This is a genomic window from Actinomyces israelii, from assembly GCF_030253495.1.
Lineage (GTDB): Bacteria > Actinomycetota > Actinomycetes > Actinomycetales > Actinomycetaceae > Actinomyces > Actinomyces israelii.
The window spans coordinates 3,145,180-3,606,552 of sequence record NZ_CP124548.1; the positions used below are offsets into that span (position 1 = coordinate 3,145,180).

The 461,373-nt window shown below is 71.3% G+C and carries 358 protein-coding genes, 7 tRNA genes, 6 pseudogenes and 2 riboswitches (2 of these 373 cut by a window edge); of the genes and pseudogenes, 146 read left to right on the forward strand and 225 right to left on the reverse strand.

Annotation, left to right across the window (positions count from 1 at the left end; all coding sequences use genetic code 11):
* The 4 genes from AIF0345_RS13180 to disA form a co-directional block, all read left to right on the forward strand.
* Positions 1-757, forward strand: the 3' portion of a protein-coding gene (locus AIF0345_RS13180; protein WP_052374519.1) for a sugar-binding transcriptional regulator. Its footprint begins 200 nt before the window's first position; only the last 757 of its 957 coding nucleotides appear in the window; its start codon lies beyond the left edge, outside the window; it ends in the stop codon at positions 755-757.
* A 283-nt stretch (positions 758-1,040) separates the two neighbouring features.
* Complete coding sequence (locus AIF0345_RS13185; protein WP_268916485.1) at positions 1,041-1,361, forward strand: hypothetical protein; 321 nt, start codon at positions 1,041-1,043, stop codon at positions 1,359-1,361.
* A gap of 545 nt (positions 1,362-1,906) precedes the next feature.
* Entirely contained in the window at positions 1,907-3,331 is a 1,425-nt protein-coding gene (radA, locus tag AIF0345_RS13190; protein WP_268916486.1) for a DNA repair protein RadA, read from the forward strand.
* Between the two features lie 181 nt (positions 3,332-3,512).
* Positions 3,513-4,592, forward strand: coding sequence for a DNA integrity scanning diadenylate cyclase DisA (gene disA, locus AIF0345_RS13195; protein ID WP_043558906.1), 1,080 nt, complete (start codon positions 3,513-3,515; stop codon positions 4,590-4,592).
* 67 nt (positions 4,593-4,659) lie between these two features.
* Here disA and AIF0345_RS13200 read toward each other — a convergent pair whose 3' ends face one another.
* Complete coding sequence (locus AIF0345_RS13200) at positions 4,660-5,850, reverse strand: hypothetical protein (protein WP_285296402.1); 1,191 nt, start codon at positions 5,848-5,850, stop codon at positions 4,660-4,662.
* 234 nt (positions 5,851-6,084) lie between these two features.
* Here AIF0345_RS13200 and AIF0345_RS13205 point away from each other — a divergent pair, with 234 nt between their 5' ends.
* Positions 6,085-6,477: a hypothetical protein gene (locus tag AIF0345_RS13205; RefSeq protein ID WP_285296403.1), complete on the forward strand. Its 393-nt coding sequence runs from the start codon at positions 6,085-6,087 to the stop codon at positions 6,475-6,477.
* A gap of 320 nt (positions 6,478-6,797) precedes the next feature.
* Here AIF0345_RS13205 and AIF0345_RS13210 read toward each other — a convergent pair whose 3' ends face one another.
* Positions 6,798-7,073 carry a hypothetical protein gene (locus AIF0345_RS13210; protein WP_285296404.1) on the reverse strand — a complete coding sequence of 92 codons (276 nt, stop codon included), beginning with the start codon at positions 7,071-7,073 and terminating at the stop codon, positions 6,798-6,800.
* 1,275 nt (positions 7,074-8,348) lie between these two features.
* On the opposite strand from AIF0345_RS13210, the gene AIF0345_RS13215 reads away from it, so the two are divergent.
* The gene (locus AIF0345_RS13215) at positions 8,349-8,807 is read left to right on the forward strand and encodes a hypothetical protein (RefSeq protein WP_285296405.1); all 459 of its coding nucleotides are present in this window, start codon (positions 8,349-8,351) and stop codon (positions 8,805-8,807) included.
* A 1,814-nt stretch (positions 8,808-10,621) separates the two neighbouring features.
* Here the strand turns inward: AIF0345_RS13215 and AIF0345_RS13220 are convergent.
* From AIF0345_RS13220 to AIF0345_RS13260, 10 genes and pseudogenes are all read right to left on the reverse strand, one after another.
* Positions 10,622-11,308, reverse strand: a complete 687-nt coding sequence (locus tag AIF0345_RS13220; protein WP_285296406.1) for a hypothetical protein — start codon at positions 11,306-11,308, stop codon at positions 10,622-10,624.
* 1,029 nt (positions 11,309-12,337) lie between these two features.
* Positions 12,338-12,466: a hypothetical protein gene (locus tag AIF0345_RS13225; RefSeq protein WP_285296407.1), complete on the reverse strand. Its 129-nt coding sequence runs from the start codon at positions 12,464-12,466 to the stop codon at positions 12,338-12,340.
* A gap of 604 nt (positions 12,467-13,070) precedes the next feature.
* Positions 13,071-13,241, reverse strand: coding sequence for a hypothetical protein (locus AIF0345_RS13230; protein WP_285296408.1), 171 nt, complete (start codon positions 13,239-13,241; stop codon positions 13,071-13,073).
* Positions 13,242-13,299: 58 nt separating this feature from the next.
* Positions 13,300-13,404: pseudogene (locus AIF0345_RS16740) on the reverse strand (hypothetical protein); the annotation flags it as partial.
* Positions 13,382-14,140 (reverse strand): IS630 family transposase, encoded by a 759-nt coding sequence (locus AIF0345_RS13235; protein WP_285296409.1) that lies wholly within the window; start codon positions 14,138-14,140, stop codon positions 13,382-13,384. The gene AIF0345_RS13235 and the pseudogene AIF0345_RS16740, both read right to left, overlap by 23 nt.
* Positions 14,141-14,216: 76 nt before the next feature.
* A complete protein-coding gene (locus AIF0345_RS13240; protein ID WP_285296410.1) occupies positions 14,217-15,611 on the reverse strand; it encodes a C2 family cysteine protease in 1,395 nt (464 codons plus the stop codon).
* A gap of 799 nt (positions 15,612-16,410) precedes the next feature.
* The gene (locus AIF0345_RS13245; RefSeq protein ID WP_285296411.1) at positions 16,411-18,381 is read right to left on the reverse strand and encodes a hypothetical protein; all 1,971 of its coding nucleotides are present in this window, start codon (positions 18,379-18,381) and stop codon (positions 16,411-16,413) included.
* Positions 18,382-19,634: 1,253 nt separating this feature from the next.
* Entirely contained in the window at positions 19,635-20,585 is a 951-nt protein-coding gene (locus AIF0345_RS13250; protein ID WP_268918070.1) for an HhH-GPD family protein, read from the reverse strand.
* Positions 20,586-20,608: 23 nt separating this feature from the next.
* On the reverse strand, positions 20,609-21,223 hold the full coding sequence (locus AIF0345_RS13255; RefSeq protein ID WP_043562760.1) for an amino-acid N-acetyltransferase: 615 nt from the start codon (positions 21,221-21,223) through the stop codon (positions 20,609-20,611).
* Positions 21,224-21,300: 77 nt separating this feature from the next.
* Positions 21,301-22,488, reverse strand: coding sequence for a sugar-binding transcriptional regulator (locus AIF0345_RS13260; RefSeq protein ID WP_084682538.1), 1,188 nt, complete (start codon positions 22,486-22,488; stop codon positions 21,301-21,303).
* Between the two features lie 120 nt (positions 22,489-22,608).
* Here AIF0345_RS13260 and AIF0345_RS13265 point away from each other — a divergent pair, with 120 nt between their 5' ends.
* From AIF0345_RS13265 to AIF0345_RS13285, 5 genes are all read left to right on the forward strand, one after another.
* Positions 22,609-24,348: a glycerol-3-phosphate dehydrogenase/oxidase gene (locus tag AIF0345_RS13265; RefSeq protein WP_268918069.1), complete on the forward strand. Its 1,740-nt coding sequence runs from the start codon at positions 22,609-22,611 to the stop codon at positions 24,346-24,348.
* Between the two features lie 58 nt (positions 24,349-24,406).
* Positions 24,407-25,147 carry an MIP/aquaporin family protein gene (locus tag AIF0345_RS13270; protein WP_043562749.1) on the forward strand — a complete coding sequence of 247 codons (741 nt, stop codon included), beginning with the start codon at positions 24,407-24,409 and terminating at the stop codon, positions 25,145-25,147.
* Between the two features lie 72 nt (positions 25,148-25,219).
* A complete protein-coding gene (gene glpK / locus AIF0345_RS13275) occupies positions 25,220-26,785 on the forward strand; it encodes a glycerol kinase GlpK (protein WP_268918068.1) in 1,566 nt (521 codons plus the stop codon).
* Positions 26,786-26,887: 102 nt separating this feature from the next.
* Positions 26,888-27,775, forward strand: coding sequence for a YveK family protein (locus AIF0345_RS13280; protein WP_285296412.1), 888 nt, complete (start codon positions 26,888-26,890; stop codon positions 27,773-27,775).
* Complete coding sequence (locus AIF0345_RS13285; protein ID WP_285296413.1) at positions 27,772-29,154, forward strand: hypothetical protein; 1,383 nt, start codon at positions 27,772-27,774, stop codon at positions 29,152-29,154. The genes AIF0345_RS13280 and AIF0345_RS13285 overlap by 4 nt, the downstream gene beginning before the upstream one ends.
* A 75-nt stretch (positions 29,155-29,229) precedes the next feature.
* On the opposite strand, the gene AIF0345_RS13290 is transcribed toward AIF0345_RS13285, so the two are convergent.
* Together AIF0345_RS13290 and AIF0345_RS13295 are read right to left on the reverse strand one after the other, a co-directional pair.
* Positions 29,230-30,195: a glycosyltransferase family 2 protein gene (locus AIF0345_RS13290; protein WP_285296414.1), complete on the reverse strand. Its 966-nt coding sequence runs from the start codon at positions 30,193-30,195 to the stop codon at positions 29,230-29,232.
* Positions 30,192-31,124 carry a glycosyltransferase family 2 protein gene (locus tag AIF0345_RS13295; RefSeq protein WP_404975939.1) on the reverse strand — a complete coding sequence of 311 codons (933 nt, stop codon included), beginning with the start codon at positions 31,122-31,124 and terminating at the stop codon, positions 30,192-30,194. Before AIF0345_RS13295 ends, AIF0345_RS13290 begins: the two co-directional genes overlap by 4 nt.
* 197 nt (positions 31,125-31,321) lie before the next feature.
* Here AIF0345_RS13295 and AIF0345_RS13300 point away from each other — a divergent pair, with 197 nt between their 5' ends.
* Complete coding sequence (locus AIF0345_RS13300) at positions 31,322-32,326, forward strand: glycosyltransferase family 2 protein (RefSeq protein ID WP_285297947.1); 1,005 nt, start codon at positions 31,322-31,324, stop codon at positions 32,324-32,326.
* 80 nt (positions 32,327-32,406) lie between these two features.
* Here AIF0345_RS13300 and AIF0345_RS13305 read toward each other — a convergent pair whose 3' ends face one another.
* Positions 32,407-34,893: an ICP22 family protein gene (locus AIF0345_RS13305; RefSeq protein WP_285296415.1), complete on the reverse strand. Its 2,487-nt coding sequence runs from the start codon at positions 34,891-34,893 to the stop codon at positions 32,407-32,409.
* 214 nt (positions 34,894-35,107) lie between these two features.
* Complete coding sequence (locus tag AIF0345_RS13310; protein WP_268918063.1) at positions 35,108-35,749, reverse strand: hypothetical protein; 642 nt, start codon at positions 35,747-35,749, stop codon at positions 35,108-35,110.
* A 107-nt stretch (positions 35,750-35,856) separates the two neighbouring features.
* On the opposite strand from AIF0345_RS13310, the gene AIF0345_RS13315 reads away from it, so the two are divergent.
* Both AIF0345_RS13315 and AIF0345_RS13320 read left to right on the forward strand, forming a co-directional pair.
* Complete coding sequence (locus AIF0345_RS13315) at positions 35,857-37,023, forward strand: DUF1972 domain-containing protein (protein WP_268918062.1); 1,167 nt, start codon at positions 35,857-35,859, stop codon at positions 37,021-37,023.
* On the forward strand, positions 37,020-38,177 hold the full coding sequence (locus AIF0345_RS13320; protein WP_043562731.1) for a glycosyltransferase family 4 protein: 1,158 nt from the start codon (positions 37,020-37,022) through the stop codon (positions 38,175-38,177). Before AIF0345_RS13315 ends, AIF0345_RS13320 begins: the two co-directional genes overlap by 4 nt.
* Before the next feature lie 51 nt (positions 38,178-38,228).
* On the opposite strand, the gene AIF0345_RS13325 is transcribed toward AIF0345_RS13320, so the two are convergent.
* On the reverse strand, positions 38,229-38,975 hold the full coding sequence (locus AIF0345_RS13325) for a CDP-alcohol phosphatidyltransferase family protein (protein WP_268918076.1): 747 nt from the start codon (positions 38,973-38,975) through the stop codon (positions 38,229-38,231).
* Positions 38,975-40,435, reverse strand: coding sequence for an oligosaccharide flippase family protein (locus AIF0345_RS13330; protein WP_043562728.1), 1,461 nt, complete (start codon positions 40,433-40,435; stop codon positions 38,975-38,977). Before AIF0345_RS13330 ends, AIF0345_RS13325 begins: the two co-directional genes overlap by 1 nt.
* 210 nt (positions 40,436-40,645) lie before the next feature.
* On the opposite strand from AIF0345_RS13330, the gene AIF0345_RS13335 reads away from it, so the two are divergent.
* The 7 genes from AIF0345_RS13335 (at position 40,646) to AIF0345_RS13365 (ending at position 55,206) form a co-directional block, all read left to right on the forward strand.
* Positions 40,646-42,112, forward strand: coding sequence for an exopolysaccharide biosynthesis polyprenyl glycosylphosphotransferase (locus tag AIF0345_RS13335; protein WP_311136090.1), 1,467 nt, complete (start codon positions 40,646-40,648; stop codon positions 42,110-42,112).
* Positions 42,112-42,555 carry an adenylyltransferase/cytidyltransferase family protein gene (locus tag AIF0345_RS13340; RefSeq protein WP_043562724.1) on the forward strand — a complete coding sequence of 148 codons (444 nt, stop codon included), beginning with the start codon at positions 42,112-42,114 and terminating at the stop codon, positions 42,553-42,555. Before AIF0345_RS13335 ends, AIF0345_RS13340 begins: the two co-directional genes overlap by 1 nt.
* 60 nt (positions 42,556-42,615) lie before the next feature.
* The gene (locus AIF0345_RS13345; RefSeq protein ID WP_404976014.1) at positions 42,616-48,510 is read left to right on the forward strand and encodes an Ig-like domain-containing protein; all 5,895 of its coding nucleotides are present in this window, start codon (positions 42,616-42,618) and stop codon (positions 48,508-48,510) included.
* A 61-nt stretch (positions 48,511-48,571) separates the two neighbouring features.
* Complete coding sequence (locus AIF0345_RS13350; protein ID WP_043562718.1) at positions 48,572-49,537, forward strand: AAA family ATPase; 966 nt, start codon at positions 48,572-48,574, stop codon at positions 49,535-49,537.
* A 253-nt stretch (positions 49,538-49,790) separates the two neighbouring features.
* Positions 49,791-50,918, forward strand: coding sequence for a DUF58 domain-containing protein (locus AIF0345_RS13355; RefSeq protein ID WP_268918059.1), 1,128 nt, complete (start codon positions 49,791-49,793; stop codon positions 50,916-50,918).
* A complete protein-coding gene (locus tag AIF0345_RS13360; RefSeq protein WP_268918058.1) occupies positions 50,915-53,242 on the forward strand; it encodes a transglutaminase-like domain-containing protein in 2,328 nt (775 codons plus the stop codon). Before AIF0345_RS13355 ends, AIF0345_RS13360 begins: the two co-directional genes overlap by 4 nt.
* 5 nt (positions 53,243-53,247) lie before the next feature.
* Complete coding sequence (locus AIF0345_RS13365) at positions 53,248-55,206, forward strand: RDD family protein (RefSeq protein ID WP_285297948.1); 1,959 nt, start codon at positions 53,248-53,250, stop codon at positions 55,204-55,206.
* Between the two features lie 34 nt (positions 55,207-55,240).
* Here the strand turns inward: AIF0345_RS13365 and AIF0345_RS13370 are convergent, their stop codons facing one another.
* From AIF0345_RS13370 to AIF0345_RS13380, 3 genes are all read right to left on the reverse strand, one after another.
* Complete coding sequence (locus AIF0345_RS13370; protein ID WP_268918057.1) at positions 55,241-56,683, reverse strand: serine/threonine-protein kinase; 1,443 nt, start codon at positions 56,681-56,683, stop codon at positions 55,241-55,243.
* On the reverse strand, positions 56,680-58,362 hold the full coding sequence (locus AIF0345_RS13375; protein WP_268918056.1) for an FHA domain-containing protein: 1,683 nt from the start codon (positions 58,360-58,362) through the stop codon (positions 56,680-56,682). The genes AIF0345_RS13370 and AIF0345_RS13375 overlap by 4 nt, the downstream gene beginning before the upstream one ends.
* A gap of 210 nt (positions 58,363-58,572) precedes the next feature.
* On the reverse strand, positions 58,573-59,292 hold the full coding sequence (locus AIF0345_RS13380; RefSeq protein WP_043562704.1) for an FHA domain-containing protein: 720 nt from the start codon (positions 59,290-59,292) through the stop codon (positions 58,573-58,575).
* Positions 59,293-59,368: 76 nt separating this feature from the next.
* Between AIF0345_RS13380 and AIF0345_RS13385 the strand changes: the two genes are divergently transcribed.
* Positions 59,369-60,004, forward strand: coding sequence for a hypothetical protein (locus AIF0345_RS13385; protein WP_043562702.1), 636 nt, complete (start codon positions 59,369-59,371; stop codon positions 60,002-60,004).
* A 12-nt stretch (positions 60,005-60,016) separates the two neighbouring features.
* Here AIF0345_RS13385 and AIF0345_RS13390 read toward each other — a convergent pair whose 3' ends face one another.
* Genes AIF0345_RS13390 through AIF0345_RS13400 form a run of 3 tightly spaced genes read right to left on the reverse strand, consistent with a single transcriptional unit; the run spans position 60,017 to position 62,214 of the window.
* On the reverse strand, positions 60,017-60,286 hold the full coding sequence (locus AIF0345_RS13390) for a metal-sensitive transcriptional regulator (RefSeq protein ID WP_043562699.1): 270 nt from the start codon (positions 60,284-60,286) through the stop codon (positions 60,017-60,019).
* A gap of 2 nt (positions 60,287-60,288) precedes the next feature.
* Positions 60,289-62,034, reverse strand: coding sequence for an FAD-dependent oxidoreductase (locus AIF0345_RS13395; RefSeq protein WP_268918055.1), 1,746 nt, complete (start codon positions 62,032-62,034; stop codon positions 60,289-60,291).
* A gap of 3 nt (positions 62,035-62,037) precedes the next feature.
* On the reverse strand, positions 62,038-62,214 hold the full coding sequence (locus AIF0345_RS13400) for a hypothetical protein (protein ID WP_268918054.1): 177 nt from the start codon (positions 62,212-62,214) through the stop codon (positions 62,038-62,040).
* A gap of 229 nt (positions 62,215-62,443) precedes the next feature.
* On the opposite strand from AIF0345_RS13400, the gene AIF0345_RS13405 reads away from it, so the two are divergent.
* The 16 genes from AIF0345_RS13405 (at position 62,444) to AIF0345_RS13480 (ending at position 84,531) form a co-directional block, all read left to right on the forward strand.
* A complete protein-coding gene (locus tag AIF0345_RS13405; protein WP_268918053.1) occupies positions 62,444-64,135 on the forward strand; it encodes an L-lactate permease in 1,692 nt (563 codons plus the stop codon).
* Positions 64,136-64,321: 186 nt separating this feature from the next.
* Positions 64,322-66,862, forward strand: a complete 2,541-nt coding sequence (locus AIF0345_RS13410; protein WP_285296417.1) for an HNH endonuclease signature motif containing protein — start codon at positions 64,322-64,324, stop codon at positions 66,860-66,862.
* Positions 66,863-67,156: 294 nt separating this feature from the next.
* The gene (locus AIF0345_RS13415) at positions 67,157-67,960 is read left to right on the forward strand and encodes a (Fe-S)-binding protein (protein ID WP_043563692.1); all 804 of its coding nucleotides are present in this window, start codon (positions 67,157-67,159) and stop codon (positions 67,958-67,960) included.
* Positions 67,957-69,570, forward strand: coding sequence for a LutB/LldF family L-lactate oxidation iron-sulfur protein (locus tag AIF0345_RS13420; protein WP_043563690.1), 1,614 nt, complete (start codon positions 67,957-67,959; stop codon positions 69,568-69,570). The genes AIF0345_RS13415 and AIF0345_RS13420 overlap by 4 nt, the downstream gene beginning before the upstream one ends.
* Entirely contained in the window at positions 69,570-70,217 is a 648-nt protein-coding gene (locus tag AIF0345_RS13425; protein ID WP_043563688.1) for a LutC/YkgG family protein, read from the forward strand. The genes AIF0345_RS13420 and AIF0345_RS13425 overlap by 1 nt, the downstream gene beginning before the upstream one ends.
* Positions 70,218-70,305: 88 nt before the next feature.
* Positions 70,306-71,106, forward strand: a complete 801-nt coding sequence (locus AIF0345_RS13430) for a DeoR/GlpR family DNA-binding transcription regulator (RefSeq protein ID WP_268917852.1) — start codon at positions 70,306-70,308, stop codon at positions 71,104-71,106.
* 300 nt (positions 71,107-71,406) lie between these two features.
* Positions 71,407-72,723 (forward strand): RbtT/DalT/CsbX family MFS transporter, encoded by a 1,317-nt coding sequence (locus AIF0345_RS13435; RefSeq protein WP_084682614.1) that lies wholly within the window; start codon positions 71,407-71,409, stop codon positions 72,721-72,723.
* A gap of 67 nt (positions 72,724-72,790) precedes the next feature.
* Positions 72,791-74,263, forward strand: a complete 1,473-nt coding sequence (locus tag AIF0345_RS13440) for a mannitol dehydrogenase family protein (protein WP_285296418.1) — start codon at positions 72,791-72,793, stop codon at positions 74,261-74,263.
* Between the two features lie 224 nt (positions 74,264-74,487).
* Entirely contained in the window at positions 74,488-75,126 is a 639-nt protein-coding gene (locus tag AIF0345_RS13445; RefSeq protein WP_052375151.1) for a DUF4291 domain-containing protein, read from the forward strand.
* A 276-nt stretch (positions 75,127-75,402) separates the two neighbouring features.
* Entirely contained in the window at positions 75,403-75,927 is a 525-nt protein-coding gene (locus AIF0345_RS13450) for a PadR family transcriptional regulator (RefSeq protein WP_043563683.1), read from the forward strand.
* Positions 75,924-76,625 (forward strand): ABC transporter ATP-binding protein, encoded by a 702-nt coding sequence (locus AIF0345_RS13455; protein WP_268917850.1) that lies wholly within the window; start codon positions 75,924-75,926, stop codon positions 76,623-76,625. The genes AIF0345_RS13450 and AIF0345_RS13455 overlap by 4 nt, the downstream gene beginning before the upstream one ends.
* The gene (locus AIF0345_RS13460; protein ID WP_268917849.1) at positions 76,622-78,868 is read left to right on the forward strand and encodes an FtsX-like permease family protein; all 2,247 of its coding nucleotides are present in this window, start codon (positions 76,622-76,624) and stop codon (positions 78,866-78,868) included. The genes AIF0345_RS13455 and AIF0345_RS13460 overlap by 4 nt, the downstream gene beginning before the upstream one ends.
* A 237-nt stretch (positions 78,869-79,105) precedes the next feature.
* Positions 79,106-80,374 (forward strand): alpha-hydroxy acid oxidase, encoded by a 1,269-nt coding sequence (locus tag AIF0345_RS13465; RefSeq protein ID WP_268917848.1) that lies wholly within the window; start codon positions 79,106-79,108, stop codon positions 80,372-80,374.
* 146 nt (positions 80,375-80,520) lie between these two features.
* Positions 80,521-81,201: a DivIVA domain-containing protein gene (locus tag AIF0345_RS13470; protein WP_285296419.1), complete on the forward strand. Its 681-nt coding sequence runs from the start codon at positions 80,521-80,523 to the stop codon at positions 81,199-81,201.
* A 41-nt stretch (positions 81,202-81,242) separates the two neighbouring features.
* Complete coding sequence (locus AIF0345_RS13475) at positions 81,243-82,787, forward strand: peptide MFS transporter (protein ID WP_285296420.1); 1,545 nt, start codon at positions 81,243-81,245, stop codon at positions 82,785-82,787.
* 205 nt (positions 82,788-82,992) lie between these two features.
* Entirely contained in the window at positions 82,993-84,531 is a 1,539-nt protein-coding gene (locus AIF0345_RS13480) for a peptide MFS transporter (RefSeq protein WP_285296421.1), read from the forward strand.
* Positions 84,532-84,875: 344 nt separating this feature from the next.
* Here the strand turns inward: AIF0345_RS13480 and AIF0345_RS13485 are convergent, their stop codons facing one another.
* Both AIF0345_RS13485 and AIF0345_RS13490 read right to left on the reverse strand, forming a co-directional pair.
* Positions 84,876-85,238, reverse strand: coding sequence for a cupin domain-containing protein (locus AIF0345_RS13485; RefSeq protein WP_268917845.1), 363 nt, complete (start codon positions 85,236-85,238; stop codon positions 84,876-84,878).
* 144 nt (positions 85,239-85,382) lie between these two features.
* Complete coding sequence (locus AIF0345_RS13490) at positions 85,383-87,068, reverse strand: lysine--tRNA ligase (protein WP_285296422.1); 1,686 nt, start codon at positions 87,066-87,068, stop codon at positions 85,383-85,385.
* Positions 87,069-87,237: 169 nt separating this feature from the next.
* Here AIF0345_RS13490 and AIF0345_RS13495 point away from each other — a divergent pair, with 169 nt between their 5' ends.
* Positions 87,238-88,164: a hypothetical protein gene (locus tag AIF0345_RS13495; RefSeq protein ID WP_285296423.1), complete on the forward strand. Its 927-nt coding sequence runs from the start codon at positions 87,238-87,240 to the stop codon at positions 88,162-88,164.
* Between the two features lie 259 nt (positions 88,165-88,423).
* Here AIF0345_RS13495 and AIF0345_RS13500 read toward each other — a convergent pair whose 3' ends face one another.
* The 11 genes from AIF0345_RS13500 to folP all read right to left on the reverse strand — a co-directional run bounded on the left by AIF0345_RS13500 (position 88,424) and on the right by folP (position 99,981).
* Positions 88,424-89,044: a hypothetical protein gene (locus AIF0345_RS13500; protein WP_285296424.1), complete on the reverse strand. Its 621-nt coding sequence runs from the start codon at positions 89,042-89,044 to the stop codon at positions 88,424-88,426.
* 341 nt (positions 89,045-89,385) lie between these two features.
* Positions 89,386-90,249: a hypothetical protein gene (locus AIF0345_RS13505; protein WP_285296425.1), complete on the reverse strand. Its 864-nt coding sequence runs from the start codon at positions 90,247-90,249 to the stop codon at positions 89,386-89,388.
* Between the two features lie 133 nt (positions 90,250-90,382).
* Positions 90,383-91,561 carry a hypothetical protein gene (locus tag AIF0345_RS13510; RefSeq protein WP_285297949.1) on the reverse strand — a complete coding sequence of 393 codons (1,179 nt, stop codon included), beginning with the start codon at positions 91,559-91,561 and terminating at the stop codon, positions 90,383-90,385.
* A 62-nt stretch (positions 91,562-91,623) separates the two neighbouring features.
* Positions 91,624-92,079: an aspartate 1-decarboxylase gene (gene panD, locus AIF0345_RS13515; RefSeq protein ID WP_285296426.1), complete on the reverse strand. Its 456-nt coding sequence runs from the start codon at positions 92,077-92,079 to the stop codon at positions 91,624-91,626.
* Between the two features lie 147 nt (positions 92,080-92,226).
* The gene (gene panC, locus AIF0345_RS13520) at positions 92,227-93,297 is read right to left on the reverse strand and encodes a pantoate--beta-alanine ligase (RefSeq protein ID WP_285296427.1); all 1,071 of its coding nucleotides are present in this window, start codon (positions 93,295-93,297) and stop codon (positions 92,227-92,229) included.
* Positions 93,298-93,488: 191 nt separating this feature from the next.
* Positions 93,489-94,430 carry a Rossmann-like and DUF2520 domain-containing protein gene (locus AIF0345_RS13525; RefSeq protein WP_285296428.1) on the reverse strand — a complete coding sequence of 314 codons (942 nt, stop codon included), beginning with the start codon at positions 94,428-94,430 and terminating at the stop codon, positions 93,489-93,491.
* A 13-nt stretch (positions 94,431-94,443) separates the two neighbouring features.
* Entirely contained in the window at positions 94,444-96,207 is a 1,764-nt protein-coding gene (locus AIF0345_RS13530) for a PH domain-containing protein (RefSeq protein ID WP_285296429.1), read from the reverse strand.
* The gene (locus AIF0345_RS13535) at positions 96,204-96,713 is read right to left on the reverse strand and encodes a PH domain-containing protein (RefSeq protein ID WP_285296430.1); all 510 of its coding nucleotides are present in this window, start codon (positions 96,711-96,713) and stop codon (positions 96,204-96,206) included. Before AIF0345_RS13535 ends, AIF0345_RS13530 begins: the two co-directional genes overlap by 4 nt.
* Before the next feature lie 81 nt (positions 96,714-96,794).
* Positions 96,795-97,298 carry a DUF3180 family protein gene (locus AIF0345_RS13540; protein WP_043564074.1) on the reverse strand — a complete coding sequence of 168 codons (504 nt, stop codon included), beginning with the start codon at positions 97,296-97,298 and terminating at the stop codon, positions 96,795-96,797.
* Positions 97,298-99,100 carry a 2-amino-4-hydroxy-6-hydroxymethyldihydropteridine diphosphokinase gene (gene folK, locus AIF0345_RS13545; RefSeq protein WP_268917838.1) on the reverse strand — a complete coding sequence of 601 codons (1,803 nt, stop codon included), beginning with the start codon at positions 99,098-99,100 and terminating at the stop codon, positions 97,298-97,300. The genes AIF0345_RS13540 and folK overlap by 1 nt, the downstream gene beginning before the upstream one ends.
* Positions 99,097-99,981, reverse strand: a complete 885-nt coding sequence (gene folP / locus AIF0345_RS13550; protein ID WP_285296431.1) for a dihydropteroate synthase — start codon at positions 99,979-99,981, stop codon at positions 99,097-99,099. The genes folK and folP overlap by 4 nt, the downstream gene beginning before the upstream one ends.
* Positions 99,982-100,238: 257 nt before the next feature.
* On the opposite strand from folP, the gene AIF0345_RS13555 reads away from it, so the two are divergent.
* Both AIF0345_RS13555 and AIF0345_RS13560 read left to right on the forward strand, forming a co-directional pair.
* The gene (locus AIF0345_RS13555) at positions 100,239-101,456 is read left to right on the forward strand and encodes an ATP-binding protein (protein WP_285296432.1); all 1,218 of its coding nucleotides are present in this window, start codon (positions 100,239-100,241) and stop codon (positions 101,454-101,456) included.
* A gap of 369 nt (positions 101,457-101,825) precedes the next feature.
* Entirely contained in the window at positions 101,826-103,226 is a 1,401-nt protein-coding gene (locus AIF0345_RS13560; RefSeq protein ID WP_285296433.1) for an FtsX-like permease family protein, read from the forward strand.
* A gap of 84 nt (positions 103,227-103,310) precedes the next feature.
* Here the strand turns inward: AIF0345_RS13560 and AIF0345_RS13565 are convergent, their stop codons facing one another.
* On the reverse strand, positions 103,311-103,982 hold the full coding sequence (locus AIF0345_RS13565) for a response regulator (RefSeq protein WP_268917834.1): 672 nt from the start codon (positions 103,980-103,982) through the stop codon (positions 103,311-103,313).
* Between the two features lie 6 nt (positions 103,983-103,988).
* On the opposite strand from AIF0345_RS13565, the gene AIF0345_RS13570 reads away from it, so the two are divergent.
* Together AIF0345_RS13570 and AIF0345_RS13575 are read left to right on the forward strand one after the other, a co-directional pair.
* Positions 103,989-105,365, forward strand: coding sequence for a sensor histidine kinase (locus AIF0345_RS13570; RefSeq protein WP_285296434.1), 1,377 nt, complete (start codon positions 103,989-103,991; stop codon positions 105,363-105,365).
* Positions 105,362-106,636: an ATP-binding protein gene (locus tag AIF0345_RS13575; protein ID WP_285296435.1), complete on the forward strand. Its 1,275-nt coding sequence runs from the start codon at positions 105,362-105,364 to the stop codon at positions 106,634-106,636. The genes AIF0345_RS13570 and AIF0345_RS13575 overlap by 4 nt, the downstream gene beginning before the upstream one ends.
* Before the next feature lie 131 nt (positions 106,637-106,767).
* Here AIF0345_RS13575 and folE read toward each other — a convergent pair whose 3' ends face one another.
* The 4 genes from folE to AIF0345_RS13595 form a co-directional block, all read right to left on the reverse strand.
* Positions 106,768-107,340, reverse strand: coding sequence for a GTP cyclohydrolase I FolE (folE, locus tag AIF0345_RS13580; protein ID WP_268917829.1), 573 nt, complete (start codon positions 107,338-107,340; stop codon positions 106,768-106,770).
* Positions 107,337-109,556 carry an ATP-dependent zinc metalloprotease FtsH gene (ftsH, locus tag AIF0345_RS13585; RefSeq protein ID WP_285296436.1) on the reverse strand — a complete coding sequence of 740 codons (2,220 nt, stop codon included), beginning with the start codon at positions 109,554-109,556 and terminating at the stop codon, positions 107,337-107,339. Before ftsH ends, folE begins: the two co-directional genes overlap by 4 nt.
* A 111-nt stretch (positions 109,557-109,667) precedes the next feature.
* Positions 109,668-110,933, reverse strand: a complete 1,266-nt coding sequence (locus AIF0345_RS13590) for a C40 family peptidase (RefSeq protein WP_268917827.1) — start codon at positions 110,931-110,933, stop codon at positions 109,668-109,670.
* A 158-nt stretch (positions 110,934-111,091) separates the two neighbouring features.
* Positions 111,092-111,844 (reverse strand): hypothetical protein, encoded by a 753-nt coding sequence (locus AIF0345_RS13595; protein ID WP_268917853.1) that lies wholly within the window; start codon positions 111,842-111,844, stop codon positions 111,092-111,094.
* A gap of 641 nt (positions 111,845-112,485) precedes the next feature.
* Here AIF0345_RS13595 and AIF0345_RS13600 point away from each other — a divergent pair.
* Together AIF0345_RS13600 and cas6 are read left to right on the forward strand one after the other, a co-directional pair.
* Positions 112,486-112,704 (forward strand): hypothetical protein, encoded by a 219-nt coding sequence (locus tag AIF0345_RS13600; protein WP_285296437.1) that lies wholly within the window; start codon positions 112,486-112,488, stop codon positions 112,702-112,704.
* 245 nt (positions 112,705-112,949) lie between these two features.
* Complete coding sequence (cas6, locus tag AIF0345_RS13605; protein WP_285296438.1) at positions 112,950-113,108, forward strand: CRISPR system precrRNA processing endoribonuclease RAMP protein Cas6; 159 nt, start codon at positions 112,950-112,952, stop codon at positions 113,106-113,108.
* 26 nt (positions 113,109-113,134) lie between these two features.
* Here the strand turns inward: cas6 and AIF0345_RS13610 are convergent, their stop codons facing one another.
* The 4 genes from AIF0345_RS13610 to dacB form a co-directional block, all read right to left on the reverse strand.
* Complete coding sequence (locus AIF0345_RS13610; protein ID WP_268917825.1) at positions 113,135-113,803, reverse strand: AIM24 family protein; 669 nt, start codon at positions 113,801-113,803, stop codon at positions 113,135-113,137.
* Between the two features lie 2,364 nt (positions 113,804-116,167).
* Entirely contained in the window at positions 116,168-116,722 is a 555-nt protein-coding gene (hpt, locus tag AIF0345_RS13615; RefSeq protein WP_285296439.1) for a hypoxanthine phosphoribosyltransferase, read from the reverse strand.
* Between the two features lie 82 nt (positions 116,723-116,804).
* Positions 116,805-117,992 (reverse strand): zinc-dependent metalloprotease, encoded by a 1,188-nt coding sequence (locus AIF0345_RS13620; protein WP_285296440.1) that lies wholly within the window; start codon positions 117,990-117,992, stop codon positions 116,805-116,807.
* Positions 117,993-118,038: 46 nt separating this feature from the next.
* The gene (dacB, locus tag AIF0345_RS13625; RefSeq protein WP_268917822.1) at positions 118,039-119,436 is read right to left on the reverse strand and encodes a D-alanyl-D-alanine carboxypeptidase/D-alanyl-D-alanine endopeptidase; all 1,398 of its coding nucleotides are present in this window, start codon (positions 119,434-119,436) and stop codon (positions 118,039-118,041) included.
* 185 nt (positions 119,437-119,621) lie between these two features.
* Between dacB and AIF0345_RS13630 the strand changes: the two genes are divergently transcribed.
* Positions 119,622-120,122, forward strand: a complete 501-nt coding sequence (locus AIF0345_RS13630; RefSeq protein WP_043562643.1) for an inorganic diphosphatase — start codon at positions 119,622-119,624, stop codon at positions 120,120-120,122.
* A gap of 90 nt (positions 120,123-120,212) precedes the next feature.
* Here AIF0345_RS13630 and AIF0345_RS13635 read toward each other — a convergent pair whose 3' ends face one another.
* Positions 120,213-121,793: a C40 family peptidase gene (locus tag AIF0345_RS13635; RefSeq protein ID WP_285296441.1), complete on the reverse strand. Its 1,581-nt coding sequence runs from the start codon at positions 121,791-121,793 to the stop codon at positions 120,213-120,215.
* A 267-nt stretch (positions 121,794-122,060) separates the two neighbouring features.
* Here AIF0345_RS13635 and AIF0345_RS13640 point away from each other — a divergent pair, with 267 nt between their 5' ends.
* The 4 genes from AIF0345_RS13640 (at position 122,061) to AIF0345_RS13655 (ending at position 127,418) form a co-directional block, all read left to right on the forward strand.
* Entirely contained in the window at positions 122,061-123,407 is a 1,347-nt protein-coding gene (locus AIF0345_RS13640; RefSeq protein ID WP_285296442.1) for an O-acetylhomoserine aminocarboxypropyltransferase/cysteine synthase family protein, read from the forward strand.
* A gap of 719 nt (positions 123,408-124,126) precedes the next feature.
* Positions 124,127-125,053 (forward strand): hypothetical protein, encoded by a 927-nt coding sequence (locus AIF0345_RS13645; RefSeq protein ID WP_285296443.1) that lies wholly within the window; start codon positions 124,127-124,129, stop codon positions 125,051-125,053.
* Between the two features lie 122 nt (positions 125,054-125,175).
* Complete coding sequence (gene metX / locus AIF0345_RS13650; protein ID WP_268917816.1) at positions 125,176-126,363, forward strand: homoserine O-acetyltransferase MetX; 1,188 nt, start codon at positions 125,176-125,178, stop codon at positions 126,361-126,363.
* Positions 126,360-127,418, forward strand: a complete 1,059-nt coding sequence (locus tag AIF0345_RS13655) for an alpha/beta hydrolase (RefSeq protein ID WP_043562656.1) — start codon at positions 126,360-126,362, stop codon at positions 127,416-127,418. Before metX ends, AIF0345_RS13655 begins: the two co-directional genes overlap by 4 nt.
* A 56-nt stretch (positions 127,419-127,474) precedes the next feature.
* On the opposite strand, the gene AIF0345_RS13660 is transcribed toward AIF0345_RS13655, so the two are convergent.
* The 26 genes and pseudogenes from AIF0345_RS13660 to AIF0345_RS13780 form a co-directional block, all read right to left on the reverse strand.
* Positions 127,475-128,860: an alpha/beta hydrolase gene (locus AIF0345_RS13660; protein WP_285296444.1), complete on the reverse strand. Its 1,386-nt coding sequence runs from the start codon at positions 128,858-128,860 to the stop codon at positions 127,475-127,477.
* Positions 128,853-131,318 (reverse strand): bifunctional lysylphosphatidylglycerol flippase/synthetase MprF, encoded by a 2,466-nt coding sequence (locus tag AIF0345_RS13665; protein WP_268917814.1) that lies wholly within the window; start codon positions 131,316-131,318, stop codon positions 128,853-128,855. The genes AIF0345_RS13660 and AIF0345_RS13665 overlap by 8 nt, the downstream gene beginning before the upstream one ends.
* Positions 131,319-131,467: 149 nt before the next feature.
* Positions 131,468-132,745: a restriction system modified-DNA reader domain-containing protein gene (locus AIF0345_RS13670; RefSeq protein WP_268917813.1), complete on the reverse strand. Its 1,278-nt coding sequence runs from the start codon at positions 132,743-132,745 to the stop codon at positions 131,468-131,470.
* A 73-nt stretch (positions 132,746-132,818) separates the two neighbouring features.
* Positions 132,819-135,314 carry a transglutaminase-like domain-containing protein gene (locus AIF0345_RS13675; RefSeq protein WP_285296445.1) on the reverse strand — a complete coding sequence of 832 codons (2,496 nt, stop codon included), beginning with the start codon at positions 135,312-135,314 and terminating at the stop codon, positions 132,819-132,821.
* Positions 135,311-136,474: a DUF58 domain-containing protein gene (locus AIF0345_RS13680; protein WP_285296446.1), complete on the reverse strand. Its 1,164-nt coding sequence runs from the start codon at positions 136,472-136,474 to the stop codon at positions 135,311-135,313. Before AIF0345_RS13680 ends, AIF0345_RS13675 begins: the two co-directional genes overlap by 4 nt.
* 160 nt (positions 136,475-136,634) lie before the next feature.
* Positions 136,635-137,603 carry an AAA family ATPase gene (locus AIF0345_RS13685; RefSeq protein ID WP_285296447.1) on the reverse strand — a complete coding sequence of 323 codons (969 nt, stop codon included), beginning with the start codon at positions 137,601-137,603 and terminating at the stop codon, positions 136,635-136,637.
* Positions 137,604-137,813: 210 nt separating this feature from the next.
* Positions 137,814-140,519, reverse strand: coding sequence for a pyruvate, phosphate dikinase (gene ppdK / locus AIF0345_RS13690; protein WP_043562666.1), 2,706 nt, complete (start codon positions 140,517-140,519; stop codon positions 137,814-137,816).
* A gap of 206 nt (positions 140,520-140,725) precedes the next feature.
* Entirely contained in the window at positions 140,726-142,591 is a 1,866-nt protein-coding gene (locus tag AIF0345_RS13695; protein WP_285296448.1) for an MFS transporter, read from the reverse strand.
* A 307-nt stretch (positions 142,592-142,898) separates the two neighbouring features.
* Positions 142,899-143,354, reverse strand: a complete 456-nt coding sequence (locus AIF0345_RS13700) for a universal stress protein (protein WP_268918211.1) — start codon at positions 143,352-143,354, stop codon at positions 142,899-142,901.
* A gap of 28 nt (positions 143,355-143,382) precedes the next feature.
* Positions 143,383-144,795, reverse strand: a complete 1,413-nt coding sequence (locus tag AIF0345_RS13705; protein WP_285296449.1) for an MFS transporter — start codon at positions 144,793-144,795, stop codon at positions 143,383-143,385.
* Between the two features lie 600 nt (positions 144,796-145,395).
* On the reverse strand, positions 145,396-147,663 hold the full coding sequence (locus AIF0345_RS13710) for an ABC transporter permease (RefSeq protein ID WP_285296450.1): 2,268 nt from the start codon (positions 147,661-147,663) through the stop codon (positions 145,396-145,398).
* Positions 147,660-148,358, reverse strand: a complete 699-nt coding sequence (locus AIF0345_RS13715) for an ABC transporter ATP-binding protein (RefSeq protein WP_043562671.1) — start codon at positions 148,356-148,358, stop codon at positions 147,660-147,662. Before AIF0345_RS13715 ends, AIF0345_RS13710 begins: the two co-directional genes overlap by 4 nt.
* Positions 148,330-150,027, reverse strand: a complete 1,698-nt coding sequence (locus AIF0345_RS13720) for an AMP-binding protein (RefSeq protein ID WP_285296451.1) — start codon at positions 150,025-150,027, stop codon at positions 148,330-148,332. The genes AIF0345_RS13715 and AIF0345_RS13720 overlap by 29 nt, the downstream gene beginning before the upstream one ends.
* A gap of 548 nt (positions 150,028-150,575) precedes the next feature.
* Positions 150,576-153,137 carry an ATP-dependent Clp protease ATP-binding subunit gene (locus AIF0345_RS13725; RefSeq protein ID WP_268918207.1) on the reverse strand — a complete coding sequence of 854 codons (2,562 nt, stop codon included), beginning with the start codon at positions 153,135-153,137 and terminating at the stop codon, positions 150,576-150,578.
* A gap of 514 nt (positions 153,138-153,651) precedes the next feature.
* Positions 153,652-154,083, reverse strand: a complete 432-nt coding sequence (locus tag AIF0345_RS16850) for a response regulator transcription factor (RefSeq protein WP_338072394.1) — start codon at positions 154,081-154,083, stop codon at positions 153,652-153,654.
* 189 nt (positions 154,084-154,272) lie between these two features.
* Positions 154,273-154,368 (reverse strand): annotated as a pseudogene (locus AIF0345_RS16855) (DNA-binding response regulator); the annotation flags it as partial.
* 542 nt (positions 154,369-154,910) lie between these two features.
* Positions 154,911-155,246 (reverse strand): annotated as a pseudogene (locus tag AIF0345_RS13735) (histidine kinase); the annotation flags it as partial.
* Positions 155,247-155,599: 353 nt separating this feature from the next.
* Positions 155,600-155,911, reverse strand: coding sequence for a hypothetical protein (locus AIF0345_RS13740; RefSeq protein ID WP_268918213.1), 312 nt, complete (start codon positions 155,909-155,911; stop codon positions 155,600-155,602).
* Between the two features lie 583 nt (positions 155,912-156,494).
* Positions 156,495-156,734, reverse strand: a pseudogene (locus tag AIF0345_RS13745) (ATP-binding cassette domain-containing protein); the annotation flags it as partial.
* 4 nt (positions 156,735-156,738) lie between these two features.
* Positions 156,739-156,972, reverse strand: a complete 234-nt coding sequence (locus AIF0345_RS13750) for an ATP-binding cassette domain-containing protein (protein ID WP_285296453.1) — start codon at positions 156,970-156,972, stop codon at positions 156,739-156,741.
* Positions 156,973-157,154: 182 nt separating this feature from the next.
* Complete coding sequence (locus AIF0345_RS13755) at positions 157,155-157,811, reverse strand: hypothetical protein (protein WP_285296454.1); 657 nt, start codon at positions 157,809-157,811, stop codon at positions 157,155-157,157.
* Between the two features lie 73 nt (positions 157,812-157,884).
* The gene (locus AIF0345_RS13760) at positions 157,885-158,577 is read right to left on the reverse strand and encodes an ABC transporter ATP-binding protein (protein WP_285296455.1); all 693 of its coding nucleotides are present in this window, start codon (positions 158,575-158,577) and stop codon (positions 157,885-157,887) included.
* Between the two features lie 5 nt (positions 158,578-158,582).
* Positions 158,583-159,326, reverse strand: a complete 744-nt coding sequence (locus tag AIF0345_RS13765; RefSeq protein ID WP_285296456.1) for a hypothetical protein — start codon at positions 159,324-159,326, stop codon at positions 158,583-158,585.
* Positions 159,323-160,300 carry a radical SAM protein gene (locus tag AIF0345_RS13770; protein ID WP_285296457.1) on the reverse strand — a complete coding sequence of 326 codons (978 nt, stop codon included), beginning with the start codon at positions 160,298-160,300 and terminating at the stop codon, positions 159,323-159,325. Before AIF0345_RS13770 ends, AIF0345_RS13765 begins: the two co-directional genes overlap by 4 nt.
* 112 nt (positions 160,301-160,412) lie before the next feature.
* Positions 160,413-160,535, reverse strand: a complete 123-nt coding sequence (locus AIF0345_RS13775; protein WP_285296458.1) for a hypothetical protein — start codon at positions 160,533-160,535, stop codon at positions 160,413-160,415.
* Between the two features lie 1,136 nt (positions 160,536-161,671).
* Entirely contained in the window at positions 161,672-162,598 is a 927-nt protein-coding gene (locus tag AIF0345_RS13780; RefSeq protein WP_268918199.1) for a LysR family transcriptional regulator, read from the reverse strand.
* A gap of 82 nt (positions 162,599-162,680) precedes the next feature.
* On the opposite strand from AIF0345_RS13780, the gene AIF0345_RS13785 reads away from it, so the two are divergent.
* The 11 genes from AIF0345_RS13785 (at position 162,681) to AIF0345_RS13835 (ending at position 196,992) form a co-directional block, all read left to right on the forward strand.
* A complete protein-coding gene (locus tag AIF0345_RS13785) occupies positions 162,681-163,751 on the forward strand; it encodes a threonine ammonia-lyase (RefSeq protein ID WP_285296459.1) in 1,071 nt (356 codons plus the stop codon).
* Positions 163,752-164,166: 415 nt separating this feature from the next.
* On the forward strand, positions 164,167-164,424 hold the full coding sequence (locus AIF0345_RS13790) for a hypothetical protein (protein WP_268918197.1): 258 nt from the start codon (positions 164,167-164,169) through the stop codon (positions 164,422-164,424).
* A gap of 65 nt (positions 164,425-164,489) precedes the next feature.
* Complete coding sequence (locus AIF0345_RS13795) at positions 164,490-165,854, forward strand: serine hydrolase domain-containing protein (RefSeq protein ID WP_285296460.1); 1,365 nt, start codon at positions 164,490-164,492, stop codon at positions 165,852-165,854.
* A 92-nt stretch (positions 165,855-165,946) separates the two neighbouring features.
* Positions 165,947-179,737 (forward strand): non-ribosomal peptide synthetase, encoded by a 13,791-nt coding sequence (locus AIF0345_RS13800; protein ID WP_285296461.1) that lies wholly within the window; start codon positions 165,947-165,949, stop codon positions 179,735-179,737.
* A gap of 29 nt (positions 179,738-179,766) precedes the next feature.
* Positions 179,767-187,503, forward strand: a complete 7,737-nt coding sequence (locus AIF0345_RS13805) for a non-ribosomal peptide synthetase (protein WP_285296462.1) — start codon at positions 179,767-179,769, stop codon at positions 187,501-187,503.
* 6 nt (positions 187,504-187,509) lie between these two features.
* Complete coding sequence (locus tag AIF0345_RS13810) at positions 187,510-187,725, forward strand: MbtH family protein (protein WP_285296463.1); 216 nt, start codon at positions 187,510-187,512, stop codon at positions 187,723-187,725.
* Positions 187,726-188,237: 512 nt separating this feature from the next.
* Positions 188,238-191,390: a BTAD domain-containing putative transcriptional regulator gene (locus AIF0345_RS13815; RefSeq protein ID WP_285296464.1), complete on the forward strand. Its 3,153-nt coding sequence runs from the start codon at positions 188,238-188,240 to the stop codon at positions 191,388-191,390.
* Between the two features lie 107 nt (positions 191,391-191,497).
* Positions 191,498-192,259 carry an ABC transporter ATP-binding protein gene (locus AIF0345_RS13820; protein WP_285296465.1) on the forward strand — a complete coding sequence of 254 codons (762 nt, stop codon included), beginning with the start codon at positions 191,498-191,500 and terminating at the stop codon, positions 192,257-192,259.
* Complete coding sequence (locus AIF0345_RS13825; protein WP_285296466.1) at positions 192,256-194,805, forward strand: ABC transporter permease; 2,550 nt, start codon at positions 192,256-192,258, stop codon at positions 194,803-194,805. The genes AIF0345_RS13820 and AIF0345_RS13825 overlap by 4 nt, the downstream gene beginning before the upstream one ends.
* A gap of 334 nt (positions 194,806-195,139) precedes the next feature.
* The gene (locus tag AIF0345_RS13830; RefSeq protein ID WP_285296467.1) at positions 195,140-196,132 is read left to right on the forward strand and encodes an ATP-binding cassette domain-containing protein; all 993 of its coding nucleotides are present in this window, start codon (positions 195,140-195,142) and stop codon (positions 196,130-196,132) included.
* Positions 196,129-196,992, forward strand: coding sequence for an ABC transporter permease (locus AIF0345_RS13835; RefSeq protein ID WP_268918481.1), 864 nt, complete (start codon positions 196,129-196,131; stop codon positions 196,990-196,992). Before AIF0345_RS13830 ends, AIF0345_RS13835 begins: the two co-directional genes overlap by 4 nt.
* Before the next feature lie 130 nt (positions 196,993-197,122).
* Here the strand turns inward: AIF0345_RS13835 and dtd are convergent, their stop codons facing one another.
* From dtd to AIF0345_RS13860, 5 genes are all read right to left on the reverse strand, one after another.
* Entirely contained in the window at positions 197,123-197,590 is a 468-nt protein-coding gene (dtd, locus tag AIF0345_RS13840) for a D-aminoacyl-tRNA deacylase (RefSeq protein WP_285296468.1), read from the reverse strand.
* On the reverse strand, positions 197,590-197,961 hold the full coding sequence (locus AIF0345_RS13845; protein ID WP_268918483.1) for a DUF2516 family protein: 372 nt from the start codon (positions 197,959-197,961) through the stop codon (positions 197,590-197,592). Before AIF0345_RS13845 ends, dtd begins: the two co-directional genes overlap by 1 nt.
* Before the next feature lie 62 nt (positions 197,962-198,023).
* Entirely contained in the window at positions 198,024-199,316 is a 1,293-nt protein-coding gene (gene ygfZ / locus AIF0345_RS13850; protein WP_285296469.1) for a CAF17-like 4Fe-4S cluster assembly/insertion protein YgfZ, read from the reverse strand.
* The gene (locus tag AIF0345_RS13855) at positions 199,316-200,065 is read right to left on the reverse strand and encodes an FABP family protein (RefSeq protein WP_285296470.1); all 750 of its coding nucleotides are present in this window, start codon (positions 200,063-200,065) and stop codon (positions 199,316-199,318) included. Before AIF0345_RS13855 ends, ygfZ begins: the two co-directional genes overlap by 1 nt.
* Before the next feature lie 358 nt (positions 200,066-200,423).
* Entirely contained in the window at positions 200,424-201,095 is a 672-nt protein-coding gene (locus AIF0345_RS13860) for a winged helix-turn-helix domain-containing protein (RefSeq protein WP_043562500.1), read from the reverse strand.
* A 49-nt stretch (positions 201,096-201,144) separates the two neighbouring features.
* Between AIF0345_RS13860 and AIF0345_RS13865 the strand changes: the two genes are divergently transcribed.
* Positions 201,145-202,083, forward strand: a complete 939-nt coding sequence (locus AIF0345_RS13865; RefSeq protein ID WP_043562501.1) for a hypothetical protein — start codon at positions 201,145-201,147, stop codon at positions 202,081-202,083.
* Positions 202,084-202,559: 476 nt separating this feature from the next.
* Here the strand turns inward: AIF0345_RS13865 and AIF0345_RS13870 are convergent, their stop codons facing one another.
* From AIF0345_RS13870 to AIF0345_RS13890, 5 genes are all read right to left on the reverse strand, one after another.
* Complete coding sequence (locus AIF0345_RS13870) at positions 202,560-203,579, reverse strand: NUDIX hydrolase (RefSeq protein WP_043562502.1); 1,020 nt, start codon at positions 203,577-203,579, stop codon at positions 202,560-202,562.
* A 43-nt stretch (positions 203,580-203,622) separates the two neighbouring features.
* Positions 203,623-206,433 carry an RNA degradosome polyphosphate kinase gene (locus AIF0345_RS13875; RefSeq protein ID WP_285296471.1) on the reverse strand — a complete coding sequence of 937 codons (2,811 nt, stop codon included), beginning with the start codon at positions 206,431-206,433 and terminating at the stop codon, positions 203,623-203,625.
* Between the two features lie 108 nt (positions 206,434-206,541).
* The gene (locus tag AIF0345_RS13880) at positions 206,542-207,216 is read right to left on the reverse strand and encodes a hypothetical protein (protein ID WP_043562504.1); all 675 of its coding nucleotides are present in this window, start codon (positions 207,214-207,216) and stop codon (positions 206,542-206,544) included.
* A gap of 825 nt (positions 207,217-208,041) precedes the next feature.
* Positions 208,042-208,392 carry a VOC family protein gene (locus AIF0345_RS13885; protein WP_285296472.1) on the reverse strand — a complete coding sequence of 117 codons (351 nt, stop codon included), beginning with the start codon at positions 208,390-208,392 and terminating at the stop codon, positions 208,042-208,044.
* Positions 208,385-208,654 (reverse strand): hypothetical protein, encoded by a 270-nt coding sequence (locus tag AIF0345_RS13890; RefSeq protein ID WP_156966697.1) that lies wholly within the window; start codon positions 208,652-208,654, stop codon positions 208,385-208,387. The genes AIF0345_RS13885 and AIF0345_RS13890 overlap by 8 nt, the downstream gene beginning before the upstream one ends.
* 211 nt (positions 208,655-208,865) lie before the next feature.
* Between AIF0345_RS13890 and AIF0345_RS13895 the strand changes: the two genes are divergently transcribed.
* Genes AIF0345_RS13895 through AIF0345_RS13915 form a run of 5 tightly spaced genes read left to right on the forward strand, consistent with a single transcriptional unit; the run spans position 208,866 to position 216,562 of the window.
* A complete protein-coding gene (locus AIF0345_RS13895) occupies positions 208,866-210,203 on the forward strand; it encodes an SWIM zinc finger family protein (RefSeq protein WP_285296473.1) in 1,338 nt (445 codons plus the stop codon).
* Positions 210,200-211,699 (forward strand): DUF5691 domain-containing protein, encoded by a 1,500-nt coding sequence (locus AIF0345_RS13900; RefSeq protein ID WP_285296474.1) that lies wholly within the window; start codon positions 210,200-210,202, stop codon positions 211,697-211,699. The genes AIF0345_RS13895 and AIF0345_RS13900 overlap by 4 nt, the downstream gene beginning before the upstream one ends.
* Positions 211,696-212,826 (forward strand): ATP-binding protein, encoded by a 1,131-nt coding sequence (locus AIF0345_RS13905; RefSeq protein WP_268918494.1) that lies wholly within the window; start codon positions 211,696-211,698, stop codon positions 212,824-212,826. The genes AIF0345_RS13900 and AIF0345_RS13905 overlap by 4 nt, the downstream gene beginning before the upstream one ends.
* On the forward strand, positions 212,823-215,360 hold the full coding sequence (locus AIF0345_RS13910) for a DUF5682 family protein (RefSeq protein ID WP_285296475.1): 2,538 nt from the start codon (positions 212,823-212,825) through the stop codon (positions 215,358-215,360). Before AIF0345_RS13905 ends, AIF0345_RS13910 begins: the two co-directional genes overlap by 4 nt.
* On the forward strand, positions 215,357-216,562 hold the full coding sequence (locus AIF0345_RS13915) for a VWA domain-containing protein (RefSeq protein WP_285296476.1): 1,206 nt from the start codon (positions 215,357-215,359) through the stop codon (positions 216,560-216,562). The genes AIF0345_RS13910 and AIF0345_RS13915 overlap by 4 nt, the downstream gene beginning before the upstream one ends.
* A gap of 294 nt (positions 216,563-216,856) precedes the next feature.
* Here the strand turns inward: AIF0345_RS13915 and AIF0345_RS13920 are convergent, their stop codons facing one another.
* From AIF0345_RS13920 to AIF0345_RS13930, 3 genes are all read right to left on the reverse strand, one after another.
* Positions 216,857-217,492, reverse strand: coding sequence for an MptD family putative ECF transporter S component (locus AIF0345_RS13920; protein ID WP_285296477.1), 636 nt, complete (start codon positions 217,490-217,492; stop codon positions 216,857-216,859).
* Positions 217,493-217,682: 190 nt separating this feature from the next.
* Entirely contained in the window at positions 217,683-220,037 is a 2,355-nt protein-coding gene (locus AIF0345_RS13925) for an ATP-binding cassette domain-containing protein (protein WP_285296478.1), read from the reverse strand.
* Positions 220,038-220,205: 168 nt separating this feature from the next.
* Positions 220,206-220,814 (reverse strand): TetR/AcrR family transcriptional regulator, encoded by a 609-nt coding sequence (locus tag AIF0345_RS13930; RefSeq protein WP_285296479.1) that lies wholly within the window; start codon positions 220,812-220,814, stop codon positions 220,206-220,208.
* A gap of 265 nt (positions 220,815-221,079) precedes the next feature.
* Here AIF0345_RS13930 and AIF0345_RS13935 point away from each other — a divergent pair, with 265 nt between their 5' ends.
* From AIF0345_RS13935 to AIF0345_RS13950, 4 genes are all read left to right on the forward strand, one after another.
* The gene (locus AIF0345_RS13935; RefSeq protein WP_285296480.1) at positions 221,080-223,071 is read left to right on the forward strand and encodes an ABC transporter ATP-binding protein; all 1,992 of its coding nucleotides are present in this window, start codon (positions 221,080-221,082) and stop codon (positions 223,069-223,071) included.
* Positions 223,068-224,798 (forward strand): ABC transporter ATP-binding protein, encoded by a 1,731-nt coding sequence (locus AIF0345_RS13940; protein WP_285296481.1) that lies wholly within the window; start codon positions 223,068-223,070, stop codon positions 224,796-224,798. Before AIF0345_RS13935 ends, AIF0345_RS13940 begins: the two co-directional genes overlap by 4 nt.
* Before the next feature lie 710 nt (positions 224,799-225,508).
* A tRNA-Lys gene (locus AIF0345_RS13945) sits at positions 225,509-225,585 on the forward strand.
* A 93-nt stretch (positions 225,586-225,678) separates the two neighbouring features.
* Positions 225,679-226,290, forward strand: a complete 612-nt coding sequence (locus tag AIF0345_RS13950; protein WP_285296482.1) for a hypothetical protein — start codon at positions 225,679-225,681, stop codon at positions 226,288-226,290.
* Positions 226,291-226,417: 127 nt separating this feature from the next.
* On the opposite strand, the gene AIF0345_RS13955 is transcribed toward AIF0345_RS13950, so the two are convergent.
* The 5 genes from AIF0345_RS13955 to AIF0345_RS13975 all read right to left on the reverse strand — a co-directional run bounded on the left by AIF0345_RS13955 (position 226,418) and on the right by AIF0345_RS13975 (position 230,084).
* Positions 226,418-227,239 (reverse strand): DUF1828 domain-containing protein, encoded by an 822-nt coding sequence (locus AIF0345_RS13955; RefSeq protein WP_285296483.1) that lies wholly within the window; start codon positions 227,237-227,239, stop codon positions 226,418-226,420.
* Positions 227,236-227,487, reverse strand: a complete 252-nt coding sequence (locus AIF0345_RS13960) for a hypothetical protein (RefSeq protein WP_285296484.1) — start codon at positions 227,485-227,487, stop codon at positions 227,236-227,238. Before AIF0345_RS13960 ends, AIF0345_RS13955 begins: the two co-directional genes overlap by 4 nt.
* Before the next feature lie 30 nt (positions 227,488-227,517).
* A complete protein-coding gene (locus tag AIF0345_RS13965) occupies positions 227,518-227,736 on the reverse strand; it encodes a hypothetical protein (protein ID WP_285296485.1) in 219 nt (72 codons plus the stop codon).
* A 212-nt stretch (positions 227,737-227,948) separates the two neighbouring features.
* Positions 227,949-229,172 carry a DUF4041 domain-containing protein gene (locus AIF0345_RS13970; RefSeq protein ID WP_285296486.1) on the reverse strand — a complete coding sequence of 408 codons (1,224 nt, stop codon included), beginning with the start codon at positions 229,170-229,172 and terminating at the stop codon, positions 227,949-227,951.
* Between the two features lie 108 nt (positions 229,173-229,280).
* Complete coding sequence (locus AIF0345_RS13975) at positions 229,281-230,084, reverse strand: CPBP family intramembrane glutamic endopeptidase (protein ID WP_285296487.1); 804 nt, start codon at positions 230,082-230,084, stop codon at positions 229,281-229,283.
* Positions 230,085-230,220: 136 nt separating this feature from the next.
* Here AIF0345_RS13975 and AIF0345_RS13980 point away from each other — a divergent pair, with 136 nt between their 5' ends.
* Positions 230,221-230,856, forward strand: a complete 636-nt coding sequence (locus AIF0345_RS13980; RefSeq protein WP_285296488.1) for an NAD(P)H-dependent oxidoreductase — start codon at positions 230,221-230,223, stop codon at positions 230,854-230,856.
* Between the two features lie 96 nt (positions 230,857-230,952).
* Here AIF0345_RS13980 and AIF0345_RS13985 read toward each other — a convergent pair whose 3' ends face one another.
* Positions 230,953-231,981 (reverse strand): alcohol dehydrogenase catalytic domain-containing protein, encoded by a 1,029-nt coding sequence (locus AIF0345_RS13985; protein ID WP_268917984.1) that lies wholly within the window; start codon positions 231,979-231,981, stop codon positions 230,953-230,955.
* Positions 231,982-232,191: 210 nt separating this feature from the next.
* On the opposite strand from AIF0345_RS13985, the gene AIF0345_RS13990 reads away from it, so the two are divergent.
* Complete coding sequence (locus AIF0345_RS13990) at positions 232,192-232,953, forward strand: GntR family transcriptional regulator (RefSeq protein ID WP_285296489.1); 762 nt, start codon at positions 232,192-232,194, stop codon at positions 232,951-232,953.
* Positions 232,954-233,000: 47 nt separating this feature from the next.
* Here AIF0345_RS13990 and AIF0345_RS13995 read toward each other — a convergent pair whose 3' ends face one another.
* From AIF0345_RS13995 to AIF0345_RS14040, 10 genes and pseudogenes are all read right to left on the reverse strand, one after another.
* On the reverse strand, positions 233,001-234,479 hold the full coding sequence (locus AIF0345_RS13995; protein ID WP_285296490.1) for an FGGY family carbohydrate kinase: 1,479 nt from the start codon (positions 234,477-234,479) through the stop codon (positions 233,001-233,003).
* Positions 234,476-235,930, reverse strand: a complete 1,455-nt coding sequence (locus AIF0345_RS14000) for an FGGY-family carbohydrate kinase (protein ID WP_285296491.1) — start codon at positions 235,928-235,930, stop codon at positions 234,476-234,478. Before AIF0345_RS14000 ends, AIF0345_RS13995 begins: the two co-directional genes overlap by 4 nt.
* A gap of 28 nt (positions 235,931-235,958) precedes the next feature.
* Positions 235,959-236,798: a class II fructose-bisphosphate aldolase gene (locus AIF0345_RS14005; protein ID WP_268917988.1), complete on the reverse strand. Its 840-nt coding sequence runs from the start codon at positions 236,796-236,798 to the stop codon at positions 235,959-235,961.
* A gap of 62 nt (positions 236,799-236,860) precedes the next feature.
* Entirely contained in the window at positions 236,861-238,171 is a 1,311-nt protein-coding gene (locus tag AIF0345_RS14010; RefSeq protein WP_273167598.1) for an MFS transporter, read from the reverse strand.
* A gap of 267 nt (positions 238,172-238,438) precedes the next feature.
* Positions 238,439-238,761: pseudogene (locus tag AIF0345_RS14015) on the reverse strand (Txe/YoeB family addiction module toxin).
* Positions 238,685-238,933: a type II toxin-antitoxin system Phd/YefM family antitoxin gene (locus AIF0345_RS14020; RefSeq protein WP_285296492.1), complete on the reverse strand. Its 249-nt coding sequence runs from the start codon at positions 238,931-238,933 to the stop codon at positions 238,685-238,687. Before AIF0345_RS14020 ends, AIF0345_RS14015 begins: the two are co-directional and overlap by 77 nt.
* Before the next feature lie 127 nt (positions 238,934-239,060).
* Positions 239,061-240,581: a DEAD/DEAH box helicase gene (locus AIF0345_RS14025; RefSeq protein ID WP_285296493.1), complete on the reverse strand. Its 1,521-nt coding sequence runs from the start codon at positions 240,579-240,581 to the stop codon at positions 239,061-239,063.
* Between the two features lie 606 nt (positions 240,582-241,187).
* Positions 241,188-241,556, reverse strand: coding sequence for a DUF4352 domain-containing protein (locus AIF0345_RS14030; protein WP_285296494.1), 369 nt, complete (start codon positions 241,554-241,556; stop codon positions 241,188-241,190).
* Positions 241,557-242,099: 543 nt separating this feature from the next.
* Positions 242,100-243,497 carry a GntP family permease gene (locus AIF0345_RS14035; protein ID WP_268917994.1) on the reverse strand — a complete coding sequence of 466 codons (1,398 nt, stop codon included), beginning with the start codon at positions 243,495-243,497 and terminating at the stop codon, positions 242,100-242,102.
* Between the two features lie 78 nt (positions 243,498-243,575).
* Complete coding sequence (locus AIF0345_RS14040) at positions 243,576-244,088, reverse strand: gluconokinase (RefSeq protein WP_268917995.1); 513 nt, start codon at positions 244,086-244,088, stop codon at positions 243,576-243,578.
* A 283-nt stretch (positions 244,089-244,371) separates the two neighbouring features.
* Here AIF0345_RS14040 and AIF0345_RS14045 point away from each other — a divergent pair, with 283 nt between their 5' ends.
* Positions 244,372-245,088: a FadR/GntR family transcriptional regulator gene (locus AIF0345_RS14045; RefSeq protein WP_043559834.1), complete on the forward strand. Its 717-nt coding sequence runs from the start codon at positions 244,372-244,374 to the stop codon at positions 245,086-245,088.
* 25 nt (positions 245,089-245,113) lie between these two features.
* Here AIF0345_RS14045 and AIF0345_RS14050 read toward each other — a convergent pair whose 3' ends face one another.
* From AIF0345_RS14050 to AIF0345_RS14070, 5 genes are all read right to left on the reverse strand, one after another.
* Positions 245,114-246,073: an EamA family transporter gene (locus tag AIF0345_RS14050; protein ID WP_404975941.1), complete on the reverse strand. Its 960-nt coding sequence runs from the start codon at positions 246,071-246,073 to the stop codon at positions 245,114-245,116.
* A gap of 51 nt (positions 246,074-246,124) precedes the next feature.
* Complete coding sequence (locus AIF0345_RS14055; RefSeq protein ID WP_268917996.1) at positions 246,125-247,102, reverse strand: AEC family transporter; 978 nt, start codon at positions 247,100-247,102, stop codon at positions 246,125-246,127.
* Between the two features lie 9 nt (positions 247,103-247,111).
* Positions 247,112-248,089, reverse strand: coding sequence for an endonuclease/exonuclease/phosphatase family protein (locus AIF0345_RS14060; protein WP_268917997.1), 978 nt, complete (start codon positions 248,087-248,089; stop codon positions 247,112-247,114).
* Between the two features lies 1 nt (position 248,090).
* Complete coding sequence (gene msrB / locus AIF0345_RS14065; RefSeq protein ID WP_311136091.1) at positions 248,091-248,591, reverse strand: peptide-methionine (R)-S-oxide reductase MsrB; 501 nt, start codon at positions 248,589-248,591, stop codon at positions 248,091-248,093.
* A 120-nt stretch (positions 248,592-248,711) separates the two neighbouring features.
* Positions 248,712-250,244, reverse strand: a complete 1,533-nt coding sequence (locus tag AIF0345_RS14070; protein WP_268917998.1) for a mechanosensitive ion channel family protein — start codon at positions 250,242-250,244, stop codon at positions 248,712-248,714.
* Positions 250,245-251,104: 860 nt separating this feature from the next.
* Here AIF0345_RS14070 and AIF0345_RS14075 point away from each other — a divergent pair.
* Positions 251,105-251,434, forward strand: coding sequence for a PadR family transcriptional regulator (locus AIF0345_RS14075; RefSeq protein ID WP_043559843.1), 330 nt, complete (start codon positions 251,105-251,107; stop codon positions 251,432-251,434).
* On the forward strand, positions 251,434-252,528 hold the full coding sequence (locus AIF0345_RS14080; protein ID WP_285296495.1) for a permease prefix domain 1-containing protein: 1,095 nt from the start codon (positions 251,434-251,436) through the stop codon (positions 252,526-252,528). The genes AIF0345_RS14075 and AIF0345_RS14080 overlap by 1 nt, the downstream gene beginning before the upstream one ends.
* Before the next feature lie 159 nt (positions 252,529-252,687).
* Here AIF0345_RS14080 and AIF0345_RS14085 read toward each other — a convergent pair whose 3' ends face one another.
* On the reverse strand, positions 252,688-252,939 hold the full coding sequence (locus AIF0345_RS14085) for a DUF6457 domain-containing protein (protein ID WP_043559845.1): 252 nt from the start codon (positions 252,937-252,939) through the stop codon (positions 252,688-252,690).
* 206 nt (positions 252,940-253,145) lie between these two features.
* Positions 253,146-253,922 (reverse strand): TetR/AcrR family transcriptional regulator, encoded by a 777-nt coding sequence (locus AIF0345_RS14090; RefSeq protein ID WP_268918000.1) that lies wholly within the window; start codon positions 253,920-253,922, stop codon positions 253,146-253,148.
* Positions 253,923-254,193: 271 nt separating this feature from the next.
* Between AIF0345_RS14090 and AIF0345_RS14095 the strand changes: the two genes are divergently transcribed.
* The 4 genes from AIF0345_RS14095 to AIF0345_RS14110 are packed head-to-tail and all read left to right on the forward strand — an operon-like array spanning position 254,194 to position 259,190.
* Positions 254,194-256,776, forward strand: a complete 2,583-nt coding sequence (locus AIF0345_RS14095; protein ID WP_285296496.1) for a DMSO/selenate family reductase complex A subunit — start codon at positions 254,194-254,196, stop codon at positions 256,774-256,776.
* A gap of 24 nt (positions 256,777-256,800) precedes the next feature.
* On the forward strand, positions 256,801-257,439 hold the full coding sequence (locus AIF0345_RS14100) for a DMSO/selenate family reductase complex B subunit (RefSeq protein ID WP_268918002.1): 639 nt from the start codon (positions 256,801-256,803) through the stop codon (positions 257,437-257,439).
* A complete protein-coding gene (locus tag AIF0345_RS14105; protein WP_285296497.1) occupies positions 257,439-258,440 on the forward strand; it encodes a dimethyl sulfoxide reductase anchor subunit family protein in 1,002 nt (333 codons plus the stop codon). The genes AIF0345_RS14100 and AIF0345_RS14105 overlap by 1 nt, the downstream gene beginning before the upstream one ends.
* 33 nt (positions 258,441-258,473) lie before the next feature.
* Positions 258,474-259,190 carry a TorD/DmsD family molecular chaperone gene (locus tag AIF0345_RS14110; RefSeq protein WP_285296498.1) on the forward strand — a complete coding sequence of 239 codons (717 nt, stop codon included), beginning with the start codon at positions 258,474-258,476 and terminating at the stop codon, positions 259,188-259,190.
* 390 nt (positions 259,191-259,580) lie between these two features.
* Here AIF0345_RS14110 and AIF0345_RS14115 read toward each other — a convergent pair.
* The 3 genes from AIF0345_RS14115 to AIF0345_RS14125 all read right to left on the reverse strand — a co-directional run bounded on the left by AIF0345_RS14115 (position 259,581) and on the right by AIF0345_RS14125 (position 259,899).
* Positions 259,581-259,653, reverse strand: a tRNA-Phe gene (locus AIF0345_RS14115).
* A 46-nt stretch (positions 259,654-259,699) separates the two neighbouring features.
* Positions 259,700-259,773: transfer RNA gene (locus AIF0345_RS14120), tRNA-Asp, on the reverse strand.
* A gap of 53 nt (positions 259,774-259,826) precedes the next feature.
* A tRNA-Glu gene (locus AIF0345_RS14125) sits at positions 259,827-259,899 on the reverse strand.
* 121 nt (positions 259,900-260,020) lie between these two features.
* Between AIF0345_RS14125 and AIF0345_RS14130 the strand changes: the two genes are divergently transcribed.
* Together AIF0345_RS14130 and AIF0345_RS14135 are read left to right on the forward strand one after the other, a co-directional pair.
* Positions 260,021-260,410, forward strand: coding sequence for a metallopeptidase family protein (locus AIF0345_RS14130; RefSeq protein WP_285296499.1), 390 nt, complete (start codon positions 260,021-260,023; stop codon positions 260,408-260,410).
* A 59-nt stretch (positions 260,411-260,469) separates the two neighbouring features.
* Positions 260,470-261,729, forward strand: a complete 1,260-nt coding sequence (locus AIF0345_RS14135; RefSeq protein WP_285296500.1) for a glycoside hydrolase family 3 N-terminal domain-containing protein — start codon at positions 260,470-260,472, stop codon at positions 261,727-261,729.
* A 112-nt stretch (positions 261,730-261,841) separates the two neighbouring features.
* Here the strand turns inward: AIF0345_RS14135 and AIF0345_RS14140 are convergent, their stop codons facing one another.
* A complete protein-coding gene (locus AIF0345_RS14140; RefSeq protein ID WP_285296501.1) occupies positions 261,842-264,910 on the reverse strand; it encodes a variant leucine-rich repeat-containing protein in 3,069 nt (1,022 codons plus the stop codon).
* Between the two features lie 333 nt (positions 264,911-265,243).
* Here AIF0345_RS14140 and AIF0345_RS14145 point away from each other — a divergent pair, with 333 nt between their 5' ends.
* The 7 genes from AIF0345_RS14145 to AIF0345_RS14175 all read left to right on the forward strand — a co-directional run bounded on the left by AIF0345_RS14145 (position 265,244) and on the right by AIF0345_RS14175 (position 271,728).
* A complete protein-coding gene (locus tag AIF0345_RS14145) occupies positions 265,244-267,241 on the forward strand; it encodes an ABC transporter ATP-binding protein (protein WP_285296502.1) in 1,998 nt (665 codons plus the stop codon).
* Complete coding sequence (locus tag AIF0345_RS14150) at positions 267,241-268,977, forward strand: ABC transporter ATP-binding protein (protein WP_268918009.1); 1,737 nt, start codon at positions 267,241-267,243, stop codon at positions 268,975-268,977. Before AIF0345_RS14145 ends, AIF0345_RS14150 begins: the two co-directional genes overlap by 1 nt.
* Before the next feature lie 214 nt (positions 268,978-269,191).
* Positions 269,192-269,653, forward strand: a complete 462-nt coding sequence (locus AIF0345_RS14155; protein ID WP_268918010.1) for a phage holin family protein — start codon at positions 269,192-269,194, stop codon at positions 269,651-269,653.
* The gene (locus AIF0345_RS14160; protein ID WP_285296503.1) at positions 269,650-270,123 is read left to right on the forward strand and encodes a hypothetical protein; all 474 of its coding nucleotides are present in this window, start codon (positions 269,650-269,652) and stop codon (positions 270,121-270,123) included. The genes AIF0345_RS14155 and AIF0345_RS14160 overlap by 4 nt, the downstream gene beginning before the upstream one ends.
* A complete protein-coding gene (locus AIF0345_RS14165) occupies positions 270,120-270,467 on the forward strand; it encodes a DUF3618 domain-containing protein (RefSeq protein WP_285296504.1) in 348 nt (115 codons plus the stop codon). The genes AIF0345_RS14160 and AIF0345_RS14165 overlap by 4 nt, the downstream gene beginning before the upstream one ends.
* A gap of 238 nt (positions 270,468-270,705) precedes the next feature.
* Complete coding sequence (locus tag AIF0345_RS14170) at positions 270,706-270,945, forward strand: DUF3073 domain-containing protein (RefSeq protein WP_043559862.1); 240 nt, start codon at positions 270,706-270,708, stop codon at positions 270,943-270,945.
* Positions 270,946-271,086: 141 nt separating this feature from the next.
* The gene (locus AIF0345_RS14175) at positions 271,087-271,728 is read left to right on the forward strand and encodes a TetR/AcrR family transcriptional regulator (RefSeq protein ID WP_285296505.1); all 642 of its coding nucleotides are present in this window, start codon (positions 271,087-271,089) and stop codon (positions 271,726-271,728) included.
* A 48-nt stretch (positions 271,729-271,776) separates the two neighbouring features.
* On the opposite strand, the gene purM is transcribed toward AIF0345_RS14175, so the two are convergent.
* The 12 genes from purM to gdhA form a co-directional block, all read right to left on the reverse strand.
* Positions 271,777-272,940, reverse strand: coding sequence for a phosphoribosylformylglycinamidine cyclo-ligase (gene purM, locus AIF0345_RS14180; protein WP_043559866.1), 1,164 nt, complete (start codon positions 272,938-272,940; stop codon positions 271,777-271,779).
* Positions 272,937-274,811: an amidophosphoribosyltransferase gene (gene purF, locus AIF0345_RS14185; RefSeq protein ID WP_404975942.1), complete on the reverse strand. Its 1,875-nt coding sequence runs from the start codon at positions 274,809-274,811 to the stop codon at positions 272,937-272,939. The genes purM and purF overlap by 4 nt, the downstream gene beginning before the upstream one ends.
* A gap of 1,099 nt (positions 274,812-275,910) precedes the next feature.
* Positions 275,911-277,281 (reverse strand): GntP family transporter, encoded by a 1,371-nt coding sequence (locus AIF0345_RS14190; RefSeq protein WP_043559870.1) that lies wholly within the window; start codon positions 277,279-277,281, stop codon positions 275,911-275,913.
* Between the two features lie 8 nt (positions 277,282-277,289).
* Positions 277,290-278,186: an NAD(P)-dependent oxidoreductase gene (locus AIF0345_RS14195; RefSeq protein WP_268917072.1), complete on the reverse strand. Its 897-nt coding sequence runs from the start codon at positions 278,184-278,186 to the stop codon at positions 277,290-277,292.
* An 87-nt stretch (positions 278,187-278,273) separates the two neighbouring features.
* Positions 278,274-279,692, reverse strand: coding sequence for a four-carbon acid sugar kinase family protein (locus AIF0345_RS14200; protein ID WP_285296506.1), 1,419 nt, complete (start codon positions 279,690-279,692; stop codon positions 278,274-278,276).
* Between the two features lie 135 nt (positions 279,693-279,827).
* Positions 279,828-280,520 carry a FadR/GntR family transcriptional regulator gene (locus AIF0345_RS14205; RefSeq protein ID WP_285296507.1) on the reverse strand — a complete coding sequence of 231 codons (693 nt, stop codon included), beginning with the start codon at positions 280,518-280,520 and terminating at the stop codon, positions 279,828-279,830.
* A gap of 351 nt (positions 280,521-280,871) precedes the next feature.
* Positions 280,872-282,968 (reverse strand): PTS fructose transporter subunit IIABC, encoded by a 2,097-nt coding sequence (locus AIF0345_RS14210; protein ID WP_285296508.1) that lies wholly within the window; start codon positions 282,966-282,968, stop codon positions 280,872-280,874.
* Positions 282,969-283,078: 110 nt separating this feature from the next.
* A complete protein-coding gene (locus tag AIF0345_RS14215; protein WP_268917074.1) occupies positions 283,079-284,101 on the reverse strand; it encodes a 1-phosphofructokinase family hexose kinase in 1,023 nt (340 codons plus the stop codon).
* Positions 284,098-284,868, reverse strand: a complete 771-nt coding sequence (locus AIF0345_RS14220) for a DeoR/GlpR family DNA-binding transcription regulator (protein WP_268917075.1) — start codon at positions 284,866-284,868, stop codon at positions 284,098-284,100. The genes AIF0345_RS14215 and AIF0345_RS14220 overlap by 4 nt, the downstream gene beginning before the upstream one ends.
* A gap of 109 nt (positions 284,869-284,977) precedes the next feature.
* The gene (locus tag AIF0345_RS14225; RefSeq protein ID WP_043559886.1) at positions 284,978-285,421 is read right to left on the reverse strand and encodes a sterol carrier family protein; all 444 of its coding nucleotides are present in this window, start codon (positions 285,419-285,421) and stop codon (positions 284,978-284,980) included.
* A 55-nt stretch (positions 285,422-285,476) separates the two neighbouring features.
* The gene (locus AIF0345_RS14230) at positions 285,477-286,844 is read right to left on the reverse strand and encodes a bifunctional UDP-sugar hydrolase/5'-nucleotidase (protein ID WP_285296509.1); all 1,368 of its coding nucleotides are present in this window, start codon (positions 286,842-286,844) and stop codon (positions 285,477-285,479) included.
* Between the two features lie 185 nt (positions 286,845-287,029).
* Positions 287,030-288,367: an NADP-specific glutamate dehydrogenase gene (gene gdhA / locus AIF0345_RS14235; RefSeq protein ID WP_285296510.1), complete on the reverse strand. Its 1,338-nt coding sequence runs from the start codon at positions 288,365-288,367 to the stop codon at positions 287,030-287,032.
* 176 nt (positions 288,368-288,543) lie between these two features.
* Between gdhA and AIF0345_RS14240 the strand changes: the two genes are divergently transcribed.
* Complete coding sequence (locus AIF0345_RS14240) at positions 288,544-289,368, forward strand: class I SAM-dependent methyltransferase (protein WP_404975943.1); 825 nt, start codon at positions 288,544-288,546, stop codon at positions 289,366-289,368.
* A 52-nt stretch (positions 289,369-289,420) separates the two neighbouring features.
* Here AIF0345_RS14240 and AIF0345_RS14245 read toward each other — a convergent pair whose 3' ends face one another.
* The 3 genes from AIF0345_RS14245 to AIF0345_RS14255 all read right to left on the reverse strand — a co-directional run bounded on the left by AIF0345_RS14245 (position 289,421) and on the right by AIF0345_RS14255 (position 293,375).
* Complete coding sequence (locus AIF0345_RS14245) at positions 289,421-289,858, reverse strand: cupin domain-containing protein (RefSeq protein WP_043559892.1); 438 nt, start codon at positions 289,856-289,858, stop codon at positions 289,421-289,423.
* A gap of 148 nt (positions 289,859-290,006) precedes the next feature.
* Positions 290,007-291,362, reverse strand: coding sequence for an NAD(P)-binding domain-containing protein (locus tag AIF0345_RS14250; protein WP_285296512.1), 1,356 nt, complete (start codon positions 291,360-291,362; stop codon positions 290,007-290,009).
* Between the two features lie 1,278 nt (positions 291,363-292,640).
* Positions 292,641-293,375, reverse strand: coding sequence for a CDP-alcohol phosphatidyltransferase family protein (locus AIF0345_RS14255; RefSeq protein WP_285297951.1), 735 nt, complete (start codon positions 293,373-293,375; stop codon positions 292,641-292,643).
* 360 nt (positions 293,376-293,735) lie between these two features.
* Here AIF0345_RS14255 and AIF0345_RS14260 point away from each other — a divergent pair, with 360 nt between their 5' ends.
* The gene (locus AIF0345_RS14260) at positions 293,736-293,882 is read left to right on the forward strand and encodes a hypothetical protein (protein WP_156966588.1); all 147 of its coding nucleotides are present in this window, start codon (positions 293,736-293,738) and stop codon (positions 293,880-293,882) included.
* A gap of 96 nt (positions 293,883-293,978) precedes the next feature.
* Here the strand turns inward: AIF0345_RS14260 and AIF0345_RS14265 are convergent, their stop codons facing one another.
* The 9 genes from AIF0345_RS14265 to AIF0345_RS14305 all read right to left on the reverse strand — a co-directional run bounded on the left by AIF0345_RS14265 (position 293,979) and on the right by AIF0345_RS14305 (position 302,537).
* The gene (locus AIF0345_RS14265; RefSeq protein WP_285296513.1) at positions 293,979-294,911 is read right to left on the reverse strand and encodes a DUF3152 domain-containing protein; all 933 of its coding nucleotides are present in this window, start codon (positions 294,909-294,911) and stop codon (positions 293,979-293,981) included.
* 82 nt (positions 294,912-294,993) lie between these two features.
* Positions 294,994-295,410 (reverse strand): type II toxin-antitoxin system VapC family toxin, encoded by a 417-nt coding sequence (locus tag AIF0345_RS14270; RefSeq protein ID WP_043559897.1) that lies wholly within the window; start codon positions 295,408-295,410, stop codon positions 294,994-294,996.
* Positions 295,410-295,697, reverse strand: a complete 288-nt coding sequence (locus AIF0345_RS14275) for a type II toxin-antitoxin system prevent-host-death family antitoxin (RefSeq protein ID WP_043559899.1) — start codon at positions 295,695-295,697, stop codon at positions 295,410-295,412. Before AIF0345_RS14275 ends, AIF0345_RS14270 begins: the two co-directional genes overlap by 1 nt.
* A 648-nt stretch (positions 295,698-296,345) precedes the next feature.
* Complete coding sequence (locus AIF0345_RS14280) at positions 296,346-296,708, reverse strand: hypothetical protein (protein WP_285296514.1); 363 nt, start codon at positions 296,706-296,708, stop codon at positions 296,346-296,348.
* 378 nt (positions 296,709-297,086) lie between these two features.
* Positions 297,087-297,416: a hypothetical protein gene (locus AIF0345_RS14285; RefSeq protein ID WP_285296515.1), complete on the reverse strand. Its 330-nt coding sequence runs from the start codon at positions 297,414-297,416 to the stop codon at positions 297,087-297,089.
* The gene (locus AIF0345_RS14290) at positions 297,416-298,414 is read right to left on the reverse strand and encodes a DUF2599 domain-containing protein (protein WP_285296516.1); all 999 of its coding nucleotides are present in this window, start codon (positions 298,412-298,414) and stop codon (positions 297,416-297,418) included. The genes AIF0345_RS14285 and AIF0345_RS14290 overlap by 1 nt, the downstream gene beginning before the upstream one ends.
* A gap of 494 nt (positions 298,415-298,908) precedes the next feature.
* Complete coding sequence (locus AIF0345_RS14295) at positions 298,909-299,328, reverse strand: nuclear transport factor 2 family protein (protein WP_285296517.1); 420 nt, start codon at positions 299,326-299,328, stop codon at positions 298,909-298,911.
* Positions 299,325-301,754: a phosphoribosylformylglycinamidine synthase subunit PurL gene (gene purL, locus AIF0345_RS14300; protein WP_268917088.1), complete on the reverse strand. Its 2,430-nt coding sequence runs from the start codon at positions 301,752-301,754 to the stop codon at positions 299,325-299,327. Before purL ends, AIF0345_RS14295 begins: the two co-directional genes overlap by 4 nt.
* 321 nt (positions 301,755-302,075) lie before the next feature.
* Positions 302,076-302,537, reverse strand: a complete 462-nt coding sequence (locus AIF0345_RS14305) for a TM2 domain-containing protein (protein ID WP_043559906.1) — start codon at positions 302,535-302,537, stop codon at positions 302,076-302,078.
* A 187-nt stretch (positions 302,538-302,724) separates the two neighbouring features.
* Between AIF0345_RS14305 and AIF0345_RS14310 the strand changes: the two genes are divergently transcribed.
* The gene (locus tag AIF0345_RS14310; RefSeq protein WP_285296518.1) at positions 302,725-304,155 is read left to right on the forward strand and encodes a glycosyltransferase; all 1,431 of its coding nucleotides are present in this window, start codon (positions 302,725-302,727) and stop codon (positions 304,153-304,155) included.
* A gap of 642 nt (positions 304,156-304,797) precedes the next feature.
* On the opposite strand, the gene purQ is transcribed toward AIF0345_RS14310, so the two are convergent.
* From purQ to AIF0345_RS14360, 10 genes are all read right to left on the reverse strand, one after another.
* Positions 304,798-305,493: a phosphoribosylformylglycinamidine synthase subunit PurQ gene (gene purQ, locus AIF0345_RS14315; protein WP_285296519.1), complete on the reverse strand. Its 696-nt coding sequence runs from the start codon at positions 305,491-305,493 to the stop codon at positions 304,798-304,800.
* A complete protein-coding gene (purS, locus tag AIF0345_RS14320) occupies positions 305,490-305,747 on the reverse strand; it encodes a phosphoribosylformylglycinamidine synthase subunit PurS (protein ID WP_043559911.1) in 258 nt (85 codons plus the stop codon). The genes purQ and purS overlap by 4 nt, the downstream gene beginning before the upstream one ends.
* A gap of 187 nt (positions 305,748-305,934) precedes the next feature.
* Positions 305,935-306,846, reverse strand: a complete 912-nt coding sequence (locus tag AIF0345_RS14325; protein WP_285296520.1) for a phosphoribosylaminoimidazolesuccinocarboxamide synthase — start codon at positions 306,844-306,846, stop codon at positions 305,935-305,937.
* Between the two features lie 645 nt (positions 306,847-307,491).
* The gene (locus tag AIF0345_RS14330) at positions 307,492-308,160 is read right to left on the reverse strand and encodes a hypothetical protein (protein ID WP_285296521.1); all 669 of its coding nucleotides are present in this window, start codon (positions 308,158-308,160) and stop codon (positions 307,492-307,494) included.
* A 61-nt stretch (positions 308,161-308,221) separates the two neighbouring features.
* Positions 308,222-308,824, reverse strand: coding sequence for a hypothetical protein (locus AIF0345_RS14335; protein ID WP_285296522.1), 603 nt, complete (start codon positions 308,822-308,824; stop codon positions 308,222-308,224).
* A 3-nt stretch (positions 308,825-308,827) separates the two neighbouring features.
* Entirely contained in the window at positions 308,828-310,090 is a 1,263-nt protein-coding gene (gene purD, locus AIF0345_RS14340) for a phosphoribosylamine--glycine ligase (RefSeq protein ID WP_285296523.1), read from the reverse strand.
* Positions 310,091-310,547: 457 nt separating this feature from the next.
* Entirely contained in the window at positions 310,548-311,408 is an 861-nt protein-coding gene (locus AIF0345_RS14345; protein WP_285296524.1) for a DUF559 domain-containing protein, read from the reverse strand.
* Positions 311,409-311,996: 588 nt separating this feature from the next.
* Positions 311,997-312,599, reverse strand: a complete 603-nt coding sequence (locus AIF0345_RS14350) for a transposase family protein (RefSeq protein ID WP_285296525.1) — start codon at positions 312,597-312,599, stop codon at positions 311,997-311,999.
* 376 nt (positions 312,600-312,975) lie between these two features.
* The gene (locus tag AIF0345_RS14355; protein WP_285296526.1) at positions 312,976-315,039 is read right to left on the reverse strand and encodes a hypothetical protein; all 2,064 of its coding nucleotides are present in this window, start codon (positions 315,037-315,039) and stop codon (positions 312,976-312,978) included.
* Positions 315,040-315,282: 243 nt separating this feature from the next.
* Positions 315,283-317,136, reverse strand: coding sequence for a phosphoenolpyruvate carboxykinase (GTP) (locus AIF0345_RS14360; protein ID WP_043559922.1), 1,854 nt, complete (start codon positions 317,134-317,136; stop codon positions 315,283-315,285).
* Between the two features lie 168 nt (positions 317,137-317,304).
* On the opposite strand from AIF0345_RS14360, the gene AIF0345_RS14365 reads away from it, so the two are divergent.
* The 7 genes from AIF0345_RS14365 to AIF0345_RS14395 all read left to right on the forward strand — a co-directional run bounded on the left by AIF0345_RS14365 (position 317,305) and on the right by AIF0345_RS14395 (position 323,637).
* Positions 317,305-318,108, forward strand: coding sequence for an LppM family (lipo)protein (locus AIF0345_RS14365; RefSeq protein ID WP_285296527.1), 804 nt, complete (start codon positions 317,305-317,307; stop codon positions 318,106-318,108).
* 192 nt (positions 318,109-318,300) lie between these two features.
* Positions 318,301-319,338, forward strand: a complete 1,038-nt coding sequence (locus AIF0345_RS14370) for an LppM family (lipo)protein (protein ID WP_285296528.1) — start codon at positions 318,301-318,303, stop codon at positions 319,336-319,338.
* Between the two features lie 421 nt (positions 319,339-319,759).
* The gene (locus AIF0345_RS14375) at positions 319,760-320,179 is read left to right on the forward strand and encodes a hypothetical protein (protein ID WP_285296529.1); all 420 of its coding nucleotides are present in this window, start codon (positions 319,760-319,762) and stop codon (positions 320,177-320,179) included.
* A 17-nt stretch (positions 320,180-320,196) separates the two neighbouring features.
* Positions 320,197-320,571 (forward strand): hypothetical protein, encoded by a 375-nt coding sequence (locus tag AIF0345_RS14380; RefSeq protein WP_285296530.1) that lies wholly within the window; start codon positions 320,197-320,199, stop codon positions 320,569-320,571.
* A 137-nt stretch (positions 320,572-320,708) separates the two neighbouring features.
* Complete coding sequence (locus AIF0345_RS14385) at positions 320,709-321,554, forward strand: resistance to Congo red protein (RefSeq protein ID WP_285296531.1); 846 nt, start codon at positions 320,709-320,711, stop codon at positions 321,552-321,554.
* 147 nt (positions 321,555-321,701) lie between these two features.
* Positions 321,702-322,661, forward strand: a complete 960-nt coding sequence (locus AIF0345_RS14390; protein WP_404975945.1) for an LppM family (lipo)protein — start codon at positions 321,702-321,704, stop codon at positions 322,659-322,661.
* A gap of 226 nt (positions 322,662-322,887) precedes the next feature.
* The gene (locus tag AIF0345_RS14395) at positions 322,888-323,637 is read left to right on the forward strand and encodes an LppM family (lipo)protein (RefSeq protein WP_273168839.1); all 750 of its coding nucleotides are present in this window, start codon (positions 322,888-322,890) and stop codon (positions 323,635-323,637) included.
* 174 nt (positions 323,638-323,811) lie between these two features.
* Here the strand turns inward: AIF0345_RS14395 and AIF0345_RS14400 are convergent, their stop codons facing one another.
* From AIF0345_RS14400 to fbaA, 3 genes are all read right to left on the reverse strand, one after another.
* Positions 323,812-325,098, reverse strand: a complete 1,287-nt coding sequence (locus AIF0345_RS14400; RefSeq protein WP_043559927.1) for an adenylosuccinate synthase — start codon at positions 325,096-325,098, stop codon at positions 323,812-323,814.
* A gap of 426 nt (positions 325,099-325,524) precedes the next feature.
* Complete coding sequence (locus AIF0345_RS14405; RefSeq protein WP_268917104.1) at positions 325,525-325,734, reverse strand: hypothetical protein; 210 nt, start codon at positions 325,732-325,734, stop codon at positions 325,525-325,527.
* 96 nt (positions 325,735-325,830) lie between these two features.
* Entirely contained in the window at positions 325,831-326,883 is a 1,053-nt protein-coding gene (gene fbaA, locus AIF0345_RS14410; protein WP_043559930.1) for a class II fructose-bisphosphate aldolase, read from the reverse strand.
* 242 nt (positions 326,884-327,125) lie between these two features.
* Here fbaA and AIF0345_RS14415 point away from each other — a divergent pair, with 242 nt between their 5' ends.
* Positions 327,126-327,578 (forward strand): Hsp20/alpha crystallin family protein, encoded by a 453-nt coding sequence (locus tag AIF0345_RS14415; protein WP_084682355.1) that lies wholly within the window; start codon positions 327,126-327,128, stop codon positions 327,576-327,578.
* A 251-nt stretch (positions 327,579-327,829) separates the two neighbouring features.
* Here the strand turns inward: AIF0345_RS14415 and AIF0345_RS14420 are convergent, their stop codons facing one another.
* The 5 genes from AIF0345_RS14420 to AIF0345_RS14440 all read right to left on the reverse strand — a co-directional run bounded on the left by AIF0345_RS14420 (position 327,830) and on the right by AIF0345_RS14440 (position 334,198).
* On the reverse strand, positions 327,830-328,576 hold the full coding sequence (locus AIF0345_RS14420; RefSeq protein WP_404976015.1) for a TrmH family RNA methyltransferase: 747 nt from the start codon (positions 328,574-328,576) through the stop codon (positions 327,830-327,832).
* A 414-nt stretch (positions 328,577-328,990) separates the two neighbouring features.
* A complete protein-coding gene (locus AIF0345_RS14425) occupies positions 328,991-329,812 on the reverse strand; it encodes a carbohydrate ABC transporter permease (RefSeq protein ID WP_285296534.1) in 822 nt (273 codons plus the stop codon).
* A complete protein-coding gene (locus tag AIF0345_RS14430) occupies positions 329,809-330,717 on the reverse strand; it encodes a carbohydrate ABC transporter permease (protein WP_285296535.1) in 909 nt (302 codons plus the stop codon). The genes AIF0345_RS14425 and AIF0345_RS14430 overlap by 4 nt, the downstream gene beginning before the upstream one ends.
* Positions 330,718-330,719: 2 nt before the next feature.
* A complete protein-coding gene (locus AIF0345_RS14435) occupies positions 330,720-332,069 on the reverse strand; it encodes an ABC transporter substrate-binding protein (protein WP_285296536.1) in 1,350 nt (449 codons plus the stop codon).
* 11 nt (positions 332,070-332,080) lie between these two features.
* Entirely contained in the window at positions 332,081-334,198 is a 2,118-nt protein-coding gene (locus AIF0345_RS14440; protein WP_285296537.1) for a glycoside hydrolase family 36 protein, read from the reverse strand.
* Between the two features lie 200 nt (positions 334,199-334,398).
* Between AIF0345_RS14440 and AIF0345_RS14445 the strand changes: the two genes are divergently transcribed.
* The 3 genes from AIF0345_RS14445 to AIF0345_RS14455 all read left to right on the forward strand — a co-directional run bounded on the left by AIF0345_RS14445 (position 334,399) and on the right by AIF0345_RS14455 (position 337,495).
* Positions 334,399-334,836 (forward strand): LamG domain-containing protein, encoded by a 438-nt coding sequence (locus tag AIF0345_RS14445; RefSeq protein WP_285296538.1) that lies wholly within the window; start codon positions 334,399-334,401, stop codon positions 334,834-334,836.
* A gap of 90 nt (positions 334,837-334,926) precedes the next feature.
* A complete protein-coding gene (locus tag AIF0345_RS14450; protein ID WP_285296539.1) occupies positions 334,927-335,652 on the forward strand; it encodes a LamG domain-containing protein in 726 nt (241 codons plus the stop codon).
* 862 nt (positions 335,653-336,514) lie between these two features.
* Positions 336,515-337,495, forward strand: coding sequence for a LacI family DNA-binding transcriptional regulator (locus tag AIF0345_RS14455; RefSeq protein ID WP_043559937.1), 981 nt, complete (start codon positions 336,515-336,517; stop codon positions 337,493-337,495).
* Positions 337,496-337,639: 144 nt separating this feature from the next.
* On the opposite strand, the gene pyrE is transcribed toward AIF0345_RS14455, so the two are convergent.
* The 10 genes from pyrE to AIF0345_RS14505 form a co-directional block, all read right to left on the reverse strand.
* Positions 337,640-338,209: an orotate phosphoribosyltransferase gene (gene pyrE, locus AIF0345_RS14460; RefSeq protein ID WP_285296540.1), complete on the reverse strand. Its 570-nt coding sequence runs from the start codon at positions 338,207-338,209 to the stop codon at positions 337,640-337,642.
* Positions 338,210-338,773: 564 nt separating this feature from the next.
* Entirely contained in the window at positions 338,774-339,607 is an 834-nt protein-coding gene (locus AIF0345_RS14465) for a TlpA family protein disulfide reductase (protein WP_285296541.1), read from the reverse strand.
* Entirely contained in the window at positions 339,600-340,532 is a 933-nt protein-coding gene (ccsA, locus tag AIF0345_RS14470) for a cytochrome c biogenesis protein CcsA (RefSeq protein WP_285296542.1), read from the reverse strand. The genes AIF0345_RS14465 and ccsA overlap by 8 nt, the downstream gene beginning before the upstream one ends.
* Positions 340,525-342,066 carry a cytochrome c biogenesis protein ResB gene (locus tag AIF0345_RS14475; RefSeq protein ID WP_268917114.1) on the reverse strand — a complete coding sequence of 514 codons (1,542 nt, stop codon included), beginning with the start codon at positions 342,064-342,066 and terminating at the stop codon, positions 340,525-340,527. The genes ccsA and AIF0345_RS14475 overlap by 8 nt, the downstream gene beginning before the upstream one ends.
* 13 nt (positions 342,067-342,079) lie before the next feature.
* Entirely contained in the window at positions 342,080-342,769 is a 690-nt protein-coding gene (locus tag AIF0345_RS14480) for a cytochrome c biogenesis CcdA family protein (protein ID WP_285296543.1), read from the reverse strand.
* 4 nt (positions 342,770-342,773) lie between these two features.
* Positions 342,774-343,766, reverse strand: a complete 993-nt coding sequence (locus AIF0345_RS14485; protein ID WP_268917116.1) for a tetratricopeptide repeat protein — start codon at positions 343,764-343,766, stop codon at positions 342,774-342,776.
* 46 nt (positions 343,767-343,812) lie between these two features.
* Complete coding sequence (locus AIF0345_RS14490; RefSeq protein ID WP_285296544.1) at positions 343,813-345,369, reverse strand: ammonia-forming cytochrome c nitrite reductase subunit c552; 1,557 nt, start codon at positions 345,367-345,369, stop codon at positions 343,813-343,815.
* 6 nt (positions 345,370-345,375) lie between these two features.
* Positions 345,376-345,873 (reverse strand): cytochrome c nitrite reductase small subunit, encoded by a 498-nt coding sequence (gene nrfH / locus AIF0345_RS14495; protein WP_285296545.1) that lies wholly within the window; start codon positions 345,871-345,873, stop codon positions 345,376-345,378.
* A gap of 300 nt (positions 345,874-346,173) precedes the next feature.
* The gene (gene tpx / locus AIF0345_RS14500; protein WP_285296546.1) at positions 346,174-346,671 is read right to left on the reverse strand and encodes a thiol peroxidase; all 498 of its coding nucleotides are present in this window, start codon (positions 346,669-346,671) and stop codon (positions 346,174-346,176) included.
* 52 nt (positions 346,672-346,723) lie between these two features.
* A complete protein-coding gene (locus AIF0345_RS14505; RefSeq protein WP_268917119.1) occupies positions 346,724-347,554 on the reverse strand; it encodes an SDR family NAD(P)-dependent oxidoreductase in 831 nt (276 codons plus the stop codon).
* A 156-nt stretch (positions 347,555-347,710) separates the two neighbouring features.
* Here AIF0345_RS14505 and AIF0345_RS14510 point away from each other — a divergent pair, with 156 nt between their 5' ends.
* Entirely contained in the window at positions 347,711-348,181 is a 471-nt protein-coding gene (locus AIF0345_RS14510) for a macro domain-containing protein (RefSeq protein ID WP_285296547.1), read from the forward strand.
* A 98-nt stretch (positions 348,182-348,279) separates the two neighbouring features.
* Positions 348,280-349,152: an exodeoxyribonuclease III gene (locus AIF0345_RS14515; RefSeq protein WP_285296548.1), complete on the forward strand. Its 873-nt coding sequence runs from the start codon at positions 348,280-348,282 to the stop codon at positions 349,150-349,152.
* A gap of 87 nt (positions 349,153-349,239) precedes the next feature.
* Here AIF0345_RS14515 and AIF0345_RS14520 read toward each other — a convergent pair whose 3' ends face one another.
* Positions 349,240-350,127 carry a serine hydrolase domain-containing protein gene (locus tag AIF0345_RS14520; RefSeq protein ID WP_285296549.1) on the reverse strand — a complete coding sequence of 296 codons (888 nt, stop codon included), beginning with the start codon at positions 350,125-350,127 and terminating at the stop codon, positions 349,240-349,242.
* Positions 350,128-350,134: 7 nt separating this feature from the next.
* The gene (locus AIF0345_RS14525; RefSeq protein WP_404975946.1) at positions 350,135-350,980 is read right to left on the reverse strand and encodes a nitroreductase family protein; all 846 of its coding nucleotides are present in this window, start codon (positions 350,978-350,980) and stop codon (positions 350,135-350,137) included.
* A gap of 438 nt (positions 350,981-351,418) precedes the next feature.
* On the opposite strand from AIF0345_RS14525, the gene AIF0345_RS14530 reads away from it, so the two are divergent.
* Positions 351,419-352,204 (forward strand): 3'-5' exonuclease, encoded by a 786-nt coding sequence (locus tag AIF0345_RS14530; RefSeq protein WP_285296550.1) that lies wholly within the window; start codon positions 351,419-351,421, stop codon positions 352,202-352,204.
* Between the two features lie 51 nt (positions 352,205-352,255).
* Here the strand turns inward: AIF0345_RS14530 and AIF0345_RS14535 are convergent, their stop codons facing one another.
* The 3 genes from AIF0345_RS14535 to AIF0345_RS14545 all read right to left on the reverse strand — a co-directional run bounded on the left by AIF0345_RS14535 (position 352,256) and on the right by AIF0345_RS14545 (position 355,550).
* Complete coding sequence (locus AIF0345_RS14535; RefSeq protein WP_285297953.1) at positions 352,256-353,380, reverse strand: hypothetical protein; 1,125 nt, start codon at positions 353,378-353,380, stop codon at positions 352,256-352,258.
* Positions 353,381-354,243: 863 nt separating this feature from the next.
* Positions 354,244-354,903, reverse strand: coding sequence for a dCTP deaminase (dcd, locus tag AIF0345_RS14540; RefSeq protein WP_043559965.1), 660 nt, complete (start codon positions 354,901-354,903; stop codon positions 354,244-354,246).
* A 77-nt stretch (positions 354,904-354,980) separates the two neighbouring features.
* Positions 354,981-355,550: a TM2 domain-containing protein gene (locus AIF0345_RS14545; protein ID WP_285296552.1), complete on the reverse strand. Its 570-nt coding sequence runs from the start codon at positions 355,548-355,550 to the stop codon at positions 354,981-354,983.
* Between the two features lie 205 nt (positions 355,551-355,755).
* On the opposite strand from AIF0345_RS14545, the gene AIF0345_RS14550 reads away from it, so the two are divergent.
* Positions 355,756-355,826: transfer RNA gene (locus AIF0345_RS14550), tRNA-Gly, on the forward strand.
* Positions 355,827-355,912: 86 nt separating this feature from the next.
* On the opposite strand, the gene AIF0345_RS14555 is transcribed toward AIF0345_RS14550, so the two are convergent.
* The gene (locus AIF0345_RS14555) at positions 355,913-356,305 is read right to left on the reverse strand and encodes a DoxX family protein (protein WP_043559969.1); all 393 of its coding nucleotides are present in this window, start codon (positions 356,303-356,305) and stop codon (positions 355,913-355,915) included.
* A 251-nt stretch (positions 356,306-356,556) separates the two neighbouring features.
* Complete coding sequence (locus tag AIF0345_RS14560; RefSeq protein WP_285296553.1) at positions 356,557-357,270, reverse strand: M50 family metallopeptidase; 714 nt, start codon at positions 357,268-357,270, stop codon at positions 356,557-356,559.
* Positions 357,271-357,435: 165 nt separating this feature from the next.
* Between AIF0345_RS14560 and AIF0345_RS14565 the strand changes: the two genes are divergently transcribed.
* Together AIF0345_RS14565 and AIF0345_RS14570 are read left to right on the forward strand one after the other, a co-directional pair.
* Entirely contained in the window at positions 357,436-357,972 is a 537-nt protein-coding gene (locus tag AIF0345_RS14565) for an NUDIX domain-containing protein (protein WP_268917127.1), read from the forward strand.
* 42 nt (positions 357,973-358,014) lie between these two features.
* The gene (locus AIF0345_RS14570; protein ID WP_043559973.1) at positions 358,015-358,725 is read left to right on the forward strand and encodes a TetR/AcrR family transcriptional regulator; all 711 of its coding nucleotides are present in this window, start codon (positions 358,015-358,017) and stop codon (positions 358,723-358,725) included.
* 118 nt (positions 358,726-358,843) lie between these two features.
* Here AIF0345_RS14570 and AIF0345_RS14575 read toward each other — a convergent pair whose 3' ends face one another.
* Together AIF0345_RS14575 and AIF0345_RS14580 are read right to left on the reverse strand one after the other, a co-directional pair.
* Complete coding sequence (locus tag AIF0345_RS14575; RefSeq protein ID WP_268917128.1) at positions 358,844-359,065, reverse strand: transcriptional regulator; 222 nt, start codon at positions 359,063-359,065, stop codon at positions 358,844-358,846.
* Entirely contained in the window at positions 359,062-363,576 is a 4,515-nt protein-coding gene (locus AIF0345_RS14580) for a DNA helicase (RefSeq protein ID WP_285296554.1), read from the reverse strand. Before AIF0345_RS14580 ends, AIF0345_RS14575 begins: the two co-directional genes overlap by 4 nt.
* A gap of 442 nt (positions 363,577-364,018) precedes the next feature.
* On the opposite strand from AIF0345_RS14580, the gene AIF0345_RS16745 reads away from it, so the two are divergent.
* Both AIF0345_RS16745 and AIF0345_RS14585 read left to right on the forward strand, forming a co-directional pair.
* Positions 364,019-364,618 (forward strand): ATP-binding cassette domain-containing protein, encoded by a 600-nt coding sequence (locus tag AIF0345_RS16745; RefSeq protein ID WP_353962071.1) that lies wholly within the window; start codon positions 364,019-364,021, stop codon positions 364,616-364,618.
* A 258-nt stretch (positions 364,619-364,876) separates the two neighbouring features.
* Complete coding sequence (locus AIF0345_RS14585) at positions 364,877-365,944, forward strand: IS630 family transposase (RefSeq protein WP_285296555.1); 1,068 nt, start codon at positions 364,877-364,879, stop codon at positions 365,942-365,944.
* 1,327 nt (positions 365,945-367,271) lie between these two features.
* Here the strand turns inward: AIF0345_RS14585 and AIF0345_RS14590 are convergent.
* The 7 genes from AIF0345_RS14590 to AIF0345_RS14620 form a co-directional block, all read right to left on the reverse strand.
* Positions 367,272-367,344: transfer RNA gene (locus AIF0345_RS14590), tRNA-Arg, on the reverse strand.
* Between the two features lie 69 nt (positions 367,345-367,413).
* Positions 367,414-368,355, reverse strand: a complete 942-nt coding sequence (locus AIF0345_RS14595) for a universal stress protein (protein ID WP_043559983.1) — start codon at positions 368,353-368,355, stop codon at positions 367,414-367,416.
* Positions 368,356-368,551: 196 nt separating this feature from the next.
* Positions 368,552-369,319 carry a C40 family peptidase gene (locus AIF0345_RS14600; RefSeq protein ID WP_043559985.1) on the reverse strand — a complete coding sequence of 256 codons (768 nt, stop codon included), beginning with the start codon at positions 369,317-369,319 and terminating at the stop codon, positions 368,552-368,554.
* A riboswitch (cyclic di-AMP (ydaO/yuaA leader) is annotated at positions 369,319-369,474 on the reverse strand. Its footprint overlaps the gene before it by 1 nt.
* Positions 369,475-369,684: 210 nt before the next feature.
* Positions 369,685-370,464: a C40 family peptidase gene (locus AIF0345_RS14605; RefSeq protein ID WP_043559987.1), complete on the reverse strand. Its 780-nt coding sequence runs from the start codon at positions 370,462-370,464 to the stop codon at positions 369,685-369,687.
* A gap of 1 nt (position 370,465) precedes the next feature.
* Positions 370,466-370,653, reverse strand: a riboswitch (cyclic di-AMP (ydaO/yuaA leader).
* 285 nt (positions 370,654-370,938) lie between these two features.
* Positions 370,939-371,613, reverse strand: coding sequence for a metal-dependent transcriptional regulator (locus tag AIF0345_RS14610; RefSeq protein WP_043559989.1), 675 nt, complete (start codon positions 371,611-371,613; stop codon positions 370,939-370,941).
* Between the two features lie 158 nt (positions 371,614-371,771).
* Positions 371,772-373,055 carry an MFS transporter gene (locus AIF0345_RS14615; protein WP_268917131.1) on the reverse strand — a complete coding sequence of 428 codons (1,284 nt, stop codon included), beginning with the start codon at positions 373,053-373,055 and terminating at the stop codon, positions 371,772-371,774.
* 256 nt (positions 373,056-373,311) lie between these two features.
* Complete coding sequence (locus AIF0345_RS14620; protein ID WP_268917132.1) at positions 373,312-374,769, reverse strand: NCS2 family permease; 1,458 nt, start codon at positions 374,767-374,769, stop codon at positions 373,312-373,314.
* Positions 374,770-375,018: 249 nt separating this feature from the next.
* On the opposite strand from AIF0345_RS14620, the gene AIF0345_RS14625 reads away from it, so the two are divergent.
* A complete protein-coding gene (locus AIF0345_RS14625; RefSeq protein ID WP_043559996.1) occupies positions 375,019-375,996 on the forward strand; it encodes an NAD(P)-dependent oxidoreductase in 978 nt (325 codons plus the stop codon).
* A 78-nt stretch (positions 375,997-376,074) separates the two neighbouring features.
* Here the strand turns inward: AIF0345_RS14625 and AIF0345_RS14630 are convergent, their stop codons facing one another.
* Positions 376,075-377,511 carry a DUF3027 domain-containing protein gene (locus tag AIF0345_RS14630; protein WP_285296556.1) on the reverse strand — a complete coding sequence of 479 codons (1,437 nt, stop codon included), beginning with the start codon at positions 377,509-377,511 and terminating at the stop codon, positions 376,075-376,077.
* 917 nt (positions 377,512-378,428) lie between these two features.
* Positions 378,429-380,861: a helicase-associated domain-containing protein gene (locus AIF0345_RS14635; protein ID WP_285296557.1), complete on the reverse strand. Its 2,433-nt coding sequence runs from the start codon at positions 380,859-380,861 to the stop codon at positions 378,429-378,431.
* Positions 380,862-381,138: 277 nt separating this feature from the next.
* Between AIF0345_RS14635 and AIF0345_RS14640 the strand changes: the two genes are divergently transcribed.
* A complete protein-coding gene (locus AIF0345_RS14640; protein WP_285296558.1) occupies positions 381,139-382,137 on the forward strand; it encodes an arginase family protein in 999 nt (332 codons plus the stop codon).
* 167 nt (positions 382,138-382,304) lie between these two features.
* Positions 382,305-383,984 (forward strand): DNA repair helicase XPB, encoded by a 1,680-nt coding sequence (locus AIF0345_RS14645; RefSeq protein ID WP_285296559.1) that lies wholly within the window; start codon positions 382,305-382,307, stop codon positions 383,982-383,984.
* A gap of 149 nt (positions 383,985-384,133) precedes the next feature.
* Here AIF0345_RS14645 and AIF0345_RS14650 read toward each other — a convergent pair whose 3' ends face one another.
* The 3 genes from AIF0345_RS14650 to AIF0345_RS14660 all read right to left on the reverse strand — a co-directional run bounded on the left by AIF0345_RS14650 (position 384,134) and on the right by AIF0345_RS14660 (position 386,439).
* Positions 384,134-385,117, reverse strand: coding sequence for a type 1 glutamine amidotransferase (locus AIF0345_RS14650; RefSeq protein ID WP_285296560.1), 984 nt, complete (start codon positions 385,115-385,117; stop codon positions 384,134-384,136).
* A gap of 78 nt (positions 385,118-385,195) precedes the next feature.
* Positions 385,196-385,960: a hypothetical protein gene (locus AIF0345_RS14655; RefSeq protein ID WP_285296561.1), complete on the reverse strand. Its 765-nt coding sequence runs from the start codon at positions 385,958-385,960 to the stop codon at positions 385,196-385,198.
* Entirely contained in the window at positions 385,957-386,439 is a 483-nt protein-coding gene (locus AIF0345_RS14660) for a DcrB/PsbP domain-containing protein (protein ID WP_268918695.1), read from the reverse strand. Before AIF0345_RS14660 ends, AIF0345_RS14655 begins: the two co-directional genes overlap by 4 nt.
* 1,029 nt (positions 386,440-387,468) lie before the next feature.
* Here AIF0345_RS14660 and AIF0345_RS16750 point away from each other — a divergent pair.
* Positions 387,469-387,621 (forward strand): antitoxin VbhA family protein, encoded by a 153-nt coding sequence (locus tag AIF0345_RS16750; RefSeq protein ID WP_353962051.1) that lies wholly within the window; start codon positions 387,469-387,471, stop codon positions 387,619-387,621.
* A gap of 428 nt (positions 387,622-388,049) precedes the next feature.
* Here the strand turns inward: AIF0345_RS16750 and AIF0345_RS14665 are convergent, their stop codons facing one another.
* The 8 genes from AIF0345_RS14665 to AIF0345_RS14695 form a co-directional block, all read right to left on the reverse strand.
* The gene (locus AIF0345_RS14665; protein WP_285296562.1) at positions 388,050-388,667 is read right to left on the reverse strand and encodes an Imm5 family immunity protein; all 618 of its coding nucleotides are present in this window, start codon (positions 388,665-388,667) and stop codon (positions 388,050-388,052) included.
* A 183-nt stretch (positions 388,668-388,850) separates the two neighbouring features.
* Positions 388,851-389,465: an Imm5 family immunity protein gene (locus AIF0345_RS14670; protein WP_285296563.1), complete on the reverse strand. Its 615-nt coding sequence runs from the start codon at positions 389,463-389,465 to the stop codon at positions 388,851-388,853.
* 150 nt (positions 389,466-389,615) lie between these two features.
* Entirely contained in the window at positions 389,616-390,227 is a 612-nt protein-coding gene (locus tag AIF0345_RS14675; RefSeq protein ID WP_285296564.1) for an Imm5 family immunity protein, read from the reverse strand.
* 202 nt (positions 390,228-390,429) lie between these two features.
* Positions 390,430-391,044 carry an Imm5 family immunity protein gene (locus AIF0345_RS14680; protein WP_285296565.1) on the reverse strand — a complete coding sequence of 205 codons (615 nt, stop codon included), beginning with the start codon at positions 391,042-391,044 and terminating at the stop codon, positions 390,430-390,432.
* Between the two features lie 76 nt (positions 391,045-391,120).
* Positions 391,121-392,191: a hypothetical protein gene (locus tag AIF0345_RS14685; RefSeq protein ID WP_285296566.1), complete on the reverse strand. Its 1,071-nt coding sequence runs from the start codon at positions 392,189-392,191 to the stop codon at positions 391,121-391,123.
* A gap of 228 nt (positions 392,192-392,419) precedes the next feature.
* Positions 392,420-393,136: a DDE-type integrase/transposase/recombinase gene (locus tag AIF0345_RS16755; protein WP_353962052.1), complete on the reverse strand. Its 717-nt coding sequence runs from the start codon at positions 393,134-393,136 to the stop codon at positions 392,420-392,422.
* Positions 393,137-393,635: 499 nt separating this feature from the next.
* Positions 393,636-394,136 carry a hypothetical protein gene (locus tag AIF0345_RS14690; protein WP_285296567.1) on the reverse strand — a complete coding sequence of 167 codons (501 nt, stop codon included), beginning with the start codon at positions 394,134-394,136 and terminating at the stop codon, positions 393,636-393,638.
* A 771-nt stretch (positions 394,137-394,907) separates the two neighbouring features.
* On the reverse strand, positions 394,908-396,131 hold the full coding sequence (locus AIF0345_RS14695) for a hypothetical protein (RefSeq protein ID WP_285296568.1): 1,224 nt from the start codon (positions 396,129-396,131) through the stop codon (positions 394,908-394,910).
* 121 nt (positions 396,132-396,252) lie between these two features.
* Between AIF0345_RS14695 and AIF0345_RS14700 the strand changes: the two genes are divergently transcribed.
* The 4 genes from AIF0345_RS14700 (at position 396,253) to AIF0345_RS14715 (ending at position 400,337) form a co-directional block, all read left to right on the forward strand.
* Positions 396,253-396,522 (forward strand): hypothetical protein, encoded by a 270-nt coding sequence (locus AIF0345_RS14700; RefSeq protein WP_285296569.1) that lies wholly within the window; start codon positions 396,253-396,255, stop codon positions 396,520-396,522.
* 418 nt (positions 396,523-396,940) lie between these two features.
* Positions 396,941-398,305, forward strand: coding sequence for a hypothetical protein (locus tag AIF0345_RS14705; RefSeq protein ID WP_043563741.1), 1,365 nt, complete (start codon positions 396,941-396,943; stop codon positions 398,303-398,305).
* A gap of 354 nt (positions 398,306-398,659) precedes the next feature.
* Entirely contained in the window at positions 398,660-399,511 is an 852-nt protein-coding gene (locus AIF0345_RS14710) for a PspA/IM30 family protein (protein WP_268918700.1), read from the forward strand.
* A gap of 232 nt (positions 399,512-399,743) precedes the next feature.
* Positions 399,744-400,337 (forward strand): NYN domain-containing protein, encoded by a 594-nt coding sequence (locus AIF0345_RS14715; protein ID WP_043563739.1) that lies wholly within the window; start codon positions 399,744-399,746, stop codon positions 400,335-400,337.
* Positions 400,338-400,834: 497 nt separating this feature from the next.
* Here the strand turns inward: AIF0345_RS14715 and AIF0345_RS14720 are convergent, their stop codons facing one another.
* The 6 genes from AIF0345_RS14720 to AIF0345_RS14745 form a co-directional block, all read right to left on the reverse strand.
* Positions 400,835-401,188, reverse strand: a complete 354-nt coding sequence (locus tag AIF0345_RS14720; RefSeq protein WP_285296570.1) for a hypothetical protein — start codon at positions 401,186-401,188, stop codon at positions 400,835-400,837.
* 25 nt (positions 401,189-401,213) lie between these two features.
* Complete coding sequence (locus tag AIF0345_RS14725) at positions 401,214-401,534, reverse strand: hypothetical protein (protein ID WP_273168359.1); 321 nt, start codon at positions 401,532-401,534, stop codon at positions 401,214-401,216.
* Between the two features lie 748 nt (positions 401,535-402,282).
* Positions 402,283-402,642 (reverse strand): hypothetical protein, encoded by a 360-nt coding sequence (locus AIF0345_RS14730; protein ID WP_285296571.1) that lies wholly within the window; start codon positions 402,640-402,642, stop codon positions 402,283-402,285.
* The gene (locus AIF0345_RS14735) at positions 402,636-402,929 is read right to left on the reverse strand and encodes a hypothetical protein (protein ID WP_273168897.1); all 294 of its coding nucleotides are present in this window, start codon (positions 402,927-402,929) and stop codon (positions 402,636-402,638) included. Before AIF0345_RS14735 ends, AIF0345_RS14730 begins: the two co-directional genes overlap by 7 nt.
* A gap of 478 nt (positions 402,930-403,407) precedes the next feature.
* Positions 403,408-403,599 carry a hypothetical protein gene (locus AIF0345_RS14740; RefSeq protein WP_273168898.1) on the reverse strand — a complete coding sequence of 64 codons (192 nt, stop codon included), beginning with the start codon at positions 403,597-403,599 and terminating at the stop codon, positions 403,408-403,410.
* A 280-nt stretch (positions 403,600-403,879) separates the two neighbouring features.
* Complete coding sequence (locus tag AIF0345_RS14745; RefSeq protein ID WP_285296572.1) at positions 403,880-404,527, reverse strand: response regulator transcription factor; 648 nt, start codon at positions 404,525-404,527, stop codon at positions 403,880-403,882.
* Positions 404,528-404,868: 341 nt separating this feature from the next.
* Between AIF0345_RS14745 and AIF0345_RS14750 the strand changes: the two genes are divergently transcribed.
* The 9 genes and pseudogenes from AIF0345_RS14750 (at position 404,869) to AIF0345_RS14790 (ending at position 414,552) form a co-directional block, all read left to right on the forward strand.
* Positions 404,869-405,816, forward strand: coding sequence for an ABC transporter ATP-binding protein (locus tag AIF0345_RS14750; RefSeq protein WP_285296573.1), 948 nt, complete (start codon positions 404,869-404,871; stop codon positions 405,814-405,816).
* A 62-nt stretch (positions 405,817-405,878) separates the two neighbouring features.
* Positions 405,879-406,754, forward strand: coding sequence for an ABC transporter permease (locus tag AIF0345_RS14755; protein ID WP_285296574.1), 876 nt, complete (start codon positions 405,879-405,881; stop codon positions 406,752-406,754).
* Between the two features lie 143 nt (positions 406,755-406,897).
* On the forward strand, positions 406,898-408,352 hold the full coding sequence (locus AIF0345_RS14760; RefSeq protein WP_285296575.1) for a histidine kinase: 1,455 nt from the start codon (positions 406,898-406,900) through the stop codon (positions 408,350-408,352).
* Positions 408,345-409,007 carry a response regulator transcription factor gene (locus tag AIF0345_RS14765; protein ID WP_268917280.1) on the forward strand — a complete coding sequence of 221 codons (663 nt, stop codon included), beginning with the start codon at positions 408,345-408,347 and terminating at the stop codon, positions 409,005-409,007. Before AIF0345_RS14760 ends, AIF0345_RS14765 begins: the two co-directional genes overlap by 8 nt.
* An 81-nt stretch (positions 409,008-409,088) precedes the next feature.
* Positions 409,089-409,832 carry a response regulator transcription factor gene (locus AIF0345_RS14770; RefSeq protein WP_043563718.1) on the forward strand — a complete coding sequence of 248 codons (744 nt, stop codon included), beginning with the start codon at positions 409,089-409,091 and terminating at the stop codon, positions 409,830-409,832.
* 147 nt (positions 409,833-409,979) lie between these two features.
* Positions 409,980-411,651, forward strand: a pseudogene (locus AIF0345_RS14775) (sensor histidine kinase).
* A gap of 157 nt (positions 411,652-411,808) precedes the next feature.
* Positions 411,809-413,056, forward strand: coding sequence for an HD domain-containing protein (locus AIF0345_RS14780; protein ID WP_043563714.1), 1,248 nt, complete (start codon positions 411,809-411,811; stop codon positions 413,054-413,056).
* Positions 413,057-413,515: 459 nt separating this feature from the next.
* Entirely contained in the window at positions 413,516-413,821 is a 306-nt protein-coding gene (locus AIF0345_RS14785; protein ID WP_043564216.1) for a WXG100 family type VII secretion target, read from the forward strand.
* Positions 413,822-414,183: 362 nt separating this feature from the next.
* On the forward strand, positions 414,184-414,552 hold the full coding sequence (locus tag AIF0345_RS14790; protein ID WP_285297954.1) for a YbaB/EbfC family nucleoid-associated protein: 369 nt from the start codon (positions 414,184-414,186) through the stop codon (positions 414,550-414,552).
* Between the two features lie 1,629 nt (positions 414,553-416,181).
* Here AIF0345_RS14790 and AIF0345_RS14795 read toward each other — a convergent pair.
* The 6 genes from AIF0345_RS14795 to AIF0345_RS14820 form a co-directional block, all read right to left on the reverse strand.
* Positions 416,182-417,066, reverse strand: a complete 885-nt coding sequence (locus AIF0345_RS14795; RefSeq protein ID WP_285296576.1) for a C2 family cysteine protease — start codon at positions 417,064-417,066, stop codon at positions 416,182-416,184.
* Positions 417,067-417,075: 9 nt separating this feature from the next.
* Positions 417,076-417,612, reverse strand: coding sequence for a WXG100 family type VII secretion target (locus AIF0345_RS14800; protein ID WP_285296577.1), 537 nt, complete (start codon positions 417,610-417,612; stop codon positions 417,076-417,078).
* Positions 417,609-417,929 carry a hypothetical protein gene (locus AIF0345_RS14805; protein WP_156966806.1) on the reverse strand — a complete coding sequence of 107 codons (321 nt, stop codon included), beginning with the start codon at positions 417,927-417,929 and terminating at the stop codon, positions 417,609-417,611. The genes AIF0345_RS14800 and AIF0345_RS14805 overlap by 4 nt, the downstream gene beginning before the upstream one ends.
* A 332-nt stretch (positions 417,930-418,261) precedes the next feature.
* On the reverse strand, positions 418,262-419,887 hold the full coding sequence (gene groL / locus AIF0345_RS14810) for a chaperonin GroEL (protein ID WP_043564221.1): 1,626 nt from the start codon (positions 419,885-419,887) through the stop codon (positions 418,262-418,264).
* A 663-nt stretch (positions 419,888-420,550) separates the two neighbouring features.
* Positions 420,551-421,891 carry a glycoside hydrolase family 15 gene (locus AIF0345_RS14815; RefSeq protein ID WP_268917284.1) on the reverse strand — a complete coding sequence of 447 codons (1,341 nt, stop codon included), beginning with the start codon at positions 421,889-421,891 and terminating at the stop codon, positions 420,551-420,553.
* Positions 421,888-422,505: a LytR C-terminal domain-containing protein gene (locus tag AIF0345_RS14820; protein WP_043564225.1), complete on the reverse strand. Its 618-nt coding sequence runs from the start codon at positions 422,503-422,505 to the stop codon at positions 421,888-421,890. The genes AIF0345_RS14815 and AIF0345_RS14820 overlap by 4 nt, the downstream gene beginning before the upstream one ends.
* Before the next feature lie 147 nt (positions 422,506-422,652).
* Here AIF0345_RS14820 and AIF0345_RS14825 point away from each other — a divergent pair, with 147 nt between their 5' ends.
* Complete coding sequence (locus AIF0345_RS14825; protein WP_268917285.1) at positions 422,653-423,330, forward strand: uracil-DNA glycosylase; 678 nt, start codon at positions 422,653-422,655, stop codon at positions 423,328-423,330.
* Between the two features lie 134 nt (positions 423,331-423,464).
* On the opposite strand, the gene AIF0345_RS14830 is transcribed toward AIF0345_RS14825, so the two are convergent.
* The 4 genes from AIF0345_RS14830 to AIF0345_RS14845 all read right to left on the reverse strand — a co-directional run bounded on the left by AIF0345_RS14830 (position 423,465) and on the right by AIF0345_RS14845 (position 427,844).
* Entirely contained in the window at positions 423,465-424,235 is a 771-nt protein-coding gene (locus AIF0345_RS14830; protein WP_043564227.1) for a Rossmann-like domain-containing protein, read from the reverse strand.
* Positions 424,236-424,380: 145 nt separating this feature from the next.
* A tRNA-Thr gene (locus tag AIF0345_RS14835) sits at positions 424,381-424,453 on the reverse strand.
* A 182-nt stretch (positions 424,454-424,635) separates the two neighbouring features.
* Complete coding sequence (locus AIF0345_RS14840) at positions 424,636-425,445, reverse strand: DsbA family protein (RefSeq protein WP_285296578.1); 810 nt, start codon at positions 425,443-425,445, stop codon at positions 424,636-424,638.
* A gap of 170 nt (positions 425,446-425,615) precedes the next feature.
* On the reverse strand, positions 425,616-427,844 hold the full coding sequence (locus tag AIF0345_RS14845) for a serine/threonine-protein kinase (protein ID WP_268917287.1): 2,229 nt from the start codon (positions 427,842-427,844) through the stop codon (positions 425,616-425,618).
* Between the two features lie 228 nt (positions 427,845-428,072).
* Between AIF0345_RS14845 and AIF0345_RS14850 the strand changes: the two genes are divergently transcribed.
* The 6 genes from AIF0345_RS14850 (at position 428,073) to AIF0345_RS14875 (ending at position 434,122) form a co-directional block, all read left to right on the forward strand.
* Positions 428,073-429,200, forward strand: a complete 1,128-nt coding sequence (locus AIF0345_RS14850; protein ID WP_043563065.1) for an ABC transporter ATP-binding protein — start codon at positions 428,073-428,075, stop codon at positions 429,198-429,200.
* Between the two features lie 509 nt (positions 429,201-429,709).
* On the forward strand, positions 429,710-431,092 hold the full coding sequence (locus AIF0345_RS14855) for a DUF4032 domain-containing protein (RefSeq protein WP_268917288.1): 1,383 nt from the start codon (positions 429,710-429,712) through the stop codon (positions 431,090-431,092).
* 13 nt (positions 431,093-431,105) lie between these two features.
* Positions 431,106-431,537, forward strand: a complete 432-nt coding sequence (locus AIF0345_RS14860; RefSeq protein WP_285296579.1) for a hypothetical protein — start codon at positions 431,106-431,108, stop codon at positions 431,535-431,537.
* A 389-nt stretch (positions 431,538-431,926) separates the two neighbouring features.
* A complete protein-coding gene (locus AIF0345_RS14865) occupies positions 431,927-432,481 on the forward strand; it encodes a hypothetical protein (protein ID WP_285296580.1) in 555 nt (184 codons plus the stop codon).
* A 127-nt stretch (positions 432,482-432,608) separates the two neighbouring features.
* On the forward strand, positions 432,609-433,424 hold the full coding sequence (locus AIF0345_RS14870) for a hypothetical protein (protein WP_285296581.1): 816 nt from the start codon (positions 432,609-432,611) through the stop codon (positions 433,422-433,424).
* 251 nt (positions 433,425-433,675) lie between these two features.
* Positions 433,676-434,122: a hypothetical protein gene (locus AIF0345_RS14875; protein ID WP_285296582.1), complete on the forward strand. Its 447-nt coding sequence runs from the start codon at positions 433,676-433,678 to the stop codon at positions 434,120-434,122.
* A 34-nt stretch (positions 434,123-434,156) separates the two neighbouring features.
* On the opposite strand, the gene AIF0345_RS14880 is transcribed toward AIF0345_RS14875, so the two are convergent.
* The 4 genes from AIF0345_RS14880 to ispF all read right to left on the reverse strand — a co-directional run bounded on the left by AIF0345_RS14880 (position 434,157) and on the right by ispF (position 438,783).
* On the reverse strand, positions 434,157-435,398 hold the full coding sequence (locus tag AIF0345_RS14880; RefSeq protein WP_285296583.1) for a hypothetical protein: 1,242 nt from the start codon (positions 435,396-435,398) through the stop codon (positions 434,157-434,159).
* Positions 435,399-435,495: 97 nt separating this feature from the next.
* Positions 435,496-436,527: a 23S rRNA (guanosine(2251)-2'-O)-methyltransferase RlmB gene (rlmB, locus tag AIF0345_RS14885; protein WP_285296584.1), complete on the reverse strand. Its 1,032-nt coding sequence runs from the start codon at positions 436,525-436,527 to the stop codon at positions 435,496-435,498.
* A gap of 21 nt (positions 436,528-436,548) precedes the next feature.
* On the reverse strand, positions 436,549-438,126 hold the full coding sequence (cysS, locus tag AIF0345_RS14890) for a cysteine--tRNA ligase (protein WP_285296585.1): 1,578 nt from the start codon (positions 438,124-438,126) through the stop codon (positions 436,549-436,551).
* Positions 438,127-438,207: 81 nt separating this feature from the next.
* Positions 438,208-438,783 (reverse strand): 2-C-methyl-D-erythritol 2,4-cyclodiphosphate synthase, encoded by a 576-nt coding sequence (ispF, locus tag AIF0345_RS14895; RefSeq protein WP_285296586.1) that lies wholly within the window; start codon positions 438,781-438,783, stop codon positions 438,208-438,210.
* Positions 438,784-439,201: 418 nt separating this feature from the next.
* Here ispF and AIF0345_RS14900 point away from each other — a divergent pair, with 418 nt between their 5' ends.
* Complete coding sequence (locus AIF0345_RS14900) at positions 439,202-440,485, forward strand: methyltransferase domain-containing protein (protein ID WP_285296587.1); 1,284 nt, start codon at positions 439,202-439,204, stop codon at positions 440,483-440,485.
* Between the two features lie 505 nt (positions 440,486-440,990).
* On the opposite strand, the gene AIF0345_RS14905 is transcribed toward AIF0345_RS14900, so the two are convergent.
* The 8 genes from AIF0345_RS14905 to AIF0345_RS14940 form a co-directional block, all read right to left on the reverse strand.
* The gene (locus AIF0345_RS14905) at positions 440,991-442,379 is read right to left on the reverse strand and encodes a PAS domain-containing protein (RefSeq protein ID WP_268917296.1); all 1,389 of its coding nucleotides are present in this window, start codon (positions 442,377-442,379) and stop codon (positions 440,991-440,993) included.
* A 159-nt stretch (positions 442,380-442,538) separates the two neighbouring features.
* Positions 442,539-443,258: an HAD family hydrolase gene (locus AIF0345_RS14910; protein ID WP_285296588.1), complete on the reverse strand. Its 720-nt coding sequence runs from the start codon at positions 443,256-443,258 to the stop codon at positions 442,539-442,541.
* Positions 443,255-443,794 (reverse strand): hypothetical protein, encoded by a 540-nt coding sequence (locus tag AIF0345_RS14915; protein ID WP_043560938.1) that lies wholly within the window; start codon positions 443,792-443,794, stop codon positions 443,255-443,257. The genes AIF0345_RS14910 and AIF0345_RS14915 overlap by 4 nt, the downstream gene beginning before the upstream one ends.
* 9 nt (positions 443,795-443,803) lie before the next feature.
* Positions 443,804-444,721: an HAD-IIB family hydrolase gene (locus AIF0345_RS14920; RefSeq protein WP_268917298.1), complete on the reverse strand. Its 918-nt coding sequence runs from the start codon at positions 444,719-444,721 to the stop codon at positions 443,804-443,806.
* A 207-nt stretch (positions 444,722-444,928) separates the two neighbouring features.
* The gene (locus tag AIF0345_RS14925) at positions 444,929-445,789 is read right to left on the reverse strand and encodes a PTS system mannose/fructose/sorbose family transporter subunit IID (protein ID WP_268917299.1); all 861 of its coding nucleotides are present in this window, start codon (positions 445,787-445,789) and stop codon (positions 444,929-444,931) included.
* A gap of 19 nt (positions 445,790-445,808) precedes the next feature.
* The gene (locus AIF0345_RS14930) at positions 445,809-446,654 is read right to left on the reverse strand and encodes a PTS mannose/fructose/sorbose transporter subunit IIC (RefSeq protein ID WP_043560942.1); all 846 of its coding nucleotides are present in this window, start codon (positions 446,652-446,654) and stop codon (positions 445,809-445,811) included.
* A gap of 200 nt (positions 446,655-446,854) precedes the next feature.
* The gene (locus AIF0345_RS14935) at positions 446,855-447,349 is read right to left on the reverse strand and encodes a PTS system mannose/fructose/N-acetylgalactosamine-transporter subunit IIB (protein WP_285296589.1); all 495 of its coding nucleotides are present in this window, start codon (positions 447,347-447,349) and stop codon (positions 446,855-446,857) included.
* The gene (locus AIF0345_RS14940; protein ID WP_043560948.1) at positions 447,349-447,786 is read right to left on the reverse strand and encodes a PTS sugar transporter subunit IIA; all 438 of its coding nucleotides are present in this window, start codon (positions 447,784-447,786) and stop codon (positions 447,349-447,351) included. The genes AIF0345_RS14935 and AIF0345_RS14940 overlap by 1 nt, the downstream gene beginning before the upstream one ends.
* Before the next feature lie 319 nt (positions 447,787-448,105).
* Between AIF0345_RS14940 and AIF0345_RS14945 the strand changes: the two genes are divergently transcribed.
* Positions 448,106-449,629, forward strand: a complete 1,524-nt coding sequence (locus AIF0345_RS14945) for a serpin family protein (protein WP_285296590.1) — start codon at positions 448,106-448,108, stop codon at positions 449,627-449,629.
* Between the two features lie 63 nt (positions 449,630-449,692).
* Here AIF0345_RS14945 and AIF0345_RS14950 read toward each other — a convergent pair whose 3' ends face one another.
* Positions 449,693-450,142, reverse strand: coding sequence for a GNAT family N-acetyltransferase (locus tag AIF0345_RS14950; RefSeq protein ID WP_285296591.1), 450 nt, complete (start codon positions 450,140-450,142; stop codon positions 449,693-449,695).
* A gap of 256 nt (positions 450,143-450,398) precedes the next feature.
* On the opposite strand from AIF0345_RS14950, the gene AIF0345_RS14955 reads away from it, so the two are divergent.
* Positions 450,399-451,838 (forward strand): serpin family protein, encoded by a 1,440-nt coding sequence (locus tag AIF0345_RS14955; protein ID WP_268917303.1) that lies wholly within the window; start codon positions 450,399-450,401, stop codon positions 451,836-451,838.
* Here AIF0345_RS14955 and AIF0345_RS14960 read toward each other — a convergent pair.
* On the reverse strand, positions 451,807-452,601 hold the full coding sequence (locus AIF0345_RS14960) for an HAD family hydrolase (RefSeq protein ID WP_268917304.1): 795 nt from the start codon (positions 452,599-452,601) through the stop codon (positions 451,807-451,809). The two genes, AIF0345_RS14955 and AIF0345_RS14960, sit on opposite strands and share 32 nt — an antisense overlap.
* A 235-nt stretch (positions 452,602-452,836) precedes the next feature.
* Here AIF0345_RS14960 and AIF0345_RS14965 point away from each other — a divergent pair, with 235 nt between their 5' ends.
* The 8 genes from AIF0345_RS14965 (at position 452,837) to AIF0345_RS14995 (ending at position 459,707) form a co-directional block, all read left to right on the forward strand.
* Positions 452,837-453,733, forward strand: a complete 897-nt coding sequence (locus tag AIF0345_RS14965; RefSeq protein WP_268917305.1) for an ABC transporter ATP-binding protein — start codon at positions 452,837-452,839, stop codon at positions 453,731-453,733.
* Positions 453,730-454,515 carry an ABC transporter permease gene (locus AIF0345_RS14970; protein WP_268917306.1) on the forward strand — a complete coding sequence of 262 codons (786 nt, stop codon included), beginning with the start codon at positions 453,730-453,732 and terminating at the stop codon, positions 454,513-454,515. The genes AIF0345_RS14965 and AIF0345_RS14970 overlap by 4 nt, the downstream gene beginning before the upstream one ends.
* Positions 454,516-454,652: 137 nt before the next feature.
* Entirely contained in the window at positions 454,653-455,840 is a 1,188-nt protein-coding gene (locus tag AIF0345_RS14975) for a TOMM precursor leader peptide-binding protein (RefSeq protein ID WP_268917307.1), read from the forward strand.
* Between the two features lie 13 nt (positions 455,841-455,853).
* Entirely contained in the window at positions 455,854-457,209 is a 1,356-nt protein-coding gene (locus tag AIF0345_RS14980) for a YcaO-like family protein (RefSeq protein ID WP_268917308.1), read from the forward strand.
* 16 nt (positions 457,210-457,225) lie between these two features.
* Positions 457,226-458,035, forward strand: coding sequence for a SagB/ThcOx family dehydrogenase (locus AIF0345_RS14985; RefSeq protein WP_268917309.1), 810 nt, complete (start codon positions 457,226-457,228; stop codon positions 458,033-458,035).
* Positions 458,036-458,080: 45 nt separating this feature from the next.
* Positions 458,081-458,737: a CPBP family intramembrane glutamic endopeptidase gene (locus AIF0345_RS16760; protein ID WP_353962072.1), complete on the forward strand. Its 657-nt coding sequence runs from the start codon at positions 458,081-458,083 to the stop codon at positions 458,735-458,737.
* Between the two features lie 35 nt (positions 458,738-458,772).
* Positions 458,773-459,399 carry a hypothetical protein gene (locus AIF0345_RS14990; protein ID WP_268917310.1) on the forward strand — a complete coding sequence of 209 codons (627 nt, stop codon included), beginning with the start codon at positions 458,773-458,775 and terminating at the stop codon, positions 459,397-459,399.
* Positions 459,396-459,707, forward strand: coding sequence for a transcriptional regulator (locus AIF0345_RS14995; RefSeq protein WP_268917311.1), 312 nt, complete (start codon positions 459,396-459,398; stop codon positions 459,705-459,707). Before AIF0345_RS14990 ends, AIF0345_RS14995 begins: the two co-directional genes overlap by 4 nt.
* A 101-nt stretch (positions 459,708-459,808) precedes the next feature.
* On the opposite strand, the gene AIF0345_RS15000 is transcribed toward AIF0345_RS14995, so the two are convergent.
* Positions 459,809-461,373, reverse strand: the 3' portion of a protein-coding gene (locus tag AIF0345_RS15000; RefSeq protein WP_285296592.1) for an NAD(+) synthase. 715 nt of this gene lie beyond the right edge of the window; 1,565 of the gene's 2,280 nt are visible here — the last part of the coding sequence; its start codon lies beyond the right edge, outside the window — the gene reads right to left on this strand; its stop codon occupies positions 459,809-459,811.

Consider the following 461,373-nt stretch of genomic DNA (forward strand, 5'->3'; position numbering starts at 1 on the left):
GCTGGAGGAGCAGCTCGTGACGGCCTACGGCCTCAAGACCGCGCGCGTGAGCGAGGTGACGCCCGGCAATGGAGCCGACGTCGGGCCCGACGTCGCCCGCAGCGCCGCGGACCTGCTGCTGGAGCACTGCGGGCCGCGCAGCGTGATCGCAGTGTCCAACGGGCGGGGAGTGGCCGCCGTCGTGCACCACATGCCCGAGCGCAGCTGGCCCTCATCGACCTGCGTGGCCATGCTCGGAAGCGTCGGGGAGTCCTTCAACACCGAGGACGGGCCGGACGTGTGCCGCAACCTGTCCCTGCGGCTCGGCGGACGCTTCCGGTCCCTGACCGTGCCGCTCGTCTTCGACTCCCTGGCCCTGGCCCGGGCCGTGCGCAAGGAGGACCAGGTCGCCACGACCCTCGAGCTCGCCGCCCGCAGCGACATCGCCCTGACCGGCGTGGGCACGGTCGGGACCTCTGTGAGCCCCCTGCTGCGCCGCTGGATGACCCCCGACGTCGTGCGCGAGTGCCGCGAGCACGGCGTGGTCGCGCACCTGTGCGGCCACCACCTCGACGCGAACGGACGCCACGTGCACACCGCACTGTGCGACCGCACCCTGTGCCTCGACCCGGACCGGCTCAAGGGGATCCCGCTGGTCGTCGGGGTCGCCGCGGGCCCCGACAAGGTCGTGGCCATCCGCGCTGCGCTGCGGGGCGGCTACCTGTCCGCCATGGTCACCGATGAGACCACCGCGCGCGCCGTCCTGAGCAGCGTGTGAGCCACGGGCGGCTCCACCCGCGTCGCGCCGGCGCTCGGGAGCGGACCGGGCGACTGTGAGCACACCCCTTGTCATCTGCCGGAAGGCCGTGGCGGGACTCCGCCCAGGGAGATGGTTTCGTGACCTCGCCTACTCGACCGCACGTCCCCTGCCGGCACGGCCCGCTGCCGCGCACCAGCCCTCTCTCACCCCGACACCCTACCGCCGGTCTCACGGCGAACACCGATGAAGCGAGTAGCCCATAACGACCGAGAACAAGGCCCACTCCTCCGCGTACTACCTCATGATGGTCCTCGCGGTGGTGATCGGGGTCGTGCTGGGCATCGGCATCTTCGTATGGATCATCTCCAACGTCACCGGCCGCGCGCGGATCCCCTACCTCCTGCTCGCCCTTCCCACCATCCTCCTGGTGGCGCTGGTCAGATTCATCGATGGAGCCCTTGTGAAGCGCCAGCAGGCGTCCGGCGGACTGGACAACCAGGACATGGCTCCCCTGGTGAGCCCCTACGGCCAGGCGCAGCAGCCCGGCGTCCCCGCCTACGACCAGACACCTCAGGCGGGCACGCAGCTTTCCTACAGCCAGAACGGACCGCAAGTCGGCTGAACTCGCGGCCGTCGGTCACGCACCCGCCGAGAACAGGCTCACGCCTGGCTCCTCAGCAACTGATTCCGACAGCACGCAGGTCGGGCCGGGTCGGGCGGCGGGCCCCAGCGTCAACGGAGGTACGTTCACGTTCGTTCGCGCTCCAGGCGGACACCTGGGCGCCCGGGCCCAGGACACCGGACCGGCTCGCAGCCCCCGCTGCCCCCCGGAGAATCACTCATCCGGATGAGCGAACTGCACATGGGAGAATGGGTCCCTCGCGGGGCAGGTGCGGTATTTCGTTGAGATTCTGCGGATCCTCACGGATCGTCAAGATGAGTTGACGCGCTCCCACGTGCACCCAGGGGGGTCTGCGCACATGGGAGCGTCTCATCCTTGGCGACCGGCTCTGCGACTCCGCATGATTCCGCGGTTCTTCTCGGCTCGGATCGCAGACGAATGTGCAACCCGCCGCGTCGGCAGTCGCGTCGGCAGACTCCATGACTCGCAGGCGGCCCCGCCCGCGCCGAGATCGGCCGGCCGGCGGCGCTCGCTAGCCTGAGACCATGGTTCCCACCAGAAGCACCAGAGCGCGCACGTCCTACGTCTGCACGGAGTGCGGCTGGAGCAATCCCAAGTGGCTCGGCCAGTGCCGCGAGTGCAGGGCCTGGGGCACGCTCGAGGAGTTCACCGAGGCCGCCGGGCCCGCCGGCCCGGCCGCGAGCGGACCGGCAGCGGCCCACTCGCTGACCATGCGGCCCGCCGTCGCCGCCCGCCCCATCGGCGAGGTCAGCGCCGAGGAGGCCCGAGCCCGCCCCACCGGCGTCGGCGAGCTGGACCGGGTGCTGGGCGGCGGGATCGTGCCCGGCGCCGTCGTGCTGCTGGCCGGGGAGCCCGGAGTGGGCAAGTCCACTCTCCTGCTCGACGTCGCCGCCAAGGCCGCTCGGGAGGCCCGGCAGCGGGGCGACGGTCCTGTGCTCTACGTCACCGGAGAGGAGTCCGCGAGCCAGGTGCGGCTGCGGGCCGAGCGCATTGACGCCATCGACCCGGCGCTGCTGCTGGCCGCGGAGACCGAGCTGGGGACGCTGCTCGGCCACGTGGAGGCGGCCGACCCCTCGCTGCTCGTGGTCGACTCGGTGCAGACCATTGCCTCGGCGCAGGTCGAGGGCTCGGCCGGCGGTGTGACGCAGGTGCGGGCGGTCGCCGGGTCCCTGATCGCGGTAGCCAAGGAGCGCGGCATCCCGGTGATGCTGGTCGGCCACGTCACCAAGGACGGCGGCATCGCAGGCCCGCGCGTGCTCGAGCACCTGGTCGACGTCGTCTGCCAGTTCGAGGGGGACCGCCACGCCCGCCTGCGGCTGCTGCGCGCGGTGAAGAACCGCTACGGCCCGACCGACGAGGTCGGCTGCTTCGACCTGGGCGAGCGGGGCATCGCGGGCCTGGCCGACCCCTCGGGCCTGTTCCTGTCCGCGGCGCGCTCGGAGGTGCCGGGCACCTGCGCGACGGTCACCCTGGAGGGGCGCCGGCCCATGCCGGTCGAGGTCCAGGCGCTCGTGGCCGGCAGCGCCGCCGGGTCCCCGCGGCGCACCACCTCGGGGGTGGACCACTCGCGCGTGGCCATGGCACTGGCGGTGCTGATGGCGCGCATGGGCGTGGACACCTCCGGGGCGGACGTGTACGTCTCCACGGTCGGGGGCGCCCGCGCGGTCGAGCCCGCCACGGACCTGGCGGTGGCCCTCGCCGTGGTCAGCGCGGCCCGCAACCTGCCCACCCCCGCAGGCCTGGTCGCCTTCGGGGAGGTCGGCCTGACCGGAGAGGTGCGGGCCACGGTCGGCATCCAGCGGCGCCTGGCGGAGGCGGCGCGCCTGGGGTTCGACCGGGCGATCGTGCCCCTGGCGGGCTCCCGGGAGCTGCGCCCCGTCGCCGGCGTGCAGGTGCTGCCGGTGGGCCACGTGGGCGAGGCTGTCGGAGCGGCCCTGCCCCGCTCCTGAGGCTCGACGACGGCGATCGCGGCGGCCCCAACCGCGAGCCCGGCGACTTCGGCACCGGCGGGCGGCGGGCCCGGGCGCGATGCGCCTCACAGCGACGCTATAGGTGTACCGATACGATGTGGTCACCTGGCCGCGGGGCACCGACCGGTGCTCCAGACCCATTCCCCGCCTGGAGACACGAATGACTGAGTCGACCGGCAAGCCCGGCAACCTGCTGCGCGAGACCCTGGCGCTCGTCGCGCCCGGAACCGTGCTGCGCGACGGCCTGGAGCGCATTCTGCGCGGACGCACCGGCGCGATCATCGTGCTGGGCTACGACGAGATGGTGGAGTCGATCTCCTCGGGAGGCTTCAACCTCGACGTCGAGCTGTCCGCGGCGCGGCTGCGCGAGCTGGCCAAGATGGACGGCGCCGTCGTCGTGGACCGCACCGCGGGGCGCATCCGGCGCGCCAACGTCCAGCTCCTCCCCCACGCCTCCATCGAGACCGCCGAGGCCGGTATGCGCCATCGCACCGCGGAGCGCGTCGCCCGCCAGACCGGCTACCCGGTCATCTCGGTGAGCCAGTCCATGCGGATCATCTCCCTGTACGTCGACGGCAGGCGCCACGTCATCGAGCCCAGCGAGGCGATCCTCGCCCGGGCCAACCAGGCACTGGCCACCCTGGAGCGGTACAAGGCGCGCCTCAACGAGACCTCGGCCAGTCTGGACGCCCTCGAGATCGAGGACCTCGTCACCGTCCGCGAGGTCACCTCGGTCCTCCAGCTGCTCGAGATGGTGCGCCGCATCGCCTCGGACATCGACGGCTACGTCGTCGAGCTCGGCACCGACGGGCGGCTGCTCGCCCTCCAGCTCGAGGAGCTCACGCGCGGCCTGATGGCCGAGCGGGACTTCCTCCTGACCGACTACCTGCCGCAGGGGATGGACGCGGCCACCGTCGAGGCCCGGCTCAAGTGGGTCGGCTCCCCCGCCCTGCTCGACATGGCCATGGTCGCCCGCTCCATGGGCATCGGGGGCGACGACGGCCAGGAGCTCGACGCCTCGATCTCGCCGCGGGGGATGCGGATCCTGGCGAAGATCCCGCGCCTGCCGCTGGCGACGTCGCGCACGATCGTGGCCACCTGGGGCTCGCTTCAGGCGATCCTCGGCGCGACGGTCGAGGAGCTCCAGGCCGTCGACGGCGTGGGGGCGGGCCAGGCGCGCACCCTGCGCGACGGGCTGTCGCGCCTGGCCGAGGTCTCCATTGTGGACCGCTACGCGTGAGGGGCTCGCTCCCGGGCCGCACCGGCGGGGCGGCGCAGCCCGGGGCGCCCCGCTCAGCGATTGCCGGCTACTCGATGACGAAGACCTGCTCGCCGGTGACAGTCTCGCCGCCGAGCTGGACGGAGAGCCGGTAGGTGCCCGCTCCGGCCACGTTCGGGTCCACCGGCGTGGGGCTCGCCGTCGCCTCGGCCCCGGGGCTCGCCGAGCCCTCCGGCGTCGGGCTCGGCACCGGGTCCGGGCTCGGGCTCTGGCTCGAGGCCGACGGCGAGCAGCCCGCGGCCGCAGAGTCGCCGTTCCACCACAGGGAGGCGCCGGCGGACTCGCCGACGTCGATGAGCAGAGTGCGCTCGACGGGGTCGGCCGGGCAGGACGTGGACGCCCATACGATCTGGTCTCCCGAGACGATCACCGCCCCCAGGGAGGCGCCGCCGACGTCGAGCAGGCAGGCGTCGCCGCCCTCGTTCGTGACCGTGACGTCAATGCCCATGCCGGCGCCGACGGAGGTCTCCCTCGGGGCGTCCAGGGAGATGCGCAGCTGGGCGGCGTCGCAGGCGGCGGGCGCCGGGTAGTCGGTGTGGGACTGGCTGGCGGCCACGGCGTCGTCCTGGCTGCGGATGGTGTTGCGGACCCAGGCGGCGCTGGCGATCATGGCGTAGGACACGCCGCCGACGAGCCCCAGGACGATCCCGATGACCAGGAGCCAGCGCAGCCAGTAGCGCGGCCTGGGCGGGATGCCGGTGGCTGCGCGGCGCAGCCGGGAACCGGAGGGGCGGCCGGGCCCCCAGCCGGTGGACCCGGATGCGGAGCGGGCCGTCTTGTCGCGGCTGCGGCGCGCGGTCGAGCGGCGCGCGCCGGAGCGCGACGGGTGCCCGTCCTGGGTCGTCACGGTGCGCGCGCGTCGGGCCGTCCCCCGCGCGGCCTGCCGCGGCCCGGAGGCGGGGCGGGGCCTGTCGGCGACCGCGGGAGGGCTGCCGGCCGTCGGGAGTGGGTTGTCGGCCGCGGAGCGAGTCCGATCGGCCGACCGCTGCGTCTTGTTCGTGCGGCCCGAGCGGCCGCCGGTCGTCGGGCGGGCCCCGCCGGCCGGCTTGCGGCCCTTGACGGGGTCGCCGTCTGCGGGGCGCGGGCCCCCCGAGGCGCGAGGAGTCGAGGCGGAACGGCGCGGGTGGTTGGAGCCCGCGCCGGAGGACGGGCGGGCGCCGCCCGTCCGACGCCGCCTCTTGTGCGGCGGGTTGCCGCCTCTCTTCCGTCCCTTTGCCATGCGAACGACTGTACCGGCGCGACCCGCCCCGCACCGCGGTGGCGCGCGCGGGTAGCGAGCCTCACCGTGGCGGATTCCGCACTGCCGCCCGGCCCGGACGGGGCGGAGACATGATTCGACCCTTCTGCGCCGTGACGGCTCCCCAAGAGCGCCCGCCGCAGGGCGGACGTCCCGGACAGGAAGGGACACACTATGCGCAACGGCCCTGGGAGCCGAGCCCCTTGGGAGCCATCGATGAAAAGAAGATCAATTTCGTTATACGGGCTTGAGCCAGCACGCCTCCCTTTCTTTGCCGTTGTATCCCGCTTGTCGGCAGCAGCGCCAAGCACGAAAAGCAAATCGAGCGACGAAGCCGCGCCCACGACCGTAAATAACTACCAGACCGAACTCGACGCAGAGTGGACGGATCCGGGCAGATCAAGCAGGCCGGCGCCCACTTCGGCAGAAATTTTCAACAACAAAATTCGAGACAAATTCATCACCATTGGCGAGCCAATTGTATCAGCACAGAGCACCGTAGAGTTCCTCGACACAAAGCAGGACGACGACAGCATCGCCGTCTTTGCGAGAGGCTCAACAACATTCATTTACGGAGGAAAGCACGGGAACAGCCCCCGGACACAGTGACCGACAGCCACTCGATAAATCTTTCGCCCGGCGCAGACGGCCCATACTCCGTTACTGAGGTCACTGTCGTCAACAAGGAGGAAGACGGGACTCCGAACGGCGTTCCGGACGGGTCCAACCCACGTAAATCATCAAGCGATGAGACCTCTCCAAGCGCCTCAGGAGGCGGTTAGGCGCCAACCAGCGCATCCGGCAGGCACGCGAGTCAAGGCGCCTTCACTATTTTGATGTACGGTGGACGCCTGTGCGGCTCGACCCTCCGCCCGGGGTGGAGTCGCACTCATACTCGTCTCCTGACACGGTGCACCCATGAAGGTTATTCAGGGGTTGGCGTACGTGTAAATTGCCGGTGTGGCTGTGATGGTTTTTTTGAAGGTGCGCGGTGGTTGTCGGCAGTCGTGGGCCAGGATCTTCCGGGCCTTGATGTGCGCGATGGTTCCCTCGACGACGTAACGGATTTTGCCCAGGGCTTTGTTCGTCTGCTTCTGAGCCTCGGCTGGCTCGCCGTTGGGAGATTTTTTGTAAGGGGCGGTGACTCCGGCTCCGATGCATCCCTTACCGGCGACGCAGCAGGAGGGAGCGACCCCCTCGAGCACCCCGGAGGCCGTGATGGCCCTGGAGTCGCGGTGGAGTCGTGGGCGCTTGCCGGCAGAGGCTCTGAGGCCCACACCGGGTGACCGGTGAGGCTGACCAGTACCCGCAGGTTCATGCCAGCGCGCCTGTGCCTGCCCGACCGCAGGCGGGGCCGGCCCTTCCGCCTCCAGCACGCCAAGAGGATCCCATCGATGACGTACAGGCCCCCGCGGGGGGGATCTCCTCGGCGGTTGCCGGCAGGCAGGCCCTGGCGATGACCCGGGTGACCACCGAGATCGTCCGCGAGACAGTGGGCCGGGACACGCCCATGACCTCGGCGGCCCCTTCCTGAGAGGCGCTGGTCCGCAGACACATCAAGGTCGCCCGCACGGCCGCCAGTGGGCTGAGGGCTCCTGGCGCCAGGACGATCTCGTCATCGCCCACCACCAGCTCCGCCAGCCTGCCCGTCTGCGCCCCGCCCAGGCCTGTGACACCCTTGACCATAACGACTCGTTCCTAAGAGGTTCTATGTCGCAACTTAATTCTCTCAGGTCAACGAGCCACCACCTGGTTAACACGCCGCGCCCCTCATTTCCTATACGCATTTCCTATACGCCCCTGAATAACTTCCACATTCCGGCGATCCGTCGCCGCACAGTCGAGAACGCCGGGCGGTGTCGCAGGCGCTGCCGCCGCGGCCGCATGAGGATCTCGGGTCTCTCATCTTTGGCGTCGGCGCCGCCGTCCGCTGATCAGCCGGAGTCCCGAGCAGGCCGCGGTAGGACCTGCACTTTCCCCTCGATCCCGATCTCGGAGCAGGTGCAGACCGTCACGCCGGGGCTCTCCTGCACGCAGACCTCAAAGCCCTCCCACAGCCAGCCCCCGTCGGAACGCCATCAACGCCCGGCAGTCCACGTGCGCATAAGAGTGCGGGCGCCTCGGGCAGCGCCCGGCGGGGTCGCGGCGGAAATGGAAGACGTGCCTCTCATAGTCGGCGCGGCTGATGCGGATCAGGCCGTCGCGGCCAGCCCGAGGCAGGTCGGGATCGGCACATGATCCATGCCTTTCTTAACGTCTTTTGTCTTCCGGTGTGGGTGTCTGGGGTGTTATTCTGCTGCTTGTTCCTGGTTGGCGAGTGCGCGGGGTGGGTGATGATGATGCGGCGTGGCAGCGGGGTCGATGACGGCGGGGTGGGCGAGGCCGGCGGTGTCCGGGCCGGGCGGGCCGGTCCTGCTCGGGTGTCGTCCGGTGGCTCAGTGGTGCGGCGGGCCTGGTCTCGGCGGTGGGTGCGTGTGCTGGTGGCTCTCGTGGTTGTGGTGGTGGTGGCTGCGGTGGGGGTGGGCGGCTGGTTGTGGTGGACCCGTCCCTGGACGCGCAGCGTCCCCCTGCCCGCGGGCATTGAGAGGGGCGAGTATGTTGCCCTGGGCGGCTCGCTTCCCTCTATTCATACGGCGGCAGACGGGGACCTGTCGTCCGCGGGAATGCACTCTGAGAACCATGAGTGGGTGGCGGCGGTGCGCTGGAGGCCCAGATACTACGATCCCGAGGGCGAGGAGGAGGTCTACAGGCTGCACCTGGGCGAGAGCGTCCACATCGATGGGCTGGGGACCCTCACGCTGCTGGCCGTTAACCCCGCCCCCATTACCCTGCCGGACTTGCCCTTCATCGGCCCTCCGAAGGCCAGACCCAGCACCCCTCCAAACTCGTTCTTCAACCTCGTTCTTGATCCGGGGGTTGATCTTGAGTGGTGGCGATAAGTCGGGCTGGTGGGTTCAGGGCGCCTCGCCGATGGTGGTGTGGGAGAAGTACTTCTCGTAGTCGGCGCGGCTGATGCGGATCAGGCCGTCGTGGCTGGCCGGGGGAGAGGAGTCGTCGTCGGCGTCGTGGACTGCTGGGTGGACTGCCGGGCGTGTCTCGGACAGCTCTGAAAGCGGTGTCTCGGGCTGCTTGGCTTGTTGCTCGGTGGTCCGGTGGTCCTGGTCGGCCTCGCCGGGTGTCCTGTGCCCCCGGGGGTGGGGTGGGGCTGTGTCTGACTTATGTGTGCCGGGGTCGGCCTGGGGGGGGCGGTGTCCTGGATGGTCTTGCTTCTTGTGGTGGGCTATCGGCGTGGGCTCTGTCGTTCCTTGAGGGCGGGCGCCTGCCGGCTTCCGCCCGGGCGCCCGCCCGGCGCGTCCTAGTCCTGCCCGCCCGGAGGGCGAGTGCCGTGGCTCTCCGGGTGGTCGGCGAGCTGGGCGGAGGTGGACCGGGGTGCCGCGGGTCCGGGGCGGGGTGGATCGTCGTGTCTCTCCTCGTCGGGCGCCTGCGGGCCGCTGTGTCGATGGCCTCGTACACCAGGGGCCGGTGCCGCGTGTGGTCGCCCCGATCGCGTACCCGACTGCTTTCTTCGTGCAGCAGCCCGGGGGCGGTCGCCAGGCGGATCGGGTCCCTCCCCGGGTGCGGATGCAGGTGGGTGTCGCCCGCCCACCTGCTCTCCCGGCTGGCTGGCGGCGGGAGCCCGCGCCCGGACCGGGCCGGGGCGTGAGACTCCGGGCCCGGCGGCCCAGGGGGGCGGTGGCGCTGGGTCCTTTCGGCGGGGCCGCGGCCTGGCGGGCCCCGAGCGCGCGGGCGCGCGCCGTGTCCCAGAGGTGTTGTCTCAACAGTTTCTGCGAACCCCGGCGGCACGGGATGCGGCGCCAGCCCGCAGGGTGGCGCGAGAGCTGTTGAGGACCCACTCGACCAGGGCGCTGAGTCCCTTACCTGCGTCGTGCGGACCCTGACGGCCGCCTCCCCGTCCAGGCGCAGCACCCTGACCCGGACCTGGATACTCTCAGACAGCGGCACACCGATGGTGACCGGCCAGCCTCCTGCCCACCGCGGTGGACACAGGCGCGCGCCCGGGCGCCTACCGGGACCCTCTGCGCGAAGGAAGGAAACCACTTCCCCCCAGGAGCCCACCCCCCATCCTGGTCTCCCCCAGCCAGGCGCGCAGCCACCTGCTCCCCGCCGACCGCCCCGCACCGACCTCGGAGCCCACGGACTCCAGGCAGACCCTTCCACCACCTCCCGACCCCGTTACCTTGTTTGTGGTTCTGGTCCGGAGCCGGGCCAGCTGTTGTGGGCATGATGGTTTGCCCCTGTCCGTAGACGGTCCCGGGGGGTGAAAGTCGCCCGCAGCAGCCGGGTGAGGGGACGCGCTGATGAGGGGAACGACCCGCCGCTGAGTGGTTGAGGTCTTTCGCATGCGTGGGTGCGGGACCGGCCGCCGAACGACTGGCCTCGGGTCTGGTGGGCGAGGGGGGCTCCTGGTGAGGATATCGATCAGCGGTGTCGGTGTCTTCATCGGCATCGACGTCGGTAAGAGCGGGCACTGGGCGAGGGCCCCGGGCCGGGGCGGGCGGAAGACTCCGTGACAGGGCCTTGGCAGGCGACCAGGCCCGCCTGCGCGGCCTCTACGAGCGCCTGAGCCGCAAGGGGGGCGCCTGCTGGTGGCCCGCAGACCGGCCCGCCACCATCGGGGCCCCGGGGGCGTGGCGGTCGCCCAGGGGCACCCCCCCCACCCACGACACCAAGGACCACCCGCTCCCCGAGCCCACTACTGAATCTCAGTGCTGCCATGAGTCGATTCAACCTCGCTTCTCGAACTCGTCTTCTTCTCCACCACTGCCCGAGAAACGCTGGGCACCTCACTCCATGCGGACACCATCGCCTCGACAATGTCCAGTTCGACGCGTTCGTGATAGGCCAGGCGCCGAAGGAGTTTGACGGACGTCCATTCCTCATGGCCGGTTGTCAGATTCGCCTCGGCGCCGATCGAGTCGATGGTCTGCATCGCGTAGGCGTGGGACGCCATGAGTTCCTGTTCGAGGTCGGGCAGCCGGTCGCGGTCGGGCAAGCCGCAGCGGGGAATGTAGTAGCGGGACTCGGTGTCGGCGATGTGCCAGAAGACGAGTCGGGGGGTGCGCCAGGTCGCGTAGGAGGCGATCTGCTGATCGGGGTCGTCGAAGTCCAGGGCCCGCACCGGGATTGCGCGGAGCAGCCGGATCGCCCTGTCGTGCTGGTCGGACAGGATCTTCCGCGTCCAGCGCCTCTGCGCATCAGTGGCGGGCACTCGATCACGGGCAAAGGACCTCTCATCGCCCTCAATGCGCTCCATGACGCTGCAGGGGCCGTAGAGCTCTTCGAACCTGGCCAGTGCCCGCGACTCGGTCTCGTCCTGGACGCAGCGGCCCCACAGATCGCCGTCGAACGACCACACGGTCGAACCGGCGTCGTAGCGCATGGCGACCCCATTCTCAATGAACACCTGTCGATGCATCCCAGACATCCCTTTCATATTTATCAAATTCCGATTTGCGCGAATCGCACTTCATCTACTTGAGACCCGCAGTTCGAGATCGACGATCGCTCCGACTCGGCCGCACGGGTTGTCACAAACAGTAGTTGAAGGTCGTTAAAATTTACCTCCATTCATTAATTACAACAATCGTCAAAAAATCAGCCTAGCGGTCGACTTCATGCCTGCATCTGTTGGCAGAACAGAGCGCGGATTCGACGCCGCCGGAGGGTTGGATATCGGAGAAATTATGGACATGACAGTATTTTCGCAGGAACCAAAACTTGTACAACGTGACCGGACAAATAGATCATCAAGATGGCCGTTTCAGTGGGCACCGCTCTACTACCATTGTAACTGACTAGGTGGGTTGCCTGACGCGGCTGGCGGTCAGGACAGTGTAGTGCATCGATGTGGGCTGCCGGGTGTGTCTCGGACGGCTTTGAAAGTGGTGTCTCGGGCTGGTTGTCTTGCTGCTCGGTGCTCCTGGTCGGCCTCGCCCTGTGTCCTGTACCCCGGGGCGGAGTGGAGCTGTCTCTGATCGTGTGTACCGGGGTTGACCTGGGAGGCGGTATCCCGGGTGGTCTTGGTTCTTGCGGTGGTGGACCATCTGATAGGCCCTCTCGTTCCTTGAGGGTCGCGCCCGCCGGCTTCCGCCCGGGCACCCGCCCAGCACACCCCGGCCCTGCCCACCGAGGGGCGAGTGCCGTAGCTCTCCAGGTGCCTGGCGAGCTGGGCGGAGGTGTACTGGCAGCCCCGGCCCGAGTGGAATCGAGTGGAATACCGTCTCTCCTGTCGTGTACGGGCACCTGCGGGCCGCCATATCGATCGCCTCGCACACCAGGGGCCGGTGCCGCGCGTGGTCGCCCCAGTGGCGTACCCGACCGCTTTCTGGGTGCAGCAGCCCGGGGACGGTCGCCAGACAGATCGGGTCCCTCCCCGGGTTCTGATACAGGTGGATGCCGCCCACCCACCTCACTCCCGGGCCTGCTGGCGGCGGGAGCCCCGCTTGACCAGGTCGGGACGCGAGACTCCGGGCCCGGCGGCCCGGGCGGTGGCGCCGAGTCCTTTCGGCGGGGCCGCGGCCTGACGGGCCCTGCTCACGCACGGGCGGGAGCGCACCGCCCCCTGGGGGGCCTCAACAGCCTCTGCGGGCCCCGGCGGCGTGAGTACGGCGGTACCCGCAGGGTGGCGCGGGAGCTGTTGAGGACCCACTCGATCAAGGCGCTGAGCTCTTCTGCGTCGCACGGTTCTTGATGGCTCCCGGCCCAGCCAGGCGTAACAGCCTGATCGAGACACTTTCCAACAGCGGCACACCGATAGTGATCGGGCAGCCTCCTACCTACCGCGATGGACCCAGGTACGCGCCCGGGCGCCTACCGGGACCCTCTGGGCGAAGGAAGGAAGCCGCTTCTGCTCGGGAGCCCGATCTCCATCCTGGCCTCTCGCGGCTCGGCGCGCAGCCTCCTGCTCCCCGCCGACTGCTCCGCACCGACCTCGGAGTCCACGGACTCCGGGTGGCCCCTTCCGCCATCTCCTGACCCAGCCCCCACCGCCCCAAGGAACCAGCCCGCAGGACCCCGCCACCTCCACAACGGTCCGAACCCTCCACCCACGACCTCAAGGACCACTCGCTCCTTGAGCCCACTACCGAGTCCCTGTGCCGACATGAGCCGATTCAACCTCATCTCTCAAAACATGGCTGGAATTAAACAAGGTCGGTGTGTGGTGGTGTGACTGGGAGGTGCTCGAAGTCGTAGTCGAAGGTGCGGTTGGTGATGTAGGCGGTGAAGGCCGCGAAGGTGTTCTCCGGGGCGAGCGCGCGGGGGTTGGCGGTGCTGACTTTGGCGGCGTCCCGTACGTGTTCTGTGGGACCCAAGGTCGGGGGCGTACGGGGGCATGTAGATAGGCATGATGCGCTCCAGAGCCTGACCGGGGGCATAAAGATCGTTCAAAGCCTTGGCGTGGTGGAACCTGGCGCTGTCCAGGACCACCGCGATCTTCTTCCCCTCATCGGTCTCACGCGCCAGGCGATCCATCATGAGGGCGGGTCTGCTCGGCGTCCTGGTTTCCCTGGATCGGGTAGATTCTCATCTTCCTGGTCGTCAGGCTCAGCGCCCCGAAGAACGACCGGCTCGCCTTCTTGCGGTCCACGTACAGCCTTGTTCTCTTCCCCTTGGGAAGCCACATGCGCCTCGTCTCGGCCTCGTGCTCCACGCGGACCTCGTCGACGGTGTAGACCTCCCAGCCGTCCTGGAGCAGATCGTTGACCTGGCGCCGGATCTCGGCCATCCGCCTGGCGATGGCCTTCTCGTCGCGGCGCTTGTCGAACGGGTCGGGGAGCTTGAAGCTCATGCCCAGAAAGCGCATGAGCAGCCGATAGGAGGACTCGGACCTGTACTCGACTCCGAACTTGATCTGCACGACGTCCTTAAGGGCCGGGACGTCCCAGAAACCGGCCTTGACGCCTGCCTCCGAGGGCGGTCTACTGAGAATCTCCTCCAGCTCCTTCTTCTGCGCCCGCTTGAGCTTTGCCGCGTTCCCGCCCACGGCGTGACCGGTTACCACGGAGCCCAGCCTGGTCTGCCGCCATTCCGACAGCCACTCGCGTACCGTCCCCTCGGCCCGCTCGACCATCTCCGCGATAATATCCAGGCCGACGCCACGGGCAGCGTACAGAATTGCCTCCGCCTTCATTCTCACAAGCTTGTAGGTGTCCGAGCGCTTCTTCCACCTGATGAGGATGTCCCGTTCCTCGTCCGTCATGTCGATCTGCATGAGATTATCTTATACGAGGTGCTCCGCAGACGCCAACCAGGAATCCCGCAGCAGCCGCCCTAGAATGCCATTTTGTTTAATTCCGGCCATACTTCTCGTAGTCGGCGCGGCTGATGCGGATCAGGCCGTCGTTGTCAGCCCGAGGCAGGTTGGGGTCGGCATTGTCGTTGTAGCCCCATGGGTTGCGCAGGGTGACGCCCTCGTCGTCGACGGCCACGACCGTGTACGAGTGGCCGGCCTCCGGGGTCTTAGGGTCGTGGTCGTAGTTGCCTCCCGCGATGCGGTAGGTGCCCTCCTGGTCCGGTCTCTGGGCGGAGGCGCCGTCTATCTTGCCGTTGTTGTTGGTGTCGGTCGTGGCGGTGGCCGCGTCGCCGTGGCTGAAGTCGCCCCCAGCTGTTGATGCGACCACGGGCCTGCCGTCCTGGACGGCCTGCTGGATCTCATCCCACTCGTCCTTGGCGTACTCGTGCTGGTTCCAGGGGATCACCCCGAGTATGCGCCCGCCGGTGTCCACACCGTAGGAGTCCTCCCCGGCGATGTGGTCCATCGCGTCACCCGCACGACCGCCCGACGACAGACTCTCGTTGCCGTAGTGGATGCCGTAGGCGCGCTCGTAGATGCTCAGCAGCGTCGGCCGGTTGTGGGAGTCCCTGGTGCCGTCGTTGTAATAGTCGCGGACGTCGACATCCACGGGCCTGCCGTGGTCGTAGAGGGTGACGACGAAGGCCCGTTTCTTGCCGTCCCACTTGACGTGGTCGCGCAGGTGCTGCTGGCCCTCCGGGGTCTGGGAGTAGGCCTGCAATGTGGCCAGCAGGAAGCAGTCGCCGATCAGGGTCTGGTTGGCGTCAAGGTCCCAGCCCCCGCTTCCGTCCGCCTGCTCCCTGAGAGCGTCAATGTCGGGCTGGAAGAACGGCGTCCTGTCATCGGTATGAGAACCTTCGTCGTCTTTGCCTCCGCCGCTGTTGTCCGCCCCGCCGCCCGCCTGCGGGTTGTTGTCGCCTGCTGCGGCCTGGAGGGTGGCGGCGGTGCGGAGGGCGGCGAGGCGGACCTCTGCGAGGATGTTGGTCCAGGCGCCTGCGGTGCGGGCGATCACGGCGACGGCGACGGGCGCGGTGGCGGGAGCCGCCTGGGCGGCGGCCAGGACGGGTGCCAGGGCCGCGCGCAGCTGGTCGGCGGCGACAACGGCCCGATCCAGGACCCGGGCGTAGCCCTCCAGGGCCCGGGCGCCCGCCTCGAGGCGCTCGGCACCGTCATCCAGATCACCGGTCAGGGCGGTGGCGGCGGCGGTGAAGGCCCGGGCGGCGGCCCCCTGCCAGGAGGCGGTCGCCGCCCGGGCGCCGGCCGCCAGGTCGGCGCCCTCGACCAGGGCGCGCCCCGTCAGTCTCCAGGAGTCGGCCAGGGCCCGCACCCCGCCCGGGCAGCCGGGCACCGCGCCGACCACCACGCCCGCCAGAGCGTCCCCGCCCGTCACCGCAGACCCCCCCAAGGCCCCGCGGCCCGGCCCCGGCGCTCAGGGCGGCCAGGGCGCGGGCGCCGTCGGCGGCCCGCTGGTCGGCCTCGGCCAGCAGGGCCCCCGCCCGCCGCACGCCGTCGGCCAGGCCCCGCGCCCCGGCCGCGGCCCGCCGGGCCGCAGCGGTGCGCACCGAGGCGAACGAGGCCGCGGCACCGACCAGGGCCGCCTCACCCAGGGCGCCGGCGTCGCCGGCCTCCACAACCACCCCGGCGACCTCCTGCCCGCACCCATCAGCCAGGCGCGCGGCACGAGCCAGCTCATCGAAGACCACATCCAGATCCACAGCACACACCCCCGCACCCAGTCGGCCACGGGGCCTATCGCAGAGACAACAGAAAGAACACAATGTAGCCCAGCCCACACCACCCCGAAACACCACAGAACCGAACACACCCCACCCACCAGACCCCACCCCGCCCACAACGAACCGGCACGAACATGACAGCCGGTAGCCCGTGAGCCGGTGGGACGGGCCGCCCCGCGGGGCGCAGCCCTCCGCTGGCACGACCCTCCACCCGCCCCGCGCGGCACCCGGGCCACGGTCTCCTGGCCCGCGCCAACGACAGCGCACCTGATCTCACCGCCATCTGGCACGTGCGCCTGCGAGCGCGTCCAAGGCGCCGACGGGGTGGTCTGGGCGCGGGTGGGACGGCGGCGGAACCGCGCAGGCCCGGGGCAGCACTGTCGGCACTGGCAGCCACAACCACGGGAGACGCGCTCAAGGCCCGCCAGCAGGAGGCAGGACCTCCTCCCCGGCTCAGACGGGGGCGCGCATGAGGGTGCGGACGCGCTCCAGGCCCGCCTCGGCGGCGAGTTCACGGCGCAGCTCGGGGCGGGTGGAGTACAGCTCCATCACCTGCCGGAGCTGGGTGCAGCCAGCGGTGAGGGCGTCCATGGGCAGGCGCACCAGGCCCGCACCGGGGTCGTTGAGGAGACCGACGAGCATCTGGCCCCTGGAAGCGCCGACCACACGGGGGTGACCATCCCACGCCAGCACCACCTCGCGGCCTGTGCCCGGCGCGAAGCGAGCGCCCCGCGGGTCCAGGAGGATCTCCGGCCCCCCGTGGGGTCGCCGGGTGCCCGACCAGACCATACAGGCGACGACGACGCACACAGCCCCAGCAGCCATGGACGGGACGCGCAGCTGCTCCTCGTGAGGGATGGCGGCCGCAGCGACCGAGAAGCTGAAAAGTCCGGTCAAGAGAAGCGCCGCCGCGCCCATGCGCGTGGCGAGCGGAGAGGCCCACAGCGACGGCAGCGCAACGCCGCTGTCGCTGAGGACCCACTGCTCATCCGCGTGCTCCAAAGGGGACCGGAAGACATACAGCGCGGCGGCCCGCAGCAGCATGAGGATGAAGGTGGCGGCGAGCAGGAAGATCATTGTCGTCCTCAACTCGGCGGCGAGAACGGCAATGAAAGCCGCAAGAATCCCGAGCGCCCCGACAAGGGTGCGACGCGGCGCGGCCATCCTTCGGCGATCCGCCCTCGCGCAATCAAGAGCGCCGGGCGGGATCGGAGGCTCCATGACAACGGCGGGCGAGACTTCCGCGCTCCCGCCATCATCGCCCGGCGCACATGCCTTGTTCGACGCGGCGGGTCTGTGGGCGCACGCGCTCGGAAGTGGTAGCGACTCCTCTTCCTCGATCTGCCAGACGGGAACGCTCATGAGGGTGCGGACGCGCTCAAGGCCCGCCTCGGCGGCGAGCTCGTCGCGCAGCTCGGGGTGGGTGGAGTAGAACTCGACCACACGCTGGAGCTGGACGTAGGTCAGGGGGACTGTGCCCATGCGCACGGGGACCGGCGCAGTGCTGGAATCGGGGGTGATGACGAGCGCGGAGCCGAATCTAACGGCGCCGACGACGCGGGGGCCGTCCGTCCACAGGAAGGAGGCCTCGTGGCGGGTACCCGGAGCGACGCGGAGACCTGTAGGGTCGAGGATGATCTCGGCCCCGAGTCGCGGTCGCGGGGTTCTCCGCCATGTCACGACGGCGACAACGATGCAGGCCGTCGCGGCGCAGAGAGAAGGAATGGGGAGATCCTCGGGAACGTCTCTGTCGAAAAGAACCGACCAGGCAGAGAAGAGCCCGAGGGCGGCAAGGAGCAGGGCACCCAGGTGCTTGGCTGCCGGGAAGATCCAGAATCGCGGCAGCGCAATCCCCTCAGAGCACCTGCCCCATCGCCGGGATGCTAGCGCTATGGAAATCCGCATCCCCAGAAGAAGTAGCGCATGGAGCAGGAGAATGAGAATAATTCCGGACCCCAGGAATGCGAGTACAGAGATGTTGTCCCCGGCCGCGTAGTGCGCAAGGACCACGAAGACGATGACGGCGTAGAACAGGGAGCGCAGCGGGGCGCCGTTCCGTCTGCCATCCGCCTTCTCGCAGTCGATGGCACCGGACGGCGGCTGAGGCCTGGTTGGGGCGAGCACGCGGTTCTTGCGAGCGGGCCGGCTCCTCGGCACGGGTGAGGAAGTCGGAGCGGCGCCGCCGGTGTCGGCAACCGCATCGCTCATTGCGGCCGCAGCGTCATCGACATCGTTGGTGTCGTCGATCGGCGTGAACGCCTCGTACAGCGCGGCGGGCTCCTGGCTCGGCACGGCCGGTGCGGGAGGAAGGTCCTCCTCGACCCGCCAGACGGGCGTGTACATGAGGGTGCGGACGCGCTCAAGGCCCGCCTCAGCGGCCAACTCGTCACGCAGCTCGGGGTGGGTGGAGTAGAACTCGACCACACGCTGGAGCTGGACGTAGCCCAGCGGAATGGGAAATATGGGGAAATACGCTGGAGGTCCTGCGTCCAGGGTGATGACCGCACAAACCTGCGTACCATGACGTGCACGTCCCGCAACAACAGGCTCCAGCTCCCAGGGAATGAATGCACGATAGCGGCCATCGGGCCACAGCCACATTCCCAGAGGTTCAAGAATGACCTCGGGCTTCTGAGGCGGATTCACAGGCATGGTCGCCCAGGTGATAGCAGCGCCGCAGAGCACGGCTAAAACAAGTGGCAGCACCCTGGATGTGCCAGAATGAGTAACACCTGAAGGTACTGGCATCCGTAGCACGACCACGGCACCAGCAACTACCATCGCGGGAGGCATCTGCTCCCACAGAAGAAATCCCCAGCACGGCCCGAACTCAACGGAATCGGTGCCCAGACGCCAGCGGCCGGGCGACTCACGGACCTGGCCGCGCAGCACGAACCTTCCCGCACCGTACAGAATAAGGGCGCATCCGCAAAAAAAGAAGTATGACAGTGTACGGCCCGACCGAGCGGAACACGGCGTTGAGAGTAAAAAGAACATCCAGAGTCCCGAGCGTCGAACCCGCCCACGCCTCGATTCCCCGATCGCGGTCGGCGCGGTCGCAGGAATACACTTTCTCTGTCGGCGCCTGGCGCCAGCTGCCGCCCGCACCGCCCCCGGCACGCGAACGCCCGATGTCAGCGGAAGGGGACATGGCCACAGGCTATGCGGGCAACAGCCACCTGTCCACGGCGAAGGCTTGGAAACAGACGCGTGGCCGAGCAGGCGCGGATCCGCGTCAGCCGTGCCGGCTATCAGAAGTACTTCTCGCGCGCCGGCGTCGGCAAGCTACCCACGAAGCTGTCACCACCGCGGAGGGATACGTCCACCAGTACCAGCCGCACAGGCAGGTTACCTCGCGAGGGGTTCTCTTCCCGGACAGTCCGGCAGTCGGCCCCACAGGGCAGCGCCACTCGGCCGACGCCCGCCGGACTCCTCGGACTGATCTCGACGCGGAACCGAACCGGTTTCGAGCCGGAATACGACCCTTGACGAAGAGGGACCGCCGGGGGCAGTGTGGGGCCGGGCATCCCCGGGTATCTGGTCGTTCGGGCCTCCGCCCAGGGCGCACCGGCGAACGTGAACGCACCCTTCCAGCGTGAGCGTACTTTCCGCTGGCATTGGGCGCCCAGCCCGCCCGCAGCCCCGATGGGTCCTCAGTCCCTTCCGCGCGACCGGCCTCAGGGCAGGCGGAAGGTCGCCCCGTCGTCGTCGGTGGCGATGAGACCGTCGGCCAGCAGGGAGGCCAGTGCCCGGGCCGGCTGCCCGCCATCCGCCGCCCGGCCCGCGCGGGCCCCGGCACCGGCCCCCACGGCCAGCAGCGCCCCGGCCCCCAGGGCCGTGCCCGCGTCGGCCTCGCGCAGCCGGGCCATGATCAGGCCCCGCGCCTGGCGGTCCGTCCCGTGCCAGGCCTGCCTGCGGCGCCGGCCGGCGTGCTCGTCCGCCGGCCTGCCCGCCGCCAGCCACGCGCACCTCTCGCGCCACGGGCAGCGCCCGCAGCTCGGCTCGCGGGCGGTGCACACCAGCGCCCCCAGCTCCATGACCGCCACCGACCAGGCGGCCGCCTCGGCGTCGTCCTCGGGCAGGAGAGCCTCGGCCCGCTCGCGCTCGGAGCGCACCGGCGCGGGAGGCGGCAGGGCCCGGCCGCCGGCCGCGCGGGCGAGCACGCGCCGCACATTGGTGTCCAGCGTCAGCGCCCGGCGCCCGTAGGCGAAGGCCATGACTGCCCCGGCCGTGTAGTCGCCGATCCCCGGCAGCGCCCGCAGCGCCTCGAGGTCGCAGGGCAGGCGGCCGCCGTGGCGCTCGACGACGGCGCGGGCGCACTCCATGAGCCGCAGCGCCCGCCGGGGGTAGCCCAGGCGGCCCCACACCCGCAGGACGTCCCCGGTCTCGGCCGTCGCCAGGGCGGCCGGGTCCGGCCAGCGGCTCATCCACTGCCGCCACGCGGGCACGACCCGGGCCACCGGCGTCTGCTGGCTCATGACCTCCGAGACCAGCACGCCGTAGGGGGTCGTCCCCGGCTCGCGCCACGGCAGGCGCCGGGCGTGCTCGCGGTACCAGTCGACGACCGCCCGTGCGGGCAGCGCCGCCGTCGCCCCGGCCGGGCCGCCGGCAGCGCCTGCAGCACTCACAGCCCTCCCAGCCCTCACAGCTCTCACAACTCAATGATCATGCGCGTGTTGCCCAGCGTGTTGGGCTTGACCCGCGCCAGGTCGAGGAACTCGGCGACCCCGTCGTCGTGGCTGCGCACCATCTCGGCGAAGGTGTCCATGCCCACCGGGGTGCCCCAGATGGGGTGGAAGCCGTGCGCCGTGAAGAAATCGACCTCGAAGGTCAGGCAGAAGACGCGCCGCAGCCCCAGACCGCGGGCGCGATCGAGCAGCTCGTTCAGGATGGCGCCGCCGACCCCGCGGTGCATGCGGTCCTTGCGCACGGCGAGCGTGCGCACCTCGGCGATGTCGTCCCACATGACGTGCAGGGCCCCGCAGCCGATAATGCCGCCGCTCCTCTCCGGGGAGCCGTCGAGCGACCCCGTGCCCTCGGCGACGGTGAACTCCTGGATGTCCTCGAAGTAGGTGATGAGGTCCTTGGGGATGAGGATGCGGCGATCGGAGTAGGGCCGGACGAGCTCGGCGATGGCGCGGGCGTCCGCGGGGCGGGCGGGGCGCAGGACCATGCGCCAGGGCAGCGCGGACGCCGCGGGCCCGGCCGGCGCGGTGCGCCCGGCCGCCCCGGAGCGCCCGAGCGGGCCGAGGGGCTCGGAGCGCATGGGATACACGCTCCCGGGGGCGGGGTGCTCCGCCGCACGACCGCGCACGGCGCCGTTGAGGGGGCTCGGGCTCGCGCTCATGAGGTCTCCTTCCGCTGATGCAGTGCCAGCACCGCACGGGCAGTGGCATCGTCGACGACGAGGTCGGTGGCCACGCGTGCGCGCAGGGCCGCGACGCAGGCGCGGGCCTTGCCGGTGCCGGCCACGACGCACAGTCTGCGCGGGATGCGCGCCAGTCGGACAGGGGTGGGACCGGTGGCACGGGCATTGAGTTCGATGTCACCCCAGGTGCCGTCGCCCCGCAGCAGGACGGTGCACACGTCCCCGACGACGCCCTCGCGCCGGGCGACGGCCAGGTCGGCGCGGGTGAGGTGGCCGCCCGCGTAGACCTGGCTGGGCAGGGCGCCGGAGCCGGACTCCAGGGTGCCCACGCCGAAGACGGCCAGGCGCGCGGCGGCGACCACGGCCAGGATGCGCTTGATCGAGCGCTCCGACCACATGGCGCGACGGGTTGCGGCCTGGTCGAAGAAGGCGGGCACCGGGAACCCGATCGTGCGCGCCCCCAGGGCGGCGCCCATCCGCGACAGCATCTGGCCGGCCGACGGCCCCTCCTGCATGGGGTCCGAGGCCCCGTTGAGCTGGACGATGGTCAGCCCGGGGATCCGCCTGGCCGGCAGCGCCGCCGCCACCTCGCTCATGGTTCTGCCCCAGGCGGAGCCGACGACGAGCCCGGCGCCGTCCCCGCTCCCGCCCGGGCCGCCGTCGTCCTGCCCGCCGGCGGCCCGCGCGGGCCCTGCGTCGCCGCCATGGGCGCCGGGGGCCTGCGCGAGCTCGCCGACGATATCGACGAAGCGGGAGGCGGCGACGGCGGCGACCTGCTGAAGGCGGTGGATCTCGGTGGTGCCCTCGCGCACGGGGACGATGCGCGCGCGCACGCCGAGCTCGGCCTCGAAGCGCGCCTCCAGGCCGCCGGCCCCGCCGGGCCGGACCAGCTCGATGCGCACGACGCCCTCCCGGCGCGCCCGGGCGAGCAGGCGCGAGACCGTCGAGCGAGAGCAGTGCAGGTGGCGGGCGATGACCTCCATGGTCTCGGCCTGGACGTAGTACATGGAGGCGGCCTCGAAGACCCGCTGCTCCTCGGTGCCAGCGCGCGCTCGCTGAGACTCGCGGGGCTCGGCAGTCCCGGAAGCCCCGGAAGCTCCGGAAGCCCCGTCGGCCCCGGCGCCGCCCGACGTCGGGGCCTGGTCCGGCCGCGCTGCGCCCATCGTCCTCATCCCCCTCTGCCCGGATGTGCACATTCGTGCACATGGCTTGCCCATCGTCTCATAGGGCGGCGATCCTGGATGCAGGACGCTACAGAGACGAAAGAGACGAAGGAGCCCCTCATGAACGCCCGGACCGCCCCGGAGGCCAATGACCTGACGCGCCTGACGCGTGAGCAGCGCACCGCCGCCCTGGAGGAGATGAGCGGCCCCGAGGGACTCGACGTCCTCGTCGTCGGCGGCGGCATCACCGGCGCCGGCATCGCCCTGGACGCGGCCTCCCGCGGCCTGCGCACCGGCGTGGTGGAGATGGGCGACTGGGCCTCGGGCACCTCCACCTGGTCCTCCAAGCTCGTCCACGGCGGTCTGCGCTACCTCTACCAGCTCGACTTCGCCCTGGTCCGCGAGGCCCTTTCGGAGCGCGGCCGCCTGCTCCAGACCACCGCCCCGCACCTGGTCAAGGCCCAGCCCTTCCTGTGGCCGCTCAAGCACCACTACGAGCGCTCCTACTCCGCGGTGGGCGTCGGCATGTACGACGCCCTGGCGCTGGCCGGCGCCCGCGGACACCGCACCGTCCCCATCCAGAAGCACCTGGGGCGCAAGGGCACGCGGGCGCTGGCCCCGGCGCTGGACCCCTCCGGGCTCGTCGGCGCCATCCGCTTCTACGACGCCCGCGTGGACGACGCCCGCCTCGTCATCGACCTCATCCGCACCGCCGTCGGCCTGGGGGCGCTGGCCGCCAGCCGCACGAAGGTGACCGGATTCCTCAAGAGCGCCCACGGCGCCGTCACCGGCGCGGCCGTCACCGACCTGGCCACCGGCGCCACCCACGAGATCCGCGCCAGGCGCACCATCAACGCCACCGGCGTGTGGACCGAGGCCACCCAGGACCTGGCCACCAGCACAGGGGGCCTGAAGGTGCTCACCTCCAAGGGCATCCACATCGTGGTCCCCAAGGAGGCCATCGACGCCGAGACCGGCATCTTCCTGCGCACCGAGAAGTCCGTCCTGTTCATCATCCCGTGGCCGCGCTACTGGGTCATCGGCACCACCGACACCCCGTGGACCGAGGACGTCTCCAAGCCGGTGGCCACGGCCGCGGACGTCGACTACCTCCTGGAGCACGCCAACGAGGTGCTCTCCTGGCCCCTGCGCCGCAGCGACATTATCGGCGTCTACGCGGGGCTGCGCCCCCTGCTCCAGCCCCAGCTCAAGCCCGGGGCGGAGGCGGCCAGCACGAAGGTCTCCCGCGAGCACACGGTCACGCGCGTGGCGCCGGGGCTGACGGCGATCGCAGGCGGCAAGCTGACCACCTACCGCGTCATGGCCGCCGACGCCGTCGACCACGCCCTGGGCGAGGCCCTCGCCCGCGCCCACCCCTGCGTCACGGCCGACCTGCCCCTGGTGGGCGCCGCCGGCTACCGCGCCCTGGCCGCGCAGGCCGGCGCCATCGCCCGCGAGCGCGGCTGGACCCTGGACCGGGTCACCCACCTGCTGGACCGCTACGGGGACGAGCTCCCCGCGCTGCTGGCCTCCATTGACGACGACCCCTCCCTGGCCCGGCCGCTGGGCGAGGCGCCCGCCTTCCTGCGCGCGGAGGTCGCCTGGGCCGTCACCCACGAGGGCGCAGCCCACCTCGACGACGTCCTGCTGCGGCGCGTGCGCCTGGACATCGAGCGCCGCGACCGGGGGCTGGGGGCCGCCGACGAGGTCCTGGAGGTGATGGCGCCGCTGCTGGAATGGTCCGACGACGACGTCACGGCCGAGCGGGAGGCCTACGCCGAGCGGGTCGCCCAGATCGCGGCGGCCGAGGCCGAGGCCACCGACGCCGCGGCCGTCGCCCACCTGACCCGCGCCGTCTGACCCGCCCCCTCCGAATCATCCTCTCCACCGCACAACGACGTGCAGAAAGGGCGCAACGATGACCCTCACCATGGGGCAGGTCTTCCTGTCCGAGTTCTTCGGCACATTCATCCTCATCCTCCTCGGCGCCGGCGTGTGCGCCGCCGTGACCCTGCCGAAGTCCAAGGCTCAGGCCTCGGGCTGGGTCGTGATCACCTTCGGATGGGGGCTGGCGGTGTTCATGGGCGTCTACGCCGCCTACGCCACCGGCGGCCACCTCAACCCGGCCGTCACCATCGGCCTGGCGGCGGCGGGCAGGGACCTGGCCCCCGGCGTCCCCGCCACCGCGGCCACCGTCGTCGTCTACGTCCTCGCCCAGACGCTGGGCGCCGTCCTCGGCGCCGTGGGGGCCTGGCTGGCCTACAAGAAGCACTTCGACGAGGACGCCCCGGCGGCCGCCAAGCTGGGCTGCTTCGCCACCGCCCCGGGGATCCGCTCCTACGGCTGGAACGTCGTCACCGAGCTCCTGGGCACCTTCGCCCTGGTCGCCTGGGTCCTCTACAACGGCAAGTCCCCCTCCCAGCTGGGCCCGCTCGCCGTCGCCTTCGTGATCGTGTCCATCGGCATGTCGCTGGGAGGCCCCACCGGGTACGCCATCAACCCGGCGCGCGACCTGGGGCCGCGGATCGCCCACGCCCTCCTGCCGATCAAGGGCAAGGGCGGCTCCGACTGGGCCTACTCGTGGGTCCCGGTACTCGGCCCCGTGCTCGGCGCCCTCGCCGCGGGCCTGCTCATCCCCCGCATGGCGGGCCTCTACTGACCCCGGCTCCCGACGGCGGGCGCCCCGAGGGGCCGCCCGCGCACTCACCGCAACGACGCGAAAGGACACCCCATGACCGGTAAGAAGACCGACGAGACATACGTCCTGGCCATCGACCAGGGCACGACCTCGTCACGCGCCATCCTGTTCGACCACGCCGGCAGGATCGTCGCCGTCGACCAGAAGGAGCACGCCCAGATCCTCCCGCGCGCCGGGTGGGTCGAGCACGATGCGACGGAGATCTGGCGCAATGTGCGCTCGGTCGTGGCCGGGGTCCTGTCGGCCGCCGAGGTCAACCGCCACGAGATCGCCGCCGTCGGCATCACCAACCAGCGCGAGAGCGCCGTCGTGTGGGACCGGGCCACCGGCGAGCCCGTCCACAACGTCATCGTCTGGCAGGACACCCGCACCCAGAGGATCTGCGACCGCCTGGCGGCCGCGGCCCCGGCGCCGGACGGCTCCCCCGACTACGACCGCTACAAGGACCGGGTGGGCCTGGGGCTGGCCACCTACTTCGCCGGCCCCAAGATCGCCTGGATCCTGGAGAACGTCGAGGGCGCCCGCGAGCGCGCCGAGGCCGGGGAGCTGCTGGCCGGCACCATGGACACCTGGGTGCTGTGGAACCTCACCGGCGGGACGGACGGCGGCGTGCACGCCACCGACGTCACCAACGCCTCTCGCACCATGCTCATGAACATCGACACCCTGGACTGGAACCCCGAGATCTGCGCGGACATGGGGATCCCCGCCTCCATGCTCCCCGAGATCCGCCCCTCCTCGAGCGTGTTCGGGCTCGGCCGCAAGAACGGCCTGCTCATCGACACCCCCATCGCCGGGATCCTGGGCGACCAGCAGGCGGCGACCTTCGGCCAGGCCTGCTTCGAGGTGGGCCAGGCCAAGAACACCTACGGCACCGGCTGCTTCATGCTCATGAACACCGGCACCACCCCGGTGCGCAGCCGCAACGGCCTGCTGACCACCGTGTGCTACCAGATCGAGGGCCAGGCCCCCGTCTACGCCCTGGAGGGCTCGATCGCGGTGGCCGGGTCGCTCGTGCAGTGGCTGCGCGACAACCTCGGCATTATCGCCGAGTCCCGGGACATCGAGGCGCTGGCCCGCTCGGTGGACGACAACGGCGGCGCCTACTTCGTGCCCGCCTTCTCCGGGCTCTTCGCCCCGCACTGGCGGCCCGACGCGCGCGGCGCCCTGGTAGGGCTGACCCGCTACGTCAACAAGGGGCACATCGCCCGGGCCGTGGAGGAGGCCACCGCCTTCCAGACCCGGGAGGTGCTGGAGGCCATGAACCGGGACGCCGAGGCCTCCGGCACGACTCTTCAGGAGCTCAAGGTCGACGGCGGCATGACCCGCGACGAGCTGCTCATGCAGTTCCAGGCGGACCAGATCGGCGTGCCGGTGGTGCGGCCGCAGGTGACCGAGACCACGGCGCTCGGCGCCGCCTACGCCGCCGGCATCGCGGTGGGCTTCTGGGCGGGCACGCACGACGTCGTCGCCAACTGGGCGGAGGGCCGCCGCTGGGAGCCCACGATGGAGGAGGCCGAGCGCGAGCGCCTCTTCCGCAACTGGGTCAAGGCTGTGACGCGCACCCTTGACTGGGTGGACGACGATGTCGTCGAGTAGCCTTTTATCATCCCCCTGCGACTGATCGCCATCGGGCAGCTCGGCCTGCGCTCCCGTGATGGTTCTCGGGGCGCAGGCCGCCAAGGGCTAAGGAGAACACATATGGAGCCGGATCAGATCGTGAGCGCGCTGCGCCGCCACGCGCCGCTGGCACTGGCGCACGTCGTGCTGGGCGCCGTGATCGGGCTGGGCATCGCGTTCCTCAGCCCGCCGGTCTACTCCTCCCACACGAAGGCGCTCGTGGCGGCCGACGGCGGCGACGGCACCCAGGCGGTCTCCTCCGCCTCGTCGGTGATCACCTCCATCATGCCCACGCTCGTGGAGATCGGCACGTCCCAGTCCGTCGTGGACCAGGTCGCCGCCTCCACCGGCATCGACCGGAGCAAGGTCGCCGGCGCGGTGACGCTGTCGAACCCGACGAACAGCCTCATTATCGATGTCACCGCGCGGGCCGCCTCGCCGGAGGAGGCCCAGGCCATCGCGCAGGGCGAGATCACCGTCCTGCGCGGCGAGATCGGCAATATGTCCATCCAGAAGGAGAACTCCACCACCCTGACGCTGACCGACATCGACCCCGCCTCGCTCCCGACATCACCGTCGGGCCCCTCCCGCCTCCGCTACTCCCTGATCGGCGCGGTCATCGGGGCGGTTCTCGGAGCCGGGACGGCCCTGCTCATGAGCAAGCTGAACCCGGCGCCGGCGACCGGCAGGTCGAGGGCCGCGGCCGGCGGCGACGGCGCGGACGTCGCCGGGCCGGGCGCCTACCCGGGTGACGGAGCTGCTGGCTACCCGGGTGGCGGGACGGGCGACTACCCGGATGACGAGACCGGCGTCTACGCGAGCGGGGCCGACAGCTATGCGGACGGCTACATGGGAGGCGGGCCGGCCGCCGCCAGAGTCGGCCGCCGCACACGCGCCATGCCGCCGTCGGTCCCGTTGAGCTACGGCCCAACCGGTTCGGGGACCTCGTCGTCGGCACCACTGACGTGACGGACGGCGTCCCCTTCCCTGCCGCGCCCCTCAGGGGCGCGCCAGCAGCCGCCTCGGCGATCAGCGCGGCGCCCGCCGCGGGGGCCGCCGAGGCAGCCGGGGAGCGCAGGGGCCGCCTGCGGCCGGCACCGGCCGCGGGCGCCGAAGGAGGGCGGGCCGCGGACCGCTGGGCCTGGGAGCCGCCGCTGGCCGCGGTGCTCCTCGTGCTGGTGGGCTGGCGCACCCAGATCGCCGGCGGGCTGCGCATCAGCGACTGCGCGGCCCTGGCGGCCCTGCCCGTGACCTGGTCCGCCGTGCACCGCTCGCGGCGCTTCTCCCTCCTGCTCACGATCGCCCTGCTCGCAGCGGCAGCCGGATGCGTGCTGTCCCTCTCGGTGGGCGACCGCTTCAATGTCTCCTCCTCCATCCAGCGCGACCAGCTGCTCTTCGCCATCGGCCTGCCCGCCGCCGTGGCGGCTTTCGTGTGGGGCCGCGAGCGGCTCGGGATCGAGGGCGCCGTCATCGCCTTCGGCACCGGCGTGATCCTGAGCAGCCTCCACCTCCTGCGCTCCTCGCCCAACCCGTGGAAGACCGGCCTGGGGGCCGCGGTGAGCGTGGTCGTGCTGGCGCTCGCGCACCGGTTCGGACGCGGCGGGCAGCTCCTGGCCGCCGCGGTGCTGGGCGGCATCTTCCTGTTCCGCGACTCCCGCGGCTCAACCGGCATGCTCATGCTCATCGTCGCCCTCCTGACCTGGCAGATCATCTCGGACAGGCTGCGCACCAAGACATTGACGCCCGCCAGCCTGCGCCTGCGCCAGATCCTGCTGCTGACGGGGCTGACCGCGGCGGCTGTGCTCGCCGTCGTGGCGGCCTCTCTGGCGGGATACCTGGGGGAAGACGTCCAGGAGCGCACCGCCGCCCAGTCGCGCGGCTCCACCAACCTGCTCTTCGCCGCGCGCCCCGAGCTGGGCGCCTCGTGGGCGCTGCTGACCCACAGGCCGTGGGGCTACGGGGCCGGGGTCCTGCCCCGCTACGAGGACGTCCGCACCGCCATGCAGGGAATGGCCTCCCTGCACTACAACCCCGACAACGGCTACGTCCACAAGTACATGTTCGGCCACGGCTTCGAGCTGCACTCCGGCCTGGTGGACGCCTGGATCGCCCTGTCGGTGCCCGGCGCCGCCCTCATCGCGCTCGTCGCCTGGCTGGGGCTGCTCGCCCTGTGGGACAACCTGGGGACCGCGCGGCTGCAGGCGTGGCTGCTGTTCACCGTGCTCCTGGTGCTCATGAACGCGGCGATCGGCCCCCTGCCCGTCCTGCCGCCCTACCTGGTGCTCGCCGCGGGGACGGCCCTGTGCCTTGAGCCGAGTGCGCCCCCGCCGCGTCGAGATCGGTCCTAGCCCGCGCCGGGACCGGTCGAGTTCCGGCCCGAGACCGGTTCGGCCGGCAGGCCCCGCGCAGCACGTGCCCCGGGCCTACTCCGGCCTGCCGTACTCCCGGTGCACCCCGCGCCCCACGGACGCGGCCGCCATCCCCCGCCCGCGGGCCACCAGACGCGCCCCGCGAGCCCGGTGCGCCACGGACCCGCCGACCAGACCGACGCCGACGCGCGCCGACCCGACCAGCATCCTCACCAGGCCGGCGCCCAAGGCCCTGGCACGCCCCGCAATGTGCGGCCCGGGACCCGCCAGGGCGAGCTCGACGCGCACCGCGGTCGCCGCGTGGGTGCGCTGACGCCGCAGGATCCACCCCCGGTCCAGGCGGGCGGCCGGTACGTGATCGCGCACGCGGGCGTCGTCGCACCACCGGATCAGCCCCCCGGCCGCCACGAGCCGACGGGTGAACAGCGTGTCCTCCCCGCCGGTGGCGCCGAAGGCCTCGTCGAAGCGCAGGCCGCGGTTCCGCACGAAGTCGAGGTCGAGCAGCAGGTTGTTGGTCGCGGCGACGGGCCGCACAGTGCCCGTCGGCCAGGTGCGCCGCTCGAAGAAGGCGCCCGCGCGCACCCAGGCGTCAGGGGCGCTCTCGTAGGCGGGCACGACGAGTCCGGCGACGGCGGCGGGCCCGGTATCCGCGAAGGTGGCCAGCAGCGCCGCGAGCCAGCCGGGCTCAGGCTCCTCGTCGTCGTCGATGAAGACCAGCAGCCTGCGGCCCGCGGCCTCGTCCAGGGCACGGTTGCGCACCGCGGCGACCCCGGGGCGCTCCTCGACGACGTAGCGCAGGCCCGCGCCGCCGGGCGCCGGCAGCGCGGTCACGGCCGCGCGCGCCGAGGACGCGGAGTCGTTGTCGATGACGAGCACCTCGACGACCCCGGGCGGCGCGCCCACGGCAACGGCCTGGGCCAGCGCGCCGCGCACGGCGCGCACCACGGCGCCGGGCCTGCGGTAGGTCGGGATGGCGATCGTCAGGCCCCCGGCCGGGAGGCCGCCCGCAGCGGCGCTCATGACGCCTCCCGCTTGCGGCTGTACTCCAGCACCCGCCCTCCGAAGGCGCCCACGACCATGCCCAGGCCCCCCCGGCACGACACCTCGCGGACGGCGCGGGCGGCCGCGTCCCCGCGTCCGCGGGCGACCGCGGCGCGCGCGCCGTCGAGTCCCGCCCGGGCCAGGCCCCTGGCGGCGTATCCGAGGCGCATGGGCAGGCGGGGGCCCGGGGCGGTGTCGATCCGCACGCGCGCCCACGAGGAGCCCGAGCGGAAGGAGCGCCGCAGCACCCAGGCGCGGGTGGCGCGCTCGGGCGGCACCCGCTTGTCGACGACGGCGCCGGTCGCGAAGCGGATGGTCTCCCCGGCCAGGGTCAGGCTGCGGGTGAACAGGGAGTCCTCGCCCCCGCTCAGCCCGTAGCGGGGGTCGAAGCGCAGACCCAGCCCGCGCACGACGGCCAGGTCCAGCAGCAGGTTGCCGGTGTCCGCGCTGGGCACGCGGGCGCCGTCGTCGGCCCGCCAGGAGTCGAAGGCGCCGCTGGCCGCGACCCACGCGTCCGGCGCCTCCTCGTAGACCGGCGGGGTGGGGCCGGTCACCGCCGCGCAGCCGTGCTCGCGCCAGGAGGCCACCAGGGCCCGCAGCCAGTCCTCGCGCGGCAGCTCGTCGTCGTCGATGAAGACCAGCAGGTCCTGGTCGCCGCACTCGCGCAGCGCCCGGTTGCGGCCGGCGACAATGCCGGGCACCGGCTCGTGAACGCACACGAGGCCCGGCCCCGCCCCGGCTGCGGCCCTCGCGGCCTCTGCGACGACGGCGGTCGCACCGGCCCGCGGGTCGTTGTCGACGACGAGGACGCGCGCGCCGACCTCCTGGCCGATCTGCTCGGCCTGAGCCAGCAGCAGCGGCAGGAGCTCGGCGAGGTAGGCGTTGCGCCGATACGTGAGAACTGCCACAGTCAGGCTCGGGCGCTCCGGCGCCTGACGCACCGGATGCGTGCCAGGCGCTCGATTGCGCGCGGCGTCGTCGCCTGTTGACTCTTCTCGAGCGTTCACCATGCTCTCCTCTCCGCTGCGTGAGCGGCCTCGACGGTACTATTCCAGGGCGCCGCGGCCCCGGCCACCTCAGGGGCCGCACCTGCAGGAAGGCCGCCATGGGCACCGATCACACGAGCACCACACCGACAGCGGGAGAGGAGACCTCCCGTCTGCTCGCCCGCACCGCCGTCATCGTCGTCGGCTACAACTCGTCCGAGCTCCTGAGGACCAACCTGGCCCGAGTCTGCCAGGACGTTCCCGAGGCCCGGTACGTGGTGGTGGACAACTTCTCGACCGCTGAGGCGCGCGAGTCGACGCTCGCCCTGGCGCGCAAGCACGGCTGGAGCGTCGAGACGCCCGAGACCAACACCGGGTTCGGCGGCGGCATCAACCTCGGAGTCGCGCGCGCCCGCGCCGACGGCGCCGAGATCCTCCTCCTGCTCAACCCCGACGCCGTCATCTCCAGGGAGAATCTCATCCGGCTCGTCAGCCGGGCGCAGGCCGAGCCGCTGACGCTGGTGGCCCCCGTGCTGACCAACTCCGAGGGGAGCGTCGTGGCGGACCGCACGGTGGTGTGCCTGGCCGACGGCTCCATGCGCTCGCCGCGCTCGACCAGGCCCATCCCGCCCGGCGGGACCCGGCCGTGGCTCAGCGGCGCCTGCCTGGCGCTGTCCGCGCGCCTGTTCGAGGCCGCCGGCGGCTTCGACGAGCGCTACTTCCTGTACTGGGAGGACGTGGACTTCTGCGCCCGCGTGCTCGACGTCGGCGGCGCCCTCATGCTCGTCCGGGACACGACGGCGGTCCACGACGAGGGCGGCACGCAGACCGACCCGACGGCCTCCGACCGGGGCCGCGCCAAGTCCGACCTCTACTACTACTACAACACCCGCAACCGCCTGCTCTACGCCGCTCTTCGGCTCGGCCGCGCCGAGCAGCGCCGCTGGGCGGCCACATCGGCGGCGGCGGCCCGGGAGATCGTGCTGCGCGGAGGGCGGCGCCAGCTGCTCAGCTCGCGCTCCTCGGTGCGTGCCGCGTGGGCCGGGACGCGCGACGGACTGCGGCTCCTGCGTCAGGTCCGCAAGGGCGAGCCGCCCGCCGAGGGCGTGCCGCTGACCCGCTGAGGACCCGTACGACGCCGGAGCGCGCCGGGAGCCCGAGGGGTTCCGGCGCGCTCCGACTCGCGTCATCGTGATGCGTCGCCTCAGTGCAGGCGGGTGACCTTCAGGGAGTCAACGCCGAGGTTGATCTGCCCCGAGCCGGCCGATGCCGACACGTAGGTCGACACTCCGACCGAACCGGGCGCGGCCAGGGCGGCCTCGTCGTCGGTCTTGTCCACCTGCCACTCGGCGGGCTCGGAGTCGCCGATCCAGGCGCGGGCGCGCACAGCGGTGGACTCGGCGCCGTCGAGGTCCAGACGCAGGTGGAGGGGCTGCCCGGCCGTGTACTTGCCGACCGCGGCCGTGCCGATCACCGTGCTGGTGTCGCCCACCTTCTTGCCCACGGTCATCGTCACAGTGCCGTCGGCGGCCACGCGGAACTCCGTCTGGTAGCGGCCCGCGTCCGTCTGGCGGCCGACGTAGGTGATGTAGGCGCCGTTACCGGCCGCCAGGCCGTCCAGGGACATGTCGACCTGCGCCTCCGTGGAGGTCGAGTTGACCACCGCGGAGTGGATCGCGGAGGAGGAGCGCGCGCCCTTCATGGCGACCAGGCCTTTGGAGTCCGCGGTGGAGAAGTTGCCCCGGCCCCAGTCGGCCGTCCAGTCGCCGCCCTTGTCGGCTGTGCCCCAGCCGCTGTCGGTGGTCCGGTCGAAGGAGTCCTCGAGGAAGGCCTCGCCCACGCCGACGTCGCCGCCGCCCGGGTCGGGCGCGGGCTCATCGCCGGGCTGCCCGGCGACCGTGACACTCACCCAGTCCGAAACGGTCGAGGCGCCCCACGGGTCCTCCACGGAGACGCGGTAGCGGTGCTCGGTGCCGGGCTTGACGGTGTCGGTGGCGGTGAGCTGGGGCAGGTCCCAGAAGCTCGCGGTGACCTTCTGGGTGGACACCGGCTTGGAGTTGGCGTTATCGCGGTAGACCTTGTAGGTCAGGGTGGTGTCGTCGCGGTCCCAGTTGGCCTGGAAGGACAGCGACACGACTCCGGACTCGGTCGAGCTCGCAGTCACCGGGTAGGCGCCGCCCTTGTTCTCCGGCCCCATCTTGTTGGGGGCGATCCCGCGGCGGGCGAAGCGCACCAGGCCCTGCTGCGCGGTGCCGTTGACGGCCGTGAACTCCCCGCCGTAGACGATGTAGTCCTTGTTGCCCTCAACGGTCCAGGTCGCCTGGCTCAGGCCGGTGAAGGTGCCCACGGTGAATTCCGGGTAGAAGTTGAGGTTCGTGGGGGCCGGCTGCCCCGCGTGGTCGGCGTACCCCCAGGCCGTGTTCGGCAGAACCGTGCCGGTGGCCTTGTTGGTGAAGGCGACGGCGTGGTGGTAGCTCCTGGCGTCGGGGAACCCGCTGATGTTGGAGCAGTCATGGGTGTGGCTGGAGGCGTAGACGACGTCGCCCATGGGCTGGACGTCATAGGTGTCGCCGTGGCAGTCCGCCAGGTAGGCCAGCTCGCCGCTGTTCCAGTCGGCGCGGAACAAGCCCTCGATATTGCCCTCCCTGCGCGACTGGGAGTAGCCCGAGCCGTACAGGCCCTGACTGTCGGCGCGCAGACTCATAATGGCCCCGTACGTGCCGGCGTTCCGCACGACCGAGGTGAGCGAGTTGGCGCGCACGGTGCCGTCGTTCTCCAGGATCGCCATGCCGTAGCCGGGGCTGGTGGAGCCGTTCACGGAGGTGAAGCTGCCCCCGATCGCCACGCCGTTGCCGTCAGGCGCGGCCGCGATCGCCAGGACGCTGCGGTCCGCGACCCCGGGAGCGAAGTCCTTGAGCGTGCGCGACCCCAGGTCGAAGGCGGCGGCGCGGTAGCGGCTGGAGGAGTTGACCTGGCTGAAGCCGCCGCCGAAGTAAAGGGTCTTGCCGTCGGAGGAGACCTCCACGGCCCTGACCGCGGCATTGGTCGCCACGCCCAGCTGCTGGCGGGAGCCGTCAGCGGCCGAGACCGCGCCCACGCGGTAGGTGTTGACGCCGTCGAGCTGGGTGAAGGCGCCCCCGAGGTACAGGGTGGAGCCGTCCGCGGAAGGCGTGATGGAGTACACAGGAGCGTTGGTCGTCGGGGCCCAGCCCAGCAGCTCGCCGGTGGTGATGTCGTAGGCCATGAGGTTGGCCCGGGACTGCTCGTTCTCACCGGCGGCCGAGCCCGCGGGACGCGCGGTGGAGAAGCTCCCGGCGACGTAGACGGTGTTGCCGACCACCGCCTGGTCCCACACCACGCCGTTGCCGATCTGGGCGGTGGGCAGGGCGTCGGCGGAGACGGTCTGCGAATCGGCCGCCGCCTGCTCATCGCCGGGTGCGGCCGGATCCGCGGGGTCCTGGTCGCCCTTGTCGACGGGCTGGGCCGGATCCGCCGGGTCCTGCCCGTCGCCCGGCTGGGCCGGGTCCTGCTTGTCCCCGTCGACGGGCTGAGCCGGATCCGCGGGGTCCTGCTTGTCGACGGGCTGGGCCGGGTCGACGGCGCCCTGCTGATCGGCCGGCGGACTCATCGAGTCGTCGGCACGGGCACCTGCCGCCGGCAGCACGCCGGCGGCCAGGAGAAGGGAACTCAAGATGAACGCTGGTAACGAGATACGCAAGTGACGACGCACGAGGCGGGCTCCGTCCGTACTATCGACGCCCCCCCGGGGTCAGGAAGGCGTCTCGGTGATGTGGGAAGTGTCGCCCCCGCCAGGCAGAAAGGAGCGACACGGGAATGAGGAAACGTTACCCCATTGGGACGCGAGTGGGGAACCCGCGGGGAGCGGCGCGCCGCGCCCACGGGCGTCAGGACGTCGGAGCCTCCCCCTGGAAGACGGCCGCGCGCGACTGGGAGCCCGAGTCGACAACGATGCTGATGGAGCCGCGCTCCTCAACGGGAACGACGAATCCGTACTCGATGGTCGCGGCCTGCCCGGGCGCCAGGGAGGCCGGGACCGCGTCGGACGCGCTCTCGGACGCGAGAGCGGGCACGTTCTCGGAACCATATGTGACATTAACCACAAGTCCGCTCAGGGATATCTCCGAGTCCGTGGAGTTCCCCACGGTGACCGAGACGACAATGCCCGCGCCACCGACCTCACCGGGAGCGGCCGCGATATCGGCCGCCCTGATCCCGGCGATCTGCACGTTCAGGCCGTCATCGAGCGCCGCGGCCTGGCTCAGGTCCTGGGGCGGGAGCTCGTCGGAGCTCAGGTCGCCGGAGTCCACCGCGGCCGCGGACTCCGCCGTCGTCGGCACGGGCGTCGTGTCGACGGTCGGCACGGTGGTCGGCTCGGGAGTGCCCACGACGGGGTCGTCCGTGGCGGTCTCGGCGGAGGCGCTGGCCCCGGTCGAGGAGGGGTCGGAGTGGGAGCAGCCGGCGAGCGCGGCGGCCGGGACGACGATGGGGACGAGGAGAAGGGCGGCGATGCGTAAGGGTCTGATCATCCGCGTAGAATAAGCACTTTCCGCATTGCGCGCACCGTAGCGCCGGTGCGCGATAGCCTTTCCGCATCATCCCGTACCATCCCGCCCCCACCCCACGAAAGGTCACCGTGACCGTTTTCACCCCCCAGAGCCTGAGAATCGCCATGATCGGGACGCGCGGCGTGCCCGCGCGCTACGGCGGCTTCGAGACCGCGATCGAAGAGGTCGGCCGGCGCCTGGCCGGCCGGGGCCACCGCGTGCTGGTCTACTCCCGCAACCCCGACGCCGACGCGCCCCTGCCGCCCCTCTACAGGGGCATGCGCGTGGTCGAGCTGCCCGCCATGCGGCGCCGTAGCCTGGAGACCCTCTCCCACACCGGGGTCTCGATCGCGCACCTGCTGCGGCGGGTCCACCCCGATGTCGCCTTCGTCTTCAACGCCGCCAACTCGCTCTTCCTGCCGGCGCTGCGCGCCGCCCGGATCCCCGTGGCCACCCACGTGGACGGCCTGGAGTGGAAGCGCGGCAAGTGGGGCCCGGCCGGACAGCGCTACTACCGCGCCGCGGAGGCCGCCGCCGTGCGCTTCTCCGACGCCCTGATCGCCGACGCCCAGGGCATCGCCGACTACTACGCCCAGGAGTTCTCCGCGCCCACCGAGCTCATCTCCTACGGGGCCCCGCAGGTGCCCACCCGCACCGACCGGCTGGCCGAGCTGAGCCTGGAGGCGGGCGGGTACCACCTGGTGGTGGCGCGTTTCGAGATCGAGAACCACGTCGACGTCGTCGTCGACGGCTACACCCGCTCCTCGGCCCGCCGTCCGCTCGTCGTCGTCGGCTCCGCCCCCTACTCCGACGAGTACACCCGCCGGATCGAGTCGCTGGCCGATGCGCGCGTGCGGCTCCTGGGCGGCGTGTGGGACCAGCAGCTGCTCGACCAGCTCTACACCGGCGCGCTCATCTACCACCACGGCCACTCCGTGGGCGGCACCAACCCGTCCCTGCTGCGGGCCATCGGCGCCGGGACCGCCGTCGACGCCTTCGACGTCTCCTTCAACCGGGAGGTCCTGGGCGAGGCGGGCCGCTACTGGTCCGACGCCGACGACGTCGCCGGGCTGGTCGACTCCGCCGAGGCCGACCCCGCCGCCCAGCTTGAGCGCGGCGCCCGGTCCCTGGAGCGCGCCCGGCTCTACGACTGGGACGAGGTGGCGGACCGCTACGAGGCGCTGGCCCGGCGCCTGGCCGTCCAGGGCCCCTCCCACCACCGTCCCAGCGGCAGGCGCGCGGGGGTGAGCGGATGAGCACCATCCTGGTCGCCCACCCCTCGCCCGACCTCTACGGCTCCGACCGCCAGCTGCTGGAGACGATCCGGGCCCTGACCGACGCGGGCCACCGGGTCAACGTCGCCCTGCCCGACGACGGGCCGCTCCTGCCCGAGCTCACGGCCCTCGGCGCGCGGGTGGCGGTCGTGCCCTTCACCGTGCTGCGCAAGTCCCTGCTGAGCCCGCGGGGGCTGGCCGGGCTGGCGGCGCACTCCGCCTCCGAGGTCGCCCGGCTGCGGGCCCTGATCAGGGCCGACCGTGCCGACCTGCTCCTGGTCAACACCGTGACCCTGCCATGGTGGGCCCCGGCCGGCCGCGCCGCCGGGGTGCCGGTCCTGGCGCACGTCCACGAGGCCGAGGACAGCCAGAACCTGCTGGTGCGCGCCGGGCTCAACGCCCCGCTGCTGGCCGCCTCCCGGGTGGTGGTCAACTCGCAGGCGGCGCGCGACACGCTCGTGCGCGCCCAGCCGCTGCTGGCGCGGCGCACCCGGGTGGTCCACAACGGCGTCCCCGCGCCGGAGGCGCCCCCGCCCCCGCTGCGCGAGCGCCTCCCGCAGGCGACCTTCCGCATCGCCATGGTCGCCAGGCTCTCCCCGCGCAAGGGCGTCGATGTCGCCCTGGACGCCCTGGGGCACCTGCGCGACGACGGGCTCAACGCCTCCCTGCGGGTGTGCGGGTCGGTGTTCCCCGGCTACGAGTGGTACGAGGAGGAGCTGCGCGAGCGGGCGGCGCGCCCCGACCTGGCGGGCCATGTCGAGCTGCTCGGCTACGTGCATCCGACGTGGCCGGTGCTCTACGGGGCCGACGCCGTCGTCGTGCCCTCGCGGGTCGAGCCCTTCGGCAACACGGCGGTCGAGGCCATGCACGCCGCGCGGCCCCTGGTGGCGTCCCGGGTGCAGGGGCTGGCCGAGGTCGTCGCCGACGGTGTCACCGGGCTGCTGGTCGCGCCCGGCTCGCCGCGCGCGCTCGCCGACGCGCTGCTCAGCCTGGCGGCCGACCCCGAGCGCGCCCGCGTCCTGGCGCGGAACGCGAGGCAGGAGGCCGCTGAGCGCTTCGGCGTCGAGCGCTACCGGGCGACCATGGCCCGGATCGTGGAGGACCTGCTGGCCCAGGGCGCGGACGCGCCAGCCTGAGGGCGCGGAGCCGGACCGATCACGGCGAAAGCGGGCGAAGGGGCGGGCGGGTCAGGTGCCGCGGCGCAGCTCGAGGTACCACCTGGGCAGGGCCAGGGCGACGTAGAGCGCGTAGCCGACCAGCATGAGGCCGTACACCCACACGAAGACCACGGGCGCGAAGCGCAGCATGAGCACGAAGCACATGAGCCCGTAGTCGGTCGGCGCCGAGAGCACCGCCTTGGCGAACCCCGGCCTGCCCTCGTTCTTCGCCAGCGGCGTGCCCCCGTGGTAGCGCAGCTGGTAGGTGAGGATGTAGCTGAAGAAGTGGATGTTCTGCACCGCCCCGAAGGCCAGCGGCACGAGCAGCACGGCCGGCCCTGCGAGGCCGTCCAGGCTGAAGCGGAACAGGCTGATCGCGATCGCCGCGTGGATCGTGGACAGCTTGATGACGTCGGCCACATGGTCGAGCCACTCCCCCGCCCGGGAGCCGCCGTGCCGCAGGCGCGCGAGCTGGCCGTCGGCGGAGTCGAGGGCGTAGCCCAGCATGAGCAGCAGGGAGGTGAGCACCGCGGCCGCCGCCGAGGGCCTCCAGACGGCGATCAGCACGATGCCGAGGTAGGTGCAGCAGGCCGACAGCGCCGTCACCTGGTCGGGCGTCAGGCCCACGCGGTGGGCGACGGCGGCGAGCACGCGCCCCGCCGGGCGGTTGATGACGCGCGAGTAGAGCGGGGCGCCCGCGTTGGACTTCTGCGCCGCCGACAGGGCGCGGATGGACTCCGAGACGCGGGGGCGGGCGGCGGGCGTGGTCGAGGGCATCATCTCTCCGGTCGAGTCGGGACGGACGGGTCGGGGTCTTCGGCGGGCGAGGCGTCGGAGGGCGCCAGGCGACTCTCGGAGGCCGCCGCCCCGGGATCGTACCCGTCGGACGCTGCCCCGGCGTCGTCGCGGGCGTCCCGGGCGCGTCGGCGGCGCAGGTCGCCCGACACCCACAGGGCGTAGGGCACGAGCTGGCACACGATCAACGCGATGACCGAGCCGGCGATCGGGCCGGCCGCCCCCAGGGGCGTGATGAGCACCCAGGACAGCGCCAGGTTCATGGGCACCAGGATGATGACCGGAACCATCTGGGCGCGCAGCCCTCGCGGGTCGGTCATGTACATGCCCAGCGGCTGCTTGGCGGCCTCGACGACGACGTTGGCGACATTGGCCACCAGCAGCGGCAGCGGCAGCACGATCTTCCCGCTGGACAGGACGTGGGCGGCCCACGGCGCCACCAGGGCCATGGCCAGGCCCAGCCCTCCCCCCAACGCGGCGAAGGTGGCCGCCGCGCCGAAGGGGGACTCCACCCGCCCGTCGGCGCGCGCCTTGGCGAAGTGCGGCCACATGGCCACGCCCGTGACCGCGACCGTCTGCGTGAGCAGGTTGAACAGCTGCGCGGCGAGGTTGTACTGGGCCAGCGGCTGGTCGCCCCCCAGGTGGGACAGAAGCAGGCGGTCGGTCTGGAAGGCGATGGGGATGATGAGGGACTGGACCAGGGAGGGGCCGGCGGTGTCCACGATCCTCACCCCGCGCACCCGGCGCAGCCGGGGCACGTCCCGCAGCGCGTCGGCCAGCAGGGGCCGGGTGGCCCGCCAGGCCACGACGACGCAGATGCCCGACACGAGCGTGTTGGCCACGTACGACATGACCGAGACCGCATTGCCCGCATCGAAGCGGGTGACGATGGCGACCAGCAGCATGCAGGTCAGGGCCGGGGAGACGACGCCCTGGCTCAGGACCTGGGTGGTCGAGCGCCCCATCCCCACGACGACCCGCTGCCCCAGGCTCAGCGGCAGGGCCGCGGCGTACACCACCAGGCACAGCGTGACGGTGCTCCCGCCCCCCTCCATCAGCTTGGCCCCCAGGAGGGTCGGCCACAGGCCCAACAGACCGAGCACGACGCCGGTGGTGGCGATGACCAGCGCGGAGCACAGGAGCACGCGCAGCGCCGTCGTCAGGGTCCGCCGCACGACCGCATCGTGAGGAAGATCGCTCGATCCGGCCACTGCGTTGAGAATCACTGCCCCGATGCCCAGGTCGGTGAAGGGCATGAGGTTGGGGAAGGTGGCCAGGAGCCCGTACTGGGCGTAGGCGTCGGTACCGAAGTGGCTGATGATGAGCCGGGTGTTGATCAGTCCGAAGACCCCGGCCACGCCCATGACGACGACCTTTGCCAGGGCCGTGCGGCGTATCGGCGCCCAGACGCTCCCCGAGGGTGCCGAACGGGTCGAAGTCATGGGAAGATCTCCTCACCAAAAGCTGGTCAAAAGTGGATAATGGAGGGTGTGCGCGGGGTGACTCCCCTCACGCACGTTCCCCCAGGGGTCGCGGTCACGGTAACATCATCAGACAACTCTTCAGCCGATCACCCCTGACGGCCCCTACGAGACATACAACATTCAAAGATATCTACCCCATCCCGGATCTAGCGCCCTCACGGAGAAGCCTTGCAGCCCACTATCCCGCTCCAGTCCCCACAGCGTTCCGCCTCGAGGCGCTCGCTGCGGGCGGGCACACGCGGGTACCTTCCCCCGCTGGACTCGCCCGGCTTCACATCCTGGCCGGTCATGCGTCGCGACCTGCTCACCTGGCTCCTGCTGGGAGACGTCGCCGCCATCATCACGCCCGCCCTGGCGCGCGCCCTGGTCAACCCGGTCGGCGCGCTCATGACGGCCGCCACCGGCGTCGTCATGATGGTGCTGGCCTGGTCCCTCGGGGCGATGCGGGTCGACGTCGTCGACCAGGCCCGCTCCGGCTGGGGCCGTCTGGTGACCGCGACCGCGGTGGTCGCGCCGGTCGCCGTCCTCGCCGCCCAGGCCCTGATGCCCGCCTCCTCGATCATCACCGTCCTGGTCCTGCTCGTCGCCCAGGCGATGCTGGCCATTGTCAACCGGAGCATTGAGAGCGCCTGGCTGCGCCGCTGCCGCATGGACGGCCACGGCCTGCGGCGCACGCTCATCGTCATGGGCACGGGCGCCGAGGTGATCCTGCGCCAGCTGCACCGCCACCCGGGCGACGGCTTCCTGGTCGTCGGCTACCTGTCGGCCACCACCAGCCGCTCGCCGTCGGCCGCCCCCCTGGGCGACGCCGACTCGATCCGGCACACGGTCCACTCCGAGCACATCGACGTCGTCATGACGCTGGGCGGTGTGACCCCGGACTCGCTGGTGTCCATCATGCGGGCCCTGGAGGCGACCTCCGCCCGCCTCGTGGTCGCCCCCGGCCTCCAGGACGTCGTCCCCGGGCGCATGCGCGGCCTGCCGGTCACCCACGGCTGGAGCGGGCTCATCGACGTGCGCCTGCGCCGGGTGCGGCTGGTGACCAAGGACATCGCCGACCGCGCGGCCGCGTGCCTGCTCCTCGTCATCGCCGGCCCGATCCTCCTGGCCGCCGCCGCGGCGGTCCGCCTGGACTCCCCCGGCCCCGCCTTCTACACCCAGGTCCGCGTGGGCGAGCGCGGCCGCCACTTCACCATGTTCAAGCTCCGCTCGATGTACATCGACGCGGACGCGCGCCGTGCGGCCGTCGTCGCCGCGGGCGGGGACGCCGGCAACAAGGTGCTCTTCAAGGATCGTCAGGACCCGCGTATCACGCGAGTCGGCCGTGTGCTGCGCCGCACCTCCCTGGACGAGCTCCCCCAGCTCCTCAACGTGGTGCGCGGGGACATGAGCCTGGTCGGCCCCCGGCCGGCGCTGCCCCAGGAGGTCGCCGAGTACGACGCCGAGGCCCGCCGTCGCCTCCTGGTCAAGCCCGGTCTGACCGGCCTGTGGCAGGTCTCGGGCCGCTCGGACCTGTCGTGGGACTCCACTGTCGCCCTGGACCGGCACTACGTGGAGAACCGCGGTGCGCAGCTGGACGTGGAGATCCTCGCCAGCACTCTGAAAGCCGTCGTCGGGGGACGGGGAGCCTACTGATGCTCACCGGCTACGTACCCGGTGGCTTCGATATGCTCCACATCGGGCATCTCAACATCCTCAACTCCGCAGCCGCCCGGTGCGACCGCCTCATTGTGGGCGTCGCCACCGACGACTCCCTGGAGCGCATGAAGGGCCGCCCGCCCATCGTGCCCCACACCGAGCGCATGGCGCTGGTGGGCGCCCTGCGGATGGTCGACGCCGTCGTGCCGGACCTGGACCAGGACAAGCGCCTGGCCTGGCGGCGCTGCCCCTTCGACGTCCTGTTCAAGGGCACCGACTGGAGGGGAACCGAAAAGGGCCGTGCCCTTGAGGCGCAGATCGAGGAGGTGGGCGCCCGGGTGGTCTACCTGCCCTACACCCCCACCACGTCCTCGACCATGCTGCGCCGCGTGCTCGCTCAGGAGGTTGCTGCGCGCACCCCCGTGCCGGACAGGCGGTGAGCGCCCGTGCGCCTCGCCCTCCCGCAACGCCTCCGCACCCGCCGCCTGACGCGCCGTCAGATGTCCGCCGTGCTCGCCGCGCTGGCCCTCGCCGCGCTGGCGGCCGCGGCCTGGCTGCACAAGGGCGCCTCGCAGGCCGACGTCGAGCTCAACGACGGCGGGGTGTGGGTCACCAGCACCACCCAGCACCTCGTGGCGCGGCTGAACTACCCCTCCCGCCAGGTTGACGGCGCCATCCGCACCGCCTCGGACAGCTTCGACGTCACCCAGAGCGCCGACAGCGTCCTGGTCCCCGACACGGCCGCCTCCACCGTCTCCACGGTGGACCCCACCACCGTCTCGCTGTCCACGGGGGCGCCGCTGACCAGCGGGGTCACCATCTCCCAGGGCGCGAACCGGGTCATCTCCGTCAACTCCGCCGAGGGCACCGTGCGCGCGACCACGGTCACCGCCGTCGGCTCCCTGTCCGCGGCCCCGGCGCTGATCGAGGGCGAGCCCGAGGTCGTGGCGGTCGCCGGCACCGACGGCTCGGTCCACGCGGTGTCCCCCAAGACCGGCACGGTCACGACCGTCCCGGTGCTTTCCTCCGGGTGGGACAGGCCCAGGACCGAGGCGGCCTCGCTCACGGCCGGCACGGACGTGGCGGTGACCGCCGTCGGCACGCGGACCGTCGTGCTGGAGCGCGGCACGGGCGTGCTCCACCTGCCCGGCGGCAAGACCCTCGACCTGGGCGAGGCGGGCCTGACCCTCCAGCAGCCGGGGCCCGACTCCGACACCGTCCTGGTGGCCTCCCGCACCGCGCTGCTGAGCGTGAGCATGGACGGCTCGGGGTCCACGACCCTGCCCGCCTCCGACGAGGGCGAGCCGCCCGTGGGCGTGGCCGCCGCGCCGGTGCGCCTGGGCGAGTGCGCGTACGCCGCCTGGTCCGGGTCGGGCCAGTTCGTGCGCCAGTGCTCGGGGCAGGCCGAGACCCGCCACGACGAGAAGCTCGCCTCCTCCACCACGCCCGTCTTCCGCGTCAACCGGGACGCCATCGTCCTCAACGACCTCGTCGAGGGCACCGTGTGGCTCCCCGACGAGGAGCTCGTCCTGGTCGAGAACTGGACCGACATCACCTCCCAGACCGACGAGGACGCCACCAACAAGGACGACTCGGCCCAGACCAGCGAGTCCCAGTCCCTGCCCGAGCGCACCGAGGAGAACCACCCGCCCGAGGCCGTGGACGACTCCTTCGGCGTGCGCCCGGGCCGCTCCACCATCCTGCCGGTGCTGGCCAACGACACCGACCAGGACGGCGACGTGCTCACCGCGGTCCCCGGCGAGGGGGCCGCGGGCGGCACGGTCTCCCAGGCGCAGGACGGCCTCGCGCTGCGGCTGAACACGGCCGAGGACGCCTCCGGCACCATCACCATCCCCTACACGGCCGACGACGGGCGGGGCCTGTCCGACTCGGCCGTGGCCACCGTCGAGGTGCACCCCTGGGACGTCAACGGCGCCCCCGAGCAGACCACCACCCCGAAGATCGTGGTCTCGGGCACCGCCTCGGCCTCCGCCAGCGTGCTGGGCACCTGGCGGGACCCCGACGGCGACACCCTCTACCTGGTCTCCGCCCAGGGCGAGGGCCTGGACGTGCGCACCACGAACGAGGGCACGGTCACCGTGCGCGACCTGACGGGCACCCCGGGCACCCGCCCGCTGACCGTCGTCGTCTCCGACGGCCGCGAGACGACCTCGGGCACGGTGGACGTGGACGTGCAGTCCGCCGACTCGGCGGTGCCGATCGCCAACGCGGACCACGTCCACGTCGTCGCCGGCTCCCAGGCGGTCTTCTCCCCCCTGGACAACGACTCCTCCCCCACCGGGGACCCGCTGAGCCTGGCCGGCCTGGAGGAGCCCCCCACCGGCACCACCGCCGAGATCAACCGCCAGGCGGGCACCGTCACCTTCAAGGCGGAGGCGGCGGGGACCTACTACCTCACCTACGACGTCTCGGCCGGGGCGGCGGTGGCCAAGGGCGTGGTGCGCGTCGATGTGGCGCCCGCCTCCGACTCCGCGGTGCCGCCCGTGCCCGAGAACGACACGGCGCTGCTGCGCGAGGGCGGCGCGGTCACGATCGCCCCACTGAGCAACGACTTCGACCCCTCCGGGGGGATCCTCGTGCTCCAGTCGGCCTCGGCGCCCCCGGACTCGGGGGTGACGGTCACGGTGGTCAACCACTCGCTGCTGCAGATCACCGCGGCGGGCGCCGTGCCCGAGCAGGTGGACCTGGAGTACACGGTGTCCAACGGCGCCTCGACGGCGACCGGGCACGTGACGGTCGTGCCCATCACCTCCAGCGAGGCGCAGGTCCCGGTCACCGCCTCGGACACCGCGGTGGTGCGGGTGGGCGACGTCGTCACCGTCCCGGTGCTCGACAACGACACCTCGCCGTCGGGGCTGGCACTGACACTGACCGACCGGCTCGGCACTGTGGGGGACTCGCTGGGCACCGCCTGGGTCTCCGAGGACTCGGTGCGCATGAAGGCCGGCGACCTCCCGGGACGCACCACCCTGACCTACACGGCCACCGACACGCTGGGCCAGACCGCCACCGGCCAGCTCGACATCGAGGTGCGCGACCGCGACGACGCCTCCAACACCGCCCCCAGCCCGCAGAACCTGGAGGCGAGCACGGTGGCGGGCGAGCCCGTCGACATCACCGTGCCGCTGGACAATATCGACGCCGACGGCGACTCGGTCAGCCTGGTGGGCCTCAACCAGCCGCCCACCGGCGGCACCGTCCAGGTCGACAGCTCCCGGCTGACCTACACGCCCACCGACGGCACGACGGGCACGGACACCTTCACCTACACCGTCCAGGACCGCTTCGGCGCCCAGGCGAGCGCCACGGTGCGCGTCGGCGTGGCGCCGACCTCGGCGACCAACACGGCGCCGGTGGCCACCGACGACACGGTGGTGGCCAAGCCCGGGCGCACGGTGGCTGTGGACGTGCTCACCAACGACCTGGACGCCGACGGCGACAACCTCGTCCTGGAGGGCACGCCCACCCCCGACGACGACGCCCTGGGCGTATCCGTGCGCTCCAACCGGGTAGTGCTCAACCTGCCCGCCACCGAGGGCGTGCGCACGGTGCACTACACCGTCTCCGACTCCCGCGGCGGCACCGACGTGGGCACCCTGACGGTGCAGGTGGACGCCGACGCGCCCGCGGCCAACCCGGTGGGCGTGGACGACTACGTCACCGTGGACAAGGTCGACGCCGACGGCACGGTGGTCGTGCCGGTCCTGGACAACGACTCCGACGCCGACGGCTCCCCCTGGGACCTGACCCTGACCACCGACGACCCGACCGCCCAGGTGACCGACAGCCAGGCCATCCAGGTGACCGTCGGCGAGGAGCGGCGCTTCGTGCTCTACACGATCACCGACGTCGACGGTCTGACGGGCAGGGCCGTGGTGGTCGTGCCCGCCCGCTCCGAGCTGCGGCCGCGCCTGAACTCCACGACGGTGCCGGTGCGCATCCCCGCGGGCCGCACCACGGAGGTCAGCCTGTCCACCTACATCATGTCCCGCGCCGGCACCTCGCTGACGATCACGGACTCCTCGACCCTGCGCACCGGCAACGGCCTGGACTCGGCCACGGCCGGCGGGGGCGGCACCGTGTCCCTCACGCCGACGGCGGGCTTCCTCGGGCAGACCTCGGTGACCATGACGGTGGCCGACGGCACCGGGGAGGACGCCCTGAGCTCGCCCCTGACGCTGCCGGTGCTCGTGGAGTCCACGACGAACACGGCCCCCGTGCTCACCCCCACGCAGATCGTGGTGGCCCCCGGCGAGGGCGCCACCAACGCGGACCTGGCCGCCATGACCAAGGACCCCGACGGCGACAGCCTCTCCTTCACCGCCGGCTCGGCGCCCAGCGGCTTCGAGGTGAGCCTGTCCGGCTCGACGCTGTCGGTCAGCGCGGCCGAGGGCGCCGCCGTCGGCACCACCGGGGACGTGACCGTCACCGTGAACGACGGGGCGAATCCGGGGGTGAGCGCCGAGCTGCCGCTGAAGGTGGTCGACTCCACCAAGCCTCTCATGACGGCGGCGCCGGCGACGCTGGCCTCGGACGGCTCGCCGGTGACCGTGGACGTGGCCTCCCTGGTGACCAACCCCTTCCCCGGCAAGCCGATCACACTGGCGGACGCGCCGGCGGTCACCTCCGGGCAGGGCAGCGTGTCGGCGTCGGGCACGACGCTGACCATCAGCCCCGCCTCCGGCTTCACCGGGCGCCTGGTGGTGGGCTACCGGGCGCTGGACGCCACCGGCGCCGCGTCGCGCGGCGTCAGCGGGACGGTGACCGTGACGGTCTCGGGCGTCCCGGCCCCTCCGGTCGGGGTGAGCGCGGAGCCCCGCGGCTCCTCCGCCATGACGGTGACCTGGACGCCCGGGTCGGACCACGGTTCGACCATCACCTCCTACACGCTCACCGAGGTCGGCGGCGCCGGCACCTGGCAGTGCACGGGCTCGCCCTGCGAGGCCTCCGGCCTGCAGACGGGCGGCACCTACTCCTTCCGAGTGGTGGCCACCAACGCCGCCGGCTCCTCGGAGCCCTCGGCCGCCTCGACGCCCAAGGTCCTGTCGGTCACCCCTCCGCGGCCCTCGGGCGTCACCCTCACCGGGGGCCAGGGCGAGGTCACCGCCTCCTGGTCGCCCGTCAACGCCGAGGGCTGGGGCGTCACCTACGAGGTGCAGCTCGACGACGGCCAGCGGCAGGCGACCAGCGGCACCTCGGTCACCTTCTACGTGGGCTCCGGCAGCTATGTGGCCAAGGTCCGCGCCGTCGTGGCCGGCAGCGGCACCTCGGAGTGGACGACGTCGAACGCCGCCGGCCCGTGGAGCGCTCCGGGCAAGCCCTCGGTGCAGCAGGCGGCCGGCGGGGTCAGCGTCTCCTGGAGCTCGGCCGGCGCGGGCGCGCGCGTCTCCTACACCGTCAACGTCCGGGGCGACGCCTCGACCTCGATCGACGCGGGCACCGGCACCAGCGCCTTCGTCCCGCTGTCGCCGGGCAACTACACCATCAGCATCACCGCCTCCCACGGCGGCAGCTCCGCGGAGTCGCCGTCCACGGACTTCAAGGTCACGGGCTCCCCGAACCCGCCGTCCTCACCGGTCATCGCGGCCAGCGGGGCCTCTGGCGCCCTCGACGTCGTCACCCCCGCCTACGCGAGCGCGGGCAACGGCTGGTCCGCCGGCGAGCTCCGCGTGGAGTACTCCATCGACGGCGGCGCCAGCTGGACCGGGGGCACGCACTTCACCGGCCTGTGGAACGGCCGGGGCTACACCATCACCGCCCGCGTCGTCGCCTCCGACGGCTCGGTCTCCTCATCGACGACGGGCAACACGGCCAGGCCCTACGGGCCGCCCGGGGCCCCGACGGTGTCCTGCGCGCCGTCCGGGGCCTCCGTGCGCTGCACCTTCACGCCCGGGGACACCGGCGGGCAGGCCGTCACCTATGAGCAGGCGACGTCCTCCGACGGTGCCGGGGCCGGGCCCGTCTCGGAGGGCTATGTCAAGGTGCTCGACCCCGGCGCCGGGAGGACGGCGACCTGGTGCGTGCGCGCCTCCAACGGCGCCGGCACCACCGCCTGGTCATGCGACTCGGCGACCGCGGGCGGGGCGTCGAGGTCCTTCTACATCACCACGGACACGCCGGAGGCTCAGTGCACCCAGCAGGACCTGGACGAGACCGGCTTCCGCCGCAACTTCTGCTGGAAGATCGTCGTGGACGTGTCGGGATTCAAGCCGAACAGCTCCGTGTCGTGCAGCTACGACTACCAGGACCGCGCTGACGGTCAGATCAGGCCCTACACGGGCAGCGTCACCGTGGACTCCTCGGGCGGGGGGCGCAAGGTCTTCCCGCACCGCAGCCCGACCTCCGACCTCCAGGTCACCTGCACCCAGCAGTAGGCTTCGCACGCTCGTTCTCACCACTTCCACGCATTCCACTTTCTAGGAGGCCCGTCAGCCCATGGCCCTTTCGCAGGAAAACGCCAGATGGTTCGCCGACACCTTCACGCGCATCGTCGACAATGTCGGCCAGGCCCTCCTGGGCAAGGAGGACGTGGTGCGCCTGGCGCTGACGACTATGCTCGCCGAGGGGCACCTCCTGCTGGAGGACGCCCCCGGGACTGGCAAGACCGCCCTGGCCCGCGCGCTGGCCGCCACCGTCCAGGGCACCCACTCGCGCATCCAGTTCACCCCCGACCTGCTGCCCAGCGACATCACGGGCGTGACCATCTTCGACCAGAAGACCCACGAGTGGGAGTTCCACGCGGGCCCCGTCTTCGCCTCCGTCCTCCTGGCCGACGAGATCAACCGCGCCTCGCCCAAGACCCAGTCCGCCCTGCTGGAGGTCATGGAGGAGTCCACGGTCACCGTCGACGGCGAGCGCCACGAGACCGGCCGCCCCTTCATGGTCATCGCCACTCAGAACCCCATCGAGCAGGCCGGCACCTACCGCCTGCCCGAGGCCCAGCTGGACCGTTTCCTGGTCAAGACCACCATCGGCTACCCCGACCGCAGGGCCCTGACCCAGATCCTCGCCGGCTCCGCCAAGCCGGACCGCTCCAAGTCGCTCAAGACCGTCATCACCGCTCCGGCGGTCGCCCAGATGGCAGACCTGGCGGCGGGCAACCACGTCGAGGACTCGGTCCTGGACTACATCGGCGCGCTCGTGGAGGCCACCCGGAGATCTCCCGACACGCGCCTGGGCGTGTCCACCCGCGGCGCCATCGCCATGACGCGCGCCGCCCGCGTGTGGGCCGCCTCCCGCGGGCGCGCCTACGTCCTGCCCGACGACGTCAAGGAGCTCGCCGAGGTCATCTGGGCCCACCGACTGGTCATGGACCCCGACGCCGAGTTCTCCGGCGCCACCGCCCGCGGCGTCATCACCCGCGCCCTGGAGGAGACGCCCGCGCCCACGACCCGCCTCTAGCCCCGCCCCATCGTCCCGACACAGCACCCGACAAACACCCGACAGCAAGTGACGGCGCAGCACTATGCCCACATCTCAGCCCACCCCACCGCCACGGTCCGGACGCGACGGCGCCCGCCCGCGCAGCGCTGCGCCCTCAAGACCCGCAAGACCCGCAAGGTCCCTGGGGGCCTCGGCGCCCGCATGGCACGAGTCGCTCCCGCTGCGCCGCATTATCAACGGCGCGTCCGCCCCCGGCTGGACGCTGAGCGTGGTGACCCCCACCGGCTGGGCGTGCCTGCTGCTCCTGGTCGCCACCGGTCTGGCCGCCGTCCGCCTGGGCTGGCAGGAGGCGTGGAGCGCGGCCGCGGTCCTCGCCGTCGTCGTGGGCACCTCCTGGCTGTGGCTCCTGCCGCGCGGCGCGCACCGCGTCTCCCACGAGCTGCTGGAGCCGCGCGTGACGGTCGGCGACGAGGCGATCATCCACCTGACGGTCCTCAACCCGACCGGCCGCCCGCTGCTGCCCGCGCGCATGGAGATGCCCGTGGGCCCGGGCACCGCCGTCTTCGCCGTGCCCACCCTGCGCTCCGCCGCCGTCCACGAGCGCGGCTTCGTGCTGCCGACCGCGCGGCGCGGCGTCGTCACCGTCGGGCCCGTGGTCTCGGTCTCGGCCGACCCGATCGGGCTGCTGCGCCGCGAGCGCACCCGCACCCGGGCCCAGCTCGTCCACATCCACCCGCGCACCGTTCACGTGGGCTCCTCCCTGCACGGCCTCATGCGCGACGTCGAGGGGGCCGTCACCCAGGAGCTGTCCAGTTCCGACGTCTCCTTCCACGCCCTGCGCGACTACGTGCCCGGCGACGACCGCCGCAACATCCACTGGCGCACCACCGCCCACACCGGGCGCCTCATGGTCCGCCAGTTCGAGGAGACGCACCGCTCCAGCCTCCTGATCCTCCTGGACTGCCTCATTGACGACTACGAGGTGGAGGAGGACTTCGAGACGGCCGTGTCGGTGGCCTGCTCCCTGTGCCTGAACGCCATCCGCGACGGCCGCGAGGTCACGCTGGCGACCCAGGACGACGAGCTGCCCACTACCACCGGCCTGCAGCTGCTCGACGCCTCCTGCCTGGTGACCTCGACGGCCGAGGCGGGCTGCGACGACCTGGCCCGCCAGGCCGCCGCTCGCCACCCCGAGGCCTCCGTGATCATCCTGGTCACCGGGCAGCGCTGCGAGAAGCAGACCCTGGCGCGCGTGCGCACCCTCACGCCCCTGGACGCGGTCGTCCTGGCGCTGCGCTGCGGCTCGCAGTCCATGGAGCGCCACGCCGCGGGCGGGCTGACCGCCTACGACCTGGACCGGGTCCAGTCCCTCCCCCGCATTATGAGGAGGGCCTCATGAGCGCCCCGCGCCCGGTCCCCGCGGGCGGGCGCGGCCGGGCCCGGGCCGGCCTGAGGGGCCTGCCGCCGTCGCGGTGGATCGACCTGGTGCTCGTCGTCGTCCTGGCCCTGGTCGCCGCCGTCCTGTTCGTGCCGCCCTTCGGCTCGCCCGTCGGGGCGCGGGCCGCGGCCGGCGGGATCGGGACCGGGGTGGTGGTGGCCCTGGTGTGCGCGGCCGCCCGGCTGGGGCCCGCCCCCACGCTGGCCCTGACCGCGCTGGCCCACGTGGGCCTGGCCCCGTGGGTCCTGCCGGACGTCGGCAGCGGGTGGAAGGCGGCGCGCGCGGTCCTGGCGGCCACGGTCACCGTGTGGCGCGACGCCCTGACCCTGCCGGTGCCGTTGACCGCCTTCCCCACCATGACGGTGCTGCCGTGGCTGGTGGGGCTGATCACCGGGGTCCTGGCCACGCGGGCGGTCCTGTCGGGGCGCGTGATCATCGCCGGCACGGCCGTCCTGGCCGAGGCGGGGGTGGCCATCGCCTGGGGCGTGCGCACCGCCCTGGCCCCGAGCGCCCTGGGCGCGGGCCTCATGGCGGGCGTGCTCCTGCTGTGGGCCATGACGGCGCAGCGCGGCCGGCGCGAGCGCGTCGCGGAGGTCCTGGAGACCAGTGACGCGGGCGTGGGCAGGGGCTCGCGGCTCGGACTGGCGCGGGTCCTGGCGCTGCTGACGGTCACCTCCACGGTGGTGGCGCTGGCCATCCCCGCGGCCCCGCACAGCCGCACGGTGCTGCGCGACCTGTTCGAGCCGCCCCTGGACCTGACCGAGTACGCCACGCCGCTGTCCCTGGTGCGGACCCTGGAGACGGACATGGCCTCCACGCCCCTGATGACCGCCTCGGGCGCGGACGAGTCCACCCGCATCCGCCTGGCCGCGCTGGACTCCTACGACGGGCTGTCGGCCCGCATCAGCGCCTCCGCGACCGGCGCGGCCCGCTTCCAGCGCATCGGCCGCAACACCCCGCTGACCGCCGGCGGCCTGACGCGCTCGGAGGACTCCCGCGAGGTGACCGTGAGCATCGCCGACTACAACTTCCCGTGGGTGCCCACCGTCGCCGACACCCTCAGCCTGGAGGTCTCGGGCTCCCGCGCGGACCAGGTCTCCCAGAGCCTGTACTACGACGTGTTCTCCACCACCGGCATCACCACCGCGTCCCTGAGCAGCGGCGACGTCCTGACCGAGCAGGTCCAGGCCCCTCCGACGGCCACGGACGCGCAGCTGACCGAGGCCGGCATTGACAGCGTCGCCCTGGGGCCGGTCGAGGACGTGCCCCCCTCCGTGCAGACCCTGGCCGCGACGCTGGTCGGGACGACATCCGAGCCGCTGGCCCAGATCCGCATGCTGCAGCAGGCGCTGCGGGCCGGCTACTACTCCGACGGCACCAAGAGCCCCTCCCCACCCGGGCACGGCGCCGCCCGCATCGCCTCCATGGTGGACGCCGGCTCGCTGGTCGGCGACGACGAGCAGTACTCGGTCCTCATGATGCTCATGTGCCGCTCGCTGGGGATCCCGGCGCGGGTGGTCATGGGCTTCCGACCCACCATGGACGGCAATGCCGCCAATGTCACCGGCCAGGACATCAGCGCCTGGGTGGAGGTCCCCTTCCGCTCCGTGGGATGGGTCACTATCGATGTGGTCCCCGACCGCGACCAGGTTCCCCAGCAGCAGACGACCGAGAAGGTCTCCAACCCCGAGCCGCAGGTGCTTCAGCCCCCTCTGCCCCTTCAGGACCCGGCCCACCTGCCGCCGTCCTACGAGGACGAGGAGCGCGACAGCTCCAATGACGACGATGACCGCGGCCTGGGCCGGATCGTGGCCATGGTCGCCGGCGGGCTGGGGGTCGTGCTGCTGCCGATTGCGACGATCCTGGCGGCCAAGGCCCTGCGGCGGCGACGGCGGCGACGGCGCAGCGGGGTCGAGGGGGTGCTCGGCGCATGGGACGAGGTCGTGGACCGCGCACGTGACTTCGGGCGCAGAACACCGCCGCGGGCCACTCGCCGCGAGGCCGCCTCGTCGCTCGCACCGGCCTTTCCGACCGCCGAGCTGACACGTTTCGCAGCCGCTGTCGATGGTCAGGTCTTCGGCAAGGGCGTGCCGACGTCGTACGCTGTGAGCACAATCTGGGCGTCGGCCGACGCCATGGTGCCCGCCATGGGCTCGGACCGCTCCCGGATGCGGCGCCTCGCTGCACGCCTGTCGCCGTGGTCTCTGGGGCGTCCGCACAGGCTTCGCCCTCGCACATCTCGACGATCCACCACCAGCTCAGCACCTAGGAGGAAGCGCTCGTGACCTCGATGCCGCCGTACAGCCAGGCCGCCGCTCCACCCGCCGCGGTGCGCAACCGCGTCATCGCCGGGGCGATCGACCTCATCGGCGGCGTCGCACTGGTGGCGGGGCTGGGGCTCCTCCTGGGCCTGATGATCCCCAAGGCCGCCATTGCGTGGCTCGGGGCTGCCGCGGCCGTTGCGGTGCCCCGCGAGCTGCTCCTGGCCCTGACCGGCTGGAGCCCGGGCGGCCGGCTCATGGGCGTGCGCCTGGTCGATGCGGCCACCGGCGAGGCGCCGAAGACGCGCCTGTTCATCCACGCCGACCTGCTGTGCGTGACCGTGGGCCTGGGAGCACTCATGTTCATGCGCTCGGCGGCCGCCGACCCGCACGGGCAGGGCTGGCACGATCGCATGGCTGGAATCCTGGCCGTGTCCACCCGCCCCACCGCGGCCCCCGTGCGGCAGGCGCCCAGCCGGCACGCTCCCCCCGTGCGGCAGGAGCCACGGCAGGACGTCAAGCAGCAGGTCCCCAAGCGGCAGGCCCCGAGACGCCAGTCCATCAGGCACCAGACGCAGGCGGCCGCCCCCGCCCAGCACTCGGCGGCGAGGGGCTCGGCGCGCGGGCGCGGCCGCGTCTTCCCCGACAACGCGTTCTTCCTCAACCCCGACGGCTCCTCGACGGACATCGGCTCCACGGTCGACACGACGAGCGCCGTGGCCCTGCCCCCGATCTCCGACCGTGCCATTATCGACTCCGTTCCCTGGGCTGCCGTGCCGACCCAGCTCGACACGCCGACCGGGGACCACTCGCCGCTCATGTCCGCGCCCCCGGAGGACCTCACTCCCGCCGGCCCGGGCGCAACGGACTCCTTCTCCGCCTCCTCGGCCCCGGACGATCCCCCTCCCGTGACATCGGCCCCGACGGCGGGACCCGAGTCCGCAGGCCCGGTGGGGGACCCCTTCTCCCCGCCTCCGCCAATGGTGCGCCCGCACTCCATGCCGTCGGCCGAAACCGAGGCCTTCCCGGTGGCGTCGAGCCCGACAGGAACCGCTTTCGCCGCCTCGGCCCCGTCGGGCCCAGCCGCCTCGGCCCCGTCGGGCCCAGCCGCCTCGGCCCCGTCGGGCCCAGCCGCCTCGGCCCCGTCGGGCCCAGCCGCCTCGGCCCCGTCGGGCCCAGCCGCCTCGGCCCCGACCCCGGCTCCGGGACCGCTGCCGCCGTCCCCGGAGCAGACTCCTCCCCCCGCCAGCCCACCGGTTCCGGTCGGCCCCTTCCCTGTGGCTCCGCCCACGGCGGGACCCCGTCCCGCCGCCCTGTTCACCGCCGGCGCCCCTTCCGCCCCCCCGTACACACCGGCGTCCTCCACTCCTCACGGCGTGTCGTCATCGTCACCGTACGAAGTTATGGTCCCCTCATCAGTGACAGCACCCGCGTCAGCGCCCCGTTCGCCGTCACCGGAGGAGCCCATTATCGTGCCGCCGTCGTCAGAGCCCCTGTCCCCCTCCCCCTCGACGCCGCCCGCTCGGTCCCGCATGGCGGACCGATCCGCCGCCCCGGCCGAGCCCTTGATCAGCGCGGACTCGGTCCCCGGGGCGCAGCCGGTGGTCTCGGCGTCCTCGCCTCCCACGGCCCGGGGCAGGCACCGGCAGGTCGAGGACCCGCGCGCGAGCAGGCTGGTCCCCCTGACCGGCGGGGCCCCCGTAGAGCTGTCGAGCACCACCGTCGTGGGCCGGGACCCGGACAACATCTCCGACTACCCCGGCGCCGCCTGCGTGTCCCTGAAGGACGCCAACCGCTCCATCTCCAAGACTCACGCGGCGCTCGCGCTGGCGCCAGGTGGCCTGTGGCTCACCGACCTGCACTCGACCAACGGCACCCGCGTCGAGGAGGACGGCCGCGTCACCGTGGCCAAGCCCGGAGAGTCGATCCCCGTGCCCACCGGCGCCACCATCGTGCTGGGCAGCGCCGCCTACCGCGTGGAGGACTGAAGTCCCGACGGCCCCCGGTAGCCCGTAGTCCCGGTCAGGGCGTGGGTACGCAGGCGCGGACCGCCTCGGACGTCCTGCCGTCCTGCCGTCTGCTGAAGACCGCGATGCAGGTGGTCCCCTCCTGGGCGGGCAGCGACGCGCTCGTGCTCTCGGTCCGCTGACGGGACTCGTTCTCCTTGCCCGCGACGTCGCTGCGATACAGGTAGTCGCCGGTCCACCCGTCCTCGGGCGCCTCCCAGGTGAAATCGACCTGCCCGTTGGCGCCGAGCGAGCCCTGCAGGTTGCGCGGCTCCGGCACGGTGGCGCCCAGGGGGTCCGAGCGCCCCGGGGCCAGCGTCGCGAAGGTCGGGGACGGCCGGCTGTCCTGCGCGACCCGTGAGGCGTAGATGGCGCCCGCGGCCACGGCGATCAGGACCACCGTGGCCGCACCGGCCACGAGGCGGGCCGATGCCCCGGGGCGGCGCGCCTCCTCCGGCTCGGCGGCGGGAGGCTCGGGGCCCGCGGGGACGACGACGGGCTCCTCGACGCGGGAGAACACGCCCAGGCGGGTCGCCTCGGGGTCGTCGACGTCGAGCGGCGCCCGGTCGGGGCCCTCGTCCTCGCCGTCGTCGTAGAGGTCGACGGCGGTCGTGGGCAGCCCGAGCTCGCCCTGGATCTGCTGGAGGGCCCGGGCGAAGGAGAGCATGGTGGGGTAGCGGCGGGCGGGGTCCTTCTCCAGGGCGACCGTGAGGACCCGCACGAGCGAGAGCGGGACGTCGGGGCGCCCCAGGGGCGGGACCGCGTCCTTGACGATGCGCCGGGCCAACTCGTAGACCCCCTCGGACGACCCCGGGGTCTCGAAGGGGCTGTGGCCTGTGAGCATCGCGTAGACGGTGGCGGCCAGGGAGTAGACGTCGGTGGCGGGCTCGGCGTTGCGCGACCCGACGAGCTGCTCCGGCGGGGCCCAGGGCACGCTCATGCCGCGCAGCTCGTTGGGGGTGTCCCGCGGCCCGCTCATGGCCGAGATCCCGAAGTCGGCCAGGACCGGACGGCGGTAGACGGTGAACAGGATGTTCGCGGGCTTGATGTCGCGGTGGATGATGCCCGCGCGGTGCGCGGTCTCGACGGCCCCGGCGATGCGGATGGCAGTGTCCAGGGTCTCGGGGATGGTCATGACCTTCTGCCGCAGCCGCATGCCCAGCTGCGGGGGAGGGCAGTACTCCATGACGATGAAGGGGCGCCCGTCGGAGGACACGCCCGCGCCGAAGACGGACAGGATCGCCGGGTGGGAGGAGACCTTGGCCATGAGGTTGGCCTCGGACTCGAAGCGGGAGGCCGAGCTGCCGGCGACGTCGGTGTCCATGACCTTGACCGCGACCTCGCGCCGGGGCATGTGCTGCTCGTAGAGGTAGACGCGCGAGTAGCCGCCCGCCCCCAGCTCGCGCCGGTAGGTGTACCCGGTGATCTCGGGGTGGGCGGCGTGGGGGGAACCCGTCACGGAAGGTCCTCGAGCACGAGCGACTGACCGTCGCCGAGGTCGAGGACATCGCCGTTGCGCAGGACCATGGGCTCGGTGTAGGGCAGCTTCTGCGGGGCGGCGCCCTCGCGCTTGAGCACGGTGCCGTTGCCCGCCGACAGGTTGCGCGCCAGGACCGACCACTCGTCGAGCTCGATGAGGACGTGGTTGCGGGAGACGTGCTGCCCCGGGCTGGGCACGGTCACCAGTGTCGGCGACTGGCCCTCCAGCTGGGGCACGTCGAAGGTCGAGGGCTGACGGCCGACCAGGATCGGGCGGTCGAGGGTGACGGCCTGCCCGGAGGGCAGGCGCAGGCGCCCGAGCGGCGGGCAGGTGATCAGGCGCGCCGGCTGGGACAGCTCTGCACCGCAGGCGCGGCAGCGCACGTAGTTGGTCGGGTTGGCGTGTCCCTCCGGGCAGAGCACCGACAGGGCCTGACGGCCCGCCGCCGGGAGGTCGGGCTGCCGGATGGCCACAGCCAGGGACACGGGCGTGTCGGTCGAGGGCTCCGAGGCGTAGGGGGAGGCGCCAGGCCTGCCGGAGACCAGCGGGCCCAGCTCGTCGACCAGGTCGTCGGGCAGGGACGCCAGCGTCCAGCCGTCATGGTCCCCGGCCTGCGCGGCCTCGAGATCGAGGTCCTCGGCGTCCTCGGCGCCGTGGGCGGCCGCGCCGGGGACGGAGAGCGGGCCGCCGTCAGCGGCATCGTCCGGCTCGTCCGCGGACACGGCCTCGCCCTCGGCGTCGGCCAGCTCGACCGCCTGCGAGCCGTCCACCGGAACGTCGTCGACGTCGATGTCGTAGGACCGGGCGGCGGGCGGCTCCTCCGCCTCGGTGAGCTCGACGACCTCCGAGCCGTCCACCGCGACGTCACCCTCGGCGTACGGAAGCGTCTCCGGCGAAGCGGGGGAGGAGACCGGCGACAGGGGTGAAGGAGGCTCGGGGGCGTCCGCCGGCGAGGCGGGTGACGGCGCCGCCGGCGAGGCGGGGGTAAGGGACGGGGCAGCCGGCCCGGCGTCGTCGGCGCTGCCGGCGGCCGGGGCCGGCGAGAGGCCCGCCGGCGAGAGGGGCGAGAGGACTGCTGAGGGGGCCGCCGGTGAGGCGGGTGAGGGGGCCGCCGGCGAGAAGGAAGCGGGCGCAGCGGGCGAGGGGGCCGCCGGCGAGGCGGGCGAGAGGGCTCGCGAGGTGGGCGCGTCGGCGCTGCCTGCTCGACCAGCGCCGGCGGCCGGATCCGATGCGGCGTCGGGGCGGGTGAAAAGCGACGTGGGGCCCGGGCTCGGCTCGGTGGCGGAGCCGGAGGGCTCCTCGGGGTCGGGGGCGCCCGGCATGTCCCCCGGGAACACGGCCGAGGCGGTCAGGATGGCGTCCACGACCGGGCGCAGCACGGGCCCCGTCGGCTCCGGCGCCCGCAGGATGACCTCCGGGGAGCCGGGCAGGAAGATCTCCCGCCATGTCGCCACGCCGCCGGCGTCGACGGACTCGCCGTCGATCTCCAGGCCGACCCCGCCCCGTACCGCCATGCGCACGCCGTCGGAGGCGGCGACCACCAGCGCGAAGTCCGGGATGCTCGACAGGTGCCCGCCGGCGCCCATGACCAGATGGTCCAGGATCGCCGTCAGACTGCCCCGGGAGGAGCGCAGCTCCTTCCACAGGTCGGTGACCATCTCCTCGGGCAGCTCTGGGGGGAGCAGAAGGACGCCGTGCGGTGCGACGGCGGCCGTCCAAGTCCCCTCAGCCCAACGACTCCAGCGTACGATGCCGTGTTCGGACACTGTCTCCTCCTTTGTCCCACCCAGTGGGTGAGGTGGTGAGCGGCGACGCGGTAGCGGTTGCCGAGCGCGCCCGGCCGCGCCTCCGGACTTTGACCGGACACGTCACCGAACACGGCACTCAGCTTCGCCGAAGTATATAGCCCCTCCCCTGGGCACTGTCTCGGCGAGACCGGGAGACAACTCGTGGCTGCCCTGAGAATCGACCAGATAGGTGCCATTGGTCGAGCCGAGATCGGTCACCGCGATCCCCTCCGGGGTGGGTTCGAGCAGGGCGTGGGTCTTGGAGACCGTCGCGTCGTCGGAGGGCACGGAGACCAGGCGCACGCCCTCGCGCCCGGGGCTGCGCTCCGGGGCCCGCCCCAGGAGCACCGGGGCGTCCACCAGCACGGATCGCCCATCGAGAACTAGGGTGTACATCATGTGCGAGCGCCTGGAGACCAGCATGGTCCCCGAGATCCGGTCGTACCAGGTGCGCCGCAGACCGGTCGCGTCCGCGCGCACCACCATGACCACGGGCACCGCCCCCAGACTCGCCACAGCGGCCACCGCCATGAGGCCCGCGCGCCCCACGGCCGCCAGCCCAGGGCTGTTGCCGCCGCGCGAGACCCGGTGCAGGCGCATCCCCATGACGGCTCCGCCGGGGCCGACGCCGGTGAGCGCCTGGATCACCACGAGCACCACGAGCACGAGCCCCGCGCACGCCAGCCTCCATATCAGGTGGATCGGCAGGAACGCGCAGATCCCGGTCACGAGCAGGACGTCGATCCCACCGGCGACAAGACGCTGCACGGGCGAGGCGGGCACGGGAACTGTTGCTGGCACGACTACAGCATAAGATGAGTAGCGTCCTACGAGCGCCGACCGCCGCGGCACACGCGACGCACAAGGAGTCTTCAGGATGCAGATCGCCGTCACCCCGAACGCCTCGACCTGGATCGTGGTGCCCGAATTCCCTCCGCCGGGGTGGGAGCGCGCGGAGGCGCGTCGGCGCACGTCAGGCATGACCGGCGCGGATCCTCGCCGACGGGCCAACCTCGAGGAGCTCCTGGTCACCCTGAGGCGGATCGAGCGCCGCGCCCCGCTGGCGCGGCTCCTGCACGTGGGCGACGGCCTGCAGAGGGTCTTCGCCGTCGACCTGAGCCTGGTCATCGCCTACGACGACAGCTCCAAGGAGGGCCGCCACGCCACCCAGCTGGCCCTGCTCAACGAGAACCTGCCGGGCGGCGAGCCGCGCCGCCTGCGCCCCAACCCCGGCACAGCGGGCTACTGGGCGCTCGCCAGGGGCAATGCGATGGGCTCCACCGTGCGCCCCAGCGCCGTCGTCGTGCTGCGCAAGGCCGGCCTGCCCACGGTGCCCGTGGACGTCCTCATGCGCGTGTGGGGCACGACCCCGGCCCAGGTCCAGCCGCTGATCGGCGAGGTCATCGCCCTGGCCGACCGGGTCGCCCCCGCCGACCTCCAGCGCGACCCGATCCAGCCGGTCCAGCGCGCCCCGATCCGGCCCGGCCCCGTGCCGACCGCGCCGACGCCCTGAGCCGGGCCCGGCTCAGCTCAGGGCCAGGAACATCTTCTCCAGGCGGGCGGCGTCCACGGTCTCACCGGTGGGGTCGGCCGCGAAGCAGGCGCGCATGCCCGTGGCGATGACGGCGTAGCCCGCCCGGTCGACGGCCCTGGAGACGGCGGCGATCTGGGTGACCGTCCGCTCGCAGTCCTGGCCGTCCTCGAGCATGCGGATGACGGCGTCGAGCTGGCCGCGCGCCCGCTTGAGGCGGGTGATGGCCGGGCGCAGCTCATCGGGGTCGAGGCGAACCGCCATGCTCACGCCTCCCCGGCCGCGGGCGCGGGGCCCGGCTCCGGGCCGACCGCGCCGGCGCCGTGCACCGCCGACCAGGTGCGGTAGCCGCCGTCGAGGTTGCGCACCTCGCGGCCGCGCTGGAGGAGCAGGCGGGCGGCGACGTGGCCGCGCAGGCCGACCTGGCAGGAGACGATGAGGGGGCCGTCGGGAAGCGCGTCGAGGTGTCCGCGCAGCCGGTCGACGGGGATGTTGAGGGCCCCGGGAATATGCCCGCGCGCGTACTCGGCGGGGGTGCGCACATCGACCAGGCCCGCCCCGGCGGCACGGGCGGCGTCGAGCTCGTGCCACTGGAGGGTGGGGGTCAGCCCGCTCAGGACGTTGTCGGCCACCAGGCCGAGCATGGCGACCGGGTCCTTGGCGGCGCCGAAGGGCGGGGCGTAGGCGGTCTCCAGGTCGGCGAGGTCGGGGGCCCGCAGTCCGCCGCGGATTGCGGTGGAGATCACGTCAATGCGCTTGTCGACGCCGGAGGGCCCCACGCCCTGGGCGCCGAGGATCCTCCCGGTGCCGGCCTCGGCCACGAGCTTGAGGCTCATGGCTCGGGCGCCCGGGTAGTAGGAGGCGTGGTCGTCGGGGTGGACGTGGACGCAGACGACGTCGAGGCCGGCGGCGCGGGCGCGAGCCTCGCTCCAGCCGGTCATTGCGGCCTGGAGGCCGAGGACGTCGACGATGGCGGTGCCGATGGCGGGCGCGGCGGCGGCCCGCCGTCCCATGATCGAGTCGGCGACGACGCGGCCGTGGCGGTTGGCGGTCTGGGCCAGGGCGATATGGGCGGGGGCCCCGTCAATGGCGCCGGTCTTGACGGCGGCGTCGCCGGCCGCCCAGATCGCGGGGTCGCTGGTGCGCTGGTCGGGACCCACGACAATGCCGCCGCGCTCGTCGACCTCCAGGCCGGCGGCGCGGGCCAGCGCGGTGTCGGGGCGGACCCCGACGGCGGCGACGACGAGGTCGGCGGCCACGGCGGCGCCGTCGGTGAGGAGCGCCTCGCGCAGCCCCAGCTCGGCGATGGTCACGCCGGTGCGCACCTCGACGCCGGCCTCGCGCAGGCGGGCGGCCACGGGGGCGGCCATCTCGGGGTCGAGCGGGGGCAGCACGTGGTCGGCGAGCTCGACGAGGGTGACGGCCAGGCCGCGGCGGTGGAGGTTCTCGGCGGTCTCCACCCCGATGAAGCCGGCCCCCAGGACGACGGCGCTGCGGGCCGGGCCGCCGTCGCCACCGGCGGTGGCGACGGCGCGGACCAGGGCATCGGCGTCGGCGACGTCGCGCAGGGTCAGGGCCCGCTCCATGCCGGAGATCGGCGGGAGGACGGGCCGGGCGCCCGGCGCCAGGACCAGGGCGTCGTAGGGCAGGTCCTCCTCGGCGGCGCCGCCGTCGGGACCGGTGGCGCGCACGCGGACGGTGCGGGCGGCGCGGTCGATGGCGGTGGCCTCGGTGCGCACGCGCACGTCGAGGGCGAAGCGCGCGGCCAGTGAGGCGGGGGTCTGCAGGAGGAGGTCGTCGCGCTCGGCGATGACGCCACCGACGTAGTAGGGCAGGCCGCAGTTGGCGAAGGAGACGTGCTCGCCGCGCTCGACAACGGTGATGGCGGCGCTCTCATCGAGGCGGCGCAGGCGGGTGGCGGCGCTCATGCCGGCGGCGACGCCCCCGACAATGACGACACGGCGCGACGGCGCCTCGGGCACGGAGCGGGCAGCGGGGGCGGCGGGGCTCACGGCTCAGCGCCTTCCGAGCAGGCGCGCCAGCAGGCCGCCGGCGGTCGTGGAGGCGGGGGCGTCGCGCTCGCAGGTGCACCACCGCCCCGCCGGCACGCCCGCCTTCACCTGTGCGACGTGCCGGCCGCAGCCGGCCCACGTCGTCTTGCCGCACGTCCTGCAGGTCACGGGTCGGCACATGGGTCTCTCCTCGCACGTCGAATATACCCCTAGGGGTATCTTACGACGCCCAGCCTATACCCCGGGGGGCATAGGAGGTCAAGGCGGCCCACCCGGCCCGCCGCGGGCCGTGCGCCGGACGGCGATGACATGGCATGATCGTTTTCGTCTCGTCGCGCTCCGCACGCCCGGGCACCGGTGCCCGGGCTCTCGCGACCGTCCGTCCTCCGCCACCGATCTCGGAGTCCTCATGCCTCTCGACGTCCTTCCGCTCCTCGGCGCCGCCCAGGCGTCCTTCACCCCGTCAACGACGGCGGTGGGCGGCAACGTGTTCCTCACGGCGGTCGTGGGCCTCGTGCCCCTGATCGCCTTCTTCGTCCTCATGGGCGCCTTCAAGGTCGCCACCCACTGGTGCTCGATCATTGCGCTCGCGCTGTCCGCGGTGCTGGCGGTCGTGTGCTTCCACATGCCGGCGGGCATGACGCTCCTGTCGGGCACGCAGGGCCTGGCCATGGGGTTCGTGCCGATCATCTACATCATTCTCGCCGCGGTGTGGCTCTACAACCTCACCGAGGTCTCCGGGCGCTCGAAGGACCTGCGGGCCGTGTTCAACGCCATTGGCAAGGGAGACATGCGCGCCCAGGCGCTCATCGTCGCCTTCTGCTTCTGCGGCCTGCTGGAGGGCCTGGCCGGCTTCGGGGCGCCGGTGGCGATCACCGCCGCCATGCTCGTGACCCTCGGCCTGGACAAGATCAAGGCCGCGCTCGTGACGATCGTCGGCAACGCCATCTACGTGGGCTTCGGCGCCATGGCCATTCCGGTGACCACCGCCGCGAGCCTCGGCGGCGGCCAGGACCCCACGCTCATCGGGATCATTATGACCCACTTCACCTGGGTCATCTGCGTACTCATGCCCTTCCTCCTGCTGGGGATCCTCGACGGCGTCCGCGCGGTGCGCCAGCTGTGGCCCCTGGCCCTGGTCGCCGGGCTGGCCACCGGGGGCGGGCACTTCATCGCCCCGTACATCTCCTACGAGCTCACCAGCGTCCTGGCGGCCCTCCTGGGGTTCGCCGCCTCCTACCTCTTCCTCCTGGTGTGGACGCCGACCACCCCCGAGGACTACCGCTCGGAGACCAGCGCCGACGACAAGCCCGACACCGAGCGCATCGCTCTCGCCCTGCTGCCCTACGTCCTGGTCGTCATCATGATCGGCATCACCAAGCTGTGGAAGATCGGGGTCGACCTGTCCAAGGTCCTGTCGGGCACGGACATCAAGATCCCCTGGCCCGGCGTCCACGGCCGGCTGCTCACCGAGTCCGGCGAGGCCTCGTCGTCGGCGATCTACACTCTGCAGACCCTGTCCAACCCGGGCACGTGGATCTTCCTGACGGCCCTGATCGTGACGATCGTCTACTCCCGGCGCTCCTCGGGCGGCCTGTTCCGAGTGAGCGCGGGGCGCATGCTCCGGGCGCTGCCGGAGACGATCTACACGCTACGCATGTCGATCCTCACGATCGCCACTGTCATGGCGCTGGCCTACGTGATGAACTTCTCGGGCCAGACCAGCGCCGTGGGAGCCGCGCTGGCCACCACGGGAGCGGCCTTCGCCTTCCTGTCCCCGGCCCTGGGGTGGATCGGCACGGCCGTGGCGGGCTCGGCGACGAGCGCCGGCGCCCTGTTCGCCAACCTGCAGGCCACCGCCGCGCAGACCGCGAACCTGGACCCGCGCATCCTCCTGGCGGCCAACACCATCGGAGGCGGCCTGGGCAAGATCGTCTCGCCGCAGAACCTCGCCGTCGTCACCACGGCGGTCCAGGCGCCCGGGAAGGATGCGGAGATCCTCAAGAAGGCCGCGCCGTTCTCGATCGGGCTGCTCGTGCTGCTGGGGGCGCTGGTCTTCATCGCCGCGCAGGGCTGGCTCGGGGCCTACATGCCGGCCTAAGCAGGCGCCCCCCTCCCGCCCGCCCCTTTCGTCGAGATCGGTCCGGTTCCGCGTCGAGGTCGGGCTCTGCGCGTGTGGGGGTTGTCGGGGATCCGGGTTTGTGCTGGGATTCCGGGATTCCGGGATTCCGGGATTCCGGGGTTGTGGGGGTTGTGGTGGAGGGGTGGCGGATGCTATCCTGTACACATGTTCGAAGACTGGGGCGCTGAGCCGTCCGTGCCGGGTGGTGCGGACGGTGCCGGTGACGGCGCCCCGCTCGAGGGCTTTGATGGGGTCGAGGCCGTGGTGGGGGTGCTGTCGGGGATGGTGCCGGGGGCGGTTCTGGCGGGTGTGGTGGAGCGGGCGGTGGCGCCGCTGCTGGCCCCCGCCGTCCCGGCCGACGGCGGCGCTGCTGCTGGGCCGGCCGGTGGTCCTGCCGTCCCGGCCGACGGCGGCGCTGCCGGGGACGACGGTGCTGGTGGGGGTGCTGGGCTTCTTGGGGGGCTGGTGGGCCCTGGTGAGCGGGCTCTGGCTGAGGCGGCGGGGTCGGTGGTGGTCGACGGCCGGGGTGTGGGGGCCCTGGTGGGTCTGGGTGCGGAGGTGCTCAGTGAGCTGGTGGCGGCCTGCGGTCGTCTGGCCGCCTGGGCGCAGTGGGCCCAGGCGGTGGTGGCGGCCTGCATGGCCCGCTGCCCGGAGATGGGTGGTCTGCCCTACCAGCCCGACCGGCCCGGCCGGCCCGACAGCGACGACACCCAGGACGACGGTCGGGACGGTCGGGGTGATGGTCTGTCCCGCTGTCACGCTCCGGACGGGTCGGGTGCGGTGTCTGGGGCGGTGTCTGGGGCGGGGCGGTGGAGCGCCGCCGGCGAGGTGGCGTGCCGGGCGGGGGTGTCGCGCCTGGTGGCGTCCCGGCTGGTGGACCGGGGCGCGGGTCTGCTCGACGCCCGCCTGGCGCCGGTGTGCGGCCTGCACCGGGTGGGGCTGCTGGACTCCTCCAAGACGTCCGTGGTGGTGCGCCGCCTGGCCGGCGAGCCGGTCGGTGTGGCGCGGGTGGTGCAGGACCGTGTGCTGGGCCGTGCGGTGCACCGCACTCCCGCGCAGGTGGGGCGGGAGGTGGACCGGGCGCTGACGGGCCTGGACCCGGCCGGTGCCGGCCGGCGGGCGCGGCGCGGCGCCGCCGGCCGGCACGTGACCAGGCCGAGGGAGGCGGGCGCGGGAGTGTGCCAGATGCGCGCCCTCCTGCCGCGGGCCGACGCCGTCCTGCTGGACGCCGCCCTGGACGCCGTCGCCGCCTCGGCCCGCGCCACCGGCGACAGCCGCACCCCGGGCCAGCTGCGAGCCGACGCCCTGACCGCCATGACCCTGCACACCCTGCGCACCACCCACCACACCACCACAACCACAACCGCGACAACCAAGACGGCCGAGACCGCGACAACCGAGGCGGCCGAGACCGCGACGGCCGCTGCGGGCGCCGCCGGGGCGGGTGCGGGCGGTCCGGCCGGGGCGGCCCTCGATCCCGCGGGCCCGGAGGCCCCGGCCCGCCCGGCCCGCCCGGAGGAGGGTCCGGAGGAGCTGGTGGCGGGTCCGGGCCTGGTGGGCTTCACGGGCTTCGAGGGTCCGCCGCCCGGCCCGGCGGACACCGCGGACCCCACCGGCCCTGGGGCTCTCGGGGCCGGCGCGGGTCCTGCGGGTCCTGCGGGTCCTGCGGGCGTGGTGGAGCCGCTGTACGTCGACTCGATGGGCCTGACGCCCGACGGGGTGCCCCTGGAGGGGCTGCTGACCGCGCTCAGCGGCCTGGTCTGCCACACCAGCCCCTGGTGGACGCCCTCCGGGACCGACCCCGCTCCCCTGCCACCAGGACTGACGGTCAGTATCGACGTCACCGTCCCTCTGAACCACCTCACAGACCTCCTGCCCGACGACACCGCCCCGCCCCAGGACGACCCGCCCGCCACCACCACACCCACCACCACACCCACCACCACACCCGCCTGCGGGCCCGGTACCGGGCCCGCAGGGCCGGTGGGGGCGAGCCTGGGCGGTCGCGGGCGCAGCGTGCCGGTGCCCGCTGCCGTGGCGCGGGCGCTGGCCGCCGGCGGGACCTGGCGCCGCCTGGTCACCGACCCCCTGTCCGGGGCGGTGACCGACGTCGGCCGCACCCGCTACCGGCCCCCCGCCGCCCTGGCCGACCTGGTGCGCGCCCGCGACGCCTCGTGCACCCACCCCGGCTGCGAGCGCCCCGCCCGCGGCTGCGAGATCGACCACGTCCGCCCCTGGGCCGAGGGCGGGACCACCAGCCTTGAGAACCTGACCTGCCTGTGCCGGGCCCACCACCGCCTCAAGCACACCCCCGGCTGGGCCCTGACCCGCACCCCAGACGGCGCCCTGGTCTGGCGCACCCCCACCGGAGCCCGCTACCAGCGCGACAACGACGGCACCATCACCCTCCTGCCCCGCCGCACCGGACCAGGCCAGAAGACCCGCCCCGCCACCCGCCTCCCCCAGGCCCTCGCACGCGCCATCACCCCCCAGACCCTCGACCGCCTCCACAAAGGCCTCACCAACCACACCAGCCCAGACACCACCCCCGGCGACCTCGGCCTCGGCCACCACACCAGCCCCCTCATCACCACCCACGGCCCCCACCCCAACGAGAACCCCGGCGACTACGAGACCACCCCCTACCACCCCACCCTCCACACCCTCGGCCTGACCCCACTACTCGACACCATCCCACCCTTCTAAAACACGCACACCCAGCCGACAACAGCAGCTCGACAGCCCCCGCACCCGTAGTTCCCGGCACCACCGACGACACTCCGTCATAAACCTCAGGCGACACTTGCGCAAACCTGCCCGCCAGGACGCCCCGGCGGGCGGGCGCCTCTCCGGCACCGCCGTCGGGAAACACCGATTTTCTCCAGCAATAACGCAGTTTCGCGCACCTCCGCTCCAAGCCCGCCGAGCAGGCCGTCCAAGCCCCCGCCCCGCACCCCTTACCGTGGTCCCAAGTCAATGACGTCCACGAAAGGTCCATCTGTGCGCATCGCACTCTTCGCGACCTGCATCGGAGACGCGATGTTCCCGCAGGCGCCGCAGGCGACCGTCGCAATCCTGGAAAGACTCGGGCACGAGGTCGTCTTCCCGGAGAGGCAGGTCTGCTGCGGCCAGATGCACGCGAACACCGGGTACTTCACGCAGGCGGCCTCCCTCATCCGCAACCATGTCAGGACCTTCGAGCCGGTGCTCGACGGCGAGTGGGACGCCGTCGTCGTGCCCTCCGGCTCCTGTGCCGGGGCGACCCGCCACGAGCAGGCGCTCGTGGCCGAGCACGTGGGCGACGCCGCCCTGGCGCGCCGCTCCAAGGAGGTCGCGGCCAAGACCTACGAGCTCTCCGAGCTGCTCATCGACGTCCTGGGGATCACCGACGTCGGCGCCTCCTTCCCGCACCGGGTCACCTACCACCCGACCTGCCACTCCATGCGCATCGCCAAGGTCGGCGACCGCCCCTACCGGCTGCTCAAGGCCGTCAACGGCATCGACCTGGCCCCCCTGCCCGACGCCGAGGTGTGCTGCGGCTTCGGCGGCACCTTCTCCATGAAGAACCACGAGACCTCCACGGCCATGCTCGCCGACAAGGTCTCCAACGTCATGTCCACCCGGGCCGAGGTGCTGTGCATGGGCGACTACTCCTGCCTCATGCACGTCGGCGGCGGCCTGTCGCGCCTGAACTCGGGGGTGCGGATCATGCACCTGGCCGAGATCCTCGCCTCGACCAAGGACCAGCCCTTCAGCGGCAACGTGTCCTTCGCCCCGACCGCGAAGGAGGCGACGGTCAAATGAGCCAGACCTTCCTGGGCATGCCGGCGGGACCGGGCAGCGCGAGCGCGCCGACGGCGGACGCCGCGGCCGGCGCCACCGGCGCCGCCCACACCGGCGGGTGGCGCACCACCGTCGAGATCCCCGCCAACACCCTGCGGTGGGGCGAGTCCTTCCCGACCGCGGCCCACAAGACCCTCCAGAACACCCAGCTGCGCCGCAACCTGGGCCACGCCACGCGCACCATCCGGGGCAAGCGCGCCATGCGCGTGGAGGAGATGCCGGACTGGGAGGAGCTGCGCCGGGCCGCCAGCGCCGTCAAGAACGAGGTTATGAGCCACCTGCCCGAGCTGCTGGAGCGCTTCGAGGCCAACGTCGCCGCGCGCGGCGGCATCGTCCACTGGGCGCGCGACGCCGCCGAGGCCAACCGGATCGTGACCTCGCTCATCAAGGCCAAGGGCGTCGACGACGTCGTCAAGATCAAGTCGATGGCGACCCAGGAGACCAACCTCAACGAGTACCTCAAGGGCGAGGGCATCACCGCCCACGAGACGGACCTGGCGGAGATGATCGTCCAGCTCGCCGACGACATGCCCTCCCACATCGTCGTCCCGGCCATCCACCGCAACCGCTCCGAGGTGCGCGGCATCTTCCTGGACCGCATGGGCGACGCGCCGGAGGGCCTGTCCGACGACCCGGTCGAGCTGGCCGGGGCCGCCCGCGCCCACCTGCGCAAGAAGTTCCTCCACGCGTCCGTGGCCGTCTCGGGCACCAACATGGGCGTGGCCGAGACCGGCACCGTCTCCATCTTCGAGTCCGAGGGCAACGGCCGCATGTGCCTGACCCTGCCCGACACGCTCATCACCCTCATGGGCATCGAGAAGCTCGTCCCCCGCTTCCAGGACATCGAGATCTTCTCCCAGCTGCTGCCGCGCAGCGCCACCGGGGAGCGCATGAACCCCTACACCTCCATGTGGACCGGGGTGACGCCGGGCGACGGCCCCCAGGAGTTCCACCTCATCCTCATGGACAACGGGCGCACCAGGACGCTGGCCGACCCGATCGGCCGCGAGGCCCTCCACTGCATCCGCTGCGGGGCCTGCATGAATATCTGCCCGGTCTACCAGCACGTGGGCGGGCACGCCTACGGCTCGGTCTACCCCGGCCCCATCGGCGCGATCATCACGCCCCAGCTCACCCAGGGGCTCGCCGACGACGACCCGGTGCACACGCTGCCCTTCGCCTCCTCGCTGTGCGGGGCCTGCGGCGAGGCCTGCCCGGTGGGCATCGACATCCCCACGATCCTCATCCATCTGCGGGCCCGCACCGTCGACGTCAAGCGCAAGGTGGTCCCAGACATGTGGGACGTGGCGATGAGCGCGACCCGGCCGGCCATGAGCAGCGGCCGGCTGTGGGGCCTGGCCGAGAAGGCCGCCAAGGCGACCCGGCTGGTGGGCCGCGACGGCCGGATCGGCGCGCTGCCCTTCCCGGCCTCCATGTGGACCGGAGCGCGCGACCTGCCCGAGGCGCCGTCGGAGAACTTCCGCGAGTGGTGGGCGCGCACCCACCCGACGACGACGGCCTCGGCCCGGCCTGCGGCCAGGGACCGCTCCGGCCGCAAGGAGGAGAAGTGATGGACGCGCGCACCGCCATCCTGGCCCGCGCCCGCGACGCGATCGCCCGCTCCCAGCGCGGCCCGGCCCGCCCCGTCCCGCGCGACTACATCCGCGTCGGTGAGCACGCCCCCGGCTCCGAGCCGGTCGTGGCGGACATGGTGGACAAGCTCGAGGACTACGACGCCGTGGTGCGCACCGAGCCCGACGACGCCGGGATCGCCGAGGCGATCGACGCCCTGCTGGGCGGGGCGCGGGTCGTCGTCGTGCCGGCGGGGCTGCCCGAGGAGTACAAGCGGGCCGCCGGCCGCGGGCGCGAGCTCGTCGAGGACTCCCCCGAGCGGCCCATCGCGACCCTCGACCTGGACCGCGTCGACGCCGTGGTCACCGGCTCGCGCGTGGGCATCTCCATCTCGGGCACCATTGTGCTCGACGGCGAGCCCGACCAGGGGCGCCGGGCGATCACGCTGGTGCCCGACACCCACGTGTGCGTCCTGGAGCGGAGGTCGATCGTGCCGACCGTGCCCCAGGCGGTGGACGTGCTCGGCGAGCACCCCACCCGCCCCATGACGTGGATCGCGGGCCCGAGCGCGACGGCGGACATCGAGCTCGTGCGCGTCCAGGGCGTCCACGGCCCACGCAACCTCGGCGTCATCATCGCCCACTGAGCACCCTCTTTTTCACCGAGATCGGTCCAGTGCCCGCAGCAGTCCGCAACTGCCTGCGCAGAGGCGCACACGGCGCCAGAATCGACGCATGGCCACCACTCGCCCCGATCCAGCACCGCCACCCGCCGCGGGCGCCCGAGAGCGCCGGGAGGCCCTCGTCTCCCACCTGAGGGACCGGGGCAGCACCTCGGTGGCCGAGTTGCCCGAGCTCTTCGGGGTCTCCATCGAGACCATCCGCCGCGACCTGCGCCTGCTGGAGTCAACCGGGCGGATCCGCCGCTCCTACGGACGGGTCACCGCGGCCGAGTCGGGCTCCTTCGAGTCCAGCCGCGAGTTCCGCGTCACCCACCTCACTGACGAGAAGGAGCGCATCGCCCAGGCGGCCGTGGAGCACCTCGGCACCGCCGAGACGGTCTTCCTCGACGAGGGCTTTCACCCGCTCCTGGTCGGCCGGGCCCTGCCCGCCGACCGCGACCTGACCATTGTCACCGCGTCCCTGCCCACCGCCATCGAGCTCGCGGAGCGACCGCGGACGCAGGTCGTCGTCATCGGCGGCAGGGTCCGGCCCATCACCCTGGCCTCCGTGGAGCGGTGGGCCACCCGCATGCTGCGGGAGATGGAGCCGGACCTCGCCGTCGTCGGGGCGAACGGTGTGAGCGAGGAGGGCTGGTTGACGACGCCGCACGCCTCGGTCGCTGAGGTCAAGGAGACGGTCCTGGGAACCGCTGGCCGCGCCATCTTCGTCGGCAGCCACACGAAGTTCGGCCACTCGACCTTCGCCCGCTTCGGGCACGTCCGTCAGCTCGAGCGCGTCATCACCGGCCGCGAGCTGCGGTCGTCCACGGCCAGGCGCCTGACCGGGCTCGGCGCGGTCATCGAGCGGGTCTGAGCACCGGGGCCCGCCGCCACGCCCGCGAACCGGTCACCCACGCGGGCGGAAACGGTCATCGCGGTCATCATCTCCGACGGCGCGGCCACCGGGGCCGCGCACAGGATCGGGCCCCGGATCACAACGACGGCGCGCGACGCGCCCGCTCCCACCGGCAACGACGGCGGGTGCCTTAGCGGGCGTCGACCGGTCACGCCTCAGCCGCGACCGGTCGGCCCACGGGCCGCGGCACTGCCGCAGACTTACGTCAACGGCCCCGGGGCCGTGACAACGTCGTCAGCCGCCAACGAAGGTCCTCCGATGCCCAGTTCCAACCGCTTCATCGCCGCCATACAACGCACCGGCTTCCCCACCAACCTCGCCGCCGGGTTCCTCGCCGTCATCGTCTTCGTCATCGGGGACGGCATCGAGGCCGTGTGGATCACCAACTACCTCTCCAGCGCCGACGTCGGCTTCACCGTTCCGCAGGCCTCCTCGATCGTCACCTCCTACGGCGTCGTCGTAGCGCTGGCCGCCTTCCTGTCAGGAGCGCTGTGCGACGCCCTGGGATGCCGCAGGGTCATGCTCATCGGCCTGATCTCCTTCCTGGTCTTCGACGCGCTCTTCATCGCCGTCGGCCTGCCCAGCCACAGCCTGCCCCTCCTCCTGCTCTTCTACGGGATGCGCGGCTTCGGCTACCCCATGTTCGCCTACGGGTTCCTCACCTGGACGATGATGGTGACGCCCCCGGAGCGCCAGTCCTCGGTCTCGGGCTGGTTCTGGTTCGCCTTCTCCCTGGGCATGCAGCTGCTCGGCTCCTACCTGTCCAGCCTCTTCCTGCCCGCCATCGGGCACATCCCGACCCTGTGGGTCGGCTGGCTGCTCGCCGCCGCCGGGGGCACCACCGGCATGCTCTTCCTGTACCGCCGCCCCTCCTCCGCCGCCACCCGGGGCAAGTCCGTCCTCCAATCGGTCGGCTCGGCCGTGTCCGTGCTGTGGCGCTACCCGAAGGTCTCGGTGGGCGGGGTCGTCAAGATCATCAACCTCTCCGGCCAGTACGGCATGCAGGCCTACTACGTCGTCTACCTGCACAAGGTCTTCGGCATGCCCGAGTCCCAGGCGATCCTGGAGTTCTCCATCTTCGGCTTCGTCGCCATTATCGGCGACGTGTTCTGGGGCGTCATGGGCGACCGCATCGGCTGGCGCAACACCCTGCAGTGGGCCGCCACCCCGATCACGGCGATCGCGCTGGCCTACATCTACCTCATCCCCATCGTCGCCGGCCCGAGCTTCCTCCTCATCGCGCTGGGGACCTCGGCCGTGGGCATCGGCCTGAGCGCGCACGTGCCAACCACGCCGCTGATCACCGCCCACGCCCACGGGGAGACCGGCAACGCTCTGGCCATCCTCAACCTCGGCGCCGGCCTGGGCGCCTTCGTCGGCCCCGCCATCGTCACCCTGCTGCTGGGCGACGAGGGCACGGCCCAGGGCTACGCCGCGGCCGCCATGGCGCTGGCCGGCATCTACGTCATCTCCTTCCTCCTCTGCTTCGCCCTCAGGCTCCCGGGCAACGCCCGAGTGCTGCACACTGATGCCGAGCTCTCCGACGCCGACGTCGCCGCGCCCACGACCGCCTGACCGCCCTACGCCGACCATCCGCCACCCACCATCCGATAAGAGAACCGAGAGAGACAGGACACCAGCCATGAGCACCACTCCCGACCGCAGCGACCTCGCCCCCGCCTACGACCGCTCGGCGATCACGACCGGGATCGTCCACATCGGCGTCGGCGGCTTCCATCGCGCCCACCAGGCCATGTACCTCGACCGCCTCATGCGAGACGGCTCCGGGTCCGACAATCCGCAGGACGCCTGCCTGGACTGGGGCATCTGCGGGGTCGGGCTCCTGCCGGGCGACGCCCGTATGCGAGACGCGCTCGCCTCCCAGGACCACACCTACACCCTGACCCTGAAGTACCCCGACGGCCACCACGAGTCCACCGTCATCGGCTCGATCCACGACTACCTCTTCGCCCCCGACGACCCCGAGGCCGTCCTGAGCCTCATGGCCGCGCCCACCACCCGGATCGTCTCCCTGACGGTGACCGAGGGCGGCTACAACATCGACGACGCCACCGGCGCCTTCCGCACCGAGTCCCCGGGCGCCGCCCACGACGCCGCCAACCCCCGCGAGCCCACCACCGCCTTCGGCTGCGTCGTCGAGGCGCTGCGCCGTCGCCGTGAGGCCGGCACCGCCCCCTTCACGGTCATGAGCTGCGACAACCTGCCCGGCAACGGCAGGATCGCCCGCACCGCCGTCGTCTCCCAGGCCGCCATGAGCGACCCGGAGCTGGCGGGCTGGATCGAGGAGCACGTCTCCTTCCCCAGCTGCATGGTCGACCGGATCACCCCGCAGACCACGCCGGAGGACATCGCCGAGGTCCGCTCCGAGCTGGGCATCGAGGACGCCTGGCCGGTGGTGTGCGAGCCCTTCACCCAGTGGGTGCTCGAGGACGACTTCCCCGCGGGCCGCCCGCCCTACGAGCGGGTCGGGGTGCAGATGGTCGACGACGTCGTGCCCTACGAGCTGATGAAGCTGCGCCTGCTCAACGCCTCCCACCAGGGCCTGGGGCACTGGGGGCGCCTGCTCGGCATGACCTACGGGCACGAGGCCGCCGCCGACGCCGACATCGCCGCCTGGGTGCGCGCCTTCCTGGAGCGCGAGGCCCTGCCGCGCCTGCGGCCGGTGCCCGGCATCGACCTGGCGGAGTACGTGGACACCCTCTTCGAGCGCTTCACCAACGCCGCCATTGCCGACACCCTGCTGCGCCTGGCCCAGTTCGGCCCCAGCGGCATGCCCAAGTTCGTCCTGCCCACCGTGCGCGACAACCTCGCCGCGGGCGGGCCGATCCGCCTGGGGACCGCCATGTGCGCCGCCTGGTCGCTGGGTGCCGCGGGCACCGACGAGAGCGGCAACCCGATCCCGGTGGCCGACGACCTGCGGCCCCTGGCCGAGCGGCAGGAGGCCGGCGAGGAGACCGCCTTCATCGGCAATGCGGAGATCTTCGGGGACCTCGCGGCCAACGAGCGCTTCGCCGCCACCTACGCCGAGGAGCTGGCGGCGCTGCGCGCCCAGGGGGCGCGGGCGCGCCTGCGGGCGCTCGTGGCCGAGGGCTGAGCGGCCCCTCGGGCTCCGGCGAGATCTCCCTTCTGCGCCGCGTCGGGGCGCGCAGGCTCAGGTTCTGGAAGGCGCGGGGCTTCCGGCTCCTCGGCCGCGCCCGGTGCAAGGCGACCATCGCTGAGCACATCGGCTGCACCGCGGTGCCGCGCAGCCGGCGGTCGGATCGCCTCGTATCAGTCACCGGGCGCCACGCGCGCAGGACGCCGTGGCACCCTGGGCCCATGAACCAGCCCGACGCCGACCGCCCCGACCCGCCCGTCCCCTACCGGCAGGTGCGCGCCGTCTGGGACGCGCGGTCCATCACCGTCTACCAGGCCTACGGCCCCGCCATCGCCGGCCCCGCCGTGGCGGCCGGGCGCTTCGTGCCGCCTTTCAGCCGCAGCCGCATGACGTGGGTCAAGCCCTCCTTCCTGTGGATGATGTACCGCAGCGGCTGGGCGACCAAGCCGGGCCAGGAGCGGATCCTGGCCGTCACCATGTCCAGGTCCGGCTTCGAGGAGGCCCTGGGCCGCTCGTGCCTGAGCCACATGGACCCCGCCGTCCACACCAGTCGCGAGCAGTGGGCCGCCCTCAAGGCGCGCAGCCCCGTCCGCGTCCAGTGGGACCCCGAGCGCAGCGCCTCGCTGAGCCCCCTGCCGTACCGCTCCCTCCAGGTCGGGATCGGCCCGGGCGCCGTCGACGACTACGTGGACCGCTGGGTCCTCGCCCTGCGGGACATTACCGACGACGTCGCCCGCCTGCGCTCCCTGCCCGCCCTGGCCGCCGCGGACCTGCCCCGCGAGCGCCCGTACCCGCTGCCCGACGCACTGGCCTCGCGGATCGGCGCCACCGCAACCGCGCCACCGGCAGCGGCGCCGTGACTCCCGGGGCGGACGGCCCCTCACTCGCGCGGGCCGGCCTGCGCCCGTACGGGCCGACAAAGGCGGAGGCCGGGGTCGGGGTTGGTCGTCCGGTCGTCCGGTCTTCCGGGCCCCCGGCCCGCCGGCGCCGCCCCGGAATCATCTAGGACCGGCCGCCGGCTGGGACCCGGGTCCGTCGCACGACCGGAATGACGGCCGTGAGCCGTCCCGACCTGCCTTAACCTGCCCCGGCCCCACTACACCACACGCGTATACACTGCGTATATACTGCTGGCCATGGACACCCGACTCACGCTCCTCGGCCTGCTGGGCTCCGGGCCCGGCTACGGCTACGACCTCAAGCTCAGCTGGGACCGCTGGTTCGCCCAGACCAAGCCGCTGGCCTTCGGCCAGGTCTACTCCTCCCTGGCCCGCCTCCTGCGCGACAGCCTCATCATCCAGGTCGGCGCCGAGCCCGGGGCCGGCCCCGCGCGCAAGCGCTACGAGATCACCGAGGCCGGCCGCGCCGCCGTCGAGGACTGGATCCGCCGGCCGGAGGTCCCCTCCGACTCGATCCAGGCGGACCTGTTCGCAAAGACCGTGATCGCCCTCCTCCTGGGCGACGACGCCGAGCGCCTCCTCGACCTGCAGCGCGCCGCCCACACCGCGCGCATGCGCGAGCTCACCCGCCTCAAGCAGGACGGCGACCTGCGCACCGTGCTGCTCGCCGACCACGCCCTGTTCCACCTGGAGGCCGACCTGCGCTGGATCGACCTGACGGCCGCCCGCCTGACCGAGCTGCGCGAGGAGGTGCGCGCATGAGCGCCGCGCCCCGCGTCATTATGCGCGCCCGGGGCCTGGAGCTCGCCTTCGGGACCACCCGGGCCCTGCGCGGCATCGACCTCGACGTCGTCGCCGGGGAGGTCCTGGCCGTCACCGGGCCGTCCGGGTCGGGCAAGTCCACTCTTCTGCACGTCATGGCCGGGGTCCTGGTCCCCGACGCGGGCAGCGTCGGCTACGACGGGCGCGACGTCGTCGCCCTGGGCGAGGCCGACCGCTCCCGCCTGCGCCTGGCCGAGTTCGGTTTCGTCTTCCAGTTCGGCCAGCTCCTGCCGGACCTGTCCGCCCTGGACAACGTCACCATCCCTCTGCTGCTGGCGAGGACTCCGCGCAGGCAGGCCCTGGAGAGGGCCCGCGCCCAGCTCGCCGAGCTCGGCCTGGACGGGCGCGAGGACAGGCTCCCCACCCAGCTCTCCGGCGGGCAGGCCCAGCGGGTCGCCGTCGCCCGCGCCCTGGTGGCTCGCCCACGGATCCTCTTCGCGGACGAGCCCACCGGCGCCCTGGACTCCCTGGCCGCCGAGCAGACCATGCAGGTCCTGGTCCGCGCCACCCGGGCTGCCGGCACCGCCCTGGTCATCATCACCCACGACCCGCGCACCGCCGCCTACGCCGACCGCGAGGCCATCGTCCGCGACGGGCGCCTGAGCACCGGGACCGGGCTCGTGGAGGAGGCACGATGAAGGATCTGGCACTGGCCCGCCTCGTCATCGCCGGCGACGGCCCGTCACGGCGCCGCCTCCTGGGCATCGTCGCCGGGGTCATGGTCGGGATCACCGTCTTCCTCATGCTGGCGGCGGCCTCGCAGGCGTTCGGCGAGCGCAGCCGGCGCTCCACCTGGCACCAGCCCGTCTCGACCAGCCCCACCTACCTGGAGCCGGACACGGTCCTGACCCCGGCCACGGCGGCGATCGCCTCCACCACCGACTACTACGGGGACCGGATCATCACCGTCGTGCTCGTGGCCGCCACGCCCGACACGCGCGTGCGCGTCCCCGGCTCCGACGTCGTGCCCCGGCCGGGCCAGTACGTGGCCTCTCCGGCGCTGGCCGGGCTCATCGCGTCCGCCCCCGCCGACCAGCTCGGGGACCGCTACGGCGAGCAGGCCGGCGCCCTGTCCGACGACGCCGTGGAGGGCCCGGACTCGCTCGTGGCGGTCATCGGGATGGACCAGTGGCAGATCCTGGCCCGGCAGGGCTCGGGCGCCCCGCCGCAGGTCGTCACCGAGCTCGTCGGCTACGACTACGCCTCCCAGGTCTGGCGGATCGTCGCCGCCATCGGTGCGATCGCGATCCTCGTCCCGGTGCTCCTCCTGATCGCCATCGTCACCGACCTGGGCGCCGCCCAGAGGGCCGAGCGCTTCGCGACCCTGCGCCTGATCGGGGCGACGCCCGGGCAGGTGGCCCGGATCGCCGCGACGGAGACGGCGGCCACGACCCTGCTGGGGGCGCTGCTCGGGGTCGGCGCCTACCTCGCCCTCATCCCGGTGGCGGCGCGCATTGTGATCAGCTCCTCCCGCTTCTTCCCCCGCGATCTGCTCGCCTCCCCCGCGGTCGTCGCCGCCACCGTCCTCGGCACGACGCTCGGCGCCTCCGCGGTGGCCTGGTGGCGCACCCGGCGCGCGGGCATCGGCCCGCTGGGGGCGTCCCGCGAGCGCAGCGAGCGCCCGCCCCGGTCCCTGTCCCTGCTGCCGCTGCTGGCGGGCCTGGCCGGGCTCGCGGCGGTCCGGGCGCTCTCAGGCTCCGAGACCCCGCCCATGGTCCTGGGCCGCCTCCTCGTGGGCTCGTTCTGCCTGACCATGCTGGGGCTGCTGTGGGCCGGACCGTTCCTGACCTCCTGGAGCGCCCGGCTGGCCCGGCGCGGCGCCCGCAGCGCGGCCCAGGTCATCAGCCTGGGGCGGCTGGCGCAGCACCCGCGGGCGGCCTTCCGGGCGGTGGGCGGCCTCGTCGTCGCCGTCTACGCCGTCACGCTCTTCGCAGTCGCCATCACGGCGGCGGCCGGCACCACCACCCCCGCCCAGGGGGCCGGCTACCTCTCGACGACGACGCTCTACGCCACGGCGGGACCGGCCGACCCGGCCGCGCTCGGGGCCGCGGCCGGCCGGCTAGACGACGTCGAGGGGGTGCGGACCGTCGCCGTGGCGAGCATGGAGGTGCCGCGCGGGAGCGGGTCATCCGGGTCATCCGGGTCATCCCAGGACCAGGAGGAGGACCCGGACGAGGACCAGGACGCGGCCTACACGCGGCTGGTGCTCTCCGTCGAGGACGCCCGCGCCCTGGGGGCCGCGGACGCGCAGTCGGACACGGGCTGGGTGAGCGTGTCCTCCAGATGGCTGGCCGACGCCGCCGCCGATCCGCTGCCCGCCGAGGCTCCCGGGGAGGGGCCCGCACCGGCGGTGCTGCTCGTGGGCACCGACGGCGGGGCGGGTGCGCTGGAGCGGGCGCGCACCGCCATGGAGACCTCCGACCTGGACCTGACAATGTACCCGCTCACGCGCAGCGACAGGGTCGAGGTCATGGCCATGGCCCTGGAGAACCAGTTCGCGGCGCTGGGGTACATCGGCATCCTCATCGCGGCGGGCGTGTCCACCGCCTCGCTGGCGGTGTCCGCCGTCGCCTCCCTGCTGGCGCGGCGCCGGGTGCTGTCCCTGCTGCGCCTGGTCGGCATGCCGCGCGACGTCCTGCGCCGCTCGGTGGCCTACGAGACCCTGCTGCCGGTGGCCACCGTGCTCGCCCTGAGCATCGGGGCGGCGGTGTACACGGCCTGGGTGCTCGTCACGGGCACGTCCTCGCGCTCGATCGACTGGCCGGCCGGCTCCTACTACGCCGTGGTCGGGGCGTGCCTGGCACTGACGGGAGCGGCGATCGCGGCAAGCGCACGGGCGGCGGGCCGGATGGTCTCAGGAGGCACGGTGCGCTTCGAGTAGCGGCACGGTGCGCTTCGAGTAGCGGCGCCGGCGCGACTCGTCGGTCTGCGCGAGCCGGGCACAAGGCCCCTGCCAGCCCTGACAGACGCCCTGCAGGCGGAACTTAGGTTAGGGGCGCCTTGCTCCTAGGCCATTCGTCCCTCTACTCTTGCAGCGCAGATGTCGCGTCGGCATCGTGCCGCGCGCGAACACCTGCAACGTCATAACACTCGCTCAACGACGAGGTCCACTACCGCCATGGTCAAGCGCCAGATCCCCAATCCGAACGAGATCTTCGATCTGCTCCACTTCAAGAAGCCCGACCTGAACGCCAAGCGCCGTCGGCTCCAGTCGGCTCAGACCATCTGGGACCTGCGCACGATCGCCAGGCGCCGCACTCCCGCCGCCGCCTTCGACTACACCGACGGCGCCGCCGAGGGCGAGATCTCCCTGCGCCGGGCCCGCCAGGCCTTCCGCGACGTCGAGTTCCACCCCGATATCCTGCGGCCGGCGCCCAGCGTCGACACCTCCTGCCAGATCCTGGGCGGGACCTCCGCCATGCCCTTCGGCATCGCCCCGACCGGCTTCACCCGCCTCATGCAGACCGAGGGCGAGGTCGCGGGCGCCGGGGCCGCGGGCGCGGCCGGCATCCCGTTCACCCTGTCCACCCTGGGCACGGCCTCCATCGAGGAGGTCAGGGACGCCAACCCGCACGGGCGGAACTGGTTCCAGCTCTACGTCATGCGCAAGCGGGAGATCTCCTACGGCCTGGTCGAGCGCGCCGCGCGGGCGGGCTTCGACACCCTCATGTTCACCGTCGACACCCCGGTGGCCGGGGCCCGCCTGCGCGACCGGCGCAACGGGTTCTCCATCCCGCCGCAGATCACCGCGGGGACGGTCCTCAACGCGATCCCGCGCCCGTGGTGGTGGTTCGACTTCCTGACCACCCCGAAGCTCGAGTTCGCCTCCCTGAAGAGCACCGGCGGCACCGTCGGCCAGCTGCTCGACTCCGCCATGGACCCGACGATCAGCTACGACGACCTCGAGGTCATCCGCTCCATGTGGCCGGGCCGGATCGTTATCAAGGGCGTGCAGAACATCCCGGACGCCAAGCGGCTGCTCGACCACGGCGTGGACGGCATCATCCTGTCCAACCACGGCGGGCGCCAGCTCGACCGCGCCCCGGTCCCCTTCCGGCTCCTGCCCGAGCTCGTCCGCGAGGTCGGCTCCGACGCCACCGTCATGATCGACACCGGCATTATGAACGGCGCCGACATCATCGCTTCCGTCGCCCTGGGCGCGAGGTTCACGATCATCGGCCGCGCCTACCTCTACGGCCTCATGGCGGGCGGGCGCGCCGGGGTGGACCGCGCCATCGAGATCCTGTCGGAGGAGATCGTGCGCACCATGAAGCTCCTGGGCGTCTCGAGCATCGAGGAGCTCGAGCCGCGTCACGTCACCCAGCTCACGCGCCTGGTGCCGGTGCGCGGCCAGGTCAGGGCGGCCGCCGACGCCGTCGCCCGCTGACCGGGCGGGCCCCGCCCGCCCCGCGTTAGTGCTACCGTCACGAACCAGTACGGGCAGCCGGTCAGGGCCGGAGTGTCGTCGTTCGCGGCCGTCACGCCGCCCCGCACAGCCTCAGCACCCCTCCGCACCGGATCGAGGAGCCAGCCATGACACTGACGACCGACGAGGCCTCGCATACGAGCTTTGCCCTGACGAGGCTCAAGAAGGGGTACAGCACGGAGGAGGTCGACGCCTTCATGCAGGAGGTCGTCGCAGCCCTGCGCTCGTGGGAGACAGGCACGGCCGTCGGCGCGCTCCCGCCTGCCGACGGCAGCGAGCCGGCCGAACACGACAGCCGGGCGGCCGGCGCCTCATACGGGGTGCTGACCTCCCGTGATGTGACGAGCAAGATATTCACCTCGACCAGGTTCCGCAACGGCTACGAGCCGGACCAGGTCGATGCCTTCATGCGGGAGGCCGCCGCGGCCCTGCTCGCCTGGGAGACGGGCACCGTCGTCGGCGCGCCGCAGAAGATGCTGACGGCCCAGGACGTCATGGACGCGAAGTTCCAGGCCAGCAGCAAGTTCGGCGAGGGCTACGAGCAGGACGAGGTCGACGAGTTCCTCGACGACGTCGCCGGGACCCTGCGCGCATGGGAGGCGAGCGGCGCGGATGGCGCGTCCCGGCCCGACGGCGCACCCCCGGGGGCGCTGACCTCCGAGGCCGTGGCAAACAAGATGTTCCAGGTCACCCGGTTCCGCGAGGGCTATGAGCAGGACGAGGTCGACGAGCTCCTAGACACCATCATGCGCGTGCTGCGGGACTATGAGGCCCGCAGCGGTCATTGAAAACCACTGCAGAACGACCCGGCCGCAGGAGAGAGGGAAATATGACAACCACCCAGCCGACTAGGACCAGAAGTTGGACCCCCGATACGCTCCGTACGGGTCCGTCCAAGGACGACCGGGGACTGCTCGGCCAGCCCAGGGGGCTTCCCTGGATGCTCAACGTCGAGATGTGGGAGCGCTTCTCCTACTACGGGATGCGCGCCATTCTCCTCTTCTTCATCACCGACGAGATAGCCAGTGGCGGCCTTGGGATAAGCCCGAACACCGGTGAGACCATTCTGGCGGTCTACGGTGCGGCCGTATTCCTGCTGTCGATCCCCGGCGGCGTCTTCGCCGACCGCGTCATAGGGCCTTGGCGGTCCACCTTCTACGGGGGGATCGTCATTATGGCGGGCCACATATGTCTCTCCATCCCCATCGACTCCCTGGCCTGGGCGGGCATTGTCCTGGTGGCCGTCGGAACCGGGTTCATCAAGCCGAACCTCTCCACGATCGTCGGCGGCCTGTACGACCAGGGCGACCCGCGCCGCGACACCGGTTTCCAGCTGTTCTACATGTCGATCAACGTCGGCGCCTTCGCCTCGCCGCTGGTCACCGGCTGGCTGCGAGCCCACTACGGCTATCACGCAGGATTCTCCGCGGCCGCGATCGGCATGGCCTTCGCACTCGTCGCCTTCGTCTACGGGCGCAGCAAGCTCTCCGCCTTCGCCTTCGACGTGCCCAACCCGCTCGATGCCGAGGACCGCAGCAGGCTGCTCCTGGTCTCGCTCGGCGCGGCGGCGGGGACCGTCTTCGTGGCATGGGCCCTCTACCTGCTCCTGGGGACGTGGCCCGACGCCATCGCGTACACGATCTTCGTGATCGCCCTGGGCGCGTCGATCGCCTACTTCGTCATCATGTTCCGCTCCCCCAAGGTGACCGGCCCGGAGCGCACCCACATGCGCGCCTACATCTCCCTGTGGGTCGGAGCCGTCCTGTTCTTCATGATCTTCGAGCAGGCCTCGGGCAAGATGGCGATCTTCTCCAAGTCCCACACCGACGGGACGACGCCCTTCGGATGGGTCATCAGCCCCGAGGCGTACCAGTCCGTGAATCCGGCCGTCATCGTCATCCTGGCTCCGCTGGTCGGCTGGTTCTTCTCCCGCCGCCTGGGCCGGGCCATCCCCACCGTGACCAAGTTCGCCACCGCCGTGCTCATTATCGGCCTGTCCGCACTCATGATGGGATACGGCTTCCACTCCTGGACCGGCGGGGAGGACGGGCCCCTGGCGCCCTGGTGGTTCCTGGCGGTCGTCTTCATCGTCCAGACCGTCGGCGAGCTGTTCCTCTCACCGGTCGGCCTGTCCACCACCACGGCGCTGGCCCCCAAGAGCTTCGCCTCCCAGGCCATGGTCCTGTGGCTGCTGGCCTCGGCCACCGGCCAGGGACTGGCCGCCGTCGTCATCGCCAACACCGAGAGCATCAGCGACGCGACCTACTACTACGGCCTGGGCGCGATCACCATCGTCGTCGCCATCGCCATCTTCGCCGCCGCCCCCTGGACCCAGCGCCAGATGGCTGACATCAGCGCCGTCTCCACGGAGTAAGTCCCTCTCCCCTCCCGCCGGCCCCGCCCGATCGGGCGGCGGTATGGAGTCGTCGTCGGGAGCACCTGCCGCTGGGGTGTTCCCGACGACGATCAAGATATCATTCATGTTTCCTCGCTCACTGTAGGCTGACTCGGTACCTGTGGTCAGGCACCGAACTCCCTCATAACCGATCAACCGGCTCGGCCGCAGGAGAGAGGGAAATATGACAACCACCCAGCCGACTAGGACCAGAAGTTGGACCCCCGATACGCTCCGCACAGGCCCCTCAAAAGCAGATCGAGGACTTTTAGGTCATCCCCGGGGACTTCCCTGGATGCTCAACGTCGAGATGTGGGAGCGCTTCTCCTACTACGGGATGCGCGCCATTCTCCTCTTCTTCATCACCGACGAGGTCGTCAACGGCGGCCTGGGGATAGATGACAATACCGGCGCCGTCATCCTGGCGATATACGGCGCGGCCGTCTACCTGCTGTCAATCCCCGGCGGCATCTTCGCCGACCGCGTCATAGGGCCTTGGCGGTCCGCCCTCTACGGGGGAGTCGTCATTATGGCGGGCCACCTGTGCCTGTCCACCCCCATTGTCCCCCTGGCATGGACGGGAATCGTCCTGGTTGCCACCGGAACCGGGTTCATCAAGCCGAACCTCTCCACGATCGTCGGCGGCCTGTACGACCAGGGCGACCCGCGCCGCGACACCGGCTTCCAGCTGTTCTACATGTCGATCAACGTCGGCGCCTTCGCCTCGCCGCTGGTCACCGGCTGGCTGCGAGCCCACTACGGCTATCACGCAGGATTCGCGGCCGCCGCGATCGGCATGGCCTTCGCACTCGTCGCCTTCGTCTACGGGCGCAGCAAGCTCTCCGCCTTCGCCTTCGACGTGCCCAACCCGTTCCAGGAAGACGACCGCCGCAGGCTGCTCCTGGTCTCGCTCGGCGCGGCGGCAGCCATCGCCCTGGCCGCGGGAGCTCTCTACGGGCTCCTGGGGTCTTTGTCCGATACCATCGCATACACGACATTCGTGATCGCCCTGGGCGCGTCGATCGCCTACTTCGTCATCATGTTCCGCTCCCCCAAGGTGACCGGCCCGGAGCGCACCCACATGCGCGCCTACATCTCCCTGTGGGTCGGAGCCGTCCTGTTCTGGATGATCTACGAGCAGGCCTCGGGCAAGATGGCGATCTTCTCCAAGTCCCACACCGACGGGACGACGCCCTTCGGATGGGTCATCAGCCCCGAGGCGTACCAGTCCGTCAGCCCGGCCACCATCGTCATCCTGGCTCCGCTGGTCGGCTGGTTCTTCTCCCGCCGCCTGGGCCGGGCCATCCCCACCGTGACCAAGTTCGCCACCGCCGTGCTCATTATCGGCCTGTCCGCACTCATGATGGGATACGGCTTCGGCACCTGGACCGGCGGGGAGAGCCTGGCGCCCTGGTGGTTCCTGGCGGTCGTCTTCATCGTCCAGACCGTCGGCGAGCTGTTCCTCTCACCGGTCGGCCTGTCCACCACCACAGCGCTGGCCCCCAAGAGCTTCGCCTCCCAGGCCATGGTCCTGTGGCTGCTGGCCTCGGCCACCGGCCAGGGACTGGCCGCCGTCGTCATCGCCAACACCAGGCACATAGGTGACGCGACCTACTACTACGGCCTGGGCGCGGCGACGATCGTCGTCGCCATCGCCATCTTCGCCGCCGCCCCCTGGACCCAGCGCCAGATGGCCGACGTCGATGCGCCCGGTCCGCAGTAGCCGCCGGCCCGGCCCCGCCGCCCCCCTCCAGCCCCTTTCGCCGAGATCGGTTCACTTCCGGCTCGAGATCGGTCCCCATCCCCTTCGACCTGAGTGAGCCCGCCTGCCCGCGGCTGACGGACTCCGCCTGCTTCCGTCCTCGACAGTGGAGTATCACACCGAAGGCGGCCACGACGATTCACCCGACTCCGGCGGCCTGCGGCACCCCCGCACGTCGAGCCGCGGAAGCGAATCGACGCCTGGAGGGCAGAGCCGCGAGCTCTACTCGGGGCCGGCGCGCGCAAGCCCCTGTGCGCATCGCCACCCGGAGCCCGCGCCCGCCCGTTACCCGCCCCGGGGCGCGGTCACACGTCGTCGGCGCCCTGCTTGAGCCCGACGAGGCTGAACCGTGCAGCGCTCACCGAGCGGCCGCTGTGCCTGGCGCCGGTCGCCATGTAGGCCACGTCGCCGGCGCTCAGCTCGTGCTCGACGCCGTCGATGGAGAACCTGATCGTGCCCTCGAGGACGTGCAGGACCGTCGGCATGGGCGAGGGCTCCTCCTCATGAATCAGCTGGTCGGCGCCGAGGACGAACTCGACGACGATCAGCTGCTCGTTGTTGACGACCTCGCGGACCTTCTTCTCTCCCGCGGTCATCGGGAAGTCGGCCGACAGGCCGGTATGGACGCTGGACTCGCGTGCTGAACTCGTGCTCTCGCTGATGGACATACGGCTATCCCCTCAGGTAGTGCGACTCGTCTTCCGCCGAGCGCTCCCGCCCGGCAGACAGAACATAACCCACACTTTTTCCCGGATCAAGCCTTGTTTATTTGAGCGCCGGGCGCGTGAAACCGAACCGCCCCGGGCGCCGCCTCAGGAGCGCCGCACCAGGGGGAAGGTGATGGTCTCGCGGATGCCCTGGCCGGTGAGCACCATGAGGAGCCGGTCGATGCCCATGCCCATGCCGCCGCTGGGCGGGAAGCCCTGCTCCATGGCGACCAGGAAGTCCTCGTCCAGGACCATGGCCTCGGGGTCGCCGTTGGCGGCGGCGAGCGCCTGGGCCTCGAAACGCTCGCGCTGGACCACGGGGTCGGCCAGCTCGGAGTAGGCGGTGGCCGTCTCGCAGCCGCGCACGTACAGGTCCCACTTCTCGGTCAGGCCTGGGCGCGAGCGGTGGTAGCGGGTCAGCGGGGAGGTGTCCTCGGGGAAGTCGTAGACGAAGGTGGGGGCCCACAGCTTGTTGCCCACCAGCTCCTCGAAGATGTCCTCCACGACCTTGCCGGCCACGGCGTAGTCGTCCACCTCCAGGCCGATCCGCTCGGCGTGGGCCACCAGGTGCTCTCGCGGGGTCTCCACGGTGATCTCCTCCCCCAGCGCCTGGGAGACGGAGGTGTACAGGTCGATCTTGTCCCACTCGCCCGACAGGTCGTACTCGGTGCCGTCGCCGAGCCGCACGACCTCGCCGCCCTCGGGCAGGCCGAAGGCATCGCGCGCCGCCTGCTGGACCAGGTTGCGGGTCAGCTCGGCCATACCGTTGTAGTCGGAGTAGGCCTCGTAGGCCTCCAGGGCCGTGAACTCCGGGGAGTGGGAGGAGTCGGCACCCTCGTTGCGGAAGTTGCGGTTGATCTCGAAGACGCGGTCCACGCCCCCCACCACGGCGCGCTTGAGGTAGATCTCGGTGGCGATGCGCAGGTAGAGGTCCATGTCGAAGGCGTTCATGTGGGTGATGAACGGGCGGGCGGCCGCCCCACCGTGGATGACCTGGAGCATGGGGGTCTCCAGCTCCAGGTAGTCGCGACGGTGGAAGTTCGCCCGCAGGGAGCGTACGACGGCGGCGCGGGTGCGCACCATGTCGCGGGCAGCCGGGCGGGTGAGCAGGTCGAGCTCGCGGCGGCGCGCCCGGTTCTCCTCGTTCAGGCTGACCTCCTCGCCCTCCTGGTTGGTCCAGACCTTGGGCAGCGGGCGCAGGGCCTTGGAGGCGATCCGCCAGGCGGGGACGGCGACGTCGTCGTCCCCGAGCTCGGCCGGCGCGGCGGCGTCGGCGCCCTCGCGCAGCACGGGCTCGGCCATGACCGACAGCTCACCGCGGCGCGAGGAGATGACGCGGCCGTGGACGAAGAGGTGGTCGCCCAGGTCGACGTCGGACTTGAAGGCCGCCAGGGAGGTGTGGCCCGCACCCGGCAGGGCCTTGGCCGACAGCATGGCCTGGAGGGTGGTGCCGGCGCCGTCGGCGAGGGTGACGAAGCACAGGCGGCCGGTGTTGCGCAGGAAGACCACGCGCCCGGCCACGCCGACGACGTCGTCGGTCTCCTGCCCGGCCCTCAGGTGGCCGTAGGCCTCGCGGACCGCGGCGATCGTGGTGGTGATGGGGAGCTGGACCGGGTAGGGGTCCCAGCCCTCGGAGCGCAGGCGGTCGCGCTTGGCGGCGCGGACCTCGAACTGCTCGCCCGGGCCTGGGTCCTGCTTGGGCTGAGCGGGCTGCCGGGGACCGCCGGCCTGCTCAGAGGCTTGAGTGCTGTCGGGCTCGGGGACGGCGTTCTGCCGGGTCGCATCGGTCACGCGCGCGAGTCTAATGCGGCCGAGGGGGCGCGCGCCCCGGTGCGGCCGCGAGGCATCGGCCACGCGCCCGCCGGAGCGCCGGGCTCCACAGGCGGGCGCCGCGCAGGGCCCAGGACCGGTCCTGTGGATAGTTCTCCAGAGGCATGGAGAATTGCGGCATCCTGGATATATGGACCTCGCGATCAGTACTCTTTTGAGCCGAGTCGATGCGTTGCACGGCGTCGCCCACTGGGACGAGGTCCTGCGCGAGCCGGCCGATCGTACCGCCAAGGACGCGGCCATTGCCATGGGGGAGCTGACCGAGCCTTACCGTCGGCTACTCGTCCGCCCGGGAACCGAGCGGAGTATTGTGCGAGCGCGCCACTTCCGCGGCCGCCTCACGTGCGCCAGCGCCGCGCAGGTGCTCGGCTACCCCATGTGGAGCCCGCCGAGCGATCTTCATATCGCAGTCCCGGCGAACCGCTCAGTACGCCCATCGGCGAGCAGGCCTCTCGCCGGCGTCCGTATTCACCGACCGGCGACGCTGACTCCGATGACGGTCGACGACTTCCCCCTGGTCCGTCCGGCCGAGGTCGTCGCCTGCGCCCTAGTCTGCCTGAATGAGCTCGATGCCATCTGCATCGCGGACGCGGCGCTCAACCACGGGGACACGACGAAGGAGGACATTGCCGAGCTGCTGGTCGGCCGGTACTCGAAGAACGCACGCATGCGCCTGAACAAAGCCGACGCGGCAGCGCGATCACACCTGGAGACGCGAACCCGGTTGTGTCTACGGGAGGCCGGGCTGTGGGTCGAGACCGGCGTCGTACTCGAAGGCGTCGGTGAGGTCGACACACTCGTCGAGGGCTGGCTCATCGTCGAGGAGGACGGATTCGAGTTCCACTCCTCCAAGGGGCAGTTCGTGCGCGACCGGAACCGGGACCAGAGCGCCCTCGCCGCCGGTTATGTGCCGCTGCGGCTGACCTACGACGATGTAGCTGCCGGCGAGAGGACGATTCTGAGCATTGTGAGCAGGGCTCTGCGAGGTGTTGCACATTCGTCGCGTCTGCGCATTCCAGAAAACCGCGCCATTCTGCGGAATCTGGGGTGGGCGTGAGGCAAAGCCCCGTCTCCTGTGTGCGCAGCACCCCCTCTGCGCACATGGGAGCGCGTCAACCCATCTTGACGGTTCGCAGCAAAGACCAGAATCCTGCGGAAAAGTAGGCACTGCTGCGCAACAACCCGCTTCTCCCATGTGCAACCCTCGCCGCCGGCCGCGCACAGCGCACAAGCCGGCTCTCGGTCGCGTCCCGGGAGCCGGGCCTCGCTGGCGGAAGAGCCCGGATCAAGGCGACCTGGGGCGAGCGCGGGGCATCTCATCGGTGCAGGGCCTGCTGCACCGCGAGCAGCACCTCGCCGACCACGGCCTCGGCGGCCGGGACGTTGGGATGATCCGGGTCGGCGATGACCAGGCGCATCTCGGGGGCCCGGAACACCTCCCCACCCCCGGGGCCGGGGACCATCTCGCCCAGGTACCCGCCGCTCCAGGCATTGAGAGCGGCCAGGCGCCGAGAGTCCCCCCGCAGGAGCGCCTCGGCCAGCTCCTGGCGGGGGAGTCCCAGCTCGGCGGCGACATCTTCGGCGTACGCCTCGAGCTCGGCCGGGGTGTCCGCCCAGTACCCGGTCTCGGTGGTTGCGGGTTCTCGGCGCAGGAGACTGGGGTGAGCCAGGATGATCGCGGGCGCCTCCCAGTACCGTCCCGCGTAATGGGGACCGGCGTGGCGGCTGCTCATGGGGCGGAAACGGACCCGGACGCCGTCGGTGGTGAGCAGGACCGGACTCTGAGCCCTGTTCTCGAGCGTGAGCACGCTGATCGTCTGCCGCGTCAGGGCGAGATGGACCAGAAGCAGGTCGGTCATGGGAGTGCCGTAGGGGGACAGGGGCTGCGGACCGAGGTAGAAGGCGGGGACGCTGAGGATGGCCGGCTCCTCATGCATGAGGCTGTAGGCGGGCGGGAGGGGCTCCTCGGGCCTGCGCGTGCGGAAGACGCGCCGGAGCAGTAAGACGAGCAGGACCAGCAGGACGACCCGCCGACCGCGGCGGCCGCGCCGACCACCCCCAGCCCTATGAGCCGACGGATCAGGAACCTCACGAGCTCCACGATCTGGATGACTATCCCGAGCCCGATGACAAAGACAACGACCTTCAGCTGCATCCGGCGGTAGGGGGTGTGCCAGTCGGTCATACAGGCTCCTTGAAGGAGAACGCGTTATCAGAGGACGCGTCAGCTTGCCGGACAGTTAAGAAGCCCGAAGTCTACCGGAGCAATCCGCCCCGGTCAGGCGGGCGGGACGGCCCACCCGGGCAGGGGACCCGACGAGCCTGGCCCCGGCAGAACCTGCTGCACCGCGGCCAGCACATCGCCGACCACGGCCTCGTCGGCCGGGTCGTCGGGCCGGTCCGGGTCGGCGACGACGAGGCGCATCTCAGGGGCCCGGAACACAGGCCCCCTGGAGGAGAGGACCATCTCCCCCAGGTAGCCCCCGCAGGCGGCGTTGAGAGCGGCCACGCTCTGGGGATCTCCGCGCAGGAGCGCGTCGGCCACCTCCTCGTAAAGGAGCCCCGTCTCGGCGGCGATCTCCTGGGCGTAGGCGACCAGCTCCTCCGGGCCGTCCACCCAGTACCGCTCGGCCTCCAGGCCCCCGACGGCCTGGGGGTAAAGGAGACTGGGATGGGCGATCACCAGGCCCGGCACCATCTGCCCCGGCCACTGCCCACCGGCACGGGGACAGGGCAGAAGGCGGAAGCGAACCCGGGCGCCGTCGGCATCGCACAGGACAGTGCCATCCGCCGCATAGCCGACCTCAGCCTCCGCGGGCCGCACGCTCACGGTCTGACGCGTGACTATCAGGAGTACCCTGTCGGTCATGGGAGCGCCGTCAGAGCCCACCGGCTGGGGACCCAGGTAGAAGGCCGGACACCTGAGGGTGGTCTTCTCATCGAGCTGGCTGATCATAAGACGCCGCGCCGGGGTCATAGGGCCGATCCTGACCTTCCGCACATCCCTGATGACCGGGATCATCAGGATCAGCAGGACAAGTGCGATCACGCCGAGAACGACCGCCAGGGCAAGGCCGCCCCTCCCGGCCTCATTGGCCTTGACGCCGATGTACCGCAGTCCCAGGGCAACAGCGATGATCACGATCCAGACGGCACTGGTCTTCCCTGCGGAGAGCCTCCTACTCATTCGGGCACCCCGGGAGCACGGCGGGACGGGCACAGCACGGCGGGCCGGGCACGGCGGAGGGGGCGCGCGGGCTCCATGACGCTGCCTCTCAGGACCAGTCCGGCACGGTGACGGCCCCCTGCACAATGCTCTCGTGGAACCACCGCGGCTGCACCGACATGCAGAAGTCGGCGGGGAACCAGTCGGACGGCAGGTCGTCGGCCGGGACGGGCCTCCTGCTGAGCCGCAGGGCCAGGCCGCGGGCCGTGCGCCGGCTATCCCACGGCGCCGGGGCGTCGGCCAGGAAGTCGGAGAGCAGCCGCGCATAGGCAGGGCCGAGATAGCACCACGGCACCGGGCGCATCGGCAGCCCGGCCAGGGCCGTGTCCCCCAGGCTGACCTCCTGCGGGCTCTGCGCCTGCGCCCCGGGCATCACGCTCCCGCTGTACGCACGGTCCCAGCCCTCCAGGACCTCGGCCAGCGCCAGCTCGGCCCCCAGCTCGTCGGCGACCGCGACGAGCACCTCGTGGAGCCTGTCCAGCGCGGCCTCGTCGAGCGCACCGAGCTCGACCGCGCACTCGACGTCGTACATGCCGTACGGCTCCTCCGGCACACTGGGGAGTATCTCCACCGTGTCGATCGGGCCCGGACCGGTCAGGTGCACCCCGTAGTCGCCGGTGCGTCTGATGTCGTCCGCCGCCGCGACACTCGCCCGGGTCAGTGCCAGCATTCGCGCCCTGCCGGTGTACTCGGTGGGCAGCCAGTCCGGCACCACCCGGCCGACGGCCCGCACCCAGGCGGTGACCGGGTCGGCGCACACCGCCTCGCGCACGAACCACCGCAGCTGGACCACCCGGAAGGAATTCTCCGGAATGTCGTAGAGATCGTCGTCGAAATCGGGGACCGCCGCCCCGCCGGCCGGCCACACCACGCGCCGGTAGAAGTCGGCGACGACGCCATCGCACCGGCGCGCCAGGTCCTTGGCGATCTCGAGGCCGCGGTCCCCGGCGGGGGCGGATCGCCGGCCGGCCGGCCACTCGAGCTCGTAGCAGAAGGGGAGCTCGCTGCGCCCGGAGATCTCCTTGACGTAGTCGACGAAGTCGAGGGACACGTCCAGAGAGGCCTCGTCGAGCGTCAGAATCGGACGCACGCGGTCGTTGATGCTGATGCGCGTCCCATCGCCGTCGCGTCCTTCAATAATGAAATCGGGGGCGGCCGCGCGCGCATCGGCCAGCGTCAGCTCGCGGCGCGTATACAGCTCGAGTTCAGAAATATCCTTGCCCTGCATGCTCACCACTCTATCCAGGGTGAGTGACTCGCGCAGACCGAGACTCGGATCAGGCCGAATAATCAGCCGCGGGCGGCGGCGAAGGCAATGCCGGAGGGAGCCAGTCCCTGAAGCCGGGCGACGTCGGAGTCGGCGGGAACCTGGCCGGGCTCGCGCCCCCGCTCCACGACGTGGTTGTGCTCGTCCACGAAGACGACGTGCGGCAGGTAGGTGCGGGCACGGCCCTCGTCCAGCTGGGAGTAGGCGATGAGGATGACGACATCGCCGGGGTCCACCAGGTGAGCGGCGGCGCCGTTGACGCAGATCTGCCCCGACCCGCGCTCGCCGGGGATGACATAGGTGGACAGGCGGCTGCCGTTGGTGCAGTCGCAGATGTCGACGCGCTCGCCCGGCAGGAGGTCGGCGGCGTCGAGGAGGTCGGCGTCCACGGTGATGGAGCCGACGTAGTCGAGGTCGGCCCGGGTCACCGTGGCACGGTGGATCTTGGACGTCATCATGGTCCGCAGGCGTGAGGTCATCGCGGCAAGGGTAGGTGTGGCGGCGGGTCCCGCCAAGGCCCGGAACCCGGATGGTGACTGACTCGACAGGCCGTAGGCCCGACGGCGGCGGCCGGCAGAGGCCCGACGGCGGCGGCCGGGCCGCAGGCCACTCCGGGTCGACGCGGGTCACCGCAGGTTGATCTGGGCGTTGTCAATGAGCCGGGTCGTGCCCACCCTGGCGGCCAGCGCCAGCAGGACCGGCCCGGCGGGCCGAGCGGTTCCAGCGGGCCGAACCGTCCCGGCGGCCCCGCGAGCCTCACCGGAGGCGGGCAGGCCGAGCCCCGCAGCCGGCAGGCCGAGCCCCGCGCCCGCCAGGTCCACGAAGCTGTCCGGATCGACCACGGCCGCGTAGTCCACCTCGACGCCGGGTGCGGCCGCCAGCACCCCGAGCGCCGCGGCCCTGATCCCGGCCGCGTCCTCCCCGGCCCGCGCCGCCTCCCGGCCGGCGTCCAGCGCCCGGGACAGGGCCAGGGCCCGCTCGCGCTCCTGCGCGCTCAGGTAGGCGTTGCGCGAGCTCATGGCCAGGCCGTCCGCCTCACGACGGATCTCGACCGGCACGATCTCGACCGGCACGGCGAGGTCGCGGACCATGGCGCGCACGATCGCCAGCTGCTGGGCGTCCTTGCGGCCGAACAGCGCCCACCGCGGTCGGGTCAGGTGCATGAGGGTCAGCACCACCTGGGCCACGCCCGCGAAGTGGGTGGGCCGGGTGGCGCCCTCCAGAACGGTGGCGATCGGGCCGGGGTCGATGCGCACGGCCGGCTCGCCGTACGGGTACATGACCTCGGGCGCGGGGGCGAAGACGATGAGCCGCCCGACGGCGAGCGCGCCCCCGACCGGTGCGCGCAGGACGGCGGTCAGGCCCTCGACGTCGGCCTCCAGGGTGCGCGGGTAGGTCTCCAGGTCCTCCCCCGCGGCGAACTGGAGCGGGTTGACGAAGATGGTGACGACGATGGTGCCCTCCGGCCCGACCCGGCGGGCGGCCTCGGCCACGAGGTCGAGGTGGCCCTGGTGGAGCGCCCCCATGGTCATCACCACGGCACGGGGCACACCGCCGGCCCTGTCGGCCCTGTCGTCAATGGCGAGGGCGGCGGCGAGCTCGTCGCGGCTGCGGGCCAGGGTCACCCGGTCGTGGCCGGGTGCGGAGGCGCCGGATTCGGGGGATGCGGGGGATGCGGAAGGAACGGGGAGCGTCATGGACCCCACGCTAGATGATCGGTTCCAACGGTGCGCCGGGGGCTCTTGGATGGGCGCCCTCGGCCGGCTCGGCCGGACCGCAGCGTCAGGCAGGCGCCTCGAACCGATCTCGGCGCGGAAGTGAACCGATCTCGGCGAAAGGGGGCTTGGGTACGGAGACGGGAACGGGGGCGATGCCGAGCGGGCCCGGCTCACCCGGCGTCGTCGTCCGGCGCGAGCGCCCCGCGCAGCCCGTCGGCCTGCGCCGGCGCGATCCTCCCGGTGTCCTCGGCGCGCTGCGCCGTCGCCCGCGCGAGCGCCCGGTAGGTGTCCACGACGTCCTCCAGCCGGCGCCCCTCGCCGTCGCGCAGGGCCTCCAGCGCCTCCAGGTGGGAGCGGACGGTGCCAGCGTCGCCGCGCGAGACCGGGCCGGTCAGCGCGGCGTCGGCACCTTCGGTCAGGACCCGGTCCAGCGCCGCGGTCAGCAGCGGGCCGAGGGTGGCGGCGCCGTCCTCAACGCCGGCGGCCGCCAGGACGCGCACAGCCTGACCGACGAGGGTCACCAGGTGGTTCGCACCGTGGGCCAGCGCTGCGTGGTAGGCGGGGCGGGAGGCCTCGGGCAGGACGAAGGGCTCACCGCCGAGCTCGACGGCCAGGGCCTGCGCGATGGGCAGGACGGCGTCGGGGGCGGTCACGGCCATGGGGCAGCCGGTCAGGCGGGCCACGTCGGTGGAGAACCCGCCGAAGGTCATGGCCGGGTGGAGGGCGAGCGGAATGGCGCCGAGCCGGCGGGCGGGCTCGAGGATCCCGATGCCGTAGCGCCCCGAGGTGTGGACGACCAGCTGGCCGGGCTGCCACCGGCCGAGGTCGGCCAGGCCCTTGACGAGCGCGGCCAGGGCGTCGTCGGGAACGGCGAGCAGCACAAGCTCGGCGCGCTCGACGATCTTGTCGACGCCGAGCACGGGGACGCCGGGCAGAAGAGCCTCGGCGCGCTCGCGGCTGGCCGTCGAGACGGCGTGCACGCCGATGACCTGGTGGTCGACGGCGCGCAGGGCGCTGCCCAGCACCACACCCACGCGTCCGGCGGAGATAATGCCGACGCCGAGCCGGCCGGGGCGGGGGCTGGCGGAGGAGGACGAGGAGCTCTCGGGCATGGTGCCGATCGTCTCACGCCGCGCCGGCCGGTCCGGGCGGGTCTCCGGGGCCGGCGGGGTCTCCGGGGGCCTCGTCCACGGCCCGGGCGAGCCAGCGGTCGAGCCTCTCGGCACGACGACGGCGCAGCGCCCGCTCGGAGACGACCCGCTGGATCGCGGTCGCGTCGGCGATGTCGAGGTTGCTCAGGCCCGTGGGCACCGAGTGGTCCACCATGTCAAGGTGGATCGCGGCCAGGCCGCGGCGCCGGGCGAAGGGTCCCTGGCGCACCCGCATGGACTGGATGCGCTCGTAGGGCACCACGCCGGTGCGCCGCCACCAGCGGCCGGTGCGCAGCACGACGCACGTACCGGTCAGGGCGATCGCCTCGCGGCGCCAGGCCAGCGGCGAGAAGATCTTGCCGCGCGGCGAGACGCGGACGAATCCCCGCTCCGGCGCGCCCACCGGCGCGTCCGGCCGCCCCGCGCCGTCGTCGCCCGTCCCGGACAGCGCCGCGGCGAGGAAGCCGACGGGGTCGGGGACCCCGAGGTCGGGCACCACCAGCCACAGCGCCCGCAGCGCGGTGTCCCGCTCCCCCACGGGCAGCAGCACGCTGCCGGCGCTGCCCGCGCCGCCGGCGCGCCCCTCGCTCGACCCGGAGGAGGCGTCGGACGGGCTCCTCCCCCTTCTTCCGGCCACGCTGGTCCTCACCCGCCACCAGTCCCTGCGGCGCCACAGCGGGCTCTGCTCGATGCTCACGCCGTGAACCCGTCCCGGCGGGAGCGTCGCGGAGACCTCGGCGGTGAGCCCGAACCGCATGCGGATGCCGGTCGGCGTCGCGGCCGCCTGGAAGCCCCAGCTGCGGTTGAAGCGGCCCCACACGGCTCCGACCATCGTGGCGGGGCCCGCGACCGCCGACAGCAGGACGCCGGCGCCCATGGCGCTGACGCCTCTGGCGACGATCGTGACGACGGTCGCCGCGACGACGAGGACGACGATCAGGACGACCCCCAGGGTCGTCACCGACCGGATGATCGAGCCGATGAGGATCGCGGGCTCCACGGTGTACAGCGGGTGCTCCTCGCGCCTGCCGGCGCTGCGCAGCGGCGAGGCGCCGACGGCGTCCTCGAAGCCGAGGGGAGCGGTCCGGCGGACAGGGCCGGCGGAGTCGCCACCGCCGGCGGGGTCGCCAGGGCCAGCGGGGCCGGCGGGGTGGGGGCCGGCGCCATCAGACCGGTCGCCGTCGGCACCGCCCGCACCGGCCGCCCCGTCGGCACCGCCCGCACCGGCCGCAAGGTCGAGGATACGGTCGCGCAGCTCCTCGAGCCGGTCGGTGCCCAGGTAGCCGATGACGACGCGCGAGTCCGACCCGCCCGCGACCTCCACCGTCAGCTGCCCCAGGCCGAAGACCCGCCCCAGCAGCGGGTGGACGATATCGACGGACTGGATGCGCGGCGAGCGCGCCACCCGCAGCCGCTTGACCAGGATGCCACGGCGCAGGTAGACGCCGTCGCGGTCCACGGCGTAGGTCGTGACCCACCACTGCGCGAAGAAGACGGCGACGACCGCCGCGCCCGCGAGCAGGGTCCCCGCCACGGCCCAGCGCACGACGCCGCGGGTCAGGTCGAGCCCGTGGGCAGTGGCGTACCGGTAGGCCTCGACCAGGTTGTCGGCGTTGCGGACGGTGAGGACCGCGACGACCGCGGTGACGACCTTCCACCCCTCCAGGAGCGGGGAGATCGGGTGCATGCGCCGCCAGTCGACGTCGTCGGGCACGGCGATGCGGCGCCCGGCGCTCACAGCCCGGCCATTCTCTGCTCGCCGCGGTCGGCGAGCAGGCGCCGCAGGTGCTCGGCCTCCCTGACCGGCAGCCCGTTGATGGTGGCGTCCGTGGTCGCCGCGGCCGTGTGGAGGCGGACCTCGGCGATCCCCAGCCGGGCGGCGAGCGGCCCCTGCGAGGTGTCGACGTACTGCATCCGCCCGTAGGGGACCACGCATATGCGCCGGAACATAATGCCTTTGCGCCACAGGAGGTGGTCGTCGGTCAGGGCGTACCCCATGGCGCGCACCTGGCGCGGGATGAGCCAGGCGGCCCAGGCGGCGGCGACCACCATGGTCGCGACGCCAGCCCACAGCCACGGGCTGCCCGTGAGCGCGCCGACGGCGAGAGCGGCGGCAGGCACCCCGAGGCCGGTCAGGGCGCCCATGAGGCGGACGGCGATGAGCCTGGGCGAGACGGGCCGGAAGGCGACGCCCGGCGGGCTGAAGGGGTCGCCGTCGGGGGTCGGCTCGTTGGGAACGCTCATCCGTGCTCCTTGATCAGACTGATCAGACTGTGGTGCCGTCCAGCGGCGGGGCCGCCCGCCGGCAGGCTCGAGAGAATCCTCTCAGGCGGGGGCGCCGCCGTCGGGAACGGAGGAGGACCCCGAGCCGCGTCCACCGTGATCGTCGTCGTCATCGACGTCGATGGCGCACCAGTGCTCCACGAGCAGGCCGATGCCGCACCACAGGAGGCAGGAGGCCAGGCAGGCGCCCGCGGACCACGCCAGCGCGGTCATGTCGGGCGAGGGAGGGGAGAGCAGGGCCGTGGCGAGCTCGCCGGCGTAGATCCCCCCGACGAAGGCTCCGACGATCGCCGAGGCCTGGGCGGCGACGGCGGTCGTGGCCGCGCCGGTCGGCGTGATCCAGGTGGGCTCGTGGGCGCGCAGGCGCCGCACGGCGAGCCCGGCGATGAGCACGACGACGGCGATCACCACGGCGACCGCGGCTCCCCAGGACGTCAGCAACGGCACCCACCCGCGATGGCGCAGCGAGAGGTCGCAGGCGACCCAGGTGACGACGGCGGGCGCGATCAGGCACGCGAGGACCGTGGCCCAGCGCGTGCGGAACATCAGAGGCCCTGCCCCGGCCCACCGCCCCTGCCGAGGACGTCGCCCCAGCCCGGGGGCGAGACCCAGGACTCGTCCTGCGGATCGTCCTGCGGGGCCGAGCCCACCTGCGGGGCCGAGCCCACCTGCGGCGCTGACCCGGCCTGGGGCGCGGAGCCGGCCTGGGGCGCGGAGCCGACCCCGGGCATCCGCGAGTAGCTCGGGTCCTGCGGCAGCTGCGGGTCGCCGAGCACGTCCGCGACCGGCTCGTCGGAGTAGACCCCGACCGCCCCGACGTCGGCGGGCAGGCCGCCCGCCGCGGCGCCGGGCCCGACCTCGCCGGGGCCCCCGGGCTCGGGGACGGCCGCGGCCGGCCCAGCCTGGTCGTCGCCGGACTCGGGCGGCGCGACGTACTGGCCGGTCGGCAGCGCGGGCAGGTGGTCGGACTCCAGCCAGTCGAGGGCGAGCCAGCGCACGCCGTCGCGGTCGGGGGCGGTCTCGGCGAGGGAGGCGACGTACTGGTTGCCGATCTCGGCGAAGGGGTCGGCCTGGGCCCAGGGGACCAGGACGAAGGCGCGCTGGGCCGCGCGCGGGTGCGGCAGGACCAGCTCGGGGTCGTCGGAGGTGACGCCCTCGTAGGTGATCACGTCCACGTCCAGGGTGCGCGGGCCCTGGGGCTCGGTGCGCACGCGCCCGGCGTCGTCCTCCATGTCCTGGCAGACGGCGAGGACCTCGCGGGGCGAGAGGGTCGTGGACGCCAGGACGACGGTGTTGAGGTAGTCGGGCTGCTCCGGACCGCCGGGCTCGACAATGGCGGCCGTGCGGGCCAGCGGCGCGACGCTGGAGACCTCGATGCCCTCGGTGCTCCGCAGGGTGCGCACGGCGTTGCGCAGGGCCGGGACCACCCCGCCGACGTTGCCGCCCAGCGCGAGGACCACATCGGCCGGCTGGGCCGGACGCTGATCCAGGACGTCGACCGGGGCCGCCATGGGGGCGGCGGACGCGGCCATGTTGTCGGCGGGCCCGCCCTGCCACGGCTGGGCCGGCTCGGAGACGTCGCCGATCCCGGGGATGCCGGCATCGTCCGTGACGGCGCGCTGCCACGGGCGGGCGGTCTCGTCGGAAGCGTAGGCGTCGGCTGGGGCGCTCTCCCACGGCATGCCCGCGAGCGGGTCGCCGGGAGCGGCGTCCGCCGACGATCCCGCCCACTGCTCGGCGCCTCCCGGGCTCGGGGCGCCCTCGGCCGCCCAGGTCTCGCCGGCGCCCCGGCCCGTGTTGTCCGCGGCGGCCATCCCGGCATCCATGGCGGCCCCCGCGGCGGGGGCCCCGATCGGGCCGCCGAGGGCGGCCTCGGGAGGCTGGGCGGCCCACTGGTCGCGGCCGGGGTCCGCCTCGGGGGCAGCGCTCTGAGCCGGCGAGCGGCTGGACAGCGGGTTGTGGCCCTCGCCGCCGGTGCGGTGGATCGTCACCGAGATGTCCTCGAAGGCGACGTCCAGGGGCGCCTGCGGCTTGTGGATGGTGACCTCGGCGGCGGTCACGCGTGGGAAGCCCAGCACGGCCTCGCTGACGCGGGCGGCCAGGGTCTCGATGAGGCTCACCGGCTCGCCCTCGATGACGGCGATGACCGCCCGGGCAACCTCCGAGTAGTCGATGGCGTCCTTGATCTCGTCGGTGACGGAGGCGACGGCGGTGCCGCGCTCGCCCAGGTCGAGGGTGACGTCGGCGGTGAAGAGCTGGCCCTCGGTGCGTTCGAAGGGGAGGACGCCGTGGTACCCGCGGGCGGACAGGCCCGACAACCGGATCCGGTCGGGTGTGGTGGTGCTCATCGGTGTTCCTTCCAGAGGGAGGCGGTTCGGACGGCGTCCCGGCTGGCCGGGACCTCATGGACTCTCACGGCCCAGGCGCCGGCGAGGGCGGCAAGGGCCGAGGTGGCTGCGGTGGCAGCATCGCGGGCGATCGGGTCGGCCGCGGCGGAGTCGGGCAGGCTCAGGGACAGGAAGCGCTTGCGCGAGGTCCCGATGAGGACGGGCTGCCCCAGGTCCTGGCGCAGGCGCTCGGTGGCGGCCAGGAGCCGCCATGACTGTGGGTGGGTCTTGGCGAAGCCGAGGCCGGGGTCGACGACGATCTGGGAGCGGTCGGCCCCGGCGGCCTCGAGCTCGCCCAGGCGCTCGCACAGCTCGGCCTCGACGCCATCCACGACGCCGCCGAAGGCGCTGTAGTCGGTCAGGCGATCCATGGTCTCGGGGTCGCCGCGCCAGTGCTGACAGACGTAGACGACGCCGCAGGCGGCCACCACCCGGTGCATGTCGGGGTCGGCCAGGCCGCCGGAGACGTCGTTGACGACGACGGCGCCGGCTCTGACGGCCGCCTCGGCGGTGGCGGCGTTGATGGTGTCGATGGAGACGGCCGCACCGTCGTCCGCGAGCGCCCGCACGACGGGGATGACGCGCGCCTGCTCGTCCTCGGGGGTGACGCGGGCGGCGCCGGGGCGGGTGGACTCGCCGCCGACGTCGACAATGTCGGCGCCCTGGGCGAGAAGCTGGCGGCCGTGGGCGACCGCGAGCTCGGCGGTATCCCAACGGCCGCCGTCGGAGAAGGAATCGGGGGTGACGTTGATAATGCCCATAATCAGGGTCCGTCCGGCCGCGGAGGCCTCCGCGAGAGAAGTCGGCAGAGGCGCCGGCACGGGGCGCAAAGCATCAGTCACCCTCCCAGCGTAACGGTGCACGCGAATTTCTTCGGGATCAGCGGGGCGGAATAAGTCGAGTCGTGAGTCCTTCCACTGCCGGCCGAGCACCGCGCCCGGGCTTCCCGCGCCCCTCGTCCTGCGCCGGGCCGGGGCCGGGCCGACGGCGCAGCGACCCGGACGGAGAACCGCGCCGGCGCCGTCCCGAAAGCGCCCGCCACCCGCCCCGAACTTTATTAGTTCTTGATAAACCAGGGTAAGAACTCTAATCTTGCTCCGTGGACAACGTCAGCAACCCGTACACGCCCAGTGCGGGTGCCACCCCGGAGGCCCTCATCGGCCGAGACGGCCAGACCGAGGCCTTCTCGGTGCTGCTCCAGCGGCTCGGGCGCGGCAGGACCGAGCAGTCCATGATCGTGACCGGCCTGCGGGGAGTGGGCAAGACGGTCCTGCTCACTCGCTTCGCGGAGATCGCCGAGCGCACCGGCTGGGAGGTCATCGAGCTCGAGGCGAGCAAGCATGACGAGTCCGCCTTCCGGCAGTCGATCTTCTCCAAGTTCCGCGCCGCCCTTCTGCACCTCTCCCCGCGCAGGCGCTGGGGGCGGCGGGCCCGTCATGCCGCCGAGGTCCTCAGCTCCTTCATCCTGTCCGTGGACCGGAGCGGGACCTTCTCCGTGACATGGGACGTCGCCCCCTCGGAGGGGTATGCGGACCACGGCGACCTGGGGCTGGACCTCACCGACGTCTTCCTCGCTGTCGGAGAGGTCGCCAGGGAGAAGGGCACCGGCATCGTCCTTCTGATTGACGAGATCCAATTCCTCACCCCCGTCCAGCTCGAGTCGCTGATTCAGGCGGTCCACAAGTCGGTCCAGAAGAGGCTCCCCATCACATTCGTGGGTGCGGGGCTGCCGCAGATTGCCGAGCTCCCCGGAGACGCCAAGTCCTATGTCGAGCGGCTGTTCACATTCCCGCGGATCGATTCCCTCACCTCGCAGGAGGCTCGCCGGGCGCTCGTTGAGCCCGCTCTGGCCGAGGGCGTCATCTACGACGACGACGCCGTGGACCTGGCCGTCGATCTCACGCACGGCTACCCGTACTTCATCCAGGAGCTGGGATACCAGACATGGATTGTCGCCGAGCACGACCGCGTCACTCGCAACGACATCATCAGCGCCCGCGAGGCCTACGTGAACAAGCTCGACGGCTCCTTCTTCAGAGTCCGCCTCGACCGGGCCACCCAGTTGCAGACGGCGTACATGCGGGCCATGGCCCAGCTGGGGCCCGAGCCCCAGAGGGCGGCCGACGTCGCCGCCCTCATGGGCCGCGAGTCGCCCCAGGTCGCCCCGATCCGCTCCCAGCTCATCGACATGGGCCTGCTCTACACGCCCCAGCACGGCTACGCGGCCTTCACGGCCCCCGACTTCGACACCTTCATGCTGCGCGCCGTCCCCGTGCTCGACGTCCCGGAGATCCACCGCCGCCGCCGGCGGCACTGACCGCGCACCGCACCGCCACATCGAGATCGGTTCACCTCCGGCTCGAGATCGGCCGTATTCCGCACCGAGATCGGTTCGGGCCGACGGCGCGGGGCGCCTCCTCCTTTCGGTGGAGGCCCCGCACGAATCGGCTCTTTCGACGTGTTCCGGTGTCGTAGTGCCGATTCCTAGCCTTGAATCGTCGCTCCGGGACCCGCCCGGCCGCCCCGTAAGGAGACAGCAGTGCCCCACCACCCCGGCGGCGCCCACACCGCCCCGGCGACCGCCCCGAGCCGGAGACCCGCTAATGCCCGCCCTGCTCGATACGCGCCGCACCACCGCCGCCCTCACCGCCGTCGCCATGAGCGCCGCCCTCGCCGAGCAGCAGGGGTGGGCGAGAAGGACACCATCCGCCTCAGGAGCAAGCCCGAGGACCGCCACGGCGCCGGCAGCACCGGGGGCACCAATGGCACCGACAGCACCGACGACGCCGTCCACTCCAGCCCGACCGTCGTCAGCATTATCTCCCCTGGGGCCGACACGGGCCTAGAAGGCATCTCCAAGGTCTACGCCACCGCCGACCAGCTGGCGGCCATGGGCGTGGGGACCGACTACGACAGGCTGTACGTGACCGGCCGGCCGGGGACCGGCACCAGCGCCCTGCACGAGGAGGTCGCCCGGGTCGTCCACGCCGTCCAGCCCGACGCCATCGTGCAGGACGCCGACGAGGTCATCGCCCGGCGCGCCGTCTCCTCCGTCGGGGGCGGCACCATGATCACCACGGTCCTCAACCTGCTGGCGCCGGTGTGCGCCCTGGTGGCCGGGATCGTCATCGCCACCACCTTCACCGCCCTGGTGGCCCGCCAGAACCGGGTGATCGGCCTGCTGCGCTGCGTGGGCGCCAGCAGGCGCCAGGTGCGCCTGGCCGTCCTGCGCACGGGCCTGGTCACCGGCCTGGCCGGATCCGCCGTCGGTACCGCGGCCGGGGCCGCGGGGGCAGTCGCCCTCGCCCGCTCGGGGGCCGTGCCGCACCTGGGCGCCGACAGCCTCACCGTCTCCCCCGCCTCCCTGCTCGCCGCCGTGACAGCCGGCACGCTGGTGACCCTCGTATTTGTGCTGCGACCCGCGAGCACCGTCATGGGGACCGTCGCCCACAACCTCTACCTGACGGCCGGGGGCGGCCTGCTCGTCGCCCTCGGGGTCCTGGCGGCCCTGCCCCTGCTGGTAACCGCCGTCGTGGGCCTCCTGTTCTCCTTCAGCTCCTCCTTCCAGTCCATCCTGGCCCAGAGCTCACCGGTCGATATCACGGTCCTCGGGGTGACCCCCCAGACGGACACTGCCGCACTGACCTCCACCATCCGGGGGATCGACGGCGTGCAGTCCACCGCCGTGGTGCGCTCCACCAAGGGCCTGGAGGACCTGGACGACTCCACCCTCATTGTCGGCCAGGTCTACGACGTCCCCGACGGCAGCAGGGTCACCCTTACCGGACCGGGTGGCAGCGTGGAGCTGACCGCCCGGGTGCGGGAGGGCTGGGGCGCGGCCGTCACCACCGCCACCGCCGCGCGCCTGGCCGGTGTCGGCGGCGCCCTGGGGGTGGTGACCGGGACCGCCCTGGGCGCGGCGGGCACGCTCGCGGCCCTGGTCGACGGCGGGGTCAGCATCTTCGTCCCCTACCTGCCTCTGGCCGGGGTCCTGGCCATTACGCTGGCAGTCGGCGTCCTGGCCTCTCTGCGGCCCGCCAGGCGCGCCGCCGCCGTGACCCCGGTGACCGCCCTGGCGGCGGACTGAGGCCGGGCGTGCCTCATGACGGGACTGCCGGCGCCCGCCGGGGCGTCAGAGCGCGGCTTCCCGCTCCCGGCGCCCGCCGGGGCGTCAGAGCGCGGCTTCCCGCTCCCGGTGCACGGCGACGACGAGCTTGAGGCGGGAGGCCGCCCCGTACTTCCTCATGAGGTGGGAGACATGGGTCTTGACCGTGGACTCGGCGACGACGAGGCGCTGGGCGATCTCGGCATTGGAGTAGCCCTCGCACAGCAGGGCCAGGACCTCCTGCTCGGCCCTGGTCAGGTCGGGGCGGGTGCCCGCCCGGGCGGGGCGCAGGTGGTGGGCCACGAGCCGGGAAGCGGTGGTCGGGGAGATGGTGGTGCCGCCGTCGGCCGCCGCCAGGACCGCCCGGACGATCTCCTCGGGGGCGGAGTCCTTGAGGAGGAAGCCGTTGGCGGCCTGCGACAGGGCGGCCAGCATGGCCTCGTCGTCGTCGAAGGAGGTGAGCATGACCACGGCCGTCCCGGGGTGCCGGGCGCGCACGCGCGTGAGCAGCTCCAGCCCGTCCATGCAGGGCATGCGCACGTCGGTGAGCAGGACATCGACGGGGACCCGGTGCAGGAAGGCGAGGGCGTCGGCGGCGCGAGTAAAGGCGGAGGCGACCTCGATCCGGGGGGAGGAGGCCAGGTAGGTGCGCAGGGCTGTCAGGACGAAGGCGTCGTCGTCGACGAGGGCGACCCGGACCACCGGCGGTTGGGAGGCGAGCGGGACGGCTGCGGGCATGGAAGGATGCTAGCCGTTAACAGGGCGACCGGCGGGCGGGAGGCGACCATGGGTCCCGGAGGCGGAGCGGCGGGGGCCGCAGCGGGAACCACCGGCCCCTTCGCCCGTACGCGCCTGTCCACCTGGGCGCCGCGGCGCCGCACCCACCTGCTGTGCGCGGCCTGCGCAGGCCTGCTCGCCTACTTCTCCATCGTGTCCATGTACCCGCTGAGGCCCGAGTGGACCATGTTCGAGGTGGCCGGGAGCCTGGGCGTAGCCCTGGTCTCGGTGTGGCCGCTGGGGGGAGCGGCGCTCAGCCTCCTGGCCGCGTGCACCTTTCACGTGGTCGCGCAGGAGGCGGGGGGACCGCCGCTGCCGCTCCTCGCGCCGTGGCTGTGCGCCTCGGTCCTGCTCACTCGCGGCTTCCACCGCGCGGCCGCCTACGGCACGGTGGCTTTGAGTGCCGTGGCCGGGTTCGTCACGTCCCGCCTGGGGCCGGCGGTCGGCGGTAACGATGACTCCACCGTGCCCATGACCATTCTGGGGTGCGGCTGCCTGGTGGTCGCCGAGCTCATGCGCCGCCCGCGCGAGGCCGCAGACGCCGCGGCGGAGCGCTACCAGGCCGACCTGGAGCGCCAGCGCCTCCTGGTGGTCTCCGAGCTGCACGACACGGTGGTGCGCGACCTCACCCAGGCGGTCATGACCGCCGAGCAGGCCCGGCTCGCCCGACCCGACGCGGTGCTGGCCCCCGACCTCACCGCGCTCACCGCCTCCGTGCGCACCGCCGTCGAGCAGCTGAGGACCAACCTGCGGGCCATCAGCGGTGCGGCCGGCGCCATAGCCGGCACGGCTGGAAAGGACGGTGCGGCCGGCGCCATAGCCGGCACGGCTGGAAAGGACGGTGCGGCCGGCGCCACAGCCGGCACGGCTGGAAAGGACAGTGCGGCCGGCGCGGGTGCCGTAGGGCTCGATGTGCTCGCCTCCTCCGCCCCGCGGCCGCTCGCCGAGGTCGTCGCCGAGGTGCGCGCCGTCCTGGCGGGGCGCGGCATCGCCCTGGAGACCGGGGGCCTGGAGCTGCTGGAGTCCTACGCCGTGCCGCCCGGCGTGCGCCAGCAGCTCGTGCGCGTCCTCGGCGAGCTGGCGAGCAATATGGCGAGCCACGCCGCCCCTGGCAGCGCGCGGATCGCCGTCGAGAGCGACGGGCGCGCCCTGCGGGCCCTGGCCGCCAACGCCGTGCGGTCCGTGGCGCCGGAGGCGGGCGGCGCGGGCGATCCCGCCATCGCCGGCCTGGGGCTGACGGGGGCGCGACGGCGGGTGGAGTCGCTCGGCGGCGCCTTCGAGGTCAGGCGCGCGCGGGGCCGCTGGACCGTCGTCCTGAGCGTCCCCCTCCGGGCGGCGCCATGATCTCCGCCGCGAGCCGCGCATGGGCGGTGCTGTGTAGCAGCACGTGCCTGTCCACCTGGGCGCCGCGACGCCGCACCCACCTGCTGTGCGTGATCTGCGCGGGTGCACTCACCGTGCTCCTGGCCTTCGAGGACCCCATCTGGCCCGGGTTCGAGGCGGCCGGGGGTCTGGCCATCGCCCTGGTCTCGGTACGGCCTGCGGTAGGCGGGGCGCTCAGCCTCCTGGTCGCCTACGTCTTCCTTGTGGTGGCGCGCGACAGCGCCGCCACCCTGCCCGTCATCGGGCCGTGGCTGTGCGCCTCGGTCCTGCTCACTCGCGGCTACAGCCGCGCGGCGGCCTACGGCCTGGTGGTTGCGAGCACCACGGCGCGGATCGTCTCCCTTCTCCTCTTCCCCTCGGACTACGACCTCAGCGGCTTCAACACACTTCTGATCATCATGGGGTGCGGCTGCCTGGTGGTCGCCGAGCTCATGCGCCGCCCGCGCGAGGCCGCAGACGCCGCGGCGGAGCGCTACCAGGCCGACCTGGAGCGCCAGCGCCTCCTGGTGGTCTCCGAGCTGCACGACACGGTGGTGCGCGACCTGACCCGGGCGGTCATGCTCGCCGACCGGGCCCGGCTCGCCCAGCCGCCGGACGCACCGCTCGGCCCCGAGCTCGCGGCCATGGCGGGATCGGTGCGCACCGTCGTCGAGCAGCTGAGGACCAACCTGTGGGCCATCAGCGGTGCGGCCGGCGCCATAGCCGGCACGGCTGGAAAGGACGGTGCGGCCGGCGCCATAGCCGGCACGGCCGAAAAAGACAGCACGGCCGGCGCGGGTGCCGTAGGGCTCGATGTGCTCGCCTCCTCCGCTCCGCGGCCGCTCGCCGAGGTCGTCGCCGGGGCGCGCGCCGTCCTGGCGGGGCGCGGCATCGCCCTGGAGACCGGGGGCCTGGAGCTGTTGGAGGCCGACGCCGTGCCGCCCGGCGTGCGCCGTCAGCTCGTGCGCGTCCTCGGCGAGCTGGCGAGCAATATGGCCAAGCATGCGGCCCCCGGCAGCGCGCGGATCATTGTCGACAGCGACGGGCGCAGCCTGGAGGCCATGGCCGCCAACACCGCCCCGGCCGTGGCGCCGGGCGAGGCCGACGGTGCTGCGTCCTCTATGCCCGACGTCTCCTCCGGGCTCGGTCTGGCGGGGGCACGACGGCGGGTGGAGTCGCTCGGCGGCGTCTTCGACGCGACACGCACCGTCGAGCGCTTCACCGTGATCCTGTCCGTGCCCCTGAGCAGGTGAGCTCTTCCACCCCTCCCCCGTCGAGATAGACATTTTCGGACGAGGTAGACGGTGTCACCGCCGATCTCGTACGAAAATGTCTATCTCGACGCCGGAGAGCGGCGGCCGGCAGCGGGACCAGCGGGCGCCCCTCAGGGCCGTCGCCCCAGGATGAGACTCATGGCCTCGCTGCGGGTGGCGGCGTTGCGCATCAGGCCGCGCACCGCACTGGTGACGGTGTTCGCGCCGGGCTTGTGCACCCCGCGCATAGACATGCACAGGTGCTCGGCCTCGACGACGACGAGCACGCCCCGGCAGCCCAGGCGCGCAACCATGGCGTCGGCCACCTGCGCCGTCAGCCGCTCCTGGACCTGCGGGCGCCGGCCGTAGCCGTCCACGAGGCGCGCCACCTTGCTCAGGCCCGTCACCCGCCCGTCGTCACCGGGGATGTAGGCCACGTGCGCGGCCCCGTGGAAGGGCAGCAGGTGGTGCTCGCACACGGAGTACAGGGGGATGTCCCGCACAAGCACCATCTCGGAGTGCCCGACGTCGAAGGCCCGCTCGACGTGCGCCCCAGGATCCTCGTCGAGACCGGCGAACATCTCGGCGTAGGCCCGGGCCATCCGCTCCGGCGTCTCGCGCAGGCCCTCGCGGTCGGGGTCCTCCCCCACCGCGACAAGCAGGTCGCGCACCGCCCGGCGCACGGCATCGGCGTCGTAGGTCACGACGCCGGGTCCTCAGGGCCCTCCGAGTCCTCCTCAGCGTCCTCGGGCTCCGCAAAGCCCTCCTCGTCGGAGTCCCGTTCCTCGTCGCCGACGGGCTCCCGGTCCTCCTCGGCGTCCTCGTCCTCGGCGGAGGCGGAGGCGGAGCCCTCGCCCTTCCTGCCGCGCCGGGAGAAGGACTCGGCGGCCGCGGGGAAGTCGGCGGCGGAGACGGACTCCTCCACCACGAGGGTGTCGTCGGCCCGCCACAGCGGGCGCTCGGGCTGCTTGATGACCGAGGCGAAGATGCGCTCCAGGTCCTTCTCCAGGAGAGTCTCCTTCTCCAGCAGCTGGCTGGCGAGGTCCTCCAGGACGGAGCGGTTGCGGGACAGGATCTGCCAGGCCTCGCGGTGGGCGGCGTCCATGAGGGCGCGCACCTCCGCGTCGACGGTCGCGGCGACGTCCTCGGAGAAGTCGCGGTTGGTGGCGGACAGCCCCAGGACCGTCTCGTTCTCGGTGGTGCCGAGCTTGACGGCGCCGACCGTGCGGGTCATGCCGTAGTCGGTGACCATCTTTCGGGCGGTGCCGGTGGCCTTCTCGATGTCGTTGGAGGCGCCGGTGGTGGGGTCGCGGAAGACGAGCTCCTCGGCGGCCCGCCCGCCCATGGCGTAGACGAGCTGGTCGAGCAGCTCGTTGCGGGTCGTGGAGTACTTGTCGTCGCTGGGCATGACCATGGTGTAGCCCAGGGCCTTGCCGCGCGGCAGAATGGTGACCTTGGTGACCGGGTCCGAGTAGGCGCCGGCCGCCGCGCACAGGGCGTGGCCGGCCTCGTGGTAGGCGGTGACGGCCTTCTCGTGGTCGTTCATGACGCGGGTGCGCTTCTGGGGTCCGGCAATGACGCGGTCGATGGCCTCGTCCAGGGCGCGGTTGTCGATGAGCTGGGCGTTGGAGCGGGCGGTGAGCAGGGCCGCCTCGTTGAGGACGTTGGCCAGGTCCGCCCCGGTGAAGCCGGGGGTGCGCTTGGCGACCTGGTCGAGGTCGACGTCGCGGGTCATGGGCTTGCCCTTGGCGTGCACGCGCAGGATGGCGGCGCGGCCGGCCATGTCGGGGGCCTCGACGCTGACCTGCCGGTCGAAGCGGCCGGGGCGCAGCAGGGCGGGGTCCAGGACGTCGGGGCGGTTGGTGGCGGCGATGAGAATGACGTTCGTCGTCGCGTCGAAGCCGTCCATCTCGACCAGCAGCTGGTTGAGGGTCTGCTCGCGCTCATCGTGGCCCCCGCCCATGCCGGAACCGCGGTGGCGGCCGACGGCGTCGATCTCATCGACGAAGATGATGGCGGGAGCGTTCTCCTTGGCCTGCTCGAACAGGTCGCGTACGCGCGAGGCGCCCACGCCCACGAACATCTCGACGAACTCCGAGCCGGACATGGAGAAGAAGGGCACGCCCGCCTCGCCGGCCACGGCCCGGGCCAGCAGGGTCTTGCCGGTTCCGGGAGGGCCGTAGAGCAGGACGCCCTTGGGGATCTTGGCGCCCACGGCCTGGAACTTCTCCGGCTCGGAGAGGAACTCGCGGATCTCCTCGAGCTCCTCGACGGCCTCGTCCTCGCCGGCGACGTCGTCGAAGGTGACATCGGGCATCTCCTTCTGCCCGACCTTCGCCTTGGAGCGCCCGAAGCCCATGGCCCCGCCGCGACCGCCGCTCATGCGGCCGACCAGCCACCACATGACGCCCAGGAAGAGCGCCATGGGAAGCATGAGCTGGAGCATGGAGGACCACCAGCTCGCCGTCGGGACCACGGAGTTGAAGCCGCCGGAGGGGGCGGCCGCCTGGACCAGCTCATCGACCTGCGTGGCCTGGGCCTCGGTGTAGTTGAACTGCACCTTCTTGCCCACAGGCTTGCCGGTCTCGCCAGGCTCGGAGGGGACCGTGGTGTAGCCCTCGGTCAGGTCGAGCTCGACGCGCTGGTTGCCGTCGACCACCGTGACGGACTTGACGGTGGTCGGGTTGTCCCTGAGGATCGCCAGCCCCTCGGAGGTGTCGATGGCACGGTAGCCGCCCAGCCCCGACAGCAGCGCCCAGATCAGCAGCGCGATCAGGATGACGGGGGCCACCCACAGCAGGGGGTTACCGAGCGTGCCGCGACGCTTCTTGTCCCCCTGCTTGGAGCCGCCCTTGTCGGCCTTCTTCTTCTCGGGCCGGCTGCTCGGGCGGATCTTTCCGGTCTGACCGGGTACTTTCATCGACGTTGGTCCCTTTCGCGCGTCTGACCCCCCGACGTTAGCCGACATGGGCGGTCCCCTGCCGCGAGGACGGTCACCGTTCGCGACCGGCGTGCAGGTGCGGGATCCGGGTCAGATGTCGAAGTGCTCGCCGGGGCGACGGCGCAGCCTCAGCAGCACCCCGGCCCCCAGCAGGGCGGCCGCGACCAGGACGACCATCCCCCCGGCTCCGGTGGAGGCCAGCAGGCCGTCGCGGCGGCGCGGCGGGTCCGCCACGATAATGTCGTCCTTCGGCTCGGTGGACGGGGTCTCCCCCGGAACGGCGTCCTCCACCGCGATGGTCGCGTCCTTCGGGCTCGGGGCCGACTCGGGCGTGGTGGGGGCCGCGGCCTGGGGGGTCGGGTCCGCGACGGCCGGCTCGGACGCCTGGGGGATGCTGGGCTCGGCCGCCCCGGTGGAGGGCGTCGCGGACTGGCTCGGCGCCGGTGCGCCCTGCAGGGCGGGGCGGGCGACTAGCGAGAGGTCCTGCTTGAGGGAGTCCGGCAGCGCCTCGACGACGACGCCAGCCCCGGAGTCCCCCCAGGAGTGGGCGATCATGCCGTCGCCCAGGTAGATCGCGGTGTGGTAGACGTTCGCGAAGTAGTCGCCGGTGGTTCCCGCGCCGCCCGGGGACTGCCTGGAGAAGAAGAGGATGTCGCCGCGCTGGTAGTCGTCGGCCGTGTTGAGCCACAGGTCGCCGTTGACGTAGAACCAGCGCGCGAGCTCGTTGGCCTTGGCGAGGTCGGAGCCGGAGGTCTGGCCGAAGTCCACCCAGGTGCCCACGCGCGTGTTCTCCTCGGCGACGTAGGTGGTGTGCGAGTAGTCCCAGCCCATGAGGGTCATGCCCACGAAGGAGGCGTCCGAGATCGGGTAGGGGGCGCTCTGGCCGGCGTGGACGACCCCGCTGCTGGTCAGCGGGGAGGGGCGCGCGTCGTCCCGCACGAGGCTGGTGCCCGCATCGACGAAGCTCTGCGCCCGGGCGATCTCGTCCTCGACGGAGACCGCGTCGGGCTGCGTGGAGGGGTGCTCGGGGAAACCGCTCGGGACGGCCCACTGGCCGTCGGCGGTGGGCACCGCGATGTTGCCGAGGATACCGGAGACGTTGGAGTCCCGCACGGAGTAGGTCATCCCGGCCCCGTCGTCGGGGTCGAGGTGGCCGTCCGTGGTCACCGTCTGCGCGAGCCCGGAGGCGGCCATGAGATCACGGACGGTGGCGACCTCAGAAGCGCCGGTGGGGCTGGCGACCACTGGCTGCACCACGGCGACGTCGACCTCCTGAGCCGCGGCCGGAGCGCCGAGCGTCAGCACCAGAGCCAGGGCTGTCAGCCCAGCGGCGACGGGAACATGACGAGTGATCACAGCTTCTTCTCTTTGACACAAGGACGACGGGCGCCAGGACCGGCGCCTGCCGCACGTGCGGGACGTGGGGGGTCTGCACGCAAGGCTAGTCTACCGCAGATCACGAAACGATAACGCGCGAACTGGGCAGATCGGGCCCGGCGCTCTCTCGGGGGGCTTCAGTAATCGGGTGCTCGGAAGAGCGACTGCTCCTCGACCCGGCTGCGCCACAGCATGAGCAGGCCGAGGGCCAGGAGGGTGAGCGCCGCCAGGATGAGGGCCGCGCCCGCACCGGTGAAGGCCAGCAGGCCTCCGATGGTGCGGGTGGGCGAGTCCTTGGCGGCGACGACGTCGGAGGTGGCCGACGCCGTGTGTTCAACATCATCGCCCTCCGCGTAGGGCTCGTCGGGGTCCTCTGGATACGAGTCGAAGGTCCCGCCGGAGGCGGAGGAGGTGCCGCTGAACGACGGCGTCGGGCTGAGAGACATGGGGGAGGGCGACTCGGAAGCGACCGATCCTGCCGAGGTCGGCGCGGGGGTCTGCCCCAGAGGTGATGGCTCAACTGAGGGCGTTGCCGGAACCTCGTCCGACGGCGGCTCCGCCGTCGGCGTCGGCTCGGGCTGGGGCGACGCCGGAGGCTCGGGCTCATCCGGGACGTCGGGGCTCGGCGGCTCCTGGGGAAGCGTCGAGCTGTCGGAGTTCGAGCCGCCGTCCGCGTTCGACGGGGCGATCTCGGCCACGAAGCAGGAGGTGGAGATCGCCGGGTCGTTCCCGACGGCGGTTCGTGCGGAGCCGGCGGCCCGCGCCGGCTCTGAGGCGGTCCCGGCGGGCTCGGCGGTGCGGACATCTTCTGCGGCGACGACTCGCGCGGGTGCGGCCACGAGCGCGAGGGCAACAAGCACCGCAGCGAGGGAAGCGTAATGACGAATCATAAGGCCTCTCCTTTGCGGTCGCGGTTGTTCCAGACAGTGGCGGGAAGGTCTGGGGACGGGAGCGCGGCAGCCCTATACCACACCCGGAGGGCGCCGTACGGGAGCCACATGCCATAACTACCCTACCCGACGTTGCGAGAAGATCACAGTGCAGTTGACCTCAGAATGTGCTGGCCGGACGGGCGCCGGGGCAGGCGGCTTGCCCCTCCACCGCCTCCTTTCGCCGAGATCGGTCGTATTCCGCGTCGAGATCGGTTCTAAACATCAGAAATCTCATAGACCTCTTTAGCCACACCAGTCCCGTCATGGAGTACGGGCCGTCTCAGCGCACCGCAGCCGATCGCAGCCCGGCCCCGGAACCGGGCGTCCGTCCCGGCCCGCCCTGTTGCGAAAGTCGTGTGAGCATCGGTCGGTGCCGACGCCGCGCGCGGTCGCCCGGTATTTGGACGGCGAGCAGGGCACCGCGTGCGGCCGGGCCACGGTGACACCCCATGGGTGGTTGAGAGCATGCTCGACGGCGCTTGGGGTCGCGGCAGGCGACAGAGCCCGGGGGCCGATGGGTCCTCCGCGGCGGGATCTCTTGCCACGCAAATGACCCCGCCCTCGTATTCCTGACCCGACGCGGTCTGCGCGTAGCCGCTGTGATCGGCGTCGAGGACCTGGAGCGCCTCACCGAGGCCGCCGAGGACCTGGCGGGCATCGAGGCGACCAAGGCGGCGCGCTCGGGCCGCAGGCGCCGGGAGCGGAGCAGGACCACGACAATGCGGCCCACGAGCAGGGGCCGGGGCTCCTCCACGAGGTTCAGAGACGGCCTGGGACCTTCCTGCCCGCCCCGTTCAGAGGCGAGCGCCCGCAGATGATCCCGGCGCTCCAAACCATCCGAGCCCCTGCCCCATCGGCGCCCTCAGCGGGTCCTCGACCTCCCCAAGAGCCTTTAACCCCGCCCGCCGCACGACTTGTCCGTCTCCAGGCCCTGCAGGCCGCCCGAGCGCGAGCGCCTCGACAAGGTCCTGATCACCCGGGACGACACCCGCTGCGAGCCGGTCGCGCTCGGCACGCCCCGCCGCGCCGCGACGGCCACGGCCGGCCGTCGGACCGCCGCATCATGGCCCGCACCGGCGAGCTGCGCGCGTCCGGGGCGACCGGCAGCGCCGCAACCGCCGTCTTCTCCCGCCTCATGGCGCTGGCCCGCTATGCCAATGTCGGCTCGCACGCCGCCTTCGGCATGGGCGTGATCGACGTCGTGCCCGACGACGGCGCGTAGCGGCCCCGCCGGCGCGTCCCGCGGGCTCAGGAGCCGGCGACGGCCGGCTGGCCCTCGCTCGGCTGGACGACGACGAAGCCCGGGCCGTGGAAGCCCAGCTGGAAGGACTCCCCCGAGCCGCGGCCGATGAGGGAGCCCATCTTGAAGGTGCTCTTGACCTGCGGCTGGAGGTTCGCGGACCAGCAGATCGCGGCCTGCGGGTCGACGAAGGTGGGCTGCTGGGAGCAGTCGAGGAGCATCGGCGGGCCGTCGGAGGAGATGGCCACCATGCCCTGCCCCTGGACGAGGAGGTTGAACAGGCCGCCCGCGAGCAGGCCTGCGTTGCCGATCATGCGGATGTCGTAGCCGAGGTTCGCGTCGAAGGCGAGCAGGGAGCGCGTGTTGATGGTGATGGCGTCGCCCTCGAGCTGGAGGAGGAAGACGTTCTGCGCGGCGCGGGCGAAGAAGACCTCGCCCTGGCCTGTCACGCGCATGAGGTTGCCTCCCTCCCCGGTCACGGCCTTCTTGAGCATGCCGCTCAGGTTCTTCGACCCCTGGTAGGAGAAGTCCATGGTGCCCTGGTAGGCGACCATGGAGCCCTGGGCGGCGAGGACCTCCGGGCCGAGGACGACGCGGAGCATCTTGTTGGACTGGAGCGTCCAGCGCTGGCTGGTCTCCTGCTCGCGGTGGGTCTGGTCGAATATGGGGCTGCGCATGGGACTCTCCAGTTCAAAAGCGGCGTAGGTCTGCCGCGCCCCAGGCTATCGGGCTGAGGGCGGACGTGTCTCGGGGAGTAGTTCCCACCAGAGTCCGTCGCGGCCGGGCCTGTCGCAGCGGGGCCCGGCCGGCGCTGCACGGCCCCCAGGTCGCCGAGATCGGTCGAGTTCCGCGTCGAGATCGGTTCCGGCGAGTTCGCACTGTCCGCCACCGGCCCGAAGACGACAGGACGGCTGCCAAACGGGCCGGATGCGGGCCGACCTGTCACAATCCGGGGCAAACGCGTCTCGGCGCGCCGGCGCCCCGGGGCGAGACCGCGTAATTCCAAGGATCGCTCCAAGGCCCTAAGTGCGGCTCCGACCCGTTTGCCCCGAATCGTGACGCTCGCGTCCGACACGCCTTAACACACCTGCAGGTGCACGGCGCCTCCCGACCCCGGCCCTGGAACCGGCGCCATGACGCCACTTGTGCGCCCCAGGCCGTCACTGGCTCCGCAAGCAGCCCACAGGAACGACTGGCACCGGCCCACAACCACCACGTTTCCCTGCGATCACGCCAAGCGCCGCCGACGGCCCCGCCAGCGAGCAGCTTCCGACGACGCCGCGCCGACAAGTCGAGGTCAAAGCAAGGACCTAAGTCCCGCTCGCTGCTGTGGTTGACCATGGACACGCCCACCCGCCGATGCCATAATGAGTGGGAGCCACCCGGCGGTATCCGGATGGCTCCCGAAGGGGATCAGCCCCGGAGGAGCTGAATCAAGCTGATCAGGACCCCGGCGACGGCTGCGAGTGAGCTAACGATCTCGCACCACGTCGGGGTCCTGCGCCAGTCAGCCCGCTTCGGAGCCGCGTGACGCGGACACTGCTGCGACACAGTCCCCTCACCTCCTCCCAGCAGATCGACACCCTGCTGAATCAAGCAGGTGTCAGGGGCCGTCTGCCGTGGAAGGCACTCCAACTGTGCCACACCGCCCAGCACAGGAAGCGCGTTCGGAGCAGGAAGCACGCGGTGCGCGCGAGGCGTCTGCAGCGAGCGCGTCTCGACAAGCCGCTGCCCGGGCCGGCATCGGATGCGGGCCGAGTTTTCACAGTCTGGGACAGGCGCGTCTCGGCGCGCCGGCGCCCCGGGGCGAGACCGCGTGACTCCAAGGATCGCTCCAAGGTCCTAAGTGCGGCTCCGACCCGTTTGCCCCGAATCGTGACGCTCGCGTCCGACACGCCGCACGCCTCCAGGTGCAGACAGGCGCCCAAGCACCCGGCGATCGACCTCTCGCGGCGCAGACACAGATCGCCCGCCAACGGGCCGCGCCCTCAAGGAAGCTCAGAGGCAGAATACTGCCAGACCCCAACATGCGGATGGGCCAGATACAGCCCAGCATGTCTTAAGAGACCTACAGGTGCACGGCATTTCCTAGCCCTTGAATCTGGAACCGGCGCCATGCCGACGGTTCCGGGACCCGGAGTGCCGCCGACCAGCCCCGTTCCCCTTCCAGCAAACAGCCTCCAACGGCGTTTTTGCCGAAAAGCGAAGTCGGAACAGGACCTGCACCCCCACCGTTCGCGTTCGACCATGTCGGCTGCCGCCCGACACACGGCGCAGTAGCCCCGGTTGTCCGTCAGAATGACATTAGAGTCTCGGGGCGACGCGTGACGCGAAACGATCCGCACAATCTTGCGGATCTCTAAGCCCCGACCCGAATCGCGGACGTCCAATGTCATTCTGACGGACATCCCGTCCGCATCGGAAGCTCCGAATCGAGGACCAGACTCAACGCGCGCCCCAACAAACACGCAGCCCCCACCTCGCCGCCGCGGCGGATCTCCCATGGCTCGCCTCTGACAGCTCCGACACGAATCGACCTGGGCCCTGTTGTGGAAGTCGTTGGGGCCGAGGATCGGTGCCGGCAGCGTGTGCGGCGGTCCGGCCGGAGGAGGGGGCTGCACGTGGAAGAGGAGGAGCCTGCCGGGGCGAGTGCGAGTCCTCCTCATGATTCCGCGGTTTTCGAGTGCCCGTCAAGACTGGGTGATGTGCTCCCACGTGCGCGTAGGGGGTCTGCGCACATGGGAGCACATCAACTCATCTTGGCGATCCCCGAAGATCCGCAGAGTCTCAGCGAAACACTGCACCCGCTGCGCGAAGGCCCCCTCTCCCATGTGCAACCCCGCCCGCGCACCCTCCCGGTCGGCCCCGACCGCGGCCACAGCCACCAGTACGCCCGGCCCCGCCCCTCCGCACGAACCGATCTCGACGCGGAACTGGACCGATCTCGAGCCGGAATACGACCGATCTCGACGGAGAGAGAAAAGAGGAGCGGCGCAGCGGCAGCGCACCGGCCGGCGACCTGCTCAGCCCCGTGCGCCTCCTCAGCCCCCGTACACCTCGGGGCGCAGCGTACCGATAAAGGACAGGTTGCGGTAGTGCTCGTCATAATCCAGCCCGTATCCCACGACGAACTCGGTGGGAATATCGAAGCCGACGTACTTCACGTCCACCTCGACCTTGGCGGCCTCCGGCTTGCGCAGAAGCGTCGCGATCTCGACGCTGGCAGCCCCCCGGTTCGACAGGTTCCCCACCAGCCACGACAGCGTCAGCCCGGAGTCAATAATGTCCTCCACAATGAGCACGTGGCGGCCGGTCAGATCGGTATCGAGGTCCTTCAGAATGCGCACGACGCCGCTGGACTTGGTCCCCGACCCGTAGGATGACACGGCCATCCAGTCCATGGCCGCGCTGCGGTGCAGCCGCCGCGACAGATCCGCCATCACGTAGACCGCCCCCTTGAGCACGCCCACCAGCAGCAGGTCGCGCCCCTCGTAATCGGCGTCGATCTGCGCGGCCATCTCATCGAGGCGCTGAGCGATCTGCTCTTCGGTAATAAGGACCTGCGCGAGGTCGGATCCCATGTCCGCAGCGTCCATGTGCGCTCCTTTCATATGTGCACGAACGTTTGCTGGCACGGTCAAGCCTGCCACAGCGACAGGCCCCACCGCCCCGGTCGGGTCACAGTCCGAAACGCTCGATCCACTGGTCGGGTTGAGCGATCTCATCGGGCAGCGGCAGGTTATCCGGCGCATTCCACACCGTGTTGAGCCCAGCATGCCCTACTCGTGCGACAACCGCGCGCACAAACGCCACGCCATCGGCGTACTGGGCCTCCTTGGCCTCCACGCCGATCATGTGGTGCAGCAGCGAGCCCGAGCTCGGGCCGGGCCCGACGCCGCCGGTGGCGCGACGCCTGCGGGCCAGCACGGCGCGCAGCCGATGGACCGATGGCATGCGGTTGGGGTCGACGGCGTCGAGAACCGCTTCGGCGTGCCCCTCCAGGAGCGTCAGGAGCGCGGCCAGGCGCGCCAGGCTCTCCCGCTCGGGCGCTTTCAGAAGGCTGTTGAGCAGGAGCGCGACCGGCTCCGGCGAGCGCCCGTCCGCGCTCCGCGCAAGAGCGACGGCCCGGGCGAGCCGGGCGTACAGGTCCGGGCCTCCGGCACCCGCGCTGCGGACGGCGGCAACGAGCCCGCCGACGACGGCGCGCAGCTGGTCCGCCAGGTAGCTCGCCAGCCATGGCGCGGCACTCAGCTGGATCAGGTGGGTCGCCTCGTGAAGGGTGATCCAGGCGGGCAGGTCGATGACGTCGAGCTCGAGGCGCTGCCGGATCTCCAGGACGTTGGGAGCCACGAGGAGCAGGCGCGCGCCAGGCTGCCGGCGGGCGCCGACGGCGGAGGCGGTGCGGGCCCGCAGACGGGCACCGGGCCGGGCCGCGGCGCCAGTGCCCGCGCGGCTCCCGTCGAGCGGGGGCAGGACCTGGCCGAGAAGCCGGGTGGACAGGCAGCCCAGGGCGGCGCCGACCTCGGCGGTGGCGAGCGTGCGCGCGCCGCGGCCGGCGTTGGGCGCAGGCACCCCGCCCATGAGCCCGCGCAGCCAGGCCGCCGACGCCGTCATGAGGCCGGCGCGGTCCACCACCAGGACCTCGGCGGTCTCGGCCGCGCACCGGGCGGCGTCGGTCAGGCCGGTGATGCGACCGGCCCAGGGCAGGGCGCCCGCAATGCTGCGGCGCAGCAGGGCGACGGTCGCGCGGCGGGTGGAGGTCGGCACGCGCGGGCCCGCGGGAACGACGACGCGCGACAGGCGCACGGCGGCGTCCCAGTCGACGAGGTCGGCGGCGGTCGGCGCGAAGACGGTGCTCGGACTCACGCCCCCATTGTCCCCGGGCCGCCGCGCGAGCCGCGCCGGCCACGCCCTACCCGTGGCAGCCGCAGTCGGCCAGCGGAGTCACGAAGTCGTTGTCGATGGCCGTGCGCGCCGAGGTCAGGCCGCCGTCCTCGAAGCCGTCGATGATGACCGCGAAGGCCAGCTGCCGCCCCTCCCTGGTCACGACCGTGCCCGTCAAAGAGGCGACGGTGTTGTGAGAACCGGTCTTGGCCCGCACAGTCCCCGCGCCTCCGACGCCCACGAACCGCTCCTCCAGCGTCCCGTCCAGCGCGCCCACGGGCAGGTCGGTGAGCAGCGTCCGGCCGGTGGTGCCGCCGTCGTCGCCCGCGGCTCGGGCGACGATCTGCGCGAGCAGCCGGCTGGGGACCTTGTCGCCCAGGGCCAGGCCCGAGCAGTCGACGAGGGTGACGCCCGTGGTGTCGAAGCCGTCGGCGCTCAGCTGGGCCAGCACGGCCCCGGTGGCGCCCTCGAAGCCGGCCTCCTGCTTCGCGCCGACGGCGACCAGACGCCCCTCGACCTCGGTCATAGTGTTGTCGGAGGCCTTCAGGGACACCGACAGCACATCGGCCAGGGGCGCGGACTCGACGGAAGCGAGCTCGGTGGCGTCGGAGGGGGCGGCGCCCCGCGCGACGTCGCCCGTCACGGTGATGCCTGCGGCAGTCAGCTGGCCGGAGAAGGCCTTCGCGGCCTCCATGGCGGGGTCGGTCGGGTAGTCACCGGTGTGGGAGTGCGCGGTCACGTCCAGCATGATCGGCTGGATCGGGGCGACCCACGCCTGGTTGCCGTCCTCCCAGCCGCTGTTCCAGGTGGGGCCGGCGAACAGGGTGTCGTCCAGGGCGACGCTGACGCTGGTGACACCCTTGGCCTGCAGGACCTCGGCGGCGGAGCGGGCGAGGTCCCCCAGGCCCGCGCGCCCCACGGTGGCGTCCGGGTTCCCGGCGTCGGCCGCCATCAGCACGTCCCCGCCGCCGACCAGGGTGACGGTGCTGCCCGACACGACAGCCTTGGTGGTCAGGGTGTGCTCGGGCCCGAGCGAGGACAGCGCCGCCCAGGCGGTGAGGATCTTGTTGGAGGAGGCCGGCGTCATGCCGGTGCCTCCGTTGACGTCGAGCAGGGTCTCGCCGGTGGCGACGTCGATGACGGTGACGGCGGTGGTGGCCTTGCCGACCATGGGGTCCGAGGCCAGGGTGGTGGCCATGGAGCTCAGGGCCGCGGTCGCGGGCACCGGCGCGTCGGCGTCGAGTCCCGACGGCGCACCCGGCTCCTCGTCCGGAGGCGACAGCGTCGGGTAGGGCTCCGGGCGGTAGGATGTCGAGGCCGCGCTCAGTGGACCCGGGACGAGGTCGAGGGAGTCGGCGAGCCCGTAGTAGGCGCTCGCGACGGCGAGTGTGGCGACAGTGAGCGCCGCGATCTGAGCCTTGCGCACATCTCCTCCAATGGGTCGGCCCGCGGGTTGGACGGCCCAGCGGGAGCAGTCGGGACCCCGCCGTGGGGAACCGGCCGTAGGATGTCCCGCAGGAGTGCCGTCGTAGGCCACACTAGTGCCATTGGGACGGCTGAAGCCGACTATGACGGACAACTGATGGCAATTACCAGTAAGAGGAGGGACCCGTGGAGTTCGACGTCACGATCGAGATTCCCAAGGGCAACCGCAACAAGTACGAGGTGGATCACGCCACGGGCCGCATCATGCTGGACCGCATGCTGTTCACCTCGACGCGCTACCCGGACGACTACGGCTTCGTCGAGGGCACGCTGGGTGAGGACGGGGATCCGCTCGACGCGCTCGTGCTCCTGGAGGAGCCGACCTTCCCCGGCTGCCTCATCCGCTGCCGCGCCCTGGGCATGTTCCGCATGCGCGACGAGAAGGGCGGCGACGACAAGGTCCTGTGCGTGCCGTCGGCCGACCAGCGCGCCTCCTGGCGCACCGACATCGAGGACGTCTCTGAGTTCCACCGCCTGGAGATCCAGCACTTCTTCGAGGTCTACAAGGACCTCGAGCCCGGCAAGAGCGTCGAGGGCGCCCACTGGGTCGGCCGCGAGGAGGCCGAGGAGGAGATCCGCCGCTCCTACGAGCGCGAGGCCGAGCGGGTCGCCCGCGAGAGCAGCTGAGAGCCGCTGACCGGAGACGCCGTCGCCCCCTGCCTCGGCGGAGGCCAGGGGGCGACGGCGCCGCGGTGGCGGTGGGCGCGCGGCGGCCCGTCAGGGGCGCACGGCGTAGGGCATGATCTCGGAGTAGCGCATCTCGGTGATCCGGACGGGAACGCCGAAGGTCGGCGCCTCGATCATCTGGTCGTCGCCCAGGTAGATGGCGACGTGGTAGATGCCCTCCTGGGTGCCGTCCTCCGACCAGAAGACGAGGTCGCCGGGCTGGGCGTCGGCCAGGTCGACCTGCAGCCCTTCTCCGTACTGCACGCGCGAGGAGTGCGTCAGGGAGATCCCCGCGGCCTGGTAGGCGAGCATCGTCAGACCGGAGCAGTCCACGCCGTCGTAGGACTCGCCGGCCCACACGTAGGGCACGCCGAGGTAGTCCTTGGCCGTGGCGATGGCGGTCTCGGCGCCCGCACCGTAGACGTGCTCGGGCTCCGGCGACGGCTCGGGCTCCGGCGACGGCTCTTCGGTGGGCTCGGCGGCCTCGGTCGGCTCCGGGGCGGGCTCGGCGCTCGGAGTCGCCTCGGGCGTGGGCTCGGCGCTCGGAGTCGGCTCCGGGGTGGGTGGCGCCGTCGGGGTGGGCTCGGGCGTGGGCTCGGCGCTCGGGGTGGGCTCGGCGGCCTCGGTCGGCTCCGGGGCGGGCTCGGCGCTCGGAGTCGCCTCGGGCGTGGGCTCGGCGCTCGGAGTCGGCTCCGGGGTGGGTGGCGCCGTCGGGGTGGGCTCGGCGCTCGGAGCCGGCGAGGGGGTCTCCGTCGGCTTCGGGCTCACAGGATCAGGGTCCTTGGGGGCCGACGACGCAGCCGGGGCTCCCACCGCGGCCCTTGCGGCGGCCTCCTCACGAGCCTTGCGATCGGCCTCGGCCTGCTCCTGGCGCTGGTTCTCGTCCTCGTAGCTCGTGTGACGCTGCTCCGCCAGCTCAGTGATGAGCTCGGACCGCCTGGTCTCGGTGTCGGTGACCGCGGTCTGGGCGTTCGTCGCAGCAGTGGTCGCGTCGTTCTTGGCGTCCTCGGCCTTCGTGGCCGCGGTCTGCTTGTCGGCGACCCTCTGCTCGGCCAGGGCCTGCGTGGTGTCCGCCTCGATCTGGCAGGCCTCGACGTGCCGCACCCGGGCATCGGTGCTGGTCCCGATGCTCTCCAGGACCATGGAGATGTCAGTGGCGTCCCCCAGCGACTGGCCCGTCAGGAACGGGGCCAGGGCGTCGAGGGGGCCGGTGTTGCCCTGCTCGTAGGTCTCGGCGACGACGGCGCCCAGGTCAAGGCGCGCTGCGTCGACGTCCGCGGCGGCGGCATCGGCGTTCGCCTGCGCCGTCTCGGCGTCCGAGGTGGCGGTCTGAAGGTCGTTGACCGCGACGAGGTAGTCCTCGGTGGCGATCTGGGCGTCCCGCCGAGCCGTCTCAAGATCGACGTTGAGCTGGCTGAGCTGAGCCTCGATATCGGCGACCGACGTGGTGGCGTCAGCCGGCTCGGACTGGGCGGCGGGCGCCACACCGTCGGCGAGCGCGGCGGGGCTCGCCGACGGCATAAGCGCCACGGTGAGGGTGAGGGCGGCCAGGGCCGTGCCGAAGCGCTCACCGGTCAGCCCAGTGAGGCGCACGGCACCGCGCGGCCGCCGCGTGCGATGGGTCAGGCTCACAAGTTCTCCGTCATGTCGCGGCACGCCCTCCTGACGGACGCGCTCTCTCAACGGACACAATAATCGCATACGCCCCAATGCAAAACAAGAACAACACAAATCACAGTAGTCACATGAGCCTCGTCCCGGCGTCGCGGCCCCGCAGCCACCCTCTCGCCGTCGTCGTGACATCCACCACACGGATCCGGCGCGCGGACGGCGGAGCGCTGAGGCCAGCCGCTCCCGCTACCGTGAACCCCGCACCCGGCCCAAGCGAAGGAGCGTCACATGCCCACCGGCACCACCCCTCCCACCGCCGCCAGCCCGGACGGCTGGCGCTTCGAGACCAAGCAGGTCCAGGCCGGGCACACCCCCGACGCCGTCACGGGGGCGCGGGCCATCCCGATCTACCAGTCGACCTCCTTCGTCTTCCCCGACGCCGCCGAGGCAGCAGACCGCTTCGCCCTGCGCTCGCTGGGCCCGATCTACACGCGCCTGGACAACCCCACCAACCAGATTGTCGCCGCCCGCATCGCGGCGCTCGAGGGCGGAGTGGGCGCGCACCTGGTCGCCTCCGGCATGAGTGCGGAGACCCTGACCTTCCTCACGCTCGGCGGCGCGGGCAGCTCCATCGTCGCCTCGCCGTCGCTGTACGGCGGCACCATCAACCTGCTGACTCACACCCTGCCCGGTCTCGGCATCACTACGCGCTTCGTGGACGACCCGGCCGATCCGGCCGCGTGGGCCGCGGCGGCCGACGGGACCACCATCTGCTTCTTCGGCGAGTCGATCCCCAACCCCAAGGGCGACATCCTCGACATCGAGCCCATCGCCGCGGCCGCGCACGCCCTGGGCGTCCCGCTGGTCGTCGACAACACCATGGCCTCCCCCTACCTGACCCGGCCCATCGAGTGGGGCGCCGACATCGTGGTGGAGTCGGCCACGAAGTTCCTGGGCGGGCACGGCTCGTCGGTGGCCGGCGTCGTCGTGGACTCGGGAAACTTCGACTACGCGGCCCAGCCCGAGCGCTTCCCCGACTTCAACACCCCCGACCCCTCCTACAACGGGATCGTCTACGCCCGCGACCTGGGCGAGGGCGGGACGATGGGGGCCAACATGGCCTTCATCCTCAGGGCCCACACCAGAGGGCAGCGCGACCTCGGCTTCGCCGCGTCCCCGCTCAACGCATTCCTGGTCGCCCAGGGGATCGAGACGCTGTCGCTGCGCATGGAGCGCCACGTCGACAACGCCCTGGCAGCGGCCCGGTGGCTCCAGGGGCGGCCCGAGGTGGCCGAGGTGCGCTACTCCGGCCTGGAGTCCAGCCCGTACTACGAGCTGCACCGCACCTACTGCCCGCGCGGGGCGGGCAGCGTCTTCGCCTTCGACCTGGCCGGCGGGCGCGAGGCGGGAGCGGCCTTCATCGACGCCCTGAGCCTGTTCTCGAACCTCGCCAACATCGGCGACGTCCGCTCGCTGTGCGTCCACCCCGCCACCACGACCCACTCACAGCTCGACGACGACGGCCTGGCCAGGGCGGGCATCAGCGCCGGCACGGTGCGCCTGAGCATCGGCATCGAGCACATCGACGACATTCTCGCCGACCTCGAGCGGGGCCTGGCGGCCGTCGCGCGCTGAGCGCCCGGGGCCGGCCGCCCACCCCCGCCGAGATTGGTCCAGTTCCGCGCCGAGATCGGTCCAGTTCCGGCTCGAGATCGGTTCGCGCAATGCGCAAGGGCGGGCTCAGCGAGTCCACAGGAGGGGGATGCCGCAGAATCCGAGCCGCCGCCGGGCGCGCCGCGCCTCAGCGGCCTCGCCGGCACCAGCGCACCTCTCACTGCACGATACGCAGATTCTAGCGTGTAAGAAATAATACTAAAGAATTAGGGTATTGTTCACTCCGGAGGCACAGGATAGATTAATCCTGGTTCGCCCCCGCGCCTCGATCACGAACGACGCTGTTCTCAATGGATGACGCCCTGTGACGGCGAGCGGCGACACCACATGTTTCAGCACCATTCGCGGATCTCGACGGCCCGGCAGACGAGTCCGATCCGCAAGAAGGTAACACAGTGAACGCACAAGCAGTGGCCGGCACGAGCCGGCGGTCGATGCTTCTCACAATGAGGGCGCTGACGGCGATGGGTTGCGCAGCGGGTCTCGCGGCCTGCGCGGGCAGAGGGGGCTCCGCCGGTTCGCCCGCGTCCTCCACGACGTCGCCACCAGGACCCTCTACCTCTACGACGGAGAGCAAGGCGAGCTCGCCGACAGGCGCCGACGCCACCGAGACCGCCACCGCGCCCCCGCCTGAAGCGACACCGACGGGCTCCGGCCTGCACGGCATCATCGTGGCGACCATGCCCCAGCTTGACGATCCCGCCAGCACATCGTTTCCCACTCTTGAGGCCGTAGACCCCAGCAGCGGGTCTGTCACGGGCTCCCGGGAATTCGCTCCATCAGATAAGTCGGTCGAGTTCGTCAACTGGTATGAAGCGACCCCCGACAGCCGAGGCTCCGGCAATTACATGGGACTCGTAATTCGCAGAGCTTTTTCGACCAGCTACGACAAAGCTGCCGCAACCAAATCGAACAAGGGAGGCGCGGGGAACCTCAGGACGATAGCGGGATATATCGACGAGTCCGGGTCGTTCCACGACATGACCGCCACCGCGCCGGCCGTGGGCGACTTCGATGCGAGCATGGATTTCCTGCCGTCATTCGGAACCGACAACAGCTTCTACTTCGCGCGCAAGCCCGAGAGCGGAACCGGCAGCATCACAACACTATTTCGTGTCAAGGACGGGAGCTCTACGGCAGAGACCGTGGACCTGAAGGAATCCAGCTCCACCTACGTGCTCCAGAATGACGGCACCGTCACAGGCGACACCTTGTCGGGACATAACCACTGGTTCTGGGATGACAAGCGGGGCACGGAGTGCTACGACCCCGACGACATGTCGAGCAGCAATATGTGCGTAAGAACGGATGGCAGCCACCTGACGACATACAGCGCGTCTCCGTACCAGGCCACGCCCAGCCCGAACGCTATCGAGGAACGAGACCTCCTCCCCGAGTCGAGTACACGGAAGGTCAGAACCGCGGTATTCAGTCCCGATGGCACGAAGATCGCGTTCCTGGCCGCAGACTCGACGGGCGCCAAGGACCCGGGTGGCAAAGCGCTGTTCGACCTGTACATCGTGGGAGTCGACGGCGGCGAGGCCACCAAGGTCGCGGGAGCCGAGCAACTCACCTCACGACAGATACTGGTGGAGTGGAAGGAATAGCTCTCCTCCAGCACTCAGGTCAGCACTCAAGGCGGCCCGGCACGGCCGGGATCCTCGGATTCCCGGCCGACGTCGGCCCGTGGCGCATCACCCCGCCACCCCGCCACGATACGATGGCCGCCATGACCTCGCTCCCCTCCGGCTCCGGCGTCGGCACCGCGGCGCTCAAGCTCGTGGACCGCAGGGCGGGCTCCCCCACCGGCGCGTGGCGGCCCGGCGACGAGCCCGGCCACCGCCGCTTCGTGGAGATCGGCGACCTGCCCCTGGAGTCCGGCGAGGTCCTGCCCGACACCCACCTCGCCTTCGAGACCTGGGGCACGCCGACCCCCGAGCGCGACAACGCCGTTCTGGTCCTGCACGCGCTGACCGGCGACTCCCACGTCACCGGCGAGGCGGGCCCCGGCCACCCCACGCCCGGCTGGTGGGGCGCCCTGGTCGGGCCCGGCCGCGCCATCGACACCGACCGCTACTACGTCGTCGCCGCCAATATCCTGGGCGGCTGCCAGGGTTCGACCGGCCCCTCCTCCACCGCCCCCGACGGCCGCCCCTGGGGCTCGCGCTTCCCGTGGCTGACCACCCGCGACGCCGTCGAGGCCGAGACGCGCCTGGCCGACGCCCTGGGCATCGACGCCTTCCACCTGGTCATCGGCGCCTCCCTGGGCGGGCACCGCGCCGTCGAGTGGGCCGTCAGCCACCCGCAGCGGGTGCGCAACCTGGCGCTCGTGGCCACCGGCGCCTCGACCACCGCCGACCAGCTCGCCTGGTGCCACCTCCAGGAGCTCGCCATCGTGGCGGACCCCTTCTTCTTCGACGGCGACTACTACTCCCACGCCGTCGGCCCCGTGCGCGGCCTGGGCCTGGCCCGGGCGCTGGCGCACACGACCTACCGCAGCGCCGCCGAGCTCGACACCCGCTTCGGGCGGGCCCACCAGGGCGACGAGGACCCCGCCGTCGGCGGCCGCTACCAGATCGAGTCCTACCTCGACTACCACGCGGGCAAGCTGCTGGCCCGCTTCGACGCCAACACCTACCTCATCGTCACCCACTCCATGATGGTCCACGACGTCGGCACCGGGCGCGGCGGCATCCCCGCCGCGCTGGGCACCGTGACCGCCCGCGCCCTCGTCGTCGACGTCGACTCCGACCGCCTCTTCCAGCCCGCCCAGGCCGAGGAGCTCGCCTCCGGCATCCCAGGGGCGCACCGCGAGACCATCCACTCCATGCACGGGCACGACGGCTTCCTCATCGAGGCCGACCAGATGGAGGCGGTGCTGCGACGCTTCCTCGACGGGGCGGAGGCCGGCCCATGAGCGCCCCCGCCCCGACCGGCGCCTGGGGCCCCGACCTGCTGGGGCCCGGCTTCGAGGCGCGCACGCTCGAGCTGCTGCCCGACGAGGAGGACGACGGCGCCGTCGCCACGCTGGTGCGGCACGTGCCAGCCTCGGACCCCGGCGCCCTGCCCAGCACCCCGACGACCCCGACCTTCGCCCTGCTGTACATCCACGGCTGGAACGACTACTTCTTCCAGACCGAGCTGGCGCGGCAGATCTCGCGCCTGGGCGGGGCCTTCTACGCCCTGGACCTGCGCCGCTACGGGCGCTCGCTGCGCGAGGGGCAGATGCTGGGGTGGATCGCCTCGCTGACCGACTACGACGAGGAGATCAACCTGGCCCTGGCGGCCATCCGCTCCGAGCGCGGCTGGGAGACCGACGTCGTCCTGTGCGGGCACTCCGCGGGCGGGCTCACCTCCTGCCTGTGGGCCGACCGCCACCCCGGGGCGCTGGCGGCGCTGGTGCTGAACTCGGCGTGGCTGGAGCTCCAGGGCTCCGAGCTGGTGCGCATGGTCGGCGAGCCGGTCCTCAGGACGCTCGCCCTGCGCGACCCGCGCATGTCCATTCCCACTCCCGCCTACGCGCCCGAGACCCTCTTCCGCGTCACCGACGGGTGGCTGGAGCGCGACGGCGAGCTGCCGGACCCCGCCTGGGCGGACGACCCCTACGTCACCGGGTGGCGCATCGAGCCCGGCTGGTCGTTCCTGCCCTCGGCGCCGATCCGGCCCGGCTGGCTGCTGGCCATCCTGGACGGGCAGGCGCGCGTGGCAGCCGGGCTCGACATCCGCTGCCCGGTGCTGTCCATGGGGTCGGCGCGCAGCCACCTGGGGGTGACGTGGACGGAGGACTCGCGGCGCACCGACACGATCGTCGACGCCGACGCGACGGCCCGCCGCGCCATCGGGCTGGGCAAGCTCGTCACGGTGGCCCGGTTCGACGACGGCGTGCACGACCTGGTCCTGTCGGCCCCGCCCGTGCGCGAGCAGGTCTTCTCGGCCATGCGCCGGTGGCTGGGCGGCTACGTCCTGCGCTGAGCAGCGTCCGGCGCCGAGCCGCTCCAGCCGCCGCCCGCCTCCCCCTTTCGCCGAGATCAGGGCGCGGGCGCGATCTCCAGGCGCTGGCCGAGCCAGTCCATCTGGTCGGCCAGCGCCACCGACCACAGCGCCCAGGTGTGCCGGCCGGGGTAGTCGCGCTGCGTCACGCTCATGCCCGCCCGCGTGGTGGCGTCCACCAGCACGGGCGCCACGGGACTGTAGAGGCGGTCGTCGCGCCCCACCGACACGATCCCCGCCACGCCCGCGTACTGGTCGGGCGGCGCGGCCGCCATGATCGCGAGCGGGTCGTTGGCCTCGTAGGCGACGCGGTCGCCGCCGAATCCCACCCTCACCGTCCGCTTCTCGCCGCCCAGGCTCGGGTGCTCCTCCGCGCTCAGCGCCAGGAAGGTCGGGTAGACCTGCGGGGACCGGCTGGCCACCTGCAGCGCGCAGGTCCCGCCGTTGGACAGGCCCGCCACCGCCCAGTGCGAAGCGTCGGGGTCCACCTGCAGGTTCTCCCGGATCCAGTCCGGGACGTCGCGCTCCAGGTAGGTCGCCACCTTCCCGCCCCGCTCGGTGTCCGAGCACAGGGGGTTGCGGTAGGGGCTGCCGAGCAGGTCGGCGACCACCACCACCGGCGCCAGGCCGTCATGGGCCGCCGCGTAGGCGTCCATGGTGTCCTTCAGGGCGCCGAGCTCGTACCAGTCCGAGGGGCTGCCCGGCTGCCCGGTGAGCGCGAGGACCACCGGCAGGGCCGGCCGCTGCTCGGTCAGGTAGGCCGGCGGCAGGTAGATCATGGCCTCCCGCGGCCTGAAGCCCCGCGTTCCCGACTGGTCGCCCGCGGGGATCTCCGCCGTGACCACCTCGCCGCGGGACGGCATGTCCTCGGGCGCGCTCCATGTCTCGGACAGCGCCCCCTCGCCGCGCTGCGGAGGGCTCGGGTGGGCTGCCGCCGCGGGCAGCGCGGCCAGCGGCGTCGTCGACACGTCCACGCCGAGGACCGCCGCCAGGGAGGGGAAGGCCGCGAAGAAGCCGTTGACGGCCAGCAGGCCCGCCGTCAACGCCACCACAATGCTGGCGCCCGAGCCGACCGCGTGCGCCAGCCGCTGCCTCCAGTCGTGCGCGCGGTCGCCGTCCTCCCGCGGGCCGCCTCCCAGCAGCGCCTGGACGACGACGGTGCCGGCCAGGCCCACCCACGTCCACACCACCGGGCCGAGGCCGTCGGCCACCGGGCGCCAGGCCACGTCCACCGCGCACCAGCCGGCCAGGCCCAGCGCCAGCCCCGCCAGCGGCGCCACCAGCTGGCGGCGCCGGGGCAGGTAGCGGGTGCGCGCGAGCCACAGGGAGGCGACCAGGACCGCCACCACGGCCAGGCAGGCGTCGCCCATCCACGGCTGGCGCAGCCGCACCGAGCCCAGCAGCCCGACGAGCGCCTCAGTCATGCGTCACGAGCACCTGGGCGAAGCGCGCCGTCTGGGCCGGCGTCAGGTCGGGGACGTAGGCGCGCCCGATGGCCACGCCGACCGCTGCGAGGTCCACGACGTCGGGAACGGCCAGGTACATGGGGACCTTGCGCGGCTGGAACTTGCGCTTGAAGGCGTGCAGGGACCGGAAGCCGTAGGCGGGCTCGAGCAGGGAGGCGAGCAGGTCCAGCAGCGGGTCGAAGCGCGAGGCGCCGACGTCGTCGGTCCCGTCCCCGGTCAGGTCGCCGGAGGTCCCGGAGCGGGCCAGCGGCGCCCCCGACAGCGACAGCACCTCCAGGCCCTCGGCCTGGGCGTCCTGCGCGGCGCGGGCGATGAGGAACTCGATCGCCGGACGCCACCCGCCCTCGCGGCGCCTCATGACGTCCAGGGTCAGGCCGACCACCTTGCCGCCCCGGTGCACGGGCATCCAGGAGGTCACCGCGTGGACGGTGCCGCTCTCGTCGACGGCGAGCAGCAGACGCGTGTCGTCGTCGTCGATCTCCCTCAGGCCGCCGAGCGTGAAGCCCATCTCGGGCAGGGCCTTCTCCCCGACCCACCCCTGCGAGATCGCGCGGATCTGGTCGCGGCGGCCCTCCGGGGCGGTGCGCCACGTGGTCCACTCCGCCGTGATGCCCTCGCGGCGCGAGTGGTTGAGGGCGGTGCGCACGTCCTGGAAGGCCTTGCCCCTGAAGACGAGATCGGGCAGGTCGATAACCGCCTCCTCGGCGACCTGCAGGACCGTCCACCCCTGGTCGCGGGCGGCAAGCATGGTGGGCTCGTGCACGGAGTACAGGGCGGGCACCAGCCCGGCCTCGGAGGCGAAGGTGGTGAAGCCCTCGACGGCGGCCCTGGTGTCCTCGGGGCCGGCGGCGGCCGGGTCGCCCAGGGTCAGGGCGACGCCGGAGCCGGCCCGGTAGGCGAAGCCGGTGCGCCTGTCCTCGGCGATCCACGCCTCGTTGCCGGGCCAGGTGAGCATCCAGCCCAGCGTGCCGGCGCCGCGCGCCCGCACCAGGGCAATGAGGTCCTCGTGGTTGACGCGGGGGGTGATCGCAGGGTTGGTCATGGCCGCCCAGGTGCACGCGACGGCGGCGGTCCAGGCCAGGATGGGGAAGAACCAGGCGGCGAGGCTCGCCAGGGGGCCGACCGGGGTCAGCGGGGGTATGAGCAGGCCCTCGGCGGCGGTCGGCAGGAGCCGCAGGAGGAAGTCGACCAGCAGGGCCACGGGCGTCGCGTCGGGCACGAAGTCCTGCACCACGAGCGAGCCCAGGCCCACGCTGGCAACGGCGCAGACGAGCGCGGCGACCGCCCAGGTCCCGACCGCCTTGCGCACGACCCCGGCACGGGTGTGCAGCCGCAGGTGGTCGCGGTTCCACACGACCAGCAGCACCAGGCCGAGGTTGAGCATGACGGGCACGGCGATGTGGTGCAGGCTGTCCCAGACGCTCTCCGAGCCGGAGATGATCACCGGGGCGCCGCCCTCCGGGACGAAGCTCTCATCGATCCGCAGGGTGTTGATCGACAGGATCGAGCACAGGGCCAGGAAGATCTGCAGGCCGATCGTGCCCAGGGCGGCTATGCGGCGCCCCCGGCGCAGGCCGTCGGCCAGGGCGAGCTGGAGCAGGAGCGGCATGAGGCTGAGGATGAGGGCGCCGGTGGCCAGGTGCGGGGCGCCGCCCTCGGGGACGACGCCGTAGCGGGCGCTGGCGAGCGGGCCGAGGTCCGAGCGCGTGACGGTGGCCAGGGTCAGCGTGAGCGACCAGCAGGCGACGAGCAGCGCCAGGAGGTTGCGGGACGAGCGGCGGGTGCGCGACATCCGGATGGAGGAGGCGGACCTGCGCCAGGCGACCGCCCCCAGGAGCAGGCCCGCCACGGCGGTGGCCAGGCGGGCGAGGGAGGCCGGAGTGCCGGTGACGGCGGTCTCCACCAGGAGGAAGACCAGGGTGGCCAGGCGGGTGCGACGGCTCCAGGTGTGGTTCATCAGCACCGTTGAGGCGAGCAGGGGGCCCAGGAGGAGGAGCGGGACCCCCGAGATCTGGTAGCGGGTCGTCAGGTGACCCCAGGTGGGGGCGACGGCGCTGATGAGCGGGTGGGCGACCAGGGCGATGCCGACGCCGACGGCGTGGGGGAGGAAGGCGGACAGGAGGAGGCGACGGGCGCCGATGAAGCGCTCGAGGGCGATGCCGACGGTGAGCAGGGTGACCACGCCCGTCAGGGGGCCGAGGTGGGTCGCGCCCGCCCAGGCGGTCAGGAGGCTCCACAGGCGCAGGGGGCCGTCCGGGAACAGGTCGGCCGCGAGGGGGCTGTCCGAGATGCGCAGCGGCGAGACGTGGCCGACGACGGCAAGCGCCGCCGTGCTGAGCATGAGGAGCCCGGCGAGCACGGAGCAGACGCGTCCGCTCCGCAGCCAGGCAAGAGCGGTCCGGGCGCTGGCGGTCATGCGCGGCGATATATGCATCGCGAGTCGGGAGGTGCGGGAACGGGTCGACATATACCCAATCATGGGGGATGAATCCAGTTCCCAACCTCCGCCTGGGGGAGGAGGCGCATGCGCTTATTCTCATAGGGCGGCCGCCGGCCCGCGCGGAGTCAGTCCTTGATGAAGTCGCGCAGGGCCGGCCCCTGGGCGCCGACGCGCCACACGCGCCACCCGTCGATGTCCTGCGTGTGCTGGGCGGCGTTGGCGGCGGCTGAGGGGTCGCGGAAGCGCATACCGTTGGACAGGGTGATCACGCCGTCGGCGCTGAGCACCGCCTCATGATGGATGCCGCGCCGCATGCGCTGCCACACGAGCGTCACCGGCGTATCGATCCGGGAGGCCACGGAGGCGAGCGCGGCCGCCGACTGCCCGCCGGAGGGCACGGTCGGCTGCGCCCCGAGGACAGGGGCCGCAGCGCGGTGGTTGCGGTCGACGCCTCCGGGGCTCGTGGCCGGCGACGCCGACTCCACCAGGCGCACCGTGGGCACGGTCACGTCGTTGGGGCCCGTCACCGCCTCGACAGCCTCGACGGGCTCCATCGGCTCGATGAGGGTGGTCGCGACGGCGGCCGCCGGGCCGACGGCCCTGGCGCGGGCGGCCCGGGACCGCTCGCCGCGTGCGCCCGCCGCCCGCACGCGCGCCGCCTCGACGTGCCCGGTCGCCGCCTCGACGCGCCCGCCGGGCGCCATGGGCGGGCGGTCCTTCTTGGCCGCGCGGGAGGTCCGGGTCCCCCGTCTCATGCTCGGCACCGGCATGGTGGGGGCCGTCGTCGCGGCCTCGTTCTCCTTCGGCCGCTCCAGGGCCATGCGCGAGGCCCTGGCCACGAGGACCGCGCCGGAGCCGCCCAGGACGTCGTGGCGCACGGGCTCCAGCCCGACCAGCACGCGCCCGTCGGAGGCGGTGCGGACCTGCGCCTCCTGCACCTCGATGCCCGAGCACAGCAGCATCGCCAGGGCGGTCCGCACGTCGTCGTTGACCGCCATGGCGATCATGGTCAGCCGCGGGCTCGGCCCGGCGTTGATCGGCACCGTCTCGCGGAACTCGTCCCAGTCCTCCCGGAAGGACGTGCTCCCGCCCGGGTAGCGCGCGGCGAGGTCCGTCCACCCGCTCTGCGCGGCCGCGGCGGTGCGCGCCATGGCCGCAACGAGCGCGGCCGCGTCGAGGCGCTCGAGCAGCTCGACGCACATCACCTGGCTGGCGGCGTCCAGGGCGGTGAGCACGTCGGCGTCGCCCTCGCGCTCCCACACGATGGGGAAGACCGGGCGGCGCAGGACGTCGACGAGCTGCCCGCGCACGGCCCCGAGCACGGTCTGACGCTGAGCAGCCTCGACGGGCTCTCCCAGGGCCGTCGCCTCTAGTCGGGTACCGGTGAGCTCGAACAGCGCCATGACGTGCCTTTCTGGATCATCTCGGTCCTAACGGCGGCTCCACGGCGGTGACGCCGTCCGCTCCGCCATCATCTCATGCCCGCCACCGGTGTGGCATCACGGATTTCGGGGCGAGGAGTGCTATGAGCCGACGACGGCGGGGCGCACAGGTGGCGAGCGCCACACGAACCCGTTTGAGAACGGTGACCAAATCGTTGCGATTCCTTGATTTCATCCGTCTCACGCGCCACTCGCTCCCCACCCGCCCCGGCAGTTCTGCCCTGAGCGAGAATCTCTCAGCAACGACCCGCGCGGCGAGCTCCTCGAGCTCGTGCGCCGCGGGCCCGGACTCGGGACCCGGCATGAGCCCCGACAGGTACTCGGCGATCGCCTCGGGCGTCAGGGCCCGGGGCCCCTCGCCGGGCGGCTCGCCCGGGCGCCGCCCCAGCAGGCCCAGGTCGACGGCGGTGGCCAGGACCTCCTCCCAGGCCGCGCAGGCCGGCGCATCGCCCGAGGCCGCCTCCCGACGACGGCGCCGGCGCTGCCACCACCGCAGGGCGCCGGGGCCGGCCGCGGCGAGCGCGCCCGCCAGGACGACGGCCGACAGGAGGGGGCGGGCGCCGCCGCCCTCCGCGGGGCCGGCGCCCGCCGGCCCGGCCCCTTCCGGCCAGGCCGTCGCGGTCGGGCCGGAGGGGGCCGCGCTCGTCGCCCCCGGCCGGGGCGTGTCGGCGGAGGGCGCCTCGGCCCGCGCCCCGGCGCCACCGGGCGTCGGCTCGAAGGCCACCCAGCCGACGTCGTCGATCCACACCTCGGGCCAGGCGTGCAGGTCCCGTCCGGAGACGGCCGTCATGGCGCCCTCGCCGCCGACGCGCGAGGCGTAGCCGATGGCGATGCGCGTGGGGATGCCGAGGCTGCGGGCCATGAGGGTGAAGGCGGCGCTGTAGTGGATGCAGTAGCCGTGGCGCTCGGTCAGGAAGGCCTCCACGGTCGCCGTCGGGCTCCCGGGGGCGGCGGCGACCGAGGCGCCGGACGCGGTCGCCCCTCCCGCGCCGCCGTCGAAGCCGCCCGGGGCGGACTCGTCGTAGACGAAGCCGTTGCCGTGGAACCACGCGGCCAGGGCGGCCGCCCTGGTGGCGTTGTCGGCGCCGTCCGCGCCCGCCGCGCCGAGCGCCTCCGCGGCGGTGTCCCGGACGGCCGGGCTCTCCCCGGGCAGCGCGGTGTAGGGGGCGAGCGTCTCGGCGGCGGGGGCGGCGGGGCCCACGGGCGGGTCCGCCTGGGGGCGGCCGGTCGCGTCGGCGACGGTGGACCACCCGTAGGCGGTGTAGGCGGTGCCCGGCCGGGCCGAGGCGCCGGTCGAGATCGCCGTGCTCGTCCCGGCCACCCACTGCCAGTCCTCCGGGGACAGCGTCGGGGCGGCTGCGGCGGTCGGGTCGGCCGAGGCGCCGTCGTCGCCCGCGGGCCCCACCAGGGCGGTGGACTGCAGCAGCGGCAGGCGCCGACCGGCCAGGCCCCGGACGCGCACGAGGACCCGCGGCAGCTGGTCGGAGGGAACCGGGGCGCCGGCGGCGGCCAGCGCCCCGCCGGCCGTCAGGGCGTGCGCGCCGGTCGGCGTCGTCAGGCGCGAGAGCGCGGTGACGCCCTCGGTCTCGGTCAGGGGGTCCCAGCTCTGCCCGTCGAGGTCGCGGACGACGGCGAGGGTGAAGCGCAGGCTCGCGCCCTCGGGGAAGCCGGCGCCGCCGTACTCGAAGGCGGTGGCCGTCGAGCCGCGCACGAGGTCCTGGTTCAGGGTGAGGCTGGTGTCGGGGGCGGTGGCGGGCTGGTCCGGCGCGTGGCGCCAGGGCTGGTCGGGGACGGCCGGGGCGAGGCGGAGGGCGCCCGCCGCCAGGCCGAGCGCGGCGGCCAGGACGCAGGCGCGCCCGCCGGCGCGCACGAGGGCTCGGCCCGCGCGGGTCCTCGGCGGCAGGCCCGCGTACCGGGGCGCCGCGGGAGCGGCGGAGCCCACGAGCAGGACCAGGCACACGGCGGCCACGAGGACCGACCGCGCGGGCGGGGCCTGCCCCACCACGAGGCCGGGGACGAGCAGGGTGCCGGCGGGTATGAACCCGCTGGCTCCGACGGCGTCCCCGCTGCCGGCGCTCATGAGCACGCAGGCCCAGGCGAACAGGAGGCTGACGAGCACGACGACGGAGGCCACGGCCGGGGTGGCCTCCAGCGGCGCCACGCCCTGGCGGATGGCCGCGCCCGCCTCCCCGAGCCGTTCGAAGGGGGCCGCGCGCCAGGGAGCCAGGCCCGTCGCGGACCTGATGGCCAGCACGGTCGGGACGGCGCCGGCCACGAGGCCGAGCACGACGTCGACCAGGATGCGGTTGGGCCAGATGGTGCGCGCGGCTCCGGCCGCCCCCAGGGTCAGGGCGGCGACGAGCAGACTCTGGCCGATCCAGGGGCCGGGGCTGAGGACCACGTCGAGAACCCGCAGGCCGTTGCCCCACAAGGCGGTGATGAGGACGGCGGCCAGCAGCGGCTGCCAGCGGACGGGCTCGGCGGGCGGGGTGCCGGGGGGCGCGGCGCCGATGCGGTCGGGGCGGGTCACCGATTCTCACCCCGAGCCGCACCCGCGTCCCCAGAGAGCTCGGCGCCCGCGGGGACCGTGCGCACCCGCCACTCCGCGGGCGATCCCCCAGCCGGCCCGGCGGCCAATCCCTCGGACGGCCCGGCGGCCGGCCCGACCAGGACGAGCTCGCCCGCCGCGCGCGGGGCGGCCAGCCCCCGCCCGACGTCGGCGAGCGCGGCGGTCCCGGTGATGACGACGTCGGGCGCGCCGTCCCCCTGCGCCCCGGGCTCCCGGGGCGCCGGCTCCCGGGCCCCGGGCTCCTGCGGCCCGGCCACGGCCTCCGCCAGGGCGAGGGCCTCCAGCAGGGGCGCGATCCCGCCGCGCTCGCCGGCGTCGGCCTCCACGAGCCGCCGACCGAGCACCAGACGCACATCCGCGCCGGTGGACTCCCAGGCCCGCAGCACCCCGGCGGCGAGGCTGACAGCCGTCTCGAAGGCGTCCGCCCCCGCACCGGGCCGGCCCCGCCGTTGGAGGCGGTCCGTGCCGTAGGAGCCTGCGCGGGTGTCGAGCGCCACGGTGAGCCGCGCGCGGGTGCGGCGCTCGGCGTCGACGACGACGAGGCGGTCGAGCCGGGCGGACTGGCGCCAGTGCACCGAGGACAGATGGTCGCCGCGCCGGTAGTCGCGCAGGCCCGTGAGGTCCTCGCCCCGGTCGGCGCGCAGGAGGTCGGCGGGGACGACCCCACTCACCGGCAGGCCGGGCGCCGCCAGCGGCCGCGGGAGGACGAGCACATCCAGGGCCGCCCCGAGCGGCAGGCGGACCCGCCACAGACCGAGCGGGTCGGTGAAGGTCAGGGTGCGCGCCTCCAGGCGGCACCGGCCGCGCCGAGGCAGCGTGAGCACCAGGTCGCCGCGCCCCTCGACGAGGGGCCGCAGCTCGCGATGCCCCGGGGCGCGCCACAGGACCCAGACGGGATGGCTGCGACCCGTGCGGCCGAGCACGAGGCCCCAGCGGGCCGGCTCTCCGGCCTGGACGCGCGCGGGTCCGGCCGGCCGCGGGCGCCGCCGGGCGACCGTGACGGCGCGGGCCGCCGCCGTCAGGCAGGCCGCCGCCAGGGCGGCCGCCGCGACGCAGGCCAGGAGGAGCCCGGCGCCGCGCACCAGGCCCACCCCCCAGCGGTGGCCGGCGCCGGTCAGCATCGCGGCGACGACGAGGAGCCAGGCCCCGTGCGCGGTCGGGGCGATCCACGGCCGGCGATGCGCCCGTGGTGCTCTGCATGCCCGCGGTGCCCGCCGTGCCCGCGGTGCGCCGCCCCGGGCGCGGCTGCGGGCGGCCGTCGTCGTCCTGGCCCCCACGCCGTCACCTCCTGGGCACGGGGACAGAGGCGATGTGGCGGGCCAGGGCGCTCGCCGCGGCCTCGGAGGCCTCGGCGTCGGAGGCCTGGCGACCCGCGGGCACGAGGCGGTGGGCGAGCACGCCGGGAGCGGCCAGCGCGACGTCGTCGGGCGAGACGTAGGACCGGCCCGCCATGGCCGCACCGGCCCGGGCCATGGCGAGCAGGTGCAGGCCGGCGCGCGGGCTCGCCCCCAGGGCGAGATCGGGGTCGGCGCGCGTGGCGGCGACGATGCCGACGACGTAGTCGGCGACGGCGGGGGCGACGTGCAGGCCGGCCACGGCCCGGCGCGCGCGGGCGGCGTCGGCGGCGGTGACGACCGGCGCGAGGTCGTCGGCCGGGTCGGTGCCTGCGCGCGCCAGGAGCATGGCGGACTCCGCGTCGGGGCCGGGGTAGCCGATGGCCAGGCGGGTCATGAAGCGGTCGCGCTGGGCCTCGGGCAGGCGGAAGGTGCCCTCCATGTCCAGGGGGTTCTGGGTGGCGACCACCATGAAGGGGTCGGGCAGGTCGAGGGTGCGCCCCTCCACGCTGACGCGCCCCTCCCCCATGGCCTCCAGGAGCGCGGACTGGGTGCGCGGGGTGGCGCGGTTGATCTCGTCGGCGACGACGATGCCGGCGAAGACCGGCCCGGGGTGGAAGCGGAACTCCCGGGCGGCCTGGTCGTAGACGGACAGGCCGGTGACGTCGGTGGGCATGAGGTCGGCGGTGAACTGGATACGGGAGGCGGTCAGGTCCAGGCAGCGGGCCAGGCTCAGCGCGAGGGTCGTCTTGCCGACGCCGGGCACATCCTCGACCAGGAGGTGGCCGCCGGCGAGGAAGGTGGCGATGGCGGTGCCGACCGCCTCCGGCTTGCCGACGACCACGGTCTCAATGCGCGAGCGCAGGGCGTCGACGAGTGAGCGCAGGGCGTCTGGGCCGAAGGGGGCGGGACTCATGGGCACATCCTGCCGCACGGCTCCGCCCGCCTCTCGCCGAGATCGGTTCATCTCCGGCTCGAGATCGGTCCGGTGAACCGATCTCGACGCGGAATACGACCGATCTCGGCGAATCTCGGCGAATCTCGGCGAAGGGGAGGGGAAGGCGGGGACGGGCGGGGCGCTACGACCGCGCCCCGCCCGTCCCCGCCGCCTCAGCGGCTCACGGCCTCACTCAACCGGCGAGAGCACCGCCGCGCGGCCCGCCTCCAGGCGGGCGACCGGGACGCGGAACGGCGAGCAGGACACGTAGTCCAGCCCCGTCTCGTGGAAGAAGAGGATGGAGTCCGGGTCGCCGCCGTGCTCTCCGCACACGCCCATCTTCATCTCCGGCCTGGTCGCGCGCCCGCCCTCGACGCCCAGGCGCACCATGGCGCCCACGCCGTCGGAGTCGATGGACTCGAAGGGCGAGGTGCCGAAGATGCCCTCGGTGATGTAGCGGCCCACGAAGGAGGTCTCGACGTCGTCGCGGGAGAAGCCCCACGTCGTCTGGGTCAGGTCGTTGGTGCCGAAGGAGAAGAAGTCCGCCTCCTCGGCCACGTGCGCGGCCGTCACCGCGGCGCGGGGCAGCTCGATCATGCAGCCGATCGGGAAGTCCAGCTCGTAGCCGGACTCGGCCGACACCGTGGCGAGCACCCTCTCGGCACGATCGCGGGCGATCTGCATCTCCCGGACGGAGCCGATCAGCGGGATCATGATCTCCGGGTGCGGGTCGCCCCCGGAGCGCAGCCGCTCGACGGCGGCCTCCGCGATGGCGCGCACCTGCAGCTCGATGAGACCCGGCATGGTCAGCAGGAGCCGCACGCCGCGCAACCCCAGCATCGGGTTGAACTCGTGGCTCTTGCGCACCACGGCCAGGAGGTCCTCGTCGGCGGGGTCCAGGGCGCCGCGCTCGCGGTCGACGGCCACCTTGACGCTCAGCTCGGTCAGGTCGGGGAGGAACTCGTGCAGCGGCGGGTCGATGAGGCGCACCGTCATGGGCTTGCCGTTCATCGTCTCGAACATCTGGACGAAGTCGCCCTTCTGCAGGGGCAGCAGGGCCGCCAGGGCGCTCTCGCGCTCGGCGTCGGAGGCGGCGAGGATGAGGTTCTGGACGAGCTGCTTGCGCTCGCCCAGGAACATGTGCTCGGTGCGGCACAGTCCCACGCCCTGGGCGCCGCGGTGGATGGCGTGGCGGGCGTCGGCGGGGGTGTCGGCGTTGGCGCGCACCTCCAGGCGGCGCACCGCATCGGCGTGGCGCATGAGGCGGTCCACGCTCGTGACGAGCTCGCGGGTGTCGACGTCGCCGGCGGAGTCCAGGGCGGTCTCCAGGCCGCGGCGCAGGTAGGTCATGACCGGGGAGTCGACGACGGGGACCTCGCCGAGGAAGACCTCGCCGGACTGGCCGTCGATGGCGATGGTCGAGGCGGAGGTGAGCACCTCCTCGCGGCCGGCCACGCGCACGGTCCTGGCCTCGGCGTCGATGTCGAGGGCGTCAGCCCCGCACACGCAGGTCTTGCCCATGCCGCGGGCGACGACGGCGGCGTGGCTGGTCTTGCCGCCGCGGGCGGTGAGCACGCCGGTGGCGGCGACCATGCCGGGCAGGTCGTCCGGGTTGGTCTCGCGGCGCACGAGGATGACGGACTCGCCGGCCTCGGAGCGCTCGATGGCCTCGTCGTTATCGAAGGCGATGTAGCCGACGGCGGCGCCCGGGGAGGCCGGCATGGCGCGGGTGAGCAGGTCGCGGTCGGTGGTGGAGGCGAACTGCGGGAACATGAGCTGGTTGAGCTGCTCGCCGGTGACGCGGGTGAGGGCCTCGTTCGTGGTGATGAGCTTCTCGTCGACCAGCTGGGTGGCCACGCGGAAGGCTGCCGCGGCGGTGCGCTTGCCGACGCGGGTCTGGAGGAGCCACAGCTTGCCGCGCTCAATGGTGAACTCGATGTCGCACAGGTCGCGGTAGTGGGTCTCGAGCTTGCGCATGGCGGCGCGCAGCTCGTCGTAGGAGGTCTTGTCCAGGCGCTCCAGGTCCGCCAGCGACAGGGTGTTGCGGATGCCGGAGACGACGTCCTCCCCCTGGGCGTTGACCAGGTAGTCGCCGTAGACGCCGGAGCGGCCGCTGGAGGGGTCGCGGGTGAAGCACACGCCGGTGCCGGAGGTCTGGCCCATGTTGCCGAAGACCATGGTGCACACGTTGACGGCGGTGCCCAGGTCGTGCGGGATCTTCTCGCGGCGCCGGTAGATGTGGGCGCGCTCGGTGTTCCAGGAGCGGAAGACCGCCTCGGTGGCCATGTCGAGCTGGGCGCGCGGGTCCTGTGGGAACTCGACGCCGGCGTGCTCGGCCACGATCCGCTTGTACTCGGCGACGAGCTCGGTCAGGGCGTCCACGTCCAGCTCGTAGTCGAGCGCGACGCCGCGGTCCGCCTTCTTGGCCTCCAGGGCGGCGGAGAAGTGGTCGCCGTCGATGTCCAGGACGGTCTTGCCGAACATCTGGATGAGGCGCCGGTAGGAGTCCCAGGCGAAGCGCTCGTCGCCGGAGGTCTCGGCCAGGCCGACGACGGAGGAGTCGTTGAGTCCGATGTTGAGGACGGTCTCCATCATGCCCGGCATGGAGAACTTCGCTCCGGAGCGGACGGAGACCAGCAGCGGGTCCTTCGCGGCGCCGAGCTCGCGGCCCAGCTCCTCCTCGACCTCGCGCAGCGCGGTGGTGACCTGGACGGCGAGAGCGTCGGGGACGGCCCCGTCGGCCAGGTAGGCGCGGCAGGCGTCGGTGGTGATGGTGAATCCGGGCGGGACCGGCAGGCCGAGGCGGGTCATCTCGGCGAGGTTGGCCCCCTTGCCGCCCAGGAGGTCCTTCTGGTCCTTGTCGCCCTCGCTGAAGCGGTACACGTACTTGGGCATCGATGCCTCTTTCTGTTCAGAATCTGTCTCGGGTCTGTCTCGGGTCGCCCTGATGCAGGCGTCACGCGTCGGCGCGCCATTCCGCATGGCACTCTAGTGTGACTTCAGTCCTAGACCAAACTCAAGGCGTCAGCGCGTCATCTCCCGATGACGAACGTGCGGTCCCCGGTGCGCGCCGGGGGCCGCACGCGGCGCGGCAGTGGTGCTCAGAGGCCGTCGGCGCCGGCTGCGCCGCCCGGGTCGCCGGTGCCGGACGCGGCGCCCGCCAGCACGCCGTCGTCGGCCCGGCCGGACCCGTCGCCGTCGTCGGCCCGGCCGGCCCGGGCGACGTCCTCGCGCTCGCGGGCGGCCGCGACCGCCTGCCGCGCCGCGGCCGTGGCCCGTTCGGCCCGGGCCAGCTGCTCGCGCACCTCCGCCTCGTTGGCCAGGGCGACCTCGACCTCGGCCTGGGCCTCGGCCACCGTCGGCTCGGTGTCGACCAGGTGCGCCGGGGCGGCCGCGAAGATCTCGCTCACGTCCAGGTCGGGGTTCTCCTCCTGGGTCTTGACGAGCTCGACTACCTCCTCCCGGGAGGCGACCGACGGCATGGAGCCGGGCAGCGGGCGGCGCGCGGTCTCGCGCAGGTTGAACAGCGCGATGACGGCCGCGCCGGAGGTCCCCATGAGCCAGAAGGCCGGGGCGAGCTTGCTCCCGGTGGCGGTGACGAGCGCCTGCATAATGAAGGCCGCGGTGCCGCCGAAGAGCGCCACGGCGACGTTGTAGGAGATGCCCATGCCGCCGTAGCGCGACGACGTCGGGAACAGCGCCGGCAGTGAGGACGCCAGGTTGCCGACGTAGGCGGCCGTCGGGTAGGCGAGCAGGACCAGCCCCAGCAGGGTCGACCACAGCTGCCTGTGCTCCAGGAGCAGGAAGGACGGGACGGCCAGGAGGACGGTGCTCAGCGCCGCGGAGAAGAGGACCGGCTTGCGCCCCACGTGGTCGGAGACCCAGCCCATGGTCGGCACGAGGAAGGCGACGATCACCAGGATCGGCAGGGTCAGCAGCGGGCCGTGCTCGGCGTCGTAGCCCAGGGTCTCGGTGAGGTAGGTCGGCATGTAGGCGGTCAGGGTGTAGCCGACGGTGTTGGCCCCGGCGACCAGCACAATGGCGGTGGCGAGCTCGCGCCAGAAGGTGCGCACCATGTCCACGACCCCCAGCGGCCCCTCCTCGGGCTGCATAATGTCGGTCTCGGCGGCGGCCAGGTCGGCGGGCTCCTCGTCGTCGGTCTCGGCCTGCGCGTCGCGGAAGGCCGGGGTGTCCTCGATGCGGGTCCGCAGGTAGAGGGCGATGCCGCCCATGGGCAGGGCGACGAGGAAGGGGACGCGCCAGCCCCAGGTCGCCATGATGTCGTCGGGAAGGGTCAGCATGAGCGCCGTGACGAGGCCCGCACCCAGGGCGTTGCCCATGTAGGACCCCCAGTCGAGCATGGCGGCGTAGAAGCCGCGTCGCTTGTCGGGGGCGTACTCGGTGACGAAGGTGGTGGCGCCCGCGTACTCGCCGCCGGTGGAGAAGCCCTGGAGGAGCTTGAGGCACACCAGCAGGATGGGCGCCCAGACGCCGAGCACTGAGGCCGGCGGCAGCGCGCCGATGCCGAAGGTCGCCAGCGCCATCATCATGAGGGTGAAGGCGAGGACCTCCTTGCGGCCGAGGCGGTCGCCGAGCTGGCCCAGGATCACCCCGCCCAGCGGGCGGGCGATGAAGGTGACGGCGAAGACCCCCAGGGAGAACAGGGTCTGAGCCGTGGGGCTCGCATCGGGCAGGAAGGCCCGGCCGACCAGGACGGCGACGTAGGCGTACACGCCGACGTCGTACCACTCCATGATGTTGCCGACGACGGAGCCCATAATGGCCCTGCGGAGGGCCGACTCCTCGATGACGGTGACGTCGTCGGCGCGCAGCCGGCGGCGGCGCCGCATGTAGGCCAGTCTTCTCCGTTCCCGGCGGATCCTCTCCACCTTGCGCTCTGCGCGCGCCAGCCCCATGTCGAGCTCGGCGGGGTGCTTGTCGATATGTTCATCCTGCGTTGTGGCCATATGGTCCATGGCAATCCGATCCTTGCGCGGCCCCTCGGGTCAGGACCACTCGTGATTCGGCGTCCGCCGACGCCGTGGAGCCTGGCAGCGCGCTCAGCGGGCGGCAGGGGCGGTGAGGCTCAGGGACGTCCAGCGCGCCGCCCCCGGAGCGGGTCGGCTCGCCCCCGGCGGCCCGGGCGCGAGCCGTCCCGCTGCAGGTCCAGCACGACTCCAGATCACACGAGGGTACAACAACTGGTCAAAACGTGACGGCGGGCGTCCGTCCCGTGAAAGGGAGGACGCCCGCCGGTGAGACAGGCGGTGGCGGTCAGGGCACGACGACGAGGACGTCGCACTTGGACTTGCGCAGCACCTGGACGGAGACCGCTCCGAAGATGCGGCCCAGCAGGGAGTCCACGCCCTTGGAGCCGACGACGACGAGGTCCGCCTCGGCCTCCAGGGTGACCAGGGTGACGGCGGAGACCGCCGTTCCCTCGACGACGACGCCCTGGGCGAGGCCGACGCCGCGCTCGACTGCGATGTCGCGCGCTTTCTCGACGACGGCGTAGGCCTCGTCCTCGGTGAGCTGGGTCTCGGCGACCCGCACATCGGCGACCTGCGCGGTGTCGGCGACGCGGGCCTTGTCCCGGGGCGAGACGGGGTCGTAGCCGGCTACGAGAAGGAGCGTGGCATCGCACAGACACGCCATCTCGCAGGCGCGGTCGATGACGTGCGTACTCTCCTCAAGGTTTCCGACTCCGGCGACGATAGTGGTGTAGGTCACGGATGTCATCCTTTCGTATGGCGCCCGGTCAGGCGACGGCGGTCTCGGTGGCGGCGATGGCGGCGGCGCGCACTCTCGGGTCCGCGTCCTTGTCGGTGTCGATCCACTCGATGAGCAGGCCGGCGATGACGAGGAAGACTGCGACGAAGAGCAGGGCGTTGACGGGGTGGTTGCCGAGCAGGTGCTCGAAGATGGGACCGAAGGTGAGGGTCTGAAGGAGCTGTGGGATGACGATCATCATGTTGATGACGCCCATGTAGACGCCCCGGCGCTCCTTGCGGATCATCTCGGTGGCCATAACGTAGGGTATGCCCACGATTGAGGCCCAGGCCACACCAATGCCGATCATGGGCAGGTAGAGGACCGTCGTGTTCTCGGGGCTGCCGATGTGGGTCAGCAGGTAGAGGCAGATGGCGGCCAGGAAGAGGGCCGCGGTGTGGACGTGCTTGGGCCCGACCTTGTTGGCCAGCCGCGCCAGGAAGAGCGCCACGATCGTGCAGGAGATGTAGTAGACGACCATGAGGCCGGTGGCGAAGCCCGAGGCGTCGCTGAAGGCATCGGTCTTGGCGTAGTTCGGGTCGCTCAGGTTGACGCCGAAGTAGGCGATGGCGCACATGAGCCCGAGGTACTGCCAGAAGACGTTCATGGCGTACCACTGGAAGAGGTAGACGAGGGCCATCTTCTTCAGGCCGCGGGGCATCTCGACAATGGCGACGCCGACGTCCTTGACGAAGCCGAAGGGGCCCTCCTCCCTCTTCTTGCGCTCGAGCTCGGCGCGGTCCTCCGGCGTGGGCGGCAGCTCCTTGGTGGAGAGCACCGAGATGAGCACGGAGCCGATGGAGCACACCGAGCCCACCATGAAGGCCCCGAACACCCAGTAGGGGATGCCCGCGGCGGTGGCGCCCCTGAGGATCTTCTCCAGAACCGTCAGCGTGCCGGCGGCCAGGGTCGAGCCGGCGCCGATGAACAGGGCCTGGGTGAGGAAGCCCTTGGCGAACTGCTTGGAGGGCAGGCGGTCGGCGATGAAGGCCCGGTAGGGCTCCATGGCCGTGTTGTTCGAGGCGTCCAGCAGCCACAGGCACAGCACCGCCATCCACACGGCGGTCACGAAGGGCATGAGGAACAGGAAGATGGAGCAGCCGACGGCGCCGATGAGGAAGAAGGGCTTACGGCGGCCCCACTTGTCGCTCCAGGTCCGGTCCGACAGCGCCCCGATGAGGGGCTGGATGAGCAGGCCGGTGACGGGTCCGGCCAGGTTGAGGATGGGCAGCTCGTCGGGGGAGGCCCCGAGGAACTGGTAGATGGGCGACATGACGTTCTGCTGCATGCCGAAGGAGTACTGGATGCCGAAGAAGCCGACGTTCATCAGCAGGATCTGGCCCATACTCATCATGGGCTTGTGCGCGAGATCCACCGCGCCGTTCTGGGAGGTCTGTGCCATAGGTCGTCCTTGTCCTGGGCCCTGCGGTTGTCGGCGCCATCCGAAGCGGATGCCGTGCCTCCCGTCCGAGAGAGCGCTGTGCGGGACGGCGGGGAGTCTCGGGGGGTGGCAAGGCAATGATCTACCCAACATGGCTAACGTTTGACATGCCTTTAGTCCTACATCGGGTCGATCTGGGCACGGTTCAGGCGCACGATCCGATTATTCCACGGTATGTGTCGTGGAGCACTTTCAAATCCGAAGAGCCGTCGTCGTGCCTCCGACCCCGGCTCCCGCGGGCCCGCAGAACACAGGGGTGCCGCGCCCCGACGGGACGCGGCACCCCGAGAGGATCGCGCTGCACCGGGCGCGGCGGGCCCCGGCGTCGAGCGGCGGGCCCCGGCGTCGAGCGGCGGGCCCCGGCGTCGAACCCTCAGCGCGGCGCAGCAGCGCTCACGCGCGGCGGCAGGCCACCGCACCCGCCTCGCGGCTCGCGCGGCTCACTCCCCCGCGCCGCGGGCGTCCGCACCCACGGCAGCGTCGACAATGGCCTTGGCCTCCTCCTGGGCGGCGGCCGTCGTCGCACGGGGCGGCAGCACGCTCGGAAGCCCGCCGCCTGCGCTACTCGCGGTCCTTGAGCACCTCCGTCACATCCACTCTTCGCAGCCGGCGCTCCCCCAGCAGACGGGCGACGACGTAGCAGCCCAGGACTACACCGACGATCATGACGACGGCCGTCTTCGGCAGCGTGAACTCGAAGGCCGTCGGCAGGCCGGAGATCATGCGGAGCCACACGGGCTGCATCACGAGGAAGGACAGCGGAATCCCCACGATCAGCGCCGCTGCGACGACGAGGGCGTAGCTGCTCAGATACATCCCGCCGACTTCTCGGTCGGTGTACCCCAAGGCCTTCATGAGCGAGATGCTGTAGGTCTCCTTGTCCACGACCATCCGCATGAGCAGCACGATGACGAGGACCGCCATGGAGATCGACGCCGTCAGCAGGATCGTCATCGTCGTCGTCATCGCATCGGTGAGGGTGTTGACGCTCGTCATCATGTCCGCTCGGCTCACAACCTGGGAGGAGGCAGCGTCGAGCTCGGGGCTCTGCGTGTCCGTCATGACCGCGTTCGTCGCCGTCGGCTCCTCGCCGACGAGACCGTTGGCCGTATCCAGGCGGGCCAGGACCGCCGGCTGCGGGTACTCGACAATCCCGGACACAACGACGCTGTGCTCCTCACCGCTCGCGCCCCGGAGTGTCAGGGTGTCGTTCTCCTTGAGACCTTCGTGCAGAGCGGTCGAGGAGGAGATGTAGACTCGGCCCTCCGTGAGATCGAGGTCCTGGGCGAAGTAGCGCCCGGAGTCCTCCAGCCCGAGAAGGATCGCGTCCGCGTCGGTGTCGGAGCCCGGCGGCTCCAGGGTGACGGATCGGACCGAGGCCCTCTCGGCATCCTGGGGAACGGGCGGGGGCTGAGTCCCTTTACCGCCAGCGGCGAGAACGTAGAGGTAGCCGAATGGGACCTTCTCACGGACCTGCTCGGCGTAGGCGTCCACGCTGGCGCGCATGCCGAGGCTGAACACCATGGGCAGCACCGACAGCACAACCCCGGCGAGCATGACCGCGCAGGTCCTCCACTCCCTCAGACCCTGGCGTATCCGGTAGCGTACGGAGAAGGGGAACCTGGTCAGCCTCATCCCCGGCCGGCTCCCGACGCCAAGATCGCGCCGCAGGAGCTGCAGCGGCTCCTTGGCGAGCCTGCGCTGCAGGACGAGGAGTCCGACAGCACTCACAATGAGCACCGGGACGCCGAAACCGAAGATGACCGCGGCCCCCGTCACCTCGGTGTGGACCTCCGGCAGCGAGTAGTACCCGGAGTTCGAATCCATACAGGGCGACAGGACGATGCCCGCCCCCGTGCCCACAGCAGCACACAGCGCTGTCAGGGCCACGGGCAGCGCGAGATAGTGCCTCATGAGCTCCCAGGGGGTCAGGCCCAGGGCGTAGAAAGTACCGATGACCGGGGACTCCTGCCTGATGTCCTCGGCGACCGCGACCGCCAGGAGGTAGGCGATGAGGAGGATCGCGACCGCCCCGGCGACATAGGACGCCTGCGCGGTCACTGTGACATCGTCCTCGCCCGCGATGATCCGCGAGTTATCCGCTGCGTCGAGGACCGACAGCACGCCGAGGGACGACGGCTCCCCCGCAGTGGCGATGGCGGCGGCGGCCTCCTCCACGCTCATGCCGGAGTCCCCCAGGTCCACCGCGTAGCCGGGGACCCTGGTCGGGCCGGGCGCTGGCCATGCCTCCATCGCCCCGGAGGTCACGAAGGCGGTCCCGAAGGCACGGGGATCGGCGGCCGTGTCGGTGGAGCGGGCCACGACAGTGGTGTAGTCCGGGCTGCTCCCGATCCCGATTACGCGCAGCCGGCGGCCCCCAGCCTCAATGAAGTCCCCGACGCCGATGCCGTGCGCCGTCGCGTAGTGCTTCTCGACGACCGCCTCATCATCCGACTGGGGCAGATCCCCGGTGTCCAGGTTGACCAGGTCGATGCGCGAGCGCACAGCGAAGACGCGCAGAATCGATGCATCCGGCCCCTCGACATCCGCGTAGGTCTCATCCTCGAGGGTCACGCCCTTGTCCTCGATGGCGGAGACCAGCGCGGCATCCAGCGCGCCACTTGTCGCGATGTAGCCGTCCTCGACGTTCGCGGCGGACTGGCCGTCCTTAATGCTGCTCAGAACCGACTGGCCGGCGGTGGATGTTCCCGTGGAGGCGAGAACACCGAGGATGATGAGCGCGGCGAGGAGGGCGTACCGGCCTCTTTTAGCCCTCAAGTCCCGCGGCAGCCGGCGGCGCAGGACCGAGATGGGACTCCGCAGCCTCACCACGACAGGTCCTCCGCCCGTACAGGAGCGTCATTGACCGAGGAGCTCTGCACCCGGCCGTCGCGCACCATGATCGTGCGCTGCGTCATGCGGGAGATGGCTTCGTTATGGGTGACGATGACGATCGTGGTCCCCAGGCGCTCATTGACCTGCTGCAGGAGCGCGAGCATCTCCTTGGACGTGCCGTAATCGAGGGCTCCCGTCGGCTCGTCGCACAACAGGACCTGGGGCTGCTTGACGAGGGCGCGCGCAATGGCGCAGCGCTGCTGCTGGCCGCCCGAGAGCTGGGAGGGGAACTTCAAGCGGTGCTCACTGAGCCCGAGCGTGTCCAGGAGCTCCTCCAGGGGCATCGGATCATCGGTGAGATACTCGCAGACCTCGATGTTCTCCGTGACTGTCAGATTGGGCACGAGATTGTAGAACTGGAAGACGAAGCCGACGCTCCTGCGCCTGAATCGGGTGCGGGCCCTGGGCCTCAACGAGGTGATCTCCGTGCCGTTGACGGTAATGGTGCCGCGGTCGGGACGGTCCAGTCCTCCCATACAGTTGAGCAGGGTCGACTTGCCCGAGCCACTGGCCCCCACAATGGAGCAGATCTCCGCATCCTGCACCGAGCAGGACAGATTCTTGAGGACTTCGACAGCTCCCTCTCCCCGACCGAATGACTTACTGACCGAGTCGATGACGATCGTCATGTCCAGCCTTCTTTCCCACTTCTGTCTTCATTACCCTGTCCTGATCCGCGGCGACTGCCCGGCGCCGGCCCGCCCGCCGGCTCCCGCAAAATGAGAGTCCTCGTGAGGATCTCAAGCGTCGCATCCGGATGCTCCACCACATGGAAATGACCGCCGGGGACCTCGATGGAGCGGAAAGGGCCCGTCGTCGCGGCGCGCCGTCGTGCTCACGCTGACCCACGCACAGCCTACGCGTGCGGGTCTCCTTCAGACCGCGCAGCGTACGCTCGACATCCTGGGGGTAGATGTTCTCGCCGCGCCAGATGATGAGGTCCTTAAGACAGCCGGCGAGATAGAGGCTCCCCTCGTGGAAGAAACCGAGGTCCCCGGTGCGCAGCCAGTCGGTCCTATCATCATCGCCCGCACGCCGAGCGTGAAAGATCTCCTCGGTGGCGCCGTCATTGTGCCAGTAACCGGGGGGAAGCCCCGGTCCGGCAAGCCAGACCTCGCCGACGCGTCCCTGCTCCAAGGGCTCCCGAGAGGCTGGATCAACGATGCCGACTCGCGTGTCGAGTCGATATGCTCCCAGTCCGACAAGCTCGCGACCCGCATCATCTGCCCCGACGACAACCGCTCGGCTCCGCCCCAGGGCTGCGGAATCGAAGCGGGTGACGGGCTGCGCCGCCGCCTGAGGGCCGAGCCCTGGGGCGGCGCAGACAGCGAGCGAGGCCTCTGCCAGCCCGTAGGCGGGAGTCACGGCGCGCCCATCCATGCCAAGGCCGACGGCCACACGACGGAAGAAGGCTAGACTGTCCGGGCTGATCGGATCCGAGGCATTGAGGGCGCAGTGCAGCGCGGACAGATCCACCTCCAGACCCGGGCGCTTGACAATGGCAGAGGCCGCCAAGGCACAGCCGAAGTCCGGCGACGCGGTGAAGGTGGCCCGGAAGTCGCTGAGCGCGAGTATCCAGCGCAGCGGATCGGCGATAAAGGCAGATGGCAGCATGAGCGTGGTGGTGCCCTGCGTGAGAAGAGGATCCAGACATCCGTAGATGAGGCCCATATCGTGGCTGAGCGGCAGCCAGCTCACCATCTGCGGGACCTGTCCCACCTCGAGGCCTTTGGAGATGTACTCGCTCTGGTACAGCAACGCCCGGTGGGTATTGAGCACGCCCTTGGGGGATCCCGTGGAGCCGGAGGTGTACTGGATGAAGGCCGGGTCATCGCCACGCGCCGGCCATGGCTCGTCGCTGCCTGCGGAGGCGGACAGGATGCTGTCCCGACTCACCAGATGCGGAGCCGGACCGTCCGGGCGGGCTGGGATCTCGCCCGCCAAGCGGTCAAGGATCGCAGGGGCGGCCACAATGACGGCAGGCCCGGCGTCACGCACGATAGTCTTGAAACGCTCGATCGCCGACATACCCGTCAATGGGAACGGGACGGGTACCGGAATGAGGCCCTTGTGCATTGCGCCCAGGAAGAGGGAAATAAAACGATCATCTCCGGGCACCACCAGTGCGATCCGATCGCCGGGAGACCCCGGCAATACGCAGGATATTGTCTCAACGAGATCCCACAGCTCACGGTAGGTGTACTCCCGCACCCGCCGAGACTCTCCCGATCTCGGGGAATCGGAATAGTCTAGAAATCGCAGCGCCGTCCGCCGCGGAACACTCGAGACAGTCTCCACGATTCAGGAACTAATCGTCTCGCACACATCAACTCCACACACAAGGAAGAGGTCTCGATACATCAAGGACGTCAAGAAAATCTAGAGTTCAGAGAAACGCAACTCTCCCGGCCACAACTCTCAACCGGTTAATCGCTGTTGGTAAGCCTAACCTTAACCACAAGCAACCTCAACCTTCCCTCGAAAATGTAATATTTGTCACTGGCATGTCTCCTCGGTGCCGGGCCTCCGCGAGCACGGTCGGAGCGGCGCCCGGCGCCCCGTAGGAGCGGATCCGCCGACCACCCACTGGGCAGGCTCGCACCTCGCGCCCCGGTACGGTCTTGGCGCAGAAGGAGCCGGCCAGCCAGATCCCCGCACTGGTGCCCCGATCCGGCCCCGGCGCCGGCCCGGGCCCGCAGACACGGGGGTGCCGCGCCCCCAGCGGGACGCGGCACCTCGGAAAGCGTGAGCCCCGGCGCCGCGCGCACCGGCGTCGCACCCCCGGCGCGGCGCAGCGCTCACACGCAGCCGCAGACGGCTCCCCGCCCCGCGGCTCGCGCGACGGGTCACTCCCCCGCGCCGCCGCGGGAGTCCGCCCCCACGGCATCGACAATCGCCTTGGCCTCCTCCTGGGCGGCGACCTCGGCGCTGAGCGGGTCGGAGGCGATCTTGGGGTCCCAGGGCTCGCCGCGGAAGGTGAACTCGCCCAGGATCCCCTCTCCCTCGGCGTCGACGATGACCTTCTGGCCGCGCTCGATCTCCCCGAAGAGGATCTTCTCGCTCAGGGCGTCCTCGATGTCGCGCTGGATGGCGCGGCGCAGCGGGCGCGCGCCGAGCACCGGGTCGAAGCCGCGCTCGGCCAGCAGCTCCTTGGCGGCCTCGGTGAGCTCGATCGTCATCTCCTGCTCCACCAGGCGCCCCGCCAGGCGGGCGATCATGAGGTCCACGATCTTGCGGACCTCCGCCCGGGTCAGCTGCGGGAAGACGATGAGGTCGTCCACGCGGTTGAGGAACTCGGGCCGGAACTGCTGCTTGAGCTCGCGGTTGACGTGGGCCTTCATCTCCTCGTAATCCATGGTGCCGCCCTCGGAGGACTGGAAGCCCGTGGCCACGGACTTGCCGATGTCCTTGCTGCCGAGGTTGGTGGTCATAATGATGACGGTGTTCTTGAAGTCCACCTCGCGGCCCTGGGCGTCGGACAGGTGCCCGTCCTCCAAGATCTGGAGCAGGGAGTTGAAGATGTCCGGGTGGGCCTTCTCGACCTCGTCGAACAGGACCACGGAGAAGGGCCGGCGGCGCACCTTCTCGGTGAGCTGGCCGCCCTCGTCGTAGCCGACGTAGCCGGGGGGCGCGCCGAACAGCCGCGAGACCGTGTGCTTCTCGGCGAACTCGGACATGTCGAGCTGGATGAGGGCGTCCTCGTCGTCGAAGAGGAACTCGGCCAGGGCCTTGGCCAGCTCGGTCTTGCCCACGCCGGTGGGGCCGGCGAAGATGAACGAGCCGCCGGGGCGCTTGGGGTCCTTCAGGCCCGCCCGGGTGCGGCGGATGGACTTCGACAGGGCCTCGATGGCCTTGTCCTGACCGATAATGCGCTTGTGGAGCTCGGTCTCCATGCCCAGCAGCTTGGCGGACTCGGCCTCGGTCAGCTTGACCACCGGGATGCCGGTGGACATGGCCAGGACCTCGGCGACCAGGCCCTCGTCGACCTCGGCGACCTGGTCGAGGTCGCCGGAGCGCCAGGCCTTCTCCCTGGTCTCGCGCTGCTCGACCAGACGGCGCTCGTCGTCGCGCAGGGCGGCGGCGCGCTCGAAGTCCTGGTCGTCGATCGCCGACTCCTTCTCGCGCTTGACCTCCGCAATGCGGTCGTCGATCTCGCGCAGCTCCGGCGGGGCCGTCATGCGGCGGATGCGCAGGCGCGCGCCCGCCTCGTCAATGAGGTCGATGGCCTTGTCGGGCAGGAAGCGGTCATTGATGTAGCGGTCGGCGAGCTTGGCGGCCGCCTGGATGGCGTCGTCGGTGATGACGACCCGGTGGAAGGCCTCGTAGCGGTCGCGCAGCCCGGTGAGGATGCCGATGGTCTCCTCGATGGAGGGCTGGTCCACCGTGACCGGCTGGAAGCGGCGCTCCAGGGCGGCGTCCTTCTCGATCTTGCGGTACTCCTCCAGGGTGGTGGCCCCGATGGTCTGGAGCTCGCCGCGCGCCAGCATGGGCTTGAGGATACTGGCGGCGTCCACGGCCCCCTCCGCGGCGCCCGCCCCCACCAGGGTGTGGATCTCGTCGATGAACAGGATGATGTCGCCGCGGGTGCGCACCTCCTTGAGGACCTTCTTGAGGCGCTCCTCGAAGTCGCCGCGATAGCGCGAGCCGGCCACCAGCGAGCCCATGTCCAGGGAGTAGAGCTGCTTGTCGCGCAGGGTCTCGGGCACGTCGCCGTGGACGATGGCCTGGCTCAGGCCCTCCACAACGGCGGTCTTGCCCACGCCCGGCTCCCCGATAAGGACGGGGTTGTTCTTGGTGCGCCGCGAGAGGATCTGCATGACCCTCTCCATCTCCTTGTGGCGCCCGATCACCGGGTCGAGCTTGCCCTCGCGGGCCGCGGCGGTCAGGTTGCGGCCGAACTGGTCGAGGATCGCCGAGCCGGAGGGGACACCCTCCTTGGACGAGCCGCCGGCAGTAACGGTCTCCTTGCCCTCGTAGCCGGAGAGCATCTGCATGACGGTCTGACGCACCGTAGACAGGTCCGCGCCCAGCTTGGTCAGGACCTGGGCGGCCACGCCCTCGCCCTCGCGCAGCAGGCCGAGCAGAATGTGCTCGGTGCCGATGTAGTTGTGACCGAGCTGGAGGGCCTCGCGCAACGAGAGCTCAAGGACCTTCTTGGCCCGGGGGGTGAAGGGGATGTGGCCGCTGGGAGCGGACTGGCCCTCGCCAATGATCTCCACGACCTGGGCGCGCACGGCGTCCAGGGAGACGTCCATCGACTCCAGGGCCTTGGCGGCGACCCCCTCGCCCTCGTGGATGAGGCCGAGGAGGAGGTGCTCGGTGCCGATGTAGTTGTGGTTGAGCGCCCGCGCCTCGTCCTGGGCCAGGACGACGACGCGGCGGGCGCGGTCGGTAAAGCGTTCGAACATCGCTGGTTTTCTCCTCGGCACGTGCGAATCGGTGGTGCGCCCGCCCGGGGATGGCGCATTGGGGCGCTGGCACGTGCTGACAAGGCTAACGGGGCGGGCGCGCCGTCCATGCCCCTGTTCGCAGAGGGCGTGAGCAGGGTTGAGCCCAGCCCGCTCAGGGCCGCCCGCTCAGGGCCCCCCGCCCCCCTTCACCGAGATCGGTTCGCTTCCGGCTCGAGATCGGTTCGCCGGGGCTCTGGTGGTGGGAGCGCGGGCGTTCGCCGGGAGGGCGTTCGGATGGCACGGTTCTTCTTGCGTCCTGCGAGGGCGGGCCGGAGGAGGGACGGTGTCCGGGGGTGACGGCGTCCGGGGGGGTTCTGTGTCATTCCGGCGGGCACCCGATCCCGAGCGTCGGTCGCGCACCGCCGCAGCGCGCCGGGGCCCGCGCCCCGCGACGCGTGGCGCCGTGGCCGAAGGGGCACACGAGATACCCGGCACTCAGCACCGATCTCGACGAAGGGGCCACAGCCGGCTCTCAGCCCGGGTCCAGCACCAGCAGGCCGCGGCGCAGCGCCTCGGTGACGACCGCCGCGCGCGAGTCGACGCCGAGTTTGGCGTAGGCGCGCAGCAGGTGCGTCTTGACGGTCGCCTCGGTGATGTACAGCTCGACCCCGATCCGGCTGTTGGACAGGCCCCGCGACACCGCCGCCAGCACCTGGCACTCGCGCGGCGACAGGGTCACCAGCGCCGGGGACCCCGGCCCTCCCGCGCCGCTGCGACCCGCGCCGCGCGCGGCCCCCAGAAGGCGCGTCGCCACGGTCGGGCTCATCGCGCTGCGCCCCACGGCGGCGGCACGCACGGCCGCAAGGATGTCCTCGCGCGCCAAGTCCTTCAGCAGGTAGCCGATGGCGCCGGCCTCGACGGCGCGCAGAATGTCGCCGTCGGTGTCATAGGTGGTGAGGACCACCACCCGGGGGCTGGCAGTGGCGGCGGTGCTGTGCGCCGTGCCCGCCCCAGCCCCGCTGTGCGCCGTGCCCGCCCCAGCCCCGCCGTGCGCCGTGCCCGCCCCAGCCCCGCCGTGCGCCGTGCCCGCCCCGGAGGCGATCCGGCGCGCGGCCTCCACACCGTCGACGCCGGGCATGCGCAGGTCCATGAGGACGACGTCGGGGGCGAGCTCGGCGACGAGCGCGACGGCCTGCTCCCCGTCGGCGGCCTCCCCCACCACGACGAGGTCCGCCTCGGAGGAGACCATGCCAGCGATCCCGGAGCGCACCACCGGATGGTCGTCCACCACCAGGAGGCGGACCCGACGCGGGCCGAGATCGGTCGAGGACGTCGGAGAGAGGGCAGCAGTGCGCACAGAGGCATCCTGACCTCGATCACGGTTCCGACACGACCCCGCCCGTCAGACGGGTGGAGCGGATCGACCGTGAGCGTCCCGCCCAGGGCCTCCACGCGCGAGCGCATGCCGATGATCCCCGTCCTCTCCGGGCAGGCCCAGGTGCCGACGCCGTCGTCGACGACAGTGACGACAAGCTCGCGGCCCAGGCCGACGGCCTCCGCCCAGACGGCGACCTCGACGCGCTCAGCCCGGGCGTGACGGGCCACATTGCTCAGCCCCTCCTGGACGATGCGCAGGACCGCGACCTGCGCGGCCGGCGACGGCTCCGCGGACAGGCTCAGGTCGAGGACCGCGCTCAGCCCCCGCTCGCGCTGGGCGTCCACGAGGCGCCGCAGCGCCTGGGCGAGGTCGCCGTCCCGCAGGGCGCTCGGCCCCTCGCCCGCGGTAAGTGCGCGGGCCTCGGCGAGATTGTCCCGGGCGATCGCCTCCAACTGTGCCAGACGGGGGCCGACCGCCGCGGCCTCGCCGTCGTCGATCGCGCCGCGGGCGGCCTGCGCAATGGCGATGACGGAGATGAATCCCTGCACCAGGGTGTTGTGAACCTCGCGGGCCCAGCGCTTGTGCTCGGCCGCGATCCCGGCGGCTCGCTCGGCGGCGGCGAGCTCGTCGCGGGCGCGAGCCAGCGCCGAGAGCACCCTCTCCCTGTCCGCAAGCGCCACGACGGCGTCGTAGCGGGCGATCTGGACCCAGGTCACCCACGTCCCGCTGACGAGGTTCACGAGGGTCATCACCGCGGCGGACAGCCACCAGCCCTCCACGCCCCTGACGAGGAGGACCGCCGCCAGGCCCGCGCCGAAGACGACATGGGCCAGCACCGCCGCCCACAGCCTGCGGTGGACCAGCCACAGCAGCGGAAGGACGACGAAGAACAGGCCGCAGGCCCAGCTGGTGCGGGTCAGCAGCGCCAGGGTGCCGGCCGCCAGCGCCCAGGCCAGGGCGCGCCACGCCCATCCGGGCAGGCCGAGCCTGTCAAGGGGCGGGTGCACGCCCTTGAGCCCCCTGGTGCCGCGGAAGCCCCGGAGCACGAACCCGGCGAGCGTCTCCCCGGACGGGCGAGGGGAGGACGCCGCCGTCTCGTCGGTCACCGATCCACCGGATCGCGGCGGGCGACGATGAAGGCGAGCACCACACCGCCCACGATCCAGGCGCCGATAACGGCCAGGCCCTTACCGGTCTCCCAGCTGCCGGTCGGGTCGGTGGCGGCGAAGAAGTCGGGCAGGACGGCCAGGCGCATGAGCTCGCCGCTCTCCCGCTCGCCGGCCACCGCGATGGCCAGGGTCAGCAGGCAGCACACGATGGTTCCGGTGCTGATCATGGCCGGCAGCATGTAGTCGGCGTAGCTGACGCCGGGGACGACGTCGTTCCTGAAGACGGCGCCGAAGATGAGCAGCATGAGCAGCGGATAGAAGCGGATAGAAGATGGCCATGATGAAGGCGACCGGCTCGCGCACGAAGGCGGTCAGGCTGGAGCGACTCAGGGCGGCGGCAATGGCGGGACCGGAGCCGGGCCGCTGCGGGCGATGTGCGGCGAGCGGGTGCCTGGCGCCGGTCGGCGCGGCGGGGGATGGCGGATTGGTGGTCGTCATGGAAAGGTCCTTCGGGCTCGGCGGGCTGCGCTCAGACGGTGTGGTAGCGGGAGACGAGGTCGAGGTAGTAGTCCTCGAGCGAGGGGTTGCGCACCTCCAGGCCGGGGATCTCGCCGTCCGGGCCGGCCAGGCGGTCGATGATGTCGCGCACGACGGCGGTGGGGGCGGCGGAGCGCTCGGACCGCTCGGCCCGTCCTCGGTCCAGCTCACGGTGGGCTCGTCGCTGGCCTCTCGGGTGAGGTCCTCGGGCGTGCCGCGGGTGACGATCCTCCTGCCCAGGACAACGGCGACGTCGTCGACCAGGTGGGCGGCCCCGTCGAGGTCGAGGTAGTGGGTGGTCAGCAGCACGGTGGTGCCGTCGGCGCGCAGGCTCTTCACCAGGCTCCAGAGCTCGCGGCACGCCTCGGGGTCGAAACCCGTGGCGGGCTCGTCCAGGAAGAGCAGGGCGGGGCGGCCGACGATGGCCGTGCCGACGTCGAGGCGGCGGCGCCGGCCCACGGACAGGCGCGAGACGCGGGTGCGGGCGTCGTCGTCCAGGCCGACCTGCTCAATGGTGGCGGCGACGTCGGCGGGTGCGGAGAAGAAGCGGGAGACATGGGTGACGGCCTCGGTGACGGACAGCTTCTCCATGTCCTTAGAGGACTGGCCTAGAGGACTGGGAGACGACGCCGATGCGGGCCCGCCAGGAGCGCGAGCCGTTCTGCGGGTCCTCCCCCAGGAGGGACACGGAGCCGGCAGCGCGGCGGCGCAGGCCCTGGAGGATCTCGACGGTGGTGGTCTCGCCCGCGCCGTTGGGCCCTAGGAGGGCCAGGACGGTGCCGGTGGGGACGTCGAGGTCTAGGCCCGTCAGGACGTGCTTGCAACCCACCCACCAACCGTTCATCGCCGCTTGACATACAAGATAGGAGACGTCTCCCTCACCCATCCGATGAGAATTCGAGAGCAGCGCCGACCTCTGGCCTCACACGCGAGCCCGCTGCGCTTGTGACGGGCTTCGGTATCGTCCGCGCCGGTCCGCGCTGCCGCCGTACACGGCCCTCTGCCGGTCTGTCACAGTTCGATGTAATTCACGCCGCGGCCCGCTTGGAACCTGGCAGCTGTCCAGAGGACGAGCCCGAAAACTATGTTCGTGGCGATGAAGGGCCAGCAGAGCCGTTCCGGGTCATGAACGCCCAGAGCCGAGATGGGGATGAGTCCGGAGAAGACGTTGACGACATCGGCGTCACTCCCGGCACCGATGATCCAGCTCTCCACACCGAAATGTCGTACGAGCATCACTGCGCACATGCCGGACAGCACCGCCTGCAGCGCCGTGACTGACGCCCAGCAAACGATACGCATGGCGCCCCTGCCGCGAACAAGCTTTGCCGAGTACGTCAAGGCTGACGCCATGCCGAACCCGACGAACAGGGACGTCAGGTAGCCGGCTCCTTCGAGGAGCACCGACGGCCAACCGCGAGTCGTCTCGTGCCACGCGGGGATACTGGTCACCACGTACCCGGCAACCAGGTACCCCGACATGACTGTGCAGGACATTAAGAGTGTGCGGAACCGAGATGTCGGGGATAAAAGGAGCAGCCGGTCGTTACCGAGACCGATCACCCCGATCACATAGTCCAGCGCGTACACGGTCATGGCAACCATCAGCAGCATCACCCCGATTCCGTGAACCTGCTTCGCAGCCAGGTGATCGGAGAAGAGCCTCACCACCACCAGGATGCAGGATGCGCCCACAAGAGGCGCTAGGACCCTGCCGTGCCGAAGCACAGCCAACCGCCAGTCACTCATAACTGCTCACTACCCTCTTGTATGCCTGCTCGAGATCGCCATCGCCCTGCCGGCGGACCTCCTCCACTGTGCCCAGGGCGAGCAACCGCCCGTCCGAGATCATCATCACCCTGTCAAATATCCGTTCAACGCCCTGAATAAGATGGGTGCTCAAGAGAACCGGCGCTCCATCGGAGCGCGAGACCCTGATTATCTCCAGGAGCCTGTCACGAGTCAACGGGTCCACCCCCGCCAGCGGCTCATCAAGAACATAGATGCGAGGAGCCCTCGCCATGATCAGCGCCAGATGCAGCCGCTCCGACATCCCCTTGGACAACTCGCCTACGCGTCTCCTCATGGTAACATTTGACCCTTCCAGGAAGTGCTCGAACACCGCCTTCCTGAAGTCGGCGTGGCGACTGGCGAACAGCATCATGGCCTGCTCAACCGACAACCACCGGTAGAGGAAGGGCTTATCTGGCAGATAGGCGATGTCTTTCCGGCTCGGAACCACCGCCTCACCCTCGTACCTGTTGATGTCTCCGCAGAGCACTCTCATAGTCGTCGTCTTTCCGGCCCCATTAGGCCCGAACAGACCGACGACTCCGAAGTCCGCCAGCAGGTCGAAGCTCAGACGTCGAATCGCCTCGAATCGCCCGTAACGAACACTCATCGACCTGAACGACACGACAGGGCTATCAACCATCTGTCCTACCTCCTAGGAAAAAGCAGTCGGGCGAACAAAATCACCAGAAAGCAGACCGAGATCACTTTCACAGCCACAGCGACACGATCAAAGTCTACTCTGCGCCTGGCCTCCGGATGGTCAATAATGACCATCAAGGCCTTCTGTCCGTCCGAATTCAATATCGGCATGAGATTCAACATGATCATCAATATAAATGAGCATCCTATGTAGCGCCGCACATCCCCTCCCGGCCCCGTCGGGCAATAAAATACGAACCACAGGGCGGTCGCAGCATTTACCCAGATTCCTGCCGTGTGACAGAAGACTCGTTCCGCAGGACTCAGCAAAAGCACTTGATTCATTCGCACATAGACGGCGGGCAGCACGTAGTAGTTCAACTTGAGTCCCACGCGGCTCGGTTTTCTCCCGCACACCCTCATCGCCCCGATGTGAGCGGCTTCGTGAACTGCGAGATTGGCAATGATGAATGCGAGCATGGCGATCGACGAGCCAAGATCAGGCCGCACGCGCGGTTGTCGGAAGAACCACGTCGCATCCATGCACACGAATACGCCCAACGACACGAAGAACAAACCAAGTGCCCAATTTGGAACAGCAGGTGCCACCGACCTCCACGGAATACTCTGCTCGGCGAGCTCCTCGGCCCCAACAGAGTAGTACCGGTCGAACCGACGATCATGAACCGTTGCGCGCCTGCCGAAACAGACGATCTCGCACGAACCGTCGACGTACCGCTTGCCACTCATCGTCCGGCTCCGGCCCCGGCTCTCGCCATCACTTCCTCTTCATACTTTGCGCGATACCGCTCAAACTCCGGACGGAGCATGCGAAGATGCTCGGAATTTGAGAATATCTCGCAGCACAAGTGGCAGGAGTCGACGACCGGAAATGGTTTTTGAAATCGCTCGACCCCGGCTGAGCCAAGACGATCAACGAACCAACCGAGACCTTCTCGTGTCATGATTCTGAATATCAGGTTGTTCTCAATCCTCCGACTCCCCTCGTCGATACTGAGATCGGATGCGGCTCCGATAGACAGAGCACTATTCATCACACCGGTCGAGCAGCACGGATACGCTCGGCCGTCGCTGGAGAATAGTAGAACCTGACCGGGGCACCTCAAGCCTTTATCGTCAGAATACCTGCGGTAAACTATCTCATCATCCGGGAGTGCCGCCGCAGAACCGACGGGCGACACGGAGGAGCGAGTGACCTGAACGCCTTCCAACAGTTCCTTCAATTCGGCAAGTATGCCATCGGATGAGTTCGAGCGCGACTCGCACATATTAATTGCCATGCGAATAGACGGCACTTCATGACGCGCCATGAGCACATTCTTCACGCGCCCTATCTTAATATAGGGGAGGTGAAACTCGTCTGCACTGATCGTCAGTTTTGACAGCCCGGCGTCCGCCAGCTCCCGAAGTCTGATTACGGCTATTTTGGGGGTGATCGCCCAAAATGCATTCAACACGAGAGTCATTACTTTTCCCGCTCGAGACACTCTGGCAATCAGATCGAGCATAAAGGCGCGCCGAAGGAGAGCCTCGCCGCCAGTGAATGAAATCACCTCGATGTCTTCAGAGTCAATCGTCTCGTCCACAAGACGATTCACCGTCTCGTCAGTCAGTCTTCTTCCGTCCGAAGGCGACGAGGAAACACAGCAATGCGCACATCGAGCATTGCATCGCATGTGCGGCGCAATAATTACCTGCTTCATGGGCACTCATTTTCGTCGGTCAAACTCGCTCGGGCGAGAGGCTCACTCGGGTGCGCGTGCATGCAGAACGGCTTCCAACCGTTCGGCTGACCCGCAACCGAGCGGGCCGTCCTCACCATCCGGCAACAACCCAGTTACTGCCGACCACAAACCAACCAAGATCATCGCTGTCTGCAAGCTCAACGACCTTGTCGTCCTTGTCGTCCAGCAGCAGAGTATCCAGCATCTCAACCATATTTTTTCGCCTCCCTTCGAGTCTCTATAAACATTAAGAATAACTCAAGAAGCACTCTAAGCACTCTCTGCGCCCGCCGTTGAGCCAGTTGCACGAGCCCGAAGTCAGCGCAACTGCATTATGGGCCCGGAGCCGTCGCCGCCGATGATGGTCCGATCGTTCTCATGCCACGACGCGAGGCCTTAGGAGGGGCGGCGATGGAGTATACCGCTATCACTGTGCCAACCCGGCCCGGGCCTCACCTTTGAGTGGGGACCGCAGCCACTCCCGCCCATTTCTCTTCTGCCCACCCCGGATGAATCGCTTGAATGCCATCAATGACTCGGCGCCTGCGCGCTCGGCCCCTGCCACAAAATAGCGCAGCAGACCTCGGCAACGAGTACATATGCCACCGCTCTTCCGCAGCGCTGGCGAATCAGCCCGCAGGAGGCGGGACAGCGCCAAGGGGCTCGTCAACGAGCGCCTCTGGATCGTCGATAAAAGTAGGGATCCTTCTGGTGGAACTCTGGGTAGACGACATTGTCCATTGTGGGATCACCTCAATAATAATGCCGCACCAAGGCAGGCCCGTGCGACTCAGGGGAAACTCAGGAAGCGAGCGGCCTGCAGCGCTGCAAGTTTATGAAGGGCAACCCGAATCGTCAATAGGCCTTTAGGCCCAATGCTGTTCAAGCGGATGAATGACGGTATCGAGCCGCCGAGCGGCGCACCTGAATGTGATGGCCTGAGCGGCGGTCACCCGGCCCGGCGAGGGCGGCCGCCTTGCGGGGCGGCGGGGCAGGGGCCGGCAGAGTGGACTGCCGGGTGTGTTGCGGACTGCTTTGAAGGTTGTGCTTCAGGCTGTTCGTCTTGTTCCTCGGTGCTCCTCCCGGGCCTTGCCCTGTGTCCGGCGCCCCGGGGCCGGGCGGGGCATCAGGGCGGTGACTGTGCTGCAGGTCGGTCCCCGACGAGGCGGTGACCCACATCCCGGGGATGTACGCCGGCTGCGGCGGCCTCCTGGAAAGGATCCGCGACGTCGGGACCGTGCGCCGTTAGGTGGTCGATCTGCCCATGGTGCGGGCTCGTGCGACCAGGCACCGGATCGTGGTGCGCCGCTGTTCGGAGCAAGTGGGAAGAGGAGAGCCGGCCCCGCGGAATCAGCCGCGGGGCGCCACTGCGAGGGTCCGCACCGCGGGCCGGGAGATGTCCGCCCGCTGCGCGGCCGCACGGCAGGCTTCGACAAGCACGTCGATGACGGCGGGGCGCGGCCGCTCCGCCCGCGTGACGATCTCGACCCGGCGGTGCTCGCGGGCCAGCGGGCGCACCTCCACCGCCGGGTGGCGGTAGGCGCTCAGCGCCATCCCGGGCAGCAGCGCCGCCCCCACGCCGGCGGCCACCAGGGCCTGGACGGCCACGTAGTCGTCGCTGGCGTATGCGGTCTCGGGCGTGAACCCGTTGGCCCGCCCCACGGCGATCAGCTCCTCGTGGCAGCGCGCGCAGCCGGTCACCCAGCGGCACCGCGCGCCCTCGCTGATGTCCGCGATGCCCGTAATGCCGCGGGCGTCGGTGATGAGGTAGAGGACGTCGTCGAGCAGGCGGACCGTCTGGAGCCCCGGACCGGCGTCGTCGTCGATGTAGGAGAAGGACAGGGCGGCGTCCACCCGCCCGCGGCGCAGGGCGTCCAGGGCCTCGGGCGGCTCGGCGTCGACGAGCTCGACCTCCAGGCCCGGGCGGCGGCGGGAGACGACGTCGAGGACGTCCGGGACCAGGGAGGCCACCGCCGACGGGAAAGCGGCCAGGCGGATGCGCCCCGCCTCCGCTCGGGCCATGGCCACCGCCTCGCGCTCTGTGCGCTCCAGCAGGTCGACCACCTCCTGGCCGCGGGCGGCCAACGCCCGCCCCTCCTCGGTCAGGCGCACGCCGCGCCCCGCCCGGGTGAGCAGGACGGCGCCGGTGGCCCGCGACAGGGCGGCGAGCTGGTGGGAGACGGTGGACTGGCTGTAGCCCAGGGCCTTGGCGGCGGCCGAGACGGTCCCGCGGCGGGAGAGCTCGACCAGGGCCCGCAGCTGCTGTACATCGATCACGACACCTAGTATGCCTCAAATCGATGGGTATTGAGAAAAACATTCATTGGACCGATAGGCGGGTGGCGGCGAGCATGGTGGCATGACTGCTTCTGCCGCACCCGCTGCGCCTACTGCGCCTGCCGCACCCACGACCCCCGCCTCCGGCCCGGACGGCCTCGACTTCGACGCCGTCGTGCGCACCCTGGAGATCATCTCGGCGGTCCTGCCCGAGACCCCCGCCTGGTCCTACCCGCTGCTCAACGCGGCGACCGGGGCCGACGTCGTCGTCAAGCACGAGAACGTCCAGCCGACCGGGGCCTTCAAGGTGCGCGGCGGGGTGGCGCTCATGGCGGCCCTGAGCCAGGAGGAGCGGCGCCGCGGCGTGGTCACCGCCTCCACGGGCAACCACGCCCAGTCCCTGGCCTGGGCGGGGGCGCGCCGGGGGGCGCCGGTGACCGTCGTCGTGCCCGACGGCGCCCCGGCCCGCAAGATCGCCGCCGTCCGCGCCCTGGGCGCCCGGGTGGTCGTCGAGGGCGACACCATGTGCGACTCGCTCGCCCACGCGGGGCGCCTCGCCGCCGCGGAGGGGATGCGCCTGGTCTCCCCGGGCGACGAGCCGGCGATCGTGCTCGGGCACGCCACCGTCTACCTGGAGCTCTTCCGCCGCCACCGCGACCTGAAGGCCGTCTACGTGCCGGTCGGCTCCGGGTCCGGGGCGGCGGGGGCGTGCCTGGTGCGCGACGCCGTGGCGCCCGGCTGCCGGATCGTCGGAGTGCAGTCCGCCGCCGCGTCGGCTGCGCACCGCGCCTGGCGGACCGGGCAGAGCGCGAGCGTCCCCAGCCGCACGCGGGTCGCGGGCCTGGCGGTGGGGACGAGCTTCGCGCTGACCCAGTCGGTCCTGCACCGCGGCCTGGACGACTTCATCCTGGTCGACGACGCCGACATCCTGGAGGCCGTGCGGCTCATGTGCACCCACGCCCATACCCTGGCAGAGGGAGCCGGAGCCGCGGGCCTGGCCGGGCTCATGGCCGACTCCGCGCCCGGCTCCGATCCCGGCTCCGAGTGCGGCGGCCCCTGCGCCGTCGTGTGCACCGGGGGCAACGCCGACGACGACGAGCTCGCCGGGCTCTCCGGGACCGCCGGACCCTCCCATCCGCAGGCAGCCGCCTGAGGGGGCGCCATTCGGACAGGCCGGCCGGGGCGAGGTCAAGGGCGATGGGCGGCGAAGGGCCGCCCGCCTCCGAGCTCCGACTCGCCGGCGGCCGGCGATGGGCGGCCGGCGGCTCGTGCGCTCCGATGATCGTCCAGCGGCGCGCCGGACGCGGCTCGGCCGAGTCCGGCGCGCCGCGCGCAGGACCGGCGCCCCGCACCGGACACGCCCCGGGACCGACGTCCCTTGACGCGTAGCGCCCGCCGCCAGGCCGCCACGCGCGCCGCCGGCACCGATCACCGGCTCATACAACTTCTACAACTTCGCATCAGGGTCTAGACAGAACGCGTGGTCGGCAGTAGAGTCACCGTGGGTCCTGAACCTAGTACCCTGCATCGGTCTTCCCTGCACTCGTCGCTCAGGATAAGGGTGAGTAATGACTAACCGCTACCAGATCAGTGACAGCCCCGAGGAACAAGCGAGCAGCAAGGCCTTTGTAGCGCCGACGCGCAAGGCCGGGATGAGTGCCTACCGGGCAGTCCTGTGGGCACTCGTCGTCACCTTGGCCATCATGAATGGTTTATCGACGGCCATCGGCCTGAACTTCCTGGTCAGTGCGGCCTTCGGCGGGCTCACGGTGGTCTGCATCGCGCTCCTGGTCGGAGACTACCTGAAGAAGAACCGCGAACGCTAGAGAGGCACTGCCGCCCGGAGAGCATCGGATCATAGTTGATTCTGAAAAGACAAGGAGATTCCCTGGTGCTTCGCGCCCTGCCCGCCCTGTTCGATCAGCTTGCCACTCACAATCATGTGCCTGGCGCACAGTTCACTCTCTACCACGACGGAAGGCTCCTCGAGCTTGTCGCCGGCGTGGAGCATATTCATCGAAGAACCCCTGTGACATCACGCTCGCGTTTCGCACTCGGCTCGGTGTCAAAGGTCATAACGGCAGCAGCCGTGATGCAGCTGCTCGAGGACGGCGACGTCGACCTGGACGCCCCTGTGGCGCGGTTCCTCCCCCGAGCTCTGGCCGGCCATGCCACCGCCGGCGCCATCACCCTGCGACAGCTGCTGAGCCACACGTCGGGCCTGGTCGCCGATCATATCGATGGCGCCGAGACGCCGGACTCCTCGCTTCGCAAGCAGGCCGCCTCAGTACTCGCCGAAGACCTTGTAAGCCGGCCGGGCAGCACCTTCTCGTACTCCAACAGCGGCTACTCGCTCGTCGGGTACGTGATTGAGGCCGTAGCCGGCCGGTCGTGGTGGGATACCATGCAGTCCTACTTGTTCGATCCGTGCGATCTGGACCTCGCGTTCATCGGCGACCCCCGCGATGGGGCCCAGCAGGCATCGGTCGTCACCGGTCACGCCGTTGACCCCTCCTCCGGTGCCGCCGTCCCGGTGGACTTCTACTGCGAGCACACCATGGCACCCGCCGGCGGGCTCGCGGCGAGCGCCTCCACGCTTGTGAGCTTCGCCCGCTCGTTCATGGTCTCGTCCGACCGCCGCGCGGACGAGCCGGTGGCCGATATAAAGACGCTGAAGCACATGTGGTCTCCAGTGCCAGGGGCGTCGCCCTTCGGCCTGGCGGACGGCTGGGGCGCCGGATGGGCCCTGTACCGGCGTGACGACCGCGTCTGGGCGGGGCATGACGGCACCCTCGACGGCGGCACCTGCCACATGCGGCTCGATCCCAGCGGCGGAACGGCTCTTGCGCTCACCACCAACTCAACAACGGGACTCGTGATGTGGTCCCAGCTGGTCGATGCGCTCGACAGTCTCGGACTGCACGTCGGCAGCTACCGGATGCCCGACCTCGCCGCCCGCCCGGGGCCCGCTCCGGCCGGCCTTGACATCAGCGGGCACTACACCAATGGCGACCTCGCCATCACCGTCCTCCCCGTCCAGGGCGAGGGCTACCGGATGAATATGCCGAACGGCCTTCACGGCACCATCGCCCTCTGCGACGACCTGCGTTTCAGCGTGCAGGTCGGCAAGCTGGGGAACATGAATTTCATGGGCCGGTTCGACACCGACCCGGACGACGGCTCCACAATCGGGGCCCTCGAGTACAACGGCCGTCGCCTGCGTCGCACATCCGGACTAAGCTCAGCACACGTCTGATCCTCTTTCTTCAGCCCGCCGGTCACCGCGTCTTCTTCTCATACTCCCTGACTTTTTTCCACCTCCAAGCCCAACCCGACGAGGGACTTAATATGTTTACCCCTGACACCCCGCTCACCTACTGCGAGATTCTGAGCCGCACGACTAAGCGCTATCCGGACTCTGTCGCGATCGAGACGCGGGACGAGCGACTCACCTACACGGAGCTGACGGAACAGGTCGTGCATCGCGCGCGCTGTCTGGCTGCGGCGGGGGTGCGTCGAGGCGATATCGTCGGTATTTGTCTGCCGCGCGGCGCCGAAATGGTGGTGAGTCAGCTGGCCGTAATGCACGCCGGCGCCGCCTACTTGCCGCTTGACCCGAGCTATCCCGCCGAGCGGCTGGCGTATATGGTGAGGGACTCCCGCACAATGACTGTGCTCGTCAACGCCGAGACCGAGAGCAGAATTCTAACGAACGTGCGGCGCCTCGATGTGGACGCCCTGCCCAAGGCGGAGGCCGAGCCCGAGCGGCCCGAGGTCCACGACCTGGCCTACGTCATCTACACATCGGGGTCCACGGGCAGGCCCAAGGGCGTGATGGTCACGCACGCCGGCTTCACCACCATGATCGACGCCCAGCAGCGCCATATGCTGGTCAATGCCGCCTCGCGCGTGCTGCAATTCGCCTCACCGAGCTTCGACGCGTCGGTGTTCGAAATGTCCATGGCCCTCGGCACGGGCGCTTGCCTCGTAATTCCACATCGCGAGGGCATGGTGGGAGACAGTCTCGTCACTACGCTGAAGCACGCTCGTATCACGCACGCGACCCTGCCCCCCGCGGTCCTGCCGGGCCTGTCGCCGGAGAATCTTGACGACCTCGAGTGTCTAACCGTCGCGGGCGAAGCCTGCCCCGGCCCGATCGTCGACATCTGGTCTCGCGGGCGGCGCATGGTGAATGCCTACGGACCGACCGAGACGACGGTGTGGGCAACGGCCAGCGGCGCGCTGTCGGGAGCAGGCACGCCTCCGATCGGAACCGCGCTTGAAGGCACCCGCGTCCTCGTGCTCGACGACGAGCTGCGCCCCGTGGGCCCCGGCGGCACGGGGGAGCTCTACATCTCCGGACCCGGCCTCGCCCGCGGCTACCACAACCGCCCTGCTCTGACCGCCTCGCGCTTCGTCGCGGAGCCGGGAGGCGCTCCGGGCAGTCGCATGTACCGCACGGGCGACGTCGCCCAGGTTCTTCCCGATGGCCAGCTCGAGTTCCGCGGCCGCAGTGACGATCAGGTCAAGCTCCGAGGCTTCCGTATCGAGCTGGGAGAGATCGAGTCCGCGCTGCTCGACATCCCGGGTATCGGGCAGGCCGCAGCGCTCGTGCGCGACGACGGCGCCGTGCGTCGTCTAGTGGCCTATGCGGTGCCGGAGCAGGGCGCGTCCCTTCCCCCATCAGAGGACATACTTGCTCGACTCGCAACCGATCTGCCCGCGCACATGGTGCCGGCCGTCGTCGTTACCCTACCGGAAATTCCACTCACGCCGAACGGGAAAGTGGATCGTAAGGCGCTGCCGTCCCCTGAAGACGTCGCACCGCAGCTGGAATACGTGGCCCCGCGCAATGAGGTTGAGGAGACCGTCGCAGCCGTGTTCGCCGAGCTCCTCGGCGTCGAGCGCGCAGGCATGGACGCCGACTTCTTCCAGCTGGGCGGCGATTCGATCCTGGCCGTCCGCCTCGTCTCACGTCTGGAGAGACTCTTCGACGTGGTGCTGGGCCGGCGCAGCGTCTTCACGAACCGGACACCCGCGGCTCTTGCCAGGACAGTGGCAGAGGCGAGCACGGCGCACGCCCTGCGCCGGGTCGACCGGGGCGCGCCGCTGCCCCTCTCCGCCGCACAGCGTCGGATGTGGTTCCTGTACCAGCACGACCGGATGAGCGCCGAGTACTACACGGGCGCGGCCTACCGGCTGGACGGGCCTTTGTCCGTGGAGGCTCTGGGCAGGGCCCTCTCCGCCGTCCAGTCAAGGCACGAGGCCCTCCGCACCTGTTACGCGAACTCCGACGACGGCCCGGTCCAGATCATCGCGGAGCCGTCCGCAGGCGCTTCCCTGCTGCGAACGGTGGACCTGAGGACGCCATCGGAGGCGGGCCGCGACGAGGATCTGCGGCTCGCGCTGACCGAGGAGGTCGAGCGTCCCTTCGATCTTCAGCACGGCAGCCCCTTCCGCGCGCTCCTGGTGCATCTCGACGAGGATCAGCACATCCTCGTTCTCAGCGCCCATCACATCGCGTGCGACGGGTGGTCCCTGGACATCGTCATTCACGACCTCGGATGCGCCTACGCCTGCGGCGCGACAGCGGCAGTCGATGCGGACCGCTCGGCGGCCCGCATCGACTACGCCGACTACGCCGTGTGGGACGGCGGCCGTTGGACTGCCGAGGTTCTTGAGAAGCGCCGGGCCTTCTGGCGCAGCGAGCTGGAGGACCTCCCCCCGCTGGGCATCCCAACCGACCGCCCGCGTCCCGCAGTCCGCTCCCACGCCGGCTCCGTCCTGCGAGTCGACCTCGGTCGGGAGACAACGGACCTGCTCACCATCGCCGCCCGGCGCCACGGCATGACGCTTTTCACCCTGCTGGCCACCGCCACGCACCTGGCTCTGGCCGCGGCGTCAGGCTCTTGCGACGTCGCGGTCGGCGTGGCATCCGCTGGGCGCGACCACCACGACCTCGACGACGTAGTCGGCTTCTTCGTGAATCCCGTCGTCGTTCGTTCTGCGATCGAGTACGACGACAGCCTCGGCAAGCTGCTGACCAAGACAGACGCCCGTATCCGTCGGGCCCTGGACAACGAGCTGCCCTTCGAGCTCGTCGTCGAGGCAGTCCGCCCGGACCGGGATCCGTCGCGCAGCCCGATCGTGCAGGCCCTGATGGTGCTGCAGAACGCCCACACCGGCAAGCTGAAGCTGCCGGGGCTGGAGGTGTCGTCGCTGCCCCTGCCCAGGACCAGCGCCCTGTTCGACGTGGTACTGGAGTTCGCGGTGGACGACGGCTCTCTGCACCTGTCGGTGGAGTACAGCACTGCTCTTTACACGCGGAGCCGCATGAATGAGCTCGTCGAGTCTCTGCGCGCCTGCGCCATCGCCCTGGCGGAGTCGCCTCGCCTCCGGGTGCACGACCTCGACCTGCTCCCGCCGAAGGAGCTGGCCCGGCTCGACCGCTGGGAGGGTCGGGACGCCACGACGCCTCAGCGCTCGGTGGTGGACGTCCTGCTCGAGCAGGCGTCGCGCCGCCCTGATGCCGTGGCCCTTGACGGCCCCGGGGGCACCGCGACCTACGCGGAGCTGGTCCGCCGTGCCGCCACGCTCAGCAACCGGATCCTGGGAGCGGGCGCCACCCAGGAGCAGCCGGTGCTGATCATAATGGAGCGCGGCAACGACGTCATCATCGCCATGGCGGCCATCCTCATGGCCGGGTGCGCCTACGTCCCGATCCATCCCGACGATCCCGAGGAGCGGGTGCAGCGCATCGCGGCAGAGGCGGGCGCCGCCCTGGCGGTCGCCGATGCTTCCAGCGCATGCCGCATTCCGGAAGGAGTCACCGCGCTGTCCACCGACACGGGGGCGGACGCGGCGGAGGTCGACACGAGTCTCGTCCTGCATCGGTCCGACCGTCCCGGCAGCCTGGCCTACGTCATGTTCACCTCGGGCTCGACCGGCCGCCCCAAGGGCGTCTGCGTGGACCAGCAGAGCATTGTCCGGCTGGCCGAGGACTCTCGCTGGCAGGGCCACGACCGGGTGCTGTTCCACTCGTCACACGCATTCGACGCGGTGACCTACGAGATCTGGGTCCCGCTGCTGAATGGCGGCACCGTGGTGGTCGCCGGTCCGGAGCGCCTCGACGCCGGCGGGTTCGGCGCTGTTGTGCGGGGCTACGACGTTACCTCGGCCTTCCTCACTTCCGCCCTGTTCAACCTCTATGCAACGCAGGACGCGACCTGCTTCACCAGTCTCCGCCACCTTATGACGGGCGGCGAGGCCGCCAACCCGGCGAGCTTCAATGCGGTCCGGCGTCTGTGCCCCGACACCCTCGTGTCGAACATATACGGGCCGACGGAGACGACCACCTTCGCCACCATGCAGCCGCTGCCCGGCTGCGACCCCGTGCCCGCAGTCGTTCCCATCGGTGTTCCGTTGGATGGTGTGGTGGCGCGTGTGCTGGATGGGGCGTTGCGTCGGGTTCCGGTGGGGTGTGTGGGTGAGCTGTATCTGGGTGGGGCGGGTGTGGCTCGTGGTTATCTGGGTCGGGCGGGGTTGACTGCGGAGCGTTTCGTGGCTGATCCGTTCGCCGGGGGGTCCCGCCTGTACCGCACCGGCGACCTGGTCCGGTGGGACCGGGAGGGCCGGCTCGAGTTCGTCGGGCGGGCCGACTCCCAGGTCAAGCTGCGCGGCTTCCGGATCGAGCTCGGCGAGGTCGAGGCGGCGCTGCGGTCCCTGCCCGGGGTTCACAATGCTGTGGTCGTCGTGTCCTCGCAGGCGCCGGGGGGTGCGGCTCTTGTGGCCTATGTCGTCGGGCGGGAGGGGGTCTCCTCCTCGCGGCTGCGCGAGCTGCTGGCGGGTCGTCTGCCGGGTTACATGGTGCCGGCGGCGGTGGTGGTGCTGGACTCGATGCCGTTGACGGTCAACGGCAAGGTCGACCGCCGGGCGCTGCCCGCCCCGCAGTGGGGCGGTGGCGCGCAGGGCGATCCGGTCGAGCCCCGTACCGCTGTCGAGCGGGTTCTGGCGTCGGTGTTCTGTGAGGTCCTGGGGCTGGAGCGCGTCGGCGTCCACGATGACTTCTTCGCTCTGGGCGGGGACTCGATCCTGAGCATCCAGCTGGTCTCGCGGGCCCGCCGCGAGGGCCTGGTGATCAGCACCAAGCAGGTCTTCTCCCGTCCCAGCGTCGCCGCCCTGGCCGAGGTCGCCGCTGCGAGCGGGGCCGCGGGCGCCACCGGCACCGGCCCGGTTGTCGGCCCGGTCGAGCCCACCCCGATCATGCGCTGGTTCCACCGCACCCACCCCGTCGGCCCCGACCACTTCAACATGTCGGTCCGCCTCGAGCTGGCCGACACCTTCCAGCCCGAGCGCCTGCCCGCGATCGCCCGGGCGCTCGCCGAGCACCACGACATGCTGCGCCTGCGGGTCCTGCCCGACGGCACCCATCGCATCCTGGCGCCCGACCAGGCCGGCATCCCGGTCGAGACCATCGACCTGACCGGCCTGGACGACCAGGCTGCCGCCGCCACCCGCGAGCACCGCATCCACCGTCTTCAGACCAGTCTCAACCTCGCCGACGGCCCGCTGGCCCGCATCGCGCTGTTCACCGGTCACGGCCCCGACCAGCTGTTCCTCCTCGTCCACCACCTCGTCGTCGACGGCGTGTCCTGGCGCATCCTGGTCGAGGACCTCTTCACCTGCCACGAGCAGGCCGCCACCGGCAGGCCCCTCGACCTGGGCGCCCGCACCACCAGCTTCCAGGACTGGGCCCACCGGCTCACCACCGCCGCCCAGGACGGCTACTTCGACGACGAGATCGACCACTGGCACGGTCTCGCCGAGACCCCCACCACCATCCCCCGGGACTACGACCGCACCGGCAACGGCACCGTCGCGACCCAGGCCGCCACCACCGTCCGCCTGGACCCCGACACCACCCGCGCCCTCCTGCGCGAGATCCCCACCGTCTACCGCACCCGGGTCAACGACCTCCTCCTGGCCGCCCTCACCCGTGTCCTGCGCACCTGGACCCAGCACGACACCCTTCTCATCGATCTTGAGGGCCACGGCCGCGAGGACCTCTTCGAGGATGTCGACCTGTCACGCACCGTCGGCTGGTTCACCACCATGTTCCCCCTCGCCCTGGCCTACGCCCCCGACTGGGACACCCAGATCAAGACCACCAAGCAGACCCTGCGCGACGTCCCCCGCCACGGCATCGGCTACGGCGCCCTGCGCTACAGCACCCACCACGACGTCCCCGCACCCGCGCCCGCCGTCAGCTTCAACTACCTCGGCCGCTTCGACCACGACGGCCCGCTGCACACCCGCCTCACCCTGAACAACGGCGACGAGTGCCACCCCCAGGAGCAGCGGCCCCACCTGATCGACATCGTGGCCTACGTCGATCAGGACGACAGGCTCGCCCTGTCCTGGCTCGCCTCCTCCACAGCGCACAAGCCGGAGACCATCCAGCGGCTCGCCGACAACCTGACCCAGGAGCTGGAAGAACTGGTCACGTTCTGCCAGTCCGAGCAAGCCGGCGGAGCGATCCCCTCCGACTTCCCCCTGGTCGACATCGACCAGGCCACCACCGACCGCCTCGCAACCACCACCACCGAGGACATCTGGCCCCTGACCCCCATGCAGCAGGGCATGCTGTTCCACTCCCTGCTCAACGGCGACAACGCCTACCTGGAGCAGATCACCCTGACCATCGAGGGCCTCGACGACCCGGACCACCTCGTACGCGCCTGGCAGCAGGTCATCAACACCACCCCCGCCCTGCGCGCCGCCCCCGTCTGGGACGACCTCACCACCCCGCTGCAGACCATCACCACCCACGCCACCATCCCCGCCACCATCCACGACTGGCGCCACAAGGACCCCCGCACCAACCACACCGACCTCGACCAGCTCCGCCACAACGACCAGAACACCCCCCTCGACCTCACCACCGCACCCCTGATGCGACTCAACCTCGTCCGCACCACCGACACCACCACCACCCTCATATGGACCTTCCACCACATCCTGCTCGACGGCTGGAGCCTGCCCCTGGTCCTTGACGACGTCCTCACCACCTACACCGGCACCACCCCCGCACCACGCCCCAGCTTCCGCAACCACCTCGCCTGGCTCACCCACCAGAACCACCAGCAAGGACTCGCCTACTGGCACAACACCCTCGCCAACATCGAGTCCCCCACACCCCTCCCCTACGACAAGACCCCCACCGCAAGACGGGAAGCACGCTCACGACGCCGCATCGAGACCACACTGAGCACCACCCGGACAACCGCCGTCCAGGACCTCGCACGACAAGAACGACTCACCCTCAACACCATCATCCAGGGAGCCTGGGCACTCCTCCTGGCCGCCCACAGCGGACACACCGACATCATCTTCGGCGCCACCACCAGCGGCCGCCCCGCCGACCAACCAGACATCGAGAACGCCATCGGCATCTACATCAACACCCTCCCAGTACGCACCACCATCACCCCCACCACACCCGTCACCACCTGGCTGCACAACCTCCAGGACCACCAGCTCACCGCCCGCCAGCACGACTACCTCCCCCTCAACCGCATCCAGGCCCAAGCCGACCTCCCCGGCGACACACCCCTGTTCGACAGCCTCGTCGTCTTCGAGAACTACCCCATCAACCCCGACCACAACAACAAACACAACCTCACCATCACCCACGTCACCGCCGAAGAAGCCACCAACTACCCCCTCACTCTTGTGGCCTACGACGGTTCCCGGATGAAGATGCAGCTGCGCTACGATCCGGACCTGTTCAGTGCGAGCACGGCGCAGAGCCTGCTGGATGAGCTGTGCGCGCGGGTCGAGGAGTTGGTGTCGGGGGCGGAACTTCCACTCCGCCAGCTGAGCCTCGCCCCGGCCTCCGACGAGGAGCGGCTGCGCGCCTGGGAGCAGACCGGCGAGGCCCTTCCCGCTCGCACGTTCTTCCAGATGCTGCGCCGGCACGCCGAGCGGCGTCCAGACGCACCCGCTGTCACCGGCCCCGAGGGGACCTGGTCCTACGCACGCCTGCTGGACAGCACGACCCGTATTGCAGCCCACCTGCGCGGGCGCGGCGTCGAGGCCGGTACGCGCGTGGGCGTCTCTCTGGAGCGGGGCCCCTGGATGCTCGCGACGCTGCTCGGCATCTCGGCCGCCGGAGGCACCTACGTGCCGTTGGACATGAGCTACCCCGACGACCGGCTCGCCTACATGGCCGGCGACTCGGGAATCACTCTTATCGTGGGCCAGGCCGGCTCTGGAGCCATGACCGCCTGCGATGCCGCTGAGCGCATTACGCTCGAGGAGCTGCTGGCCGGTCCCGAGCGGCACGGCTTTCCGTCGGTCCTCGGCACCGATCTCGCGTACATCATCTACACGTCGGGCTCGACCGGCCGCCCCAAGGGCGTGGCGGTCACCCATGCCGGTCTCGCTTCCCTTGGCCGCTCCATGAGCAGGAGATTCGGGACGGACCCCTCCTGGCGGGTCCTGCAGATGGCATCGAGCAGTTTCGACGCCTCCATCATGGAGGTCCTCATGGCACTCGACGCCGGCGCGTGTCTTGTTATGCCCGCACCAGGGCCTCTTGTCGGCGAGGAGCTCGCCACGACGATGGAGGCGGAGCATGTCAACCTTGCGCTTGTTCCTCCGTCAATCCTGGCCACCGTGCCGAAGGGGCGCTGCCCCGAGCTGCGCACCCTGGTTGTCGGCGCCGAGGCCTGTTCCTCCGAGCTTGTGCGGATCTGGGCCCCCGGACGCACCATGATCAACGCCTACGGACCCACCGAGGCGACCATCGCCGCAACGATGAGCAGCCCCATGACTGCCGACGTCGAGCCGAACATCGGTGTTCCGTTGGATGGTGTGGTGGCGCGTGTGCTGGATGGGGCGTTGCGTCGGGTTCCGGTGGGGTGTGTGGGTGAGCTGTATCTGGGTGGGGCGGGTGTGGCTCGTGGTTATCTGGGTCGGGCGGGGTTGACTGCGGAGCGTTTCGTGGCTGATCCGTTCTCCGGGGGGTCCCGCCTGTACCGCACCGGCGACCTGGTCCGGTGGGACCGGGAGGGCCGGCTCGAGTTCGTCGGGCGGGCCGACTCCCAGGTCAAGCTGCGCGGCTTCCGGATCGAGCTCGGCGAGGTCGAGACGGCGCTGCGGTCCCTGCCCGGGGTTCACAATGCTGTGGTCGTCGTGTCCTCGCAGGCGCCGGGGGGTGCGGCTCTTGTGGCCTATGTCGTCGGGCGGGAGGGGGTCTCCTCCTCGCGGCTGCGCGAGCTGCTGGCGGGTCGTCTGCCGGGTTACATGGTGCCGGCGGCGGTGGTGGTGCTGGACTCGATGCCGTTGACGGTCAACGGCAAGGTCGACCGCCGGGCGCTGCCCGCCCCGCAGTGGGGCGGTGGCGCGCAGGGCGATCCGGTCGAGCCCCGTACCGCTGTCGAGCGGGTTCTGGCGTCGGTGTTCTGTGAGGTCCTGGGGCTGGAGCGCGTCGGCGTCCACGATGACTTCTTCGCTCTGGGCGGGGACTCGATCCTGAGCATCCAGCTGGTCTCGCGGGCCCGCCGCGAGGGCCTGGTGATCAGCACCAAGCAGGTCTTCTCCCGTCCCAGCGTCGCCGCCCTGGCCGAGGTCGCCGCTGCGAGCGGGGCCGCGGGCGCCACCGGCACCGGCCCGGTTGTCGGCCCGGTCGAGCCCACCCCGATCATGCGCTGGTTCCACCGCACCCACCCCGTCGGCCCCGACCACTTCAACATGTCGGTCCGCCTCGAGCTGGCCGACACCTTCCAGCCCGAGCACCTGCCCGCGATCGCCCGGGCGCTCGCCGAGCACCACGACATGCTGCGCCTGCGGGTCCTGCCCGACGGCACCCATCGCATCCTGGCGCCCGACCAGGCCGGCATCCCGGTCGAGACCATCGACCTGACCGGCCTGGACGACCAGGCTGCCGCCGCCACCCGCGAGCACCGCATCCACCGTCTTCAGACCAGTCTCAACCTCGCCGACGGCCCGCTGGCCCGCATCGCGCTGTTCACCGGTCACGGCCCCGACCAGCTGTTCCTCCTCGTCCACCACCTCGTCGTCGACGGCGTGTCCTGGCGCATCCTGGTCGAGGACCTCTTCACCTGCCACGAGCAGGCCGCCACCGGCAGGCCCCTCGACCTGGGCGCCCGCACCACCAGCTTCCAGGACTGGGCCCACCGGCTCACCACCGCCGCCCAGGACGGCTACTTCGACGACGAGATCGACCACTGGCACGGTCTCGCCGAGACCCCCACCACCATCCCCCGGGACTACGACCGCACCGGCAACGGCACCGTCGCGACCCAGGCCGCCACCACCGTCCGCCTGGACCCCGACACCACCCGCGCCCTCCTGCGCGAGATCCCCACCGTCTACCGCACCCGGGTCAACGACCTCCTCCTGGCCGCCCTCACCCGTGTCCTGCGCACCTGGACCCAGCACGACACCCTTCTCATCGATCTTGAGGGCCACGGCCGCGAGGACCTCTTCGAGGATGTCGACCTGTCACGCACCGTCGGCTGGTTCACCACCATGTTCCCCCTCGCCCTGGCCTACGCCCCCGACTGGGACACCCAGATCAAGACCACCAAGCAGACCCTGCGCGACGTCCCCCGCCACGGCATCGGCTACGGCGCCCTGCGCTACAGCACCCACCACGACGTCCCCGCACCCGCGCCCGCCGTCAGCTTCAACTACCTCGGCCGCTTCGACCACGACGGCCCGCTGCACACCCGCCTCACCCTGAACAACGGCGACGAGTGCCACCCCCAGGAGCAGCGGCCCCACCTGATCGACATCGTGGCCTACGTCGATCAGGACGACAGGCTCGCCCTGTCCTGGCTCGCCTCCTCCACAGCGCACAAGCCGGAGACCATCCAGCGGCTCGCCGACAACCTGACCCAGGAGCTGGAAGAACTGGTCACGTTCTGCCAGTCCGAGCAAGCCGGCGGAGCGATCCCCTCCGACTTCCCCCTGGTCGACATCGACCAGGCCACCACCGACCGCCTCGCAACCACCACCACCGAGGACATCTGGCCCCTGACCCCCATGCAGCAGGGCATGCTGTTCCACTCCCTGCTCAACGGCGACAACGCCTACCTGGAGCAGATCACCCTGACCATCGAGGGCCTCGACGACCCGGACCACCTCGTACGCGCCTGGCAGCAGGTCATCAACACCACCCCCGCCCTGCGCGCCGCCCCCGTCTGGGACGACCTCACCACCCCGCTGCAGACCATCACCACCCACGCCACCATCCCCGCCACCATCCACGACTGGCGCCACAAGGACCCCCGCACCAACCACACCGACCTCGACCAGCTCCGCCACAACGACCAGAACACCCCCCTCGACCTCACCACCGCACCCCTGATGCGACTCAACCTCGTCCGCACCACCGACACCACCACCACCCTCATATGGACCTTCCACCACATCCTGCTCGACGGCTGGAGCCTGCCCCTGGTCCTTGACGACGTCCTCACCACCTACACCGGCACCACCCCCGCACCACGCCCCAGCTTCCGCAACCACCTCGCCTGGCTCACCCACCAGAACCACCAGCAAGGACTCGCCTACTGGCACAACACCCTCGCCAACATCGAGTCCCCCACACCCCTCCCCTACGACAAGACCCCCACCGCAAGACGGGAAGCACGCTCACGACGCCGCATCGAGACCACACTGAGCACCACCCGGACAACCGCCGTCCAGGACCTCGCACGACAAGAACGACTCACCCTCAACACCATCATCCAGGGAGCCTGGGCACTCCTCCTGGCCGCCCACAGCGGACACACCGACATCATCTTCGGCGCCACCACCAGCGGCCGCCCCGCCGACCAACCAGACATCGAGAACGCCATCGGCATCTACATCAACACCCTCCCAGTACGCACCACCATCACCCCCACCACACCCGTCACCACCTGGCTGCACAACCTCCAGGACCACCAGCTCACCGCCCGCCAGCACGACTACCTCCCCCTCAACCGCATCCAGGCCCAAGCCGACCTCCCCGGCGACACACCCCTGTTCGACAGCCTCGTCGTCTTCGAGAACTACCCCATCAACCCCGACCACAACAACAAACACAACCTCACCATCACCCACGTCACCGCCGAAGAAGCCACCAACTACCCCCTGGCCCTGAGCGTCTACGCCGATGACAGGATCCGCCTGATCCTCGGGCACGAGCCTTCGATGTTCGAGCCGAGGACCGCCCGGCGCCTCCTTGACGACCTTGAGCGAATCCTCCTGTCGCTCGTCGAAGACGGTGAACGACCACTCGCACAGGTCGCCGGCGCATCCGACGACCGGATCGCGGTCTTCAGTGATGGCGGCAGCACGCCCGTAGCGCGTCTCAGCGTGGTCGACCTCTTCCGCGAACAGGTCCGCCGCGCCCCGGAGGCGCCCGCTCTTGTGAGTGCCGACGGCGCCCTCACCTACCGCGAGCTGCACGAGCGGGCGACCCGGGCCGCTCAGGCCCTGGCGGCAGCGGGCGCGGCACCCGGCTCGCGCGTGATGCTCTCCATGAAGCGCGACCGCTGCGTCGTGGTCGCCATGCTCGCGACACTCATGCTCGGCGGGACATACGTGCCGCTGCACGATACCCTCCCAGCCGAGCGCGTGGCCCGGCTGGCGCGGACGCACGATATGTCTATCGCTGTTGCCAGTGCGGAGGATGCGGGGCGCTTCCCGCCCGACGTGACCGTTGTCGAGATGGCGGAGGACGGGACAGTGCACGAGGGCAGCGGCACCAGCGCGTTGCCGGCCACGGCGCTTCTCCTGGGCCATCCCGTGTACATGATGTTCACTTCCGGCTCCACGGGGACGCCGAAGGGTGTCGTGGTGTCGAATCAGAACGTCGTCTCGCTCGCCGGCGACCACCGCTGGGACAAGGGGCATGAGCGAGTGCTGTTCCACTCCCCCCATGCGTTCGACGCCGCGACCTACGAGATCTGGGTTCCGCTGCTGCGAGGAGGGACCGTTGTGGTCGCTCCCGGGCAGGCCCTCTCGCCCCAGTCCCTCAAGGAGCTGGTGGCGGAGCACAGGATCACCTCTGCTTTTCTCACGACGGCGCTGTTCAACCTCTTCTCGCAGGAGGACGCCTCCTGCTTCGAGGGTCTGCACCAGGTCTGGACGGGCGGTGAGGCGGCTGATCCGCAATCATTCGTTCGCGTCATTGACGCGTGTCCGACAACGGCCGTGCACCACGTCTACGGCCCTACGGAGACGACGACGTTCGCCACTGCCACCCCGATCACGAGGGAGCAGGCCGCTGCGGGATACTGTCCTATCGGAGTCCCGATGGACAACACCACGGCCCGAGTCCTTGATGCGAGCCTGCGTGAAGTGGCGGTGGGCGCGGTGGGCGAGCTGTACCTCGCTGGTGCGGGGACCGCATTGGGTTATGACGGAGGCCCAGGCCTCACCTGTGAGCGCTTCGTAGCCGATCCGTTCTCCGGGGGGTCCCGCCTGTACCGCACCGGCGACCTGGTCCGGTGGGACCGGGAGGGCCGGCTCGAGTTCGTCGGGCGGGCCGACTCCCAGGTCAAGCTGCGCGGCTTCCGGATCGAGCTCGGCGAGATCGAGGCGGCACTGCGCGACCTGCCAGACGTGGCGCTCGCCGTCGTATCGGTCCTCAGGCAACCATCTGGGGGGAAGGCTCTCGTCGCGCACGTGACGCTCGACACCGGGAGCGAAGCCGATACGCAGAAGATGCGCGACGCCCTCTCGGCGATCCTGCCCGGCTACATGGTGCCGACGGCGATCGTCATAGTGCCCGCCCTGCCCCTGAACCCCAACGGCAAGGTCGACCGCCGGGCGCTGCCCGCCCCGGACTGGGACAGCGCCGCGCAGAGCGGGTTCGAGGAGCCGAGGACGCCGACCGAGGAGCTCGTAGCCGAGATCTTCTCTCAGATCCTGCACCGCAAGCGCGTCGGCCGCCACGACAACTTCTTCGACATCGGCGGTGATTCGGTGAAGAGCATTCAGGTCGCGGGCGAGATCCATCGGGCACTGGACCTCTCGATTCCAACCCGAACGCTATTCGACGCCCAGACGGTCCAGGCCTATGCGCAGGCGGTGGAGGACCACCTGTCAAAGGGCCTCTGACAGACGAGCACCTACCAGGAAGCAGGAACATGAGCGAGACGACAGACAGCCATCGGGCCAGACTGCAAGAGGAGGTTATGCGCCGACTCAAGAACCGCGCAGGGCGACAGGACGACATACCCGTCGTGCCGCGCTCGGGTCCGCTGGAACTTTCCCACGCCCAGCAGCGTCTGTGGCTGCTGGACCAGATGGAGCCCGGCCGCACCGACTACAACTCCGGATTCGCCCTCGAGATCCGGGGCCGGTTGGACGTCTCCGCGCTCGACCGGGCCCTGACGGCGCTGGAGCGCCGCCACGAGTCGTTGCGGACGACCTTCACGGAGGTGGACGGGCAGGGCCGCCAGGTTGTGCACGCGCCGTCCCCGGTCGCCGTGGCACCCGTGCAGACGGATCGGTCCCGTCTGGCCGACGCCGTCGCCGAGACCTACGGCGCTCCGTTCGACCTCACGGAGGGACCGCTGTGGCGACCCTGCCTCTTCCGCACCGGGGATGACCATCATGTCCTGCTCGTCACCATCCATCACATCGTCACCGACGGCTGGTCGATGGGTATCCTCCAGAGGGAGCTCGACCTCCTGTACCGTGCCGCGGCCGCGAACGCCGACATGTCTGCGGGCTCCCTCGCCAAGACCCTGCCGGAGCTGCCGTTCCAGTACGCGGACTACGCCGCATGGCAGCGAGCACGGCTCTCGGGACCGGCGTTCGACGCCTCCCTGCAGTACTGGCACGACAAGCTGGCGCACGCCACGACGGTGATCGACCTTCCGCACGACCACCCGCGACACAAGCGGCGCCTCACAGGCGGCGCCAACCACCGCATGAGCATCGACAGCGAGACGACGGCCCGACTGCGCAATCTCGCGAAGGAAGAGCATGCGAACATCTACATGACGCTGCTGGTGGCGACCCGGATCGTCCTGGCGCGCTGGTCCCGCCAGGACGACGTCGTGCTGGGCACCGTGACCGCGGGTCGCGATGATCCCCGGTTGCAGCCACTGGTGGGTTTCTTCGTCAATACGCTGGCGCTGCGGGGCGCTGTGGACGAGACCCTGTCGTTCCGCGAGAACCTGCGCCGGACGCGGGACGAGGTGCTGGCAGACTTCGATCATGTGGAGGTGCCCTTCGATCTCGTGGTCGACGCGGTGCTCGATGAACGCGACCCGGCGGTTCCTCCACTCGTGCAGGTGGCGCTCATCCTGCAGAACGTCGGCACTGTCACTCCCGCGCTCGGCGACCTCTCCGTGTCAAGCTTTCCCGTCGCGCGAAAACAGTCCGTCTTCGACATTGCGATCGAGGTCGTCGAGTCCGAGACCGGCCTCGACGTGTCGTTCGAGTTCGACCGCGGGCTGTTCGAGACGAAGACTATTGTTCGAATGGCCGATGATCTCGACAGCGTTCTGCGCCAGGCGCCGGACACCGCTCCTCTCCGGCAGCAGCCGCTGAGGGCCCCTGAGCCGGGTGCGTGGTGTGGGCCGGATGCCCCCGCCCCCGCCACGCTGATGGAGCTGTTCACGGCTCACGTGGCGGACACGCCGGAGGCACCGGCCGTCGTGGGCCCCGATACGGTGATGACCTACTCCCAGCTCGACCAAAGGGCCGCGCGTCTGGCGGGACACCTGCTGGCCCGGGGGCTGGGGAAAGGCGACCGCCTCGGAGTCTGCCTGCCGCGCGGGCCCGAGCTGATCACGGCTTTCCTGGCCTGTTTCTACGCCGGTGTCGTCTATGTTCCTCTAGACCCTGACTATCCAGCCGATCGGCTGGCGTACATGACGGCCGACGCCCGGATGGCGGCGGTGCTCACGAGCGAGGAGCAGTCCGACCGATTCCCGCAGAACGTTGCCTGCATTCATATGGGTGAGGGCGAGCCGACTCGTGCGGCCAGTCGGGTGGACCAGCCCGCCTACATGATCTACACCTCGGGATCCACGGGGCGTCCCAAAGGCGTGCTCCTCAGCCATCGCGGCTTCGCGGCCGCGTCCGCCATGCAGCGAGACGTGTGGGGCATCGGCACCGGCTCCAGAGTCCTGCAGTTCGCATCGCCCAGCTTCGATGCGTCCATCTATGAATTCCTCATGGCGCTCACGCGGGGGGCGGCACTCGTCGTTGTCCCGCCGCCGATGCTCGCCGGTTCCTCACTGCGATCCACACTCGCCGACCTCGGAGTGACCCACGCCGTCATCCCTCCCGCCCTCGTCGCAGCCCTGGAGGACGAGGACCTCGCCGGAGTGACCACCCTGGTCCTGGCGGGAGAGGCGTGGAGCGGCGAGCTCGTGGAGAGATTCGGCTCCACACGCTCCGTGTACAACGGCTACGGCCCGACCGAGGTCACCGTCTGCGCCTCCGTCTCCAGGCGTTTGCAGGGACTGTCCGGCGATGATGTACCGCCGCTCGGCAAGCCGATCCCCGGGTGTCGTCTGCAGCTGCTGGACCGCTGGCTGCGGCCGGTGAGCGACGGCATTCCAGCCGAGCTGTACATCGGCAGCGAGGGCCTGGCCCTGGGCTACTGGAACCGCGCCGGCCTCACGGCCGAACGCTTCGTCGCAGATCCGCACGGCCCGCGCGGCAGCAGGATGTACCGCACAGGCGACCTCGTACGGCGACGGCCCGACGGCGCGCTCGAGTTCCTGGGGCGCACCGATGCCCAGATCAAGATCCGCGGCTATCGCGTGGAGCTCGGTGAGATCGAGAACGTGCTCGCGACGCTCAAGGGAGTCGAGCGCGCCGTCGCGACCGTGACGGGCCAGCCGGGCAGCACGCGTCTTGTCGCCTATGTGGTCCCCTCGCAGGAGAGGACGGTCTCATCGGACTCCTTGGCGGCCGAGGCCGCCGCCGTCCTGCCGAGCTACATGGTGCCCGCCGCATTCGTCGATCTTCCTGAGGTGCCGCTGACTCCCAACGGCAAGGTGGATAGGAGGAGGCTCCCGGCCGTCGACTGGTCCAAGCTCGACGGCCAAGAGCCTGCTGAGCCGCGGACCGACATCGAGCGGAAGCTGGCAGCAATCTGGTGCGACCTCCTGGGGCTCGACCACGTAGGGGTGCGCAGCAGCTTCTTCCGTATTGGAGGCGATTCCGTCACGGCGGTGCGAATGGTGGCGAAGATCGCCGAAGAGCTGGGAGACCGGCTACCGGTCCGCAGAGTCTTCGACAGCCCGACGATCGGCGAGCTCGCAGCGCTGCTGGAGGAGCGCCATGGTACCGGCACCGCGCCGGCAGCCGTCCTCGAGCGAGTCGCCGACGCCGACCGCTATCCCCTTTCCGCCGCCCAGCGCCGGCTCTGGTTCCTCCAGACTCACGATCCCGAGGACACCTCCTACAACTCCGGTATCGCACTGCGGCTACGCGGCGTGAACGCCTCGGCGCTGGAGCAGGCCCTGCGCAGGCTGCTCGACCGGCACCAGTGTCTGCGGACGGTGTTCACGAGTGATGAGGACGGCACCCCGATGCAGACCATCCTGCCCGCCCCTGACGCTCCGGTCCTCAACCGCGTCGATCTGAGCCACCTGCCCGAGCATGAGCGTGAGGATGCCGTCTCGCAGGCGGTGGAGACATTCATGCACGCGCCCTACGACCTGTCCGCCGGGCCGCTCACCCGTTGCCTCCTGGTCCGGGAGGCGCCCGGGAAGCACGTTCTCGCTGTTGGCATGCACCACATCATCATGGACGCGTGGAGCCTATCGATCATCTCACGGGATCTCATGGCGCTGTACGCGCGGTGCAGCGGACGCGAAACGCCCGCCCTCCCGCCCGCGACGGTGCGATACATCGACTACGCGGCCTGGCAGGACCGTTTCTGGAAGTCGCCGGACTATGAGTCGGGCCTCGCATTCTGGCGGGAGCAGCTGGCTGGTCTCGAGCCCCTGGATCTTCCGACCGACCACGCCCGCCGCAGCGTCCGCACCGGCCGGGGAGATACCTGCGCCTTCAGTGTCCCGGCTGCGACCCTCGCGGGTCTGCAAGATCTTGAGCAGCGATCAGGGGCCACTCTCTTCATGGTCCTGTACGCGGCGACGCTGCTTGTCCTATCGCGCCATTCGGGGCAGAAGGATATCGCCCTCGGAACCGTCACCTCCGGCCGCGATCACGTCGGCCTGGAGAATGTGGTCGGCTTCTTCGTCAACACGATCGCGCCCCGTATCGCAGTTGACGAGGACGAGGACCTGCTGACGCTGGTCGGCAGGGTCCGCGACCGCCTCCTGGACGCGTTCCAGCACGCTGACATCCCGTTCGACAGCGTGGTCGACGCGATCAGCCCTGCACGGGATCCTTCGCGTCCGACGCTCGTGCAGGCTCTCATCTCGCTGCAGAACGCCCCGACCGGTGACGGGTGGGCCCTGGAGGGGGTCGAGGTCGAGGAGTACCCGGTCTCCCGCAACCACTCGCTGTTCGACGTCAGCGTGGACTTCGCCGAGGCCGACGGGATGCTCACCGGCATCGTCGAGTACGACGCGGACCTGTTCGACCCCGGCAGCATGGCTGAGCTCGCGCAGCATCTTGTCACCGTCCTGGCCGAGCTCGCGCACCATCCGGAGAAGCTGGTCCGCGACACCGCCCTCATGACCCCGTCGGAGACCGAGAGGATTCTCGCAGCGGGCACCGGCCCGGCCGGCGCAGACGCCCCACCGCTGCTGCCCGAGGCCCTGCTTGCGAAGAACGCCCACGAGCGGCCGGACAGCCCCGCGGTCACCGCGCACGGCGCAACGGTGTCCTTCGGCGAGCTCAGCGCCCGCGTTCAGCGCACGGCGGCGGCCCTATCGGCGCGGGGCATCGGCGTCGGCGACCGGGTGGCGACAGCGCTGTCACGCTCCGTCGACGCTGTTACCGGCATCTTCGCAGTATTGCAGGTGGGAGCGGCGTACGTGCCCGTCGACCCGGCCGGCCCGGCGGACCGCGTACGCCACATCCTGTCGCAGTCCAGGGCGCGGGCCGTGCTCACGGACGTGGACGCCCGCGAACTGCGAGCACTCGTCGGCGAGAATCTGCCGATCCTGCCCATGCGCGCGCTTGAGGACTACGAGAGCACGGCGAGCATGGCGACTGCCCCGGTGCGCGAACCGCGGCCGGACGATGCTGCGTACATTGTCCACACATCGGGTTCTACGGGTGAGCCGAAGGGCGTCGTCGTCACCCGTGCCAATGTCTCGGCCATGCTCACCGCCTACCGCATCGCGGTGCTCGATGAGATCGACCGCTCGGACACAGGCCGCGAGCTCACTGCCGCGCACCTGTCGGCCTGGACCTTCGACGCCTCCTGGGACCCGCTGGCGTGGCTCTTGAACGGCCATCACCTCCACATTATCGACGAGGAGACCCGGACGGACCCCGAGGCCCTGTGCGCGTACCTCTCTGACGCCCGTATCGACTACTTCGACACCACCCCGTCCTACCTGGAGCAGCTTGTCACCGCAGGGCTGCTCGACGAGGGGCACCATCGCCAGACCGTGCTCACGGTCGGCGCAGAGGCCCTCGGCAGCACCCTGCACCATAGGCTGGCCGCCGCCGGCATCCCGGCCGTCCTCAACTTCTACGGGCCTACCGAAAGCACGGTCAACAGCACGGTGTGGCGCGTCACCGACGGGGAGAGGCCGCTCATCGGCCGTCCCGTGGCCGGTCTCACCGCCCATGTGCTCGACGACCGGCTCCGGCCGGTCCCCGCCGGGGTCCGCGGAGAACTGTACCTGTCCGGCGCCAATGTCGCGGCGTGCTACGACAACATGCCTCGGCTGACCGCAGAGCGCTTCGTCGCGTGCCCCGGTGCGGACGGCGCTCGCATGTATCGCACGGGTGACCTTGTCCGCTGGACGGGAGAGCTGCAGCTGGAGTTTCTCGGCCGAAACGATAATCAGGTCAAGGTCAGAGGCTTCCGAATCGAGCTGGGCGAGGTCGAGAGCGCCCTGACAGCGCTGCCCGATGTCGCCCGGGCAGCCGTCGCGGTGCGCGAGGACGTCCCGGGCGTCCGCCGGCTGGTCGGCTATGTTGTGCCGGATTCCGGAGCGTCGCTGGACATGGTGACGCTGCGATCGATGCTGCGCGAGGTCGTGCCCGAGTACATGGTCCCCCAGGCGCTGGTGCCTCTCGAGGCTCTCCCCCTGAGCTCCACGGGTAAGACGGTACGTGCGCTGCTTCCACCACCGCCCGACGAGGCCTTCAGCACCGCCGCGTTCGTCGCCCCGGAGGGGGACACCCAGACGCGCCTCGCGGCCATCTGGGCGCAGCAGCTGGGGGTCAGCCGTGTTGGGGCACACGATAACTTCTTCGACCTCGGCGGCGATTCCATCTTGAGCATCCGGCTCGTGTCGCAGATCCGCGCCGCCGGCTGGGAAGTCACCACCAAGGATCTCTTCACCTACCAGACTGTCGAGTCTCTTGCGGCCGCGCTCGACCAGCGCCGTCCCGCCTCGGCGAGGAGAACTGAGTACGAGAAGGTCGAGGGGCCCGTCAGCACGTCGGCGATCAGCCACTGGTTCTTCGACTCGCACGTACTGGCTCCGCAGCACTTCGACATGTCGCTGCGCTACGAGCTGGCCTCCGGCATCGACATCGATCGCCTGAGGAGCGCTCTGCTGGCGCTCGTCGAGCATCACGACATGTTACGGCTGCGCGTGCACCGGGACGCCGATGGCTGGCACCAGCACCTTAACGGCGGGGTGGACCCCGGACTCGTGCATGTCGTTGAGATCGGTGGGCGCCCCGCCGACGAGGCAGTGCTGGAATGCGCGAGGCGAGAGCGCAGTGCGAGCAGGCTCGAGAACGGACCGCTGTTCGAGGCCTTCGTCCTCGCACAGGACGGGTGTCCGCGAGAACTTCTCTTAAGCGCCCATCATCTGGTAGTGGACGCCGTCTCCTGGCAGATCGTCCTGGAGGATCTTCAGACCCTTTACGACGCCGGCGGCACAACAGCCGCGCGCCTGTCAACCACCTCGTTCCCCACCTGGATGCGACGTCTGATCGACTGCACGCGCGCCGGCGCCTTCGACAGCGACCTCGAGGCCTGGACCGACACGGTGAGCCGAATCCGCTCGATTCCCACAGACATGAACGGCGGAGCGCACAATGTGGCGTCGGAGCGCACCGTAGTGGCGTCAGTCCCAGCGGATGTGACCGAGCACCTTGTGAGCCATACAACCGGGGCGCTCCGATGCCGGATCGACGATCTCCTCCTCGCCGCTCTCGCCCACGTGATGACCCGCTGGGCGGGCCAGCCGGAGATCGTGATCGAGAAGGAGGGCCACGGCCGCCACGATCTCTTCGAAGACGTGGATCTCTCCCGTACCGTGGGGTGGTTCACGACGCTCTATCCACTCGCTCTCAAAACCTCGCCTGCAAGTACGTTGGTCGAGCTCGTCGCGAGCGTGAAGCGGCAGACGAGGCAGGTGCCGGAGGGAATCAGCTATGGCGCCCTCCGCTACCTGCGAGGCGCGCCCGACCAGGGCCTCGTTCCCGACGCACCCGCCCCCGTGGTCTTCAACTACCTCGGGCGCTTCGGCGAGGATATCCGGGGAGACGGGGTTGTGGCCCGCATGCTCCCCACCCCGGGCTTCGACCACGCCCCGCAGGAGGCGCGGTCGAACCTGCTCGACATCACCGGCGCGCTGATAGACGGTTCACTGTCATTCAGCTGGACGTACTCGAAGAACCGTCATCGCGAGAGCACCGTCCAGCGACTGGCCAACAGCCATGTCGAGACTCTCACCCGGCTGGCCGCTGAGACGCCTGCACGGCAGCGCCTGAGAGCCGAGCCGTCCCGTCCCACTACAAGAAGGAAGTGACTCACCATGAATAACACCAACCCGTTCGAGGACGACAATGCCATCTATCACGTGCTGATGAACAGCGAGGGGCAGTACTCGCTATGGCCCGCCTTCTCTCCCGTACCCAAAGGATGGGATCAGGTTCTGAGCGACAGCTCACGCGCCGACGCGCTGGCCTACGTCGAGAAGAACTGGACGGATATGCGCCCGAACAGCCTGATCAGGTCGACTGACGGCTGACACCGTCGCCCTGTTGAGGTGCGGAGGCCGCGGGCCTCCGCACCTCAACACGTCCAAAGCCCCTCGTCTCGACTGATCGGCCAGGCGCGAGAACAACATGACGGCCAACGCCCAGGGCGAGGAGGACTCGCCCGAAGGGCACGATCGAGATTACGCGGCGAGGGCGCCAGGAGCGCGCACCGAACGCGCGGGCCCCGGCCCGCCGGCTCCTCGCCCACGCGGAGCGCGCGTTCGCCATGAAGACCATGAGGAAAGAGGGCGATACGTGCGGACCGCGCCCCAGCCATCGGTCCTCATGCCTTGCGAGAAGAATGTTCTCACTCTTATAGTGGCAGGGATCGGAAACACGGCAGCCGCCCGGCACCTGCGCCGGATCTGCGGCGGGACGAACAAGTCGACCGGCGCGTCCTCGTGAAGCCGGGCCTAAGCCCGGGCTGTGCGACCGATGGCCGGGCCGTCACTGCGCCGCGGAGCTTGAGCACAATGTTTCTATGACTTGAGAATGGTGTAGGATGGAAGAGAGTAACAGCGCTTTCGTCCGGCTTCTGGGTCCGGTACGGGTGCTCGATGCGGACGGGACTGCGATCCGGTTGTCCGGCCGGCGCACGGCCGCGCTAGTCGCGCGCCTGGCGCTTTCGGCAGGGGTCGTCGTACCGGCGGAGACGCTGCTCGACGACATCTGGGAAGACGATATCCCCGACGGCGGTACCGAGACGCTCCGTCGGCTGGCCTCGCGGACGCGATCGAGGCTCGCAAAGCACCGTCTTGCCGTCGGGCCCGTCCCCAACGGCAGCGGTTACCGGTTCGTCATCGAACCGATGCGCGTCGACGCGCATCGGTTCGAGCACCTGGTGACCGAGGGCGCACGCCTTCTGCGCGAGAACGCGCCCGCGCGGGCGAACGAGGCGCTGGTCCAGGCGTTATCGCTATGGGGAGGAGCGCCTCTTTCGGGAATCAGGTCGGAGTTCGCCTTACGCGAGGCGGCACGGCTGGAGGACCTGCACCTGCAGGGCCAGGAGGACCGCCTTGTCGCCGTGTCCAGCCTTGAGGGGCCAGAGGCGGCGGTTGGCGACCTGCAGTCGCTGGCGAGCGCCTTCCCGTTGCGTGAGCGCACCCACTATCTGCTCATGAGGGCGCTGCACGATTCGGGCCAGCGAGGTGCCGCACTGACGACCTACGACAGGTTGCGGCACTCGCTGAACGACAAGCTCGGTGTGGCCCCCGCTCGACGGGTGACCTCGCTGTACGAGGAGATCCTGCGCGACGAGCAGGCCACGCCCACGGGGTGGAGGAGCCCGTACCTCACCCGGGCGGTGGCCCGCGACCGGGAGATCCACCTGATCGACGAGCTCATGGACCGCACTCGCCTGGTCACGCTGACGGGAACCGGCGGTGTCGGGAAGACGCGTCTCGCCGTCGAGTACGCGACGCGCGCGACTGATCGCCCGTCTGACCACGGCCCTGCGCCGCGCATCTGCTTCGTGGGGCTCGCCGCCCTGCGGGACGGGGACAGCCTCGAGGAGGGGGTGAGCGCCGCGCTCAGCACCCACGACATGCTCACGCCCTCGCGCTCGCCGGCCCGCATTCCCCGCATCGCCTCGGCACTGTCCGACATGCCGACACTGCTCATCCTCGATAACTGCGAGCACGTGATCGAGCCCGCTGCTGCTCTGGTTTCTGAGCTGCTGCCGCTGCACCCCGACCTGCGGATCCTGGCGACCAGCCGGGAACCTCTTATGGTGGCGGGCGAGGCTGTGCTCAGAGTACCGCCGCTCCCGTTGCCCGACGGGAGCGGCGCCAGCAGTGGCGCCGTCGAGCTGTTCGAGCAGCTCGCCGGCCTGTCGGACCCGAGCTTCTGCATCCATGACGGCAATCGCGCCCTCGTGGAGTACGTCTGCCGTCGACTCGATGGACTCCCACTCGCAATCGAGCTAGCGGCCACCCGCACCAGGTCCATGGGGATCGAGGGCATTGCCGGCCACCTGAACGAGATGTTCCAGCTCCTCTCGTCGGCTCGGCGTACTGACTCGACGCGGCAACGGTCCCTCCGCGCGACCCTGGACTGGAGCTGGGATCTTCTCAGCCCCGACGAGCGGATACTCGCGCGGCGGCTCGCGTGGTTCCCCGCAGGTGCGAGGGTGGAGACCGCCGAGCATATCTGCGCCGGAGGCGACTTACCGCAGGAAGAGATCCCATTCCTGCTCTCGTCTCTGGTGGATAGGTCTCTCCTTACGATCTCGTCCTCGAGCGACACGCAGGCCCGTTACCAGCTACTCGAGACGACACGGCGCTATCTGCTCCTCCGTCTGGACGAGGCCGGAGAAACGGATCGCATTGCGCATTCTGCTGTCGAGTACTTCCGGGATCGGCTGCAGGACACCTTCCGAGGCCTGCTGTACGGCTGTCAGGCGGAGTCGCTCGCCTGGCTGGACGCAGAGTACGACAACATTGTGGAAGCCATGCGCCAATTAGACCGGGCGGAAGACCTGGTGGCGTTCGTGATTCCTCTGTCATGGTACTGGATCATGCACGGCCGCGTCGATGAGATCTCGCGCCAGCTCCGCGAGCTGGAGCCAGCGCGAGACGCTCTCCCGACCGGCGTCGTCCTCATTCTCGACCTCGTCGCCTCGCTGTGCCCGGGCCAAGATGACTCCGGCGGGCGGCGGCCCCTGTGGTCGGGCGTTGACGCCGACACCCTTCGCACCTACCCGCCTCTGGTGATGATCGCATGCAAGTCCGCCCTGCTGGCGGGGGATCTTACTGCAGTCGCCTCATTGCTCGAGATAGCGCATGACCATGAGGAGCCGTGGGTCAGGGCCGCCGGGCACGCCGCCCAGTCCATCGCCGCGGAGACGGCGGGGGATACCGAGGCCGCCGAGAAGTGCGCGGAAACGGCGGCAGCCGAGTTCAATAAGATCGGCGACCACTGGAGCGCCGGCCATATGGTCACCCTGATCGCACGGCACCGCTCACGCCGCGGAGACCTGGACGGCGCGGTCGAGGCTCTGCGCAATAGTGCGACAATGGAGGAGCGCTCGGGCGTTGTGACGGTACTGGCCCAGGTGGAGCTGGGAAGGCTCCTGGTGCGTGCCGGCCGGACAGAGGAGGGCCGACGCGTACTGTCTCGCACACTGGGGCAGGCCTGCAACATCTCGGCGGAGTACCGAATCCTGGCCCATGTGGGGATGATGGCCGCAGCTCTGGATGATGAGGACACCCGCGCAGCGGGAACCTCGTTGGCCGAGGTACGGGAGGTGATGGCCGCTCGGCTGGTCTCCGACCCGGAATACCTGAAGGTCGAGATAGAGCTCGTCACGGCGCGGCTGTACCTGCAACGCGGTCAGGTCAGGCTGGCCGAAGCGGCGATCCGTGAGGCGGCCGCAGGGGTCGCCGGCATCGCCTATCCCGCGCTCGACGCCGACGTCATAGACACGACCGCGTTGGTCCTCGAGGCGACCCGGCGTCCGGAGATGGCTGCTCGCGCCCTCGGGATGGCCGACCGGCTGCGGGGCGGCGGTACGGCGTCGGGAAAGGCGCCTGTCGTCCTCGGCGAGCGCCTGACCCAGGCCCTCGGCACCGAGAACTTCCGCTGGTTGTACGACGAAGGACGGGCGACGGGGCTCGGCGCCACGGGCGTGTGGGCGCTGGCAGCGATGAGCCTCTGAGATGAGTCCCGGTTCTGTCCGGAGATTGTCCGTGGTCCTTTGGTAGGGTGCTCGTGCTATTAAGTGAAGTCCTCGCCCTGGAGACCACCTTGCCGAACAGACCGCCTTTGCCCAGCAATTCCGACGCCCTCTCCTCTGGCGCCGCGCTCGAGCTGACGGAGGTGACCAAGACCTATCGGCTCTCCGGTGAAGACGTGCATGCGCTGCGGAGCGTCAGCGTGCGCCTGGAACCCGGCACCTTTACCGCGGTCATGGGGCCGTCCGGGTCCGGCAAGAGCACCTTCCTGCACTGTGCGTCGGGGCTTGACACCCCGACGTCGGGGCGGGTCATGATCGGCGGTCAGGATCTATCGGGCTATTCTGAACGCCGCCTGACATTATTCCGGCGCGATCACGTGGGCTTTATCTTTCAAGCCTACCTCCTTATTCCTACGCTCACGGTGGAGGACAATATCACCCTGCCGCTGCGTCTGAGCGGGAGGCCCGTCGACAAGAAGTGGGCGCTGGAGGTGGTCCAGCAGGTCGGCATGGCCGACCAGCTGCATCGGCGCCCGAGCGAGCTCTCCGGCGGGCAGCAGCAGCGTGTGGCCATTGCGCGCGCGCTCATCGCGCGCCCCAACCTGCTCATGGCGGATGAGCCCACCGGCGCCCTGGACTCGACGACCGGGACGCAGGTGCTGGAGCTCTTGGCTGTTGTCTCCTCGCGCCTGGGGCAGACGGTGGTGATGGTGACGCACGACGCCCGCGCAGCGGCCTATGCCGACGAGGTCCTCTTCCTGGCGGATGGCCAGCTGGTGGACAGGCTGACGGGCGCCTCGGTCCAGGATATTGCGGCCCGGATGGCCCGCCTGGGGGAGCGGCGGTCATGATCTCGCTCGCCCTGTCCACCGTGCGCGGCCGGATGGCCGCATTCGCCGGCGCGTTCGTGGCGCTGGTCTGCTCGGCAGCCCTGCTGTCGGCGACCTCCTATCTCGTGGAGTCCGGTCTCCGTTCGACGACGCAGGCGCAGCGCTACGCCCGCGTCAATGCTGTCGTCGTGGGCGAGCAGACCATGCGCGTTCCCGGCAGTGATGTTCTGTCGGGTGTCCGGCTGCCCGAGACTGTAAGGGTTCCTCGTGCGCTCACGGCGGAGGTCGAGGCCCTGCCGGAAGTCGACTCAGCGGTGATGGACGACCGGATCACCATGCGGATCACAGGCGACGCGGCCGAGACCTCCCCGAGTGATCGGGCTCTGGAGACCCGGAGGTGGTCTACGGCGGCAGCGGGCGGTTTTCATATTGTCGAGGGCAGGCAGCCCGGCTCCGGGCAGGAGATGGTGCTGACGGTCGATGAGGCGCGTCGTCGCAGCATCGACCTCGGGCAGACGGTCACGGCGTCGGTCGACGGGGTGCCGCAGGACTACAGCGTGGTAGGGCTGGTCGCCGCCGACGTCGAGACGGGTGAAGCTCCCACGGCGTTCCTCACCGACGCGCAGGCGGACTCGCTGGTGCGCGACCCGGATGCCGGCGACGTCCTCCTAGTGCGAAGCGCTGATGGAGTGAGTGCCGCGCAGGTGAGAACCGCGGTGGAGAGAGTCCTGCCCAAGGGACTCGCCGTCGGCACAGGTCAGCAGGTGGCGGACGCCGAGCACCAGGACGTGGCGGCCGGTCGATCGCTGCTGCTTCTGCTCGCCGGCTCGTTCGGCGGAGTGGCCGTCCTGGTCTCCTTCTTCGTCATCTCCTCAATGATGAATCTCGTGCTCGGCAGCCGGAGGCGCGAGTTCGCGGCCTTCCGCGTGCTCGGCGCAACGCCGCGGCAGCTGATCTCCATGGTCTTCGCCGAGGTGGGGATCCTGTGCCTCGCGTCGGGCGCCGTCGGCGCGCCCCTTGGCACCTGGGTGGCTTCGCTGCTGCGGAACGTGTTCGTGAGCCTGGGAGTCATGCCGGCCTCGCTCCGGCTGGTCGTGACGCCGTGGGCGGGTGCGATCGGCGTGGCACTGGTCGTGCTCTGCGCCCTCCTGGCCTCGTGGCTGGTCACCTACAGCGTGGCGTCCATGAGCCCGGTCTCCGCCTTGCGGGACGCGGCCCCGACTGTGCGGCCGGTGCGCCCCTGGCGCGTCGTGGCCGCCGGGATCACACTGGCCCTGGGCTGCATGGCCATGACCATGCCGCTGTTCCTCCACAACGATATGGGAGCCGCAGGTACGGGCAGCGCCGCGCTCGTGCTCGTCATCACCGTGGCCCTCGCCGGCCCGTTCCTCCTCAGGCCCGTGGTGCACCTGGTGTCGGCTCCCGTGCGACGCATAGGGGCCAGCGGATTCATGGCAGCGGAGTCCGCACGAGCCGATACCCGTCGCATAAGCGGCGTGGTCATCCCACTGGTCCTCGCCGTGGGGTTCACCCTCTCGATGGTCTACAGTCAGATGACCCTCTCGAGCGCCGTCGCGACGCAGGCGGAGCACGGCGTGGTGGCGGACGTGGTGGTCGCCGGCATAGGCGGAGACCCGATTGCGCCCCAGGTGACCTCGGCCGTGCAGGGCGCGCCCGATGTCCGTCGCGTCCTGGGCGTCAGTGACAGCAAGGTCTTCGTCCCCGTGGGTCTTTTCGATGACGTTGAGGTGACCGAGCTCAGCGCCTCGGTCTTGTCCGGCGAAGACGCGCAGGAGGTGCTCGACCCCGGCGTCACGAAAGGATCGCTGCTGGACCTCCGGGGCAATGCCATCGCCCTGGACAGCTCGACCAGCGCGACTCTGCGCCGCGGGCTCGGGGACCTCATTGACGTACGGCTCGGCGACGGAGCGCCTGCTCGGCTCCGTGTCGTCGCCATCTACCAGCGCGGACTCGGGCTGGGGGAGGCGCTGCTCCCGCAGAGCGCGGCCCAGGGGCATGTGGCCCCGCCGACCCGCCTTCTTGTCGCGGGCGCCGAAGGCACCTCGCAAGAGCACCTGACCGGCAGCGTGAGTGCGGCGCTCGCGCCCTATCCGGCAATGACGACGACGGACCGGGCGGGGTTCGCGACCTCGTCGCGGGCGGAGGCGACGATGGCCGCCTGGGTCAACCTCCTCGGTCTGCTGGTGATCATGGGGTACGTGATTATCGCGGTCGTGAACGGCCTGGTGGTGGCTACGAACGCGAGACGTCGAGAGCTCGCGCTGCTGCGGCTGGTCGGAGCCACGCGCAGGCAGGTCCTGAGCACCATGCGCTGGGAGACCCTCATGGTGGTCGTGTGCGCCGTGCTTCTCGGCACGGTCGCGGGAGGCCTGCCCCTGATCGTCCAGGCCATCGGCTTCCTCGGGTCGGTGGTGCCTGCGGGCCCACCGTGGATCTACGCCGCTATCGTCGGCACTGCCATGGCGGTAGGCGTGATCTCGGTCATGCTGCCGGTCAGGGTGGCACTGCGCCAGGCGCCTGTCGACGTCATCGGGCAGAGGGAATGAGATGAACGCGCGACGCGGTCGAAGGCAGCTCTGGGAAAGCCGCCCGTCACCAGCAGGAACGGTCACCCGCCGGCGAGCGCCGGCGGGCGCCGCTGGCGCTCGCCGGCGCCGATGGGAGATGACCTGGCGGCGCGGCCCTCTCATGACGAATCCGGGCACCACCCACTGTCACCCCCGGGGACCGCGCCGCCCCCGCCACCCCATAGCTTTGCCGCTCCCCTGGACCCGAGAACGACACCGGGCCGGGCCAGGGCCTGTCCGCCCCATGTCCGACTCCTGCCCCGGACAGCTGGTTCTGCGAGACCCGACGACAACTGCCTCCGGGAGAAGAAATATGAAGATGGATGTGCGGGCCGAAGGGCTCGTCAAAACGTTCGGTAAGACGCGCGCGCTCGATGGTGTCGATCTTGCGGTGCCTCGCGGATCGGTGCTCGGCGTACTCGGTCCGAACGGCGCGGGCAAGACGACACTCGTCAGAATTCTGGCGACGTTGAGCCGACCTGACTCGGGAACCGTCCGGGTCGCAGGATGTGATGCTGTGAGAGATCCTGTGGCGGTGCGGGCCCGCATCGGACTCACGGGACAGTACGCGTCAGTTGACGAGGAGCTGACCGGGCAGGAGAACTTGATTCTTATCGGCAGGCTCCTGGGCCTGCGACCCGCCGACAGCCGCGCCCGAGCCAACGACCTCCTGGACAGATTCGGGATGCAGGAGGCCAGCGGACGTCCCGTGAAGACCTACTCCGGAGGTATGCGTCGCCGTATCGATCTTGCCTTGAGTCTCGTAGGCCGCCCTGAGGTGCTGTTCCTCGACGAGCCGACGACTGGTCTTGACCCCCGCAGCCGCGAGGACCTCTGGTCGATCGTGCGCGAGCTCCGGAGCGACGGGATGACGGTTCTGCTCACCACCCAGTATCTGGAGGAGGCGGATCAGCTTGCAGACCGCATCACCGTGATCGATCACGGCGTCGTCGTCGCTGAGGGAACGCCGCAGGAGCTCAAGCGCGAGACCGGCGCTCAAACCCTTGTCGTCAAGGCGAGCGACCCTGGCCGGGTAGGGCGACTGGTGCAGATCGTGCGCGATATACACGGATCCGAGCCAGTCGTCGCACCCGACGGCGTTACAGTGACCGTCCCGACAGATGACCCGCTCATGCTGTCAGCGATCGTCCGTCGTCTTGACGCAGACGGTATCGCCACCGACGAGGTCGCGCTGCGTCTCCCCAGTCTTGACGACGCCTTCTTCGCGTTGACCGGCCGACCGGCCACCGAGCGCCCCGCAAACCCGCCTGCCATTGCTGATTCTGTTGAGGATGTTCCCGCATGACCGCTCAGCCCACCGACCGCACGGCACGAGACTCCTCCCCGCTGTCGATCTCGCAGCGCGACACAGGCCAAAGCCATCACGACGTCCCCGTCAAGAGGCCGCTCTCGGCCCTGTCGGAGAGTCTCGTCCTCGCTGGACGCAACCTCCGCTATGTGGTGCGGACGCCCACGACTCTAGTCGACACCGTAATTCAGCCCGTCCTGTTCCTGGTGGTCTTCGTGTTTCTTTTCGGCGGAGCCATCTCCGGTGGCTGGCGGGCCTACTTGCAGCTCATTGTGCCGGGCCTGATGGTGCAGATCGTGATGTACGCGTCAATGGGTACAGGCATGGCGCTGAACACCGACATCGACAAAGGCGTCTTCGATCGCTTCCGCAGCCTTCCTATCAGCCGGTCCGCCCCTCTCGTAGGTGCTGTGCTGGGGGACATCGTCCGTTACATAGTGGCACTCGCGGCCCTTCTCAGCCTCGCATTCGCACTCGGCTTCCGTGTCAAGACCAATCCGCTGTCGGCGATGCTCGCCTGTGCGCTCGTGATCCTGTTCGGCGTTACCCTGTGCTGGCTATCCGTGCTTGTCGGCATGATCGTCTCCAGTCCTCAGGCAGTACCGGGTATCGCCACGGCAGTGATCCTCCCGCTCACATTCGGTTCGAATATCTTCGCCGACCCGTCCACAATGCCGGGATGGCTCGAGGCGTGGACCAAGGTGAACCCGGTGACCTACTTCGTTGACACCACCCGGGCCCTTATGCTCGGCGGTGACGTCATGCGGGCGCTCACGATCAGCCTCGTCGCCGTCCTCGTGATGCACCTTGTGCTGCTACCGCTCGCGGTACGCGCCTATCTGCGCCGGGTTCGCTGAAGCGACGGCTTCTCGCTGAAGTGACGGCGGCAGGGAATCGCCCCCCGATCGAAGGCAAGCAGCGGGTGCTCACTCCGGAGCGCCTCCGCGACGCAGTGCCGCACCATAATGAGCTCCCCGTACCGCCCTCTCACGCCTCCACCAGGATGGTCACCGGCCCGTCGGCCTCCATGTCAATGAGCATGTGCGCCCCGAAGCTCCCGGTGGCCACCTCCAGGCCGCGGCCGCGCAGCGCCTCGACGACGGCGTCCACGAGCGGGGCGGCCACGGGCCCGGGCGCCGCGGCGTTCCAGGAGGGCCGCCGCCCCTTGCGCACGTCGGCGTAGAGGGTGAACTGGGAGACGACGAGCACCGGCGCCCCCAGGTCGCTCACCGAGGCCTCGCGGCCGGGGGCGCCGCCGTCGTCCCCCGGACCGTCGAACAGCCGCAGCTCGGCGATCTTGCGGGCGATGGCGGCAACCTGGGCCGGGCCGTCGTCGTGGGTGGCGCCCACAAGCGCCAGCAGCCCGGGCCGGGTGATCTGCCCGACCGTCACCGGCCCGCCCTCGCCATCGACGCGCACCGCGGCGCGGCTGACCCGCTGGAGGACCGCGCGCATCAGCGCCGCCGGCCGCCCGCGCCGCCGCGCCCGTCCTGCCCGCGCCTGCGGATGCGGACGCGCACCCGCACGGGCCGGTAGTAGTTCAGGGCCGGGCGGACGTCGGCCAGGTAGACGGCGTTCGCGACCACGCCGAGCAGGCCGAAGAACGACGTCAGTCCCGAGAACGCGACGACCAGCACCCCGACGGCGTTGACGGCGAGCCAGAAGCCCTTGGTGCGCTTGTCGGCGGCGATGAAGTTCTGGGCCGGGCGCCGGAGGGTGTCGATAAGCGCCCAGGCGCCCAGGCCGATGGCGCAGAAGCCGGCGAGGATCCAGGTCCATCTCACGGCCACGGCCAGGTAGTACGCGGTGAGGATAAGAGCGGTCACGGTGCCACCCTACCGGCCGAGCAGCGTCGTGCCTTGGAGCAGGCACGGAGAACCCTGAGAAGTCAGCGCAGCAGGCCCCTGCGCAGCCCCGCGCCCGGGCGCTCAGCCGGGCTCGCCTGCGCCTTGCCCTCGGGCGAGACGAGCGGCTCCTGGGCAGCGGCCACGCGCACGGGCTCAGCCGCGCGGCGCGGCCCGGGCTCGGCCTCCCCCTCGGCGCCCGCCGGACCCTCGGCGTCCACGGTGAGCACGGCATCGACGGGCACGCCCCGGCGCAGCAGGGCCAGGGCCATCGGCCCGAGCTCGTGGTGGCGGGCCACCGAGGTCACGGCCCCCACGGCCCTCTCCCCCATTCGCACGACGGCGCCGGGCGCTGGCAGCCGGCCGGCGAGCCCGTCGAGCTGGAGAACGGTCAGGCGCCGCGGCGGCCGCCCCAGGTTCAGGGTGCGGGCGACCGTCTCCTGCCCCGGGTAGCAGCCCTTGGCCAGGTGGACGGCGGTGCGCAGCCAGTCGAGCTCGTGCGGGATGGCGCGCTCATCGACCTCCCGCGCCCACCGGGGCCGTCCCGCCTCGACCCGCAGAGCCTCCCAGGCCAGCGACCCGGCCGGGCCTCGCCCGGGTGCGGCCGCCAGGAAGGCATCGACGACGGCGCCGGCCTCGCCCGCGGGCACGAGCACGAGGCCGGCCCGCCGTGCCGCACCGGGGTGGGGGCGGGTGAGTCCGACGTCGTAGCTGGTGCCGCCCCGGGCGACGCCGGGCCACGGGTCGCGCCACACGCCCAGGCAGGCGGTGGCCGGGGCCGCCGCCGTCGGGCTCGGGACCGCCTCGTCCGGGGCCGCCGAGGCCGCCGCGTCAAGCGCAGCCTCGCCCGTCCCGCCCCGGGGGACCGCGCGCGCCGCCGCCTCCAGGCGCGCCACGCCCTCGCCCATGGCCGCCAGGGCGGCGACGTCGTCGCGCACCGCCACCTCGACGCGCAGCATGAAGCGCATGCGCTCCAGGTGCTCGGCCAGCGCGGGGCCGCGGCCCGCCTCGGTGAGAAGCCACAGCGTCTCGGCGTCGTCCAGGGCCGCCAGGGCGTGGGCGATGCGCCCGCGGGCGTCCAGGACGAGCGCCTCGACGCCGCCGTCGCCGGGCGTCAGGTCCGTGAGCACCTGGCTGGACAGGGTCGTGAGCCAGGACAGGCGGTCCGGACCGGTCACGGCGACGGCGTCGCGGGCCAGTGCGACCGCCGCGGCGCCGGCCTCCAGCAGGCGCTGCTCGCGCGGGGGGTCGCCGTAGTGGGCGGGTACGGGCTCGTCGGGGTCGCCGACGGCGTTGGGCACGGCGCCGGCGCGGTCCAGGAGCGGGGAGGGGCGCATCAGGCGGTCCCGGCGGTTCTGTCGGCCCCGCCGGTCTCGGCGCGCAGCGCGGCGCCAGGGGCGTTCGCCGGCTCGCTGGGGTCCTCAACGCGGCCGAGCCGCCCCGAGGCGTAGGTGGTCGGCTCCTCGACGCCGAAGGCCGCCATGTCCTGGGTCCACATGAGGTCGCCGCCGACGAGCCCGAACATGCGGGTCATCTCGGTCAGTGGCGCGGCGGTGCGGGCGCGGCCCACGGCCTGGGTGCCGACCCGGGCGCGGGGGCCCTGGATCCAGCCCTCCCACACGGCGACGTGCCCGGCGGGGTCGGCGGAGGCAAGCTCGAGCCGGGTGACGGGGGCGCGTGGGGGCGCGCCCCCGCCAGCGGCACCGGCATTATCGGCGCTGCTGCCGCTGCCGGTGCTCTCCTCGCCGTCGGAGTCCGGGGCCCCCTGACCGGGCGCCTCCTGGCCGGCCGGCCGCCAGTAGGCGGTCTCGGTGGACCAGACCTGAGCCGGGGTCAGGCGCAAGGCGCCCTCCAGGCCGGGCGTCTCGAAGTCGAGGTCGGCGGAGCGGGTGGCGTCCACGGTCCAGATGGTGGTGACCTGGCGCAGGTAGGGGCCGCCGTCGTGGTCGAAGGTCATCTCCTGGACCACAGCCTGCTCGGGCACCGTCTCGCCGTAGGTGAGGATGCCGTAGCCGCGCCAGGTGCCGACCAGCCAGGCCAGCGGGTAGGTCTCGGGCGCGAGGTCGTCGGGAAGCGTGAATGCCATGCCCGCAGGCTACAACGCCAAGATCGGTTCACTTCCGCGTCGAGACCGGTCGAAGGCGGCGCGGGCGCACCAATCGCGCGCGGAGACCCGCAAGAGATCAGATGGAAGAGTCAGATGGAAGAGGACGTCGGGCCGGAGAGCGCCAGTCGGCGCGTATGCCGCTCGCGGCGGCTTCAGGTGGAGCCCGGGGCCCGTCGCGGCCCGACGTCGCCCCCAAGGGTACAGGCGCCTCACGGCCCGCCGGAAATCGGATGCCCGCCGCGCGCCGCCCCGGGCGCGCGAGCCGCAGCCGCAGGACGGGGGCGGCGGCTGCCGGCCGCGGCGTCCGCTGAGCGCGCAACCCGCCCGGCCCGCGCCCCTACTCGTCGTCGGGGGCGTCCAGGCGGTAGCCCACGTTGCGGACCGTGCCGATGAGGTGGTCGTGCTCGGTGCCGAGCTTGGCGCGCAGGCGGCGGATGTGGACGTCGACCGTGCGCGAGCCGCCGATGTAGTCCTCGCCCCACACCTCGTCCAGGAGCACCTCGCGGGTCAGCACCCGCCCCCGGTTGAGAGCGAGGTACTTCAGCAGCTCGAACTCCTTGTAGGTCAGGTCGAGGATCGTGCCGCGAATGCGCGCCGTGTAGGCGGTCACATCGATTACGAGGTCGCCGACCTCGATCTGGTCGTCGCCCACGGGCTCGGGAGCGAGCGCCCGCGTGCGCAGCAGCCGCAGGCGCGCGGAGAGCTCGGCCGGAGTCGCACCGGCCATGACGAAGTCGGAGGCTCCCCAGTCGGGCTGGACGACAGCGGCGCCGCCCTCCTCCATCACCAGGATGATCGGCGGGCAGTCCATCGGGCCGGACAGCAGCTGGCACAGGGCCCGCGCCCGCATGAGGTCCCCGCGGGCATCGACCATGACGACGTCGGCGTCGTCGATCGCGCTGTAGAAGGCGGGCGTGGGAGGGCGGCACTCGACGTGGGAGTCGAGGAAGGAGGCCGATGGGAGCACGGTGGCGACATCACCCTCATGGGTGAACATGATGACGCGCATACTCCGGACTCCTTCCGCTGCGGTGAGATTCCGGACCTCAGTGAACCACATGCACATGTTTCAGGTATGGGACGATGCCTCCGTGAACACCCAGGACGCCTCTCCGGTCTCTCCGGTCGCCGCGCCGTCGCCCGGTGCGACCGCGACTCACGGCGCGTACGGCACCCGTCGCGGCGCGCACCGCCCGATCGAGCCCGGGCTGGTGGACCCGGCCTGGACGCGCCTGGCCATGGCCGGCGTCGTGCCCATCCTGCTGGCCGCCTCGGCGGCGCTGCCGACATGGGTGCGGCTCATCGTCATCTCCCTGCTCGTGCCGCTCACCGCGCAGGGCTGGCCCGCCCTCGTGCGCTCCCAGCACGATCAGGGCGCCACCGCCGTCGTCGCCCTCACCGGGCTGACGGCGGCCGTCGCCGTCGCCGTGCGCGGAGACTACGGGGCCGCTGGCGTGGTCATGGCGCTCAGCGTGCTGGCGGCCTTCCTCGCCCAGATGGCTCGTCAAGACGGCCGTAAGGACCTCGTGGAGGACCTGTCCGCCACCGTCGCGGGAAACCTCATGGTGGTCTCGGGCGCCGCCTGGTGCGCTCTGGCTCCGGGCCTGGCCGATCCGGCGGTCATCGTCCCCTGCGCGCTGGCGCTGTTCGCGGGCGCCCTGCTGACGGTGCTCGAGGTGCGGGCCACCATTCTGGAGGCGCTGACGCTGACGGTCCCGGCTCTCGTGGCCGGAGTGGCCGGAGGCATCCTGGCGGCGGTGGGCTTCTTCGGGCCGGGTCACATCGGCCTCCGGCAGGAGCTCCAGTCGGCGGCCGCGTGCGTGATCGTCGGCTTCGTGGCGGGCGTGCTCATGGCGACCGCGAACCGGGTGCTGTGGACCCACCGGTGGGTGCCGGGCGGGCGCGCCGCGGTGGCGAGCGCGATCGTGCCGATCCTGGCGCTGGGCGCGCCGGTCTACGTGATCGCGCGCCTCATGGGCAGCTTCATCGCAGGCTGACCCGCCGAGATCGGTCGAGTTCCGGCTCGGGATCGGTTCACTTCCGCGCCGAGATCGGTTCAGTTTGCGGAGCAGACCTGCGCATCGCCCGCGTCGAGCAGAGAGCCGAAGTTATCCACAGGCAGGCCGAACCCTGGCGCGATCCCCCCATCATCGGGCACCGCTACGCTACGACCTCGCTGGCTCCGACGTCGTCGACCTCGGCGGCCTGCGCGTCACCTCGCTGGAGCGCACCGCCGAGGACTGCGCCCGATCCCTGCCGCCCGACCGCGCCCTCGCCGTCGTCGACTCGCTCTTCGCCATCGCGGCCGGAGCCGGCGAGCGCCCCTGGGACCGCCGCGAGAAGATCAACGCCCGGGCCGCCCGTTTCCGCCAGGAGCTGCTCGCACGGCTCGACGCCCGCCCCCGCGAGCGGGGCGTGCGGCGGGCGCGCGCCGTCCGATCTCGGCGAAGGGGCGGGCGGCGGGCCGGCCGGCTCAGCGGCCCTCGGACAGGACCGGGCGCTGCTTCTCGATGGCCACGGCCCGGATCTTGCCGCGCGGGCGCCGCGCCAGGTGCACCACCATGATCTCCCCCGTCTTGAGCCACGGGTCGCGGTCGGGCACCGAGCGCAGCAGCTTGCCCGGCGCATAGCGGGAGACGACCTCCATGACGGAGGGCAGCACCGGGCGGTGGGTGCACAGGGCGACCGGCACGTCCCGGTGGCGCAGCACGTCGGAGACGACCTTGCGCGCGGCCTTGCGGGAGCCGGCGTGCGCGAGCTCGGTGAGGGCGGGCTCCGCGACAATGTCGATCCCGGCGGCCTGCGCGTAGGGCCCGACCGTGTCCATGCAGCGCCGCCACGGGCTGGAGACGACCCTCCCCACCCCGTAGGCCGCCAGCACCGGCACGAGCGCGCGGGCGCGCACCTCGCCCTGGTCGTCGGTGAGCGGGCGAGTGGCCTCGTCGGTCTCCTTGTCGCGCACCTTGGGACGGTTCCACACCGAGCGCTTGACCGCGCGGGCGTGCCGCACCAGGACGAAGGTCCAGGTGTCGAGCTTGCCGTCCTCCCACAGGTCCACGAGGCTGCCCAGCAGGTCGCGGTCCACCGCGTGCGTCAGGATCCCGCGGGCGTTCTTGGCGCGCGTCCACACCACGCTGTCGACCTCGTCGGCCGACGCCGGGGTCACCGCGGCACGGGCGCGCGCGCCCGGCTCGTCGTCGGCGAGCCCACGCGCGGCCCAGTAGTAGACGTGCTTGCGCCGCCCGTCGGAGAGCTTGTAGCGGATGGTCCCCATCGGCTGGCCCAGGGCGATGCACGCACCGGTCTCCTCGGCGACCTCCCGCACCGCGCAGGTGCGCACCGACTCTCTCGGCTCCACCTTCCCCTTGGGGAAGGACCAGTCGTCGTACCGGGGCCGGTGCACCAGGAGCACCTCGAGGCGGCCGCGGCGCTCCCGCCACACGAGCGCACCCGCGGCACGCACCACGTGCTTGGCACGCGATGAAGATGACATACCTGCCTCCTCGGCAGTGTCTCAGTGAAGTATCAGCGGTCTGTCAGTGGCGGCCCTTGACTCGCGAGCGCGCCCGCGCCATGAGAGTAGTCTGGATGTCCTCAAGTTTCTCGCCGTCGGGCCCGTGGGAGTGACGGACCCAGGCGCCGTCGGGCTCGAGCCACCAGGAGGAGACGGCGTCGGAGGCGGCGTGGGTCACCAGCCACTCCAGCTGCTCGACCATCGCCGGGTCGGTGATGCGCACGAGCTCCTCCACGCGCCGGTCCAGGTTGCGGTGCATGAGGTCGGCCGACCCGATGAACAGGTCGGTGTCGCCGTCGTTGCAGAAGGCGTAGACGCGCGAGTGCTCCAGGTAGCGCCCCAGGATGGAGCGCACCCGGATGTTGTCGCTGAGTCCCGGCACGCCCGCGCGGATGCCGCAGATGCCCCGCACGACGATGTCGACCGGCACCCCGGCGCGGCTGGCGCGGTACAGGGCGTCGATGCAGGCCTCGTCGATAATGGAGTTGACCTTGATGCGGATCCAGGCCGGGCGCCCGGCGCGCTTGTTCGCGATCTCCCGCTCCATGCGCTCGATCAGGCCGTCGCGCACGGTGCGCGGCGCCACCAGCAGGCGCCGGAAGCGGGCGCGCGGGGCGTAGCCGGACAGCATGTTGAACAGGGTGGTCATGTCCTGGGCGACGTCGCGGTCGCAGGTCAGCAGCCCCAGGTCCTCGTAGCCGCGGGCGGTCTTGGGGTGGTAGTTGCCGGTGCCCACGTGGCAGTAGCGGCGCAGGCTGTCGCCCTCCTGGCGCACCACCAGCAGCAGCTTGCAGTGGGTCTTGAGCCCCACCATGCCGTAGACGACGTGCACCCCGGCGCGCTCGAGCTTGCGGGCCCAGGAGATGTTGTTCTCCTCGTCGAAGCGGGCCTTGATCTCCACGATCGCCACCACCTGCTTGCCCTCCTCGGCCGCCTCGATGAGGGCGTCCACGATCGGGGAGTCGCCGGACGTGCGGTAGAGGGTCTGCTTGATGGCCAGCACCTTGGGGTCGGCGGCCGCCTGGGAGACGAACTCCTGCACGGAGGTGGAGAAGGAGTCGTAGGGGTGGTGCAGCAGGACGTCGTGGTCGCGCATGGCGGCGAAGACGTCTGGGGCGGTGGAGGACTCGTGGGAGGCCAGGCCCGCGGCGGTGACCGGCACGAAGCGCGGGTACTTCAGGCCGGGGATGTCCAGGTCGTGGAGCTGGTTGAGGCAGGTCAGGTCCAGGGGCGCCGGGAGCTCGAAGACGTCGTCGGGGCTCAGGTCCAGGGCGCGCACCAGGTAGCGGCGGGCGAAGGGCGAGATGGTGTTCTCCACCTCCAGGCGCACGCAGTCCCCGAAGCGGCGGCGCTCCAGCTCCTTCTCCATGGCCTTCAGGAGGTTCTCGGCGTCGTCCTCCTCGACCTCGAGGTCCTCGTTGCGGGTGACCCGGAAGAGGTGGTGCTCCAGGATGTCCATGCCCGGGAAGAGGTGGTCCAGGTGCCGGCCGATGACCACCTCCAGGGGGATGACGGCGGAGCCGGCGGCCTTGTCGGTGGCGCCCAGCTCGCGGCCGGGGACGGTGACCAGGCGCGGCAGGGAGTCGGGGACCTTGATACGGGCGAAGTGCTCCTTGCCGGACCGCGGGTTGCGCAGGATGACGGCGAGGTTCAGGGACAGGCCCGAGATGTAGGGGAAGGGGTGGGAGGGGTCCACGGCCAGGGGCGTGAGCACCGGGTAGATGTGGTGGCGGAAGTAGCGGGTGAGCCGCTCCTGCTGGTTGGGGTCGAGGTCGTCCCAACTCAGGATGTCGACGTTGTGCGCGGCCAGGGCGGGGCGGATGTCCTCCTGGAACAGGGCGGCCTGGCGGGCGGTGAGCTCCTTGGCGCGGCGGGTCACCTGGGCCAGGACCTGGTTGGCGTCCAGGCCGGAGGCGCGCACCGGCGTGATGCCCGCCTTGATGCGCCGCATGAGCCCGGCCACGCGCACCATGTAGAACTCGTCCAGGTTGGAGGAGAAGATCGCCACGAACCAGGCCCGCTCCAGCAGCGGCAGGTCGTGGTCCTCGGCCTGCTCCAGGACGCGCTCGTTGAAGTCCATCCAGGTCAGCTCGCGGTCGGTGTAGCGGTCCGAGAAGGACTCCAGCGGGGGCAGCTCGTCCTCGGGGTCGGGGCGGGGCGGGGCGGGGGGCTCGCTCCGCCCCGCCTGTGCGGCGCCGGTCTCATCGGCCGACGGCGGGACTGCCGGCGCGGGCTCCGCGTCCTCCTGGGCGACGACGGCGTCGGCGCGCCCGGTCGTGGGCGCACGGCCGCCCCTCTCGCCGTCCTCCTCGATGTCCTCGTCGAAGTCCTCGTCCTCGTACTGGGGGCCGGCGTCGTCGGCGAAGTCGCGCGGGTCGGCGGCCTCGATAATGTGGTCCACGAGCTCGGTGGTGTCGTCGAGCTCGGCGAGCTCTTCGGCCGGATCGACGACGACGTCCTCATCCGCGACGTCCTCATCCGCGTCGGCGGCCCCGGGTGCGGCGGCGGGGCCCCCAGGAGCGGGGCCGTCCTCCTCAGGCGTCCCGCCCACACCGGCGTCGGCGGCCCGGCCCGCCTCGGCGTCGGCGGGCTCTCCGGCACCGGCGCCGTCGTCCCCGCCGCATCCGGCATCGGCGGCCTCGCCGATCTCCGCGGGCCCGCCAATCTCTGCGGCCTCGGCGGCCCCGCCGGCGGCATCCGGCGCGCCGGCCGGTGACTCGGCGTCGTCGGGCGAGTCACCGCCCTTGGACTGGAAGCGGGCCCAGCCTCCGAGGAAGGTGGACAGCCGCGCGCGGCTCGGTTGGGGGGTCTCGGAGGAGTCAGGCGTCGTCATAAGGGCATGTTCCCACGTCCGGGGCGCCGAGAGGAGGCCGTCGGCGGACGAATATTGCGCTGGCCGGCCGAAGGCGCCAGCCAGGACGCGCCGGGAAGACGTCCCGAGTCAGTCGAGGCGGCCGGACTCCGCCCGGCGCGCGGCCTCGGTCAGCTCGTCGGCGGTGGCCAGGAGCGCGGAGTCCCGGCGGGTGACGCGGTCGGCGAGCTCGTCGGCGTCGTCGGCGATCCACACCGGGTTCGAGCCGGCCGCGAGCGCTCGCAGGAAGCCGGCGACGACCAGCAGGACGGGCGCCAGGGCGGCCGTGTCGGCCAGGCCCCCGGCGAGAACCCGGTCCAGCACGGCGCGCAGGTCGTCGGGAGAGGGGGCCGGCCTCGCCTCGGCACGGGCGGCCTCGAAGCGGGACAGGGCGCTGTCGTCGGCGGCGCTGAGGTCGATGACGGTGGCGTAGCGCCGGGCGATCGGCGCCGGGTCGCGGCGGATCCACTCGCGCACGAGGAACAGGCGCCACAGCGCGCCCGGCAGGGTGACGGCCGGGGAGTCGGCCCACAGCTCGGCGACGGCGTCAACGCCGTGGGCGGTGACCGCCGCCACGACGCCGGGGCGGGTGATCCGCTCCCCCGGGTCGCCGGTGCCGGGTCCGTCGTCGGTCGGGGAGCCGCCGAAGAGGGCCTGGGCGGCCTGGTGGGCGAGCTCCGAGGCGGCGGCGGTGTCGATGGCGCCCTCGATGCTCTCGGCGGCCTCCGGGTCGAGGCGGGCGGGGCGGTGGAACTGACGGGTCATCTGGCCTCCTCACACGTGCCGGGGTGGGGCGCCCGCCCGCGGACGTCCGCGCGCCTCGCCCCGTTGAGAGAGGTATTTTCTCACGGGACCCACGGCGACGGCACAACGGCGGCGCCGCCGCGCGGGCGAGAAAGCCGGCCTCGGCGCACAGGGCGGACCGCGCGGAGCCCTGTTGCACATTCGTTGGCGGCGCGAGCGAACCCGAGCCGCGGAATCATGCGGAAACCAGGTTTCGGCGAGCGCGAACCATCTCTCCTATGTGCGCAGCACCCCCTGGGCGCACATGGGAGAACGTCAATCGATCTTGACAAATCTCCAGGAGTCGCAGAATCTCGCGGCAAAATAGCGTTTGCCCTATAAAAGGCCCCGCCCTCCCACGTGCAATACCGCCAGCCGCGCCCGCAGACCAGGACCATCATGGCCGTCTCCAGGTCGTCATCGGGCGACGGGCAGCGCGACCAGAACCGGTTTCGACGCGGAGTCTCGGGCCTGAGCTCAACCGGTCTCGACGGCACGAGCGCGGGTCACTCGCGGGGCGCCGTCGCCGTAGAGAGCGCCCTCCCGGCCTTGACGGCGGCGACGAGCACGGAGTTGAGCGTCACCAGCAGCGCTCAGGAGCCGGGCTTGCCGACGTGGACGAGGTGCCGCCTGTCGCGCTGGTCGGGGTAGCACCAGGCCCCAGGAGAGTCGCCAGGTTCTCCGCGAGCCACAGGGCGCCAACGATCCGGCGCTCATGCGCGCCGCTCCCGCTCATCGCGCAGGACCGCCGGGGCAGAGCCCCGCCGGCGCGGGTCGGAGCAGGTGGCACACGGCATGACGTCGAGGCTACCCCGGCGCTCCGCCCCGGCCCGCGGTGCTGTAGTCGGCGAAACCCACGGTGTTGCCCCACGGGTCCCGGACCTGCGCGCACAGCCCGGTGCCGATCTCAAAGGGCTCGACGCCGAGCTCACGACCGGCCGCGGCCGCATCGGCGACCTCGAACCAGACGGTCGAGCGGCCGGCGCCGTCACCGCGCCGCAGGACCACGCCGGCCCCACCGTCGGCGGGGTGCAGGACCGCGACCTCGGGCGTGACGAGCACGGGGGTCAGCCCGGCCGTGCACCGGTACCACTGGACCGCGGCCCCGACGTCGGGAACCTGAAGGATGACATTGTCCAGGCGCAGGGGCTCAACCATCTGCCGCCACCCGCCCGCGCCCTTCACGAATGGCGCCGTCGAGCTCCCGCTCGGGGGCTCCGCGGACCGCGCCCTCCGGCTCGGGGCCGACGTCCGGCAGGTCGCGCAGCCCAGTGGCATCGACATGGTCCTCCTCTGCTGTGCGTCTCCAGGGCTTCAGACCGAGGCCCGCAATGGCCCCCTCGGAGCCCGCCGCATCATATCCGAGGCCGAGGAAGTCTCGACGAGCGGGCGGCGCCACTCCGGCGCGCTTCCGAGACACGACTGTTATGAGGACTACGATCCGTTGCCAAATCGTAATTCTGCGCTGCACGGTCCCGACGGCTCGGCATGCCGATGTCTCGGCTCAACGCCCTGAGCCCCGCCCCGGGCGCCGCACGATCTTTCACAATCCATGACGTCCTCGAGGAGCTCCGGCCCATGAGCACGGCACACGCCCATCCGACCGATCTCCCCTGCGGGGGACTATGGTCATGACAACGACGACCGAGGCCTGGAGCCCCGCACGGGTCGCCTCCATCGCCCCTGACGGCCAGGTCGCCGCCGCAGGACTGACGCTGTCCACACGAGGTTCATGGACCGGTGTCGGCCACCGCGGGGACCTGCTGTGGGGGCGGTGCCAGGGGTCGGGCAAGAAGTCCTACCAGGTGTGCGTGGACCTGTCGGGCCCTGCCTTCCGCTGCTCCTGCCCGTCCCGGAAGATCCCCTGCAAGCACGTCGTCGGCCTCATGCACCTGTGGAGCGACGGCAGGGCCGGCGAGGCGGAGCCCGCCGACTTCGTCCGGCAGTGGGCGCAGCGGCGCGAGGCGCGCGCCGCCAAGGCGGCAGCCAGGGCCACCGGGGCCACCGCGGACGCCGACGACGCCTCGCCGGCCGGCCGGCGCGCAGGCTCGCAGGCCTCCACCCGCCGCGAGCAGCGCGTCACCGACGGCCTGGACGAGCTCGACCGCTGGCTGACGGACCAGGTCGAGCAGGGCATCGCCACCACCAGCGAGGGCCTGCCCGCGGCCCTGCGCCGGCTCGCGGCCCGCATGGTCGACGCCCAGGCGCCCGCGCTGGCCCTCCGCCTGACCGAGCTGGCCGACGCCGGCGACACGGCCCCCGACTGGGCGCGTTCCCTCACCGCCGAGCTGGGCACCATCCACCTGCTCGTGCGCGCCTGGCAGGTCCGCGAGCACCTGTCCGCGGACCTGGTGGCGGCCGTGCACCAGCAGCTGGGCCTGAGCGTGCGCTCCGAGACCGTGCGCGCCGAGCCGGAGGTCGCCGACCACTGGGTGGTGGCGGGCTCGCAGGACCGCGGCGAGGGCCGGGTCGTGGCCCGCCACTCCTGGCTGTACGGCAGGCGGACGGGCCGCTGGGCGCGGATCGTCGCCTACGCGCGCGAGCGCGAGGACCTGCCGCGGACCTACACCGCCGGCACCCAGGTCGAGGCTGGCCTGCACTTCTACCCGGGGACCTCCCTGCGCGCCCTGTCGCAGCAGGAGTACCCCTCGACCGGGGCGGTCACCGGCTGGTCCCCCGTCCCGCTGTCGATCGCCGGGGCCCGCGAGGCGTGGCGCGACGCCCTGGCCGCCGACCCGTGGGCGGACGCGCGCCCGGCCATCGTCGTCGGGCGGCTCGCCACCGACGACGGCGGGCGCCTCGCACTGGCCGACGACACCGCCATGCTGCCGCTGACGGGCGGGCCCGACCGGCACAGGCGGCTCGCACTGAGCGCCGCCTGTGACGACGCCATGGTGGCGGGGGTGCTGTCGCCGGCGGGGCTGCAGCCCCTGACCCTGGTGACCGAGGGAACGGTGGTGCCGCTATGAGCGGCCTGAACGACGTCGTGCGCTCCGCCGCCCTGGGTGCGCGCAACCGCCCCCTGGCCCCGGCCGGCCTGCCGGAACCGGTGGCGGGGGCGCTGCACGCCGCCACCGGGCCCGAGCTCGTGCTGGAGGCGGCCGCGGCCTACGCCATCGCGCGGCGCAGCACGATCCCCTCCGCGCCGGTGACCGCCCTGGACCTGCCCGCCGCCTCGTCGGCCCCGGTCATCCCCGACGACCTGTCCGACCTGCTGGAGCGCATGCTGGCGCTGAGCGGGCAGGACGAGCTCGTCGCCCGCACCCTCCGCCTGGTCCGACGCCGGGGCCTGCGCCTGCCGCCGGTCATCCTGGAGCGGGTGGCGAGCAGGTTCTCGCACGGGGACCGGGCGCTGGTCGTGGACCTCATGGACGCGCGGGCGCGCGCCGTCTTCGCCATGGACGGGCGCTGGGCCGGCCTCATCGACGAGGTCGAGAGCGCGGCCGCGCCGCCCGACCCCGCCCGCTGGGAGTCCGGCACCGGCCGGGAGCGGGCCGCCCACCTGGCCCGGGTGCGCGCCCACGACCCCGCCGCGGGCCGCGCGCTCCTGGCTGACGACGCCTGGCTGGAGGCCAGGGCGGCCGAGCGCGCCCAGATCCTCGACGCCCTGGCCACGGGCCTGGGGCCGCAGGACGAGGAGATCCTGGAGGCCCGCCTGGACGACCGCGCCGAGAGCGTGCGCCGCACGGCGGCGGGCCTGCTGCGCCGCCTGCCGTCCTCCGCCTTCATCGGACGCACCGAGACCCTCGCCAGGACGCACGTCGTCGTCACCAGGCGGTTCCTGCGTGCCCCGCGAATCGAGCTGGTCCCCGTGGAGCTGACCGACGAGCTCGCCCGCGACCAGTACCCCGCCAAGGCTCACCGCGCCTCCGCCGCACTCACGCGGGCCCTGGAGATGGTCGCCCGGGTGCCCACCGGCCGGTGGCACCACCTCGTGGGCCTGTCCGCAGTCGAGCTGCTGGAGGCGGAGGTACGCTGCGAGGGGCAGCGGGCCGACCTGTCCGAGGCACTGACGCGCGCGGCCCTGCAGTGGCAGGACGGGCGGCTCGCGAACGCCCTGGTGGACCGGGTGCCGTCGGAGACCGCGACGCGGCTGGTCGCCCTGCTCGACACGCCGGACCGCGACGCGTTCATCGACCGCCTCGTGGCCGCAGGGCACTGTCTTCGGGCCGCCGCCACCTGCGAGGCGTGGCCGCTCACGCTCTCGCCGAGGCACTCCGGCCTCATCGCCCGCTGCATCGTCGAGGCGGCCGCCCCCTCGCACGGGGCGTCCAAGAGGTCCCTGCTGACCACGCTCGGCGGCCTGCTGCCGGGCCGGTGCGCGCCCGAGACGGTCCAGGACGCCCTGGCGATCCTCGAGGCCGCGCCGGCGGAGGCGCTCCAGACCAGCGACATGCGCACCATCATGACCGCACTCGAGCTGCGCCGCGAGCTGCTCGGGATGACCAACCAGGAGACACCGTGACCACCACCAGCACCGTAACGGACGCAGACGGCTCCGCCGGAGAGTCCACCGGGCTCCTGCGCCCGCACGCCGAGCAGCGCTACGCCGCCGAGCTGGCCGCCCTGGCGGCGCTCGACGAGCGCCCCCGGCCCGCGGGTTGGCGGCTGTCCCCCTGGGCCGTGGTCACCTACCTCATGGGCGGCGCCCTGGACGACGGCACCGTCATCACCCCCAAGTACGTGGGCAGCCGCCGCCTCATGGAGATCGCCGTGGCCACCCTGGCCACCGACCGCGCCCTGCTGCTCCTGGGCGTGCCCGGGACCGCCAAGTCCTGGGTGAGCGAGCACCTGGCGGCGGCCATCTGCGGCACCTCCACCCTCCTGGTGCAGGGCACCGCCGGCACCGCGGAGGAGCCCGTGCGCTACGGCTGGAACTACGCCCGGCTGCTGGCCGATGGGCCCTCCCCCGAGGCGCTCGTGGCCTCCCCGGTCATGGAGGCCATGCGCTCGGGGCGCATCGCCCGCGTCGAGGAGCTCACCCGCATGCCCTCCGACGTCCAGGACGCCCTCATCACCGTGCTCAGCGAGAAGACGCTGCCGGTCCCCGAGCTGGGCGCAGAGGTCCAGGCCCGCGGCGGGTTCAACCTTATCGCCACCGCCAACGACCGCGACCGCGGCGTCAACGACCTGTCCTCCGCGCTGCGCCGCCGCTTCAACACCGTCGTGCTGCCCCTGCCCGACTCCGCCGAGGAGGAGGTCACCATCGTCTCGCGCCGGGTGGCCGACCTGGGCTCCGCCCTCCGCCTGCCGCCGGCCGAGGGGGCCCTGGACGAGATCCGGCGCGTGGTCACCGTCTTCCGCGAGCTGCGCCGGGGCGTGACCGAGGACGGGCGCACCACCGTCAAGTCCCCCTCAGGCACGCTGTCCACCGCCGAGGCCATCTCGGTGGTCACCAACGGCCTGGCCATGAGCGCCCACTTCGGCGACGGCGTCCTACGGCCCGGCGACGTCGCCTCCGGGATCCTGGGCGCGGTCGTCTCCGACCCGGTGGGCGACGCCGTCGTCTGGTCGGAGTACCTGGAGACCGTCGTGCGCGACCGGGAGGGCTGGAAGGACTTCTACCGCGCCTGCCGCGAGGTGAGCCGGTGACCAAGGCGGGGGCGGTCGCCCAGGGGAAGACGACCGCGCAGAAGGCGGCGGCCCCCGCGGGGGCGGGGGCCGCCGCACCGTCCTGCCCGGCCCAGGCGCCGCCGGTGCGGGTGCTCGGCGTGCGCCACCACGGCCCGGGATCGGCACGCGCCCTGGTGGCCGCCCTGGAGGCCTACCGGCCGGACTGCGTGCTCGTCGAGGGTCCCGCCGACGCCGACGACCTGCTCGCCTGGGTCGGCGCCCGTGAGGCGGGCCCGGACGACGCCCGGAGCCGCCGGGACGACGAGGTCCCGGCCGGCGCCGAGGCCGTCATGGAGCCCCCGGTGGCGCTGCTCGCGTGGAAGACGGACGAACCCTCCGTGGCCTCCTTCTGGCCGCTGGCCGTCTTCTCCCCGGAGTGGCAGGCGCTGCGCTGGGCCGCGGAGAACGACGTCGAGGCCCACTTCATGGACCTGCCGGCCCGCCACGTCCTGGCCCGGGAGGCCGAGGACCGCGACGAGTCCGGGCCCGGCGCCGGTGACGGCACGGGCCCCGGCAGCGGCGCAGCCCCCGGCAGCGGCGCAAGCCCCCATGCGGGCGAGCCGGCCCCCGCGCCGGAGGACGCCGCACCCGACGAACCGGCCGAGCCCGCACCCGCCGACGCCGGGCCGGCTGAGGCCCTCGACGAGGCGCCGGACGCGCCCCCGCGCGCGGACCCCGTTGCCGAGCTCGCCCGCCTGGCCGGCTACGAGGACCCCGAGGCCTGGTGGGAGGACGCCGTCGAGCTGCGGATGGACGCCGACCCCTTCGACCCGCTCGCCGACGCCATCGGCATGCTGCGCGAGGCCGCCCCGGAGACCGACCCGTGGACCCTGCGCCGCGAGGCCCACATGCGCAGGGTCCTGCGCGCGGCGCGCAGGCGCGGGCACGAGCGCGTCGCCGTCGTCTGCGGGGCCTGGCACGCCCCGGCGCTGAAGGGCCGCCCGCCCACCGTCAAGTCCGACAACGCGCTGCTGTCCGGCCTGCCGAAGGTCAGGGCGCGGCTGACCTGGGTGCCCTGGACGCACGGGCGCCTCGCCGCCGCCACCGGCTACCGCGCGGGCGTGGGCTCGCCGGGCTGGTACCACCACCTGTTCACGGCCCCCGACGAGCCGATCGTGCGCTGGCTGACCCTGGTGGCCCGCTCGCTGCGGGAGCACGACCTGCCCGCCTCCAGCGCCCACGTCATCGAGGCCGCCCGCCTGGCCGAGGCGCTCGCGGCGCTGCGGGGCCGCCCCATGCCGGGCCTGGACGAGGTCGGCGAGGCCACCTGGTCGGTCCTGTGCGAGGGCAGCGGGCTGCGCGCCGAGCTGGTCACCCGCGAGGTCGTCGTCGGCCAGGCGCTGGGGAGGGTGCCCGACGGCGTGCCCATGGTCCCCCTGGACGCCGACATGCGCGCCACGGCCCGCCGGCTGCGCCTGGCCTTCTCCGCCTCGGCGCGTTCCCTGGTGCTGGACCTGCGCAAGCCCAACGACCTGGCCCGCTCCCACCTGCTGCGGCGCCTGGCCGTCCTGGGCATCGGGTGGGGGTCGCCGCAGCGGGTGTCGGGCACCGGCACCTTCAAGGAGGCCTGGGACCTCCAGTGGCGCCCCGAGCTGGCGGTCGACGTCGTCGAGGCCGCCGCCTGGGGCACGACCGTGGCCTCCGCGGCGGGCAACGCCCTGCTGGCGCGCACCGCCACCCTGCCGGAGGTGACCGGCGCGATCGAGGAGGCCCTGGCCGCCGACCTGGGCGAGGTGCTGCCCGAGCTGCTGCGCGCCCTGGACGAGCGGGCGGCCGGGGACCCCGACGTCGTCCACCTGCTGGCCTCGATCCCCTCCCTGGCGCGCGCCCAGCGCTACGGTGACGTGCGCGCCACCGACACCCGGAGCCTGGCGCAGGTCACGCGAGCGGTCCTGGCACGGGCCTGCGCGGGCCTGCCCGCCGCCGCGAGCGGAGTGGGACCGGAGCCGGCCGCCTCACTGCGCACCGCGGTGGACGGGGTGCAGGACGTCGTCGCCCTGCTCGGCGAGGAGGAGGCCCGACGGTGGCGCGAGTGCCTGCTGACCACCCTGCGGGTCGTCGCCCTGCCCGGGCTGCTGGCCGGGCGGATCGTCCGCCTCCTGCTCGACTCCGCGGGGCTGACTGCCGCCGAGGCCGCCGAGCGCATGAGCCGCGCCCTGTCCCGGGGCGCCGACCCCGAGGAGCAGGCCGCCTGGATCGAGGGGTTCCTGTCCGGCAGCGCCCTGCTGGTTGTGGAGGACCGGCGCATCCTGGGCCTGCTGGACGAGTGGGTCGGCGGCATCGACGACCGGGCCTTCATCGACGTCCTGCCGGCGCTGCGGCGGGCCATGGGGTCCTGGTCGCGGGCCTCCAGGCGCGAGCTGGCGCGCCGGATCGCGTCTGGAGGCCCGCGGCGGGCCGGGGCCGGCAGCGGTGGCGGAGGCGAGGACGGCGAGAGCGGCGAGGACGAGCTGCTCGCCTTCGCGGCCCCCGTCCTGGCGACGGTGGGAACGATCCTGGGAGGCGGGCGATGAGCCGCAGGACAAGCGCTGCAGGGGCGTCCGGGCCGGCCGGCCCCGGGGGCTCGGCGCCGGCCGGCGGGCCGGTCGGCGCCGAGCAGCGCTGGCGGCTCATGCTCGGGGTGGACGAGGGGCTCGGCGAGCTGAGCGAGCCGCTGCGGGCGATGGACCGCGCGCTCGCCGCGGTCTACGACGTCGGGGACGACGGCGCCGAGAAGGGCCGGGGCGGCCTGGGCGGCTCCGCGCCGTCGGTCACCCGCTGGCTCGGGGACATCCGCACCTACTTCCCCAGCCGGGTCGTGCGGGTGATGCAGACCGACGCGATCGAGCGCCTGGGCATCCGCTCCCTGCTGACCGAGCCGGAGGTGATGGAGACCCTGGAGCCGGACGTCCACCTCGTGGCGACCCTGGCCTCGCTGTCCAAGGTCATCCCGGAGAGGTCCCGGGCCACCGCGCGCGCCGTGGTGAGCCGGGTCGTCAAGGACGTGGAGAAGCGGATCGCCGACCGCCTGCGCCAGTCCGTGACCGGAGCCCTCAACCGGGCCTCGCGCACCTCCCGGCCCCGCCCGGGCGACATCGACTGGAACCGCACCATCGCCGCGAACCTGAAGAACTACCTGCCCGAGCACCGCACGGTGGTGCCCGAGCGGCTCGTCGGCTACGGCCGCAGGCACCAGGGGGTCGAGCGGGAGGTCGCCATCTGCCTGGACCAGTCCGGCTCCATGGCGACCTCCGTGGTCTACGCCTCGATCATGGCGGGGGTCATGGCCTCGCTGAGGTCGCTGCGCACCTCGCTGGTGGCCTACTCCACCGACGTCGTCGACCTGACCGCGGCGCTGGCGGACCCGGTCGACGTCATCTTCGGGACCCAGCTGGGCGGCGGCACGGACACCTCGCCCGCGCTGGAGTACTGCCGGCGGACCATCACCCGGCCGTCGGCGGCGGTCCTCATCCTCATCAGCGACCTCTACGACTACAGCCCCGAGCGCATGCTGGAGCACGTGGCCCGGATCCAGGGCGACGGCGTCCGGGTGATCGTGCTGCTCACGCTGTCCGACGACGGCCTTCCCTCCTACAACCACGGGGTCGCCGCCTCGCTGGGGGCCATGGGCGTGCCCGCCTTCGGCTGCACCCCGGACGCCTTCCCCGACCTGATCGCCGCCGCGATCCAGGGCGAGGGCCTCGGCCGCTGGGCCGAGCAGCAGGCGGCGCAGTGAGCCCGGCGGCGTCAACGCGAGCGCGCCATCGCTTGCTACGCTCCTTTGTTCCTTTCTGTACGGCTAAGAGGAGCGTAGTAAGGCACGAAGGAGCGTAGTAAGCGATATCCCTGCGGCGGTCATGGATCAGCGGGAGGTGGTGGATGTGGTCAGCCCGGGGCGTCATGGAGGTCCTCCTCATCAGGTGCGGGGCCGGCCCCATGGCGGCCTGCGGTCCCGGCGGCCCTCGCGAAGGCCACCGGGACGACGGCGCCCCGGCGGGCTGCGGGGCGATGCTCCCGCGCAGGCGCCTGGCTACCGGACCAGGCCTGCCTTCACGAAGTGCCTCCTGATAATCCTGGCCGCCACCAGGGCCCCGGCGAGGCTGAGGACGGCCACGAGTGCGGTGGCACCGGCGAACACGGGCCAGCTGACGTAGCCGAGGTACTCCTGGATGGCCTCGTCGCTGAGGTGGAACAGGTCCTTGCGCGCGGCCAGGTAGTCTCCGGCGGACAGGAAGATCGGCAGCATGAAGCCGACGAACTGAAGCGCGCTCCCGACGACATAGGCGGCGATAATCCGCCCCCGACTGGCGTAACGACCGGCGATGGCATCCGCGACGAGCCATCCCGCGACGCAGCCGGCGACGCCGACAACATTGCCGCTCATCAGCCCGAGCAGGCTCACGATCGTCCCCATGAGGAAAATGGTGCCGGGCTTGCGGATGCGGACGGCGCCGAGCAGGAACACGATGGCCACGAAGAACGCGGCGACAGCGGTGTAGAGGAATGCCCCGATGATCGTCGTCGCGCAGATCATGCCGACGACGGTGCTGATGACGAGCGCGATGGCGGAGAGCATGCCAATGGTGACGAGGTCTCGGACGCCGAGCCGTTGACGGGGCCGGGAGGCTGCGGGCGCGGAGGCCATGGGCTGGTCGGGGGAGGCCATGCGGTGGTCCTTTCGAATGAGCGATCGGGGCGGGGTCGGGGAGTGCCGGGCGGGGCGGCGCGGCCGCCGGGCCCCGGCGCCGTCGGAAGGCGGCGGGCGGCCGCGCGAGAAGGCCGGCGGCCGCAGGGCCGGCCGATCGCATGGACGGCGGCGGCCGCGGGGCGAGCCCGGCGCCGCGGGGCTCGGACGCTCATAGGCGCTGGACGACGACGGCCGCGGTGACGCCGATCGCGAGCCCGGCCAGCGCAAGGTCCGCGGCCCCGATGCGCAGGTCGTGCAGGACGGTCCGCGGCCCGGGGGCGTCGAGCCCGCGGACCAGGCCCGCGCAGGCCAGCTCGTCGGAGCTGCGCAGCGCGCGCATGAGGATGGGGACGACGAGCTGCTCCAGGGTGCGCAGCGGGTGGGCGGCCAAGGCGCACGGCCCCGGAGCGAGCCCGCGCACGCGCAGGCTGTCGGTCAGCGCCCGCCAGTCCTGGCCGATGGTGGGCGCGAACCGGAGCGCCACGGAGAAGGGGACGCTCACCGCGGCCGGGGCGCGCAGCCTCTCCAGGGCGGACACGGCCAGGGAGACGCTCATGTCGGCGGCCAGGAACAGGCCCATCATGGTCATGACCACGAGCTTCTGGACCAGGTAGACGATCATCGCCAGCGTGAGCATGAGCATGCTGCTCTCCATCCGGGGGACGGCCGCGGCGCCGGCGGCAGCGGCAGCGGCGACCGCCGTCGTGGCCAGGGCGGCGCGCCACCGCCCGACCACGACCAGCAGCGCCGCGGCGAGGGCGACGACCGCTCCGGCGGGCACCGGCGCGGAGACCAGGAATGACCCCACGGTCACGGCCGTCGCGATGAGCAGCCGGATGCGCGGGTCGATCCGCACGGTGCTCGTCAGCGCCCGGGCGACTCGCTGCGACACGGCCGGGACGGACGCGTCCCCCGGGGCGCGCGGCGAGCCAGGGCCGGAGCCGCCCGCGCCCCGACCGCCGACCGGCGGGGCGCCGTCGTCGAAGCGCGGAAGCACGGCCGCCAGGGACACCCCGTCCGCGGGCGCGTCCAGGGCCACGCACCCCTGCTCGATCGCGATCAGGCGGGTGCAGCAGGCGGCGAGCAGCTCGTGGTCGTGGGAGATGACGAAGACGATCCTCCCGCCACGCGCCAGGCCGGTGATCGCCCGCGCGACGGCGGTCATGGCCCGGTGGTCCAGCCCGCTGGAGGGCTCGTCGAGGAAGAGCACGTCGGCGTCGGCGGCGAGCGCCGCGGCGATGGTCAGGCGCTGCTGCTGCCCGCGCGAGAGCGCCGCCGGGTGGGCGTCGCGCAGCTCCCACAGGCCCAGGGAGGCCAGGATGCGGCGGTCGGTCTCCTGCGCGCCGGCGCCCCGCCGTCGTCCCGGGTGCAGCTCGCCGAGCACGGAGTCGGAGAAGAGCTGGTAGCCGGAGTCCTGCACGACCAGGTGCACCCGCCCCAGCCGGTCCCGCGCCGACGCCGGGGCGCCGCCGAGCAGGATCCGCCCGGCCCGCTCCCTCTCCAGCCCGGCGCACACGCGCGCCAGGGTCGTCTTGCCGGCGCCGTTGGGGCCGACGACGCCGATGACCTCGCCGGCCCGGGCGCTCAGCGTGACCCCGCTCAGGCCCGCCGCCCCGCCCGCCTCCCCGGCCGGCCGGTCGCCGCGCCGCCGCGGGTGGCGGAAGACGATGTCCTCGCAGGCGAAGGAGACGCCGGCGGGGTCGGGGCGGAGGCCCCCGCCGGGGTCGGTGTCCGCGGAGGGGCTCGACGGCGGCGGACCGGGCCGGGCGGGCGGGTCGGCGAGGTCGAGGTGGCGCAGCCCCAGCGCGGTCAGCTCCGGGGCGCTCAGCGCCAGGAACTCGGCGGCGGCGCAGTCCCTGCGGATGCGGCCCTCGGCGAGGTAGACGACGCGGTCGGCCAGCCCGGTCAGGTAGTGCAGGCGGTGCTCCAGGACGATGACGGTCGCGCCCCGCCGCTTGAGGCCGGCGAGTATCCGTGTCAGGTGCGCGGTCGAGGCGGGGTCGAGGTTCGCGGAGGGCTCGTCGAGCAGGAACACGTCTGGGCCCAGGGCGTAGCAGGCGGCCAGGGCGACCTTCTGCTTCTCGCCGCTGGACAGGCCCAGGACGCCCCTGTCGGCGAGCGCCGGGATGCCCAGCTCAACGAAGGCCCGCGCCACGCGCTCGACGATGCGCGGGCGGTCGAGCCCGTGGTTGCGGCAGCCGAAGGCGACCTCCTCGGCGGTGTTGAGCGTGAAGAACTGGGTGCGCGGGTCCTGGAACACGGTCCCGACGCGCAGGCCCAGGTCCCCGATGGACGTCTGGCGCGTGTCTCGGCCGTCGACGACGACGCCGCCCTCGAGCAGGCCGCCCCGCACGTGCGGGATCAGGCCGTTGCACAGATTGGCCAGCGTGGTCTTGCCGGAGCCGCTCGGACCGGTGACAAGGACGAACTGGCCGGGCTCGATAGTCAGGTGGGCGTCGCGCAGGGCGGGGCGCTCCGCCTCCGAGTAGCGGAATGCCGTGACATCGATGGTGACCGCGCCCAACCTCTCCCACCTCCTCTTACTGACTGACCGGCAGTCATCATATAGCACAGGCGAGCCTCAGCGGAAGCTGCGAGGGGAGGCCCCTTCGCACGGGCGGGCAAGGAGCGGGCACGGAGCGGGCACGGAGGAGCTCGCGGCGGGCCCGCCCGCCATCGTCCGTCCGCCCGCTCAGCCGGCGCGGACGACCATGCGGCACCAGTGCCGCAGCTCCATGAGCACCCGGTCGGTCATGGCCTCGTCGTTCGCATGGTGCAGGTAGTCGGCGGCGTGGTGGGCCGCGCCGAACAGCAGGACCGCGGTGGCCGGCGGGTCGGCGATCGCGAGCGCCCCCGCGCGGGCCCCCTCCTCCAGGAGCGCGGACAGCGTGGCGACCGGTCCCGAGAGGGGGTCGCCGGACTGCCCGTCCGCGTAGATGGACGACTGCGCCCCGCCGTGGCGGGCGTGGTGGAACAGCGCGTCGTGCAGCCCGGGGTCCGCCAGGTAGTCCTGCACCCCGGCGATGAGCCAGGTCTCCACGCGACCCGCCCAGTCGGCGGGGGCAAGCCGGTTGACGACGGCCTCCTGGCGCTGAAGGACGCGGGTCGCATAGCGCTCGCGCAGCGAGGCGATCACGTCGTCCTTGGTTGAGAAGTACAGGTAGAACGTCCCCTTGGACACCCCGGCGGCGGTCGTGACCTCCTCGACCGTGAGCTGGTTGATCCCCCTCTCGACGAGCAGCCGCTCCGCCGCGTCCAGCAGGCTGGCGCGGCGCTCCGCCTTCGGCCTCGTCCGTGCCATGCAGCCACCTCCAAGAATCGCCGCCGCCCCCCGGTGCCGGGGGCGCACACCGGCTCGGCCCGTCCCGGACTCGGCCGGGCCCCGCTCAGGTCCTGTCCGAGCCGGGTCCGGCTCCGGGTCGTCCCGCCCCGGGCTCGCGCGAGTCCCGGACCGCAGGCCGACAGCCTACCCCCGCGACTCCGCTCCTGTTCTCCGCGGCGCGAAGCACATACTATATTAGTGACCGACGGTCAGTCATCGATATTGGTACGTGGAGGAGCGTCGTATGGCACTGCACAGCCCGGACGCGGCCCCGCCGTCGGACGGCGTCCGCGAGCCCGGGTCGTGGAGGGCGGTGGCCGAGCTGCTGCGCCCCGTCCGCGGGCGCCTGGCGCTCGGGGCCGCCCTGGCGCTCGTCGGCTCGGCGTCGGGCCTGCTGCCGTATGCGGTCGTCGCCCAGATCGGCCGCGAGCTGCTGGGAACACGCCGCGACGCCGTCGTGTGGGCGTGGGTGGCGGTCGGCGTCGCCGGCGCGGCCGGGCGCCTGGCGCTCATGGTGGCGGCGAACCTCATCACCCACTACGCCGACGCCGACCAGCAGCGCCTGCTGCGCACCCGGCTGGCCCGGCACGCCGCGGCCCTGCCGCTGGGCTGGTTCACGGGGCGCGGCTCCGGTGAGCTGAAGAAGGCGATGGAGGACGACATCGAGGACATGCACCACATGGTCGCCCACGCCGTCCTCGACCTCGCCGGTGCGGTCGGGCTCCCCGCGGCCGCGCTCGTCTACCTGGTGGCGACCGACTGGCGCATGACCGCGCTCACCCTGGCGGCGCTCCCGGCCGCGGCCCTCGCGCTCGGCCATGCGCACCGGACCATGCCGGTGCGCATGGCCGAGCTCACCCGGGCGCAGGTGGACCTGAACAATGCGGTCGTCGAGTACGTCGACGGCATCGAGGTCGTCAAGGCCTACGGCGGCGCGGGGCGGGCGCGCCAGCGGCTGGCCGACGCCGTCGACCGCCTGGGCGACTCGCTGGCGGCCTGGGTCGCCGAGGCGGGCCGCGCCATGTTCACCTCCAGGATGCTGCTCTCCCCCGCCCTGGTCCTGCTGGTGGTCGCCGGGGCCGGCACCGGCCTCATCCTCGCCGGGGCGCTCGAGCCGGCGGACCTCCTGCCCTTCCTGCTGGTGGGCGTGGGCCTGCCCGCGCCATTCATGACGATCATCCAGGGCGCCCAGCAGCTGCGCAGGGGACGGGCCGCCGCCGCGCACCTGCTCGGTATCCTCGCCGAGCCGCCCCTGCCCGCCCCACGCGATCCGGCCGTGCCGGGCGCCCACGGCATCCGCTTCGAGGCGGTGACCTTCGGCTACGAGGGCGCCTCCCCCGTGCTGCGCGGGGTGGACCTGGAGTGCCCCGCCGGATCCGTCACCGCCGTCGTCGGGCCCTCCGGGTCCGGCAAGACCACGCTGAGCCTCCTGGTCCCGAGGTTCTTCGACGTCGACGCCGGGGCGGTGCGGATCGGCGGCGTCGACGTGCGCGACATCCCGCAGGAGCGGCTGCTGGCCCTGGTCGCGACCGTGTTCCAGGACGTCGTACTGGTGCGCGACACGGTCCGGGAGAACATCCGCCTGGGCCGCCCCGGCGCGAGCGACGCCGAGGTCGAGGCGGCCGCCCGCGCGGCCCGCGTGCACGAGACGATCATGGCGCTGCCGCAGGGCTACGACACAGTGGTGTCAGGCCGCTCCGGGGCGCTCTCGGGCGGGCAGCGGCAGCGCATCACCATCGCCCGCGCCCTCCTCCAGGACGCCCCGATCGTGCTGCTGGACGAGGCGACCGCCCACGTCGACCCCGAGAACGAGCACGCCGTCCAGGAGGCGCTGGGAGCCCTGACGCGCGGGCGCACGCTGGTGGTGATCGCGCACCGGCTGTACACCGTCCGCCGAGCCGACCAGATCGTCGTGCTCGACGCCGGCCGGGTGGTCGAGCGCGGCACCCACGAGGAGCTCCTGGCCGCCGGCGGCCGCTACCGGGACATGTGGGACGCCCAGGGCGGGGACGACGGCCAAGGCCAGGGCGGGGAGGACAGCGGCCGGGCCGGGAGGCGGGACCGGCGTCGGAATGGGCCCGCGCCCGGAGACCGGCGTCGGGGCGACGGCGAGCCCCGGAGCCGGCGTCGGGCCCCGGGCGATCCCGCCCCGCACGACTGCGCTCCGGGCGGGGCCGACCGATCCGGGGCGGCCCGCCCCGGGCCCGCCGTGAGCGGGAGGGGGACGACCCGATGATCCGCCGCATCCTGAGGCTGTGGCCGCACCGCGGCCCGATCCGCGCACTCGCCGTGCGCTACGCGCTGGCCGGCGTCGGCCAGGGCGTCGTGCTGGTCATGCTCCTGCCGCTGCTGCGCGCCCTGCTGTCCGAGCCGGTCCGCACACGCCAGGCCGCGGGGTGGCTGCTCGCGATCGGGGCGGTCGGCGCCGCCCACCTGGCGGGCGTGTGGCGGGGGCACGCAGTCGGCTACCCGACCGCCAACCGGATTATGCGCGACCTGCAGCACGACCTCGGCGACCACCTCGGACGGCTCCCGCTCGGCTGGTACGTCGGCCGGGCGCCGGGGCGCATCGCCCGCGTGGTCGCACAGAGCGCGCCCTCGGCCGCCAGCGTCGTCTCCCTGCTGTGGCCCGAGCGGATCGCGGCCATCGCCACCCCCGCCACCATCGCGGTCGGCGTGCTCGCCGTCGACTGGCGGCTCGGCCTGGCCTTCGCGGCGGCCGTGCCCGCCGTCGGGCTCGTCATGCGCTGGGCGACGCCGGTCATCCGCGACACCCAGCGCCGGCTGGACGACGCCTCCGAGGAGGCCGCCGCCCGCGCCATCGAGTTCGCCCAGGCCCAGCCGGTCCTGCGCGCCACCGGGCGGGCCGGCGCCGGATTCGCCCCCATGGAGCACGCCCTGGACGAGCAGCGGCGGGCCTTCCGCCGCGCCCTCGCCCGGCAGAGCGCGCCGCAGTACGCCTACGTCGGCGTCGTCCAGGCCGGCTTCACCCTCATCATCGTCACCGGGGCCTGGCTGGCCACCCGCGGCGAGCTCGCCGTGCCCGACGCCGTCGCGGTGCTCGTGCTCGCCGCGCGCTTCATCGAGCCGCTCGTCCAGATCGCCGGCCTGTCCGGCGCGGTCCAGGCCGCCGACGTGGCCCTGGAGCGGGTGAGCGCCATCCTGGAGGCCCGGCCCCTGCCCGAGCCGTCGCCGCCGGGACGCGCCCCCGCCGGGCACGGTATCTCGCTGGAGGGCGTCGGCTTCGGCTACGAGGAGGCCCGCGTCCTTGACGACCTCACCGTCGCCATCCCCCAGGGCGGCCTGACCGCCGTCGTCGGGCCGTCCGGGTCCGGCAAGACCACGCTGCTCAGGCTCATCGCCCGGTTCTGGGACGTCGACGCCGGCTCCATCCGGATCGGGGGCGCCGACCTGCGCGAGATCCCCACGCCTGAGCTCATGCGCACGCTGGCCATCGCCTTCCAGGACGCCTACCTGCTGGACGGCACCATTGAGGACAACCTTCGCATCGCCGCCCCGGAGGCCACCGACGCGCAGCTGCGGCGGGCGGCGGCCGCCACCCGGCTCGACGAGGTCGTCGAGCGCCACCCCGACGGCTGGCGGGCCTGCACCGGCGAGGGCGGCGTCGCCCTGTCCGGCGGGGAGCGGCAGCGGGTGGCCCTCGCCCGCGCCCTGCTCAAGGACGCCCCGATCGTCCTGCTCGATGAGGCCACCTCCTCCCTCGACCCGCAGAACGAGGCCGCCGTCGGCGCGGGCGTGCGCGAGCTCGTCGCGGAGGGGCGGAGCGTGGTCGTCGTGGCGCACCGGATCGCGACCGTCCGGCACGCCGACCGCATCCTGTTCCTCGACGGCGGGCGCCTGGTCGAGGCCGGGGACCACGAGGCCCTGCTGGCGGCAGGAGGCCGCTACGCCGACTTCTGGCGCGAGCGCCGCGCGGCCGCCGAGTGGACCATCCGGCCGTGACGGGCGGTCTGCTTGGCCGGCCTGCTTGGCCGGCCTGCTTGGCCGGCCCCGCATCGTCGAGATAGACATTTTCGTACGAGGTAGACGGTGTCACCGCCGATCTCGTACGAAAATGTCTATCTCGACAGGCTCTGCGAGCGGGCAGCCTCTGGAAGACCCGGCTGAGCATGGCGCCGGCATCGGGCTGAGTACCGCCCACGACGAGCAGCCCTCCCACCCGTCACGGGCGAAGCGGTGCAGAGCGGCCAGTGTCATGGCCCGCAGGTCAGTGCGGCATCGGCTGCGGTTGTCGGCCGCGCCGAGGCCTCGGGTGGCGCCCTTCGTTGAGCCTGAGCGTAATTCCGTTCCGAGAACGGTCCAAGGAGTCTGACAGGGCGCCCGACGGGCACCAGCCGGATGCCGGCCGGATGCCGACGTCCCGAAAAGCGATCATCCCACGCACTTTTAGTCCCCCGCGCCGCCCGACCTGCACCACAAAACCGCGGAATCACGCCGTTTCTCGTCGCACCCGATGACACCGATCGCCTTAAAGCTGCGTGGGATGATCACTTTTCCCCACCACCAGCGCCCCCAACCCCGCAGTCAGCCGCCTGGGGGCCGCCCGGCCGGGTGCGGGTGGAGCAAGCGGCCGGGACATGCCGCCGACGGCGGTGGCGGCGACTATGCTGGGGCGCGCCGTCCGGTTCGGGCCATCCCGCGCACGATGGCATGCCCCTTTAGCTCAGTCGGTTAGAGCTGCGGACTTTTAATCCGAAGGTCGTGGGTTCGAGCCCCACAGGGGGCACCAGCGAAAAGCCCTCGATAGCAACAGAAAGTCCTGCCCCATCGGGGCGCCGGAGGCGCCTATATCCCCCATTTCCGCTACGCTATGGCTGCACTGATGGCTGCACCTCGGGGGGCTGGCGTGGCGCGCGGCAAGGGCGAGGGATCGGTGTACATGGCGCTCGTCAACGCCCGCCCCGAGGCCGGCAGGGGCACGGCCCCGGAGGTCTACGCCAACGAGCTCGCCGGCAACGTGCTCATGCCCGCCAAGGAGGTCCGCGCCTGCATCGCCCAGGGCATGGACACCATCACGATGACCGCCTCGCCTACTTCGGAGTCTCCCTGTCCGCGATGTCCTACCGCCGCGAGGTCCTGGGTGAGTGACCCGGCCCAGGCCGGCGAGGATCCCCTCGACCGGCTCCCCGACGACCAGATGCCGGTCCCCGAGCCTGCTGGTGCCCGGCGGCCACGGCCGCCGGTGCCCCGGGACCTGGCCGAGACCGAGGACCCGGACCAGGACCTGCCCGGCGCCGGGACGCAGGACGCGACCCAGTCGCTGGCGCACATGACCAGGATGCGGCCCTTCCTGTACTTCTTCGTCGCCTACGCCAGGACGCGCTACTCGCGCATGGGCACCCACCGCCCCCCCCACCGCCTCCCGTGGACCGCACAGCCCAAGAACGCCCCCGGCTCTACCAGCGGCGCACCGGCCTGGACATCGCCTTCCTGACCCTCGCGTGCCTGCTGCTCCTGACCGCAGTAGGCGCAGGAGCCTACAAGATCATCCTCAAATGACCTACGGAGCACGAGAAGGGGCCCGCACCACACGGTGCAGGCCCCCGCCCTCTGTTGTTACTTCAGACGGTGGCCGGAAGCCTGTCGACGATGCCGGCGAGCCGTTCGTCGAAGTCGGAGCCGTATGGCAGCAGAGTGCTTGCCTCTCGCATCTCGTGCAGGACGACAGGTTCCCACTCCTCCGGGCGGTCCAGGACCGCGTACCGGCTCTCGGGCCCGATCTGGGCCTGGCTCAGCAGCGTGAACGCGTGCTCGAACGAGCGCTCGCGCGACGGCTCGTCCCGTCCGCTCAGCGTCTGGAACACAGCCAGTGTTCTCCCCTCGGACTCGATCGAGGCGGTGACGCGCTTGCGCCGGCCGGAGCGCGGCCCCACCGTGTTACCCCGCACCAGTCCTCGCGCTGCTACCGCCGAGCTGGACATGAGGTCTGTGATCTGTCGGAGGATCTTCGTCGTGAACCGCTCTCCCCCCTCGTGCTCGCGGATGAAGGCGAGGCCCTCCGCGCGTACCGCTGCGAGAGCTACGAGGTTGAGAACGTCGCCGATATTCTCGTCGGTGGCCCAGGCCGTGATCTCGCCGTCCTCGGTACCCGGGTCGCCGGGAACGAACGCTCCTGCCGGTCGGGCAATCCTGTCCCAGGCGGCCAGGAAGGACGGAGAGTCGGTTGCTGCGCCAGCGGTGCGGAGGTGAGACATGGTGGAGCCGTCGTCGGTGATGACCCACCCTCCGGCGCTGGCGCGCACGGACAGGACGACGCCGTCGTTGTCGCTGTAGTAGGCGGGCACCCAGATGACGAGCCCGTCGGGTGTCTCCATCGCCTCGAGCCCGTCGTTAAGGGCTCCCAGGTACTTGGAAGTCATGGTCCTGGCGTCCACGCTGATCACCTCTCCTCCTTCTCTGGCGGGTCGACCCATGTCAGCGTGTCGGTAGACACGTGACAGAGGCCGGCGAATGCCATGAACATCATGCGCCGATCGTCGTTGGTGACGCTAGAGAAGATGGGGCACTCGGGGAATGAGCCGGGCACGAGGACGCACTCCTCGCCGCCGTCGGCACTGCGGTAGGTGTGCATGTGGGTGGCCCGGCCGAATCCGTGCCCGTTGCCGTGGACGCAGACGCGGCGGACGGGCACGTCGGCCCCACGGTAAAGCAGAGAGATTGCTCAGGGGCGGGGCGTGTTGTACTGCATCTGCAGGTAGGCGCCCTCAACCTCGATGGTGCCGGTAAGAACCGTGACGCGGTTACGGACATCGCGGGGCTTGTCTGAGGTCCACACCATCTCGCCGTCCGTGCGAGCCCTGGATGACTCCCCGAGCAGGTATCCCATCACCGCGGGGCTGATCGCCCCGACCGCGTGGCGCGGCCTCTCGCGCTTCACCATGAAGGCCTCCACTCGTCCGCCAGGCCGACAGGCCGACAGGCCGCCAGGCCGACCAGAACAGTTCCGACAGGGGTACGCCGGCGCATAGAGAGTCCTTACCGGGAAGAGCCGGAGCCCTGAAGATGTTATGCGCTCACGGCTGGGGTCGTGCGCGGTAGACGACCCTGACCGCAGGCGTCAGCTACTGCAACAGTTTTTACAGTGGGCGCGTATCAGGCGGCCTCGCTCGTGCCTGCCGCAATCTGTCGGCTCTCCCGGTACTGCTCGGCGGCGGGCTCCTCGGTGAACTCGAGCAGGTTGCCGGCGATCCTGGTCAGGGCGTCGCGGACCTCAGCGGGAGTGACGTAGAAGAACTCGCGGCGGTTGTTGATGCGGTTGACGCGCTTGTCTGCGAAGTGGTGGTGGAGGCTGGTCTCCACGCCTACCGCGTCCTCGGAGAAGAACAGGGCGTGGACGTCGAAGTTGAATGGAACGGAGGCGTCGCCGAGCTCCTTGACCCGGTCCATCGGCTCGAGGCGGCGGGTCATGCCGATCTTGACCATGCGCTCCCCGAAGGAGCCGATGTTGGAGATGACGTAGACGTAGCCGGCGCGGATGTTGGCGGTGCGGAAGTCGACGGTCTCGATCTCCGCGTCGACCTCCTCCATGCGCGTGCGCATCTCGACGGCTTCCTCGGTGCGCCCCTGCGCCTCCAGCTGAGCGAGGACGTTGCGGTAGTGGTCTCTCTGCTTGGCGAGGCGGTCACGCTCGGCCTGCAGCTCCTTCTGGGCCTTGCGCTCCTCGCGCAGCCGGGCCCGCTCCTCGCGTTCCGCCTCCTTCTCCGCCTTCTTCGCGTTCTGGTGCTCCAGGGCCAGCCGGAGCTCTTCGAGGCGCAGGTGGTGGTAGCGGTAGTCGATACTCAGATCGATCATGGTTCCGAGCCTCTGAGCCTGGTCGCGAGCACGTTCCAGGCGCTTCCTGGCGGCCTCGCCGTTGCCGGCCTTGACAGTGAGGACGCAGTTCTCGGCCTCGGCGTTGTAGGCCCGCAGCATCATCTTGGACATGTCGGCCACGAACTTGCGGCCCTGGGCGGCCGAGTTGTTGAAGGTGAAGGTGGTGCTGGCCTGGACGGCCGTCTTGTCGCGGACCATCTTCTTGATCTTGGCCCTCGTGTCGTCGAGCCTCTCCTTGAGCCTTACAGAGGACTCTGCCGGGTGGGGGTAGCTGCTCAGTCCGGCGTCGGTGAGGACCTGGGCGTCGGCCAAGTGTACGTCGAGGTCCGCGAGCCGCTGGGCGCGGGACCTGATCTCTCGGTCGGCCGCCCTCACCTGCGCGTCGCGCTGGCTGAGGGCCGCGTCCAGCGCCTGAAGCCTCTGCTCGCCGTTGATCCGTCGGTCCTCCTGCTCTGCGTGGATGCTGTCATAGCGCGCCTGCTCCTGGGCCACGGCGTCGCGCATCCGCAGGACGTCACCGCCACCGGCCTGCGCCAGGACCTGTCGTAGTGCGGCGATCTCCTGCTGCGCGGCGGCGGGTCGCGGGCTCCATGTTCCGAGGTCTCACAGGCTTCACCACCCTTGCTGCAGCGACCAGATCAGCATGGGGAGCCCCAGCCCGAGCAGGTCCATCAGCCAGTGCCCGACGGCCAGCGGCGCCACCCGCCTGCGCCATATGAGCAGCCAGGCGAACACGAGCCCGGCCAGGAAGGTCCGCACCACGCTGGCGACCATCGCCTGGGCGTCGGGAAAGGCGAAGCCGATGTGCTGGAGGCCGAAGACGACGGAGGCCGCGAGCACGGCCCCGACCAGCCCGATGTGCCCCTGGAGGCGGGGCTGGAGGTAGCCGCGGTAGAGGGCCTCCTCGGCCAGCCCTATGGTCACCGGCATGATCGTGACGCTGAGCACCCCGATCCACAGGGGCACCGGAGGGTACGACGACGCGGGCGGCGCCCCCTGGTAGGCGACGAGGTTGCCGATGAGGAAAGCGGGCATCCAGGCGACCAGGCTGATGAGCCCGCACAGCAGGCCCCAGCCGACGTCGGCGCCCCGGAAGCTCAGCAGGTCGGTCAGCCCGCGCCCCTCGGCGCGCAGAAGGCCGTGGACCAGGGCGAGGGTGACCACGTCGATCACGATGATGAGGACGTTCATCCACAGCAGGGGCCGCCCCATCGCCCAGAGCGCGGCGCCGAAGGCGATGACGAGAGCGGGCCGGACCCCCATGGCCAGGGCCAGGCAGGACCAGGGGGCGCCGACGACGGGGGCGGCGGCGTCGGGAACCGCTGCGGCGTCGGGGGCGACAGGGACCGCGGTGCGGGGAAGGGCGGGAGCAGCAGTGCTGGTGCCCGAGGAGACAGGATCGGAGGAGGAGACCACGCGTGAAAAAGTATGGTTTCCTTGACATCTGCGTCAAGAGTCCCTCACACCCTGAGATGGCCCCGACGCACGCGAGCACACGCCCAGGGGGATCCCGGATACCGCCCCCGGCGCCCCCTCCCTACGCTGGTCAGTCGTGAGCACCACGACGTCGCGACCCACCGCCCGCCGCCCCCGCCTCCTGGTCGTCGCCGGGCACCCCGACCCGCACAGCTACTCCCACGCCCTGGCCCGCGCGTACGCCGACGCCGCCCAGCAGGCCGGCGCCACCGTCACCCTCCTGGACCTGGCGACCACCGACTTCGACCCGGTCCTGCGCGGAGGCTACCGGAAGCGCATGCCGGAGGACCCCTTCATCACCCGCTCGCAGAACGAGCTCCTCGCCTGCGACCACCTGACCCTGGCCTTCCCCACCTGGTGGTCGGCCGAGCCCTCCCTTCTCAAGGGCTGGTTCGACCGGACCCTCGCCCCCGGCATCGCCTACCGGCACCAGGCCGGCAAGCCGACACCCGAACGGCTGCTCGACGGCCGCACAGCCACCATCATCACCACCTCCCACGCCCCGCGCCTGTGGACCCGGCTGGCACCGAACGGACCGGTGTCCCGCATCGCACGCGCCGTCCTGGGCTACTGCGGGCTGCGCGTCACCCAGCACCTCATCATGGGCGGCATGGAGAGCAAGAACGACACCCCCCAGCAGCGCCAGGACTTCCTGAAGCAGGTCACCAAAGCCGCAACCCACCAGATCAAGACCATCAAACACACCCACTGAAGCAGGCAGTGCTCACCGCAGAGCGCAACAGGCCCGGCAGGCAGGCGCAGGCACCCCGCGGCAGGCAGGCGCGGGCACCCCGCGGCAGGCCCCTCATCAGGCGCGCACCTGGACCTTAATGTGCTCGGGGCTCTTGGACGCCTCAATAGCCTCGTCGTACTCTTCGAGGACGAAACGGCCGGTCACCAGACTCGCCAGCCGGTCTTGCAGATCCTGCATGCGCTCGACGGACTCGCCGTACTTCTCAGCCAGCGAGTTCGAGCCCGCGATCGTGAGCTCCTTGGCGTAGATCTCATAAGGGCTGACCTCAATACGAGCCGACTCGGAGGCGACACCCATCTGGATCAGTCGGCCGCGCGGACGCAGCGCGCCAACCGCCGCACCGATAGCCGCAGGATGCCCGGTCGCATCGAGCGCCAGGTCGAATCCGCCACGGCGCTCCAGGTCGTCCACGCTCGCCACCGCTGCGTCGGCACCCAGATCGAGCGCGGCCCGCCGACGCGCCGGGTTGAGCTCAACGACCCAGATCCCCGACACGCCCTCGGCGCGCGCCAGGACAACGCCCATGAGGCCGATAGAACCCGCGCCGAAGATGAGGAGCCTCTTCTCGCCCCAGCCCGGAACGCGCTCCAGAGCGTGCAGAACGCAGGAGAACGGCTCGATGAGGGGCGCGACGGCCTCCGATATGGAATCCGGGAGGTGAAAAACGACTCCCTGCGGCACGGCCACGTACTCGGCGCACGATCCGTCAACCGCGACTCCGACCGGCAGCAGCTTTTCGCACAGGTTCGTGGCTCCGATAGAGCACCACTCGCACTCGCCGCAGGAGATATTCGGGTTGACGCCGACATAGTCCCCCTCCGCTATTCCCTCAACACCCGCACCCACCTGGCTCACGTGACCGGCGAACTCATGACCCGGCACAACCGGGAATCGCCCATGAGGATAGTCTCCGGAGACGAGGTGCAGATCCGTTCCGCACACGCCGGTGGCAGTAGGTTTGATGACGACCCACCCGTCCCGAGCAACGGGAATCGGCAGGTGCCGGACTTCTGTTCCGCCCTTTCCATCGGCGACGACGGCTCGCATGGTCTGAGTCATGTCGGTGGTGCTCCCGTGAGTCATGAGCGCGCGTCTTCGCCGGCGCTCTCGTACCGCGCGCCGCGCAACACGCCTCGGCGTCACTGCGCGCCCGCCCGCGCCGGCGCCCCTGTGCGCCAGCGGTACTCAGTTTAGCAACTTCCGTCCGGCTTGTACAGTCTGTACATACAATCAGTGGCGTCGGTCCCGCTCCCGGGGGTACCTTGGGCCCAGTCCGTCTCTGAAGGAAGATCCATGCCCGACAACACAGCCAGCGTGATCGAACGAAACTCACCGACGCCCTACTACGACCAGCTGTTCGTCATCCTCTCCGAGCGCATCGCCTCCGGGACCATCCCGGTGGGTGAGAAGCTCGCCAGCGAGCACGAGCTGTGCGAGGAGTTCGGCCTGTCTCGGGCGACGGTTCGTCAGGCGCTCTCCAAGCTGGAGAACGAGGGCCTCGCCGAGCGGATACCCCGACGCGGAGTCTTCGCCGCGGCTCCGGGTACGGCCTCGTCCTGGGTGGTTCAGGACGCCGAGGGATTCCTCGACTCTCAAGTCAGACACGGCCGCAAGGGGGTGACCACCGCGGTCGTCAACGCCCGGTTCACTGAGCCCCCCGACCGCGTGAGAAAGGCCCTGGACGTGGCGGACAACAAGGTCTTCGCCATCGAGCGGGTGCGGTCTCTGGACGGGAGCAGGGCCCTCTTCTCCACGAACTGGATACCCGGGGCGGCCGGCCGCCTCATCTCCGATGCGTCGGCGGTTCTGAGCGGAGAGTCCTCGCTCAATTCCGCCCTGGCCGACGCGGGATTCGAGATCGTGCGGGCAAGACGAACGATCCACGGGCTCGGCGCCCCCGGTTACGTGGCCCGTCATCTCGGGATCCAGGAGGGACATCCCCTGCTGCGAATCGACTCGACATCCTGGACGCGCGGAGATCGAGCGGTCGACTACTACGAGACATGGGTGCTCACCGATACCGTCCCCCTGGAGATCAACATCTCCAATTCCTGAGCCCCGCCAGGGCGACAGGGTCCGCCAACGGCCTCCCGCCCACGGGGTCAGTAAGGCTCGTAGCCCATGGCCCGCATCGCGCTGTCGTACTGGTCCCGCACCAGTGAGTCATAATCGGATTCGGGGATGCGGACCATCTCCATACCCCACACCGGGAAGTCTCCCGTGACGGTGGAGGCGGCCTGCATAGCGGCGCCCTTGGCAACATACTCGTCGGGGACGGGGACGACGACGGGCGTGCCCACCATGGTCGGTAGAATCTGCTGAACCGCGGAGGACCGCGCGCCGCCTCCGATGAGAACGAGACGTTCGGCGGGAAGGCCGCAGTCGGCGAGGTTGTCGAGCATGGCCACTTGGCCCGCCAGCGTGCCTTCGATAATGGCCCGAGCCAGATTGCCCGGGCTGAGGTTCCCCAGGCTCATGCCATGCAGAGAGGCGCGCGCCCTGGGAAGGTCCGGGGTGCGCTCGCCCTCGAAGAAAGGAAGGAGCGTCAGCCCGCCGGCACCGGGCGGCGCGGCCAGGGCCAGCTCGTCGAGCTGGGGGCAGGTGATTCCCAGCAGAGCCGCCCCGACATCGAAGTTCCTGGTGGCGTTGAGAGTCGCCGCCAGGGGAAGATAGTCCCCCGTGGCCGAGGCGTACGAGCACACGTGCCCCGAGTAGTCATATGTCGGCTCAGCGCTGCGCGCGTACACGTTGCCCGACGTTCCGAGCGACATAATGACGTCCCCCCTGCACGCGCCCAGGGCCAGGGCGGCAGCCGCGTTGTCGCCGGCGCCGACTCCGACGGGAATCCCCTGCGGCACGCCCGCGATGCCCGCTCCGGTTGCACCGGCGACGTCGAGCGGCCCCAGGACCCGCGGGAGGTGCGGGCGGTGGCCCAACGAAAGCTCGACCAGGTCCTGGCAGTAGGTGCCGACCCGTCCGCCTCGCCCGTCCCAGTACGCGGTCCCGCTCGCCTCCGAGCGGTCCGTGGTGAGAGCGCCGATATCGCCACCGTCCTGATCTCCATGCCCCATCAGACGCCACGTCAGCCAGTCGTGGACCAGCGCGACGGCCGCTGTGCGCTCGGCGCACCGCGGGCGGGTGTCGCGGAGCCATCGCAGCTTCGGCGCCGTATCGGACAGGGTGATCGGCAGACCCGTACGACGGATCCACTCCCGGCGCCCGAGCTCCTCGTTGAGCGCGAGCATGCTGGCGTGGGATCCGAGATCGTTCCACAGCGGGGAGTCGCAGACCACCCGCCCCCGAGAGTCCAGGAGGACGGGCGTGTGCTGCTGACCCGCCACCGAGATGGCCGCCACGTCATCGAGCCCTCCCGCGCGAGAGACCGCGGTCAGCAGAGCATCCCACCACGCATTCGGGTCGACGATCGTGCCAGCAGGGTGCGCCGCCCTGCCCGCCCGGACCTGCCGGCCGGTGGCGAGGTCGCGTACGGTCACCTTGGTGCTCTGCGTGGAGGAGTCCACGCCGGCCACCAGAATCCGCGTCGGGCCCGCGCCGATCGACGACGCCTCTACGGGGCTCATGACGAGATCTCCTTCATGCGCTCCCACCGCCGGCGCACCGATTCGAACCACTCGGCCAACCGGGCGTGGCGAACCCGATCGGGCCGAATGACAACGGGCCCCCAGTCATCCCACCGCCGGTCCTCACCGGATGCCAGCGCCTGCGCACCGCGCGAGACGACCTCGGCAACGGTCGACGCCGAGTGCGGCACTCCCAGGACGTCGGCCTTGAGCTGCAACCACAGACGGTCCTTGGCCGCCGGACCGATCACCTTGACCTGCTCGGTCGTCGCGTCGAAGAGCGAGACGACATCGCGGTACTGAAACGCGAGCCCCACGAAGGTCGCCAGGATGATCTCGTCGGCCGTGGTGTCGGTTCGCAGCCCCACGACCACCCCCCGCGCACGAATATCCTTCGTGGGAAGCGGAGCTCCGCGGAAACGGGGAAGAACGACCGGAAGCCTGCTCAGGTCGATTCTTCCCGCCAGGTATTTCTCCGGGAGATCGCCCTCCCGGCGGCTCACCTCTGCGGCGGCCATGTCGAGCATCGTCTGGAGAGTGGCGAATGCCGATCCGCCCGTGGGAATCGAGCCGAAGAGGGACCACCACCGGGGAGCGCAGAAGACGCCGTTGGCGAGCCCGGCCGCCTCCGCCCGCGCATCCAGCCTCGGCTCGTCTGCGACAGAGACCAGTCCCTCGGTCGTGCCGGTCGAGTCGAGGAGCTCTCCGGGCCCCAGCCCCGCGCCCACGGCGCCGACCATGTGATCATGACCGACAACATGGACACGAGTCGCGGCCGGAAGCCCGGCGCGGGCAGCGAAGCCCGGGCTCACAGCCGTCCCCGCATCCGCGCCGCGCAGCTCGGGGAACAGGGCCGTCGACAACCCGAACAACGCGCAGGCCTCTGCCGACCACGACCTCGTGCTCACGTCCAGTGCGAGCGTGCGACTGGCCAGGGAGTACTCCGACCAGCGCTTACCGGTCATCCGTGCCGCCAGGTACTCCGACACATTGAGCCACACCAGTCCGGCGGCGCTCCGGCCCTCGGCCAGGATCCTCTCGAGCGCCCAAGCGGCTTTCGACAGGCCGTAGTTGGCGCTGGCAGGCAGTCCGGTAATCCGGTACAGCCGCCCCCTCTCCTCCCGGGAGAGCCTGTCAATCCATTTCCTCCCCCGCTGGTCGTGCCACAGGATGAGCGGTGAGGCCAACTCCGTCTCCGCCGAGACGAACGCTCCCGACTCGCCGACGCCCCCGACCGTGATCCGTTGGATCCGCGAGCGCACCGCGGCACCCTGACCGCCGATGAAATCGGAGACGATGCGCTCCAGCGCCCGTGCATCGTATATCTCTCCCCACCCGTCCTCGCGGGTCGGCGTCGGAACAACCTCTATAGAATCAGCACCGCCTTCCTCGTCGAATAGGCCTACCTTCACGTTCGTCGTACCGATGTCAATAGTGACCGTCGGGAGCACTGCCGCCTCCTGCGCCTCTCGCCTCAGGTCACCCCAGTGCGGGGTTGAGCACCCTGATGCGGTGCTCGACCGTATCGGCTATCGCGTCCACGGACTCCAGGGAGACGCGGATGAGCGCATTCTCATGCGGATTGGCCGCGTACGCCTCACCGAACACCCGGATCATCGCGCGGCGCAGATCCGACGCCACGTTGACCTTCACGACGTTGAACTCGTGCAGGCGGGAGAGCTGCCCGTCGGGAAGGCCGGAGGCCCCATGGATGACCAGAGGAGCCGGACTCGCGTCGCGCACCGCGGCGAGGCGCTCGAAGTCGATCCGCGCGTCCGGGGCGTAACCATGGACATTGCCCACCGACACGGCGAGCATGTCGGTCCCGGTCTCCTCAACGAAGGCCCTCGCCTGCGCGGGGTCCGTCATCGTCGCGAGCTCCGGCTCGACGTCGTCCTCCTTGCCCCCGATGGATCCGAGCTCGGTCTCGAGGGAGACGGTGCGTCCGCACCACCGGCGCGCCCGCCTCGATGCCGACACGTTCTCCTCATAGGGGTGCGCCGAGTAGTCGAGCATAATCGAGGTGAAATGAGACGCAAGCGCATCCCGCACATTCTCGAGGGCCTTGCCGTGGTCGAGGTGAAGCGCCACCGGGACCTCACAGGACTCGAGCCTGCGAGCGACCACGTCGTAGATGTAGTCATAGCCGGACAGGACGACATTGGTGGGGGCGACCTGGACGAAGCAGGGCACGCCCACGCGCCCGATCGCCTCCACGATGCCCATCGTGGTCTCGATGTTGGTCGTATTGAAGGCGCCCGCCACCCATCCGTTGCGGACGCACTCCTCAATCACCTTGTATCCGCTGACGAGAGGCACTTTTCTCCTTTCAATGGGCCGTCTGGCCCGATTATCGGTGGATGTTCTCCGGGCGGCCTCGTTCAGTTCCCGCCAGTAGCTGCGCCATTCATGTCGAGGATCTCCTGAGCCTCGTCCGAGAGCTTGAGCTGCGACACGCTCAGCCCCGCCACGACATAGAGGGCGGAGAAGATGATGGTGACTCCTCCGGCTCCCACAAGGTCGAGGAAGAGCGCCGGGATGAACGGGCCCACGAAGGTGGCCGCACCCGCCCCCAGATTGAGGACGGCGATCGAACTCCCCTTCTGCCCGGGCACCATCATTGACATGAGGACGGAGATCGGAGTGAATCCCGCCAGAGCGCATCCGTACAGCGCCGCGCACAGTACGGACACCCAGTACGCGCCTCCCACGTACTGCGGCAGGAAGTAGAACATGAGCACGCTCAGCGCACAGCCGAAGCACCCGAACCAGCGCAGTGTCCTGTGCCAGCCGATCCTGTCGGACAGCACCCCGAAGAACAGGTTCGCGAACACGTTGGAGAAGCCGAGGACTGAGACCAGGCGAAGCCACCCGGCCGTTCCGAACCCCAGGTCCTCAGCGAATACGGTGGGGAAGAACACGAACAGCCCGAACTGCGGCGCCGTATTGATCACGCGGATGATACAGCCCAGGCCGACGCGAGGCTTTGTGAACGCTATGGAGACCGACTCGACAAGGCTTCGCCCGGTTGTGACGTCCGCAGGAGCCTGACGGCCCCCGCCCCGGGCGCCTCGAAGCCCGACGAGCGATACCAGGCCGCCGAGGATCACCACCGCCAGCGAGACCCAGAATGTTCTGTACTGGCCGATCACCGGCTCGGTCCCGCTCGCCAGGAGCGAACCGAGCGTGGGCAGGCCTCCCGTGAACGCGAAGTAGAACCAGCCGACCGCGGACCCGAGTCGGTGGGCGGGGCTCGCGCCCAGGACCCAGACGAGGAAGGCGTATGCGAAGAACGGGTACCCCAGGCCCCGCAGCCCGTAGATCAGCATCATGAGGATGTAGCTCTTGCCCGGGAGCGCGACGACCAGGAAAAGGACCTCGAGCACCGCCCACTCGATCAGGCCGATGACCATCACCCTCCGCGGACCCCACACCTCGGAGAGGGCGCCCGCCAGCCAGGAGCCGAGGGTGACCATAATGCCGTACGCGGAGACGATCAGGGCGGCCCGTGATGCGGTGCCCGCCCCGTGCGCCTCCATGTACGGAGCGATGTACCCGGACTCGACGCCGTCGCCGATCATGAAGAGCAGCAGCCCGACGAATCCCCAGAGCAGGTGGCGCGGTATGCCCAGCCTGTCAACGGCCCCCTCGTCCGGCACCGCGCCGCGGCGAGTACCTGTCGTCTCCGTCATCGTGCTCCTCCCGTGCGCAGCGCCGTCGATGCGCAGCCCGACCCGCCGAACGGACAAGACGAAGCCACCAGATCACATCGTCTCGTCCATATCAACCGGTTTGTACGTACAGACTGTATCAGACTGCGTCCCCCCGCGCCAGGCTTCACGACTTCCTGGCGCGCGACCTCCGCGCTCAGACGCGTTCACGGTCCGGCTCCCGGCGCGGGCGCCCCGCGAGCCTCGACCGCCGGCGCGCTGCCGCACAGGTCCGGTAACGGGGCCGGCTCAGTAGTGGTACCGCACCTGGAGGACGATCAGGTCATCGCCATCGACGAGGTAGACGAGACGGTGCTCCTCGGTGACTCTCCGGGAGCGCCGTACCTGAGCCGCTCGGGCCTCCCGATTCCCTCACAGGGGTCGCGGAGCACGGCGTCGATCAGCCTGTTGACCCGCCTGAGGACGGCGCGGTCCGCGCGCCGCCAGTAGACGTAGTCCTCCCAGGCCGACTGGTCCCACACGAGCCTCACGGGCTCAGTCCCGGTCCAGGTCGTGCCTCTCGGTCCGCCCGGTCCGGGCCCGCTCATAGGAGTCGAGAAGCCTGCGGGCATTCGCGGGGGACCGGAAAAGATAGGCGGTCTCCTTCCACGCCTCGTACTCCTCGGCGGGCATGAGGTAGGCGCGGCCCTTGCGCGAGACGATCTCGACCGCCTCACGATCCTCGTTCACCTGCTCGATCAGCGGGTACAGGGTCCGGCGGGCCTCACTGGCGGCAATGGACATCACTCACCTCCGACTCGTACCGCTTTATGGTACAAGACGACGGCGCGCCGCGAGAGCCCTTCACACGGCCGCCCCAGCCGGCTCTGTCATGCCGGCAATCACATGAGGCAGCCGGTATAGGCACCGTCTAGGCGGCTCTTGTGGACGCGGTCCTGCGGCCGCGCCCATGCCCTCGCCCGCCGTCTCCCGTGCGCCGGCCCCTGTGCTGTCCGCCCTGCCGGTCACTCCGCCCGCCGTCGCGCCGCCCCGTCTGCCGGCCGCTCTGCTGCACCCTGCGTCCGCCGGAGGGCCCGCGCCCGTACCGCCGTCGGGACCCGCGCCCCGCCTGCTCGGCCGGCGCCCGTCCTGCACCGCCGCCCTTGACGGCGACGCCCTCGGGCATGTCCTCGGCGGCGACGACCGGGGCGACCTGGCCGACCAGAGCGGTCACGGCGTCGTCGTCGGGCCGGATGCGCTCGATGCCGGCCCGGATGCCGGCCTTCCTGAGCAGGGCCCGGACGTCCTCCTTCTGCTCGGGCAGCACGAGGGTGACGACGACGCCGGCGGCCCCGGCCCGGGCGGTGCGCCCGGAGCGGTGCAGGTAGGCCTTGTGCTCGGCGGGCGGGTCGACGTGGACGACCAGCTCGACGCCGGAGATGTCGATGCCGCGGGCGGCGATGTCGGTGGCGACCATGACGTGGGCCTGGCCGGTGGAGAAGGCGCGCATGGCGCGCTCGCGCGCGTTCTGGCTCATGTTGCCCTGGAGCTCGACGGCGGGGACGCCGTCCCGGGTGAGCTTGCGCGCCAGGCGCCGGGCCAGGTGCTTGGTGCGGGTGAACAGGATGCGCTGGCCGGTGCCGGAGGCGAGACGGCGCACGACGCCGTCCTTGGCGGCCTTGTCCGCCACCATCCACACGCGGTGGTCCATGGCGTCCACCGGCGAGGTCGAGGGGTCGACGGCGTGCTGGAGCGGGTCGTGGAGGAACTCGTCCACAATCCGGTCGACGCCGCCATCCAGGGTGGCGGAGAACAGCAGGCGCTGGCCGCGGGCCGGGGTGGCGCGCATAATGCGGCGCACGCCGGGCAGGAAGCCGAGGTCGGCCATGTGGTCGGCCTCGTCGAGGACCGTGACGGACACCTCGTCGAGGCTGACGACGCCCTGCCCCATGAGGTCGAGCAGGCGCCCGGGGCAGGCGACGACGATGTCGACGCCTCCGGCGAGGGCCTTCTCCTGGGGCCTCTGGGACACGCCGCCGAAGACGGTGGTCACGCTCAGCTCCAGGGCGTCGGCCAGGGGCCTGATGGTCTCGGCGATCTGGAGGGCGAGCTCGCGGGTGGGGGCCAGGACCAGGCCGATGGGGTGGCCGGCGCGGGCCATGTCCTCCTCGGCGAGGCGCTGGACGAGCGGCAGGGCGAAGGCGAGGGTCTTGCCGGAGCCGGTGCGCCCGCGGCCGAGTACGTCGCGCCCGGCGAGGGTGTCGGGCAGGGTGGCGGCCTGGATGGGGAAGGGGGCGGCGAAGCCGCGGGCGTCCAGGTCGGCCACGAGGTCGGCGTCGACTCCGAGGGAGGCGAAGGTCGCGGGCCTGGTGGCGGGCGCGGAGGGCGCGGAGGGCGCGGCCGCCTTGGAGCGGCGACCGGAGCGGGAAGAAGCAGTGCGCGTGGTGGGCACGGAAGTCCTGTCGTTCGGGACCGGGCGCACGTCGGACGCGGAGCGGCCGGGCCGTGCGCGTCGGTGCGTTGAGGTGCCGGCGTTCGGGGCTCGACGGCGCGGAATCGTCCTCGGACGTGCGCGCCGGAGCCGGGGCACCAGCCGGGCCGCGGCGGGTTGCCGGGCCGGTGGCACACTCTTCCACATACTGCCTGCCCGCGCCATGATACGAGCCTCACACACGGCACCCGGTGGCGCCCGGGGCCGGCCGCGCGGCCTCCGCACCCTCGGAGGCCCGCTCCGCCGGGCCCGCGGGCGCCGAACCGGCCGGAGCCGCACATGGGAGAAAAGGAGCCTCACGGAGCGAATGTCGTTCTTCGTTGACATTCCGCCGATCTTCAACGTCCGTCAAAATGAGTTGACGTGCTCCCATGTGCGCAGAGGGGGGTCTGCGCACATGGGAGCGTCTCATCCGCCGCCGCCGGCGCAGCGATTCCGCATGATTCCGCGGTTCCGTCCGGTACGAGTCGCGCCCGAGTGTGCAGCACCCTCTTGACCGGATCTCAGGTCCGCGGCTGGGCGCCGCCAAGCCGCGCCTGTGCGCCCCGGCCCCGTCCGAGTGGCGAGTCAGAGGTTGTTGACCCACGCCTCGCGGTGGTTGGAGAAGAAACTCAGCGGCTCGTAGATGACGACGAACTGCCCTCCGGCGGCCACATCGGCGTCGAAGCAGACGTCTCCACTCGTGCTGCCGCCGTCAATAAGCTTGCCCGACGACAGGAGATTGTCGCTGCCAAAGATAGTGGCATCGGTAATGGCGCCGGAAGGCACCAGGAGCTTGAACTCGAAGGTGTTGAAGTCGACCTCTTTTCCGGAGGAGTTCTGCATAGTGACGCTGGTGCACGCAGTGGGACCGAGCGTCGAGTCTCCCGCCACCAGCGGGGCGGAGGTGATGGTGACCCCCTTGGCGGTGATGGACTCACCGGCGTTGACCGCCACGTCTCCGTCCTGAATACCGTTGTAGGTGGTGGTCGACGAGGGGTCGCCCGAGTCGCCGGAGTCGGCCGCGGGAGCCGCCTGGCCCGCGGGAGCCTGGCTCCCCTGGGCGGCCGCTCCCCCGTCGCCGCTGGGCGCCGTGGAGGTCCTGGCGGTGGTCCCCTTGTTGCCTCCGCCCGATATCGAGCTGATGACGCCAATGGCCAGAAAGACCGCGAGGGTGATGAACCATCACCTTTTCCATAGGGGCTTCTTCGGTTGAGGAGCCGGAACATAAACTACTTGTGGCTGCTGACCCCCGTGGGGTTGCGCAGGCTGAGACACAGCAGACTCCTTTGCGACACAAAAAGGGAGGGGTGCCTCGAAGATTACCCCCCCCCCCGCTCCAATGCAAGTCTTATTTGTCGCAAAACGGGGCCGCGACAGGCCCTATTTATCACGGACTGGTCGCGGTCCCGCCCGCGTCCCGTCGAGATAGACATTTTCGGATGAGGTAGACGGTGGCACCGTCTACCTCATCCGAAAATGTCTATCTCGACGAGGGGCCTAAACGGCCCCGAGGACGAGGGCGATGACGCCGATGACCATCATGGCGACCACCGACAGGACCGTCTCCATGAGCGACCAGGTCTTGAAGGTCTGCCCCACCGTCATCCCGAAGTACTCCTTGACCAGCCAGAAACCGGCGTCGTTGACGTGGGAGAGGAACACCGAGCCCGCCCCGATCGCCAGCACGAGGAGGGCGACCTCGACCGGGGGCATGTCCGCGGCCAGCTGCGCCATGATCCCCGCGGCGGTGATGGTGGCGACGGTCGCCGACCCCGTGGCCAGGCGCACCGCGACTGCGACGAGCCAGCCGGCCAGGAGCGCCGGAACCGCCGCCTGCTGGATCCAGGTCGCGATAATGTCGGCGATGCCGGAGTCGACGAGGGTCTGCTTGAAGCCGCCGCCGGCGCCCACGATGAGCAGGATCCCGGCGATCGGCCCGAGGGAGGCGCCCACCCGGCCGGCCACCTCGTCGGCGTGCAGGCCCAGGCGGGTGCCGAAGACGTACATCGCCACCAGCACCGTGATCAGCAGCGCGACAACCGGCTGGCCGACGAACAGGGCGGCGTGCACGGCGGCACTCGCCCCCTTGGGCGCGACGGTCTCCACGACGGTGCGCAGGAGCATGAGCACCACGGGCAGCAGGACGACGGCGATCGAGGTGGCGAAGGAGGGGCGCGGGCCCTCGTGGACCTCGTCGGAGCCGCCGAGGGGCTCGGGCGCCTCGATGGGCACCCACCGGGCCATGACGCGCGCGGCGAGGGGGCCGGAGATGATGACGGTGGGCACGGCCACCAGCAGCCCCAGGCCGAGCGTCAGCCCGAGGTTCGCACCGACGGCGTCGATGGCGATGAGCGGGCCGGGGTGCGGGGGCACGAGCCCGTGGAGGGCGGACAGGCCGGCGAGCGCAGGCACGCCGACGAGGATCAGGGGCTGGTGGGCGCGGCGCGCCACGATCATGACCACGGGGATGAGCAGGACGATGCCGACCTCGAAGAACAGCGGGATGCCGACGACGAAGGCGATCAGCGCCATGGCCCACGGAAGGCGGGGCCCGGGCGTGCGCGCCAGGATGGTGTCGACGATCTGGTCGGCCCCGCCGGAGTCGATGAGCAGCCTGCCGATGATCGCCCCGAAGGCGATGAGCGTGCCCACGCCGCCGATCGTCGATCCGAGGCCGGCGGTGAAGGCGGTGAAGGTCTCGCCCAGGGGGATGCCGGCGACGACGGCGAGCACCGCCGAGCCGAGGGTGAGCGCGAGGAAGGGGTGCATCTTGCGCCACACGATGAGTGCGACGATGACGGCGATGCCGAGGACCGCCGCGGCGACGAGCCGGGCGGGGCTATCGGTATGGGTCACCGGGTCGGCGGCGGGAAGAGCGAGTGTCAGAGTGGACATCGTTGTCGTCTCCAGGTCGAGGTGGATGGGTTGAATAGGTCTCAGGCAGGGCGGTCCGCGCAGGCGCGGCGAGGCGGATCAGGCGTGCTCGAGCGCGGCGAGGATGGCGTCGAGGGTCTGCTCGGGGGTGGCCCGGGAGACCACGGTGACGCCGTCCTCGTCGTCGGCCAGGGGCTCGAGGGCGGCGAACTGGGAGGGCAGGAGGGTGGAGGGCATGAAGTGGCCCTTGCGGTGGGTCATGCGCTCGCGCAGCTCATCGGGCTGGGCGACCAGGTGGATGAAGAAGACGCGCCCCTCGGCCCCGGCGAGGAGGTCGCGGTAGGAGCGCTTGAGGGCGGAGCAGGTGACGATCGTCCTGACGCCCTCGGCGGCGCGCGCGCTCATCCAGTCGCGCAGGGCCTCCAGCCAGGGCCACCGGTCCTCGTCAGTCAGGGGGACGCCCCGGCTCATCTTGGCGATATTGGCGGCCGGGTGGAAGTCGTCGGCCTCGGCGATGGGCCAGCCGAGGGCCCGGTGGAGGTTGTCGGCGGCGGTGGACTTGCCGCAGCCCGCCACGCCCATGAGGACGAGGTGCTCAACGGAGGTGGTCATGAGATCTCCTTGACGACGTCGTTGTCGATCACTAGTACTACTAGTATAGCGTAAACGTAGCATCAATGGAATGGGTGTGGGCTCGTTCCGCGCCCCGGGCGCCCCGGCGGACGCGGACCGCCGTCAGCGCCGAAGGCGCGTTTCTCGATCAGGCCTCCGCCGGCCGCCCGCTACACTGGCGCCGACCGTGCGGGCCGGCCGCGCCGCATGCCCGTACAGGTCGCCGCCCGGGTCGCCGCATCTTGCCGCCCCGCCCACGCCTCACCCCTCCGGGAGCCCGACCATGCCCGCCACCGACCGACGCCACGAGGTCCTCGACGCCCTCGGGCGCGCCATCGTCGGCGGCGAGATCGCCCCGGGCGCCTCACTGACCCTGGAGGACGTCCAGTCCCGCCACGGGGTGTCGCGGACCCTGGCCCGCGACTGCGTGCGCACCCTGGAGTCCCTCGGCGTGGTCGAGTCGCGCCGTCGTGTCGGCATCGTGGTGCGCCCCCGCGAGACCTGGTCGGCGCTGGCGCCCCAGGTGGTGCGCTGGCAGCTCGACGTCGACCCCCACGGCCCCAAGCTCGGGGCGCTGACCGAGCTGCGCGCCGCCATCGAGCCGGTCGCGGCCGCGGCCGCCGCCCGCCGCGCCACCGAGGCCCAGCGATCCACGCTGCTGACCCTGGCGGACGCCATCCGCTCCACCGGGACGGCCACCGGGAGCGTGGCCTCCTACCTCGGGGACGACATCGCCTTCCACAGCCTCGTGCTCGAGGCGAGCCACAATGACGCCTTCGAGGCCCTCACCGGCGTCGTCGCGGAGGTCCTCTCCGGGCGCGCGCGGCTGACCGGGCAGGTCCAGGTGCCCGTGGCGGAGGCGCTGGAGCTCCATGTGCGCGTCGCCCGCGCGATCGCGACCGGGGACGCCGCCGCGGCCGAGGCCCGCATGCGCGAGCTGGTCGCGGAGGTGCGCGAGGCGCTGCTGGACCGCGGCCTGCGGGGCTTCCTCGACAGCTGAGCGCTCCGGGCGGCGCCCCGCCGGCTCAGCCGCAGGCGCGGCGCCCAACCGCCCGCCGTCGCGCCCCGCCGCTCGCCCCCGCCAGGGCGACGGCCGCGGACACCAGCGCGAGGCCGGCCATCTCCCATCCGTTGGGCAGCTGGCGCAGCAAGACCACGCCCACGAGCAGGGACGTGGCCGGCATGAGGGAGGACAGGAGCGCGAAGGAGTCCGCGCCCAGCCGCCCGAGCACCACCTGCTCCAGCCGGTAGGGCACCGCCGTCGACAGCACACCGACCCCCGCCACCATGGCGGCGGCGGCCGGAGAGCCGAGGGCACCGCCGGCCGTCCCCACGGCGAAGGGGGCGTAGACCAGGGCGCCGACCACCATGCCCACCGCCAGGGAGTCGGCACCGGCGCCGGCGGCCGCCACGCGCCCGCCCAGGATGATGTAGGCGGCCCAGGCGGCGCCGGCCCCCAGCGCGAGCAGCACCCCGGCCCTCTGACCGGGCTCGCCCGGGTCGACTCCGAGCCCGGAGATGGAGACGACGCCGAGGAGGGCCAGGGCGGCGGCCGCGCGCGGACGCCATCCGCGCCCGGTCACGACGGCGACCGCCACCGGCCCCAGGAACTCCAGGGACACGGCCGTCCCCAGCGGCAGCAGCGAGATCGCCGCGTAGAAGACGACGTTCATGGTGGCGGTGGCCGCTCCGAAGACGGCGGCCGCCAGCAGCGCCCGCCCGGTCCACCGGCGGCGCCAGGGCCGCCTGAGGGCCACCAGCACGACGGCGCCCACCGTCAGGCGCCACCAGGCCACCGTGGTGGAGGGCATGAGCGCGAACAGGGTGACCGCCAGCCCCGCCCCGAGGTACTGGGAGAGGGCGGAGGCCATGAAGATCAGTGGCGCCGGGAGACGGTCGGCCGCGGAGGCGACCCCGGCGCCCGTCCGGGCCTGAGCGGCCTGCGGTGCCGCCCGGGCCGGGGTGCGGGAGTCGTCGGAGCTCACGGCCGCATTGTCGGCGCCTCGGCGGCCGTCGCGCGAGCCGGGCCCCGGCGCTCAGCCCAGCACCGCGGCCGCGAGCAGAACGACCGGGACGAAGCCGGCGGTCGTGATCAGCACGGCGTCGCGGCCCAGCGGCTTGGCCACCCCGTAGCGGGAGGCGTACATGAAGACGTTCTGGGCGGTCGGCAGGGCGGCGGCGGTGATGGGCACGAGCAGCCCCGGCCCGCGCAGTCCCGCGCCGAGCCCGAGCAGCCCCGCCAGGCCGGGCGCGACGAGCAGCTTCCACCCCACGGCCCAGCGCAGGGCGACCCGGCTGGCAGCGTCGTGGGCCGGCTCGGGCGGTGACGCCGGGGCGTCGTCTGCGAGCGGGGCGCGCATGCGGGAGGCCGCCAGGCTCATGCCGAGCGAGAGCATCATGAGCGGCACGGCGATGCGCCCGAGGGTGTCGAGGGCCTCGCGCAGGCGCCCGCCGGCGACGCCGTCCAGGTCCGCCCCGCTGAGGTTGACCGCGGCCCCGGCCGCCACGGCCAGCAGCAGGGGGTTGCGCAGCGGGATGGTGAAGGTCGCCAGGCGCGAGGGGCTGCCGCGACGGGTGACGGTGTCAAGGATGGCGAAGGCCGCAGGCGTGATGACGAGCAGCTGGAGGAGCAGGACCGGGGCGATGGGGGCGGCGTCTCCCAGGACCAGGACGAGGACGGGGATCCCCAGGTTGGCGGCGTTGACGTACCCGGAGGCGAGCGCGCCGATGGTCGCCTCTGCCGTCGTGCGGTGCAGGACGAGGCGGTGCAGGACCCAGGCGCTCAGGATCGCCGCCGACTCGGCCGCAAGCGCGACGAGCGTGCCGGCGCCGGCCACCGCCCCCAGGTCGGCGTCGGCCAGGGTGCGGACCAGCAGGGCCGGGGTGGCGGCGAAGAAGCAGACGCGGGTGAGCACAGCGTCGGCGTTGCGGGGGACGGCACCGGTGCGCACCAGCAGCCAGCCGACGCCGATAACGACGGCGAAGACGGCCAGGCCGCCAATGACCCCACCCACGGCCGGGCCTCAGCCGACCGGTTCGAGGTCCACCCACGTGCCGGCGTGGTCGGAGACGACGAAGGTGCGGGTCCCCCAGGATGCGGCCTGCAGGAGGGGGTGGCTCGCACCGCTCCAGGCCGGCGCGCCCGCCGCCGGGAAGGCGGGGGTGCCGTTGACGCCGGTGGGCCACGGGTCGGTCAGGACGTGGTCGATGCGGTGGTCGGGGCCCCGAGCGGGGTAGGTGGGCCCCTCCCCCAACCGGCGGCCGATCCCGAGCGGGGCGACCTGCTCGGCGCGCAGGTTGTAGTCGCCCGCCAGGAGGTGGGGGCCGGGCAGGGTGGCGAGCGCGCCCCAGGCGTCGGCGAGCTGGCGGGCGGCGGTGTCGGCGCGGGTGGCCAGGTGGGTGGAGCCGACCGACAGCTCAGCGACGCCCGCCAGCGCGTCGCCCGGGGCCAGGGTGGCGGTCAGCAGGTTGCGCATGGTGGAGGTCGCCAGCTCGTAGCCGCGGGGGTCCCAGGCCGGGCGGTCGGCGCGGCGCGCGAGGGTGGCCGGCCCGCGCCCGAGGCGCCGGACGCGCCAGGCCGCCACCGGGCGCCTGCTGAGCAGGGCGTTGCCGAAGCCCGCCGGGGGGCGGCCCAGCAGGGTGCGACCCAGGCCGAGTGCGTCGTCGGCGGGGGTGGCCAGGGCGGAGCGCCGGGGGCGGCGGCGCAGCCCGGCGACGGGCCCGGCATAGGTGGCGGCGAAGCGGTGGTGCTCCCAGCCGAGCAGCTCGGCCAGGACGGCGGCCTGGTCGAGGCGGCCGGAGCGGGCCTGCCCCTTGTCGACCTCCTGGAGGGCGACGACGTCGGGGGCGAGCTCGGCGATCTGGCCGGCCAGGGCCGCCAGGACGGCGCGGGCTGCCTCGGGGTCGCGGATGTCCGCGCCGGCGACGCCGGTGTCCGGGGCGTCGGCGGCGCCCGCCCCGGGCAGGGCGCGCTGGAGGTTGAGGCTCAGCAGGCGCAGCACGTCAGGTCCCCGGGACGCCGCCGGCGGCGGCACTGCCGGCGGTGCCGCCGCTCGGAGCGGCGTCGAAGGTCAGGGACACGGAGTTCATGCAGTAGCGCCGGCCTGTGGGGGTGCGGGGCGCGTCGTCGAAGACGTGGCCCAGGTGGGAGCCGCAGGCGGCGCAGCGGACCTCGGTGCGCACCATGCCGTGGCTGGTGTCGGTCAGCAGGGTCACGGCCTCGGAGTCGGAGGGGTCGTAGAAGGAGGGCCACCCGCAGCCGGAGTCGAACTTGGTGGTGGAGCGGAACAGCTCGGCGCCGCAGGCGCGGCAGCGGTAGACGCCCTCGCGCCTCTCGTCCAGCAGGGCGCCGGTGAAGGGCCGCTCCGTGCCCGCCTCGCGCAGGACATGGTACTCCAGCGGGTCGAGCAGGGCGCGCCACTGGGCGTCGGTGCGGGCGATGGCCGCCGGGTCGAGGCGGGGCGCCGCAGCGTTCTGGCGGCTCTCGTCATTGTTGTCGGTCACGCCCCTATGGTGACCCGGCGTCGTGGCGGAGGCGAGGGGCGTTCACGCACCGGGAACGCGAAAAGCCGGTCGGCCCGGCGGCGGGCGCTCCCCGCCGCCGGGCCGACCGGCTCCGGATGCTTACTGAAGGTACTTCTTCTGCTCGTCGGTGGAGATGATGCTCGTGGACTGCCCGGCCGCGGTGTCCGCCCGGTGCTGGGGCTGGGGCACGGGGGCCCCGTCGGCGCGCCACTCGGCGTCGCGCGCCAGGATCCGGCGTCGGCGCACCTTCTCGCGCCGCGTGCGGCGCAGGCGGGAGTGGCCCTTGGCGGCGGCCCGCACGCGGGCGTCCTCGATGGGGTCGTCCTCCTTGGGCCGGCGCACGGCCGTCGTCTCGGCGCCGGGGCCGACGGCGGTGCCGTCGTCCTTCTGGAGGGCGACGAGCTCCTCGGCCAGGCGCGCCACCTGCTCGGGCTGGGGGTCCTGGGTGACGGCGACCTGATCGACCTCCACGCGCGTGCGCGGCAGGGCGTAGGGCGCCTCCTTCTGGAGCCAGGCCACGATCTCCTCGCGCACGTAGCACTGGAGGGTGAAGACGTCGGAGGGGTTCTTGCCGGACACGGCGACGCGCAGCGTAACCGTGCCGCCAGCGGTGTCGGTCACGTCGAGGTTGGCGGTGCGGCCGTCCCAGACGGGCGAGGAGGCGACCAGGCGGGCGAGCTCGGCGCGCACCGAGGCGACCGGCACCCGCCAGTCCAGGTCGAGGGTGAGGGTGCCGGTGTGCTGCGTGCCGCGCCGCGACCAGTTGGCGAAGGGGGTCTTGGTGAAGTAGGTCGAGGGGTAGATGAGACGGCGGTCGTCCCAGACGCGCACGACGACGTAGGTGAGCGTGATCTCCTCGATATAGCCCTGCTCCTCGTCCACGACGACGACGTCGTCCACGCGGATCGCGTCGGTCACGGCCAGCTGGAGGCCGGCGAAGACGTTGCCGAGCGTGGACTGGGCGGCGAGACCGGCGATCACCGAGACCAGACCGGCGGAGGCGAACAGGGAGCCCATGGCGAAGCGGGCCTCGGGGAAGGTCATGATCGCACCCACCAGGCCGCAGATGATGATGATCGCCTCGGCTACGCGCCGCAGGATCTGGGCCTGGGTGGTGACGCGGTTGGCGCGGCCGGGGTCGCCGCTGGAGCGCACGCCGCTGACGATGCTGGCCTCCAGCGCCTTGACCAGGCCGACGACGACCCACGCGACGGCCAGGATGATGCAGATGCGCAGCGTCTGCATGGCGTACTGGACCCAGTCGGGCGTGGTGACCGCGAAGACGGCCAGCTGCGCGCCGAGGTAGGCGCCGGTGAGCCCGCCCAGGGCGTACAGGGCGTTGCGCGTGTAACGGCTGATCTCCGCGTAGATGGTCTGACGGCGTCCGAGCGTGCGCAGCACGACAATGCCGACGAAGGCGATGGCAATGCCTGCCAGGGCCCCCAGGCCCGCCCGCAGGGCGATGTAGAAGACGTTGACCGTGGTCGTGGCGACCGCTTCAACGGTCTGGGTGACGTCGGTGGTCGAGGGGGCTGAAGGAGAAGGGTCGGTGGAGGGATCGGCATCAGCGGCCGCCCGCACGCCAGGTGCGAGGGCCGCACTCGCCAGGACGGCGAGAGGAAGGGCGGTCATGCCGGCACCCTAGGGCCCGGTCCTGGGAGCCGGCTGTGCGAGACGGCAGGCGGCGGGGGCCGGGCAGCTCGACATCCACCTCGATGCCCGTCGCTCGAAGGTCCTCGGCCGCCCCCAGCAGGCACTGCCCCACCTCGTCGACCAGCTCCACCCGCGCCGTGGGCGCCGGGGCGGGGCCGACGTCGTCACCAGCGCGATCGGCTCCATCGGCTCCGTCTTGGCACCACCACCTGACGCTCCCTCTCTTCGTCGAGATCGGTCGTATTCCGGCTCGAGATCGGTTCACTTCCGCACCGAGATCAGTCCGGTCCGACGGCAGGCGCCCCCGCCGTCGGCCATCCGCCGCCCCTGCGGGTCCCGGCCCGCCCCTGCACGCGGTCGTGCCCTCACTCACCGGGCCCGGTCGGTCAGGCGATGTCCGCGCGCCGCAGCACTGGCCAGCGCCGCCGCTCCGCCGCGGAACCGCGGAGTCCCGCCGATCCTCATCGAGTACGGCAGTGCCGGTCACCTTAAGAGTGCGTGGGGGCCGTCTTTTCCGGCCGGGACCGACCCCCAAGACCCCGGCAGTGCCCAGCGGGCCACGGACCGGCGCACGAAGAGTCCGCCGGGCGCCGCGATCCACCTGCGTCCGCCTCGGGGCAGGCCGGGGCGGGCTCCTAGACCGTGATCGGGTGCAGCGCCCGGGCGCCCGGGCGCCCGACCGTCCCGGCCCTCGCCCCCGGAAGCAACCACCTGGATGATCGAGCCCGGGCGCCACGACGCGGTGACAGCAGCACAATGACGCTAGACGTACTACGTCTATCATAGTACGTTGGATGTATGAAACCTGCTCGCCCCCCGACCGGAGGAGGCGTCCGCGAGTGATCAGCGCCGACGCCATCCGCGGCTACATCGACCTCATTGTGCTGTCTCTCCTACGGGACCGCCCCTCCTACGCCTACGAGCTCGCCAAGACCATCACCGAGGTCGCGGCGGGCGAGTACACGATCAAGCAGACCACGCTCTACTCCGCGCTCAAGCGCCTGGAGGCCGCCGGGCTCGTCTCCTCCTACGCGGACACCTCGGCCTCCGGCAAGCCCCGCACCTACTACCGCCTCACCGACGACGGCGCCGTCCACCTGACGGACAAGCTCGCCGAGTGGGAGGACACCAAGACCCTCATCGACCGATTCGCGCAAGGACACCGCTGATGGACGCTATCGACACCTTTCTCGACGCCATGTTCGCCCCCTACCCCACCACCCCGCGCCTTCTGGAGGCCAAGGGCGAGCTGCACGCCATGATGGAGGACGCCTACGCCGACGCCATCAGCAGGGGCAAGACCCACAATGAGGCCGTCGGTCAGGTCATCACCGACTTCGGCAACCTCGAGGAGCTCGCCCCGGCTCTCGGCATCCTCCCCGACATCCGCTCAGCCCGGACCGGCAGCGCGGCCGCTGCGCCCCAGGCCGCGCCCGGCGTCGGCGGGGCGCCCGGCAACGGTGCGGCACCCGCCGCAGAGCCCGGATACCCCGCCGTCACCCTTCCAGAGGCGCAGGCGCTCGCCGAGGCCCGCCGGACGACCGGCCGGCTGCTGGGCCGGGGCGTCGCCCTGTTCATCCTGTCCCCCATCCCCCTGCTCATCGCGAGCGGGCTGAGCGGCGACGGCACGAGGCCGAGCGGCCTCGGCGCGCAGTGGACCGTCCTCATCGGCCTCGTCCTCACCCTGGGGACTGTCACGGCTGGGGTGCTCACCCTCATGCGGCGGCACCGGTCCTTCGTGGGCCTGGAGCACCTGATCGACGGAAGGTTCACGCAGAACCCGGTCGCCTCCGCCTGGGCCTCCCGCCTGCGCGTGGACAACGAGGGACCCCGCTCGCGCGCCCTCATGGCCGCCGTCGGGCTGTGGATCCTCTCGCCGATCCCGACCGTGGCCGCGCTCACCCTCTCCGGCCAGTACAACCTCTACCCCGTCCTCGGCGTCGCCCTCACTCTCGCGCTCGTCGCGACCGGCCTGCGCATCCTCCTGCCGACATCCTGGGCGTCCTCGACCCACGAGACCCTCATCGGGGAGGGCCGCCCGGCGGCCGGTCCGGGGCAGTGGGTCCGGTGGGACACGGGCAACCCCGTCGTCAGCGCCATCGCCGCCATCTACTGGCCCACGACTCTCGTAGTCTTCCTGGTCTGGGGAGTCGTCTTCGACGGATGGGGCATCTGCTGGATCGTGTGGCCGGTCGCCGGCGTCCTCTTCGGCGGGTTCTCCGCCTTCGTCTCCGCCCTGTCCGGTCGGCGGGTCGGGCGCTAAGGCCGCCGGGCTCGCCCCGAGCATCCTCCTCGGCGCTCTCCGCGCCGCGCCCGGCCCCGACGTCGGGACCGGACCGATCTCGACGCGGAGGTGAACCGATCTCGGCGAAGGGGGGGCGCAGGAGCGGGAGGGGCGAGCGCGGGGCGGACAGGGGCGGCCTCAGACCTGCCGGTCGGGCTCCCACCGCCTGGCCATGCGCTCCAGCTCGGCAATGACCTCACCGGTGTCCCACCGCCCGGCACCGGAGACATAGCCGACGACGAAGGCCGTCATGGGCGCACCCGGGCGGGAGGGCCCGTGGGCCACGGCGGAGATGAGGGCCAGGAGATCGTCGCGGTGCTCGGCCACCACCTGCGGGTCGAGGTCGAGGCGCTCGCACACGGCGTCCAGCCAGTGCTGCATCTGCTCCATCTTGACCCGCTCGTCCCGCAATCCCCGCCCCTTGTCGTTGCGCCCCGGGAAGGGGCCGTGTCTCACAGGCGGGCCCGTTCCCGCCTGGCCGGTGCGCCGCGCACCCGACCCGCATGATACTCATACGACCCGGATGCCTGCACACCCCTGGAAATCGGCTGCTCGGCCGTACCACACAGGCGCCTTGCGAGCCGCGCCGACCCGGGCTACGCCCGCGCCGTCCCCGGCCGCCCGCGGGCCCTCTGCGCATCAGAAGGAGGACTGGACCCCGACTCCGCCCTGGAGGAGGTGGAGTGGGCCCTCTCCGCATCAGAGGGAGGACCGGCCGTCTTCGACAGCGCCTCCAGGACCCGGCTGCGGCCCAGAGAGGTGCGGCCCGACGCCGAGATCCGCGCCAGCTGCCAGGGAGGCGCCAGGGAGATGAAGGTGTTCATCACCAGCTCCGGGGCATCGACCATCCCGGTGCGCATCCAGGAGGTGATGACAACCAGGGTGTTGTGGACCTGCTGGGATATCGCCATCGTCACCCACAGCTCGCTCACCGGCTGGTCAAGGTGGCGCACGAAGTCCTCGACGTACCGGGCGACCACCTCCTCGAAGTAGGCGGAGATCCGGGCGCGCACCAGCGCCCCCTCCTCCCCCAGGAACACGTGGCGGTAGATGTCGGCGTCGGCGCGCACCTGCTCGAGCACGCCGATGTAGGCCTGACGCCAACGCAGCAGGTAGTGCTCCGGGTCGTCCTCCAGAAGCGTGTCGAGCCCGGCCAGGGAGTCGGAGAGCCGGTCAATGAGATGGGCGGCCAGCAGGTCCGCCGGGGTCTGGGCGTGGGCGTAGAAGGTCGTGCGAGACACCCCGGCGCGCGCAGCGATCTCCGAGACGGTCAGGAGCTCGGCGGGCCTCTGCGCGGCGAGCTCGCGCAGGACCTCGATCAGCCGGTCGCGGGCGCGCAGGTAGCGGGGATCGTCCTGGGTCCTGCGGGACACGCTCCCGTCCTTCCTGCGTCCAACCGCCGGTAGCCTGCCTCAATCCTCCCACCGTGCGCGCCGTCGAGCAGCGAGCGGACGCGCCGTCTGAGCGATTTTCGGCATCCGCACATCACGCATTACAGCATCCCGGCACGCGCTCGCGTGCCGGCGAGGCCGATCTTCCCCAGCGATGGCGCCGCACCCACGACAACTATCCAACAGATGTTCATTAAAGATACTCTGGGGTCCCGGGATCGACGACGTTTCACCGCTGTCAAAGGAGACACCTGTGACCCCAGCTGACTCCAGGGTCGTAGTCGGCCCTTCCGCCGGAACCTCCCGGCGCTCCTTCCTCAAGTGGTCGGGCATTGCCGCCGGCGCCGCCGGCCTGGTCGCCACCGCCACCTACCTGGGGATGCCGAGCAGCAGCCCGCCGCCGGCCCGCGCCGTCGAGGGCATGGAGGAGGCGGACAGGACCGTCTGGTCGGCCTGCACCGTCAACTGCGGCTCGCGCTGCCCCCTGCGGCTGCAGGTCAAGGACGGCACGGTGGTGCGGGTCCTGCCCGAGAACACCGGCGATGACACCCTGGGCAGCCAGAGGGTGCGCGCGTGCGTGCGCGGCCGATCCATCCGCCACCGCATCTACAACCCGGACCGGCTCAAGAAGCCACTCAAGCGCAAGCCGGGCACCAGGCGCGGCGATGGCCAGTGGGAGGAGATCTCCTGGGAGCAGGCTCTGACCGAGATCGCCGAGAAGATGACCCGGCTCAAGGCCGACTACGGCAATGAGGCCTTCTACATCAACTACGGCACCGGCACGCTGGGCGCCACCATGGCCTGCTCCTGGCCTCCGGACCAGACGGCCTTCGCCCGCCTGATGAACTGCTGGGGCGGCTACCTGGACCACTACTCGGACTACTCCACCACCGAGATCACCGCCGCCTACCCCTACTTCTACGGCAGCTGGACCGCCACGAACTCCCTGGACGACGCCGCCCGCTCCAAGCTGCAGGTGCTCTTCGGGAACAACCCGCTGGAGACCCGCATGTCCGGCGGCGGCCACACCTTCGTGTCCCAGCAGACCCGCAGGCTCTCCGGGGTGCGCACCATCGTCGTCGATCCCCGCTACTCCGAGACCGCCGCCCTGCTGGCCGACGAGTGGGTGGCGGTGCGCCCGGGCACCGACGCCGCCCTGATCGCCGGGATGATCCACGTCATGCTCGCCGAGGGCCTGCACGACCAGGCCTTCCTGGACCGCTACTGCATCGGCTTCGACGAGCAGCACATGCCCGCCGGCGCCCCGGCCGGAGCCTCCTACCGCTCCTACATCGAGGGCAAGGGGCCCGACGGCGTGGAGAAGACCCCCTCCTGGGCCGCCGAGATCTGCGGGGTGCCGGCCGACCGGATCATGCGCCTGGCCCGTGAGATCGCCGGGGCCAAGCCCTGCGCCATCAACCAGGGCTGGGGCCCGCAGCGCCATGCCAACGGCGAGAACGCCTCGCGCGCGGTGTTCCTGCTGGCCTGCGTCACCGGCAACGTCGGCATCCCCGGCGGCGGCACCGGGGGCCGGGAGGGCTCTCCGTCCCTGCCCCTGGTGCGGACCTTCAACACCTCGACGGTCAACCCCTCCAACCGGATCATCTCGGTGTTCTCCTGGCTCGACGCCATCGACCACGGCGAGCAGATGGACACCTTCAACGCCGGGGTGTGCGAGAAGCCGGAGCCGGGCGTGCGAGCAGCCAAGGCCCCCGTTGACGAGCAGGGGAGCCCCACCAACGTGGCGCTGAGCGTCCCCATCAAGATGGTGTGGCAGTACGCGGGCAACTCCCTGGTCAACCAGACCGGGGACAACAACCGCTCGGTGGAGATCCTCCGGGACGACTCCAAGTGCGAGCTCATCGTCGTGTGCGACATCCAGATGACCGTCTCGGCCCGCTACGCCGACTACCTGCTGCCGGGCACCTCCGCCGCCGAGGAGTTCGACCTCCACCCCGGGGAGAACGCCTCCCCCATGGCCTACGGGATCATGTCCTCCCAGGCCATCGAGCCGCTCTACGAGTGCCGCTCCGTGTTCGACATCTGCGGCCGGCTCGCCGAGATGCTGGGGGTCTCCGACGCCTACTACGACGGCAAGGACCGCGAGGGCTGGCTGCGCGACGTCATCGAGACCTCCCGCGCAGAGGACCCCGACCTGCCCACCTACGAGCAGTGGGTGGAGATGGGCATGTACCGCCGCAACGCCGGTCCGGTCGTCCCCCTGGATGACTTCCGCGCCGACCCGGAGGCCAACCCCCTGAAGACGCCGTCGGGCCGCATCGAGATCTACTCCCAGCGCCTGGCCAAGATGGCCGAGAAGTGGACCTGGGACGACTTCCGCCCCGCCCTGGCGGGGGACCTGCTCGCCCCCCTGCCGGAGTACACCGAGACCTGGGAGGGGCCGGCGGAGGCGCGCGGCTCGGAGAAGTACCCGCTGCAGATCATCGGCCACCACTACAAGCAACGCACTCACTCCACCTACGGCAATGTCGACTGGATGAAGGAGGCGCACCACCAGCACCTGGCCATGAACCCCGTCGATGCCCGGGCCCGCGGCATCAGCAGCGGAGACCTGGTCTTCGCCTACAACGACCGCGGCACCATCCGCATCGAGGCCCGCGTCACCGAGCGGATCGTGCCCGGCGTCGTCGACCTGCCCCAGGGCGCCTGGTACGACCCCCGCCCCGCTGACGAGGTCGCCCCGCCGCCGGGGGCCAATCCCGACCGGCCCGTGGACGTGGCCGGCTCGGTCAACACCCTGACCTCGTTGCACCCCTCCCCGTTGGCCAAGGGCAACGCGGTCCACACCGCCACCGTGCAGGTCGTCAAGGCCTAGGACTGCCACAGGAAGTGAATCACCATGACTGAGAGCCTCACCCGGGAAGGCGCCGCCTACGGCTTCTTCTTCGACCAGAGCCTGTGCACCGGCTGCAAGGCCTGCCAGGTCGCCTGCAAGGACAAGCACGACCTGCCCGTGGGCGTGACCTGGCGCCGGGTGGTGGAGTACGTCGGCGGCACCTGGCAGTGCGCGGGCAGCACCTTCTCACCCAGCGTGTTCGCCTACTACACCTCCGTGTCCTGCAACCACTGCGAGGACCCCGTGTGCGTCGAGGTCTGCCCCACCACCGCCATGTCGGTGCGCGACGACGGCACGGTGTGGGTGGACCAGGACAAGTGCGTGGGCTGCCGCTACTGCCAGTGGGCCTGCCCCTACGGCGCGCCCCAGCTCGACCCGCGCAGCGGCCACATGTCCAAGTGCGACCTGTGCTACGACTACCGCTCCACCGGGCAGGACCCCGCCTGCGTCAGCGCCTGCCCCTCACGCGCCCTGGACTGGGGGCCCATCGAGCGGCTGCGCGCCGAGCACGGAGACCAGGCGGGCATCGCCCCCCTGCCCGACCCCTCTTTGACCAAGCCGCACCTGGTCATCAAGCCGCACCGCGACGCCCAGAGCTGGGACGAGGGCACCGGCAGCATCATGAACCCGAAGGAGATCTGATGCGCACCGAAGAGCTGCCCATGATCCTGTTCACGGTCATCGCCCAGATGTCCGTCGGTGCCTTCTGGGTCCTGGGGGCGGTGCACCTGTTCGCCCACTTGCGCGGCACCCGCCCCCAGACCGTCGACCGGGTGAGCACGGCCGCCATGTTCGCCGTCGGCCCACTGCTGGTGCTGGGCTTCGTCGCGGCCTTCTTCCACCTCGGCGACCCCTTCCACGCCCTCAACACGCTGCGCCACCTGGGCTCGTCCTGGCTCAGCCGCGAGCTGGCCGGCGGGACCGCCTTCGGGACGCTGGGCATGGTCTTCGCCGCCTGCGAGTGGTTCGGCCTGCTGAGCCGCCGCCTGCGCGCGGTCCTGGCCGCGCTGACCGCCGCGGCCGGCCTGGCGCTGGTGGTCTCCATGTGCGGGGTCTACCAGTCGGTGCGCACCATCCCCGCCTGGCACACCCCCGCCACCAGCGTCTTCTTCGTGGCCTCCACGCTGCTGACCGGCTCCCTGGCGGTCGGCGTCGCCCTGCTGGCCACCTGGACGCTGATGGCACGACGCCGTCTGCCCGGCGGCGAGCGGCTCGCGCCCCTGTGGGCCCGCCTGCACCTGGACGCCTCCGAGCCCCTCACCGCGGAGGTGACAGCCCTGACCACCCGGGTCCTGCGCGGCATCACCCTGCTGGCGGCCCTCAGCGGCATCGTCATTATGGTCGCCTACCCCCTCCATCTGCTCACGCTGTCCAACGGCAGCCCGGCCGCGCGGGTCGTGGCCGGGCACTATCTCGGGCCGGTGCTCACCGTCCGTCTCATCCTGCTGGCCGCCGTGGTTGTAGCCGCCGGGATCTTCGCGCACGTGCGCGCCCGCACCTCCGAACGCCCGAGCCCCGCGCTGAGCTGGATGCTGACCGGCACGCTGCTCGCCGCCGCCGTCTCCGAGATGCTCGGACGGGCCCTGCACTACGAGGGCCTGGTCCGCGACGGCCTCAACACCGTCCAGTACACGCTCGGCTGACCGGCACTGCAACGAGCTTCATGAGGAGCGCCGATGACTGACACCGCCACGCTGGACGCCTTCGCCGAGGCCTTCGGCGTCCTGGGACGGCTGCATCTCGCACCGGCCGCCGCCGAGGACATGGAGGGGGTCGTGGCCCTGCTCGACCAGTGGCCGCTGCTGCACGCCCCCGCCGCCGACCCCCACGACCCGGCCTTGGCCCACGCGCTTGAGGCGCTGCGCCGCTCCCGCGATATCGGCGAGACCGCCGAGCAGGCGCGTCGGGACCATGACCGGCTCTACGGGCGCACCGCCGCCGCCACCGTCCCGCCTTTCGAGTCCGTGCACCGGGGCGAGGAGGGCCTGGTCTTCGACACGCAGACCCTCCAGGTGCGCCGGGCCTACCGGGCCGCCGGCCTGCAGGCCCCGCGGCTCAATCGCGAGCCCGACGACCATATCGGCCTCGAGCTCGACTTCGTCGCCCGGTGCTGCCGGCGCGCCGTCGAGGCCCGCGAGCGGGGCGAGGACGCGCTCGCCGACGCCCACCTGACCGCAGCCGCCCGCTTCACCGCCGAGCACCTGGGGACCTGGGCTCCCGCCATGCTCCAGGCGGCGGCCCGGGCCGCCGACACCCGGTGGATGCGGGGACTGGCGCTGCTGACCGCCGCGGCGCTCGGACAGTGGACCCGGATGCTCGGCATCCACGTGGTCGGCGTGGAGGCGCGCACCGGGCACCGCCGTCGGCGCGTGCGGCGCGGTGAGGGCCGGTGAGCGGGTCTGAAGCCGGTTTCGACCCGCTGCGCCCCCCAACGACGAGGGACTGGCCAGCCGCGCGGCTTGGGTGTCCACATCCTTGGCGGTGCTGTCCCTGATACCGGCCGGCGCCCCGGGAGAGGCGATGCTGGAGAACCTGCGCGGACACCGGATGGCTGAGATGTGGCCGTTGCGGGATGAGACCCCCTGTCCGGGGCCGAACGGCTCGGCGCTCTCCGCGCCGCGCCCGGCCCCGACGTCGGGAAACGGACCGATCTCGACGCGGAAGTGAACCGATCTCGAGCCGGAGACCTACCGATCTCGGCGAAGGGGCGAGCGGCGGAGCGGCAAGAAGATGGTGAGACGGAGCGAAGGCCCGGAACCTTGTGGGTTCCGGGCCTTTCGCGGTGGCTCCGACCGGCGTCGATCCGGTGACCTTTCGATTTTCAGTCGAACGCTCTACCAACTGAGCTACAGAGCCTCGGGATGGCATCGGCCCGGCCTCAACAGACCGGACCGACTCTCCGCGACCTCGACGGGACTTGAACCCGCGACCTCCGCCGTGACAGGGCGGCGCGCTAACCAACTGCGCCACGAGGCCTCGTTCGGCACGAAGCCAGACTCTTCATGAGCGATCTCACTTGCACGAGCCAGTACCCCCAACGGGATTCGAACCCGTGCTACCGCCGTGAAAGGGCGGGGTCCTGGGCCGCTAGACGATGGGGGCCCACTGCCCTTGGCGTCGTCGCGCCTCGAACCGGGTAGAACAGTATGGGTCCGGGCTCCCTCCACGCAAATCCCCCCGGCGTGAGTCTGCTCACCGCGGTGCGGTGTGAGAGGCTCGGCCCATGAGCCCGGTGCACCTGTCCGACGAGGAGTTCGAGACCGCCGTCGGCAACGCCCTGGACTCGATCCCCGACCGGCTCGCCGCCGAGATGGACAATGTCGTCGTCCTCGTCCGCGACGAGCCCGAGCCCGAGCTGCTCACGGAGGCCGACTACGACGCCGACGGCCTGCCGACCCTCCTGGGCCTGTACGACGGCGTCCCCCTCACCGAGCGCGACGAGGCCTGGTCGATGGTGCTGCCCGACCGGATCCTGATCTTCAAGGGGCCGCTGGAGCGCTGGTGCGCGACCCGCGAGCAGCTGGTCGAGGAGATCGAGGTGACGGTCATTCACGAGATCGCCCACCACTTCGGCATCGACGACGACCGCCTCCACGAGCTCGGCTGGGAGTGACCCGCCCAACCCCGCGCACGTCTCATGGCCGGAGCGGGAAGTGGAATAGGGTGGCGAGCATGGACGACCACTTCCTCACCGGTCCATCTCCATCTGCCGCCCGCCGGACGGTGGGGCGGCGCCCCGTGGTCCTCGCCGGCCTGTTCGGGGTCGCGGCCCTGGCCGGGTGCGACGCAAAGAGCCCGGCGGCCGACTCACAGCCCACGGACGACCCGGCCACCACGAGCCCGGCCGCCGCCCCGGTGGAGTCATCGCCTGCGCCGGACCCCGGGGCCACCGCCTCCTCGTCCCCGGGGCCGCTGGAGGGCTGGACCACGGAGCAGAAGGTCGGCCAGCTCCTCATGGTCGGCGCCGAGACCTCGGGCGCTCAGAAGGCCGCGCTCGACGCCGTGTCCGCCCACCACATCGGCAACGTCTTCATCGCCAAGCCGACCCGGTCCGGGGCCGACGCGGTGCGCGACGTCGTCGCCTCCCTGACCGGCCTGGTGGGCCCTGAGACCACCCACAGCACCCCGATGCTCGTGGCCACCGATCAGGAGGGCGGCCAGGTCCAGGTCCTGGGGGGCGCCGGATTCTCCGACATCCCCTCCGCCTCCGAGCAGGCGGCCACGTCCCGGGACGACCTGGCTGCCGAGGCCCAGACGTGGGGCAAGGAGCTCGCCGACGTCGGAATCACCATGAACCTGGCGCCCGTAGCCGATCTCGTTGACATCTCGGACCCGTCGAGCAACGGCCCCATCGGCAAGTGGGAGCGCGAGTACGGGCACGACGCCGCCACCGCGCTCGACCGCGCAACCGCCTTCGCCCAGGGGATGGAGGCCGCAGGCCTCATCGCGACCTACAAGCACTTCCCCGGCCTGGGCCGGGTGACCGCCAACACGGACACGGCGGACGGCGTGACCGACGACGTCACCGCACGCTCCGACGACCCCGCCGTGTCCGTCTTCGCCGACGCGATCGCCAGGGGCGCCAAGGCCGTCATGGTGTCCTCGGCGATCTACTCGCTCATCGACTCCTCCGCGCCGGCCCTGTTCTCGCCGGTCATCGTCACCGACATGCTCCGCGGGGACCTCGGCTTCACCGGGGTCGTCATCACCGACGACGTCTCGGCCGCGGCCCAGGTGCAGGACCGCACGCCCGCCGAGCGCGCCGTCCAGGCCGTCAGGGCCGGCTGCGACATCGTCCTGGCCTCGGCCGATGCCACCATCGTCGCCGACATGGCGCAGGCACTCGTCGCCGAGGCGCAGGGCGATCCCGACTTCGCCAAGCGGGTGGACGACTCCGTCGCCCGTGTGCTCGCGCTCAAGAACGGCTCGTAAGCGAGTCGAGCGCCCGGCCCCGGGGCACGAGGCTCGGGGTGGGCGTGGGCTCGACGGGGGTGAGGTCAGTCAGCCCGGCCCCGGGGCACGAGGCTCGGGGCCGGGCACGGACTCACCTGTTCACTGTCGTCCCCTCCGAGGGGCCCTTGGTGTCGATGTACTTGGCGAAGCAGTGCTCGGCATCGAAGCCCTGCGCCTCGCACCAGGCGTTGGCCTCCGCCGCGGTGCTGTACGGGGTGCCGGCGATCGTCACCCAGTACTGGCCACCGGCGTCGAAGACGGGCCAGTCCTCGCTGTACAGGAGCTTGGCGCTGGGGTACTTCTGACGCAGCTCGAGGAACTCCTGGAGCGTGGCGCGGTTGTCCCAGGTGATGCCGTCGGCGACGAGGCCAGGCTTCTTCGAGGACAGCTGCGCCACCCACTTGCCGGTCAGGCTCCTGGTGATCGTAGGCTTGTCGTGATCGGCCTGCCATCGCAGGGAGGACCCCGCCGCCGACTCCTCGGAGGTCGAGTCTCTGCTCGTCGTGGAGGCTGCCGCCGACGACGGGCCGGACGAGCCGGAGGCGCTCGAGGTGCCCGCGGTGGCTCCGCCCGCCCCGGAGTCACGGTCCGGAGTGCAATCAACGGTGACGGTCTTGACATCCACGTCGTCGGCCGTGCGGAAGAAGTGCCCGTCCCCGAAGCGGAGCATCAGCGATGTCCCAGAGTCAGGAATCACGAGCGGCGAGTCGGAGAAGTCGAAGTCGCCCGAGGCGATGAGGGCGTCGGCCGACCCGGTGCCGTCGGATCGCGACGGGCCCTTCATCTCGATGTGGTTGGCGGTTCCGCCCAGGACGTCGCCGCTGGGGCAGGAGGCGGTCACCTTGACCTCCACCTTGAGCTCCCCCTCTCCGTTCTTGACGGATGTGGGGGTGAAGGTGGGAGCGCTCCCGCACGGCGTCACGTAGTTCGTGGCGCTGGTCCCCGCAGGGTCATCGGCGGCGGACACCGAGCGCGAGTCCGAGTCCGACGTCGCCGAGTCCCTCGCCGACTTCTTCCCCTGGTGAGTCTTGCGACCCGTGCCGGGCAGGCTCAGGGCGACGGGGCTGTCCTTGTAGATGGCGCTCATGAGGAACCACCCGCCTGTTCCACCGGCGAGCAGCAGCGCCAGAACGAGCGTGACGATCATCAGCTTGCGGGATCTCGGAGGCGACGCCGCCGAGCCGCGGGAAGCAGCCGTCCGGTCCTGAGTCGGGACGAAGGAACCGCTAGAGGCATAGGAGCTGTTAGAAGCAGCGGCCATGGCGTGAGATGCGAAGTCCGCTGAGAACGGGGACACCGACGGAGAGGCGGATGCCCCCGCCGAAGACGCCACCGACGGCGCCGAAGACGCCACCGACGGCGCCGAAGACGCCACCGACGGCGCCGAAGACGCCACCGACGGCGCCGAAGACGCCACCGACGGCGCCGAAGACGCCACCGACGGCGCCGAAGACGCCACCGACGGCGCCGGAGGCGCCTCCACCACCGGCGCCGGAGGCGCTTTCAACGGCAGCACGACCGGCACGGTCTTGTCCACCTGCGGCTCAGCCGCCGCTTCGGGCGCATCCTCCCCCTTCTGGGGCTCGCCCGCGTCCGCAGGCGCGCTGCCATCGGTCTGGGGCTCAGCGGGCTCCTGGGGCTCAGTCTCGTCCTCGGGCTCGGAGCCGGTCTTCTCGGCCTCGTCCGCCCGAGACTCGGCGGCCTCCTCCTCCGACAGGACCACGCCCGCCCCCGGCTCACTCGCCTCCGCAGGCACATCCTCGGCCGCCTGCGGCTCGGCGGCCTCCTCAGGCGCGGCCCCGTCGGCCTGGGACTCGGCGTCGTCCACGGCCTGCGGCCCGGCCAGCTCCTCAGACGCGGCCCCGTCCGCCTGCGGTCCGGCGGCCTCCTCAGGCGCAGCCTCATCCGTCTGGGACTCGGCGTCGTCCTCGATCTGCGGCCCGGCGGCCTCCTCAGGTACGCCCTCATCCGCCTGGGACTCGGCGTCGTCCACGGCCTGCGGCCCGGCGGCCTCCTCAGGCCCGGTCCCCTCGGTCCCTGCCTCATCGGGCCTGTCCTCGTCCATCTGCGGCTCGGCGTCGTCCTCGGCCTGCGGCTCGGCGGCCTCCTCAGGCCCAGCCTCATCCGTCTGGGACTCGGCAGTCTCCTCAGGCCCGGTCCCCTCAGGTACGCCCTCATCCGCCTGAGGCTCGGCGTCGTCCACGGCCTGCGGCCCGGCGGCCTCCTCAGGCGCAGCCTCATCCGTCTGGGACTCGGCAGCCTCCTCAGGCCCAGCCTCATCGGCCTGGGACTCGGCAGTCTCCTCAGGCCCAGCCTCATCGGCCTGGGACTCGGCGTCGTCCACGGCCTGCGGCCCGGCGGCCTCCTCAGGCGCACCCCCGTCCGCCTGCGGCTCGGCGGCCTCCTCAGGCCCAGCCCCCTCGGTCCCTGCCTCATCGGGCCTGTCCTCGTCCATCTGCGGCTCGGCGTCGTCCACGGCCTGCGGCCCGGCCAGCTCCTCATCGGCGGCCTCCTCAGGCCCGGCCTCGTCGGCCTGGGACTCGGCGTCGTCCTCGATCTGCGGCCCGGCCAGCTCCTCAGGCGCAGCCTCATCCGTCTGGGACTCGGCGGCCTCCTCAGGCCCGGCCTCGTCGGCCTGGGACTCGGCGTCGTCCTCGATCTGCGGCCCGGCCAGCTCCTCAGGCGCAGCCTCATCCGTCTGGGACTCGGCAGTCTCCTCAGGCGCGGCCTCGTCGGCCTGGGACTCGGCGTCGTCCTCGATCTGCGGCCCGGCCAACTCCTCAGGCGCAGCCTCATCCGTCTGGGACTCGGCGTCGTCCACGGCCTGCGGCCCGGCCAACTCCTCAGGCGCACCCCCGTCCGCCTGCGGCTCGGCAGGCTCATCCGGCTGGCCTTCTTCAGGCGCGCCCTCTCCGGTTTGAGGCACCGTCTCCGCCTGCGGGGCAATGCCACGCGCCTCAAGCGCCCGCTGCACGGCCGGCTCCTGTATGCTGGACAACCACGTGAGCAGACTGGGGTAGGTCGTGGGATTCGAGGCCAGTGCCGCCCACAGGTCGGGCCTGTCCTGGGCGATGGCAGCCTGAAGCCTGTAATCGGTTGTCTGCGCTGCAAGGGACTCATCAGCCACGGCCACCGCCGCAGCAAGCTGTTCGGGATCCATGCGGGAAGCCTTCCAGAAGATCGCTGCCGTGCACTCTACAGCACAGTATCCCCCCATCCGTCCGCGAGTACCGTGTCTTAAAAATTAGACAGAGCAACACAGAGCAACAGAACCCTGCTGCCAGGCGGGCCTCCGCCTCCTCCCCTCGACCTCCCCTCGACTGCGGCCCCGAGGTACGACCGCGTGAGACAGCAGGTCCGACCGCGCCTCGCCAGGGACGGCCCGAGACCCGGCCCCGAGCGTATTCCCGCCGCAAGCGCGGCACTTCTCACCCCGCCAAGCGATACAACGCGCTGTCCCCTCCCCGGCGGCCTCCGATAACCTCCAGGCATCATGCCGATGCCTCTGCTGCACGCCGCCGGATGGCTCATCCCTGCCCCTGATGCACCCCTGCCGCAGCCGCCGTCCTCCCGCGTCCGGGCGCTGCTGGGCTGGCTCGCGCGCCGGGCCGCCGGACCGCTGACAGTGGCGGGCCTGGCTGCCGTCGTGTCCAACACGATCCAGGCGATCGTGCCCACCTTCCTGGGGGCCGCCCTGGATTCGGGCATCGAGAACGGGCTCAACGCGCGCCTGTGGACGATCTGCCTGAGCCTGCTGGTCCTGTTCGTCGTCTACGCCGTCGGCGACACCGCCCAGTCCTACTTCGGGGTACTCGCCTGGATGCGCACCAACTTCGACGTCGCCCGCCTCGTGGGCCGCCAGGTCTCCATCACCGGCGCCGACCTGCCCCACCAGGTCTCCACCGGCGAGGTCGCCTCGGTGGTGACCTCCGACGCCCAGTACATCGGCAACTTCTTCGAGCGCCTGCCCCCGCTGATCGGCTCGGCCGTGTCCTTCGCGGTGGTGGCTGTGCTCATGGTCTCGGTCTCGGTGCGCCTAGGCCTCATCGTGCTCATCGGCATGCCCCTGGTCGCCTGGATCGTCACCCTGGTCATCAGGCCCCTCCAGCGGCGCCAGGCCGTCCAGCGCGAGGCCCAGTCCGAGGTCACCACTATCACCACCGACACGGTGGCGGGCCTGCGCATCCTGCGCGGGATCGGCGGCGAGGACGTCTTCGCCCGTCGCTACCGCGAGGCCTCCCAGGAGCTGCGCCGGCGTGGCGTCGAGGTGGCCGGCACGCAGTCGGTGCTCATGAGCCTGCAGGTGCTCCTGCCGGGCCTGTTCGTCGCTGTCGTCGTGTGGGCGGCCGCCCGCATGGCGATCGACGGGGCCATCAGCGCCGGCGAGCTCGTCACCTTCTACGGCTACACGGCCTACCTGTCGTGGCCGCTCATGGTCTTCTCCGCCTCAGTGCAGGACTACACGCGCGCCATGGTCGGGCTGCGGCGCCTGGGCAGGCTGCTCGACGTCGTCCCGGCCGCGGGCACCGCCGCCGAGCGCCTGGCCCTGGATCCCGCCGACGGCGAGGTCGTGGCTGGCGAGATCATCGACGCGGCCTCCGGGGTGCGCTTCGCGCCGGGCCGCATGACCGCCGTCGTCGCCGCCGACCCCGGGGCCTCCACCGCGCTGGCCACCCGGCTCGGGCGCTTCGACGACGACGCCCCCGCGGTCACACTGGCGGGCAGGCCGCTGACCGGCATGCCGCTGCGCGACGTGCGCGCCTCGATCGTGGTCTCCGGCGCCACCGCCGAGCTGTTCACCGGCACGCTGCGCGAGGCTCTGGACGTGCGCGGCGCCGCGGCGCACGAGCCCGTCGGCGTGGACGCGCTCGTGGCCGCGGAGGCCGAGCGGGCCGGGGTGGACGCCGCCGACCAGGACGTGCACCCCGCCGCCGAGGAGCTGCCCGGCGACGACCGCCTGCTCGCGGCCCTGGAGGTCGCCGACGCCGGCGACGTCCTGACCTCCCTGGACCGGGGCCTGGCCGGCATGATCACGGAGAAGGGCCGCTCCCTGTCCGGCGGCCAGCGCCAGCGCGTGGCCCTGGCCCGCGCCCTGCTGACCGAGGCCCCCGCCCTCGTGCTCATCGAGCCGACCAGCGCCCTGGACTCCCACACCGAGTCGCGCGTGGCCCGCCGTCTCCACGCCGCGCGGCGGGGGCGCACCACCATTGTCGCCACCGAGTCGCCGCTGGTGCTGGAGGCCTGTGACGAGGTCGTCCTCCTGGACGACGACGGCGAGCGGGCGCGCTCCACCCACCGCGAGCTGCTCGCCCGCGCCCGGGAGGGGGACCCGGACGCGCTGGCCTACCGGGCCGTCGTGGCCCGGGCCTACGGCGAGCAGCCGGACGACGACGGCGCCGGCTGCGGCCCGGACGGCGACGGCGAGCCCGCCGGCCCGAGCGAGCCCGCCGGCCCGGACGCCGCCACCGCGGCCGGGGCGGCGAGAAGCTGATGTCGCTCCCCGTCGCCCCCGGCAAGGTCGCCCTGCGCAAGACTTTCCGGATCATGGCCTCCTACCGGTGGCGCTTCGCGGGCGTGCTGGCCCTCCAGGTGGTCGCGGTCCTGGCGACGCTGGTGGCCCCGCAGCTGCTGGGCCGCCTGGTCACGCGCGTGGCCGCGGGCACCGGCACCGCCGGCTACGTCGACCGGGTCGTCCTGGTCATTGCGGTCGTCACCATCGCGGGCGCGGTCGTCAACCGCTTCGCCCAGATGTACGCCCGCACGCTCGGCGAGTCGGTCTTCGCCGACCTGCGCGAGCGCATGATGAACCGCGTCGTCCACCTGCCGCTGAGCGCCGTCGAGTCCGCCGGCACCGGCGACCTCGTGGGCCGCACCACCAACGACGTCTCGCGCATCGAGTTCCTCGTGCGCGTGGGCATCCCCCAGATCATGGTGTGCACGGTGACGATCGTGTTCACCATTGTCGCGGCCGCCGCCAGCGACCCGCTGCTGGCCGCCGGCCTGCTCGTCGTCGTGCCGCCCGTGTGGGCCATGATGAGCTGGTACCTGCCGATCTCGGTGCCCGCCTACCGGGCCGGCTCGGCGGCCTTCGCCCGCCTCAACGGCGCGGTGACCGAGACCGTGGAGAACGCTGAGACCATCGACGCCCTGGGCATCGGGACGCACCGCGAGGCCGTCATCGCCGCCTCGGTCGAGGAGGCCTGGGGCCTGGAGCGGTACACCGCCGAGCTGCGGCTGCGCCTGTTCCTCGTCCTGGACGTCGCCTGGCGCGCGCCCGTCGTCGTCATCCTCCTATGGGGCGCCCTCCTGGCCGCCGGCGGGCACGCAAGCCTGGGGGCCATCACCACGGTGTCCCTGTACGCCATGGAGCTGCGCAAGCCCATCGCCCAGCTCATGTTCTGGATCGACCTGATCCAGGTCTCGCAGGCCTCGCTCTCGCGCATCCTGGGCGTCGAGGAGGTGCCCGCCGACCGCGCCCCCACCGGCGAGCTCCCCGACGGGAGGCGCATGGTGCTGCGCGACGTCCGCTTCTCCTACCGGGAGGGCGTGGAGGTGCTCCACGGCATCGACCTGGACCTCGTGCCGGGCGAGCGACTCGCCGTCGTCGGGCCCTCGGGATCGGGCAAGTCGACCCTGGGGCGCATGCTGGCGGGCATCAACCCGCCCACCTCCGGGACGGTGACGGTGGGCGGGGTGCCGCTGACCGACCTGGCCGAGACCGAGCTGCGACGCCACGTGGCCCTGGTGACCCAGGAGCACCACGTGTTCGTGGGCACCATCGCGGACAACGTGCGCCTGGGGCGCCCCGACGCCGACGACGCGACCATCCGCCGTGCCCTCGAGGCCATCGGGGCCGGTGCCTGGGTGGACGGGCTCAAGGACGGGATGGGCACCATGGTGGGCTCCGGGCACCTGGCGCTCACCCCGGCCCAGGCCCAGGAGGTGGCCCTGGCGCGCCTGGTGCTGCTGGACCCGCACACCCTCATCCTGGACGAGGCGACCTCGCTGCTCGACCCGCACGCCGCGCGCACGCTGGAGCGGACGCTGTCCACCGCGCTGGCGGGGCGCACGGTCGTCGAGGTGGCGCACCGGCTCTACACGGCGCAGGACGCCGACCGGGTGGCCGTCGTCATGGACGGGCGGATCGTGGAGCTGGGCACGCACGCCGAGCTCGTCGCCCGCGGCGGGGAGTACGCGGGCCTGTGGGAGGCGTGGAGCCAGGAGTAGACGCCCGGCTCCAGGGGGACTCAGCGCTTACTACGCTCCTTCTCCTCGTACAGTAAGGGACAAAGGAGCGTAGTAAGCGTCCTGGGCGCCGCCGGACCCCGCTCGCCGCCGAAGCGGTACCCCGCCGACGCCCGCCGTGTGAGATTCTGTGCACGGTAGATTCACACACGACGCTCGCCGCCGCGAGCACCCGCACCGGATGAAGGTCGATCCTATGACCCAACAGCCACAACCACCCCGCACGCCGCTCGCATCGGCGGCGCGCCGCCCCGATCAGTCCACGATCGGCGAGCTGATCAGCCGCATCTCCGAGAACGTCTCGGGCCTGATCAAGGGCGAGATCGAGCTGACCAAGGCCAAGGCCCTGCGCGTGGCGAGCACCGCGGGCGCGGGTGCGGTCCTCCTGGTGGCCGCCGCCGTCGCCGCCCTGTTCGGCCTCGGCTTCCTGCTGGGCGCCGTCGTCGACCTGCTGGCCCTGGTGATGCCGGCGTGGGCGGCCAAGCTCATTGTCGCCGTCGTCCTGTTCGCCGCGGCCGTGGCGGCGGCGCTGCCGGGCAGGGACCGGCTGAAGGCGGCCAGGGCCGACCTGCCCGAGCCGCAGGTGCGGCTGCGCGAGGACGTCGACGCCGTCAAGAAGGCGGTCGCCTCCGGCCTGGAGAAGGGCGGTCGGCGGTGAGCCCGAAGCAGGTGACGCAGCCGGGGCAGCGGCCCCCCGCCCGGTCCCCCGAGGCCATTGAGGCCGCGCTGGCCGCACAGCGCGCCCAGCTGGTCGACGACGTCGAGGCGCTGGCCGCCGTCATGGCGCCCGAGGCGCTGAAGTCGGTGGCGCACCGGACGGTCCAGGGTACCGCCGCCGAGTGGCGCAGGCGGGCCGGAATCAGCGCGGCCCGTCTCAAGGCGCGCGCCGGCCTGGTGAGGGACGACCCGCTGGTGCGCGAGGCGCCCGCCGGCTCCTGCCCCATAGGCTGCGCGTACCTGAGGGCCGCGACTGCGAGGATCTCCCCCGCCTCGGTCCGCAACCGGCTGGCTCGACTGGTCGACGACGCCCGTGACGGCGAGCCCGTCTCGCTCGCCATCGTGACCGGCGCCGTCGCCGTGCTGGCGGGGCTCAGCGCGGTCGCCGTCGTCAAGGCGGTGCGCCGGTGAGCGGGCGGACCGCCGCGCGGGCGCTCGAGGGCCCCGAGGACATCGAGGCGAGGCTGCGGGCCCAGCGCGAGACGCTGGCGGCCGGCGTGGACGAGCTGGCGGCGCGGGTGGACCCGCGGACCCGGGCGCGCCTGGCCGGGGAGGACCTGCGCGACCGCGCCGAGGCCGCTGCCACCAGCCTGCGCGACCGCGCCGAGGCCGCCGCCACCGGCCTGCGCGACCGCACCCGGCGGACCGTCGAGGACGCGCGTGCGGGCGACTCCGAGGCGATCAGGCGGCTGGCCGCGGCGGCCGGCGGGGCGCTCGCCGTGTCGCTGGTCGTCGGCCGGATGCTGCGGCGCTGAGGCCCGCCAGGCGCTCGGCACCGGCGGGGAGAGCCCGGGGAGCCGTCCGGATCCGGCCGCGTCGGCGGGGCTTTCCCCGAGGAACGTGACCCCCGCCGCGTGGGCGGTGCCACGGCCGCAGGGGCGGTGCCGAATGGTGCTGACACGTGCGCTCGTTGTACGGTTGGGCCACGACACATTTGCCCAAGTGAAGCGCGTCCATGTGCGCGCCCAGAGATTGTTGGAGGGGGTCGAGCCTATGGGGCGCGGCCGTCAGAAGGCCAAGGCGACCAAGGTCGCCCGTAAGCTCAAGTACTTCAGCCCGGCGACCGACTACGCGGCACTCGAGCGAGAGCTCGTCTCCCGGTCGTCGGGCACCGAGTCCGACGACGAGGTCGACTACGAGCAGCTGGCCGCCAAGTACGCGGTCGACGATGACGACTGGGACGACTCGGATGGTTCGGACGTCAGCGGGGCGGGGCCAGGCCGTCGGAGCTGACCCGGGGTTGACACGGAGGGGTCGGCAGGCGCTGCGCCTGCCGACCCCTTTTTGCGCCCGCCCCTACTTGCAGCGCGCGACGGGCAGGCGCATACTCGGCACCAGGGCCGACCGGCAGTCGGTTTCAGTTTGGAGATTCGCATGGCCCCACAGCACCTGAGCGCCCCGGTCCGGCAGGCGCAGATCCTCGACGCCGCCCACCGCCTCTTCCTCGCCAAGGGCTACGACGCCACCACGATCGAGGACATCCTGGACGCCGTCGGCATCGCCAAGGGCACGCTCTACCACCACTTCCCCGGCAAGGAGTCGATCCTCGACGCGATCGTCGTGCGCGCCTCGGACGCGATCGCCGAGCGCGCGGCCCGCGCCGCGAGCGCGCCGGGGCCCGCGCCGGAGCGCTTCCTGGCGGCCGTGGCCGCGGCGCGCGCGCCCGAGGAGGACATCGAGCTCGCCCAGCAGCTCCGTTCGAGCGGGAACCTGCGGTTCCACGTCCTGTCCATGACCGAGGGCTACGCGCGCCTGGTCCCCATCCTCACCCGCGTGGTCGAGGAGGGCGTCGCGGCCGGCGAGCTGAGCACGCCCGACCCGCACGGCAGCGTCGAGGTCATTCTCGCGGCCGGACTCACCCTGCTCGAGGGCGGCATCTTCCCGCCCGCGGAGGACGGCGGCGGCGCCTCGGCGGCAGACGCCTCGGCCGCGCGGCGCCAGGCGGCTCTGGCGCGCACGGCCGCCCTGCTCCTGGGGGCTGACCCCGTCTCCATCTCCGTGCCCGGGCGCTTCTGACGCCGAGCCCGCCCGGGCTCCCTCAACGCCGAGCACGCTCCGCCGCGCTCAGGCGGTGCGGTAGCTCCCGAAGACGTCCACGGCGCCGCCGTCCACGCCCTTGGTGCCGGCCACCAGCCGGCCCCGCGGCCCGTAGCTCTGCGCCTCGTGGACGCCGCCGAGCACCCAGGCGGGGATATCGGCCGCCTGCGCCACGCCCAGGACGGCGTCGGCCCACTCCGGATCGACGACGGCGACCATGCCCACCCCCAGGTTGAGGGTGCCCTCCAGGTCGTCCCACGGGACGGAGCCGAGCCGCCGCACGAGGTCGAAGACAGGCGGGACGATCCAGCCGGAGCGGTCGACGTCGGCGACCAGGTCGGCGGGCAGGACCCGGGCGAGGTTCGCGGCCAGACCCCCGCCGGTGACGTGGGACAGCGCGTGGAGCGGCGAGGGCGCCGCGTCCGGGCCGAGCGCCCCGAGCATGGCCAGGCAGGCCTTGGTATACAGGCGGGTCGGCTCGAGCAGCTCCTCGCCCAGGGTGCGGCCGAGCTCGGGCACGGTCCGCTCCAGGCCCCAGTCGGCGTCGGCGACCACGCGCCGCACCAGGGAGTAGCCGTTGGAGTGCAGGCCCGAGGAGGCCATGGCGATCAGGACGTCGCCGGGGCGCACGCGCTCGGGCCCCAGCACCCGGTCGGCCTCGACGACCCCGGTGGCGGCGCCGGCGAGGTCGTACTCGTCCGGGTCCATGAGGCCGGGGTGCTCGGCGGTCTCCCCGCCCAGCAGGGGCGTGCCGACGGAGGCGCAGGCGGCGGCCACGCCGCGCACGATGTCGGCGATGCGCTCGGGGACGACGCGCCCGCACGCGATGTAGTCGGTCATGAGCAGGGGGCGGGCGCCGACCACGACAATGTCGTCGACGACCATGCCGACCAGGTCCTGGCCGATGGTGTCGTGGACGTCGAGGGCCCGGGCGATGGCGACCTTGGTGCCCACGCCGTCGGTGGAGGCGGCCAGCAGGGGGCGGCGGGCCCCGCGCAGGGAGGAGACGTCGACCAGGCCGGCGAAGCCGCCGACTCCCCCGACCACGGCCGGCGTCATGGTGGCGGCCACGGAGGCCTTCATGAGCTCGACGGCGCGGTCGCCGGCGGCGGTGTCAACCCCGGCGGCGGCGTAGGTGGTCCCGGCGGCCGGGACGACGTCGGCGGCGGCGGGCTGGGGGCGGGGGCTCATCGGCTGGCTCCTTCGGCGGGGTCGGTTGCAGCGGGCGCTATGGGCGCGGCAGGCCCGGTGGGCGCGGCGCCCGGGCGCGCCGGGGCCGGCCGGGGGGCGGGAGACGCGCTCGCGGTCAGGTCGGGGCGGGTGATCCGGTCCGGGGGGATGGGCGCGAAGACCGGCTCCCCGGCGTCGTCGGCCCGGCGGCGGTAGACGGCGGGCACCCGGGAGACGGGCAGCGTCCCCGGCACCGCCCCCTCGGCGGGCGGGGGGATGGGGTAGTCGCCGGTGAAGCAGGCGGTGCACAGCTGGCTGCGCGGCTGCCCGGTGGCCTCGACCATGCCGCCGACGGACAGGTAGCCGAGGGAGTCGGCGCCGATGGACTCGCGGATCTGCTCCGCGCTCATGGAGGTGGCGATGAGCTCGGCGCGGGTGGCGAAGTCGATGCCGTAGAAGCACGGCCACAGCACCGGCGGGGAGGAGATGCGGATGTGGATCTCGGCGGCGCCGGCCTCCCGCAGCATGCGCACCAGGGCCCTCTGGGTGTTGCCCCGCACGATGGAGTCGTCGACGACGACGAGCCGCTTGCCGGCGATGACTTCGCGCACGGGGTTGAGCTTGAGGCGGATGCCGAGCTGGCGCAGGGTCTGGGTGGGCTGGATGAAGGTGCGCCCGACGTAGGCGTTCTTGACCAGCCCCTGGCCGTAGGGGATGCCGGAGGCCTGGGCGTAGCCGATGGCGGCGGGCGTGCCGGACTCGGGGGTGGCAATGACCAGGTCCGCCTCGACCGGGTGCTCTCGGGCCAGGGCCTCCCCCATGGCGTTGCGGGAGGCGATGACGGACCGGCCGGCGATCTTGGTGTCGGGGCGGGCCAGGTAGACGTACTCGAAGACGCAGCCCGAGCGGCGCGGCCGGGCGAAGCGGGTCGAGCGCACGCCGTCGGCGTCGATCTCGATCATCTCGCCGGGCTCGATCTCGCGCACCGGGCTCGCTCCGACGATGTCGAGGGCCGCGGTCTCCGAGGCCACGACCCAGCCGCGCTCCAAGCGCCCCAGGACCAGGGGGCGCACGCCGTGGGGGTCCCGGGCGGCGTACAGGGTGTGCTCGTCCATGAACACCAGGGAGAAGGCGCCGCGCAGCATGGGCAGGACGCGGCGGGCCGCCTGGGGGACGGTCAGCGGGGCGGAGCCGGCCTCCCCGACGGGGTGCGCGCCGCGGCGGCCGGGGTCGTCGGGGTCGTCGAGGTAGAGGCCGGCGTCGGGGTCGTCGGGCGGGCCGCCGGCAGCGGCGCCGACGCCGGCTTCCCGGGCCGCGAGGCGCCCGCGCTCGGAGACGAGGTTCATGAGCGCGGCAATAACGGCGGTGTCCGTCGAGGAGCCGCGACCGAGCTCGCCGCTGAGGTCCTCGCCGCTGGTGGCGCGCACCGCCTCCATGAGCTCGCGGGTGTTGGTGAGGTTGCCGTTGTGGGTCAGAGCCAGGGTGGAGCCGGCGACCGGCCCGAGCATGGGCTGGGCGTTCTCCCAGGTGGTGGCCCCGGTGGTGGCGTAGCGGACGTGCCCGACGGCGAGGTGCCCGGTCAGGGAGGACAGGGTGCGGTCGTCGAAGACCTGGGAGACCAGGCCGAGGTCCTTGTAGACCAGGATGTGGGAGCCCTCGGTGGAGGCGATGCCGGCGGCCTCCTGTCCGCGGTGCTGGAGGGCGTAGAGCCCGAAGTAGGCCAGGCGGGAGACCTCCTCGCCGGGGGCCCACACGCCGAAGACGCCGCACTCCTCGGCCGGGCTGGGCTCGAGCTCGGCCAGGCGGCCTGCCGGGGCGGCCCGCCGGGGCGATGTGACGGCGTCGGGCGGGGCGGGGCGGATGGTGGTCAGGGTGCTGTCGCCGAGGCTCACCCGATCAGTCTTCCACACGCGGCCCGCCGGGCGCCGCAATCCGCCTGCGCCCGCCTCGGGGCACGGCAGGAATTGCATGAGGAGCGTGGGTCTTGAGTCGATCCGCCCGCACCCGTCTCGGGCGCGGGCCGGGACGGGCGCCGGGACCGTGAGCAGGCGCAGCGCCCGGGCACCCGCCTGGCGCACCGGAACGTGAACGTACCTTCCCAACGTCAACGTGCCTTTCTCCCATCCTTCTGAGGTCTACCCCCAGAAGGATGGGAGAAAGGCACGTTGACGTGACGAACTTCCGTTGACGTTGAGGCTCCCCGCCCGCCCCGGCCGGCGCCGGCGGCGTGCGACGATCCGGCCGAGAGGAGGGGACCGCACATGGGAGAAGAGGAGCCCGCCGGGGCGAGTGCGACCTTTCCGCATGATTCCGCCGTTTTCGACTACCCGTCAAGATGAGCTGCCGCGCTCCCATGTGCACAGACCCCCCTGCGCGCACATGGGAGCGCGGCAGCTCATCTTGACGAACCCCGAAGAACCGCAGAATCTCAACGAAACACCGCACCCGCCCCGCGAAAGCCCTCCCCTCCCATGTGCAACCCCGCCCGCGCACCCTCCCACTCGGCCCCAACCGCGCGCGAGGTGTGGGACTGATCCCGCTGAGGGGCCGGGTGCATCTGGATCGGCCCCAACCGCGCGCGGGGTGCAGAGCCAAGGCCGCGCGTGGGACGGGCCTCCGGGGGCGGGTGTCCGCCAGAATGACATTAGAGTGCCCCGGTCCCGTACACCTCGGAGGAATCCTTGCAATCATGCGGTTCTCCATTCGCGCTTCGGCGTCTTGGCCGGTCAATGTCATTCTGATGGACACCCATCCGGCCCGACCCGCGCTGGAGCGCGGGTGGACGCCCGCCCAGCCGGTCGCAACGCCATCAGCGCCCTCGCGCCCGGCGCCATGACCGGCCTGCCCTCGATCGGCTGCCGCCGGCCGGCAGACGGGCGGCGGCACCAAGCGGCGGCGATCGGCTGCCGCCAGCCGCCAGCCGGCAGGCGAGCGGCGCAACACCGGACGGCTGGCACCGCGGCCAGCGGCGCGCTCCCCGGCCCCGCAGACTCAGACGACGAGCCACAGGGCGCCGGTGAGGGCGAACCCCACCAGCCCCGCGATGGTGGACAGGGCCGTCCACGTCTTCAAGCCGTCCTTGACCGACAGGCCCATGTACTTGGTGACGATCCAGAACCCCGAGTCGCTGATGTGGGACAGGCCCAGCGCACCGAAGCCGATCGCCATCTGGATGAGGACGACCTGGACCGCGGAGTACCCGCCGGCGGCGATGGCGTCGGCGAGCAGCCCGCCGGTGGTCAGGATCGCCACAGTCGCCGACCCCTGGGAGGCGCGCAGCGCCAGCGAGATGACGAAGGCGGTGACAATGATCGGCATGTGGATGCCGGCGAGGGCCTGGGCCAGGGCGTTGCCGATGCCGCTGGCCACGAGCACGGCGGCGAAGACGCCCCCGGCGCCGGTGACGAACACGATCGTGGCCACGTCCGGCAGCGCCGAGTCCAGGACCTTCCCGCGCTGCTCGAGGTTCCAGCCCTGCTGATGCCCGATAATGACATAGGCCAGGAGCACGGCGGTGAGCAGCGCCGTCGTGGAGGACCCGAGGAAGCCCAGGACGGCGTGGGCGGCGGCGCCCTCCTCGGTGACCAGCTGCCCGACGGTCCCCAGCATGATCTGGGCGATCGGCTCGACGATGAGGAAGACGACCGTACCCGGCCCGGTGGCGTGCGGCCTGGCGATCACGCCGCCGGGCCGGTAGGCGGACTCGGCGCTCTCCTGCGCCGAGCCCAGGGGGCTGCCCTCGAGCACGATGGAGTCGACCTTGAACAGCCGCGAGGCGTAGAAGGCGGCGACGGCCACCACCGCGCACACGGGCAGGGCGATGATCGTGAGCAGCCCGACGTCCACGCCGAGAGTGGCCGCGGAGGCGACCGGCCCGGGGTGGGGCGGGATGACCACGTGGAGGGTCAGCAGGGTGGCGGCCACGGGAAGCCCGATCTTGAGCGGGCTGATCCTGGCGATGTGCGCGAAGCCGAAGACGATGGGCGCCAGGATGATGAAGCCGACGTCGAAGAAGATCGGGATGCCCAGGATGAAGGAGGCCGCGGTGACCGCCGCGATGACGCGGTGGCGCCCGAGGATCCTCGTGAAGCGGTCGGCGAGGGTCTCGGCGCCGCCGGCGGCCTCGATGGCGCGTCCGAGCATGGCGCCCAGGCCCACGATGATGGCGACGGTGCCCAGGGTCTTGCCCATGCCGTCGATCATGGTCTGGACGACGTCGCCCACCGGGATGCGGGCGGCCAGGGCGAGCACCATGGAGACCAGGATCATGGACACGAAGGCGCTCATCCTGGCCCGGATGACCAGAACCAGCAGGACGGCGATCGCTCCCGCCGCGAGGAGAAGAAGGACGGTGGCGGACATGGGCGCCCTCAGCCCTTCTCGGGGGCGACGACGGTGATGACGCTGGAGTCGTCGCAGGCCCCCAGGCCGCGGGTGGCGCCCTGGAGGTAGAGCTGCTCGGCGGCCGCGGCCACGGGGGTGGACAGCCCGGCGCCCTTGGCGGCGGCGGTGACGATGCCCATGTCCTTGACGAAGATGCTGAGGGCGGAGCGCACCTCGACGTCGTCGGCGCCTCCGGGGCCGTAGGCCTGGAGCATGCGCGGGCCGCGGTCGCCCAGCATGAAGGAGGAGGCGGCACCGGCCATGAGGGCCTCGAGGGCGGTCTCGGCGTCCAGGCCGAGGGCCCGGGCCAGGGCGAGGGCCTCTCCGGCGGCGGCGATGTGGACGCCGCACAGGAGCTGGTTGACGGTCTTCATGGCCTGGCCGTCGCCGGGCGCGTCGCCCACGCGCACCAGGGTGGAGGCCATGGCGTCCAGGACGTCCTCGGCGGCCGCCCAGGCGTCGTCGTCGGCGCCGACGACGACGAGCAGGTCGCCCTCGCCCGCCCGCACCGGGCCGCCGGAGACGGGGGCGTCCACGAGCCTCAGGCCCGCCTCGGCCAGGCGGGCGGCCACGGCCCTCACGCCGGCGCCGCCGACGGTGGAGGTCAGCAGGACGACGGCGCCGGGCGCCATGTGCGCGGCGATGCCGTCCCGGCCGAACAGGAGGGTCTCGAGCTGGGCCCGGTCGCGCACGGCGACCAGGACGACGTCGGCCCCGCCGACGGCGTCGGCGGCGCTCGCGGCCGGGGCGATGCCGGCGCGCTCGGCGGCGGCCAGGCGCTCGGCGGTGATGTCGAAACCGCGGACGGTGAAGCCCCTGGACAGGTTCTCGGCCATGGGCAGTCCCATGGCGCCCAGTCCGAGGACGGCGATGGTGGTGGTCATCATGATCTCCTTTGATCGGCCGGGCCGGTGGGGCCCGGTGGGTTGGGTGTCCCGGCGCCCGCGGGCGCCGCGGTCGGTCGGGCGCGCTCAGCCGTTGAGGGTGGCCACGACCCGGGCGAGGGAGTCGTCGTCGCCGACGTTGCCGGCGAAGACGATGTAGGGCACGCCGGCGGCGGGCCCGTCCTGCGGCTCCCACAGGGAGACGATGCCGGGCAGCATGGGGCCGCGCACGAGGGCCCGGTTGATGCCCAGGCCGCGGCCGGCGACGTCGGAGGAGGTGATGCCGCCCTTGGCGATGACGAAGCGGGGGCAGCGTGTGGCGACGACCCGCTGGACGACCTCGACGACGGCGGCCGACACGCGCCGGGCGAAGTCGAGGGACTCCTCGGCGTCCCGGCCGGCCACGAAGGCGCCGCCGCGGCGCACGACGACGTTGCCGGACCTCAGCGCCCCGGCGGCCCGCTCGGCGACGGCGAGCACGTGGGCGTCGCGCCGGGCTGGGTCGAGCACGGCGGGCACGTCCAGGACGACCTCGGGGGTGGCGGTCGCGGCGCGCAGGGCGTCGACCTGGCGGCCGGTGAGCCCCACGTGGGAGCCGACGACGACCAGCCCGCCGGCGGCGTCGGAGTCGGGGGCGAAGTCGGCGGGCCGGGCCTCGGCGGCGCTCAGGGGCGCGCGGGGGGCCTGGCCGATGCGGGCGCGCACGAAGGGCGGGCCGACGCGGTAGACGAAGGTCGCCCCGGCGTCCTCGGCGCGCTGGAGCGCGCGGGCCAGCAGGAGCAGGTCGTTCTCCTCCACGCAGTCCACGGCGATGGGGGCGCGGTCCCGGGCCGCCGACAGGGCGGCGACGACGGCGTCCTCGTCGGTGCGCAGGGTGGCCAGGTCGATGACGGCGACGTCGGCGGCACCAACGGCGCCTGCGGTCTTCTCCTCGACCCATGCGGGCAGGAACGAGGCGCTGTAGCCGAAGGTCTTGTCGCCGGCGAACTCGGTGCGGCCGACGGGGACGAAGCCGTCGGCGGGGCCGCCCGCGTAGTGCGTGCCGTGGACGGTGAGGCGGCCGGCGTCGGGGAAGGCCGGGGACAGGATGATGCCGTCCACGCGGGTGCCGGCCCGCTCCAGGAGGTCGGCGATGGTGGCGGGCTCGAGGGGGTAGTGGCCGCGCAGGGTGGAGTCGGAGCGGGAGACGAAGGCGACGCGGGCACCGGCGCGCTCGGCGGCGGCCAGGGCGTTGGTGACGACCTCGACGTTGACCCGCTCGGCGTCCGCGGGATCCAGGCTGCGGGAGTTCGTCATGACGTAGACGGCCGGCGCGCCGGTGGACAGGGCCCAGGTCAGGTCCTCCACGCTCCAGCCGGTGACGACGGGCAGGTCGGCGACGGACTGGGTGCCGGTGGGGTCGTCGTCCAGGACGACGAGGGTCCGGTTCAGGGCGGCGGCCACACCGGCCGGGTCGACGGCGGGGCCGGCGGGCAGGCCGGCCGTGAGCTCGTCCAGGGTCTTCATGGGTGCACTCCTTTGTGACGTCAATGCGGTTGTCGTGCGGCTTCTCGCCGCGGTTGCGGGGGTTGTGGCGATTGGGCGGGCCGGGGCGGGCGCGTCGGCGGGACGGCGGCCGGGCGGGTGGCGGTCGGTGCGGGTTCAGGCGGTGTACTCCAGCAGGTCGTTGGTGGTCTGGTCCATGTGGGCGCGCATGGCCGCCTTGGCGGCGTCGGGGGACCCCAGGCGCAGCGCCGTCAGGATGCGCTCGTGCTGGACGACGGCGTGGGCGCGCACCTCGTGGTGGGCGGAGGTGACGCGGCGCGCTACGACGAGCTCGTCGCGCAGCGGGGCGAAGGTGACGCCGATGAAGGGGTTGGATGCGGCCCGGATAATGTGGTCGTGGAAGTCGAGGTCCGCGGCGACCGCGGCGTCGACGTCGTCGTCGGCGTCCGCCCGGCGCAGCGCGGCGATGGCGGCCTCCATGGCCCGGAGCCGGTCGGCGGTGATGCGCGCGGCGGCGAGCCCGGCGGAGCCGACCTCCAGCATGCGGCGCACCTCGAGCAGCGCCAGGCCGACCTCGCGCTCGGACCCGTTGCGGCGGGCGAGGGCGGCCAGGCTGCCCAGGTCCTGCCAGGCGGCGGGCTCGTTGACGTAGGTGCCCGAGCCCTGGCGCGCGGACAGGACGCCGCGGGTGGCCAGGACGCGGGTGGCCTCGCGGGCGGTCAGGCGCGAGACGGACAGGTCGGAGGCGAGGGCGCCCTCCCCGGGCAGGGCGGCGCCGGCCGGGTAGGTGCCGCCGACAATGCGGCGCAGCAGCTCCTCGACGGCGGCGTCGACACGGCTCTGGCTCACTCACTCCCCCAATTCCTCTGAGGACTCGCAGAGAGTGTAGACGGCGTCACCTATGGGCGCAAGACCCCTTCCCGCGCACCCACCAGGAACATCCCTGACTTACCAACTAACAGCGGTGATGAGGTATCGCGGCCGAGCAGCACTCACCGCAGCCGCAACCGCCAACCCCTCTGAGCAATTATGTCGATCGGTTCCACTCTGCATCACCACGTGCAGCCGCCCGGGTGCGAGGAGCGGATCCTCGCACCCGGGCGGGTGAGCGGGCGCGTTGGGCGCGGCCTCAGCGGGCGCGCGGCCCGGCGGCCTTGGGCGGTCACGACGGCCCCGAGGGACGGCCGCGGCCCGGCCGTCTCAGGCGACGGCGACCTCGGCGGCGGCCTTCTTGTTCGCGGCCAGCTGCTTGAGCGCCAGCACGCCGGCGCAGGTGATGAGCGCGCCGACAATGATCGCGACGACGAACCCCAAGAAGTTGTCCATGGCGAAGAACACGAAGATGCCGCCGTGCGGGGCCCTGGACCCGGCGTGCATGGCCATGGACAGCGCCCCGGTCACCGCGCCGCCCACCATGGCGGGCGGGATGATGCGCAGCGGGTCGGCCGCGGCGAAGGGGATGGCGCCCTCGGAGATGAAGGAGGCGCCCAGCAGCCAGGCGGCGCGGCCGTTGTCACGCTCGACGTCGGTGAACAGCTTCGGGCGGATCGTGGTGGCCAGCGCCAGGGCGATGGGCGGAACCATGCCTGCGGCCATAACGGCCGCCATAATCTCGTAAGGGGCGGTGTTGTCAGCGGAAGCCGCGGCCAGGCCGGCGGTGCCGAAGAGGTAGGCGGCCTTGTTGACCGGACCGCCCAGGTCGAAGCACATCATGAGGCCCAGGATGACGCCCAGGAAGACGCCGGCGCCGTTGTCGGCCATGGTGGTCAGGGACTGGGTGAGCCAACTCATGAAGGAGGCCAGCGGCTTGCCCAGCAGCATGTACATGATCGAGCCGGCCACGGCTGTGGTGCACAGCGGGATAATGACCACGGGCATGAGGCTGCGCAGCCAGCGCGGCGCGTTCAGTCCGGCGAGCCAGGCAGCCATGTAGCCGGCGAGAATGCCTCCGATGAGACCTCCGATGAAGCCCGAGTTCGTGGCGATAGCCACCAGCCCCATAATGAAACCAGGGGCAATGCCAGGGCGCCCAGCCAGGCCGAAGGCGGTGTAGCCGGCCAGCGCCGGGACGAGCAGGCCCATGCCCGTGTTCCCCAGCAGGAACAGAACGGCGCCGATATAGGCCATGAGCGAGGAGCCGAACAACGCGTGGCCGGCAGCGTAGCTCTCGTTGGACAGATCCGGCAGGTTCCACAGGCTGGTGGCGAGAACGCCCTTGTCGGGGTCGCCGACCACAATGTTCTTGGCGGTGGCGGTGATGTCGTAGCCTCCGAACAGGAACCCGAGCGCGATGAGCAGACCGCCGGCCGCCACGAAGGGGATCATGTAGGACACGCCGGTCATGACCGAGCGCTGGAGGCGCCGGGCCCAGTGGACGTTCTCCTCCTCGGCGTCGTCGGCCGCCTCCCCGCCGGCGGGCACGCGCACGGCGTCGGGGTCCTTCATGGCCGCCAGGGCCTGGTCGATGAGCGCCCCGGCGTCGTTGACGGCCGCCTTGACCCCGACGTCGACCATGGGCTTGCCGGCGAAGCGGTCGCGCCCCTTGACCGGCAGGTCGTGGGCGAAGACGACGGCGTCGGCGCGCTTGATGAGGGCGGGGTCGAGCCAGTCGATCTTGCCCGAGCCCTGCCCCTCGATGCTCACCGTGACGCCGCGCTCCTTGCCCGCCTGCTCCAGGGCCTCGGCGGCCATGTAGGTGTGGGCGATGCCGGTGGGGCACGAGGAGACGCCCACGATGACGGTGCCGTCCGCCGACAGGTCGGGGGCCTGCGCCTCGGCCGCGGGCTCGGCGGCCTTACCGGCGTCGGCGGGCTCGGGCTCAACCTGCTCGGTGACGATGCGGGCGACGTCCTCGGGCGTGGTGGCCTTGCGCAGGGCGTCGGTGAACTCGGGGTCCATCAGGCCGCGCGCGAGCTTGGCCAGGAGCTGGAGGTGGAAGTCGTCAGCCCCGGCGGGGGCGGCGATCATGAAGACCAGGTCCGCGGCCTGCTCGTCGGCTGCGCCGAAGTCCACGGCCTCGGCCAGGCGGGCGAAGCCGAGGGAGGGTGCGAGCACGTGCGGGCTGCGGCAGTGCGGGATGGCGATGCCGCCGGGGATGCCGGTCGGGGCGGTCGCCTCGCGGGCGAGGGCGTCGCCGGCCAGACCCTCGGTGGTGTCGGCGCGCCCCGCGGAGGCGACGACCTGGGCCAGGAACTCGATGACGTCCTTCTTGGTGGAGCCGGGAAGGGCGTCGAGCCGCACGAGCTCGGGAGTGATCAGAGGTGTGGACGCCTCGGAGGGCGCTGCGTTAGGGGGCATGTTGCTTCCTCGTTGTCCGATGGATGCTGGGGCCGGGTGGCGCGTCAGCGGGTCATGGGTCGGGGCGCGGGCTCAAGAGCCGGGGCGCCGGCTGGTCAGGGGCTGGGCTCTCAGGCGAGCCGGGTGACGACGACCTCCTGCTCGGGCAGGTCGCCGGGTGTGGGCAGGGTCGTGCCGGGCAGAGAGGCCGCCGCGGAGCCGTAGGCCATGGCGGTCCTCAGCCGCTCGGGCTCGTCGCCGCCGCGGACGTCGGCCAGCACGTAGCCGGCGACGGAGGAGTCCCCCGCGCCCACCGTGGAGGCGACCGGCACCTTGGGCGCGGTGGCGTGCCAGGCGCCTCCGCCGGTCACCAGGACCGCCCCGGCGGGGCCGAGGGTGGCCATGACGGCGCCGAGTCCCAGGTCGATCAGGATGCGGGCGGCGTCGGCGACGGGGGTGAGGTCCCCGTGCGCGGCCCCCTCCTCCAGGGCCATGGCGCGGTCGGCGGGCAGGCCGACGAGCTGGCCGAGCTCCTCGCCGTTGGGCTTGACCAGGTCGGGGGCGGACTCGGGCAGGCCTGCGGCGAGCGCGGCCAGGGGCTCGTCCGAGGTGTCGACGGCGATGCGCAGGCCGGGGGCGGACCCGCGCAGGAGGCGCACGAGGCGGGCGTACCAGTCGGCGGGCACCCCGGGCGGCAGGGAGCCGGACAGGACCGCCCAGTGGCGGGCGCCCTCGCCGGCGGCCGCGGCCGTCGCCGCCTCCAGGAGCGCCGACTCCACGGCGTCGATCTCCTCCGGGCTCAGCGCGGCGCCGGGCTCGTTGAGCTTGGTGGTGGTGCCGTCGGGCTCGGTGACCGCGGTGTTGATGCGGGCGGGCGCGGCCACGGTCACCGCGTGCGTGCTCAGGACGGCGGAGCCGGTGGAGGGGGCCGCGGCGGCGGCCTCCAGGGCGAGCAGGAGCGGGTCGTGGGCGGCGGCGGGCAGGACGGCGGCGGCCGGCTGCCCCGCGGAGACCAGGACGCGGGCGACATTGACGCCCTTGCCCCCGGGCTCGACGACGACACCGCCCAGGCGGTTGACGCCGCCGCGGACCAGTGGGCCGGGCAGGCTGACGGTGCGGTCCAGGGACGGGTTGGGGGTGAGGGTGACGATCATGGGGTGACGACCTCGCTTCCTAGGGCGGTGAGAGCAGTGGCGATAGCGGTGGGCAGTGGCGAGTCGGTGACCAGCAGGTCGATGTCGGCCAGGTCGGCGAAGGACACGAGGTGCTCCTGGCCGATCTTGGTGGCGTCGGCCAGCACGACGACGTGCTTGGCGGCGCGGATCATGGCGCGCTTGACGGCGGCCTCGTCGGGGTCGGGGGTGGACAGGCCGTGCTCGGCGGTCAGGCCGTTGGCGCCCATGACGGCGACGTCGACGCGGGTGGCGGCGAGCGTCTCGAGGGCCTCGGGCCCGACGGCGGCCTGGGTGATACCGCGCACCTGGCCCCCCAGGATGCGCACGGTCAGGTCGCTGCGCCCGGCCAGGAGCGCCGCGGTGAGCACGGAGTCGGTGATGACGGCGAGGTCGAGCCCGCCGGGGAGGCGCCGGGCGAGGGCTCCGACGGTGGTGCCGGCGTCGAGCAGGACGGTAGTGCCCTCGCGCAGGCGGAGGTGCGGCAGGGCCGCCTGGGCGATCGCCTGCTTGACGGTGGAGCCGACGAGCTCGCGTTCGGCGACGCCGGTCTCGGGCAGGGCCAGGACGGTGGCGGGCACCGCGCCGCCGTGGACCTTGCGCAGCGCCCCGAGCCGGTCGAGCGCGGTCAGGTCGCGGCGGACGGTCTCGACGGTGACGTCGTAGCGGGCGGCGAGCTCGGTGACCGAGACGCGCCCGTCACGGGTGACGGCGTCGACAATCGCCTGCTGGCGCTGCTCGACATTCATGCGCACCCCCTCGACCGTCTTGCCCGTTCGGGCACCCTGGTGCCCGAACGGGACCTGATCTTACGCCCGACCGGGCATGAGGGGAAGGGGCGGTGTGCAGGAGGCCGCGTCAGACCCGCAGCAGCGGCAGGTAGGCGGACAGGTCGCAACGCTCCCCGGAGGCGTGCAGGGCCCCCTCGGCCACCGCCTGGTCCCAGGCGAGCCCGCCGGTGGCCAGGGCCAGCCAGGTGCCGGCGTCCGTCTCGACGACGGATGGCGGCGTGCCGCGGCGGTGGACCGTCCCGGCGACCGCCTGCGTCACTCCGTAGGGCGGGACACGCACCTCGACGGCGCGGCCGGGCGCGCAGGCCGCCAGCTCCTCGAGCGTGAAGCGGACGGCGGTGGCCAGGGTGCGCCGGTCGGGTGCGGCGGTCTCGTCAGCGACTCGACCGGTGGCGGGTCCGTCAGCGGCGGCCTGGCCCGCGGCGCCGGCGGCGCCTCGGACACTGGCGGCGGCCCACCGGCGAACCGCCCGGGCGCCTGCGGCGGGATCGATCCGACGTCGAGCTGGCATAGCCCCAGGCTACGCCCCGCCGCCCCTTTCGCCGAGATCGGTTACCTGCGCCGCGTCAGTCGTAGGCTGGAGGATCGTCCGGCGTGCGCGCCTCGGCGGCGCCATCGGCGACGTCGTCGGGCTCATCGAGGTCCTCCTCGGCGCGCCCGCTGCGGATCAGGAAGATCGTTCCGGCAAGGACCAGCCCGAGGGCGAAGACCCCGATCCCGATGGAGGCGCCGGTGCGCGCCAGGTCGCTGCCGCGGTCCGACCGCCTGACCGGCCGCGGGGCGACAATGATCTCCTCGGCGCGCGCAGTAGTGGCGGGCTCGCGGCTCACGCCTTTGCCCGCGCCCCCGGAGGCGGCGCTGACGGAGGCGCCGTCGTCGATGGCCTCGGCGTCGGCGCTGGGCGTGGCGCCGTCGGCGGCGCCGCGCGACTCTGAGCCGGTGGCGGCGTCGCGCTGATCGGGCGGCGCCGTCGCCTCGGCGGAGACCTCGGAGACGATCTTCCCGACGCCGTAGGCGTCCGCGGCGCAGTCGGAGGCCCTCAGGTCCTTGACCGCGGCACCGGCCACGGAGACCTCACGGGTGGCGGTGCTGTAGACCAGCGAGACCTCGGCGAGGCCGCGGCCGTCGTGGTCGGCCTGGAGGACGGCGATGTCCCGGCCGTCGGTCGACGTCACGGTGGCGGGCCCGCCCTCCCCCGGGCGAGTGACGTGGCTGCGGCCGCCCAGGACGACGTCGACGCTGCCGGTGAGCCGGGCGGCCAGCTCGGCGGCGTCGGCGTGGGCGAGCACGACGACGACGTCGGCGGCACCGGTGCGCTTGAGCTCGGCGGCCCTGGCGTTGGCGGCCTCGGCCGCGGGGGCGACCGGGGATGGCGACTCGTCGGTCGCGACGCCGATGAGGCCGACCTTGACGCCACCGACGTCCCTGATGAGCGCGCCGCCGTCGCCCTCGGCGTCCAGGGCCGGGTCGGCGAGGTTGGCCGCCAGGTACGGGAAGGCGGCCGCGGGCAGGATCCGGCCGGTCAGGTCGTCCATTCCCCTGCCGAGCTCGTGGCCGCCCAGGGCGGAGGCGTCCACGCCCATCGCGTTGAGGACGTCCAGCGCGAGCCGGTCCTCCAGCGGCGCCGGGGAGGCGGTCGAGCCGCCGACGTTGTCGCCGGAGGAGACGAGCAGGGCGTCCGGGCTCGACTCGCGGGCCCGGGCGACCTCGCACGCCAGGGTGACGGCGCCGGGGCCGGTCACCGCCCCGGTCGCGGGGTCGGCGGTTCTCTCAATGCGCCCGTCCAGGTCGGTGATGCCGAGCACGGTGATGGTGGTCGTGGCGGCCGCGGTCTGCTCGGCCGCGGCCGCGGGAGGGAGAACCGTTGGGGCGAATGCGCCCAAGGCCAGCGCCGCGAGTGCAGCAGCCGCCTTCGCACAGGGATTCGGTCGCATGGCGATCCTGGTTGGGAGGAGGTGGGAGTGGGTTGGAACAAGGGTAATCTGCGACGGCGGCCGCGTCCTCCTGCGCGACGCAATCGTCTCCGACCCGAGACCGCTCCGAGACCCCGCCGCGACGACGGCGCCCGGCCGCCCCCTCTCAGGGCCGGTCGGGCGCCGTCGTCGCGGCGGGCGCGGGCTCAGACGATGCCGTGGGCCATCATGACGTCGGCGACCCGGGTGAAGCCGGCGGCGTTGGCGCCGAGCACGTAGTCGCCGGGGCGGCCGTACTCCTCGGCCGCGGCCACGCAGGAGTCGTGGATGTCGGTCATAATGCCGTCGAGCTTGGCCTCGGCGGTGGCGAAGTCCCAGCGGGTGCGGCCGGCGTTCTGCTCCATCTCCAGGGCGGAGGTGGCCACGCCGCCGGCGTTGGAGGCCTTGCCGGGCGCGTAGAGGATGCCGGCGGACTGGAAGGCCTCGACGGCCTCGGGGGTGGAGGGCATGTTGGCGCCCTCGGCCACGACGGTGCAGCCGCCCTTGAGCAGGGTGGCGGCGGCGTCGCCGTCGAGCTCGTTCTGGGTGGCGCAGGGCAGGGCCACATCGACGGGCACGTCCCACACCCGGCCCTCGGTGACCAGGCGGGCGCCGGGACGGCGCTCGACGTAGTCCTTGACGCGGCCGCGCTCGACCTCCTTGACCTGCTTGAGCAGGTCGAGGTCGACGCCGGCCTCATCGACGACGTACCCGGAGGAGTCGGAGAAGGTGATGGGGGTGGCGCCGAGCTTCTGGGCCTTCTCGATCGCGTAGATGGCCACGTTCCCGGCGCCGGAGACCGCGACCTTCTTGCCCTCCAGGGTCTCGCCCCTGGTGGCCAGCATGGACTGGGCGAACAGGACGGTGCCGTAGCCGGTGGCCTCGGTGCGCACCAGGGAGCCGCCCCAGGCCAGGCCCTTGCCGGTGAGCACGCCGGCGTCGTAGGCGTTGCGCAGGCGCTTGTACTGGCCGAACAGGTAGCCGATCTCGCGCCCGCCCACGCCGATGTCGCCGGCGGGGACGTCGGTGGACGGGCCGATGTGGCGGGAGAGCTCGGTCATGAAGGACTGGCAGAAGCGCATGACCTCGGCGTCGGAGCGGCCGTGGGGGTCGAAGTCGGAGCCGCCCTTGCCGCCGCCGATGCCCTGGGCGGTCAGGGCGTTCTTGAAGATCTGCTCGAAACCGAGGAACTTGATAATGCCGACGTTGACGCTCGGGTGGAAGCGAAGGCCGCCCTTGTAGGGGCCCAGGGCCGAGTTGAACTCGACGCGGAAGCCGCGGTTGACGTGGACCGCTCCGGCGTCGTCGACCCACGGCACGCGGAAGATGACCTGGCGCTCGGGCTCGACGACGCGCTCCAGGAGCGCGTTATCGGCGTAGTGGGGGTGCTTGGCGATGACGGGCTCCAGGGACTCCAGAACCTCACGGACCGCCTGGTGGAACTCGGCTTCGCCGCGGTTGCGATCGACGACCTGCTCGTAGACCTTCTCGACAACTCCCTGCATGGGGACTCCTTCACTATTGTGCGAGGACTGCGGGAGGCGCACGACCGGATTGCGGGGCGCGTCGCCCTCGTCGAGGCACAACCCTGGCACCGCGCCGGAAACTGAGATGAAACATCTCACCCTCCGACAGCTTCCGGCCGTCACATCCGCGCCGAGATCGGTTCGTCCCGGCCCGTATGCTCCTCACCGTGACCGACACCCAGCGCACCCGCTACACCCACGGGCACTCCCCCGCCGTCCTGGCCAGCCACGCCCACCGCACCGCCGCCGACTCCGCCGCCTACCTCCTGCCCCGCCTGCGGCCGGGTCTCGACCTGCTCGACGTCGGCTGCGGACCCGCGACCATCACCGCCGACCTCGCCGAGGCGGTGGCCCCCGGGCGCGTCATCGCGCTCGACGGCGCACCGGCGGCGCTTCAGGCGGCGCGGGCGACCCTTAAGGCCCGGGGTCTGGCGGACTGCGTCGAGCTGGTCGACGGCGACGCGTGCGCCCTGCCCTTCGCGGACGCCTCCTTCGACGTCGTCCACGCCCACCAGGTGCTCCAGCACGTGGCCGACCCGGTGTCCGCCCTGAGGGAGATGCGCCGGGTGACGCGCCCGGGCGGGATCGTGGCGGCGCGCGACTCCGTGTACTCGGCCAAGGCCTGGTACCCGCAGCCGCCCGCCCTGGAGCGCTGGCGCCGGGTCTACATGGCCACGGCGCGGGCCAACGGCGGGGAGCCCGACGCCGGCAGCCGCCTGCTGTCCTGGTTCCGCGCCGCGGGACTCGGCGAGGTGGAGCCCTCGGCGTCGACCTGGTGCTACGCGACGCCTGAGCTGCGGGCCTGGTGGGGCGGGACCTGGGCGGAGCGCTGCCGCTCCTCCTTCGGCCCGCGGGCGGTCGAGCTGGGGCTGGCCGACCCCGATGAGCTGGAGGAGATGGCGCGCGCGTGGCACGAGTGGGCCGAGGCGGACGACGGCTGGTTCGTCGTCGTCCACGGCGAGGCCCTCGCCCACCGGTAGCGGGCCGGGGCGGGGCCGCCCGCCCCGCCACGAGGGCCGGCCCGGCGCTGGCTCACAGGGCGGCGTAGGCGGCGTCGTCAACCGGCTCGAGCCACTCGTTGGAGGGGTTCTCGCCCGGGACCGCGAGCGCGATGTGGGCGAACCAGGAGTCGGCCTTGGCGCCGTGCCAGTGCTTGACGCCGGCGCGCGTGAACACGACGTCTCCGGGCGTCAGCGAGACGGCGTCCTTGCCCTCCTCCTGGTACCAGCCGGAGCCGGCCGTGCAGATGAGGACCTGGCCGCCGCCGCTGGTGGCGTGGTGGATGTGCCAGCTGTTGCGGCAGCCCGGCTCGAAGGTGACGTTGTGCACCCCGACGGCGCACTCGGGGTCCGTCACCAGGTTCCGCAGGAAGCTCTGCCCGGTGAAGTACTGGGCGTAGGCGGTGTTGGGCTCGCCCTTGCCGAAGATGTTCTCGGTCGCGAAGGCGGTCTCGTCGGTCGTGGAGGTCATGGCTGCTCCTTCAAAGCGATACGTACCGCCAGGCTAGGGGCGACGCCGCGGCGAAACCAGGCCCCTCCAGGCCTCCCCTCGCCCCCGGTGCCGACCCGGACTCACATCCAGTCCGATCTCACACGGACGCCCCAGACGCGAGGCCCCCTCACCCCTGGTGCCGCAGACGGCGCCAGATCCTGCGCGCCGCCTCCGCGCCGGCCCGTGACGCGCCGAGGGTCGAGGCGCTGGGACCGTACCCGACCAGCAGCACGCGCGGGTCCTTGGCCACTCCGGTGCGCCCCTCCATGCGGATGCCCGACTCGTAGCGGTGACCGTCGTCGCCGCCGTCGTCCGGGGCCTCACCCATCCGATCGCGCAGGCGCAGCGGCGACAGGTGCGTCAGCGCCGCCCTGAACCCCGTGTTCCAGAAGATGGTGTCGGCCTCGACCCAGGTGGGCTTCGGGTAGGGGTCCCACGAGTCCGGCACCGCCAGCCCCCCGCCCGTGGTCGCGGTGGGGTCCAACCCGTCGGGCTGGGCGCCGGTGGCCGCCGGGGAGAAGCGAACCGCGCGCTCGCCTATGAGGTTGATCATCCCCCTGGAGACGAGCAGCCCCCGGTCGACGCCATCGATGTACTCCGCCAGGACGGAGGCGCCCACCGGCCGCACGACGCCGGCCGGGACCGGACCCGCGACAAGCGCGCCGGCCGCCCGCTCCACGGCAGCTCCCCAGAGGTCGCCCAGACCGGCGGCGAAGTTCGGCGGGCGCCGCGTGGCCCAGGTCACCGAGGCGGCGTAGGGGGCGATCTCCAGGATCATCTGCACGGCGGTGAGCCCGCCGCCGACGACGACGACGCGCCGCCCGGCCAGCTCCTCGGCCCGGCGGTAGGTGGCGGTGTGGAGCTGCTCGCCGGCGAACCCGTCCTTGCCCGGCACGTGCGGGATGTAGGGGTGGCTCCAGGTGCCGGCCGCGGAGACGACCATGCGCGCCAGCCAGGTGCGCCGTCCTCCCCTGGTGTCCGCCTCGACCTCCAGGAGGGTGTCGCGGCGCACGGGGTCCGGCCTGCGGCTCATGCGCGTCGGGATGCTGCCGGACGCGGAGCCGCCGGCCGCGTGGGCGCCCCCCGTGGACAGCAGCCGTGCGGGCACCTGCGTGGAGCGCACCGAGGTCACACGCACCGGGCGCAGGACCCGAAGACCCCGCGCCTCCTCGTAGCGGCGGTAGTACCGGGGCAGGACGATGTTGCTGGGGGCCGCCTCGTCCAGGTCGCCGGCGGGGAACCGGGGCAGGTCCGCGATCCGGCGCCCCCCGCCGATCGTCAGGGAGTCCCAGCGGTGACGCCAGGCGCCCCCGGGGCCCTCCTCGGCGTCGAGCACGACGAGCTCGCGCCCCGGTCGCAGGCCGCGGCGCGCGAGCTCGCCCGCGGTGGCCAGCCCGGCCTGCCCGGCCCCGATGACGACGACGTCGGCAACGGCGGCATCGACTGCGTCAGGGGCATGCGGGTCTGGGTCCGTGGCGTTCACATCACCATCATGCGTCATCGGCTGCGGCTCGTCCGCATCGGGGCGGGTGCGCCCGGCGGCCCGGCAGGCGGGCTCGCCCGCATTCAGCCGCCGCCCCGCCCGCCGGCGCACCGGCGCGGGACGGCCCGACTCGCCGAGAGCACCCCCGATCTGGCAGTCTGCCGCCTGTGCTCTCCTCTCCGTGCGTCGTCGCAGTGCGCGCCCTGACCGCGCGCTCTGTGCTCGACCAGCGGCTCATCCGCCGTCACCGCATTGACGCGGCGCGCATCCGCGAGCTGGCGGGAGTGGCCCGCTGCGGGGACCTGGGGGTCAGGCGGGTGCTGGAGCTGCCGGCACTCGCCGATCTCGCCACGACGACGGCGCCCCAGCTGCGTCTGCCCGACGGCGCCGGGTGGCGGCTCGGCCAGGCGCTCGGGCACGCCCTCGAGCAGGGGGTGCGGCTGTGGCTGTGCGAGGTGGTGGCCGAGGCGGTTCCGCTGATCACCCGCACGATCGGCGACGGGCTCGTCCACGTCGTCTCGCTGCCCGGGCCCATCGCCGAGGGCGCCGAGCCCGACGACGCCGGAGCGCCCCCCGCCGTCAACCCCGATCCGGTGCTCGCCGCCGTGCCCGCCCCACCAGCACCCGGCGCCGTGCCCGCCCCACCAGCACCCGGCGCCGTACCCGCCCCACCAGCACCCGGCGCCGTACCCGCCCCAGCCGAGACCGTTGTCATTGCCGTGAGCCCGCTCGCGCTTCTCCTGGCCCTGACCGACGACGGCGACGACTCGCGCCGCTACCTGCGCACCGTGCTCGCGGGCGTGGACACCCTGCGCTGCTCGTCCCGGGCGATCGGGGCGCTGCGACGCAGCGGCGTGGAGGTGGTCCCGCGCTCGCGAACCCTGCGAATGCTGTGGAACCCGGTGGCGCTGGCCTACCTCGTGGTGTTCATCTACTCCTCCCTGCGAGCCGTCCCGGTGGCCTTCGTCCCGGGCTTCCACGGCCGGGTGTGGGTGCTGTGGACGATCGACGTCCTCACCGCCATCCCCTACACGTGGGGCCTTGTCGAGATGGTGACGGGACGCAGGATCCGCTACCGGCTCCTCGGCCTGATGACCACGCTCGTCACCTTCCTGGCCCCCTACGTGTACTTCTGGACCAAGGGGCGCAACTACCCGCCGGAGGTGATTGCGATCGTCGTGGCGATGATCGTGGGCAGCGCCGGGCTCGAGGCGCTGCGGTGGTGGCGCGAGCGGCTGATCGTCCGGGGCCTGGCCCGGCCCGGCGAGGACCGAGACCTCAGTCCTGCGAGGGCCGGGGATCCTCGCCCCGGACGGAGCGCAGCACGCCGACGCCGAGCAGCCAGGCGCCGCTCGCGACCGACAGGACCACCGCCACCAGCGGACGCCCCCGATGCGCCTCCACAAGCGGGTGCACCGGGTGCACGGCGAGGAGCCAGGCGGTGGCTGCGATCCATACGCCCACCGCGGCGATGTTGAGCGCGCGGAAGCGCCTGACGCGAACCGGGTGGACGTAGTGGGTCGGCACGAGAGTGAGGACGGTCAGGACGAGCGTCGCCGCCACGTTGAGCCAGTCCGGGGTGTGGAGCACCCACAGCATGACGGCGACGATGTTCCAGGCCGCGGGGAAGCCGACGAAGTAGTTGTCGTTCGACTTCTCGCCCTCGTTGGCGTAGCAGAACATCGAGGAGACCAGGATCACAATGAGCAGGACGCCGGCGATCGGCTTCGGCCCCATCGGGATCCTGAGGTACATGAAGACCGCCGGGATGAAGGTCCAGGTCAGGTAGTCGATGACGATGTCGACCACGCTGCCGTCGAACCACGGGATGACCTCCTTGACCCGGGCTCGGCGGGCGAAGGTGCCGTCGATGCCGTCCACGACGAGGGCGATGGCCAGCCACACCCACATCCAGCCGATCTCGTCATGAATGATGGAGAGCACCGCCAGGGACGCGAAGACCAGCCCCGACATGGTGAAGGCGTGCACTCCCCAGGCGAAGAGGCGCGACATATGAGTGCCCGCGGGGCCGGGCGAGCCGACGGAGACGGATGCGGCAGCAGGTGTGGGAGGCACGATGAACCTTCTCAAGATGCTAGGGGATTGCCGTAGGTTACGGGGTCTCCGATGCCGACACGTCCCCGGCGAGGGGAGCCGTACCCGGAGCCGGTCCGCAAGGATGCGGTTCCGCACTCTAAGCATATTCACAGCCTTCTCGTGAGGCCTTGAGTCCTACAGCCCCCGCCCCGCCAGCCACCCGCCCCCTTCGCCGAGATCGGTCGACTTCCGCGCCGAGAGCGCCCGCAGACTCGCGGCCCTCGGCGGCACGGACGCCCGCGCCCGGGCGGCGCCGCGTCACCGGGGCGGGCAGCCGTGATCCTCGTCGACACCAATGTCTGGTCGGCCGTGGATGCCCACCTGCTGGCGTCGGTCTTGGCGGAGGCCGGCTCCCTGGTGTGGACGCGAGATGAACGGCTCATGGCGGCGGCTCGCGAGCTCGACGTACTGTTCGCCGAGTGACCGGCGCTGGGCGCGCAGAGCACGACTCCACCCGGCGTCGGCAACCGGCTGCGCAGCGGACCGATCTCGACGCGGAACCGAACCGATCTCGGCCTCTCAGGGGGCCTGGTTGTCCTCGGTGGGCCAGCCGTTCTGCGTGCAGCCGCCCTCGCGGGTGCGGCTCTGCTGCGCCATGGTGGGCGACTTGAGGCCGGCTCCGGCGCAGAACTCGTGCTCGTGCCCGAGGAAGTGCCCGACCTCGTGGTTGATCACGTAGACGTGGTAGGAGTCGATGTCGGAGAAGGTGGGGGTGCCGTAGGTCCAGCGGTCGGAGTTGAGGACGACGTTGTCGCCGTTGCGGCAGTTCCACATGCCCTTGGTCTCCAGCGGGGCGCATATCGAGTCCACCGTCGGCGGCGTCGCGATGGACAGGACGAAGTCCGCCGCCTCCGGGTCGCTGATCTGCTCGAAGGAGACATCCTCAAGGGTGCGCCAGCCCCGGTCGTCGTTGAGGACGCTCTGGACCGTGGCGGCGGCCGCCGCCGGGTCGACGCCGGCGCCGCCCTCGACCCGCAGCGCGTAGTGGTAGACCGTGTCGGCGCCCGGCTGGGACGGGGGCACCGGGGCGGCGACGGTCCAGGTGCCGTCGCCGACGACGTCGCTGTGGGTGAAGCCCTTGTCGTCCACGCGCGGCGAGGGGCTCGCCGTCGGCTCGGAGCTGGAGCTGGGGGCGGCCTCAGCGGCGGGCGCCTCAGCGGGCTCCTGCGCCGCGTCCGAGGCCGTGGGCACCGCGGTGGCGCCGATGCCGTGGCCGGTCCACACGCGCACACCCACACCGACAAGTGCGATGACGGCGACGAGGATCAGGAGAGCGCGGACGAGCTTCCACGGCCGGGTCAGCACGAGGCGGCCGGCACGACGGCGCCGCGCGCCCCCGTCCGCTGCGTGGTCGGAGGCGACGCGAGTCTCGGAGCCCGCGCGGCCGCGGCCGGTTGAGGCCGACGACGGACGGGCGGGCCGCCGAGGAGGACGTGAGAGCGACGGGGACATGACTGCATAGTAGGCACAGTCATTCCGAGAAGGCCGGTGAGATCAGGACCACCGCCCCGCCCGGCATGCACCCGGCGCCGCCTCAGGCGTGCCAGGGGTCGAGCAGGGCGACGCCGGTGGAGGCGAAGTCGTTCACGTTGCGGGTCACGAGAGTCATGCCGTGGACGAGGGCGGTCGCGGCGATGTACATGTCGCGCTCGGGACGGGGGTAGGGCACCTGGAGGGCGGCCGCCTGACGCGCGACGTCGGCGTCGAGCAGCAGGAGCCGGTCGCCGAAGGCCTGCAGGAACTGGTCGTCGATCCAGCGGCGGAGCCGCCTGCCGCCCGCGTCGTCACGGCGTGCGAGCCTGCGCACGCCGACCTCCAGCTCGTAGAGGGTGACCATGCTGACGTAGAGGCTGGTCGCGTTCTGCGTCGAGACCCACTGCACGACCTCGGGCGAGACTCTCCCCTCGGGCTTGCGCAGCTCGCTAATGACATTGGTGTCGAGGAGGAACATCAGAGCTCCGGAATCTTGGCGCCGAAGAAGCCGGGCCTGAAGTCGGCGTTGACATAGCTGACGTAGTCTTCCTCGCTCATGCTGAGCTGCTTGACGAGCTCCTCGCCGCTCGGCTCCTCGTCCGGCTGCCCGGTGAGCCGCCGGTAGTCGTCGATCTCGAGCAGCACGTACGCGGGACGCCCGCGGTCGGTGACGATGACCGGGCCGTCAGCCGCCGCGCGCTTGGCGGCGCTCACGTCCCGGTTGAACTCACGTGCGGTGAACGTTGCTGTTGCCTCCGCTGTCATTCAGGCCACCTCCGGAGTAGGTACGTGTAACGACGTAAGGATGTACCTCCGGAAGGGCCGCGTCAACCTCTCATGCGATCGGTCGCTCGGCCGCCTCGTCGCCGCACCCGGAGACGGGCGCCATTGCGCCGTTTGGCGGGCCTCCCGGACGGTCGTCGGCCAGCGGCGGCCTCGCGGCACCGGTCGACGACGGCGGCGGCGGCGCAGCCCGTAGAAGCCGACAACAACGCTTACTACGCTCCTTTGTCCCTTACTACGCTCCTTCCCCTCGTACAGTAAGGCACAAAGGAGCGTAGTAAGCGCCACCGGCCCGCACCTCCGCGACAGGGCCCAGCAGTCTGGCGGCAACTTCGCCGAGAGCCGCGCAGCTCCGCATGAGAGCATCAGCACGGTTGCGATCCTGCTCGACCTCAGCCCGTCCCGAGGACCCGACGATATCGATGATCCGCACGGCGGCGTCGCGCATCTTACGAACGTAGAGGTACTCAGGCCGCCTCACAGAGCGCCTTCGCTCCACCACGGCCCGGTCGCGGATCACGGGGTGGAGCGAGCACCGCGAAACCAGGTCGACCGGCCTGTGGAAGACCTCTTCCAGAGACTCGGCAAGATCGCTGACGGGCCACCCCGCCGCCGTCTGCCAACGGGTCATCAACCAGTCCGCTCAGAGCGCTGCGCCCTCGGGTCCGGCGATCGGCCCACCCTCTCGGGCGGAGCGTTGACGGCTCCGGGCCGTGGATCCTGGCGGCGCCGCCGCGCCCGGCGCCAGGCAACAATAATGACGAGCGCGTCGAGGGCCAGGAGGCTGAGCAGCGAAGCCTGCGCGGCGAAATAGAACGGCACGAAGTTCGGCAGCAGCTGCTGCGGATCGAAGCCGTGCTCCTCAGCGCGATTCCCAGTGATCGTATTCGCACTGGCCCACAGCCCGTAGAAGCAGATGACGCTCACATTGAGCACCACCAGGACGGCAACAACCGCCCTGCGCAGTGCGATGTCCTGCTGTTGTTCCCTCATTAGTTGCACCCACCCTGAGTGTACCCACAGGTCAGAGGTGCGCAGCACCTCTCAGACGGCGAGACAGTGGTATTGACAACTACCGATATCGGACCTGATTCTCGGATATTCATCGGAATTCCTCCCATAGCCGAGTGAACGAAAAGCGTTGATACGGGACAAGACTCACCGCCCCGGAGGCCTGCCGCCGCCGATCAACGGCGGCTGCCGTGGCCGGCCCCGCCGCCGACAATGCAGAACCGATGCAGCCGGTGCAGGGCGAGGCGCGTCGTGCCCCGCCCTGCACCGACCGCGTGCATGCGGTTCTCACTGCGTTGATGGCGGCGCGGGCGGCTGACTCGACTACTCAGACTGCTGTGCCGGCGCCGCCGCCTGCGGTCAACCCTCCCGGACCATCTGCTTGGGCGGAGCGTTGACGGCTCCGGGTCGTGGATCCTGGCGGCGTCGCCGCGCCCGGCGCCAGACGATAACAATGACGAGCGCATCGAAGGCCAGGAGGCTGAGCAGCGAAGCCTGCGCGGCAAACCAGAACAACATATCGTGAGGCAGCAGCTGCTGCGGATCGAAGCCGTGCTCCTCAGCCCGGTTGACGGCAATCGTGTCCGCCGCCTGCCACAGCCCGTAGAAGCAGATGACGCTCACATTGAGCACCACCAGGACGGCAACAACCGCCCTGCGCAGTGCGATGTCCTGCTGTTGTTCCCTCACTAGTTGCACCCACTCTGGATGAATCCATCATACCCCTTATCGGGGAGTCCGCTGTCCAGGTTCCAACTCTCTTTAAAAGGCCGCCGAAGCCTCACCCAGTCCCAGTGGCAGTAGAACTGGTTGCGCATGGAACTGGTATCAGGATCAGGATGGCCCTCCCGTTCCGTCTTGTCAAGAGTCTCCTGCCAGGCGGCGGCCCCGTACAGAGACGATGCGGGAGAGCCGGGGACTATTCCGACCACCCTCCCCCACCAGGTCGGGTAGACCATGAGGGTGGGGCTCCACTCCCACAGGTCATCCGCCCACTCGGTGTGATCAATGAGGGTTCCCCACCACGGGTCCGCCACGACGGGGAAGGCCGTAGTCTCGTCGAACGCGATGTGCTGAGTCAGAGTGTTGCCGTCCACGCTGTAGGTAGTGTCCACGGGATTGCCGTTGGCGTCCTTGGCCCAAGGGGGCGCCGCGCCTCCTTCCCAATTCCCATCCGCGCTGAGCAGGGAGACCATGCCGTTGTCTTCCAGCTGGAGGTGAGAGCCCTCACTGCCGGTGATTGTGTAAGTGTAGTCGCTGGGCGCCTGTGCAGAGGTGATTGTTGTAGCGATCTGCAGCGAGCCATCACTCTTGGGAAGCGCCGTGGTGGTGCTGTCGTTGTTGTTGTCGTAGGTGACGCCGCCAAGATCGGAGGGCTGCGCTTCGTCCGCCGCATCCGCGTAGGGCAGGCCGATCGCAGTTCCGGGGGCGGTCGGGTCCTTGCCGTCCAGCACGATTCCCGATGAGGGCTGCTGCGGAAGAGTGGTTGTTGTGGTGTCCGCCTGCGCGGTGAAACTGTCCTGGTCCTGCCCTGCGGTGAGGTTCTCCTGCATGAGGGTCCCTCCCGCAGCGACCAGCGCGTCATCCGAATCCTTCGCCTGAGCGGCACCGGCCGGCGCGACAACTGCGGACAGTGAGAAGATGGTAGCGATGGCTACCAGGATCGGGCCTGTTCTTCGAGTCTTCATCAGGTGCTCCTTCCGTTACCGAGTGCACGTGATGGGGTCTGAATCATTCCAATTGGTCGTGGCCTGGATCTTGAGCATCACCTTGATGCTTCCTGGATGAATCTCCTCCTTCGATTGATGCCTATCACGTTATCGCAGAGTGATATCAGACACAAGGGGCGTTCGCCCCTGCACCGCCCCGTACGGTCACGATCACAGCAGCGGCTGCACCGAGGCCCACCACAAGCAGGCGCAGCGGGAGCAGCCAGTCGACGTCGAGCCCCATCAGGCCACGAGGCAGCGGACAGGCGCCGGCACCCAGGTGCCGCATCTCGACCGGGCGCACGCTGATCCAAGCGGGAGCATGGGAGTGGTAGCCCGCGGCGAAGTCTGGTGGACCGACTTCGAGTGAGCCGATCAGCTCAGAACCCGGCTGTCTGCGCCCCGACCTACGACTGCGCCCAGGAACAAGCACACTCAGCCGGCTGAGGACACGGCTGTCCAGGCGCCGCGTATCACACCGCCGGAACGGTCCCGCCGTCCCAGCCCGGCCCGGCTCCGAGCAGGAACTCCCACTCGCGCACGATCACTCCCCCGGAGAACTCGAAGACGTCCAGGGAGCGGCGCCCCTCGGAGTCGACGAGCAGGGTGGCGACCACCCGGCCGTCCGCGGACTCAATGAGCTGGTGCACGCGGAAGCGCACGTCGGACCCGGCGTAGGACGCCCTCATGGCGCGCACGTAGTCCTCGCGCCCGGTGATCGTGCGCCCGCCGACCGTCCACTCCACGTCCGGGTGGAGGAGGCCCGCGTAGGCCTCCCAGTCCCTGCGGTTCTCGGCCTCGAAGAACGCCTCCAGCGCCTGGCGCGGCCGCACAGGGGCAGGGCTGCGGGTCTCCCGGCTGGGGCCCGCCCCGACGGCCCCGGCGCCGCTCACCCGAACAGCCCGGGCAGGGTCGCGCCCACCCGCTCGCCCAGCTCGGCCAGGTCCAGGACGAGCGGCCGGCCGCCCCCACCGTCGGAGAGCACGTCCCCGCCGGAGACGACCAGCATGTCGCCGCCGGTGGTGCCCAGCCGCGCCCAGGCGACGTCCTCGGCCTCGGCCGCGGCGGCCACGGCGGCCACCGCCCACTCGGGCACGGCCACGACGGCCCGCGCCCCGGACTCGGACAGCAGGGCCGTGAAGTCGTCGACGCCGTCGCGCCCCTGAAGCTGGACCAGGTCGATGCTGGCGCCCACCCCGTGTCGCAGGACGGCGTCCACGAGAGTCTGGACGAGCCCGCCGGCGGAGCAGTCGTGGGCGGCGCGCACGAGCCGCTCGCCTCCCGGCCCGTCGGCCTCGCTCAGGGCGAGCAGCACCCGGCCCAGCGCCATCTCGGCCTGAAGGTCCACGCGCGGCGGCAGGCCGCCGAGGTGGCCGTGGACCGCACGCGCCCAGGCCGAGCCGTCCAGCTCGTCGCGCGTGACCCCCAGGGCGATGACCGCCAGGCCCTCCTCGAACCAGCCCGACGGGTTGGCGCGGCGCACGTCGTCCATGACGCCGAGGACCCCGACCACAGGCGTGGGGTTGATGGAGGAGTCGGGCCGCCCCTTGGCCGCCCCGTGGGAGTTGTACAGGGAGACGTTGCCGCCGGTGACGGGCACGCCCATGGCCTTGCAGGCGTCGGCCAGGCCGGTGATGATCTCGACGAGCTGCCACATGGCGTCGGGGTCCTCCGGGGAGCCGACGTTGAGGCAGTCGGTCACCGCCAGGGGGCGGGCGCCAACGGTGCACACGTTGCGGTAGGACTCGGCCAGCGCCTGGGCGGCCCCGGTGGCGGGGTCGAGCTTGGTGAAGCGGCCGTTGGCGTCGGTGGAGACGGCCACCCCGCGGCAGGTCTCCTCGTCCACGCGGACGACGCCGGCGTCGTCGGGCTGGGCCAGGGCGGTGCCCCCGCGCACGAAGCGGTCGTACTGGCTGGTGACCCAGGCGGCGGGCGCCTGGTTGGGGTCGGCGACGACGGCGAGGACCTGCTCGGCCAGGTCGGCCGCGGTGGCGGGCCGCTCCAGGCGCGCCGAGGAGTCGGCGTTGAGAGCGTCCTGCCAGGCTGGGCGGGCGTAAGGGCGCTCGTAGGCGGGGCCCTCGTGGGCCACGGTGCGCGGGTCCACGTCCACGATCCGCTCCCCGAAGTGGTCGATGGTCAGCCTTCCTGAGGCGTTGACCTCCCCGATGACGGCGGCCTCGACGTCCCACTTGTCGATCACCGCCATGAACTCCCCCAGCCTGTCGGGGGCGACGACGGCCATCATGCGCTCCTGGGACTCGCTCATGAGGATCTCCCCGGCACTCAGGCTGGGGTCGCGCAGGAGGACCTTCTCCAGGTCCACGTGCATGCCGCCGTCGCCGTTGGAAGCCAGCTCGCTCGTGGCGCAGGAGATGCCGGCGGCCCCCAGGTCCTGGATGCCCAGGACGAGCCCGGCGGCGAAGAGCTCCAGGCAGCACTCGATGAGGACCTTCTCCATGAAGGGGTCGCCCACCTGGACGGATGGCCGCTTGGCCGGCACGCCGTCCTCGAAGGACTCGGATGCCAGGATGGAGGCGCCGCCGATGCCGTCCCCGCCGGTGCGCGCCCCGAAGAGCACTACCTTGTTGCCGGCGCCGGAGGCGCTGGCCAGGTGGATGTCGCCGTGGCGCAGCACGCCCACGCACAGGGCGTTGACCAGGGGGTTGTCCTGGTAGGAGGGGTCGAACTCGGTCTCACCGCCGATGTTCGGCAGGCCCAGGCAGTTGCCGTAGCCGCCCACGCCGGCCACGACGCCGTGGACGACGCGGGCGGTGTCGGGGTGATCGGGGGCGCCGAAGCGCAGCTGGTCCATGACGGCCACGGGCCGCGCCCCCATGGAGATAATGTCGCGCACGATCCCGCCCACCCCGGTGGCGGCCCCCTGGTAGGGCTCGACATAGCTGGGGTGGTTGTGGGACTCGACCTTGTAGGTGACGGCCCAGCCGTCCCCGATGTCGACGACGCCGGCGTTCTGCCCCATGCCGACCAGCAGGTGGGCGCGCATCTCGGGCGTGGTCTTGGCGCCGAGCTGCCTCAGGTGGATCTTGGAGGACTTGTAGGAGCAGTGCTCGGACCACATGACCGAGTACATGGCGAGCTCGGCGGCCGTGGGACGACGCCCCAGCAGGCCCTTGATGGAGGCGTACTCCTCGTCCTTGAGGCCGAGCTCGCGGTGGGGCATCTCCCGCTCGGGCGTGGCGGTCGCGTCGGCGACGGTGTCCGGGTGCTCGACGGGCCGGGGCCCGACGGCGCTGCCGGCGCTGCCGGCGCCGCAGGCGGGGCGCGCGGGATTCGTGGACGCGGTGGGCTCGACGGCCATGGATGCTCCTGAACGAGGGCGGAGTGGGACCATGCGCGACAATACCCGGGTTGCCGGTACGAGTCCGCACCGCCGGCCCGACGCGCGCTGCGCCCCGCGGGCACGGCGGGCGGCGGGCCTCGGTGGGGTCCGCGGACCTGCTGGTGCGCTGCGCCCCGCGGGCGCGGCGGGCGGACCGCGCAGCCCGCCGCGCGCAGACGACGACGGCGCTCGCCCCGCGGGGAGAGTCCGCAGGGCGAGCGCCGCCCGTTGCCGAGTGCCGCGCCCGGGCGCCGGTTCCGCAAGGCTCAGCGCGCCAGGGCGGGGAGGGCCGACAGCGATTTACTGGAGCGAGCCGTCCTTGGAGACGAGGATCATAATGAACTCCACGAACGCCCAGATGCTGTTCCCGATAAGGATCAGGTAGCCAAGAACGCCAGCGGTGCCGACACCGGCGCTGGCAGAGTCGGGCACGTTGCCATGGGCGTCCACGCTGCCGACGAGCGTAGCAATGGCAATGATGAACAGGATGATACCGAGCGCCACAAGCCCGAGGTGGCCGAAGCCGCGGCCCTTCTGCCCGCGGTAGAAGTTGTGAATGCCGAGTCCGCCGAGGAAGAAGGCCAGCAGCGCGGCGGTCGTCTTGGACTTGGGGGCGACGCCGGTGCCGTATCCGGGCTGGCCGTAGCCGGCGGGGTACCCGGGCTGGGCCGCAGGGTATGCGGGCTGCTGGCCGGCGGGGTACCCGGGCTGCTGACCGGCGTCGGGGTATTCGGGCTGACCGTAAGGGGATGGGGTGCTCATAGGTCCTCCAGTGATTGCGGGCCTCGGAACAGGCCCTGATTCGTCATCGCATCATGACTCGTCGGCGGCCGCAACGCAAACGGGCACAACTGCCCATCGCCGCGAAGGAGCTCGAGCGTACTCTGCCGTACGACACACCACGCCCGAAAGTGCCTCGCATCACACGCATGTGGTGCAGGATCGGCTCATGAGAAGTATCGACGTCGCTCCCCTTCCCATCCTGGAGCTCGAAAGCCACTTGGACGAGGTCGCCGACCACCGCCTGAAGGGCGGTATCGCCGCCGCCCGCACCCTGCTCGAAGGACGCACCGTGTGGACCGTGACCCCGTCGGCCGCGGCGGGCTCCGGCCCCGCGGAGACCGTCGCCCCCCTGGTGGGCTACGCCCGCGGCCTCGGCGTCGAGGCGCGCTGGCTGGTACTCGATGCGCCCGCGGACTTCGCGCGTGTGGCGTCGCGCCTCCATGCGGGCATCCACGGCGACCGGGGCGACGGCGGCAAGCTCGGCGAGAAGCAGCGCGACCTGTATGAGCACGTTCTGTCCTCGAACGCCGAGAACGTCGTCGACGACGTCCGCGAGGGCGACGTCGTCATCCTCCACGACCCGCCCACCGCCGGCCTGGCGCGCGCCTTCAGGCGGGCCGGCGCCGCCGTCATCTGGCGCTGCCACCTGGGCGGGGGCCGAGCCGGGGAGGCGGCCGAGCGCGCCTGGGCCTTCCTCGACCGGTACCTGGAGGACGTCGATCTCGTCGTCGTCTCCCGGGAGGAGTACCGTCCGCCCTTCATCGAGCCGGAGCGCTGCGCCGTCGTCAAGCCGTCGATCAACCCCGACTCCCCCAAGAACCGCGTCCTCGACCTGGACGAGTCCTGGTCGGTGGCCCGCCTGGCGGGGATCTTCAACGGCGAGCCGCCCTTCGAGGCGATCCCCTTCGTGCATGAGGACGGCCGCCCCGACGCCATCCGGCAGATGCCCTCCCTGGCGGGCGCGGGGCTGCCGGTGCCGACGGGGGTGCGCACAATCGTGCAGGTCGGCCGCTGGGACCGTCTCAAGGGCGCCAAGGAGCTCATCGGGGCCTTCGCCTCGAGCCTCGGGGCCCTTCCCGAGGACGCGCACCTGCTCATCGTCGGCCCGGACCCGGACCCGGACCGCGACGTGACCTCCGCCGCTGTCCTCGGCGAGGCGCTCGACCGGTGGGACCTCCTGCCGGAGTCCGTGGCGCGGCGGGTGCACATCGCGGCTGTGCCCATGCACGACCGGGAGGTCAACGCGACGGTGGTCAATGCCGTCCAGCGCGTCGCCGACGTCGTCACCCAGCGCTCGCTCGTGGAGGCCTTCGGGCTGCCCGTGGCGGAGGCCATGTGGAAGAAGGCGGCTGTGGTGGCCTCCGCGGTCGGCGGTATCCAGGACCAGATCGCCGACGGCGTTGACGGCGTCCTGGTCGATCCGGACGACGCCGGCGCGTGGGCCGAGGCCGCCGCCGACCTGCTGCGCTTCCCGGAACGGGCTCGGGAGATGGGGCTGGCGGCGCACGAGTCCGTCCGACGCGAGTTCCTTCCCGACCGGCACCTGTGCGAGATCGCAGGGGCCATCGACCGGGCGCTGGAGCTCCACAAGGACTAGGGCAGACCGGGACGGACCAGGGCCCGGATTCCGGGGCGCCTGGACGTCCCGCACAGGCGCAGCAGCGCCTGTGCGCCCCGGAATCAACCAGTGCGCAGACGACGACGCCGGACGGCCCGGCCCGGGCCGCAACCGCCTGTTATCCACAGGTCGAGTCCACAGGCATGTGCACAAGGTGGTCGAACGTCGTCGTGACGCGACTAACGCTGTGGGTACCCGACGGCCAAGTCCGCCAGTCGAGACGAGCGGCATCCGGAGCGGATGACGCCGCGCCCGGCATGCCCAATAGACCGTCGGCACCCCCGTGGTCAAATCGTTGCCAGCACGCGGTAATCCATCCCCCGGCCGGACAGGCGCCGGAGGCGGGACCCGCTCCACGACGCGCCAAAACCGTTACACGATCGTTATCTTCGACGTCTCGTGACAGGCTTCCGCACCTCCGCCGTTCGCCGACAGCAGAGTCGCCCTGGCCGCCGTCATCCACAGCTGTCCACACCCCCGGCGAGTTTTCCACAGGCTCGCCCGGTCCAGTGGACACGGCTGCACCGGTCGGCGCCACCCACCCGGCATCCGCCGCATCTCGACGGAGCCAGGGTCCCGGGGCGGCGAGCTCCGGGCTGTCAGCATGCCCCCGCACCGCCCTCAGGCCTCCACCAGCGAGCTGATGGCGGACTGGAAGAGCCGCAGGCCGTCCACGCCGGTGCGCGGGCCCGCCGCGGTGTCGGGGCCGAAGCCGGGCTCGACGGCGTGCTCGGGGTGAGGCATGAGGCCGACCACGTTGCCGCGCTCATTGCGCACCCCGGCGATATCGCGCGCCGACCCGTTGGGGTTGCCCACGTAGCGGAAGACCACACGCCCCTCGCCCTCGAGCCGGGCGAGCTCGTCGGGGGCGGCGATGAAGCTGCCCTCCCCGTTCTTGAGCGGGACGGTGATCTCCTCGCCGTCGGCGAACAGGCACGTCCACGCCGTCGTCGTGGACTCGATGCGCAGCCGCTGCTCGCGGCAGATGAACTTCTGGTGGTCGTTGCGGATGAGCGCGCCGGGCAGCAGGTGCGCCTCGGTGAGGATCTGGAAGCCGTTGCAGATGCCCAGGACGGGCATGCCCCCGCTCGCGGCGACGACCACCTCGTCCATGACGGGAGCGAAGCGGGCGATGGCGCCGCAGCGCAGGTAGTCGCCGTAGGAGAACCCGCCGGGGATGACGACGGCGGCCACGTCCTTGAGGTCGGTGTCCTTGTGCCACAGTGCCACGGGCTCGGCGCCGGCCAGGCGCACGGCGCGGGCGGCATCGACGTCGTCGAGGGTGCCGGGGAAGGTGATGACGCCGATACGAGTCACTGGGCCTCCTCGTCGGCGGCGACGGAGACGACGTCCTCGATGATCGGGTTGGACAGCAGCGTCGAGGCGGCCTCGCGGGCCGCGGCCAGATGCTCCTCGGTGACCGGGCCGTCCACGGTCAGCTCGAAGCGGCGGCCCTGGCGCACGCCGGTGAACTGGTCGAATCCGAGGCGCGGAAGGCTCCCTACGACTGCCTTGCCCTGGGGGTCAAGAATCTCCGGCTTGGGCATGACCTCGACGACGATACGTCCCATCGGTCCTCCTGGGTACGGGGTGGAGAGTGCAGGTTGGAGAGCGTCGGAAGGAAGAGTACCCGGTGCTCCGGCGGGACGGTCGCGCCACCCCGCCCGCCGAGACCGAATGGCCGCGCGCCGGCGCACGGGCTCCGGCCAGGTGGCGGCCCGATCCGTGCGGCCAGCCGAACCGGGTGTCGCCGGGTCCTCACACCGCCAGCGGCGCGCCGGTGAGGCGCTCGTAGGCCTCCAGGTAGCGCGCCCGAGTGCGCTCGACGACGACGTCGGGCAGGGCGGGCGGCTCCCGGTCACCGCGGCGGTCCCATCCGGAGGCGGGCGAGGCGAGCCAGTCGCGCACGTACTGCTTGTCGAAGGAGGGGGTGACGCTGCCGGGGACCCACTGGTCAGCGGGCCAGAAGCGCGAGGAGTCGGGGGTGAGGACCTCGTCGCCGAGCACGAGCCCGCCGTCCGGGCCGGCGCCGAGCTCGAACTTGGTGTCGGCCAGGATGATGCCGCGCTCGCGGGCGATGTCGGCGGCGCGCGCGTACAGGGCGAGGGTGGTCGCGCGCAGGGCCGTCGCGTTCTCAAGGCCGACCATGTCCGCGACCCGCTCGAAGGTGATGTTCTCGTCGTGGTCGCCGAGCCCGGCCTTCGCGGCGGGGGTGAAGATCGGCTCGGGCAGGCGCGAGGCCTCCGTGAGGCCCTCCGGCAGGGGGACGCCGCACACGGACCGGGCCCTGCGGTACTCGGCCAGGCCCGAGCCGGTGAGGTAGCCGCGCGCCACGCACTCGACGGGGTGCATGTCCAGGCGGCGGCACACCATGGCCCGACCGGCGACGACGTCGGGCGCCTCGAGGCTGAGCAGGTGATTGGGGACGACGTCGGCCAGCTGCTCGAACCACCAGGCGCTCAGGGCGGTCAGCACCCTGCCCTTGTCCGGCACAGGCGTGGTCAGGACATGGTCGTAGGCGCTGATGCGGTCGGAGGCGACGACGAGCAGGACGTCCTGCCCGGCCCACGTGGAGCCGGCGGCGGGGGTGTAGACGTCGCGGACCTTGCCGCTGGAGCGGTGAGTCCAGCCGGGCAGGGCGGGAGCGGCGGGCGGAGTAGGGGCGCTCATGGGCCCATCCTGCCACCGGGGCCGCCGGCGGCCCGCCTCAGCGCTGCGGTCCAGTGCGGGCCGGTGGTGCTTACTACGCTCCTTTGTCCCTTACTGTACGGGGAAAAGGAGCGTAGTAAGGAACAAAGGAGCGTAGTAAGCGTCGGGGTCGCTCGTCGTCGAAAAAGCTGGGGCCGTAGTGCGTCGCCTCCAGCCTCTCCACCGACTCGGTTCTCAAGGTGACATTGGCAACGAAGCCCGGATCCCTGCTGTCCTCCCCCACCAGGCACTGGACCGCGCTCACGGTCATGGGCCTGTCCCCGGCGTCCCGTACTGTCTGGACCAGATTGCGCCCGCCCCAGGCCCCGATCCCCAGGCTCATCACCACCAGAAGAAGGCCCTTTGTGCGTGAGACGATGGGAGCGGCCCCAACACCTCGGAGGCCCAGCCTCCCACGACTCCCACCAAGCCGATCGCGACCCCTATCAGGTCAACGACAATCGTTCTCATGACCCCGATTACGCCGGTTCCAACGCCCTCGCCTGCGTCTTCTGCTTCTCGTCATGCGGGTGTCCGGCGCACGACGCCGCTTCTCAGGGCCCGTCGAAGAACCTGCCGTTGAGGCGGAACCTTCATCCACTCATCCACAATACCGCGCGGCCCGGCTCAGGCGGGCACGATCCCGGCGATGATGTCCGTCCGCCTCCACAGGCGGACCTCCACGGGACCGCCCCCGCGGCACGCCCGCCGGACGCCCGGGTCCACCGGCCCGTCGCCCAGGTGCACGTAGTCGGCCCGCCCGTCCGCATCCACCAGCGCAAGGCGGTCATCGGGTACCGACACGCCGTCCGGCGCCCGGCCCCAGTCCCACGGCCCGTAGCAGTGTTCCACGTGAAACGTCTCAGGGCCCTCCAGAAGATCCCCGCCGACCCTGCCCACGGTGAGAGCAGCGATCGGCACGCCGACCACGAGAAGAACAGCACCCAGTCCGGCGGACACGACCTGGACCGCCCTGACCCGCAGGGCCCAGCCCTCCCGACAGCGCTCCACGCGATCAGCCCGCTCCTTGCCGAGACTCGCACCGATGGCATCGAGCTCGCCGGAGCGCACACGGGACAAACGGCGCTCCAAGGCCGCCACACCCACGAGGAGGGTCACGGAGAACAGGAGCAGGCCCGCCGGGAGCAGCGCCGGCCGCAGCATGCCGAAGGGCCCGGTGCCCGGCAGGGCCCTGGGGACGAGGAGGCAGATCAGGCAGCCCGCGAAGGCCGCGCCCGCCACGACCGCCGGCGGCGCGGGCCGGCCGCCGGCCCTGAACAGGCGGGACGCTCTCACACGCTCATCCTGCCATTCGGTCGCGTTCCGCGCCCCCGCCCGACGGCGCGGCAGGCCCGGCTCAGCCCTCGCGGATCTCCAGGACGGGGCCCTTGGGCGGGTGCCAGCGCATGGTGAAGGGCCCGCGCGCGGCGCACAGCCGCCGGAGCCGGTCGTCCACGTCGCTGCCGATGCTCCCGGAGACGTCGACGTCCAGCCGCTCCCCCGCCCCGGTGACCAGCTGCGCCTTCTGGCCGCTGCGCGGCCCGCGGCTGGACAGGCCCAGGCACTGGGCGACGTCGACCTCCTGCGGCCCGGCGACCAGGGACCGGACGGTGAGGCCCAGGATCATGACGGCGCCGGCGCCGAAGACCACGGCGATGACCGCGACGACGGCCGTCGCCGCCCGCACCCCACGACGACAGAGCGCGGGGTTCGCGGCCCGACGGCGCCGCCCGAGCCGGAGCGCCCCGCTGAACAGGGCGCACCAGAAGACGCACACCAGGACGAGGGCGGCCCGCTGCACCCACCACCAGCCCCCGTTGACCGGGGCGACGACGGCGGTGACGAGGATCGCGAGAACCGCGAGCGGCCCGCCGATCACGCAGACCCACTGCCGCGGGGCCGGGCGCGGCCGGTCGGCGCCGGGCCTCCCCGGCCGCTCCCCGGGGCCCGACCGGGTCACGGCTCAGCGCCCGGCGGCGATGTCGGTGCGGTACTGGCCGCCGTCGAGGTGAATGCGCGACAGGCCCTCGTAGGCGAGCTCCCGGGCGGCGTCGACCGTGTCCCCTACCGCCACCACGGACAGCACGCGCCCGCCGGAGGCGACCAGCCCGCCGTCGTCGTCGAGCCCGGTGCCGGCGTGCAGGACATGGACGCCGGGGAGGGCCTCAGCCTCCTCAATACCGGTCACGAGGCCACCGGCGGCCGGGGCGCCGGGGTAGCCGGGGGCGGCCAGGACCACATCGACCGCGGCCTGCTCGGACCAGGTCGGCGCGGGCGCCTCGGCGAGGCGGCCGGTCGCGGCGCTGTGGAGCAGCTCGGGCAGGGAGGAGGTCAGGCGGGCCAGGACCACCTGGGTCTCGGGGTCGCCGAAGCGCACATTGAACTCGACCACGCGCAGACCGTCGCCGGTCAGCGCCAGCCCGCAGTAGAGCAGGCCGATGAAGGCGGTGCCGCGCCGGGCCATCTCGTCGACGACGGGCTGGGCGATCTCGCGCACCACCCGCTCGGACAGGTCCTCGGGGGCCCAGGTCAGCGGCGAGTACGCGCCCATGCCGCCGGTGTTGGGGCCGGCGTCGCCGTCGGCCAGGCGCTTGAAGTCCTGGGCGGGCGCCAGCGGGCGGACGGTGGCGCCGTCGCACACGCAGAACACGGAGGCCTCCGGGCCGTCGAGGTAGTCCTCGACGAGGACGGTGCCGTGCTCCTCGGGCCTCTTGGCCAGGCAGGCCAGGCCGTGGTCCATGGCGGCGGCGCGGTCGGAGGTGACGACGACGCCCTTGCCGGCGGCCAGGCCGTCCTCCTTGACCACGTGCGGCGCGCCGAAGCGGTCCAGCGCGGCGGTGAGCTCGGCCTCGGTGGTGCACACGGCGGCCTCGGCGGTGGGCACGCCCGCGGCGGCCATGACCTCCTTGGCGAAGGCCTTGGAGCCCTCCAGGCGGGCCGCCCCGACGCCGGGGCCGAACACGGGGATGCCGCCATCGCGCACGGCGTCGGCGACCCCCGCCACGAGCGGGGCCTCCGGACCCACGACGACGAGGTCGGCGCTCATCTGGGTGGCGAGCTCGACGACCTCCGTCGGGCTGGCGGGGTCGATGGCGAGGTTGGTGGCCACCGCGGCGGTCCCCGGGTTGCCCGGGGCGACGACGAGCTCACTGGTGGCCGGGTCTGAGGCGAGGCAACGGGCCAGGGCGTGCTCTCGCGCGCCGGAGCCAAGAAGCAGGATCTTCACGCCTCCAGGTTAGCGGCCGGGCCGCCCACGGTCGCGTCCTTCGACCGGTATCACAGCAGCATCACAGAATGTTCGTGTTCAATCGGTCGTTCCCTGCCCTGCCCCCCGCGGCCTCGCCTTCCTCTCGCATCTCCCGCGCATCCGCCTTCCTCGCAGCCGACTTTCGTCGAAATCGGTCGAGTTCCGCGCCGAGATCGGTTCGCTCCGGCCCGAGAGCATCAGAAGCGACTGCCCTTGCCACCACACGCCCTAACACCCGCATCCGCTGGCAAATCACTCCCGTCCTTGTCCGTCAGAATGACATTGGAATCGGACGACGTCGTGCCCCGCCACACGATCCGCAGAATTCCAACGCTCGCCCCACCGCCGCGCCCGCCCGGTGCGGCCAATGTCATTCTGACGGACATCCAGGACGGCAGAGCGAACCGGCCCCACGCCGTCGTGCCCCATACCGATCTCATGCCGGCCGGGGCCCGCCCGTCTCCGGGCGAGCCGCAACGATCCTGCGGACATCCGTGACGATCTTGCCCGAACGCACGTCGTTCGAGGTAAAGCGGACGACGGCATAGCCCCGTCGGACGAGCTCGCGGTCCCGTCGCCGGTCTTGGTCGAAGGTCCACGGATCAGAGTGGAAGGTGAACCCGTCCAGCTCGACAACCAGCCAGCCGTCCACCACCAGATCGACCTCTCCGACTCCAGCGATGACGACGCCGTCGGCCACGTCCAGGCCGGCTGCCCGCAGCTGGATGCGAGCTAGTGTCTCCAGCGGGCTGCGGGCCCGGCCGCTGGCCTGTCCCAGCCGAAGGCGACCCCGAGCCCGTCGCGGCCCTCGCAGATGCGCAAGCACCTGTTCCCTCGTCGTACCGCGGTGCAAGGCGGCGTCTGCGACCACCAGCGAGGTCCGCTCATCGCCGCAGCACAGCAGGTCGGCCACGCAACGCTCCACAGAAACGACCGGGAAAGCGGTCGGCGGAAGAATAGAACGCCCCCGAACCTCATGAACACGCTCGCCACCAACCGAAGGAATCTTACTGCCCTGGGGAGCCAGCACGTGAATCTCCCGCAGAGCGCCGAGCAGCGGCAGGCCGTAGTAGGCAGCGGCGTGCTCACAGGTGATGAGACCGCGGTGGATGCGGGCCACCAGCACACGTCGGTCGGCATTGGGGACGGCGACAACGCCGTAGGGGTGGAGCCGGAGGCGGCCCGACTCCACAAGCCGCTCAAGGTACCTGCGCTCATTTCGAGTCAGGTGCAGATCAGCCCGGCGCACGGCGCCCCGGGCCGCGCCGACACGGGAGAGCAAGACGTCGTCGTCCATGGAACGATTGTCGGCCGCGTGCGGGAAGCGGCGCCAGGGAGGAGCGCGCCTGTGGATAACTCTCCGCAGCCCTTGGCGCTCCCATACGGATGGATTCTGGCGACCTCAGCGGGTCATGTGCTCCCGTCCGTGTCCGTCAGAATGACATTGGAGCCGGAAGGAGCAGCTCCCCGCCACACGATCCGCAGGATTCCAACGCTCGCCCCGCCGCCGCGTCCGCCCGGTGCGGCCAATGTCATCGTGACGGACATCCAGGACGGCGGCGCGGGCAGGGGAAGGCCAGGGGGTCGGCAAAGTTGGTTTAGGTGGGTGGTTGGGTGAGCAGTCTGATGGCTTGTCCGGGGTGTCTTGCCGGGGATCTGGTGGTGGCGATGGGCTGGCGGGGCCGTGGGTCAGGCGTATGAGGCTGGTGGCGGCGCTCCTCAGGGTGGCCATGACTTGTGGGCCGCCTGCGGTGCGCGGCTGGTGGCGGTCCTCGTCGAGGGTGGCGTCTTGGATCCGGTGGAGGCGGTTCTCTGTTCCCCGGTGCCCCTGGACCCAGGTCAGCCACCGCCCGGGGGTGGGCCTGTCCGGCGGGCGGGGAGCGGGTCAGGTGGACGACCTCGCTGGTGCGCTTCTTACGGGTCGCGCCGGCTCTGGTGCGCCGGGTGGTGGTGCGGGTGCGCCCGACCTGGAGGACCTGGGCGACTGCGGGGAAGTCGGTCCAGGCCGCGGTGGCGGCCTGGGTGCGCATGGCGTCGGCGGTGACCACGGCCCCGTCCAGGCCAGGGGCTCGACCAGCTCGGGCAGGGCGGGGATCTCGTTGGACCTGTCCACCACCTTGCGCTGGGTCAGGACCGTTCCGGTGGCGTGGTCCAGGGCCGCCAGCAGGTGCGGGGCGGCCTGGTCGCCGCTACGGGCGCCGCGCACGGTCCTGCCGTCCACCGCGATGAGCCTGCGTCCCTGGACGGTGCCGGTGCGGATGGCCGGCCACGAGCAGATCCGGGCGTCGAGGCCCGCGGCGTCCAGGCCGGCCAGGACCCGCCCGATGGTGGACTCACTGGGCGGCACCGCTCCGGGCGCCAGGCCCGGGGCCGCCGGCTGTGCGGCTTCCAGGTCGGTGGCGTGCTCCCGGACCGCTGTCAGGCTCCGGCGCCCGGCCGGCACGCCCACGACCGCCAGGGACAGGATCGTGGACAGGCCATGACGCACGCCCCGCGCGGGCCGCGAGGACCGGCAACATCGGCAGGCACACGGGCAAGGGACCGGCGCGACAGGAGCTGCGTGGTGGGAATGACGGCATGGCGGCGCGGTCCTGGACTGCCAGGGGCAGCCTCAACACCCTCCACCGTCACCAAGAACCACGCCGCACCCGCGCAAGCACACCGACAACCCCCACACCCCCAGAAACTCCGCCGCCCCCCTGAGGGGAAGGCCCGGGCCGGACGCACGACGGCGCCTGGGCGCCCGAGCTGCCCGGGGGCTCCTCGAGCCCGATGGGTCCGACGCCGCCCCCGACGGTTTCCGCCCGGTCGCTCCCCGCAGGCACGCCCGGCGCCGCGGGGAGAGCGCAGGGGATCGGCCCGGCTCAGGGGATCTCCCAGGCGATCCTGTCTCCAGCGGAGTTGGTGAACTCGAGGAAAGCGTCATCCGATAGCCCTCCCGTTACAAATGCAACTTTTCTCTTTACGCATTGACCCTCCTTAAGGACATTCACCCACTCCTCGTCATCATCAGCATCGCTGACCAACTGACTCGGCGTGACGCTATGATCACTGCCGTCCCAATGAAGTAAGACTCTATCTACATACATTTCACGCTGAGAGGAAGCAGAGGCATTGGACGCCCTCGTATCCCTTCCTCCACACATTTCCAACACATACGCATGCCTTCTTGGATTCACATCGGAATCGCGGAGGCCATAGGTCTCCGCGCGCACAACCGTCCCGTTGCTGAGCGCCACCGACTGCCCCAACGGAACAGTGGTATCCACGACATCCGCCATGCGCAGCCAGTAGGAGAATACGTAGCCGCCGACCAGCAGCAGGGGGGCCACGCAGACCACGCGTCCCACGGCGCGCCGCCTGCGCCCCTGCTCAAGCCTCCGCTCCCTCGCCTCCATATAATGCCGGTATCCGGTATCGAAATCGCACGACAGTACGGGTACACCGGCGAGCGCCGCGTCAAGACGGCGCTGCAGGCTCCGACCACGCTTGAGGAACCTGGGATTGACGGTCGCCTGACGCCCCGAACGATCGACCAACCGGTATCCACCATAGGAATCGCGCAGCACGCATTCAAGATGATCCAGATCCACAACCCGTGGCGCATAATAGCTCGCGACGTCCCGCGCCACCCATGTCGCCAAGCGCCCTCCCCTGATCGCCACTCGGTGCGGAAGACAATCCCATTGAAGATGGTTGTTGCTCGGCGCCTCCATACTGCGCCACCCCGGGGCCACCAGTCCCGGTCGACGGGGAGCCTTAAGATCCTCCACCAGACACGGGTAGCCCTCCTCGGGTGTCCTCCGCGGATCATCAATGAGGTGGATCGTGTCCAGGAGCTGCAGGTAGGCGTACCGGACCTCATCCACGCCGACGTCCATCCGATCCTCGACGCCGTGCAAGCGAATCATCGCACGATGCTTCTCGGACATCGACGGTCTGGCCCTCTCGATGGCGCGCCGAACCTGATCATCGCTGACCACTCGGGGCAGCTGGGAGATGCGGTGATGAATCTCAGGCAGCCACTCGCTCTCGATGCGCGTCGGGGAGCTGACGCGGAACAGGATCACGCGGCCCAACAGAAGCTGCACGAACTGCAGCCCCTCGTCGCCCACCAGCCCCCGGGGAAGAGCGGAGAGAGTCCTGTCCAGCAGTCCTGCCAGAAGATGGAGAGCGCTGTCACCCGCAACGGAGTTCGCAGTAACCGCAGTCATGAGCTCATGCGCGCGCTCAGCGCTGAGTACGGTGCCGCACCGCTGATTCGGGTCATCAGCAATGCTTCGGATGATCTCGACCGACGTCTCAGGCCCGCCCGGGGATGTCCCGACCGCCGCAACGCCAGCAGGCGGGCTGCTGAAGGCGCAGCCGACGAGCAGCACATCGTCAGCGATCAGCACGTGCGCGCAGGAGCCCGTTGTCGGATCGAGCCGGGCGAGAAGGCTGCGTGCCTTGACCTGCACCTCATCCTGCTTGACACCCGGCTGATGCAGCGTCCAGCTGTTGGCGCCGAAGCGCAGCACCAGGTCCTCAGTCTGATAGTGGTGGGCGACGTCCTCGTCGCCCACCTCATCGGGCAGCTCGGGCCTGGAGAAGAACTCCTCCAGCCGTTTCATAGCACCCGCCACAACGTCAAGATCGCCACCGATCAAGATGTCGAGGTTCGATGGAGCAGCGCTCACCTGCACATCGGGGAATCCCACATGACCGGGACCGGTCTCCACCGGCCGCGCCAGCTCCGCCCGCATCGCCGCGGCAAGGTACCGGAGCACACCCATGTCCTCAACGGGCTCATCGAGCTCGCCGTAGGCAATACTGATACCAGCCGTGTGGGATCCCCGGGGCTCGATGAGGAGCCAGTCATGGCCCCGGTACGTGCGCCACTCGACACTGGGCGGTCGAGCCTCCCGGGGCTCGTCTCCAGTGTTCATCTCCGATCAGCCTCGATCTTTCTCCCGGCCCGCACCCCGCGTGAAATCGACCCGGACGGCGTCTGCCGCGATCAGGTCGACGTCATCACCATCCGGTCGGTCCGCCTCGCTCATGATCGTCGACATCGCGGGGCCGACCGACGGCGCACAACGGCGCCCGGCCGCCTCCGGGATGAGGGACGGCCGGGCGCCGTCGGCTTCGGGCTCAGCCGCCGGGCCGGCCCGGACTAGCAGCCGACCGGCTCAGGCCTTCTTGGCCTTGGCGGCCGCGATGCGCTCGCGGAACTTGTCCAGCTGCGCCTTGACGGCGTCGGGCACCTTGTCGCCGAACTGCTTGAAGTACTCCTCGGTGTCCTCCATCTCGGCGGCCCAGGCGTCCGGGTCGATGTCGTACATCTTGTCCCAGGTGGCCTCATCGACGTCCACGCCGTCGAGGTTGAAGTCCTCGAACTTCGGGTACAGGCCGGTCACGCCCTCGACGGCCTCGACCTCGCCGCCGGCGCGGCGCACGATCCAGTCCAGGACGCGGGAGTTCTCCCCGTAGCCGGGCCACAGGAACTTGCCGTCCTCGTCCTTGCGGAACCAGTTGACCTGGTAGACCTTGGGGAACTTCTCGCCCAGCTCGTCCTGCATCGCCAGCCAGTGGCCCCAGTAGTCGGCCATGTTGTAGCCGCAGAAGGGCAGCATGGCGAAGGGGTCGTGGCGCAGCGAGCCGACCTTGGCGTCCAGGGCGGCCGCGGTGACCTCGGACGCCACGGAGGCGCCGATGAACACGCCGTGGGCGGGCTCGTACTGCTCGGCAACCAGCGGCACGTTGGTGGCGCGGCGGCCGCCGAACAGGACGGCGTCGACCGGAACGCCCTCGGGGGCCTCCCAGTCGGGGCAGATGATCGGGCACTGCGAGGCGGGCGTGGTGAAGCGCGAGTTCGGGTGCGCGGCCTTCTTACCGGCCTCGGCGTCGGCGGGCGTGTAGTCGTTGCCCTGCCAGTCGATGAGGTGGTCCGGCAGCGGGGCGTCGATGCCCTCCCACCACACGTCGCCGTCGTCGGTCAGGGCGACGTTGGTGAAGATGGAGTTGGCCTTCATGGTCTCCATGGCCATCGGGTTCGTCTTGTAGGACGTGCCCGGGGCGACGCCGAAGAAGCCGGCCTCCGGGTTGATGGCGCGCAGGCGGCCGTCCGGGCCGGGGCGCATCCAGGAGATGTCGTCGCCGACGGTCTCGACCTTGTAGCCGGGGATCGTGGGCTGGAGCATGGCCAGGTTGGTCTTGCCGCAGGCGGACGGGAACGCGGCGGTGACGTGGTACTGCTTGCCGGTGCTCTCCTGGGTCAGGCGCAGGATGAGCATGTGCTCGGCCATCCAGCCGTCGCGGCGGGCCATGGTCGAGGCGATGCGCAGCGCATAGCACTTCTTGCCCAGCAGGGCGTTGCCGCCGTAGCCGGAGCCGTAGGACCAGATCTCGTTGGTCTCCGGGAACTGGGTGATGTACTTCTCGTCGTTGCAGGGCCAGGCGGTGTCCTTCTCGCCCGGCTGGAGCGGCGCGCCCACGGAGTGCGCGCAGGGCACCCAGGTGCGGCCCTCGCCGATGAGGTCCATGGCGGCGGCGCCCATGCGCGTCATAATGCGCATGTTGACCACCACGTAGGGCGAGTCCGTGATCTCGATGCCCAGCTGGGAGATCGGCCCGCCCAGCGGCCCCATGGAGAAGGGGATCACGTACATGGTGCGGCCGACGTAGGTGCCGTCGAACTTCTCGTTGAGGATCTTCTTCATCTCCGCCGGGTCGTACCAGTTGTTGGTCGGACCGGCGTCCTCCTCCTTCTCGGAGCAGATGAAGGTGCGGGACTCGACGCGGGCGACATCGCTCGGCAGCGACCGGGCGAGGAAGGAGTTGGGCCGCTTCTCCGGGTTGAGGCGGGTGAACATGCCCGACTCGACCATCTCGGAGGTCAGGCGGTCCCACTCGGCGTCGGAGCCGTCGCAGAAGTGCACCTTCTCCGGCTTGCCGAGCTCGGCGAGGCGGGCGACGAACGCGATGACATCCTCGGGCGCGTTGGCCGGCGCGGCCGCGCGCACATCCTTCTCAGACACAGTCATGTGGGTCCCTTCCTGGGTGTCTTGAAACACTGGCTGACACTCCCAATCCTCTCCCAACCGCCGACTTCGGTCACGCCCCCTTAGGTCCCAGCAGCGCCCCAATCGTCACACACGCCACACGCGTCCCGTGTTTCCGGACACATCTGCGCCCCGTGTAGCGTCGAAGGCGTGAAGAACCGACGTCGTACTGCCCCGATCCTCATGGCGGCCGTGGCCGCGGCGCTCAGCCTGTCCGCCTGCACGGCCCACATGGACATGACCATCAGCCCCTCCGACACCTACGACGCCACCCTCGTCCTGCGCGACACGACCGGCAGCGTGCTGACCGCCGACACCGACTGCCAGGACTACGCCGACCCCTCCGTCGTGGGCACATCCGACGGCGCCGACGTCACTGCGACCCCGATCGGCTCGGCCGACGACAGCGAGGGCGTGGGCTGCGAGGTGAAGGCGACCGGCGTCAGGATTCCCGACGCCGATGAGGCCGCCGGCTCCGGAACGGTCCCGCTCGTCATGCGCGACGGCGACCGCTATATCGTCACCGTCTCCCCGATCGCCACCGGCCTCGACGGCGCTCCCGCCACGTCCGACGCCGGCGCCGCCTCCACCGCTGAGCCGCTCGCCGCCGCCGTCGACGCCCGCCTGTCGGTCACCTTCCCGGGCGCCGTCGTCGACGCCGGCGGCGGCAGCGTGTCGGGACGCACGGTCACCTGGGAGGGCTCCGACAGCCTCACCAGCGGCGTGAGCGCCTCTGGCTATGCGACGCCGGACGAGGGGCTGGGCGTGCTGGAGCGCTTCGGGGCGTGGATCGCCGCGGGCACCGCGGCCGCGGGGCTCGCCGCGGTCGCGGTGGTCGCGGTGGTCGCGGTGCGCCGACGCCGGTCGGCGGCCGGGTGGGCAGAGCGCGGCTCGGCCGAGGATCGGCGTCCCGGGTCGAAGAAGCGGGGTCCTCGCAAGGGCTCCCAGCGCTGACTCGCTAGGCCGGGTCGCCAAGCCGGGCCCTCCCCTTCGCCGAGATCGGTTCACTTCCGCGCCGAGATCGGTCCGGTTCCGGCTCGAGATCGGTCCTGAGGCGGCCGTGGTCGGCCGCCCTGGATCGGCATCCGCTTCCGTCCTGGCCCGAACGGGCTTCCAAAAGCTCGACGCATCCGTAGACTACTGAGCATGCGCGCCATGGCTTCCGCAGCCCTTCGTCGGCTCGGCCTCACCCTCATTATTCCAGCCCTACTCGCCCTGAGCGCATGCGGCATCAATTACGATGTCACCATCCACTCCAATGACACGGTCGACCTGACAGCGGTTTTCTGGGGCCTCGACAAAGAAATAATGGAGTCCGCCTGCTCAGCAAAAGGGACGGCCAACAGCGCCCCACCCTCCAGCAAGCTGAAGCCCACCTACACCCTCACCGAGTACAAAGGACATCCGGCCTGCCAGGTAGACGCAGAGGCGGTTCCCCTATCAGAATTCTCCAGCCCTCATGAGAACCCGTCCATCACGCACAGCGACGGAAAGTTCGAGATAACGGTGCCGTCCACCGATTTCAATAACAGGTACGAGGGCCTGGACTCCCGGTACACAGTAACTTTTCCCGGCAGGGTCATCGAGGCGTCGGGAAACGCAAAGACAAGTGGAAACACGGTGACCTGGGACAACTACCTGAACGCGAACGAAGACTTGCACGCGGTCGGGAGAGACTCCCCCGATCCGCCCTGGGCATGGATTGGCGTCGGAGCCATCGCGGTCATGATTGTCGGAGGCGGAGCTGCACTCACCGTCATCATGGTCACCCGCAGGAAACACTCAGCGAATGGCGCCCCGCCCGGCCCCTACAACCAACCCGGCACACCCTATCAACTCTACCAACCGGGAATTCCTCAGCCCGCTTACGAACAGTCCGGGCACGCTCAGCCCGGCTACGGCCAACCAAGCTATAGGCAGTCCGGGTACAGCCAACCCGATCACGCTCAGCCTGGTTCCGAGTACGCCCAGCAGGGACCCACACAGCCAGGGTGCGGCCAGGCGGACTACGGACGCCCGGGCTACGTCCAGCCGGGGCACAGCCAGCCGGGCTACGGCCAGCCCTGGTACAGCCAGCCCGATTACAGCCGGCCCAGCCAGGAATCCCCTGGCCCCACCCAGTCCTGGCCGCCGAGCGACGACCACTCCGACCAGCAGTCGTACAATCCCTATCAACGGTACTGATGCCCATATCATCTGCGCACCCCCGAAACCGGGCCGCTTCTCCCCTCTCAATGGTGATTCTCAATGACGATGCGCCGCAAGCCGGTAGCACCGCGCGCCTCCAGCAGCCGCTTCCATGGACCCGGGACTCACGCACATATACGTCCTCCACGCTCTTCGTCGGATCAGCGCGACTTCGGCCGTCCCCGCGCTTGTCCGATGTCTACGACCAGTCTCTGCCCGCACCCAACCGCCAGTCAGGCCGCTGGCCCGATTCCTCCGCAGCCCCGGCCGCCGGTATCGAGCCCGGCCCCGCGCACCCCCTTGCCCGACCTCCGCGCCCGGAGGCCGGGCGTCTCTGTGGAGCATCAGGCCGGCCGCTCAAAATCCCGACCCGCGGCACGGGTGCATTAATTCTCCCTCATACCGTAGACTCACCGTCATGAGCAGTCTTGTCCGCACTCGCCTACATCTACATCGTTTCACAGCGGCGATGGGCGTCCTCGCCTTCATCCTCATCGGCACTGCCGGCGCCCCACCCGCCGCCGCTGCCCCCAGTCCGAGCGATGTGAAGATGACGGCCGCATACCAGATTGACATCCATGAGAACGAGACGGTCGACGTGACCGTCACGATGGAGGTCGAGGGAAGCTCCCCCAGCTCTTACTGCACAAAAGACCTGACGGACTCGATGAAATTCGAGGATCAGCCCGACGTCACCGTCGACGTGGAGACCAAAGACAACCAGTGCATCATGACCTTTACCGGCATAAAGATCGCCAATATGAACGATGACGCCAGTATGAGCATCGAGCATAAGGACAATAAGTACTTTTCTCGGCATCTGACTTTTTCGAGATAAAAGACATCGACTCGACCATGTCGGTCACCTTCCCCGGCAAAGTGACCAAGGCTGACGACAATGCGAAGGTCAGCGGAAACACCGCCACCTGGCCTGATCTCGACTCTCTCAAATCGATCAGCGCCGAAGGCAGGGACTCTAAGTCTTCAGGGCTGCTCTGGGACTCTTCGGACTCTTCCTGGACATGGATCATAGTCGGAGCTCTTGTCGTCATCGTCATCGGAGGCGGTATCGCGGCCGCCGTCGTGCTGTCCAACCGCAAGAAGAAGCAGCTCGGCGCGCCAGTCAACATCTACAGCCAGCCCCAGGTGCCCGGTCAGCCCGGCTACACCCAGCCCGGCCAGCCCCAGGCGCCCGGCCAGCAGTCGTACCACCCCAATCAACAGTACTGAACCTGCATTCTCTCAGCCTCGATAGGTCCGAGACCGGAACCGCACTTCCTCCCAGATGACAGGACAAACAGGAAAACGATCCCACCGCGTCGCCGGGATGGCGCATCTCGACCCTCCCGTCCAGTAGGCTCTCCTGCATGCGCGCCCCTCTCCGCACCAGGCTGCACCGACTCAGCGCAGCGACGGCCGCCCTTGCTCTCAGCATCATTGGCGTCACCAGCACACCTCCTGCCGCCACCGCCGCTCCCGAATCCAGGAGCGTCACGAGTTCCTTCGAGTTCGACATCCACGAGCAGGACACCTTCGACATGACGTTCACTATGAGGAATGCCGACACTCCCCCCAGTCTCTACTGCGATAAGGACCTGATAACCGTCGACGACTCGACCGCCGACGTCACCACGAGGGTCCAGGGGGATCAGTGCGTCCTGTCCATATTCGACACAAATATCGACGGCTCGAAGAATGGCGAGGGACTGAACATCAGGCACGAGGGCAGCACATACGTATTTGAAGCCTCCGACCTCTCCGGCATGAAGGGCATCGGCGCGACCATCAAGGTCGCCTTCCCCGGCAAGGTCATAAGCAGCGACGAGCACGCCCAAGCGGACGGGAACAAGGTCACCTGGTCCGACATCGACACTCTCAGCTCGCTCAGGGCAGAGGGTGAGGACTCAGCAGGCAATCCAGCCCCAGACAAAGACAAGAGCAACGGGGGCCCCATCGGAGACAGAAGCTCCCAGCGCCTGTTCTGGGCATGGATCATCGCGGGCGGCGTCGCTGCTCTCGTCACCGGCGGCGTCATTGCGCTCATCGTTCTCAACCGCAGGAGAACACACTCCGGCGCCACCGCACCGGTGAGCGCCCGCGACCTGTCTCGAACACCCGCCCAGCCGGGCTACACCCAGAGCGGCTACGGCTACACCCAGCCCGGGCCGGGTCAGTCGGGCCAGCAACCGTACAATCCCAGCACCCGACACTGATTCGTGGTCTGCATCACATTCGTTCAGCCTCGGCACCGGCAACCGGGCGAACGACGGTGACGAAGTCGCCGCAGGGACGCCGAGTCGTGCACCTACGGCGCCGCATACCGCACACGTCCAGCCGTCACTTCCGTAGACTATGGGGCCATGCACTTCCCCCACGTTCTTCGCCGGCTCGCCGCAGCCGTGGTCGTTCCAGCCCTCGCCCTCATCGGCGTCATCGGCATCTCGCCCACCGCTGCCGCCTCCTCGGACTCGCTCACTGTCTCGATCGAGATCATCAAAGAGAACAACATCAAAGTGAAGATCGCATTCTCGAGCAGCTCTATCAGTCGCTCATCATGCGAAGATGCCAGTTCCTTAGACAGCCTCGACTCTGACGTCAAGGAAAAACTCAAGACGGACTACGACTCCAAGAGCGACACATGCACGGTCACAGCCAATAACATATCCATGTCGCAGTACAACAGGCACTTCCCTGGAGAGATCGACCACGAGGGCAAGGAGTTCACCTACACGAGCAGCGACTCAGCCTTCTCGTATTACGATAGCGCAGAGGTATCGGTGACCTTCCCGGGCAAGGTCTCATCTGTCTCCGGCGACGGCAAGAAGTCCGGGAACACCGCCACGTGGAAGCAGGCCGACAAGGAGAAGAAAGACCTCAAAGCCACTGGGGCCGACCACAGCACGCCCTACCTCGCCATTGCCCTTGTCGTTCTGGTGCTCCTCGCAACTGCCGGCGGGATCTCCTACTACGTCCTCGTCGTGCAGAAGAAGAAGCAGGCGGTCTACCCCGGCGCCCCCATGGCGAACCCCGGCATGGCCCCGGGCTACAACCCTCAGGCCGGCCAGCCCGGCTACCCTCAGCCCGGCCAGCCGGACTACACCCAGGGCGGCTACGCCCAGCCGGGCTACACTCCTCAGCCCGGCCAGCCCGGCTATCCCCAGCCCGGCCAGCCGGACTACACCCAGGGCGGCTACGCCCAGCCCGGCCAGCCCGGCTACTCCCAGCCCGGCTACGCTCCTCAGCCCGGCCAGCCCGGCTATCCCCAGCCCGGCCAGCAGGGCCAGGGCCAGCAGCCCTACTACCCCAACGGTCAGTACTGAGCCCCCGAGCCAGACGATTGGCTCTGGGCGGCGGGGTCCCCGGCGGACGCCGGGCTCTGCGAACCGATCTCGGTGCGGAACTCGATCGATCTCGGCGGGCGAAGGGGGCCGCTCGAGGACGGGGGCTGGGGGGTGGGGCGGGCTGGGCGCCCGACTCCCCGGGGCGCTGGAAGGCCGACTCCTCAGGTCCGGGCGCCGCGTACGGGGACCGGCATAAACTGCGGGCATGAGATCCCATGCCAGATCGACCCGCACCGCTCTTACACTGATCGTACTATGCGCGCTCGCTCTGGTCGGCATCGCGCCCACCTCCGCAGCCGACATGCTCAATCCGCAGCTGAAGGCGAACTACGAGTTCACGATCCGTGGTGAGGACGAGGTGGACCTCACCCTGATCATGACCGCTTCCGGCCTGCCGGGCGAGGCATTCTCCCAGTTCTGCAGGAAGGAGAACTTCCCCACCATCGAGGGCCCGAACCCGGCCACCGTCGAGCAGATAGAGCAGGACGGAGAGCCTGCATGCAAGATATCAACCACGAACATCCCGCCCGAGGGCACCTCCAGCATCTCCTGGTCAATATCCCACGAGAACGGCAAATTCATCTTCTCGGCGACGACGAAGGCCGATCTCGATGACGCCACCATGACCGTGAACTTCCCCGGCAAGGCCGTGAAAGCCAGCGAGGGCGGTAAGACCGACGGAAACAGTGCGACCTGGACCGGACTCAGCACCGGCACATCGGTGACGGCCACGGGCAAGGACTCCCCGAGCCAACCCTGGATATGGGTCGCCGTCGGCGCCATTGCCGTTCTCGTCATCGGAGGCGGCATTGCGCTCGTCGTCGTGCTGCGCGTCCGCAGGAATAAGCGGGCCAACCTCGCACGGCTGGCCCCGCCGCCCGGCCAGCAGCCGGCCCCGCTCAACCAGCAGCCGGCCCCGCCGCCCGGCCAGCAGCCGGGATCCTTCACCGGTTAGAGCCGAGCGCGCGGCTGCTGGACCACCAGCGGCCCCGGCCCGCCGGCCCTATGCTGCGGCGGCCCGTCACCCGGAAGGCGGCGGGTCGCCGCATCATTCCCCGTCCGGGCCCTGCTCAGCTCGCGTCGGCCCCGGCGGTTCCAGCCACCGGCAGCCCCCGGCGTCGGGAACGGATCAGCCGAGCAGCGCGTGACGTGTAATGGTGGCCTCGCGCCCCGGCCCCACGCCGACAGCGGCCACCCGCGTGCGGGCGAGCTCCTCGACGCGCAGCACATAGTCCCGGGCGGCGCGCGGCAGGTCGGCGAAGGCGCGCACCCCGGTGATGTCCTCGCTCCAGCCGGGCATCTCCTCGTAGACCGGCACCGCGTGGTGGAAGCCGGTCTGGGTCAGCGGCATCTCGTCGGTGCGCTCGCCGTCGACGTCGTAGGCCACGCACACCGGAATGGTCTCGTGCCCGGTCAGGACGTCCAGCTTGGTCATCACCAGGTCGGTGAGCCCGTTGACGCGCGCCGCGTAGCGGGTGACGACGGCGTCGTGCCAGCCGCAGCGGCGCGGCCGCCCGGTGGTCACCCCGTACTCCCCGCCCTCGGTGCGCAGGCGCTCGCCCATGTCGTCGTGCAGCTCGGTGGGGAATGGACCCTCCCCCACACGGGTGGTGTAGGCCTTGACGACGCCGACGACGGAGTCGATGCGGGTCGGCCCCACGCCCGTGCCGGTGCAGGCGCCGCCGGCAGTGGGGCTGGAGGAGGTGACGAAGGGGTAGGTGCCGTGGTCGATGTCGAGCATGGTGGCCTGACCCGCCTCGAACAGGACGGTCCTGCCGGCGTCGAGGGCCTCATTGAGAACCAGGGAGCAGTCCACGACCATGGGGCGCACACGGTCGGCGTAGGTCAGGAGATCGTCGGCGACCTCGTCGGGGTCGATGGCCGGGCGGTTGAAGACCTTGAGGAACAGGCCGTTCTTCTGGTCCAGCGCGGAGCGGACCTTCTGGCGCAGGATCGACTCGTCGAAAAGGTCCTGGACGCGCAAACCCACGCGGTTCATCTTGTCCGCATAGGTCGGCCCAATGCCCCGCCCCGTGGTGCCCAGGTGACGAGCGCCGAGGAAGCGCTCGGTGGTGCGGTCCAGCACCCGGTTGTATGAGGGGATGAGGTGGGCCGAGGCGGAGACGCGCAGGGCCGAGGCGTCCTTGCCGCGCGCCTCGATCTCGGCGATCTCGTTGAAGAGCACCTCGAGGTCCACCACGACGCCGTTGCCGATCATGGGCGTGACGCCGGGCGTGAGCACGCCCGCAGGCAGAAGGTGCAGGGCGAAGGCCTCGCCGTCGACGACGACGGTGTGGCCGGCGTTGTTGCCGCCGTTGAACTTGACGACGTAGTCGACGTCCTGGCCGAGCTGGTCGGTCGCCTTGCCCTTTCCCTCGTCCCCCCACTGAGTCCCGACGACGACAACAGCTGGCATGGGCTTCTCCCCTGTTCGTGACGGTGGCGCACAAGCGTCTGCGCCGATCGCCAGCCTACCTGAGTGGCAGCGTCGGCAGGCCGCGGTCGGGGCCGTTGGGAGGGCCGCGGTTGAGGTTTCACACGGGGGGAGGAAGCCTTCGTGAGACGCTCCGGGCGGGCGGCGGGTCCCAACGTCAACGGAGGTTCGTCACGTGAACGTACCTTTCCATCCTTCTGGGGGTAGACCTCAGAAGGACGGGAGAAAGGCACGTTCACGTCCCGACGCACTCCGGCCTGCTCCGCGCGGGCGCCCGAGCACTGCACCCGATCGCAGTCCCGGCACCCGCCCCGGCCGACTGAGGCGGGCACCCCGAACCGATCTCGACGCGGAACTCGACCGATCTCGACGGGCGCCCGCCGGCTCGCCGCCACCCCTCCGCAGACTTCAACCGCCCGGCAGAGCCGCCGGCCACGGCCGCCGCTCGGTCCACACCAGCCGGTGCAGCTCGATGCCGCTCGCGCTCAGCACCGTCCGGCGTCGGAACAAGCTGATCGCCCGCAGCGCCGCGGGAATCGCGAGGATGATCGCGACCGCCCAGAATGCGCTCCGGCTGTCCCGGTGCGCCGTGCTGTCCCATGCCTCGCCTCCGATCATGCCTGTCGAGATAGACATTTTCGGACGAGGTAGACGGTGTCGCCGTCTATCTCGTCCGAAAATGTCTATCTCGACGCGGGCAGCGCCCGGCCGGTCTCAGCGCTTGGCGGAGCCGACGGAGCCGAGACGCTCGCAGGCCTCGACCACGCGGGCGGCCATGCCGTTCTCAGCGGCCTTGCCCCACGAGCGGGGGTCGTAGACCTTCTTGTTGCCGACCTCGCCGTCGATCTTGAGGACGCCGTCGTAGTTCTTGAACATGTGGTCGGCGACCGGACGCGTGAAGGCGTACTGGGTGTCGGTGTCCACGTTCATCTTGATGACGCCGTTGCGCACGGCCGTGGCGATCTCCTCGGCGGTGGAGCCGGAGCCGCCGTGCATGACCAGGTCGAAGGGGGAGCCCTTGTCCCCGACCTTGGTCTTCAGGCGGTCGCCGAGGCGCCTCGCGACGTCGTCCTGGATCTCGCCGAGGAGCTCGGGGCGGAGCTTGACGTGGCCGGGCTTGTAGGCGCCGTGCACGTTGCCGAAGGTCAGCGCCGTGGTGTAACGGCCGTTCTCGCCCAGACCGAGGGCCTCGACGGCGGCCCACGCGTCGTCGGCCGTGGTGTAGAGGCTGGCGTTCTCCTCGCCCTTGATGCCATCCTCCTCGCCGCCGACGGCGCCGATCTCGATCTCCAGGATGGTGTTGGCCTTCTTGCTCATGGCGAGCAACTCGACGGCGATCTTGATGTTGTCCTCGAGGCTCTCGGCGGAGCCGTCCCACATGTGAGACTGGAAGGCGGTCGGCTCGCCGCGCTTGGCCTGCTCGATCTCGATCTCGAGGAGGGGCCTGAGCCAGACGTCGACCAGCTTGCGCGGGCAGTGGTCGGTGTGGAGGGCGACGACGCCCACCGGGTAGAGGTCGGCAACCGCGTTGGCGTAGGCGGACAGGGCGAGGGAGCCCTTGACGCGGTCGGCGCGCGAGGAGCCGGACCAGTACGCGGCGCCGCCGTTGGAGACCTGGATGATGCCGTCGGACTCGGCGTCGGCGAAGCCCTTGAGAGCGGCGGAGAGAGTCTGCGACGAGGTGACGTTGATCGCGGGGATGGCGTACTTGCCGGCCTTCGCGCGGTCAATCATGTCGGCGTACGACTCCGGGGTTGCAATAGCCACTGTGTGCCTCCTGATAGTCAGTGAATGGGCAGTGGTGTGCCACTGATTCTTCCACGGATCAGGGCGGCCGTGTAGCGGATCATGGTCCCGGATCGGCCGCGCGCGGCCGATCGCGCTCCTCCCTGAGCGATACTGCTTAGCACTCTCGCATCGAGAGTGCCAGAATGGAGCGACCCGGAGGGGACGCGGGAAGCGCCCTTCCGGAGCTGTGCCGGACAGTCCGGCACAGCGACCGCATGGAGATGGTTGACATGGCGACAGCAGCATCGTTTGATCCGTTCCGCGACCTGGACCGCCTGCTGACGGGCGGTATGGTCCGCACCCCCGCGTCCGTGGGAATGCCCCTCGACCTGTACAGGAAGGGCGAGTCCTTCGTCGCCCGCATCGATCTGCCGGGGGTTGACCCCTCGACGATCGACGTCGACGTCGAGGACCGCACCCTCACCGTCCGCGCCGAGCGTCCGGCCCAGGACGCCGAGGGCATCCAGTGGCTCGCCCACGAGCGCCCGTCCGGGACCTTCGCCCGGCAGCTCACCCTGGGCTACGGGCTCGCGCTGGACCAGATCTCGGCCCGGTACACCGACGGCGTTCTCACGCTGACGATCCCGGTTGCCGAGGAGGCCAAGCCTCGCAAGATCGAGGTCACGCACGCCTCGTCCTCGCACCCCGTGATCGAGGGCGCCGACGAGTCCTGACGCCGGCCGGCGCCTCTGGCGCCCAGCATTGCTCGGTGCCCGGCCCGCGCGGGCCGGGCCCCACCGTTCGCGTGGCTGGGGCGCCGCCGGTACGTCCAGCCCGCCCCGCGCGGGCCGGGCCCCACCCGAGGGGCCCGGCCCGCGCGACCGCGTTCCGAGCGGCGCGGCAGCACCCTGGACCTGCGGTCGCAGGTCCGTTCTTCGGCCACGAGCCCCGCGGCGGTCAAGGTAGACCGCGGGAGTCTCAGGCCTCAGTCCGGGGCGGAGCTGGCGTGCTGGAGGATCCAGGCGTGCATGGCGACGGCGGCGGCCGCGGCCACGTTGATGGAGCGCGTCGAGCCGTACTGGCCAATGCGCAGCAGGCGGGAGCACCGCGCCAGCAGCTCGGGGCTGATCCCCTCGCCCTCGGAGCCGAAGATCATGAGGCAGCGCTGGGGCAGGGCCTCGCCCTCCAGCCGCCGCGAGCCGGGGCCGTTGTCGACGGCGACCGCCTCATAGTCCGCCTCGGTGGCCCAGGCGAGCAGCTCGGCGGGCTCGGGATGGTGGCGCACGTCGAGGTAGCGGTTGGTGACCATGGCGCCGCGCCTGTTCCACCGACGCCGGCCCACGATGTGGACGCCGGCGACGTTGAAGGCGTTGGCGGTGCGCACGATCGAGCCGATGTTGAGGTCCTGGCTCACGTTCTCGACGGCCACGTGCAGCGGGTGCGCGCGGGCGGCGAGGTCGGCGCGGATCGCCTCGACGCTCCAGTAGCGATAGCGGTCGACGACGTTGCGCCGGTCGCCCGAGGCGAGCAGCTCGCGGTCGTAGCGCGGATCGGCCGGCCAGGCCGCACGCCCGCCCGGCCAGGGCCCCACCCCGACCTCGCGGCGGTCGGCCGGGGCGTCTTCGTCCAGCGGAGCGGGCCGAGGCCGACGGCTGGCCCGCCACTCGCCCTCAGGCGGGTCGGACGTCTCCACCGGCTCGCTGTCGGCAGACCCCTGAGCAGCTGGGCGCATGTCGTGATCCATGGCGGCATTGTCCCGCCCCGCCCGCATGTACGAGCCGAGGCCGACTCGGCGAGGCCTCGCGACGCTCCAGGCCATCGACCTGCAGGAAGCTCCCGAGGGGTCCGGCCTCTATGCCGTGAGCTCACGCGAAGGATGCCCGGCGGTAAAGCAGTGCGATGATCTCAAGCGTTGCCCGATCGGGCTCCGCGCTCGACTGGCGAATACCGAGCTCTGCGGTCGGCGCCCGGAGCGTGCGGCTTCCACGTCGAGCTCACCGTCGCTGGCGCCCTCGCGGAGCGAGGAACCGCCAGCGCGGCCTCCACGCATCGGGCCCGCCGGACGAAGGCCGGCCTGGGGCCGGCCAGTCGGACCCGCCTGGCCGGCGTCGTCGGCCCAGCCCCAACGCCCCAGCCCCAACGGCCCCTACTTCACGGCCCCGGAGGTGATGCCCGAGATGATCTGCCGCTGGAAGACGGTGAAGAGCACGACCAGCGGGGCGCTCATGAGGAGGATGTAGGTGAAGATGAGGTGCCAGTTGTTCAGGTGCACCCCTGCGCTCGCCACCGCGAAGAGGTTGAGCGGCAGGGTGTCCATGCGCCCGCCCACCACGAAGAAGGCGTAGAAGACGTCGTTCCACACGTACAGGCTGATGAGGATGGTCGCCGTGGCCAGCACCGGGCGCAGCAGCGGCAGGATAATGGTGAGGAAGACCCGCAGCGGCCCCGCGCCGTCGATGCGCGCCGCCTCCTCCAGCGAGACCGGGACCGTGCGCACGAAGCCCGTCACGAAGAAGATGACGGTGGACAGATACATCCCCACGTAGGCGCAGATCATGCCCACGGCGGTCCCCGCCAGGCCCAGCTGGCGCAGCAGGAGCACCAGGGTCACCACGGCCGGCGGCAGGATGATCCCGCAGATGCCGACGGCGTAGACCACGGCCGCCGCCCTCCCCGAGCGGCGCGCCAGCACCCAGGCGGCCATGGAACCCAGGACGAGCACGAGGGCCACGGAGGGGACCAGGAGCAGCAGGCTGCCGATGAAGGCGGCTCCGACGCGGGCACGGGAGACCACCTCGGCCGTATTGGCCCCCAGCTGCCAGTGCGAGGGCAGGGACAAATCCGGGCTGAGGGCCTCGGCCTGCGACTTGCCGGCGGTGACCAGGACCGTCCACAGCGGCACTCCCACCAGGACGGCTGCCAGCAGCACCGCGACGACCGGCTGGACTCCACGCTTGAGGCGGTTCATGCCATGTTCCTCTCTCGACGCCGGAGCATCCCGATGACGGGGAAGGCCAGCAGGACCACGGCCAGGAAGAGCACGAGGCTCATGGTCGTGGCCTGGGCGTACAGGCCCTGGCCGAAGGTGCGGAAGATGTACAGGTTGAGCAGCTCGGTGGAGCCCCCGGGCCCGCCCCCGGTGGTGGCCTGGACGATGTCGAAGGAGTTCATCGAGCCCAGGAGGGCCGTGGCCACATTGAAGGTGACGGCCGGGGCGATCAGCGGGACCCGGATCCGGGTGAGGGTCTGCCAGCGCGAGGCCCCGTCGATGCGGGCGGCCTCCAGGACCTGGTGGTCGATGGTCTTGAGTCCCGCCAGGTAGACGAGCATGGACATGCCCATCCACTTCCAGGCGTGGATGATGATGACGACCAGCAGGGTCCAGCGCGTGGAGCCCAGCCAGGCGATGCTCACCGGCCCGCCCGTCAGCAGACCCAGGAGCTGGTTCACTCCGCCGTCGGGCTTGAGGAGAGCCTGGAAGACGTAGCCGACCGCCAGGGCCGACATAATGACCGGGATGAAGAAGACCACCCGGACGACCTTGTTGACGGCCGTGTCCCGCTCCAGGAGGAGGGCGAGCCCCAGCCCGAAGAGGTTCTGGACGACCGCCACCCCGCCGGCGTACAGGAGGGTGATCACCAGGGCCCGGCGCAGGTCGCCGGAGGAGGCCAGCTGGGCGAAGTTGCTCCACCCCGTGGGCTGGATCGAGGACTTGAAGCTGGACCAGTCCGTGAAGGCGTAGACGAAGTTGTACAGCGTGGGGGTCAGGAAGAACACCGCGAGCACGGCGAACGCCGGGACGACGAAGGCCCAGGGGTGGGCGGCGCCCGAACCGCGGGCGCCGCGCCGCGACCCGCCTCGTGCGGCCGCCATGCTCAGAAGCCCTTCGCGCCGATGGCCTTGGCGAGCTGGACGAACTGCGCCTGCGTCTCCTGCCCCACCTGGGCGGGCGTCTTGGTCCCGGCGATCATGTCGCCCAGGTTCTTGGCCAGGTCCGGGTTGGCAATGGCCAGGGACTGCATGGAGCCCACGGAGGAGGCCAGGGTCTTGTTGGACTCCACCAGGGCCGCGGGAGCCGTGGCGGGGGTGTCGACCCCCGAGATGATCGAGACCGTGTTCTGCTCCTTGATGAAGTCGGCGTAGCCCTCGGAGAGCCAGTAGGTCAGGAGCTGGCGGGCGGCGGTCTCGCGCGAGGAGTCGCCGGTGGCGAAGACGACGACGGCGTTGGTCTGGTCGGGGATGGACGTCGCCAGGGCACCCTTCTTGGAGATCGGGAAGAAGCCGATGGTGGAGTCCAGGGTGCTCGCGTCCGCCTGGGCGGCCATATTGGCCAGGAGGCTGGTGACCTGGATGGCCATGGCGGCCTTGCCGTCCAGGAGGGCTTTGGCCTGCTGGTCGAAGGTGGCGGTCTTGATGTCCTCGTTGAACAGGCCCTCGCCGATCATGGAGCTGTAGGCGTCAATGGCGCCCTGGATGTCCGTGCCCGTGAAGGCGTCCTCGTTGGCGTTGACCCTGTCCCACAGGCCGTCCTTGGCGGCGTCGGCCAGCTGGACCTGGACGGCCCACTGGGAGGCCCACCACTCGCCTCCCATCTCGTAGAAGGGGGTGACGCCCTTGCCCTTGAGGGAGCGCGCCGCGGTGAGGAACTCCTCGAAGCTCTTGGGGATCGTGACGCCGTTGGCCTCGAAGACCTTCTTGTTGTACCACACTCCCATGACGGAGGGGGCGGAGATGAAGGCGGCGTAGCGGGTGCCCTCCAGCGTGCCGCCGGCGTCCAGGACGCTGGCGTCGGTGGCGGCCTCCCAGGGGGCGCCGTCCAGGGGCAGGAGACGCTCCTTGGCGCCCAGGCTCAGCAGCTGGGAGGCGGTGGGCTGCCACATGGCCAGGTCCGGGAGGTCACCGGTGGCGACCTTGGTCTGGACGCCCTGCTCGTAGGGGTCGGGGATGGTGACGATCGAGACCTTCGCGCCGGTGGCCTCCTCGAAGGCCTTGACCACGGTGGCGGGGATCTTGGCGGAGGACTGGGCCGCCCAGAAGGTCAGCTCGACGCCGTCGAGCCCGTCCGTGGCCGCCGGCCAGGAGGCCGGGGCGCCCTGGCCCGCGGCGCCGCTGCCAGGGTCGGAGCAGGCGGCGAGCGCGATGGCGCCGACGAGCGAGGCGGCCATGGCCAGGGAGGCGCGCCGGGTCACGGGCGCGGTCAGCGGGTTGAGGGGGTTGCGGTTCATGGGTTCTCCGTTCATGCGGCGTCATTGACGCAGTGGTGGGACCGGACCAGGTAGGCCCGGGCGAGGGGTGTGGCCGCGCCGGTCAGGCGCAGCCCGTGCGGACCGGGCTCGGCGCGCAGACCGGGCTCGGGGACGAGGTCGCGGGGCGGGTAGATCTGCTCGACGTCGCAGTCCGCCAGCGCGGGCAGTAGGATCTCGGGCGCACCGGAGCCCAGGCCGGGCCGGTGCCACACCAGGAGGATCCCCTCGCGAGAGTGCGGGGAGGCGGCGCGGGCGGCCACCACCCAGGGGTCGTTCCAGCCGGCGACGTCGGCGGGCCACCAGGGCGCGTCCCGGCACAGGTGGGTGCGCAGGGCCTTGGCCAGGTCGGTGGCGGCGCGCACCAGGGCGATCTGGTGGTCGCTCATCCGGTCCAGGTGCCCCGAGAGGTAGACGGAGCCGGCCAGGGAGGTGACCAGGGTGTAGACGATCTCCTCGTCGCTCATCCCCGGCTGCGGGTACCCCCAGCTGGCGGCCTGCTCGGGCAGGACCGTCAGGGGGGCGTTGGCGGCGATGGGCGGGTAGCGCAGGGGGTCCTGGAGGTCTGAGGTGGACTGGAGGCGAGCTGCGGCCAGAAGCGCGTAGTCGGTGGTCATGCCGCCGGAGGCGCAGTTCTCAACCACCAGGCCCGGGTGACGCCGCCCCAGGGCGGCGAGCCACCCGGCCCACGCCCGGGAGTGCTCCAGGAGGGCGTCGCCGGCCGAGTCGGCACCGGCGTCGGGCCCGGCGCCCGCGGAGTAGTTGTCGTCCACCTTGAGGTAGCCGATGCCGTAGCCGACCATCCGGTCCACGACAGCGTCGAGGTGCTCGCGCGCGGCCGGGTGACGCATGTCCAGGCGCAGGCGGCCCTGCTCGATGAGGAGGCTGCCGCCGCGGCGCATGAAGGCTTCAGCGGGAAGGCTGCGGGCCAAGGGGCTGCGCGCCCCGACGGCGAGGGGCTCGATCCACAGCCCGGGGGACATGCCCTCGTCGCGGATGAGGTCCAGGGTGGCTCCGAGCCCCTCGGGGAAGCGGCGAGCGGAGGGCTCCCAGGCGCCGACGGCGTCCCACCAGGCCCCGTCCTCCTCGTCGGAGTGCCAGCCGTCGTCGATGCAGTAGACCTCGGCGCCGGCGCGGGCGGCCGCGGGCACGAGGGTGGCCAGGCGCTCCGCCGTCGGGTCGGCCATGAGGGTGTTCATGTAGTCGTTGAAGACGACGGGGGCCGGGTCGGTGGTGGGCGCCGTGCGCTCACGCAGGGCACGGCGGTAGGCCGTGAGCTCGACGGCGGCCCCCTGCCAGCCGCCGTCGGACAGGACGAGGGCCGCGGTGGGGGTGGTCGCCTCCTGGCCGGGGTGCAGGACGCGCATCCAGCCGTGCTGAAGGTCGGTGGGGCCGCAGACCACCAGGCCCAGGACGTCGCCGCGGCGGGAGACCTCCACCGTCCAGGCGCCGTTGTGCTCCACCTGCCAGGCGAGGGCCTGGCCGCCGGCCGGGTCGGTGAGGATGCCCACGGGCTCCCAGCGGCTGGAGGACCACCCGGACTCCGCGCTCAGGCGCAGGGTGTCGCGGGGGGACTGGCCGTGGACGGCGGTCCCGACGTCGACCAGCTCCTCCCCCAGGCGCTGGTGGCGCCAGCGCTGCTCGGCCATCCAGGCCGAGGGCGCGGTCATGAGGTCGAGGTCGTCCAGGGGCGCGCCGGGCAGGACGGTGGCGGACAGGATGCTGAGGGCGGTCAGGTGCAGGGGCGCGGCGCCGTCGTTGCGCACTCGCGTGCGCACCCGCAGGGAGGCGGGGGTAGGGCGCCACAGGTCGGTCAGGGCGACCAGGCCGGTGGTCTCGTCGCGCTGGGTGAGCAGGTGGTGCGGCCAGGGCCCCTCCTTCTCCTCCAGGGTGACAGGCCGCAGGGCGGCCCCCTGCGCGGTGCGGGTCAGGCGGTGATCCACGAAGGCCCGTCCGGTCTCCACAGTCAGGCACTCCACCAGGGGGAGGGACGGGACGTGGGCCGGGCTGCCGCCGACCGCGAGCGCCGCGGGCCAGCCGGGCTGGATGCGCAGGCGCGCCATGCCCAGGTCGCGGACGGGCACCGCTGCCGGTGCAGTCAGTGCGGTCATCGCAGTCATCAGAACCTCCAGACGAAGCGGCCCGCATCGGCCCCCTCTCAGACTGCGCCCACCGTAGGAAGGGTCGCATTCGCCTGTCCACGAGCTGTGAAACATCCGTTTCACAAGATTCTGCGGGGATCTTCCCGCTGTCTCCGTCGAGGTCTACCGTGCGTTGAGGACCCTCCGAGTCGTGCGAAGGAGCATGAACGATGACCCCGATGACCCCGGTGACCTCGATGACACTGAGCCGACGTCGCGCCGTCCTGTCCGCGGCGGTCCTGACCGGGCTCCCCCTCCTGGGCCCGCCCGCCCCGGCCCGCGCAGAGGGAACGGACATCAACCTGAAGGAGTGGACGCTCATCGACTCCCTCAGCGACGGCTTCGACGCCCCTCTGGACTCCGCCCGCTGGCACCGCGGCCTGTGGTACCCGACCTCTGGGGTCGGGGCCTTCCGCGACGAGAACGCGGAGGTCTCCGACGGCGTCCTGCGCCTGTGGGCCAGGGCCGAGGGATCCGGGGGCGGGGGCGGTGCCAGCCACACCTTCGGGGCTGTGGAATCCGTCTTCGACACTCCCGGCGTGTGCAGCTACGTGGAGGTTCGCGCCAGGGCCCTGCCCTCAGCCGCCCGCGTGCTCTCCGCCGTCTGACTCCAGTCCTCCACCCTCAGCGGCGAGAACGCCCTGGCCGCCGACCCGAACCCGGAGATCGACGTCCAGGAGACCTTCGACTTCCACGCCATGACCTCGGCCACGCACATCTGGCCGGGCGGCAACGACGCCGGCCACCGATCCTTCGGCGGGCACACCTACCCGACGGCCGATGACGTCTCCTCGGACTACCACTTCTACGGCGTCGAGCGCCGGGAGGGCGAGGTGCTCATCTACTGGGACCGTCATCTCGCCTGGCGCCTGCCCGCCCCCGACCCTTCCCTGTGGCGCATGTCCCGGCACGTGGTCCTCAGCCTGGAGGGGCACCTGGGCAGGGTCCAGGACTCCGCCCTGCCAGCCTCCTTCGACATCGACTACGTCCGCACCTACTACCGGACTCCCGCCCGGGTGCAGCCGGACGGAGACGTCCGCGTCCTCGACCCCGAGGGCCGGGCGCTGACCCTGGGCTCTGCGGGCGTCGTGCTCAGCGCCTCCACCGGTGAGGACACTCGCTGGCGCCTGCGCCGCCAGGACGATCTCACCTATGTGCTCGCTTCGCCGTCGGGGGCCGTGCTGGGCGCCGAGTCCGCCACCGGCTATGCGGGCGGGGGCCTGGTGGCCTCCCCCGGGGCGGGTACCGGGACGGACACCGCGGGCAGCCGGTACCGGTGGCACGTCCTGCCGGTGGAGGACGGAGTGAGGATCCGTTCCAAGCTCAGCGGCCTTGCCCTGTCCTCCGGGGGCGGACAGCTGGTCACCGGGGAGGAGGAGCAGGCGACGACGTGGCGGATCGAGTCCCCCGCCTCCACCCAGTAGGGACCCCGCCGCCCCCTCTCGTCGAAATCGGTTCAGTTCCGGCTCGAGATCGGTTCAGAGCACCAGACGCCTCATGAGCCCCTTTGGCCACAGCAACCTCGTCGCGGGCCGCCTCAACACATCGCGGCCGAGAAGCACCCTGCGCCCTCTTCACCCCCGGCACTTCGCGAGTGCCGCACAAAATACCGGAATACTGCGGCGGTGCACGGCCGGGTCTCAGGACCGGGTGTCCGCCAGAATGACATTGGAGCCCTCGGACGCCCTTCCCCTCGAAGACGTCCCTGCAATGACGCGGTTCCCCACCGGCGCCTCAGCAGCCTGAGCAGCCAATGTCATTCTGACGGACAGCTGCGCACTCCGACAGGCCCAACACATCATCATCCGGCCGACCCGGCCCATCCTCTGGACCGCGAGAAGAACCATGACGCCCGAGCTCCCCAGCGGCCAACCCGCATCCCCGCCCCGCACCACTGCCAGAGCGACAGCGAACCGATCTCGAGCCGGAACCAAACCGATCTCGACGTGGGAAATCACGACCGGCTCTCACCCCAGGTCCAGCCAGCTGAGTCCCAGCAGACCGCGGAGCCCGGCCTCGCCCGCCGAGCTCCGCTAGGCCGACGACGCACTAGGTCACCGGGCCTGACACGACCCACAGGCGCACCGGCCGCAACCGGCCGGGCGGCTACAACCCGCGCCGAGCGGAGCGGCCTCCCGCCCCGCTACTCATACGGGCCTCACAGCAGCATGACTCGAACTCGTGACCTCCAGCAGACGGGGACGGCCGCCCCCCCTCGCGTAGCCTGGTGGGGCGCCCGTTCCGCCTCGGGCGCCCCACCGGGGAACGACGTTGGAGAGGTGGCGCATGAACGAGACCAGGCGCCCGTGGTTCCCGCCCCGGCTCGCCGACGTCGCCGCCCGCGCCGCGACATCCAAGGCGACCGCATCACGCGCCCTGAGCAGGGACCAGCCGGCGGCCTCCCCCACCACCAAGCGGGTGCGACGGGCCGCCCGCGACCTGGGATATCGCCCCGCCACCGACCGCGCCCACCTCCTGGTCCTCTCCACGGACATCAGCCGCACCGGCTACTGGGCGACCGTGTCGGGGGTGCTGGCCGCCTCCGACGAGTTCGGCGTGGACCTGTCCGTCCACGGCCTGAGCGGCGGCCCGCAGCGGCGGCGCGAGATCCTCTCCCGCGCCCTGGACGGACGCGTGGACGGCGTCGTCCTCCTGGAGTTCGACTCCCTGAGTGTGGCGACCCTGGAAGACCTGCCCGTGGACCTGCCGGTGGCGATCGCCGGAGGCCGCCCGGACCCCGAACAAGAGGAGCCGCCCCGGGCCTGGACGGACGACTACGCCGGCGCCATGACCGCGACCCGGCACCTGTGCGACCTGGGCCACGAGCAGCTGGCCTACGTGGGCGTACCGAGTGCTGGCCACCCGGATCCGCGCCTGGCCGGCTGGCGCGAGGTCCTGGCCCAACGCCACCTGCGCGGCGGCGAGCCCCTGGCCCTCGGCTGGTCGGTGGAGACGGGGCTGCGAGCCGCCGCGACCGTGCGGGCCTCAGGGGCGACGGCGGTCCTGTGCGGCAACGACGACCTGGCGATCGGGCTGGTCGCGGGGCTCGCGCGCGAAGGCGCCCGGGTGCCGCAGGACGTCTCCGTGGTGGGCGTGGACGACCACCCCCACGCTCCCGGCATGATCCCGGCCCTGACGACCGTGCGCCTGGACTTCGCGGCCGTGGGCGAGGCCGCGGCCCGCCTGGCCCTGGGGGTGGAGGCGGGGCCCGTCGTCGAGGTCCCCACGCAGCTGGTGGTCCGCGACTCCACGGCGCCGCCTCCGTGAGTCCGACGACGCCGGGGGTCCAAGCGAGACGATGAACGGAGGCCGCTTGGTGCACACGTGAACCGATCTCGAGCCGGAACTCGACCGATCTCGGTGCGGGATACTACCGATCTCGGCGAAAAGACGGCAGGCGGGTCGGGCGGGTCAGCCCAGACCGAGGTCGGCCAGGCCGAGCGCGGCGTAATAGGGCAGGCCCTGGGCCTCAATGCGCTCGCGCGCGCCAGTGTCGCGGTCCACGACGACGGCCACGGCCAGCACGTTCGCGCCGGCCTCGCGCAGCGCGTCGACGGCCTCCAGCGGGGAGCCGCCGGTGGTGGAGGTGTCCTCCAGGACCACCACCCTGCGACCGGTGACCTCGGGCCCCTCGATGCGGCGCCTCATGCCGTGGTCCTTGGCGGCCTTGCGCACGACGAATGCGTCCAGGTCCAGTCCGCGCGAGGCGGCGGCGTGAAGCATGGCGGTGGCCACAGGGTCGGCCCCCATGGTCAGGCCCCCGACGGCGTCGACGTCGTCCGTGCTCAGACCCGCCTCCTCCAGCATGTCGAGCATGACGTGGCCGATGAGGGGCGCGGCATCGTGGTGCAGGGTCGCCCGGCGCATATCGACGTAGAAGTCGGACTCGGCACCGGAGGCGAGGGTGACCCGGCCGCGCACGACGGCGAGGCTGGTGACGAGCTGGGCTAGACGGGTGCGCTGGGAGTCATTCGTTGTCACCCCACCAGGCTAGATGATTGACTCCGGCGGGGCGCAGGACGGGTCGGGCGTCTGGGTGCTCGCCTCTGCCCCCCGGCAGACCCCGGCGCCCCCTTTCGTCAAGATCGGTCGTATTACGCGCCGAGATCGGTCCGAGGCGCCCGACCGGGCGGCATCAGACGTCAACGTCCTGAGGAAAAAGGTGGCTCCTACGCACTTTTAACGCCGAACCCCGCCCCGCCTGTGCTGCAGAACCGCGGAATCACACCGATCCACACCGCGCCCGAGACCGCCGACCACCTTAAAAGTGCGTAGGAGCCACCTTTTCCCACCGCGACGTCCAAGGCGCGACCTGGCGGGCGAGGGCACGACCCCGTGCAGGACCCGGCCGGGCGAGTGGAGTCTGCCGGCCTGTCGGGGCTCTTGGGTCTTCGAGGAGACCGCTCTTGACGGAGAAGTGCGCAACGGGTGTCCCGGACCGATCTCGACGCGGAACCCGACCGATCTCGGTGCGGGGCTGAACCGATCTCGGCAAAAGGAAAGGGGACGGGCAGAGGACGGGGGACGGGCGGCTCGCCGATGGACTCAGCCGGCCTTGACCGCCTCGATCGACTGATCCATCTGATCGGGACCGAGCGGCCCGACGTGCACCTGCTGGACCACCCCGTCGGCGTCAACGAAGAAGTGCGAGGGCACGCCCATAATCCCGTAGGACGCGGAGACGGTCTGGTCCTGGTCGGCGACCTGGGTGAAGTCGTTGCCGACGCGCTCGGAGTAGGAGCGGACCGCCGGAAGGCTCTCCCCGACGTAGACCACGACGACCTGGATGTCATCGCCGTGGGCGGCAGCGGCGGCCTGCACATCAGGCATCTCGGTGCGGCAGCCCGTGCACCAGGTGGCCATAAACACGAGCCACACCGGCTTGCCCCGCATCTGCGCCAGCGACACCCGGTGGCCCTCGATGTCGGCGCCCTCGAAGGCCGGGGCCGCGTCCCCCGCCACCGGTGCCTTCTGCACGCCTTCGACCTCCACCTGGGTGACGACGGCCGTCTCGGCCTGGGGGTCCTCGGCGGTGCTCGGCTTAACCACCCACCAAGCCGCAATGGCGATGGCGAAGGACGTCACCAGGACGACGGCGATCTGGCCGAAGCCGGAGCGGCGCAGGCGGGCCCGCCAAGCCGGCTCGTCGGCGGACGGGCGCTTCTCGTCCGGCTCGTCGGACTCGGCGGAGCCGACGTCGGACTCGGCCAGCTCATCCGGCTCATCCGGCTCGGCCAGCTCATCGGTCCGCCCGTCCGGCTCGGCCAGCTCATCGGGCCCGTCGGCCCGCCCGGCCGGCTGACGGCCGGCCCGTTCGTCAGACTCTGCGAGCTCGCCCGGCTCGTCGTCGTGCTCGGGCGGATCGGAACGATCAGGCATAGGAGTGCAGACCTCCGAAGAACAGGTTGCCCAGATAGGTGAAGATGACGGCGCAGAAGCCGAGGATGAGCAGCCACGCCGACTTCGATCCCCGCCAGCCGCGGGTCACCCGCGCGTGCAGGTATGCGCCGTAGATCAGCCAGGTGATCAGGGCCGCGGTCTCTTTCGGGTCCCAGCCCCAGTAGCGGCCCCACGCGACATTGGCCCAGATCGACCCCAGGATAAGCATGAGGGTCAGCATGGGGAAGGTGACCACCGTGGCCCTGTAGCCGAGGTCGTCGAGCACCTCCTCCCTGGGCCAGCCCTTCCACTTCACGTGGGGCGCGAGCAGGTACATGACCGCGGCCGCGAAGGAGACCACGGCCGCACCGTAGCCGATGGAGGCGGTGAGCACGTGCAGGGTGAGCAGCGGGGAGTTCTGCAGCGCCGGCATGAGCGGGCTCGGCCTGTAGGACAGGGTGGAGGCGTAGATGAGCATCGCCAGAATCACCGGCAGCACAATGACCGACATGGTGCGCACCCGGTAGCGCCACTCGAAGTACACCTGGGCGAGGATCATGCCCCAGGCGAAGGAGATTGCGAACTCGTAGTGGTTCGAGAAGGGCATGTGGCCGGTCGCGATCGTGCGGGTGATCAGCGACCCGGTCAGCAGCACCAGGCCCAGCTGCGTGGACTTGGCGGCCCACCAGGTGACGGTGAACCGCTTGATCGGGGCGTGACGGATCCCCCCGGTCACCGCCACGGTCCGGTCGCCGTCGCCGGTGTTGATGACCACCGTGCCGGCAGGCTCGGAGGCGGCGGTCGGGGCCGCCCTCGCCGCCCTCGCCGACATCCGGACCGCGAAGAAGGCGCCCAGGTAGGCGATGGTGGACAGGGCTACGAGTGTTGTGGTGATGAGCAGGAGGGCCTGGGAGTACTCAATCATCGGTGGTCGTCCTCTCGTGGGTGCGGACTGTGCCGCTCGTGCCGCTTGTGCCGGTCGCGTCGGTCGCGTCGGTAGTCTCGCCCGCGTCACTCATCTCTTTGCTGACGCGCACAGTCATGTCCGTGAAGAACCTGGTGAACCCGGAGTCCTGCCGGTCCGGCGAGGCCATCTGGACGAGAGCCCCGTCATCGGTCTCGGTCACTCGCACCCACAGCCGCCGGTGCCGGGCGAGCATCGTCATGCAGGTGCCGACGAACAGCAGGAGGAACCCGAACCACACGAGCCCGGTCCCCGGGTCCTTCTTGACGATCATTCCGGTGAACTGCTGCTCCCGCTCGAAGGTGAAGGTGTAGTCCCCCAGGGGCGTCGGGGTACCCGTGTCGAGCGTGGTCCTGTCAACGGGGTTGCTCGTGTCGCCCTCGTAGATCTCGATCCCCACCTGGCCGGGCTCGATGCCGGTGGCGGTCTGGCCGGAGGCCGATCCGACGACAACGAGGGTGTTGCCGTCGGGCAGGGTGGTGCGCCCGTAGATGAGCTTCTTGTCCTTGGTGGTCCGCTCCAGGGCGACGCCGTCGTGGAAGACCTCCGCCCCGGAGGAGTCGGTGATCCTCAGGACGGCGGCCACGCCGAAGTAGGCCTGGTGGAACATGACGCCGTCGTAGGACAGGGGGGAGTTGATCCGCACCTGGCGGCCGGCCACCTGGCGGTCACCGTCGTAGAGCACCAGATCGGAGACATAGTCCTTGGGGGAGCCGTCGTCGTAGTAGGTGTCCTGGAACCCCTTGGCCTCGGCCACCAGGGTGGTGCCGTGGCCGACATCCTTGGGGTAGCCGACGGTCAGGGTGAACTGCTGGTCGCGGAAACCGGTGAAGGAGGAGACGACGAAGCCGGCCATAATGATCACGAAGGCGGTGTGGGCGAAGATGGTGCCGAAGGGCCCCCAGGAGCAGCGGTCGATGTAGGCGCTGCGGCCGGGGCCGCCGCCGTCGATGATCACCCGCATGCGGTGCCCGCGGGCGTCGGCGCAAACGGTCTCGAAGGCCTTCTCGGCGCTGACCGGGGCGGTGAAGCGGGAGCGCAGCCGGGCGCGGTCGAAGAACCGGGCGGTCACCCTGACGCGCGGGTGGCGGGCGGCCCTCCAGATGATCGGCAGCCGGTGCACGGTGCACGCGATGATCGAGGCGGCGAGCAGCCCCATCACCATCAGGAACGGGATCGAGGTGAACATGGTGAAGACGCCGGCCCTGTGCAGGACGCCGGTCCAGCCGCCGTAGACCTGCCGGGCCTGCTCCAGCCACCGGGTGGTGGCCTCCGGGTCGCTTCTGACCTCGGCCGGCATCTGCGCGAAGAGCACGCCCAGGAGCGAGAGCAGTCCCGCCAGCAGGAGGAGGACCAGGCCGACGACCTTCTTGTAGAAGAAGGCGTAGATCTGCCCCAGGACCTGCCCCGGGGAGAGGGCGGCCTGGTCGTCCAGGCCGTCCACCGGAGCGGAGCTGTTCGTCCGGCTCTCCTTCGGGGTGATGTCCTCGCTCATCCGCTGCCTCTCCTCAGATCCCAAGCTCCGGGACCAGACCGGCCAGCTTGGCGAACAGGTTGGTGATCATGAGAAAGCCGACGGCCACCAGCAGGCTCCCGCTCGCCAGCGAGACGCCCACGTGGTGGCGCCGGAACCAGTCGAAGCGCCTGGTGACCTGCGCGGACCCGAGGGCGACGGCGACGATCGGCGCGCCCAGGCCCAGGCAGTAGGCGCTCATGAGGGAGACGCCCGACCAGGCCGTGGTGCTCATAGTCGCCAGAGCGAGGATGCCACTGAGGATCGGCCCGATGCACGGGGTCCAGCCCGCGCCGAAGACGACGCCCATGAGGCCGGCGCGCAGCGGCGAGGCGCTCCCCCGCGGCATGGATGCCCGCACCATGCCGTTGAGCGGGCCGATGCTCAGGACCCCCGCCACGTGCAGGCCCATGAACACCAGGACGGCCCCGCCGGCGATGCGGGCGTAGACCGCGTAGGGGCCGAGCGACCGCCCGACCATGCCCAGCGACGCCCACAGCGCGATGAAGACCGCGGAGAACCCCGCGACGAAGCACAGCGCATTGCCCAGGGCCGCGCGCCCGCTCACCCGCCCGGCGCCCGTCCCCACGAGCTGGCCGACGAAGGCCGGGACGATGGGCAGGAAGCAGGGGGAGGCGAAGGAGACGAGTCCCGCGAGCAGGGCCACCGGAAGCGTGATCTCCATGCGGCTACCCTCCGGCCGACGGCGTCGCAGGTGCTGGCGCCGCCGTGGGGGAGGCGGTGGCAATGCGGCTCAGGTGGGTGCGCACGCCCGCCGCCAGCTCCGAGTCGGGGGAGATCTCGAGCACCTTGTTCCAGCACTCGACCGCGCGCCCGGTGTCCGGCGGCGTCTTGGCCATGTAGAGGAACCCCAGGTTGTACCAGGGCTCGGCGACACCGGGATCCACTTCGGCCGCGCGCCGCCAGTGCTTCTCCGCGGCGTCGTACTGGTTCGACCCGTACTCCGCGCTGCCGATCGCCAGGAGCGCGTCCAGGTTATTGGGGTCGATGTCGAGGACCTGCTGCAGCCAGGTGATGGAGTCCTGGTACAGGTCCGCCTTGAGGTACATGACGCCCAGCTCCTGGCGGGCCGTGATGTTCGTGGAGTCCGCCTCGGCCTCGGCCTTGAGCGAAGCCTCCTTGTCGGTGTCGACCGGCTCGGCCTGGTCCATCGCGGCCACGGCGGAGGGGTCCGCGCTGGCGCCGACCGCCGGATGGTTGGACGGCATGGTCATGGCCGACCCGTCCTGGCCCGCCTGCCCGATCAGCCCCATCTGCCGGACAATGATGACGACGGCGGCAGCCAGGAGCATGACCAGCACCAGGTTCACCCGGGAGACCCCGGTCCGCTGCTCCAGCTTCGACGCCGGGCGCGGGCGGTTCTTCGCAGTCCGGGGCGCCCGCGGGGCCGGCTCCTCGTCGTCCTCCCCCAGGATGTCCTCGACATCGGCTGCCCGCTCGTCGTCGGCGCCCTTCTGCCCGCCGTCGCCACTCTTGCCGCCGGGGCGCTTCGGCTTCCGCCCGGCCCCGGGGCCTGCGGGCCCCGCCTTCTCGGCCCCGTCGCTCTCGGCGCCCTCGAGCTGGGCCAGCTGCTCGCCGGCCCAGCCCTTGAGGTGCTCCGGAGCGGTGGCGAGGAAGGATGCCAGCTCCTCCCGGTCCACTCCGCCGCCTTCAGGCGTCATCGCCTCGCACCACTCCCCCGCATGTCTGCGATCCCATCAGCCGCCATCACTTCTTCCCGGTCGGCAGGTGCTGCTCCGGGACCGCCGGGGCGACGCCGTTGTCGACCTCGACCCCGCGCAGCGCCAGCTGGCCGGAGCGCGCCCAGTCGGTCGCCTGGTTGAGGATGGAGATCGAGTACGCCGGAGCGTGGAAGCCGCGCCCGTTCTCGGAGAAGGAGTAGTCGACGACGAACTGCGCCTTGCGCTGGTAGTCGCGCGCCGTCGCCAGCTGCGCCTCGGTGGCCGAGCCGTTGCCGGCGGCCGTGGTGATATCGGTGATCAGGGCGTCGAGGGCCGTGAAGCTCACGTTCAGCGAGCTCTGCCAGCGGGTCTGGATGCCCTCGACGCGCTCGCGCATCTCGGAGGCGCTCGAGTGGTGGCAGGTCAGGCAGGAGGAGTTGATCGTGTCCTCGTTCGCCATGGGGCTCATGATCTGGTGGTTCGAGACCTTCGACGCCCCCTCGCGGTTGTACGCCATGTGGCAGTCGGCGCAGGTGACGCCGTTGGCCGCGTGAATGCCCTGCGACCAGGTCTCGAAGTCGGGGTGCTGCGCCTTGAGAATCGAGGCGCCGCTCTCCTCGTGGGTGAAGTCGGTCCAGCCGACCTCGTCGTAGTAGTCCATCGCGTCGTAGACGGTCAGGCCCTTCTTCCACGGGAATGTCAGGGTCTTGCCCTCGCCGGCGAAGTAGTACTCGACGTGGCACTGCGCGCACACGTATGTGCGCATCTCCTCATTGGTGGCGTCGCGGTTGACGTCGTAGTCGGTGATGCCCTCCGCGGCCTTGGCCTGCTTAATGCCCTCCATGAATGCCGGACGGGTGATCGTCAGCTCCATGGTCTTGGGATCGTGGCAGTCGATGCAGGCGATGGACGAGGAAGCATGCTCGACCGCCTCGCCGTAGGACATCGCGTTCATGGCGTCGAACCCGGCCTTGCGGTCCCCGTTGCCGAGCTCGTCATAGACCTCGGGCATTGAGGCGTGGCAGTTCAGGCAGGTTCCGGGCTGCTTGAAGGGGGGTTTGGTCCGCTTGGTGTTCTTCTGGTCCTCCAGCGCCCACTCGTGCCCGCGGGGCTCGGTGTAGTCGACGGCGAACGCGTAGCCGCGCCACATCCGCTTGGCCCGAGTCTCCATGTCGATGCGGGAGAGCGTGTGGTACTCGCGCGGGTCCTCGGCGGTGGGGGTGACCTTGACGAAGTCGCCGTCGGTGTCCTCGATGGTCTTCTTGTACTGCTCGTACTGGATGGGGAAGTTCTCGCCCCACACGGCCGGGTCGTAGGTCGTGTCGGTCAGTTGAACCACCTGGGCGAAGGGCCACTTCGCCTCCTGCTTGTGCTCGACGATCGTGGTCAGCAGCCAGGTCAGAGCCGCCGAGCCGACGGCGACGACGACAAGGACGGCGACCGGCACCCACCGCCTGCGCGGGCCCGTCCACCTCTTGCGCCTCCCGGCACGCTTTCCGCGACGATCGGCGCGCGTATCGGCGTCGTCGTCGAAGTCCTCGACGTCGGCGGGCTTCTCCGCATCGGTGACGGGCACCTCGGCGTCGTCGTTCTCGGTACTCATGTCGCATCACCTCTTGTGCCCGACGCCGTCGTGGCAGTGGATGCACGACACCGTCTCGCCCTTGTGGGTCGAACTGTTAGTAGCCTGCTCCACGTAGTCGCCGTGACAGTAGAGGCAGGCGGCCTCGGTGATCTCGCGATTGTGCTCGCGGATCTGAATATTCTCCGGATAGTTCTGGAACGTGAACTTCAACGAGTGCCAGAAGCCGTTGTCCGCCTTGTTGATGTACTTGTGGACGATGCTGTCGTGCGGGGCATGGCAGGAGTTGCAGGTGGCGACGTCGTGGTGGCTGCCCTTCTGCCACCCCTCGTACTCCTCGCGCATGGCGTGGCAGTTCGCGCAGGTGGCGGGGTCGTCGCCGAGGTAGCCGGTGACGCCCGAGTACTGCAGCGTGAACAGACCCACACCCAGGACGGCGCCGAGCAGCGCCGCCAGAGCGATTCCCGACCACCCGGCGAAGGCGCGCGTGAAGCCGCGCCACAGCGACTTGATGAGACGTCTCACACGGCCCTCCCCTGCACCCGGTCGTGTCCCGGTCTCGCCGCGCGTCGTCATTGACCCCGCGCCCGCCGGACAGAACAAGGATAGCACACAACGTCATCAAAGCCGAGGCTCAGCACAGGCTCAGCGCACGCGGCCCCGCCCCGCGCCGAGATCGGTCGAGCTCCGGCTTGAGACCGGTCCGAACGCGCAGACACGCGCGGACACGCGCAGAGGCGGCCCGGCCCGCGAGCGCCGCACGCTCTCGGTCCGGGCCGCCCCCGGGCCGTCTCCCCGCGGACCTCGACCGACCCGCGGAAGGCGTCAGGACAGGGCGGCGACCGCCGCCTCGTAGTCGGGCTCCTCGCCGATCTCAGAAACCTGCTGGGTGTAGAGCACCGTCCCGTCGGCATCGATCACGACGACCGCGCGCGAGAGCAGACCGGCCAGCGGGCCGTCGGCCAGCGCGACGCCGTAGTCCTCGCCGAAGGCGGAGCGGAAGGCCGAGGCCGTGACGACGTCGTCGAGCCCCTCGGCGCCGCAGAAGCGCGCCTGCGCGAAGGGCAGGTCCTTCGAGACGCAGACCACGACGGTGTTGGCCAGACCGGAGGCGCGCCTGTTGAACTCGCGCACGCTCGTGGCGCACACGCCGGTGTCCACCGACGGGAAGATGTTGAGCACGACGCGGCGGCCGGACAGGGACTCGGAGTCGATCGGGCCGAGGTCGGCGCCGACCAGCTCGAAGGCCGGGGCGTGCGAGCCGACGGCGGGCAGCTCGCCGACGGAGTGAACGGGAGAACCGTGGAGCGTCATAGAAGCCATGCATTCATCATGGCAGTTAATAGGTGGGCGCTCCAGTGAGATGCACAACCTTTCACTGAGGCCCGCCCGAGCTCCCGCGCCCGGCCACGCGCCGCACGAGCCAGCGCGGGGCGAGCCGCAGGGCGGCGTTGACCGTCCGGTAGCGCGCGCTCGGTGTGCAGATGACCTGGCCCCGGCGCACGGCGTCCAGGGCGGCGCGCGCCACGTCCTCGGCCCGCAGCCAGACGACGCCCGGCCACGCCGTCTCGTCCATGCCGGCCCGCCGGTGGAACTCGGTGCGGGTCATGCCCGGGTTGACCACTGTCGCCGTCACCCCGGTGCCGCGCAGCTCGGAGGCGAGCCCCTCAGTGAAGGTCCGCACCCAGGCCTTGTGGGCGGCATAGGTCCCCATGGCCGTCAGCGCCGTCACGCTGGAGATGTTGAGGACGGCGCCGTGGCCGCGCGTCACCATCCCGGGCAGCACCGCGTGCGTGAGCTCCATGACCGCATCCACCATGACCGCCAGGGCGCGCCGCTCCTGAGCCAGCTCGCCGCCCACGAAGGGCTGGCCGACTGCGAAGCCCGCGTTGTTGACGAGCAGGTCGATCGGACGGGCGGCGACGTCGTCGGCCCCGCGGGGGCGCTCGGGCGACGCGGCCGCGCGCGCCACGGTGGGCTCCAGCCGCAGGCGACCGGCGACGGCCGCCCGGCCCGCAGGTGTTGACAGGTCCGCGGGCAGCACCTCGACGCCGACGCCGGCGACCTGGCAGAGCTGCTCGGCGACGGCCGTCAGACTCTCCCGGCTGCGCGCGACCAGGACCAGGTCATGGTGCGCCTCGGCCAGCTGCCACGCCAGCTCGAGGCCGATGCCGGCGGTGGCGCCGGTGATCAGTGCGGTTCCCATAGGAGGAGCCTAGATGATCGGCTCCCCGCGAGCGGCCTGTGCGCGTCCGCGTCGCCCGGCCAGTCCGAGATCGACGCTCTCGGACGAGATCGGCGGCGACGCCGTCTCTCGTGCGAAAATGTCCGTCCCGACGCAGAACGCAGGAGGAGCCCGCCCATGATCCAGCACGCCCGGGGCGACATCCTGGCGGCCGACGTCGAGGCGCTGGTCAACGCCGTCAACACCGTCGGCGTCATGGGCAAGGGGCTGGCCCTGCAGTTCAAGCGGGCCTACCCGGACATGTTCGACAGCTACCGCGACGCGGCCCGGCGCGGGGAGCTGAGCCCGGGGCGCATGCACGTGTGGCCCACGCGGGCCGACGGCAACCCGAGGTACATCATCAACTTCCCGACCAAACGGCACTGGCGGTCGGCCTCCCGGCTCGCGGACATCGAGACGGGCCTGGCGAGCCTCGTCGAGACGGTCGCGGAGCTCGGAGTCTCCTCCCTGGCGATCCCGCCGCTGGGCTGCGGGCACGGCGGGCTCGACTGGGGACGGGTGCGCCCCCTCATCGAGGAGGCCCTCGCCGCGCTGCCCGGGGTCACGGCCGTGCTCTACCTCCCGGCCGACGACGCCCCGCACGGCTGAGGACGACGACGGCGATCGCGCCGCGGACGCCCGCACGGCTGAGCCCGCCTCCCCGCCGTCCTCACTACCCTGCCCGCCTCCCCCGCTACCCTGGGGCCATGCGCCTGGCCACCTGGAACGTCAACTCCGTCCGCACCCGCGTCGACCGCGTCATCGCCTTCCTGGAGCGCGAGGACATCGACGTGCTGGCCATGCAGGAGATCAAGTGCAGGCCCGACCAGTTCCCCCGCGCCCCCTTCGAGGCCGCGGGCTATGAGCTGGCCGTGCACGGCCTGGACCAGTGGAACGGGGTGGCGATCGCCTCGCGGGTGGGGCTGACCGACGTCGTCACCGAGTTCCCCGGGCAGCCGGGATGGGCTAGGAAGGAGGGCGCGGCCGCCGCCGTCGAGGCCCGGGCGCTCGGGGCGACCGTGGGCGCGCAAGACGCTTCGGACGACGGGAGGGCAGGCACGACTGAGACGAGCGGACCAGGGGCGCCGTCGTCGGGCGCGGTGCGGCTGTGGAGCCTGTACGTGCCCAACGGGCGGGAGCTCACCCACCCGCACTACCGCTACAAGCTGGCCTGGCTGGCGGCGCTGCGCGAGGACGTCGGGCGGTGGCTGGCGGAGGAGCCCGGGCAGACGCTCGCGCTGGCCGGCGACTGGAACGTGGCGCCGCGCGACGAGGACGTGTGGGACATGAGCGTCTTCGAGGACGCCACCCACGTCTCGGAGCCCGAGCGGGCGGCCTTCCGGGCGTTCGAGGAGGCGGGGCTGGCCGAGGTGACCCGCGGACGCGTCACCAACTACACCTACTGGGACTACCAGAAGCTGCGCTTCCCGCGCAACGAGGGCATGCGCATCGACTTCATCTACGGCTCGGCGGCGCTGGCGTCACGGGTGACCGGCGCGACCATCGACCGCGACGAGCGCAAGGGCAAGGGCGCCTCCGACCACGTGCCCGTCATTATCGACATCGCCGACGCCGCCTGACGCGCTTACTACGCTCCTTTGTCCCTTACTGTACGAGGAAAAGGAGCGTAGTAAGGAACAAAGGAGCGTAGTAAGCGCGGCGGACGGTCAGAGGGCGAGGATCTGGTCGCTCAGCTCGGGCCACTGGGTCACGTGCACCCGCCTGAAGGGCTGCGCCCCCAGGAAGACCACCTGGCGCCGCGCCACCGGGTCCACCCAGACGAAGGAGCCCGACTGGCCGAAGTGCCCGAAGGTCGCCGGGCTGTTGGCCGTCCCCGTCCAGTGCGGGCGCTTGCGGCCGCGCACCTCCACGCCCAGCCCGAAGTCGTTGGGCGCCTGCCGGCCGTAGCCCGGCAGCACGCCGTCGAGCCCCGGGAAGGCCACCGATGTCGCCTTCGCGGCCAGGTCCGCGCCGACCAGCCTCGGCGCGGCGAGCTCGCGGGCGAAGACCGCCAGGTCGCGAGCGCTGCCCTCACCCGAGTGCGCGGGCGACCCGGGCACGAGCACGCTGGACATGCCCAGGGGCTCCAGCACCGTCGTCTCGACCCATCTCTCCAGGGGCGTCGCCGTGGCCTCCTCGAGCCGCTCGCCGAGGATCTCGATGCCCCGGTTGGAGTAGATGCGCCGCGTTCCGGGGGCGGCCAGGACGGCGTCGGAGTCGAAGGCGATGCCGCTGGCGTGGGCCAGCAAGTGGCGCACCGTGACACCAGGCAGGGCCGCCCCGGCCGGCCCGTGCGCCGTGCCCGCCCCAGCCGGAGCCTCCAGGTCGAGCAGGCCGCGCTCGACGGCGACCAGCGCGCTCCAGGCCACGATCGGCTTGGTCACCGAGGCGAAGGGGAAGATCTCGTCGACGTCCCCCACCTCGATGAGCGTGCGCGCGCGTCCGTCGGTGTCCAGCTCCGAGGCGACCACGGCCACAGGGAAGCCGAACCCGGCGAGCGCGGGCACGGCGCGCGGTGCGGCCGAGCGGTCGGGCGAGGAGGCGGCCCGCGTCATGGCGCGCTCAACTCAGGCACAGGAGCTGCTCGTGGAGGACCTCCAGGACGGGCGCGCGAGAGGCCGCCCCCTGCCCGAGCGCGCGGGCCATCTGAGCGGAGAAGGAGTCCACGCGCCGGGAGGTGTCGCGCAGGTCGTAGTACTGCTCGACCTCGGCGTCGTAGGCGGTCAGCGCGTCCGGGTGGTCGTCGAGCTCGGGGTAGGCGTCGGTCCCGACGACGATCTCGCGCGGCAGACGGGGCTTGTACTGGGGGTCCTGGGCGGGGTGCCCGACGAGCAGACCCAGGACCGGGTAGGTGCGTGTGGGCAGGCGGAGGGCCTTGATGACGCGGCGGACGTCGCCGATGATCGAGCCGAGGTAGGTGGTGCCCAGCCCGAGTGACTCGGCGGCGACGACGACGTTCTGCGCGGCGATGACGGCGTCCTCGACGCCCTGGAGGAAGAGGTTGGTGCGCTCCAGGGGCTCCAGGGAGGCGCCGGCGCGCTCGCGCAGGGCGGCGTTGCGGTGCAGGTCGACGACGAAGACGAACAGCTCCCCGCGGTCCCCGCCCACGTAGGGCTGGCCGGAGGCGAGATGGAGCTGCTCGCGCACGACCGGGTCGAGGACGCGGATGATCGTGACCTGCTGCTGGAAGGAGGAGGTGGCGCTGTGCCGGGCGACGTCGAGGAGGGTGGTGAGCGTGTCCTCGTCGATGCCCTCGTCGGTGTAGGCGCGGATGGTGCGGTGGGCCATCTGGGCGGCGATGGTCGAGTTGGTGACGGGGGTCGTGGTGGGCGTGCGCAGGGCTGCGGGCGCAGGGGGGTCGGTGGGCGCTGTGGGCGCTGTGGGCGCTGTGGGCGTGGTGTCGGTCATGACTCGGAGCCTAGATGATTGATTCCGGGACTGGGTGGCGAACCGTCCCGGGCGTGATGAGGACAGTGAGGTCACGGAAGGCGCCGTCGAGCGCGGCCTCAACCACCACCGGGCGCCATCGCGGCCCCGCCGCACACGTCGTCCCGCTCGTCGTCCGGCGGCCCGCCGCACGCATCGCCGGCATCGGTCGCCGGCTCGAACGACCTTCGCGCCAGGGCCTGGAGCGGCCCCGGCGCCTGGCGGCGCGCTCCGCGCCGGCACCCGCGCGGGCAGAGCGCCCACGTCGGCGGGGGCACCGGCGCCACCACCGAGCGACCGGCACCCGCGCGGGCAGAGCGGCCACCCGCGCGAGCGCCGCGGGAAGAGCGGCCGTCGGGGACCGCTCCCCGCCGGTTCGACTCCGCAATGGCGTGGGTGGGCGCCTATACGATGCCGCCGATGCCCTTCTATCACCGCCCCGGCCGCGCACTGCGCCCACTGCCCGCCCTCTCCCCCGCACCCGCCGCAACGCCGGCCGCCGCCCCGCCCGCCGCGAGCGCCGCCGACGTGGGCTACGCGGTCATCGACCTGGAGACCACCGGACTGTCGCCGACGAGGGACTCCATTATCGAGATCGGTCTGGTGCTCCTGGGCCCCGACGGCTCCACGCAGCGCAGCTGGACCACCCTGGTGGACCCCGGCGCGAGCGTGGACGTGGGCCCCACCTACATCCACGGGCTCGTCGCCGAGGACCTCATCGGCGCCCCGGCGCTGGCGGAGGTCGCCGACCTGCTCGTGCGCGACCTGGCCGGCCGCGCCGTCGTCGCCCACAACGCCCGTTTCGATGTCGGCTTCCTCACCCAGGCCCTGGGCGCTCTCGACCGCCTGGGCCGCGGAGCCCGCATCCCGCGGGTGTGCACCATGGAGCTCGCCCGCAGCTACATCACCACCCCGTCGCGGCGCCTGGTGATGTGCTGCGAGTCGGCGGGCGTGCGGATCGGCAGCCACCACTGCGCGCTGGACGACGCCCGCGCCTGCGCCGGGCTGCTGCGCCACTACATGTCCGTGGGCCGCGAGCGAGGGGACGACGTCGTCGCCTGGTCCCGGTCCCTGGAGTCGGCGGCGGCCTTCAGCGCCTGGACGTGGGACGAGGCCGCCGCCCGGGCGCAGGAGGACCGACTGGTGCCCCGCGCCGACGACGGCGTGCTGCGCCTGCCGCGCGAGCTCCGTCGGCCCACCGGGTGACGGGCCGGGCCGGCTCGCGACGGGCGGACCCCGCTGGGGCGCGACCGGCGCTCACTCCAGGGCGACGAGGAACCCGTCGTCGTCGACCGCGACCCCGTGGGCGGCCCCGGCGATCACCTGGGCGATCCTCTCGATGAGCTCGCGCGCGGCGCCGCGGGTGCGCCGGCCCACCCGGGAGATCGTCTCGCTGCGCGCGTCGGCTGGGTCGCGCGGCACCCAGACGACACCGTAGGAGACCACGCCCCCGGAGGCCCACGACTCGCCGCGCACCGCCAGGGGCATCTCGTCGGTGCCCAGGACCCGCACCTCGATCACGCCCCGGCTGGGGAGCTCGGGGTCGACGTCGGCGACGACGGCGTAACCGTCGCGCATCTCCTCGATGGGCTCGCCCGTGGCCATGGCGCGGTCCTCGATCTCCCCCATCTCGCGCCGCTGCCGCTCCGCCCGGCGCCACGCCTCGTCCAGGGCGTCCTCGCCGATGGAGGCCACGAGCCGCTCCAGGGCCTCCTGTCCGACGGCCTCCAGGCCGCCGGGACCGAAGATGTTCATGGTGTCCATGCGCAGGCGGGCGCCGGGTGCGACATTGCCGATGAGCGTGGCGGAGGCGTCCGGCGCGATCCACACGGGCGCGTACACGGTCAGGGAGATGGAGGCCTCCGGATCGGGGGTGATGAGCACGGGCCGCGGTTTGCCTCCGCGGACCTCGGGGTCGCCCGCCAGGCGCAGCGCCCCCGCGAGGCGGCGGGCCATCGCCCGCATCCGGGTCAGGGCGATGAGCTCGGTGCCGGTGGGCTGGGCCAGTGGGAAGGCGTCGGAGAGCGCGTCGATGCCGGTCAGCGCGGCCGGCAGCGGACCGGAGCGCACCGGCTTGCACTCCAGCAGCATGACCTGCGCCGCCCAGGGCGGCAGGTCGAGCAGGCCGCGCAGCTCGTCGTCCAGGTTCCAGGGCCCCTGGAGCTCGGCGCCGGGAAGCAGCTGGAGACGCGAGGCGCCGACCCATCCCGAGTGCAGGTCCTGGGACATGGCGAGGGCCTCGACCTCGTTGGCGGTGATGTCCTTGGTCATGACCAGCAGGTGGCGGGTGTCCACTCGCCCTATGGGCAGGGTGCCGACGGCGGAGAAGGTCGCGGTCTCGGTGGGCAGGGACAGGGCGAGGTCGCCCGCGCCGATGGTCATCGTGGGCGCGTCCACCTGGCTGTTCATGGTGGGCGGGGCTGCGTGGCTGCTGGCCTGACGGACGGAGCCGCCGGCTCTGCGGCCGGAGCCGCCCGCACCGCGAGTCGAGCCGACGCCCTCCCGGGCCGAGCCGGCGCCGCGGGCCGGGTCACCCGCCCGCTCGACCGCGCTGACCCGCCGGGGCGAACCGGCAGCCCCGGCCGCGGCGCCGGGAGAAGCGGCAGCCCCACCGCCCTCACGCGCAAAGCCACCGGCCCCCGGCACGGAACCACGGGCCTCGCCCGCAGAGCCCCCGGCCCGACGACCCGCGGCGCCAGCCCTGCGGCGGGCCGGGTCACCCGCCCGCTCGACCGCGCTGACCCGCCGGGGCGAACCGGCAGCCCCGGCCGCGGCGCCGGGAGAAGCGGCAGCCCCACCGCCCTCACGCGCAAAGCCACCGGCCCCCGGCACGGAACCACGGGCCTCGCCCACGGAGCCCCCGGCCCGACGACCCGCGGCGCCGGCCCTGCGGCGGGCCGGGTCACCCGCCCGCTCGACCGCGCTGACCCGCCGGGGCGAACCGGCAGCCCCGGCCGCGGCGCCGGGAGAAGCGGCAGCCCCACCGCCCTCACGCGCAAAGCCACCGGCCCCCGGCACAGAACTACGGGCCTCGCCCGCAGAACCCCCGGCCTCCCGAGCAGGGGGGCCTGCCCAGCGGGGCGTGCCCGCCCAGGTGCCGGCGCCTCCGGCCTCCTGGTCGGAGGCGCTCGCCCGACGGGCCGCGCCGTCGGAGTCCCGGCCGGTCCCGGCGGCCCGATGCGACGCGGCGGACCGGCGGGTCGGGGCACCGGCCCGGTGGTTCGTGCCGCCAGCTCGGTGACTCGTCATGCCTGCTCCTCGGTTCCGGCGGGGGCTGCGTCGTGCGGAGGGGCGCCCTCCGCGGTCGATGCGTCTGGATGCTCGATATGCTCGATGCGAATCCGGTGGAAGGACTTGTGGCCGCGCGACGCCGTCGGACCGCGCTGCCCCTGGTAACGCGAGCCGTGCGCCCCCGAGCCGTAGGGGGCCTGCGCGGGGCTGGACAGCCGGAAGAAGCACAGCTGGCCGACTTTCATGCCCGGCCACAGCTTGATGGGCATGGTGGCCGTGTTGCTCAGCTCGAGCGTGACATGCCCGGTGAAGCCGGGGTCGATGAATCCTGCAGTGGAGTGCGTGAGCAGGCCGAGGCGCCCCAGGCTCGACTTGCCCTCCAGGCGGGCGGCGACGTCGTCGGGCAGGGTGACGCGCTCGTAGGTGGAGCCGAGCACGAACTCGCCGGGGTGGAGGACGAAGGGGTCGTCTGGGCCGACGTCGATGAGGTGGGTGAGCCCGTCCTGCTCGACAGCCGGGTCGATCACCGGGTAGCGGTGGTTGTCGAACAAGCGGAACCAGCGATCCAGTCGCACGTCGATCGAGGCGGGCTGGACCATCTCGGGATCGTAGGGGTCGAGGACGACACGGCCGACGTCGAGCTCGGCGCGGATGTCGCGGTCGGAGAGGAGCACGGGGCCGATTGTGCCAGAGGCCAGCGGCCCGAGGGCGCGGGCCCGCGCGAGTCCGGCGCACGCGCGCGGGCCTGACCTCAGCTGGACAGGGGCACGCCGCGGGCGTCCACACCCCAGGGCTGAGAGCCGGGCTGTGCGCTCAAGATGAGGATGCCCTCGACAAGGGCCCAGATCTGGATGCCCAGGACGATGAAGATCCCGATGACGATAATGGAGAGGACAAAGCCGACGATGGTCCCCACCAGCTGGCCGATGGCCTTGTTGGTGTAGCCCAGGTAGAAGTTGTGGACGCCGAGCGTGCCCAGGAAGATGCCGAGCAGGCCTGCGGCGACCTTGGACTTCTGGTCGTAGTAGCCGACGCCGGCCTGCGGGTAGGGCATCTGCCCGGGGGCGGCGCCGGGGTAGTAGCCCTGCTGGGCCCCGGGGTCCTGCGCGTAGGCGGCCCCGCCGGGCTGCTGGAACCCGGGCTGGGCGCCCGACGGCGCGGAGGCGTAGGGGCTCGCAGCCGAGTAGGGGGCGCCCGACGGCGCGGAGGCGTAAGGGCTCGCAGCCGAGTAGGGGGCGCCCGACTGGTTGACGTCGGCGCCGGAGGCGGAGCCGATGGGCATCGTCGGCGGGTACTCAGAGGGGTCGTACGCGTTACTCATCAAGAGCCTCTCACGATGTGGGTGGGGAAGGGCCGCCCGAGTGCGACGGCTCGTGGCACAGGCTAGCGGCTTCTCCGGTCAGACTTCCACGATGGGAAGACGGTAAGAAGTAATACGCCGCCGACGCCGCCCCGGCCCCCGGGGCACGTTTTCCGGTCCGAGCCCATGTGGGGTATGCTGCTCCAGCACCTTCCAGCAGGTGAGCGCGGGTGTAGTTCAATGGTAGAACTTCAGCTTCCCAAGCTGACAGCGCGGGTTCGATTCCCGTCACCCGCTCCGGCAGGGCCCGGGACCGCGATGGTTCCGGGCCCTCTTGCTGCAGGGCGCAGTGACCAGCCGCGGCCGCTCGCCGCGGCGCGGGGTCAGCACCTGCGCCCGGCCACCACGAGCAGCAGGCCGCCGGTAATGGCGGCGTTGCTCAGGGTCCCCGAAACGGCCGTGCGCCGCTTGGCCTTGTCCGCGATCTTCCAGAAGGGGTGCCCGACGACCGTCGTCGGGATGAGCATGCTCACAAGTACGGCAGCGGACAGGCGCGGTGCTACGCCCAGGGCGAGGGCGCCGCCGGCGAGCACCATGCCCGCGCCGTTGAGCCTGACCAGGTCCTCCCCCGCCACCTCGGTGACGACGCCGTACTCCTCCTTCGCGGCTTCGACCTTGGGGGCGAGCAGGCGGGCGCCCTTGAACTGGCTGATACCGCCATTGATGAAGACGCCGGCCAGGAGGCCTCGGGCGAGAAAGGTGACAGGACCGGTCATGGTGCTCCTCGGGTGAGTAGTCAGGGTGTCTTTGCACCAGCGTATCGGTCGAAGCCGCCCGGCACTGTGACGCCCGGCATCCCCGCGTCCTCGGCCTCGGCCCTGACCGCGGGCGCGCTTCAGGTCATTGACCACCCGCATGCACGCCTGTGCGGGCATTCTCGGCCTTCTCGACCGTCCTCGTCCCGGCCGCTTAGGCGCTGGGCCCCGGCCGCCGTCGTCTGCCGGGACTGCGGCGCCCGGTCCGGCGCTCAGGTCAGGGCGCCCCATATGCTCCACGCCACGACGCCGGTCGCGGCGGCGTCGACGAGGAACCAGGTGACCAGCCACAGGCCGGCCGGCACGCCGGTGAGCGCCGCGAGCGTGCGATGGTCCTGCGCACCGTCCCGGGAGGCGGCGACGTCGCGCAGGGAGTCCCAGGCTCCCACGAGCAGCGCCAGGCCCACCCCGGCGACAAGACCGGCGCGCAGCGGGGCGCCGGCCGTGCTGTCGCTCCACCACCACAGGCCGAATGTGAGCGCCCCCACAAGGGCGACGAGGACCACCGTGCGCACCGAGCGGGACATGACGAGCAGCACCATGAGGGCCACCAGGGTCAGGATCAGGACGAGGCCGCCCCACCCCGCCAGCGCGGCGAGAGCGACCAGGGCGCCGAGCACCGCGGGCGCGGGATAGCCCGACCAGGTGGTGAAGACCCGTCCGGGGCCGCGCTCCTTGCCCGCAGTCACGGCGTGCCCGGCGAGGTTCTTCTCGACGACGAAGCCCTGGAACTTCCGCCCCACGAGCATGCCGGCCCCGGCGTGGCCGGCCTCGTGCACGATGGTGACCAGGGTGCGCCCCCAGCGCCGCGCCGTCGGGAAGGCCAGGACCACCGCCAGGACCGCCAGGGCGATCCACAGGGCGAGCTGGTCGGAGGCGATGCGGGACAGGGGGTCGGACCACCAGGAGCTCCAGTCAGTGTTCACGTCCGGAAGTGTGCCACACTCCCCCGCGCCGAGATCGGTCCGGTTCCGCGCCGAGATCGGCCCGAGGCGCCCACCGGGCACCAGCCCCCCTCCCCGCACAGCGAGGCTCTCACGCTCGGACCGGGCCCCGCGCCCCGCTGGAGTCAGTCATCTAAAGTCCCGGGCATGACCGATCGCCCCTCGTCGCGGCTCGTCGTGGCGGCCGCCGTCGTGGACCGCCTCGCCCGCCCCACCGTCATGCTGTGCGCCGCCCGCTCCTACCCGGCCGAGCACGCCGGCCAGTACGAGCTGCCCGGCGGCAAGGTCGAGCCCGGCGAGACCCCGACCCGGGCGCTGGCGCGCGAGCTGGCCGAGGAGCTCGGCCTGACGGTCGTCCTCGGAGACGAGGTCCGCCCGCCCTCGGGCCTCGCCGTGCCGGCCCCGGCGCCCGCCCCCGCCGCGGCCGGGTCCGCGCGCCTCCCCGGAAGCTTCCCCGACGACGACTCCCCCGCCTGGCCCGCCATGCACGGGTACCGGATGCGCGTGTGGCTCGCGGAGCCGGCCGACCCCGACCACGGCCCGCAGCGCGGGGGCGCGCACGAGTCAGTGCAATGGGTCACCTGGGACGATCTCGGGGCGCTGCCCTGGCTGGAGGCCGATCTGCCCATCCTGGCGGCGATCCGCACCGCGGCGGCCCCGCCAAGAGCCGCACATCCTTTCTGACGGTTCTCGCGATTCCGTCACCTCGTAGGTTAGGGTGGCCATATGCCGAAGATCATGGGAAGCTCGCTCGCCGAGCACCGCGAACGAACCCGTACCGCCCTGTTCGACGCTCTGTCGGAGCTGATGGCCAAGCGCTCCTTCGACAAGATCACCCTGTCCGACGTCGCCTCGCACGCCGGCGTCGGGCGCACCGCGGTCTATAACCACTTCGCGGACAAGGAGGACCTCCTCCTGGCATTCATGGAGCACGAGACGGCCCGCTACGCCGAGGAGCTCTCCGCCGCGCTGGCGGGGGTCGAGGACCCCATTGACCGGCTGCGCGTCTACGTGCGCCAGCAGGCCCTGATCAAACGGCACTTCCACTTCCCCTCCTCCGGGCCGCTGGCGAACTCGGTCTCCCGCGGCACGGCGGGCCGGCTGCGCGCCCACGCCGGGCTCATGGCGCAGATGCTCGCCCAGATCCTCACCGACGCCGTCGCCACCGGGGCGATCCCGCCCCAGGACCCCGCTCAGGTCATTCCGCTCGTGCACGCCTGCGTCATGGGCGGTCGCCCGACACCGACGGAGCCGGCCGCCCGCGCCGCCTACCTCGACGCCCTGGACACCTTCGTGCTGCGCGCGGTCGGCGCCCCCGTGCCGGAGCACGGGGTCCCGGCGGTGCCCCCCACCCACGCCACCCAGGACATGAGCGACGAGGCGCAGGCCGAGATCTCAGTGCCCTCCGTGCCCTCCGTGCGCGCCGTCGCGGGCTGACCGGTCGCCGATCGGCCCGGGCCGCGGCGCACGCCCCGGCTGCGCGGCCCGACCGATCTCGGTGCAGAAGTGAACCGGTCTCGAGCCGGAGTACGACCGATCTCGGCGAAGGCTCGGCTCACCCCCAGTGCGGTGGAACGTCGCGCAGGAGCTGGGCGTCATTGGCGCTCTCCTCGCCGTCGCGGCGCCCGCTCACCCCGCCCTCGCGGGCGCGCGCATCGGCCAGGGCGTCGAGGCTCCGACGGCGCTCGGTCTCGGCGTCCGCCTCCGGGCTCTCGCCGCGCGCGACCCGCGCCCGGTCCTGCGGCGAGAGCGCGACGACACGCCGCCTGCCGCTCACCGCGTCCGCCGCACGGCGTTGGAGAGCACCGCGCTGATGCCCGCGCCGTGGCGCGTCAGGGCGAGCGCGGCCCGGAGCTCCTCGACCTCGGACCGCTCGTCGCGCTGGACGCCGTCGGAGCGTATCCACGCGATCATGTCGTCGAGCTGGTCGTCGGAGTAGGCCTGCAGCGGCAGGCCCTCGGCGATCGGGGGCCGCTGGGCCCGCCCGGCCTGCGAGCCGGCGGCCTTCGGGCCCGGGCTCGCCGCCCGGCCGATCGCCCTCGTCCCACGGGCCGCTCTGGGCGGGGACGCCGCCCCGCGCGGGGACGCAGCCCTGGCCGGCGACGGCGCCGCGTGCGCGGGCGAGGGCACCACCGCGGGCGGGGGCGCCGCGGGAGGCGGCGGGGCCATCTCCTCGGTGTCCTCCAGGTCCTCCATGTTCGTCGGGAGCCTCGGCGCGCCGGGCACCGGCTCGCTCCTGGAGCGCTCGGTGAGGACCGACATCACCAGCGCCTCGACGCGGCGCGCCTCCGCCTCGGGGTCGACGAAGACCCCGGCCGAGAATGCCGTGTGCACGAGCCAGCCCCGCCGCTGGAGCCGCTCCACCCAGTGGCGGTCGCGGCGCCGCAGGCTCGGCTCGGCGACGTAGGCGTCATCGTCGGTGACCACCGCCACGAACAGCTCTCCGGGGTAGTCGGGGTGGCCGATGGCCAGGGGGATGCGCGGCCCGCCGGGCACGCCGTAGCGGGGCACCACCTCCAGGCCCTTGCGCCACAGGTGCTCGGCGAGGTCCACCAGGAGCCGGTCGGGCACCGCGGCGTCCTCGATCTCCACGGCGTCCGTCCCCGAGGCGCGCAGGAGCACCTCGCGCAGCAGCCGGGCCCCCGGGGCGTGCAGCCGCTCGGGGTCGAGGTCGTCGGGGCCCAGGCAGGAGACGACCTGGGTACGGCCCCGGGAGACGCACAGCGCCTCCACCAGGCCCACCATGCCCCCGGCCCGGGAGACGGACCCGAAGCTGTGGATGGTGCGGCCGTGCGGCGTCTTGGCGTAGCCGACCGAGACGATCGCGTGGTCCCGGCGCAGCGAGCGCGCCTCGGACAGGTCCACGACGACGAAGGGCTCGGCGATCCCGGAGGCGAAGAACTTCTCCAGGGCCACCGAGCCGGCCGCGGCGCCGGCGACGGCCTTGCGGATCTCCTCGGCGTGTCGGGCGTTGAGGGCCACGACCGCCAGCGAGCGCTCGGGGCGGCCCAGCGCGTGGTCGATGACCAGGTCGACGACGCGCTCGACCTCGGCCTGCACCGACTCCACAGCCATCTGCCCGGGGGCGGGCATGCCGCGCCCGTCGACGAGGTCGAGTGACAGGCTGGAGGTCCCCGGCGGGGAGGGCACGGCCTCCACGACCCCCTCGTAGCCGTTGGTCGCAAGGAAGGCGGCGATCCGCGGGTCGAGGGTGTTGCGGCCGGTGGGCAGGGTGACGCTGGGCAGCAGCGGCCCGAGCTCGGCCGCCAGGCCGGTGGTGGCCCGCCGCGGGTCGCCCACGACCAGGACCTGCTCGGCCCGCACGAAGGCCGGCATCACCTGGGCGACCGGCATGTGGGCGCTCGCGTCCAGGATCGCCAGGTCGACCACGGCCTCCGGCCTGAGCACCTGGGGGACGAGCGTGGGCGGCACGATCCACACCGGCTTGGCCACCATGGCGACGGGGTGGGCGGCGATGATGTCGCGCAGCGGCACGCCGTCGTCGCGCGACAGGGCGCGGTAGAGCTCGCGCGCGGACTCCTTGTCGGTCTCGACGGCGGTGCGCACCCGGCGGGCGCAGGCGTGGGCCACGGGCGCCGCCAGGGAGGCCACCTGGGCGGTGTCCAGCTCGCGCAGCGAGTCGGCCAGGTCGTTGAGGGCGTGCGCGTCGAGCCCGCCCAGGGCCGGGTCGTCGCGCAGGATCTGCGCCAGCAGCGAGGACCACCAGCAGTAGGTGAGCTCGTCCTCGATCTGGCCGGCGTCAATGGCGCGGTCGGACAGGTCCTGGGCCAGCGCCGTCAGGCCCAGCTCGTCGAGCTGGGTCACGACGCGGCCGAGCTCGGGGAGGATCTGGGCGGTGGTGTCGTCGTCGGCCAGGGCGCGCACGCGGGCCTCGAGGTCCTTCAGCGGCATGGTCATGAGGTCCGGGGCGTCCGGCGCGCGCCCGAGCACGGGCTGGACCTCGGCGACGGCCTTGCGGGCCCGGGTGGCGACCGCCTCCATCTCGTCCAGCCCGGGCGGCAGGGTGGGCCAGCCGCCGTCGGGGTCGTGACGGCGCCAGACCTCGCGGCGCTGCTGGACCTTGACCAGCTCGGCGTGCAGGTCGTCCACGTCGCGCCCCGGACGCACCAGGTCCTTGGCCTGCCGGATGAAGCGGCGGCGGGTCGAGGCGCCCATCTCGATGTCGCGCTCGTCGCGCCACCGCCTGGTGGCCGTGGCGATGACCATGTCGGCGGCCGAGCGCTCGAAGACCTCGGGCGTGAAGACGTCGAGGGACTCGCGCACGCCGTCGAGCATCTCCAGCTGCTCGCACCAGTCGGCGAGGGTGGCGGCGCGGGTGAGCCCGGCGCCGAGGGCGACCTCCTCGGTGTGACGCACGACGGCGGGCAGGAGCCCGTCGGCGAGCCTGCTCAGCTGGGCGAGCACGTCGGTGGCCTCGTCGATGTCGGCGATGGTGATGCCGTTCCAGGCCGAGGCGCGCGTGCGCGGGGAGAAGACGCCCAGCATGTTGGCGCGGGTGAGGAGCTCGACGGCGCGGGCGCGGCCGTCGTCGTCGAGCCGCTCCAGGCGCCCCGGCGCGACCCGCTCCTTGGTGCGGGCACGCACGCGCCCGGTGGTGAGGTCGGCGAGCCGCTGCAGGGCGTCGTAGGCGGACACTCCCCAGGGCTTGCGGGGCTCGTGGAGGGCCTCGACGTAGCGGGTCAGCCGGGTGCGCACGGCGGTCAGGCGCTCGCGCATGCTGACGATGGCGGCGACGTCGAGCTCGGGCGGCATCGAGCCGAGGGCCTCCTTGATGCCCTCGCCGGCGTGGCGGCGCCAGGAGGCGTCCTCGGTCAGGTCGAGCACGATGTCGCCGAGCCCCAGGTCGCGCAGCGCGTCGGCGACGGCGTGCCCGTCGGCGCTGGTGGCGGGCACGTGCAGCACGGTGCGGCCCGAGGCGGCGGCGTCGGCGACGACGGCGGCCAGGGTAGCGGCGACGTCGGAGCCGGGAGGGGCGTCCAGGAGCAGCGAGGCGCCCGAGCCGACGGCCTCGACGGCGTCGAGCTGGGCGGGGTCGAGGTCGCCTGCGCCGCGCTCGGCCTCGGGCACGCGGTCCTCGGCGCGGGGAGCGGGCAGCTCGACGTCGAGCGCGTCGCGGGCGATGTCGTCCCCGGCGAGCGCGGAGACGAGGGCGGAGGTGCGGGCGCGCTCGACGGTGGCGTCGAAGTCCTCGATGAGCGCCTGGCCGGGGTGGACGAAGGCGCCCACGACGAGGCGCTCGTGGATCTCGAAGCCGGGCAGGTACTCCCGGCCCAGGCCCCCGAGGCGGGCCAGTGCGGCGCGCGGGGTGAAGCCCTCGGCGGACAGGGCTGCGTGGGCGATGGCCTCGACGTCGGTGGTCGAGCCGTAGCGCCGCAGGGCCCGGGTGAGCACGGGGTTGAGCTCGATGGAGGGGTCCAGGGTGAGGGAGGCCTCGGCGGTGGCGCTGGACAGCCGCACGGGGCGCAGCAGCACGGGGGCGTTGACGTTGCGCACGATCATGCGGCCGCCGGCGGGGCCGGCTCCGGGGCTCGCGGATGCGGGGCCGGTAGCTCCAGTCGAGCCGGCCGCGGCAGCGGGGGTGCCGGCGGTTCCGGTAGTGGGACCCGCGGCGGCGGAGGCGGCGCTGGGGCTCGCAGCGGCGGCCGGGCTCGCGGCCCCCGCGGGGCTGGCCGGGCTGACGGGGCTATCCGCCGAGTCGGCCGCGTCGTCGGCCCTGGGGCCGCTCTCCGCGGGGCCGCCCCGGGACCGCGACGCGAACGGGATGCCGAGCTGCGGCGCGGGCTCGTCGGCCGGCACGGTCTCGGTCCAGGTCGCCACGCCGATGGCGAGGTAGACGGGGGCGACGCCGAACTGCCGGGCCAGCCGGTCCGTGTGCCCGGCGACGTCCTTCAGGCTCTGGCGGGCCTGCGCCAGGGCCTCGCTCTCGCGCACGAGATTGCCCAGGTGGGTGGGGCGTCCGGCATACAGCTGCGCCAACCCGGAGGGGTGGGCGGTCGTGAGGTCCACGACGGCGTCGAGCAGCCCGATGTTGTCCAGGCTGGAGACTCCCCCCAGGTCGATGAGCTCGTCACGCCAGGCGGTCAAGGCGTTCTCCACCACCGCCCGGCGCTCCGGGGACGCGGGCGGGGCAGGAGGCGCGGCGGGCGGTTCGGGCTCCTTCCGAGGCGCGGGTGGCGAAGGAGCGGACGCCGCAACGCCTTCGGGCTGAGCCGTCGGTCCGCTGGTGCGGCGCCGGCTGCGTCCGAATGAGAAGAGTGAAGGCGTCATATCCCCAACATATCGGCAGGAGGGCGCCAAAGGGCGCAGACGCACCGGGGCGGGTCGCGCGGGTCTCGTCGGATGCGGTCTGGGCCACCGGCAGAGCGGACGCGTTCGTCGAAGCCGCCGGATGGTTCAACCCTATGTCCGCAGGCGCCCCCGCGCACAGCCCCCTCGCCGAGATCGGTCCGGTTCCGCGTCGAGATCGGTCCGGTTCCGCGTCGAGATCGGTCCGGTTCATTCGCCAACGAGCCGGCCGGGAAGGCCTTGGCCGGCACCGACGGGGCTGTGGCCATGGCCGCCGACCTGCAGGCAGTCAAGGGGCGCACGAATGGCCTACGGGCCGATTCATGCATCACACTTCGACAGCATAAGATATGCATAAGACGATCAGCGGAACTCACTCGCATAAAGAGGAGGCCTCTCGATGTTCCGTGCGGACGTACGCAAGATGATTCTCGGCGGCGTCCTCAAGGGCGCGCGGAGCCGTTCAAGTCTGCGCGCAGATGGGATTCCCCGTGCCGGACTCCTGCTCCTCTACGCCTACCCCACCTTTGATTACTGGCCCGATACGGCAGCGAGTCCGCTTCGCACGTGTGCCACGGAACTGACTGTCGTTGACCTGCACGTGAGTCTGAGGCGTCACCCGGTCCTCAGGAGCATCGACCTGTCGTGCTCGGGCGGCACCACCGCCCTCGTAGGCCCCAACGGCAGCGGCAAGTCCATCCTGCTGCGCACGATCATGGGACTGACGGCGGCGACCTCCGGGCTGATTCACGTCGCCGGGCACACGATTCCGGGAGAGCTCGGCAAAGCCCGAGACTGCTCGGGCCACCTTCCGCAACGCTCCTCCTTCCCCGGACGCTACACGGTGCGGGAGGCACTCGACTATGCGACCTGGACCTCACCCAGCAGGCCCCTTCCGCAAGGCCATCGCAGAGCCGGCCCAGGGGCCCGCAGTCCTGCTGACCACGCACCACACGGAGGATGTCGAGCGTCTGGCCGACAACGTCGTCGTCATATCGGAGGGGAGCACGGTATGGAGCGGTGACGTGACCGGGCTCGAAGACCTCGCGGAACAGGACACGGATGAGAAGCCTCCGGCCCCGGGCTCGTGGATCGAGGCCTCCGTCTCGGGTCTTCTCTCCGAGAATCACGGCGGAGGCCACTCGTAATGGGTCGTAATGGGTCGTAATGGGTGCAGAACAGAGACGGTGGTATGGCCGGAATTAAACAAAATGGCATTCTGGGGCAGCTGCTGCGGGATCCCTGGTTGGCGTCTGCGGAGCACCTCGTATAAGATAGTCTCATGCAGATCGACATGACGGACGAGGAACGGGACATCCTCATCAGGTGGAAGAAGCGCTCGGACACCTACAGGCTTGTGAGAATGAAGGCGGAGGCGATTGTGTACGCTGCCCGCGGCGTCGGCCTGGATATTATCGCGGAGATGGTCGAGCGGGCCGAGGGTACGGTACGTGAGTGGCTGTCAGAATGGCGGAGATACAGGATGGGCTCCGTGGTAACCGGTCACGCCGGCAACGAGAATGCGGCAAAGCTCAAGCGGGCGCAGAAGGAGGAGCTGGAGGAGATTCTCAGTAGACCGCCCTCGGAGGCAGGCGTCAAAGCCGATTTCTGGGACGTCCCGGCCCTTAAGGACGTCGTGCAGATCAAGTTCGGAGTCGAGTACAGGTCCGAGTCCTCCTACCGGCTGCTCATGCGCTTTCTGGGCATGACCTTCAAGCTCCCCGACCCGTTCGACAAGCGCCGCGACGAGAAGGCCATTGCCAGGCGGATGGCCGAGATCCGGCGCCAGGTCAACGATCTGCTGGAAGAAGGCTGGGAGGTCTACACCGTCGACGAGGTCCGCGTCGAGCACGAGGCCGAGACCCGGCGCATGTGGCTTCCCAAGGGAAAGAGAACAAGGCTGTACGTGGACCGCAAGAAGGCGAGCCGGTCGTTCTTCGGGGCACTGAGCCTGACGACCAAGAAAATGAGGATCTACCCCATCGAGGCAAACCAGAACGCCGAGCAGATCACCCTCATGATGGATCGCCTGGCGCGCGAGACCGATGAGGGGAAGAAGATCGCGGTGGTCCTGGACAACGCCAGGTTCCACCACGCCAAGGCCTTGAACGATCTTTATGCCCCCGGCCAGGCTCTGGAGCGCATCACACCCATCTACATGCCCCCCTACGCCCCAGACCACAATCCCACAGAACACGTGTGGAACGCCGCCAAGAACAATATCGCCAACCTCCAGCGCGACACCCCGGAGAACACCTTCGCGGCCTTCACCGCCTACATCACCAACCGCACCTTCGACTACGACTTCGAGCACCTCCCAATCACACCATCACACACCGATCTTGTTTAATTCCAGCCATAACCAGGTGTGGAATGGGGTGTCCACCTGTACCTGGGCCGCCGGCCTGCTCGCCGTCGTCCTCGTCAGATCCTTCGGGCGCTAGTGGGGGTGGGAGTACGAGTGGCTATGGGCCATGGGCGCCCTCTCCTTCTCCTCGATCTTTCTCGTCCCCCTGTGTGCAGGCATTGCCGGACCTTCCAGGGGGCGAAGGCCGACGTTCGGACGCATGTGGAGCCGTACCTCGCCGCGCTTCAGAGCGTCGGCGTCGAGACGCCCGATCGAGTGACTCGGGAGAACGACGGCGGCGACTCTCTGGTTATCGAGTCGAACGACATTGCGGACCCAGACGACCAGAGAACCAGGAGCTCTCTGCTCGACTGGCTTGGTCGCGACAGATGCGCGTCGTGGAGCGGGAACCGAGATGAGGACCCTTCACGGATCATCTGGGACTGGTTGAGTCCTGCGCGCCGAGGGCGTTCCGAAGCATTTCGTGACAAACGTGGATCTGGCTTCCATGAGTACTGAACAGCAGGACGAGACGCTGCGCACCGCGGTCAGCCGGCTCGCGCAGTGCAAGCGGTGACCAGCGCCACCGGAGCTCATTGGGCCGGGGGACACGCCTCCTGTCGCAGGGCCAGAATCGGAGGCTATCGGCCACGGCACAAGCGCCGGAATCGCCCTATCGACCGGCGCTGGTTAGTGGTGCTGCGCTATCTTCGTGTGCCCGAGGTCGCGCTCGCCTGTGCCCTGTCGGTCTGCTGTGCCTTCTTCCTCCACAGGAACCCGTCCCGGTACCCGGGCGGCTGAATGTCTACGCGGTTGTCATCAACGCGGTCCCCGTCCTGCCCGCACTCGCCATCATGGCCTCAGCGGCGAGCGTGGGGGCGCGCGAAGCCGTCTCCGCTCGCGGAAGGCTGAGAGTGCTCGCCCCAGCCCTTCTTATCAACAGCGCCCTGATCGCTCTCACCAGCGCAGTCGCCTGGACCGCCGGAGTCCGGACCCTCGCTCGCAACGGACTCACCCTGTCCTCCGCCGGCACAGCCCTCGCCATATGTGTCGGCACCAGAGCGGCAGGCGTCCCGGTCGTCTGCGTCAACTGGCCTCTTGGGGCGGACGTCCCCGATGAAACGAGATGGCGGTCCTGGCTCATGGCCCCGGCCGGTCGGACCTCCGCGTGGGCACGTGGCGAGCTCACGACCACGTGCGTCCGGCCCGGCTCAGGTACTGCCAGAACCGATCTCGACGAAGGGGCGGGAGGCGGGGCGGCCGAGGAGCGGGGAAGGGACTGCCCGGGCCGGGCCCGACCGTCGTCGGACCCGCCCGGACCTCCCGCCGGTGCCCCCGGCGCGATTCGAACGCGCGACACCCGCTTTAGGAGAGCGGTGCTCTATCCCCTGAGCTACGAGGGCACAGCCCAACCCTACCGCACGCTGCGCCGGGCTGAGACACCCGGCGCCGCGCAACGGATCACGCCGCGGTCAGGCGCGCTTCCAGGGAGTGCCCGGGTTGCGCGAGGCGGGGCCGTCGTCGCCCTTGGTTCGGGCGGGCACCACCATGACCGGGCAGGAGGCGTGCGACAGGACGCCCTGGCTCACCGACCCCAGCAGCAGCCCGGAGAACCCGCCGCGCCCGCGCGAGCCGACGACGACCAGGTCCACCGCCGTCGAGAACTCCGCCATGAGCTCGGCCGCGTTGCCGTCCAGGGCGTGGCGGCGCACCACCACCGCGGGGTGCCCCTCGACCGCGTCGGCCACGGCCCGGTCCAGGCCGGAGCGGACGTCGGCGAGAACCTGCTCGCGGTCGACGGCAGCCGGCAGCCACGCCAGGGCGCCGGCTCCGGAGGCCATGGGCACGGCGGCAATGGCGGTGAGCTCGGCCTCCCAGGCCTCGGCCTCGTGCACGGCCCAGCGAAGCGCCTTGCGGGCCGACTCCGAGCCGTCCACACCGACCACGATGCGGCGCACGGGCGTGTACTCGGCGCCCTCGGTGTGACGGGGCACCACGACCGTGGGGCAGTGGGCGTGCGCCGGCAGCGCCGAGGAGACGGTGCCGAGCAGGCGGTCGGCGAAGCCCCCGCCGCCCCGGGTTCCGACGACGGCGAGCGCCGCCTCGCCGGACAGGTCGACGAGCACCCCGGCGGGGTCGCCGGTCTCCAGGGAGCTGGTCACCGCCACGTTCCTGCCCTGCACCCGGGCGACCGCTTCATCGACGACGGCCTGGGCGCCCGAGCGCACGGCCGTGTCGTCGAGAGCCGCGTACCCGCCGTCGAGAGAGGCCGTGGTGAAGGAGGGCAGGGAGTATGCACACAGAATATGCACCCGCCAGTCGTTGCGCGCGGCTCTGGCCACCGCCCAGTCGACCGCACCGAGAGACTCCGGTGATCCATCGACTCCGACCAGGATGACTCCGTCTTCGGACATGACTTGTGCCCCTTTCTCCGGGCGCCGGGAATCCGATACGGATCATTCTGCCCCGCAATGCCGTGTGCTCAAAGCCACTGAAAGCCACCGCCGCGTGTGGACTGCGTCAACAAGCCGCCTCCACCCGGAACGCGCACGACGGCCGCCCCGGAGGGGGCGGCCGTCGTGCTGCGGGTGACGGGCGGTATGGGCGGCCTCAGGCAACCCGCACGTAGCCGATCGGGGTCTCGTAGATGTCGCGGTAGACGACGCCGGTGGCCTCGGTCCCGGCGTCGATCATCTTGCCGTCCCCGGCGTAGATGCCCACGTGGTGGCCGAAGTAGACGATGTCGCCGGGCTGGGCCTCGGCGGCGGAGACGAGCCTGCCCGCCGACCCCTGGGCCTGCGCGGTGCGCGGCAGGGAGATGCCCATCTGCGCGTAGACGTACTGGACCAGGCCCGAGCAGTCGAAGGCGTCCGGGCCGGCGGCACCGGAGACGTAGGGGCGGCCGACGTACTGCATGGCGATCGCCACGGCGCCGCCAGCGTTGGAGGCGGGCGCCGGAGCCGTTGAGGCGGAGGTCTCGGAGGCGTTGGTGGCCGTCGTCGCGGAGTCGTCCGTCTTCGCGGCCGTGTCGGCCTGCGGAGCAGGTTCCTCGGGGGGAGCCTCCGCGGTGACCTCCTCGGCCACGTCGGCGTCGGTCTTGTTGGCAGTGGCGTTCGGGGAGATCTGGATGGCCGGGTTGGTCAGAACCGCATCACGCGCACCGGCTGCGAGCGCGCCGACGCCGGTGTCCTTCAGCGATCCGGCGGAGTCGGCAGCCTCTGTGCCACTGGCGGCCGACGCGCCGGAGGCGATCATCGTCAGTGCGAGCCCCGAGGAGGCGGCGGCGGCGAGGCTGCGACGCGCCACAGGGGTGACGGACGTGACGGGACGGGAATCCTTGCGGTGACGGGCCCTGGGGCGAGGCTTGGTGGTGGACATCTTTCTCCTTATTGAGCTGCCGAGGTGAGCTGTCGGGTTCGGACTGGAGAAGCCCGGCCTGCTCCCGCAGGCTTCACCCCATAGGCCCGCAGTTCACCCGCGGGCCAGTCGTGGTTCCCCCGTTCCTGCCGTGGTTCGGGAAAGGAGCCCCGGCTCGAGCGGCAGGACAAAGCCTCGAGCCAAGGATCGCGGGGATGGCCTCGCGACATGGGTAACGGTACCCGAGAAGTACCGAAGTGTCACGGCATGATCACGCGCACGGATGTGGGAGTCCACACTTTCCCGTCGGGCGCATCCTCCCAGAGGATGAAAAACCGCCCCGGCCCTGGGGAGACTGGGGCGGTTCCGGAAGCGAGGGCGGCGCGTCAGATACGCAGGAAGGTGCCGCCGCCGCGAACCGGAAGGTAGCGGACGCCGGTGCTCTCGTCCTCGGCGGAGACCATCATGCCGTCGCCGGCGTAGATGGCCACGTGGCCGGACCACCAGATGACGTCGCCGGGCTGGGCCTCGGCGGCCGAGATGACGGTGCCGGCGGCGCGGATGCCCTCGGAGGAGTGGGGAAGAGAGACGCCGAACTGGCCGTAGACGTAGGAGACCAGCCCGGAGCAGTCGAAGGCGCTCGGACCCGAGGCGCCCCAGACATAAGGGGAGCCGACATACTGCATCGCCAGGGCGGCGATCGAGCCGGCGGAGGACTGGGCGGGCGCGGAGGGCGCGGACTCCTGCTGCTCGGCGGGAGCCGAGGCGGGCTGGGCCTGCGTCGCGGGCTGCTCCTCCTGCTGCGGCGCGGGAGCGGCCTCCTCGGCGGCGGGCTGCTCGGCAGCGGGGGCCTCCGCGGTGACGTCCGCGTACTGGTCGGTGGGCTCGAGCCTGGAGGTCGTCGAGGTGGTGATGGCCGCGTTCGTGTTGACGGCCTCGCGCGCCTCGTTGGCAAGGGTGTCGACGCCCGCCTTGGTCAGCGCGCCGGCGGACTCGCCGACGTCGGTGCCCTCCCCGGCGGCGTTGGCGCCGGAGGCGATGATCGTCAGAGCCAGACCTGAGGACGCGGCGACGGCGAGGCCTCGGCGCGCGACAGGACCGGCGTCGGACAGTGGGGTCAGCGGGGGGGCGGCCTTGCGGTGACGGGCCTTGACGCTTGAAGTCACTGGTTTCTCCTGAAAGAGCCTACGGAGTTAGCTGTCGGGTTCGGGCGGGAGACGCCCGGCCCGCTTGCGCGGGCTTCACCCCAAGGCCCGAGCCGGCCGCATGAGCCGGAGCGGACCGGAGAAGTGGTTCCCCCGGGCCTGCCGATGGTGTGTCGGGAAGGAGGAGGCGAACATCGGCAGGCTTAGGCTCTGTCCACCTCTCCGCAGTCGACGTCGCCGACCGCACCGGCAACGTTAGCGGATTTTTATCTCCCGTGGGAAGTCGTCGGGACGCCGACCCGCTGTGCGATCACCCACGAGGGTGAGTGTGCCGTCATACCGCCGATCCGACCGCCCCGATCGTGACCTTTTCGTGACTTATGAGGACCGCCGACGGCGGCCGCAGACCGGGAGGGCGGACCCTGGGCCGGACGCACTCAGACGCAGGGTGACGGCACCGCGGCCGACGACGGGTGGCGGCGCCAGACCGCCACCCTACTGCCTGCGCAGGAAGAGGTGGCGCGCGAAGTCGTGGGAGAGCACCACCGGCTCCTGCGTGGGGCCGACCACGCGCACGCCGCCGGCGGAGGTGCGCAGGCGAACCGTCTCGCCGACCCGGATGCCGGCGTCCTCGACCCGGGCGATGAGCTCCGCGTTGGCCTGAATGGGCTCGCCCACGCGCGCCACGACCGCGGCGAGCTCTCCGGTCCGGCTCAAGCGCGTCGCGCTGACCTCGCCTGCGCCGGGCGCGGGATGCACCGCCGCGCAGGGTGGGATGGTGTTGCCGAACGGGTCCGTGTCGGTGTCCTGGAGGATCTGCGCCAGCCGCTCCTCGACCTGCTCGCTCATCACGTGCTCCCAGCGGCACGCCTCTTCGTGAATTAGGCGACGGTCCATGCCGATGACGTCCAGAAGCAGTCTTTCGGCAAGCCTGTGCTTGCGAATGACCTCGGTGGCGCGGGCGCGCCCGACCTCGGTGAGCTTGAGCGAGCGGTCGTCCGCGACGTGGATGAGGCCGTCGCGCTCCATGCGGGCGACCGTCTGGGAGACCGTGGGCCCGGAGTGGTCGAGGCGCTCAACAATGCGCGCTCGCAAAGGAAGAACGCCGTCCTCCTCCATCTCGTAGACGGTCTTGAGGTACATCTCTGTGGTGTCGATGAGCTCGCTCACGGCCAGGGCCTCCTCACGATTCGACGACGCTGTGCGGGCCTCGCACGGACGGCGGGTCCCAGCCGTCCCGCGCCCCTGGTTCCAGGATATCCGGGCGCCATCGAGCCGCCTCGCAGCATGGGGCCGGAACCGGCCTCCCGCACGACGCCGGGCCCGGCTCACCCGGCGTCGTCGTCCCCGCCCTCCCGGCGCCCGGGCCCGCCGCCCAGCAGGTGGGTGCGGGTGGTGGGGTACAGGCTCACGTGCCAGTGGCGCCGGGCCCACACGACGGCGACCAGGGCGACGACGACGGCCGCGGCCCCGCCCACCGCCAGGGACATGCGCGGCCCCCAGGTGTCCGAGACCCACCCGATCAGCGGCGCACCAATCGGCGTCACGCCCAGCAGACACATCATGTACAGGCTCATGACGCGCCCGCGCACCTCCGGCGCGGTCGTCAGCTGCACCGTCTGATTGGCGCCGGTCAGGACGGTGAGCACACACAGCCCCACCGGCACCGTGGAGGCGGCGAAGAGCCAGTAGGTCGGCATGACGGCCATGACCAGTGTGAAGACCCCCAGGAGGAGGACGGCGCCCACCACCGTGCGCACCCGCGGGCAGCGGCGCCGCGCCGCCCACAGCGCGCCGGCCAGCGAGCCGACGGCGAAGACCGAGGAGACCGTGCCGTAGGCCTCGGACTCCAGGTCGAAGGCGCTGCGCACCATGGCGGCCATGGTGACCTGGAAGTTCAGCGTGAGCATCGAGACCACCGAGATGACCACGATAATGACCATGAGGTCGCCGCGGTGGCGCACGTAGGCCAGCCCCTCGCGCACCTGCCCCTTGGCGCGGGCGGCGCGGGGCAGGTCGTAGAGCTCGGCGACGCGCATGGTCACCAGCGCCAGGGCCGGGAAGAGGAAGGTGAGCGCGTTGATCACGAACACCCAGCCCGCCCCGACCCAGGCGATCACCAGGCCGGCGGCCGCGGGCCCCAGCAGGCGGGCGGCGTTGAAGGAGGCGGAGTTCAGGCCGACGGCGTTGGCGAGGTCGCCCGAGGGCACCATTCGCGCCACGAAGATCTGACGGGCGGGGGCGTCGTAGGCGCTGGCCACGCCGGTGGCGAGGGCCGCGAGGTAGACGTGCCACAGCTGGGCGCGCCCCGCCAGGACGTCGGCGGCCAGGAGGGCCGAGACGACCCCCATGACACTCTGGGTGGCCACCAGGAACCGGCGCTGGTCCACGCGGTCGGCGACGAGCCCGGCGTGCGCGCTCAGCAGCAGGGCCGGCAGGAACTGGAGAGCGGTCGTGGTCCCCGTGGCGGCGGCGGAGTCGTTGGTGAGGATGCGCAGCACGAGCCAGTCCTGGGCCACGCGCTGCATCCACGTGCCGGTGTTGGTCACAAGGGCGGCGAAGAACCAGACGCGGTAGTTGTGGAACTTCAGCGACTCGAAGATGCGGCTCACGGTGGACGACGGCTCCGTTTTCTGTTGACGTGCGCGCAGCGGGCGGGCCCGCGTCCGACGACGGGGTCGGCGCCGGCCGGCAGTGGGCCGGGCCCAGTGAGGGGCAGGGGCGCACGATCGGTGTCCGTCGACGCGCAGCCGGTGCCCGGCGCTGGGCTCCGCGCTCCCGCGGGACGGGCGCGTGATTGTGTGGATCGGTTGATTTTACGCCCGCGTCGGTCCGACGGGGGCGCACCGCGCGCTCGCCGTCGTCGGCTCAGGCGACCCCGAGGATCGCCTTGATGGGCGTGAGCGTGAAGTAGATGATGAACATCAGGGAGGCCACCCACATGAGCGGGTGGATCTCCTTGACCCGCCCGCGCGCCAGCTGGACGACCAGGTAGGCGATGAAGCCCGCGCCGATGCCGTTGGTGATCGAGTAGGAGAAGGGCATCATAATGATGGTGATGAAGGCCGGCAGGGCGATCTCCGGGGACTTCCACTCGATATCGGTCACCTGGGTCATCATGAGGAAGCCGACAATGACCAGGGCCGGGGTGGCGGCCTCGTAGGGAACCATCGAGACGACCGGCGCGAGGAACATGCTCAGCAGGAACAAGACGCCGGTGACCACGGAGGCCAGGCCGGTGCGCGCCCCCTCGCCCACGCCCGCGGCGGACTCGACGTAGGAGGTGTTGGAGGACACGCCGCCCAGGCCGCCCGCGATCGCGGCCAGGGAGTCGACGGCGAGGATCTCGCGGGTCCTCGGCGGGGTGCCGTCCTCGCCGAGGAGGTCGCCCTCAGCGCCGATGGCGACCATGGTGCCCATGGTGTCGAAGAAGTCGGCGAGCAGCAGGGAGAAGACGAGCAGGACGACGCTCACGACGCCGACCCTGTCCAGGGATCCCAGCAGGCTGAAGTGCCCCAGCGTCGCCGGGTCCGGAAGCTCGACCGGGGAGCCGGACAGGGAGGGGACGGACAGGGACCAGCCCGTCGGGTTGGTCTGCGCGTCGAAGGCTCCCAGGTGGGCGGCGGCCTCGATGACGGCCGCGAGCACGGTGGAGGCGACGATGCCGATGAGGATGGAGCCCTTCACCTGGCGCACGTGGAGGATGATCATGAGGAACAGGCCGAAGAGGAATACGAGCACGGGCCAGCCCTGCAACGAGCCGCCCAGTCCCAGCTCCAGCGGCGTGCCCCCGGCGCGGACCACCTTGGCGTCCACCAGGCCGATCAGGGCGATGAACAGGCCGATGCCCACGCTGATGGCGGTCTTGATATGGGCGGGGACCGCCCTGAAGACGGCCTCGCGGAAGCCGGTGAGGACCAGGACGAGGATAATGATGCCCTCGAGGACGATCAGCCCCATGGCGTCGGCGTAGGTCATGCCGCTGGTGCCCACGAGCGTGTAGGCGACCATCGCGTTGATGCCCAGCCCCGCCGCCAGGGCCATCGGGTAGTTGGCGACCAGGCCCATGAGGATCGTCATGACGCCGGCGATCAGGGCGGTGCCGGCGGCGATCTGCTCGGTGGTGCCCAGCGGCGCGACGCCCTCGTGCGGGGTGGACAGGATGAGCGGGTTGAGCACGAGGATGTAGGCCATCGTGAAGAACGTGACGACGCCGCCGCGGATCTCGCGGGCGAGCGTCGAGCCGCGCTCGGTGATGTGGAAGAAGGAGTCGAAGACCGAGCCGCGGGAGGCCGCTTTCTGGGATGTGGGGGTGTGCGTAGTCACAACCCGATCCTTCCAGATGAGACCGGGCGGGCGCGCGGCACGCCCGCTGCGCGGACATCTCGGTCCTGCGGCGGTCGCCCCGGCCCGGCGCGGGGGGCGATCGGGACCAGAACGGGCCGCCACAGCGGCGAGCGGGTCGCCCCGGCCCGGCGCGTCGGCCCGGCGGCGGTCGCGGCTCCCGGATCGCCGTCGTCGCCTCTCCTGCTCGGCGCCGGGACTAGGCCGCCGGCGTCGTGGGAGGCTGGGGGCATGAAGATCCTCCTGACCGATGCCGGTTACATCGACCCCTCCCCCATCCGCGCCGCCGGTCACGACGTCGTCCTGTTCAGCGAGGTCGAGCCCGTCCCGGCCGAGCACCGCGACGCCGAGGGCATGGTCCTGTGGGGCGGCGGCGGGCCGGGGCGCGCCGACGTCCTGGCGCAGATGCCCGGCTACCTCACCCGCCTGCGCTGGATCCAGACGCTGGCCGCGGGGCCGGACAACGTCCTGGCCGCCGGCTTCCCGGACTCGGTGGCGATCACCTCGGGGCGCCACTTCCACGACCGCACGGTGGCCGAGCACGCGGCCGCCCTGGCGCTGGGCTGCGTGCGCTCCCTGCCGACGGCGGTGCGTGCGGCCGACCGCCACGAGTGGGACCGGGCCCTGGGCGGGGCCCACCCGATCCACGACCCGCAGCGCCTGACGACCCTGTACCAGGCGCGCACGCTCGTATGGGGCTTCGGGGCGATCGGGGCCGCCACGGCCCGCCTGCTGACCGCCTTCGGGGCGAGCGTGCGCGGGGTGGCGCGCTCGGCCGGGGATCGGGCCGGCTTCGAGGTCATCGCGGCCTGCGACATCGAGTCGGCCCTGCCGCAGACCGACCTGCTGGTCATGGTGCTGCCGAGCACGCCACAGACCGCGGGGGCGCTGAGCGCCGAGCGGCTCGCGCTGCTGCCGCGCCGCGCCGTCGTGGTCAATGTGGGCCGCGGCACGACGGTCGATCAGGCCGCCCTGGAGGCGGCCCTGCGCTCGGGCACCATCAGCGGGGCGGGGATCGACGTCACCGACCCCGAGCCCCTGCCCGCCGGCTCGACGCTCTGGGACGCACCGAACCTGCTGCTCACCCCGCACGCCGCCGGGGGCCGCGTGGTCGGGGCGGTGGAGCGGATCATCGCCAACGCGGCTGCGGTCGACGCGACGCCGCCCGGCGAGCCGGTCAGCGGCCTGGAGGCCCTGGTCATCCGTTGACGGAGGTCCGGGTCGGGGCCGCTCGCACCGTCGCCCCGGACCGGTCTCGGCGCGGAACTGGACCGGTCTCGGCGCGGATTACGACCGATCTCGACCGGGCAGCCGGGCCTCCAGCTCGGCCAGGGTCGTGGGCCCCTCGGCCTCGGGTGCGGCGCCGTGCTCCGGCGGCCTGGCCGTCAGGCTCGCCACGGCATCGCGGGCGGCGGCCGCCCGCTCGGCGGGCTCGTCTGCGGCCGAGGGCCTCCGCGGCGCCTCGGAGGCGTCCTCCCGCGGCGCCGTCGTCCTGCGGGTGCGGGCAGGGCGCCGCGAGCGGGACGTGCGCGCAGGCTCCTCCTGGGGCGCGACGGGGTTCTCGACCGACTTCTCCGGCTTCTCGGGCCTTCTCGGCTTCTCCGTCTCCTCGTCCGCATCCGGCGCGCTCTTGCCTGGGGCCGGCACCAGCGCCATCGCCCCGCGGGAGCGGCGCGCTCGCCTCCTGCCCGGGCTCTTCCCCGCCTTCGCGGGCGCGCGCCCGGCCCTCCCGGCGGCCGGCTCCTCCTCGACATCGGGCGCGCCCGCGGCCCCGGAAGCGCTCTCGTCTCCGGCAGCAGCCTCGGCATCGGCCCGCTCGGCGGCCTGGCCGCGGCCGCCGCGGATTGAGGCGCCGTCGGTGCCCAGCGGCTCCAAGGCCCTGTCATCCATGTACGACGGCGTCACCGGCCACTCGGGCCCCTGGTCCGGCAGATCGGTCTCGGAGTGGGCCCCGCAGCCGTGGTCGAGGGACACGACCCGGCCGTCGTCGATCGCCAGCTCGTTGGCGCACACCCCGAAGACATGACGCATCCGCCCGGCGATGGGCAGGAGGAACCCGCAGGTCGAGCAGCTCGCGTGCGCCTTGCGGACGCCGTCGGCGTCCGGGCCGTGCTCGCCGTCGTACCACCGCTGGGCGGCCTGCTGGATGCCCTCGGGGCTGAGCACGCGGGCGCGGCCCAGGTCGAGCTCGTCCAGGGCGATCGTGTCGCCCTCCTCGCCCGCGGCCTCCCAGCCGGGCTCGAGGCGCTCGTCGGTCTCGCGCCTGGGCAGGCGGTCGGAGCGGCCGATGTCGCCGGAGCGGAGACGATCGGCCCAGGGCACCCACGGCGGGGCGAGGAGAGCGCCCTCGCCCGGCAGGAGCTCCAGCTCGCAGACCGTCGCGGTGCGGCTGCGCGGCGGCCGCGCCATGGTCACCGCCCAGCGCCAGCCGTCGTAGCCGGCCAGGTTGCACTCGAACAGGTGGGTGACCAGGCGCTCGGCCTGCAGCTTGGCGGCCGTGTGCTCGCCCACCGCCAGCGGCTCGGTGATCTCGTACAGCGCCTCCCGGGCGCGCTCGACGGCGGCCGGGGAGGTCAGGGTCCGGTCCTTGGCGGCCGCCGTGCTCTCCGCCTTGGTCGGCAGGGAGCCGGGCCGTTCGACGTCGGCCTGATCCAGCGCCCCCTTCGGGACTGCGGAGCCCCCGGAGCCGGTCGCGGTTGATGCATCTGTCGCTGCGTCAGTCACCCGCCCAGTGTAGAGGCGCCCTGGCGGGGCCGCTCAACCGGTTCCCGGAGGCCCGCGAGCGCGCGTCGCACAGCCCTGAGGTCGCGGCGGACCCTATCGAGCCCGTCGCGGCCCGAGGGCTCCGGGCGGGCCGCGACGGCGGCGGCCTCGGCCGCCGGAGCATGAGCGTCATCGACAATGGCCTTCAGATACCGCGCTCTCCTCGCCGAGATCGGTCCGGTTCCGGCTCGAGATCGCCGTTGCGATCGGCGGGTCGCCGGTGGGGAATGCGGCAGGTGGCCCCACCGCCCCGCGAGCGCCCGGTTCATCGAGGCGCGCGGATGAGCGCCTGTGGGGCGGACCGTGACCCGGTGCGGCGTCCGGGACTGGGAACGAAGGAACGCGTCTGCGCCGTGGGGCTGCGGGAAATACGCTCGCCCTGAGGGGCTGCGCGAACGGGTTGCACATGGGAGACGGGGCCTCACCAAGGCGACTACCTACTTTTCCGCATGATTCCGCGATTTCCTGACTTCCGTCACGACGAGTTGACGCGCTCCCATGTGCGCAGAGGGGGGTCTGCGCACATGGGAGCGCGTCAACCAGTCTTGACGGTTGGAGCAGATCCGCATAATTCCAACGAAAACCCGCGCCTGCCCCGTCGGGCCCCCTCTCTCCCATGTGCGGACCACCCCACAACCCGCCCCGCCCTCACCCGGATACAGGCCAGGCGGCATGCGCGGACGCCGCAGGAGCCGGCGATCCTGCCCACGCAACCGCACCAATCAGCCAACACGCCCGCCAGACCCAACGGACCGATCTCGAGCCGGAACCGGACCGATCTCGACGAAGGGGGAGAGGTGGCGAAGGAAGGAAGAAGAAGAGAAGTTATAGAGAAAGGAAGGAGAAAGGATGAGATGGAGGAGAGCGGGCCGCCCGGCCTACTCGCCGTTGACCGACACGATCCGGTGGACGGCCACCGTCAGCTCGGTCTGGCGCACGACGTCGGCGATCCGCACCCGCCCCGGCTCGACGGCGAGCACTCGCACCCGCCGCTCCTGCACGGCCCCGTCCGGCCCGGCCAGCCGCAGCCGCAGCTGCGTTCGGGAGGCCTGGGCCTGACGCAGCAGGGCCAGGGCGTGCACGGGGTCGGTGGCGGCGCTCGCGGGAACGCCGGAGTCGGTGCTCATCTGCTCCCCGGCTCGCAGTCGCGAGACCAGCGCCGCGAGCTCGCGCTTCCCGAGACGGCGGCGGCGCACCGAGTGCTGCGAGCCGGGGTACGCCGGCTCGGGCGCCCGCACCCCGCCACGCCGCGCCCGCTCGGCCTCCCCGGCGACGAGCAGCCGGCCGGAGGCGTCCTCCAGGACGGGGGCGAGCCCGGCCGAGCGCAGCTCGCGCAGCACCCGCCCCGTCGGCACCGACGAGGCCAGCACGCCGGGGCCGACCTCCGCCAGCGCCAGGCCGGCCAGCTGCGGGTCGCCGACGATCCCGGCCGCCACCGCCGGGTCCCCCACGCGCAGCACGCTGACGGCCTCGCGCACGCGCACGGCGCCGTGACGGCGAACGGCGTCCTCGATCAGGACCGTCAGGGCGGAGGGCAGCGGCGTCGGGCTGTGGGCCGCCAGCTCCTCGACAATGTCTTCGCCGGAGCAGCCGGCGTCCAGGGCCCCGCGCACCGAGTCGGCGGTGAACCGGACGGTCAGGGCCCCGCCGCGCGACTCGATCACGGCGCAGCGCTCGAGCACCGCCGCCAACGCCGGGACGGGCCGCCCCGGGACGATCGCGGTGAGGTCGGACTGGACCAGCAGCATGTCGACTGGGTCGGGCAGGTCGGCGGCGAGGGCCTCCTCCAGCCGGGCCAGGAGCCGGTCCTCCTCCGACTCCCGGTCATCCGGCCCGTCGGCCCTGAGGCCGCCTCCGGCGCCGGCGCCGGCGCCGGCGGCATCGTCGCCCCACCCACTCAGTCCGGCGCCGCCGTCGTCCCAGAGCGAGGATCCGGCCAGGAGGCGCCCGGCGCTGCTCAGCGCCCCGCCCCCGGTCAGGCCGAGCTGCTCGGCCTCGGCCAGCACCGCCGTCACCGCCCCCTCGGGCACGGGCCGCCGCGGCCTGGCGAAGGTCAGCGCGGCCCGCACCCACATCGGGGTGACCGCCGTCCCCACCGGCAGCGAGGCGAGCAGCCTCAGCACGCGGCGGCGCAAGGTGCGGGCCCAGGCCGCCTCGACGTCGGCGCCCAGCACAGGACGCAGGATGCCGTCGTCGCCGCGCCGGCCGACGAGCCAGGCGGTGCGGGCGCTGGTGGGCCAGGCGACCACCAGGGCGGCCCAGCGCTCGGGCAACTCGGCCCTCAGCCAGGCGGCGGCCGTGCGGGCGGGCACCCAGGCGGCGCCGTCGTCGTCGAGCCCGAGGAGCCCGGTGGCCGCGGCGGCCTCAATGAGCGAGGCGGCGGTGGCGGGCTCGACGCCGAGGGCCTCGGCGGTGCGGCCCAGCGCGCGCACGCCCACGCCGCCGGTGCGCAGGATCGGCCCGCCCTCGCGGCCCCACTCGTCGAGCAGGGCGCCCACCAGGCGGACGGTCTCCTCACCGTGGCGGGTGGCCTCCGCGGCGACGGCGTCGGCGGACAGGACCTCCAGGTCGTCCGGCTCGGGTGCCCTGAGGGGCTCGCGGGTCAGGCGGCCGCCGCGCAGCGCGAGCGCGACCTGCCGGGGCATGACGAAACGGGTGCGGCCGGCGGTGTCGTGGTCGCACGCCAGCCAGCCGCGGCGCACGAGCTCGGCCGCGCCGGGCGCCTTGCCGCCGACGCGCAGCGTGCCCACGGGCGGCCCCCACGTGAGGGCCCGCAGCATGGCGAGCGCGGCCTCGGAGGCCTTGCCCGCCTCGGCGCGCAGCTCAGACAGGGGCGGCGGGAGGGCGATCGGGTCGGCGGCCGCGGGCCCCAGGCCGAAGGGGTGCGGGCCGAAGGCGTCGGCCAGGCCGGTCACGGGCCCGGAGTCGATCACCAGGGCGAGCCGGGCGAGCCGCTCCAGGCGGGCGGCGACGTCCTCGGGCTCCAGGTCGAGCGCCGCGGCCAGGGCGTCGGCGTCCTGCTCCTCCAGGGCGACGACGGCCTCGGCGACGGCGAGGGTGGGGGTGTCCAGGTGCGCCAGGGCCGCCTCCACGCTGGGGCGCGCGCCGGCCCGGGCGGCGAGCGCGGTGAAGGAGGCGGACGGCGGGGTGGTCAGGTCGGGGCGGGCGGTGAAGAGCCCGATGACGTCGGCGTCTGGCAGGGCCGCCAGGTGCCCGGCGAGGTCCTTCAGGCTCGCGCCGCCGGCGGTCGGGGCGCGGGGGCTCCGTTCGCTGCGTTTCTCGTCCCCGCCGCACTGCTCCCCTATGCTCATTCTCACTACTCTAGTGCCCCTGTGCGTGCCCGGCACCCGCGGAGGACGCCACCGGGGCGGGCGCCCCGCGCGCTCCCCCGACGCCCGGGGCGGGCGGGTACCTGTCCAGGCCGATACCGGTCTGACCAGCGCGCTCCCCCGACGCCTGGGGCGGGCGCCCCGCGCGGCCGCCGCGGCGACCCGAAGCGAGCGGCTCGGCCCCGGAGCGAAACGATCCCGGTCGCATCCCTACGTTATTGCTCACTCATACGCGCCGCCCGCCGGTTACAGTGGACGAGTGGGCAATGACGCTGAACCGACCGCATCGACCGAGCCGACCGAGCCGGCGGCATCGGCCAGTCCTATCATCCCAGGCTTCCTCCCGTCCTACCCCGCCGCCACCGACCCCACCGCCCTGCGTCTGATCTGGCCGCAGTGGCAGGGCGCCGGCTACGACAACGCGGGGCTCCTCGTCCCCGAGCTGCCCATCCAGGTCGCCCGCCGCGGCTACGTCGCCGGCGCCCGGGCCCTGGCCGCCATGCTCCCGCCGTCGGGCGGCCCCACCGAGATCGTGCCGGTGTCCCTGGAGGAGCTCGCCGGGCCCGACGGCGCCGAAGGCTCCACCGGCGGCATCGAGTCGCGCAGCGCCGTCCTGGCCGGCATCGACGCCGCCCTGGACCGCATCCGCGCCCACCCGGAGGCCCGGCGGATCCTCACCATCGGCGGTGACTGCTCGGTGTCGGTGGCCCCCTTCGCCCACCTGGCGGCGCAGTACCGGGAGGACCTGGCCGTGGTCTGGGTCGACTCCCACCCCGACACCGACACCCCGGACACCGGCTACGACGGCTACCACGCCATGGCCGTGACCGCCCTGGCGGGCAAGGGCGACCCCGAGGTCCTGGAGCACCTGCCGGCCGCCATCGACCCGTCCCGTATCGCGCTGGCCGGCCTGCACGACTGGGTGGACGACGCCTACGCCCATGTCGCCCAGTGGGGTCTGGCCGTCTTCGGCCCCGAGGACCTGCGCGCCGACAGCGGGGCTCTCATCGACTGGTTCCGCTCCACCGGCGCCTCCAGGCTCGCCATCCACCTCGACGTCGACACGATCGACTCCGACGAGCTGCCCCTGGGTCTTGGGCTCATTCCCGGGGGACTGAGCGCCGCACAGGCCCACCGGCTCGTGGCCGACCTGGGCGAGGCGGGCGACGTCGTCGGGCTCACGATCGCAGAGTTCCTCCCCCGGCGGCTCCTCGCCCTGGGCGCGGTCCTGGCCGACCTGCCCCTGGTCAACGGCTGATCGCGAACGACGGCTCCCGGCGCCCGAGCCCCGGCAGCCGGGCGCAATGGCCGCCATCCGCGGCCCGGGCGCGGCCGTGGCGGCGACCCAAAACCACGGAAACGCTGTGAACAATGCATCGCCCGAATCACGGCGGGAGCGGCACCGCTCTTGGGATACTTCGTGTCATGCCAGCCCCTGCGACGCCCGACGGCCCCCTCATCGTCCAGTCCGACAAGTCGGTCCTGCTGGAGGCGGCCCACCCTGACGCCGACGACGCCCGCCGCGCCATTGCGCCCTTCGCCGAGCTGGAGCGGGCCCCCGAGCACATCCACACCTACCGGATCACCCCGCTCGCGCTGTGGAACGCCCGGGCGGCCGGGCTGGACGCCGAGACCGTCGTCCACGTCCTGATCACCTACTCGCGCTTCCCGGTGCCCCACTCCCTGCTCACCGAGATCGCCGAGACCATGGGCCGCTACGGGCGCCTGCGGCTGGTCGCCGACCCGGCCCACGGCCTGGTCCTGCACACCACGGACGTGCCGGTCCTGGAGGAGGTCATGCGCTCCAAGCGCACCCAGGGCCTGCTGGGGACCCGGCTGGGGGAGGCCGACGTCGTCGTCCACCCCTCCGAGCGTGGCCACCTCAAGCAGGTCCTCATCAGGCTGGGCTGGCCCGCGGAGGACCTGGCCGGCTACGTCGACGGCGAGGCCCACCCGATCGCCCTGCACGACGACCCGGCCGGGGTGCAGTCGCACGCCTCCGGGGCCTTCGCGCTGCGCCCCTACCAGGCCGAGGCGGTGGAGAGCTTCTGGTCGGGGGGCAGCGGCGTCGTCGTCCTGCCCTGCGGGGCCGGCAAGACCCTGGTGGGGGCCGCCGTCATGGCGAGGAGCTCGACGACGACGCTCATCCTGGTCACCAACGCCGTCTCGGCCCGCCAGTGGAAGGAGGAGCTCATGCGCTTCACCTCCCTGACCGCGGACGAGATCGGCGAGTACTCGGGGTCCCGCAAGGAGGTCCGGCCCGTCACCATCGCGACGTACCAGGTGCTGACCACCAAGCGCAAGGGCGTCTACCCGCACCTGGACCTGCTGGACTCCCACGACTGGGGGCTCATCGTCTACGACGAGGTCCACCTCCTGCCCGCCCCGATCTTCCGCATGACGGCGGACCTGCAGGCGAGACGCCGCCTGGGGCTGACCGCCACGCTCGTGCGCGAGGACGGGCGCGAGGACGAGGTCTTCTCCCTGATCGGGCCCAAGCGCTACGACGCCCCCTGGAAGGACCTGGAGAACCAGGGGTGGATCGCCCCGGCCGTGTGCACCGAGGTGCGCCTCGCCCTGGACTCCGGGGAGCGGATGGCCTACGCGACCGCCGAGAAGGAGGACAAGTACCGTCTGGCGGCCGCCACACCCGCCAAGCTGGAGGTGGTGGACAAGCTGCTGGCCCGCCACCGCGGGGAGTCCGCGCTGGTCATCGGCCAGTACGTCGATCAGCTCGAGGAGCTCGCCGAGCACCTGGACGCCCCGCTCATCACCGGGGCCACCACGGTGCGCGAGCGCCAGCGGCTCTACGGGGCCTTCCGTGCTGGGGAGGTGAGCACGCTCGTGGTCTCCAAGGTCGCGAACTTCTCCATCGACCTGCCGGGCGCCAGCGTGGCCGTGCAGGTGTCCGGCTCCTTCGGGTCCCGCCAGGAGGAGGCGCAGCGGCTGGGGCGGATCGTGCGGCCCAAGGAGGATGGGCGCCAGGCGCACTTCTACACGGTCGTCACCCGCGACACGATCGACCAGGAGCTCGCCGCCCACCGGCAGCGCTTCCTGGCCGAGCAGGGCTACGGCTACGACATTATCGACGCCGGAGACCTGTAGGGCGGGGCCCGCGCCTGCGCCGGCCCCGCGCCTGCGCCGGCCCTGCCCCGGCCCCGCCCCGTCGAGATAGACGTTTTCGGACGAGGTAGACGGTGTCACCGTCTACCTCGTCCGAAAACGTCTATCTCGACGTCTGGATCTTGCCGTCGTCAGCCCTGCACGACGGCGGGCGCCGCGGCTGCGCGGCCGGTGCGGGCGGTGTGAGCCGCGCGGGCCCGCGCGTTGCGCACCAGGATCCGGGCCAGGGCCCTGCCGAAGGCCTGGATGACCGGCTCGACCCTCTCGGCGTCGGCGCGGGCGCGCGCACCCGCCTCGACGGCCTCGGCGGGCAGCTCGGAGTCGGGCAGCGCCTCGGCCTCCTCCTCGCCCTCGACGACGCCCAGGGCGCGGGCCGCCGACCGGGCCCGCCAGTACTCGATGCGCGCCGGCGTGGACTCGGGGTGGTGCTGGAGGGCCAGGAGCTTACCCGCGCGCCACGCCTGCACCGGAGCGCCGGCGGAGGCGGCCAGCAGCGTCGCCTCCTGGGGCAGGCGGACGACGCCGTCGTCGTGGGAGACGATGACGGGCAGCCGGGTGCCGTCCCGGGTGGGGACGCCGGCCCGCACCGCGGCGCGCACGGCCTCGTCCACGATCTCGGAGAAGACGGCGTCGCCCGCGGCGGCCTCGGTCAGCTCCAGCTCGACGACGCCGCCCTCGCCCCCGTGCGGAGAGGGGACCGCGGTGGCCCCGCCCAGCGCCTCGGCGGCGACCTGGGCGCCCAGGCAGATCGCGACCGCTGGCACGCGCTCGGTCACCGCGTCCCGCAGCAGGGCGCGCAGGTCCGCCAGCCAGGGGTGCTCGACGTCGTCGTGCGCGCTCATGGCCCCGCCCAGGACGACGAGGCCGCCGTCGATCTGGGACAGGTCGGGGATCGCATCACCGGACCAGGGCCGCACCATGCGCAGGGAGGCGCCCTCGGCGAAGAGCCACTCGCCCAGGCGGCCCAGGGGCGCGAAGGCCTCGGGCTCGACGACGGTGACCACCGGCGCTGAGGTCGGCACCGACGCCGGCACTGACGCAGGTGCGGCTCCCCGCTCGGGCCGGGCGGCGCGGGCGGCCGCCACCGCCGCAGATGAGTTCGGGTTATCAATCATGGCCACAAGGGTGACCTCTCCCTGTCAGAGCCGCAACACGAGGGCGCGGGCGCGCAGGCGGGCCGGGGCGGGCGCCCCTCAGGGCATGGCCCACATCCAGGAGCTGATCGTGGCCCAGACCTCGGTGCCGAGCACAGGCCGCAGAGGGATGTTCGTCGGAGTGCCGCCGGGGTCGGTGAGGGGGCCGGGCTGCTCCATGATCTCGTAGAGCATGGAGCGCACGCCGAGGGTCAGCATCTGCCCGGTGAGGGTGAAGCCGTCCCGGTCCCGGTCCTGGCGCATGCGCATCACCATGGTCCACTGCCCGGCCTCGGCGTCGCGGACGAAGCTGGAGGCGCGCGGCCCGTTGCGCCCAATGACCTGCATGAGACGCACGGCGGCCTCGATGTCCGCCAGGCGCGCGGCGGAGGCGAGGGTGTCGAAGATCTCCTCGGGGCCGTCGTCGATCACGGGCCGGGGGTAGAGGTGGTCGTTGGCCAGGGCGATGTGGGGGACCTCGACGTCGTCGCAGGCGTAGATGTGGACGCCGTCGGCGTCGTAGCGCGCAATGGTGCACCGCGGCGCGGCCAGGAAGATGACCAGGTCGCGCACGCTCACCGCATCGGCCGGGTCGAGGCGGCGCAGGACGTACCGGGCGTCGGCCGTCACGAGGCCCGCGAGCACGCCCCGGGCCGCCTCCGTCGGGCCGTAGGGGTCGATCACGCCCAGGTCCTCCAGGCCGGCCAGGGCGCCTTCCGCGTAGGTGGCGCGCTCGGCGGCGGGCCCGGTGAGCATGCGCTCCAGGACGTCCCACTGGGCGGCCTCCAGGACGATGACGCCACGATCGGTGTCGAAGGAGCTCATGCCGTCACCTCCAGGGTGTCGCTCATGGCCAGGAACTGTTCGGAGACGGCGCCGAACTCGCGGGTGGCGCACGTGAAGGTCACGGTCCACAGGTGGGTGCCCTCGGCGCTGCGATCCAGCCAGGCCACCTGGAACAGGGTCAGGGCCTCGTCGTCGAGGATGTAGATGCCGCTGCGCAGCCGCCGCCCCTCGGGGCTGCCGGCGGCCGGGAACTCGTCGATCATGCGCATGCCGGGGACGCTGTCCGCCATGACGCGGGCCGAGCCGACCAGGACCTCCTCGGGGTCCTCGTCCGGGGCGAGCGTCGTGCGCACGGCCACGAGGTTGGGGGCGTAGGTGCGGGTGGCGGGCACGGCCGCCGCCACGTACCGCACCGTGTCGCCCGCGGCGTCGAGCAGGCCCGCGGGCAGTCCGGACAGGTCCTCCAGGGTGATCGTCTGCCACCCCGGGGCGAGCCGGACATTGATTGTGTCACGCATTGTTCTTCCCATCCCTTGCGTGCGGGGGTCTCCGGCGCGGCGGGCCCGGGCCGGCGGGCCCGGGCCGGCGCCGGGGCCCCTGCGGCCCTCGAGGCCCCAGGCCCGGCGCCGGCCGTCTCGCCGGTGAGGCCACCAGCGTAGCGTCGAGGCGGGCGCGCGTCCGCGGGCTCCGTCTTGTCAGTGGCTCGTCAGTGGCCTGTCAGTGGCCGACGGCGGTCGGCGCGGTGTCGGCGGAGGGCCCGGCGGACGGAGAGCAGGCGGGGCCCGCCCGGCGGCACGGCGGGCGGTCGGCGGGCGGGGAGCCTGCCCGGCGGCACTCCCGGGCCTGCGCCGTGGACGGGGGAAGCGCATGCTCCTCCATCAGCCGGCGAGAACCGCCGGGATCGCCTCATCGAGGTATGGCTGAAATTAAACAAAATCGTTGTCTGTCGGCGTGATTGGGAGACGCTCCGGGGCTTGTCGTCGGGACGGAGGGGCGGCTTGGCGGGTTGGCGCCTGGGGTGATCATTCCCAGTTCGGCCCAGCCCTTGCCGCCGACGTGGCGGAGGTCTGCTCGCCCTTCCCGGGGCCTGCTCGGGCTGGTCGGTGGCCCTGATGCGGTCGTGTCGTGGGTGCGTCCGGGCAGGGTGGCCGGGAGCCGGGCCAGGTGGCCGGCCAAGGTGCAGGCGACCGGACGCGTTGTGCCCGGCGGTCTTGCGCTTTCCCGACTAGCGCTCGGGGTGGTTCTTCCAGGTAGGCAGGGTATCGGTGTGCCGTCGACGATCAGCTTTGAGGCGGGATCAGGTTGCCGACGGTCGGTGGTTCCTGGGACGATCGCCTGAGTGATCACGGAGCGCGGGGCACTGTGGAGACGTTGGACACCGCCGGCAACCGGGCCCCTCCCAGCCCGCGCTGGGCGCGGGTCTCGATGGTGCTGGCCACCGGGGTCTTGCCTGCCGCGTCGCGTCCGGGGGTAGCGCTCCTGGGGCCGCCCGGGCAGGGGCCTGTTGGTCTCCACCCGCCCCGGAAGCGGCCGGGCGCGGCCAGCGCGTGTCTGAGGCGATTCACAGCGGCGAGATGGAGGGCCTGCCGGTGACAGTCGCGGGGCGTCAAGATGCCCAGGAGTACGTCGCCGGTCGCATCAGCTCGGATGAGTTGGTGGCACGAGCACGCGCCCGCTATGGACTCGACCGAGCCCGTTGACCCGTACCTTGACCCCGAGACAGGTCTACTGAGGAACAAGGTCGGCGCACGTACAAGGGCCACTCTCGACGAGGCCGAGGGCGACCTTTCGTTCGCCCGGCTAGTGCAACTCATGGATCGACCGGTGAGGCCGACCGGAGACCTCGATGAGTTGCGCGCGATCCATCGGCACCTGTTCCAGGATATGGCTGGAACGACTTATACGCCGTCAGGGCCGCAGAGGACCGCTCCCACAGCCGCACATCATGCTGGGACGGCCCTCCAGGTGTAGGTCATCTGGAGGGCTGGCCCAGCATGACGCCATCAGTTGACGACGACGAACAGGGCGGCAGGACCGACTGCGGCCCGCCGACGTATGGTCCCGCCACCTTGGCGGAAAGAACAACCTCGACAGCAAAGAGCCGCACTAGTCAGGCCCCACCAGTAGATCAGTCGGCCATCACCTGCGGGATCGCCTCATCCAGGTACCACGTCCAGAACGCCCGACGAGCCGGCACATCAGTCTCCTCAATCGGCTGCCAATTCAACGCACCAGCAGCAGCACCCGAGCAGCTGTAACTGGTCTCAAGAGAATCCGGGAGAAGCTCATCATCATCTGTGTCGTCATCATCCACAGTATCGTAGTCGGGATTACGATGACAGGCTGAACTTGCTGTGTGTGAGGCCGCATCGGCGACGAAGACCGCGGGTTGGGTGATGGCGTTGTAGTCATCCATCTCGTCGAAGACGTCCATGACAAAAGTCTTCGCACGTCGTTCGGCTTGGCGCACATCCGCCTGCTGGTTGATGAGCTCCTGTGCCAGGGTGAGCATCTCCTCGACCCTGCCGTCTCCTGGGAAGGCCCGGTCCCAAAGATGTTGCACGTGGCGCACACATGCCATCTTCAACTTGGTCCTACGAATACAGGTCGCCTCGTTGTCCTGGGGGTCCAGCATGGCCCTCCAGATCCGCGTGCGGGTCGCCAGGGACAGGATCGCCTTGTCGCTGGCGGCCAGCTCGGCCCGCCCGGCCTCGATCTGACGGTCCACTGCGTCCGTGTCGATCATGCGCCCTATTCTCCTCCGTGCGCCGCGCCCGGAGAAGCCCGACCGCCAACGGTGCTCATCTCGGCGGTCGGCCCGACCCGACGCGACGTGATGGGACGACGACAAGCCGAAAACACAGCCGATCAACCATGCCGGTGGCGACCGATCGATTCCACCACCCCAGCCATATCACCCCAACAAGCGTCAACTGGCCAGCACCTGCGGGATCGCCACGTCCAGGTACCACGTCCAAAACGCCCGACGAGCCGACACATCAGTCTTCTCAATCGGCTGCCAGTTCAGGGCGTTGCTGGCGGCGCTAGCGCAACAGCAACTCGTCTCAAGAGAATCCGGAAGCAACTCATCATCATCCGTGTCATCGCCTGCAGTGTCGTAGTCGGGGTTTCGATAGCAGGCCGAGATTACTGTTTTGGACGCGGCATCGGCGACGAAGAACGCAGGCTGAGTGACAGCGTTGAAATCATCCACCTCATTGTTGACGTGGACGAAAAAACTTTCAGCCTGTCTCTCGGCCTGGCGCGCGTCCACCTGCTGGCCAACGAGTCCCCGGGCCAGAGTAAGCATCTCCTCAACCCTGCCATCACCGGGAAAGGCCCGGTCCCAAAGATGCTGCACACGACGCACACATGCCACCTGCAGCTCGATCCGACGCCGGTATGAGGCCTCATCGTCCTGCGGATCCAGCATGGCCCTCCAGATCCGCGTGCGAGTCGCCAGGGACAGGATCGCCTTGTCGCTGGCGACCAGCCCGGCCCGGCCGGCCTCGACCTGACGGCCCACTGCGTCCATGTCAATCATGCGCCCTATTCTCCTCCATGCGCCGCACCCGGAGAAGCCCGACCGCCAACGATGCTCATCTCGGCGGTCGCCCCGACCCGACGCACCGGCGGCTCAAGGATCCAGGCAGACGCCCGCGCTCACAGGAACCCTGCCACCCCAGCCGGACCCCTACGCCAGCACCTGCGGGATCGCCTCATCCAGGTACCACGTCCAAAACGCCCGACGAGCCGACACATCAGTCTCCTCAATCGACATCCAATTCAGAGCATTAGAGGCTGCACTGGCGCAACTATAACTCGTCTCAAGCGAGTCCGGAAGCAGGTCATCATCATCGTCCGCCTCCCCCGATACGTAGTAGATAGGATCGCGATGACAAGCCGACATCACCACGTGCGACGTCCCATTGGCAACGAGGTATGCTGGTTGGCTAATAGCATCAAAATTTTTCACCTCATTGTCCATCTGGACGATGAAGGCGCCTGCACGTCTGTCGGCTTGTTGCGGGTCCGTCTGCCGGTCGATGAGCTCCTGTGCCAGGGTAAGCATCTCCTCGACCCGCTGGTCTCCCGGGAATGCGCGGTCCCAGAAGCCCTGGACATGGCGGACACACCTCATGTCTAACTCGAGAAAGCGGCGGTATGAGGCCTCGTGGTCCTGGGGGTCCAGCATGGCCTCCCAGATCCGCGTGCGGGTCGCCAGTGACAGGATCGCCTTGCTGCTGGCGGCCAGCTCGGCCCGCCCGGCCTCGATCTGACGGTCCACTGCGTCCGTGTCGATCATGCGCCCTATTCTCCTCCGTGCGCCGCGCCCGGAGAAGCCCGACCGCCAACGGTGCTCATCTCGGCGGTCGGCCCGACCCAATGCGACGGTGGCGGTAGCTCGGGGATCCAGGCAGATGCCCGTGCTCACAGGAACCCTGCCACCCCAGCAGCCACCGGCCCCTACGGGCACCGCCCCCTGCGGGCACTGCCCCCTGCGGACCTCAGTCGGCCAGCACCTGCGGGATCGCCTCATCCAGGTACCACGTCCAGAACGCCCGACGAGCCGACACATCAGTCTCCTCAATCGGCTGCCAATTCAACGCACCAGCAGCAGCACCCGAGCAGCTGTAACTGGTCTCAAGAGAATCCGGGAGAAGCTCATCATCATCATCCGTCTCCCCCGATACGTAGTAGATAGGATCGCGATGACAAGCCGACGTCACCATGTGTGAAGCCCCGTCAGCGACGAAGACCGCGGGCTGGGTGATGGCGTTGTAGTCATCCACCTCATCGAAGACATTCATAACAAAAATTCTCGCGCGCCTCTCGGCCTGACGTTCGTCCGCCTGGCGGTCGATGAGCTCCTGGGCGAGGGTGAGCATCTCCTCGACTCGCTGGTCTCCCGGGAATGCGCGGTCCCAGAAGCCCTGGACATGGCGGACACACCTCATGTCTAACTCGATAAAGCGGCGGTATGAGGCCTCGTGGTCCTGGGGGTCCAGCATGGCCCTCCAGATCCGCGTGCGGGTCGCCAGGGACAGGATCGCCTTGTCGCTGGCGGCCAGCTCGGCCCGGCCGGCCTCGATCTCCCGATTCACTGCATCCATGTCAATCATGACACCCTCCTCATCCGTTGCTCTCCAGCGCCATCCGATCCGAGCATAATATCGATCGGTTGCGTCATGATGTTGTTCAAGGCTTTACCACTGTGCCGTCGGGGTAGAATATCCATGTCCCGTCCGGGTCGGTGACGTACCAGCATCTTCCCTCGTGCTGGGCGAGCCTGCTGAAGTAGCCCGGACAGTCATCGCAGAGCTCCTTCGCTACACCGATGGCCGGCTCCTTGGCCGTGATCGACTCCTGCCGCTCCGCGTGCGAGGCATAGTACTGCCCATCAACCCCATGATCGCTTGCACCGGCGCGTTTGACGGGATGGCCGATCTCCTCCTGCTTGGCGAGGACCTCATCGACATTGGGCTTCTGGAAGCCACTGGGGCGGTCCAGGCTCCAGCCGCTAAGAGTCTGATTATGGTCCGACGAAGTTGCTTTTCTGCGACCCTTTTTTGTATCGGGCAGCCCGTCTTTGGTGTTTTGTGCGCGTTGCTGGGCTTCCTGGGAGCGTCTGATCATCTCGGGGTCGGGGGTCTTGTCCCCGCCGGCGGTCCCGTGTCCGGTGCCTCCTGCGCCGCCGTCGCCTGCGCCTCCGTGTCCTTTACCGCCGCCTGTGCCGCCCGTGCCGCCGTTGTGGCCGGTTCCTGCGCCCCGGCCGCCGCGCGCGCCGTGCGCACTCCTGCTGGCGCCTCTGGCACCTCTGGTGCCGCCGGCTGCGGCCATGGCCGTGGCGGGCTGCCCGGCCAGGGAGGCCAGGCCGTGCTCGGCGGTGGCGGCCAGGTCGTCGATGGCGATCCTGGCCCGCCGGAACAGGTCACCGAGGTTGGAGGATGTGGTCACCACGCTCTTGACCTCGCGTGACAGGCGGGTGGTCCACTGGCTGACGTCGGCCACCAGGGAGGCGATCGCCGCGGCCGTGCCCACGCCGGCGGTCATAATGATCTCCAGGCCCTTGGAGATGAGCTTGCCCAGCACGTCGGCGATCGCGTCGCGCACCAGGTCATGGACCGTCTGGACTATCATCGAGGCCACGCCAAGGCCGGTGGACACCGCTCCTGCCAGGGCCGCCACCACTGACAGGCGCGCCGCGGTGCCGGCCTGGAAGGACTTATACGCTGTCAGGGTCGCTGAGGACTGGTCCCCCAGGCGCACAGTCAGCGAGGTCGTCAGGTCCTGGCTGCAGGTGCCCAGGTGCTCGGAGATGTTTGTCCAGGTCTGGGCGCCTCCGGCTACCGCGCCGGCGTCACCGGTCAGCTCTGGACTGCCGGGCGTGTCTCGGACAGCCCTGAAAGCGGTCTTTCAGGCTGCTTGTCTTGCTGCTCGGTGCTCCTGGTCGGCCTCGCCCTGCGTCCTGTGCCCCAGGGCGGAATGGAGTCGTTTCTAATTGTATTCCAGCTCGACCCAGGAGGCAGTATCCCGGACGGCCTTGCTGCTTGTGGGATACACCATCTGATAGACCCTCTCGTTCCTTGAGGGCGGCGCCCGCCGACTTCTGCCCAGCGCACCCGCCCAGCACACTCCGGTCCTGCCCGTGGAAGCGTTGATCTCATATCTCCCCAGATGCCGGGAGAGCTGCTCGGAGGTGTACTGGCACCCCCGGTCCGAGTGGAATACCGTCTCCTCCTGTCGTGTGCGGGCGCCTGCGGGCCGCCATATCGATCGCCTCGCACAACGGAGTCGGTGCCGCGCGTGGTCGGCCCAGTCGCGTATCCGACCACCTTCCTGGTGCAGCAGCCCGGCAACGGTCGCCAGGTACACGAACCCCTCCCAGGTGCGGATACAGGTGATATCGCCCACCCACTTCACTCCCGGCTGGCTGGCGGCGGGAGCGAAGCGGGTGGGCGACACCCACCTGTACCCGCACCCGGGGAGGAGGGGTCGATCTGCCTGGCGACCGCCCCAGGGCTGCTGCACGAGGAAAGCAGTCGGGGACGCCACTGGGACGACCACGCGCGGCACCGGCCCCTGGTGTGCGAGGCGATCGATATGGCGGCCCGCAGGCGCCCGCACACGACAGGGGGAGACGATCCACCCCGCCCCGGACCCGCGGCACCCTGGCACGCCTCCGCCCAGCTCGCCGACCACCCGGAGGACCACGGAGCTCGCCCTCCGGGCGGGCAGGACCAGGGCGTGCTGGGCGGGCGCCCGGGCGGAAGCCGGCGGGCGCCACCCTCAAGGAACGAGAGGGCCTACCAGATGGCCCACCACCACAAGAAGCAAGACCATCCGGGACACCGCCCCCTCAGGCCGAGCCCGGAACAAGCCCGGAACACACAATCAGAAACAGCTCCACTCCGCCCTGGGGCACAGGACGCAGGGCGAGGTCGACCAGGAGCACCGAGCAACAAGACAAGCAGCCAGAGACACCGCTTTCAGAGCTGTCCGAGACACGCCCAGCAGCCCAAATCGGCGGCTCAGTCCCCGCGAACCTTCAAGGCCTTCCATAGAGGCACCCGTCAATGTCCCCGATCTCAGCAGCCAACCGCACCCAGCGGCAGCAACGTGAACGCACGAAGACCACCGATTCTTCGGCCCTAGCGAACACCTCGGCGGGACCGACAGCCTCACGCATCATGCACCCAATAAGAACAGCCGCTCACTCGCCCTCGCACTCTTCGGCCCGATGGGAACGGGCTGGTAGATCATCACCGGGAGGATCACCCGCATCCTTTGAAGGGGAGCCGGCACGCCGCCAGACCTCCTCAGCCGCATCAGCATCAGTCATCCCCCTCCGCCGGCGGCGCCTCTCCATCTGCCCCTCCGGATACATGAACCATGGCAGCCGAAAAGGAATCACACCCACCAACGCCACCACCATAGACAGCCCCGCAACCACACCAAAAAACACGGTCAAAGGAGCATCATATTGGAAGCCAGCAACCTGCACCAACGACAGACCTCCTCCAAAGGCCAAAAACCCCCCAATACCGGGCTGAATAAGCGCAGCCGTATTGCGCCCCAAACTGAAGGCGCGCCGCATCACGGAGCGGCACATGCCCCCATAACCACTATCCGAGAACATCGCAAACCACCAGCTAACCAGCGACGCACCGCCCAGCAAGAGCGCGCCGCCCCCATACAATACGTCTTTAACCACACTCAACTAGCTACACCGCCACACAGCGACAGCAACCGTCAATGCCACAATTTATGAATCCACCCATTAACTCGATCAGCAGCGCCCTTCCCCGCCCCAGATCCAATGGCGTCACCAACAACGCCCCCGACAATACCGCCAGATGCCGCACCGAACCGGACATGCCGGGCGAAGACGGCTCGAGTAGACAAGGGGCGTTGTCTCGCTGAGAAGCTACACGGCGAGACGCCCCCCTCGCGCAGGCACATGGAGCAGTCATTTGCGGTGCCGACCTGCCCGATGGGAGCGGGCCGGCAGATCATCACCAGGAGGATCACCCGCATCCTTTGAAGGGGAGCCGGCACGCCGCCAGACCTCCTCAGCCGCATCAGCATCAGTCATCCCCCTCCGCCGACGGCGCCTCTCCATCTGCCCCTCCGGATACATGAACCACGGCAGCCGAAAAGGAATCACACCCACCAACGCCACCACCACAGATATCACCGTACAAAAAAGAAAAAACTTCCCAAGAGCAGTCTCTTCACAACCAGCGGCCTCGAAAATGAGCCCGCACCCCCCGAAGGCCAAAAACCCTCCAAAACCAGGCTGGATGAGCGCAGTCGTATTGCGTCCCAAACTGAAGGTGCCCCGCATCATGGAGCGGCACATGCCCCCATAACCACCATCCGAAAACATAGCGAACCACCAGTTGACCAGCGACGCGCCCCCCAGCACCAGACACCCGACACCCCCCAATACCTCTTTAACCATAATTGCTCGCCGTTACATCAATCAATGAAATAAACCGTGGAAGGCCTTGTGAACACCCTTATTCGCACAATCGGCAGCCATCTTTCCTAGACCAGATCCGATAACGCCCCCGATAATACCGCCTACCGCGGCACCAACCGGGCCACCAACACACGCGCCGACCGCAGCGCCCATCTCGACTCCAAGCCAGGCCCCTCCGGCGGAACCGGCGCCCTTCATCGCCGCCCGTGTCACCTTCTCGGTCTCGCCTATGGACGGATTGTGCGAGTCTTCCTTCCACTGCCCGTATGCGTCGGCAGCGAAACTCAACACAGCACTCCCCTTGGTGAGGGCCGGGATGGCTTTCTGCGCCGCGGTGGCGACCTTCGCCCCTGTTGTCCCCGTCACTGAAGCAGGAATCCTCCAGTTCGTGAGATTACCATCGTTAAACGCATTCTTCCAGCTACCAATGGCCATACCCTTATCGGCTGCATGAGAACGCACGATCTTACCATTGGCCAGAGTATGATCGACACCCGGGCGAGTCGAACTCAGGGCAACGCCTCCAGCCAATAAAGCTGCGTCGCTGGCGCGCATAGCGCCCCAACTGGCGACATTCCCCGCCGTCGCCCAACCATCTTCACCTTTCGAGGGGACGAAGTAGCCGCTCACCGTGCTCGACACTGTGCGGACAGCTGGGTTGCCGTCCGTGATTCTCGAACAGGCGTCCGCGAAGTCCTGACGCGCCGCTGTCTCCCTGTCGCGAATGTCGCTGGTGTCGGTCTCCAGGGTGCTGTACAAGGCGACTTTCGCCTGCTCCGCGTCATCCAGACTCGGTTGAACAGGGCCGTAGCGGGATGGCCCGCAGCAGAGCGGCGCAGTACTATCGGGGTCAGTCCACTGAAAGTGGGCCACGCCCTTCGGCTCGATAATAGTCTCCCCGGCGAGCTCCAGCCCTCCCTCGACGGCCCTGCTGCGAATCCCCTCCAGATCCGTCTTGATAGCACTCAGAGCCCACGAGAGATTGTCCAGCGCGGTCCTATAGCTCTCCAGATCCGCCACCAGATCTTCACAGCTACTAACTTGAGAGGTGATCGCAACCGACGCACTGAGCGCCGACTCGCCCTCCAAGTCGCTGGCAATGATCTTGCGCGCGCCGATCAGGTCATCCTCGGCGCTGTCGACATTCGTCTTGATATCGCCGACCGTCTCCGCCGACGTCGCGATATCGGACGGCGTCGCATCCAGATGAGTGTCAATTGACATGACTGCCGACCTCCGTATCCACACCCGCTCCAGCCATTGCCCTCACTATCGTCCGTTGGGGTTCGAGCTCATGCCCGGGTAGGGCGCCCTGACCGCCGGACCAGGGCGCGTCGAGGAGTACGTGGCCCCAGAGGGGTTCGAGCTCGTCGGCGTGGTGGAGTACTGGGGCCTCACGCCTCCGGCGGCTCCCCCTGAGGGCGAGGAGGAGCCTGCGGACCCGCCGTTGCCGACAAGCGGCCCCGAGCCCGTCATCAGGCCCGGTGCCACCGACGACCAGGACGGAACGGTGCTGGCGCTATTCGTATCGGCCGTCGTGATACTCGTGTCGACGGCCCTCAAACTGGTTGCCAGCGACGGAATACCCGACTGCAGCCCCGACAGCGCCGTCTGAAGCCTCGTCACCACCGCCGATGCCGCCGAGGCCGAGTACCCGCATCCCGACGGAGACTCCACCGAATCGCCACTGATACTACCGAGTCGCCACTGATACTATCGCTCGCCGCGTCAATACTCGATACAGCCGATGTCGCCAGATCGTGATCCCACTTCAAATTGCTCGCCATTCGACGGCCTCTCACTCGTCGCGTCACTGCTCGTCGTGGATCGGGACGACACCGATCCTACCACTCGGTCACGCCCAAGTCACGGGCTCCCGCCTCCTCGAAGGCACGATTCAGCCAGCCAGCGAGACGCGCCGCCCCCACAGAGACGCAGCAGACCACCCCCGGCACCCAGGGCGAACCAAGTTGCCGGACGCACCCCCGAGCGGGGACGATAGGCTACCAGCACTCACATCCGAGGAGCCCGACGTGTTCTGGAAACGCAAACGCGACACCCCCGCCTCGCCGCAGGTGGTGACGGTCGAGGACCTGCGGGTCCGGGCGGGCAAGGCGCTCGTGACCGCCGACGACGCCGTGCGCTCGGCCTCCGAGGAGCTGTCCTACGCCCAGGCCCAGTTCGGGCTGTCGGCCACGGACCCCTTCACCGAGGCCCTGGAGACCGCCCGCGGCCACCTGGCCCGCTCCTTCGAGCTGCGCAAGCTCCTGGACGACGACATCCCCGAGACCGAGCCGGTCCAGCGCCAGATGTACGGCGAGATCCTCCAGCGGTGCAATGACGCCGTCACCATTATCAAGAAGCAGGAGTCCGCCTTCAACGCCCGCCGCGGCCTGGAGGCAAACCTGCCGACCTCGGTGGCCGAGACCGCCCAGCGGGCCGACGAGACCGAGCAGGCGATCACCATGGCCAAGACCCTGCTGATCACCCTCCACGCCACCTACCCGGCCGACTCGCTCACGTCGGTCTCGGAGGCCCCTGAGCGCGCCGGCCGCCTGCTCGACGCCGGCCGCACGGCCCTGGACCAGGCGCGCGACTCCATCGAGGCGGGCCAGCACGCCACCGCCGTCGAGCAGGTGCGCATCGCCCAGGGCACGATCGCCCAGGCGGGCGAGCTCGCCGCCCAGGTGACAGGTGCGCGCGAGCGCCTCGAGCGCGCCGCCGCCGACCTGACCGCGGCCATCGCCTCGATCTCCTCCGACCTGGTGGATGCCAGGCGCCTGGCCTCCGAGGTGCCGTCGGCGTCGCTGGACCCGCTGGTGGCCGACGCCGAGGCCGCTGTGGCCGAGGGGCGGGCCGCCTCCGGGCCCGGGGCGAAGGGGGACCCGCTGGCGGCCCTGGACCACCTGGCCCAGGCCGAGGCCGCGCTCGACGACGCCCTGGCCCCGGCGCGCGCCCAGGAGGAGAACAACTCCCGGGCGCGGGCCTCGCTCGGCTCGCGCCTGGCGCGGCTCAATGCCCAGATCACGGCCGTCACCTCCTACATCACCACCCACCGCGGAGCCGTCGGCCCCTCGGCGAGGACGGCGCTGTCGGAGGCCTCCAGGCACGCGTCGGCCGCCACCTCGATGCAGGGCAGGGACCCGTCGGCGGCCCTGGCGGAGGTCGCCCAGGGCGAGCCGCTGGTGGCCCAGGCGCAGGCGCTGGCCGAGGCGGACGTGCGCCACTCCGGGGGCTGGGGCTCGGGCGGTGGCGGCGGCCAGGGCTCGCGCGGCGGGCTCGACGTCGGCTCCCTCGTGCTGGGCGGACTGCTCCTGGGCGGCCTGACCGGCGGCCACCACGACTACGGCGGCTGGGGAGGCCCGAACATCGACCTGGACTTCGACTTCTTCGACTGACCGTGCCGCCCGCGGCCCGACGGCGCAGCCCGCGGGCGGCCCCGTCAAGGCCCGGTCGCCCCCGCTCGTGCGGACCGGGCCGGTCGCCCTCACGAGCCGTGGGAGCCGCCGCCCCGCCGGGGCCGAGCCGCCCGCAGCCGAGCGGACGCGCCGTCGCGGCATCCAATACCGCCATCTCCCCCGAGGAGCCGCCCGCGACCGGGCGCACGCGCCCTCAGCGATACGTCCTTTGGACGCGTTGGGCGGCGCACCGATTTTCTGGGACGATGACCCGGACACTCCGCCGACCACAGACAGACCCGCTCGTGCGCCGCCCCTGGCGGCAGCCGGGCACACAGAAAGGGAGCACCGCATATGGCTGAGAAGCAGTCGATCCTAGGGCGCATCGCCCAGCTGACCCGGGCCAACGTCAACGCCCTCCTCGACCGCGCCGAGGACCCGGAGAAGATGCTCAACCAGCTGGTGCGCGACTACACCGCCTCCATCGCGGAGGCGCGCGACGCCGTCGCCCAGACGATCGGCAACCTGCGGCTGGCCGAGAAGGACCACGCCGCCGACCTGGCCGAGGCCAGGGACTGGGGCAACAAGGCCCTGGCGGCCTCCCGGAAGGCCGACCAGCTGCGCGCCGGCGGGGACTCGGTCGGCGCCGACAAGTGGGACTCGCTGGCCAAGATCGCCCTCACCAAGCAGATCACGGCGGAGAACGAGGCCAAGGAGGCCGAGCCGATGATCGCCTCCCAGCAGCAGGTCGTCGCCCAGCTCAAGACGGGGCTGCAGCAGATGGAGGCCAAGCTCGGCGACCTGCACTCCAAGCGCGACCAGCTCATCGCCCGGAAGAAGACCGCCGAGGCGCAGGTCAAGGTCCAGGGCGCGATCCGCTCGATCAACGTCATGGACCCCACCAGCGAGCTCGCCCGCTACGAGGACCAGGTCCGCCGTGTCGAGGCGCAGGCCGCCGGGCAGATGGAGCTGGCGGGCTCCTCGCTGGAGGCGCAGTTCGCCGAGCTGGAGGCCTCCGGGGCCGACCTCGAGGCCGAGGCGCGCCTGGCGGCCCTGAAGTCCGGCGGGAACAGCGCGCTGCCCGCGGCCTCGTCGCCGGCGCAGATCACCGACGGCGACGACGTCGATGCCGCCTTCGCCGCACTCAAGGCCGAGAACGCCCAGCCCACCGCCCAGCCCACCGACCCCGAGAGGTCCTCCTACTGAGCCGCAGGGCCCTGCCCGATTGCTGAAGTCCCGTCCGGCTCCGCCGGCATGCGCGGCTCCCCGAGGCCTCTGTGTTCTCGGGGAGCCGATTTCGTCGGGGGCTGTTTTCCCGGGGCGCTGTTTCCCGGGAAGCCGTTTTCCTTGAGGCTGTTTCTCCCGCCGATACCGCCGCGCCGGCCGCCGTGCGCTGACCCGATCGGCCGTATGCCCCTGGGGCCGCTAGCATGACGCTATGAGCACCCCCACTTACCTCCTCGTCGACGGGGAGAACATTGACGCCACATTGGGCATGAGCGTCCTGGGGCGCCGGCCCGACCCTGAAGAGCGTCCGCGCTGGGACCGTGTGCTCTCCTTCTGCGACGAGCTCGCCAGCGCCAACGACGAAGGCGCCCAGACCACTGCGCTGTTCTTCCTCAACGCCACCTCCGGACATATGCCAATGGGCTTCGTGCAGGCCCTTATGGCGATGGAGTACCGGCCTCTGCCGCTGGCCGGATCGGGAAACCCCGAGGAGAAGGTCGTCGATATCGGTATCCAGCGGACGCTGGAGGTCATTGCCTCGCGCGTGGAGTCCGGCCGGGGCGCGAACGTTCTGCTCGGCTCGCACGACGGCGACTACATTCCGCAGGTCGAGCGTCTTCTGGATGCCGGCGCCTATGTCGGCGTGCTGTGCTTTCACGAGTTCCTCAACGCCCAGCTGGCAGGACTGGAGGCGCACGGCCTGGCGATCCACGACCTTGAGGAGGACGTGAACGCCTTCACCAGCCCGCTTCCGCGTGTGCGGATCATCCCGCTGGAGGAGTTCGACCCGCTCAAGTTCATCTGACACGAGCTCGCGGCCGGCTCAACGGGGAGGCGCGAGCCCCTTCCTCGCGACGGGTGCACGCGTCCCTCGAGCCGAGCGGGTTGCAGTGCGAGCCGTCGGAGAAGACAAGGGCCCCTCCTTCACCGCCGGGGCTTCCTGCCCCCTCTGCGCCCGCCCGCTCCGTGCCCGCACCGCGCCCGCTCCGTGCCCGCACCGCGCCCGCTCCGCGCCCGCTCCGCGCCCGCACCGCGCCCGCTCCGCGCCGCGTCCTGTCTACGCCGCGCCCATTCTGCGCCCACGACCCCGGAGCGCCCTCGGCGAAGAGCCCCCTCTCGCCGCAGGCGCCGAGGATGAAGAGCACCGCCGCAGCGCCCGCCAGTGCCGCCGCGCGCCGGCAGAAGGCGTGCAGGGCCCGGTTGGCCCGCACCGCTTCGCGCATGCGCGAAGCGGTGCGGGCCAACCGGGCGGCAGGGGCCGTCAGCGAGATGGGAGCCGGCGGTGGACGAGGGGGACGGTGCTCAGCCGTTGATCTCGCGAATGCGCGAGTTGTCGTTCCCCGCGGTCTTGCAGAACATCTTCGCGGACATCTTCGACAATGAGATCATCCCGTTCGACGGGTTTTGGTCCTTCTCCTTGAGAAGAAGAGTGATCGCCTTCGTCTGATCCTTGTCCGACATCTTCATGTACTCGGCACAGGTCGCGTCTCCACCCTTGCTGGCGGCCGAGGAGCAACCGCTCAGCATCGATCCGCACATGATGACGGCGACAACGGCCGACACGACAGCGTACTTCTTATTTCTCATGGTCTTCCTTCTCTCGACGTAATTCTCTCGAGTGAGATCCGGCACTGGCGCAGGAGGCCCGATCTCCATGACACGAATTGAAGCAGTGACAGGATCAGAAGAATATCCACTTGTCATCACCAGGCAGAAGCAGGTAGATTCCGTAAAGGCCGAAGGCGAGCATTCCGATAAGAATCCAGAACTCGAATCCCGCAAAAGACATGAGGTACCCGCAGCCGATGGATATAACCACACAGAGGGCGCCGAACACCTTGACGAATATCCACTGCACGCCCCTGGCCCCGGCCTCAGAGGCATTGGCGATCTTCGCCGCGATCCCGCCGCGCTCCTGCGCCTTCTCCTTCAGCGTCTCCACAATCCAGCCGATCCCGAACAGGGCGGCAACCACCAGTATTCCAGCAAGCCATGTCGGCATCGCAGTTCTCCTTCAGGTGACGAATAGTGCCGCGCAGAGGGTCGCGGCCTCCTTGTGACTCCATTCTCGAAAAATCGCGCCCAATCCTGCAAGTCTTAGAAGTAATACGTCTCCTCAGCATCCCGCGCCTCGGGGCGCGGCCGAAGACCCGGCACCGCCCCGGTCGAGCGGCCGGGCACCAGATGACTGGCTCCGGGGCCGGGTGCGCTGCTGGTCGGGAGAGTGATCATCCCATGCGGCCTTGAGGCGGGCGGATCGTAAAGATGGAAGCCGACCCGGGGGACGGATCATCCCGCGCGGCCTTGAGGCGGGCGGCGCTCTCGGACGCGAGAAGACGCGTGATTCCGCGGTGCAGGCCGTGTGGCGCAGGCAGGTGAAGGCGTGCGCGGGGCGCCGGCCTCCCGGGGCGGCGAGGGCTGGGGGCGGGCGCGGCGCTCGACGTCGGCGCCGGCTCGTCGCGTTTTCGCCGAGATCGGTCCGGTTCCGCACCGAGATCGGTTCACGGGGACTCGCGGGAGTCCCCGGGCCACCACCAAGCCCTCCAAGACTCTCCGGGCCCCGGGAGGCCGGCAGCGACCGGCATCGACCGGCACCGCGCGCACCGCCCAGCCCCGGAGTCAGTCATCTCACGGAGTGCGCCGGAACGAGAACGAGCCTTCACACGGTCCGACCGCCTCCGGCGGGACCGCCTTCCAAGGTGGTCCCGCCGGAGGCGACTGCGGTGTCACGCTCTGCGGATCGGGGTCATTCACCTGGTCCGGGTGAGCGTGAGCGCCGTCGATCCCTGTGCGAGCTCGATATTGTCGTCGTCGACGACCTTCACCGTGAAGCTGCCGCCGGAGCCGAGCGCTCCGGTGACGTCGAGGCGGTAGGAGCCGCCCTCCTTGTAGAAGGCGTAGGTGTCGTTCGGGCTGAACAGGGCGCAGTGCGAGCCGTCGAAGGAGACGACGGACCCCTTCTTCACCAGCCCCCAGGACTCCGTGCCCGTCGACCTCCAGGTGCCCTCAATGGAGAACTCCTTCTTACCGCAGGCGCCCAGGAGGGAGAGCGCCGCCGCAGCACTCGTCAGTGCCATCGCGCGCCGGCGCGAGACGCGTGTCGTCACCATTTGTTCGAGTTCCAGTCCACAGCGTTGTTGATCGGGTCGTTCGAGTGCTTGCTGGAGCCGCAGTAGGACGTCACGTTCATGGTGATTCCGGCGATGTTCTCCGTGCTGAGCTGGCTCAGATCGTGCTCACGAAGCATTTTGCTGAGAACATCGCTCTGCTTGCTGTAATCGAGCTTGTTGTACTCAGCACAGGTGATGCTGCCGGCGCTGGACGACGAGCACGCCGCCAGAGGCATGAACAGGCTGATCGCGATGACGCCCGCCGCCACCCTCAGAAATCGTTTCATGTCAGTTCCTCTCTATTGTAATGCTGCTTCTGCGCCCCGGCCAGGGGCGCCGATCTGAACGGTCTCGGAGTAGTATCCGCAGCCCCGTCCCTTGCCCGCGCCTTCGCCCTCATCGCCATCATCCCCCAGCGGATCCCGACGATGGTGATACCGACAAGCACGCCTGCGAGCGCGATACCGGACATCACGATTCTCCTTGCAATGGAAGACGGCGCCGCACGGGGATATGCGGCTTCCTCATGAACTCATTGTCGGAAAATCGCTCATCCTCCCACAAGTCTCAGAAGTAAGACATTCTCGCCGCCGCTTTGCAGCCCTGTCCGGTGCCGGAGACCCGGCACAGAAGCGCTCGAGCGGGCAGCCGCGCGCCGCCCGCATCGGGACACGCCGCCGGAACCGATCTCGGCGCGAAGCTCGACCGATCTCGGCGAGGGGAAGGGGAGGCGCGTGGCGGAGGGAGGTCACGGCATCGGGAACCTCATATTTGCCGACTGGTTTGTGCGACCGGGCGGCCGGGGGCCGCCGAACGCCTTGTTGTGCCAGTCCTCGAAGCCGATGCGCGCCTCTTGACCAGCGCCGCCTTGAGCGCGTACATGATCACGGTCATGTTGTCCTCGACGCGGCACATCCTCATGTACTCGGAGTTCCTCGCGAAGGAGTCGTCGCTCATGAGTCCCGTGAGCGCGCGCACCTCGACCTGCATCGGGAAGGTCGGGTTGGCGTTCGCGAACGACTCGAGGCCACGTGCCGCGAAGGCGCAGGCGAATGTGATTCCTGCTCTGCCGCCTCTATTGCATCTTCCACGGACAACCGCCCACAGGTCTTAGAGCTAAGACAGGACTCCTCGGGCGCTCCCCGCACCCGAGGCGGCCGCGGCCCGTCCGGCAGGCCGCCATCCGCCGCACGGCCGCGGCCCGTCCGGCACCGCGCCCGCGACGAGCACGCGCCCGCTATGAGCAGCAGACGCAGGGAAGGAGCCCGTCCTCAACCGCCCGGCGGAAGAGATCGACGCGCGAGCACACCGGCCTGCCGACCGCCCGGTACTTGTCGCGGATCCGGCTGACGTAGGTGTTGACCGTGCACGGCGACAGCCCCATCTCCTGGGCGACGGCCGTCGAGGTCGCCCCCGAGGCGTAGCACGCGAGCACCCTGGCCTCAGTGCTCGTCAGGTGCTCCTTGACGAAGTCGCCGTCGGCGTCCAGGGCCGCCGCCCAGTCCACACCGGGAACCGTCTCGCCGCGCGCCGCGGCTCCCACGGCGCTGACGAGCTCGTCCGTGGGAGCCGACTTGCGCACGATCGACAGGGCCCCGGCCTCGACGGCCTCGCGAACGAGGTACGGATTCTCCGCGGAGGTGTACACGACGACGGGATGGCCGGCCTCGAACAGCGCTGCGACATTGGCACGGGGGCTGGAGCCGTCGCCCAGACGCAGATCGAGCACCACCACGACACCTTCCGGGAGCTCGGCGGCCGACAGGCCGGGGAACCACAGAACCTTGTCCGCAACACCGGCGTCGAGCAGGACGTCGTGGACCCCGAGGCCCATGACCTGGTGGTCGTCAATGATCACAACGGCTCGGCAGTCGGCAGCCACCACCGCCACCTCCTCTCACGCGGATCCGGATACGGCGAACGAGGCCAGTATTTCGTCGCAGCACCGCGCCCAGGAAGTACGAGTTCTTATACACTCTGCGGTCTGGCGGTCTGGCCGACCGCGGCGAGGCGATGTGGGCAGCCGGGCCGGTCAACCGCGCCCCTCCCGCGCGGCCGCGCCGCCAGCGCCGCCAGCGCCCCTGCCCGCCCCATGACAAACCTCATGCCCGAACCGTGCAGGCCTCATCAGAGCCGGTGACGCCCCGCACTACCGGCGAGAAGACGCCCGGGAGAACCTGGACGCGTCCCGCAGGGGCTCGAAGGAACCGGCATCAGGAGGACGAGATGGCCATAATCGAGGCTGTCGACGTGACGCGCACCTACGGCAGGGGGAGCAGCGCCTTCACCGCCGTCGCCGGGGTCAGCCTCGCCGTCGAGCGCGGCGAGCTCGTTGCGGTCCTCGGCGCCAACGGCGCGGGCAAGACCTCCCTGGTCGAGGTCATCGAGGGCATCGCCCCCGCGACGTCAGGCACGGTCCGCGTCCTGGGCGGCGACCCGGTGCGCGACCGGGCCCTCATCCGGCCCCGCACGGGCATCATGCTCCAGGAGGCCGGCTTCGCCCAGGCCCTCACGGTCGCCGAGACCCTGCGCATGTGGGCGGGGACCCTCACCGACCCGCGCCCCGTGGCCGAGGCCCTCGAGCTCGTGGACCTCGCCCGCCGCGCCAGCGTCCGCGTGAAGTCCCTGTCCGGCGGCGAGCGCCGCCGCCTCGACCTGGCCATGGCCGTCCTCGGCCGCCCCCAGGTCCTCTTCCTCGACGAGCCGACGACGGGACTGGACCCGGCCTCGCGCCGCCGCACCTGGGACCTCATCCGCCGCATGCTCGCCGAGGGCGCCACCGTCCTGCTCACCACCCACTACCTGGAGGAGGCCGAGGACCTCGCCGACCGCGTCCTGATCATGGCCTCCGGCCGCATCCGCGCCCAGGGCACCGTCGCCGAGATCGTCTCGGCCCGGCCCGCGAGCCTGTCCTTCAGCCTCCCGGCGCCCTCACCGATCGACGACGGCGATCTGCACGCCCTGCCCGCACTCGTCGGCGACCCGGAGCGGAGGCGGGACCGGGTCCGCCTGTCCAGCTCGGACCTGCACGCGACCCTGTCTGCGCTCATGCGCCTGGCCGACTCCCGCGCGACCCGCCTGGCGGACATCAACGCCCGCTCGGCGTCCCTGGAGCAGGCCTTCCTGGCACTCGCCCCCGACGACGCCGGCCACGGCGCTCCCCCGGCCGCCTGAGGCCCCGCCCGCCCCATCCACCGTCGTCCACCACCCTCGCCGACCCGCCCCAGGAGCAGACCATGAGCCCAGCCGCCCTCAACAGCCCCGCCGCCCCGGCCGCGCCTCTCGCTGTGCCTCTCGCTGTGCCTCTCGCCGCGCCCCGCACCGCCGGCCCCCTGCGCCGCGTCGCGGCCATCGGGCGGGCGGAGGTCACCCTGTTCGCCCGCAACCCGACGATCCTGGCCACCGCCCTGCTCCTGGCGCCCGCCATGGTCGTGATCACGGGACCGATGCTCGGCCGGGACCTGATCGGCCCGGCCTTCGCGACCTTTCTGACGGAGATGCTCGCGACCTGGTCGCTGCTCATGGTCGTCTACTACAACCTCACGGTCATCTTCGTCACCAGGCGCGAGGAGGGGGTCTTCCAGCGCATGTCCACCGGGGAGGCGACCCCGTGGGAGGCGCTCGCCGGAGCCTGCCTACCGTCGGCCGCGGTCGCCGTCGTCCAGGTGGTCCTCGGGACGGCGGCGGCCATGGCGTTCATGGAGATGCGCTCGCTGGTGAATCCCCTGCTCATGCTGGTCGCCCTGGCGGGCGGGATCGTGCTCCTGGCCGCGGCGGCGGCGTGGAGCTCGACGTGGACCGCGACCGTCGAGGGCGCCCAGTACTCCACCATGCCGGTGTTCACGGTCCTCATGCTCCTGTCGGGGAGCTGCCTGCCCCTGGGCTCCATGCCCGAGGGCCTGCGCGCCGTCGCCGCCAGGAGCCCCCTGTACGCCATGTCCGACCTCATCTCGCTGGGGATGGCGGGAACGAGCCTGGACGGCAGCGTCACCGCCGACGGGTTCGCCGGCGCGCTGGTCGCGGCCGGTCGCCCCGCGGGCACCCTGGTCTGCTGGTGCGCCGCCGCCTGGTGGGCGGCCCGCCGGACCATGCGCTTCACCCGCCGCCGCTGAGGCCCCGCACCCGCCGTCGCCGTCGAACCCGCCGCGGCCCCCGCCGTCGAGATAGACATTTTCGTACGAGGTAGACGGTGTCACCGTCGATCTCGTACGAAAATGTCTATCTCGACGCAGCGAGGAGCCGAAGGAGCCCGCCCATGACCACCACGCCCGCCGTCCGCCCGCCCGGCAGGGGGCGCTGGGGCGAGGGCACCTCCAGGCTGCGCGAGTACACCCTGTGGCCGATGGACGTCCTCCTGGCGCTCTGGCCGCTGGCCCTCGCCCAGTCGTACGCGAACAAGCCGGCCTACACGCACTGGACGCTGCCCTTCCTCGTCCTCCAGGCGGCCGAGGCCACCGCCTGCGGAATCGTCCTCCACCGCGTCGCCGCCCACAAGCTCGACGGCGCGCCGGTCCCCCGGTGGTGCCTGGCGCTCCTGGCCGTCACCGCCGTCGCCGGCGCCGCCACCGCCGTCGGGGCGCTCCCGCCGGGAGTAGCCTCCCCGCCCCGTCTGGCGGCGGAGCTGACCATCGTCGTCGGAGGTCCTCTGTACGTCCTCGCCCCGCTCCTGAGCACCGGCCGGGTCGTCCTGCTCGGCCTGACCTCGGCCGGCGCGGTGGCCGCCGGGACGGCGCTCGCCCGCCGCCTGCTCGCACCGGCCGGCACGGCCTCCCCGCGCGTCCTCATTCCGGTCGCCCTCGCGCTGGTCCTCATCCCTCTGGCGACGCGCTGGTCCTTCGCCATCCTGTCCTCGGTGCGGGCCCAGGAGAAGCTCGACCTCATGCAGGCGGATCTGGCGGTCGCCCAGGAGCGGCTGCGCATCGCCCGGGACCTGCACGACGTCTTCGGGCGCACCCTGACGGCCGTGGCGGTCAAGTCCGAGCTCGCCGCCGCCCTGGCCGACGCCGAGGCGGCACCGCGGGCGGCCGCCGAGTCCCGCCGTGTGCGCGCCCTGGCGGACGACGCCCTCAAGGAGGTACGCGCCGTGCTCGCCGAGTACCGTCGCCCCGACCTGGCCACGGAGCTGGCCGGCGCCCACTCCCTGCTCGCCGCCGCGGGGATCGCCACCCGCACCATCGGCGAGACCTCCGTGCCCGCCTGGGCGGCCGAGCCGCTGGCCCTGGTGCTGCGCGAGGCCGCCACCAACGTCGTGCGCCACTCCGAGGCGCGCTCATGCACCATCCGCGTCACCCTCGACGACGACGGCGCCGCCCTCACGGTCGCCAACGACGGCGCCCGCGCCCCGGCGGCGCAGGCGGGCCCTGTCGGCCCGGTGCCGCCGGCTCGTCCGACCGACGCCCCGGCGCGCCCGGCAGGCCCGACCGACCCAGCGAGCGCGACCGGCCTGTCCGGCCCGGCGAGCGCGACCGACCTGTCCGGCCCGGCCGATGCGGCCGCTCCCGGCGCGGTCGCCTCCGGCGGGCCGGGGCGTGCGCGGCAGGCGCCGTCGTCGGGTCTGGCGGGCCTGGCCGCGCGCATCGGGGCCGTCGGTGGCACCCTGGTCGCGCGCCGGGAGGGCGACGCCTTCACCGTCACCGCCCGCGTGCCGGGGCCGCCGTCGGCCCCGGAAGCCCCGGCGGCGCCGGCCCGGAAGGAGGAGCACCATGACTGAGCCCCCGGCGCCCTCAGGGACCTCGGAGCCCTCAGGGCCCCCGGCGCCCGCGATCCGGATCGTCGTCGCCGACGACGAGACCCTGCTCCGCGACGCCCTGGAGGCCATCCTGTCCCTGCAGGTGGACATCGACGTCGTCGCCGTCGCCGCCTCGGGGACCGAGGCGATCGCCCGGATCGAGCGGCACCGCCCCGACGTGGCGGTGCTGGACCTGCTCATGCCCGGGGCGGACGGGATCGAGGTCGCCGAGGCGGTCGCCGGCCCCTCGCCGGGGACGAGGTGCCTCATCCTCACCTCGCACGCGCGCCCCGGCTACCTCAAGCGGGCGCTGGCCGCGGGCGTGCGGGGATTCGTCCCCAAGACGACCCCCGCGGCCACCCTCACCGAGGTCATCCGCCGCCTTCACGCCGGCCAGCGCTACGTCGACCCCGAGCTGTCCGCCGAGACGATAGCCGCCGGCGACTCGCCGCTGACCCCGCGCGAGGCCGACGTCCTGGAGCTCGCCGCGGGCGGCGCCCCCGTGGACGAGATCGCCCGACGCGCCGCACTCAGCCCCGGGACCGTGCGCAACTACCTGTCCGCCGCCTCCCTCAAGCTGGGCGCGCCCAACCGGCACGCCGCCGCCGAGATCGCGCGGTCCAAGGGCTGGATCTGACGCACCGGGCCCAGCGAGGCAAGACCAACACCACATCCGATATCCAGGAACCTCCCAGAATGCCCGGGCACAGTTGCATACATGGACCGCATCCAGGACTCACGCACGTCTCACGAGGCTCATCTGCTCGTCGTCGACGACGAGCCCAATATCCGCGACCTGCTCGCCTCCTCGCTGCGGTTCGCCGGCTTCGAGGTGACGACTGCGGCCGACGGCAACGGTGCGCTCCACGGCGTCGACGACGCCGAGCCCGACCTCATTGTGCTCGACGTCATGCTGCCGGACATGGACGGCTTCACCGTGGCGCGGCGCCTGCGCGAGCGGGACATCGCCACGCCCATCCTCTTCCTGACCGCCCGCGACGACATGGACGACAAGGTCCAGGGCCTGACCGTCGGGGGCGACGACTACGTTACCAAGCCCTTTGGGCTGGAGGAGGTGGTGGCCCGCATCCGCGCCATCCTGCGCCGGACGCACGGCGCCGCGGATGAGGACGACGGCGTCGTGCGGGTGTCCGACCTGGTGCTGGACGAGGACGCCCACGAGGTGCACCGCGCCGGGGTGGACGTGGACCTGTCTCCCACGGAGTTCAAGCTCCTGCGCTACCTCATGCTCAACGCCGGCCGGGTGGTCTCCAAGGCCCAGATCCTGGACCACGTGTGGGAGTACGACTGGAACGGGGACGCGGCGATCGTCGAGTCCTACATCTCCTACCTGCGGCGCAAGATCGACCAGATCGAGGACCGGGAGGGGCAGAGTGTGGCGCCGCTGATCCAAACCCGTCGGGGAGTGGGCTACATGCTGCGCGAGCCCAAGGGTGAGTGAGCGGTGCGCACCGCCAGGCGGATCGCCCGTCCAGGACCGTCCGGGACCCGCCCCGCTCGCCGCAGCGCCTCGAAGAACACATCCCGTCGCGCCCGCACGAACAGCAACCGCCAGTACCGCCCGACCAAGAAGGGGCGCTGGCACCCGATGACGGCGGTGCGCCGCGCCTGGATGAGCCAGCCGCTGCGCAGCCGCCTGGCCCTGATCACCACGGGCCTGCTCACCACGGGCCTGCTCATCGCTTCCCTGTCGGTCACCTCGCTGCTGTCCACCCACCTGATCCGCCAGATCGACGACCAGCTGCGGGTGACGGCCCAGACGATCGGGCGTCAGGGCCTGAGCCAGATCCGCACCGGCGAGGGCCCGGGAATGCCCTCGACCTACTACGTCGAGGCCCAGTACCTCGACGGCACGTCGGGCCGGATGATCTCCGACGACACGGCCGCCGACTACGGCATCCCCAAGCTGGGCACGCTCTCCCTGGACGAGGCCATCAAGCAGGAGTTCTTCACGGCCGACTCCAACCTCCTGGGGCAGCAGTGGCGCGTCCTGGCCCTGCCGATCACGTCGGAGGGCGAGTACACCGGCGTCGTCGCGATCGCCCTTCCGCTGCGGGACGCCATGCAGACCGTGGAGCGGACCCGTCTGATCGTGGCCTTCACCGACATCTCGGTGATCCTCCTGGGCGCGGGGGCGGCGACCTATCTCGTCCGCCGCGCCTTCCGCCCGCTGCGCCAGATCGAGCGCGTGGCCGGCAGGATCGCCTCGGGGGACCTGTCGTCGCGCGTGCCCAACACGGAGCCGCCCACCACCGAGGTCGGCTCCCTCCAGCGGGCGCTCAACACCATGCTCCAGCGCAATGAGCAGGCCTTCGACGTCCAGGTAGTCGCCCAGGAGCGCATGACCCGCTTCGTCTCCGACGCCTCGCACGAGCTGCGCACCCCCCTGGCCGCGATCCGAGGCTACGGCGAGCTCTACCGCATGGGGGGCGTGCCGCCGGAGCGGACCGACGAGGTCATGGGGCGCATCGAGTCCGAGGCCTCGCGCATGGGCCGCCTCGTCGACGACCTCCTCCAGCTCGCCCGCATGGACGAGGGCCGGGAGATGACCATGGACCGGGTGAACCTGACGGCCCTGGCCGCGGGGGCCCTGACCGACATGATGGTCCTGGCCCCCCCAGCGCGGGTGCGCGCTCATCCCGCTCGACGACGGCGCGGCGGCGGCCGGGCGGGAGGCTCCCGCGGTCACCGTCATCGGCGACAAGGACCGACTCTCCCAGGTGATGACGAACCTGCTGGGCAACGTGGTGCGCCACACCCCCGAGGACTCGCCGGTGGAGGTCGCCGTCGGGCTGCGCCTCGCGCCCGGCGCCTCACGCCCGGGGCCGGAGGGCCGGGCGCCCGCAGCAGCGGGTCCCGGCGCCGCGGGGCAGGGGCTCACCCGCACCGGACGGCGGGCGGCGCGCCGGGGCGCCGGGAGAAGGGGCCGGCAGGGCGAACGGGACTGGCAGGATGCTGCCCGGCCTGGGGCGACGGCTCCCGCCGCCGAGCCTGCGCGGGCCATCGCCGTCGTCGAGGTGCGCGACCACGGCCCGGGCGTGTCTGACCAGGACGCTGAGAAGGTCTTCCGGCGCTTCTACCGGGCGGACACCTCCCGCAACCGTCAGACGGGCGGCTCCGGCCTGGGGCTGGCTATCGTCTCGGCAATCATTGAGCGGCACGGCGGCACGGTGCGCATGGACCGCACCCCGGGCGGCGGGGCGACGGTCCACATCGAGATCCCCGCCCTGCTCCCCGATGCTGCGACTAAAGTTGCGTAAGCGACACGTGAGGCGTCCGAGCCTTGTGTGACCTATAGGTCTCGGACTACTTTAAGTTTTTTTAAAAAGGTGTGCGGCCAAACACGGTTCCAACTTCACAACCTCCGCGACCGGCAATACGATGTTTTTCGTCTTGCACCCTATCTCGGAGGCTCATATGGGCGTCATGGACGCACCACAGTGGCTCCTTCCCGCCTATGTCCGCAGCGTCAGGGCCCTGGGGGCCTCCGCGCCCGTGGAGGCCATCGGCGAGTCGGGGAAGGCCCTCATCGAGATGTGGTCGAGCCCGGACCGTCACTTCCACAACCTCAAGCACGCGATCAACATGCTGGCCCGCGTCGACGAGCTGGCGGACGAGTCCCACGACCCCGACGTCATGCGCCTGGCCGCCTGGTACCACGGCTGCGTCTTCTCCTCCGCCAAGGAGCAGACGTATCGGCGCAACGGCGGCGAGGACGAGGTCGCCTCCGCGGCCTACGCGGCGGGCGACCTGCATCGGCTCGGCCTGCCCGACGCGACGGTGGACCGCATCTGCGCGCTCATCCTCAGCCTGAAGCGCCACAGCCTGCCCCCCAACGACATCGACGCCCTGGCGCTCAACGACGCCGACCTGGGCGCGCTGGCCGTGGAGCCGCAGCAGTACAAGCGCTACCGCCAGCTGGTGCGCCAGGAGTACGCCCACATCCCGGTCGAGGACTACCTGCGCGCCCGCCTGACGATCATCACCCGCCTCCTGGACCGCGAGATGCTGTTCTCCTCCCCGCTCGGGCAGCGCTGGGAGCGGGCCGCCCGTCAGAACCTGCAGGCGGAGAAGCAGCGCCTGACCGACGAGCTCGCCAGGACGTGTCCCGCCGATGCGGACGACGCGGCCGACTCCGGCGCCGGCTCCGAGGCCCCCGCCGGGGAGGGCGGCAGGCGCGCCGGCAGCCGGACCGCGCAGGGGGACCGGGCTCGGGGCTCCCGATCGTCCTCTCACTCCCCGATCCCCTTCCCGGCCTCCACCTCGCCCAGACGGTCCCCGGCGTCGGCCACCTCGCCGCGCACGCCCGCCGACGGCGTCGAGGTCGCCGCCGGCATCCCCCCCTCCTTCCCGCCCCGCCGCAGGCCTCGCCCGCCCGCCCGACGGGATGCCGAGCAGCCCCGACGGGACGCCGAGCACCTGGGCCACACGACAATGGAGTCCTGCGCCGTCGACCTGGACCGGCTGATGTCGAGCCCGCGGCTGCTGGCCGGCACCGGCAACCAGCCGGTGGACCGGGCGGCCCTGGTCGAGGCCGAGCGCGCCAAGCTCGCCGAGCGCCTGCGGCTGCGGACCGAGGCGGCCAAGGCCCTGCGAGAGACGCGGACCGGCGAAATCGCACCGATCACCGCTCCCCTGGCCGACGACGGCGCAGGGAGCCTCTGAGGCGCAAGGCAGCGGGGGTGGCCTGCCTTTCCCCCGGCCCTCCCCGTCGGGCCCGCGCGAGCAGGGCGCCGCGGCGCGCCTCCATCCCGACCAGACGGGCGTCACGGTCGGGCCCGCGCGAGCAGGGCCCCGCGCCCCGCGCCCGGCCGGCCTGCCGCCTGCACCCTGCGCCCAGCCGCCCCGCACCGCCGCCCGCACCCGCCGCATGCCCGCGCCCCGCGCCTGCACCGCCCCCGCGCCGTCGCCTGGCCGCCCGCACCCGCCGCATGCCCGCAGGCACACGCGGACGGCCGCTCAAGGTGCCGCAGGGCTCCACAGGGCGGCCCGTGCGGCGCCCTCCACAGGGCTCGAGGGGCCTGAGTGCGCGGGGCCGGCCCGCCCGCCTACGGTGGTGGCACGCCTCGACGTCGAGGCCATACACCGCGCGGCGCCTCGGCGCCCTCACGAAAGGCCCCCACTATGCCCGTCTTCTCCGTTGACACCCAGGCCGTGGCCGACACGGCCGCCCGCACCCGCACCCGCATCGCCACGATCCAGACCGAGACCGACGGCCTCAAGGGGGACATCGCCCTGCTGCAGTCCTCGTGGACCGGCGGCGCCTCGGACTCCATGGCCGCCTGCGCCGCCGACTGGCACGTGACGGCCATCCAGGTCCAGTCGAGCCTGGACCTCATCAGCCAGGCCCTCGACCAGGCGGCCGTCTCCTACGACGACGCCGAGACCACCAACACCACGCGCTTCGGCCAGGGCCAGGCCGCCATGTGAGCCCGTCTGGCGACGACGGCGGGCCGCCCGCCTGCCCGCGCAGGGGACGGCCCGCCGTCGACGTCGGCATCGATGGCTATCGGGCCGCCCGCCTGCCCGCGCAGGGGACGGCCCGCCGTCGAAGGCACCGCCGCGGCACCGACGATGCCGGCGACGCCGCGCGCATCATGTCATCGGCAGATGGTACATTAAGTGTCGGATATCACAGATCCCCGACCGCGTCGAGGTGGCCTGCCAGTGAACAGTGACATCTATTCAAGTGGAAGCAGCGGAGAAGAATCGGCCCGGGCGGTCACCCGGATCGGCAGGCTGCTGCAAGATACGGAGCAGCGGGTTGAAGACGCTCGTCGTTTAGGCGACCGATTGGCCACGATCCGCCAGACCCCACCTCAAGAGATCGGGCTGTAACTGTGACGGTGGATGTCTCAGGCAGGCTCATCGATCTCCGGCTGCGTGACGCCGTGGCGCACATGAGCCCGGCCGCACTGGCCTCCACGATCCTCACCTGCGTCAACGAGGCCCATGAATCGGCAAGGAAACGGGCCTCCGCCCTGGCGTCCGAGGTCTGGGGAGAGGACTCCGACCTCACGCAGCGGATGCGGCAGTCCTACACGCCGCCTCCGGACGACACCGGCGAGATCCGGAACCGTCATGCCCCGCAGAACGACAGGTACGCGTCGGGGATGATCATTGGCCCCGATTGGTGGCCAGGATCCTCTCGCAACAAGTGACCGCGCATGCCGCGTGCCCGGCTGGTGCAAACACTGTTCGAGGTCGGTGCTCTCACCCGCGCACGCGTCCGGCCGATCCCGGTCGCGTGCGGGGTGCGGCCACGAGCCTGCCTGACGCCGGGCCCTCGCCCCCGATGTCGGTCACGGTCGCGTGCGGGGCGCGGGGCCGCGTCCGCGCGCAGGGCGGGTGTCCGTCAGAATGACATTAGGGCGCCCCGACTCCGTGCACCTCGGAGGAATCCTTGCAATCATGCGGTTCTCCATTCGTGCTTCGGCGCCTCGGGCAGCCAATGTCATTCTGATGGACAACTGTCCGGTCCGCCTCGCGCTGGAGCGTGAGCAGACGCCCGCCGCCTTCCGACCCTGGAGGCCCTCGCCGCCCCCTCTTCGCCGCGATGATCGGTCGTATTCCAGCCCGAGATCGGTTCCAAGGGGCTCAGCGGGCTCCGCCGGCGGGCCTCCATCAGTCCTCCGGGACCCTCAGGAGGCCCTGGGAGCCGGGAGAGCTCAGCCCCAAGAGCTCGAAGAGATTACCGATGGAGCCGAACCATCCGGCATCCGCGAACTATTTATCCAGGGCCACGCCGGGATCAAGGACCAGATTGAACTTCCAGCCTCCCCCTCCCCCTTGTACTGGCTCCGTGAAACTGATAGAGACAATAGGAGGAGGGTCGGCTTCTAACCACGTGACAGTCCCCAGTCCATCGAAATGAGCGCTCTCCCCCAGACGAAGATCCACAGCCTCCACAGGCCCACCACGCGGGCACCACGTCGCAGTGATGACCCACTCGTGATTCACCGACCGCAAATCCTTTGCACGAAAGACCCCACCACCCCTCGTACCAGGCGCGGGAAGAGCACCTCCCATGAAGAGAGTCTCCCCCTGCTCAATCCCGGGGGGCAGGGACACCGAGTGCTTCAACGGATGCGTCCACCACAGGCGCCCCGCAAAAACCGCCACGCAGGACAGCACAAGAACCAGGACGACATTGACGACGATCCCGCGTGCGCCCCTCCACTTTTTCTGCTTCACAACCTCACACCACCCGATTCACGCCCACAGGCCACGACATAGAAACACCGACGACCGCGGGCTATCTCTCCAGGGCCACGCCGGGATCAAGGACCAGATTGAACTTCCAGCCCCCCTCTCCCCCCGCCACGCGCCCTCCAAAATCAATAGAAATAATAGGCGGGGGAGACACTTTCAACCATGTGACAGTCCCCAGTCCATCGAAATGAGCACTCTCCCCCAGACGAAGATCCGCACTCTCCTCGGGCCCACCGCGCGGGTACCATATCGCAGTGATGACCCACTCGTGATTCACCGACCGCAAATCCTCTGCGCTGAACATCCCACCACTCTTCGTACGAGGCGCGGGAAGAGTACCTCCCATGAAGAGAGTCTCCCCCTGCTCAATCCCGGGGGGCAGGGACACCGAGCGCTTCAACGGATGCGTCCACCACAGGCGCCCCGCAAAAACCGCCGCGCAGGACAGCACAAGAACCAGGGCGACAATCTTGACCTCTCGCCTGCCCCTGCCCCCTGATTCACTCGCACGCCCAGCGTCTCCCTGCTCCGTCGCCAGTACGTGCCGCCGCCCGATGCGCATTCTGACACCCTTCGCCTCAGTACGGACTGCCTATGTCCGTGCGGTTGAAGTACTTCTCATAGTCCTCACGGGTTATCCGTATGAGACCATTGTTGTTCTGATTATTCGCCTTAATCTCCGCATCATTGTGTCCCCACGGATTCTTGAGGGTCACATAATCGTCATCGATGTCAACCACTGTGTACGCATGCCCATCATTTTCTCCCTTGCCGAAGTAGTCGCCTCCGACCAACCTGTAGTTGCCCTGGCGGTCGGCGCCGTCGATCCGGCCGTTCCCATTCGTGTCCACGGTCGAAGAAACAACGGCCCCGCCTTTTCCGCTGAAGGCCCCGCCCGTAGTTTCCGCCACAACCGGTTTCCCGTCTTTTACGGCCTGCTCGATCTCATTCCATTCGGCGCCGGTGTATTCATGGTCGTCCCACCACGGCCAGCCCGCGAACCCGGAACCGCCGTGGGTATCGATATGATAGGCGTCCTGGCCCGAGATATGCTCCATGGTCTCCTCGCCATGGCCCCCGTTATCAAGATCTCTGTTCCCGACGTGGGTGCCGTAGGCGCGCTCATAGATATCCAGAAGACTGGACTCGCCCTGCAGTCCGTTATCGTACTGGGTCCGCACCTCGACCTTCACCTCCTTGTCGCCGTCATACAGCTTGACGACGAACGCGCCCTGACCGTCGGCCGCGGTATTGTCCCACCACACGTGGTCACTCAGGAACTGCTGCCCCTCCGGCGTCTCCGAATAGGCCTGCAACGACGCCAGGAGATAGCAGTCGCCAATGCCGCCCTGATGGGGATCCCCCCATCCCCGCGCGCCACTCGCCTGCTCCTTGAGGCGGTCCATCTCGTCCCCGTTATAAGTGGTCCGGTCCTTGGTCTCCTCAGTCTCTCTGCCGATCAACCAGCTCCACTATCCATTATCGCCCGGCTTGTCCTTCTCCGGCGAACCCGTGTTGGCCCCTGAAGCACCGCCACCCGGGCTGCCCAGCGCGGCCGCAGCCCGGGCGGCCGCCAGATCCACCTCGGCCCGCAAACTCGCCCAGGCCCCCGCGATGGCGGACATCGCACCCACTGCCGCACCGGCCTTCGACGGATTCCCCACGGCCTCCAGAAGAACTCGTCCCGCCTGCTCGCGCAGCGCCGCCGCCGCATGAATCGCCGACTCCAGCACCCCGGCATAGTCATCCAGCGCACTCGCGCCCTGACTCAAGCAGCCCACGCCCGCTTCCAAGCCGGACTCAAGACTGCCGGCCGCAGTGGAGAAAGCGGAGGCCGCTTCGCCCTGCCACGACGGCACCGCACCACGCGCCGCGCCGCTCAGACCAACGGCCTCCTCAACAGTCCTGGCGCCAGAGCGCCATGACTCGGCAACCTCGCGCACCCCGCCCGGGTCCCCCTCGATCTGGCCGACCAGCACACCGCCGAGCGCCTCGGCCGTCGTCGTCATCGCAGCCCCTCCCAACCGGTCCCGCCGGCAGCCGCCCCCGCAGCCGCACCGAGCTGAAGACGCCCCGCCCCGGCGCCCAATGAGCCGCCCAGCGCCCGCGCGCCCGCGGCCGACTGCTCATCGACCGCCTCGAAACCGCGCATGGCGGAACCCAGCCCGTCAACGATCCCATCGGCCCTCGCCTCACCGGCCCGAAGCTCGTCCTCGCAATTCGAGCAGAAGGCAGCCGCAGCAGAAGCCAGTACCGCCGCCCCGAACACCCCCTGACTGCCCCGGTCCAGATGGACGCCGCCCAGCGCCACAGCGCACTGATCCATCCGCGACCGCGCCACGGCCAACTCCCCGCCAGCAACTCGCAGTACCACTGCGGACCCTCTCGCAACCCACCGCATACGGCGACTCACCCGGATACACGATATGTGAAATGTACCACGTAGGAGTTTCGGCGTCAGCGGTTTGCGCCTTCCTTCTTCGGGCGGCCAAGGCATCCCTGCCCGCCGCCCGGCCAAGCGCCCCTACCCGCACACAACGGCGGCGGGCCGCTCCCCAGCTCGGGGAACGGCCCGCCGCCGTACTCGACTGCCTGGCGGGAGCCTCGGCCCGACCGGCTTAAGAAGCGGCCGGGCCGGCGCCCACCGAGGTCAGCGGATCAGTACATGCCGCCCATCTCGTCGCCACCGCCGGCGGCCGGCGGGGCCGGGGGCTCCGGCTTGTCCGCAACGACGGCCTCGGTGGTCAGGAACAGGCCCGCGATGGAGGCCGCGTTCTGCAGGGCGGAGCGGGTCACCTTGACCGGGTCGGCGATGCCGGCGGCCAGGAGGTTGACGTACTCGCCGGTGGCGGCGTTCAGGCCCTCGCCGGTGGGCAGGTTGCGGACGCGGTCCACGACGACGCCGCCCTCGAAGCCGGCGTTGACGGCGATCTGCTTGAGCGGGGACTCCAGGGCGACCTTGACGATCGCGGCACCGGTGGCCTCGTCGTCGTCGAGCTCCAGACCGGACAGGGCGGCCTCACCGGCCTGGAGGAGGGACACGCCGCCACCGGCGACAATGCCCTCCTCGACGGCGGCCTTGGCGTTGCGCACGGCGTCCTCGATGCGGTGCTTGCGCTCCTTGAGCTCCACCTCGGTGGCGGCGCCGGACTTCAGGACGGCGACACCGCCGGCGAGCTTGGCGAGGCGCTCGGAGAGCTTCTCGCGGTCGTACTCGGAGTCGGAGTTCTCGATCTCGCCGCGGATCTGGGCGACGCGGGCCTCGATGGCGTCCTTGTCGCCAGCGCCCTCGACGATCGTGGTCTCGTCCTTGGTGACGACGACCTTGCGGGCCTGGCCCAGGTCCTCCAGGGTGGCGTTCTCCAGCTTCAGGCCCACGGTCTCGGAGATGACGGTGCCGCCGGTCAGGATCGCCATGTCCTGCAGCATCGCCTTGCGGCGGTCGCCGAAGCCGGGGGCCTTGACGGCCACGGACTTGAAGGTGCCGCGGATGCGGTTGACCACCAGGGTGGCCAGGGCCTCGGCCTCGACGTCCTCGGCGATGATCGCCAGCGGCTTGCCGGACTGCATGACCTTCTCCAGCAGGGGCAGCAGGTCCTTGACGTTGGAGATCTTGGACTCGACCAGCAGGACGTAGGTGTCCTCCAGGACGGCCTCCTGGCGGTCGGCGTCGGTGACGAAGTAGGGGGAGATGAAGCCCTTGTCGAAGCGCATGCCCTCGGTGACCTCGAGCTCGAGGCCGAAGGTGTTGGACTCTTCGACGGTGATGACGCCGTCGTGGCCGACCTTCTCCAGGGCCTCGGCGATGAACTCGCCGATCTGCTCGTCGGCGGCGGAGATCGAGGCGGTCGCCGCGATCTCCTCCTGGGTCTCGACCTCCTTGGCGTCGGCCAGCAGGCGCTCGACGACGGCCGCGACGGCCTTGTCGATGCCGCGGCGCACGGCGATCGGGTTGGCGCCGGCCGCGACGTTGCGCAGGCCCTCGCGCACGAGCGCCTGGGCGAGCACGGTGGCGGTGGTGGTGCCGTCGCCGGCGACGTCGTCGGTCTTCTTGGCGACCTCCTTGACGAGCTCGGCGCCGATCTTCTCGTAGGGGTCCTCCAGCTCGATCTCCTTGGCGATGGTGACGCCGTCGTTGGTGATCGAGGGGGCGCCCCACTTCTTGTCGAGCACGACATTGCGGCCCTTGGGGCCGAGGGTGACCTTGACGGTGTCAGCGAGGGTGTTCAGGCCGCGCTCCATGCCGCGGCGGGCCTCCTCGTCGAAGGCGATAATCTTGGGCATTGCTGCTCCTTAGCGTGACGGGTGGCCGTGCGGTGCCCGCGACGGACGAGTCGGCCCCCGGCGTTCACGTCACGCCCGGACCCGACCCTCACCTTGCGGCCTGGGTCGTTCACACGCGGCCATCGGGCGGTTATCACTCAACAGCCCCGAGTGCTAACCGCAATGCTGGCACTCGGGGCCGTCGAGTGCAAGGCGCACGGGTTCGCCCTCGGCGGGATCGGGCACAGCACTGCACGGCGTCGAGCGCCCCTGAGCCCGCCGGGAACCGATCTCGACGCGGAAGTGAGCCGACATCGTGCCGGAATACGACCGACCGCGACGAAGGAGGCTGCGGCCGAGGGGCGGGGCCGGCACGACTGCGGCCCGTGGCCCCGGGCGATCCCCGGGGCCACGGGCCCGCATCGTCAAGAGGCCGCTCAACCGCGGGCGTTCCCATGAACCCGCGGGAGGGCCTTCCTTCTTCGCCGGAGCGAGGACCCGGGCTCCCTTAGACCCGAGCCGGCTCTCGTCGGCGGTCCGTCATCGGGCTCCCCAACCCTCGGGACCGCTTCCGTCCAGCGGCGAGCACTATGCAACCCCACGCTCCTGGGAATGCACCGGAGCATCCCCTGTGAGGTTCCTGAGAATCGGGGACTGCGGTGCGCGGCCGAGCGCCCGCCGTCTCTAGGCCGACAGGCCCGCATCCACGGCGGCCAGAATGACCAGCGCGCAGGTCCAGGCCAGGGGCGCCGGACCGGCCGGGGCGCCGTCGTCGTCGACCTTCTCCGCCAGCGCACCCGCCGCCGTGCGGTGCCCGTCCAGCCAGTCCAGGAGCCGCTCGGCCTCCTGCGACCTCCCCAGCGCGACCGCCGACCACGCCAGCAGCGCCGTCTCGGGCGTCCACGAGACGCCGTCGTCGCGCCAGGACGTGCCCGGCCCCACTCCCCCGCCGCCCCGGCGCATGCGGACGACGGCGCTGGCGCGCACCGGCCGCGTCCCCGCCAGCGCCGCCGTGAATGGCGGGCCGACCAGTGCGATCGCGGCGTCGACGTCGTCGTCGCGCACGTGACGGCCCCAGCCGGGGGCGAAGGCCCGCTCCATGGCGGCGCGCACCGCTCTCGCCCGCGCGGCCGACCGCCCCGCCGACGCGCCGATGTCCATGCCCGCCTGCTCCAGGCCGGCCGCCGCCTCCAGGCCGAGGAGCACCGGGGCCGCCACGCCCAGGGTGAGGGTCCGCTCGCGGGTCTCCCAGTAGTCGGGGGAGGCGGCGGGCAGGTGCGACGGCGTGTCGGTCAGGGCCAGCAGGTTCCCGACGGCGCGCGCCGCGGCCGCCCCGCAGGCCTCTTCGAGCTCGTCGGCCCCCGCCCCCTCGGCCAGGGCCCGCCTCGCGGCCCACAGCATCCAGCCGGCCCCGTCTGACTGGGCGGGGCGGGCATCGGGCACGCCGCCGGAAGCCGTGTAGCGCGCCTCGAAGCCGCCGTCGGGCCGCTGCAGGCCGGCCAGGTGCGCCAGGACGCCGAGCGCCTCGCCGTGCAGGCCCACGGCGGAGAAGGCCGCCGCTGCGAAGGAGGCGTCGCGCGGCCAGGTGTAGCGCCAGCCGCCCACGGGCCCGGCGACGACGGCCCCGGGCGGGAAGCGGGTCGGGCCCTCGCCGCCGCCACCTCCCAGAATCGGGCCGGTCAGGGCGAGCAGGTCGGTCAGCGCCGACTCGGACAGATCCGCCCATCGGCCGCCCGGGAGGCGGGCGCCGTTGCGCCGCTGCAGCGCTGCGGCCGCCATTGCGCCCCGAGCGAACGCAGCCACGCGGGTTCCCGGCACATAGGCGGCGGTGCGCCCGGGCGGCAGGGCGCGCAGAACGCCGTCGTCCTCGACGACCACCCCCTCCGACAGGAGGACGGCCGGAGGGCGCCTCCACGAGCGCGCGCCGACGGCGGCGCAGGCCACAACGGCCGCACCCGTGGCGGGCACCAGCACGGATGCGCGCAGAAGGTCGCGGCGGGCGGGCGAGCCGGGGGCTCCCCTCACCCCTGGTCGTCGTGGTAGTCGTCGCGCAGGACGACGGTGATCGGGCTGGAGTCGGAGGCGGTGACCTCGGCGGACTCCACGACGTTGGACACGCCCAGGGCGTCGGCCACGGCCTTGGCGGTCGCGGCGTTCTCCGAGGCCGCGTAGAAGACCGTGGTGGTGGCCGGGTCGTCCTCCGTGTACACCCCGTCGGCCACCACGACGGAGGTGAAGCCCGCGTTCTCGAGCCTGCCGCCCGTGCGGCCGGCCAGGCCGGTGATGTCGGTGCCGTTGTGCACAGTGACGCCCGTGGTCAGGTCAGCGTTACCCGAGGACGTCGGCTCAGGGGTACCGTCCCCGCCGGTCGATGGGCTGCCGCCGGCGTCGGCGGCAGCCTCGGAGGTGGCGGGGGCGGCATTGGCCGAGCCGCTGGCGGAGCCTCCGGAGGACTGCGCGGCCCCGTGCTTGAGCAGGGCGACCGCGCCCCATGCCACGAGCGGCACGACAATGAGCACCACCAGCAACGGGATCCAGCTGCGCCACGCGGGCACCTGAGCACGGTGCACGCCCACGGGAGCAGGCCCGTCGGCGTCCGCGGCGTCGAACTCGTCGTCGGGGAACTGGTAGTCGCTCATCCCGTGAGAATAGCGGGCAACCGTCCCCGCGCGCGGGCGACCCGCGGAACCTGCCGGGCAGGCAGCGTGCAGACGGGTTGCGGATGGGTTGCGGGTGAGTTGCGGACGGGCTGCGAGCGGACTGCGAGCAGGCGATAGGCTTACGGGATGAACGACCCCAAGCCCCTGTCCGAGATCGTCCACCCCTCGTGGGTAGAGGCCCTGTCGCCCGTCGAGCAGACCATCCACGAGATCGGCGCCCGCCTGCGAGAGGAGATCGCGGCGGGACACGGGTACCTGCCGGCGGGGACCGACGTGCTGCGCGCCTTCACCTACCCGATGCAGGAGGTCAAGGTCCTCATCGTCGGGCAGGACCCCTACCCCACCCCCGGGCACCCGATGGGCCTGAGCTTCTCGGTGCAGCCCGGCGTCAAGCCCCCGCGCAGCCTGGAGAACATCTTCGCCGAGATGGTCAGCGACCTGGGCGTGGACCGCCCGACGTCGGGGGACCTCACGCCCTGGTCGCGCCAGGGGGTCATGCTGCTCAACCGAGTCCTGACGGTGCGCCCCGGCGCGCCCGCCTCGCACCGGGGCTGGGGGTGGGAGGCCGTGACCCAGCGGGCGATCGAGGCACTGGTCGAGCGCCCGGAGCCGCTGGTCGCCATCCTGTGGGGCCGCCCGGCGCAGTCGCTGACCCCGATGCTGGGCACGACGCCGATCATCGCCTCGCCGCACCCCTCCCCACTGAGCGCCTCGCGCGGCTTCTTCGGATCCAGGCCCTTCAGCCGGGCCAACGAGGAGCTGGTCCGGATGGGCGCGCAGCCCGTGGACTGGCGCCTGCCCTGACGTGCCCCGGCGCGCGGCGCGCCGCCGCGGGCGCGCCGCGCGCCGAGATAGACATTTTCGGATGAGGTAGACGGTTCGCCGTCTACCTCATCCGAAAATGTCTATCTCGACGGGGACGAGCAGTTGAGCAGGCGTCAGCCGGCGCGATGCTGGTGCATGCGGGTGCCCGGGCCGATCTGGCCCGTGGAGGACAGCGACTCGATGACTCCGGGCTCGCCGACTCCGGGGTCGGGGACGTAGCCGGTGACGGTGTCCACGCCCAGGTCGAGCAGGAGCGGGTGCATGGGCGTGGAGGGGCCCACCAGCACCGTGTGCGCGCCGCCGCCGACCGCCAGATCGATCAGGCGGGGAGCCGACTTGTTGACGAAGCTCGATGAGGAGACGAAGACGTAGTCGGCCTCGGGCAGCAGGTACTCGCAGGCCGTGTCCGGGTAGTCGCCCGGCTCGGGGAAGCGCTCGAGGATCTGCAGGTCGGCGGCCTTCCACAGCGCGCCGCGGGCGAAGGGGAAGTGGCCGATGATCGCGGCGACCCGGCCCTCGACGGCGTCGGCGTAGGGGTCGAAGACCTCGCGCCAGGTCGCTCCCGCACCGGTGGGCACAAATCCCTGTCCGGCGGCGACCTCGGCGTGGGAGTACCACGAGTTGATCGCGGCCAGCCCGACGCTCGCCTCGGCCAGGTTCCAGCTCTTCGTCAGGGCCGCGACATCGCGGATGGGACGGCCCGCGTCCGGGGTGTCGGCGGAGAGCGCCGGGCGGCTCGTCCCCGGCGTGGACCAGGCCGAGCCAATGCCGCCGGCGGAGTTGACGACCCGGGTCCACCGGGTGCCGCGATCGGAGGCGGTGACGGTCACGTCCTCGGGAAGGTCCTCGATGAGGGCGTCGTAGATGTCCCAGGGGCTGGTCACGGGCGATCTCCTTATGGCAGGCGGTTCCTGTTCTCTAGCGGATGAAAGGCACCTTACCCTGCACGCCTCCGCCCCGAACACACCCTCAGACGGCCAGCCCCTCCCCGCCCCCTCGTCCCCCGCTCCCGCCGCCGCCTCAGCACGGAGCCGTGTATCGGACTCGAACCGATGACCTGCTGTTTACAAGACAGCTGCTCTACCAACTGAGCTAACACGGCATTGCGGGTGAGCCTACAGGGTCAACCGGCCGGAGGACGAGTCCGGATCAGCCCCGCCTCGGGTTCGCCCCACGACTCCCCGGGGCCCGCAGGCTCCCACGACTCTCCAGCGCCCCGGCGCCCGGGACGCCCCGACCCGGGCTCAGGCCGAGCCATCGTCCCAGCGCTGCGCCCCGCAGTCGTCACCCTCCAATGAGCTTGGTCAGGCTGTCGGCCGAGGACAACTTGCTGAGATCGACCGTCTCGCCGTCGAGCATGATGGTTGGCGTCCCCTTCAGGCCCTTGTCAGTAAAGGCACTGGTTCCGAGGTCGGTCCACTTGGCGTACACCCTGTCGGTGATCGTGTTCTTGAGATGCGCGGTCACATCGCCGTCCACGCCCGTCTTCTCGGCAACCGAGACGAGCGTCGCCACCGTCTGCCGCGAGCCGTCCCTGGCCTGAACCATCGAGACGAACTCCTCGAAGACCGCATTGTGGTATGCCAGCACCTTATCCGAGTCCTTATCCATAACGAGGCCCACGGCATTCATCACCAGGTCAGTCCAGTCCTGATTGAGAATCTTGCAGGGGTGCAGGACAAGAGTGATTTTGCCGTCGTCGAGCAACGTGGAGATCTCGTCTGCATGGAGAGCGTCGAACTCGGCGCAGTGGGGGCAGGCGTAGTCGAAGAAAACATCGAGCACGGCAGCGCCCTCATTGGTGGTATCAATAACCGAGTTCTTGCCGTAGGTCCACGCACCGTCGTCAGACCGTACAAGGTACGGGATGCCCTGGCTGTTGACGGCCAGCTTCCTCCTCTTCTTCAGCACGCTGGCGGTCACGAGCCCGGCAGCGCCCCCGACGACGGCCACGGCGCCCGCCCCGATCAGGACCCGGCGCGTGACCTTCGCGCGGCGCTCCCGCTTCTCCTGCTCCAGGCGAAGCGCCTGGGCCTTGGCGCGAGCGGCCTCGCGACGCTCGGCCTTGGTCGGACGGGGTGTGTTCGAGGCCACGGAGGACTCCTCAGATCGGCTGCAGGACCGCTGGACGCCCACAAGCTTCAACAGTCCACTGACGACAGGACACTGAGTATTCTGCCTGCCAATCGGCCGACAAGCACTGCGCGAGCACTGCGTCCTGCCTCACGCCCCCGCCGCCCGTCGGCTCTCGGTGGAAAAGCCCATCAGCCCTTGGAGGAGAAGAAGGGGGAGAGCCAGGCGGGAGGAAGCACCCCCATCATGTGAAGGATCACCAGGCCAAGGGCGACGGCGAGCAGGACGGCGGTGGCGATGACGGGCCCGCCCCCGTCACCCAGGACGGCCTCGACCAGGCGCGCCCCGCCCCGCCGCGTCGGCGTCCCCCACGGCGCCAGCCAGGCGATGAGCGCCAGCAGCGCGACCGCGACGTACAGGACCGCGCCCGAACGGTGATACAGGTGCCAGTCCTCCAAGATGGTGGGGCTGCTGTCGTCCGCCCCGACCGCCCTCGCGCCGAGAATCCAGACGGCGCCGAAGACCAGAACCGCCGGAATGAGCGCGAAGACGCCGGCCACGAGCGAGCGCAGCAGGTACCAGGGAGTTCCCGCCCACATGCGTGCGTTGTCCCCGGCCGACACGCGGCCGGCCTCCAGCCTGTGCCAGCGCCGCGCGTCCTCGGCCCGCCCCACGGTCCCCGCCAGCACCAGGACTACCGCGAAAACAATGATCTCCCACCCGGGGACCAGGACTGCCAGCGCCACCATGAGCGCGAACACGGCAAGAATCACAACCGGGTGACGGCGCGGCTCGCGCGCCCACGACGGCAGGGAGGAGACCGGGCTCGGGGCGGAGGGCTGGGCACCGGCGGGCCGGGCGGGGGCCGGCGACGGCGCCGGCATCGGAGCGGGAGTCGGGGCCGGGCGGGGAGCCGGACGCGGCGGCCCGGGCTGGACCGGGTGCACGCCCGCGCCGCTGCCCGGCGCGTACGCCGCCGGGGCCGCGGCTGCCCGCACCCCGGTCGACGGCGTTGCCGGCCGCCCTCCCTCCGGCTGAAAGCTGGGGGACGCGCTGACGGGGGCCGACGCCGATGCCGCCGAAGGCCCCGAGGCGCCGCCGGCGGGCGTACCGAGGTACCCGTAGGCGCCGGGCCTCTGCCCCGCACCGGCGGGGCCGCCGGGGCCGGGCCTGTAGCCGCCGGAAGACGTGCCGGGAGCGGGCCCGTAACCGCCCGATGGGGCGCCCTGGCCACTCCCGTAGCCGCCGGCGAGGAGGCCCGGGCCGGGCCCGTAGCCGCCGGAAGACGCGCCGGGAGCGGGCCCGTAACCGCCCGATGGGGCGCCCGGACCACTCCCGTAACCACCGGCGGGGGCGCCGGGACGCGGACCCGTGCTGGCGGAGGAGGGGCTGGGCCCGCTGCCGTACCCGGCTGGCCCGGCCGCCGGCTGCTGTCCCGACACGATGCCGTAGGCGGCCGAGAACGTGCCGGTGTCCGTGTCGGCCTCGGAGGCCTCGTCGCCGCTCCCGAGGACCTCGTCGACCACGTCCTGCCCGGTCCCGCCGTCGGCGATGTCATCGAGGACCCGCAGCAGGTCCTCGATGCTGAGCCGGTCGGCGGCCTCCGGGGCGAGCGCGGCGACGAAGGCCCGCGCCAGCGCGGGGCAGTCCTCCTCGAGCGCGCCGAGCTCGGGGGTGCCGGCGTAGACGCGCCGGAAGACAGCCTGCCAGGGGCCCGAGCCGAAGGGAGCGCGCCCGGTGACCGCGAACAGGAGCACACCCGCGCAGGCGTACCAGTCGACGCCGGGGCTCGGCTCATCGCCGTCGAGCATCTCGGGCGGGATGAAGCCGGGCGTGCCCGTCACCTGGCCGGTCTGGGTCAGGCGGACGTCGTCGGCGACCTGGGCGATGCCGAAGTCGATGAGGACCGGGCCCTGCACCCCGAGCATGACGTTGGACGGCTTGAGGTCGCGGTGGATGACCCCCGCGGCGTGGACGGCTGACAGGGAGTCCACCAGCCCGTGGGCGAGGTCGGACAGGTCGCGCGCGTCGGTGGACAGGTCGTAGGCGCCCTCGTAGTCGACCTCGTGCTGGAGGGTGGGCCCGTCCACGAGCTCGGTAATGACGAAGGTGACGCCCGAGCCGTCGGCGCCGTCGCCGGTCTCGATGTCGAGGATGCGGGCGACGCGGGAGTCCTTGACGCGCGCCAGGACCGAGGCCTCCCGGTCCAGGCGGCGCCGCGCCATGGGGTCCGCCGCGATCTGGGGGTGGAGGATCTTCATGGCGACGTGGTTGCCCTCGCCGTCGGCGACCTCCCACACCACGCCCATGCCGCCGGCGCCCAGCCGCCGGAGCAGCCGGTAGCCCCCGACGTCCGTGCCGGCACGGAGCCCCGCCAAGGAGATCGGGGTGCCTGTCCCCACATCCGGGTTCTGCGTCATAGCGTCACACTACCGGGCACCTCCGCCACAATATGGGATGTGAGGGGCTTCACCGACCCTGAGGGCCCCTGCGATCGCCATAGATCTACCTGATCGGCCCGGTTATGTGACAACATATGTCCCGCACCCGGCCGTCCGGCCAGGCGCATGTGTCAGTGCGGACACGCATTCGGCACCTTTCACTACGGATCGTCCGGCACGTACCTGCCGGTGAAGGGATACCACCTCATGGCAACTGTGACCTTTGACCACGCCACCCGCATCTATCCGGGCAATGACCGCCCGAGCGTGGATGCCCTGAACCTCGAGATCGCCGACGGCGAGTTCCTCGTCCTCGTCGGCCCCTCCGGCTGCGGGAAGTCGACCTCTCTGCGCATGCTCGCGGGCCTGGAGGACGTCAACGAGGGCCGCATCCTCATCGGAGACAAGGACGTCACCGATGTCCAGCCCAAGGACCGTGACATCGCCATGGTCTTCCAGAACTACGCGCTCTACCCGCACATGAGCGTGCACGACAACATGGGCTTCGCCCTCAAGATCGCGGGCACGCCCAAGGACGAGATCGACAAGCGGGTCCGCGAGGCCGCCAAGATCCTCGGCCTGACCGAGTACCTCGACCGCAAGCCCAAGGCCCTGTCCGGCGGCCAGCGCCAGCGCGTCGCCATGGGCCGCGCCATTGTGCGCAAGCCCAAGGTCTTCCTCATGGACGAGCCGCTGTCGAACCTCGACGCCAAGCTGCGCGTCCAGACCCGCACGCAGATCGCCTCCCTCCAGCGCTCGCTGGGCGTCACGACGGTCTACGTCACCCACGACCAGACCGAGGCCCTGACCATGGGTGACCGCATCGCGGTCCTCAAGGACGGCGTCCTCCAGCAGGTCGGCACCCCGCGCGAGATGTACGACAAGCCCGCCAACGAGTTCGTGGCGGGCTTCATCGGCTCGCCGGCCATGAACCTGGGCCGCTTCACGGTCTCCGGCGACGTCGCCACCCTCGGCGCCGCCAAGATCCAGCTGTCCAAGGCCACCCTGGACGCCATCACGCCCGAGGACGGCGGCAAGGTCACCATCGGTTTCCGTCCGGAGTCCCTTGAGGTGGTCTCCGCCGAGGACGAGCACTCCATCCCGGTGCGCCTGTCCTTCGTGGAGGAGCTGGGGAGCGACGCCTACATCTACGGCGAGCTCGTCGGCGCCGAGGACTCGGAGGAGAAGCTGGGCTCCGGCGAGGACTCCAGCCAGGTCATTGTCCGCGTTCCCCCGCGCACCGCTCCGGAGCCGGGCGAGACCGTCTACGTGCGCATCAAGCCCGGCGAGGAGCACATCTTCTCCGCCTCGACGGGCAAGCGCCTGCCCGCCTGAGCCTGAGCCTCTCAGTCGGGCGCACAGTCCGGGTATCGCCCGGCATCCGGGAGCCCCGCCCTCACGGCGGGGCTCCCGCACGTTCCCGCCTCCCGAACCCCTCGATGGCTGGTTCCACCAGGGCGGCGGGCGGGCGCGGCGCCCGTCTGGCCCGGCTCGCGGCTGCTGGGATCATCCAGACGGGTGATTCCGGAGGCGCTGGTTGTGCCCGGTCTTCGCGGCCGTCCGGGAGATTCGCCTGCGGTAACGCTCTATCTGTCGGGCCGCCTCTCTCCCATGTGCAACCCGCCTCCGCGCCCGTCCCTCGGCATCGCCGCCCGCGCCCCTGCCGCGCCTCCTCTCCGCCTCCTGACCCGGAGGCCTTCCCTGCTGCGCCTCCTGACCCGGAGGCCTTCCCTGCTGCGCCTCCCGACTCCCGACCCGCCAGGCTCCCCCGCCACGATCGAGTGAGCCGGCCCGGGCCGCCCGGTCAGCGCGCCGTCGTCGTCGTTTCCTGAGAGAATCGCCCCATGCCCCAGTCCATGCAGATCACCGCGGCGACGATCGACCCCGCCCTGCTCGACCTGCCCTGGGAGATCCCGCTGGAGACGTGGCCACCCGAGGTCCTCGCGGCGCTGCCGCGCGGCCTGTCGCGCCACATTGTGCGCTTCGTCAACCTCTCCGAGCGCGTCATCGCCGTCAAGGAGATCGGCGAGTCCGTCGCCTACCGCGAGTACGAGCTGCTCCGCAACCTCGTGCGCCTGGGGGCGCCGTGCGTCACCCCCACCGCCGTCATCACCGAGCGCGCGGACCTGTCCGGCAACGCCCTGAACTCCGTGCTCGTCACCGAGCACCTGTCCTACTCCCTGCCCTACCGCGCCCTGTTCAGCCAGTACATGCGCCCCGAGACGGCGACCCGCCTCATCGACGCCCTAGCGGTCCTGCTCGTGCGCCTGCACCTGCTCGGCTTCTACTGGGGGGACGTCTCCCTGTCCAACACGCTCTTCCGGCGCGACGCCGGCGCCTTCGCCGCCTACCTGGTGGACGCCGAGACCGGCGAGCTCCATACCGAGGGACTCACCGAGGGCAAGCGCCTGTACGACATCGACATCGCCCGGACCAACATTATCGGCGAGCTCATGGACCTCCAGGCCGGGGCGCTGCTGGAGCCCAGCGTCGACACCATCGAGGTCGGCGACCGCATCGTCACCCGGTACACCGAGCTGTGGGAGGTGCTCACGGGCGCGGAGACCTTCGACATGGGTGAGCGGTGGCGCGTGCGCCAGCGCATCGAGCGGCTCAACAAGCTGGGCTTCGACGTCGGCGAGCTCATGATGAAGACGCAGGCCGACGGCTCGGGTGCGCGCATGGTCATTCAGCCCAAGGTCGTCGACGCCGGTCACTACCACCGCCAGATCATGCGCCTGACCGGCCTGGACGTCCAGGAGCGCCAGGGCCAGCGCATGCTCAACGACCTGGAGGCCTACCGGGCCTACACCGGCCGGCAGGACGAGCCCATCGAGCAGGTGGCCCACGCCTGGCTCACCGACGTCTTCGAGCCGACGATCGCCGCCGTGCCCATGGAGTTGCGCCGCAAGCTCGAGCCGGCGGAGATCTTCCACGAGGTGCTCGAGCACCGCTGGTACATGTCCGAGGCCAGGCAGGGCGATGTGACCACCGAGGAGGCGATCGAGGACTACGTCCGCAACGTCCTGCCCCAGCACTGGGACGAGGAGTCCTACCTCTCGCTGGGCGACACCCAGGAGATGGCGGCGATCTTCGGCGGCGAGGACGAGGAGGACGAGCCCGTCGCCGACGACGAGGAGTTCGCCGCCCGAGACGAGGAGATGGCCGCGGCCTACGAGCACAACCCCATGGGCTTCACCGCCGGCATGAAGTTCAAGGGCGAGTGAGGAGGCCGGGCGCGTGAGCATCGACGTCGTCGTCCTCCCCGGAGCCGATCGCGTCCCTCACGGCTGCATCGACATGGTGATGGACCCGTCCGGGACGGCGCTCACCTGGAAGTACATCCCGGTGACGATCAACGGCTGTCCGGTGCACTTCAGCTCGGCTGCCGCCCGGGTCGTTGTGCCCGCGGGGCCCGTGAGCGTCGCAGTCGGTCGTCCTGGTGTCCTCAAGCCGGTCGAGCGCGCTCTGCGTATTGATGTCGTGGTCCAGCAAGGGCAGGCCGTCCCCGTCTTCTACCGCCGCTCCTGGATCAGGGGGGATCCCGGCACACTGACGCTGCAGAGGCTCAAGGGCCCCAGCCCCTACGAAAAACAGTGGCTTGTCATGATGGGAATCATGGTCGCGATGCTTGGCCTCTACCTGCTCATCAAGCTGTTGAAACAGCTCTGAGGGCCCGGGCGAGTAACGTCGCGGGGCGCTGCGCGGGTCGCGGGGCGCTGCGCGGGTCGCGGGGCGCTGCGCGGGTCGCGGGGCGGCGCCCGGCAGCCCCGGCAGCCCTTTTCGTCGAGATCGGCTCACTTCCGCACCGGGATCGGTTAGAAGTGCCTGCCGGGCGCCGGGGTGGAGCGCGCGGGAACGCGAACGTGACGCACTGACGCTGAGCTGACGCCGACATTGGGAGCGCCGCCCGCCCGGTGCGGCCTGCGCCCTTCGCGAGGTCGTACCATCCTCTTCGCGGTCGTACCTTAATTAACGTACGACCGCGCGAACCGACTTGCGGTCACGGGGGGGGACCCGCAGGAACAGAACACCCCCGGAATCAGATATCAAGGACAGTCATGACCTTCCATTCGGACGCCAAGACCAGGCACGAGCTGCTCCTGGCGCGCCCCATCACCCGGGCGGATCTCGCCGCCGCCTTCGGCCCCGACATCGTCTTCGGGGAGTCCCCCGACGGCGGCGACTTCACCTTCTTCCACCCATTCCACTCCATCCGCATCCGCCGCCGGCCCCCTACCGACATCCCCGGGCGCCCAGAGGAGTGGGACTGGGAGCTGTGGTGGGATGAGGAGATGTGGGAGAAGATAGAGGCCGACGGCGACTTCGCTCCTCCGCCTCCGATCGCTCCGGAGGTGCTGGCGACCTTCACCCACCCCTACACCCTGGAGCTGTCCCACTGGTCGTCGGCCCCTCTGGGACTGCGCAGCGGCCTGGATTCTCTGATTTCCCGTATCGGCGGGGTCCGAATCGACGAGTACTGCTGCGTCCAGCGACCCGCGAAGGAGGAGTGGGCCGAGGAGGCCGGAGTACAGGATCCGCCCGGCGGCTCGGCGCAGGACCGGCCCGACGGGTGCGCCCCGGCCGGAGTCCCCGCCCGCCGCCCTCCCCGCTGAGGACCAGGGGCCATCGGCGTCGAGCCGGTGGAGGAGGAGGCTTGTCCTCGGCGCGGTCCTGACGGCGCTCCTCGCGAGCCCCTGGGCGCTGGCCGCCTGGGGGTGGTCGATCGCGAATGAGAACCTCATGGCGTTCGGGATGGCTCTTTTCATCATCATCCATCTGCTCGTCTTGATCCTGGTCCCGCGGTGGGTGGAGAACACGCGCACGACCGTCCTGCTGTTCGCGTTCTTCTTCGCGGTGCCCGAGGCGGCGCTGTCCGTCGCCGCATGGCTGGCGGCGCAGGCGGGCGACATGGACCTCATGGCGTACTTCGCGGCCGGGGCGTTCTCGCTCCCTGTCATCTGGGCGCCCACCGAGCTGCTCCTTCGCCGCATGGACCGCGGCGAACGCGGCGAGCGGGATGGCCGTCGTGTCTCGTGGCGCCGGCTGGAACGGGGGCGGCAGCGGGAGCTGCGCCGCGCCGGACGCGGCCCCGACGGGCCGGGCGGGCAGGTGGTGGTGCTGCCGGTCGCCGTCGTCGAGTGCCGGGGCATCAGGAGGGTGCGCCGCAGGACTCCCTATCTTCTCCTCGCCGACGCCCGGGGCGCGCAGATGCGCCCCGCGGGCCGCCTCCGGCGCCGCCGAGTGCTCCGCGCTGTCGTGAGCCGCCTGTCCCTGTGGGACATGATGGGTCACCCCTTCGACTCCACCGGCGGGATCCGCCTGGCCGCCGATCAGCCGGTGGTCATCCTCGAGGCCCCCGAGGGCTGCCTCGCGCTCGCGGTGCTCACCGGGCACGGCGACAGCAGTGTCGCGGTCTGCGGGCACTTCGGGTTCTCGCGGGACGTCGAGGTGGTCGGAGCGGACGAGGCCGCGACCGCCTCCGCCGGCCGGGACCTGGCCCGGAGCCTCGGTATCGCCGCGCCCGCGACCCCGCCGCGCATCCTCTCCGCCTCCTGACCCGGCGGGCCTCCCTCCCCTGACCCGGCGGGCCCGACCCGCCAGGCTCCCCCGCCACCACCGAGAGAGCCGACCCGACCCGCGCGGCCGGCGCGCCGTCGTCGTCGTTTCCTGAAAGAATCGCCCCATGCCCCAGTCGCTGCAGATCATCAAGGCGATCGGCAGGCCCGCCGCCGACCGCGAGTACGAGCTCAGCCCCACGGGCCTCACCGCCGGCATGAGGCTCAAGGGCGAGTGAGGGGGCCGGGCGCGTGAGCACCGACGTCGTCGTCCTCCCCGGGGCCGACCGCGTCCCCCACGGCTTCATCGACCTGGTGATGGACCCCAGGTCGTTCCCGCGACTGCTCTTCCGGGGAGTCCCATTCAGGATCAACGGCCTGCCCTTCCACATGCCCGACCCCGGCGTGCGCCTGGTGGCGCCCGCCGGGCCGATCTGGATCAGCGGCGGCCTGGGCTATATGGGAGCGGCTCCCGCCCGCATCGACTTCTACCTTCCGCCCGGCCAGGCCGTGCGCCTCTACTACCGCCCCTCCAACGCCGACTGGCTGAAGGGAACACTGTCCTTCACCCTGACAGAGAGCCACGACAGCGGCGCGAAGGCTCTCGTCATAGGCGTGCTCGCCTTCATGCTCACGGCAGGGCTCTCAATCGCGGTGGTGCTCGGGTTCTTCCTCTGGTTCACCAGTCAGCTCCGGTAGCGGGCCCCAGCCCCGCGCCCCCGGCCCGCGCGCCTCAGGCGCCGAGCTCCTCGGCGACCAGCGTCATCTCCTCGTCGGCCCGGCGCCGCAGCTCGCGGTGACGCGTCCAGGACGCCAGCGAGGTCTCGGCGACCGCGTCCACCATGAGCACAATGCCCACGCCCAGCAGCCCGCCGGACAGCCGGCCGCTCCGGTGGTGGCGACGCACCGCGGCGCCCACCAGCGCCCCGCCCAGGCCGGCCTCGAGAATCGCGGCTCCGCGCACGGCCCAGGGCATGTCGGTGACGGTGCGGACGTAGGACTGCCAGAAGGCCGATCCGGGCGTGGACGGGTCCTGCAGCAGCATGCCGACGCTGCGCCCCACCGCGTTGGACAGGCCGCGCGGCTCGTGGACGACCGCGCCGGGCACCTCCGCCGGCGCGAGCCGCCCGCCCAGGACGGACTCCACCCACTCGGGCAGGCCCAGGGCCCGGGTCAGGGCGACCATGCCCTCCAGCCCCGGGGTGGCGAAGGCCTTGGCGGCGGCCTCGACGTCGGCCCCCGGCACGGTCGAGGCGATGACGGACACGTCGGTGGAGTCGGTGAGGAGCTCATCGACCAGCGCCCGCAGCGCCGGCCCCGGCTCGCCGACCCCGCCCCACACGTAGCGGGAGGTCATACCCCAGGAGAAGACGGCGTCGTCGTCGCCCTCCCCGGTGAGGATGGCGCGGGCGGCGACGTCGCGCTCATCGACGGTCAGGACCAGGGCGGGCAGGGACTCCTCGTCCCAGCCGAAGCTGCCCAGGCCCGCGCCGTCGCCGGTGTACATGACGATCCGGCGGTCCAGGCCGGGCAGGGAGGCCACGGCCAGCGGGCGCTCCAGCAGCGTGGCCTGCAGGGGCACCGTGTAGGCGCTCAGCGGGGAGACCACGAGCGTGCGGGTCGTCGGCCCGGGAGCGCCCGAGACCTCGGGCAGGGCGACGTCGTCGGGCAGCGCGTTGAAGGCAGCCGGGCCGATGGTCACGTCCGCCCCGAACTCGCGGGCCAGGGACTCGGCGAGCTCGCTGACGCCGAGACCGGCCACGACTCCCCCGCGGGCGGGCGGGGTGACGGCCACCCGGCCGTCCGCGTCCGTCATGAGCGTCATTGACAGCAGGTGCGGGCTTGACGGGTACCACTCCAGGCGGGCGACGACCCGGTCCGCGACGAGGCGGTCGGCGACCGCCTCCGGCTGGGAGCCCGGCGCGATGAGCACGCCCTCGGTGCGGTTCCAGCGCTGTGCGGTGTCCTGAGCCATGGAGGCCTCCTAGCCGGCTGGGACCAGCCGCGGCGCGGTCGGTCCGTTGATGGGGATACGGGTCCGGCGCCTATTGTGTCAGCAACAGGCGCGCCGGTCAGCCCTGAGCGGGCGGAGCCGGCTGGGTGGGAGCGGCGGAACGGGCGGCGCGGCGCAGCCGGTCGATCTCGTACAGGCCGATGCCGGTGGCCACCGCCGCGTTGAGCGACTCGACGGTGCGGGCGATCGGGATGGAGGCGACGACGTCGCAGGTCTCGCGCACCAGGCGGGACAGGCCTGCCCCCTCCGCCCCTGTGACCACGACGAGCGGGGCGTCGGCGAGCGCGAGCCCCTCCAGGGCCGTGTCCCCGCCGCCGTCGAGCCCGACGACGAAGCAGCCCTCCCTCTTCAGGGCCGTCAGGGCGCGCACGAGGTTCGTCTCGCGCGCCACCGGCACCCGGGCGGCCGCGCCGGCCGAGACCTTCCACACGGTGGCGTTGACCCCGACCGAGCGCCGCTCGGGGATGATGACGCCGTCGGCCCCGAAGGCCCCCGCGCTGCGCAGGACCGCCCCGAGGTTGTGCGGGTCGGTGACCTGGTCCAGGGCCACCAGCAGCGGGGTGCGGCCGGCCTCGCGGGCGCGCTCCAGCAGGCCGGCGGCGTCGGCGTACTCGTAGGCGGGCACCTCGATGGCCACGCCCTGGTGGGCGGCGCCGTCGGTGAGGGCCTCCAGGTCGAGCCTGGTGGCCTCCAGCACCGGCGCGCCCAGGAGGGTCGCGCGCCGGACGACGGCGTCCAGGCGGTCGTCGGACTCAGAGGACGCCGCCGCGACCGCCATGAACACGCGCACGATCGGGACGGCGGCGCGGGCGGCCTCGGCGACCGCGTTGCGGCCGCACACGATCTCGTGGTCCGTCGGCACGCCGAAGCGCTCTTTGGCCTGCTTCAGCCGCTTGGCGTGCGTGGGCTGGGAGGCCCGCGCCTGGGCGCGCGCCTTGGCCCGCGCCCTGGGGTGGCCGACGCGGTCCTCCGCCTTGGGCGTGGGGCCGCGCCCCTCCAGCCTACGACGGCGCTTGCCGCCGGAGCCCTTGGTGGGTCCTTTCTTGGGGGAGCGGCGCCGGGCGCCGGGGTACTGCTCGTTTCCGGGCATGGATGGTCCTTTCAGCCGGGCTCAGGCCAGGTGCCAGCGGGCGCCTGCGGCGGAGTCCTCGACGACGACGCCGGCCGCGGCCAGCTGGTCGCGCAGGGCGTCGGCGCGGGCCCAGTCCTTGGCGACGCGGGCCCGGGCGCGCTGGTCGAGCAGGGCGGTCACGAGGTGGTCGAGCGCGTCCATGGCGGCGTCGCTGCCTGCGCCCGCGCCGCCCAGGACGCGGGAGCGCCAGGGCTCGGCCAGCGGGTCCAGGCCCAGGACGTCGAGCTGGGAGCGCAGGTCCAGGGCCGCGGAGACGACGGCGTCGCGCTCCGGCTCGGGGGCCGCGAGCGCGGTGTTGAGCCGTTTGAGGGTGGCGTGGACGACGGCCATGGCCCCGGCCAGGCCCAGGTCGTCGTCCATGGCGGCCGTGTACTCGTCCGGCAGGGGGCGCGCGCGCACCTCCTCGGCGGGGGCGTCCACCGGGTCGGCGGCGCCCGCGGTGCCGGGGGCGCCGGGGCTGTCGGAGCCGGCGTTGTCGGGGTCGCCGCCCTCGCCGTCGGGGCGGGTCACCTCCCGGGCCCGCAGCACGGCACCGCTCAGGCGGTCCCACAGGCCGGAGGCGTCGGCGAGGGTCTCCTCGGAGAACTCCACGGTGGAGCGGTGGTGGACGGTGCCCAGGGCCAGGCGCAGGACGGCGGGGTCGTAGGTCCGGAGCAGCTCGGCCACGATCAGGGAGTTGCCCAGCGACTTGCTCATCTTCTCGCCCTTGACGGTGACCCAGGCATTGTGGACCCAGTGGCGGGCGAACCCCCAGCCGGCGCCGCGGGACTGGGCCTGCTCGTTCTCGTGGTGGGGGAAGCGCAGGTCGATGCCGCCGCCGTGGATGTCGAAGACCTCGCCCAGGTAACGCCGGGACATGGCCGAGCACTCCAGGTGCCAGCCGGGACGGCCGCGGCCCCAGGGGGCGTCCCAGGCGGCGTCGTCCGGCTCGGAGGGCTTGGCGGTCTTCCACAGGGCGAAGTCGCGCGGGTCGCGCTTGTCGGCCTCGACGTCGTCGTCGATCTGGGACTCGTCCTCGGTGGTGGCCAGGTCCTCCGGCCGCTGGTTGGTCAGCGCCCCGTAGTCGGGCAGGGAGGCCACGTCGAAGTAGACGTTGCCGCGCTCACCGATGTAGGCGTGCCCGGCGTCGAGCAGCCGGCCGACCAGGTCGATCATCTCGGGGACGTGGCCGGTGGCGCGCGGCTCGTAGGTGGGCGGGGCCACGCCGAGCGCCCGGTAGGCGGCGTCGAACTCGCGCTCGTGGCGCTGGGCCCAGGCCCACCAGGGCACGGGGGGGACGGCGGCGGCGGACTTGGCGAGGATCTTGTCGTCGATGTCGGTGACGTTGCGGATGAGCAGGACCCGCTGGCCGCAGCGCTCCAGCCAGCGGCGCAGTACGTCGAAGGCGATGGCGGAGCGCATGTGGCCGATGTGGGGCGAGCCCTGGACGGTGGCGCCGCACAGGTAGATCGTGACCGTCCCGGGCGTGACGGTGGGTGCCAGGGGGACGACGGCGCGGGCGGCGGAGTCGTACAGGCGCAGGTTCAGTGCAGGGCGCGCGGGAAGGTCAGTGCTCACCGGTTCAGCCTACCCTCTGCGTCGAGATAGACATTTTCGTATGAGGTAGACGGTGTCACCGTCTACCTCATACGAAAATGTCTATCTCGGCACGGAGGCCGACGGCGGTGCCGGGGCGACCGGGTAGACCAGGGCCGTGGCGATCGCCAGCAGGCCCTCCTCGCGCCCGAGGAAGCCCAGGTGGTCGGTCGTGGTGGCGGAGAAGGCGACGTCGGCCCCGACGGCGGCCGACAGGGCGTCGCGCGCCTCGCCGACCCGGCCCGCGACGCGGGGGCGCGCCCCGACGAGCTGGACGGCGATATTGCCGATCTCGTAGCCGGCCGCGCGCACGCGTCGCGCCGCCTCGGCCAGGAGCGTACCGCCGGCCGCGCCCTTCCACCGCGGCTCGGCGGTGCCGAAGTTGGAGCCGAGGTCCCCCAGCCCCGCGGCGGAGAAGAGGGCGTCGCAGCAGGCGTGGGCGACGACGTCGCCGTCGGAGTGCCCCTCCAGGCCTCTCTCGCCGGGCCAGGTCAGGCAGGCCAGGTGCAGCGCGTCTGAGGCCGGGACGGCGGCCCGGAAGGCGTGGACGTCGGTACCGATGCCGGTACGCGGCAGGGGCGGTGTCGGCGCGGCGGCCGGGGCGGCAGTGGGCGGCTCAGTGAGAGCGGGGTCGGTCATGGGCCCAGTGTGCCCGACGCCGTCGTCCGAGCACGGACGGGTCCCAGATCGACGCGCGGCGCCCGGGCCGCCCGCCGCTGCACGACCGTTTCACATTTCCTAGGTTTTTCCCAGACGCTTTAGTGGTGTCCGTCCAGGTACGTCCGGTTACATAGGGGTCGCCGTCGGACGGAGGCGGTCGCGAGGGTTGGGGAACCCGACGACCGGCCGCAGTCGAGGCGACCAAGGGTCTAAGGGAGCCCGTGGACGCCGCTCCGGCGAAGGAGGAGCGCTCCTCCCGGAATTGGGAACCCGGGAGTCGAGCCCCTCAACGACGAAGGCCCGCGGGCCGGGAGAGACAACCCGGCACCGCGGGCCAGGTCATGTCCGCAGCGCGCCCCGCCTGGGCCTCGCCCGCCCGGGGCTCACAATATTCCCCGTGAGACTCGTGCGCGCCGACACCCGCCGCCCGTCGTCGGCCGCCTTCTGCCCGCTGCACCGCAGCGGCACCTGCCGCTCCTGCCCGCACCAGGACCTGCCGCTGAACCTTCAGCTCGCCCGCAAGCAACAGCGCGTCGCAGCGCTGCTCGCCGCCCGCCTTGCGTCCGACGGCACCTGGCTGTCTCCGGCGGCGAGCGCCCCGACCCGATTCCGCAACAAGGCGAAGATGGTCGTCTCAGGCCGGGCGGCCGCGCCCGTCCTCGGCATCCTCGGCCCCGACGGCGGCATCGACCTGCGCGACTGCCCCCTGCATGTGGCCGAGATCGAGGCGGCGCTGCCCGCCCTGGCCCGGGCCGTGACCCGGCTGGGCATCGGGCCCTACGACGTCGGGGCACGGCGCGGCGAGCTCAAGCACCTACTGGTGACCGCCTCCCCCGACGGCGACCTCATGGTCCGCTGGGTCCTGCGCTCACGCCGGCACGTCGGCCGGCTGCGCGAGGCGCTGCCGGGGCTGCGGGAGGAGCTGCCGACACTCGCCGTCATGAGCGTCAATATCCAGCCCGTCCACCAGGCCGTTATCGAGGGCGAGGAGGAGGTGGTCCTCACCGGCGACGAGCCCTGGGGCGACCGCCTGCTCATGCGTCTGCAACTGCCGGGGTCCGATGACGGCGGGGGCACCGGGGCCGCGGGGGTCGCCGGGGCAGCCCGGTCCGGGGCCGCCCAGGCCGCCCGGTCCGGTGCCGAGCTTCTGCTCTTCCTGCCGACCCGCTCCTTCTTCCAGACGAACACGGGCGTGGCGGAGCGGCTCTACGCCACCGCGGCGCAGTGGGCGGAGGACCTGGACGACCGGGCCGAGGTGTGGGACCTGTTCTGCGGCGTCGGGGGCTTCGCGCTCGCGCTCGCGGGTCCGGGCCGCCGGGTGCTGGGGGTGGAGATGTCGGAGCCCGCGATCCGCGGGGCTCGGGAGTCGGCGGCGCTCATGGGGCTGGCGCCCGACGCCGCCCGCTTCGAGGTTGGCGACGCGCGGGTCCTGGATCCTGGGGGCGGCACTGTGCCGGACCTGCTGGTGGTCAACCCGCCGCGGCGTGGAATCGGGGTCGAGCTGGCGCGACGGATCGAGGACGCAGGAGTGGCACGGGTGCTGTACTCCTCGTGCAACCCGGCGAGCCTGGCGGCCGACCTGGAGGCGATGCCCTCCCTGCGGGCCCGCCGGGCCCAGCTGTTCGACATGTTCCCCCACACCGACCACGCCGAGGTCCTGGTCGAGCTGGTCCGCCCCTGACGCCGAGATCGGTCCGTCGAACCGATCTCGGTGCGGGGTGTGATGTATCAGCCATCTGCGACAGCTTGAATGCTCCGGATGTGGGGACCCGGTGGGGTGGTCTCGGGGCAGGGTGGTCGCATGAGTCGGGTCGCACCCCTGCGGGGCGGGTTCTGCCGGGGCCTGCGGGCGCCGGGGCGACGGTATTGCACATTCGCGCGCGACCTGCGTTGGCAAAAACCCCGGAATCATGCGGAAACGAAGTCCCAGCGGCGGTCACGATCCCGCTCCCATGTGCGCAGACCCCCCTCAGCGCACATGGGAGCCCGACAACCGAGCACGACGACTCACAGGAAAGCGCACAATCCTGCGGAAAACCGGCCCTCGCCCTGCAGAGGCCCCACCCTCCCATGTGCAACACCGAAGAACACCGGCGAAGACCGCGCCCCGCCCCTCGGCACTCACACCCCGACACGACCCCGGACGAGAATGCCGGAGGACGGGGATCGGCGAGTCGGTGAGCCCGTCAGCCCAGCTCGGCCAGGGCCGCCTCGACGAGCACGAGCCGAGCATCGATGTCCGCGGCGGCGTACGGCACCTCCAGGTCGCGCACAGCGCCGGCGAGGTCGGCCAGGTCGCGGGCCTCGGGGAAGCCGTCGCGGACCAGTGAGCGGGCGGCGCGCACGGAGGCCTCGTCGGCGACCCCGGCGTCGGAGGCGGCGCCGAGCAGGTCGATCAGCGGCCGGTACGTAGCGGTCAGAGCCTTGGCGACGTCGTCGAGCTCGCCGCCGACCAGCTCGGCGCGGGCGTGGTAGAGGGACAGGCGCTCGGTGAGGCGCGCGGCGCCGTCGCGCAGGGCCCTGGCGAGCTCGCCCAGGGAGCCGACGGCGTCGTTGGCGTCCAGCTCGTCCTCGCCGTCGAGAATCTGCAGGGCGAAAAAGCCCGAGGCCAGGTTGTGCAGCCGCAGCAGGGCGATGCCGAAGCGCAGCGAGTCCACGTCGCTGCGCAGCTCGGCCACCTGGCCGGCCAGGGGGCGGAGCTGCTCGACGCACTCCAGGATGAGGTTGTCGACCTTCCGGTAGCGCTCGGCGACGTCGTCGAGCGCCGGGCCCGGCCCGAGCCGCTCGGCGTCGGCGGCGGCCTCGCGCAGGCAGTCGCGCAACTGCTTGAGTCGGGCGGACAGGGCGCCGATCTCGGCGGAGCGCCTGTCCAGCAGGGCGACCATGCGGCTGCACTCGTCCAGGAGGGCGACCAGCTCGGCGGTGGAGGCCTCGACGCCGTTCATCTCGGCCAGGACGCGGGCGACCGGGCCGTCACCGCCCCTCTCGGGGATGTCGACGCCGGCGGCGACCAGGGCCGCGACCTCGTCCGGCAGGGTCCTGCGGGTGAAGTCCACGGAGTCGCGGTAGCCCAGCGCCCGCAGCTCCTCCAGCAGGGCGGCCTGACCTGCGGCGGCGACCTCGCGGCGGGAGGAGCCGCCGGCCGCGGAGGCGTCCTCGACCTGCCGCACGCGGGCGTAGACGGTCTCGATGGTGTCGCGCAGGCCGGTCTTCATCGGCAGGGTGCGCACGGACAGGAAGCCGTTGCCCGAGGGGACGATCGTGGCGAAGACGCGGTAGCGGCCGCCATCGGAGGAGCGGTTGGTGATGTAGGCGCTGGCGGCGGCCCCGGCCGCGATGTCCTCCCACACGCTGCGGAACAGGCCCGCCGGCATGTCGGGGTGCCGCACGACGTTGTGGGCGCGCCCCACCAGGGCGCCGCGCGGGTAGCCGGACAGGCGCATGAAGATCGAGTTGGCGCGGCGGATCCGGCCCGCGGCGTCGGTCGTGGAGAAGAAGAGCTCGTCGGCGGCGTAGGTGTGCTCGTCGCCCGCGGCGGGGTCTGCGGGCCTGGCGGGCCCTGTGAACTCGGTCATGTGGCGCCTCCCTTGGCAGATGTCGGTCTCCGACGACGCCGGGCGGCCAGGCGGGTCGCGCTCGACGGCGGAGGCGGGACGGTGGTCCTATCCCGGATAGCCTACTCAGCGGACACGTTGTCAGGTCCCGGTGGGCCGGACCGATCTCGGTGCGGAGATCTACCGATCTCGGCGGAGCTGGGGGCGGGGCCAGACGAGGGAGTCGTCCCACAGCAGCAGGTGCGGCGTGACGGAGGCCAGGTCCTTGACGACGATCAGCCCCGGGTCGCCGGGGAAGAGCTTGTCGCTGCCGCCCACCTGGACGACCAGCAGGTCGTTGGAGCGCGCCGAGGCGGCACCCGTGGCGGAGTCCTCGACCGCCACGCACTCCTCGGGCCTCAGGCCGAGCCGCTCGATCGCCGCCGCGTAGGGCGCGGGGGTGGGCTTGCCCGGCAGCCCGTCATCGCCGGTGACCAGCTCGACGAACACGTCGCCGAGCGCGTGGGCAACCGACTCGACAATGGGCCGCGGGGACTGGGTGACAATGACCTGCGCCAGCCCGATCTCGCTGAGCATGGAGGTGATTCTCCGGGCGCCGGGCAGGATCGGCGGGTCGGCGCGCACCGCCTCCCCGACGTCGGCCGCGATCCGGGCGAAGACCTCGGCGGTGGCGGGGTCCTCTGGCGACCGCGTGGCGCCGGTCTCCGCAATGATCTCGCAGGTGCGCGCAATGGAGGCGCCCGCTATGCCCGCGACCTGCTCGGGGGTGACGGTCCCGCCCCGCTCCTGGCAGCGGCGGCGGAAGGAGTCGTCCCAGATCGGCTGGGAGTTCATGAGCGTGCCGTCCATGTCCCACAGGACGGCTTTGACATAGCGGTTGGCGCCGGCGGTGGCAGTCACTGTTTCTCCCGCGGGGACTCGTCTTCCGGTGCGCGCCCGGAGTCGCCGCCCCGACGGCGCTGGGCGCGGGCGGCCTTCTTCGCCGCCCGTCGTTCGTTCCTCTCGGCCTGGTCCCGCGCCCACTCGACCTGCTCGGCGAGCCACGTCCTGGTCGCGGACGTGAGCATCTTATTGTCCTCCAGCAGGCCGGAGGCTCGCAGCTCGATGAACTCGAGATAGTCCGGCTTGCGGGTGCGCTCGTACTGGCGGCGAGCCTCCTGGAGGTCCGAGGCGACGCCCGCCACCTGCCGCTCGATCATGTGGCGCCCCAGCAGCAGGAAGATCGCCAGGGTCAGGGCGACAATGCTGCCGTAGCCCCTGGTCAGCGGGTAGAGGATCGCGGCGACCACCGACAGGACCATGGCCGGCCCCATCATGCCGTAGGTGTACCCCTCCGACCGGTCGTCGTAGCCGCGCAGCCAGTGACGTATCTTGATATGCCCCTGCGGGTCCCCGCCGTTGAACCAGTCGCGGACCTTCGCGCCGAATCCCGCCATATTGCTCCCTCAGCTCCTCTTGTCATCAGTGGCGCCGGAGGCCCGGACCGCAGGCCCGTCGCCTCCGTGAGCTCCACGCGTCCCGAGAGCGCGAACCGATCTCGACGCGGAACCGGACCGATCTCGGCGTCCGCCCCCGCCGGCTTCGAGAACCCGGTCGATGAGCTCGGCCATGGAGCCCGTGGTGTGCTCGCACACGGCGGTGACCTCCGCGGGGGACCAGGGCAGGGCGACGGCGTGGTCGGCGACCTCGTGCATGGAGATGTCGTTCCACGAGTCGCCGAAGCTCCAGGTCTCCACGCGCTCGCCCGGGTGCGGCCCGCCGGGGCCGGTGAGCCAGGCGACCAGGTCGTTCAGCCCGGAGCCCTTGGTCGCGCCGGCGGGGATGACGTCGAGGAACTCCTGGTTGCGCACCACCTCGATCTGCTCACCCCAGCGCCCGGTGAGGTCGGCGACAATGCGCTCGCGCGTATCGTCGTCGCGCACCCGCATGGGCACCCCGATGAAGCGGTGCCCGGTCATCTGGTCGGGCTCCATGGGGACGAACACCTGGAGGATCGGGGAGAGCTCGTGGTAGGTGTCCGAGATAATGTGGTCGGTCTCCAGCGTGGTGGCGAAGACCGTGAGGCCGTCGATCCCCTGCAGCGACATGACGATCTCGCGGGCCAGGCCGTCGGGCAGGAAGCGGGAGGTCACAATGCGGTAGTCGCCGTCGACGAGCACGGCACCGGTGAAGGTGACCGCGTAGTCGAAGACGACGCCGAGCGGCTCCAGGGTGTCGCGGGTGGCGAAGACAGACTTGCCGGTGTCCACCACGAGCAGGTTCCCGGCCGACCGCCACCGCCTCATGGCGCCCAAGTCGGCCGCCGAGACCTTCCGGTCGAACAGGATGGTGCCATCCAGATCGGTGGCGATGAGCTGGAGCATACGCGTTCCTCTGCACTCCGTCGTCTGATGGTGGGATCGGGGTCGTCCCCGCTCGCGCGGGGGCTCACGGATAATGCGCTCTCGGGCTGCGGGCGCCGAGGCGGACGACTGCAGGTGATACCGCGCCGGAAGCGGGGCGGACGAGGCCGCCGGGGAACCCGTGTCCCCCGGCGGGCCCCTGTCATCACCCGCGGGCCGGCTGCGGCGCTACAGCCCCAGGAACCCGGACCAGGCTCCCAGGATGCCGATGACGAACATGCCCAGAATGATCCACAGGGCATTGATCTTCTTATTGAGCAGGTACATGCACAGGAAGGTCAGGCCGAGCGCGGCGGCCCCCGGCAGCAGGCTATCCAGAATGTCCTGGAGAGTCTTCGTCTGAACTTCGCCAGTCCCGTACTGCTCCGCCTGGGAGACCACGGTGGGGAATTTAATAGTCGTCCACTTGGAGACCAGGGCGCCCATGACGAACAGACCGGTAATGGCCGCAATCTGCGTAATGCGCTTCAGCTGGCCCCCCCCCACCTCGGTGACCATGGCGGTGCCGCGCTCGTACCCCCACCTCAGGCCGTACCAGCGAACGAGGATGCGGATGATGTTAATGCCGAAGAAGTAGATGAGCGGGCCGAGCCAGGAGCCGTTGAGCGCCAGTGAGGCGCCGAGAGCACCCAGGACCGGGCGAGCCGTGCCCCAGAAGATCGGGTCGCCGACGCCGGCCAGAGGCCCCATGAGACCGACCTTGACGTTGGTGATCGTCTCGTCCCCGATGTTCTCGCCCTTGGCGCGCTGCTCCTCCATGGCGGCGGTGACGCCGAAGACCACCGAGGAGATCCACGGGTGGGTGTTGTAGAACTCCAGGTGGCGCTTGAGCGCGGCCGCCTGCTGGGTCTTGTCGTTGGGATAGAACTTCCTGATCGCGGGCATGAGGGTCAGGCAGAACCCGATGGCCTGCATGCGCTCGAAGTTGAAGGATCCGAGCAGGAAGGTGGAGCGCCAGTACATGCTCCGCAGGTCCTTGGTGGTGAGCATGCGCTCCGGAGCCGCGGGGGCAGTCACGTCGGTAGTCATAATCGTGCTTCCTTCCGGTTCAGTCGAGTTCGTCGTCCAGGTCGTCGTCCAGGTCGGCACCACCGCCACCGCCGCCCGCGGCGACCGGCTGCGGCAGCCGCGTAGCCTCGTGGAACTCGGGGTTGAGCTGGACGTAGATGAAGGCGAGGCAAGCGCCGAGAATGCCCAGGGCCACGAGGGTAATTCCCTCCTTCAGGGTCGTCATGAAGGTGGCGACAACGAATCCGATGAAGAAGAACGGCATGAGCTTGCGCGCCTTCATCATATTAATCACCATGGCATAACCGACGACGACAATAAAACCGCCGGCGATCTGCAACCCGTTGGTAATGACGTCCGGAATGGCCTCAAGCGCCGCCTGGACGCTGTCACCGGAGGCGACGACGACGACAATGGCGGTGGGGATCGCCACACGCAGCCCCTGGAGCATCAGGGCGATGAAGTGCATGACCTCAATGGCCCGCATATTCGCCCGATCGGCGAACCTGTCCGCCTGGTGGGCGAAGAAGACGTTGATGGTGCGCACGAAGATGGTGAGGGCCTGGCCGGCGACGGCCAGCGGGACCGCCACAGCGATGGCCTCCCCCTGGCTCTGCCCTCCAGCAATAACGATGACCGTGGAGACGGTGGAGGCGAGGGCGGCATCGGGGGCCATGGCGGCGCCGACATTCATCCACCCCAGGCTCACCAGCTCCAGGGAGCCGCCGATCATAATACCGGTGGTCGGGTCGCCCAGGGCGAGGCCGGTGAGGGTGCAGGCAACAATAGGACGGTAGAACATGCGCTCGTCCAGAACAGCATCGCAACCGGCCAGGAAGGCCACAAGCGTCACGAGAATGATCTGAACCGCATTGATATCATGCATGAGGCTGCTTTCTCTGCGGATTTCGGAGAATCTGGTGGAAGAGGACGGGGGAGGGCGCAGGGACGAGCCCGGGCACCGGCGTCGTCGGCGCTCCTCCTGAGGCACCGGCGTCGTCGGCACTCCTCCTGAGGCGCCGGCGATGCCGCTCGGCTGCGCGGCAGACGACCGCGGCGCGACCCGCCGCGCGGCCGAGGGTCGCCTCAGGAGATGAAGCCCTTGGACCTCAGCGCCTCCATGAGATCCGAGCGGCCCGTGGAGGGGACCTGCTGGATGTACTGGGCGATCCCGCGCTTGTCGATCTCCTGGAAGGCCTTGGCGTCCTCGTCGGAGATGTAGACGGCCTGGGACAGGGCCTTGGTGCCCTGCTTGAAGGTCATGCCGCCGACATTGACCTCTTTGGCCTCGACGCCCAGGTCGAGCAGCCGGACGATGTCCGCCGGGGTCTCCACCACGATGACGGCCTTGAGGGAGGCGTACTTCGGGTTCTTGTAGACGCGGGCGGCCTTCTCCACCCCCAGGACGTGCACCTTGACCTTGCCGCCGCCGGTCTGGAGCATGAGCGTCTTGCGCAGCTCGTCGTTGGCGGCGCCGTCGGACACCGCGAGGATCGCCTCGGCCCCGAGGCTTCCCGCCCAGTTGTTGGCCACCTGGCCGTGAACCAGTCGTGAGTCAATGCGCAGGAGCTTGATGTCCATCAGAGCTCGTCTCCTTCGTCGTCGGAATCGGTGTTGGTGGGGGTGAAGATCTCGGAGAGGACCTTGACGCCGCCGGAGCCGGCGGTCCGGGCCGTCTCGACCAGCTCGGGCAGGGTCCCGCCGGTCAGGCGGCGGCCGAGGACCTCGATGAGCATGGGCAGGTTGACGCCGGTGACGACGTCGGCATCCTCACGCTCAGCGGCGAAGCGCGCCGCCGCGTTGTAGGGGCTGCCCCCGAGCAGGTCCACGAGCACCAGGTACTGGTCGCTCGGGGACTTCTCGACGGCGGCGGCGTACTTGGCGAGCAGATCGTCCGGGCCCTCCGAGGACTCGAAGGTGACAGCGACAAGATCTTCCTGGGGGCCCGCAATCATGGCGGACGAGGCGATCAGCCCCTCCGCCAGGTGCCCGTGGGCAGCGACGATCACAGCAACCATGCTCACTCCTTCGTGAATCGCGCAGGTCCCCGCCCGGGTTGGGCAGGGACGTCAACAAGCAGAACAAACGTTACCTGCATCACACAGATACGGCAGGTCGAGCGTCCGATATTCGACCACCAAAGACCGATTTGTGTCCTATCTCATAGATTAGGTGTAGTGTGGACGGGAGGCTACCCATGCACCCGCCCGCACGCGCCCAACAGCGGGCTGCCGCCGCCCGCCGTGCGCCGCCGCACGCCTCCGCCCGCCGTGCAAGGGGCAACACTCCACCGTCAGCCTGCTGACAAGGGCCCCGCGGCCACCGGACACTGTGCCCATGAGCACGCCACCCACGAGCACGCGGAGCACACCGCGCACACAGAGCACGCCCGACCCCGCGCGCCGCACGCGCCTCCTCCCACGGCGCAGCGCCCTGAGGTCCTTCTCGGCGCTCGCGGCCCTGGCGTCCACGGGCGCGCTCACCGGATGCGGCTCGACCCCCGACAAGGACCGCGACGACGCGCTGGCCAAGATCGAGTGGCTGCCCTCGGAGGTCGACACCGAGTCCGTCAGCCTGGACCAGCAGCGCGCGACCACCGCGGTGACCGCCTGCAACGCCGTCGGCGCCACCATGCTCTCCACCCTGCTGCGCCAGGCGACAGGCTCCAACGCGCTGTCCTGCCCCGTGGGGATCACCTTCATCCTGGCCCTCCTGTACGCCGGGGCCGAGAGCGTCGGTGAGGGCGTCAACGCCGCCCTTGGCGTCAAGGCCGACGCCCAGGCCCAGTCCCGCGACTCCACCTGGAGCGCCGTCCGGCAGACCCTCCAGCGCTTCGACGTCGCCGACGTCCAGCAGCTGCGAGACTTCGACCCCGGGACCATCCCGGAATCACCGCTGATCCACGTCGCCAACAACATTATGATCGTTGACGAGAAGACCGTGGTCCGCCAGGAGTACCTCGACAACGCCAAGCGCTGGTACGACTCCGAGATCGGCCGCATCCGCAACCCCGACGCCAGGGCGGCCCTCGATGCCTGGGCCGCCCTCCACACCGGCGGCCTCATCAAGGAGTCCGGCATCGACATCACGCCCGACACGCGCCTGGTGCTGCAGAACGCACTGCTCTTCGCCGCCCGCTGGGCCGCCCCCTTCAAGGCCGAGGAGACGGAGAAGGGCGCACAGTTCACGCTCGCCGACGGCTCCTCATCCACCGCCGACCTCATGACCGACACGGGCGTCTACCCGCTGGTCAGCGGGAAGGGGTGGCGCGCCCTGCGCCTGCACTACACGGCCGGATCGGACTCGCCGTCGTCGTCGAGCGGGACTGACTCCGAGGCGGTCGCGCCCGGCTCCGGCTCGCCGTCGTCGAGCACGGCGGGGTCGAGCGCGCCCGACCCCGGGCCCGGCTCCGCCTCCAGCAACCTGGCCATGGACGTGATCCTGCCCGACAACGTCGTCTCCCCCGCCGACCTGCCGGCGAGCACCTGGGGCGAGGCGACGGCGGCCCTCACGGCGGCCACCGCCGAGCAGCAGGTCGCCCTCAAGCTGCCCAAGCTCGACCTGGCCTCCGGGGTCATGGACCTCTTCCCCGTCCTGACAGCCATGGGCGTCGATCTGGGATCGCTGGACCACATCGCCGAGGGCATCGACGCCACCCAGGCCGCCCAGCAGGTGCGCCTGATCGTTGACGAGGAGGGCACCGTCGCCGCGGCCCTCACCGAGATCGGGATCGAGACATCCGCAGTCGATGAGTCGGACGCCGTCGAGTTCACCGTCGACCACCCCTACGTCCTGCGGATCGTGGACCTCGCCTCGGGGGTGGCCATTATCGAGGCGGCCATCCTCAACCCCGCCGGCTGAGGAGCGCGGGCGGGCTCCCGGTTGTCCCGGGGCACCGGGACAACCGGGAGCCCGCCCGGACCGTCACTTGCCGGAGTAGCGGTACACGTTCGTCTCGCGCAGCTCGAAGCCGCAGCGGCGGTACAGACGGTTCGCGGCCTCGCGGGAGGGGCGGGAGGTCAGGTCGACCGTGCGGGCGCCGAGCCGACCGGCGTGGGCGACGGCCGCCTCGACGAGCGCCCGCCCAGCGCCCTGGCCGCGGGTCGCGGAATCGACGACGACGTCCTCCACCCAGGCGCGCAGCCCCGTGGGGATCGAGAATGTCGCCAGGGTCAGCATGCCCAGGATCGGGCGGGCGCCGTCCGCGGCGGGCTCGTCGGGGCGGAAGACGAACAGGTAGACGCCCTCCTGCGCCACGAAGGCCTCGCACTGCTCGGCGGTCAGCGCCGGCGCTGAGCGTGAGAGCTGAGGGATGAGGCGCTCCATCGCCTCGATGAGCTCGGGGGTGGACTCGGCGATGATCTCAACGGTCATGGGCTCTCCTCGTGTTTGCGTTCTGCTCGGTTGTGCGCAGTGGCGGGCCGCGGGCGCGTGAGCCTCGGCCTGCGGGGAGCCTACCGGCCCCGGCGCCCCGCACGGGCCGGGCATGCGGGCGGCCCGGCATGCGGGCGGGCGGCCTGGGCCGGCGCCATCTGCGCTCCCCCGCGTCGAGATAGACATTCTCGGACGATGTCGACGGTGTCACCGTCTATCTCGTCCGAGAATGTCTATCTCGACGCATGCTTCTCGTATGAGCAGTGATCTTTCCGGCGCCGTCCCGACCGGGGCCGCGGCGGCGTGCGACGCCATTGGTGCGCGCATGCTCGCCGGGCGCCTCCACGAGGGCGGTGCCGGCAGCACGATCAGCGAGAACAGCGAGGCCGGGCGTGGCAGTCATGATGGTGCTGCAGACCACCGCAATGTGCTGGCCTGCCCGGTCGGGCTCGCCCTGGCCCTGGCCGTCCTGCGCGCCGGAGCAGCCGACGCCGGCACCGACGCCGCACTCGGAATCGACAGCGCGCCCGGCACCGACGCCGCGCCCGCGCTCGTGGCCGACGGTGCGCCCCGGGTCGGCGTCGGCACCCCCGACTCCACCGGCCCGCGCGCACCCGGGGACTCCGCCTCCCCGCTCCCCCGCGACCTCGTCTGGTCCGCCGTCCAGCGCGCTCTCCGGCGCTTCGACGTCGCCGGCCCCGAGCAGCTGCGGAGCTTCAACCCCGACGCCATACCGGAGACGCCGCTGGTCCACATCGCCAATAACATCCTGGTCGTCGGAGAGCACGTAGTCCGCCAGGACTACCTCGAGGCCGCCAAGCACTGGTACGACGCCGAGATCAGCAGAACCCCGCTCGCGGAGGCCAAAACCGCCCTCGACGCCTGGGCCGACCTGCACACCGGCGGCCTCATCAAGCAGTCAGCCATCGTCCTCAGGCCCGACACGGTCCTCGTGCTGCAGAACGCCCTCCTGTTCGCCGCCCGCTGGGAGCGCCGCTTCACAAAGGCATCGACCATCGAGAAGCAGCCGTTCACGCGAGCCGACGGATCCACCTCGCGGGCCGACCTCATGACCAGCACGCGCCCCTACACCCTCGTCGCCGGCCCGGGGTGGCGCGCTCTACGCCTGCCCTACAACGGTGGCGGAGCGACCGGGGGGCCGACGCTCGCCATGGATGTCATCCTGCCCAACAGGGTCATCTCCCCCGCCAACCTGCCGGCGAGCACCTGGGGCGAGGCGACCCGGCTCCTCACCGCCGCCCAGGCGGAGGACCGCGCCACCAGGGTGCGCCTCCGGCTCCCCCGGCTCGACCTGTCCTCACAGCCCACCGACCTCACCGGCGTCGTCGAGTCCCTCGGCGTGCCCCTGGGCAGTCAGGACCATATCGGGCCGAACGTGTCCGTGAGCCAGGTCGTCCAGCAGGTCAGGCTCACCGTCGCCGAGGAGGGGACAGTGGCCGCCGCCCTGACCGAGATCACCGCTCGTTCTGGGGCGCTCGCGGGCTGGGAGGACGACTTCGTCGTCGACCATCCCTACGTCCTGCGGATCGCGGACCAGGCCTCCGGCATCGCACTCATCGAGGCCGCCGTCCTCGACCCCGCCGCCGGCACGCGGCCCCGGTGCCCGGTGCTGGTCGAGGGCGCGAGCAGGTTGAGGGCGCGGTTCACTCGGAGGAGGCGAGGACCGAGTCGATGAGGGAGGCCACCGACGTCGTCGTGCGCTCGCAGACGGCCAGGACCTCGGGCGGCGAGCCGTTCATGGCGACGGCGTGGTCGGCGGTCTCGTGCATGGAGATGTCGTTCCACGAGTCGCCAACGCTCCAGGTCTCGATGCGCTCGCCCCGGCAGGGGCCGTCGTCGGCGGCGAGACGCTCGACCAGCACGGTCAGGCCCGCGCCCTTGGAGGAGCCGGCGGGGACAATGTCGAGGAAGTTCTGGTTGTGGAAGCCCACGGCCACGTCGCCCCAACGGCGTGCGACCTCGGCCTGCATGTGCGCCATGAGCGCCGGGTCGGCGATGCGCAGCGGGACGCCGACGACGGTGCGTCCGGCCAGGTCGGCGCGGGAGGCCCTGGAGAACAGCGTGAGCAGGGCCGTGTCGGAGCCGATCGAGTCGTAGAGCTGGAGGTCGCCCTCGAGCGTGGTGGCGAAGACGGTGACGCCGGTCTCGCCCTCAAGCAGGTCGAGGACCTCCTCGGCCAGGCCGTCGGGCAGGGTCCGGGCCTCCAGGACGTCGTAGCCGCCGTCGGCCAGGGCGGCACCGGTGTAGAGCACGGAGTAGTCGAAGGCCAGGTCGGAGCCGCTCAGAGCCGAGTGCAGGGCGGCCACCGAGCGCCCGGTGTTGGGCACGAGGAGGTTGCCGGCGTCGCGCCAGCGCGTCATGGCGTCCAGGTCGTCCTGGGAGATTGCCGCGTTGAACAGGAGCGTGCCATCGATGTCGGTGGACAGGAGCTTGCGCATCGCCCCAGCCTACGGGGCAGGGCGGGTTCCGGGGCGCCGTCGGACCGATCTCGGCGCGGAACCGGACCGATCTCGGCGAAGGGGCGCCGAGGGCGGGCGGAAGGCGCGAGCCGGCGGGGGACAGCGCGAGCCGGCGGAGGACAGGACCGGGAGCAGATCGTCTCGAGCGAGCAGTTGCGCATGGAGCACTCTGTAGTGTAGAGTCCTCTGTGTACCCCAAGAGAGAGCGGAACTGATGTCCCTGAACTTTCACACCCCCGTCCGGCTGACAGACGTCAGCCGCGACTTCGGACCCGTCAAAGCCCTGTCGAACGTGACCCTGTCGATCCCGGCGGGCGGAACTGTCGGACTGCTGGGCCCTAACGGCTCGGGCAAGACGACCATGCTGAGTCTGATCGCCGGCCTGAGGGAGCCGACCTCGGGAACCGTGGAGCTGTTCGGAGCCGATCCCCGGGACAGGGCCTCGCGCGAAAGGCTCGGCGTCACCCCGCAGCAGTCCGGGATCGTCAAGGAGATGAAGGTCCTCAGCATGACGCGATTCATTGCCGGCCACTACGCGGACCACGAGGACGCGGAGACCCTCCTGGAGAAGTTCGGGATCGGCCAGCTGGCCGGCAAGCGCATTGGCGGCCTGTCCGGCGGCCAGCAGCGCCTGCTGTCGGTGGCCCTCGCCTTCGCGGGCAGACCCCGCCTGGTCCTACTGGACGAGCCCTCGACTGGACTCGACACGATGGCCCGCAATCATTTGTGGGACGCGATCCGTCGGGGAGCGCGAAGCGGAATCACGATCCTGCTGACCAGCCACTACCTCGAGGAGGTTCAGGAGCTGTCCGATCGGATTATCATCATCCGAGAGGGCAGAATCGTTGCCGACGGCTCAACGGAGAAGATCATTCGCAACGCCGCCTCCACCATTGTCCGGGTGACGACCGGCGATGATCGGGCCCTGTCGCTTCCCGGAGTCACCGCGGCGCACCGCAAGGGCGCTGTTGTGGAGCTCAGCGTCGCCAATCCCAGTACCGTCCTGAAGTCGCTGGGGCGGGCGGGCATCGAGTACTCCGACATTGACATTATTAAGCCGACCCTGGAAGACGCCTTCACTCACCTGGCCGTCGAGGAGCAAACATCATGACAACCGCCCGGATCCGCCCCGAAGTCAGTAATATTCTCGTGCCCGACTCAAGACTCGCTTGGGAATGGACCCGGTTCGAGATGGCCTCTTGGCTGCGCGAACCAGCCGCCGTCGTGCTGAACATGGCCTATCCCCTGATCATGCTGGGCTTCTTCCTCGTCTCGACCGACATCCGTACAGACTCCGCAGCGGCTATATCCCTACTGGGTTACCTCAGTCTGGTCGGCGTACTCATGGTCTGCCTCAACTTCCCGGCCAACGGAATCCCGGAGGCGCGCGAGTCGGACTTCTACGCCTTCTCCCGGACGCTGCCCATCGGCGCCGCCCCACGCCTTATCGCCTGGACAGCGGCCCCTATTGCATGCGGCCTCATCAGCGCCGCATCGACATTCATTATCGCCACCCTCGTCAGCGCAGCCGAGCCGTCAGTGATGGACTTCGCTATCATCATAGGCGTCTCGCTGGTCCTGGCGGTGCCAATCACCCTTCTGGGTCTCGCCCTCGGCTTCATCCTGCCCAAGAAGACCTCACTGGCCGTCAGTCTCACCATCGCCTTCAGCATGATTCTCTTCGGCGGAATCAGCGGCATTCCCCTGCCAAGCATCGTCGAGACTATCTCGCACGCACTTCCCTCCGGCGCCGCCGGCCATATTATCGCCTCCCATCTCAACGCAAGCGATTTCGACTGGCGCAACATCGTCGTCCTGATCGCCTGGGCCGTCATCGGCATCCTTGCAGTATTCCTTCTCTACCGCCGCGACGAGGGACGCAGGTTCCGCTGACCTCCCATTCATTATACGCCTTGCCCGTTATCCAGTCCGAAGGAGGTGACAATGCAGACGCCCACTACTCCCGACTTCACCATCGAGTCATTTGAGGTCGGAGCCGAGAAGGAACTCAGTACCGCACCAGCTGCAGTGTGCTGCTCATCGATTCTGTGCTGCTGCTGCTAACAATCGACGGCGGGATGGGGCGGCTTCATAGGCTTACCTTGATGACGCTCCATCCCCGCCGCCCACAAAGGTTAGCGACAGGACACTTGCTGTTCACAGAACTCAGTAGAAAGTGCCATCACATGAATTCCATTCCGCCCAATCCAATGATCCAGCCGTGGATCACAGCCGCCACCGAAGACAATACGGTTGTCATCCGGCACGCCGACCGAGCGGTCGTCTTCACTGGCCCAGGCGCTAAAGCCCTCATGCCCGAACTAATTGCCAAGCTCGATGGCACTTCACAAGTTGACGCCATCATCAACTCCTTTCCGGCAGAGAAGCAGGCGGCAATCAGTTCTGCTATCGATCTTCTTGCGCATCATAATCTGCTCATCGAAGGCACCGCACTGACCCACACAAAAGACACGCCAGCTCCCGGACTGCGGAACGCAGCATCTTTAGCAGAACTTCTTTCACCCGCAATCACTATAGACGAAATCGCGTCACGGCTGAGCGCCACACATCTTCACATCTTAACTGACTTGTCTAACATCAGTCATTTGAAGAACATTCTCGTGGAATCAGGATTTGGGTTTGTCGAGACGTTCCCACTGTCCGCGGTCACCGAAGTCGAGCGCTCGCTGACACAGAACTCCGTCGTGGTGGTTGCGCCAAAACTGAGTTCGGCCCGCGAACTGAGACAGATGAATGACATAGCCCTCGAGATTGGATGCCGCTGGACCCACATACTGCCTTACGATGGTTCCTACGCCATTGTAGGACCGCTTTACATTCCAGGAGAAACAGGATGCTACCGCTGCCTTCAGTTACGGCGCCGGTCGACAATCGAAGCAGCCGATCAGCAGCGCATTGTGGACGACGACCCGGACAGCATTCTGCCCACTCCCCTCGACGAATGGACTAGCCCCGGACAAGAAGTCGCCCTATGGGGACTGTTCGCCCATCTTCTATCCATCGAGTGCCTTCGCCTGTATTGGGCACCTGCTCCACTTGCCGGCCATATTCACACAATGGAGTGGAAGGGCAATACCGTGAACACTGTGCGCCATCGTCTCTTCCGGGTTCCCCGCTGCCCCTCCTGCGGCCCAACAGATTTGGGCGTGCCACAGCCTTGGTTTGAAGCACCCGCTACCGCGGCGAAGAAGAATTAGCGGAAGCCACATCATGATTAATACTGCTCAGAAGACCCCCCGATTTTCCGAACGGTGGAATGACAGAACTGCATCGACGGAGAGTCTGCTGCATCTCGGCTCCGAACACTTCGGAGTGGCGCCCATTAAGTTCGAGATCACCCACAGTAGCAACGAAGTCAGAAGTCACTATATCGGCGTCCGATCAGCGGCAGCAGACGAGATCATTGGCACGCCCGTCAATCATTCCAATGGTGGCGGCTCATTCAGCAGAGAACAAGCCCGTATCGCGGGAATCGCGGAGACCGTCGAACGATATTCAGCTGCTTATATTCCTCGCACCGGGCTGAGAACCTGCTCCTACAACAATTTGAATGGCCCGGCCCTGCATCCGTCCGATTTCGCTCTTTTTGCACCTCATCAGTACGAGCAGCCCGCCTTTCCATACATACCATTCACCGCAGAGACAGTCACCACCTGGACGCAGGGCCTGAGCCTACGAACTGGCCTTCCGACGTATGTTCCTGCGCAACTCGTCTACCTGAACAGGCACCTCGACCCCGACTCCCGCATTGGTTATGCTACCAGTAACGGACTGGCTTGCGGCCCCGACTACACGGAAGCTGCAATATCCGCCCTCTTCGAGTGCGCAGAGCGCGACGCTGTCATGATCACCTGGAACGCAGGTCTAGCAATGCCTCGCATCGACCTCAACTCTAACCTATGGGTCCGTAAAATCATCCGGCGTCACTTCAAACCAACCTGGATGAACTTTGCGGCCTTGGATCTGACCCCCATAAACGGAATTCCGACAAGTTTGGCAGTAGTTTGGAGCAATAACCCTGAAACACAGCTCCTCTCTGTCGGCGCGGCCTCCCGCTCTACTCTTGCCGAGGCATGCGTGGAGGCCCTTCTTGAGGCCTTTCATTGCACTGCTTATTGTCGCTCACTCATTCGAGATAATGGTTCAATCGATACCTCGGACAATCTCGACAAGAAAGTCGTCTCGCTCGAGGATCATGTTCGTTTCTATGGTAGCGACGAGCACGCAAAACTGGCGGAGTTCCTGCTCGGGTCATCGCAACAAATTGATCTTCAGAGCACGCCGAATCTGGACCACTCCAGCCCGCGGCAACTCTTGGAGGAACTCGTCCGCACTCTTGACGGTGACATTGATTGCACGATTGTCGACGCGACATCTCCGGATCTTCAGGAACTCGATCTCGCCGTGGTCAAGGCGGTCTGTCCACAGTTCATTCCCCTTGGAGTGGGGTGGCGAGATAGATATATAGGAGGAGACCGCATACTCGACGTACCTCAAAAAATCGGTCTGTCAGATCATCAACTTGCCTACAGTGAACTCACGCCATATCCGCATCCATTCCCGTGAGCCGTGGGGAGGAACCGTGACCACGCCAAACACACTCGAAATCATTCAACCTATCGAACCCGGGCTTTTCGATCCCGCAGAAAATTTCATAGAAGCGAGTAAACTTCATCGGCATCTCCTTGAGGCCGAGGTACCAGGAATCCGAGAACTCACACGATCACCCGCGTTGCTTGATGCCACTGGGAGGGCTACAAACCCTTACCCTCAGCGCACCCCGATCCTGCTTCCCGACCCTGCGTCATTCCCTCAAGAAGCATCCCTCTCTGACGTGCTGCAGGAACGTCGCTCTCCTCGCGGATTCTCATCATCACCAGCGCTCTCACTGGATAAGATCGGATGGTTGTGCTGGGCCACAGACGGTAATACCGGCGAGATCGCTCCGAATCGTTACGGAAGAACTGCACCCAGTGGAGGCGCCCTGTATCCTCGAGATCTTTACGTCACCACGATCGCGGGAGACGTCGAAGCCGGACTCTACCATTATAATCCTTATTTGCACCACCTTGAATTTGTAAATTCAACGACCCCGCACGATGTTGCCGGCACAACAGCACAGCCAGAAGCACTCGCCCAGGCATCTGCCGTCCTGCTTCTTATGGCGTCATTTTGGCGCAACCGGATGAAATATAACCAACGCGGAGTCCGCTTTGCGCTGACAGAGTCCGGGCATGTCGCTCAGAATGCCTTACTGGCCGCCGTGGCCTTAGGACTCTCAGCCCTCCCAATAGGAGGCTACTTTGACGAAGAGCTTAACACGATGCTTGGCGCGGACGGACTTCACGAAGAAGTCCTGTATGCAATTTTCCTTGGTAGTCCACTATCTTAGATCTGGCCGTGACCTCCTTAAAGGAGTCGCAGCATGATCGAATTCATGTCCGGAAGCCTCATATTTCTGGGGTGGTGGGCAACGTGGACCACATATATTAAGTACCTTCGACGAACATCTCAATTACATAGGTTCCATTCCGGCATCTATGACTTGTGCACACTTGCCTACGCTCTTTTAGCTCTCATCCTGAGCGCCGCTCATATCACACCATTCACACTGCCTCAACTCCGATCAGGTCCAATCGACTATCTTATAGCCGCGGCCTCCGGGATCGCACTCTGGAGTCTTCAACGAATCTATCTGTGGCATGCGCGACATCGGACGAATAGTGACTGCGCTCTGGGCCACTACCCTGTTCGGCGGCCGTACCTCCTACCGCTGACCGCCGCCACCGAAGAGATACTTTTTCGAGGCTGCCTGCTGTACGGTCTGATATTCCTGGGCGTACCGCCCGCAGGAGCGATTCTGGCAACGGGCATGCTATTCGGTTCACTGCATGCTTTTCAGTACGGCCTGTACGGAGTCGTGCTGCACACTGTCACCGGCATCGCGTTTGGTATACTGGCCGTGCGCTTCGGCCTGGGCGCAGCCGTCGTTGCGCATGTTATCTTCAACGCGATGGTGCTTCTCACTGCGAGAGGACCGGCCCGGTCGCCCACGACGGAGCGGGCCGGGCACGGGAGGCCAGCGGGCGACTAGGCCGCCCCGAGGTTTTCGACTAGGAGGGTCACGCAATGGCATTAGATCACCGGGACAGTGCGGCGGAGGAGCTTCGGAGGATCGAGGACTACCGAAAGAGCTTTCGTCAGAGCACCCGTTTCGATGACCGGTTCGCCTGCCGTATGCTGGCGGTAACATACTTGCTGGGATTCGGGGGCCAGTATCTCGCGATGATCCTGTTCCCGTCCTTCGCCGACAAGGCAGGAACCGTGCTCATGTCGGTGGGATCATGCGCCGTGTTCGTCGTCTTCAGGCACAGCCTCCGACAGCACGCGGGCATCAGCGGGAGAGCCATCCGGAAATCAATTTACTTCGGATCCGCCTGGCTCGTCGGTATGGCGGTGGTGTCGGCTGTAATCGCTCTTATTGTCGCCCGGCTCCCCGGCCTCGACGTCATTGGAGTCACGCGGATCGTTTACGCGGTCGCATGCGTTCTAACGGGATTCATGTACATAATCGGCGGCATATTATTTCATGACCGTTCAGAGCTGTCCCTGGGCGGCTGGCTCATTGTGGTGAGCGTTTTCAGCGCCCTCCTGGGAATGCCTCTCATGCTCCTGTCGATCGCCGTCCTGTCAGCTCTGGGCTTCCTCGGTCTGGCGTTCGTCCGATCCCGCGCCGATCAGCGGGCGGCATCATGACTCAGAAACAGATCGACGATCTCATTCACGCCCCGACCAGGCTGAGAATCATGGCCGCCCTCGTAGAACTGGGGCCTGACAGTGAGATCACGTTCCCAAGACTGCAGACTCTGCTGAACATGACCCCGGGCAACCTGTCCAGCCATTTGAAGCGCCTGGAGGGCGCGGACTACCTGGCCATGTCGAGGAGCTTCACCCCCCGGGGCGTGGCCAAGACCACTGTACGGGTGACGGACACGGGCATTGCGGCCTTCGACGCGTACGTCGCCAGCCTCAAGAGCATTATTGGTGCGCCGCTGGAGGCGTGACCCGCCCCGGGAGATCACCGGAACCGATCTCGGTGCGGAAGTGGACCGATCCCGGCGAAGGGGCGCGGCGGGACGCGGGGCGAGAGCGCGCCCCGGCGCGCTCAGGCAGGCGGGACGTTGCGCTCGAGCTCGGCGATCCAGGCGGCTGCGCCGGCGTCCGAGGGCATGCGCCAGTCGCCGCGCGGGGACAGCGAGCCGCCCGCGACCACCTTCGGCCCGTTGGGCAGCGTGGAGCGCTTGAACTGGTTGGAGAAGAACCGGCGGAGGAACAGCAGCTCCCACCTCCTGATGGCCGCCAGGTCGTAGGCGACCCGCTCCTCCTCCGGCAGCCCGACCGGCCACCGGCCCTCACCCGCGTCCGCCCAGGCCTTCTCCGCCAGGAAGGCGATGCGGCTCGGCCGGGACCCGCGGCGCAGCACGTGCCACAGGGTGAAGTCCTGCAGGGCGTAGGGGCCGATCCTGGCCTGGGTGGACTGGATGGGCTCGCCGTCGTCGGCGGGCACCAGCTCGGGGCTGATCTCGGTGCCGAGGACGGCCAGCAGCACCCGCCCGACGTCGTCGGAGAAGATCCGCTCGGACACCACCCAGCGGATGAGGTGCTGGATGAGGGTCTTGGGGATGCCGGCATTGACCCCGTAGTGGGCCATCTGGTCGCCCACCCCGAAGGTGCACCAGCCCAGGGCCAGCTCGGACAGGTCGCCGGTGCCCAGCACGATGCCGCCGCGCCGGCCCGCGATGCGGAACAGGAAGTCGGTACGCAGCCCGGCCTGGACGTTCTCGAAGGTGACGTCGTAGACCTCGCGCCCGCGCTCGCCGCGCCCGTAGGGGTGGTCCATGGCGGCGAGCATCTGCTCGGCGGCGGGACGGATGTCGAGCTCCTCGACGTGGCAGCCGAGCGAGCGGGCCAGGGCGAGCGCGTTCCGCCTGGTCTCGGCGCTCGTGGCGAAGCCGGGCATGGTGATGGCGTGGACGTGCTCGCGGCCAAGGCCGAGGCGGTCCACGGCGCGGGCGGCCACAATGAGCGCGTGGGTGGAGTCCAGCCCGCCGCTGACGCCGATAACGATCCTGGGCAGCCCGATCGCGCGCAGCCGCTGGACCAGGGCGGCGACCTGGATGCTGTAGGCCTCGTAGCAGTCCTGGGCGAGGCGGGCAGGGTCGTCGGGGACGAAGGGGAAGCGGTCCACGGCGCGGCGTAGGCCGATGTCGGTGCGCGGCGCCCGCAGCGTCCGCCGCCCGATGCGCACGGTGCGGAAGCGACCGGGCCCGACGGCGTCCGCAGCGCCGGGCGCGGGGGCGCCGTCGGGCCCGGGGTGCCCCCGCCCGGGGCGCCCTGGCCCGCCGAGGGCGAGCGCCGCACGGTTGTCGTCGAAGGAGCCCTGGCGCAGCCGCTCGGCGCGCAGCCCCTCGATATCGACGTCGATGACCGTGGCGCGCGGCCCGTCGGGGAAGCGCTCGGTCTCCCCCAGGAGGTCGCCGTTCTCATAGATGAAGGTCTGACCGTCCCAGGCCAGGTCCGTGGACGACTCGCCCTGCCCGGCGGCCGCGAACACGTAGGCGGCCAGGCCCCGCGAGCTGGAGGCGCGCGCCAGGAGCTTGCGGTCCTCGGCCCGGCCCACGGTGATGGGCGAGCCGGAGAGGTTGACCAGCACGGTCGCCCCAGCCAGGG

What these genes read in the sequence shown, in the direction of transcription:
- AIF0345_RS14040 (WP_268917995.1), bottom strand. Translation starts at nt 244,088, where the DNA reads ATGACCACCTCCGTTGAGCACCTCGTCCTCATGGGCGTGGCGGGCTGC.
- purS (WP_043559911.1), bottom strand. Translation starts at nt 305,747, where the DNA reads ATGGGACGTATCGTCGTCGAGGTCATGCCCAAGCCGGAGATTCTTGAC.
- AIF0345_RS14210 (WP_285296508.1), bottom strand. Translation starts at nt 282,968, where the DNA reads ATGCCCCCTAACGCAGCGCCCTCCGAGGCGTCCACACCTCTGATCACT.
- AIF0345_RS13815 (WP_285296464.1), top strand. Translation starts at nt 188,238, where the DNA reads ATGGAAGAGAGTAACAGCGCTTTCGTCCGGCTTCTGGGTCCGGTACGG.
- AIF0345_RS14455 (WP_043559937.1), top strand. Translation starts at nt 336,515, where the DNA reads ATGAACGAGACCAGGCGCCCGTGGTTCCCGCCCCGGCTCGCCGACGTC.
- AIF0345_RS13200 (WP_285296402.1), bottom strand. Translation starts at nt 5,850, where the DNA reads ATGGCAAAGGGACGGAAGAGAGGCGGCAACCCGCCGCACAAGAGGCGG.
- AIF0345_RS13900 (WP_285296474.1), top strand. Translation starts at nt 210,200, where the DNA reads ATGAGCGGCCTGAACGACGTCGTGCGCTCCGCCGCCCTGGGTGCGCGC.
- AIF0345_RS13430 (WP_268917852.1), top strand. Translation starts at nt 70,306, where the DNA reads ATGGCCACCACTCGCCCCGATCCAGCACCGCCACCCGCCGCGGGCGCC.
- AIF0345_RS14435 (WP_285296536.1), bottom strand. Translation starts at nt 332,069, where the DNA reads ATGAACCGCAACCCCCTCAACCCGCTGACCGCGCCCGTGACCCGGCGC.
- AIF0345_RS16745 (WP_353962071.1), top strand. Translation starts at nt 364,019, where the DNA reads ATGATTCTCGGCGGCGTCCTCAAGGGCGCGCGGAGCCGTTCAAGTCTG.
- AIF0345_RS14070 (WP_268917998.1), bottom strand. Translation starts at nt 250,244, where the DNA reads ATGACCGCCCTTCCTCTCGCCGTCCTGGCGAGTGCGGCCCTCGCACCT.
- AIF0345_RS14485 (WP_268917116.1), bottom strand. Translation starts at nt 343,766, where the DNA reads ATGACGCCTGAAGGCGGCGGAGTGGACCGGGAGGAGCTGGCATCCTTC.
- AIF0345_RS13785 (WP_285296459.1), top strand. Translation starts at nt 162,681, where the DNA reads ATGACTGCTTCTGCCGCACCCGCTGCGCCTACTGCGCCTGCCGCACCC.
- AIF0345_RS14415 (WP_084682355.1), top strand. Translation starts at nt 327,126, where the DNA reads ATGGTTGACATGGCGACAGCAGCATCGTTTGATCCGTTCCGCGACCTG.
- AIF0345_RS13235 (WP_285296409.1), bottom strand. Translation starts at nt 14,140, where the DNA reads ATGCAGATCGACATGACGGACGAGGAACGGGACATCCTCATCAGGTGG.
- AIF0345_RS14105 (WP_285296497.1), top strand. Translation starts at nt 257,439, where the DNA reads ATGCGCACCGAAGAGCTGCCCATGATCCTGTTCACGGTCATCGCCCAG.
- AIF0345_RS13350 (WP_043562718.1), top strand. Translation starts at nt 48,572, where the DNA reads ATGGCCCTTTCGCAGGAAAACGCCAGATGGTTCGCCGACACCTTCACG.
- AIF0345_RS14515 (WP_285296548.1), top strand. Translation starts at nt 348,280, where the DNA reads ATGCGCCTGGCCACCTGGAACGTCAACTCCGTCCGCACCCGCGTCGAC.
- AIF0345_RS14195 (WP_268917072.1), bottom strand. Translation starts at nt 278,186, where the DNA reads ATGACCACCACCATCGCCGTCCTCGGACTGGGCGCCATGGGACTGCCC.
- AIF0345_RS13670 (WP_268917813.1), bottom strand. Translation starts at nt 132,745, where the DNA reads ATGGCGCTGTTCGAGCTCACCGGTACCCGACTAGAGGCGACGGCCCTG.
- AIF0345_RS14190 (WP_043559870.1), bottom strand. Translation starts at nt 277,281, where the DNA reads ATGTCCGCCACCGTCCTTCTTCTCCTCGCGGCGGGAGCGATCGCCGTC.
- AIF0345_RS14430 (WP_285296535.1), bottom strand. Translation starts at nt 330,717, where the DNA reads ATGGCGGCCGCACGAGGCGGGTCGCGGCGCGGCGCCCGCGGTTCGGGC.
- AIF0345_RS13880 (WP_043562504.1), bottom strand. Translation starts at nt 207,216, where the DNA reads ATGACCCGTCAGTTCCACCGCCCCGCCCGCCTCGACCCGGAGGCCGCC.
- AIF0345_RS14275 (WP_043559899.1), bottom strand. Translation starts at nt 295,697, where the DNA reads ATGACAGCGGAGGCAACAGCAACGTTCACCGCACGTGAGTTCAACCGG.
- AIF0345_RS13610 (WP_268917825.1), bottom strand. Translation starts at nt 113,803, where the DNA reads ATGCGCAGCCCCATATTCGACCAGACCCACCGCGAGCAGGAGACCAGC.
- AIF0345_RS14530 (WP_285296550.1), top strand. Translation starts at nt 351,419, where the DNA reads ATGCCCTTCTATCACCGCCCCGGCCGCGCACTGCGCCCACTGCCCGCC.
- glpK (WP_268918068.1), top strand. Translation starts at nt 25,220, where the DNA reads ATGACCGGTAAGAAGACCGACGAGACATACGTCCTGGCCATCGACCAG.
- ccsA (WP_285296542.1), bottom strand. Translation starts at nt 340,532, where the DNA reads ATGATTGAGTACTCCCAGGCCCTCCTGCTCATCACCACAACACTCGTA.
- AIF0345_RS14960 (WP_268917304.1), bottom strand. Translation starts at nt 452,601, where the DNA reads ATGCGCAAGCTCCTGTCCACCGACATCGATGGCACGCTCCTGTTCAAC.
- AIF0345_RS13340 (WP_043562724.1), top strand. Translation starts at nt 42,112, where the DNA reads ATGCTCACCGGCTACGTACCCGGTGGCTTCGATATGCTCCACATCGGG.
- AIF0345_RS14145 (WP_285296502.1), top strand. Translation starts at nt 265,244, where the DNA reads ATGCCGATGCCTCTGCTGCACGCCGCCGGATGGCTCATCCCTGCCCCT.
- AIF0345_RS14905 (WP_268917296.1), bottom strand. Translation starts at nt 442,379, where the DNA reads ATGACCGAGTTCACAGGGCCCGCCAGGCCCGCAGACCCCGCCGCGGGC.
- AIF0345_RS14520 (WP_285296549.1), bottom strand. Translation starts at nt 350,127, where the DNA reads ATGACGCGGGCCGCCTCCTCGCCCGACCGCTCGGCCGCACCGCGCGCC.
- AIF0345_RS14855 (WP_268917288.1), top strand. Translation starts at nt 429,710, where the DNA reads ATGCCCCAGTCCATGCAGATCACCGCGGCGACGATCGACCCCGCCCTG.
- AIF0345_RS14930 (WP_043560942.1), bottom strand. Translation starts at nt 446,654, where the DNA reads ATGCATGATATCAATGCGGTTCAGATCATTCTCGTGACGCTTGTGGCC.
- ygfZ (WP_285296469.1), bottom strand. Translation starts at nt 199,316, where the DNA reads ATGCGCCCCTCCCCGCTCCTGGACCGCGCCGGCGCCGTGCCCAACGCC.
- AIF0345_RS13930 (WP_285296479.1), bottom strand. Translation starts at nt 220,814, where the DNA reads ATGGCACGGACGAGGCCGAAGGCGGAGCGCCGCGCCAGCCTGCTGGAC.
- AIF0345_RS13825 (WP_285296466.1), top strand. Translation starts at nt 192,256, where the DNA reads ATGATCTCGCTCGCCCTGTCCACCGTGCGCGGCCGGATGGCCGCATTC.
- AIF0345_RS14035 (WP_268917994.1), bottom strand. Translation starts at nt 243,497, where the DNA reads ATGTCCACTCTGACACTCGCTCTTCCCGCCGCCGACCCGGTGACCCAT.
- AIF0345_RS13685 (WP_285296447.1), bottom strand. Translation starts at nt 137,603, where the DNA reads ATGAGTCCCGCCCCCTTCGGCCCAGACGCCCTGCGCTCACTCGTCGAC.
- AIF0345_RS14155 (WP_268918010.1), top strand. Translation starts at nt 269,192, where the DNA reads ATGACCCAACAGCCACAACCACCCCGCACGCCGCTCGCATCGGCGGCG.
- AIF0345_RS13695 (WP_285296448.1), bottom strand. Translation starts at nt 142,591, where the DNA reads ATGGCCACAACGCAGGATGAACATATCGACAAGCACCCCGCCGAGCTC.
- AIF0345_RS13860 (WP_043562500.1), bottom strand. Translation starts at nt 201,095, where the DNA reads ATGCGCGTCATCATGTTCACCCATGAGGGTGATGTCGCCACCGTGCTC.
- AIF0345_RS14045 (WP_043559834.1), top strand. Translation starts at nt 244,372, where the DNA reads ATGCCCGCCACCGACCGACGCCACGAGGTCCTCGACGCCCTCGGGCGC.
- AIF0345_RS13705 (WP_285296449.1), bottom strand. Translation starts at nt 144,795, where the DNA reads ATGGCACAGACCTCCCAGAACGGCGCGGTGGATCTCGCGCACAAGCCC.
- purL (WP_268917088.1), bottom strand. Translation starts at nt 301,754, where the DNA reads ATGGCCGTCGAGCCCACCGCGTCCACGAATCCCGCGCGCCCCGCCTGC.
- AIF0345_RS13810 (WP_285296463.1), top strand. Translation starts at nt 187,510, where the DNA reads ATGAATAACACCAACCCGTTCGAGGACGACAATGCCATCTATCACGTG.
- AIF0345_RS14325 (WP_285296520.1), bottom strand. Translation starts at nt 306,846, where the DNA reads ATGAGCGCCCCTACTCCGCCCGCCGCTCCCGCCCTGCCCGGCTGGACT.
- AIF0345_RS14660 (WP_268918695.1), bottom strand. Translation starts at nt 386,439, where the DNA reads ATGCGTGACACAATCAATGTCCGGCTCGCCCCGGGGTGGCAGACGATC.
- AIF0345_RS14940 (WP_043560948.1), bottom strand. Translation starts at nt 447,786, where the DNA reads ATGGTTGCTGTGATCGTCGCTGCCCACGGGCACCTGGCGGAGGGGCTG.
- AIF0345_RS14805 (WP_156966806.1), bottom strand. Translation starts at nt 417,929, where the DNA reads ATGGATCAGTGCGCTGTGGCGCTGGGCGGCGTCCATCTGGACCGGGGC.
- AIF0345_RS14535 (WP_285297953.1), bottom strand. Translation starts at nt 353,380, where the DNA reads ATGACCATCGGCGCGGGCGACCTCGCCCTGTCCCTGCCCACCGAGACC.
- gdhA (WP_285296510.1), bottom strand. Translation starts at nt 288,367, where the DNA reads ATGCAGGGAGTTGTCGAGAAGGTCTACGAGCAGGTCGTCGATCGCAAC.
- AIF0345_RS13970 (WP_285296486.1), bottom strand. Translation starts at nt 229,172, where the DNA reads ATGCGCGACGCCGTGGCCCAGGAGCAGGCGCGCTATGACAGCATCCAC.
- AIF0345_RS14390 (WP_404975945.1), top strand. Translation starts at nt 321,702, where the DNA reads ATGCACTTCCCCCACGTTCTTCGCCGGCTCGCCGCAGCCGTGGTCGTT.
- AIF0345_RS13280 (WP_285296412.1), top strand. Translation starts at nt 26,888, where the DNA reads ATGGAGCCGGATCAGATCGTGAGCGCGCTGCGCCGCCACGCGCCGCTG.
- AIF0345_RS14255 (WP_285297951.1), bottom strand. Translation starts at nt 293,375, where the DNA reads ATGTCGCGCCTCTTCGCCTGGGGAGTGCACGCCTTCACCATGTCGGGG.
- AIF0345_RS13495 (WP_285296423.1), top strand. Translation starts at nt 87,238, where the DNA reads ATGGACCTCGCGATCAGTACTCTTTTGAGCCGAGTCGATGCGTTGCAC.
- AIF0345_RS13425 (WP_043563688.1), top strand. Translation starts at nt 69,570, where the DNA reads ATGGACGCGCGCACCGCCATCCTGGCCCGCGCCCGCGACGCGATCGCC.
- AIF0345_RS13985 (WP_268917984.1), bottom strand. Translation starts at nt 231,981, where the DNA reads ATGACTCACGGGAGCACCACCGACATGACTCAGACCATGCGAGCCGTC.
- disA (WP_043558906.1), top strand. Translation starts at nt 3,513, where the DNA reads ATGACTGAGTCGACCGGCAAGCCCGGCAACCTGCTGCGCGAGACCCTG.
- AIF0345_RS14555 (WP_043559969.1), bottom strand. Translation starts at nt 356,305, where the DNA reads ATGACCGGTCCTGTCACCTTTCTCGCCCGAGGCCTCCTGGCCGGCGTC.
- AIF0345_RS13290 (WP_285296414.1), bottom strand. Translation starts at nt 30,195, where the DNA reads ATGAGCGCCGCTGCGGGCGGCCTCCCGGCCGGGGGCCTGACGATCGCC.
- radA (WP_268916486.1), top strand. Translation starts at nt 1,907, where the DNA reads ATGGTTCCCACCAGAAGCACCAGAGCGCGCACGTCCTACGTCTGCACG.
- AIF0345_RS13940 (WP_285296481.1), top strand. Translation starts at nt 223,068, where the DNA reads ATGATCCGCCGCATCCTGAGGCTGTGGCCGCACCGCGGCCCGATCCGC.
- AIF0345_RS14240 (WP_404975943.1), top strand. Translation starts at nt 288,544, where the DNA reads ATGCTCCTCACCGTGACCGACACCCAGCGCACCCGCTACACCCACGGG.
- AIF0345_RS13920 (WP_285296477.1), bottom strand. Translation starts at nt 217,492, where the DNA reads ATGGCCTCCCCCGACCAGCCCATGGCCTCCGCGCCCGCAGCCTCCCGG.
- AIF0345_RS14965 (WP_268917305.1), top strand. Translation starts at nt 452,837, where the DNA reads ATGTCCCTGAACTTTCACACCCCCGTCCGGCTGACAGACGTCAGCCGC.
- AIF0345_RS14265 (WP_285296513.1), bottom strand. Translation starts at nt 294,911, where the DNA reads ATGTCCCCGTCGCTCTCACGTCCTCCTCGGCGGCCCGCCCGTCCGTCG.
- AIF0345_RS13665 (WP_268917814.1), bottom strand. Translation starts at nt 131,318, where the DNA reads ATGACCGCCAGCGCCCGGACCGCTCTTGCCTGGCTGCGGAGCGGACGC.
- AIF0345_RS14645 (WP_285296559.1), top strand. Translation starts at nt 382,305, where the DNA reads ATGCCAGCCCCTGCGACGCCCGACGGCCCCCTCATCGTCCAGTCCGAC.
- AIF0345_RS14230 (WP_285296509.1), bottom strand. Translation starts at nt 286,844, where the DNA reads ATGCGACCGAATCCCTGTGCGAAGGCGGCTGCTGCACTCGCGGCGCTG.
- AIF0345_RS14450 (WP_285296539.1), top strand. Translation starts at nt 334,927, where the DNA reads ATGACCTCGGCCACGCACATCTGGCCGGGCGGCAACGACGCCGGCCAC.
- AIF0345_RS13440 (WP_285296418.1), top strand. Translation starts at nt 72,791, where the DNA reads ATGAGCACCACTCCCGACCGCAGCGACCTCGCCCCCGCCTACGACCGC.
- AIF0345_RS14425 (WP_285296534.1), bottom strand. Translation starts at nt 329,812, where the DNA reads ATGAACCGCCTCAAGCGTGGAGTCCAGCCGGTCGTCGCGGTGCTGCTG.
- AIF0345_RS13950 (WP_285296482.1), top strand. Translation starts at nt 225,679, where the DNA reads ATGGCTGCACCTCGGGGGGCTGGCGTGGCGCGCGGCAAGGGCGAGGGA.
- hpt (WP_285296439.1), bottom strand. Translation starts at nt 116,722, where the DNA reads ATGGACGCTGCGGACATGGGATCCGACCTCGCGCAGGTCCTTATTACC.
- AIF0345_RS14345 (WP_285296524.1), bottom strand. Translation starts at nt 311,408, where the DNA reads ATGGACGACGACGTCTTGCTCTCCCGTGTCGGCGCGGCCCGGGGCGCC.
- AIF0345_RS14980 (WP_268917308.1), top strand. Translation starts at nt 455,854, where the DNA reads ATGATTAATACTGCTCAGAAGACCCCCCGATTTTCCGAACGGTGGAAT.
- AIF0345_RS14305 (WP_043559906.1), bottom strand. Translation starts at nt 302,537, where the DNA reads ATGAGCACCCCATCCCCTTACGGTCAGCCCGAATACCCCGACGCCGGT.
- AIF0345_RS14135 (WP_285296500.1), top strand. Translation starts at nt 260,470, where the DNA reads ATGGACGACCACTTCCTCACCGGTCCATCTCCATCTGCCGCCCGCCGG.
- AIF0345_RS14375 (WP_285296529.1), top strand. Translation starts at nt 319,760, where the DNA reads ATGAGCAGTCTTGTCCGCACTCGCCTACATCTACATCGTTTCACAGCG.
- AIF0345_RS13725 (WP_268918207.1), bottom strand. Translation starts at nt 153,137, where the DNA reads ATGTTCGAACGCTTTACCGACCGCGCCCGCCGCGTCGTCGTCCTGGCC.
- AIF0345_RS14080 (WP_285296495.1), top strand. Translation starts at nt 251,434, where the DNA reads ATGGACGCTATCGACACCTTTCTCGACGCCATGTTCGCCCCCTACCCC.
- AIF0345_RS14505 (WP_268917119.1), bottom strand. Translation starts at nt 347,554, where the DNA reads ATGGGAACCGCACTGATCACCGGCGCCACCGCCGGCATCGGCCTCGAG.
- AIF0345_RS14825 (WP_268917285.1), top strand. Translation starts at nt 422,653, where the DNA reads ATGAACGACCCCAAGCCCCTGTCCGAGATCGTCCACCCCTCGTGGGTA.
- AIF0345_RS14595 (WP_043559983.1), bottom strand. Translation starts at nt 368,355, where the DNA reads ATGTCCGAAGACGGAGTCATCCTGGTCGGAGTCGATGGATCACCGGAG.
- AIF0345_RS13830 (WP_285296467.1), top strand. Translation starts at nt 195,140, where the DNA reads ATGAAGATGGATGTGCGGGCCGAAGGGCTCGTCAAAACGTTCGGTAAG.
- AIF0345_RS13965 (WP_285296485.1), bottom strand. Translation starts at nt 227,736, where the DNA reads ATGGTGAAGCGCGAGAGGCCGCGCCACGCGGTCGGGGCGATCAGCCCC.
- AIF0345_RS14720 (WP_285296570.1), bottom strand. Translation starts at nt 401,188, where the DNA reads ATGGAGATCGGGCCTCCTGCGCCAGTGCCGGATCTCACTCGAGAGAAT.
- AIF0345_RS13895 (WP_285296473.1), top strand. Translation starts at nt 208,866, where the DNA reads ATGACAACGACGACCGAGGCCTGGAGCCCCGCACGGGTCGCCTCCATC.
- AIF0345_RS14760 (WP_285296575.1), top strand. Translation starts at nt 406,898, where the DNA reads ATGACCACCACGCCCGCCGTCCGCCCGCCCGGCAGGGGGCGCTGGGGC.
- AIF0345_RS14785 (WP_043564216.1), top strand. Translation starts at nt 413,516, where the DNA reads ATGCCCGTCTTCTCCGTTGACACCCAGGCCGTGGCCGACACGGCCGCC.
- AIF0345_RS14870 (WP_285296581.1), top strand. Translation starts at nt 432,609, where the DNA reads ATGGCGTTCGGGATGGCTCTTTTCATCATCATCCATCTGCTCGTCTTG.
- AIF0345_RS13885 (WP_285296472.1), bottom strand. Translation starts at nt 208,392, where the DNA reads ATGGTTGAGCCCCTGCGCCTGGACAATGTCATCCTTCAGGTTCCCGAC.
- AIF0345_RS14865 (WP_285296580.1), top strand. Translation starts at nt 431,927, where the DNA reads ATGACCTTCCATTCGGACGCCAAGACCAGGCACGAGCTGCTCCTGGCG.
- AIF0345_RS13480 (WP_285296421.1), top strand. Translation starts at nt 82,993, where the DNA reads ATGACAACCACCCAGCCGACTAGGACCAGAAGTTGGACCCCCGATACG.
- ppdK (WP_043562666.1), bottom strand. Translation starts at nt 140,519, where the DNA reads ATGCCCAAGTACGTGTACCGCTTCAGCGAGGGCGACAAGGACCAGAAG.
- AIF0345_RS14585 (WP_285296555.1), top strand. Translation starts at nt 364,877, where the DNA reads ATGCAGATCGACATGACGGACGAGGAACGGGACATCCTCATCAGGTGG.
- AIF0345_RS14420 (WP_404976015.1), bottom strand. Translation starts at nt 328,576, where the DNA reads ATGCGCCCAGCTGCTCAGGGGTCTGCCGACAGCGAGCCGGTGGAGACG.
- dtd (WP_285296468.1), bottom strand. Translation starts at nt 197,590, where the DNA reads ATGCGCGCGGTCCTCCAGCGGGTCAGCCGCGCCGCGGTGCGCGTCGAT.
- AIF0345_RS13255 (WP_043562760.1), bottom strand. Translation starts at nt 21,223, where the DNA reads ATGCGCTCCGAGCCCCTCGGCCCGCTCGGGCGCTCCGGGGCGGCCGGG.
- AIF0345_RS13320 (WP_043562731.1), top strand. Translation starts at nt 37,020, where the DNA reads ATGAGCACCATCCTGGTCGCCCACCCCTCGCCCGACCTCTACGGCTCC.
- AIF0345_RS14440 (WP_285296537.1), bottom strand. Translation starts at nt 334,198, where the DNA reads ATGACCGCACTGACTGCACCGGCAGCGGTGCCCGTCCGCGACCTGGGC.
- AIF0345_RS14955 (WP_268917303.1), top strand. Translation starts at nt 450,399, where the DNA reads ATGAGCAGTGATCTTTCCGGCGCCGTCCCGACCGGGGCCGCGGCGGCG.
- AIF0345_RS13400 (WP_268918054.1), bottom strand. Translation starts at nt 62,214, where the DNA reads ATGTGCCGACCCGTGACCTGCAGGACGTGCGGCAAGACGACGTGGGCC.
- AIF0345_RS13470 (WP_285296419.1), top strand. Translation starts at nt 80,521, where the DNA reads ATGACACTGACGACCGACGAGGCCTCGCATACGAGCTTTGCCCTGACG.
- AIF0345_RS13205 (WP_285296403.1), top strand. Translation starts at nt 6,085, where the DNA reads ATGAAAAGAAGATCAATTTCGTTATACGGGCTTGAGCCAGCACGCCTC.
- AIF0345_RS13935 (WP_285296480.1), top strand. Translation starts at nt 221,080, where the DNA reads ATGGCACTGCACAGCCCGGACGCGGCCCCGCCGTCGGACGGCGTCCGC.
- AIF0345_RS14225 (WP_043559886.1), bottom strand. Translation starts at nt 285,421, where the DNA reads ATGCCAGCTCGACGTCGGATCGATCCCGCCGCAGGCGCCCGGGCGGTT.
- AIF0345_RS14915 (WP_043560938.1), bottom strand. Translation starts at nt 443,794, where the DNA reads ATGGCGGGATTCGGCGCGAAGGTCCGCGACTGGTTCAACGGCGGGGAC.
- AIF0345_RS13770 (WP_285296457.1), bottom strand. Translation starts at nt 160,300, where the DNA reads ATGAAGCAGGTAATTATTGCGCCGCACATGCGATGCAATGCTCGATGT.
- AIF0345_RS14245 (WP_043559892.1), bottom strand. Translation starts at nt 289,858, where the DNA reads ATGACCTCCACGACCGACGAGACCGCCTTCGCGACCGAGAACATCTTC.
- AIF0345_RS14465 (WP_285296541.1), bottom strand. Translation starts at nt 339,607, where the DNA reads ATGCCTGATCGTTCCGATCCGCCCGAGCACGACGACGAGCCGGGCGAG.
- AIF0345_RS13450 (WP_043563683.1), top strand. Translation starts at nt 75,403, where the DNA reads ATGGACACCCGACTCACGCTCCTCGGCCTGCTGGGCTCCGGGCCCGGC.
- AIF0345_RS14215 (WP_268917074.1), bottom strand. Translation starts at nt 284,101, where the DNA reads ATGATCGTCACCCTCACCCCCAACCCGTCCCTGGACCGCACCGTCAGC.
- AIF0345_RS14220 (WP_268917075.1), bottom strand. Translation starts at nt 284,868, where the DNA reads ATGAATGTCGAGCAGCGCCAGCAGGCGATTGTCGACGCCGTCACCCGT.
- AIF0345_RS14670 (WP_285296563.1), bottom strand. Translation starts at nt 389,465, where the DNA reads ATGATTGACATGGACGCAGTGGGCCGTCAGGTCGAGGCCGGCCGGGCC.
- ispF (WP_285296586.1), bottom strand. Translation starts at nt 438,783, where the DNA reads ATGACCGACCCCGCTCTCACTGAGCCGCCCACTGCCGCCCCGGCCGCC.
- AIF0345_RS14950 (WP_285296591.1), bottom strand. Translation starts at nt 450,142, where the DNA reads ATGACCGTTGAGATCATCGCCGAGTCCACCCCCGAGCTCATCGAGGCG.
- AIF0345_RS14750 (WP_285296573.1), top strand. Translation starts at nt 404,869, where the DNA reads ATGGCCATAATCGAGGCTGTCGACGTGACGCGCACCTACGGCAGGGGG.
- AIF0345_RS16760 (WP_353962072.1), top strand. Translation starts at nt 458,081, where the DNA reads ATGTCCGGAAGCCTCATATTTCTGGGGTGGTGGGCAACGTGGACCACA.
- AIF0345_RS13680 (WP_285296446.1), bottom strand. Translation starts at nt 136,474, where the DNA reads ATGCTGACCGGCGCCGGCCACCGCTGGGGGGTGGGCCTGGTGCGCGGC.
- AIF0345_RS13310 (WP_268918063.1), bottom strand. Translation starts at nt 35,749, where the DNA reads ATGATCAGACCCTTACGCATCGCCGCCCTTCTCCTCGTCCCCATCGTC.
- AIF0345_RS13990 (WP_285296489.1), top strand. Translation starts at nt 232,192, where the DNA reads ATGCCCGACAACACAGCCAGCGTGATCGAACGAAACTCACCGACGCCC.
- AIF0345_RS14085 (WP_043559845.1), bottom strand. Translation starts at nt 252,939, where the DNA reads ATGGAGCAGATGCAGCACTGGCTGGACGCCGTGTGCGAGCGCCTCGAC.
- panC (WP_285296427.1), bottom strand. Translation starts at nt 93,297, where the DNA reads ATGACGCTCCCCGTTCCTTCCGCATCCCCCGCATCCCCCGAATCCGGC.
- AIF0345_RS14880 (WP_285296583.1), bottom strand. Translation starts at nt 435,398, where the DNA reads ATGGCTCAGGACACCGCACAGCGCTGGAACCGCACCGAGGGCGTGCTC.
- AIF0345_RS13995 (WP_285296490.1), bottom strand. Translation starts at nt 234,479, where the DNA reads ATGAGCCCCGTAGAGGCGTCGTCGATCGGCGCGGGCCCGACGCGGATT.
- AIF0345_RS14405 (WP_268917104.1), bottom strand. Translation starts at nt 325,734, where the DNA reads ATGATCGGAGGCGAGGCATGGGACAGCACGGCGCACCGGGACAGCCGG.
- AIF0345_RS14445 (WP_285296538.1), top strand. Translation starts at nt 334,399, where the DNA reads ATGACCCCGATGACCCCGGTGACCTCGATGACACTGAGCCGACGTCGC.
- AIF0345_RS13410 (WP_285296417.1), top strand. Translation starts at nt 64,322, where the DNA reads ATGTTCGAAGACTGGGGCGCTGAGCCGTCCGTGCCGGGTGGTGCGGAC.
- AIF0345_RS14310 (WP_285296518.1), top strand. Translation starts at nt 302,725, where the DNA reads ATGAGAAGTATCGACGTCGCTCCCCTTCCCATCCTGGAGCTCGAAAGC.
- AIF0345_RS13765 (WP_285296456.1), bottom strand. Translation starts at nt 159,326, where the DNA reads ATGAGTGGCAAGCGGTACGTCGACGGTTCGTGCGAGATCGTCTGTTTC.
- AIF0345_RS13510 (WP_285297949.1), bottom strand. Translation starts at nt 91,561, where the DNA reads ATGCAGGGCAAGGATATTTCTGAACTCGAGCTGTATACGCGCCGCGAG.
- AIF0345_RS13385 (WP_043562702.1), top strand. Translation starts at nt 59,369, where the DNA reads ATGCAGATCGCCGTCACCCCGAACGCCTCGACCTGGATCGTGGTGCCC.
- AIF0345_RS13790 (WP_268918197.1), top strand. Translation starts at nt 164,167, where the DNA reads ATGACTAACCGCTACCAGATCAGTGACAGCCCCGAGGAACAAGCGAGC.
- AIF0345_RS14580 (WP_285296554.1), bottom strand. Translation starts at nt 363,576, where the DNA reads ATGACGCCTTCACTCTTCTCATTCGGACGCAGCCGGCGCCGCACCAGC.
- AIF0345_RS14655 (WP_285296561.1), bottom strand. Translation starts at nt 385,960, where the DNA reads ATGAGCTCCTTCGACACCGATCGTGGCGTCATCGTCCTGGAGGCCGCC.
- AIF0345_RS13360 (WP_268918058.1), top strand. Translation starts at nt 50,915, where the DNA reads ATGAGCGCCCCGCGCCCGGTCCCCGCGGGCGGGCGCGGCCGGGCCCGG.
- AIF0345_RS13270 (WP_043562749.1), top strand. Translation starts at nt 24,407, where the DNA reads ATGACCCTCACCATGGGGCAGGTCTTCCTGTCCGAGTTCTTCGGCACA.
- AIF0345_RS14695 (WP_285296568.1), bottom strand. Translation starts at nt 396,131, where the DNA reads ATGTCAATTGACACTCATCTGGATGCGACGCCGTCCGATATCGCGACG.
- AIF0345_RS13460 (WP_268917849.1), top strand. Translation starts at nt 76,622, where the DNA reads ATGAAGGATCTGGCACTGGCCCGCCTCGTCATCGCCGGCGACGGCCCG.
- AIF0345_RS14170 (WP_043559862.1), top strand. Translation starts at nt 270,706, where the DNA reads ATGGGGCGCGGCCGTCAGAAGGCCAAGGCGACCAAGGTCGCCCGTAAG.
- AIF0345_RS14110 (WP_285296498.1), top strand. Translation starts at nt 258,474, where the DNA reads ATGACTGACACCGCCACGCTGGACGCCTTCGCCGAGGCCTTCGGCGTC.
- AIF0345_RS13875 (WP_285296471.1), bottom strand. Translation starts at nt 206,433, where the DNA reads ATGACGACGCCTGACTCCTCCGAGACCCCCCAACCGAGCCGCGCGCGG.
- AIF0345_RS13185 (WP_268916485.1), top strand. Translation starts at nt 1,041, where the DNA reads ATGATGGTCCTCGCGGTGGTGATCGGGGTCGTGCTGGGCATCGGCATC.
- AIF0345_RS14150 (WP_268918009.1), top strand. Translation starts at nt 267,241, where the DNA reads ATGTCGCTCCCCGTCGCCCCCGGCAAGGTCGCCCTGCGCAAGACTTTC.
- AIF0345_RS14665 (WP_285296562.1), bottom strand. Translation starts at nt 388,667, where the DNA reads ATGATCGACACGGACGCAGTGGACCGTCAGATCGAGGCCGGGCGGGCC.
- AIF0345_RS13540 (WP_043564074.1), bottom strand. Translation starts at nt 97,298, where the DNA reads ATGTTCCGCACGCGCTGGGCCACGGTCCTCGCGTGCCTGATCGCGCCC.
- AIF0345_RS13805 (WP_285296462.1), top strand. Translation starts at nt 179,767, where the DNA reads ATGAGCGAGACGACAGACAGCCATCGGGCCAGACTGCAAGAGGAGGTT.
- AIF0345_RS13740 (WP_268918213.1), bottom strand. Translation starts at nt 155,911, where the DNA reads ATGCTGCTCATCTTCGGCGCCGTCTTCAGGAACGACGTCGTCCCCGGC.
- AIF0345_RS14990 (WP_268917310.1), top strand. Translation starts at nt 458,773, where the DNA reads ATGGCATTAGATCACCGGGACAGTGCGGCGGAGGAGCTTCGGAGGATC.
- AIF0345_RS13835 (WP_268918481.1), top strand. Translation starts at nt 196,129, where the DNA reads ATGACCGCTCAGCCCACCGACCGCACGGCACGAGACTCCTCCCCGCTG.
- AIF0345_RS14370 (WP_285296528.1), top strand. Translation starts at nt 318,301, where the DNA reads ATGCGCGCCATGGCTTCCGCAGCCCTTCGTCGGCTCGGCCTCACCCTC.
- purM (WP_043559866.1), bottom strand. Translation starts at nt 272,940, where the DNA reads ATGAGCCCCCGCCCCCAGCCCGCCGCCGCCGACGTCGTCCCGGCCGCC.
- AIF0345_RS13300 (WP_285297947.1), top strand. Translation starts at nt 31,322, where the DNA reads ATGGGCACCGATCACACGAGCACCACACCGACAGCGGGAGAGGAGACC.
- AIF0345_RS13220 (WP_285296406.1), bottom strand. Translation starts at nt 11,308, where the DNA reads ATGCGCTACGACGCCGGTTCGACCGTGTGGTCGTTCGACGGCGATCTG.
- AIF0345_RS13870 (WP_043562502.1), bottom strand. Translation starts at nt 203,579, where the DNA reads ATGTCATCTTCATCGCGTGCCAAGCACGTGGTGCGTGCCGCGGGTGCG.
- AIF0345_RS13775 (WP_285296458.1), bottom strand. Translation starts at nt 160,535, where the DNA reads ATGGTTGAGATGCTGGATACTCTGCTGCTGGACGACAAGGACGACAAG.
- AIF0345_RS14395 (WP_273168839.1), top strand. Translation starts at nt 322,888, where the DNA reads ATGAGATCCCATGCCAGATCGACCCGCACCGCTCTTACACTGATCGTA.
- AIF0345_RS14280 (WP_285296514.1), bottom strand. Translation starts at nt 296,708, where the DNA reads ATGAGGGAACAACAGCAGGACATCGCACTGCGCAGGGCGGTTGTTGCC.
- AIF0345_RS14380 (WP_285296530.1), top strand. Translation starts at nt 320,197, where the DNA reads ATGTCGGTCACCTTCCCCGGCAAAGTGACCAAGGCTGACGACAATGCG.
- AIF0345_RS13575 (WP_285296435.1), top strand. Translation starts at nt 105,362, where the DNA reads ATGATCTCCGCCGCGAGCCGCGCATGGGCGGTGCTGTGTAGCAGCACG.
- AIF0345_RS14725 (WP_273168359.1), bottom strand. Translation starts at nt 401,534, where the DNA reads ATGCCGACATGGCTTGCTGGAATACTGGTGGTTGCCGCCCTGTTCGGG.
- AIF0345_RS13265 (WP_268918069.1), top strand. Translation starts at nt 22,609, where the DNA reads ATGAACGCCCGGACCGCCCCGGAGGCCAATGACCTGACGCGCCTGACG.
- rlmB (WP_285296584.1), bottom strand. Translation starts at nt 436,527, where the DNA reads ATGCCCGGAAACGAGCAGTACCCCGGCGCCCGGCGCCGCTCCCCCAAG.
- AIF0345_RS14010 (WP_273167598.1), bottom strand. Translation starts at nt 238,171, where the DNA reads ATGACGGAGACGACAGGTACTCGCCGCGGCGCGGTGCCGGACGAGGGG.
- AIF0345_RS14490 (WP_285296544.1), bottom strand. Translation starts at nt 345,369, where the DNA reads ATGAGTACCGAGAACGACGACGCCGAGGTGCCCGTCACCGATGCGGAG.
- AIF0345_RS14740 (WP_273168898.1), bottom strand. Translation starts at nt 403,599, where the DNA reads ATGAGCGACGACTCCTTCGCGAGGAACTCCGAGTACATGAGGATGTGC.
- AIF0345_RS14140 (WP_285296501.1), bottom strand. Translation starts at nt 264,910, where the DNA reads ATGGATCCCGAACAGCTTGCTGCGGCGGTGGCCGTGGCTGATGAGTCC.
- AIF0345_RS14675 (WP_285296564.1), bottom strand. Translation starts at nt 390,227, where the DNA reads ATGATCGACACGGACGCAGTGGACCGTCAGATCGAGGCCGGGCGGGCC.
- AIF0345_RS13330 (WP_043562728.1), bottom strand. Translation starts at nt 40,435, where the DNA reads ATGACTTCGACCCGTTCGGCACCCTCGGGGAGCGTCTGGGCGCCGATA.
- AIF0345_RS13865 (WP_043562501.1), top strand. Translation starts at nt 201,145, where the DNA reads ATGCACATGTTTCAGGTATGGGACGATGCCTCCGTGAACACCCAGGAC.
- panD (WP_285296426.1), bottom strand. Translation starts at nt 92,079, where the DNA reads ATGACCTCACGCCTGCGGACCATGATGACGTCCAAGATCCACCGTGCC.
- AIF0345_RS13500 (WP_285296424.1), bottom strand. Translation starts at nt 89,044, where the DNA reads ATGCATGAGGAGCCGGCCATCCTCAGCGTCCCCGCCTTCTACCTCGGT.
- AIF0345_RS13640 (WP_285296442.1), top strand. Translation starts at nt 122,061, where the DNA reads ATGCCCACCGGCACCACCCCTCCCACCGCCGCCAGCCCGGACGGCTGG.
- AIF0345_RS13800 (WP_285296461.1), top strand. Translation starts at nt 165,947, where the DNA reads ATGTTTACCCCTGACACCCCGCTCACCTACTGCGAGATTCTGAGCCGC.
- AIF0345_RS13595 (WP_268917853.1), bottom strand. Translation starts at nt 111,844, where the DNA reads ATGATTCGTCATTACGCTTCCCTCGCTGCGGTGCTTGTTGCCCTCGCG.
- AIF0345_RS13485 (WP_268917845.1), bottom strand. Translation starts at nt 85,238, where the DNA reads ATGTCCATCAGCGAGAGCACGAGTTCAGCACGCGAGTCCAGCGTCCAT.
- AIF0345_RS13445 (WP_052375151.1), top strand. Translation starts at nt 74,488, where the DNA reads ATGAACCAGCCCGACGCCGACCGCCCCGACCCGCCCGTCCCCTACCGG.
- AIF0345_RS14920 (WP_268917298.1), bottom strand. Translation starts at nt 444,721, where the DNA reads ATGCTCCAGCTCATCGCCACCGATCTGGATGGCACCATCCTGTTCGAC.
- AIF0345_RS14755 (WP_285296574.1), top strand. Translation starts at nt 405,879, where the DNA reads ATGAGCCCAGCCGCCCTCAACAGCCCCGCCGCCCCGGCCGCGCCTCTC.
- AIF0345_RS14925 (WP_268917299.1), bottom strand. Translation starts at nt 445,789, where the DNA reads ATGACTACCGACGTGACTGCCCCCGCGGCTCCGGAGCGCATGCTCACC.
- AIF0345_RS14945 (WP_285296590.1), top strand. Translation starts at nt 448,106, where the DNA reads ATGAGCACGCCACCCACGAGCACGCGGAGCACACCGCGCACACAGAGC.
- AIF0345_RS14710 (WP_268918700.1), top strand. Translation starts at nt 398,660, where the DNA reads ATGGCTGAGAAGCAGTCGATCCTAGGGCGCATCGCCCAGCTGACCCGG.
- AIF0345_RS14290 (WP_285296516.1), bottom strand. Translation starts at nt 298,414, where the DNA reads ATGAAGACTCGAAGAACAGGCCCGATCCTGGTAGCCATCGCTACCATC.
- AIF0345_RS13655 (WP_043562656.1), top strand. Translation starts at nt 126,360, where the DNA reads ATGAGCGCCCCCGCCCCGACCGGCGCCTGGGGCCCCGACCTGCTGGGG.
- AIF0345_RS13660 (WP_285296444.1), bottom strand. Translation starts at nt 128,860, where the DNA reads ATGACTGAGGCGCTCGTCGGGCTGCTGGGCTCGGTGCGGCTGCGCCAG.
- AIF0345_RS14820 (WP_043564225.1), bottom strand. Translation starts at nt 422,505, where the DNA reads ATGAGCGACTACCAGTTCCCCGACGACGAGTTCGACGCCGCGGACGCC.
- AIF0345_RS13345 (WP_404976014.1), top strand. Translation starts at nt 42,616, where the DNA reads ATGTCCGCCGTGCTCGCCGCGCTGGCCCTCGCCGCGCTGGCGGCCGCG.
- AIF0345_RS14525 (WP_404975946.1), bottom strand. Translation starts at nt 350,980, where the DNA reads ATGACCGACACCACGCCCACAGCGCCCACAGCGCCCACAGCGCCCACC.
- AIF0345_RS13375 (WP_268918056.1), bottom strand. Translation starts at nt 58,362, where the DNA reads ATGGTCACCGACCTGTGGAAGGAGCTGCGCTCCTCCCGGGGCAGTCTG.
- AIF0345_RS14570 (WP_043559973.1), top strand. Translation starts at nt 358,015, where the DNA reads ATGCCGAAGATCATGGGAAGCTCGCTCGCCGAGCACCGCGAACGAACC.
- AIF0345_RS14355 (WP_285296526.1), bottom strand. Translation starts at nt 315,039, where the DNA reads ATGAACACTGGAGACGAGCCCCGGGAGGCTCGACCGCCCAGTGTCGAG.
- AIF0345_RS13855 (WP_285296470.1), bottom strand. Translation starts at nt 200,065, where the DNA reads ATGGCATTCACGCTTCCCGACGACCTCGCGCCCGAGACCTACCCGCTG.
- ftsH (WP_285296436.1), bottom strand. Translation starts at nt 109,556, where the DNA reads ATGAAAGTACCCGGTCAGACCGGAAAGATCCGCCCGAGCAGCCGGCCC.
- AIF0345_RS14800 (WP_285296577.1), bottom strand. Translation starts at nt 417,612, where the DNA reads ATGACGACGACGGCCGAGGCGCTCGGCGGTGTGCTGGTCGGCCAGATC.
- AIF0345_RS14480 (WP_285296543.1), bottom strand. Translation starts at nt 342,769, where the DNA reads ATGGAGATCACGCTTCCGGTGGCCCTGCTCGCGGGACTCGTCTCCTTC.
- AIF0345_RS13390 (WP_043562699.1), bottom strand. Translation starts at nt 60,286, where the DNA reads ATGGCGGTTCGCCTCGACCCCGATGAGCTGCGCCCGGCCATCACCCGC.
- AIF0345_RS13455 (WP_268917850.1), top strand. Translation starts at nt 75,924, where the DNA reads ATGAGCGCCGCGCCCCGCGTCATTATGCGCGCCCGGGGCCTGGAGCTC.
- AIF0345_RS14625 (WP_043559996.1), top strand. Translation starts at nt 375,019, where the DNA reads ATGAAGATCCTCCTGACCGATGCCGGTTACATCGACCCCTCCCCCATC.
- AIF0345_RS13570 (WP_285296434.1), top strand. Translation starts at nt 103,989, where the DNA reads ATGCTAGCCGTTAACAGGGCGACCGGCGGGCGGGAGGCGACCATGGGT.
- AIF0345_RS14600 (WP_043559985.1), bottom strand. Translation starts at nt 369,319, where the DNA reads ATGTCCACCACCAAGCCTCGCCCCAGGGCCCGTCACCGCAAGGATTCC.
- AIF0345_RS14100 (WP_268918002.1), top strand. Translation starts at nt 256,801, where the DNA reads ATGACTGAGAGCCTCACCCGGGAAGGCGCCGCCTACGGCTTCTTCTTC.
- tpx (WP_285296546.1), bottom strand. Translation starts at nt 346,671, where the DNA reads ATGGCTTCTATGACGCTCCACGGTTCTCCCGTTCACTCCGTCGGCGAG.
- AIF0345_RS13435 (WP_084682614.1), top strand. Translation starts at nt 71,407, where the DNA reads ATGCCCAGTTCCAACCGCTTCATCGCCGCCATACAACGCACCGGCTTC.
- AIF0345_RS14635 (WP_285296557.1), bottom strand. Translation starts at nt 380,861, where the DNA reads ATGAGCATAGGGGAGCAGTGCGGCGGGGACGAGAAACGCAGCGAACGG.
- AIF0345_RS13420 (WP_043563690.1), top strand. Translation starts at nt 67,957, where the DNA reads ATGAGCCAGACCTTCCTGGGCATGCCGGCGGGACCGGGCAGCGCGAGC.
- AIF0345_RS13645 (WP_285296443.1), top strand. Translation starts at nt 124,127, where the DNA reads ATGCCCCAGCTTGACGATCCCGCCAGCACATCGTTTCCCACTCTTGAG.
- AIF0345_RS14130 (WP_285296499.1), top strand. Translation starts at nt 260,021, where the DNA reads ATGAGCCCGGTGCACCTGTCCGACGAGGAGTTCGAGACCGCCGTCGGC.
- AIF0345_RS14175 (WP_285296505.1), top strand. Translation starts at nt 271,087, where the DNA reads ATGGCCCCACAGCACCTGAGCGCCCCGGTCCGGCAGGCGCAGATCCTC.
- AIF0345_RS14020 (WP_285296492.1), bottom strand. Translation starts at nt 238,933, where the DNA reads ATGTCCATTGCCGCCAGTGAGGCCCGCCGGACCCTGTACCCGCTGATC.
- groL (WP_043564221.1), bottom strand. Translation starts at nt 419,887, where the DNA reads ATGCCCAAGATTATCGCCTTCGACGAGGAGGCCCGCCGCGGCATGGAG.
- AIF0345_RS14400 (WP_043559927.1), bottom strand. Translation starts at nt 325,098, where the DNA reads ATGCCAGCTGTTGTCGTCGTCGGGACTCAGTGGGGGGACGAGGGAAAG.
- AIF0345_RS14385 (WP_285296531.1), top strand. Translation starts at nt 320,709, where the DNA reads ATGCGCGCCCCTCTCCGCACCAGGCTGCACCGACTCAGCGCAGCGACG.
- AIF0345_RS14200 (WP_285296506.1), bottom strand. Translation starts at nt 279,692, where the DNA reads ATGAAGACCCTGGACGAGCTCACGGCCGGCCTGCCCGCCGGCCCCGCC.
- AIF0345_RS14270 (WP_043559897.1), bottom strand. Translation starts at nt 295,410, where the DNA reads ATGTTCCTCCTCGACACCAATGTCATTAGCGAGCTGCGCAAGCCCGAG.
- AIF0345_RS14730 (WP_285296571.1), bottom strand. Translation starts at nt 402,642, where the DNA reads ATGGTGACGACACGCGTCTCGCGCCGGCGCGCGATGGCACTGACGAGT.
- AIF0345_RS13565 (WP_268917834.1), bottom strand. Translation starts at nt 103,982, where the DNA reads ATGCCCGCAGCCGTCCCGCTCGCCTCCCAACCGCCGGTGGTCCGGGTC.
- AIF0345_RS13465 (WP_268917848.1), top strand. Translation starts at nt 79,106, where the DNA reads ATGGTCAAGCGCCAGATCCCCAATCCGAACGAGATCTTCGATCTGCTC.
- AIF0345_RS13365 (WP_285297948.1), top strand. Translation starts at nt 53,248, where the DNA reads ATGCCGCCGTACAGCCAGGCCGCCGCTCCACCCGCCGCGGTGCGCAAC.
- AIF0345_RS14715 (WP_043563739.1), top strand. Translation starts at nt 399,744, where the DNA reads ATGAGCACCCCCACTTACCTCCTCGTCGACGGGGAGAACATTGACGCC.
- AIF0345_RS13915 (WP_285296476.1), top strand. Translation starts at nt 215,357, where the DNA reads ATGAGCCGCAGGACAAGCGCTGCAGGGGCGTCCGGGCCGGCCGGCCCC.
- AIF0345_RS13760 (WP_285296455.1), bottom strand. Translation starts at nt 158,577, where the DNA reads ATGGTTGATAGCCCTGTCGTGTCGTTCAGGTCGATGAGTGTTCGTTAC.
- AIF0345_RS13260 (WP_084682538.1), bottom strand. Translation starts at nt 22,488, where the DNA reads ATGGGCGCAGCGCGGCCGGACCAGGCCCCGACGTCGGGCGGCGCCGGG.
- AIF0345_RS14735 (WP_273168897.1), bottom strand. Translation starts at nt 402,929, where the DNA reads ATGAAACGATTTCTGAGGGTGGCGGCGGGCGTCATCGCGATCAGCCTG.
- AIF0345_RS14565 (WP_268917127.1), top strand. Translation starts at nt 357,436, where the DNA reads ATGACCGATCGCCCCTCGTCGCGGCTCGTCGTGGCGGCCGCCGTCGTG.
- AIF0345_RS13325 (WP_268918076.1), bottom strand. Translation starts at nt 38,975, where the DNA reads ATGCCCTCGACCACGCCCGCCGCCCGCCCCCGCGTCTCGGAGTCCATC.
- AIF0345_RS14650 (WP_285296560.1), bottom strand. Translation starts at nt 385,117, where the DNA reads ATGATTGATAACCCGAACTCATCTGCGGCGGTGGCGGCCGCCCGCGCC.
- AIF0345_RS14475 (WP_268917114.1), bottom strand. Translation starts at nt 342,066, where the DNA reads ATGAGCGAGGACATCACCCCGAAGGAGAGCCGGACGAACAGCTCCGCT.
- AIF0345_RS13475 (WP_285296420.1), top strand. Translation starts at nt 81,243, where the DNA reads ATGACAACCACCCAGCCGACTAGGACCAGAAGTTGGACCCCCGATACG.
- AIF0345_RS14765 (WP_268917280.1), top strand. Translation starts at nt 408,345, where the DNA reads ATGACTGAGCCCCCGGCGCCCTCAGGGACCTCGGAGCCCTCAGGGCCC.
- AIF0345_RS14935 (WP_285296589.1), bottom strand. Translation starts at nt 447,349, where the DNA reads ATGGACATCAAGCTCCTGCGCATTGACTCACGACTGGTTCACGGCCAG.
- AIF0345_RS13535 (WP_285296430.1), bottom strand. Translation starts at nt 96,713, where the DNA reads ATGAGCGTTCCCAACGAGCCGACCCCCGACGGCGACCCCTTCAGCCCG.
- AIF0345_RS14850 (WP_043563065.1), top strand. Translation starts at nt 428,073, where the DNA reads ATGGCAACTGTGACCTTTGACCACGCCACCCGCATCTATCCGGGCAAT.
- AIF0345_RS14680 (WP_285296565.1), bottom strand. Translation starts at nt 391,044, where the DNA reads ATGATTGACATGGATGCAGTGAATCGGGAGATCGAGGCCGGCCGGGCC.
- AIF0345_RS14360 (WP_043559922.1), bottom strand. Translation starts at nt 317,136, where the DNA reads ATGACTGTGTCTGAGAAGGATGTGCGCGCGGCCGCGCCGGCCAACGCG.
- cas6 (WP_285296438.1), top strand. Translation starts at nt 112,950, where the DNA reads ATGGCCCGCACCGGCGAGCTGCGCGCGTCCGGGGCGACCGGCAGCGCC.
- AIF0345_RS14995 (WP_268917311.1), top strand. Translation starts at nt 459,396, where the DNA reads ATGACTCAGAAACAGATCGACGATCTCATTCACGCCCCGACCAGGCTG.
- AIF0345_RS13715 (WP_043562671.1), bottom strand. Translation starts at nt 148,358, where the DNA reads ATGACGATCGTCATCGACTCGGTCAGTAAGTCATTCGGTCGGGGAGAG.
- folK (WP_268917838.1), bottom strand. Translation starts at nt 99,100, where the DNA reads ATGAGCACCACCACACCCGACCGGATCCGGTTGTCGGGCCTGTCCGCC.
- AIF0345_RS14510 (WP_285296547.1), top strand. Translation starts at nt 347,711, where the DNA reads ATGATCCAGCACGCCCGGGGCGACATCCTGGCGGCCGACGTCGAGGCG.
- AIF0345_RS13405 (WP_268918053.1), top strand. Translation starts at nt 62,444, where the DNA reads ATGCCTCTCGACGTCCTTCCGCTCCTCGGCGCCGCCCAGGCGTCCTTC.
- AIF0345_RS14845 (WP_268917287.1), bottom strand. Translation starts at nt 427,844, where the DNA reads ATGACGCAGAACCCGGATGTGGGGACAGGCACCCCGATCTCCTTGGCG.
- AIF0345_RS14780 (WP_043563714.1), top strand. Translation starts at nt 411,809, where the DNA reads ATGGGCGTCATGGACGCACCACAGTGGCTCCTTCCCGCCTATGTCCGC.
- AIF0345_RS14770 (WP_043563718.1), top strand. Translation starts at nt 409,089, where the DNA reads ATGGACCGCATCCAGGACTCACGCACGTCTCACGAGGCTCATCTGCTC.
- AIF0345_RS13525 (WP_285296428.1), bottom strand. Translation starts at nt 94,430, where the DNA reads ATGCCCGAGAGCTCCTCGTCCTCCTCCGCCAGCCCCCGCCCCGGCCGG.
- AIF0345_RS14970 (WP_268917306.1), top strand. Translation starts at nt 453,730, where the DNA reads ATGACAACCGCCCGGATCCGCCCCGAAGTCAGTAATATTCTCGTGCCC.
- metX (WP_268917816.1), top strand. Translation starts at nt 125,176, where the DNA reads ATGACCTCGCTCCCCTCCGGCTCCGGCGTCGGCACCGCGGCGCTCAAG.
- AIF0345_RS14545 (WP_285296552.1), bottom strand. Translation starts at nt 355,550, where the DNA reads ATGAGTAACGCGTACGACCCCTCTGAGTACCCGCCGACGATGCCCATC.